Genomic DNA, 458,786 nt, shown 5'->3' with positions numbered 1-458,786 from the left:
ACTCCGCGGTAACGCAGGGCATGTTGCTTTGGGTTCACGAGGCGTCGCATTTCCACCTCTTCTCCAGCCGCAACAAAAACGATATCTGGTGCGATATATTCTTTGCCGCGCCTGTCGGGATGTCAGTCGGCGCATATCGACTACGCCACATGAGCCACCATGCACATCTGGGTACAGAGAAGGATGAGGATGGTTACCCCTATCGCGAGCCGATCAAGGGCTTCCGGGCGCTCGCGTGGGTCATGGTAAAGGCGCTGAGCGGTGGCATGGGCGTGTGGCTGGCGGCTGACAAATACGGTGGTCTGGCTCGAAAGAAAGCATCGGGTAACTCGCTGTCGCCTTCCTGGTTAGCGCCGATGGTGACCATCCTCTTCAACGGCTTGCTGTTTGCACTCTGCATCGCCACGGGCCGATGGTATCTCTACATTCTGTTATGGGGTTATCCCATCGCTGCCGTCGCAATCGCCCTGAATATCATACGCACCATCGCGGAGCATCAGCCCGAGGACTATCCACTTTACGAGGACGGACGGGAGCGGGCCATGATGCCTCTTGCCAGGACGACAGTCCCTAATTGGTTTGAGAAATGGCTTATGTACCAGGCTAATTTCAACTATCACATCGAACACCATCTTTTTCCCGCCATTCCGCAGCACAATCTCGCAAAACTTCATAGGCACCTGCTCAAAGGTGGTTTCTACGAGCATTTTCCGAGGTGCCTGCAGCGCAGTGGTTTTGCAAAATTCATCCGACTCTCGAGAAATCGTAAGAACAATGATTTCTCAGATTCGGTTCAAGATGCGTTGGCTCTCTAGGGTCTAAGGTATTGAACGCGGCAAACATGAACTCTCAAGCGACAACTCATATAAGATCAACCCCTACAACGTGCAGCGGTTGCGGCAGTAACAGCTCCACCGTTGTCGCTACCGGGCGCGACTATATATATCACGGCAGTGAAGACTCCTTCAGATACGTCCGATGCGATGGATGTGGTCATTTCTATCTCAATCCGAGGCCCGACATCAGCCAACTGTCTTTGATGTATCCGGCGAACTACGGCACCTTCTCGAACAGATTTCAGGGCCGCGCAAATCTCCTTGGGCGAGTAAAGACCATCGTCAATCGAAAGCGCCTTAAGGGTGTTGTCGCGCATCTCCCTTTGCGGGGAAGAGTGCTCGATGTAGGATGCGGCAACGGCGAACTTTTGATTGCACTTCGTCAAGCGCGTCCTGATCTCGAGCTCTTCGGTCTCGATTGGCATTTCCCGGCTGAAACGCGTACCGCCCTGGAAAAACAAGGAATTAATCTAGTCGAAGCGCCGCTCGAAGCTGCGGAACTGCCGGCCCAGCCATTTGATCTCATCGTCATGCTCCAGCTTATAGAACACCTTTGGGAGCCGGAAGAGAGTTTGCGGCGCCTTGTCCTCGCCTTGGCGAAGGATGGCCGGCTGTTGATCGAAACGCCTAATACTGACGGCTGGGACAGACAGCTGTTTGCGGGCTGTGCATGGGGCGGATATTATTTCCCGCGGCATTTGAACCTTTACAATTTTGAGCGATTGGCCGAACTCCTGCGCAGGGTGGGGCTAACTGTCGAATCTCAACGCAATCTTCCGGCTCCTTTGATCTGGATTTACTCCCTGCAAGGCGCTGTGCAGGCGCGTTTCGGCTGGAAGAGCTCCTTGACGAAGATTTTCGGCGTCAAAAATATACCCTTGATTGCTGCCTTTGCTTTTCTTGATATCGCCGCCATCGCGATGAGGTTTACAACGTCAAACCAACAGGCAGTATCGAGGAAGGTATAGCCGCCATGGTGGCTGCGCCGGTGCCGAATGAGCTTTCGCGCGTTGCTGCCCCGGAAGCCCAAATTTAGGCTACCAAAGGCCACTTTGCCCCCGGGCCAGGAGTGCACGCACGAGCGCGGCCCCAGGCCCTTCGCGGGTCTGGTTCATCGTCTGCCGCGGAATGCGAGAGTCCGGTTTCGGTGTCGAAATGGGCGGGTTGTCAGGCAGGGCCAAGGGATCGGCGGCGCCGTCAGTCTGGTACTGCGGCAGAAAGCTCTTTGCTCTTGCGAACCGGTTTGCGGCTTCCTGGTTCCCCGGAACATTGTAATCTCGAAAAGCCCAAGCTCTGTTCATCAGGCGTTGCGCCTCCTCGAGCGATTGAGCGGCGTTCAGCCTGGTGATCAGGCGAGGGTCCTCCTGCAGGAAGAACTCGGCCTGTGTCTGCGGGCTGATCGCACCCGGCTTTTCGCCCTTGGCGGCGGCGAAGTCGTAAAGTGCCTGCAGTCGGGTGTTACGCCACGACATGATGGCGCCTGATCTGCCGGGCTTTCCGCTCTTGCTTGGGTCGGACCAGGAACTATTGGCTCTCTTGGCCGAGAACTGGCTTTCGGACTGGCCCGTCGAGGCGATAGCCGCAAGACCATAAGGGTTGGTCACCTTGATGATCGACCCATCCCGCTGCTTATAGCCGTTCTTGATCGTACCCATGAAGCCGTCGAAGACATCGGCGTCGACGGGTTGCTGGCGGGGAGTGCCCCTTACCGCCTGCCGATCGTGGCGGCTGGGTTTTGGCGTAGGAACGGGCACTTTGCCCGTTGGAACGAAGGGATCGTCGCCAGGCAGCTGGGGCGCGGTCGCGGGCTGCTGGCGGCGCTCGTCCGTCGTCATCTGCGGATCGGGATATTCCGGCCGCGGCGTCGGAATGGGCACCTTGGTCCGCGTAGGGACGGCATGCGCGGTCCCAGCGGTCTGTGCCGCGATCGCCGCTTCAATCATACTGTCCGGATAAAGAGCGCCCGATGTTCCCTGCTCCTGAGTGACGAGGGCGCGAACGAACTTCTTTGCCATAGCCGGGTCGTTCAGTTGGAGATCGTCGTCAGGGCCGATGCCCATCATTTGCGCAACGTGGGCAGCCGCCGTAAAAGATTTAGGCGTCCAGCCGCTGTCGCCAGCGATCATCTGGTTCGGCGTCAGCATGCCCTTTCGATACTTCCTCATGATCTGCCAGATATTGTGCCGCATGCCCGCTTCCGGCGTGGCATAGACGACTTGCGGATCGCCCTGGTCGGTGTTCTCGGAAGGGCCGATGATCCCTGGCCCATGCTGCCCGACGTATTTGAGATTGGCGGGATTGTTGTTGCGCATGCCGGCCGGCAGGTTGGCGCTACGAACGGGATCGGACAGAATCGTTTGAAGCTCTGCCCCGTCGTTTGCGGATCCGGCGGCGCCGCCGCCAGCAATTGGCGCCGCGGGCTGTTGGCGGCGTTCGTCGGTCGTGACCTGCGGGTCGCGATAGCCAGGTTTCGGCGAGGGAATGGGTCCGTTGTCAGGCAGCGGAGCGAAGACGTCGTCGCCTGGTTCATCGGCCGCCATCGGCTGCTCGCGGCGATAGTCGGTCGTAACCATCGGGTCGCGATAAGGCCGCGGCGTCGGAATGGGAAGGTTGGCGGGCGGTGCGAAGGGATCGTCGCCAGGCTGCTCGGCCGCCCGGCGATAGTCCGTCGTGACCATCGGGTCGCGATAGGGCTTCGGCGTCGGAATAGGCCCGTTGTCGGGCAGCGGCGCGAAGAGACCGGCGCCGGGCTGGGCGGCCGGGGCCATCGGCTGTTCGCCGCGATCGTCCGTCGTCATCAGCGGGTCGAGACTGGGTCTTTCCGGCGGAACGGGCCCGTTGTCGGGCAGCGGCGCGAAGGGATAGTCGCCCGGATCGCCGGCCGGCGCCGCGCTGCCCTCGCCGCTTGCCTGCTGCTCCTGCTGGCGGATCGCCAGCCCGCCCAGAAGCGCCTGGACAAGACGCGCGGCCCCTTGCCAGGGGGATTGTACGGGGCCTGAATTCATGCCCTGCTGCAGCATGGCATCAGCCAGCTGCTTGCGCCGGTCGCTGATGTCGCCCTGTGTCTTGCCGGTATCGCCGCCGAAAATGAATGACGCTAGTGACATTGGTCCACTGCCCTTTCGTAGAAGACGCGGTCGAAACCGTCTGTCTGGATGGATTTTTCACACATTGTTGAACATGAGGCCGATCTGGATCGGACCGTCGTCCCTGTATCGGAACCGATCAGCACGCCGTTACCCCGCTGATGTCCTAGTTCAGCCGTCAATCCGGCGCGTCGGCCCACCACCGAAGAACAGCGACAGGAAGCCGGGAGAGGCCGGCGCTGGTTTGGAAGGCTGGCCTGTCGAAACGCCGGCACCTTGACCGGCGCCTGCCTGCTGCTCCTGCCGCTGTTGACGAACCGCCAAGCCGCCGAGCCCGCCTTCGGCAAGCCGCGCGATCCCTTCCCACGGCGATTGCACCGGGCTCGCATCCATGCCCTGCTCCAGCATGGCGTAGGCCAGTTGCTTGCGCTTGTCGTCGATGTCGGCCTGGGTCCTGCCGGTATTGCCGCCTGAGATGGTTGGGATCATGCCACTGCCCTCTCGTAATCGACGCGATCGAAACCGTCGGCAGCTTCGAACACGGCATCCGGGTGGACCCCGCGCACGTCATCCGACATCAGGCCGAGCTGCATCGGGCCGCCGTCCTTGTAGCGGAAGGCGTAGACCGGCAGGCCGTTATCCAGGGTGCCGACCCGTCTGATGTCTTCCTTCAGCCGCCGGTCGGATTTCATCGCCCAGCCTCCGAGCAGTGAGCCGCCGAGGCCGAAGAGACCGCCCATCGCGGCGTTCGACTGGGCGACCTGCTGATTGTACTGGCCCATCTTCTGATTGTAGTTCTCATTGATCAGGCCGGCCTGGTCGACGTTCGGCAGCTGCGTCGTCGGGGTGTTGACGTAGCTCGGCTGGTGGACCTGCGATCCCGACATCAGCGCCGAAATCTCGTTCAGCGGCTGGTTGCGCTCGGTCAGGATCGAATTCTGGGCATTCGAATACATGTCGCCGAGATACTGGTCGGAGGCCGCCTGCTTGCGGGTGGAAAAATCGCGCAGCGCATTGTCGTAGGCCGCCGAGCCCATCGAGATGCCTTTGTCGGCCAGGCTCTGGTCGAGGCTCGCCTGATCGCGATCCCACTGGTTGTTGAAGCCGGACTGCCAGTGATCGTTGACGTATTTGTCGACATTGCCGGCGCTCAAATCGACATTGGTGCCGAGGATGCCTGAGATCTTGCCGGTCTGGTCGTTGGCGAGCTTGGCGAGGCCGAGCTGGGTCTGCTGCGTCTGGTCGTAGATCGCCTGGTTCTGAGGCGAATAGGTCTGATAGGCGGAATAGACCGGCAGCTCATATGTCTTGCCGTTCTGATCCTTCATGATGCTCTTGCTGGTCTGCTTGTATTCCAGCGAACCGTCGGGTGTGTACTGGTTGGTGTGGCTCAAGCCGGCATTGGCGATGGCGGTGTCGACGTTCGTCGCTGTCTGCGCGGCCGCGGTCTGTGTCGGATCAGGCGCCTTCGGGGCCTTTGGCGTGGAGACCATAGGGGAAATCCTCCTTCATGATTGCGTAAAGCAGCGCGTCGCAGTCGCCGAAATAGGCCTGCTGGCGGCCTTCCAGGCGTGCGCCGAGCCTTGCGAGCATCGTCTGGGCGTCAAGGTTGTCGGCCTGTGTCCTGGCGGTTGCGCGCCGGCAGCCGAGCTGATGCACGACGTAGTGAAACACCGATCGCATCAGCGTCCGCGTCAGCCGGTCGGCGGCAAGCGAGACCTCGACATCATGCGCGGTCCAGACGTTGAAGACGAAGCCGGCAATGATCCGGCCGCGGTCGACATGAGCAAGCGCGGTGTAAGGCGGGTGGAAGCTGACGCCGATCCGGCCGGCGACCCAGGCAGCGATGTCCTCGCGCGGTTCGGAGACGATCAAATCGGCGCGCCCTTTTCGTAAAGCACCGAGCCGCCGACGACGGCCGCCTCGGAGACGGAGCCGGAGGAGCCGGAAATCAGCGCGCGGATCGTCGGCGCCAAGGCCGAGCCGGCGCCGCCGGCGGAGGCGAATTTGCGCACCAGCGAAACGCCGGGGAATTTCGAGACTCCCCAGACCGCCGTTCCCCATTTCGCCGCCGCGTTGTTTTCGACCGACGACAGCAGCGCTGTGGGAATCTTGGTCTGGTAATCCACCGAGATCCCGCCATACATCAGCGAGGAAACGCCGATCTGCGCCGTCACCCCGATCAGCTTCGAGAGCTTGGTCGAAAGCCCGTCGCCATAGCGGCTCCAGGCGCCGACCATCAGTGCGTCGATCGCCACGCCATTGTCGTTGGCGCCGACCTCGGCCTCATAGACCGTGCCGTCGCCGGCGCCGAAGAACAGCCGATCCTGCCAGCTCGCCCAGCAGGAGGCGGGCATGCCGACGAAGCGGCACCAGGCGCCGGTTTCGGTGTTCATGACATATTGATAGGGGCCGAAGGAGGACGGCAGGTTGACGATCGCCATCTGCCGCGCCGGGAAGCTCGAAAGCTGCCATTCCTGCGAGGTCGTGCCGGTTGCCGCCACCGTCTCGCGCCATGTCGGGCCGATTCTCGCAGTAATCGCCCCGAGGCTGGTGGCGCCGCGGTCGAGCTGCACCGCCTTGGTGATCGGCACGATGCCATCGGTCGTCATGATCGCCAGATCCGCGCCGACCGACAGCAGGCATCGGTCGCTGCCGAGCGGCCGGCCGAGCTTGAAGGTGCCGATCAGCCCCCAGTTCGCAATACTCGATGGATCGGAACCCTGGAAGACGATCACCTCGCCTTCCGAGGAGATCAGCACCAGGCACTGCTGCAGGCCCGTGGAAACCGGAATCGTCCAGACGTTGATCGCAACCAGCGTGCCGCCGTATTTCATGTTGCCGCCGACCGGCAGAACCGTCGCCGCGCCGCTGACGGCGTCGGTGGCGAGATACCAGACATTGGTCGAATTCTTCTCGATGAACCACAGGCGCGAGCGATAGGCCGTCACCGCGATCAGCAGCGACGAGTCCGATATGCCTGATATCATCGTCGAGGCGACGTAAGGCGTGGCGACCGCGCCCTTTTCGAGCTGCGCATTGGTGACCGTTCCCGTCACGGTGACGACAAGCGTGCCGGCCGCGGGCGTGAAGGGAAGCGACACGCGGTTGTTGACGCCGGTGCCGTTCAGCGTACCGGAGAAGGCGCCGGAGAGCGTGACGGAGCCGGTACCGAAGAAGCTCAGCGTATAGGGCGTGTTGCGGACGGCGACGTTCTGGGTGGCGAGCGCTGCCGTGCCCACCAGAAAATTATTCGTCCAGGAGGTGCCGTTGAAAAGCAGCGGCGTGTCGAGGCCGTTGACGAGACGCAGGAATTCCTGGCCGGCCGGGTTGGTATATTGCTGCACCGACCAATGGGCGCTCGCCATGCCCGAGACGACAGGCGCACCGGCAGCGCCGCCCACCGTGACGTCGAAGATCTTGTCGCCGGCAGCGGCAAACAGCCTGTTGCTGACGCCCGAATAGGGGATGACCGTCTGCACGTCGCCGCCAAGGCCGGTTGAGAAGGCAAGGAAGCCGTAGCGGGCGCGCACACGGTTGGCCTCGGGGAAGAAATTGTCGAGCTGAAACGCCGCATCCGCGGGCATATCCGCCATCTCGACATCGGTTCGCCAGCCGCCGATCGGCGCGATCCAGTCCTTGCTCGGCGAAACGCGGCCGGTGCGCCCATTCGGAGGGACAGGTCTGCGGGTCATGGATTTGCCACCGTGATCGTGCCGGGCCAATAATTCTCAGGCGCTTCACCCCTCGCCGGCAGCGAGAGGCCGACAGGGCTTGCCGCCCGGTCGGCGCCGATCGCCGATTCCTTGGATCGCTCGAAACTGGCGATCTCCTCGCCGTAATCGAGGCCCTTGGCCCGCTTCCAGCGCCAGATCAGCGAGAGTTCGAGAAGGTCTTCGGGAAAACGGGCGGTATCGGTGTCGTTTGCCCAATTCGCCGCAGTGGTCGCGCCGCCATTCACCGCCACCCAGAAGCCGGAGATATAGGCATATTCCATCGTCTCGCCCGAGACGTTCGGGTAGATGTCGAGCTTGCCGCCGGCCATGCGCCAGATCTGCGGCACCGGGTTGGAATTGAGGATCGTCTGGCGCTGCCAGGTCTGCGGCTCGACAGGGCCGTTGAGCTGCCAGAGGCGCGAGGCGTTCCAGATCTTGGCATTGGCGGCGAAGCGGTTCCAGTCATCCGGCGGCTCGGCCGGTTCCGGATTTGCACCGGTCGCCACGAACTGCCGCCGCACCATCAGCGCCGACCAGTCATGCTCGCGCACCAGGTCGCGGCCGGCGCGGGTGGAGAGGATGCGCAGCTGCATGATCTGCGGATCCGCCGAAGACATGACGGCCGTCGGCGGATCGAGGTCGATTTCCGCGCAGACGTTCTGAATGATGGTCAAGAGCGACATGCGCGGATCTCCTGTTCAGGGCGGTGGGCGTGGCGGGACAGGTGTGCCGTGTGGCCCCCTCATCCGCCTGCCGGCACCTTCTCCCTGCTGGGGAGAAGAGACAGGTGGCGGCGTCTCGATTCTCCCTTCTCCCCAGCGGGGAGAAGGTGGCCCGAAGGGTCGGATGAGGGGGCTGCTTGCGTCAGCGCATCTTCAGGCTGCTTGCCGACCTCGGGACTTGCTGCCGCTTTCGCTTTCGAGCGCCTCGAAGCGCGAGGCCATCTCCTTCATCTGCGCCTGCAGGCGGGTGACCTCGTCCTTCAGCCGCTCGTTTTCGGCGGCAAAGGCGGACGCCGCGCTGGAGTTTTCGGCAGTGGCGAGATAGGCCCGGGCGGCGGCGGTAAGCTCGTTGGCGCCCATGCCGATCTTCTGCTTGGCGGTGTCGGAAAGGGCTGCGAGCTGCTCGACGGTATAGATGTTGACCGCCTCCATCTCCTTGATCTGGCTGGGCTTGAGATAGGGCCATTGCGAAAGCGGCGTGCCGGTCAGCTGCTCACGGGCCTCGGCGCCTTCCTTGAACCGTTTGTAGGCGTCGGAAAAGCGCTGTTTGTCGTTGTCGGTCACCTCACGGTAGACCTCGGTATGTTTGTCGCCGGCGATGAAGATGCGGACGAATTCCTTGTCGGCAAAAATCGGCCGGCCTTCCTTCTCGGTCAGAAAGGTCTGTTCGACCGGTTCGAGGCTGAAGGAGGCATAGATTCCGGTGTTGTCGGGCATTTGCTGGTCTCGCTGTTGATGGCGGGGAAGTGAATGAGCGGGGAGAAGCATCCCCTCCTCGTCATCCTCGGCCTTGTGCCGAGGATCTGCTGCGCATCGACCGGCGGCAGATGCTCGGGACAAGCCCGAGCATGACGGAAGAGAAGTTTGCAGGCCTTGTTGGTAGCCATGACGGGCGCCGAAACGCCCGTTGATTGCTTGATTTAGTTCACCTTCGACAAATATGGCCGCATCAGCGTCGCTTCGAGTACGCCCGTCGCGGTGATGGTGATACCAGTGCCGTTGGCCGTCGCGTTGGCCGAGAGGGTGATGCTCTGGACGACGCCGTTCGGGCTGTAGGTGATGCCCGCAATCGTCGTGCCGCCGGCAATACCGGTGCCGGCGACCGCGGCACCGATGAACGGGCCGGAGCCGGCACTCAGGCCGGCAATGCCCCCCAGCAGGTTGGAGCCGTTGACGGTGGTTGCGGTGAACGTCTGGTTGGCGGCGGCAAAGTTGACGTTGGCGATCGCCTTGGTGGTTGCGGTGGCCGAGGCCGGGGCGCTCGCCTGACCTGCGGTGGCGGTGGTTTCGGCAACGACGAGGGCCGCCGTTGCGGTGGCCACCTGCGACGGCGCCTGGCCGTTGCGCTGCAGCCAGACGTAATAGGTGCCGGCTGCGAGCGTAATGGCCCCGACTGGGCCGCCGGTCAGTGTCGGCGGCTGGGCGGCCCCCGAAAAGACGCCGCAGCGCTGGCCGACGACGGCGGCGGCCGTCGTCAGCAGCGAAGCGACATAATCCCTGGTCCACTGGAACCACTGGCCGGGCTGAAGGGTGGTCTGCGAGGCCAGCACCAGCTGGCAATAGACCCATTCGGATTCACGATCGCCGCCGGCAATCGCGCCAAGGGCAAAGTTCGGCCCGGGAATACCGGAGCCGGAAACGATCGGGCCTTCGACGACGAACGGGTTCGCGCCAAGACGATCGGACTGGATTGTTGCGACCGACATTTGCTTTGTTCCTTTCGTGGACGATCAGGCGAACAACACGCCCTGCAGGAAGGCGTTGTTCATGGTGAGGTTGCCGGCAAAGCCCATCAGCTGGACGAAGGCATCCTGGTTGGTGTTCATGCGCTCATCGCCGATCGGCGCCATGTCGCGGTCGCGGTGCGGGCGGTAGAACAGGTATTTGGTGTTCAGGAAGAACATCTGGTTGAGTGGAGCGCCGCCACCGAAGCCGCCGTCGAAGATCACGTCGGCGCCCATGTATTGCAGCGACTGGAAGCCGGCCATGCCCTTGTCGGCCGAGGTGATGCGCTGGATTGCCTGCAGCGATTCCCAGTAGAGGCGGAAGAAGTTGTTGTCGGCGACGACGAGATCGGGCGCGTCGGAGCCGCGGACGCAAGACATATAGAGCCGGTTCATATAGCTCTGGATGTTGGCGTTGGTGGCGGCCGCGCCACCATCGGCCGAGGCCGAGAATTTCTGGTTGCGCCAGAAACCCCAGGTGGCGCGCGAGATGCCGCCGACGGTGCCGGAGGTCGGCGAGGTCGAGATCAACAGCTGCAGGCCGCCGATCTGCCGCCCGCCATCGGCCGTGCCGTCGGAATAGCAGTCGAGCGCGATGTTGTTTTTCAACGTGGTTTCGGCGTTCTCGATGCGCTGCTCGAGAAGATCGAGGATCGCATCCTCGCCCGAATTCTGCAGCTGTTCGAGGCCCGACATGGAGACGGCGACCGCAGCCTGCTTGAGGTCGTATTCGGCAGCGGTGATGACGTCGGAGGGCTGGACGTTCAGGATATCGTAACCAGAGTCAGTTCTGTTATCGCAGAGGCTCTTTATCCCCTGCTTCTTCACCTTGCGCCAACTCAGTGAAGCTCAGACTATATCTTCCCATTTGCTATGGGCCGGGATTTCGTGGGCAGATTATTCTTTCGTCACTGCCTAGTCGTTCGACCTTCCGCATCCCTCACAATCCATCGGATTGCTACATATGCGGCTTGGTTCGGGATTGCCATCATTTTGATTCAGATGCTATTATTAGAACACAACATCTGATTGGCGATAGTTTTCCCCGAATTAACCCGGTTTTTCACCTGAGGTAATACGTGCCAAAGATCACTTTGACATGTGAATATTGCGCAGCTTCTTTCGAGAAATGGCCTTCGGCGATCCGCTATGCGGAAGCCAACGGAACATCCTCCAAATTCTGCTCTAGAGCCTGTGTCGGCAAAGCCCGATCAGATGGTTCGATCGAAGCTAAAAGGAAGCGAGGCTCAACCCTTGTCTGCGAGGCATGTGGGAATGGTTTCTATCGAACCGTCAGCGACATCAAGGCGGGTCGGTCTCGGTTTTGTTCCGAGCCCTGCCGCCAGCAGGGATTTAGGCTGAAGCTGATCGATAAAAGCGCTCCACGTCCTCAAAATCTAAGGGGCAAAACAATCACATGTGTTGTTTGCGGGGATCAGGCATACCGCAAGAAATCGATGATCGAAAGGAACATCGATAAGACCTGCGGCGATCCTAAATGCGTATCAGCCTATGGCAGGTCCATGTGGGGACTTGAGCCATATTCCGAAGAGGAGTTCTTGAAGCCGCGCCCGAGACGCCGATACCGAACCACTAATTTCACGCCATTGCAGCGAAAGAAGTGGCTTGGAACAGAGTGCGCTCATTGCGGTTCGAATTCCAACCTAACGCTGGATCATATAATCCCTTGCTGTGCAGGTGGTACAAACGTTCAAGAGAATGCTCAAACGTTATGCGGCCGCTGCAACAATATCAAAGCTGCAACAACGGACAGGCTTTTGGCACGCAAGCAAACCTCAGGCGGCGGCTGCAAAAGTTAACCGCTTGAAGGTGGAATTTTCCTGATATTGCAGTTCCTGGACGATGGTCCGGCCGCCGGAGATCGGCTTCTTGCGGCCGCGGCTGTTGAGGCGGGTGAGAAGACCGTTGTTCTTCGTCACGTCGTCGGCGACCGTGCCGCTGCGGTTGCGCAGCGTCGTGGTGACGATTTCAGAGAGGTTGGGCGAAATGGGCATCGATCATTCCTTTGATCAGAATTGGCCTTTGATCAGACTTGGCCGCGCGAAAAACGCATGGCGTCGCGCAGCGAGTCGCGGATGGAGGTGGGCTGGCCTCTTGCCGCATCGCGGGTCGGGCCCGGCGCGGAAGAACCAGAGATGGATCGCGAGGCGCGGCGGGCTTGATCTGCCGCTGCGGCCCTCTGGGCGTGGAGTTGTGGGACGGATGCCTGAGCAGTCTGGCTGATCAACTGCCGGCGAATGTCCGGGCGCATCCAGCATGCGGCGTCGTAGGCGTCCTGGAGCGACGTTGCCCGCCCTGCGTTGACAAGGGCGATCATGTCCTCGAGCACATCTTCGGCGTGCGCGTTTGCCGGGTCGGAAAGGAAGGCATCGACTTGAGTTTCGGTGTCCCTTTTCCGCAAAACATGTTCGACCGTCGCCTCGACATTGAAGGCGCCGGTCTGGCGTTGGGGCTGTGCCTGCTGCGAATTCCGCTGCAGGATCTCTCCCGTCTGACCATTGACCAGGGCGTGAAGATTGACCCCAGCCATTCTGGCGACGTGAACGACGGTGTTGACGGGATCGTGGATGAGCGCCTTCTCCCAGTCGATCGCCCGGCGCATGACATCGGCATGGGTCATGCCGGCCTGGCGGACGATCGGGGTGAATTCCTCCAGCCCCTTGTAATCCTGCAGGACGCGGAAGCCGTTATCGACCTCCTGTTCGCGCTTGGCGATCGCCGCCTGCACTTCGTGGGGAAGGCTCGTGAACTGCGCCTTGGCTTCCGCCGACCAGCCGGGCGGCACCCGGCTGCTGCCGGCGGCCGGCTGGTCGCCGCCCTGCCCGCGGTTCTGCAGCGCCTGCTGCTGGGCGGCATTTGCCGCCGGCGCCTGCCCTGCCCGCGTTGCAGCGCCGGCCTGCTCCTGCCCCTTGGCCAGGAAGCGGCCGTTTTCGCCGTCGCGCGGCTGGCCTGATATATCGCCCGGTCCATTGGACTCGACGGTGTCGATCGCCGCTTTCAGGCTGTCGCGGATGCTGACGGGCCCATCGCTCAATGACTTATCGTCGAACGCACCAAAATCTTCGCTGCCGTTGCCGGCCTCGTTCAGGTCTTCCATATCCATTGGGAAATTTCCTATGTCGGGGATTGATGCCCGTTAGAGCTTTTATGCATGTCGTTATCCCGGAACCGCTACACACTTCCGGGCGACATGCATTAGGCGTTGTATTCGGCGTGCACCCGCCGCAATTCGTTGCGGATCGCCGTTCGATCCGTCTTCGGCTGCTCGATCGGCTGCGGCTTTTCATTACCGATCTCGATCACCCCGGCTGCCCGGTAGGCCGAGCGCAGCCTGGCTTTCGAGGTGTAATGCCTCCCGTCATGCATCGACTGGATATCGATGTTGTCGCTGACGAAATGCGGCGTCGGCAGATCCGACAGCGCCGGGTTTTGCGCCGGCAGGCAATTCTGCGGCCATTGGTCGAGTTGGTGCCAACCGCCGCAGACGCGGCAATAGCGTTCTCTCATGCTGTTGCTCCGAAGCCTATTGATAGGGGGTCTGCGCGGCGCGCATCTGGTCGATCGCCTGCGCCGCCATCTGGCCGCGCGCCTGTTCCACCGTGGCGCGATGTTCGATCTCGGCCTCGGCGACACTGAGTTCGGCTCTGCGCTGTTCGGCGCCGGCCTTCACCTCGGCGGTTTTCAGTTTGAGCATCTCGCCGGGTGAAGGCTGCGGTTCCGGTTTCGGCGCGGCTGCCGCCTGGGAGAGCTGGGCGCCGACCTGCTCCAGCGTGCTTTCGAGCTGGCGGCCGGCCCGGAAGCCGCGAGCGGCAAAGAGCAGCGTCTCGACCATCACCGGCACCAGCATCGGGCTCTGCTGCGCCATGGCGCCGGCCTGCTGCATGAAGCCGCCGACCATCTGCACGAATTCCATGCGGCGCTGCTTTTCGGCATCCTCGTCAGGCTCGATGGTCGAATCCGTCTCGATCTCGATCTGGAAGCCGCGAATGCTGTCGTTGCGCAAGAGCTGCACCACCTCGTCGATCGTCGGCTGCCCCATCATCTGCTGCAGCTGCGGCGGCATTTCGGGGGGCGGCGGTGCCGGCTGGCCCATCTGCTGTGCCCGCATGGCCGCCTGCTGTGCCGCCATCTGCATCTGCATTTGTACCTGCTGTTTCTCGGCCATGCTGGGCAGCCGGATGCCGCTCACCAGCATCAGCGTTTCCGGCTGGAACTGGTCGCAGATGATTTCGCCGGCAAGGCGGATGATGTCGCGGGCAAAGCGGGCAAGCTCGGCCTGGCGGTCGCGAATGCGGATCGAGCCCCACTGGCTCTTGATGCGCTGCGCCGTGGCCGTCTCCGACGCCTGCGTGTCGCCACGCACGATGTCGGAGATGCCGGTGATCTGATAGACGTCCTCGATCAGCTGCTTGCGCGCCTGCATGCAAGCGACGATCACCTTCTGCACCTCGTCGATCGGCAGCGTCACGATCGCCTTCGAGCCGCCCTTGTCGGTGAATGCCGCCCATTCCGGGATCGGCACCATCACCATGTCGTTCTCCGGCCGCATCGCCTTTTCGATCGCCGGCGAGACCGCGCCGTCGCCGGAGGGATAGAACACTTTCAGCCGCAGCTGATCGGTCAGCTTGTTGATGCGCTTGGTCAGCAGATCGATCTCGTCGCATTGCTGCTGGTAATAGACATAGTCCGGAACCGGGATCAGCGAGCTGGTCGACATCGTGCCGTAGGCCGGGCGCGGGCAAGGCCAGAAATGCGTCAGGTCGAGCGGCGGCTCGGAAACCTCAAGCGCCACCGGCGAACCGTCGGCGATCCAGACCGTATAATTCTCGCTCTTGCACCAGATCTCCCAGACATGGGTCTTGCCCTCATTCTCCAGGCGCTCGGCCTGGCTGGCGGCCTTATTGCCGGCCGTGCCTTCCGCCGCCCGCGATGCCATGGCCTCAGCGCCGAAGCGCTTTTCCATTTCCTCGTCGGTCATCGGCACGCGCCGCGCCACCCAGGTCACATCCTTCCAGCGGCGGGCCGGCGAATGCAGGAAATCCGACCAGTGGACATAATCGATGCACACACGCTCGTCGCTGATCGCCTCGGGCGGTGCTCCGCCGATCTCGCCGGGCAAACTTTCGGATAGATTGTGGGCTGCCGCCGGGTCCGAGGGCTGGACGCCCATATCGAGCGGCTCGAAATCGGCCTCATAGCGCAGCCACACCGTGCCGCGGGCGCAGAGCAGGAAATCGTCGCGCACCGCCCGCATGATCGAATCGATATCGGCCTCATCGCCGGTATAGGCGAGATTGCGCTCGACCAGTTCCGAAGCGATGCGCGCCACCGGCTGGGCATCCTTGAAGCGGCGCTCGACGACCGGCTGCGGCACACGGGCATAGACGGCCGGCTGCAGCACCGAAGTATTGGCCCAGAGCATCGGAAAGCGGCGCTTGGCCGCGCTCGTCTGGTCGGACTGCTGGTCGAGATAGATCTTCTCGATCTTGACGCAGCGGTCGTGCCAGGACTTGAAATAGCGCCGCGCGCGCTCGAGCTCCTGCTGCCAATGGGCGCCGACCTTGGCCGTATCCCAGCGCTGCCCATTCTCCGAAGCCGTTATCTCGTCTTCCATCAAACACGCTCGCTCTGTCTTGGGGTGGCATCGGCAAATTCGTTGAATGTCATCGTCTGGAATGTCGGCAGCGGCTTACGCTCCGGTTTCAGCGGCTCGGGCGCCAGGCCGGTAAAGATGATCGCGAGCCCGCCGAAAGCGTCGGCGCCGTGCGAGGCCCAGTTGTGCAGCGGCTCGTCGCGGAAGACGCCGAGATCCTCGTCCCAATCCTTGCGGTAGTTCCTCAGGCACTTGATGCCCTCGATGCAGCCGGCCTGGTCGAACTCGACCTTTGCCAGAATGCGCCGGGTGCCGTTGATGCGGTCGTGCACATAGGCGCGCTCGACCTTGCGCACCGTGCCGAGACCACGCGCCCTGACCTCTTTCAGCATGATCTCGATGCGGGTCATGCCGCCGCGCGTCCATTCGCGGACCTTGATGTCGTGCGGCATGTTATGGACGCCGTAGACATAGCCGTGCTCGGTACTGCGCCGTGCCAGCTCGTCGAGCATGCCGTCCATGCCGGTGCCGGTATGCTCGAAATAACCGATCATCCTGATACGGCCGGGCAGCACCTGGAACAGCCAGACGCTGTTGGTGTCGTCCATGCCGATATCGGAAATGGTGTGAACCGGATAACCGTCGACATGCGGAAAGACCCCGATGCGCTCTTCGGCGTCGGCCACCGCCATCTGCTCAGCGTAATAGGCGCCCTCGACGCTCGCCTCGAAAGCCTCCGCCGGTGTCGAGGGATATTCGCGCTTCATATCGCCGAGCTGGGTTTCGGCCTTTTTGACGTACCAGGCCTTCTGCCCGTCGGTCAGGGTGATGCCTTGTTCGGCAAGCTGGCGAAAATATTTGGCGAAAGCATCGCTGACGATGACGCCTTGAGGCGCGATCGCATATTGCGGCTCCTTCCACCACGGGAAGAAATGGAACTTGAAGTCCAGTTCGGTGAGCTTGGCGACTTGCCGCTGCTTGACCTTGGCATCCTCGCAGAGCGTATAGAAATGCCCTTCCTGGCCTTCCGCCGTGCTTTCGATGAACACCAGCTGGCCGGCCTGCACCGTATTCAAAGCGCCGGTGCGCACCTCCCGCGCCTTGTCGGGATATTTGGCGCACAGCTTTCCATATTCGGAGATGTGCAGATATTGCAGTGTTCCCGAGCGCAGCGACGTGCCGACGCGGATGCTCGAATTGTTGGCGAGCAGCAGTTCGGCCTGGTTGCCCCTGACGACGGGCACGGCGTTGCGGATACCATCCGGCAGATTGTCATAGGGGTATTTGACCTTGTCCCTGAAGATCGTCTGCACGTCGCCGAGCGTATGGGCGATGGTGCCGGCCCGGATATCCCGGTTGAAGACGCAGGCATCGAGCATGAAGATCTGGATGAAGGTGGTCAGACCGAGCTGGCGGGCCTTCAGCAGCACGTTGAGATAATGCATCTCTTCGAAAAACGTCATCTGCGTCCAGTTCATTTCGAACCTGACGCGCCGGCCCGATTTGTCGGTGATCCAGTAGAGATTGTTCAGCCGCCAGCGCCAGTCGGAGAACTGATCAACCGCCGTTTGGAAGTCCGCGGGTTTTGCCATTGATATCTTCCAGCAATTGCGAGACTTCGCCGGTCACGCCCTGTTCGGGCTCGGCCTTCGAGCCGTATTTCTTCGGCTTCAGCTTCTCGGCAACCCATTGGCGGGTGGCGATACGCAGCTGCGAACGCCGGATCGCCTCGCCATTCTCCTGCCAGCCGGTGGTATCGCCGGCGGCATTCTTCTTCTCGATCCAGTCGTTGCTGCGGTCGTCGGCAATCTCGACCAGCTCGTCGACGAAGCCGTCGGCGAGGATCTCGCGCGCCAGCGCATAGCGTGCCCGAAACGCCGCCTTGCCGTCGTCGGCAAGCCAAGAGAGCACCGTCGATTTCGCCGGCATATCCTCATCCCGGCAGATCGCCCGCAGGCTTTCCCGGTCGGCAATGCGGTCGCAGATCTTCTCGGCCAGTGCCTGGGTGAACTTGGTCGGTCTGCCCATGGGTCTGTTTCTGAAAGCTCAGAACAGCGCGATGATGTTGGAAGCGGTGGTCCCGGTCAGCGCCACGATGGCCGCATGAACCGGAAGGATCGTCCCGGCCGGCACGTTCCTGAAGACCACCGGATCCACATCCCGCCGCGGCGCAATCGCCACATCGCCCGCCGTGCCGATATAAAGCGCCCGCGCGCCGACGATCGCACTATCATTCGGGGTCACCGCTGCTGCCCGCGAGGCCGGCGCAATCGAAGCGTCCATGGCAGTTCTCCTTGTGAGAAATCGGTGTCCACGCCGACGCTGCCGCAGGGGCACGCTTAGCTCCGATAGGTTTGGCGAAAACCTCCCCCCACCCTCCGTCATCCCAGGCCTCGAGCCTGGGATCCATGCCCACGTCTGGCGGAGGCCAACGTGGATCCTCGGGTCAAGCCCGAGGAGGACGGAGCAAGGGGTGAGGGCTGTGCCAAACCCGCGGTGGCGTTCGATGACGCTGGCCGGGGAGCCTCGGCGAATGCATGCGATCGAAGAGCAACACCGATTTGATCGTCGATCATTGCCTTCGGAATCAATATTCGCAGCTTGGATTTACGGTAGTGATAAATGATCCGCCGGGGGGTGATCAAGGGCTGATGTGGGTTTTGTCAATTTGGAGTGCACGCCAGAATGTCACCCACTGCTGCGGTGGTGGATTTGGCGAAAACGCCACCCCAACCTCCGTCCTCCTCGGCCTTGAGCCGAGGATCCATCCCCGCTGCCGATGGAGGTCAACGTGGATCCTCGGGTCAAGCCCGAAGAGGACGGAGCAAGGGGTGAGCACTGCTGAAAATCCGCGATGATGGCTCGGTGACGTTAGGCGCTGTCATCGGCTCGATCGAGATGCCTGGCCGATATCGACTTGGCCAACCACACCTCCGAATTCAAATTTCGCAGTTTGGATTTACAGTAGTCTTAACTGACCTGCCGGGGGGTGATCAAGCGCCTTCAAGCGTGACCGACTGTCAACTTAGAACTCTATTCTGCCGGACGCCCAATTGGCGGCAGACTTGCGGCGCTCCGGCGGCGGAGTTGGCGAAAAGGCTACCCCAACCTCCGCCCTCCTCGGCCTTGAGCCGAGGATCCATGCCCGCTGCTGATGGAGACCAATGTGGATCCTCGGGTCAAGTGTAAAGCCCGAGGATGACGGAACAAAGGGTGAGCGCTGTGGCAAATCCGCGATGGTGGCTCGGTGACGTTAGCCGCTGTCATCGGCTCGATCGAGATGCCTGGCCGATATCGACTTGGCCGAATTCACCTCTGCATTCAAATCTCGCAGCTTGGATTTACGGCAGTCATAATCGACTTGCCGGGCGGTGATCAACGGTTTCCGATCGTGCGCCGCCGCCACCCGCTTTGCCAAGCTTTGAGGTCCGGCGTACTATTATAGGGCTCTCGGTCAAACGGTTGGAGGCGTCAGTGAAAACCGCGAGACTCTTTCTCTGCCTTTTCGCTCTTCTCGGCGTCGGGCTCCCAGGAAACCCGGCCGAGGCCGACGAATTGGTGCGGTTCGAAAGCGCGCCCGTCAAGCTCAGCCCCTTTCGAATCCGCAAGGCCGCTGAACAGGGAGAATTTCTCTCCCAGCCGCCAGGCACACCGTTGCTCGGATATTTATCCCGCCCTCAGGGCGACGGTCCCTTCCCGGCGGTCGTCGTCATGCCTGGATGCGACGGCATGCGGCCGAGCGTCAAAGACCTTTGGCCGAAACGGCTGGTCTCATGGGGTTACGTCGTGCTGGTCGTCGACAGCTTCACCACCCGCAGTATCCAGGAGACATGCCGAAGCGCTCTCCCCGATCCCGTCTTCGACGCCTATGGCGCTTTGAATTCTCTATCGAAGTCGAGCTTCGTCGATACCAGGCGCGTCGCACTGATGGGCTTTGCGGCGGGCGGCACCGCGACGCTGGAGGCAACCAAGATCGAAGGCAACGAACAGCTGATGGAGCACAAGTTCAGGGCAGCGGTCGCCTACTATCCGGTCTGTGCGGCAAGTCAGGGCGATGCGACGGTGCCGACCCTGATTTTAAGCGGCGACCGGGACAATTGGAGCCCGGCTGAACGATGCCGGAAGAGGCTTGCCGGTGTTGGCGACGATGCGCCGCCGATCGAGCTCAATCTCTACAAGGGTGTTTATCACAATTTTGATGCCCCGGAGTTCGCGGCGGGAAGGCGAGTGTTGGGTCACATCGAAAAATACAACCCGGACGCCGCGGCAAAATCCATCCGCAGCGTTTACGCGTTCCTTCGCAAGTCGCTCCTGAACTGAGAACGCGCCGCGCGTCGTTTGCCCGCTTGCGCGCCACTGTTGAAACACGCCATCCGTGGTATGGTGCATGCTCGCAAAAGGAGCGAGCGGATGATCTGGATATACTCTATCATCGGCGTCTTGATCGGCGTGTTATTGATCGGCCTAGCAATCTGGCTCGGCATGTCGCCATCATTATCCGAGCGAAAATCCTGGCTCCCGGAACCGAGCGGAAACTCCGTAGAGCCGAATGATTCGAGCATTGCTGGGCAGGGCAGCGACGTGGCCTAGAGAAGGCTGGAGGCTAGAAGCGGAACCGCCACAACAACGCGAACACCGCCAGCATGTCGCTGATTGGCAGTGCCATCGGCTGGTTTGGCACCAACACCCCCAATCTCCGTCATTCCAGGCCTTGAGCCTAGAGTCCATGCCCGCTGCCGATTGGGGGCGCGGCGTGGATCCTCGGGTCAAGCCCGAGGAGGACGGAGGGTGGGGTAAGCTATGCGGCAAATCAGCAAGTATGGCGGAGTATAAGCGCAAGTACGCTTCCCAATCGCACTCTTCACGCCTGACGCGCCGGCAGCAAGTGTGGCACCACATACCCCCAATCTCCGTCATTCCAGGCCTTGAGCCTGGAATCCATGCCGCTGCCGATTGGGGCGTGGATCCTCGGGTCAAGCCCGAGGAGGACGGAGGGTGGGGTAGGCTCTGCGGCAAATCAGCGAGGTATGCCGGACTATCAGCGCAATTGCGCTTCCCCGTCGCTCCCGCACAGCAAACGCGCGCCGGCTGCCTGCCCGGCCCCGCGCCCTGATCCCAAACCTAGATGCCGCTCGGCCGCGACGACGTGGTCGCACTGCTCGCCGACGACAAGAAGTCCTCTTCGGCGGTGGGCAGTTTCCCCCCTGGGGTCAGGTCGTCGACGGCCTTGGGGAGATCGCGGCTCAGGCGGCCAAGGATCTCCTCATGCGACAGGCCGGTATTTTGGGCGATTTCGTTCAGGACATCCGGTCCCAAAGCTTCGGCGAGCTGGCCGTCATTGATCTCTGCGTTCTGGCCGGGTTTTACCCATGAGTCGATCTTGTCGCCATGGCCGTTCTGCTGAAAGGTCTTGAGGAGATCGCCGAGACCGCCGCTGACGATGCCGCCGGAGGTCAGCCCGCCGAGAAGACCGCCCAAACCACCCGAACCACCCAGTCCGCCGAGGATGCCGCCGAGCCCGCCCGGCGGCTGGCCTCCGGGGCCTGCCTGCTGCGGGTTTTGAATGCCGCGCAGAAGTTCCCCGATCTTGTCTCTGTTCTGATAGCCGGCAACGGCAAGAACGGCGAGAAGCGCCTTCAATTGACCGCTCATCATGATGAATCCTCCCATGGTTCAAAGACTGCAGCCGACCCGTGCAGAGCGCTGCATGGGCAGCAATGTCCGGCGCGCCCAAAGGTTCCGCGCCGGGCTCTCAAACCCGACGGTCCAACCTGCCGCTGACGCCGGATCAGATTTCCGGGCAACCGCGCCGGTTTGCAAAGATCATCCGCTCGGGTCCGCGGCGCGTCATCCCCTGGACGACGATGCTGCGCGGCGACATGCGGACGATCTGCGCCCGGCGAAGTCCTTCGCCGCGGGCAATGTCGAGCGCGTCGTCCGGGTCGCAGCCGCGCGGACCGCGGCGTTCATATCCGTCATAGCGGTCACGGTCGCGATCGCGATCGTAAACCCCGACGCCGCCGGGGCCGACCCGCAATTCCAGATCCTGCGCAGCCGCGATCGTCGGCGAGATCGTCAAGCCGGTCATGCTGGCCAGGCCGACCAGGATGAATTGAAGAGATTTACGCATGCGTTCCTCCCATGGTCCTTTTCTTTATCGCAATACCAACCTCGCCGTGCGGACTTTGTTCCTTGGAGGAAAGGGGAGTCGGCGTCACCGGCCATAAGATCCGCCAATACCTCCAGAAGACTTGAATGACTGTTTCCATCCCCTTCCCGCCTGCTAATCTCATTTCGCAACCGCGCACGGGAGACGAGCGATGCCGGATCAAGGGCATAAATTTGAGCAGCTAAAAGCGCTTCATCAGCGAGACAGCGCTTTCGTCATCCCTAATCCCTGGGACGCTGAGCACACCCCGCCGCAACGGGCCGCGGCTACCGCAAAGCGTTCTGGGCATTGCCAAACCGGCGGGTACAGTCTCTCATGAGCGCTACAAAGTACTTGCTGATCTTGCCGCTGATGGCGGCCATCGCCTACGTGGCGCTCGTCGGTCTGATCTATCTTTCTCAGCGAGCCCTGCTCTTTCCCGGAGCCGGCGCCACACCTGTTCCGGAGCAGGCGAGTTGGGGCGAGACGGTCCGCATCAAGACGCCCGACGGGGAGATGCTTCATGGACTGTACAGCCAGGGCGACAGCGACAAGCCCTGCGTGCTCCTCTTTTTCGGCAACGGTGACCGCGTCGACAATTACCCGTTTCTCGCACAGGCGCTGGCCACGCGGAGGATTGGATTGCTGGCGATTTCCTATCGCGGCTATCCCGGATCGACCGGCGCCCCCAGTGAGCAGGGGCTGCTGACAGACGGCATCGCCGCGTTCGACTGGCTTTCGGCACATGCCGGAAGCGGGATCGTTGTCCTGGGCCGGTCACTTGGCACCGGCGTTGCCGTGAATACCGCCGCAAAGAGGCCGGCCGTGGGCGTCATTCTTGTGTCTCCGTACCTGTCGGTTCTGTCGGTTGCGCAGACGCATTATCCGTTCCTCCCGGTCGAGCTTCTTCTCAAGGATCCCTTTCGCTCGGACCTCAACATCGGCAAAGTAGGACAACCGAAGTTGTTCCTCCACGGCCGGCTTGATGACAGCATCCCGCTTTCGTCAGGGCAGGCGTTGTACAGCATTGCACCCGAGCCCAAGCAGATGTTGATCTATGACGGTGCGGGTCACAACGATATCTTGAACGATCGCATGGTCGGTGACGTGATCCGTTTTGTGGAAGCGCTGAAAGGAAACGGGTCCTAGGGCGCCCTCTTCGTCCTGAGCGCGCCTTCCTCAGCATGGGTCCTCGGGTCAAGCCCGAGGACGACGGAGGCTGGGGTGGGCTCGTGGCAAACCCTACGATTGGTGGGGTGAGTTCAGTGGCAAATCCAGCAATGGTGGGGAGAGTTGCGTGGTAAATCCAGAATAGTGGCGGAGTAACAGCGCCGTTGCGCCCCCTGCCAGTCGCGTCCTCCAATCTCCGTCATTCCAGGCCTTGAGCCTGGAATCCATGGCCACGGCCGAAGAGGCCCGGCGTGGGTCCCCGGGTCAAGCCCGAGGACGACGGAGGGTGTGGTGAACCTTGTGCCGATATACCGGTATGCGCAGGCTCAAGAAAGCGCGCGCTCCTCGCTCAATTCTCAGCGAAAACCGCCGCTGGCAGCCAACCGTTCGCCGGTCAGCCAGCGGGCATCGTCGGAAGCGAGGAAGACCGCGACCCCGGCGATATCGTCCGGCTGGCCGACGCGGCCGAGTGGCGTCTGGCCGACGATGACCTGCTGGAAATCCGAGCCGATGACGCCGGCCGTGTGCGTTCCCTCGGTCTCGACCATTCCCGGCAGGATGGCGTTGACACGGATCTTCCGCGGGCCAAGTTCCTTGGCAAGCACGCTGTTGATGCCTTCGACGGCGCCCTTGGTGCCGGTGTAGACGGCGGAGGCGGGCGGCGCCATGCTGGTGACCACCGAAGAGATGTTGATGACGCTGCTGCCCTCGCCGAGGTGCTTGACCGCCGCCTGGGTGGTCAGGAGAAGGCCGAGAACGTTGACGTCGAAGATGCGGCGATACTGTTCCTCGGTCACCTCCTCGATCGGCGCGAATTCGTAGACGCCGGAGTTATTGACCAGGACGTCGAGCTTGCCGAATTCCTTGACGGCGGCATCGACCAGGCCCTGCGCCTGCTCGGCCTTGGAAACATCACCCTGAACCGCGATGGCCTTGCCGCCGGCCGCGCCGATCGCCTCGACCACGGCGTCGGCTCCCGCCTTGCTCGAGGCATAGTTCACCACCACTTTTGCCCCTTCGGCCGCGAGCGCCTTGGCAATCGCCGCGCCGATACCTTTGGAGGCCCCCGTTACCACTGCAACTTTTCCGGTGAGCTTGGCCATCTGTTATTCCTTCTGATCGGGACAGCCGCCGGGATTGGCGGCTTGTTCCATAGTTCAGAAATTCGGAACTGTTGATCTTGATGTCAAGGGGCGCTATATAAAATTCATGCGACCGCTCTTTCACCCAGCCCTGGAGGATATTCGGCCGGAGGCGATCCTTTATGCGCTGTCCGATCCGGAGCGCGTTGCCATATTTTCGAGGCTTGCCACCGCCGGCTGTGGCGGGACCTGCTCTGCCCTCGCCGATCTCGGCGACCGCATCATTCCGAAATCATCGCTGTCCAACCATTTCAAAGTGCTGCGCGAATCCGGCCTGATCCGCAGCGAGCGCCAGGGCGTGGAAATGCGCAACCAAACCCGCTGCCCAGAGCTGGACGAACGCTTCCCGGGGCTGATCAAGTCCATTCTGACGGCTTATGGACAGCTTCCCGAGCAACTGAAGGCGGATTGACCATCCCTGGTCAACCGCCGCGCAGGCGAAGGCTGTCGAGCTTCAGTATGCCTAGTCCAAGACGACGACGGCTTCGACCTCGAAGAGCATGGGGTCGATGGCCAGCTTGGGAACCGGGATCAAAGTCTGCGCCGGCAGGGCTGCGCCGAACATCGCCTTGACGTTTTCCGTCAACACTTGAAGCTTCGCCATGTCGTGATCGACCACGAAGACGGTCAGCTTGGCGACCTGATCGGGCCTGGCGCCGAGCGCGTCGAGGGCGGTGTGCAAATCGGCATAGGCCTGCTTCACCTGGACGGCGAAATCGGGTGACAGGGCGCCGGTGCTGTCCTGGCCGCCCTGCCCGGAAATATAGGCCAGCCGGCCTTGCCTGGGCACGATCACCGCCGTGCTGTAGCCGTTCGGCGAGGGGTCGTAGAGGTTTTTCGGATTGACGATGGTGAGCTTCAGATCGGTCTCGTTGGCCGTCGCCGCAGCCGGAATTCCAATAGTCATGATGATGAGCCCTCCAATGAGCAGATGCTTGATTGCGCGTGACATGATTTTCTCTTGAGCGTTGAGAACTGCGGGCCACCTCGCCGCGGCCGGCAGTTGATTTACCGCCGGTACGATTGACTCGTACAGCGTACGATAAATTTGCATCGTACGTCGTACGAGTCAATCCGCCAGGATCGACATTCATTGGATTGTCGGCTTAAATCGGCATTCTGATCGGTAGGGAAAACGGATGGCAGCCAAACGCAGCGGCGGGCAGAGCAAGCAATCTGAACGCAAAGTGCCTCCGCCATCCGGGCCGGAACCGCGCAGTGACCAGCCTCTCTCGCTGCAACGGATCGTCGCGACCGCGGTCGAGCTTTTGGATAGCGAAGGAATTGACGGATTGAAGATGCGCCGGCTGGCCGATCGCCTCGGCGCCGGTGCGATGAGCCTTTACTGGCACGTCGGCAGCAAGGAGGAGGTCTTCGATCTGGCGCTGGATTCGGTGCTCGCATATAACGGCCCGGCGCCAATCGATGCGTCTGAGGACTGGCGCGGCGAAGTCGTTCACATGCTGAAAGACTGGCGCGCCGGCATGCTCCGCCATCCCTGGTCGGCAGCGCTGCTGCCGCGCCGGGCGCTCGGCCCGAACATCCTTTTTCGCCTGGAGCTGCTGAGCAGCACCCTGTCCAGAGCCGGCGTGGCCGACGCCGATCTGAACGTCGCGATCTGGTCGCTCTGGAACTATGTGATCGGCGCCACCACCACCCGGGCAAGCTTCGACCTATCGGACGACGACAGAGCCGCCGCGCAGCAGCGCCTCACAAGTCTCAGTGAGCACTACCCGACAATCGAACGCTCCCGGCTGCTACTGGACAATGACTGGGACGGCGCCTTCAGCAAAGGCCTCGACTTCCTGCTCGACGGCCTCGTTCCCAAACAATGAAATTCGTCGCGCTTGAAAAATATGGGAGGGAAGTGATTTGCTTCGTTATGTCTGCGGCGTAATATTCGCCTGCGTGCCGCTCGCTGCCGCCAATGCCGCATCTCCAAATTTTTGCCGAAACAGTTTCAAACCGAACGAACCGATCGAGTTGCGATTCATCGGAATCGAATACGCGCTGATGATGCATGTCCTGGCGGAGAAATATTGCGGGGCGGAGCCGAAGCCGATGCGTCCACGATTTTTGGGATATATCCAAAAGCAGGGCTGTCTTCCGGGAACCGAGATCTATTCGGACGTTGAGGAGGCGATCGCAAAGCTGGAGGGAGCGAGCCTGAGGTCTCTCGCTGAAACTGAAGTCCCTGACCTGCCCATGTCCGAACGGCAGGTGCAGGAGTGGGCATCGAGCGCGACGAAAGAGCTTGGGGGTGCGACGCATTGAAAAGCGCTCATGATGCCGAGTTTCAGCGGTAAAGCGCAGAGGCATCTCTTCCCATCAATTGCGCCAGATAACCCTTGAGCGAAAACACGCCCCCAACCTCTGTCATTCCAGGCCTTGAGCCTGGAATCCATGGTCCCTGCTGGTGGAGACGGCGTGGATCCTCGGGTCAAGCCCGAGGAGGACGGAGGGTGGGGTGAGCCCAGTGGCAAACTCAGAAACAGACGGCGGAAGGGCAAAGTACCATCGCGTCTTCGGCCCCTCTCTGCTCCGCCTCCTTAGCCGCCGGACTGTCAAGCGCGCCGACGGTGGATTTGGCGAAATCCCGCCCCAACCTCCGTCATTCCAGGCCTTGAGCCTGGAATCCATGGTCGCGCGGGTGGAGACGGCGTGGATCCTCGGGTCAAGCCCGAGGAAGACGGAGCGTGGGGTGAGCTCAGCGGCAAACTCAGCGACGGCTAGCTTGTGCAAGCCTGCAAAAAGCAGTTAGCTGGCATCGTTGGCTAGCGCATGCCGGACGGGCATTGCGCTACACGTGCTGAGACGGGTCCGCATTTCGGGGGAGATCGCGTGCGCTGGTCCAAACCGCTCAGACTGCATCTCGGCGTCCTGGTCGTCGCGTCACTGCTGTGCACATCGGCGCCGATCATCTGGATGGCATTCAGCCACGGAAGCGAAGCTGCGGTCAGCGCTGGCGCCCAGCAGATGCGCGCGATGAGCTTGCGGCTGATCGAGGGGTACCGGAATACGCTGCAGAGCGGCACCGAGGCCGTGGCGCTGGCCTCCACCCTGCCGCAGCTCGTTTCCCCGCCGCCTCAGGATATCAAGGCAAAACAGCAATTCTTTCAGGAGGTTCTGCGAACCGTCCCGAATGCCACCAGCGTTTACGCCGGCTATCCCGATGGCTCCTACCTGCAGGTGATCAATACGGCCCGGCGCGACATCCGCCAGACGCTTGCCGCACCCGATGGTACGGCTTTCGCGATCCGAATGATCGCGCGGCGACCAGCGGCCGACATCATCTCGACGCTCGGTTTTCTCGACAGCGACGCAAAGCTGATCGCGGAGCGGACCATCGAGGATACATCCTTCGATCCGCGGCAACGCCCCTGGTATCGATCCGTCATTCAAGACGGCGCGCCGGTTTCCGTTGGACCCTATATCACCGGAACGCTGAACGTTCCGACGCTGACGATCGCCGCCCCGATGCGGGACGATGGCAAGGTGGTGCTCGGCATCAACATTCACCTGCAGACCGTCAGCCGGCTGCTCGACGCAGCTGAGATCTCGCCGCGGGCGCGGGCCTATATCCTAGATGCCGACGGCAATCTCGTCGCCCATTCCGACCCTGATATCATGAGCAGGATCATCGCCTTGTGGTCGAGAACATCAGGCGCCTTTGCCACGACGGCAAACGGTTTCGACCCGAGCCTTAAAACCGTGGCGCGGCTCAGGCAGGATCCGGCCTTTGCCGGCGGCGGCCTGGCACGGGTCGATTTCGATGGTGAAACCCATCTGGTGCAGATCGCCCCCGTCAGCGTCTCTGGCCTGTTCACGGGCAGCGAGGCCGCCATCGTCGTGCCGTTGCAGGACCTGGTGGCTGAGGCCAATCGGCTGCTGGTGCGCAACCTCTTCATCGCCGCCGCCTTCGTGCTCGCCGGTGTCGGCGCCTCGGTGATGCTGTCGCGCATGGTCAGCCGCTCGCTCTATCGGCTGGCCGACGAGGCGCGCAGGATCGGCGATCTGGATGTGGGGGAGAAACCGATGTCCCACTCCTGGATCAGCGAGATCAACACGCTGGCAAACGCGCTGGCGGCCAGCCGTCATGCCATCGCTCAGTTTGCGCTTTATGTGCCGCGTGAAGTGGTCCGGCGGATCGTCAATCCCGAGACGAGAACGATCGTCAAGGCGAAGCGACAGGATGTGACCGTGCTGTTCACCGACATCAAAGACTTCACCACCATCTCGGAACAACATTCGCCCGAAGAGGTGGTCGACACGCTTTCTGCCTATTTCGAACTGCTGAACACCATCGCCGAGCGCAATGGCGGGGCCGTCGTGCAATATCTCGGCGATTCCATTTTCGTCATGTGGAACGCCCCGGTCGACGATACCAGCCATGCCGAACATGGCTGTCGATGCGCGCTGGCCATGAAAGCGGCGGTCGACGGCTTGAACGAAACCAATCTCAGAAATGGCCGCCCGGAGTTGCTGACGCGCTTCGGATTGCACACCGGCCCGGCCGTCGTCGGCAGCTTCGGGGCGATTTCGCGCCAGCAATATACGGCGATGGGCGATACGATCAATGTGGCGTCACGGCTGGAAGGCATGAACAAGGAGCTGAACACATCGATCCTGGTCAGCGCCGCCACCCGCGACGCCGTCGCCCACCGCTTCACCTTCCGCCCCCTCGGCCTTGCCCCGGTCAAGGGACGCGCCGAGAAGGTCGACATTTGGGAGCTTGTCGGGGAAAACGGCGCCGAGCCGCCGCCAAGATGAGGCGTGCGAAGGAAACGATGCAATGCCGTGTAATGGCAGCGCAGCAAGATAGACCAAGGCTGACGGCTGAGTTTGGCGAGAACGCACCCCCAATCTCCGTCATCCTAGGCCCTGAGCCTGGGATCCATGACCCCGCTGGTGGTCAAGCCCGAGGAGGACAGAGGGTGGGGTGAGTTCAGCGGCAAATTCAGCGACGGATGGCGGCAATGGGTAGACAGCAGCCAACTGCCTTCGTCGGAGTGCGTCAGAAACGGACATGACGACTTGCGCCATGAGTTGGCGTCCCTCGAAAACGAAGAATGTCATCAGGCATTTGCGACGATGCTGTTTCGGGATAGACTGATCATCGTTGACGCTGTGCCGTGCGGCCCCCTCATCCGGCCCTTCGGGCCACCTGTGAATATCGCAAGCGACGGGGAACAAACGGCTCCATGGGTCTTCCCCTCATTCGCCACCCTCCCCCAACATCACCAACCATTGGAGCCCGAGACAATGATCTCCGCCGACTATTGCCGACTCATGGCCCGCTACAACAGCTGGCAGAACACCTCTCTGGTCACCGCCGCCGACGGGCTGACGCATGCGGAGCGCTGGAAGGATCGAGGGGCGTTCTTCCAATCGATCGCCGCGACGCTGAACCATCTTTACTGGGCCGACGCCCTGATCCTCGCGCGATTGACGGGCAATGAGCGGCCCGAGGAAACCATCACGCACTCGCTGACAAGCCCATCGGATTGGGATGCGTTCAAGAGCCTGCGCCTGCAACGCAACATCGAAATCGAAGCCTGGGCGGCAGGATTGCGCGACGCCGAGCTCGACGGCATGCTTGTCTGGTATCCCGGCGACGGCGCAACGCGGGTCGAGAGGCCGAAGGCGAACTGTGCGATCGAACTCTTCAACCACCAGACCCATCACCGCGGCCAGGTCCACGCGATGCTGACGGCAGCCGGCGCAAAACCGGAGCCGACCGACCTTTCGCGTCTGCCATAACATGCCCGGCATCGGCTCGGCGAACCCGGCTGCAAACGGCGGCGCGTAAACCTGCACGTTACAGATTGTGTCGTTTTCGCATCACTTTCTGTCAGGTTGCAATTTCCCGGTTGGCAACGGCGTTCGCCTTCGCTACAAGAGGCTCACCGCGTCAGATCGAACAAAAGGGAGGCGTTGCATGACATCATCAGCAATCACCAAAATCCTCCCGTGCGGAATGAACCGACACTAGGTCATTTCCATTCGCGGCCCGCCTCGAGCGCGCCCGACATGCGGTTTTCACTCCCTTCATAGCCCGATGATCTGACGGGATCATTTTGTCTCCCGCTTGGGCTGTGCCATTTAACTCTCGATTTTGAGGACCGGTTGCCGATATGCGGCCGGGTTGGTTCAAATGACTCGCAAGAAGCTCGATTTCCGCGCCGATGCCTATCGCAACGTGCTCGGCTTTATCTTTCATCATTGGAGCCACCGGCCTGCTTTGGTGGGTCTGATCATCGTGCTGGTGATCTCAAGCACGCTCGCCGAAGTCATGGTGCCGGTCTACTCCGGCCAGATCGTCGATGCCATCGCCGGCGGCAATCCGGCCGACAGCGCGCTTCGCGCCTTCGTCATTGTCGTCGCTTTGGGCTTCACCAGCGTGGCGCTGCGCTATTTCATCTTCAACGGCATCATCCGGCTGACGCTGCGCACCATGGCGGATGTGACCAATGGCGGCTTCCACAAGGTGCAGCGCTTCTCCACCGACTGGCACGCCAACAGCTTTGCCGGCTCGACGGTGCGCAAGATCACCCGCGGCATGTGGGCGCTGGATTCGCTCAACGACCTGCTGCTGGTCGCCCTCTTGCCGTCGATCGTCATGCTGGTCGGCGCCAGCATCGTGCTCGGCAGCTATTGGCCGGTCATGGGGCTGATCGTCAGCTTGGGATCGCTGATCTATATCGGCGTCACCGTGGCGCTTTCCATGGGCTTCGTGTCGCCGGCGGCAAGGCTTGCCAATGCCTGAAATACCAAGCTCGGCGGGGCGCTCGCCGATGCGATCAGCTGCAACTCGGTGGTCAAGGCATTCGGTGCCGAAAACCGCGAGGAGACCCGGCTCGGCCGCGTGCTCGGCACGTGGGACAGCCGCACGCGGCGGACGTGGAAGCGCGGCACATTGAGCGGCACGATCCAGGGCTTCATGATGGTTTCCATGCAGGCCGGCATTCTGGGCACGGGCCTCATCATGTGGCAGCAGGGTCTGGCGACGCCTGGCGACGTCACCTTCGTGCTGGCGATGTTCTTCGTCCTGCAGGGTTATCTGCGCAATGTCGGCCAGGACATCCGCAATCTGCAGCGTGCCGTCAACGACATGGAAGAACTGGTGCTGCTCGACAAGATGCCGCTCGGCATCGAGGACCGGCCGGGCGCGACCCCCATCGCAATCGACCGGGGCGAGATCGTCTTCGATCGCATCACCTTCCAATATGGCGCGCATCCGAGCCCGCTTTATGATGACTTTTCGGTCACCATCAAACCGGGCGAGCGTGTGGGGCTTGTGGGCCATTCGGGTTCGGGCAAGACGACCTTCGTCAAGCTGATCCAGCGCCTTTACGACGTGAATTCGGGCTCGATCCGCATCGACGGGCAGAATATCGCCGAGGTGAGGCAATCCAGCCTGCGCAGCCAGATCGCCATCGTGCAGCAGGAGCCGATCCTGTTTCACCGCACGCTGGCCGAGAATATTGCCTATTCCCGGCCGAATGCCTCGCGGCGTGAAATCGAGCAGGCGGCGAGACAGGCGAGCGCCCACGACTTCATCCTGAGCCTTCCCAAGGGCTATGAGACGATGGTGGGGGAACGCGGCGTCAAACTCTCGGGCGGCGAGCGGCAGCGCGTCGCTATCGCCCGCGCTTTCCTCGCCGATGCGCCGATCCTGATCCTCGACGAGGCAACGTCCAGCCTCGACAGCGAGAGCGAAGTGCAGATCCAGCAGGCGATGGAACGCCTGATGGACGGCCGCACCACACTGGTCGTCGCCCATCGCCTGTCCACAGTACGGGCGCTCGACCGGCTGCTGGTCTTCGACAAGGGCGAAATCGTCGAAGAAGGCGACCACCAGGCGCTCATCCGCCGCCCCGACGGCATCTACCGCCGGCTGTTCGAGCGGCAGGCGCTGGAGCTGACCAAGGGCCTGGTCGCCTGAACCGAAACGCCAGGGCGACACCCTGGCGTTTCTTCTTTGCGGCTCAACGGACAATGGCTGCGCTGTTCGGCGATGCTCATGTTTCCGCTTGATGCTCGAGATCGCGGCGGTCCCGGCGCAAGCCCGCCTCGTGCAGATTGCGCCATTTGCGGATGACGGCTCGCACTCGCGCCGAAACCCATCCGAAACACGTCTCAATCAATTGCATGCGGAGTTTCTGGCCGTTATTCCGACGGTTTGGAGAAGCCGCGGTAGAAGCTTGTCGGCTGCAGCAGCGAACTGGCGATGTTGGCGATGATCGGCCTATCCGCCTCGCTCTTCGCCCTCGCTTCCTGCCACTCGCGATCGGCGATGAACTCGGCCCATTTCTGCTCGCGCTCCGCCAGTGACCGCCATTCCAGGAGGTAGGTCAGATCGTTGCTGGAAGAACCGATCATCGTCGTCCAGAAGCCGAGTGAGCGGATACCGAGGCGTTCCCAGATTGCCAGCGTCGCGGTCTCGAAACGCTGCTGCAGTGCCGGCAGCCTCCCCGGCAGACATGTATAGATGCGCAATTCGTGGATCATCGGATGCTCTTCAGGTTGGATCAGGCAAGATCGTGCGTATTGTTCAGCGCCGGAAAAAGCGAGGGGCCGCTTGCCGGCGCAATCAAGGCTTATCATCCGCATTTGGAAGGCCAGTTGTCCTAAACAGCATCCAAATTCCTAAAATTAGTCCGGCCAGCGCAGGAACTCCCAGGACAACTGCAAAATAGATCTCCACTGGAAGGTCATGAATTCCAATAAATAATTCCTGGCCAGCACACTTACTAGCCATATACCCGCTGAAATGTTTACACTTTCCGGCGTCAGAGAATAAAAAGAAAAGCCCGTCAATGACAATCAGGAAGCTTAGGCAGATGCCCATGCCGCGAAACACTTTCACGTCGGGACGCCTGAGAGAGGGTTGCGGTTTCGGTTTCGGTTTTTGAATGGACGACAATATCTTGACGAGCAGGAAGCACGCACTCGTTCCAAGACGTTGAGCTATTATCAGGGAAAGCGTTTGGTGGATAACGGGCTTTACGACTTGGGCAGTTAGTGCTGCCATGAACGCCACCAGCCCCAGAACTGAAACCACTGACGCCCACGTAACCCCGTCGCGTGTTACAACCGCACGGTAAAGACCATAAGACGCCCAGACCGTCACGGCTATGGGAATGGGGCCGATGGGCCAAGGAAACGAGAGATCGAGCATTCCGTGACTATGCCTGATCTCTTGCTCTACTCAACCTCAAAGTGGGTTGAATGGGCTTATATGTTATCGCGCAGCGCGCATTGATGTCACGCATGGTATCGCGGACCGCAGCCATTCCTCATCTGGCCGCGTCGGGGCGACTGCAGGTACGACGCAGAAGCATTTGGTCAATCTTCGTGACTGCCGCCTCACCGCGCCCTCGCACATTTACCGCTCAACCAGGAACATAGGTCAATCGCACCGCATCCCCGCCGATCAGATCGCTGGCGACAAGGCGGAGTGGCGGCCTCGGGCCGGTGAAGAACGGTTTGCCGCGGCCGAGCACGACGGGGTGGAAGTAGAGCCGATATTCGTCGATCAGGCCGAGGTCGGTCAGTCCACCCGCAAGCTCCGGCCCGCCGACTTGTATCTCCCCGGCAAGCCCGGCCTTCAGCCCGCGGATCGCCGTCTCGATGTCCTCCTTGATAAGCGTGGCATTGGGCCCGACCGAGGTCAACGAGCGCGACACGACCCATTTCGGCTGGCGCCGCCAGGCAAGCGCGAAGTCGTGCAGCTCCGGGGTCCACTCGGCACGGTCTTCGTCCCAGTAGCGCATCACCTCGTAGAGGCGGCGGCCATAGAGGCTCCCGGTCAGACCGCGCGCCTGCTCGATCCAATGGCGAAAGAGGATGGGATCGGGCGCAAATTTCTGGTGGTCGACATAGCCATCCAGGGAGATGTTCATTCCGAAGACGAGCTTCGCCATGCGCTAATCCTCCATCCGGAACGTCAGGATAGCTTAAACCGCCAGGGATAGCGAACGGTCCCCCCAAAGTTTGAGTTGACCGCCTTCGTTGGCGAGGCGACAGTTGCACCTGCAGCAAGGCAGGAGGCAAAACGATGGACGAGGCAGACCGCTGGCGCAGCATGGCCAGCGCACCGAAAGACGGCAGTCGGATCCTGGTCACCATCCGCCCGTCCGAACAGGGGCCGGCAGAAGTTGACCTCGCCTATTGGTCGCATGGCGATCAATTTGGCGCAGAAGGCTGGCGCGCCTCGGATTCCTCGCCCGGGCAGATCATCGAATATGCCGAGCCGGAATTGAAGTGTTGGATGCCGATGCCCTCGGCCAATCTCGCTCGCCTCTCGATGCCCTCCCCCTGGGAAGGCGACGACGCCCAGCAGCTCGATGGGTCGGGGATTTAACCATCGCGCCGAATAACATGCGTCGATAAGGCGTCAGGCGAAGTCGGGGTCCGCGGCAAGTGTCGGATTGCCGCCGGCTGCCTTCGGTGTTGTCTGTAAAGTGAGTTGTGAGGCCGACTTATTCTTCACCTTCCATCAATTCCTCTTGCTAAAATACAACCGGCCTTTACGCTGGCTCTAGAGGCATGGGGAGATTCATGAGACTACCGATATTGCTCGCGCTGGCAGCCGGCGCCTTGTCATCCTGCGCGGCGTCAAGCTCGATGCGTACCGCTAAAAACGAAATCATCATCAAGACGCGCGCCGCTCCGATCTGTGGAGACACGGGCGCGATGAAGGTTGCCGGAAAACAAGCTGCGATCGAGACGATCAAGGCGGGCTATGACAGTTATGTCATCGTCGGCCAAGCTGGCGCCGATACGACGCGCGTTGTCCAGATGCCCGGATCTTATACCACGACGGGCAGCGCGACTGTTTACGGAAACACCGGCTATTACACTGGCAATACAGTCTACAATCCCGGCCCGACATTCGTGGCTGGCGGGCACAATCAGGACCTTGCTGTCCACATGTTCAAAGATGGTGAGCCGGGCAGCGAAAACGCGCTTTCTGCTCGCGAGACACTCGGCCCCAAGTGGGCGCTCATAGTCAGGGACGGCATCAACACCTGTGCGGAGTGATTGGAGCGCGCATCCGCATTGTCGACTTACGATTTTTCAAATGCAGCAGTTGTAGCCGGAGGGTGTGGGGATATGCTTATGGCGACGGCAGCATGAGGTGGATACTAACTCTATTGTTCTTCATGGTCCTCGACGTCGGCATCGCAATTCTTGCTACTTTGGTGGCGAACGGGATTGAGGCGCCCTTCGTTTTCATGGCAACACTCGGTTTCCTCTGGCTCATGCCCGTGGGCCTAAATCTATGGGGCGCAATTAAATTCTGGATTGCTTTCCTCCTTTTCGAAAAGCGACGCATGGTTCGCTATTACAAAGCCGAGATGTACAAGAGCAAATTTCCGGCGTCGAACGGATATGTGGATTGGGAGGAATATCTCGGCTTCATCGTGACCGACAACGATGTTAGGCCGGAAGCCAAGACCAAGGCCGCCGCCTTCGCCAGCGAGATAGCAACTTGCAAAACGCTGCGGCCGGCGACTCTCTTCATCGGAACACAAATCGCTTTGCAAAGAGCAATGGACGAGTACCAAGCACCGCCCTCGACAAGTGGCATGTTTTCCACCGCGAACGCAGGGTGAGCCCCCAAGCGAGTTTGGCAAGAGCAAGGTCGTTTTCGCTTCAACGGCAACCATATGTTCCTGCCGATCCCGGAAAGTTCAAAGGCTACGCCTGACGCGCCGAAGGCCCCTACCCTCCAACGATTTCGCTGATCTGTACGATGGGCGCGATGTCCGTATAGTTGGCGACATCCGCGACGATCTCCGCGCGGTGGGGAGCGAACGCCTCCTGGAATGTCCCCAGGGTCGGCGAGTAGATGTGGCACGCCGCGACGAACTGCGGCGCGCTTCCAGGTTCGCGACCCGCAAGGCCCTTTTCGATCTCGTAACGCAGGCAGGCATCGCCGAGCCGTTCCTGGATCAGTGGCATGTGGCTGGTGCGATAGTAGTCGTGATCGAACTTCGAGCCGCCAGCGGCCGGATAGTAGACGCTCATTTTGATCATGGTCGGGCTCCTGCCTGAACGCCTCTGCGAGCATCGAGGCGGCTTTATAGCTCACCGACTCGTAAAGCACATCCAGATTTTGGCGGAAGCGAGCACCGCGCGCGGCCATCTCGAGGCGCCAGGCATCCCTGTCGTAGACGCGGTCGGCGAGCAGCACGTCGCCACCGCTGAGCGTATCGAGCACCGTCCCCACGACGGCCAGCGATCCGCCATACTCCCCCTGGGTGATTTGAAACGCTCGACAACGGTAGTAACTTTACCGGCGATCGAGGTTTTGCCGGCCTGGCTGCCATGAGATGCCTGAGGCCGGCAACCGCCAGAATTGCCGTGGGGCGCTTGAGCGTCTCCTCATCTGCACCGTCGCGCGGGGCTTCGGTTCGCGCTCGCCTTGGTATAATTCCTGCGGTTAAAGCGGTCTCTGATATGACGGATTTGTTCACATTCGCTGACGTCACGCTTGACCCCGAAAGGGGGCGGCTCATGCGGCGCGGCAGGGATGTCGAGATCGGCGCCAAGCCACTCGCCATGCTGACCTATCTCGTCCGCAACGAGGGCCGCGTGGTTTCCAAGGACGAGCTTATGCAAGCGGTCTGGCCGGGTGTCATCGTCACCGAGGATTCGCTGACCCAGGCGATCAGCCAGATCCGCAAGGCGATCGGCGCCGACGGGTTGATCCGCACCCTGTTCCGGCGCGGCTATCTGTTCGAGAACAAGCAATCGGCCGCCGACGCCATGCCGGAGAAGGCCTTCGTGCGGGCGCTTCCCCTGGCGGTTGCCCCGTTCCGTCTGATCGGCCCCGGCAGCGATGCGGCCTGGTTTGCCGAGGCCTTCTCCACCGAGGTCGCCTCCAGGCTGGCGCGCTACCACGACCTCGAGGTCACCTGGTTGCCGGAGAAGGCAGTCCCCTCGCCTCTGCGCGCAACGCTCGGCTTCGACCTCAACGGCATGGTGCAGTCGGTCGACGGCATGATGAAGGTCACCGCCGTGTTGACCGAAATGTCGAGCGGCCGGATCGTCTGGTCGGCAAGCTGGGACGGGGCGATCGCCAATGCGCTCGAAATCCAGTCGGAAATCGCCGAGGGCATCGTCAACGCGCTTGCCGGCCACGGCGTGCTGCTGAATGTCGCCGCCGAGCACCTGCATCGACGGGCGGCGGCCGATCGCGATGCCTTCGAACTCTATCTGCGCGGGCGATATCACACCAATCGCTTCAACCGGGAAGACGCTGAAAAGGCGCTGCACTGTTTCCAGCGGGCAATCGAGATCGATCCCTTGTTTTCCCGCGCCTGGCTCGGTCTTGCCTGGTCGCATGATGAGCTCGCCTCGTTCGGCGTCGACATGAGCGAGAACGATGCTGCGGCGCTCAATTCCGCCAGGCGCGCCGTTGAACTCGATCCGTTCGACGCGGAGGCGCTGGTGGCGCTCGGCGAGATGCTCGGCAATATGGGGCAGATGGAAGCGGCGGAGGCGGCGCTGGATCGGGCGCTCGGTCTCGGCCCGTCGAACGCCGATGTGCTGGCGATGTTCTCCGGCTGGGCGCCGGTCTTCGGGCGCATCGAGGAGGGTATCGCTGCGGCTGAAAAGGCCCGGCGGCTCAATCCGAGCTGGCCGATCTGGTACGACAGTTCCTTCCGTCGCGCCTCCTTCCATGCCGGCCGATACGAGGAGGCCTTGTCCTTCATCCTGCGCCGGCAACCGAACACACGCTCGATGGACGACCTGGTAACGGCTGCCTGTTGTGCCGTTGCCATCGGCCGGCCGGAAGAAGCCGCGGGCTGGCGCGACCAGGCGATGCTGATCGGCTACAAGTCGGCCAGCCAATATCTCGATCATGCCGGGGTGAAGCGGCCGGAGCAGCGCGCCCACATACTCGATCTGTTGAAGTCGGCGCAGTTCCCGGTCCTTCCCGGAGAGGCGTAGCGCGCGCCGCGCCGTCGCACCCGCAAACGTCGCTTTCAGCGAAAATTCAGCGCTTCGTCAGCTGCCCGTCGGTACATGGCCGGCCCGTGATGCCAGCATGCACCATCAACCGAGGGGACCATGCAAATGACCAGCTTCGCCAGATCGAACACCCAGTCCACCATCTTCGCCGCGATCGCCCATCCGCTTGCGCTTGCGCTTCACAGCTTTTCCAACTGGCGTGAAAACAGGGCATCCCGCCATGATGCGACGCCGGATCTCGATCGGCTGGATGACGAGCATCTCGACGATGTCGGCCTTGTCAGACGGAGCCAGCCCGTCGGCTGGACACCCGTCGCACGCGGCCTCGACCCCACCTCGATCGTTCGGACGACATATGAGGCGAAACCACGCCCGCGAGGCTGAGAGCGCTGCGCATGCAGAGAAGTCCGGTTGCTCAAAGCCTCGCCCACCTTACAAATCCGTAAGTTGTCGCCCAGCCGCCGGCTCCGCTAGATTGCCCCCTCACCTGCCGGGAATGATCGGGCTGATGCGGATCCTGCTTATCGAGGACGATCGGAAGACGTCCGATTATATCGCCAAGGGCCTTTCCGAGGCAGGCCATGTCTGCGATGTGGTCGGCGACGGCCGCGATGGGTTGTTTCAGGCGCAGCGCGAAGCCTATGACGTCATTGTTGTCGATCGCATGCTGCCGGGGCTGGACGGGCTGGCGATTATCCGGTCGCTCAGGGCCGCCAAGGTCGGCACATCGGCGCTGTTCCTGACCTCGATCGGCGGCGTCGACGACCGGGTCGAGGGGCTGGAGGCCGGCGGCGACGATTATCTCACCAAACCCTTTGCCTTCTCCGAGCTGCTGGCCCGCGTCAACGCGCTCGGCCGCCGGCCACCGGTGCAGGAGCAGAAGACGGTGCTGAAGGTTGCCGATCTCGAGCTCGATCTGATCCGCCGCGAAGCCCGCCGCGCCGGCCAGGCGATCGAGCTGCAGCCGCGCGAATTCACCCTGCTCGAAGTGCTGATGCGTGGCGAAGGCCGGGTCATCACCAAGACGATGCTGTTGGAACGCGTCTGGGATTTCCACTTCGATCCGAAGACCAGCGTCGTCGAGACCCATATCAGCCGTTTGCGGGCCAAGGTCGACAGACCGTTCCAGGCCCAGCTTCTGCATACGGTCCGCAATACCGGGTACAGCCTGCATGCGCCCAGGACAGGATGATGCCGTCCGAAAACCACACACATTTTTCGGCATCATTCTCCAGCCTGCGCCGGAGCACGCCGTTCCGGCTTGCCGTCACCTTCGTCGTGCTTTTCGTCGTCACCTTCTTTCTGAGCGGCGCGATCATCTATCACATGCTGGACCTTGGCCTCTCCCGCGATCTCGAACAGTCGCTCACCGAGATGAATGCGTTGATCGTTTCGACCTACGAGCCCGGCGACACCCAGGATCTCGTCAACACGCTCAACAATTATGCGAGCTTCCAGTCTACCTCCGACGGGCTTTATTCGCTGACCGATCATGCCGGCAAGAAACTCGCCGGCAATTTCGCCGCACCGCCCATCCCGAACGGCGTCTATACCGTCACCTCCCGCGATGTCGGGCTGAAGGGCCATGAACGCTACCGGATGCAGGTGTCGACGATCGGCCCCTACAGCCTGGTGGTCGGCGAAAACTTCAACGATGTCGAGGAGATGCTGCGGATCGTGCTGGTGAGTTTCGAATGGGCCGCGGCAATCGTCGTGGCGACGGCAATCGGCGGCGGCGTGTTTCTCGCCGTTCGCGCCCAGGCGCGGCTGGACAGGGTCGCGCTCACCATGAACGATGTCTCCCACGGCGCGCTCGACGCCCGCATTCCGATCAGCGGCAATGGCGATGATCTCGATACGGTGGCGATCCAGATCAACGCGGCGCTGGTGCGGCTGCAGACCTTGGTCGAGAGCATGCGGCAGGTGAGCAGCGATATCGCCCATGATCTGAAGACACCGCTCAACCGGCTGCGCCTGACGCTCGATGCCGCGGTGGCGGGCAATGACCGGCAGGCGGATGTCTCAGCCCTTCTCGACGAAGCGAGACACGAGAGCGACCGGATCAACGCCACCTTCGAGGCGCTGCTGCGCATCTCCCAGATCGAGGCCGGCGCCCGCAAGGAGCGTTTCCAGGCGACCGATCTCGATGCCGTGCTTGCGGTGATTTCCGAAGTCTATGTCGATGTCGCCGAAGATGCGCAGAAGTCGCTGCGGATCACGGCGCGCTGTCCGGCGATGATCCGCGGCGATCGCGATCTGCTGACCCAGATGCTCGCCAACCTGGTGGAAAATGCGATCAACCACTGCCCGGCCGGAACGGCGATCACCGTTTCGCTCAGCCGCCAGCACGATCGCGCCATCCTCTCGGTCGCCGATACCGGCCCCGGCATTCCCGCCGGCGAAAGGGAAAAAGTCTTCCGGCGGCTCTACCGGCTGGACAAAAGCCGCACGACATCAGGAAGCGGGCTCGGGCTCAGCCTCGTCAAGGCGATCGCCGAGCTGCATGCGGCTGAGATCACCATGGGAGACAATCAGCCCGGCCTCATCGTCTCGATCGGCTTTCCGCTGCTCCCGGGTGAGCGGTCCTGACCTTTCATCCCGGGTGAGCGGTCTTGACCGCTCACCCTCCACGCCACGAGGCGGCCGAAGCGGGCGGCAAAGCGGCGTATTTCGGCCGCCGCGCGATAGGGCAGAACGCTCCACGGCCGGCGGCGGCCAAGCCGGTAGGCCGAAAGCCCTGCCTGGATCTGGGAGCAGGCATCCGCCCTCTGGCTGACCGGCAGCGGATCGACGAAGCAGGCGCTCAAGCCCTCATCGAATTCCAGGTCGAAGGCGAGATCATAGGGCAGCCGCATCGGCAGCATTGAACCAGCAATCCAGCCCGCCGCCTTGCGGTTGATCAGATAGGCGCCGGAGCCCTTCTCGCGGGTGAGCGCAATGGCGAGCGAGCGCGATGCGGTGAGCGCCTCCACCCTATGCTTGCGCCCGGTATTGACGGTGGAAAGACGCAGAATGTCCCAGCGCGTCTGGTGCTGCAGGGCGGCCTCGATCACGTCAGCGAGGTCCTCGTCGAAATCGAGGTCGTCTTCGAGAATGAGCGCAAATTCGGCATTGCCGGAGAGGAAGCGCCTGGCGCATTCGACATGGCTGAAAAAGCAGCCGATCTCGAAAGGGTTCGGCCGGCGGCCATGCCGGCTCAGATAGGCGGCTTCGTCGAAATCCGGATGCGGCAGGCTGAGCCCTGCCCCATCCACCGCCGCCACCCGCTCGAAGGCAAGGCCGATGCCCACCAGCAGGCGCTCCATCCGAAACCGGCGCAACGGCGCCCGATCGAGATTGATCAGATAGGTGTCGACCCGCAGGCTGACCGGATGGATCGCCGGCATCAGGGCGGCAGGCGTGGCGCGCATGTTCATGAAACTGGCCTTCGACTTGGCAATGACTGCACCAAGCCTGCGCCCGAAATCTCACCGGCACCTCGCCGGGGCTATACATTTTCGTAAGGTGCGGGTGTCTGCACGCCGGACGAGACATCCGGCGGCGGTCCCGAGCCGGCAGACCTTACTTACGGCGGCCATTATCCGCCGAGCAAGCTAAATGGGCGCTCCGACGGCGCCGGGCACTTCGCCAAACCTATTGGGATTCTTCGAGCCAGGCGTGAGGATGATTGCAAGATGGACGGCCAGCAGAAAGATGCCCATGAGAATTACCGCGGTCAGGGAGCCAACTGCTTGGTAATAGCTGTAGAGCAAGTGAAGCACAAAGACTGAAAGGGTCCACCAGCCGCTCTGATCGAAGTCATGCAGTCGCCTCGCCATCAGGCAAAGACTGGCGATGATAGCCAGCAGATAGGTTAGGGCGACCAGCCCCTGAACCAATGAAAACGCCTGCCGAGTGCCGGGCAGCGTCAGCAGGCGAGTGAGCACGAATATCGCGGCGGCGGCGATAGCGATGACTGCCACGGTAAACAGGAAATAGCGAAGACGACCAAGCCTACCCCGTAACGAGAATATTTTGAGCACTGTACCCCCTTGCAACTGATCGAGAAAAACACTCTCGCGCTCATAGTCAGACGGTTGCATTGAAGCAGCGTCAAACGGCAATTGAAAGACGAGCACAGGCTCTGTTTTTGGCGAGGAACGGCTTTTCGCATCACGAAGGGGTTCCAAGGACATCACGGCGGACGTCGCGACCTCTGAGGAGGCCGGTAAACACGGCGAGCCGGTGAGGATCGGTCCCTCTCCGCACGAGACATCCGGCGGCGGTCCCCAGCGGCAGACATTGCTGGTCGAGCAGAAGACGGTTGCCGCGATCCGGATCGCCGATCCTCAATCGGATTTGCAGCCCTTGGAAATCCCTCCGATTCAAGACAAACTCTTGCTCTAGCTTTTGGGGGGACTGTGATGGAAAACCACGAGCCGTTTTTACGCGAGGCGATTGCGCTCTCGAAATCCGCGATGGACCAAGGCGACGAACCATTCGGCTCGGTGCTGGTGAAGGATGGCGAGGTCATCCTGCGCGCCGAAAACAGCGTCTTCACCGGCCACGATATGACGAACCACGCCGAAATGAACCTGATTAAATCTGCAGCGAAGCACTACGACACCGGTTTTCTCGCCGACTGCACGCTCTATACCAGCACGGAGCCGTGCGCGATGTGCTCCGGGGCGATTTACTGGTCAGGCATCGGGCGCATGGTGTTTGCGTGCTCCGAAGCCCGGCTTGGCGAGATCGCCGGGATCGGGCTGAACGTGCCGAGCCGGGCGGTCTTGCAAACCGGCGCGCGCACCGTCACTGTGGTTGGCCCGACGAACCTCGAAGACGAAGCCGCGGAAGTGCATCAGGCATTCTGGCCGAAGCATCTCGGCAAGGCTTAGCCTCAGGCGGGAGCTTGGCGAAAGCGCGCCTCCGTCATTCCAGGCCTCGAGCCTGGGATCCATGCCCACTGCGGTCGTGCGCGTCAGCCCCCCTCTGCCCTGCCGGGCATCTCCCCCACAGGTGGGGAGATTGGCTGGGCTCACTGGCTTCCCCAAACAATTGACGTCACAGGACGGCGAAACGCTAGACGGACGCCAAGGTCTGGCCACTTGCGATCTCCCCACCTGTGGGGGAGATGCCCGGCAGGGCAGAGGGGGGCGACCACGGCACGACCTCTCGGCCGTGGCGCCGCCATGCGCTCTGCGGCGGCTTGCATCCGCCAGCGATTCTCGCAAAAAAGGTACGGCTGCCCTTAATCAAACACGCCTGACCAAACGCAATCGCCCGACACCCTCCGCAAAGGCAAACCATGGCCGAAAATGATTACGATGCCTTCGCGGCGGCATATGACGCGGATAATGAGGCCAATGCCTGGAATGCCTATTACGAGCGGCCGGCCATTCTTGCCTTGGTCGGCGAGGTCGCCGGTCTCTCCGTGCTCGATGCGGGATGCGGCGGCGGGGCGCATGCGGCAGCGCTCGTCGCGCGTGGGGCCGTGGTGACCGGGATCGATGCCAGTGCCGGCATGCTGCAGATCGCGCAACGCCGCCTGGAAGGGCGCGCGCGCCTGCTGCAGGCGGATCTCAGCGAAGCTTTGCCCTTCGAGGATCACGCCTTCGATCTGATCCTGGCCTCGCTGGTGCTGCATTATCTGCCGGACTGGTCGGCGCCGCTCCTGGAATTCAACCGGCTGCTGCCTCCAGGCGGCCGCCTGGTTTTCTCCACCCACCATCCCTTCATGGATCACCCGTCGAGCGGCCGCGACAATTATTTCGAGACCTACAGCTTCGACGAGACCTGGCAGCACGGCGGACAGGAGATCGCCATGCGCTTCTGGCACCGGCCGCTGCACGCCATGTTCGATGCACTGAAGGCGGCCGGATTTCAGATCGATACCGTCAGCGAACCCCAGCCCGATCCCCGCGCTGCCGAGCTGTTTCCGCAGGCGTATCGGAGCCTCACGACGACGCCGCGGTTCCTGTTCTTTTCGGTGGTGAAAGCATGACTGGCATGCCGATCTGCTCGCACTCCTTATCTCGGCATCAGAACGAAGTTCTTTGAACGGAGGAGCTGAGCAGTCACGCTCCGAAGCCCAAAGCAGCGAATTATTGGGCGGCCACTCAGAATTTTCACTCGGTTGGGGAACAACAGGCGCCGCCGATCGTAAATATTATGGGCCGTGTGGAGGTGCGTAACTAACACACCCATGCACTTCGATACTCTGCGCGGCCCACTCCCCGTTGACCGTCGCCCGAGCCTGAATCCATGCCGTAGCCTATGGCGGACAGCGTGGGTCCTCGGGTCAAGCCCGAGGAGGACGGAGGCTGGGGTGAGCGCTGTGCCAACACAGCGATGGCGGGCGGAGAAGGGCGGTTTTCGCTTCGGCCACTGCAAAGGATCAATCGAAGTCGAAGATCTCACCGTAAGGTTTGCCATCAAGTGACTTGGCGACATGCCATTCCAACCATGCAGGCTCGCCGATCGCGCCCCGCTTTCTCAAAGCTTCAAACAAAATCCCGGCAAGCCACTCCGGTTTGGAAACGAGCCTTTTGTCGCTCACAAACAAATCGAGTCTCTTGTGTGGGAAAAAGCCTTCCGCAGGAATCCTGGCATCAGTGATGAAAAAAAGCGCAACAGGAGTGGTGATCCAGCCGCCGAGCTTGTGCCGTTTGACATGATGGATGCTGCCGGAATCTGAGCGTCCTCCTCTAGCGAATTCGACATGAAATTCCGGCGACAGCTGGAGATCGTTCATTCGCAAGTCCTAAAGCAGAAGCGAAGCGCAGGCCGAAGGGTTAGCGCAAAAAGCCCCGGCGTTCCATATATCGGCTGGGCAAGCCACGCCGCGCCGGCTTGGATCGCAAACTTTTCACAAACCGTACCGCCACCCCATCATCCACCCCTCGCCGCGCGCAGCGCAATCAACCCCCGGCGCAGCCACAGCAATTGCTGCGGCGGCATCTGGCGCAGGTGTTCGTAGTCCATCACCGTGACGTTGTAGACAGTGCTGCGCACCTGCGGGCCGTCCGGGCAGCGCAGCAGGATGGCCTGCAGGGCCATCATGCGGTTGCTGGCTTTGCGGGCGCGGTCGGCGAGGCTTTCGGTGACCTCGCCTTCATGGCCTTTAACAGTGAAGAGCGATTGGGCGCGCGGGCTTGGGGCCGGGATGCCGGTGGTTTTGTGGTAGCGAGCCATGGCCTCGGCATAGTCGTCGCCGGCCTGGCGCTGCTCTGAAGTGATCAGGCCGTCGAGGAACATGCGGCCGAGGGTATAACCGGCAAACGGGCTCTTGACCGTCTCGTCGTCGACCGTCCGGCCGAAGCCATGGATGCGGCGGCGGGCCGCGATGGCGACGCTGATATTGTCCTTCTCGGTCTCGAAGGGCTTGATCTTGCCGCAGGGAAAACGCTCGACATTTTCCTTGCGCGGCCGGCCGGCGCCCTTGTTCGCCCGTGATGTCCTGGCCTTGGCTGCTTTGCCACCCATGCTGATTGTCCTTCTATCGAATGATGCCGTTGCGCAGTGCGGCGGCGACAAGTGCGGTATCCTTGAAGACGCCGAGTCTCGCCTTGGCGTTGGCGATGTGCGTATTCACGGTGATGTGGGAGATGCCGAGAATGGTGCCGATCTCGGCGGCGGTCTTTCCCGCCGCCATCCAGCCGATGATTTCGGTTTCGCGCGGGGTGACGTTGCTCTTGATGGCCGGGCTCATGGCGCCGGCCCATCGATGAACGGCACGCGCGGCATCGTTACCTCGGCGCCCGAAAAGGTCACACGTCTGACCCGATCCGGGTGGCGGGGCGGCTCCGGCGCGGCCTCGGCCTGCGGCAGCTTCTGCCGGGCGTCCTGGCGGGCCGGGAACCTCTCGCGGTTGCGGCGCGCCATCATGATGACGGTGTTCTTCTTCGAGCCGAACATCTCGGCGATCGCTCTTGCCGACATGCCGTCGCTCCAGAGCTTCTCGGCCTTGACAATCTTGTCTTCCGTCCAGAATTCGGCTCTCATCCGGCTGCCTCCTGTGTCTCTCGTGCGGCCCTTGCGATGACCGGGTTGTCGGGGAACATCTTCGCCAGTTCCCGCCTGGCGCTGCGGCTGCCATTGGCCGCAGCGCGCAGCAGCTGCATCTTGTAGGCCGCGACTTTCGGCTGCGGCGTCTCGGGCTCCGGCTCGATGCGCGGCCGCTTTTGCGCGTCCATTACCGCCTGCTGACGGCGGCATTCCTCGGCAAAACTGGCGCTGCTCGGGGCAAAAGCGCGGTTATGATCCCGCACCCTTCCGGAGATGAAGCCTCTGGCGGCCCGCCAGACCGCCTCATCTGCAATGCCGTCGATCGCGACGAGATAGGCGCGGATCTGCATGTCGGGATCAGTGCCTGATGATGCCGGGAAACCCGAAAGCATCCCCGCTATGATCTTCACCGGAGAGGAAATCTCTTGCGGCATCCACTGCTGTCCTTCTCGTGCTGCTGTTGATCGACCCGGCTTCCCTCGCCTTCTCCTTGAGGTACCAGTCACATTTGATCGCCTGCCAGCCGCGGAAGATCTGCATTTCGGCAGCACCGGCCGGATCGCCGGTCAGCAGATATTCCCTGGCCTGGATGCGGGCGGCGTAAGCCGTCAGCGGCTTGCGCAGCGTGCGCCGGCGGTGCTCGATGACGGCTGCCGCCAGCTCCTCCCCCAGCACCGGGCTGAGGATGTCCATGACGTCCTTGCTCATTGTGTCCTTCGCCATGCCGTTTTCCTTTCTCCCGCCGCTCAAACCCGACGCCGCTGCCCGCCGAAAAAATTAACCGGCGTGCCCGGCTGGATCCGGTGAGGAAAGCGGCGGATCTCGGCGCCGGCATGATCCTGCTGGGCGGTATCGCCCTTCTCGGCGCTTCGAAGCCGGTGGATCTCGATTTCCACCGAAGGCACCGACATGCCGAGCACGGCTGCGATTTCGATATAGTCCCTGCCGGTGCGGAAGAGCTGGAGCGCGTTCATGCCGGTGTGATCCTTCTTGTCCATTTCGAGCGCGGCGCGCCGTTCCCGCCGAAGCGGGTGCTTAGATATGGTTCATTTGAATTCATCGACGGCGACCGGAGCGCCGGCTCTGTTGCGGGAGCAAAGGCTCCGATCGCCTGCCGGGCCGCGGCCCGGGGATTGGATGCCGGCGTCGCCGAGGGAGGGCGACGACGCCGGCCACCGATAGCCGTCAGGGAGGCGTGAGGCTGTCGGGATCGGTGTGCGGTGCGCCGGGGACATCGACGGTCTGCCGCATCTCTTTCGGGTTGGTCTGCCGGCCGCAGGTCTCGCAATGGCGCTCGATCACCTCGGCGATCGACAGCGCCTTGCCGCAGTTCGGGCAACCGGTGTAGCGGGCTCGGCGGGTGGCGCCGCGGTCTCCGAGGCTGGGAGAGTTGATGATGTCGCTGTTTTCCATGCGCACTAGGGTACATTTAATACCCTTTATGTCAAGCGCAATAAGGCATGACATATACCCTAAACTAGGGTATTTTTTATATCATGTTGAAAGATCAGGAACAATTTGAGCGCGAAGAACGCGCAAAGCGGCTGGTCATGGCCAGGAAAAACGCCGGCTTTGCCGGGCCGAAGGCGATCGTCGATCGGTTCGGTTGGAATGCGAATGTCTACAAGGCGCATGAGTCCGGCCGCAACGGCTTCGGCATTGCCGATGCGAAGAAATATGCCCGCGCCTTCAAGGTCAATCTGAACTGGCTGCAGTTCGGAACCGGCAACGCGCTCGATCCGGACGAGCTGCCGGTCTCCGTCGCCGACGTGCCGAAGATCTCCTGGGTCAGCGCCGGCCAGCTGAGCGAGCAGGCGCCGATCACCGACTTCTCCGAATTCCCGACCGTGGCCGCCCTCGATCTGCCCGATGGCGAATGGATCGCGCTCGAGGTCGAAGGCAATTCGATGAACAAGATCTCGCCGCCCGGCTCGATCATCTTCGTCAACCTGCGCGACAAGCGCCTGGCGCCGAACGCGCTCTATGTCGTCGCCGACGAGACGGGGGCCGCCACCTACAAGCGCTATCGCCCGAACGACAACCCGCCCTTCCAGCCCGCCTCCTACGAGGATGTGCCGCCGCCGGAATTCCACGGCGCCGTCACCATCGTCGGCCGCGTCCGCCGATCGATCATCGAGATGTAGGGATGAGATGCTGGGCACGCTCGAAAATCTCAATAAATTTCCGGGCAGACCGGCAGTGGCGTGGGCACGTTCGGCAACCCGGTCGCCAAGCTGCCGGGCGGATCAACAGAGGAAAACATTGGAGGGGAAATGCTTGCTTTTATGGAAACATGGCCGGCGCCGGCTGTTTACGGCCTGGTTGGGGGGATATTCGGGGCGATCGGCGCGGTTGTCGGCCATCTGGCGGCCAAGCGATTTCCGAACGCGAGAACGATCATTGTTGTTCTGTTTCTTGCCAGTTCAAGCCAGATCACCAAACTGATCGTCATTCCCAGAATACAGAATGACGTCGCGAACGCTAACCTGCCACAGAAGATAGATGCCTTTACCACTCTTGAGCGCATCTCTCTCGAGGGGAAGACGGTCCGATATTTTTACCGCCTGGCCGATTCCCTCCCTTTGACGGATGGGGCCATCATGAAGTCCGGCATTGCCTCGACCGTGTGCGCTTTCTGGAAACCAAAGCTTGATTCGGGTGAGACCAACCTCGCCGTGTACAATTACGCTTTTAAAGATGGGCAATCGAGTTTCAATCTGACGGCAAGCGATTGCCAATAACATCGCGACGTCATCGTACGTTAAAGAATATCTCAATGATTCAAACGCCTTACAAAGGGTAAAAGATGCTGAAACCGACATCGCGCGCCGGTAGAATCTGGTTCTATATCGTCACCCTAGCGGTGTTTCTGCTGGCCTTCAGCGCCGCGCGCGAGATGTACGGCCTTTAGGATTTGTCCCAAGCTCCCCGATCCGGCAGCCAGGATCATCAGGGATCTCGGGACGCTCCCTCCTCTTAAGCCAAAATTGCAGAAGCTCCGGACGCCGTCCGCGCACCACCCGCCTTACCGCCGGGATGGAACGAATGGCTGCAGGGACCATGTCCTCGACAGCCTCTCCCACGATCAGAAAATTCTGTGATTCCAGAATCCGCCTCGATCACCGCGAATCCGATCTCGTTGCGCTTGCCGTTTTTCTCGCAGCATCAGACTCCAAGATAGGCTTGTTTTCTATCTCTCTGTCTTCGCTCCTGAAGGCTGGTGAGGGAGGGTTCCGGCCAAAGCTTCCCCCTACCCCATGAGCAAAGCCCATGAAGCCGGGAGAGCATTGGCCAGGTCCTGAAGGCCGGAGCCGGGATGGGACACGTGCCAGAGGGGCCATTCGCTTCGCCCTCGTCCTGATTTTCTGACAGCGCACTTAAGGACTTTCGCTTCCCGCGCCGCTGGGCTTCGTCAGCTCGGGAGTTGCACCCGGTCGCCCAATCACTGGCGACAGACATACGCCTATGATTCGTACCTCGTCAATCATTAGGGTATTTTTTATACCTGATGCGGTTGACGATGTAGGGTATTATATATACCTTTGCCTCATGAGCCGATCAGAGGCGCGTGAGAGGACCGGGCAATGCAGCATATCCGCAATATCGAGACCGAGGAGAGCAAGCGCGACGCCCGCTGGAATGGCGCGCTGAGGATCAGCGACTGCAGCGCGTACATGGCGATCGAGGCGCAGCGCATGGGCGCCCTCGGCTTCGCCTTCCTGCGCCGCCCCGAACATTCGATCCGCGGCCCCTCCTGGCTGCGCGGCGCTGCGGCCTCGGTCGAGGAGCATTACCGCTATGCCCGCGAGATCATGGGCATGACCGATCGCGATCAGCTTTACGCCTGAGGGGGAAGGGAAATGTCTGCCGATTGCATCGTCAAGGCCTTTTCCGGCTGCGCCTGCCCGCTCGGTGAATGCGCGGAAAAGCCCCTCACCCCGGCGCCGGTCACCTTCATCTCCTGGCGCAAGCAGGCCATTACCTGCCTCACCTTCGGCTTCCTCGCCGCGATCGTCACGGCCGCCTGGATGGAGACGCAGTTCAAGGGCCAGGACCGCGCCAATCAGGAGCTGATGTCATGGAAGTGAGCCCGGGCTTTACCCAGCATCACCGATCAGGAGCTATATTTGATGTCGCTCGCCTTGGCCGCGGTAATAAACGCCCGCCGCACCTGCTCGGGCCCGGCGGCATCGTTGAACACGTCAAGCACAAGCCGCTCGGCAACCTTGGCCGCCGGCGTCTGGTCGGGCCAGTCGTTCAGCAAAGCGTTGCCGGCCTGGACGACATTATAGACCGTCCTGACCTTGCCATTGATGGTGATCTTCACCGGTTTGAAGCTTCGTCGCTTGCTCATGGCCCAGTATCTCACACGGAACGCGACTCAACGAATCACTTTGGGACTCGTTCCGGTTGATTCGAAAACCGCGCATAAGCTGATTCGGGCAACGCCGATGCACTGCGTTGCCGTTCAACCGCGTCGTTATAATTTTCCTGCAGAAAAGTTATAACCAAGAAAGGCGCCGGGCTTTCGGACAATGGAATTTGGAAGTCGGCGAAGACCCCGTACGTTACGGCGTTTAGGCGGACCGTGAGGGATCCCGATGATCATCATGTGAACACGAGCGTCCTCGGAACGCCATAATCCGCTTTCAAGTAACCCTCGAATCAAGAATACCCGGTATCGGACGCGTGCAAGAGCAAGTAAGAAACAGCGACCAATTTACCTGGATATATGCCCTGTGGCTGTTGCCGTATCTGGGGCAGGATTGGCTTTATTGGCTTGCTCCCCAATGGGACTGGTGGACGATCGATCTTTTCGTCTTCCTCGCAACGCTGATCGCCATTGCAGGCTCCCTCTGCTTAAACTTGGTGCTGCGGCGCTGGCGACGCATCCTGTCTCTCCTGACAGCACCCCTGTTGCTGCTCGTCTGCCTTCAGCTTCTCGCCATCGCCGGCATAACGCCCGACAGCGTTCGATTCGCGCTCACCCGGCAAACATATCTGGCAGAGATCAAACGAGCCGATCTCCCGGACGGAGGGCAGCGCTTCCGGACGTTCGTATGGGACGATACATTCAGACATAAAACCTACTCGACCCTCATCTATGATGAGAGCGATGAAATTGCCTTGCCCAAAGGCGCGCAAACCGCAGCCTGGCAACAGCGCCTTCAGAAATTCTGCTCTGAAAAAAGGGAGGAATGCGTCACTCTCGATCCTGGTCCGGACGCATTCATCAGCGTCAGTAAGATCGGCGAACACTTCTATATTCTGGACGACAGCCTGCCGGCCGCGTTTCCTTAAGCCAAGGTCGCGTCGGAAAACGAAAAACCCCGCCGGAGCGGGGTTTCTAGCTGGTCGGAGTGGAGTGATTCGAACACTCGACCCCCACGTCCCGAACGTGGTGCGCTACCAGACTGCGCTACACTCCGTGACCAGCGGCGCTTCTATAGAACAGCCTATCTGGTTGCACAAGCACCAAATTCCAAAAATCCGGTGGAATTTTTGACGGGTTGATGACAGGGCGTGGCGGTGGCCTGCTGCAGCAAAAAGACACACCCGGAGCAAATCGTCGGGAAGTGCCTCAGGGGCAATTTTCTTTTGCCGGGTTCCGCGCTAAAGGGCTCGACGGGACAGGCGAAACCGCGCGTAGAGAGCGGATTCGCAGCCACTGCGCTAGAGACCAGGGACAACACGATGAAACTCCGCACCATCACCGCGGCCGGGCTTGCAATTGGGCTTGCCGGATGCACCACCATTCCTTCCGCCGGCAATCCGATCGAGGCCCGCTGGGTCGGCAAATCGGCCGGCATCTTCTTTGCCGCCTACGGGCCGCCGATCAGCGACAGCGAGCAAGGCGCCACCACCGTCTACACCTGGCGCGGCGGCTATAAGACCGTGCGCATTCCGGCAAAATATGCCGAAGGCGCCGACGGCAAGCGCGGCAAGCAGATCGCGTCCGCCCGCACCGCTTATCTGCGCTGCCAGGCCGAAATCACCACCAGCTCGGATTACACGATCCGCGACATCCGCACCGTCGCCGACATTCCCGGCGTCAATGGTCCGTCCTATTGCGCGGAATTCCTGGCGCCGGAACAGAAGTAACGGACGGTTCGTCCGGCATGAGCAGCAGGCGGCCGATGTGCCGCCTGTTTTGCGTTGGGCTCCACAAATTCAGCCTGACGAAGGGCAGTTGCGGATCGATGCGGGTGATGAGATCGGGCACGGAGTCACAGAACGAATGATGATGTGAGGTTGTGCCGTGCGGCCCCCTCATCCGGCCCTTCGGGCCACCTTCTCCCCGCTGGGGAGAAGAGGGAGCAAGGCGCGCCGAAACTGCCCAAATGAACCGGCTGCTCAAAGGCACTCCGTCCAATAGGATCGATGGAGAAGCTGCAATCTCCCCCTCTTCTCCCCAGCGGGGAGAAGGTGGCCCGCAGGGTCGGATGAGGGGGCTGCACGGCACGGCGTCAGCGACTAGAAGCCATCGCCACTCGCCGAGCCGTCGATGGTCTTACCCCTCCGCCGGCCCGTAGAGACCGAGCTGCTCAAGGAGCGCGCGCTGCCGGTCGGCGCTTTCGACCAGAAGGCTGGTGTAGCGCTCGACGATGCGGCTGCGGTGATCCTGGTCGGAAACGGCCGAAAGCGCGCCGGTGATGGCGGCGATCTTTTCCGAAGTCTGGCGCAGTTCTTCCAAGAGCTTCGCCTTGCCACTGGCTTCAGCCACGACCTGCTTCGTCACCCGGCCGATGCCGGCTGGCGTGCGGCTACCGCCGGAGACGTAACCTTCGGGCAGGTCGCCCTTGAGATTGACGACGGATTTGAAGCGGATGACGTCGAAGATCTGGTCGACCGCCTGCTTGGCGCCGGTCACCCGCGAGGGGTGGTCGGTGTCGGCGGCGGCATGCGGCAGGAGCTCCAGCTTGCCCTTGTGGCGCGCTTCGAGCGGCAGATAGGGCAGCATCGGGCCGCTGAGCGTGCCGGTCGCCGCATCCCTGAAGAGATCGGCGTCGATTGCCGCATGGGCGATCTTGCCGGAGGCAAGGGCTGCGTCGAGCGCATAGGGGTCAACGACTTCGCCGCGGTCGTAATTGACCAGCACCGCGCCGTCCTTCATGGCGCCGAGCACCTTGGCATCAATGGTGCCGGCATTGGAATAGGTGCCGGTCGATGCGTCCAGGCGGCCGAGGCCGATATGGACGGAGAGCACGTCGGCGCTGCTTGCCGCTTCCACGGGGCTTGCGGCATAGTCGAAACCTTCAGCCTCGATCCAGCGCTTGTGATGCTCGCGGGCATAGATCGCCACGTTCATGCCGAAGGCCTTGGCGAGCTTGGCGACTTCGCGGCCGATATTGCCGTAACCGAGAACGGCAAGCTTGCGGCCCTCGAGCTTTGCCGTCGGAAAATCCTTGAGCTGGCGGCCGGTATCGAAATCGCCGCCGGCGACCATCCGGTGCAATCTGTCGACCGGCAGGTCGGGAACGACCTTCAGGACCGCCTTCACCGCCATCTGAGCGGTCGCCCGGCTATTGATGCCGGGCGTGTTCATCAGGGCCGCAGTGCCGCCCTCGCCATTGCCGCCGCCCCAGGAGGCCGAGCCCATATTGCCGGTGCCGGCGCCGATGCGCACGCCGCCGAGCGGGAAGACGGAAGACTTCGGGATGAAGGTCGCAGCCGCGATCAGCGCGTCATACTGGCCCTTGTCGGTCTGCGGCAGGATCTCCGCCTCGGTGCTGAGGTTCGGCTGGTAGAAGAAATGGATGCGGCCCTTTTCAAGGCTTTCGCGATCACTGAGCGGTCCGAGATGGAAGCTGCCGCCCTTCTCCTCGATATAGGCCTTGATCTCGCTGTAATCAGGCTCGCCATCGGCGCCGAAGCGCAAGCCGACAAGATCGGCGATCAGCACCGTATAGGCGCGGTTCGGATCGTCCTTGCGCACGGCGCCATCGGCCTTGACAGGCGCCTCGAAGGTCACGCCGTGCTTTGCCAGTTCCTCTTCGAGAACGACAATCTTGGCTCTGAGATAGGCATATTGCAGGTTTTCCAGCAGCGCCACGACATCTTCCGGCTCGCGGATGCCGCCGACCCAGGCGCGGTAATCGCCGGGTGTGCCCGGGAAGGCATTGACGTAGCGGGCCGCATCGCGGCCGGGCTCGTATTCGCCGTTCGGATGGGTGATGCCTTCATAGCCGAGCAGCTGCTTAGAACGGGCGATGATGCGGGCATGGATGCCGGCATCGGTGATGCCGTCGTCCTCGACCTTCAGAAGCGTCACGGCCGCGCCGCGCCGCTCGGCATCGGTGACGGTCAGCGACAGCAGCGGATGCGACTTGACCCACTCGTCGATCACGGCGCGGTTGCCGGCGGAGCGGCGGTTGAGTTCGACGACCGAGCCGACCCGGGCTTCCGACTGCAGCAGGCCGAAGGTGGTCTCGGCAAAGGCAAGCGCGCTGTAGGTGTTGATGACGCCGCCCAGCATGCGGTCTTCGGCCGGATCGAAGAACGGCCCGGCATCGACGGAGCGCTTGGCCGAAAACGGCTGGCGCGGATCGATCGGCGGGGCGATCTTCAGCTGGCGCGGGATCGCCCAGGCGGGATTCTGCTGGTTCTTTTCGATCAGCGCCAGCGCATGCGGGGTGAAGGAGGCGACAAAATAGCCGGAAACGCCGCCGATCGCCTTCTGGAACGGCATGAACAGGCAGCATTTCGCCATCACGGCGCTGACCAGTTCAGGCTCCCACGGCATGGCGCCGAGCATCGAGGTGGCGTCGAACACCGCATGGCGGTTGGCCGGATCGCCGTCGAGCCAGTTCAACAGTTCGTGGATTTCGCCGCTGGTATAGGCGTTCGCCCCCGTCGTTTCGTGACCGACGCCGACGAAGATCGAAACGCCGAGGGAGGACAGTTCGGCCGCCGTCGGGATCACGCCCTCGGAGGCGGCGAAATGGATGCGGCTTTCGCAGCCCTTTTCGGCGAAGCGCTGCATCTCGATCAGCTGTGTCGCCCAGGACTGGCGGAAGAAGCCGGCGGCCTTGGACGGATCGCTCTCCGGCCGCGGCGTATCGACATAAACCCGCTGGTCGGCATCGTTGGCATTCATCAGGTGCTGGATGCAGACGGTGAAACCGCTATGGCCGCCGCCGAGCCCCACCGCCATGCGGTTGGTCTTGGGAAAGCCGAAATAACGATGGATCGCCCGCATCATGTCGGTCAGGATCTTATCGGCCGGATAGCCGCGATGCATGCTGCGGGAAATCTCGGCCGTGGTGAAGCCGCCGATATCGTTGCCCCGGTCGTCGAACTTGCGATAGGTCTTCTCGATCCAGGCGTCGAAGGCGATGCGCCGCAGGCGGCTATCCACTTCGTCGGTCGTCGCATCGGTAATCGGCCCGACGCCGAAGAACGGGTTGGACGGCAGCTTCGGCGCACCCGACGCAGTCTGTCGAAGGGCGCTCAATCGCTGTTCCTGCATCTGCGCGATATCTGTCATGGCCTGCCTGTCTGTTCCCGGAGCTGAAGTTCCCTTCATGGTGAGGCCACGGCCCCGGCGAGACAACCTCATATGCGCCGAACGACAGGCGAAACGCGTCATTGGGGGTGCTGAGGTCTTTTTGGCGCGGCTGGCAGGCAACACGCACAACGATTAGCCCTCATCCTGAGGTGCCCCGCAAGGGGCCTCGATGGGCGAGGGCGGGTGGGTGCGGTGGCCAGCCCCGTCCTTCGAGGCTTCGCCCTGCGGGCTACACACCTCAGGATGAGGCTGGAGCGAGGGTGTGCCGGGCCGCCCGCCCCTCATCCGGCTGCCGCCACCTTCTCCCCGTAAACGGGGCGAAGGGGAATAGCCGCAGCCTCTCCGTCCCTCTCTGACCTCTCGCAGGGCACGTCCCCTTTCCCCGTAAAACGGGGAGAGGGTTAGGGTGAGGGGCAGACTTCGGATGGATCCATTGCCATCCCCCCGCACAAAAACGGGCTTGCCGTATCGGCCCTTCCAGCGTATCTCTTCTCCGTCGCGAAAAGCGACTGCTTCCCTTGATCCGCTCAGTGGCGGAGTAAACAGGTGGACGAATGGTCGTCCAGGCGGTCGAGTACACGCCAGCCATGTGCATCAGCCATGGTTCGGCCAGCACCTCCCAGAAACCACACGCCTGACACAGATCAGGCCTCATCGTGAGCCATCGGCGTCCCGATGCAAATCCGTGATTTGGAAAAATCGGGGAGGCGCTGACGGTCCTGCCGGCTTGCGTCGACCCGGAACGCACCCATGACCAGATCCCTTATCGTCATCTTCACCGCCATTGTCCTCGATGCCGTCGGCATCGGGCTGATTTTCCCGATCCTGCCGTCGCTGCTGCGCGATATCACCCATGCCGAAAACGTCGCGCCCTATATCGGCACGATGACCGCGCTCTATGCGGTGATGCAGTTCATCTTCGCCCCGGTGCTCGGGGCGCTGAGCGATCGGCTCGGCCGCCGCCCCGTGCTGCTGATTTCGCTTGCCGGTGCCGCCGTCAACTACTTGTTCCTCGCCTTTGCGCCCAATCTCGCACCGCTGTTCGTCGGCCGGGCGATTGCCGGGCTGACCAGCGCCAATATTTCGGTGGCGACAGCCTATATCACCGACATTTCGCCGGAGGAGAAACGCGCCCGCCGCTTCGGCCTGTTCAACGCGATGTTCGGCCTCGGCTTCATTATCGGCCCGGTGCTCGGCGGCGTGCTCGGCGACCACTGGCTGCGGCTGCCGTTCATCGCGGCGGCCGCGCTCAATGGCGCCAACCTGCTGCTCGCCTTCTTCATCCTGCCGGAATCGCGCCCGGGCAGCCGCGAGAAGATCGATCTCGCAGCGCTCAATCCGCTCAAACCACTGCGGTCGGTGCTGCAGGTCAAGAGCCTGCTGCCGGTCGTCATCCTGTTCTTCATCTTCAGCGCCACCGGCGAGGCCTACGGCACCTGCTGGGCGCTGTGGGGCAGCGACGCCTTTCACTGGAACGGGCTGTCGATCGGCCTTTCCCTCGGCGCCTTCGGCATCTGCCAGACACTCGCCCAGGCCTTGCTGCCCGGACCGGCCGTCAAGCTGCTCGGCGAACGCGCGGCGATCCTCACCGGTGTCGCCGGGGTCTCACTCGCACTCACCGTCATGGCCTTCGCCGGAAGCGGCTGGATGATCTTCGCGATCATGCCGGTCTTCGCGCTTGGCGGCATCGGCGTGCCGGCGCTGCAGTCGCTGGCGACCCGGCAGGTCGATGAAGATAGCCAGGGCCAGTTCCAGGGCGTGCTCGCCTCCGCCGTCAGCCTCGCCTCGATCGTCGCGCCGCTTGGCTTTTCCAGCATCTATTTCCTCGTGAGGGAGACGTGGCCGGGCGCCATCTGGCTGTCGGTCGTGGTCGTCTATGCGCTCGCCGTGCCGCTGGTTCTCGACCTCAGGCTGAAGACGGCGGAGCGGGCGGCTGTGAGTTAGCCATGCCACGCTAAAAGAGCGCGGCGGTGCCACTGTCGAACAGGGAATGATCATCGAGGACGTTGGCGGCCAGCATCGCGCCTTCCAGGGTGGCGATGACATGGACGGCGGCGTCTCTTTCCAATCCGCCCTGCATCAGTTTTTCGATCCCGAGCAGGAAGAACCGCCGCACCTCGACCCGAACTTCCTCGGCAAGATCCTGGGAGGTCGCGGCCATGGCGCCGCAGAGGCACATTCTGGCGTCGCGATGCAGCGCCTCGCGGAAGACCTGCCGCCAGGCGGCAACGATGTCGGCGCCCGCCGCCTGCCGCTGATCGACCGCGTCCAGAAAACGATCGGTGTAGCGGCGGGCGACGGCGGCGGCCAGCTTCTCCTTGGCCGGGAAATGATAGTGCACGGAGGAGGCCTTGACGCCGACATCGGCGGCGACGTCGCGGTAGCTGAAGCCGCTATAGCCCGCCCCTCGGATCCTCTCCTCGGCGGCATCCAGTATTGCCTCGGCTGTTTCGTTCATGCGCTTACCCTCTCTATCTAATGTTAGATAGGGGTTGCGTTTGCCCGAAGCAAGGACTATGTCTCCGTTATCTATCTAACGTTAGATAGACAAAACAAGCAAAACGGAGAAGAACGATGAGATTTGAAGGCAAGGTGGTCGCCATTACCGGCGGTGGATCCGGCATCGGCCGGGAAGCGGCAGCCCGTTTCGTGGCGGAAGGCGCAAAGGTCGCCATCAACGGACGCAATCGCGAAAAGCTCGAGGCGGCGGCCCGGGAGATTGATCCGAGCGGCGACAATGTCGTCATTTCGGCGGGCGATATCGCCAGGCCGGAAACCGGCGCGGCCCTCGTCGACGCCGCCCTCTCCCATTTCGGCAGGCTCGATGTGCTCGTCAACAATGCCGGCGTCTTCAATCCGAAGCCGTTTCTGGAGCTGACCGAGGACGATTACGATTGGTATCTCGACACCATCCTCAAGGGCAAATTCTTCACCGCCCAGGCCGCGGCCAAAGCGATGAAGGAGACGGGCGGCGCGATCGTCCAGACCGGCTCGATGTGGGCGATCCAGGCGATCGGCGCTACGCCGTCTGCGGCCTACTCGGCAGCCAATGCCGGCGTCCATGCCATGGTCCGCAACCTCGCAATCGAGCTTGCGCCCTACAATATCCGCATCAACGCCGTGGCGCCGGCCGTCGTCGAGACGCCCGTCTACAACACCTTCCTCTCCGACGATCAGGTCAAGCAAGTGCTGCCGGGCTTCAACGCCTTCCACCCGCTCGGCCGCAACGGCCAGCCGCGTGATGTCGCCGAGGCAATCCTGTTCCTCGCCTCCGAACAAGCCTCGTGGATCACCGGCACGGTCCTGCCCGTCGACGGCGGCGTCACCGCCGGCCGACAATAAGGAGGGCAAGATCGATCACTTGGAGCCGAAGATGGACGTTGCGGTCACTACCCGCTGATGCGGCGTTGAACTCGTGGCCATGGGTCCTCGGGTCAAGCCCGAGGACGACGGAGAGTGGGGAGCTTATGGGGCAAGGACCGCAAGTTTGGTGGTATTTGTTGGAATGGCCGTCTTGGCGCAACCTCAGGCAAAACCGCTCGCGCACTTGCTGAAGCCCCCGACGTCTCGCCTCCTGCCGATTGCGCCCCCCACTCTCCGTCATACTCGGGCTTGACCCGAGTATCCATGCCGCAAGCGCCTCGCTTGCATGTGTTCGGTTACGATCGTTTTGTCAGGGTGAGCACAAACGCAGCGCTCGTGGCCATGGGTCCTCGGGTCAAGCCCGAGGACGACGGAGGGTGGGGGAGTCCTTGTGGCAAGTAGCGAAGTGCGCAGCTGGCGTATCGTCGCCAGGGCAGAGAAAGACCGAGCGTGCGCCTCCTGCCGATCTCCCTCCTTGTGGGGGAGATGCCCGGCAGGGCAGAGGGGGGTGCCACAGGACGCGGCGCCCCCGAGCGTTTGCCTAAGCCGCCTCCCCCTTCTCAACCGCACTCTCCGCCAACTTGCGCGCCGCGACGAAATCGACCTTGCCCGATCCCAGCACCGGCACCTTGCCGATGTTGACCTCGGCCGGGACCATCATGTCCATCGCGCCCTTGGATTTGGCGAAGGCGAGGAATTCCGTGCGGGTGGCATTTGGGGCATCGGTGAGCAGCACCAGACGTTCGCCCTTTTTGGCGTCGGGGAGCGACGAGACGACCGACAGCGCCCCGGGCCAGAGTTCGGCGGCCAGCGTTTCGACGGCGGCGAGCGAGATCATTTCGCCACCGATCTTGGCGAAGCGTTTGGCGCGGCCGCGGATCTTGACGAAGCCGTCCTCGTCGATGGTGACGATGTCGCCGGTGTCGTGCCAGCCATCGGCGAGCGGCTCGAGCACGCCGGGCTTTTCGGCGCGGAGATAACCGGCCATGACATTGGCGCCGCGCACATGCAGCCGGCCGCCCTCATCGATGCCGGGCACCGGTTCGAGCTTCCATTGCATGCCCGGCAGGATTTTGCCGACCGTGCCGGAGCGGTTGTACATCGGCGTGTTGATCGAAATCACCGGCGCGGTCTCGGTGACGCCGTAGCCTTCCAAGATGCGCAGGCCGAATTTTTCCATATAGGTCTGGCGGGTCGAAGCCTTCACCGGCTCGGCGCCGGAGAAGATATAGCGGATCGAGCGGAAATCATAAGGATGCGCGGTCCTGGCATAACCGTTGAGGAAGGTGTCGGTGCCGAAAATGATCGTGGCGTTGGAGACATAGATCAGCTCCGGCACGATGCGGTAATGCAGCGGCGACGGATAGAAATAGACCGGCACGCCGGAGATCAGCGGCAGCACGGTGCCGGCCGTCAGCCCGAAGGAATGGAAGACGGGCAGGATGTTGAACACCTTGTCGCCGCTGTGGAAATCGATGCGGGCGGCGGCCTGGGCGGCGTTCGACAGGATGTTGCGGTGGGTCAGCACCACGCCCTTCGGCGTGCCCTCCGAGCCCGAGGTGAAGAGGATGACGGCCGGATCATCCGGCCGGCGCTTGACCAGCGGCCGACCCTTGCGCAGCAGCCCGCGGATCTTGTCGACAAGGCCGACTTCGGCTCTCAGATCATCGAGCCAGACGATAGTCACCTGCTTTTCCATCTCCTCGATGACAGCGCCGAGCTTGGCCTGGGTGACGAAGGCGCGCGAGGTCAACACGTGCTTGATCTCGGCGGCCTTGCAGGCGGAGAGAATATTGGCCGCACCGGCGGTAAAATTCAGCATCGCCGGCACTTTGCCGGCGCTCATGACGCCAAGAATGGTGGCGGCGGCGCCATTGGCATTCGGCAGCATGACGCCGAGGTTTGCTTCCGGGAAGCGCGCGCGGAATTTGGCGCCGAGCACGGCGGCACCGGTCAAAAGCTTGCCATAGGTGAGGCTGCCGGTGACCGGATCCTCGACGGCGAGCTTTTTCATGCCGAATTCGTGGGCCGCCTCGACGACGCGGCCGAGAACGGTCGACGAGGTATCGGCAGTTTCGAACAGCAGGTTCGACATGACCTGATAGAGAGCGGCGCCCGCCGCCGTGCGGCGCTTGCGGCCTTTGAGCTCGGCCGGCACTTCGAGCTTCACCGGCTCGAGAATGGTGACCTTGACCTTGGGAAACAGCCGGCGGCGGATCTTGCCGTCGCTGAGATAGGAGAGATAGCTCTTCTCCAGCCCGTCGATCTTGACCGGCACGACCATCGAGCCGGTCTTGTCGGCGACCATGGCGGCACCGTCATAGACCTTCATCAGCGTGCCCGTCACCGTCAGCCGTCCCTCGGGGAAGATGCCGATCGGGTTGCCGTCCTGCACCACCTTGATCAGCGAGCGCGTCGCCATCGGCTTTGTCGGGTCAAGAGGCAGGAATTTGCACATTTTCAGGAAGGGCCGCACCCACCAGGCCTGGGCGATCTTGTAATCGACGGCGAAGGTCGGCTCCTCCTCGGTGATGGCGAGCGCCAAAGCGCCGTCGAGCAGGCTGACGTGATTGAGGGCGATGATCGGCGCGCGGCCGGCCTTCTTGATATTCTCCAGCCCCTCAACCTCCAGCCGCATGAAGGCACGGAACAGGATCGAGATGAAATCGCGGAAGGGATTGGTCGGCAGCGTCTTCAGCATCAGCCAGGCGACGCCAAAATTGATAATGCCGAGGCCGATCAGGATCTGCGGAATGGAGGCGCCGAGCGCCTGGATGACGGCGACGAGGCCGAGGCCGACGGTGATAAACAGCGCCGACAGCACATTGGCGGCGCCGATGACGCGGGCGCGGCGATCCTCATGCGCCCAGGTCTGCAGCGCAGCGAAGGTGGGCACGGCGATGAAGGCGCCGGATATGGCCATGCCGGCGAGATCGATGGCAACGCGGATGGTATTCTGGCCGGCGAAGAAACCGGTGATCGTCGTCGCGTGGCTTACCGATGCCAGGCCCCAGAGGTTCCAGGCGAGATCGAGACTGAAGAGGCCGAGCAGCGCCGTTCCGACAGGGGCCGGCAAGAGCACGATGCGGCCGGACGACATCCAGGCGGCAATGGCCGAACCGACGGCGACGGCAATGGCGAAGACGGTGAGATAGGCGGGCACCACCAGCTCGGAGCCGCCGAGCAGTTCGGTCACCATGGTCGGCAGGATGGAGAGAACGAAGGCGCCGACCAGCCAGAACCAGCAGTTCATCAGCGCCGAACGCCACAGGCGCTTATCCTCGCGGATTTCCATGACGAGCGTGTAGCTGGAGCGGATGACGTTGCGGTCGATCTCCAGATCCGGCGCCTTGGAGCCGGTGGCCGGGATCATCCGGCTGGCCAGCCAGCAAAGCACCGAAAGCCCCATCATCATCGAGCCGAACAGCAGCACATTGTCGCCGCTGGAGAAGGCGAGTGCGGCGATGATCGTGCCGGCGAGGATGGCGATGAAGGTGCCGCCCTCGATCCAGGCATTGGCCTTCGGCAGGTCGCGGCGGTCGAGATGATCGGGCAGGATGCCGTATTTGATCGGCCCGAACAGCGCCGAGATGACGCCGAAGCCGAAGAGCGCTGCCATCAGCACAAAAATGGAGGAGAAGCCGAGGCCGACGACGGCAAGCGCCGCAATGCCGATCTCGCAGCGTTTCAAGAGCTCGGCAATCCTAGCCTTGTCATGCTTGTCGGCGAGTTCACCGCCGAGCGCCGACAACAGCAGGAAGGGCACGATCAGGATGACGCCGGCAAGCGTCACCAGGGCGGCCCCTTCGCTCGCCGACATCTTGAAGAGAATGAGGAACACCAAAGTGTTCTTCAGAAAATTATCGTTGAAGGCCGTGAGGAACTGGGTCCAGAACAGCGGCGCGAATTTCCTAGACGTCATCAGATTGTGTTGCACGGGCGTTGTCCCTCTTTCGGCTCGCTGAGAAGGCCACAGAGTTGTTACCCATTGGTTGAATGCGGCAACAACTCTGCGCTGTGGTTAAGGAAGATCAATCTTCATCGCTACGATTGAACTTGACCAGCAGCTTTTCCGTGCGGGCATCCTCGACCTTGCGGATCAGCTTCTCGGATTCGGCATTGTCACGCAGCGTCTTGGTGATATTCACGGTGGTCTGCACCAGCATCAAGATGCCCATGGCGAGATAACCTTTGCCCCAGAGATCGAGCGGCATCATGTAAAGGCCGAGCGCCAGCATGAAGGCGGCCGAGCCGAAGGAGATGTAGGAGAAGCTGACCCAGCTGGCGGAATGTTTCTGGAAACTGTCGTTCATGATCGTAATCCTCAAGGTTCTATGGATTGGATGGCTGAATGAATGCGATTTCAGGCGGCCGGCGTAATGCGGCTCTTGAGCCGGGCGAGCACGTCATCGGCGGAGGAGTGAAGCGCCGGGCCGCAGCCGGCAGTGGCAAGCTTTTCGATGATGCCGGCCGGGCGGATTGCGCCTTCCATCTCCTTGAGTGCTGCCGCCGTCAGATCATTCTGGCTCTGGCGGATGCGCAGGCGGGCCAAGGTCTCCTCGGCCTCATCGAGCGTCGCGAGGCCGGGACCGGCGACCACCACATCGAGCTTCTGCGCCTCCTCAGTGGCGCGCGCCAGCCGCTCGCCGCGCTGCAGCGCCTGCAGCCGCGCTTCGGAGGCCCGGACGATGGCCTTCAATTTGTCGATGCCGGCGGTGAACTGGGCTTGCGCCTTCTCCGACGCATCACGCTCGGCTTCGAGAAAGGCGATCGCCTCGGCCGCTTCCCGCGCCAGCCCCTCATTGCCCTTGGTGAGCGCCGCGGTGGCGCGGTTTTCGAGATCGGCGATGCGGGCAACGATCGTTGCATGCTGCCCCTTCTCCTGCTCGTTCTGGGCGATGGCGACGGCGACGCTGCGGCGCGCCGACTGGATCTGTTGGGCGGCATCACGGATCTGCTGGGACAGCAGCGGCACGGCGTGGCGATCGGCAAAAGCCTGTTCGGCATCATGCGCCCTGCCCCGCAACAGAATGGAAATCAGTTTGAACATTTCTTGCCTCCGGTTTATGAACGTTGTTCACGAGATGAGTTATGGCAGAATCATGAACGTCGTTCAAGATAAATTTTGAACATCGTTCAAAAAATCGAAATGGAGTGGTTAATGGCCGGTAGACGAGAAGAAAAACGCGAGGACCTGAAGGCCCGGCTGATCGAGGCGGCGCGCGAGCGCATCGCCCGCGACGGGCTGACCAATCTGCGCGCCCGCGACATCACCCAGGACGCCGGCTGCGCCCTCGGCGGCCTCTACACCGTCTTTTCAGACCTCGCCGAGCTCGTCATCCACGTCAACTCCGCAACGCTGAAGGCCTTGGAGGCCAGGCTGACCCTTGGTGAAGCCAGGGATAAAAGCCCGACCGACCGCCTGCGCAACCTCGCCCAGGGCTACCTCGCCTTCGCCGTCGAACACCGCAACCTCTGGAAGGCCCTCTTCGACCACTTTCCCCCCGACACCAGCCCGACCCCGCAATGGCACCTCGACGAACACCTCTTCCTGATGGACGTGATCGCCGAACCGCTGGCCGAACTGCAGCCCGACATGCCCCCCGAAGACCGCGCCATCCGCGCCCGCACCCTCTTCGGCGCCGTCCACGGCGTCGTCAGCATCAGCCTGGAGGGCCGCTTCGTGGGATTGCCGCTGGCGCGGCTGGCAAGGGAGGTGGACGAGCTGGTGCAGACGATCGCGGCCGGGGCGGAGCGTAGACGGTGATGGAGGATGGGGGGCGGTTTGTGTCGGATGGGCGTGAAGTCTACTACTAGCATGTGTAACGGCCGAGCAAACGGCGGGTTGAGGTTCCGGCTGATCTCATCGACAAGATGGAAGGATCAGACATAGTCTGACGCGCACAGCACTTCGGTCACGTCAACCGCCTTATCGAAAGGTTCGTTTCGATATATCTCTATGGGGTGCTGAGCGACCGGTTGCTACCTTCCAGGAGACGCTCAACCGCACGGTTGTTCACAACGGATATAAAATCGCTTTCGCTCGTCTGTCCCGAGAAGTCAGCGGCACCAAGATACGAGTAAAACTTCGTCGGGGTCTGCGCTGTTTGACCTAGGAGCCATATGGCACCGACGTTTATGCTTGGTATTTCGATAATCCGAAGTTCCCAATTTTTATCGGGAGAGTTTTCCTCGAAGTCTATCTCGATCAGTTTCTTCTCAAGTGCTTCTGCCACAGGCCCCTCGGTCAAACCCGAGAAAAGATCAGAATCCGAACTGTTGTGGCCATCTTCGGAGTCGATATCGGCAAATAGCCTTTCGCTGCCGGAGTGCAATATATATCGCCAGGCTATTTGCTTAGCTTGCTTAAGGGCCTCCGCACCCGCTGCCTGTTGCAAATCGAGCGTATAGAGCGGGATTGGCTCATAGATGGCGAAAGAGGTGACAGCACCTCCCCGGGCGTCAGAAGGAGTTTGGAAAATGTCCTCCATAACATTCGTTAAAGCCCGCAGCGTTGCGTCCGGCGCGGTTCGCTTCTCAACACTCATTTTATCCTCCTAGAGAGTCCGGAAAATCGCTTTGCTGTCCAACATGAGGGGCTGCTCCTCCGCCAGCGCCACCATTTTTAACATAGTACGTATGCGTCCAAATACCTGATCCTCTATAGTCAGTCTCGAATTTCATCCGAGGCACCTGCTGTCGACCGAAAATCGGATCGTCGATTAAGTATAGTTCTCGCCCGGATATAGAAGTTTTCACACCACGGATTGCAAGGAAATGACCGCCACCCTGCGGTCCCCATTGAGTACGCACGCAAACCGGCTCACCGGAAGCAAGTTCATTCGTAACCTCAATGAACGAGGCAACGCTGTTCGTCATCCGATCAAAACACCTAACCGCTCTGAGGGCGAGATCTAGATAGGAGTCATTGTTGCAAGCGCTTGTAGCCGCTCCACCGCAGCAGTCTTGCCGCGACCAAATTTGGTTGGCGACTTTGCACTGCGTCCAACCCGTGCCGGCACTAAAGAACCTCGCCACGCTAGCGCTTACAGCAGCCCAGCACCAATGTGTTTGCGACTGATGCTCAACTACTAAAGCCACCATTGTAGAGGTCGGTGTGCCGCTCCCCGCCGCACTGCTGCTTCCGGCACTGCGGGCTGGTTTGATACGGCAAATAATCTTAAGTATTTTCGACAAAGACATAGCGCTCCCCTCCTGACGCCAAAGTAGCAAGTGGTCCAATGCATAATTTGCTGAACGTGCCTTGGACCATGGTCTCGCCTGCGCTTATGGGCATGTTTCCTGCGCGATCTGGTCGCCGACCTTGATCAGTCCCCTCAGGACCGCACCTGCAGTCGCGCCCAGTCCCGGTATCAGCAAGGCTAATCCCGCCAGGAAATCGAGAATAGGCTTTGCCCTGGGCCATATTGTGCAGAAATTGTCTATGCCTCCCCCCGCATTTGCGCCGGAACTAATGTTTGCCTTCACCTCTTGCATGATAATGTTTGATGCTTCACTCGTATTCATCATAGTCCTCCCTTGGGTTAAGCAATTTCGAACGCTGCATCCCAGATACGGCCTTCTATCTGCCTGCGGCACACACCAAGCGCTGCGCCCGCGGCTTCAATTGTTCCACCGTTTCCGTCAGAGAAAGCTACGTGGCCGATTTTGTTCGGCCTCGCCTTTCGCACCAGTATTGAACCGGGTGTGTCGGCGGCATCCGCAATAGAAAGTTGAGTGTTGCTCGCTTTGGCGTCTCTGTACCAGGCGCCGGAGAAAGGCTCTAGCTGCGGAATCGGTCGTTCATTGTCGACACATCCGCACACACGGCCACATGTTTGATACACCACCCAGCTGACAAACTCGGCGCAATCCCATGGCCCATGCCAGCGCCTGTTATCTAATGGAACGTTTGCTCCAAGATCGTATTCTTCACCGATCCGGGTCGAAGCCAGCCGAAGAAATTCCACTCCCGGATCAGCAGAGCCACCGTCATCCTCCCCCGTTGGCATCGCCGACTGAGAAGGGGGCTCTTCTATGGCCCCAATTTGAACTAAACGCTTCAAGATGACGGCTGCGCCACACTGTCGGCTGACAGCGTCAGGCGACCAAACGCCGTCAGCTACATACTTGCCCTTGGTGTAGTGATTACTGAAGCTCCATAAGTATGGTGTTCTCACTTCAGGATGGAATTTCAGATAGCCAAAGCCATTGAATCTTTCCAGGGCATACAGAATTCGCTCGATCGGCCAGGAATTGACATGATCGAGTCCGTCGTACTGTAGAGCATCGATCGCGCTTTCTTCCCATCGAAACGGGGGCGTTCCTCTTCTAGGTCTGCCTGCAGGAACGTGAATTGTAAAGTCGGTCAGAGGGTCTCCATTGTGGAGGTGCCTGTCGAAGTTCAGCGAAGCCTCAAGGGAATGAATTGCCCCAATAACATACCATGGGACGCTGGTTGCAATTTCGACGGTTTGGTAGCGTTCGCGAGACTCCTGAATCTTTTGTACTATTCGGTCGACCGCGAGGATGTGCGAATTCCTTATAAGAAGCTCCCGCCACAGGACGAAATATTGACCCGCCAGCGTTGGATACGTCGGATTACCCGCTCCCCCCAGTTCAGAGGGCGAGCTCTCCTCCGAACCGCCAGTCATGTTTTGAAAGTCCAAGAGGAATTCTTCTTTCGCTTCCTTCAGAAGCTTCTCATCAATTTCAGCTAGGCGATGCTCTCCATATGCCATTTTGCCCTCCCTCAATTGAAATAATGACAAAGTATTATCAATTTCGGGGCTGCACGCCTCGAAACCTTTCCAACCAAAGCTCAAAAAATTCACACGATCAGTCAATCGTCATGTAACATTTTTAGTTACTGACGGATTATACATTGTTCGTATTTGGTGACTTGTTTTATATTACGACAATCTCCCTGTAGTTGTAAAGGAAAATCTACAGTGGATTGAGGTGAGCAACCGGTGATCGCATCGCGTACTTACGTGAAAAGGTAACCTTGAGACCGGGGACAAGAACGTAGGCCGTGATACGGCCGATGGAGGTGAGGATCTCAGCCCTGCGACGGAGCTGCGGATCCTTGCCGACATATCGCTCGATTTCCTTGTCGAGACGGTCGATATGTTGTTCCAGCCTGCGCACAAGGCGGTTGAGTTCGCCCTTCGTCGTCCTCGGGCTTGACCCGAGCACCCCTGCCCAAGCACTCTGCGCCCACCACGCCGCACGCGAAAGGAACCCCATGAGCCGCATCTTCATCACCGGTTCCACCGATGGCCTCGGCCTTGCCGCCGCCCGCACCCTCCTCAGGCAAGGCCATGATGTCGTCCTCCACGCCCGCTCCCGCGAGCGCGCCGCCGCCATATCAGACACGTCAGCCGCCGCCCTCGGCCTCGTCATCGGTGATCTCGCCAGCGCCGCCGAGACCCGCTCTATCGCCGAACAGGTCAACGCCATCGGCCGCATGGACGCCGTCATCCACAATGCCGGCATCTACCTCGAACGCAGTCGCGGCGAAACGCCTGAAGGCCACGCCAAGACGCTGGCGGTCAACCTGCTCGCCCCCTATCTCCTCACCGCCTGGATCACCCGCCCCGACCGCCTGATCTATCTCACGAGCGGCATGCACCGCAGCGGCGCCAGCAGCCTCGACGATATCGACTGGAAGCGGCGGCCATGGAATGCCAGCCAGGCCTATTCGGAAAGCAAGCTCCACATCGCCACCCTCGCCGCCGCCCTCGCCCGCCACTGGCCGGATGTCCTCAGCAATTCCGTCGACCCCGGCTGGGTGCCAACCAAAATGGGCGGCGCCGGCGCGCCGGATGATCTGGAGATGGGGCATCTCACGCAGACATGGCTTGCGACGAGCGATGATGGCGCGGCCAGGGTCAGCGGCGGGTATTGGTATCATCGGCAGCAGCGGGCGGCGGCGGCGGAGGTTGGGGATGTCGGATTTCAGGATGCGCTGGTGGAGAAGCTTGCCGAACTCATAGGTGTTCGACTGTTTGCGGAGCGCCCTTAAGACGCAAGGCCGGCCGGTTATCAGGAACTGCCGCGTTCGAAACCTCTGGAAGGTGATGTTCGACCACTCCCCTCCCCGGAAACCAGTCCGACGCCGCAATGGCATCTCGACAACACCTCTTCCTTATGGATGTGATCGCCGAGCCGCTGGCCGAACTGCAGTCCGACATGCCCCCGAAGACCGCGCCCTCTTCAGCCCCGTCTGGGGCGCACGCGGATACCAGCTAGGGACTCTCTGCCCATGTAGCATGCCTGTACAGCTCACCAGGGACCGGCAACGCTCAAGGACTTACTCGTCATACGCGAAATTCGCGCGCGCGACTACTCGACAAAAGCGCCTAACCAAAGTAAACATCCCATCCAGTTCGGGGACGTGGGTTAAATGACGCAATACCATAATGATCTACCTGCGAGTTGTCCGCCAGGTGAAGCTGAGACCGTTACAGCAGAACTCTTTAAAGCTATTGATGGAAGGCAGCCCCGCAACGAAGACTTCAAGTCTTTCGCAGAACGAGAACGCGAAGGCACGGACAAAACGTTGTGTCAAAGTTGGGGGTTGTCGGTCTGGCCCCATATGGACGCCGTAGACCACGCTCTAAAGGCTTATAAGGTTTTCGCTAAGAAGCATATCATCAAGTTCTCTGTCACCCCCGCCGATGGTACACTGCTGGCGACGCCTAGTTCAAAACAGCCGGAACACCACACCTTCTGGAAGTACAAAAATTGTAACCTATTAAACTCCTGCCAGATCGTTATCGCGCCGGGCCAACGCTCATGAATGCCGTTTCAGAGACTCTCTACAAGATTCGGATTGAGCGAACACTCTATCAGTTCGACGAGCCGATCCTATTCACCGCGCGTGTCGGCATGCTGAATGCGTTGTTTGTACGCACCGATCTTACGGAGGATGGACACGAATTCTTATCTTGCTACATCGATGACAATCATCTGGATGGGCTATTAGAAGGGCGACTGTCTATTAGAGGTGCATTTGAGGCTCAGTCCGACAACTTCCTGGTCTACGCGAATGACGCTTATGAGGTCTCTAAAGAGCTTAAGGTTACCGGGGATGAGTTACAGTGCCGTCTACCGGACCCCAACGTAGGGGTCTTCGAGCATCTCGGGGAGTGTCCAGACGTTTTGCAAGAGAAAAATGCATTCCTCGCCATATACTTCAGAGGCGAGAACTTAGGCCGCGGCTCCATCCAGTATTCCACGCTCATGAAGCTTTTGGGCACCGTCCAAGTCTTTGCCAGGAACGTCCTCGTCCCGCCCTCACTAAGGGGCTATAAAGCCTCTACCCTAGACTTTCTTGTCGGTGATCCCGCCTTGGGCAGCCTCATGATCGCCATAAAGGAGCCGACATTCAACGTATCCCGGCTAAGGCAAACTCAAAATGACCAGGGCCTGACCAGTCAACGGCTCAAGGACGGCGCGTCCACTCACAAGAACGAGTTCTTCGCGGAGGTACAAGAGCTTGTTGAGTCGCCACATAAATTTCGGGCTGCACATACCGATGACGACGAAGATATCTTTGAGAGTATCAAGCATCTTCTCCCATCCGATGACACACCCTACTCTAATTTGACGTTTTCAACGCAAGACGGCAAATCCTTAAAGCGCATCTCCATTGACAGGGACCGTGCCGACCGGGTTCGGGCTAGTTATAGCACTGCTAACGGTGTTCGAACGCGGCGGTCTGGGGTCATAGTTGAGATCAACGCGTCGAGCGCCACTCTCCTGCTGCGTTCTGCGAGTGGAGCAGTTACGACCTCAGACTTCACTCGCGAAGCGTTTGCCGAACTTAGGCGGAATCCCGACTTCAAAATCGGCGCGCGTCTTATACTGGACGGGGAACTATTCGAGCGGCCACGACGAGATTACCTTGTCGTAAAAGGTGTTGTATCCCTCAACGATGTCGCACTGGTCTAAAGCGTGTCGCAGTCTTGCTAATTACTATCGACGTAATCAGCGTTTTCGGCATGGGCGTGCTCATAACGGGCAAATGACAGGCTGGCAGGTCAGTCTGCCTATAATTTTTTCCTTAGCGGACTACTCGTCACCGATAAGATTATCTTGAATCGCCTCGCCGAGTGATGAGCGTCTTGATCGCAAGTCATAACCCTTGTAAGACTCAGAATGCTTAATCGTTGTAAGACTCAAAGGAGGCTGATTTGTTCGGAGCATCGAACAAGGAATTCGAGATCTTGGATCTGCTTAAATCTGGCAATCGCCTGTATGGTTTGGAGATGGTCAACGCCTCTGACACGTTGAAGCGCGGATCGATTTACGTTTTCCTCGGCAGGATGGTTGAAAAGGGCTGGCTGGAGTCCGCCCAGGAGAAGGAGGAAACGGTGCCTGGTCTTCCGCGGCGCCTCTATTGGATTACGGGTAAGGGTAAGGCTGTTTACGATCGCGCGGTAGCAACCCGGCAGCAGTTCAATGCTTGGGACATTGAAGGAGCTGGGGTATGAAGTTTTTATGGATGAGCTTTATTTGCTCTCTTGTGGTTGGAGCGCTCTTCGGTTTCGGTGCATATTTCCTGACGAGAGGTTTCGAGTCGGCTGGGACAGGAGCAGACTCGTCAATGTTCAGCTTATTGAGCGGGATCGGGGTCGCCGCAACTGGTGCAACAGCAGTGCTTGCGGTGGCAAAGATGACACTGTTGGGCCGTGTAGAAGTCAGAATTACATCACCGGCCGGCCATATGTTCACCCGGATCCTGACCTTGTTCATTTCCAAGCGGCTGTTTTATAAGCACTTCGGGCAAACGATCGCCGACAACCGCGAAGAGGTGAATAAAGCGCTTGCGCGTGGTGATATCAATGAGGCTGACAAAATAGCCCGAGAGCTGAATATCGACTTGTGCCGACAGATCCTGGAACTGATCGTCGCACTTCCGGCGAGTGTCGTCGGAAAAGTTTGGCAGTTCGCAAAAGGCGAGAAAAAGGGCGACGAGTAAGTCGCCATTTTTTTATTGCCCTAGAAATCGAGATACTCACGGAGCTGTTCATAGCCTCCAATGAGCACGCCGTCGTGGAAGATCATCGGGAAGGATTTGCAGCCGGCGTCTTTGAACCCAGATCAATTTCGCACAAATTTAAGCTGTCACAACGTCACAAATAAGATACTCTACCTTATGCCTGCCTCAAGAAAGATTGCATCATACTTATCGATGACGCCTTGCACCCAGGGCGCTATACGTGAGGCGTTGGCGCGCCACTCTTGATAGTCGTGAAGTGTCTTATCCCAATCGACAAAGCCTTTTGTGCTTGCGATCTTCACTTTGTTCTCTTCTGTCATTTTCATTAGTTGAAGCGCAGCGTCACGCTGTTCATCCAAAAACTTGGCAATGGTAGGATGAATGTCCGGCAAGTCTGTCGCTACCTGTGAAGCTAGCCGCGTCAGACGTGGCCTAGCCATCGCAAGGATGTCGAGAGTTCGTCCGACTTCTCCGGCGACTTCGGCATTCAAACGAGCGATTTCAGCGCGTCTGTCGCTGCGATGCATGGCACGGTCGCTGCCAATGCCGATCAGTGCCAATAGCCACGATATTAAATCCATGCACACCCCTCCAAGCGTCTCACGAATGAGTTGAGAGAATAATACGATATGGGCGAGAAGTTGCGGAGTCGGGAAGTTACGGAATTATGCAACGGAAAACCGTTACGGTTAGCATCCGCCAATATTGTATAACTTATTGATTTTACTTATTAAATATGCATTGGCTGGGGCGCCTGGATTCGAACCAGGGATGACGGTACCAAAAACCGTTGCCTTACCGCTTGGCGACGCCCCAACAGAGCTTTCGGCGCGAAGCGCCGGCTCAAATCGACGCCTGATTAGCAAAGCTCTCCGTCTGTCACAATGACTAAGTTGCACTTGCCGCAGATTTATGCGCTGCAGAGGGCAAAGCGGCGTGCTAGGAATGGGCGGTGTCATCGGCCTCGAGAGCATCGCCCCGCATGGAAAGCCCCGCATTCGACCTTGCTTTCGAGCCGGCCTATGGGCGGGCCGTGCCGGTGGCGCCAGGGGTCGAGCGGATCACGGCTGAGAATCCCGGGCCTTTCACCTTTTACGGGACCAACAGCTATATCGTCGGCGCCGCCTCGGTCGCGGTCATCGATCCCGGGCCGGAGGATGAGGCGCATTTTCAGGCGCTGATGGCGGCGCTTCGCGGCCGCGAGGTGACGCATATCTTCGTCAGCCATACGCATCGCGACCACTCGCCGCTTTCCCGCCGGCTGCAGGCGGCGACGGGGGCGGTGACAGTGGGGCAAGGGCCGCATCGGCCGGCGCGGCCGCTGCGGGCCGGCGAGATCAATCCGTTTTCCGAGAGCTCGGATCTGGACTTCGTGCCGGATCTAACAATCGGCGACGGCGAGACCATTGCGGGCGATGGCTGGGCGCTGACATCGGTGCTGACGCCGGGGCATACGGCCAATCATGCCGCCTTCGCGCTCGAAGGCCGCGATATCCTCTTCTCCGGCGATCATGTCATGGCCTGGTCGACCTCGATCGTCGCGCCGCCGGATGGATCGATGGCGGATTACATGGCCTCCCTCGAGCGGCTGATCGCACGTGAGGACGGCCTGCTGCTGCCCGGCCATGGCGGGCCGGTGACGGCGCCGGCGAGTTTCCTGCCGGCGCTGAAGGCGCATCGGCTGAAGCGCGAGCAGGCAATTCTCACGCGCATCCGCGCGGGCGACCGGGAGATTGCCGAGATGGTGAAGGCGATCTACAGCGATACCGATCCGAAGCTTTATGGGGCGGCGGCGCTTTCCGTGCTCGCCCATATCGAGGATCTGCTGGAGCGCGGCGAGATTGCGACGGATGGGCCGCCCTCGCTTGCCGCCACCTACCGGCTGTTGTAAGCGGAGATGGGGAGATTACCATGACGCGCGCCGCTTACAGCTATCGCAACGATCCCGCCGTGCCCGCTTTCGCCGATGACCAGCCGCTGATCGTTTTCGATGGCGAATGCGTCTTCTGCTCCGGCTGGGTGAAATTCGCGCTGAAGCACGACAGAGAGCGGCGCTACCGCTTCCTCGCCGCCCAGACGCCGCTCGGCGCAGCGCTCTACCGGCATTACGGGCTCAACGAGCGCGATTACGAAACCAACATCCTCATCGAAAACGGCCGCGCCTTCTTCAAATCCGACGGCTCGATCCGCATGGTGGCCGGCCTCGGTTTTCCCTATTCGCTGGTCAGGCTCTTCCGGCTGCTGCCGCGGCGCGCAGCCGATGCGCTCTATGAATTCATCGCCCGCAACCGGCTGAAGATCGCCGGCCGGCAGAGCTGCATGGTGCCGACGGCGGAGCAGCGCAGCCGCTTCATCACATGAGCGGCGACCGGCTCTCGCTGCTGATCATCGGCGGTTACGGCACGTTTGGCGGCCGGCTGGCGCGGCTGCTTGGCGATGAACCGCGGCTCCGGCTGCTGATCGCCGGGCGGTCGTTGGAGAAAGCCGACGATTTCGTCGCCGATCTCAGAGCCCCGAAGGATGGATCCGAGGGCTTGGGAAGCAGCAATCTGGGCGCGAGCCTGCAGGCCGTGCGCTTCGATCGCGATGGTGATCTGGCGGAACAGCTGACGCGGCTGCAGCCGGATCTCGTCGTCGATGCCTCCGGGCCGTTCCAGAGCTTCGGGGACGATCCCTATAAGGTGGTGCGCGCCTGCATCGGCCTTGACATCGATTATGCCGATCTCGCCGACAGCACCGGCTTCGTCGCCGCGATCGGCGGGCTTAATGCCGAGGCGAGAGCGAGGGGCGTCTTCGCGCTCTCCGGCCTCAGCAGCCTGCCTGCCCTTTCCTTCGCCGCGCTCGAGGTCATGGCGCCGCAGTTCGCCCGGGTCGAGGCGGTGGCGGCGGGCATTGCCCCCTCCTCGCATGTGAAGATCGGGCTGAATGTCGTCAGCGCGATCGCAAGTTATGCCGGCAAACCCGTGCCGCGGCTCAGCGATGGTAAGGTTTCGAGCGGGCGCGGGCTGATCGATGCGATGCGGGTGACGGTAGCGCCGCCCGGCGCGGTGCCGCTGAAGAGCCGCGAATTCCTGCTGGTGGATGCGCCGGATCTGGCGCTGCTGCCGGCGCGCTTTGCCGGCCTGCAGTCCAGCTTCACCGGGGTCGGCACGGAGCCGCAGCCGCTGCAGCGGCTGCTTGGCCTTGCAGCCCAGCTGGTGCGGCTGAAGCTGTTGCCGTCGCTCACGCCGTTTTCGCGGTTGATCCGGCGCGCCAGCCACGGCTTTGCGATCGGCGCGCATCGCGGCGGCATGTTCGTGCGTGTGACCGGCGTCGATGCCGCGGGCAAAAGCCTGACAGGCGGCTGGCATCTGATTGCCGAGGGGGATGACGGGCCGTTCATTCCGGTGACCGGGGTGGCCGCGCTGGTGCGGCGGCTGCTCAAGGGTATCCGGCCGGAGGCTGGCGCGCGGCCGGCGACGGGCGAATTGCGATTGGACGATTTCGAAGCGGAATTCCGGCGGTTTTCGATCACGACCGGGATCCGGATGGAAAGCGTGGGCGCCTGCCTGCCGCTCTACCACCGGGTTCTCGGCAGCGCCTTCGAGCAGTTGCCGCCGGCGATTGCCGCCATCCACTCGGTCGGTCCTGCCGGCGGCGCGCGCGTCGCCTCCGGTCGGGCGCGGATCGAGCGCGGCCGCGGCATTCTTGCCGGCATCGTCGCCCGGCTGATCGGCTTTCCCCCGGCGGGCGAGGATGTGCCGGTGACGGTGCGCTTTACCGCCGATGGCGAGAAGGAGATCTGGACGCGGGATTTCGGCGGCAAAATCTTCCACAGCCTGCAGCTCGAGGGAAAGGACCACGACCGGCATCTGCTGGCGGAAGTGTTCGGGCCGTTCCGGGTGCTGGTGGCGCTGGTGCCGGAGGGGAGCAAGTTGCGACTGGTGGTGCGGGGGTGGCGGTTTTGCGGGCTTCCGCTGCCGCTGTTTCTGGCGCCGGGTGGGGAGACTTTCGAGGAGGAGCGGGATGGGCGGTTTCATTTTCATGTGGAGATTGGCGGGCGGCTGACGGGGCTGGTGGTGCGGTATTCGGGGTGGTTGGTGGTGGAGTGAGGGGCACGCGCGCGATCTGCGGCCTTATGCCGCCTCTCTCCAGCCTCATGACGCGACCTCTCTCCAGCCTCATCCTGAGGTGTGTAGCCCGCAGGGCGAAGCCTCGAAGGACGGGGCTGGCCACCGCATCCACCGCCCTCGTCCTTCGAGGCCCCTTCGGGGCACCTCAGGATGAGGGCTGATCGTTGTTCGGGCCGGCTTGGTTGGGCGATACCGCAGTGATGTGGAGTTTGCGGCACCGTCAGCATGTCGAGCCTGCCGCACCCTCTCCCGGCCCTTCGCTTTAAGCTCAGGGCGTTCGCCGCTGCAATCGATTCACTGGATCGATTGCTGCCGCCTTTGGCGGCACCGCGGCTCACCCACCCGCAATCCCCAGCAGTTCGGCGTCCAGCGCCTTCAGATAATCGCCGGCGATTTCGGCGCTGAAGCCGAGGTCGTGTTGGCCGTAGCGGGAGGCGACGCGGATGTCGACGAAGGTGGTTTCGGCCTCTTCGCGCAGGCGGATCAGGATATCGAAGCGCAGGCCGAGGATCAGTGTGCGGTTGGTCGCCTGCAGCGTCACGCCGTTGGCGCCGCGGATCAGCTTGGCGACATCGTCGTCATAGGGGCGCGGCGTCGGCACGGGGATGATGCCGGGCGCATCGGCAACGGCCTCGTCGCCGGGCTCGAGTTTGGCCGGTCCGTCCTCCGGGTCGCGGTCCAGCTCGCTGGTGCCGGTGCTCCTGACGATGACAAAGCCGCTCTGTTTGGCGACCTTGCGCACCGCTTCCAGCACGCGGTCGAGCGCGCCCTCATAACGCCGGCCGGTCAGCTCGGGATAGGCGGCGAGCTGCTTTTCGCGATCCTCCGGCGTCACGAGATTGCGCTTCAGCCAGATCTGATCGGATTTCGGGGTCGACAGCCAGTCCGGGGCGGAGACCGGGTCGGTGGAGACGTCGTAGATATCAGGCAGCGTCATATAACGCTCGACGGCGAAGGCGCCGATGCCGAGCGGAAAGGCGGCATAGATCAAGGCGGCGAGTGCCGCCAGCCCGCCTTCGGCGCCTGTCATCCAGAGGCTGCGCAGCCCGACTGCGGCCAGCATGGCGGCCAGCAGCCCGCAGCCGGCAGCGGCGATCAGCAGCAGCACGAGATAGGGGGTGGCGAGGCCGCCGAAGCGATGGGCGATCAGCACCGCCAGCGCCAGAACCAGCGAAAACGCCCCGAGCAGCCGCGAAAAGCGGGCGGCGCCTGAAACGGGACGGTCGAAACGGATGGCCATCAAACTTACCGGTTGCTCGTCAGCGCCGCGCCATCAAACAACGCAAATCGCCATATCCTTGTTTAGAGCATGATGCCGAAAAGTGTGAAGCGGTTTTCGGACGACATCATGCTCTATTTCTTTGATTTAGATCCGGATTCAGATTTTAGGCCAGCCCGGCCTAGAATCATCCGGATCTGGGCAAGATTCGGCTGAATTGAAACTGTTGTCTTGGAATATCAGCTGGAATTCGCCTGGCATGGCCGAAGCGAAAGGCCACCCACTTCATGAGCCCTTGCTGATATGGTAAAAAAGGGCCATTCTGCCGCGGATTCATCTCCGAATTCAAAGGCAAGGAGAGACGGGATGATTTCACCCGAGATAGCAGCCAGGCCGCAGGCGTCTGCGCTTGGCGGGATCGATCACACCGAGCCGATGCTGCCGATGGAGCTGCTCGAGCTCGAACTTTCGCTCGAAGGTTATGCCGGCGGCGATGCCGGCTTCTGCGAGGCGGTGCGCCAGGCAGCACAGCGGTCGGGCGGCGAATTGCTGTTCGACCTACCGGCCGGCGGTCTTATCGCGGATTGCCGGCGCATCGCCGTGCTGCGCATTCCCGATGACGGCAGTCAGATGCGGGTCGTGCTGGCGCTGCTCGATTATGCCGGCACCGAAATCCGCATGCAGGCGCCCGATGAGGAGACCGCGCATCTGGTGCGTTTCGCCGATGCCTTCGTCGAACTGCTGGAGCGGATTTAGGGTTGACCCTGCGTTCTAGCGCCGCTCGGCCGCAGCCTCCGCCAGGCTGCGGAAGGGAAACTTGCGGCCGCATTCACATTTCAGCATGAAGCTTTCCTGGTGGTTGGACGGCCGCTGCACGCCAAAACCGCGCGGCAGCTGATCGACCTTGAAATCCGGGTGCTTGCGCTTGGGATCGTCGATCTCCGAGGCTTCGGCAAAGCCCTCATTGCCGCATTGCGGGCAGTTCAGTTTTTTCGAAAATCGATCGCGGATGGCCATGCTCGTTCCCATGCTTGCCGGCCTCTCATACAGAGAAATCCCCCTTATGCATAGGAAGGTGGCCGGCGAAAGTGGAACCAAGTGCGGCCCGATGCCGTTCCTTTTTTCGAAAAGGAGGCGATCATGCCGAACAGAGATCCGATGCCAATCCCGAACGCCGATACACCACGCGGGCCGACGCCGACCCCCGGCATTCCCGACCCCATCCAGCAGAAGCCGCCGCTGACCCCGGCGCAGGATCCGGCCGATACGAAGAACCCACAGGACCCGCCGCTCAATCCGGCGCTACTGCCGATCGGGGATCCGGCCGGAGCGGCGTGATTTTGGCGAGAGCGTTTCCCCACTCTCCCTCATTCCTGTGCTCGTCACAGGAATCCCGCCACCGCGCGTCGGCGCGGTGAATAACGCCTTGAAGGGAGTTTCCCGCGCCCAAGGACTTGGGCGGACTGGATTCCTGTGACAAGCACAGGAATGAGGGAGTTGAGAGGTCGAGGACTTGCCTCAAACACGACAGACCGCCCTCGCCCATCTCTTCGCACGACAGGCCACCCTCGCCGATCTCCTCGCTTGACGCCACGGCCTGAATGGCATTTCCTCAGGGAAAAGCAAGGAATACCCCGATGCGCGTTCCCCTTCTCATCGCCATAGCCACCCTCGCCGCCGGGCTTTCCGCCTGTCAGACGATGACGCCGGAGGAGCGGCGGGCGGCGGATGAGCAGCGGTGTTTGAGCTATGGTTTCCGCCGCGGCACCGATGGTTTTGCCACCTGCCTGCAGCGCATCGATCTCGACCGGCGGGCCGAATCGCGGGAGCAAAGTGCCGAGATGATGCAGAGCATGGCCTGGGATCTGAACGGGCCCTATATCTACCGCGATCGCTGGCGCCATCATCATTGAGGCCGAGCTGACTATTTCCCCCCGAGGTCTTTCAGACCTCCTGCAATGACTGCCTGCGCCGCCGCCAATCTGGCGATCGGCACGCGAAACGGCGAGCAGGAGACATAATCGAGCCCGATCGTTTCGCAGAAGCGGATCGAGGCCGGGTCGCCGCCATGTTCGCCGCAAATGCCGAGCTTCATGTCGTTGCGGGTCTGCCGGCCGCGTTCGGCGGCAATGCTGATCAATTCTCCGACACCGTCGAAATCGAGCGAGATGAACGGATCGTGCTCGATGATGCCCTTGCGCTGATAGGTGGGGATGAAGGCCGAGGCGTCGTCGCGCGAGATGCCGAAGGTGGTCTGCGTCAGGTCGTTGGTGCCGAAGGAGAAGAATTCGGCGGCTTCGGCAATCACATGGGCGCGGAGCGCCGCGCGCGGCAGCTCGATCATCGTGCCGACGAGATAATCGATCTTCATGCCGGCCTCGCGCATCACGTCGCCGGCGACCTCGTCGATGCGCGCCTTGACGTAATCGAGCTCGGAGCGCAGGCCGACCAGCGGCACCATGATCTCCGGCACGACGGCCGCCCCGGTCTCCTTCGCTGCGGCAACCGCCGCCTCGAAGATGGCGCGGGCCTGCATCTCGACGATTTCAGGATAGGAGATCGCCAGCCGGCAGCCGCGATGGCCGAGCATCGGATTGAACTCGTGCAGCGCATCGACGCGCTGGCGCAAGGCTATCGCCTCCATGCCCATGGCGAAGGCGACTTCGGCGACCTCGTCATCGGTCTTCGGCAGGAATTCGTGCAACGGCGGATCGAGCAAGCGGATCGTCACCGGCAGGCCGTGCATGACGGTGAAGAGGCCGGTGAAATCCAGCCGCTGCATCGGCAGCAGCTTGTCGAGCGCCAGCCGCCTGCCCTTCTCATCGACGGCGAGGATCATCTCGCGCATGACATGGATGCGCTCGCCCTCGAAGAACATGTGCTCGGTGCGGCAAAGGCCGATGCCCTCGGCGCCGAAGGAGCGGGCGGCGCGCGCATCGGCCGGCGTATCGGCATTGGTGCGCACCGTCATGCGCCTGAGACGGTCGGCCCAGCCCATGATGCGGCCGAAATCGCCCGAAAGCTCCGGCTGGATCATCGGCACCTCGCCTTTCAGCACCTGGCCGGCCGAGCCGTCGATGGTGATGATGTCGCCCTTTTTCAGGGTGACGCCGATGCCGAGCAGCCGCTCGTTGCGGCTATCGATGCGCATGGTGCCGGCGCCGACGACGCAGGGGATGCCCATGCCGCGGGCAACGACCGCCGCATGGCTGGTCATGCCGCCGCGCGTCGTCAGGATGCCTTCGGCCGCATGCATGCCGTGAATATCCTCCGGGCTGGTCTCGACCCGGAGCAGGATGACCTTGCGGCCTTCGGACTCGGCCTCCACAGCCTCTTCGGCGGTAAAGACGATGGCGCCGGTGGCAGCCCCCGGCGAGGCGGGAAGCCCGGTGCCGATCACCTGGCGGGTGACGCGCGGATCGATCGTCGGATGCAAGAGCTGGTCGAGGCTGGAGGGTTCGATGCGCAGCACCGCCTGCTCCTCGGTAATCACCTTTTCATCGACCATGTCGACGGCAATTTTCATCGCCGCCCGGGTGGAGCGCTTGCCCGAACGCGTCTGCAGCATCCACAGCTTGCCGCGCTCGATGGTGAATTCGATATCCTGCATGTCGCGGTAGTGGATTTCGAGTTCGCTGCAGATGCGGCAAAGCTCGCGAAAAGCCTCCGGCATCAGCTTTTCCATCGAAGGCTTTTCCGAGCCCGAGGAAAGCCGCCCCTCCTCGGTGATGCTTTGCGGCGTGCGGATGCCGGCCACGACATCCTCACCTTGCGCATTGACCAGGAATTCGCCGTAAAGCGCCTTCTCGCCGGTCGAGGGGTTGCGGGTGAAGGCGACACCGGTGGCGGACGCATTGCCGAGATTGCCGAAGACCATCGCCTGGATGTTGACGGCCGTACCCCAGCCTTCCGGAATATTATGAAGCTGGCGGTAGGTGACGGCGCGCGCGCTCATCCAGCTGGAAAACACCGCACCGACGGCGCCCCAGAGCTGCACTTCCGGATCCTGCGGGAATTCCTGCGCCAGCTCCTCCTCGATCAGCTTCTTGTAGAGGAAGACGATATGCTGCCATTCGGAGGCGCTAAGCTCGGTATCGGTTTCATGGCCGAGCTTGGCCTTCTCGTCTTCCAGGATTTCCTCGAAGGCATCGTTGCCGAGGCCCATGACGACATCGGCATACATCTGGATGAAGCGGCGGTAGCTGTCCCAGGCAAAACGCGCGTCGCCGGCATCGTGGCCGAGCGCCTGCACCGTCTCGTCGTTGAGACCGAGATTGAGCACGGTGTCCATCATGCCCGGCATCGACACACGGGCGCCGGAGCGCACCGAGAGCAGCAGCGGCTGGCTGCCGGCGCCGAAGCGGCGGCCGGTGATCGCCTCTATGCCTGATATGCCGGCGCGCACCTCGGCCTTTACGCCGTCCTCGATATGGCGGCCGTTCCGGTAATAGGTGTTGCAGGCATCGCCCATGATCGTCAGCCCCGGCGGAACGGGCAATCCCAGCGCGCACATCTCCGCCAGATTGGCGCCCTTGCCGCCCAGAATTTCGTGATCGCGCGCCCGGCCCTCAGCCTGCCCGTCGCCGAACGTATAGACCCACTTGGTCATCTTCCCCCAACACCAAACCGGGATTAGCTTAATCCGTTGGTGTTGAAATGAAAATCGACAAATGCGGCGGAATGTTGCGTTGCACAATAATTCTTCGGCGGGGCGGCGTTCGAAACGATTGAAACATCGCCCGGCACGAAAAAGGCAAAAAAAAAGCTTTGCGGGACTGCAACATGTCCCGCAAAGCCTTGTTTCCGTCCGGCCAGGAAAACCGGACGGGGGGTCCCTCAACCCAGGGCACTTTCCTCAAGTAATGGAATGCCCTATCGCTTGGTCTTCACGCAATTCCTGCGAAAGCCGCTTTGCGCGCTTCTTGGAATTGCCCCCGATTTTCCGGTTCTTGCCCTCTGCCCGGAAAACCGCCTGCAAATTCGACAATACGCACATTTGACCGCCCACGTTTCCGCAGAGGCATCAGGTTGCGTTGAAACAACTTCTAATGCAAGTCATCGCAAAGAGCATCACCCAAATGGGGTACAGGCCGCAAAGAAGCCGACCTTTTTTGGTGCTTACGAAATTTCCGGCAAAAGTGCGGGCCTTTTCAGCAACTTTCGGCCGTCGGCCTGACTGTCTCAGCCCCTGCGAGGCCACTCTTCCATGCCTCAGAAATCACGCCGTATGGCGCGCTGTTACGCAATATGACCAAACGCCTCCCGACAAGCCCCGTCTCCTGCCGGTTTCGCCCCCTCTCCTCGGTCAACCCAGACCCTGAGTCTCGGATCCACGGCCCGACGTTGGTGGATGCCGCATGGATCCTCGGGTCAAGCCCGAGGAGGACGGAGGGTGGGGTGGCCGCCGCAGCAAAACAGCGATGGCTGAGGGCGAATGCGGTGGCGTTTCCTGTCCGTCCGCTGCTTCGCGCCGGGTCCACGCCTCCTGCCCGCCCGTCCCCTCAACCTTGGTCATTCCAGGCCTTGAGCCTGGAATCCACGGCCCGGCGTTGGCGGATGCCGCATGGATCCTCGGGTCAAGCCCGAGGAGGACGGAGGGTGGGTGGCCGCCGCAGCAAAACAGCCACGGCCGAGGGCGAATGCGGTGGCGCTTCCTGTCCTTCCGCCGCTTCGCGCCGTGTCCGCGCCTCCTGCCCGCCCGTCCCCTCAACCTCCGTCATTCCAGGCCTGGAGCCTGGAATCCACGCCGCTGCTGCTGATGGTGCCGAGGGTCCTCGGCGCCCCCCCGGGAAGACGGAGCGCCAGGCGCTGGGTCGAGTTCGCCGAGGCCTGCTTGCCACAAGCAGGCGTTGCATCTGTCGCAGACACTCCCTATCCTGTAGACCTGCCAGCGCTTCTACGGGACCATCCATGCTCGATTTCAACCCGCTCTATTCGACCGCGCAGATAGGGGCGATCGGACAGTTCATCGATAAACACTATGCGCTCGCCGGTCCCATTCATTGCCGCATGCTTCATCGCGGCCTGAACGATGTCTATCTTGTCGTTGGCAGCGACGGCGAGCGTTATGTCTTCCGGCTTTCCCACCACCGCGCACGTGGTCGAGCCGACGTCAAAACCGAGACGGCCTTTCTCACGCATCTTTCGCAAGCGGGCGTTCCAGTGGCTGCCCCCATCCCGACACGCAACGGTGCCCTCTTCCTGCAGGGGCATGCGCCGGAAGGCCTCCGCGAGGGCGTGCTCTTCCGGGCGATCGATGGCCGCGGAATAAACGCGACGGATGCCGGCGATGCCAGCGCCAACGGCAGGACGCTTGCCCTGATGCACAATGCCGCCCAGACATTTTCCCCTGACGGCGCGCTATATCGGCTTGACCTCGAACACCTGCTGCATCGCCCGCTTACGCGCATATGCGACAGCGGCATCGTCGAAGACGCCGATGTTCTTCGCGATCTTGCAGATATCGCCACGCGGACGGGAAAAGCGATCGAGGCGTTCGACACGCTGACCTGGACCTATTGTCACGGAGACTGCCACGGCTTCAACGCGCGCATCAATGATGCCGGTGAAGCGGTGTTTTTCGATTTTGACGACAGCGGCCCGGGATACCTCGCCTACGACCTGTCGGTTTTCCTCTGGGCGAAAGTTTCCTTCGGCCGCAAGTTGACCGGCATGTGGGAGGCCTTCATCGACGGATATCGCGCCGTCCGGCCGATCACGCCCCAAGACTTCGAAGCCGCCCACCGCTTCGTCATTGTCCGCCACTTCTGGCTGATGGGCGAATATGCCAGCCGGGCGCAAGAATGGGGAAGCGAAGCCGTCGGCTGGATTGCGCGGGAAGCGAATTTTCTGAAGACCTGGGAGACCGATCAATTTGTCGACCGCCTGTTTTGACCTCCCCTCGCCGCGCTGATCGGCGACGGGCGGGATGGATGATTTCGAGGCCGAGAGCGGCGGAATGGGCAGATAGCAGCCGGCCGACATTTTCCATGCCAGTAAAAGGCGCACAACCAGATTCATTTTATTTTCAATATTCGCGTCGAGATTGTCTTTTGAAGATTTGTATTCTTTTGAGCTCAATATTGCGATGGCCCTCGGCACCAATCATTCTTACTCCACCCCGGACAATGTGGAACCGCAGCCTCGTCCCACTGCGGTGATCGATGACGACGCGATTGCCGTTCTGGACAAGGCAGCTCGCTCACCAAGGTTGGACAACGACATTCTGAGTTCGGCCCCGGCTCGCGACATCCGCAGTTCAGCAAATGAGCTGATTGAAATGCTGGAGCACGTCGACCTTCAGAAGATGCTGCGGAAGCAGGGTCTGCTTGGTCGGTTCACCGGTTCAGCCGTCGAGGCCCGCCTGGAATTCGAACTTGCAAGTCACAGGGTCACCGATTTATTCCGCCAATTGAGCCGGGCGGCACAGATTGGTCAGCGCATCCGGGGAATTCTCGACAAGACCCGACTGGAACTCATCGACGAACAGGCGCGTCTTGGCGGCGTCATATCGGACGCCAGGCTGCTTGTTTCGCAGGAGAGCGGCTCAGACCCGGCTCTGGTCGCGAGGTTTGAGCGACGTCTTGCCAACATCATGGCGATTGAGACAGCCAACACGCTGACAATTCAGCAGATCAAGCTGTCCGCCAGCGTGCTTGCTTCCTTGCTCGACCGATTTACCGACATTGAAACCCTGCTGTTGCCTCTCTGGCAGCGAAATGCGCTGGCGATCATTCATGGCGAAGCGAAACCTCGCAGTTCCGCCGTGACTGCATTTCTTGATGCTCACAGCAATCTCATAGGCTTCCTGAAGAAGGTTGGACAACAATGATCAAAGCAGCATTGCCACTGCACGACGCGTCACATGCGGTCGCCGGAGAACAGCAGATTGATCCGGAAGTCGCACGTCTGGCGGCCACCATTGACCTGTCGTCGGCCCTCTCCATCCAGCAGTTTGGCCAGGAGGTCGCCGAGCGGTCATCCCAATATGCCGATGAGATCCTTGGAACGGCACGAGCAACCGACCTCGACGACACCGGTGTTCAGTTGAACGAGATCGTGCTCGCGGCGCAACAGTTCAATCTGTCGTCACTCGATAACCCGACTGGACGAATTCCCGTCATCGGCGGCCTTTTGAAGCGGATCGCGCGATCGAAGGAACGTGCCATTGCCCGTTTCGACACCGTCAAAGGTCAGGTCGACAAGCTCGTAGCGCAAATCGAGACGACGGCCCAGACGCTGTCGCGGCGAAACCATGACTATCAGCTCATGTATGAGGGCGTCCGCGCCGAGTACGCAGCACTCGGCAAACATGTCGAAGCCATCGAGTTGCGGCTTCATGACATGGAGGACGAGATTGCCCGCCAGAATAACCCATCAGGTGACCTTGTCGCGACCGAGTATCTCGCTGTCCTCGAAGCAAACCGTCAGCAGCTTTCGAAGCGGGCGGACGATATGCGTGTTCTTCAGCATGCGGCTATGCAGACCCTTCCGATGGTTCGCATCATTCAGTCAAACAATCTCGCGCTTGTCGACAAGTTCCAGACGATCCGCCAGTTGACCTTGCCGGCGTGGAAACGCGCATTCATGCTGGCCCTGACCCTCGACGAACAGAAAAGCGCCGTCGCTTTGGCGGATACCATCGACAACGCGACCAACGCCATCATGCGCAGGAACGCGGAATTGCTGCACCAGAATTCGGTGGCGACGGCGAAATCCAACCAGCGCCTTGTCGTCGATGTCGAAACCCTTCAGCACGTCCATGACAAGATCCTGCTGACGCTGACCGACGTTCGCGATGCCCATGAGAAAGGTGCGACGGACCGCCGTCAGGCGATCGGCGAGCTGGAACGACTTCGCGGCGAAATGCTGTCCGGCGTCAAGGCGGCCGGAGTTGCCGGTGGCTGACGCCTCCGCTTTCGGCAGGCGGGTTCTCGGCGAAGCCTCATCTGCGCCGGTCTCTGGCTCAGCACCAGGTAAGCCTGATGAATCGAACGACGAAGGGCATGCTGGATTGCATCGTCGATCCCATCTGCTGTCGCTGATTGCCCAGGGATTTGCTTTCGTCGCGTTCATGCTGCTCTTTGCAGCAGCGTACACCCGCCCATCCGATCCGACCGACCTGCGAATGTTGGATGGCTCGATTTATGTGCTCGACGGGTTCACCAATGCGTTGGGGCTGGCCGGCGTCAAATCAGCGGACTCGTCAGTTCAGACCGGGCTCTGGACGCTCCCCTATCATGCCCAATATGTCTCCTTCATCCTCGCCCTTGCGACCGCTGGGATGATCATCAAGGGGCGTTGGTTTTTCGCGGGCCTGGCAGTCGCGTTCTTTCTGATACGATGGGGATTGTTCGGGCGGGCAGAATTGCTCGCCCCCTTTGCGTTCGCCTTGTTTGCATTCATTGCCCTGATATTTCACGCTCCGCTTTCCCGCCGCGCGATCATTGCCATTGTTGCCGTCGGCATTCCGGGTATCCCTGTTGTCGGCAGTCTGATGTATGACCTTTCCCGGGATTTCACTGCTCGGCCGACCTATGAAAAATACAGGGTGATCCGCCCGTCCGATTTGCCGGCAAACGTTCACGAGGCTACCGCCGATGCGAATGGAGATCACCGGGTGCAACCGGATGGAAATGCGAAAATCATGCCGTACTTTCTGGCGCAGGCGGCGGCTTTTCGTGGCGACAGCGCTGCTGCCGCGGCCGCACTCGACAAGCTGGAAACGAGCGGCTTCCTTCTGAACAATTTCGATCAGACCCGTTTTCAGGCGATACGAAACTTCGCGCTGGCCTCCGGCGGTTTTGGACCGCAGGCGCGCGAAAAGTTCCTGGCCGACAATGCCGCTCAATCGCAAAAGGCATATCTGCTGCTTTCGGCCGCACTGATCTTTGCCATCGCCGCGCCGCTGACAAATGGGCTCGGCTGGTGGGTTGCACGCCGGAGCCGAAGGGTTTGGTCGATCGAGCGGGAGCTGGACCAGCGCCGTGCCAACCTGACGGGCGCGGTCAAACGCGCGGCTGGCGTGTTCGGCAGCCGCATCGCCAATAAGCTACCCAAACCGTCTTCGATTGCCAATGGCGAACGTGCGATCGAAGCAATCGCCGCCCGCGCACGTGGTTACCTTCTGTTTGTCCTTGGTCTTCTGGCCTTTGCGGCGCTGTCAGCTTTCGGGGCCTATTGGATCTGGCTGCCTGAGGCGGCCGATAACACCGCCTTCCATTTTGTGGCGCTTGCCGGAAGCGCGGCCGATTATGCGCAGCAGAACGGTGTTGCAGTTATCGCCGGGGCTGACGACTGGACGGCCGGACCCATATCGCTGAATTGGCTCAAATATCCGATATGCCTTGCCGCGATCGTTCTTGCCACGCGCCGATCGCGATATCTCGGCGCGTTGGCCGCGATGGCTTTTGTCGCATTCTTCGCGATCGATGATTATCGATTTACCCAGCACTCGCGTCGTGAAGCCCTGCCCCAGCAATTCTCGCAGCGCCTGCGTTCGGAGCTGGATCTTGCTGCCGGCCGGACGAACGGCGGGCTCATAGCGCCCTCACAGCCTGTCACCGACAGTTTCCGCGGCCTGGACGTCAATCTTCGTGGGTCGATCGCGGCGGAAAACAGGTCCGCTTCCCCCGCTGCGCCGACGGAGATCGATGCTTCGCTCGCGGCCTATACGCTTGCGCAGATCGCCTATCTCGAGGGGAATGTCGTCGATGCCGCGAAATTCCTCAACCAGGTCAGCGAGATGAAGGTTTTGTATGCCGGCGTTCATTGCGAGCGCTTGGCGCTGATGCGGGATTGGGTCTCGGCCAACGGCTACACTGCGAATGCGATGGATTGGCTCAATGCCGATTTTCCATCGCTGGTGCGGCGGTTAGGAAGATGGCTGCTGACGCTTTCCATCGGAAGCTTGGGGCTCGCGGCTGTTGTCACATCCTTTGTCGCAATCGCCGTTGCGCGACGCCGCCGGATCGAAGCCCTCCTGGAAGAGCGCGGCCGATATCAGCTTTAGACCGGAGCTCGGCTTCGATCGTCAACCGACGCCAGCAACCAGCCCGGCCGCGGGGAGAAATTCAGGCGATCTCGCGCAGGCGTTCGGCGGTCTGCAGGTCGACGGAGACGAGGGTGGAGACGCCTTGTTCGGCCATGGTGACGCCGAAGAGGCGGTTCATGCGGGCCATGGTGATCGGATTGTGGGTGATGATGACGAAGCGGGTTTCGGTGGAGGCCGCCATTTCGTCCATCAGGTTGCAGTAGCGCTCGACATTGTGGTCGTCGAGCGGTGCGTCGACTTCGTCGAGCACGCAGATCGGCGCCGGATTGGTGAGGAAGACGGCGAAGATCAGCGCCATCGCCGTCAGCGCCTGTTCGCCGCCTGAGAGTAGCGTCATCGTCTGCGGCTTCTTTCCGGGCGGCCGGGCCAGGATTTCGAGGCCGGCCTCCAGCGGATCGTCGGATTCGATCAGCTGCAGCTCGGCGGTGCCACCGCCGAAAAGATGGGTGAACAGCCGCTGGAACTGGGCGTTGACGATGTCGAAGGCGGCGATCAGCCGTTCGCGGCCCTCGCGGTTGAGGCTCTGGATGGCGCCGCGCAGCTTGCGGATCGCGTCGATGACGTCGTCGCGTTCCCTGATCAGCGCTTCGAGCTTGTCGCTCAGTTCCTTCTGTTCCTCGTCGGCGCGCAGGTTGACGGCGCCGAGCCGCTCGCGCTCGATCCGCAGACGCTCGAGCTCGCGCTCGACCTCGCGCGGATCGGGAAGCGCCTGCATGGCCGGGCGCCCGGTCAGCTGCAGCGCCTCGTGCGGCGCGACGTTCAGCACTTCGCGGATGCGGCTTTCGCTTTCCTGGCGCTTTTCGCGGGCCGAAACCAGGCGCTCCTCGGCGCGGCCACGGCGTTCGCGGCATTCGGCAAGCTCGGAAAGTGCGGTCGCCGCCTGATGATCGGCCTCGCGCTGGATGCGTTCGGCCTCGGCCAGGAGATCGCCGGCGTTGCGGCGCGCCTCCTCGGCCTTCTGCAATTCGCTGAGCAGAGCGCGGCGCTTGTCGTCGAATTCATCCGGCGCCATTTCGAGTTCGGCCGCCTCTTCGCGCGCCTCTTCCTCGCGCTCGCGGAGCGTCGCCACATGATCTTCGCCGCTTGCCGCCCGCTGGCGCCAGGTCTCGCGCTCCTGGCCGATCGCCAGGATGCGGCGTTGGCGGGCCTCGTTTTCTCGCGCCAGGCTTTCGTGGCGGGCTCGGCTTTCGGCAAGCGCGCCGCGATCGGTCGCGACCTCCGCCTGCTGGAAGCGCAGCCGCTCGTCGATCGCGGTCAGATCGGGCGCATCCTCCAGCTCGATGCGGGCATTTTCTTCCTGGACGCCGATCTCCTCCAGCTGCGCGCCGAGCTGGCTGACCGCCTCGCTGACGACATCGCGGCGGCGGATCAGGTCGCCGGAGGCACGCTCTGCCGCAACAAGCGCTTCACGCGCCTCGGCGAGATGACGGGCCGAAAGCCGGCTCATGTCGCGGGCCTCGGCAAGCCGGCGCTCCTCGCCGCGGATCGCCTCCGCGGCCGCCGCCTGCCGCTCCTCGGCCTCGACGAGCACATCGCGGGCAAGCGCCGCCTCGCCTTCGAGCTCGGCCAGGCGGTTCTTCTGGGCAAGGCGAAGGGCCGCAGCACTCGGCGCGTCGGCGCCGGTGACATGGCCGTCCCAGCGATAGACGGCGCCCTCTTTCGTCACCAGCCGCTGGCCGGGCTGCAGCGCCGCCATCAGGCGCTCCGCATCCCCATCGGCGACCAGGCCGATCTGGCGCAGGCGGCGGGTGAGTGCGGCGGGCGCGCTGATATGGCCGAGCAGCGGCGTGACGCCTTCGGGAAGGGCGGGATCGCCGGAACCATCGCCATTCTCCGACCAATGGGCCGGCGCCTCGGCAGCAAGCGGTGACTCCAGATCGTCGCCGAGGGCGGCACCGAGCGCGGTTTCGAAGCCGCGATCGACCTTCAACTCTTCGGCAACGGGGGAAAATTTCCCGGCCGCGGCACCGGCGGCGAGCATGCGGGAAATGGTGCGCGCCTCGGTTTCCAGCGCATTGAGGCTGGCGCGGGCCTGATCGACCGGGGCGCGTGACAGCGCCTCGGTCTGGCGGGCAGCGGCCAGCGCCTGCTCCACCACCTGGACGGCGGCCTCGGCGTCGGCAAGGGCGATTTCTCCGGCCTCGACGATGGCGCGTTTTTCATCCGGGTCCGGCAGGCCGGCGATCTTGTCGCCGATGGCTGCAAGTTCGTGGTTGGCCTCGTCCATCTGGCGCTCGAGGCGCATGCGCCGATCGGCGAGATCGCGGATGGCGCGTTCCAGCTGGTTGCGGCCGGCAGCGGCTTCAGCGCGTTCGGCGGTCAGCGCGGTAAAGATGCGCTCGCTGTCGGCAAGTTTTGCGGCCGCTTCCTCAAAGGCCTCGCGGGTCTCCTCGGCATAACGGCCGGAATCGGCCAGCACTTCCGCAATCTCGGCTTCTTCGGCGTCCAGCCTTGCCAGGATGACGGCATTGTCGGCGACCAGCCGTTCCTCGCGGCGAATATCCTCGCCAAGCTGGGCGAGACGGCGGGTGAGCTCGTCGCGGCGGCGCAGGATGCGGCCGGCATCTTCCTCCAACTGGCTTCGGGCGATCTGCAGGCGCTGCAACGCGGCGGCGGCGCGGGCCTCACCCTCGCGCAGTTCCGGCAGCTTCAGGCTGGCGATGCCTTGCTGCTTGGCTGCCTCCATCTGGGCTTGGGCCTTTTCGGCAACGACTGATGTCGCCTGGTTCAGCGCGCTGTCGGCCTCGGCCTCGGACTCCTTGGCCTGCACCCAGCGGATATGCAGCAGCATCGCCTCGCGGGCGCGGATATCGGCAGACAGCGTCTTGAAGCGGTTGGCCTGGCGGGCCTGGCGCTTCAGGCTCTCGATCTGGCTTTCGAGCTGCGAGGTGACGTCGTCGAGACGCTCGAGATTGCCTTCGGCGGCGCGCAGGCGCAGCTCGGCTTCGTGGCGGCGGGAATGCAGGCCCGAAATGCCGGCCGCCTCCTCCAGGAGCTGGCGGCGGGCCTGCGGCTTTGCCTGGATCAGCTCGCCGATCCGCCCCTGCCCGACCATCGACGGCGAACGGGCGCCGGTGGAGGCATCGGCAAACAACAGCTGCACGTCCTTGGCGCGGCTTTCCTTGCCGTTGATGCGATAGAGCGAACCCTGCTCACGCTCGATGCGGCGGGTGACCTGGATCTCGTCGCTGTCGTTGAAGGCGGCGGGTGCGGTGCGCGTCGCATTGTCGAGATAAAGCGCCACCTCGGCGGTATTGCGGGCCGGGCGGTTTCCGGAGCCCGAAAAGATCACGTCGTCCATGCCGGAGGCGCGCATGTTCTTATAGGAATTTTCGCCCATCACCCAGCGCAGCGCCTCGACGAGGTTGGACTTGCCGCAGCCGTTCGGGCCGACGACGCCGGTCAGCCCCCGCTCGATGATGAATTCCGTCGGCTCGACGAAGGATTTGAAGCCGACCAGGCGCAGCTTGTTGAACTTCATGCAGAAGCTCCGAAGCGGCGGGTGGGGGTGGCACCCCCCTCTGCCCTGCCGGGCATCTCCCCCACAAGGGGGGAGATCGGCAAGTGGCTAGGGCTTCCCCAAACAAGGGAGCGCTTCCGCAGGGGATTGATGAAGGACGAGACGGTCCCCCCAGCCAATCTCCCCCCTTGTGGGGGAGATGTCCGGCAGGACAGAGGGGGGTATCTCCTGCCCCCACGCAGCCACAAAAAAACGGGCGCACGGCTTTCGCCGTCGCCCGTCGTTTCGAAACGATCCGGTTCAGATGAGGCTGTCGATGAGCGCCGACAAGGTTTCAACCGGCATGTCTCCAGAGTAGCGCTTGCCATTGATGAGGAACGTCGGCGTGGCGTTGACGCCGAAATCCTTGGAACCTCTTTCCCGCGTGGCGTTCACTTCATCCAGAAGCTTCTGGTTCGTCAAGCATTTCGTGAAGCTATCCTCAGTAAATCCGGCGAGCTTCGACATCTGCAGCAGTGCGGCGCGGCCGTCATCGGCGGCGGCCCAGACCTGCTGCTGCTTGAACAGCATGGAGACCATCGGGAAATACTGTTCCGGCGTGCTCAGCTGTTCCGGATTGGCAGCGCTGCAGCGGGCGAGCATGAAGGCGGCGGCGGCGCGCGGATCGAAGGGGAATTCGCGGATGATGAACTGCACCTTGCCGGCGTCGACATATTTCTGCTTGATGGCATCGAAGGTGGTGTTGTGGAAATGGGCGCAATGCGGGCAGGTCATCGACATATATTCGACGATCTTGACCGGGGCATCGGCCTTACCCAGGGCCATCTCCGGCAGAGCGCCGGGCTTCAGCACTTCGGCCATGTCGACATCGCCGTCGGACTGCGGCATTTCGGTCGGCGATGTCGCAGCCGTCTGCATGGTATCGACATTGGTGCCGTCGACCATGGTCTTGCCGGAAGACGTTGCATCGGCAGCGTCCTTGCTGTCGTTGCAGGCGGCAAGCGCTGCGGCAGCTGCGGCGATGGCGATCCCACCCAGGAGGCGGCGTTTCGTCAGTTGCATTTCGGACATCTGCATGGGTTCCCCATAAGCAATGAGATTGACGGCATGACTGTGCGATATAACGGCTGGCGGCCGCTCACAAGCCACGGTTCACCAACTTCCTTCAAAGAATTGTGACCGTGATGGGACCGCCCGACAAAATTGCGATCGGTGCGTATGCGGATTCATCGATAGACATCGCGGCGGTTGCCAATCCGCACGATGAGGATCAGCACCGCCCCATCGTCAATGTTTGCGATCACTCGATAGTCCCCGACGCGATATTTCCAGAAATCCCCGAGTTCAGACCCCTTAAGCGCGTCTCCGATGGATCGCGGATCGTCCAACCTTGCAACGCGATCATTCAGAAATCGGAGTATTCGGCGAGCCGTCTCATGCCCAAGCTTCTCAAGCTCACGCTCGGCTGCTCGGTGAAACTCAATTCTCCAAACCATGACGCGCCATCAGCTCGGCCAACGGCACGGTATCGCTCTCACCCCGACGAAGTTCTTCCAGGCGTTTCTCGGCGAGATAGATATCCTCGAGATCATCGAGATGTTCGAGGATGGCTTGACGCGCATAGAAGCTCTTGCTGCGGCCCGTGCGCCTGGAAAGCTCATCGAGCCGTGCTTCGATATCAGATGGCAATCGCAAGGCCAGCATGATCTTTCTCCTGTGTGCTATACACATATAGCATCCGAAGCGCCCGGTCACCAGTACTCCTGGATATATGCGCATTTGGGAGAAGCTTCTGCAATCAGAGTGCTCGTGCATGGATGCTCGGGCCCGAGCACGACGGAGGGTTGGGGTAGGCTTCTGCAAATACAGCGACGGTGCAGAAGTAGGCGCTATTGGCGCGCCTCCAGCCTCTCGCGATCCTCAACCTCCGTCATCCCGGGCCCTGCGCCTGGGATCCATGGCCCCGCTGAGGACGCCACATGGATCGCGAAAACCCGCGCTATCGCCCCCTCCCCCGCTTACCCATCACCGCGGTCCCCAGGCGCTGGATCGCCTGGCGCAGCTTGTCGCCCTCTATGCCTTCCATCATGCCTTCGAGCTTGCGGGCGGCTTCGCCTTTCAGCGGCGGCGGGGTGCGGGAGCGGCGGGCGGCTTGGGAGACCGGCTTTTGGACGATGCGGATCTGGTGGACGGCGGCGAAGCCGAAGAAGCTGTTGATGCGCTGGATGAGTTCGCCCTGGGCATGGGTGAGGAAAAGTGCGCGTGCGCCTTCGCAGGCGATCGTCAGCACGCCGGGGCGGAAGCCGCCGTCCTCATTGCCGCCGCGGGCCCAGGCGATCTTTTCCGGCCGGGTGCAATCGGCGAAATCCTCGCCGGCGATTTCGCTCCACGAGCCGAGCAGCGCCGTGTTGATGCCGGCGCGGCGCGCCAGGACGGGATCGATCAGCCCGTTCGCCAGCTCGGAAATCTGCTTTGCACCTTTGCGTGGATAACTCATCGAAACCCTTGGACGCCCCTGCCAATCGCACAGGCAATTCGCATCACCGGCTTGATCGCGCGGCATTGCTTCGCCAAGTATAGGCACTTCCCCCGATCCCGGCAAATCATGACGATCACGACACTCGACACACCCACCGCAAAGCCCCTGCTGGACTGGTACGACCGCCATCATCGCGATCTGCCCTGGCGCATCTCGCCCGGCGTGGCGGCCGGCGGCGTCAGACCCGATCCCTATCGCGTCTGGCTTTCGGAGGTGATGCTGCAGCAAACGACGGTGCAGGCGGTCAAACCCTATTTCGCCAAGTTTCTGCAGCGCTGGCCTGAGGTGACCGATCTTGCCGAAGCCGAAACCGATGCGGTGATGGCGGCCTGGGCCGGGCTCGGCTATTACGCGCGGGCCCGCAACCTGAAGAAATGCGCCGAAGCGGTGGCGAAAGAGCATGGCGGCGTCTTTCCGGACACCGAGGAAGGGCTGAAGTCGCTGCCTGGCATCGGCGATTATACGGCGGCGGCCGTCGCCGCCATCGCCTTCAACCGGCAGGCGGCTGTGATGGACGGCAATGTCGAGCGGGTGATCTCCAGGCTTTATGCGATCGAAACACCGCTTCCCGCGGGAAAGCCGCTGATGAAGGAAAAGGTGGCGCGGCTGACACCGGCGACGCGGCCCGGCGATTTCGCCCAGGCGATGATGGATCTCGGGGCGACGATCTGCACGCCGAAGCGGCCGGCCTGTTCGCTCTGTCCGTTTCGCGGCGCCTGCGCGGCGCTGAAGCTTTCCGATCCCGAGCTATTTCCCGTCAAGGCGGCGAAGAAAGAGAAGCCGGTGCGGCAGGGCGCGGCTTTCGTCGCGGTCACCGCAGACGGCGAGATCCTGCTCAGGCGGCGTGCCGAAAGCGGCCTGCTCGGCGGCATGACCGAGGTGCCGACAACGGCATGGACGGCGCGCCTCGACGGCGAGACCTCGGCTGCGGCCGCGCCGTTCGAGGCGGCCTGGCAGGCCTGCGGCACCGTCATCCATGTCTTCACCCATTTTGAACTCCGGCTGTCGATCTGGCGCGCGGCGATCGCCGGCAAGGTGGATGACCGTCCGAATGACGGATGGTGGGAGCCGGTTACAAATCTTGAAGCGCAGGCCTTACCCACAATCATGAAAAAAGCGATCGCAGCGGCTATTCCTCTCGCGTTCAAAACATCCAAGGGATGACCATGACTACGACTGAGATAAAACATATCGTTTTCGATATCGGCAAAGTCCTTATTCATTACGATCCGCATCTTGCCTTCGCCCGCCTCATTCCCGACGAGACGGAGCGCAACTGGTTCTTCGCCAATATCTGCACCCATGACTGGAACATCGAGCAGGACCGGGGCCGCACCTGGGCAGAGGCCGAAGCGCTGCTGATTGCCGAGCACCCGGCCCGCGAAGAGCACATCCGCGCCTTCCGCAAATATTGGCACGAGATGGTGCCGCACGCCTATGAGGACAGCGTCGCGATCATGGAAGGGCTGATTGCCGAAGGGCGCGATGTGACGATGCTGACCAACTTCGCCTCCGACACCTTCCGCGAGGCGCAGGCGCGCTTTCCCTTCCTCACCAAACCGCGCGGCGTCACCGTCTCCGGCGATGTCGGCCTGATCAAGCCGGATCTGGCGATCTACGAGACCCACACGAAAAGCTTCGGCCTCGACCCCAAGGCGACGATCTTCATCGACGATGCACCTGCCAATGTCGAAGGCGCCAAGGAATTCGGCTGGAATGCGGTGCTGTTCTCGGGCGCGGACAGGCTGCGCAGCGATCTTGCCGCTTACGGCGTCAAGGTCTGAAGCCATGGCTTTCGATCCCGCCGAGGAAATCGACCGCTTTCACGCCGCCATCAACGCCCTCGATTTCTCCGCCATCGAGGCCTATTTCGCCGAGGATGCCGCCTATGTCTCGAACGGCGTCGGCAGCCTTGCCGGGAGGGCCGAGATCATGGCCGCCTTCCGGAAATACTTCGACGACTATCCCGATCAAACGGCGGAAAATTCGCTGGTGGAGACACTGACGCCGCTGTCCGGCCGGGCGGTCTGGTCGCTTCGCGCCACCCACAGCAAGACGGGCAAGGCGCTGATCCGCGAGGGCGAGGAGACGATCACCTTCAACGATGAAGGCCGCATCACCCGGGTCGACGTCACCGATTACAAGGATTTCTGAAGCAGCGCCTCAAATCGAAGACGCCCGGGGCTTAAACCCCGGGCGCCTTGGCCTTCTTCCGCAACTGGAGGAAACCGGAAGAAGGTATTTCGATCCGCCGGAGCATGATGCCGAAAAGTGTAAGCGGTTTTCGGACGACATCATGCTGCAGTTCTCTGATTTGGGTGGTGCTCACTCCACCTTTGCCAGATCACTGCGGATGACGGACCTGAGATCGTCGATCGGGCGCAGGGACTGCCCGTCTTCGAAATGCCAGAAGGTCCATCCGTTGCAAGCATCGAGACCCTGCACCTTGGCGCCGAGACGATGAATGGAGCCGGCATCGCCGCCTGAAGCCACCGTGCCGTCGGCGCGCACGATGGCGCTGTAACGGCGTTTGGCATCGGTCAGCACCTGGCCGGGCTTGATCAGGCCGCTTTCCACAAGCACGTTGAAGGCGACGCGAACCTCGGCCTTCTTGCCGGTCATGACGGTCAGTTCCGCCTTCCCCAGCGGCTCGACGGCGGCGATGCGGGCCGAAGCCGCATCGATATAGTCCTGTTCGCGCTCGATGCCGACGAAGTGGCGGCCGAGACGCTTGGCGACGGCACCCGTTGTTCCCGAACCGAAGAAGGGATCAAGCACGATATCACCTGGTTTGGTCGAGGCCATGATGACGCGGGCAAGCAGCGCTTCCGGCTTCTGCGTCGGATGCACCTTCTTGCCGTCCTCGCCCTTCAATCGCTCATTGCCGTTGCAGATCGGGAAGAGCCAGTCGGAGCGCATCTGCACGTCGTCATTGGCGGCCTTCATCGCATCGTAATTGAAGGTATAACCCTTGGCCTTGGCGTTGGGGCTTGCCCAGATCATCGTCTCGTGGGCGTTCTGGAAACGGCGGCCCTTGAAATTCGGCATCGGATTGGTCTTGCGCCAAATGATGTCGTTGAGGATCCAGAAGTTCAGATCCTGCAGCGTGGCGCCGACGCGGAAGATATTGTGATAGGAGCCGATCACCCAGATCGAGCCGGTCGGCTTCAAGACACGCCGGCAGGCCAGCAGCCAGGCGCGGGTGAAGGCGTCATAGGCCTCGAACGAAGCGAACTGATCCCATTCGTCATCGACGGCATCGACCAGCGACTGGTCGGGACGATGCAGCGTTCCGCCGAGCTGCAGATTGTACGGCGGGTCGGCAAAGATGACATCGACGGAGTGGGTGGGCAAAGCCTCAAGGGCACTGACGCAATCACCCTTAATGATCGTGTCGACCCAAGACCCCGGCCGGGAATCCGACTTTACGGAAGCCTTGAGGTCGGCAAGCGGAAAAACTGATGCCATTCTGATACTCGCTCATACGCTTTACGCTTAACTCTCCATTATGGTTACCCAACTTAGTTACCAAAGCCTGAAGCGGTGGCCGATTTCGGGAATTTATTGTGGCGGCGGCCAATCGACGGCGGCGATAGCCGCAACTGTCGAGGGCTAATGGTCGCACCGTTCTTCAAGGACGGTAAGTTTGACATAGAACTGCAAATAATTGAAAGTTCAGGTGGCAAGCTACAATCAGCGGCATTCGTCTGGCGCTCACCCATAGCCGCCGTAAGATGCGTCCGTATATCCAAGAGCAGGCGGTTTGGGCGTGACAGTAACTTTGGCCAATACGATGGCGCGCGGCATCGCGTCGGGAGCGGTTTTGATGCTGGCAGGATGCGGCTTGCCACTCCATGAGACCGTCCAACCAGAGGCATCACTAACTGTGAGATCGGAGACGGGCACTCCGATCCAAGGGGCGCAGGTGAGGCTCAATATGCGCGCGATCCCCAGTACCAAGCACGCGATAGCCGTCGTGTTGACGGACACCGATGGGAGGGCCTCATTTCCTGAGGTGAAGGAGTGGCATACCAGATATCCGCTTATGATGCACGGAACGGTGGAATACCAATGGGCCTGGTGCGTTTCGAAGGCAGGTTATCAGGACCACGATGAAAGATGGTCTGCAGAGTTTAAACCCTATGCGGTTGTGACCATGAAAGAAGGAAACTCAAGAGGCTGCCCAGACACGCGCAATCCCGGTGAACCGCGCGTGTTGGTCGCCCCGCGTCACGCCGCATCGTGAACCTCGCGGCTATCGCTCGGCGCCTCGTCGCGTTCGAACATGCCGTAATTGCGCACGACGCTGGCGATGCGCAGGCGGTAATTGGCGAAGATGCCGCCGCGGCCGGCTTGCTGGGCGGCCCGGTGGGCTTCGAGGTTGCGCCATTTTCTGACCGCTTCCTCGTCGCGGAAGAAGGAAAGCGACAGCAGCTTGCCGCGGTTCGTCAGGCTTTCGAAACGCTCTATCGAGATGAAGCCGTCGATCTTTTCGAGCTCTGATCGCAGCTCTCCGGCGAGATCGAGATATTTATGGCGTTCGCCCATATAGGGCACGACTTCGAAGATGACGGCAATCATGGCAGCACCAGCTTGGCGTGAGGGGCGGAGACGTTCTTCAGGAAGATGCGATCCTCCTTCAGGATGAAGCGTTCGCGCCTGGAAAATTCGTAATTCTCACGGCCGAGCGGGTCGGCGGCCAATCGGGCGCGGTAGGCTTCGTAGGCGGCGAGGCTTTCGATGTTGTAGACGCCGTAGGCCGTCGTCGCCGATCCCTCGTGGGGAGCGAAATAGCCGATCAGGTCGGCGCCATTCCTGGGGATCGCCTGGCCCCAGTTGCGGGCGTATTCGGCAAAGGCCTCCTTCTTGAAGGGGTCGATCTGATAGCGGATGAAGCAGGTAATCATCGGTTTCTCCTTTTGCTCTCCACTCTTTTCGCACATTGCCTGACGGCGATGCTTCGGTTACGATCGAAGTATGAAGGAAGGTCCTGACATTGCGCAGATCGGCGCGCTCATCGGCGATCCCGCCCGCGCCAACATGCTGGCCGCACTCACCGGCGGCCGGGCGCTGACGGCGACGGAGCTTGCCGGCGTCGGCGGCATCACCGTGCAGACGGCGAGCACGCATCTTGCCAAGCTCGAAGCCGGCGGGCTGCTTGCCCAGCGCAAGCAGGGGCGTCACCGCTATTTCACATTGGCCGACGAGGCCGTTGCCCGGCTGATCGAAAGCATGATGGGATTTGCTGCCGGGCGCGGGCATCTGCGCCACCAGCCGGGGCCGAAAGAGCCGGCGCTGCGCAAGGCGCGCATCTGTTACGATCATCTCGCCGGCGATTACGGCGTACGCATGCTCGACAGCCTGATCGCCTCAGGCTCGATCGACGCGGTCGGAGACGGGCTGTCGCTGACCGATAAGGGCGAACACGATCTCAAATGCATCGGCATCGATGTCGGCCACCTCCGATCCTCGCGCCGCCCGCTCTGCCGCTCCTGCCTCGACTGGAGCGAAAGGCGCGCCCATCTTGCCGGCAGCCTCGGCAAGGCCTTGCTGTCAAGCTTTCTCGACAAAGGCTGGGCGCGGCGCACGCCCGAAAGCCGCTCGGTCCTCTTCACCCCGGAAGGCGACCGGCAGTTTCTGAAGCTCTTTCCGATCGATGCGTAGCTTCGCTGCCTTCCAGCGCCTTTCCCTCTGATGCTATAGACCGGCCTTCCACGCATCCTGCTGGCGCACATGCGCCCGAAGCGCTGCGAGCGTGAGCGCCAGTGCGGCGTGATTGCTTTCGGCTTCACCCAGCACGTTTTCGCCTTCCTCGATCTCGCGCAGTTGCGCGCCGTAAAGGCAATCGTCGGACGCCTGGCCGCGGGCAAGATGCCAGACCGCATCCGGCCGGATCTCCCGGCAGAGATCGATGGCGTGATTGACGTCGTGGGTGAACGGCCGCGCCATCAGGAAGCCGTGCTGCGACTTGATGCTGCTCGGCATGTAGTCATGGGGACCGTCGAAATCGTTCGGCTCGGCCGGCCGGAGCTGTTTCAGCAAAAAGGCACAGGTGATGAAGGCGTCGATCCGGCCGTCGGGCATATCCGTTTTTTCCAGGGTTTCGATAATGTCCTCGATCGTCATGCAGGCTTCCTTTTGGTCGGTTCTTCGGCGTGCCGCCTCTCCTCTTCCCCATGGCGGCGGTGGCGTCCTCTTCCCCGAGCGCCATCTAGTGCATGAGAATGCCAAAGGTAGTCCCGGGGCTGTGACGAGCCGGCGATCACGCGGATTTCATTGATTTTGCACCCGCCTCGCTTGAGGTAGCGGCATGACGCGCACGTCCCGGTCGAGCGGTCTTCGATCTCGGCATGGAGGTCGCTGCCAGACTGCGTCCGTCGCCGGCTTTTGCGCCTAGCAGCCCCTCTTCCTCATTTTCTTTTCGACCTTGGCCCGCCTCTCGGGGCCATCACTGGCATGTTTTCCGCCGGTCAGTGCATTATCCATCATCGCCTGCAGCTGCGCACAGCTTTTGCGGTGCTTGCCGCCCTTGGCGGTGACCTCGGTGGATGTGAAGGCAAAAAGCAGCGCTACGGCTACTGTCGATCGAACAAGAGCTGAAAGCCTCATGGTCCCTCTCCTCTTGCCCACATGGTAAGCCCAAGCCCGTGAGCCCGCAACGAGGATGGTGTCGCGCCAGCCCGGGATACTGGTTTCCGGAGCAGCCGATGATAACCCGTACCAGCGCGGTCAGACCAAGGTCCGGCGCCCCTCCGACTGAGGACCTAAGGGAGGAACAGTGGGGCGTAACCGAAGTTTGTCAGACAGCTGTCCATCCGCTCGGGTGCGATAGCCGCTCAAAAACAAACGGAGGAATACACTATGATGAAGGTAACACATCTCGCCCTGGCAGCGGCATTTCTGGCCGGCACGGCCGTTTCCGGCTTCGCGCAATCGTCAAGCACGGTCGGCACCGGCGGTTCGTCGGCTGGCGGCGGAACTGCGAGCAGCACGGTTGGTACTGGTGGCAGCTCTGCCGGGGGCACCTGCCCCGCCGGCGCAACCAACTGCAATTCCGGCTCGTCCTCGACGATCGGCACCGGCGGCTCGTCGGCCGGTGGCGGCACCTCGAGCAGCACTGTCGGCACCGGCGGCTCTGCCGCAGGTTCAGGCTCCGGCTCGGGTTCTGCTTCGACGCTCGGCACCGGCGGTTCCTCGGCTGGCGGCGGCGCCTCGAGCAGCTCGGTCGGCACCGGCGGCTCCGCCGCAGGTTCCGGCGATGCGAACTCGGCCTCGAGTGTCGGAACCGGCGCCTCGTCTGCGGACGGCGACAAGACGGGCAGCACCGTCGGCACCGGCGGCAGTGCGGCCGGAACCTCGCATGACAGCAAGGGCAAGAAGGGCTGCGCGCCCGGCCAGGTCAAGAAGGATGCCGCCGGCACCAAGGGCTGCTGACGCTATCGGCCGGCGCCTTTGCGGCGTCGGCCAAACCCTTGGAGATAGAACAATGACCCAACTTACCACAATCGCACTCAGCGCTTGCCTGGTCTTGATCGCCGGGCAGACGATGTCGGAGGAGATCAAGCTCGACGACGGAACGACATGCACGATCGTCCAGTCACAGGCCGGGGATATGTCGACCACCGTGACGGCCGGCAACGGGCACGTGTCTTCGTCGACCACAACAGGCAGCGGCTCTGCCGGTTCGTCCTCTTCATCCGCCTCCGCCGGCTCGTCGGCCGGATCCGGGAGCGTCGACAGCTTTTCGACGGCAAGCATCACAAGGCCCGACGGCACCGTCATCACCAAACGTTCCGACGGCACCTGCTCAATGACGAAACCGACGAAATAGGAGAGGACAATGAAACATCTCAACCTCATCGCAGCCGCCACGATCGCGCTGCTTGCGTCGAGTTCGGCGGTTCTTGCGGAGGATTGCAATGCGGCCGGAACTGTGGGAACGGGCGGAAGCGCTTCGGCCGGCGGCACCTCGGCGAGCTCGGTCGGCACCGCAGGCACTTGCCGGACCGACGGCGGCACGACCTCGTCGATCGGATCGGGGGGAAGTGCAGCCACCATCGATGGCAAGGCGCAAAGCAAGACCCATGTCAACGACAATGGCGACAAGCTCAAGGCACAAACAAAGGCCCAGGCCGTCGACAAGGGGACGTTCAGCAAGTCCCGCACGAAGACCAGCACCGACGGCAGCTCGCTGGAAAGCACGACCCGCACCATGTCGCATGTTCCCGGCGAGAAGCCGGTCAAGAATACCACCAATCAAAAGATCATCCTTCCGGAACAATAGGTTAGATGGGCTCGCCTCACGCAAACAAGGGCGAGCCCTTGGCCTTGGCGCCATGGCCTCCCGGTGCCTAAGGCCCGTCTTCCTCGATCGCATTCAACTGTTCATCGCACGAGGCAAACACTACAACCTGTTGTTTTTACGCGGATTGGCGAAGTCTCGCTGAGAAATCATTAAGCATGTTCCGATAATCTCAGGTTCTACGTTAACGTGAGAGCCCCGACATGGCGTCGATCCAGCATAAGATCATCATTGCAAGCATCGCGATTTTCGCCTTGGCGGGCGGCGCCACGGGGGTCGGCATCTGGTCTGCCTCCACGCTTTCGGCCAACAGCGCCGATGTCGCTCAGTCGGCGCAAATTCTGCGCAACCACATGCAGGCCGATATGATGCATGACGCGCTGCGCGCCGACGTTCTCGCCTCCCTGCTGGCATCCAACCCGGCGGCAGGCATAGACGCCGCCGCGGTGAAGGCGGATCTGGCGGAGCACGAGGCATCGTTCCGCGAGATGATCGACGCCAATAAGGCGCTTGTCTCCGACGCAAAAACGAAAGCGGTTCTTGCCGACATCGAACGGCCCCTTCTCGTCTATGTCGACAGCGCCACCAAGATGGTCGATCTTGCCGGCAAGGATTCGGCGGCGGCATTGAAGGCGCTGCCGGAATTCATGCAGCAATTCTCGACATTGGAAACGGCCATGGAACAGGCCGGCGATCAGATCACCGCCGTATCGGATGATATTTCCAAGCGTAGCGCCGACATCAAAGCCTCGGTCGATATCACCCTCAAAGCCCTTCTGGCCTCGGCCGCCTTGTTCGCCTTCGGCCTTTATTTCCTGACCCGCAAAACCGTCACCAAGCCGATCCTTTCGCTTTCCAACGATATGCAAAGGCTCGCCGGCGGCGACACGGCCATTGCCTGCAGCGGGATCGGTCGCACTGACGAAATCGGCACGATGGCATCGGCTGTCGAAATCTTCCGGCAGGCGGCGATTGCCAACAAGCAGCTCGAGCAGGACGCCGAGACGGCTCGCTTGCAGGGCGAAACCGAGCGGGTCACGGCCCGCAAGCAGGCGGACGAGGATGCGGCCGAACGGCTGCGGGCAGCGACATCCGGTCTTGCCGCCGGCCTGAAGCGGCTTGCCTCCGGCGATCTCGCCTTCCAGATCGAAGAGCCCTTTGCCCCCGACTTCGAGAGCCTCCGGCATGACTTCAACATGTCGATCCGCCAGCTCGATCAGACGCTCGGCGCCATTGCGACAGCCATTGCCGCGATCGACGAAGGCACAAGGGAAATCGCCTCCGGGGCCGGCGATCTGTCGAAACGCACCGAACAGCAGGCGGCCTCGCTCGAACAAACCGCCGCAGCGCTCGATCAGATCACCGCCAATGTCTCGAACTCCAGCAAGCGCACCGACGAGGCGCGCACCGAGGCGACGGACGCCAATCGCAATGCCGCCAAATCGGCGGAGGTCGTGTCGCATGCCGAAGAGGCCATGCGCCGCATCGAGGCCTCGTCGCAGCAGATCTCCAGCATCATTGGCGTAATCGACGAAATCGCCTTCCAGACCAACCTGCTGGCCCTAAACGCCGGCGTCGAAGCTGCCCGCGCTGGCGAAGCCGGCAAGGGCTTTGCCGTCGTTGCCCAGGAAGTCCGCGAGCTCGCCCAGCGCTCGGCGCAGGCGGCAAAGGAAATCAAGGGCCACATCCAGAAATCGTCGGTGGAAGTGGAAAGCGGCGTCAAGCTGGTTCTCGACACCAGCCAGGTTCTGAGCGCGATCAGCGAGCAGATCGCCCGCATCAACCAGCACATGGATGCCATCGCCGTATCGGCAAGAGAGCAGTCGACCGGCCTTGCCGAAGTCAATACCGCCGTCAATTCGATGGATCACGTGACCCAGCAGAATGCGGCAATGGTCGAGCAATCGACCGCCGCATCCGGTCATCTGGCTCAGGAAGCCGCCAAGCTGCGCGAACTCGTGTCCCGCTTCAAGCTGCGTGCGACGGCTTCGACGCAATTCACACGACGGGCGGCGTGACGGCTTGACGGGAGCGATCCGGCAGCGACCACGGAGCCGGTCGCTTGCCGCATCGCAGCCATGCTTGAGATCAGGTTGAGCTTTGGGCGGGCATCGTGTAAAGCCGCTGCATCCCCGGACAAGACCCAGATTTCCAGCAAGGCGTGAACATATGAACGGCTTCGATCTCATTATCTTCGATTGCGACGGCGTGCTCGTCGATTCCGAAATCATCGCCGCAGAAGTCGAATCCGCGCTTCTGACGGAGGCCGGATATCCGATCGGCGTCGAGGAAATGGGCGAACGTTTCGCCGGCATGACATGGCGCAACATCCTGCTGCAGATCGAGCGCGAAGCGAGCATTCCGTTTTCGGCCTCGCTGCTTGAGAAGTCCGAGCAACTGCTCGACACCAGGCTGGCAAATGACGTCAAGGCCATTCCGGGCGTCGAATTCGCCGTCTCAAGGCTCTCGATGAAGCGCTGCATCTGCTCGAATTCGAGCAGCAAGCGGCTCGACATGATGCTCGGCAAGGTGGGGCTGAAGCCGCTGTTTGCCCCCAATATCTTTTCCGCCAAGGATCTCGGCCCCGACCGGGCCAAGCCGAAGCCCGACATCTTCCTGCACGGCGCAAGCCAGATGGGTGTCTCGCCCGACAAGGTGGTCGTCGTCGAGGATTCCGTGCACGGCGTGCATGCGGCGCGCGCCGCCGGCATGCGCGTCATCGGCTTCACCGGCGCCTCGCACAGCTATCCTGCCCATGCCGACAAGCTGACCGATGCCGGCGCCGAAACGGCGATCTCCCGCATGAACGACCTGCCTGGTGTCGTCGCCGCGCTTGCGGCCTGGGAAGGCGTTCTCTAGGCCTTAGGCGCTGGGCCATCGCACCCGCCCTTTTGCCAGGAACCGGGCAAATAACAGGCGGCAACTCCAATAATCCGCAGCACACTTGCGGCCCTTGCCGCACACGCTCCCCCACCCTCCGTCGTTCTCGGGCTTGACCCGAGGACCCATGGCCGCAAGCACGTCGTTCCTATTGAACTGGCAAGGCGACGCGAACAGAAATCAAGCGGGGGGCTCGTGGCGTGGATACTCGGGTCAAGCCCGAGTATGACGGAGAGTGGGGAGAGCGACCGGCAAGAGGCGAGATGTCTGGAGGAATTCCAGCAGAATGCGCGGGCGGTTTTGCGGGGGAATCGCGGATATAACTGGCGGCAACTCCAAGAATTCGCTGCACACCTGGCTATTTGGCGCACACGCTCCCCCACCCTCCGTCGTCCTCGGGCTTGACCCGAGGACCCATGGCCGCAACCACTTCGTTCCTGTGGAAGTGACAAGGCGACGGCCGGACAGAATTCAAGCGGAGTGCTTGTGGCGTGGATACTCGGGTCAAGCCCGAGGACGACGGAGAGTGGGGAGAGCGACCGGCAAGAGGCGAGATGTCTGGAGGAATTCCGGCAAATGCACGAGCGGCTTTGCGCGGTAATCGGGCGAACAGCGGTCGTCAACTACCACAAACCGCGGCGTCTGCGGCACCTGCCGCCCTCGCTCCCCCACACTCCGTCGTCCTCGGGCTTGACCCGAGGACCCATGCGGGCGGGCGGCTTAGCTGTTCTTCTTGGTCTTTGCCGCCTGGGTGTCGAAGCCGATGTTGACGCGCACCAGGGCGCCGGCGCCGACCGGCATTTTGATGCCGTCCTTGCGGAAGATCACCTGGGTGCCCGGCGCGCCTGCCGGGATCTCGGTCGGGAATTTGGTGACCTCGGAATAGAGCACGTTCTCGCCGTCGAGGATGGTGACGCGGATCGGCAGGGTTACCGGGCCGGGGGCGCCGGCCGGGCCGGTGATGAGGCGCAGTTGGGCAACCACCGTCATCGTCAGGTTCGTATCGTTCAGCGTGCACTGGCGGGTGTAGTCGCCGAAGGAAGCCTGGAAGACGATCTGCTGCGCATCGTCCTTCTTGCCCTTGGCATAGGTGCGGAAGATCGCATCCTGATCGCGCATGAAGATCTGCGGGCAAGCGCCCTGGACGACGGGGGCGACGGCGCCCTGCGCGGTCTTGGCGGTGCCGATCGAAGGATTGTTCGAGGTTGGATTGGCCGGTGCCAGCGGCATGATCTGGGCGGTGCCGTTCGGCTGTGCCGGCGCCGCCGACTTGCTGTCGCCGCCGATGCCGAGCGTATCGCAGCCGGCGAGCAGGGCAAGAATGGAAGCGGAGACGATGAGACGCGAGACCTTGCCGAGCACTATGTTCCACCCTTTGCACAAGCGTTTCTTGGAGGCCCCATGTCTTTTGCGCGGGGCCTTTCATGACGGTTTGCGATGGTCTATATCAGCGGCGCAAACAAAAATCGATTGGGTACGCGCCGTTTTGATGCACTTTTCGCCCCCGGATGCGGGCAACTTCAACAAGATAACGGCGATGGTATGGCCACACGGCAGCCCCTTGCCGGTTTCCGGCTGCGCGAGCCACGGCCAAGCCCGGCCGGATTTCCTCCAGCGATAGATCAAGGATGACCAAGGTGGACTATATCTCGACCCGCGGCAAGGCCCCTGCCCTCGGCTTTTGCGACGCCCTGCTGACGGGCCTGGCGCGCGATGGCGGGCTCTATGTTCCCCGTGAATGGCCGCAATTTTCGAAGAAAGAAATCCGCGCGCTGAGGGGCAAGACCTATCAGGAAATCGCCTTCACCATTCTTTCGCCCTTCACCAATGGCGAAATCCCCGAGGCGACCTTCCGGGCGATGATCGACGAGGCCTACGGCACCTTCCGCCATCCGGCGATCGCGCCGCTCGTCCAGACCGGACCGAACAGTTTTGTCATGGAGCTGTTCCACGGCACGACGCTCGCCTTCAAGGATGTGGCGATGCAGCTGCTCGCACGGCTGATGGATTATGCGCTTGAGAAGCGCGGCGAACGGGCGACGATCGTCGGCGCCACGTCGGGCGATACCGGCGGGGCGGCGATCGACGCCTTTGCCGGGCGCGAGCGCACCGACATCTTCATCCTCTTCCCGCATGGCAAGGTCTCGCCGGTGCAGCAGCGGCAGATGACGACCTCAAAAGCTGGCAATGTGCACGCGCTTGCCGTCGAGGGCAATTTCGACGATTGCCAGAACCTGGTGAAGGCGATGTTCAACGACGCGGCGTTCCGCGACAAGGTCGGCCTCTCCGGCGTCAACTCGATCAACTGGGCCCGCATCATGGCCCAGATCGTCTATTATTTCACGACGGCCGTGGCGCTTGGCGGGCCGGACCGGAAGATCTCGTTCACGGTGCCGACGGGCAATTTCGGCGACATCTTCGCCGGCTACTGCGCCAAGCGCATGGGCCTGCCGATCGACCGGCTGGTGATTGCCACCAACGAAAACGACATTCTGGCGCGGACGCTGAAGACCGGCCGCTACGACATGAAGGCGGTCAAGGCGACGACGTCGCCATCGATGGATATCCAGATCTCGTCGAATTTCGAACGGCTGCTGTTCGAAGCCTATGGGCGCGACGCCTCGAAGGTGCGCGCTGCCATGGAAAGCCTCAAACAATCCAACGGCTTCGAGATCGGCCCGCAAGCGCTGAAGGCGATCCGCCGCGACTTCCGGGCCGGCCGCGCCAGCGAGAAACAAGTGGCCGAGACGATCCGCACGACCCATGCCGAGACCGGCTATCTGCTTGATCCGCATTCGGCGATCGGCGTCTTCGTCGCCAGCAAGAAGGAAAAGCCGAATACGCCGATGGTGACGCTTTCGACCGCGCATCCGGCGAAATTCCCCGCCGCCGTAAAATCGGCCTGCGGTATTGACCCGGCGCTTCCGACGTGGCTTGCTGATCTGATGCACAGGGAGGAGCGCTTCCAGATCATCGAACCGGAGCTGAAAGCCGTAGAGACCTTTATCGGCAAACACGCCCGCGGCAAGACGACGGCAGGCGCAGAAAGATAGCCAATGACAGTTGAGTGCACCCGGCTGAAATCCGGGCTGACAGTAGTGACAGAAACCATGCCGCACCTTGAAAGCGTTGCGCTCGGAGTCTGGATCAAATCGGGATCGCGTAACGAGACGGCAGACGAGCACGGCATCGCCCACCTGCTCGAACACATGGCCTTCAAGGGAACGGGACGCCGCAGCGCCCGCCAGATCGCCGAGGAGATCGAGGATGTGGGCGGCGAGGTCAATGCCGCCACATCGACCGAAACGACTTCCTACTACGCCCGCGTGCTGAAAGACCACGTGCCGCTCGCCGTCGATATCCTCGCCGACATCCTGACGGAATCGGCCTTCGAGGAGGAGGAGCTGGAGCGTGAGAAGCAGGTGATCCTGCAGGAGATCAACGCCGCCAACGACACGCCCGACGACGTGGTGTTCGACCGGTTCTCCGAAGTCGCCTATCGCGACCAGACGCTCGGCCGGGCCATCCTCGGCACGCCGGAGACCGTCGTCTCCTTCACCCCGCAGCAGATCCGCGGCTATCTCGGCCGCAACTACACGACCGACCGCATGTTCGTCGTCGCCACCGGCGCTGTCGAGCATGACGAATTCCTGCGCATGGTCGAGGATCGCTTCGCCAGCCTGCCGAGCGAGCCTTCGGCGCCGCCGGTCATGGAAGCGGCGCGTTATATCGGCGGCAGCGTGCGCGAACCGCGCGACCTGATGGACGCGCAGATCCTGCTCGGTTTCGAGGGCAAACCCTATCACGCCCGCGATTTTTACTGTTCGCAGATCCTCGCCAATATCCTCGGCGGCGGCATGTCCTCCAGGCTGTTCCAGGAGGTGCGCGAGTTCCGCGGTCTCTGTTATTCCGTCTATGCCTTCCACTGGGGCTTTTCCGACACCGGCATCTTCGGCATTCATGCCGCGACCGGCGGCGAGAACCTGCCGGAGCTGGTGCCCGTCATCATCGACGAGCTGCACAAATCAGCCGATCAGATCCACCAGAAGGAAATCGAGCGCGCCCGCGCCCAGATCCGCGCCCAGCTGCTGATGGGCCAGGAAAGCCCGGCGTCGCGCGCCGGCCAGATCGCCAGGCAGATGATGCTTTACGGCCGGCCGATCTCCAATCCGGAGATGATGGAGCGGCTGGAGGGCATCACCATCGAGCGGCTGACGGATCTCGCCGGCCGGCTGTTCTACGACACGGTGCCGACGCTTTCGGCAATCGGTCCGCTGGAACAGCTCGCGCCGATGGAAGACATCACCGCTTCGCTTTCGGTCCCGGCACCGAAGACGATGCAGGCCGGCCGCTGAGCCGGCGTTCGTCCTGCCGGGAGTGATCGATGCCAAAATCGGTGTTTCGGTTTCTGTCGCGGCAGCCGGATGCGGTCGAGCTGGAAAACGACAGATATCTCTTGCGCCTGCCGCGCTACCAGGATTTCAACCAGTGGCACCGGCTGCGCGCCGAAAGCCGCAAGTTCCTGGAGCCCTGGGAGCCGACCTGGCGGCGCGACGAGCTGACCGAGGGCGCCTACCGCGCCCGCGTCATCCGCGGCAAGCAGGAATATGCCTCGGGCCAGGCCATTCCGCTGTTCATTTTCCTCAAGGAAAACCACACTCTCGTCGGCGGCATCACCATCGGCTATATCAGGCGGGGTGCGGCGCAAAGCTGCATGATCGGCTACTGGATGGGCGAGCGCCATGCCGGCCAGGGGCATATGTTCGCCGCACTGCAAATGGTTATTCCTTATATCTTCACCGGGCTTGAGTTGCACCGTATCGAAGCAGCCTGTATTCCAGATAACGCGCGCAGCATCCGCCTGCTTGAAAAGGCCGGGTTTCAGCAGGAAGGTTATCTGCGCGGATACTTGAAGATCAACGGTCAGTGGCATGACCATGTGATGTTTTCACGTCTCGCCACCGATACGGATAAAGGCAGGAAAACCGACAGCCGATGACCAGAGACCGCATGCTGCCCAAGTCACCGTCCGGACGAGTGATCGCGGTGATCGCAGCCCTTTTCCTGGCGGCCTTCGCCCTTGCGGCGGGCGCTGCCCAGGCGGCCGAACCGGTGAAGATTTCCCGTGACGATACCGCGCTCGATCTGACCGCGACGACCGAAATCTACGTCAATCAAGGCGAGGCCTTCCAGGTGTCGACGGCTGCCGGCGCCGACGGTATCCGCCGCCGCATCGAGGTCAGGGCAAGCTCGGAAAATCACCAGGGCGACTGGGCGGTGTTTGCGCTTGCCAATGTGTCGGAAGAGCAGCTGGAGCGCGTCATCGTCGCGCCGCATTTCCGCCTGGTCAATTCCAAGCTGTTCTGGCCGGATCTCGGCTCGCAGCGCATCAGCGCCATCACGCCCAGCGAGGGTTTTGCGCTCGATCGGCAGCCGAGCGACGAGGCCGATGTCTTCCGCATCACGCTGAACCCAGGCGCTGTCATCACCTTCGTCGCCGAGCTGTCGACGCCGGAGCTGCCGCAGATCTATCTCTGGGAACCGAACGCTTACAAGGACACGATCAACGCCTTCACGCTCTATCGCGGCATCGTGCTCGGCATTGCCGGCCTGCTCGCGGTATTCCTGACCATCCTCTTCGTCGTCAAGGGCACCTCGATGCTGCCGGCAACGGCGGCACTCGCCTGGGCGGTGCTCGGCTATATCTGCGTCGATTTCGGTTTTCTCGGCAAACTGATCAGCGTCGCCTCGGCCGACCAGCGAATATGGCGCGCCTGCGCTGAGGTGGCGCTCGCCTCGAGTTTCGTCATCTTCCTCTTTACCTATCTCAACCTCAACCGCTGGCATGCGCATCTCGGTTACGCCACGCTTGCCTGGGTGCTCGGCCTTGCCCTGCTCTTCGGCGTGGCGATCTACGATCCGTCGATTGCCGCCGGCATCGCCAGGCTTTCCTTCGCGCTGACGGCGGCGACCGGGCTTTTGCTGATCGTCTATCTCGGCTTCAACCGCTACGACCGCGCCATCCTTTTGGTGCCGGCCTGGGCGCTGACGCTCGTCTGGCTGTTCGGCGCGTGGATGACCGTCACCGGCCGGCTCGACAACGACATCATCCAGCCGGCGCTCGGCGGCGGGTTGGTGCTGATCGTGCTTCTGATCGGCTTCACCGTCATGCAGCACGCCTTTGCCGGCGGCGCCTTCCAGCAGGGGCTGTTTTCCGATCTCGAGCGGCAATCACTGGCGCTGACCGGCTCCGGCGACATGGTGTGGGATTGGGACGTGGCGCGCGACCGCGTCGTCACCATTCCCGACGTCTCGGCCAAGCTCGGTCTATCGCCGGGCACCATGCATGGGGCGGCGCGCAACTGGCTGCCGCGGCTGCACCCGGATGATCGCGACCGCTTCCGCGCCACGCTCGACGTGCTGCTCGAACACCGGCGCGGCCGGCTGAACCACGAGTTCCGCATTCGCGCCGAGGACGGGCATTTCCACTGGCTGCTGATCCGCGCCCGGCCGGTGCTCGGCTCGAACGGCGAAATCATCCGCTGCGTCGGCACGATCGTCGACGTGACCGAGCAGAAGAATTCCATCGAGCGGCTGCTGCACGATGCGCTGCACGACAATCTCACCGGACTGCCGAACCGGCAGGTGTTCCTCGACCGGCTGCAGGCGGTGCTGGCGCTGGCGCCGGGCGGCGACACGCTCAAGCCGACCGTGATGGTGATCGACATCGACCGCTACAAGCTGGTCAATGATGCGCTCGGGGTTGCGGCCGGCGACAATATCCTCATCGCGCTGACCCGGCGCCTGCGCCGGCTGTTGAAACCGCAGGACACGCTGGCGCGGCTGGCCGGCGACCAGTTCGGCCTCATCCTGGTGTCCGAGCACAATCCGGCCAAGGTCGCCGATTTCGCCGATGCGATCAGCAAGGCGATCATGGTGCCGATCAACTTCGCCAACCGCGAGATCATCCTGACGGCTTCGATCGGGCTGACCTCGTGGGTGGACCGGCAGGAGAGCGCCACCGGCCTGCTCAGCGACGCCGAGCTTGCGATGTACCGGGCAAAACGGGCCGGCGGCAACCGCGTCGAGCCGTTCCAGCCGGCCTTCCGCGATTTCGGCACCGACCGGCTGCAGCTCGAAACCGATCTGCGCCGCGCCATCGAGCGGAGGGAATTGTCGATGGTCTACCAGCCGATCGCCCGGCTTGAAGATGTCGAGGTCGCCGGCTTCGAGGCGCTGATGCGCTGGGAACATCCCAAGCGCGGCAATATCCCGCCATCCGAATTCATCCCGATCGCCGAATCCTCCGATCTCATCGGCCCGCTCGGCATGTTCGCGCTGGAACAGGCAACCAACGATCTGATGAGCTGGCAGAACCAGACCGGCGAACTGCCGATCTTCGTGTCGATCAATCTGTCGAGCGTGCAGCTGCTCAACAACGAGCTTTATGACGATGTGCGCTCGGTTCTTGCCAAGACGCATTGCCAGCCCTCGCGCCTCAAGCTCGAACTGACCGAGTCCATGGTGATGGAGAATCCGGAACAGGCCCGTCTCGTACTGCAGAAGCTGAAGGAAGCCGGCATCGGCCTGGCGCTCGACGACTTCGGCACCGGCTATTCGTCGCTTGCCTATCTCACCCGCTTCCCCTTCGACATGATCAAGCTCGACAAGGCCCTGGTGCGCGACGGCAGCGACAAGAAGGCGACCGTACTCAGATCGGTGATCGCAATGGCGCGCGAACTGGAGATGAAGGTGGTGGCCGAGGGGATCGAATCCAACGAGGATGCGATCGAACTCGCCAAAATGGGCTGCAGCTACGGACAGAGCTATCTGTTCGGCCCGCCGATCGCTTCGGAATCAGTGCTGCGGCTGCTGCGGGAGCGGTTTCCGCTGACCAAGCGGGCGTGAGCGGCGCCGCCGGCTTCAGCGGTTGCTGGCCTCGGCGGCAAATGCCACCTTGGCTAATTGACAAAGTGTCGGCCCGAAGGGAGCGCCCACCATCGCTCAAAAGCCTTAGCTGCGCCAATAGTCGAAGACGAACGGTCAACGGCTTTGGATGAAGCGGAGATGCACGCCAAGCATTATGGAGGCAATTCACAGATACCGGCTTGCCGTACGCGCGGTATCCTGCGGATGAGATAGAGCCTCCAATTCCGCACCCTGGATGTCACTGCCTCTAGTTGCAGAGGTTTACGCCATCCTTGACGATCACTGCCCATTTCGGACCGAGTACTCCGCGAGCGGACACTGCTTGATTGCTGCCCGGCTCGCCGTCCTTGAACATCACCACGCCAATAGACTGGTCGTGTGAGCCGCCATAGATGATCGGGCCAGGCGTATAGGTCGTCGTCGCATTGACCGTGCCATAGCCACCGTAGGAGTTTATGGTGCCGTAGGTGTTGTAATGTCCTGGCATCTGAGTTGCCGTCACGTTGCTTGCTGCCGCCGCAGACGTGATGATGTAACTATCATAGCCCGCCTTGATGGTCTCGACTGCAGCCTGCTTCTGCGCAGCCTTCGCTGCCCCACGCTGCCGCACATCGGCTCTGCGCTGGTCTGAATTATCATTTGGTTCTTGGACACGCGCATAGTGCTCGACTGAACGCAGGAACTCAACAGCACGGCGAAAGCCGCGACCGCAACAGTTGTTCTAAACATAAACATTCCCCAACCTCAACGCGTGCACAATGCCCGGATACATCAACAAGTCAACGGGGCAGCCCGGCTAGCTGTCCACACTTCCGGGCGTTGACATCTGAAAATATTCGAAAAATTGTGGACGATGAGAGAGCGTCCACCATCCGCTTAAAACGTTGAATTACTTCAACCCGGCTGGCGGCGAGGGAGACGCGATGTCTCCCTTTTTTACGTCCTATGATTTGCACGGTCTGGCGAGGCATGCAACAGGCATGAGTGGTCGCGAGACACGGATGGCAGTATCTCAATACAAAGGAGCGTCTACGATCATTTCGAAGCTTTGGATTTCAGCCTTTAGGGATGGAGAGAGGATACGCGCTGTGTCCTCTTGCATGTATCCACATTGCGTAGGCCAGGAGATCATGCAACATAAACGGGTGTGAGGCTCACGGACTCCGGCGTGTGAAGCATATGCCTGGTGACAATCAATAGTGCCTGATTTCGAATATTGGCAGAGAGCCAAATAAAGGCTTATGGATGACGTTCAATTTAGGGATCTTAGTCGTTTGGTACCAGCGAATTGAGCAACGGCTAAGCCTTAATCTACAATGGTGGGTATGGGTGCCCCTGTCCTTCTCTTTGGGACTGATTTTCTCAACCGGCCCCTTAGTGCAGCGTTATCTCCTCGCATTGGCGACCAGTGATAAAACCTCGATCTATGGATCCTCTTTCCAACGTGAGGTGGTGACACTACCCAATCTCGATGACTGGTTTGAGACTGCTATCGCGTGGCCGCATCCTTTTATCGGGCTAGTTGTGGTCGTACTAGCAGTGAGATCATCTTCAATTAAGCAGTTGTTCTTGCGGCTATCACTGTTCGGCTTTGTAACGCTGATGCTGTTCGATCTTGGGTACGGCCTCTGGAACGGTGCGCTCTCTGTTGCCAGCGCATTTGAAAATCTCGTTGCCAATTTCACAGGTGCTATCGGAGTCGCGGCTATTGCCATTCTGCTGGTTGAGCTTGCAGACTACGGATTTAGATCATTCGAGTGGGCTACGTGGCCACGACGAGCTGTTGCGGGCTTTCTGGTAATGCTTGGCGGGACGATTGCTCTGTGCGTCATTTTCTACGTTACAGATTTCTTTTACCGACCCCGTCCAGCTACCATTGATCTATTGGCCGAGTCACCCTCCAGTGGCTTCATAATCGCCAAAGCCGTACCCAAAAGCGGACGCAAGCTAGATACTCAGAACCGGGCCGCAACGCCTGCTTTCTCTATGTTGTCTCAGGTGGAAGAGAGTTCAAGCTTAAATTGGCGAGCGCCAAAAAATGGAAAAATCGAGTGGTCAACGAATGAGGACTTTACGGCGTACAGTATTGAGGTGTCGTTGTTCGCCGGTTGCGGGCCGACCGATGGAGTTCGGAAGCTTCCCCCTAGCGAATCTCCATTAAAGATATCAGATATTCGTGCATTCTCTCTTTCGCACGCTTGGGGGGCGTGGGACACAACGGTAACCGTTAGTGAGGGCCATGGCTCGGCCGGACTGAAGGGTACGGATGCCTCTTTCTACAGCCTCGATCCCAGTACAGATGGAAAGAGTATAGAGCTTCAGCAGATAGTGGCGGACCACTCCCAGGCAACTTATTCGGGAGGATCTGATTCGATAGAATTGTTCATGATTACCCTGCCTAGCAAGCCTGAAGAAGCGATGGAATCAGCGCCAAGTCTGAACTTCAGCGTTGACGGTAAAGAGTATGTAATTGGCCTTTCCGGTTCTGAGGGAGTCTTAGGTATTTCCTCCGAAAAGATTGCCTGTCGGGCTGTCCCAACCCGTCAAGCATTTCAATCCAAGGTTCTCGACCTGGGGAATTCAATGTTGCTTGGGGTGAAGGTTGTGGTTTCGCCGAAACGCAAGTCTGATGGTGTGCCGAATAATGTGGTCACTCTCAATGGCGATAGTGGCTGGCTGCGGGTAAAAGGTATCGATCCCAAAACCTTGAATACTGGTGGTGCACGCATCGATATGATCTCGGTTTCAGGGAATTTGAAATCCGCAGCCATCAATGGCAGCGATCAGACACTCAAGACGGGTGACACTGTCACTGCAATCGGAGATTCCCTTAATGGCTCATTTGTATCGGGCCTATTGAAGGTTTCCGGAGAAGCGGATTTGCTTTGGGTGAATAACGACCGTGCAAATCAGACAAAGTGGGAAAGCCTGCCGATAGAAAACAAGTTGCTTGCGCTTGCGTTTCTGGGGTCGGTCTTTGTTTGGATTGCTCGCCGGGTGTCTGCGTTGGTTTCGAAGGGCGAGAGCCTTGCATGGTTGGAAGATGGTGCCGGACTGAGCCCGTAGAGTGCATTGAACCCGACATCAGATAAGGCCGAGCATCTACTGGAAGGTGCCAAGCATCTGTATTGATGCATACGCCGATTCCCAATCACGGAACAGAAGATTTGGATCGAACCCCAACCGCATCTGGGTAGGGACCGATCAAAGTGGTACAGCCTTTGGTTACTATCGCTTCTACCGCGCTATAGGTTGGAAGTTAAGCTTTCCTCCCTCCATCTTTGCCTGCCTCGTATCAAACCCATTCGACAATGCGACTTGGCAAGCGGCGCCGCCGGTCTCAGCGCTCGATCGGAATGCCGAGACCGACCTTCACCCGATCCATAGCGACGAATGTGCGGAAGCGCTTAACGTTGTTATTGCCGAAAAACAGCCGGCGCGTCAGCGCCTCGTAATCGGCCATTGAGGGGACGACGATGACCAGGATGAAATCCGCCTCGCCGGTGACGTAGTAGCACTGCTGGATTTCGGGCGCGGCCGCGAACTGGCTTTTGGCCTGTTCGATCTGTTTTGCCGTTTCGCTGATAACCTCCACCTCCACGAAGATGGTGATCGATTGCCCGAGGGCTGCGGGGTCGAGAACGGCGACGTTTGCCCGGATGACCCCATCCTCGGTCATCCGTTTGATCCGGCGTTGGACGGCCGGCGCAGACAAGCCGACGGCTTCGCCGATCGTTCGTTGCGGCGTCATATTGTCCCTTTGCAGGATCGCCAGGATTTTGTGATCGAAAGCATCCAAGGGAGATTTTAGCGGCCGGCTCAAAACGGGGCTCCAACGAAAGAAAATTGCAAAACCAAGCCCGAAATACAGCGCCTTTTTCGCCTCGCCTGCAATATATTTTAGCCGAACAATTGAAATGAGGCGCTCATGTTTCTGCAGAACACCCATGCCGACTACCGCCAGCCCCTCGACCCGCGGGACGCCGAAATCCTCGGCATGGAGGCCGCAGACGCGGTCGAGCGGCACCTGGCTTTCCGGGAAAACCATGCGGAAACGCCTCTCGTTAACCTGCCGGCACTGGCGGCCGAACTCGGTGTCGCCTCGATCCACATCAAGGACGAAGGCCACCGGCTCGGCCTCGGAAGCTTCAAGGCGCTTGGCGGTGCCTATGCCGTGATCCGGCTGGTCCTCGAGGAAGCGGCAAGGAGGCTCGGCCGTGCCGTCGATGTCTCGGAATTGCATTCTTCTGATGTCCGGGAGGTGGCCGAGACGATGACCGTCGCCTGCGCCACCGACGGCAATCACGGCCGGTCGGTTGCGCAAGGCGCGCAGCTTGTGGGAGCCCGCGCGGCGATCTTCGTGCATGCCGGCGTCAGCGACGAACGCGTCGCCACCATCGCCCGCTTCGGCGCCGAGATGATCCGTGTGGACGGGACCTATGACGATTCCGTTCGGGAGGCGGCGCGCATTGCCGCGGAGAAAGGCTGGACCATCGTCTCGGACACTTCGTGGCCCGGCTATGAGCGCATTCCCGGGCTGGTGATGCAGGGCTACACCACCCTTGTCCGGGAGGCGCTGAGGGCAATGCAGCAGCCGCCCACCCATGTCTTCATTCAGGCCGGCGTCGGGGGGATCGCCGCAACCGTCGCAGGCCACATGGCGATCGCCTTCGGCGACGAACGCCCGACCTTCACGGTCGTCGACCCCGCCCGCGCCGCCTGCCTGTTCGAAACGGCGCGGGCGGGACATCCGGTGACCGTTGCCCATGGCGAGCCGACCGTGATGGCAATGCTCGAATGCTACGAACCGTCGCTCGTCGCCTGGCGTATCCTCTCGCGTGTCGCAGACGCATTCATGACCGTCGATGAAGATGAGGCGATCGCGGTGATGAGGCGGCTTGCCGATCCGGCCGGGAACGATCCGGCGATTGTCGCCGGCGAAAGTGGCGGGGTCGGGCTTGCCGGGCTGATTCGCGCTGTCGGCAATCCCGAGATCAAGCAAGCATTGTCTCTCGACCGGCAGTCCCGCATCTTCCTGGTCAACACCGAAGGCGCGACCGACCCTGGCAAGTATGAGGAGATCGTCGGGCTGTCACCGGCCGCAGTCGCCCGGAAAAACAAGACTGGAGCTTCAGCGTGAGCCATCGTTCGATCGATTCTACGCGTCTGCTCGGACGCATCGCCGAGCTCGGCGCGATCGGCCGCGATGCCGAGGGAAGGCTTGTCCGCCTGGCCGCGTCCGATAGCGAAAAGCTCGGGCGCGATCGGTTCGTCTCCTGGCTCGAGGACGCCGGGCTGGAGGTGGCGGTCGACCGGATCGGCAATATCTTCGGTATCTGGAATGGCACCGGTGGGGGTGAAAAGCCGGTCATGATCGGTTCCCACATCGACACGGTGATCAACGCCGGCATCTATGATGGATGTTATGGCGTGCTGGCTGGCCTCGAAGTGATCCAGACGCTGAAAAGCGAAGGGCTCGAACCGCGGCGCCCCATTGTCGTTGCCGCCTTCACCGATGAGGAAGGTGTGCGCTATGCGCCTGATATGATGGGTTCGCTGGTCTATTCCGGCGGCCTCGATGTCACCGCAGCACTCAAGACGGTGGGCACGGACGGTACGGTGCTCGGCGATGAACTGGCGCGGATCGGCTATGCCGGCAGCCGTGCGCCCGGCTTCATGACGCCGCACGCCTATGTCGAACTGCATATAGAGCAGGGTCCTGTTCTCGAGAGGGAGGGTGTGCCGCTTGGCGCGGTCGAGAACCTGCAGGGTATTTCCTGGCAGAAGGTGACGATCGACGGCGATGCCAACCATGCCGGCACGACACCGATCTCGATGCGCCGCGACGCCGGCTACGCGGCTGCCCGCGTCATCACCTTTCTGCGCGACCGCGCCAAGGCCTCGAATACCCCGACGGTCGCGACCGTCGGCTGCATCGCTTTTGAGCCGAACGCCATCAATGTCATTCCTTCACGCGCGACCTTCACGGTCGATCTGCGCGATCCCGACGAAGACCGGCTGAAGCAAGAGGAAACCGCGCTCGCCGCATTCCTCGAGCTGCTTTCGGCCGAGGAAGGGGTTGGCGTATCCGTCGAACGGCTGGCGCGCTTCGAGCCGGTCAAGTTCGATCAGGCGATCGTTCGCCAGATCGAGGCGGCCGCCAGGGATCGCGGCCTGCCGTGCAAGCGGATGACATCGGGTGCCGGCCATGACGCCCAGATGATTGCCCGCATCGCGCCTGGTGCGATGATCTTCGTGCCGAGCCGCGGCGGCATCAGTCACAATCCGAAGGAATTCACGGCAGATACGGAGCTTGTCGCCGGGGCGAATATCCTCCTCGACGTCATTTGCGGACTTGCAACAGGGGAACTGCCGAGATGAGCATCGACAGCCGGAAGCTGGAACAGGACATGACCGCCTGGAGGCGCGACCTTCACAGCCATCCCGAATTCGGCTTCGAGGAGAAGCGGACGGCGGCTTTCGTCGCCCGGAAACTGCGGGAATTCGGTCTCGACGAGGTTGTCGAAGGTGTCGGCGGCACCGGGGTGGTCGGAACGCTCCGGCGCGGCGGCGGCAACCGCTCCATTGCGCTGCGCGCCGATATGGATGCTCTGCGGATCACCGAACAGGGCAATCGGCCCTATCGATCGCAGACCGCCGGCGTGATGCATGCCTGCGGCCATGACGGCCATACGGCAATGCTGCTTGGCGCCGCCAGGATGCTGTCGGAGGACGGCGATTTCGACGGCACGGTCCGCTTCATCTTTCAGCCGGCCGAGGAATGGGGCAAAGGCGCCTTGGCGATGCTCGACGATGGGCTGATGACGCGCTTTCCTTTCGATGAAATCTACGGCCTGCACAATATGCCGGGCCTTCCGGTCGGTGTTTTCCAGACCCGTGCCGGCGCGATCATGTCGGCTGAGGATAATTTCGAGATCGTGCTCAAGGGCGTCGGCGGACACGCCGCGCGTCCGCACTCCGGCAACGAAGTGCTGGTCGCCGCCTGCGCATTGGTGACGAACCTCCAGACCATCGTCTCCCGCCGGCTCGATCCGACCGATATCGGCGTCGTCTCCGTCACCGAGCTTCTGACCGACGGCACGCGCAACGCCCTGCCAGGGCTGGCCCGCATTCTCGGCGATGCCCGCAGCTTCCGCCCCGAGGTCAGCGCCGCGATCGAGAGGCAGATGCGCCTGATCGCCGAGGGCACCGCGCTCGCCCACAACGTCTCGGCCGAGGTGAATTATACGAGAGAATTCATCCCCCTCCTCAATGATGCCGCGCTGGCCAAGGAAGCCTTTGCGGCAGCCCGCAGCGTCTTCCCGTCCGAGAACGTCAAGGTCCGGCGCGAGCCGATGACCGGATCGGAAGACTTCGCGCGTTTCCTCGACCATGTCCCCGGCTGCTTCGTCTTCCTCGGCAATGGCGAAGGTTCCGCGCCGCTGCACAATCCGAACTACGATTTCAACGACGACGGACTGATCCACGGCGCGAACTTCCACGCGAGCATCGTCCGCAGGCGGTTGAACGCCAGCTGACGAGCGGGCGCGGCCGGCCGTCCTTGACCCGGTTTTCGGATGGCAGCGGGTTACGCGAATGGACGAGGCATTTGCAACCGCCTCCGCCAAACCATTGACCAACGGCCTGCGATGTGCGCCTCTCATGGCTTGCACAAGGAAAATTCGATGCTCAAGTTTCTGCTCACCCTCTCCTTGGGTGTTTTTTGCGTCTCGCCGCTTCAGGCCGGCGAACTCACTCCCGCCACCAAGAGCTGCCTGTCGGGAGAAAAACAGGGACACTGCGAACGCTGGGTCAAGGATTACAAGACGGCCATGGAGCAGGCGCAGAAGGGCGATCACGGCGCCCAGGTGACCGTCGCCTTCTGCCTGTCCACAGGCTGCCATGGCGCCGTCACCATCGACCGGGTCGCTTCCTGCAGCTGGCATCTGGTGATTGCCAATTCCGGCGCTGCGACGGTGCTGGACAGTTCCAACCTCAGGAATACCTGCCGGCCGATGACACCGGCGGAGAAAGACCAGGCCCGCGCCTTGTCCGCCGACCTCGTCCGGAAGATCTACAAGCGCCCCATGAACACGACCGACCAGATGTAGTTCTATTTGCCAAGCTTGCTAGGCGGCTTGGTTGATGGATTTGAGTAATCGGTGGGCGAGTTTCATTTCGTTTCGCCTTCCGAATGCAGGGCACTGCGCGGTTTTGCTGGAATAGCCTTATGCCCTTAAGCTTATATTCACCGACTGCTGGTCTTGTGTTGCCTGCAATGAAAATCGTCATCGCGATGCGGGGAAATTGCCGCCTTCGATGACGATCTGCAGGGCGCGCGGTGATATTTCCGTCTGCCCCTTCGGGATGAGCCCGCCAAAATTCCAAATCGCTTGGTTTCGAAGACAGAGACGCGTGCCTGACCGCACGCATGCATGGCGCGCCTATCCATATTCAGCGCCGCCAGCCTTCCTCGATGACCTCGCACGTCCGAAGAGAATTCATCAGCCGAAGCGAAGGGCTTGAAGATGATCAGAACCGTTTCAGCGAAACTCATCCTTGCGACCGGCACTGCGATCGCAGGCGTCCTGATCGCTTACACCGCCTTCAATGCGGTGAGTGCCAAGAACAATACCGAGCGGGAGGTCATGGCGCTTGCGACCGAACAGGCGGCCGTGGTCAGCCAGCAGGTGGCGACCGATATCACCGAGGCCACCTCGGCCGGCGCGGCTCTGGCCGCAAGCCTCTCGGGTTTCGTCGAGGGCGGATCGAAAAGCCGGGCCGACATCGTCGCGATGATCAAGACCGTGGCGCCGCAATATCCGAGCGTGTTCGGCGCCTGGATGTGTGAGTTGATCGATGGTCCCCACCCGACGACCGGCACGGACGCCTTGAACAAGGAAGGCATTTTCACGCCCTATTGGACGAAGGGCGACGACGGCAAGATGGAATTCTCGACATGGAGCATCAAGCCTGAGGACGAATATTACAGCGCGCCGCTGAAGAGCGGAAAGGCGATCATCACCTCTCCCTATCTCACCAATATGAAAAAGCTGGTCACCTCGGTTTCAGTGCCGATGCGGGTGAACGGGACTGTCGTCGGCCTCGCCGGCGTCGATATCAAACTCGACGATCTCACCGCCGCGCTGACCGAGATGCATCCCTTCGATGGCGGGCGCGTCATGCTGCTTGCCAATGACGGCAAATGGCTCGCCCATCCCGACAAAGACAATCTGATGAAAGACTATGCCGACGCCGGTGCTGCCGACGTCAAGCAGGCGCTCACCGACGGCAAGATGCGGGTAATTTCAGGATTGCCTGATGGTGCCGTGCGCCTCATCTATCCCTTCACCGCCCGCGGCATGAACACCACCTGGGCAGCCGTTCTCGACGTGCCGGCCGCCACCTTCTCGGCGCCGGTCTGGCAGCAGATCTACAACACCGTTATCGGCGGCGTTCTCATTCTGGCGGTGATGCTCGGCGTCATCCTGACGGCGAGCCGCATCCTGATCGGCAAGCCGCTGAAGGGCATTCTGAGCGCCGTCCAGAAAATGGCAGGCGGGAATTATCGCGAGCCGATCGACCATAATGGCAGCGGCGACGAACTCGGCAGCCTGAAGGGCGCGCTCGAAAAATTTCGCCATCAGCTCGCTCGCGGCGAGACACTCAAGGACGAGCAGGAAGCGCTGCAGGCACAGGTCGAGACCGACCGCAAACGCCAGGGCGACCTCGAGCAGGCCAAGGCGGAGGATCTGCGCCATTTCGTCGAAGTCGTGCAGAGCCGGTTCGACCTTCTGGCTTCGGGCGATCTCACCGTGCGCATGAACGAGACGGTGGCGCCTGAGTTCGAGACGATCCGGGCAAACTTCAACACGTCGGTTTCCGCCTTGGAAGACACCATCCGCAACGTCGTCAACGCCGTATATACCATCCGCTCCGGCCTCGGCGAGATTTCGACGGCGTCGAACGATCTGGCGCGGCGCACGGAACAGCAGGCCGCCTCGCTGGAGGAAACCGTCGCAGCTTTGGGTGATGTCACCCGCGGCGTCAACGACACCTCGGACGGGGCAAACAGCGCGCAGCAGACGATGAAGCTCGCCCGCGCCGACGCCGAAAAGGGCGGAGAGGTCGTAGCCCGCGCGATCGAGGCGATGACCGAAATCCAGGGTTCCTCCGGCAAGATCGGCAATATCATCCGGGTGATCGACGAAATCGCCTTCCAGACGAACCTGCTTGCGCTCAATGCCGGTGTCGAGGCCGCGCGCGCCGGTGAAGCCGGCAAGGGCTTTGCCGTCGTCGCCCAGGAAGTGCGCGAGCTCGCGCAACGCTCCGCCCAGGCGGCGAAGGAAATCAGCGGGCTGATCTCGATGTCGTCGTCGCAGGTTCAGACCGGCGTCAACCTGGTCGAGGAAACCGGTGTGGCGCTCTCCAAGATCGTCGATCGCGTCGTCGGCATGAGCGACACGGTCAATGAAATCGCCACAAGTGCAAAGGCGCAGGCAACCAGCCTGCGGGAAGTGTCCGCCGCCGCCGATCTGATGGACAAGGTCACCCAGCAGAACGCCGCGATGGTCGAGGAGACGACAGCCGCAGCACAGGGGCTTGCCCAGGAAACGGAGAACCTCGCAGCGGTCGTCGGCCGTTTCGGCCTCGGCGGCGCCATGTCCCGCGGCAGCCAGGCGCCGGCAGCCATGAAGCTGGCGAGCTGATCCCGACCTTCACGCCGCAACGTCTGCGTGAAAATAAATACCATTGCCCTCCCGGCTTTCGCGGCTATTCTGCCGGCACAGAAAATCGGGAGGACCACTGATGATCCTGCACTGCGTATTCCTGCGGCTAAAGACCGCGATGACTGGAGACGAGAAGCAGTCGCTGTTTGCGGCGATCGCCGCCCTGAAACAGGTCATTCCCGGCATATTGGATATCAAATACGGGCCGAATGTTTCGCCCGAAGGCCTGCATGGCGGCTTCGTCGACGGTTTTGCCGTGACCTTCGAAAGCCCCGAGGCCCGCGACGCCTACCTCATCCATCCCGAGCACGTGACCGTCGGCGAGCGCATCGTCTCGTCGACCGATGGAGGCCTCGCCGGCATCCTGGTCTTCGACCTCAATATTTAAAGCGCTCCGGCTGCCTCGCCAAGCACCAGGTAGTGTCTCGCCCGAAACCCGATCTTGATGAAAGCGGCAGATTGGCCGCTTGCGCAGTCGTGCGGAGCAAAGCCCTTGGGCAACATCTCTTCGACCGAGGATGATACTTCATGCCTGGCGAGGACATCGAGCTTTTGAGAACGATCGAACGCTGCAATCTCGATCGCCTCCTTCCCGATTAGCACAAACGCAAAATGCCCCTCGTCCGCCACGTAGTTGTTCGCGGCAAGATAGTTGTTCACCCTGGCGGCCAATGCATCGCGGGAAGGCAACCGATCCTGGTAGGGCTGGAGCAGACAAACCGCCTGAGCATCAAAGGACGATATGCTGGAAAATTTCGTGGCCTTGCCAAGCGGGATGTTTCTGAAAGCGTCTTCGTCCAAGGAACCGGCCTTGGCCAACGGCCCGTAAGCAATCGATGCCAACGTCGCCAATGATGCAATAAATCTGGTGAAGCGCATTCTCGTCTCTACCTTCCGCTCAGACGTCGAATACAGCCCTGCGTTGCTTCCGGTGTCAACAAAGCATATCCAAGCGATGGCGGCTGTCTGCAATCCCATTCAAGCGACGTCGCATTTTTCCTGGGATTGCATTGAGGGCCGCGACCGAACCCTCGCTCCTCAGCTCGATTTCGCCATGGCGGCGGCGAGCTGGTCGACATTGTAGCGGAACATCTTCTCGTAGGTCGGCGCCGGTCCCTTGGCGTCGGAGAGCGATTCGACATAGAGCTCGCCGCCGGGCTCGGCGCCGGTTGCCTTGGCGACCTGTTTGACCAGGCGGGGGTCGTTGGAATTCTCGAAGAAATAGGCCTTCACGTGCTCGCTCTTGATCTGCTCAATCAGCTTGGCGACGTCGGCGGCCGAGGCCTCGCTTTCGGTGGAAAGACCGAGCGGCGCCAGGAAGGTGACGTTATATTCGCGGCCGAAATAACCGAAGGCATCGTGGCTGGTCAGCACCTTGCGGCGGTCGTCGGCGATCTTGTCGAATTTCGCATGGGCGTAGGCGTTCAATTCGTCCAGCGTCCTGGTGTACTTCTCGGCATTGGCCTTGAAGGCAGCGGCATCGGCGGGATCGGCTGAAGACAGCGCCTTTTCGATATTGGTGACCCAGATCTTGACGTTCTCAGGGCTGTTCCAGACATGCGGATCGGTGATTTTTTCGCCATCCTCTTCCATGGTGCGGGTGTTAATGCCTTCGGAGACCGTCACCGGCTTGCCCTTGTAACCCGAGGCGGTGATCAGCCGGTCCATCCAGCCTTCCAGCCCTTCGCCGCTGACGAAGGTCACTTGCGCTGCGTTCAAATTCTTGGCGTCGGCCGGCGACGGCTCGAATTCATGGGGGTCGCCGTTCGGCCCGACGAGGCTCTTCACATCGACGTGGTTGCCGCCGACCTCTCTGACGACGTCGGCAAGCACGGTGAAGGACGCCACAACCTTCAATGTTTCGGCGGAGGCCGGCATGGCCGACAGCGCCATCAAAGCCGGGATTGCTGCGGAGAGAAGCAGTCTGTGCGGTGTCATCGAAGTCTCCTTGGGATCAGCCCTTTAAATGCGGGCGGGGAAAGAAGCGTCGGGCGATGCCCGAGGGCGCGAAAAAGATCGAAAAGGCATAAAGGATCGCCGCCGTCATGATGATCGTCGGGCCGGAGGCAAGTTCCAGATGGTAGGAGGCGATCAGGCCGAGATAGCCGGAGGCGGCGGCACTTGAAGCAGCGATCGCCATCATCACAGCTAGACTGCGCGACCAGAGCTGGGCGATGGCCGCTGGCAGCATCATCAGGCCGACCGCCATCAGCGTGCCGAGCGCCTGGAAGCTGGCAACGAGGTTTAGGACCACCAGCAGCAGGAACAGCACATGATGGACCGGGCCGCGTCCGCCGACGGCGCGCAGGAAGCCGGGATCGAAACATTCGGCCACCAGCGGCCGGTAGATGACGGCAAGGGTGACGAGGGTCAGCGAGGTGATGGCGCCGATCAGATAAAGCGCCGAAGCATCGATCGCCAGGATGGTGCCGAAGAGCACGTGCAGCAGATCGATATTCGAGCCGCGCAGCGAGACGATCAGCACGCCGAGCGCCAACGATGCGAGATAGAAGCTGGCAAAGCTCGCATCCTCCTGCAGCACGGTCATCCGGCTGACGGCGCCGGAAAGAAGCGCCACCGACAGGCCGGCGACAAGCCCGCCAAGCCCCATCGCCGTCAGCGACAAGGAGCCGGCGACGAGATATCCAATCGCCGCCCCCGGCAGCACGGCATGGCTCATGGCATCGCCCATCAGGCTCATGCGCCTGAGCATCAAGAAGACGCCGATCGGCCCGGAGCCGAGCCCAAGGCAAAGGCAGGCGACGAGGGCGCGACGCATGAAACCGAAATCGGCAAAGGGCGCGAGGAAGAGATCGTAGACCGTCATGCCGCCGGCGCCTGTACGGGGCCGCAAGCCTCGGCATCCTCGTCCCAGCGCTCAGCCATGGCGCGGGCCTTCAGCAGATTGGCTGACGACATGACGTCAGCGGTCGGCCCCCATCCGACAAGTTCGCGGGCCAGCAGCAGGGTCTCGGGGAAATGCGCCCGGACCAACTCGAAATCATGCAGCACCGCGATGACAGTGCGGCCCTCGCCATGCCAGCGGCTGACGATATCGATGAGGTCCCGGGTGGTGCGGGCATCGATTGCCGCAAACGGCTCGTCGAGCAGGATGATGCCGGCATCCTGCAGCAACAGGCGGGCAAAAAGCACACGCTGGAACTGCCCGGCCGACAGCGATCCGACATGCCGTTTTCCAAAACCGTCGAGGCCGACTGCGGATAGCGCCTCGCCTGCCCTTTTCATCTCGCCGGGCGCAATGCGGCCGAAGGCACCGGCCGTCTTCCAGGCGCCCAGCATGACCGTATCGATGACCGAGATCGGAAAACGCCGGTCGATCTCGGCCGCCTGCGGGAGATAACCGAACTCCGCCCGTCCCAACCGATGCTCGACCCTGCCCTCGACTGGTCGAAGCTCCCCCATGATCGCCTTCAACAGCGTCGACTTGCCCGCCCCGTTCGGCCCGGCAATCGCCGTCAGGCTGCCCTTCGCAAAGGCGCCGGAGACATGATGGATGGCGGGATGCCGGTTATAGGCGACGGTCAGATTGTCGATACGGATCACCGGCGTCATGGCAGCAGAACCGCCCAATGGATTGCCAGCCAGAGGACGGCAACCGCCAACGAGATGCCGATCACCCTTGAAAGAGCCGACTGTCCCAGCAGGCTGACGGAGGGGCGGTCGGGGCTGGGGGGCATTGGCTGATCCTAAAATGTAATAACATTACGGTTATGTTATAACGATTGCGGCGAGATTGAGGCGAGGGCTGATTGTCCAGGAAATTGAGATACGGGTAGGCGTAGGTGGCATTTCCAACGTGCCCGCGATGGAGGGCGATGGCGGCTCGGGGAGCCCCTCCACAACTTCGCGAGAAAAACCCCTCCCCAACCCCTCCCCACAGGTGGGAGGGGCTAATATGCGGCACCGATTTCGCCTCCCGCGATCTCGGTATTCTCGGCCTGGATTTTCTCACGAGACGGTGCAGCAGGTTAAGCCCCTCCCCCTTGTGGGGAGGGGTTGGGGAGGGGTCTTTGAAGCATCAAGCGGTGATCGCGAACGTCCCTCGACCCAAGCTCTCTCCTTCAGCACCGGGCGTGGATCCCAGGCTCGGCGGCCTGGGATGACGGAGAGTGGGGGAGCGTTTCTGCCAAACTCGCCGTCGGCAAGCATCCGCACGACAGAACAGCCGTGGCCTGAAAGGAAGGAGGGCGCTTCCCAACATAACGAGCGGCGCAACAACAATTGAAAAGGGCGACCGAATGGCCGCCCCTTCATCTCTCGGAATGAAAACTCAGAGCAGTTCCAGCATCGCCGCAGCACCAGAAACCGTGGCCTGGCCAGGGCTTTCCTCGACGTTGAGGGCTTTGACCACGCCGTCTTCCACCAGCATCGAATAGCGCTTGGAGCGCAGACCGAGGCCGCCGCCGGAGAGGTCGGCGTCGAGGCCGACGGCCTTGGTGAAAGCGGCGTCCCAATCGGCGAGGAAGTGGATCTTGCCCAGGCCGCCGGAGGATTGCGCCCAGGCGCCCATCACGTGCCAGTCATTCACGGCGATGACAGCGATGTCGTCGACGCCCTTGCCGAGGATGGTGTCGCGGTTTTCGAGATAACCCGGCAGGTGGTTCAGCGAGCAGGTGGGCGTGAAGGCGCCGGGCACGGCAAACAGCACGACGCGCTTGCCAGAGAACAGCTGCTCGGTGGTGATTTCGACCGGGCCGTCGGCGGTCTTTTCCTTGAAAGTGGCGGCAGGAAGCTTGTCGCCGATCGCGATGGTCATGATCTTCTCCTTGAGTTCCGGTTTTTTGGGTTTTGGGATTCCGGCTGGGCGGGGGGCGCCGCAGGGGCTCTGCCGCGACTATAAGAGCCGGTCAGTCAAAGGCAAGTGTGGTCTCCATCGCCCGCGCGCCGTCGATGACCAGCACGCCCCAGCGCTTGCCCGATATGTCGTAATTGTCAGGCAACTTGCCGATGGCGACATCGACCTTGAAGCTGGCGCCGTCGCGTTTGCCGCCGATCTGCTTGGTGAAGGCATAACCGCTCGGCCCGGTGACGATGATATCGGGGGGGCCCTTGCTCTCGCCTGAACCCTTGGCCGGCAAGACCAGCGTTAGCGACAGCGTCTTCCTGTCAGGCGACATCGCATGCGCGGTCACGTCGAAATCGGTCGACGGCGGCTGCGGCAGCCTTGCATCGGCCGCCCGGAGGATCGTCTCCTCCTCCGGATGCGACTGGATGGCGGGGCCGAGCTTCAGCTGAAAATTCGCCTGGAAGGGTATGCAGATATCCCTGCAGATGCCGATAAAGGCCAAGGCGTCGATCTCGACCGGCCCCTTGCCTGCCGCCTTCAGCGACAGCGGCAGCGTCACCGGCGCGTCATAGGCGATATCCTCGATCGCGCCGTTGAAAAAATGCTTCGGGACGGGATAGGCGATCGCATCGAGCGTGACAGCGCTGCCCGCCGCGATGGTCACCTGGGGCGGAATGCCGTTGCCGCCGGGCTCTTTCCAATAGGTGATCCAGCCGGGCTTCGGCTCGATCTGCAGGGCGGCGCGGATTTTGCCGGCGGCATCGGGCGCCAGTGCCACCAGGCGCATGCGGCCGCCCTCATTGTCCGCCCAGGCGCTCATTTCCGCATGAGCGGAACAAAGGGGGGCAAGGACTGCGGCCGCCGAAAAGACCGCTAGGAAAAGCCGACGCGAGACCGAGGAAATAATCATCATGGAACAACGGTTTACCGAAACTGAGGTTTCGCCGCCAGAAGTCGCGGCAATTTAAATCTTCATTTTTGGTTGATTGATGTGTGACATTGGCCCATGCTTCTCGTGTCAAGCCTCGGTGCGGTTGGCAGCAGGAGGAACGATGTCCTTATCGACGCTGAAGAACAGACGGGAACGTGGCTTCTTCGATGGCCAGTTCCTCATCGCCATGCCGGGCATCGAAGACCGCAATTTTGCGCGCACGGTGATCTATATCTGCGCTCATTCGGATGCCGGCGCCATGGGCTTCGTCATCAATCGCCCGCAGAGCCTCACCTTCACCGATGTGCTGCTGCATCTCGACATGATCAAGCAGGAAGATCAGATCGTGCTGCCGCAGCGCGCCCGCGACTTCCCGATCCAGACCGGCGGTCCGGTGGAAAGCGGCCGCGGCTTCGTGCTGCATTCGGACGATTATTCCAGCGACTCCTCGATCCCGGTCAGCGACGACATCTGCCTGACGGCGACACTCGACATCGTGCGCGCCATCTCCAAGGGCGATGGGCCGACGCGCGCGACGATGCTGCTCGGTTATTCCTCTTGGGGCGCCGGCCAGCTCGAAAACGAGGTCGTCAACAATGGCTGGCTCACCTGCCCGGCCAATGAGGAACTGATCTTCGATCGCAGCCTCGACGACAAATACGAGCGGGCGCTGGCCGGCATGGGCGTGACCGCCGCCATGCTTTCGGCCGAAGCGGGGCATGCCTGATAAAGCTGGCCTGATAAAGCTGGCCTGATAAAGCTGGCTGGAACGAATTGCGCCGGCTGACGTTTCATTTCGGCAAACACGGGCACGAGGCCCATGCTTGACGAAGGAGACATCACATATGGGTAGCACCAGCGACAAGATCTCGGGCAAGGCAAACGAAATTGCCGGCAAGACCAAACAGGCCGTCGGCAAAGCCACCGATGATCGCGAAATGCAAGCCAAGGGCGCCGTTCAGGAAGCCAAAGGCAAGGGCCAGGTCGCAACCGGCAAGGTCAAGGACAAGCTCAAGGGCGCTGTCGACCGGCTCTGAGCCCTAAGCTCATCCGTTAAGAACCATGCCTGCTGCGCCCCTCGCGCGGCAGGCATTTTTTAATCGCCCACCCTCATGGCAGGGACATAAGATGAAGCTTTTCGCCTGCGACAACTGCGATCAGGTCGTCCACTTCGACAACCGCCATTGCGTGCGCTGCAACCATCGGCTCGGCTTCCGGCCGGGTGATCTCGCCATGCATGCGCTGGAGCCGCGCGACGAGACGCTCTGGCAACTTGTTTCCAATCCCGAGCGCGACGTCCGCTTCTGCGCCAATGCCGGTCTCGATATCTGCAACTGGCTGGTGGACGGCGACAGCGACAGCGAATTCTGCGTTGCCTGCCGCCATAACCGGCTGGTTCCGAACACCGATACCCAGAACGGCATCGATCGCTGGCGGCGCATCAGCCAGGCGCAGCGTCATCTGTTTTATTCGCTGTTGCGCTGGAGGCTACCGCATCCCGATCGGGTGCAGGATCCTGAAGGTGGCCTGGTCTTCGATTTCCTCGAGGATTCGATCGAGAGCAACGGCTATGTCGTGCCGGCCATGACCGGCCATGAGGAAGGCCTGATCACCATCCGCGCCGCCGAGGCCGACGATGCCACGCGCGAGCAGGCGCGCAGCTCGATGAACGAACCCTACCGCACCCTGCTCGGCCATTTCCGCCACGAGACCGGCCATTTCATCTGGAACAAGCTGGTGCGCGACCGCGACGGCCTGGCGGAATTCCGCGCCGTCTTCGGCGACGAACGGCAGGATTATATGCCCTGCAAAACCACTATGCCGGCGGCGCCCCCTGGGATGGCAGGACAATTTCATCAGCGCCTATGCGGCCTCCCACCCTTGGGAAGATTTCGCCGAATGTTTCGCCCATTACCTCCATATCGTCGACACACTCGAAACCGCCCGCGCCTTCGGCATCGCCATCGATCCGCGCGGCCATGAGGAAATCGCCGGCGAGGTGGATTCCTCCCCTACCGGGCAAGCAGCGCCGAACAACTGGTCAGCGCCTGGGTACCGCTCAGCCTGGCGATCAACGCCATCCAGCGCAGCATGGGCCAGCCGGACTCCTACCCCTTCGTGCTGTCCTCACCCGTCGTCGCAAAGCTCGAATATCTGCACCGGCTCATTCAGGGGGCTGCGACGGCGGCGTAGTAAGTGGGGTGAGTTTGCTGGAAAAGGGTGTCGCGGCGAACTTCACTGATGCAGCGCGAGAAGTGCCAAACGGCCGCTTCGCTGCCATGAGGCACCACTATATCTCCACCCTCATTCCTGTGCTCGTCACAGGAATCCAGTGCGCCCAAGTCCTTGGGCGCGAGAAACTCTTTCGCGTTACATGAGTCATTCACCGCGCCGACGCGCGGTGGCTGGATTCCTGTGACGAGCACAGGAATGAGGAGCGAGGGGGACAATCTGGCCTATTGTCGGCCTCCAAAACCAGAGATAAGCCCTTTTGCCGCATATTGGAGGACACAAAACCATGGACGATGCCGCTCGAACCATGATCGTGCTGGATGCCAGCAATTCCCGCTTCCAACTACGGGCGGGTGCATTGATCCGCGCCAATGGGCATATCCTGATCCACCGCGTCGTCGGCGATGCTTTCTGGGTCCTGCCCGGCGGACGCGTGGAGTTTCACGAAGCGGGTGCCGAAACGCTCGCACGCGAAATCGAAGAAGAGATCGGCTGCCGGGCCACGGTCGGACCGTTGCGCTTCATCATCGAGAATTTTTTCGAATTCGCGGGACGAAGGATTCATGAAGTCGGTTTCTACTATGAGGCGGAGCTCCTGAGCGCCTTGCCCTTTCATGAAACCGATATCGTCCACCGTGTCCGCGACGGCGCGCCGATCTGGAATTTTGCTGGGCTTTGCCAAGCAGAGACGTGCTCGATCGGTTCAATCTGCAACCGATGCCGCTGCGTGACCTCATCGAGACGATGCCAGACGGCGTCCAGCATCTGGTGCGGCGTGATATGGCGCCCCGATGAAGTCACCTTAGACCGCTGCCTGCCCGGTTAAATCCTCAACCCAGGGAGATTGCCGCCTGCCCCTCATCCGCCTGCCGGCACCTTCTCCCGCTTGCGGGCGAAGGAGGCATGCCGCGACCTCTCGGTCCCTCGCCAACGTCTCGCGTGGCACGTCCCTCGCCCCGTTTTTACGGGGAGAGGGTTAGGGTGAGGGCAGCCTTCAGGGCGCAGGCGTAATCCCCACAATCGCCCGCGCTTCTAAAACGAAACCGCCTTGCCCTTCTTGAAAGGCTCCATGCCCCGGCGCGCGAGTTCATCGGCGCGTTCGTTTTCCGGGTGGCCGGCGTGGCCTTTGACCCAGTGCAGCGTCACGGTGTGGCGGTTGCGGGCTTCTTCGAGCGCCTGCCAGAGTTCGGCATTTTTTACCGGCTTCTTGTCGGCGGTCTTCCAGCCGTTTTTCTTCCAGCCGAAAATCCATTTGGAGATGCCGTCTTTGACGTAGGCGCTGTCGGTGTAGAGGTCGACCTCGCAGGGGCTCTTCAAGGCCTGCAGCGCGGAGATCGCCGCCAGCAGTTCCATGCGGTTGTTGGTCGTATCCGCTTCGCCGCCGCAAAGCTCCTTTTCGACGTCGCCATAGCGCAGCACGGCGCCCCAGCCGCCGGGGCCGGGATTGCCGGAGCAGGCGCCGTCGGTGAAGATATCGACGTGTTTCATAGGCTCAATCCGTATTCGGCCGGCGATTTGATCTGGCGGTGGAAACGCAGCTTGCGGAGATATTCGAGCGGGTCCTTCTTGGTGACCATGGCGCCTTCAGGCGTCGTCAACCAATCATAGAGCCGCGTCAGGAAGAAGCGCAGCGCCGAACCGCGCGACAGCACCGGCAAAGCGGCAATCTCTTCGCCGCTCAACGGGCGCACGCTCTGGTAACCCTCGAGCATCGCTGTGCCCTTGGTGATGTTGTAAGCGCCGTCCTTTTCGAAGCACCAGGCGTTCAGGCAGATCGAGACGTCATAGGCGAGCAGGTCGTTGCAGGCGAAATAGAAATCGATCAGGCCGGAGAGCGCGTCACCGAGGAAGAAGACGTTGTCGGGGAAAAGGTCGGCGTGGATGATGCCGGCCGGCAGGTTTTTCGGCCAGGCGGCGGCGAGGAAATCGAGTTCGCCGCGGATCTCGTCCTGCAGGCCGGCCTCGACCTCGCCGGCGCGCGCCTCGGATTTCTCCCAGAGCGTTTGCCAGCCGTCGATCGACAGCGCGTTCGGGCGCTTGAGTTCAAAACCATCGCCGGCGACATGCATTTCGGCCAGCGCCCGGCCGACCTCGCGGCAATGTTTGGCCTCCGGTTTCCGCAGCCACATGCCTTCGAGGAAGGAGATCAGCGCCGCCGGGCGGCCGGAGAGCGAGCCGAGCAGCGCGCCGTCACGGCGCGGCAGCGGCAGCGGGCAGGAAAGACCGCGGGCGGAAAGATGCTGCATCAGGCCGAGAAAGAACGGCAGATCGGTCTTTTCCACGCGCTTCTCATAAAGCGTCAGAATCAGCGGATCCTTCGAGGTATGCAGCAGGAAATTGGAATTTTCGACGCCTTCGGCGATGCCTTTGTAGGAGAGCAGCGTGCCGGCGTCATACTCCGTCAGGAACCACTTCAGATCGTCTTCGGCGATATCGGTATAGACTGCCAAGTGAGGTCTCGCCTTCATGCATTGCGGTTATTGGGCCACCGGATCGACCATCCGGCGTCGATAGGATTTCCGTCTGGGGATCAGCCGTTGACGAAGGCCATGTCGGCCGCCGTCAGCTCGATGCTGCGCAATTCGCGGTTGACCAGGAAATTCTCGGTTTCCTGCACCGTTTCGGCCAGCTCGACGCGGGCGTCGAAGCGGGCGCGGAAGGCCTCGATGATCTCGTTGACGATGACCTCGGGGCGGAGGCGCCGGCGGAAAGGCCGAGCGTCGAAATCGCGCCGATCTCATCCCAATCAAGCTCGGCGGCGCGCTGCACCAGGATCGATTTCTTCCCCTGCCCGCAGCGCCACTTCGACGAGGCGCTTGGAATTGGAGGAATTCGGCGCGCCGACGATGATGAAGAGATCGCAGCCGGGGGCCGCCTGCTTCACCACTTCCTGACGGTTGGTCGTCGCATAACAGATCGAGTCGGCGGCCGGCGCCGTCAGGTTGGGAAAACGCTCCTGCAGGCGGGCGATGACACCGGCGGTATCATCGACCGACAGCGTCGTCTGGGTGACGTAACCGAGATTGTCGGCGTCGACAGGAATATAGGCGTCGGCATCCTCGATCGTCTCGATCAGCGACACCGAACCCTCGGGCAGCTGGCCCATCGTGCCGATCACTTCGGGGTGGCCGGCATGGCCGATCAGGACGACATGGCGGCCAAGGCGATTGTGGCGCATCGCCTGCTTGTGGACCTTGGAGACCAGCGGGCAGGTGGCGTCGAGGTAAAAGAGATTGCGGCTTACCGCATCTTCCGGCACGGATTTCGGCACGCCATGGGCTGAAAAGACCACCGGCTGGGCGCGATGCTCGGCCGGGATTTCGTCCAGCTCCTCGACGAAGACGGCGCCCTTGGCCTCCAGCCCCTCGACGACATAGCGATTGTGGACGATCTCGTGGCGCACATAGACAGGCGCGCCATAGGATTTCAGCGCCAGCACGACGATCTGGATGGCGCGGTCGACGCCGGCGCAGAAGCGCGCGGCCCGCAGAGCCTGATCGTCAAAGGAGGTTTCGCCGCAATATTCATGTCTGTTCCGGATTGAGAGATTTAGGGACCTCTAGCCCAATATAGGTGGAAATTGAAGCGATACTATTGCGCCGGCTGCTTGCCCGGCTTGCGAAACCAGGAGATCCCCACCACGGCAATCAGCACGGCGGCCAGCCCATACCAGGTGAAGGCATATTGCAGATGGTCGTTCGGCAGATCCACCTGGGTGACGCCGCCGATCGGCAAGCCGGCCGGATTGGGAGTTGAATCGGCATCGACGAAAAACGGAATGACGCGGGCCTTCTCCAGCCCGACGCTTTCGGCCATGACGTCGAGATCCTTCCAGTAGAAGATGTTCTTGGCGACGTCGTTGTCGGGCACCACCCAGGAGGGTTTGCCGGGAAGTTTTTCGCGGGCGAGACCGGTGACGGCCTGCTGATCCGTCAGCTGGCCCTGCATGCGCATTTCCGGCTCCTTGTTGTCATAGGGAACGAAGCCGCGGTTGACTAAGAGCACGCGCCCGTCGGCAAGCTCCAGGGGCGTATAGACGTAGAAGCCGGTCTGGCCGCGCCAGGTGGCGAAGAAGTGGCGCTCCTTGTTGTTGATATAGCGGCCGGTGGCGGTGACTCTGCGGTATTCGATATCGCCGCCGTTGCCGCCATCGCCTCGATATCGGCAAGCGGCACGGGGGCCGCTGCCTGCCGCGCGGCGATATCGGCGATCAGGCCCTCTTTCCAGTGGAGGCGCTCCACCTGCCAGGTGCCGAGCGAAATCAGGATGGCAAGGGCGATCAACACCAGGATGCCGGTGAGGACGGGCAGCCGGCGGCGCGGCATGGCATGCTCTATTCAGTCACTCAGGCGTCCTTCGCGGGCATTGTGGCGGTATTGCATGGCGATCAGGATGCCTTTGAACCAGCGCAGCGTCGCAAGCGACAGGATGATGGTCAACGGGCCGAAGAGCAGGATATGCACCCAGATCGGCGGCCCATAATTCACCTGCAGCCACAGCACCATGCCGATGACGATGAAGCCGACGATGAGGATGACGAAGACGGCCGGCCCGTCGCCGCATCGGCGAAGGAATAATCGAGGCCGCAGGAAGCGCAGCGCGGCTTGACCCCGAGCAGGCCGTCGAACAACTTGCCCTGACCGCAGCGCGGGCAGCAGCCCTTGATGCCTGTCTTGACCGGATCGACGGGGGATAATGGGCGCTGTCTTCGCTCATGTCATTCCTTCTGGCCATTCCTTCTCGGCAGTCCATCCTGCCTTAACTCTCCCATAAAGTATTCGCATCCGAATGGAAATGCCTGCGCGGTTTCGTCTCAGTGATTTCGCGCCAAACAGAAGAAGAAGACGGATGACCAACGACAACCATGCCGGCCAGATCATTATTTGAAACGGTGCGCCCAGAAGCGGCAAATCCAGCATTGCCCGCGCAATCCAGGACGAATTCGCGGGGCCGTGGATCAACCTCGGCGTCGACAGCTACAATGATATGACGCCGAAGCGCTACCTGCCCGGCATCGGGCCAGGCCGGGCGGCGAGCGGCCGGAGCTCGAAGACCTGGTGCCGTTCCTCTATGCGGCCCTTTATGAATCGATCGCCATCCATGCCGGATTTGGCCTCAATGTGGTGGCCGATCTCGGCCATCACGACAGCTACTCACAGCCGCTCGGCATTCTCGCCGACTGCGCCCGGCGCCTAGATGGCTTTTCCGTGCTGTTCGTCGGCGTGCGCTGTCCGATCGAGACGATCATGCAGCGGCGTGAATTCAAGCAGGAAGGCCGCGAGACACTGTATGTAAGAGCCACCGAGGAGACGCCTGTGCCGGAGCCGGTGCAGCGCTGGCAGGACGAGGTGCACCGGCCGGGCATTTATGACATGGAGGTCGATACGTCGGTGCTGACGGCACTCGAATGCGCCGAGGCGATCCGCCATCAATTGGATCTCGGCATTCCGACCCCTCGGCTTTCGAACGGATCGCCGGCGGCGGTGAGAACGGGCGAGGCCCAAACGGGCAAAGGCATGCCGCGGTCTCTCGACTCCCCCTTCTCCCCAGCGGGAGAAGGTGCCCGTAGGGCGGATGAGGGGGCCGCAGAAACAGGTCTTTCCAAACGTTGCGGGGGGCGACCGCGCCAGCATTGTCTCGCCCATGTCGCTTACTGGGATAGGCGTTACGGGCGTGGTGCGTGTAGCCCCTCATCCGCCTGCCGGCACCTTCTCCCCGCTGGGAGAAGAGATTTGCGGCAACCGCTCCGTTCCCGACTGACGAGAACCGAGCATGGGGGACCACACACAAAAAAGGCGGGCACCCGCCCGCCTTTTCCTTGAATATCGCTGCAATCAGCCGGCCGCGACGGGCGCGCCCCAGCCGCCCCAGACGTAGATGCAGAAGAACAGAACAGCCAGACGACGTCGACGAAGTGCCAGTACCAGGCGGCCGCCTCGAAGCCGAAATGCTGTTTCGGGGTGAAATCGCCGCGCAGCGACCGGATCAGGCAGACCAGCAGAAAGATGGTGCCGATGAGGACGTGGAAACCGTGGAACCGGTTCGCCATGAAGAAGGTCGCGCCGTAGATCGAATTCTTGAAGGCGAAAGGCGCGTGGGCATATTCATAGGCCTGGACGCTGGAGAAGAAAATGCCGAGCAGCACCGTCAGCGTCAGGCCCTGGATCAGGCCCTTGCGGTCGTTGTGCAGCAGCGCATGGTGCGCCCAGGTGACCGTCGTGCCCGACAGCAGCAGGATGACGGTGTTGTAGATCGGCAGGTGCCAGGGATCGAGAACCTCGATGCCCTTCGGCGGCCAGGTGCCGCCGGTATAGAGCAGGCGCGAGCCTGGATTGCCTCGTTCGGATAGAGGCTGGCGTCAAAATAGGCCCAGAACCAGGCGACGAAGAACATCACTTCCGAAGCGATGAACATGATCATGCCGTAGCGCAGGTGCAGCGAGACGACGCGGGTGTGGGCGCCCTCATGGGCTTCCTTCACCGTATCGGCCCACCAGCCGTACATGACGTAGAGAACCAGTGCGAAGCCGATGTAGAAGAGCCAGGGGTTCGCGAGTTCGGCGCCGGCGACCTTGAACGATCCGCCGTTCAGGTAGCGCATGTAGCAGACGCCGCCGATCGCCATGATGAAGGCGCCGAGCGAGGCGAGAATCGGCCACGGGCTCGGATCGATGATGTGATAGTCGTGATTCTTCTGATGAGCATCGGCCATGTAGCTATCCCCGGATGTCTTCCTTCACTCCGTTCCCGGCATAGCCGGAAACGAGCCTTGATCAAAGTTTCTTTTCACTCTTTACCGCTCACCCTCATTCAAAGCCAACGCTTCGGACCTCTTTCGGGTAGAACGTATATGACAGCGTGACCGTGTGGATATCCTTGGACTCCACGGCCTTGACGATTTCCGGGTCGATGTAGAACACCACCGGCATGTCGAGCTTTTCGCCCGGCTTCAGGTCCGTTTCCGTAAAGCAGAAACATTGCACCTTATTGAAAATAGACGCCCGCCTCACCCGGCGTGACGTTGAAAACCGCCTGGCCGCGCTGCGTCTCATTCGAGCGATTCTCGGCGGTGAAATGAACCTGGATCGTCTCGCCGATCTTCGGATTGACCTCGCGCTCGACCGGCTTGAAGTCCCATTGCAGGCCGGGCGCGACATTGGCGTCGAAGGTGACGCGCATCGTGCGGTCGAGCACGACGCTCGACACCTGGTCGACGCGCTGCGTCGTGCCGTTATAGCCGGTGACCTGGCAGAAGATCCGGTAGAGCGGCACGGCGGCATAGCTCATCGCGCCCATGCCGAAAACGAAGCTCAGGCACATCATCACGACGGCGCCGTTGTTGCGGGCCGGCTTTTTCGGTGCAGGGGCGTTGTCGCTCATCCGGCCATTCCCCCACGATCTTCACGATGGTGATCGCGTAAAAGAGAACGACAAGGCCGGCGAGCACCAGCCCAAGGGCGATGTTGCGGTTGCGGCGCGACTTCATCTGCTTTTCGGTGAGCTTAACGAGATCCATCAGAACCAGCCTCCGGTGTGCGAGACGAAGATCGAGCCAGCCGGTCGATCATCAGGGCGGAGAACACGGCGAAAAGATAGAAGATCGAGAAGGCGAACAGCTTCTTCGCCGGGATCATCTTCAGATCGCCGTCGGGCATACGCCAGACGGCGATGGAACAGTAGATGAAGATCGCGCCGAGCGCGGCGGCCACCAGGCCGTAGCCGAAGCTTGCGAAACCGAGGAAGGAGGGCAATATCCCGCAAACCGCGGTCAGCACCGCATAGGCGACGATCTGATGCTTGGTTACCCGCTCGCCGGCGACGTTCGGCAGCATCGGCACGCCGACGGCCTCGTAATCGCGCATCTTGAACAGAGCCAGCGCCCAAAAGTGCGCCGGCGTCCACAGGAAGATGATCAGGAAGAGAACGGTGCTCTCGATCGTCACGCTGTTGGTGACGCAGGCCCAGCCGATCATCGGCGGGAAGGCGCCGGCAGCGCCGCCGATGACGATGTTCTGCGGCGTCGAGCGCTTCAGCCACATGGTGTAGACGACGGCATAGAAGAAGATGGTGAAGGCAAGGATGCCGGCCGACAGCCAGTTGACGGCAAGGCCGAGGATGACGACCGAGAAGCCTGATAGCACCAGGCCGAAGGCCAGCGCTCCGAGGGCGCGATGCGGCCGGCCGGGATCGGACGCTTGGCGGTGCGGCTCATGATGGCGTCGATATCGCGTCATACCACATGTTGAGCGCGCCGGAGGCGCCGGCGCCGACGGCGATACAGAGAATGGCGATCAGGCCGAGGACGGGATGGATGTGGCCCGGCGCCAGCACCAGGCCGGCAAAGGCGGTGAAGACACGAGCGACATCACCCGCGGCTTCAGCAATTCGAAATAATCGCGCGCACTCGCTTCCGACAATTCGCCGTCCTTTGCAAGCGCCCCGTGATTGTCGATAACCGTCATCATTCCGTCCTGAATGTCAGAATACCAGGACGCCGTAACGAATGCGGCGTCCTGATACCCGCGCAATTACTTGATGCGCGGAAGCTGTTCCCACTGGTGATAGGGCGGCGGCGAAGGCAGCTGCCATTCGAGCGTCGTCGCACCCTCGCCCCATGGATTGTCGCCGGCGACGCGCTTCTTGGCGAAGGCTTCGAAGACGCCGAAGAGGAAGATCAGCACACCGAAGGCCGAGATGTAGGAGCCGATCGAGGACACATAGTTCCAGCCGGCAAAGGCATCCGGATAATCGATGTAGCGGCGCGGCATGCCGGCGAGGCCGAGGAAGTGCTGCGGGAAAAACACCAGGTTGACGCCGATGAACATGATCCAGAAATGCAGCTTGCGACCAACTCGTTGTACATGTAGCCGGTCATCTTCGGGAACCAGTAATACCAGCCGGCGAAGATCGCGAAGACGGCGCCGAGCGACAGAACGTAGTGGAAGTGGGCCACGACGTAATAGGTGTCATGCAGCGAGCGGTCGAGACCGGCATTGGCGAGCTGGACGCCGGTGACGCCGCCGACCGTGAACAGGAAGATGAAGCCGATCGCCCAGAGCATCGGCGTGCGGAACGAGATCGAGCCGCCCCACATCGTCGCGATCCAGGAGAAGATCTTCACACCCGTCGGAACGGCGATGACCATCGTCGCGAAGACGAAGTAGCGCTGTGCGTCGAGCGACAGGCCGACCGTGTACATGTGGTGGGCCCAGACGACGAAGCCGACGGCGCCGATCGCGACCATGGCGTAGGCCATGCCGAGATAACCGAAGATCGGCTTCTTCGAGAAGGTCGAGATGATGTGGCTGACCATGCCGAAGCCCGGCAGGATGAGGATGTAGACTTCCGGGTGACCGAAGAACCAGAACAGGTGCTGGTAAAGGATCGGGTCGCCGCCGCCTTCCGGAGAGAAGAAGGAGGTGCCGAAGTTACGGTCGGTGAGCAGCATGGTGATGCCGCCTGCCAGAACCGGCAGCGACAGCAAGAGCAGGAAGGCGGTGATCAGCACCGACCAGGCAAACAGCGGCATCTTGTGCAGCGTCATGCCGGGGGCGCGCATGTTGAGGATCGTGGTGATGAAGTTGATCGCACCGAGGATCGACGAGGCACCGGCGATATGGAGCGCAAAGATCGCCAGGTCGACCGCCGGTCCCGGCGTGCCGCTTGTGGCCAGCGGCGGATACATGGTCCAGCCGCCGCCCGTACCGTAGGCGCCTGCCGGCCTTCGACGAACATCGACAGCAAGAGTAGCGCGAAGGCCGGAACGATCAGCCAGAAGGAGATGTTGTTCAGGCGCGGGAAAGCCATGTCGGGGCGCCGATCATGATCGGCACCATCCAGTTGGCGAAACCGCCGATCATCGCCGGCATGACCATGAAGAAGATCATAATCAGCGCGTGCGCTGTGGTGAACATGTTGAACATCTGCTTGGCGCCGTCGATGGCGGCATCGCCCTCATAGCCGTAGACCATCGAGGCCAGACCGTGGAAGATCTGGATGCCAGGCTCCTGCAACTCCATACGCATGGCAACCGACAGCGCGCCGCCGATGATGCCGGCAATGATCGCGAAGATCAGGTAGAGCGTGCCGATGTCCTTGTGGTTGGTCGAGAACAGCCAGCGATTGGCAAAGCTCGGCTTGTGCCCGTGATCGTGGTGATCGTGGTCATCATGAGCGTGGTCGTGATGGGCGTGATCATGAGAATGATCGTCGTGAGCGGAAGGTCCAGCCATTTGTCCGATCCCTTAATTACTGTGCTTCGGCGACGTCGAGGGTCTTTGCGGGACCATCGGTTGCGGCCATGAGTGTCTTGTAGGCGCCGGGCAGGTCGCTGGCGGCTGTGGTCAGCCACTGCTTGTACTTGTCCTCGGAGACGACGCGGATGGCGATCGGCATGAACGCATGGTCCTTGCCGCAGAGCTCGGAACACTGGCCATAGAACAGGCCTTCGCGCTCGGCCCGGAACCAGGTCTCGTTCAGGCGGCCCGGCACGGCATCGATCTTGACGCCGAAGGACGGCATGGCGAAAGCGTGGATGACGTCGGTCGGGGCCGAGGTGACGAGAACGCGCACCGTCTTGTTGACAGGCAAGACCAGCTCATTGTCGACGGCCAGAAGTCTCGGATAGATCGACTTGTCTTCCTTGCCGGCGGCAGGGCGGTCCTGATCCTTCAACAGGTAGCTGTCGAAAGCCAGCGGGCTGTCGCCCGAACCTTCATATTCGTAGTTCCACTGCCACTGGGTGGCGGTCGCCTTGATCGTCACGTCGGGGTTTTCAGGCAGCGTCAGCTGCGCCGTCAGCAGGTTGAACGAAGGAATGGCGAGAAGAAGCAGCACCAGGACCGGCCCACGGTCCAGGCAATCTCGATCAGCGTGTTGTGGCTCGTCTTCGAAGGTACCGGATTGGCGCTGGCGCGGAATTTGACGCAGACGACAATGAGCAGCACCAGAACGAAGAGCGTGATCGGAACGATAAACCACAGGGTATATTGTTCGAACCAATGGATTTCCCGCATGATCGGCGTTGCCGCCGGCTGCAGCGTTGCCTGCCACGGCAGCGGCTGGTCGGCATATGTGCCGGAAGCAAAAAGCAGACAGACCAGCGTGGTCAGGGCTGCATAAGCCTTCTTCATCACCTTATTATCTCCCTCGAGCGCTTGACCTGCAAAATAGAACGCAGAATCCTTGCCATCTTCAGCGCTTCAAACCACAGTTTGGCATTTGCCGCAACAGGCCAGAGCAATTGTCTATGCGGCATTTTTGCTGAAAGCATAGGCAGGCCGGAAGGGCAAAACATCCCAAGTTTTTCATCAGCATATGAAAAATCGGCTTTCCGGCCAATCCGCGCGCCGCACATTCTTGCCGAAAGGTCCAATTTCCGCCGCAGTCCCCGGTTTTCACGGGGTGGGGCTTTTCATTTTTGGTGGGCAGCTTCAACAATAGCCGCAATGATTCGATATCCAGAGGTTTCCATGGGTTTCCGTTCCCTCGCGCAGTCGCTTCTCGTGACTGCCAGCATCGCGGCCGCGGCGACGACGCCCGTTTTCGCACAGCAGCAACCGACGCCGGCGCCCGCCAAGCCGCCGGCTGCGGCCCTGCCCTGCTCCCGCTACAACGCCGCAGCAGCCGAGCACGGCCAATCCGAATATCCAGGTAACACCCGGCCAGACTCAGCCGCAGGCGCCGGGCACGGTGAAGTCCAATCATGGCGCATGGTCCGTCGTCTGTGACAAGCCGGCCGGTGCTGCGACCGAACAATGCGCGCTGATGCAGAACGTCATCGCCGAGGATCGGCCGGAGGTCGGGCTTTCCGTCGTCGTCCTGAAGACGGCCGACCGCAAGTCGAAGATTCTGCGCGTGCTCGCACCGCTCGGCGTGCTGCTGCCGAACGGCCTCGGCCTCAATGTCGACGGCAAGGATATCGGCCGCGCCTATTTCGTCCGCTGCTTCGCCGATGGCTGTTATGCCGAAGTCGTGCTCGAAGACGAGCTGCTGAAGACCTTCCGCAGCGGCGCCCAGGCCACCTTCATCGTCTTCCAGACCCCGAAGAAGGCATCGGCATTCCTGTTGATCTCAAGGGTTTCGCCGAAGGTTTTGACGCGCTGCCTTGAGGGCATGCGAGCGTGGCGCGGCGCGGGTCCGCCCCTCATCCGCCTGCCGGCACCTTCTCCCCGCTTGCGGGGCGAAGGGGATGTGCGGCAACCTCTCTGTCCCTCGCAGAGGCCTCTCGTATGGCACGTCCCTCGCCCGTTTACGGGGAGAGGGTTAGGGTGAGGGGCAGCCATCCGCACGAACGGGACTGCGTCGCACAACGCCAAGATAACCTCTCCCACAAAGAATAATTCGAAGTCAGGGCTTCACTCTTTGTCGGTTGGAGCCCTATCTAAGGCGTAAGCGCATTCCGACGCATGCCATTGGAGCCATACCATGACCACCGATCTCCTGACGCTATTCGATGCCGATGAAGCCACGATGCGTGGTCTGGTTGCCGAGGCGCTCGCCGGCGCCGATGATGGCGAGCTGTTCATCGAGCATGCGCAGGCCGAAGCGCTGACCTTCGACAATGGCCGGCTGAAGGGCGGCAGCTTCAACACCGAGCAGGGATTCGGCCTGCGTGCCGTCGCTGGCGAAGCGGTGGGCTACGCCATGCCGGCGATCTCTCGGTGGCGGCGCTGAAGCGGGCGGCGGATGCGGTGGGCGCCGTGACGCGCGGCTATTCCGGCTCTTATGCGGCCGCCCGCAAGGCACCAACAAGAAATTCTACGGCGACCAGAACCCGATCGGCAGCCGAGCTTCGAGGAGAAGGTCAAGGTCCTGCAGGATATCGACGCCTATCTCAGGGCAAGAACGACAAGGTGCGGCAGGTGACGGCCTCGGTCGCGGCGAGCTGGCAGGTGGTCGACATCCTGCGCGCCGACGGGCATCGCGTGCGCGACATCAGGCCGATGACCCGCATCAACATCTCCGTCATGGTCGGCGAAGGCGACCGGCAGGAAAGCGGCTCCTACGGCAGCGGCGGGCGCATCGGCTTCGGCGATTTCATCGCAGAAGGCAGCTGGCAATACGGCGCCGACGAGGCGCTGCGCCAGGCGCTCGTCAACCTTGAAGCAATCGATGCGCCGGCGGGCACGATGGATGTCGTTCTCGGTTCCGGCTGGCCGGGCGTGATGCTGCACGAAGCCGTCGGCCACGGCTGGAAGGCGATTTCAACCGCAAGAAGACGTCGGCCTTTGCCGGCCTGCTCGGCCAGATGGTCGCCGCCCCGGCGTCACCGTCGTCGACGACGGCACGATCGACAATCGCCGCGGCTCGATTACCATCGACGACGAGGGCACGCCTTCCGGCTACAATGTGCTGATCGAGGACGGCAAGCTCGTCGGCTATATGCAGGATCGGCAGAATGCCCGGCTGATGGGCATGCAGCCCACCGGCAACGGCCGCCGCCAGGGTTATGCCCATGTGCCGATGCCGCGCATGACCAACACCTATATGCTCGGCGGCGACAAGACGCCGACGAAATCATCGCCTCGGTGAAGAAGGGCATCTATGCCGTTTCGTTCGGCGGCGGCCAGGTGGATATCACCTCCGGCAAGTTCGTCTTCGGCTGCACCGAGGCTTATCTGATCGAGAACGGCAAGGTCGGCGCGCCGATCAAGGGCGCGATGCTGATCGGCAACGGCCCGGATGCGATGAAGCGAGTGTCGATGATCGGCAACGACATGAAGCTCGATACCGGCATCGGCAATTGCGGCAAGGGCGGCCAATGGGTTCCGGTCGGCGTCGGCCAGCCGCATCTGCGCATCGATCAGATCACCGTCGGCGGCACCCAGACCTGAGGCGAAAGGAGCCTGTCATGGCAGAGGTCGAGATCAGGCGTTTCGCGGAAGGCGACGCCGATGACGTGCTGTCGGTGATCCTGCCGATCCAGCGCGAAGAATTCGGCATCGATATCACCGCCGATGCTCAGCCGGATTTGAGGGTCATCCCGGATTTCTATCAGTCCGGCAAGGGAGAGTTCTGGGTCGCCGTCAAGGATGGCGCCATCGTCGGCACGCTTGGTTTGAAGGATATCGGCAATCATCAGGCTGCCCTGCGAAAGATGTTCGTCGCCGCTAAGGTTCGCGGCCGCGAGCACGGCGTGGCGGCGCTTCTCCTCGACCGCATGTTCGCCCATGCCAGGGATGCCGGCCTCACCGATATCTTCCTCGGCACGACCGACAAATTCGTCGCCGCCCATCGCTTCTACGAGAAGAACGGCTTTACCGAGATCGCCAAAAGCGCCCTGCCCGCGCCTTCCCGCTGATGGCGGTGGACACCAAGTTCTATCGGCATAAGGTCGGCTGATGGCCACCGGCATGCTTCAGCTCTTCGGCGCTTCCGCCGGCTGAAACAGCCATTTGCGTTCGATCGCCGCGGCCAGATCGATGTCGTTGCTGCGGGCAAACAGCAGGAGATGTCCGAGAAGGTCGGCGGTCTCGTCGGCCAGATCGCGCTGCATCTCCTCGGGCGAGCGGCCTTTCGCACGGCCGCGGCCGGTCAGCCGGTTCCAGGCCTGCGTCAGCTCGCCCATTTCCTCCTGCAGCTTCAACAGAAACCAGTCGGCATCGCGTTCGATGCCATTGGCGGCGACATGGGCGGCGGATGAGATTTCGAACTGGTCGGCAAGACGACGCAACATCGGCGTTCTCCTTTTGTTTATGGAAGAGACGCTGATTCCCGATGCTTGTCCAGAGTCGATTGTCTTACAGCGCCGCGCGTTTGTTCAAACGCGCAAAGGACGCTGTAACACTTTGAATTCCTGCGGCGATCAGCTGTGGTCCGGCAGCAGCATGCAGTCGTAGGAGCGCTGCTTCAGCGCATCGCAGGCGGAAACGGCTGCGTCCTTGCTGGCGAAGCCGACGAAGCGGGCGCGGTAGATCTTGTTGGCGCCCTTGCCGACCGCCTCGGTATAGGGCGAGGCGGAAACCAGCGGCGCGCCGCCTTCAGACTTTGCCTGGGCGAGAAGCGCGCGCGCGGCATCGGCGCTCGGGGCGGCCGAGATCTGTATCTGCCAGTCGCCATCGGTCTTTTCCGCCGACATTTTCGGCGCCTTGCCGGCGTTCAGGATTTCGTCCATTGCGACCGGACGCTCCAGCGGCACGACGGCGTCATCGGCATAGGCCAGGCTCTTTGCTGCGAGATCGTCGGCCGGGCGCGGTGCGCTGAGCGGCACCGGAACATCGGAATCGTCGGCGGCGGAGGCAACTTCTACAGGCTCCCTGGCGCCGACGCTCGCCACCAGCTTGGCGCCGCCGGAAGAAGAGGCACGGCCGAGATAACGGTCGAGCAGACCGGCCATCTTGTCGTCGCGGCTGCGGGCGGTGCGGCCGCCGAGCACGACGCCGACGACGCGGCGGTTGCCGTCCCGAACAGCGCTGACGAGATTGAAGCCGGAGGCGTTGGTATAACCGGTCTTGATGCCGTCCATGCCCTGGTAGCGGTACATCAGATTGTTGTGGCCGCGCACGGTGCGGCCGCGGAAATTGAAGCTTGCCACCGAAAACAGCCGGTATTCGTTCGGATAATTCTTCATCAGCGCGATGGCGAGCGTCGACATATCGCGCGCCGTGGTGACCTGGCGGCCGTCCGGCAGGCCGGACGCGTTGACGAAGACAGTGCGGCTCATGCCGAGCTGGCGGGCCTTGGCCGTCATCATCCGGGCAAAACCGCTTTCCGAGCCGCCGAGCTTCTCGCCCATGGCGGAGGCGGCATCATTGGCGGATTTGATGATCATGCCATAGACCGCCTCGCGCACGGTGATCGTGCCGCCAGCCTTGACGCCGAGCTTGGTCGGCGGCCGGGAAGCGGCGTATTTCGACATCTTGATCGGCGTATCCCAGGCGATCTTGCCGCGCTTCAAAGCTTCGAAGGTGAGGTAGAGCGTCATCATCTTCGTCAACGAGGCCGGATGGTTCAGCGTATCGGCGTTTTCGGCGGCGAGAACCTTGCCGGTGCGGGCATCGAGGACCAATGAAGCGCTGCCGGCCAGAGCCGCAAGAGGCGCCGAAACGGCCAGCGTTACGGTCAAAACAGCCGCCAGAAGCGTTCTCATGCAGTTCCCCTTGATGCGTCGACGCTCGATAGGATCGGCGTTGTGCCGTAACGTGACAGAAGCGACAAGTTTGGCGCGACTTTGAGGCAACTCCTACCATTTTTCTAGTCTTTTCATCGCCTTGGTTAACAGGAAATGAAAGGAGCCGTGCGAAATCGGGATTCAGCAAGGCTTAAGCCGCGCTTGCTAGTTTCCGGCAAAAAGCAACGGACGGCGCATGACGGGACAATTGAAGCGACTGGCAAAACGCGCGGCGATCGGCGCCGGGCTCGAGCTTTCCTGGCTGATTGCCGCCGCCGGGCTGATGCGCCAGGCGCGCGGACGCGGCGTCGTCTTCACGCTGCATCATGTCCGCCCGCACGTGCCGCAGGCGTTCGAGCCGAATGCGCATCTCGAAATCACCCCCGGCTTTCTCGATACGGCACTGCGGCGGCTGAAGCGGGAGGGCTATCGTTTCGTGCCGCTCGATCAGGTGCCGGCGCTGCTGGCCGAGCCCGAGGGCGGAAAGCCGTTTGCCGCCTTCACGCTCGACGACGGCTACATCAACAATCTGGAGCACGCACTGCCGGTGTTCGAACAGCATCGGGCGCCGTTCACGGTCTTCGTCGCCAAGGGTTTTGCCGAGGGCTCGCACAGCATCTGGTGGGAGACGCTCGCTGTCCTCCTGCGCCGGTCAGGCGAACTTCGCTTCAATTTCGGCCGTGGCAGCGAGCGGCTGGCACTCGACGATCCGCAGCAGCAATGGGATGCCTTCGACCGATTCGCCGCCTTTATCCACCGGTCCGACGAGGCGCGCGCCGTCGCCGCGATCGACATGCTGGCGCGGGAAAACGGCATCGAGCCGACCGATATCACCCGCGCGCTGGTGATGGAGCCCGGCCAGTTGCAGCGGCTGGCGAACCATCCGCTCGCCACGCTCGGCGCTCATACGATCAGTCATCGGGCGCTGGCCCGCCTGCCGGAAGCCGAAGCGCGGATAGAAATGCAGGTTTCGGCCGACTACGTCGAGGCGATAACAGGAAACCGTCCCAAGACGATCGCCTATCCCTACGGCACGCCGGAGGCTGCGACCAGCCGCGAGGCGGCGATTGCCAGAAATCTCGGCTTTGAGCTTGCGGTCACCACCCAGCCAGGGCTGCCGGCGGCAGCGCAAACCGGCTATCTCTCGCGCATTTCGCTCAACGGTTTTTACCAGAAGCGACGCTACGTCTCCGCCCTTGCCTCCGGCATTCCGCTGAAGCTGATGGGCAAATAGGGCAGTTTACGGATACATCCTGACCTTGTCCCATGCGCCTTCCGGCAACGGCCGGCGAAATTCGATGCGGTCATGCAGGCGGAAGTTCTGGTCCTTCCAGAATTCGATCGAGGTCGGCCGGATGCGGAAGCCCGACCAATGGGCAGGGCGCGGAATTTCGCCGATGGCATAACGGGCGGTATATTCAGCCACGGCTTTCTCAAGCGCGAAACGGCTTTCGAGCGGGCGAGATTGCTTCGAGGCCCAGGCGCCGATCCGGCTGCCGCGGGCCCGCGTCTTAAAATAGGCGTCGGCCTCGGCATCGGTGACGATCTCGACCGGGCCGCGCAGCCTTACCTGGCGGCGCAGGCTTTTCCAGTGAAAGCACATGGCCGCCTTTTTCTGGCCCAGAATTTCACGGCCTTTCTGGCTCTCGAAATTGGTGTAGAAGACGAAACCGTTGTCGTCGAATCCCTTCAGGAGAACCATGCGGACATTGGGAAGACCATCCTCATCGACCGTTGCCAGCGCTACGGCGTTCGGGTCGTTGGGTTCGGAAGCCTCCGCTTCGCCAAGCCATTCGGCAAAGAGCTTGAAGGGTTCGCCACTTTCGGTAAAGTCACCGCTTGTTAACTCGTTTGCCGACATATTGGTTCAAATGCCCCGGATTATTCAAAACTCGCCCAGCTTTTGATAACTGGACAGGATGCAGGGTGGAAGTCATAGCAAAGTCATATCGCCATACAAAGGGCCTGCGGCGTCGCAGCAGCACGTTCTTCGTCATCGGCGCCGCAATGCTTTCGCTTTCCGGCTGCCTGGCAGGCGGCATGGATTTTCTCAGCGAAGCCAAGGTCGACCGGTCGGTGGCAACCGGCACCGTGCCGCAGACGCCGCCGAGCACCGATACGCTGTCGGACGAGATGACCGTGCGCAATGCCGTAACCTCGGCCGATGTGCAAAGGCTCGAGGGCCAACCGCTTCCCTGGGCGAATGCATCGACGGGCAGCGCCGGCGTCATCGATACGATCGTCGAGAACAATGAGTCGGGCCAGGTCTGCCGCCAATTCCGCACGACGCGGCATTCCTATGTCGGCATCGCCAAATTCTACGGCAAGACCTGCCTCGTCGGCGGCGGCAACTGGCAGCTCTTGAGCTTCCAGCCGGAAAGTTAATTTCCGGCGGGAAAGATGATCCGGGGAACGAGCCGATCCGGCTCGCCGACAGGTTAACGCCCGACGCCTTTCAGCCGAATGCTTAGCAAAGAGCTAACCATTCGGCGCAAAACACTCCACATCTCTCCATAGAAATAAGAAGTGATTAGCAACTCCGACGCACGATCAGCGTTGAGAGTGGTTGTCCCTGCCTATGCGGCGGGATGGCGCGAATTGTTATTGGGTTTTTGATTTCGGAATTTCGGGATGCCGGGCAAGGACGTGGCTTCCCGCATCGCAACACCGGCGGTTTAACATGCGCGATCCTTATAAAATTCTGGGCGTCAAGCGCGACGCGGCAGCGGACGAGATCAAGGCGGCCTGGCGCAACATGGCCAAGTCAGCCCATCCCGACCACAATCAGGGTGACCCGACGGCAACGGCCCGGTTCGCCGAGATCGGCCGCGCCTATGAAACGCTGAAGGACCCGCGCAAACGCAGCCTGTTCGACAATGCCGTGCGGATGGCGGAAGCCAAGAAGAACGAACAGACGATCATGCAGCAGCGCCAGGCCGCGCGTGAGGCCGCCGTGCGCGCCAAGGCGGCGCAGGCCAATGCCGAGCGGGTGATGGAAGAGCTTGCGCGCGCCGCCCAGAAGGCCGCCGCCGACGGCTCCAGACAACAGGCAGGATCGGCCGAGCCCGCCGACGAGATGGTCGATCGCATTTTCGGCGCCCAGGCCCGCGCTGCGGCCGGCGGCCAGGCGCAGGCTCGCGCGCAACAGGCGCAATACCAGCAGGCCCAGAGCCAGCAGACACAGAATCAACAGGCCCAGAACCAACAGGCGAGCGAGGCCGGCAGGCGCGTGGATGGCGACGCCGCCGAGGCCGATACCAGGAACGACGAGGAGGCCGGCGAGGCTGGGCCGAATGCCGGCGCCAACCTGCCGCTGCCGCTCAGTATCCTGACATCCCTGGTGCGCCGTTTCACCGGCGCCAAGGATACCGGCCTGGAAAAAGCACCGGACGAGGTGGCGACGGCGACGGTAACGATCGACGACGTGCTGAAGAGCGGCTGGATCACCGCGTCACTGCCGGAGGGCCGCGAGATCGGCTTCGCATTGCCGGCCGGCACAAGGGATGGTCACGAGCTGCGGCTCAAGGGACAGGGCTTCAAGCTGCCGGGCATGCAGCGCGGCGATGCCGTCATCAACATCCGCATTGCGCCCGATCCGCGCTTCACGGTCGACGGTTTCGATCTGCATGCGGTGCTGCCGCTCAGCATCGAAAATGCCGTTCTCGGCACCGAGGCGCGCATCGAGGGACCGAGCGGGCCGCTCACCGTCACGGTTCCCGCATGGTCGGGCTCGGACAAGACGATCAATATCCCCGGCCAGGGATTGCCCCGCGAAGAGGGCGGCAGAGGCGATCTCGTCGTCGAATTGCGCATTATCCTGTGGGAAAAGCCCGACGATAAAGTCACCGATCTCATGCGGAGCATGCGCGAAGGCCTGTTCCTGTGAAATATTTATGACTTTCGCACCCTTTGTTACGAAACCTAACAGTTGATGATCCAGGCCAAGCTTGAACCGATTAGCGGCCTATGCCATAGGCAGGATCAATCAGAATTCCTAGGGAGCGAAATATGGCTCAAGCATCCGGCCTCATGGCAGGCAAACGCGGCGTCATCATGGGTGTCGCCAACAATCGCTCGATTGCGTGGGGTATTGCCAAGGCCATTCATGCGCAGGGCGGAGAAGTTGCGCTCACCTACCAGGGCGATGCGCTGAAGAAGCGCGTCGAGCCGCTCGCCGCCGAAATCGGCGCGACGCTGGTCGGCCACTGTGACGTTGCCGACGAAGCCACCATCGACGAGGTTTTCGGAAACGTCGAAAAGCTCTGGGGCAAGATCGATTTCCTCGTGCATGCGATCGGCTTCTCCGACAAGGACGAGCTGACCGGCCGCTACGTCGACACCTCGGCCGACAATTTCGCCAAGACGATGCAGATCTCCGTCTATTCCTTCACCTCGGTCGCACGCCGCGCCGAGAAGCTGATGACGGATGGCGGCGCCATGCTGACGCTGACCTATTACGGCGCCGAAAAGGTGATGCCGAACTATAACGTCATGGGTGTCGCCAAGGCCGCGCTCGAAGCGAGCGTCAAGTATCTGGCCGTCGACCTCGGACCGCAGAACATCCGCGTCAACGCCGTCTCGGCCGGCCCGATCAAGACGCTTGCAGCCTCCGGCATCGGCGATTTCCGCTATATTCTGAAGTGGAACGAATACAACGCGCCGCTGCGCCGCACCGTCACCATCGAGGAAGTCGGCGATGTCGGCCTCTATCTGCTGTCCGACCTCTCGCGCTCCGTCACCGGCGAAGTGCACCATGCCGACAGCGGCTATCATGTCATCGGCATGAAGGCGGTCGACGCCCCTGACATTTCGGTCGTCAAGGACTGAAGCATTCCCGGAGCAGAGACCGTGCTTATCTACGTGATCAGACACGGCCAGACCGACTGGAATGCCGAGCGCCGCCTGCAGGGCCAGAAGGACATCCCGATGAACGCCACGGGCCTGGAACAGGCCCGGCAGAACGGGGTGGCGCTTGGCGAAATTCTCGGCGACACGGTCGATGAATTCGATTTCGTCGCAAGCCCGCTGCAGCGCACGCGCGCGACCATGGAAATCGTGCGCGGCGCCATGGGCCTGCCGCCGCTTGCCTATCGCACCGATCCGAGGCTGGTCGAGATCTCCTTCGGCGACTGGGAGGGCTCGACGCTCAAGGAGCTGAAGGCGACGCAGCGCGAGCGGGTGGCCGAACGCAACGCCTCGAAATGGGATTTCATCCCGCCGGGCGACGATGCGGAAAGCTACGAGATTCTCTCCTGGCGCACCGGCTCATGGCTGCAATCCGTCGATCGTCCCACCGTCTGCGTCACCCATGGCGGCGTCATCCGCACACTGTTCCAGATGATCGCCGACCTGCCGAAGAGCAGCGCTGCCGACGGCGGGATCCCGCAGGACCAGATTGTCAGGATCGATACGACTGAGCGGACGATCGTCTGGCTGTAGGGCGTCGCACCTGAATCAAAATGCTTTCGGAAGTCCGGCCTGTTTCAGCGTCTCATCGGCCGTATGGCGCGATTTTACCCCATGATCGACCGTGAAATGGCGGTTGGAAATCGGCTATATCAGATTTCGTGATCACCCTTTCCCGGCCGCACATATCCGCAGCCAGCTTTCAACAGCAGCTCTTTGAGTTCACGTAGATAGCCGGCCATGTGCTCAGTAGGTCGGATTGGGAATGCGAACGAGCTGTTCGGCCATAATATGGATAGGAATTTCCGGCAGGCTCGAAGTAAAACCGTTCAGCTCGAAAAGATCGGTTATAGCTGCGACAACCTTAGGCTCAAGAGCTTCGAGGGTGTCTGCCTCGATCGCCAACCCTTCGATATCGTTGCTGCTGGCAACCCAAACGCCAGCCTCCTCATCCCAATCCGCGCGCACTATGATCGAGGCGTGCTTCATACGATCATTCTCCATAGCGGACACGATTGTCCCACACCGTTGCGTTTGCTCTGCGCCGACGGGTCATAGTGTATATATGTAGCTGAATGAAGATGAATTTTATAGCCGATCTAGACGTTCAGGCTTCCTACTTGACGATATCGAGATCGTTGATGACGCGCTTGCCGTCTACCTCGGTGTAGAAGACGATGACCTTCACGCCGGCTTCGAGGCCGTCGAAATTGAATTCCTCGGGCGCCTGATAGGTTTTGCCGTCATCGAGCGTCAGCACCAGATTGGCGGTGTCGACCTTCTTGATCGTCGCCTCGACATCGGCGCTCTCGGCAAAACCGCTCATCGGCGACAGAAAACTTGCTGTTGCCAAAAGCGTGGCGACGACGAAACGCATGGCGACAATCCTTTTCAGACGCTGCACGAGAACATGACTGGCCACACATAGCCTCCTGAATATGGCGAAAATTGCCCGTAAGAATGGCTTTTCCCGCCTAATTGATGAATAGGATTTTAAATATAATCAAGACATAGCGTTAACCGCTGCTTTTGCGGTCTACCAACGATTTCTCCGCATTGGACAGAATGATTTCAGATGGGTCACCCTAAAATCAGACAATTAACACCTGTAAGACAAGTAACGGTTCGATTTCTTGAGGAAGCATATCCCGCCGCTTGAAAATGTTGCTCAGTTGGGCTACATACTCGTCCACTCGACAAGGAGGCAAAGATGGCTGCAAACGCATATGTGCGCGCCCGCATTGACCCTTCGGTGAAGGATGGCGCCGCGTTGGTACTCGACAGTCTCGGTTTGACGACCTCGGATATCATCCGCATCGTTTTAACCAGGATTGCCCGGGATAAAGCTCTTCCGGTGGAGTTGACTCGCCCGAACGCCGAAACAATCGCTGCGATGGAGGAAGCAAGAGCCATCAAGGCGGGTCGCGGCGAGCATTTTAATAGTGCTGAAGAGCTGTTCGAGTCACTTGAGAGAAACAAGATTGCCAAGTGACAAGAAACAAGCGAAGTCCGCCTCCAGCAAGCGGGCTTCGCTGCCGCGGCAATCAAGCCATACCAGGCAACTCCAAAAAGATTGGGAGCGTCTTTCGAGGTCTGGCCGATATGACATGGTCGCACTGAAGAGAGTCATCGGCTTGATCGTCGATAACGATGGTCCTCTACCGGCCGAACTTAAGGACCACGAGCTGACGGGTGACTGGAAAGATCATCGAGAATGTCATATCGGCGGGGATTTTCTCCTTATCTACACGGTAGATGAAAAAAAGAATCTGGTTGTGTTCGTGGCTGCCGGTACACATGCCGAACTCTTTGAATGAAGCATCATTCCGTCAACAGCATCGCCTGCGGGCAATCGTAAATTAACCCCCGCCCCCTACAGTTGCCCGGACGATGGGGGTTTCATTTTGTTATCCAGGCTGAGCGACAACAAGCAGTTGCGGCGCGTGTTGAAGAATACCCGCGTCTCGTTTCTGGTTTCATCGCTTGTCGCCCTTGTCGTCATCATGGTCGGCTTCGGCCTCGATCGGGCCAATACTCAATCTTATGAGCGCGAACTTCATATCCGCACCGAAAGCGAGGCAAACCTCATCCGCGCCCGGGTGATGGCCGAGATCAATATGGACCTCAGCATGGTCCGCGACCTTGCCAATCTGATCTCCGTCAGCGCCGCAAACGGAGAGGAGATGGAGCGGCAGATCAACTGGCTGCTGATCCAGAATCCGTCCTTCATTCACATCGCCGTCGCACCGGATTTCATTATCGACAACGTCTATCCCAGGCTACCCGGCAATGAGGAGATCGGTCGCGACGTGCGAGCAACGCTGTTTTCACGCCAGGCCATGACGCCGGCGGCCGGCGATCAGTCGGCGCGCTTCTATGGCCCTGTCAGCACCGACGGCCGGGACGGCTTTGCAATATTCTTCCCGGTTTTCGTCAAGGAGAACGGCCAACGGCGGCTGTGGGGGGCGGTCGAACTCATCATCGACCAGCAGATGTTCTACGAGGCGACCGGGCTCATGCCGGCGCGCGACCGCGAGAACCGGGAACGTTTTCCGCATCTCAACCATCTATCGATCGCCCTCCGGGATATCGGCTCACCGGCGAGGGCCGCGACAGCCGCGCCGTTCTTCGGGTCCTCCGAGATCGACGACAAGAATCCGATGCGCCAGAAGATCGGCTTTGCCGGCGGCAAGTGGGAACTCTCCGTCGTTCCGAACAGCGGCTGGGACGCGATACCGGAGAACCGCACCGAGCTGCGCCTGATCGTCCTTGCCGCCGGCTGCATCATCATCATCCCGATCTTCTTCGCGACCCTTCTGCTCGGCGAGCGCAATCGCAATATCACCGAGCTGGAAACGCGCGAGGCGAAACTCAAGGAACTGTCGCAGCGGCTCGATCTGGCGCTGGAATCCTCGAATATCGGCATCTGGGAGCTGGAAGATCATTCGAGCAGCCTGCTCTGGGATGCACGTGCGGCGGCCCTGCACGGCAAGCCGGCGCAGGAAGGAAGCCGGGCGCTCGACGAATGGCTGGCGGCGATCCTGCCCGAGGACCGCGAGATCGCCGAAGTGCATTTCTTCAGCTGCAGCATCGCCGGCGCCGCCTGCACGGCGCAGTACCGCATCGTGCGGGCCGATGGCGGCATCCGCCATCTCCGCTCGGTCGGCGCCTTTTATACCGATGCCGGCGGCGTCAGCAGGACGATCGGCATCGTCTGGGACGTGACCGCCGATGCGGAGACGACCGATACGCTGCGCAAGGCGAAAGACATGAGCGAGGTCAAGAATGCCGAGCTGGAGCTGGCGCTTGAAGAGCTTTCCAGCCGCGAGGGACAACTCGCCGAGCTATCGAGCCGGCTCGACCTGGCGCTCAATTCCTATCAATGCGGCATCTGGGAAGCGCGGCCCGACCGGGGCGGCTCGATCTGGAACGAGCGCATGCACGAACTCTATGGGCTTGCGCCGCGCAACGGCTTCATGACCGAAGAGACCTGGCTTGGCTGCATCCACCCCGAGGACCGGGGGCTGGCGCTGGAAAGCGCGCGCCACTTCAAGAAGAACGGCGATACCCACACCCTCGTCTGCCGGGTGATCGTCGATGGCGGCGCAGTGCGCTACGTCCGCTCGGTCGGCAAGGTCCACCAGACGGGAACCGGCGAGATGAAGATCATGGGCATCGCCTTCGATGCCACCGAAGACGTGCTGATGACGATCCGGCTGAAAGCCGCCAAGGACGAAGCGGTCGCCAAGAATATCGAGCTCGAGCTTGCCAAGAACAGGATCGAGCACAATTCGCTGCACGACCCGCTGACCGCCCTCGCCAATCGCCGCAAGCTCGATATCGCGCTCGAAGAGCTGACGAATGACGGCCGCCGGCACCGGCAGAAATTCTCGATCCTGCACATCGACCTCGACCGCTTCAAGGACATCAACGACACGCTTGGCCATGCCGCCGGCGATGCCATGCTGGTGCACGCCTCGAAGGTGCTCGCCAAGAATGTGCGCGGCAGCGATATCGTCGCGCGCATCGGCGGCGACGAATTCGTCATCCTCGCCCTGGATGTCGGCGACACGGAGATGGCGCAGCTTTCGGCGCGGATCATCGAGGAGATGCGCCAGCCGATCGATTTCCAGGGTTTTTCCTGCCGCTGCGGCGTCTCGATCGGCGTGGCGCTTGCCAACGGCATTCACGTCGATGCGCGCAAGGTCCTGATCAATGCCGATATCGCGCTCTACCGCGCCAAGAGCACGGGCCGCAATCGCTTCGAATTCTTCAATCACAATCTCCAGGCCGACATCGTCAACACCAAGCGCACGGCCGATGAGATCCTCGCCGGCATCGACAATGGCGAGTTCACCGCCTGGTACCAGCCGCAATTCTCAGCCCGGACGATGGAGCTGACCGGTGTGGAGGCGCTGGTGCGCTGGAAACATCCGTCCAAGGGGTGGCTTGCGCCCGACAAGTTCCTGCGCATCGCCGACGAGATCAATGTCGTGCAGATGCTCGACCGGATCGTGCTGGAAACGGCGCTGCGCGACAAGATGCGCTGGACGGCGCAAGGCATTGCCGTGCCCAAGGTCTCGGTCAATGTTTCGGCGCGGCGGCTGCATGACGGCAGCCTGCTGGAATCGCTCGCCGACCTGCATATCCGCCCCGGCGAGCTTTCCTTCGAACTGGTGGAATCGATCTTCCTCGACGAGAGCGAGGACGTCGTCTCGCACAATCTCGAGCACATCAAGGCGCTCGGCATCGATATCGAGATCGACGATTTCGGCACCGGCCATACCTCGATCGTCAGCCTGTTGAAGCTGAAGCCCAAGCGGCTGAAGATCGATCGTCAGCTGGTGCAGCCGATCGTCGGCGCCACGCAGGAGCGGGCGCTGGTCCGCTCGATCATCGACATCGCCCGCTCGCTCGGCGTCGAGACGGTGGCCGAAGGGGTAGAGACGGCGGCCCATGCCGAACTGCTGCGCGATCTCGGCTGCGATATCCTGCAGGGCTATGCCTTCTCGCGGCCGCTCTCCTTCGATGATTTCACCACCGAAGCCACCGGAACGGGATGGCGGCTGGCATCCTGACCGCCTTCCGTTGATATGGACGGAAACAGCATTTCCGCCACCGCCGGTTTGACGCAAAGAAAGGCTTTTGCCTCGACGGTTTTTTGGCCTATGAGTGTCGCGCCTTTTCAAGCAATGGCGCAACCGGCTTTGGCGCGCCACCGTGGGAACACATGTCGCACAATACATTCGGTCACCTCTTCCGCGTAACCACCTGGGGCGAAAGCCATGGTCCGGCGCTCGGCTGCGTCGTCGACGGCTGCCCTCCGGGACTGCGCTTCAAGCTCGAGGACCTGCAGGTCTGGCTCGACAAGCGCAAGCCCGGGCAATCCCGCTTCGTAACGCAGCGGCGCGAGGACGACCTGGTGAAGGTGCTCTCCGGCGTCATGCTCGACGCCGACGGCGAGACGATGACGACGACAGGCACGCCGATCTCGATGCTGATCGAAAACACCGATCAGCGCTCCAAGGATTACGGCGAGATCGCCCGGCAATTCCGCCCCGGCCATGCCGATTTTACCTATGACCTCAAATACGGCATTCGCGATTATCGCGGCGGCGGCCGCTCCTCGGCGCGCGAGACAGCAGCAAGGGTCGCCGCCGGCGGCATCGCCCGTCTCGTGGTGCCCGGCGTGGCGGTGCGCGGCGCCCTGGTGCAGATCGGCAAGCACAAGATCGACCGCCGCAACTGGGACTGGGATCAGGTCGGCCAGAATCCGTTCTTCTCCCCCGATGCGGCGATCGTTCCGGTGTGGGAGGAATATCTCGACGGCATCCGCAAGGCGGGCTCCTCGATCGGCGCCGTCGTCGAAGTGATCGCCGAAGGCGTGCCGGCCGGCCTTGGCGCGCCTATCTATTCCAAGCTCGACCAGGATATCGCCTCGCTGCTGATGTCGATCAACGCCGTCAAGGGTGTGGAGATCGGCAATGGTTTTGCCGCCGCCGAAACCTCAGGCGAAGACAATGCCGACGAGATGCGCATGGGCAATGACGGCGTGCCGATCTTTCTTTCCAACAATGCCGGCGGTATTCTTGGCGGGATCTCGACTGGACAGCCGGTGGTGGCGCGTTTCGCCGTCAAGCCGACCTCGTCGATCCTGACCGAGCGCCAGTCGATCGATGCCGACGGCAAGAATGTCGATGTCCGCACCAAGGGCCGGCACGACCCCTGCGTCGGCATCCGCGCCGTGCCGATCGGCGAGGCGATGGTCGCCTGCGCCATCGCCGACCATTATCTTCGCGACCGCGGCCAGACCGGCCGCCTGAAATAGGAGTGTCCCATGTCGTATGATCAGAAGCGCGTCGTCGACGCCATCCGGGCCTTCGAGGCCGGCGAGATCGTCGTCGTCATGGACGACAACGATCGCGAGAACGAGGGCGACTTGATCGTCGCCGCCGTCCATACCACGCCGGAGAAGATGGCCTTCATCGTCCGCCACACATCCGGCATCGTCTGCGCGCCGATGCCGAAGGAGGAGGCCAAGCGCCTCAACCTCAACGCCATGGTGGCGGAAAACGATTCGGCCCACACGACGGCCTTCACCGTCTCCGTCGATTTCAAGCACGGCACGACGACCGGCATCTCCGCCGACGACCGGACGCTGACGGTGCGCAACCTCGCCAATCCGAACGTCGGCGCCGCCGATTTCGTCCGTCCCGGCCATATCTTTCCGCTTGTCTCGCGCGAAGGCGGCGTGCTGATGCGCTCCGGCCATACGGAAGCCGCCGTCGACCTCTGCAAGCTCGCCGGCCTGCCGCCGATCGGCGTCATCTCCGAACTCGTCAATGACGACGGCACCGTCACGCGCGGTCCGCAGGTGGTCGATTTCGCCGAGAAGCACGGGCTGAAGCTCGTCTCCGTTGCCGATCTCATCGCCTATCGCCAGCGCAAGGAAACGCTGGTCGAGCACGGCACGAGCTTCGACATCGACACCCCGTTCGGCAAGGCCAAGGCTCATACCTATTCCCTGCCCTGGGACCCGATGCAGCATCTCGCCGTCGTCTTCGGCGACATCCGCGACGGCGTCGACATCCCGGTGCGTCTGCATCCGGAGAGTGTCGCCGAGGATCTGTTCGGCAAGAACAGCCCGGTCGATTTCTACATGCAGAAGATTTCCGAGGAAGGCCGCGGCGTCATCGTCTATCTGCGCGAGGGCTCGGTCGGCGTCGGCCATTACGACAACGGCCGCAAGGCCCGCAACCAGGGCCGCGAAGCCCATGCCGAAGCCCAGACCCGCGACAGCGAATGGCTGGAAATCGGCCTCGGCGCCCAGATCCTCAAGGACCTCGGCGTCAGCTCGATCAAGCTGCTGACCAGCCGCGAACGCCACTATGTCGGCCTGGAAGGTTTTGGCATCAAGATCAGCAAGACGGAGATCTGCTGAGGGTTTCTCCTCCCTCATCACGATCAATTCAGGCCGTGACCGACTGCCTGATTTCGCTAGCGGATGGCGGCTGATACGGGCATCTGCGGTGTGAATGTGTCTCCTGCCCACCCCACTCTCCGTCATGCTCGGCCTTGAGCCGAGCATCCAGGCCGCACCCACCGGTAGTCGTGGCATGGATCCCAGGCTCGAGGCCTGGGATGACGGCGAGTGTGGTTGGCGTTGTTGCCAAACTCACCGTCGGCGCACAGAGACGCACCGCAGCTGGTGCTTCATTCGGCCGGCACTTATCACGGCCTCCCTTGTGAGGGCGCGGTGACGGGCAGAGGATAATTCGTCATCCTCTCCACCCCTCCAGCAACACAACCTTCTCCACCCCCGCAAACCGCGCCACCCGGTCCAATTCCGCCTCCAGCTTCTCCAGCCGCCCCGCCGAAGGTTTCACACCGGGTTCCAGCCAGAGCCGCCTGACATCGAGCGTCGATTTCTTCCGATCCGCCTTCATGTCGATGCGGCCGATCAGCCTATCGCCTTCGAGCAGCGGGAAGACGTAATAGCCATATTCGCGCTTCGGCTCGGGTACGAAGACTTCGATGCGGTAGAAGAAGCCGAATAGACGTTCGGTGCGGTTACGGTCGCGGATCATCGGGTCGAAGGGGCTGAGCACGCGGATGCGCGGCGGCGCGGCGGGGTAGCTGTCGAGCGTCGAGAGAAAATCGGCAAAGGCCCAGGAGGGGCGCGGCTTGGCCCCGAGCGCCGGTTCGATCAGCACTTCGATCAGCTCGTCGCGATGAGCGGCGACCCAGGCCTTGGCCTCGTCAGGCGAGACGAGGCTCCAGAAGGCCGATATCTCGCCATGGGTGGCAAAGCCGAGGCGGCTGAGCGCGCTGCGGCAGGCCCAGTCGATAAATTCCTCGCGGCTCACCTCCGGCTCGCGGAATTCGGCCGGGATGACGCGCTCGGTGAGATCATAGATCTTCTGGAAGTTCGAACGGCCGGCGATGGCGAACTTGCCGGTGTGCCAGAAATATTCGAGCGCCGTCTTGTTCGGATGCCAGTTCCACCAGCCGCCGGAAACGTGGCCGTCGGCCTTGATGTCGCGCGCCAGGATCGCGCCGTCGCGCTCGACGCGCTCATAGGTCTCCTCGAAGGCCGCCTCGAAGCCCTCGCCGCGCCATTTGCGCCAGCGCTCGACGATCACCTTCTCCTGATGGCGGAACTTGTGCTTCCAATAGACGAAGAAGGCGCTCGGCAAGATCGAGGCGTCGTGCGTCCAGTGCTCGAACAGCGCGCCGTCCTTTTCGAGCAGCGCCGTCAGGTGCTCGCGCCGATAGGTCTGGTTGCGGGAAAACAGGATCTGATGGTGCGCCCGCTCGACCGTCTGGATGCTGTCCACCTGGACGAAACCCAGCTCGCCGATCAGCTGCAGCAGGCCCTCCTTGGTCAAAGCGCGGTTCGGCGGGGCGCTGAGCCCCTGCTTGGCGAGGAAGACCCGGCGGGCGTCGGAATTGGAGAGCAGATTCGTCATGGATGCATCATAACGCGGAAAATCTTCCTAGCCACCCGATATCGCTATCGGATGTCGACAGCGAGGTTTGCTCTTTGTAGAAGCACTGCTATCAGGTCGGCGCCAGTGGCTGCCCCTCACCCTAACCCTCTCCCCGCTCGCGGGGAGAGGAGACGTGCCATGCGAGACGTTGGCGAGGGATGGAGAGGTCGCGGCATATCCCTTCTCCCCGCAAGCGGGGAGAAGGTGGCGGCAGCCGGATGAGGGCTGGTCTTCGCAGATCTGCCCATTGAAGGCGCTTTCCAGCGTCGCAGGATGCGAGGGACTGGCTTGGATATAGAATTCGAAGGTGCCGGGGTCAGTTTCGGGGCGCGGGTGGCGCTACAGCCGCTGACGCTTAGCATCAGCGGCAAACGCATCGGCGTCATCGGGCTGAACGGCTCGGGCAAGACCACTTTCGCGCGGCTGATCAACGGGCTGACCAAGCCGACGGTCGGGCGGGTCACCGTCAACGGCCGCGACACGGCCGACGAGAGGACGGCGGCAGCCGATGTCGGCTTCATCTTTCAGTCGCCAGAGAACCAGATCATCATGCCGATCGTCCGGGACGACATCGCCTTCGGGCTGAAGCGGCGCGGCTTCACCAAGGCGGAGATCGAGGCGAAGGTCGAGGGCGTGCTGGCCCGTTTCGGCGCCGAGGCGCTGGCCGGCCGCCGGGCGCACGAGCTTTCCGGCGGCGAGCTGCAGGTGGCAGCCCTCTGCTCGGTGCTGGCGACGGGGCCTGGCATTCTCATCCTCGACGAACCCACCAACCAACTCGATCTCAAGAACCGGGCGCTGGTCGAAGGAATTATCGCCGGGCTTGCCGAAAGCGCCATCGTCATCACCCATGATCTGGAGCTGATCGCCGGTTTCGAGCGGGTGCTGCTGTTTCATGAAGGGCGGCTTGCCGCGGATGCGCCGGCGACGGAGGCGATCGCCCGCTACAGGGAGATCGTCCTCTGATGCAGTCGCTCTATGTCGAAGGCAACAGCGTAATGCATCGGCTTTCGCCGCGGGTGAAACTGCTGTCGCTTGCGATCTTCAGCATCCTGCTGTTCATCACCGGCAATCTCGTGCTGCTGTCTCTCGCCGTGCTGGCGGCGGCGATCCTCTACAGCATGGTCGGCCTGCCGCTCGGCGCCGCGCTGCGGCGGCTGCGGCCGATCTTCCTGACGATCGCCGTCGTCGCGCTCTTCAACCTGCTCTTCAATCCCTGGCAGCAGGCGCTCGTGCCGCCGTTGCGGCTGACGGCGCTGATGCTGCTCGCCGCCGCCGTGACCGCGACCACGTCGATCACCGCCTTCATCGACGAAGTGACGGCACTTGCCCGCCCGCTGGAGCGCACCGGCCGGGTTCGGGCCGACGATATCGGCCTGGCGTTGGGGCTGGTCCTGCGTTTCGTGCCTGAAATCGTTGACCGTTACCAGGCGATCCGCGAGGCACACAGGGCGCGTGGGCTGAAGGTCCGGCCGGCGAGCCTGCTTGCGCCGCTGATCATCCTGACGCTCAAGGATGCGGATAATATCGCCGCAGCGATTGACGCGCGTGGCATTCGGCGGCATGGAAGTTAACCAATTTTAACCACGGAATTCATGATGAGCACCCGCGACCTCGTTCTCACCGCCCTCTTTGCCGCAATCATCGTGGCGCTCGGCCTGCTGCCGCCGATCCCGCTCGGCTTCATTCCGGTGCCGATCACCGCGCAATCGCTCGGCGTCATGATGGCCGGCGTCGTGCTCGGCGCCCGGCGCGGCGCCGTTGCCGTGCTGATCGTGCTCCTGCTCGTCGCCATCGGCTTGCCGGTGCTTTCCGGCGGCCGCGGCGGGCTTGCCATCTTCGCCTCGCCGACGGCCGGCTTCCTCATCGGCTGGATCTTTGCCGCCTTCGTCACCGGTTATCTCAGCGAGCGGCTGATCAACGACCGGCAGTCCGGCCTGGTACAGACGGTGAGCTTCTTCCTCACCGCCATGGTCGGCGGCATCGTCGTGCTCTACGCCTTCGGCATCACCTATCTCGCGACGGTCGCCGGTCTCGGCTTCCCGAAAGCCTTCGTCGGCTCGATGGCTTTCGTTCCCGGCGATGTGATCAAGGCCTTCGTCGCCGCCCTCCTCGGCCGCGCCGTCATGGTCGGCTATCCCCTGCTGCCGGCCCGCGCCTAAAGCATAAACGATTTCGGGCGGACGCTACGCGACCGCCCGAACGATCGCGGCGGCGCCGACGATCATAATCTCGCCCCCGGCTGATGGTGTTCCGCATCGATCGCCCGCTCCTCACCTGTGGCGATCATGGTGCGCGTCGCATCGATCGAGGCATAGATCCAGAAGATCCGCATGGGCTCGGTTTTCGACGCGTTGATGAAGCGGTGGGGAATGTTCGCCGGAATCCAGGTCGTGTCGTTGGGTCCGAGGTGATGTTGGACACCATCGATCTCGGCGATCGCCTGTCCGTCGAGGATCATCACGCTCTCTTCGCAATTGTGCTTGTGAAGCCCTATCGCCGCACCCGGATCGAAGGCGGTAATGCCGTTGATCATGCTGGTTGAGCCGCATTTTCGTGTCACCAGCGGCGTGGTGCGCGCCCCGTTTCCACGGTCATTGGAGCTGATGTCCTTCGGGCGCAGGATTGCCGGCTGTGTCATTGCGCACCTGCCTTTTCCGAGATTTTCTTGGCGGGCTCAGCCGCCACGGCCGGTCCGATCCAGACAGTCTTGATGTTGACGAATTCGCGGATCCCATAGACCCCGAGTTCCCGGCCGTAGCCGGAGCGTTTGATGCCGCCGAAGGGATAGCGGGGATCGGAGGCGACCATGCCGTTGATGAAGACTGCGCCCGCATCGATTTCACGCGCCAGCTGTCGGGCGCGCTCGATGTTCCTGCTCCAGATCGCGGAGCCGAGGCCGTATTCCGTCTGGTTCGCCAGACGAACCGCTTCCACCGCGTCTTTCACGCGGATAATGGCCGCGACCGGCCCGAAAGTTTCTTCTGAGAATGCCGCCATGTCGGGACGCACGTGATCGAGCACCGTCGGCGCGTAGTAGAAGCCGGCTCGGTCGAGCGGTTTGCCGCCTGCCATCAGCCTGGCGCCTGCCGCGACCGTCTTTTCGACCTGGGCATGAAGACCGGTCATCAGGTTCTCGCGCGCCATCGGGCCGATATTCGTGTCGCGCGCCATGGGATCGCCGATCTTCAGCGCGGCGACCTTGGCACAAAAAAGTTCGACGAAGCGGTCGGCAATGCTTTCTTCGACAATGAAGCGCTTGGCGTTGACGCAGGACTGGCCGACATTGATGTAGCGGGCTTTCACCGCCACGGTGGCCGCCTCCTCGAGGTCGGCGTCGGCAAGCACGATGAACGGATCGGAGCCGCCGAGTTCCAGCACCTGTTTCTTCAGCGCCTTGCCGGCCTGCGATGCGACGATCGCCCCCACCTCGGTCGACCCGGTCAGCGTTACCGCCGCGATGCGGTCGTCGGCAATGATTGCGGCCACTTTCGACGGTTCGATCAGCAGCGTGGCGAACAGGCCCTCCGGGCAGCCCGCCTCTCGCATGATCTCTTCGATTGCCAGCGCGCATTCGGGAACGTTGTTGGCATGCTTCAGAATGGCGCCGTTGCCGGCCGCGAATGCCGGCGCTGCAAAACGGAAGAACTGCCAGAAAGGATAGTTCCACGGCATGATCGCGAGCACGACGCCGAGCGGGTCGAAGACAACGGCGCTTTGCGAGGCATTCGACACCAGAGCCTCATCGGCCAGATAATCCGCCGCGTGCTCGGCGTAAAAATCGCAGTTATAGGCGCATTTTTCGATCTCGGCCTCTGCCTCCACGATAGGCTTGCCCATCTCCCGCGTGACCATTTCGGCGTAGCGACTCTTGCCGGCGCGCAGGGCTTTGGCGATGTTGCGAAGAAGGTGGACGCGCTCCCCGACCGGCCGTTTCCGCCATATCTTCTGCGCATTTGCGGCCGCCGCCAGGGCCGTCTCGACATAGGCGTCATCGTGAAGGTCGTAGGCGGCGAGCCTGTCGCCGGTTGCGGGGTTTGTCGTGACGATCATGTTGGCCTCCTGCATTCTTCTTGATGCCGCCGGATGTTTCTTCAGACCGGGCTCGGCAGTGGCGGTCGCCCATCAACGCAGGTCGCGGCTGCTCGTCAACACACCGTCCGCATCGACATAGACGAAAGCGCCGGGGGTGAAGGTCACGCCGCCGAACTGGATGGGAATGCCGGTTTTGCCCGCACCGTCCTTGACGGATTTCTTCGGCGAGACCGACACGCAGAACACGCCGACATCCATGCCGTTAATCTCGGCGCTATCGCGCACCGCGCCGTTGATGATGATGCCTGCCCAACCATTATCTCTGAGGATCATGGCAATCTGGTCGCCCAGAAGAGCCACTCGGCTCGAACCGCCGCCGTCGACGATCATCACCTGGCCTTCGCCCGGCTTCTGCAGCTCGGATTTGAGAAGGGCATTGTCTTCAAAGCATTTCACGGTGGCGATCGGGCCGGCGAAGGACGTCCGCTTGCCGAGCTTCAGGAAAGGCAGGTTGCAGAAATGGACATCGTCTCCATGCGCATCGACCAGGTCCGCGGTTTTCATCGAGATTCTCCTTGAATAGGCCCCAATAGGTCTTTCAGTTCTTCAACGCTGGCGGCCGCGAGCATCCGCTTCCGCACATCCGTGCGCAGCAGGCGGATGATGCGCCCGCGTAACTGTCTTTCGGCACTCATCGTCCTGAAAGCCTCTCCAGCGCCTTGCTGAAGAAATCCGGCGCGCCGAAATTGCCTGATTTGAGCGCAAGCGCCACTGGCGCATCGCCGTTGGAGATGAGAACCGGGACGCCGGGATCGATCTCGGGCCCGATCGTCAGCGCCCCGAGATCGAGCGCCGAAACGACGGCGCCGGATGTCTCCCCGCCGGCAACGACAAGCCGCCGGATGCCGGCGCCGATCAGGGCCTGGGCGGTGTCGGCAAAGAGCCTGTCGAGTGCCTCGGCGACCTTCTCCCGGCCAAAGCGGGCCTGGATAGCCTGGACCTCGTCAGGGCTGCCGGAGGAATAGACCAACGGCGCCCTTCCCCGATTGGCGAGGAGAAAGGAGGTCAGATCCGACATCGCAACCTTGCCGCCCATCACCCCGGCCACGTCGATCGCCAGGATCGGATGGTTGCGTCCGTGAATCTCCACCTGTTCCCGTGTGGCGCCGGAGCAGCTGCCGGCCAGGATCGCCTCCGGCCCGTCGACAGCTGGCGAACCGGTGTCTGTGCCGCGCGCAAGCCCACGCTCCACGAAGTTCGCGGCAAGACCAAGGGCGATGCCGGAGCCGCCAGTGACAAGGCGATGCGCCGCCGCCGCACGGCCAATGGCGACGAGATCGCTATCCGTGATCGCATCGACGATGACGAGCACACGCTCTTCTTCGGCATTCCTGCGCAAGGCTGCCTCGATCGCTTGGGATCCCTTGCGAACGGCGGCGATATCGACATGTCCGACATCCGAATTGGTCTGCAGCCGCAGCCAACGGCGGAGATCGGCATCGCTCATCGGATTGAGCGGATGGTTTTGCAGGCCGGACTCGCTGAGCAGCCGGTCCTTGACGAAGAGGTGCCCCTGATAGACCGTCCGCCCCGCTTCCGGAAAGGCTGGGCAGGCGACGACGCCCTTGACGCCCAGGGCCTCGGCGAGCGCTTCCCCCACCGGGCCGATATTGCCGGCCGGCGTCGAATCGAAGGTCGAGCAATATTTGAAGACGATCTGTTCGCAGCCTTGATCGAGCAGCCATTGCAGCGCGTCGAGCGATTGTCTGACGGCGATCGCCGCATCGACCGATCGGCTCTTCAGCGAAATCACACCGGCCTCGACATCGCCGGCAGCCGCTTTAGGCGGGATGCCGAGATATTGCACGGTGCGAAGGCCGCCCTGCCCCGGCAGGCCTTTCGCGATCGTGTTGGCGATGTCCCCGGCCCCGGTAAAATCGTCGGCAATAACCCCGAGCAGCATTTTTCCATTCTCTCTTTTGGTTTCCTGGCTCTGTGCTCAAAAGCCGTAGAGGCCGGCGGCATTCTCGACAAAGATCTTTCGCCGGGTGGCATCGTCTGCCGCCCAATCGGCACAAAGGTCCATCAGCAACGCATCATCGGGCTTGCCCGACTTTCCGGGCGAAGGATGCGGCCAATCGGAAGCCCACAGAACTCGCTCCGGCGCCAGCGCGAGATAGGCCTTCGCAAGCGCTCCCATGTCTTCGTAGGTTGGCGGGCCGACCACGGTGTCCTGATAAATGCTCGAGAGTTTCGTGTAGGCTTTTCCGTTTTCGAGCAGGTCGGCGACCACTTTGAACGCGGGGTGCGCCTTGCCGGCAGGTTGCGGGATGCGGCCGAGATGATCGAAGACCGTTACGACGGGAAGGTTTTGGAACAATCCCGCATGTTCGGCGATGTCGTCGCCCTTCATATGCACCTGGATGTGCCAGCCGAAATCCGCCACCCTTTTTGAAAGCGGCTCGATCATATCAATTGTCGTGGCGCCGGCCCTTCCAAGATTGAAACGGATGCCGCGAATGCCGGCGGCGTCGAGCCGTTTGAGTTCACCATCGGTCACGGACGTGTCGACCACGGCAATGCCTCTCGCAGCATCGCCGAGCGCGGCCAATGCTGCAAGCAGGCACGAATTGTCCGTTCCGTAAGTGGACGGCTGAACGATGATGCTGCGCTCGAAGCCGAGCCTCGAGCGCAGCTTGGCATAGTCGGCGAGCGACGCATCCGGGGGGATAAGGCTGGCATTTGCAGCAGCCGGATACTTGCTGTCGTAGATATGAAAATGCGCGTCACAGGTCAGCGACGGCGCCTTGAAGGCCGGCTTGGCTGTCCCTGCGGAAAAGGCCACCTGCTCTTCGCCCGCAGAGGCGGTGAACGTGGAAAGGGCAATGCCCGCAGCGGTCCACGCCATGAATTCCCGCCGTTTGATGGTCCCCATGAGATCTCCTTCAATTTAAAAACGGGCTACTCGCCCCGCGTTATCAGCCGATCAAATTCCGCAATTTCGCAATCGCCGCGTCCGGGCTGGACAGAACCGGAATGTCCGTCACCGCCTGGACGGCGGGCACGGCACGCGCCGTGGAGAAATGGGCAAGAACAATGCTGTCGAAACCGCTGAGGCGGGCGGCCGCTTCGGCGACCAGCCGGTTGTGCGTCTCGACATCTCCTGCCCTCACCGCCTCGATTGCGCCCTCCACCAGAAAACTCTCCATGAGGGCGGTGGGGTCGATACGCGCCGCCTCCTCGCGAAACTCCACCTCCATGCCTTCGCGGGCGGGCGGGAAGGTGTAGAGCATCGCCGTTCTTTCGCCTCGCCGGATCGCCGCCTCGAACATCGCCTCATTCGGTTTCAGCACGGGGATGTCGACGCTCTTTGCCGCAAGCTCGATGGCTCTGCCGAAGGCCGAGCACGTGAAGAGCACCGCATCGCTGCCGATCTGGCGCGCATAGGTCGTCAGAAACCCGATGCGCGCCGTGAGCGCGTCGGTGATCTCGCTCTGCTTTGCGCGGTCGGGGGACAGGCTGTCCTCCAGCAGGTTGACGAGATCGGCATCCGGCCATGACGACGCGAAGGCCAGCCTGATCGGCTCCATGGCGATCGGCGTTGCATGGACCAGCGTTATCCGCGGCGGCTTTGACATGTGGGCCCCTTTGTTTGCGCGGCGCTATTTCTGCCCCGCAGAGAATACCCAGACGCTTTCTGCTGGAATGCGCGCCCAGACGGTTCCCGACGGCAGCTGCTTGGCGCCATGCGCCTTGGCGACAAAATCGCCGCGGCGAAGGCGGTATTCCCACCGATCCCCGAGATAGATGCTGTCGTCGAGGTTCATTTCGAGCCCGCCGGCATCGGGCTGGTCGCTGACGCTGATCTGTTCGACCCGGATGACGGCGCGCGCATCCTGCGATGCATTGAGGCCCGACGCTTCCCGAACCGTCCCGCCGAGACTCCAGTTGTCGCCCCCGATGACGGCACTCTTGCCGTCGATGGTCTTCACCTTCGCCTTGACGATGTTGTTGGCGCCGAGGAAGTCGGCCGAATAGAAGCTGTTCGGGTTGGAATAGATCTCCTGCGGTCCGCCCTGCTGGACGATGCGACCGTCCTGCAGCAGGAGAATATTGTCGGCGGCGGCCAGCGCCTCGCTCTGGTCGTGCGTCACCAGGATCGCGCAGATTTCGAGGTCGAGGATCAGCTTGCGGATCCAGTAGCGCGCCTCTTCGCGAAGCTTCGCATCGAGGTTGGAGAGCGGCTCGTCGAGCAGCAATACCCGCGGTTCGTAAACCAGCGCCCGGCAGATCGCCACGCGCTGCTGCTGGCCGCCCGAAAGCTGCGAGGGGAAGCGATCGGCAAGATGGCCGAGCCCCATGCGGTCGAGGATCGCCTGCACCCGCTTTTCGATATCGGTCTGCGCGACGCTGCGCAGCTTCAGGCCGTAGCCGACATTCTCCTTCACGGTCCGATGCGGCCAGAGCGCATAGGACTGGAAGACCAGGCCGATATTGCGCTGCTCGGGCGGAAGCGCCAGTTTCTTCTCGCCATCGAGCACGGTCTTGCCGCCGATGACGATCTGGCCGATTTCCGGCTGCTCGAGACCGGCGATGCAGCGCAGGAGCGTGGTCTTGCCGCTGCCGGAGGCGCCGAGCAGGGCAACGATGGAGCCGCGCTGGGCGCTGAAGGATGCGCCTTTGAGGATCTGCAGGCCGCCCAGCCACTTCTGGACATTGCTGACAACGAGTTCAGTCATGGATTTTTGCTCCCAAACGGAGGGCGAGTGCGAGACCTGCGCCCGTCATAACGATGCTGATGAGGGCGAGCGCGGCGATCGTGTTCATGGCGCCGGTCTGCAGCAGCGAGACCATCAGCGAACCGATCACCTCGGTGCCTGCGCCCATCAGGTAGACACCTGTGGCGTATTCACGGAGGAAGATGATCATGATCAGCGCCCAGGCGCCGGCGAGCCCCGGCCGAACGATCGGGATGACGACATCCTTCCAGGTGCGGCCGATCGTGGCGCCGGTCGTGCGGGCCGACTCTTCCAGTTCCGGCGCCACCTGGATCAGCGTGCCTTGCAGCAGGCGCAGACCGTAGGACAGGCCGACGACCAGATAGGCGACGAACAGGCTGATGAGGGTCGGCCTCAACGGCGTCAGGAAAGGCACGAACAGAAAGACCCAGAAGAAGGCCAGACCGACGACCAGACCCGGCAGGGCCCGCGGCAGCAGGACGATATAGTCGAGCACGGTGTTCGACATCCCCCAGTTCCGATGCCCGGCAAGACCGACGGCGAGATAGATGGCGACCGCCGCGGCGCCGCCGAGGACCGACAGAATGACCGTGTTGACGATGCCGTTATAAAGGCTCGGGACTTCCAGCATGCGGCTGAAATTCGAAAACGTCAGCTGATCCCAGAGGTTGACGCCCTCGCCCCAGGCATCGACGAAAGCCCGCACCGTGATGCCGCCGATCGGCAGGACGACGGAAACGAACAGCCAGAGGCCGATGATCGACAAGGCGATGATCTGGCCGCTCTTGCCGAGCTTGAGGGTGGAGACACGCGCGCCCTTGCCGCCCATGGCAGCGTATTTGCGCGCATTGCGCAGCAGCCTGCGCTGCATCCAGACGAGCGGCAGGGTGATCAGCACCAGCACCACGGCGACCACGGCCATCAGCTGATAGGTCGGCGTGCCGAACAGCGTGGTGAGCTTGTAGATATAGGTGGTGAGCACCATGATGCCGTTCGGATCACCGAGCACCAGCGGAATGCCGAAGGTCTCGAAGCCGAGCAGGACGTTGAGCGCCGCGGCAAAGATCAGCGCCGGCAGCACCATCGGCAGGGTGACGTCGCGCGAAACCTGCCAGACGGAGGCGCCGGCCGTGCGCGCGGCCTCCTCGAGATCGGACGGGAGATTGCGCATGGCCGAGGAGACGTAGAGATAGACGTGCGGCACATGGCTCAGGCCGGCAATCAGGATCATGCCCGGCAGGCTGTAGATATTCCAGGGCACAATGCCGATGATGTCGCGGACAAACAGCGAGACGAAGCCCGTCGGACCGACCGAGACCGTGTAGCCGAAGGCGAGCACGATCGACGAGATGAACATCGGCACCAGCACCAGAATTTCGAGCAGGCGTTTTGCCTTGATATCCGTCCGGGTGATCAGGAAGGCCAGCAAGCCGCCAAGCGGCACGGCGATCAGGACCATGCCGAAGGAGAAGATCGCGGTGGTGCCGAGCGCCTTGTAAAAGTTCTTGTCGGCGAAGACGTAACGATAGGCATCGAGACCGAATTTGGCACGCGGGCTGAAGAAGGCCGCCGTCAGGAAACTCTGGTAGATGATCAATCCGACCGGCGCGAGGACGGCGATTGCGAGCAGGCCGATCACGATGATCCTATAGGCACTCGCATTGCCATGCCGCGGCATCCCTGCCGGGTATTTCTTTTCGGCGGCGGCTTTTGAAAGCTCGACTGCATCAGGTGCTTGAGCGTGGGTAAACATTCCTTGCCTCTCGCAAACGGGGGCGGAGCCGCGGCGCCGAAAGCGCCGCGGATGGCGGTGTATCAGCGGCCGAGGGCTGCCTTCCAATCATTGAGGAACTGGACGCGCTTCATCTGATCCATGTATTCCAGAACGCCTTCATCGACGGCGATCGGCTTCAGGCCACCGCCCACACGCTCATTGAGCGTCTTGACGTTTAGGCCGGCCGTCACGTCCTCGCGAACCGACGGCAGCCCGCCTTCGGCAAGCAGAGACTGACCTTCGGCCGACAGCATGAAGTCGACAAAGAGCTTGGCGGCGTTTGCGTGCGGCGCATCCTTGGTGATCAGCGCCAGACGCGAGAAGGCCGGGGTATAGTCGGTTGCGAAATGGACGCCGAGGTTCGGGCTTTCCTTGACCCAGGCGAGCGCGTACGAGCCGATGATGTTGATGGCAATCACATTCTCGCCCGAGACGACCGTCTCTTTCATGCCGCCGGAGCTCGAATAGATTTTCGCGCCGTCGTCGCCCATGGCCTTGGCGAGATCCCAGAAGTCCTTGCGGTTGCGGGCATCATTGGAATGATGGAGGAAGCCGGATCCGCTCTTTTCCGGATCGAATGTCGCCACCTTGCCCTGAAGCGTCGACTTGTTCTCCTTCAGGAAGGTAATCATGTCGGCATAGGTCTTCGGCAGCTTGTCTTCCGGCAGCGCCTTGGTGTTGTAGATCACCCCGATCGGCTCGACGGTGGTGGCGAACAGGGTGTTCTTATAATTGGCCCAGGCCGGCAGGTTCGCAGCCTCGGGCGAGGCGTATTCGCTGGCATAGCCGTCCTGGACCAGCGTCATCTGCAGGTCCATCGCCGAACTCCAGACGAGGTCGGCGGTCGTCTGGCCTGCCGCGGCTTCGGAGATTACCTGATTGTAGGCGCCGTTGGTGCCAAGATCGTTATAGGCGATCTTGATGCCGTATTTCTTGGTGAAACCGTCCTGCAGCTTCTGCGACTGGGCCGCATCCGTGGAGGTATAGATCGAGACGGTGCCTTCCTTCTTTGCCTTGGCAATGAGGTCGGCGTAGTCTGCCGGGTATCCGGCCGGAACGTCCTGTGCGAATGCGGGAACTGCAAACGCGGTCGAAATGGCCGTGGCGACGGCGAAAGCTGTCGAGCGGACGGAAATGTGCCTGTTCATTTTCTGATCTCCCAATAAAGCGCCCGTGCTCGAAAGCTCCTCCGGGCAATTGCGCGAGGGCCACTCCCTGCCCTCGCTTCCTCCAGCTTCGAACTTTGGATTTACAAAAGCCAAAGTGCAAAGAGTTACGCGGTGGCGGCCTTCCGTTCGCCGCCGCTGTTTCGAACTGCCTTGGCGACAAGGGAGCCAAAGGCGTCGGTGTTGGTGCTGCCGCCAAGATCGCGGGTGCGGGCCGCCGGATCGGCCAGAATTTCATCGACGGCACGCTCGATTTCGGCGCCGGCGGCTTCGAATTGCGGAAGACCCCGCTGCTCGCCGAGCCAGCTCAGCATCATCGCGGCCGACAGGATGAGCGAGGTGGGGTTGGCGATATTCCGGTTTTGAATATCGGGGGCGGAGCCATGCTGCGCCTGGGCGCAGACGAGGCCGGTCTCGGCATTGGCATTGATCGAGCCGGCAAGCCCGAGGCTGCCGGAGAGTTCGCTCGCCAGATCCGAGAGGATGTCCGAATAGAAATTCGTCGCGACGATCACGTCGAAACGGGAGGGATCGCGCACCAGATGCGCTGCCATCGCGTCGATGATGAACTCGTTGAGCGTGACATCGGGAAACTCGGCGGCAACCTTGCGCACCTGCTGCAGGAAGAGACCGTCCGTCAGGATAAAGTTGTTGGCCTTGTGGACCGCAGTCACCTTCTTGTTGCGCTTCATGGCAAGCAGGAAGGCCTGGCGGGCGATGCGTTCGCAGGCCGATGCGGTAATCTTGCGCACGGACAGCGCCACCTCGGGGGTGGGCATGAACTCGCCGGTGCCGGCATACATGTTGCGATCGGGATAGAAGCCTTCCGTTGCCTCGCGCATGATGACGAGGTCCATCGTCTTGGCGTCGTTCAGGAACGGACGGGACCGGGCGGGACGGACATTGGCGTAAAGATCGAGCTTGACGCGGAAGCCGGCCGAGACGTTGACGCCGCCCTTGTCGCGAGCCGGATAGTCCATATGGGACTGCGGCCCGAGAATGATGCCGTCGAAGGTGCGGGCAAGCTCGATCGTCTCATCGCGAAGGGTCGAGCCGTATTTTTCGAGACTGGTGAAGCCGGTGTCCTCGAACTGGTATTCGAGGCCCAAACCGAAAGCCGCATCCGTGGCCTTCATGACTTCCATTGTTGCCGCGGTGATCTCCGGACCAATCCCATCACACGGCGTCACGAATATTTTCATCAGACAATCTCCCATGAGGCGACGAGCGATATCGCCGCACAATGTCACGGGGAGATTATTGGCTTTTTAAATCTAAAAATGCAATCCCTATTTTTCGAGAACCTCTTTTTCATGCGCCTGATGCGACCACGACCAGGTCACCGGAGACTTTTTCGACAGCGCACCACCCAGGTGCCGGCGCATGGCATAGGACGCTTCCACGACCTCGCCACGCTCGAGAAGATCAAGGATATCGAGATGTTCCTGGCACTGCCGCACCGTGCGGCTGCGGTCGACGCGCGAGCGATATTCCAAAAGGCGGCGCATGCGGTTCACCCGAACCAGCGAAAGGTGGAAAAACGGATTGTTCGACATCTTGATGAGCTCTTCATGGAAGAGCGCGCCATTGTGCAGCAGACGTTCGGCCGGCAGGCGCTCGATGTCGGTCTCCAGCATGCGCATCTGGATTCGTCGCTGCTCCTCGATGATCTTCCGGTCGAGACTGAACTCCGGCTCCAGCATCGCGGCCGGCTCGATCAGCATGCGAAAGCGATAGATCTGCTCGAAGGCCTCAGGGGTCTTCGCCACGGGGAGAAAGCGCCAACCATACCCCTGCTTGCGCTCGGCCCAGCCTTCGCGGGTCGCGCGCATCAGTACGTCGTTGACCTGCGATTTCGTCAGTTCATAGCGCTCGCGCAGCATCTGCTCCGTGACCTCAGCCGGAATCCGATCCGTCAGCCAGTCCTCGGCAAGCCGCTGATAATCGTTCACGACCTCGAAAGGCTCCGCGTCGTCGCGCACGCGCTCGGCGATGCCGCCCGCGACCTCCTTGACGAAGAAGCCGCGGTTTTCCTTCTGCTCCAGCACCCCCTGGCTTGCCAGCATGTCCATCGCCTCGCGTATCGGCGATCTTGAGACGCCAAAGCGGTCGGCGAGCTGCTGGGTTTTTACATGCCCGCCGACGGGAAGTTCGCCTGAGGTGACGAGCAGAGTGATTTCATTCGCGATGGTTTGGGCTAACTGGCTGGAGCGCATGTGTTGCTATCCCGGTGACGGAAACGGTGTGAGGCACACTAGTGCATGCCCCCGGCGAATGGAACCAATGGAGCGGGAATTTTGGACAGCCTCCCGATCAAAAAGCCAATAAGCCGAGATAATTGCATTGACACGCCGCAAATATTGGCTTTTTAGATGTTAAAAATCAAATTAGGGAGATTTGATCATGGTTTTGCGGATTGCGACGGCAGACGGGTTTGTGAACGCCGTCGATTTGTCCGCGGCCTTTGGTCCCGATTTCCCGCGCCTGCCCTTCGTCCACCGTATCTTGCTCGAGAACATCGCAAGACGCGCTCCTCACCGCCTGCCCGCGGCGATCGAAGCCTTGAAGCTTTGGCTCGTCAGCGGCACCAGTGACGCCGAGATCGACTTTCACCCGTCGCGGGTGCTGATGCACGACACGACCTGTGTTCCTGCGCTCGTCGATATTGCCGCCATGCGCGAAGCGATTGCCGAGGCCGGCGGCGACCCGTCGCGCCTGACACCCGTGCTGCCCGTCGACGTCTCCGTCGACCATAGTGTCGGGGTCGACCGTTACGGGTCGACGGATGCCCGAAGCTTCAACATGCGGCGCGAGATGGAGCGCAACAGCGAGCGCTACCGCCTGATGAAATGGGCAACGGCCGCCCTGCCCGGTGTCACCGTCCATCCGCCAGGCACCGGCATCATGCACACGATCAATCTCGAACAGTTGGCAACAGTCATCCGGCTGGAAGAGCGCGACGGCGAGAGATGGGCCGTTCCCGACACATTGATCGGCACGGACAGCCATACGCCGATGATCAACGGCATCGGGGTGCTTGCCTGGGGTGTCGGCGGGCTCGAGGCGGAAAGTGTGTTTTTCGGATTTCCGGTCGCCATCCGGCTGCCGGATGTCGTCGGAGTGCAGTTGCAGGGACGGCTTCCTGCGGGCGTTCTGTCGACCGACCTGGCGCTCGAGGTCACCCACCTGCTGCGGTCGCATCAGATATCCGGAGAATTCGTTGAATTCTTCGGCGAGGGGGTCTCGACGCTCACCGCCGGCGATCGGGCGGTGATTGCCAATATGGCGCCGGAATACGGAGCGTCGACCGGCTTCTTCCCGATCGACGCGCAGACGATCGCCTATCTCAGCCAGACCGGCCGCACCAACGAGCATTGCACACTGGTCGAAGACGCCGCCAAAGCGATGGGGCTTTGGTTCGATCCTCAGGCCGCGCCACGTTATACCAGATTGATCGAGCTCGATCTTGCAAAGGTTCGGCCTCTCCTTGCCGGGCCGCGGCGCCCGCAAGACAAGCTGCCTCTCGAACAGGCAGCCGGCGCACTTGAGCTTGCATCCGGGCGGGAGTTCAAGGGCGGGACCGGCGGCATTCCGGACGGCGCCATCGCCATCGCCGCCGTCACCAGCTGCACGAACACGTCGGATCAGCGGCTGTTGGCCGCCGCCGGTCTGATTGCCCGCAAGGCGAACGCCCTTGGTTTACGCCCACCCCATTGGGTCAAGACGTCGCTGGCGCCGGGATCGCCGGCTGCGGAGCTGTTTCTCAAGCGAAGCGGGCTCCTGGCAGAACTCGACGCCATCGGCTTCGGCATTGTCGGGCATGGCTGCACCACCTGTATCGGCAATTCCGGCCCGCTTCAGCCTGACATGGAAAAGGCGATTGCCGAAGGAACGGTTGCCGCTGCTCTTCTGTCCGGCAACCGCAACTTCCCGGGTCGTGTCCATTCGAGCCTGCAGTTCGGCTTCCTGGCCTCTCCCCCGCTCGTCGTTGCCCTTTCCCTGATCGGCAAATTTTCGCCCGAGCCGATGAACCGCGAAATGGCAAGCAAAGCCGATGGCGCCGCCGTCTATCTTCGCGATCTCCTTCCGTCCGACGAAGAGATCGATGCCGTTGTCCGTGAATTCTCGCGGCCGGAGGATTTCAGCCTGGCCTTTCGCCAGGCTGCGGAAAACAAGGCATGGCATGAACTCGCCGCTCCGACGTCACCGACATTTCCCTGGGACCAAGCCTCCACCTACATCAGGCGGCCGCCGTTTGCCGCGGCCGGCATGACCAACCGGCTCGGCACCTATAGCGCGCATCCCCTGCTCGTTCTGGGCGACGACATGACGACGGACCACATCTCGCCCGCGGGCCAGATCGGTGCGGAAAGCCATGCGGGCCGCCATCTCGTTGCCGCCGGAGACTCCCCTGATGATCTCAACGTCTATGCCGCCAGACGCGGCAACTGGGAAGCGATGGTGCGTGGACTTTTCGACAATCGAACCGCCGGCAATCTGCTTCTGGACGGCAGGGCAGCGTCGACGACGATTTTTGCACCAACGCTTGAGGAGGGCGCCTTGTGGGATATCGCAGAGCGTTACCGGCGCGAAGGCCGTTCGGTCGTTATTATCGCCGGCGAACGTTATGGCGCCGGCTCATCCCGCGACTGGGCAGCCAAGGGCGTGGCCCTGCTCGGCGTGCGGGCGGTGATCGCCAGAAGTTTTGAGCGAATTCATCGAACCAACCTGATCGGGATGGGCGTCCTTCCCATCGTTCTGCCGGCAGATCAATCACTCCACGTCAGCGCATTGGATCTGATTGATGTCGAGGCCGACATTGTCGTTCCCCGCGGACAAATCAGGCTCACTTGGAAAAAGCACCTCGGCGAGCCGCAACTGATCGCCGGTCGCGCAGCCGTGGAAACCGAGCAGGAAGTCGAAACCCTGCGCCGGGGCGGCATGATCCCGCAGATCCTCAGCCGGCGCTTGAACGCGTGAGAGCTTGGACTAACCGAAGCAGCATCAAAACCGCCTGCGCAGACGAGCGAGCGGAACCCGAAACATCCAAGGCACGCAGCACCTAAACCCGAGACTCCTTTGCCTGAAAACCAGGAGCCCATTCGCCAAGCCTCTCGAAAACCATGCGCAAAGCGCCTCGGATGGGAGGCTCTCCCCATTTGCACACGACGAGCGACATCAGACAGACGATCGCAATGGCCAAACCGAGTGCCGGCAGCGGTGTCATTCCCAGATCGGTCAACCAATCGAGAAGCTGAATGCCTATCGCAAAATGCAGAAGATAGAGCGGATAGGTCATTGAACCGAGGGTCTTGACCGCTTGGAGAAAGGCTTTCGGCAGGCGACTGATCTGCCGGCCATAAGCGACGCTCGCGGCGATGAATATCAGCCCCGCCACCCAGAGGACGATTGCCGGAAACGGCGAGAACGAGTGACCAGCTGCGGCAAGCGTTCGCTCGCTGGTGCTGCCGGCTGCCATGTAAATCTGAGTGGCACCCGCTGCCAGCGCGAAGACGAAACCCACCCACGAAACCCTGCTCATGCGGGTTTGAGACAAAAGCCAGATGTAGATGTAGATGCCGATGGCAAATTGGCAGCCGTAGTAAAAGGGAACGGCCCGCCAGGCGGTATCGGTGAATATCGCCAGCACCTCTGAATCGGGAAAGGCGTTCAACAGAGCGATGAAACCGGTGCTTGCCAACGACAGGCCGAGCGCCAGCGCTGGCATCCTCGCCCTTTGACCGGCCGCACACAGGATGAAGACAAGGGCATAGAAACAGATCTCGCAGGCCAACGTCCAATATTGACCGTCTATCCATGGGCCCCCGGGGTACAGCGTGATCGACCGAAGATAGTTCTTGATAATCCGCCTGTTAACATCCTGCGTTGCGATGAAGAGGAGTGTCAGTGACCCACATATCCATACCGCCGGATATAGCCGCAGAATTCGCCCCTTCAGAAACGACATCGCGGTAGCCGAAGCGGCAGAGTTGATGATGACGAGCCCTGATATGACGAAGAACAGTTCGACACCAACCCAACCGGGTTGGGCAATATTCTCAATCACGGGCATTTCGTAGGGTCTGAGATATAAGGGCGAAGCCCAGGAAGCAAATCCAAGATGAAACATCGTTACCATTAACGCACACACAAATCGCAATGCGTCGATACCGTAAATATACGGACTGCCAGCTTCGGATTTTACCATAATGATCCCCCAGAACCTCATCAAGTACTACCTTGACTTGGATATGGAGGCAAGACACTCGCGCTCGGTGTGGCAATCATTGATTGCATGGCAGGTCAATTCGCCCACTGCCCGTCAGAGAGCCGCAACTTCTCCCATGCCGCACCGGCATGACCTGGAATCCGGGCAACAAAAAACCGCCTTGAGGCGGTCGGGCATTCTATCGATTTCAGTTTGATTTAGTCTCCTCCACCTCCGTCGCCGCCGTCACAGCCACAGTCGTCCGAGGCGTCGAACCAGCCTCCACCGCCATCGCCGGAGCTTGCTGAACTGCGCTTGCCACTCGCGACTATCAGGGCAAAAACCAAGATGAAGCATGCGAAGGGCATGGCATCCGAGAAAAATGTATCCAATCAGTATCCTTTCGTTTGCACCGAGAAATCTTGTTTCCCTATTGAAATAATAGATTATTTTCTCGCTCCGGGCAATTGCTTCAGTATGAAACTTTTATGACATCCAGGATCGCGTCAAATGCTCTCTTGTCACCGCCCTCCCAACCCTGCGCTGCTGTCGCTGCAGCGCAGGGTATCCGGCCCTGGGGTGATTCAAGCTGCCGCTCTTTGTGGGAAGAGCACGGCTTGCGGGGCAGCCTTGGCCCCAGTCACGATCAGGGGATCCCGATAGAGCCGGGGAGACGGTATTCCCAGCCTGGAATGCAGCGTTGCGGCCGAGCCGGGCAGGAACGGGAGGAGGCAGCGGGCAACGGTCGCAAGGCCGTAGATCTGCTCGGCCAGGCAAGCGCCAAGACGTTCGGCGGTCACTTTGCGATCCTCCGGAGCGGGATCGCCAAGCAGCGCTTTCGCATCCGCCCATGGTGCACCTTTCGTAAACCGCCGGTTCGCCTCACCAACAAACTCGAAAATGTCGGCGAGGCCGACATGGAGTTCGTAGGCATCGAAGGCCGCCGCCACCTTGCCCGGAAGGCGTTGAGCTTGCTGAACGAACTCGCTATCCGGCACGTTCGGTACGATGCCGTTGAAAGATGTGGACAGAAGAGCAAGCACTCGGTTGGCGAGATTGCCGAGCTGGCCTGCGAGCTCTCCCGACCATGCGGCTTCGAGACGCTCGCCCGCGAAGTCGCCATCGTCTCCCGAGCGTATATGCCGGAGCAGGTAATATCTCAGCGCGTCCGGCGTTCCGTAGGCGTCGATGATGCCTTCCGGGTCGATGCCGTTGCCGGCCGACTTGCCGATCTTCCTGCCGTCCACCGTGACGTAGCCGTGCACGAGGAGCGACGATGGCGGCGGCAGGCCGGCGGACAGCAGGATGGCCGGCCAGTAAATGGCGTGGAACTTGGAGATGCCCTTGCCGACGACGTAGATGCGTTCTCCGCCGTTCCAATAGCGCTGCAGGAGCGCCTGATCGGATCCGTGCCCCAGGCCTGTGAGATAGTTCGCCAGGGCGTCGAACCAGACATAGACAACGTCACCCGCATCGGGACCACCCCCATCGGGAACCGGAACGCCCCAGCCTCTCGCCCGTTCGGCGCTGCGCGACACGCTGATGTCGGTCAGGCCACGCCGCAGCAGGGCAAGGATTTCGTTGCGCCGATGGGCTGGAACGATGCGAAGCGCACCGGTCTCGATGAGTTCGAGGAGCTTGCCGCCGTATCGGGAGAGACGGAAGAACCAGTTCTCCTCACGGACGGCCTCAAGAGCGATCCCATGTTCCGGGCAGCGCCCGTCGTCGAGTTCCGATGGCTCGTAAAATTGCTCGCAGCCGACGCGGTAGAGGCCCTCATAGGCCTTGCGATAGAGGTCGCCGTTTTCAGCGCAGGCCCGCCATAAGGCGTGGACACAGGCGACGTGCCTGGCATCGCGGGAGGTGCGGACGAATTCCTGGTTGGAGATATCGAGCCGGCCGCCCAGACGCTCGAACCTGTCGGCGTTGGCATTGACGAAGTCCCTCACCTGCAGTCCCCTGGCTTCCGCCGCCCTGACATTCTTCAAGCTGTTGTCATCGGTTCCGCACTGGAACCTGACGTCATGGCCGAGAAGACTGAGATGACGGGCATAGGCATCGGCCTGCACGAGTTCGAGGGCAAAGCCCACATGCGGCGCGGCATTCACATAAGGGATGGAGGTGGTGATATAGATGTCCGTCTTGTTCATCGGTGTTTCCTTTCGAAGGCTGTTATTGCCGGCGAGACGGATCGACCCATGAAAAAACCGCCTCGAGGGCGGTTGCTGGTGCATTATGGACGCACGAAACCCGCCACGCTATGAGCGCGGCATCATCATCACGAAAGTGCTGATCACGTTGTTGTCCATACCACTTTTCTAGCATCAAGGGTGATTTCGAACAAGCGCGCCGTTTGAGCCGGTGCACTTTGCCCCCGGTCCGCTGAGCATCAAACGGGTTCTTAGTCCTAGGGTTCTTCTCGACGATCGGGAGACCGGGGAGGATTTCGCTTGTCGGGCCAAGCTGAACGAAGTGCTTTCCAGAAATCCCGTAACGCCAGTAGGAGTGCGCCGTTGTATTTTCCGTACATGAACGTTACCACGTCATCGGTGTCCCACCGCCCTTTCTCTCGCTCGTCTCTCACCGAAAACTCCACATGCGATCAGTAGGTCGAATGACGCGCACCATTTGGCGAGGTGCAGGCCATAGCTCAAAATAAGCTAATGTCGGGCGCCGAAGTTTTTCAACGGTATCCGCCCAACCTTTGCCCGTCTATTGTGAAGGATGTATCCCGACGGCGCCATGCGGAGCTACAGATTCACTTATATTCGATAAGATAAAAGCAGCCCGTTCTCTCACTGAAGGGCTCGGATCAGATCTCAACGTCAACGCAAGTTCGTGAGCCTCGTCGCGTCCGCGCCAATGCTGAATAACCGCCGTCAGTGCAGCGCGCCGAACGATTGGCGACGCATCTGATGCGGCAGCTCTAATGACACCCGCTTTGTCGAATGAGAGCCTTACATCACGAAAGTCGAATTTAGGCACCCGCGCCCTTCGTCCCATAGACTTATCTATCCACTGCCACTCCCTGCCGACGAGCCAAACAGCACGCATATCCGCGATGGTTTGAACCGCCAGGGCACGGACCCACGGTTGTCTCGCGTTCGCCGCCAACAGCGGCAAATGATGATCTATCGAGCTATTCTTCAGCGCGAGACGAAAAACCCGAGAAAGGGCCCCGGTTTGTCCCTCGCAGAGGATACGGGCGAGCTCTTCGGCGACATCAGGCCTTGCCAGCGTCGCTTCCATCGCTTCCCGCTCAACACCCCATCGTCCCCAACTGTCCTGGTGCAGAACCAGGGAGGTCGCGGCGTTGGCGATTACGTCAGCCGACGTGAGCGGGAAACAGCGTTTCGCACAGGTAAGCGCTGCAGCGCGAACTGGCTGAGCCCAGTCATTCAGACGCATGGCGACTGCAGCAAACAGAAAAGGACTCTCCAGTGCCCCGGTTATCCTATGGAGGGCAGCTTCCCTCATTCGCCCATCGCGATGAAATATGAACAGGTAACGAAGATCGGGCAATCTCAACAACTGCTCCTTATCGGAGAGATAAGGCCAAAATAGTTTGTCATGCCACGCAGGCTCAGGACGCCAACGAGAGAGATTTGCGGCTGTCGCGATCGCCGGATCAGCTTGGCTGATCGATGCAGCCGGGAGAGCGGATATGTGGGCCAAAACGGCGCGAAGCTCAGCTTCGACGCTTCGGCCACGATGCAGGCGTCCACCAACGGCAGCGAGCGTTTCTCGAAGATCGGGTGGCAAAATATCGGATTTGGTCATTAGCTCACATTGGATCGTCAACATCTGGAGATCAATGGGTGTCCCTTGACGCCGGCCGCTTCCCTCAACGTTCTCATCTGGGCATTGATCGTCCGCCTTGGCGAAGCTTATTCAATGATCGGCGAGCCGGCGGATCGGCATTCCTTCGTGAACCACTCCGTAAAGCGACGCACCGGCTTTTTTGCCCAGGCGCTGGTGATCAGGTAATATCCCTGGGTCTCGGCGGTCGAGATGTCCGACAGCACGACGAGGTCGCCGCGATCAATCTCGCGCCGAAACACTTCGACCGGGCATAATGCGACCCCATGCCCGGCGATCACCGCCGTGGCAAGAATGTTGAAGTCCTGAAATACCGGCCCGCGAACCGGCTCGGGTGCCTTTATCTCAGTCTTCCGGAACCATTCTTTCCAGCCGTCGACGGACTCGTCGTGCAGCAGGTCGGCCGCGGCAAAGGGAACGCTGCCGACAGTCCAATTCCGCTTGGCCAGATAATGAATGCTGGCCACCGGCTGGTTGCGGCGGGAGAAAAGCAGGCGGCTCTCCCGTCCCCCCGACAGGTCTTCTCCCATGGTAATCAGGACGTCCAGGCTTTCGTCGTCGAAGCGCTCTTCCGCCTTTGCATAGACGATCCTGACGTCGAGATCGGGTTCGCTCTCCCGGAAAGACGGCAGCGCCGGAACCAGCCAGCGCGACGCGATCGAAGGAATGCATCCAACGGTGATCGACCGCATATTGTGGTCTCTGCGCATGTTGCCGGTGGCGTGGGCGATGGCTGCCAGTGAGCCCGAGACAGCCAGATAATATTCGCTGCCCGCCGGGGTCAGCGCCACGCCGCGCCCGGATTTTTGCAGCAGCTTGCGGCCGAGCCACGCCTCCAGATGTTTGAGCTGATGACTGATGGCCGCGTGCGTCACATGCAATTCGTCTCCGGCCTTTGAGAGGCTCATCAGCCGAGCGGTCGCTTCGAAGGCTCTCAAGGCGTTCAGCGGCGGCAGTTGCATATGTTCGTATTCCTTACATGAGCGGCAGGGTTTATTCGCCACCAGAAATGTCAAAACCTAGTCAAAACTTGCTTATATTGGCTCTGTGGAATTCTCGCATCAAACTAACCGCGCGCCGAATTCAGACGCCATATGTAACTTATTCTAACAACTTTCTCAATTTTGATCATTTGAAGCAAGCGTGAATTCCGGTGCCTATTGGGATCACGGAGATCAAAGACGTCTCCGTCATTTGCGAGAGGAAAGAACATGTTTGTGAGAAGTCTAAAGGAAGTGGAGCAGACCGAGCGCTTCGTCGATTGGGGCAATGGCACGAGCCATCGCCTGCTGACCAATGATGACGGGATGGGGTTCACGGTCTGCCACACGGTCGTTCGCGCCAACACGCAAGCCCTGCTGCAGTACCGCAACCACCTGGAAGCCTGCTACTGCATCCAGGGAGAAGGCGAGGTCGAGGATATGGACGGCAACGTCTTCCCTATCGGCGTCGGCGACATCTACGTCCTCGATAAACATGATCGCCACTATTTGCGGGGCGGCAAGGACAAGGACCTCATTCTCGTCAGCATCTTCAATCCACCTCTGAAAGGGACGGAACGTCACGATCTGAACAACAGAAGCGGTTCCGAATACTGAGGCCCAGCGACGCGGCGGGGTGCTGCAATCTTCCTGAGCGGCTCAAGATCTTCATCATCTGCCGATCTCCGGCAGGGCCTGCCGTCCTTGGCGAACAGTTTGGCGATGTGATAGCACGTATCGGAATTGCACGCTCTCGGTGCGGCGTGCCCCCGTTGGGTGGAAGGGTCTGCTGCCAGTGATCCGCACGAAGATCGATACGCTGTGGTTCAAGCGGTGCTGCGCGTTTCACCTGCAGTTCCTTCCCGATCCCGAGGCGCTGTCAAAGCTCTGCCTCCTGCAAGACAGCATCGAGCGAGACAGCGCCGCGTCCCTATCACGCGTCCCGGCCGCAAGCCTGCATATGACGGTCGTCACCCTCGTCAAGGCGGCGGCCCAATTCGGCATTCCGAACGAGGAGGTCTGGAGGCGGAACGGGGAAAGATGGACGGAGATCGTCGAGAGACTGATTGACGAGACCCCGCCTTTTGACGTTCATCTTCACGAGGTGGCGGTTTCGGAAGCGGCTATCTTCGTAAAAGCCGAGGAGCCGGCGGAATTGCACAGACTTCGCTCGGCCATTTCGCAGGCCATCTGCTTCGAAGAGTGGCGTCCAACCCCGCCCAGCATAGCGCATATAACACTGTTCAGGTTTTTCGCCGAAGAGCCGGTGCCGGCGGTCAGTTTCGACGCAGGCTGTTTACCCGTGGGAGTGCGGGCTGGGTCCCTCACCTTGCTGGAAGAGCACGTTTATCCAAACGTCGAGATCAATATCCTCAGCGAACCGGTCCTTCGCGGCAAAAGCGCGGAATAGCAACTCCGGCTGGTCGAGCGGCTCTGGTTTGGCGAATGCCGTTCAGCGCATCAGCAGCGACACCAGGCCGGCCTGCGAGTTGACCCCCAGCTTGGAATAGATGTTCCGCAGATGGGTTCTGACGGTCTCGTAGCTGATCTCGTCGGCTACAGCCACTTCCCTGGCGGAATGGCCCGATGCGATGCTCGATGCGATCCGGACTTCCGTTGCGGTCAGCTTGTAGAGCTGCATCAGCAAATCGCGCCGCTCACCGAGGGGGCTCGCCATCATCGGCTCGGCGATGAGAGCCACGGTCGGCCCCTCCAGAAACTCGGTAAACGCATCGGACTGAAGCCGGACGAGCGTGAGGCGGTAACTATCCTGGTTCCTGCCCTTGACGATTGCCGTGTGCGGTTTGGTCTGCATGCCGTTTCGGGAGGTCAGGAATTCAAGAACGGCAGCCGACTTCTGGCATTGCAGTCCGAGCTTGCCATCTGCGGTGATCCGCACAGGCAGCCCGGCTTCCATCAAGGCCTCCGCGCTCTTGTTCCAGCGACGGACTTTCCCTTGCTCCGAAACGTAGATCAGACCGACCCCGATGCTGTCGAACAGGGTTTGGCTTGCGTGCTCGTGCGGCGCAAACAGATCCCGCTTGCGAATGAAATCGAACGCCCTCTTCAGATGCGGCGCGAGGATCGTGTACCGTTCGGCCGCTTCCCTGTTGAGATCGGGGTCGGCCGAAGATGTCGAGGTCGACAGGATGAAGGTGCGGTTTTCCTCGCGAATGATGGAAACACCAACGCTTGTTTCGCATCCGGCCTGCCGCTTCAGCCAATCATTGTAAAATTCCGACTTGATCAGCTCTTCGCGCGGAAAGATCTCGTCGCCGCAAAGGCCCTGGCCAACGGGCACGAGACCCAATCTCGGGATCCAAGGATTGACCGCGGCGAAGTGGCTGCTGAACTGGTCGACCTCGGCCTGCGAGAAGCCCGACATGAAAGGAACATGGGCAACGGACGAGGTCAGATCGTGGTAATGCAGCGCGGCCTTGCCGCCCGGCGACGTTTGCGCAACGCTATCGAGGAAATCCTGCCAGCTGCACTCGCCGAAGAGACTTCCATAAATCAAATCCGTCAAATGAGATGAAACGTCAGTCGATTGAACCATGATCGATTTTCAACTTCAGCGAATGAAAGCATCTTCGAATAATCAATAGCGTTGAATTCGGAAATGCAACGGAATTCGCACGTGAATATCCGATCGTTGCCGGCTGCGCCCGATACTACAACCGGAGCATGTTTCATCTTAGAGCGGCGTTAAATTTGGCGACTGGCGCCTTCCAGCCGGGAAATGCATGGAACTTGGAATGCCCGCGCACCACGTGGATATCTTGACGCCACGGGTGATGCCCCGCGGCGTCAAGCAATGGGTGCGGCTGCCCGTCGTCAAACCAGCCCCGGCACGACGAACACCAGCCAGGCGACGATCGGGCCGATGATGGCGATCAGCGCGCTGTAGATCAGCAATTGCCTGAGCACCTGCTCCCGGCTGTCATCCGGGGCATTGGCGACCACAAGCGCGCCATTGGTGGAGAACGGGCTGGTATCGACGATCGTCGTCGAGATCGCGATGGCGGCGACCACGCCGATGGCGCTGACATGGCCCTGCATGAGGAACGGCACGGCAAGCGGGATGATCGCGCCGAGCAGGGCGGTCGAGGATGCAAAGGCCGAGACGATGGCACCGGTAAAGCAAAGCAGCAGTGCCACCAGCAACGGCATGCCGAGGCTGGATATGCCGTTCGCCACGTAATCGACCGTACCGGCCTTCTCCATGACGCCGACATAGGTGATGATGCCGGCGATCAGCAGCACGGTCGACCAGCTGACCTTGTCGATAGCCGCCTTCTGGGTTTTCGGGGACAATAGCGCGAGGGCGACGGCGACGGTCATGGCGACGAGGCCGACATTGAACTTGAAAACCAGGGCGCCGATGCCGAGCGCCGTCAGGCCGATCAGGGTGGTAATTCTCTCATTGTTCAGGCGCAGCGTCGCAGCGGTATCGGCCGCCGTGCCATAGGCATGGTCGCGGATGGGTTTTGCCGGCGTGCCGCCGTGACCTCTGATCGACGCCGACACGCCCTCGGGATGCAGTTCCGGCAAGGGGCCAAAGGACGATGCGGGCACCTGCCGCATGACCTTTGCGCCGCCGAAAACGAAGAAGACCAGCACCGCGATCGCCAGGTTGAAGAAAAAGCTGGAGAGAAACAAGGAGGTCGGAGCGAAAGGCAGGCCGGCCTTCGCGACGATCTGGTTGGTGATGCCGCCATAGATGCTGATTGGCGAAAAGCCACCCGCTTGTGCGCCGTGGATCACCATCAGGCCCATCATGACGGGGTGAATGCGGTACTGGATGGCAAAGCTCAGCGCGACCGGCGCAAGGATGGCGACGGCGGCAGGCCCAAGAGCGCCGAAACCGGTAATGACGGCGGCAACGAGGAACATCACCCAGGGGATCAAGCCTATGTGTCCACGCACCAGGCGGACGGCGCATTCGACCAGCCAGTCGATGGTGCCGTTGATCTGCGCGATGGCGAAGAGGTAGGTGACGGCGACGAGCGTCAGGAACAGGTCACTCGGAAAGCCCGCAAAAATGTCGGTGGTTTTCATACCGATGGTCATGGAGCCAAGCACGAAGGCGCCGGCAAAGGCGAGCGCGCCCATGTTGATCGGCTGGATCGTCGCAATGATGAACATGGCGACCAGCAGGCCTATGGCCAGAATTTCAATACCCATGATTCCCCTCCCTCCGACGCCTCCGGCGCCGTCGCTGCTGTTTGCTTTATTGATGCGGATAACGACGCGCCCTCCTCCCAGAGGGCGGTCGTCTTACGTCCCGGTGTAAAGATCGGCGTATTGCTGCCGCAGGATGTTCTTTTGAACCTTGCCCATCGTGTTGCGCGGCAGGTCCTCGGCGAAAATGATGCGTTTGGGCTGCTTATAGCGCGCGAGACGCTCCTGAAGGGCGCTGACAATGCTCTTTTCATCCAAGCCGGCGCCGGGCTTGCAGACGACGACGGCCGTTACGCCTTCTCCAAAATCGGGATGCGGCACGCCAATCACGGCGCTCTCGACGACGCCCTCGATCTGGTCGATCTCGCTCTCGACCTCTTTCGGATAGATGTTGTATCCACCCGAGATCACCAGATCCTTGCCGCGGCCGACGATGTGCACGTAGCCGTCTTGGTCGATCTTGCCGAGGTCGCCGCTGATGAAGAAGCCGTCCGCGGTGAACTCGGCCGCGGTCTTTTCCGGCATGCGCCAATAGCCCTTGAAGACGTTCGGTCCCTTGATCTCGATCATGCCGGTTTGTTCAGCCGGCAGCACCTGTCCCGTGGCGGGATCGGTGACGCGCACCGTCACATCAGGCAGCGGCAGGCCGACCGTGCCGGCGACGCGTTTGCCCTCATAGGGGTTTGAGGTGTTCATATTGGTCTCCGTCATGCCGTAGCGCTCGAGAATCGCGTGGCCGGTCCGCGCCTGGAACTGGCTATGTGTTTCTGCAAGCAGCGGCGCCGAGCCGGAAACGAACAGGCGGATGCTGGCTGCCGCCTCTTTGCCGAAGCGCGGGCTTTGCAGGAGGCGGACATAGAAGGTCGGCACGCCCATCAGCATGGTTGCCTGCGGCATCAGGGAAACGACCTCCTCGGCGTCGAACTTCGACAGCAGGAACATCGAGGCGCCGGCGAGCAGCGTGACGTTGGTGGCGACGAACAGCCCGTGTGTGTGGAAGATCGGCAAGGCATGGATCAACCGATCGTCGGCGATGACACGCCAGTAGTCTCGCAAGGTCAGAGCGTTCGAGAGCAGGTTCCCATGCGTGAGCATCGCCCCTTTGGACCGTCCCGTCGTTCCCGAGGTGTAGAGGATCGCGGCCAGATCATCGGCCGAGCGCGAGGCGTCGACAAAGTCGGCCGGCTCGTCACGCGCCAGATCGAGCAACGAGCCGCTGCCGTCCGCGTCGAGCGTTTCGACGATCGCGCCGTACTGCCTGGCGATTTTCTCCACGCCCTCCCGCGCAGCCGAGGCAACCACCACCAGACGCGGCTCGGCGTCGCCTATGAAGTAATCAAGCTCGGCCAGCGTATAGGCGGTGTTGAGCGGCAGGTAGACCGCGCCGCTTCGCAGGCAGGCGAGGTAAAGGATCAATGCCTCGGCGCTTTTCTCGACCTGCACCGCAACCCGGTCGCCGGGGCGAATGCCGAGCGTGTCCATCGCGCTGGCAATGCGACCGGAAAGGGCAAAAGCGTCGCCATAGGTCCAAGTCTGAGCGCCGCCGACCCGCATGAACGGTGCGTTGCCGGGCGCAGCGGCCCGCATGGCGTCGAAAAGATGGTTGCTCACTTTCGCCCTCCTCCAAGCGTTGAGTTCATGATCTGCGCGAAGGCTCGAGAGCCTTGCTGGCCGTTGCCGCCGCGACGGCCGTCGTCATTCTGGTTGAGCAGGCTTTTGACGGCTGGCGAGGCGATCACTTCGCCGCGCTGCGCTAAGGCCTCGTGATTGGCCACGATGTCGTCGAGCTTATAGAGGTAGTTGACCATCAGGCCGTGGGCCTGCTGGACTGCCTTCGGCGACCGGTCGCCAAGAAAATTCACTCTTTCAAGCCGGGCGCCGTTGCCGAGATGGAAGCGGGCGACGGGATCGACCGGGCGGCCCTCCGGCGTTCGTTCGCTCAGGAAGTAGCGCGCTGCAAGCGGCAGCAGCACGCGCTCCAATTCGGCCCTGCTCTTCTCCTTGTCGGGCCAGTTCGGGTCGTCCAGCAGGCTCAGCGTTTCCAGGGCCGCCTTGGACAAGGACCGGCCGCCGGCCGGATCGCGCGCCTTGGCAAGCCAGCGGGCAAAGCCCGGGACAGGCGACAGCGTGACGAAATTCTTCAGGCCCGGCAGGTCCCGGCGCAGGTCTTCCACGACCTGCTTGATCAGGAAATTGCCGAACGAGATTCCGCGCAGGCCATCCTGGCAGTTGGAGATCGAATAGAAGACAGCCGTCGTCGCCTCATCGGCATTGATCTGCTCCCTCCCCTCGTCGAGGACATCTGCGATCGCGTTGGGCACGGATCGGGTGAGCGCCACCTCGACGAACACCAGCGGTTCTTCGGCCAATCGGGGATGGAAAAAGGCAAAGCATCGACGATCGGCCGGCGCCAGTCGGCGGCGCAACTCCTCCCAGCTGGCGATCTCATGCACGGCCTCGTATTTGATGATCTTTTCGAGGATGTTTGCCGGCGTCGACCAGTCGATCGGCCGCAGCGTCAGAAAGCCACGATTGAACCAGGAGCCGAACAGATGCGTGAAATCGGCATCGAGCGCGTGATAGGCTTCGGACCGGTCCTTGGAAGCAAGCAGCTGCTGACGCATGCGGACCAGCCTGGCGGTGCCGTTCGGCGCCTGATTCAAGCGGCGCAGGAGCTCCTGCCGCCGCGGCTCCGCGGCCTGATGGAGCGCGATGACGGCGCCAGAGCTTTTGTCAGTGCGGTAATTTTCCATCGCCTGGTCGAGCCGCACCGTGTCGGGCCCGAACGTTTCGTGAAGCATATGGAAGAATTGCTGCGCGCCCGCGCTTTCGAGCCCGCCCCAGCGATCGAGTATCTCGGCCGCAAGGGCCATGCCGGATGCTTCACCCCGGCTCGACAACAGCATCTCGCAGAGAGTCTGCAGATCGGCTTTGGCTGCGGCCTGGGTGTTGCGCGAGCCGGAAAACAGAAGCTGGCGTCCGTGATCGGTAATGCTTTGCAGCATGTCGGTGAAGAAAGAAGCTTCAGGCATGCCATTCTCCCCTCTCCTGAAGGCCGGCCGCATTATGCGCGCCTTGGACCCTGCTTCCCATCAAAGGGCTTCGTCTGTAGTATGTAGGTTGTCATTCTTCGTACACGAAGTCAACAATCTTGTATACAAGAATGCCATTTATGTATGAAGGATACGAGAGACATGTCCGAGAATGTCGGCCGGTGGCTACGGGATGAGATTGAAAATGCAATACTTTCCTACGAGTTCGCGCCCGGCGAACGGCTGGATGAAACCGTGCTTGCCAATCGTTTCGGCGTGTCGCGAACGCCGGTGCGCGAAGCTTTGATGCAGTTAGACGCGATCGGATTGATAGAAATCCGGCCGCGCCGGGGCGCTGTCGTGATCGATCCAGGGCCGCACCGCATTTACGAGATGTTCGAGGTGATGGCGGAGCTCGAGGGCCTTGCGGGAGCGCTCGCCGCACGCCGGTTGGACAAGACCTCCCGGGAAGCGATCACCGCCACCCACAGCCGCTGCGAGCAGTCCGCCGCCGCCGGCGACAGCGATGCCTATTACTACGACAATGAGGAATTCCATAAGGCCATCTACGCCGCAAGCCGAAGCGATTTTCTGCAGGAGCAATGCGTGCAATTGCATCGACGCCTGCGCCCCTATCGCCGTCTCCAGCTGCGGGTACGCAATCGCCTGTCGACCTCCTTTTCGGAACATTGCGCCATCGTCGATGCGATCTTCGCCGGCGATGGAGATGAAGCCCGCCGCCTGCTGCGAACACATGTCGGCATTCAGGGAGAAAGGTTCAGCGATCTGGTGGCAAGTATGGCGGCGAGATAGGATCTCCTAATCCAAGAACCCATAAAGCCAGTCCCGCGTCTCCTCCGGCAGCGACACCGGCTGCTGATCCTCCTGGGCGCGGGCCTGCCAGATGATCTCCACCTCGGCGGCGCGTTCCTCCCCTGTATCGATCGAGACGATGAAGCCGATGGAGCGCACGCCGATCTTGTCGACGGCGGCGGTAAAAAGGGCCGGCTCGTCGTAATGCAGCGGGCGGTGGAGAACGCAGGTAATCTTGCTGGCGATATAGACCGGTTCGCCCTCGACCTCGGGCCGCGCTAACCAGAAGCTCGCAATGACGGACTCGGCATAGGAAATATAGGAGGCCAGAAACATCTGGCCGGTCATATCGACATCGCGAAACGGCACATGTATTTCCGTTACACCCGGGCGTTTCGACTGACTCATCAACAACTCTGCCTACAAAATTCCCCGTTGACGACAGTAGCACGGGGTTTTTCGAAGTAAACCGCTGAGATGACAGGAATTTATAATGCCGGCGGCGGCGAGATGGGGCGCAGGCGCGCTTGTTGAAATCGTCGGGCGATGCCCCATCTGCTGTGGAACATGACATAAGCGACCGATAGAGTGTCTCCATGAGCACCCGTCTTTATGAGCATCCGATCTTCCTGGAACATGTCACGCCCGCCGGTCATCCGGAGCGATCGGACAGAATCCGCGCCATCAATGTCGCACTCGAACATCCGAATTTCGAGCGGCTGGAGCGTCGGCAGGCGCCTGAAGCAAGCGAGGATGCGGTGCTGCTGGCCCATCCGGAAGAGCATCTGACAGCCGTCATGCGGGAGATCCCCGACGAAGAAGACCGCATCAACCAGCTCGAAGCCGATACCTATGCCAGCCAAAAGAGCCTGCAGGCGGCGCTGACCGGCATCGGCGGGGCGATGGCGGCGGTGGACGACGTCTTCTCAGGCGCCGCCGACAATGTCTTCGTCGCCGCCCGTCCGCCGGGCCACCATGCCGAGAAGATGACGGCGATGGGCTTCTGCTTCTTCAACAATGCGGCGATCGCCGCCCGCCATGCGCAGAAGCGACATGGCGCCGAGCGCGTCGCCATCATCGACTGGGACGTGCACCACGGCAACGGCACCCAGGATATATTCTGGGACGACCCTTCGGTGCTGTTCTGCTCGACGCATCAGATGCCGCTTTATCCCGGTAGCGGCGCCAAGGACGAGAAGGGCAAGCACAACACCATCGTCAATGCGCCGCTTTCGCCGAATGTCGGCAGCGACCATTTCCGCGAGGCGTTCAAATCGCGCGTGCTGCCGGCCGTCGCCGATTTCCGGCCGGATCTCATCATCATCTCCGCGGGCTTCGACGCGCATCACCGCGATCCCTTAGCGCAGATCAACCTGACGGGCGAGGATTTCGACTGGGCGACCGGCCGCGTGCTCGAACTGGCCGACCGGCACGCGAAGAACCGGGTCGTCAGCCTGCTCGAAGGCGGTTATGATCTCGAGGGGCTCGCCGAATCGGCGGGCATGCATATTCTGCGAATGATGAAGGGTTGAGAATGACTGACAGCGCCAAGCCGGAGGTATCCGGGCTTTCCTTCGAAAAGGCGGTCGCCGAACTCGAAAGCATCGTCGCCCGGCTGGAACGCGGCGACGTGGCGCTGGATGAATCGATCGAGATCTATGAGCGCGGCGAAGCGCTGAAGAAACATTGCGAGACGCTGCTTTCGGCCGCCGAAAACCGCATCGAGAAGATCAGGCTCGACCGCGCCGGCAAGCCGCAGGGCGTCGAACCGCTCGACGGGGCCTGAGGCTTGATGCATGTCGCCCGGAAGTGTGCGGCGGTTCCGGGATAAAGACATGCATGAAAACAAGTCGCTAAAGCTGCCTTTTGGCGCTTGGCGATCGGCTGGCGGCCGATCTATGATCCCGTTCCAATATCATGAGGGGTCAGAAAAATGACGGACAGATTGAAGGGCAAGGTCGCCATCATCTCGGGCGGCGCGACCGGTATGGGCGGTGCAGCCTCGAAGCTCTTTGCGGCGGAAGGCGCGCGTGTCGCGATCATCGACCGCAACGGCCAGGCGGCTGATGAGACCGTCAAGCAGATCCGTGATGCCGGCGGCGAGGCCGACTGCTGGACGGCCGATGTCTCCGATGAAGAGGCGGTCAATTCAGCCGTCGCCGGCGTCGAGGACCGTTACGGCGCTGTCACCGTGCTCTTCAACCACGCCGGCACGATCGTCATCAAACCCTTCCTGGAAACGACGCTCCAGGAATGGGACTGGCTGCACGCCGTCAATGTGCGCTCGATGTTCCTGATGACCAAGGCGGTGCTGCCGAAAATGATTGCCGCGGGCGGCGGGTCGATCGTCTGCACCTCGTCGATCTCGGCGGTCGCCGCCACGCCGATGGAAGTGCTTTACGATACGACCAAGGGCGCCGTGCACATGTTTGCCCGCGCCATCGCGGTGGAATTTCGCGACCGCAACATCCGCTGCAACGCCGTCTGCCCCGGCTTCATCCGCACGCCGCACGGCCTGCGCGAGGTGGCCGACCTGCAGGCGCTCGGCGTCGACGTTTCGGACGCCGCTATCGCCGCGCAGCAGGGTCGGATCGGCGAACCCGAAGACGTGGCCCGGGCCGCCCTTTACCTCGCCAGCGACGAGTCGAATTTCGTCAACGGCGCCCATCTCTTCGTCGACAACGGTTTTACGGCGATCTGAATAGGGCGGGCTCAGCGCCCGATTGGACGCGCGGCGCTCCAAGCGCTATCTGTGGGCAGTGCAAAGCTGCATCGTTCAAACTGCTGCAGCGGCGCCTCAGATCGGAGAGTTCCATCATGTCCTTCTTTCCCGGTAAAGATCCGCTGCCCGGCGATGCCTTCGCCTGTGATGCGATCGAGAACCTGATCATTCCGCGCACCAGCGATATCGGCGGCTTCCAGGTGCGGCGGGCGCTGCCGACGCGGCAGCGGCGGCTGGTCGGGCCGTTCATCTTCTTCGACCGCATGGGACCGGCGATCCTGAAGCCGAATGAAGCGCTCGACGTAAAACCGCATCCGCATATCGGGCTGTCGACGGTCACCTATCTCTTCGACGGCGAGATCCGCCATCGCGACAGCCTCGGCACCGAAAAGGTCATCCGTCCCGGCGATATCAACCTGATGACGGCAGGCCGCGGCATCGTGCATTCGGAGCGCACGCCCGACAATCTGCGCGGCCATCCGCTGCTGATGTCGGGGCTGCAGACCTGGTTGGCGCTGCCCGACGACAAGGAAGAGATCGATCCTTCCTTCGCCCATACGGAAAAGTCAGACATGCCGCTGATCGAGACTGCAGGCGTGCGCGGGCGCGTGGTCATCGGCTCGTTCGAAGGCATGACATCGCCGGTCGGGGTTTTCTCCGACACGCTTTATGTTGATCTCAGCCTGCAGCCGGGCGCCAAGTTTCCTTTCGGCGCAGCACATGAAGAGCGCGCCGTCTACGTACTGTCAGGCGAGGTCGTCATCTCAGGCGACCGCTTCGCCGCCGATCAGCTGCTGGTCTTCCGGCCGGGCGATCCGATCACGCTCGAAGCCGGCAGCGACGGCTGTCATCTGATGCTGTTCGGCGGTGCGGCGCTGAATTCGAAACGCTATATCTGGTGGAATTTCGTTTCCTCCTCGAAGGAGCGGATCGAAAAAGCCAAGGAGGAATGGCGCAGCGGCCGCTTCGATATCGTCCCCGGCGACGAAGAGGAATTCGTGCCTTTGCCGGAAGGCTGACGGCGGCAATGATCGGCCGCCGCCGGTCACTTGCCTCCGAATTTCAACCCGCCGCGAAATAGCGCGTCAGCGCACCCTTCGTGCGGTTGACATAGCCATCCTGCCAGCTGTCGTCGACGTTGAGAAAGCCCGACCAGCCCTTCTTGCCCTGGCGCTTCAATTCGGCCTCGACGGCGCGGAAGCGATAGTGGTCATAGACATCGAGGATGTGGACGGCATAGGCCTCGGCCAGCGCCCGGTCGCCTTTGACGATCAGCATGTTTTCGTCATTGGCGTAGGAGGCCTTGAAGCCGAGATTGTGGCTGCCGAGGACGACGACGCACTCGTCCGACAGAGGATCGATCACCAGAACCTTGTCGTGAATGATGGCGCCCACCTTCTTGGCCGTCAGTTCCTCCGCGCCGAAATCCGCCAGCAACTGGCGGTCATCGATGCGCGACGCCCGGACGATCGAAACATTGGCCTCGTCGAAGGTATGGGGCGAGACGCCCTCTTCATCGTCATCCGGATCGTCGGGATCGTTGTCCTTGCCGGGGACGTAATTGGGCATGGCCTGCGGGCTGGAAACGGCGCCGGTGACGATCAGCTTCTGATCCTTGAGGCCGATATCGATCGCCTCGCCGACGATGCAATCCTTGCCCGACTGACCGGGATAGAAGGCAAGAAACAGCACCGCATGCTCGGCACGGCGCATCATGCGATAGACCTCGCGAAGGTCGGGCGGAATTGCCTTGCCTTTTCGGCGGCTTTGCATGTTCGGTGAGAACCAGGTTTCAAGCGAAGCCCCGTTGCCTGTGGGTATAATGGAAGGCGTCTCGTTGGAGCGGCGGAATTTCTTGCTCTGCTGGTTGTCGGGCATGCCGTCATCGAATTCGACGGGCGCTTCCAGCGTCGCATTGTCTTCCAGCATCCGCCCCCAATAAGCGAGATAGGCCGCGGCGACCGCGTCGTTCCTGACGATCAGCGCGTTGTTGGATTGGCCGGCAAGTCCGGTCGCCGTCCAGTTGGTGCTGCCGGTGAAAACGCTGCGCTCGGTGCCATCCGGCGGTAGGTGCACGACGAATTTGTTGTGGCCGATCTGGCTCGAATTGTTGAACATCCGGTGGTGGATCTCGACGCCTGCATCGATCAGCGCCTTGCGGGCAGGCGCATTGCGCACATCCCAGGCATCCCCGACCTTTCCGGTATTGGCGAGGATGATGCGCAGCCTGTCCTTGTTGGCAAGCAGCAGCTCCAGCAGTTCCTCGTCCTCCAGCTCGTAAAGCGCGAGGAGAAAACGGCCCGGCGCATTCATGAATTCCTTGAGCATCGGAATGACATCGCCGGCAAGATATTTGCGGATGCCGTTCGACGGAGTGGAAATCATGTCGATCAGCTCGTTCGGCTGTTTCACCCCGTCCTCGAGCAGGACGTTGCGCAACCACTGGGCGGCGAGAATGCCATTGGTGAAGGTGGACTCGAACTGGCCGCGCTTGCGCGTCACATGGACAGGGTTGGAGGCGACGGCCGGCCCGAGATAACCGAGCGGCCGCGGCGGCCCGTCATAGGCCTTGACCGCGACTTTCTCAAAGGTGCCGCCTGCCTTCTCGATCGGTTTGCCGTTGGCGTCCCGCTTGTTGATCTCGACAAGCGCAGGCGTCGGATCGGGCGCAGCCTGCATGCCCGGCTTCAAATCGCCGAGCGGACGGATCTCGTAACGCACCCGCACCTCGTCCGGCCGCCGTTTCATTTCGTTGCGCCGCTTGCGCAGCGTCAAGTCGCGCCAGGAGAGCTTCTGCACCGGCCAGAGCGATGTCGTCTGCGGCAGCCAATGCGGATTGCGCTGTCCCTTGAAGGCGACCCAGGCGGCGCACGTCACCCGGTCCTCGCTGCCATCGGGTCTTTTCGACACGTTTCCCTGTTCGTCGAGATAGACGCGAACGACCTCGAACCCGAGGCATCCGTCGATCTTGGCGTCTATGTCCCAGGCCACATAGGCGACCTCGTTGTTCACATAGGCATGCGCTGCAACAATCGTTCCCATGGCCCGTCTCCCCCGTGAGCGCGGCAACTCTGCTACCATTCCGTGTCATATTCAAGCGGCTCGCCGGCGCCTTCGCGCGCTCGATCGCCGTTCGGAAAAACAGGGCGGAACCGGGCAAGATCAGGCGAATGCAACGCGCAGAAATAGAATGTGATATCTCCCGAAACCGCTCACACATTTTTCCGCCATGCTCTAAGGTGAAAACCTTCGGTTCCTGAAAATCACTTGTTTTGCCTCGTTCTAATCGAATAAAGCGGTACAAGGAAAAGTAAGAAAGAGCGCCCGCCCGTGACACAACTGCCGAAGACCCCCCTGCTCGATCAGGTCACTTACCCCGCCGACCTGCGCAAGCTTGAGGATCGCGACCTGCCGCAGCTTGCCCGCGAAGTCCGGGACGAAATGATCGATGCGGTGTCGCGCACCGGCGGCCATCTCGGCGCTGGTCTCGGCGTCGTCGAGCTGACGATCGCCATCCACAGCGTCTTCGACACGCCTGATGATCGGCTGATCTTCGATGTCGGCCATCAATGTTATCCGCACAAGATCCTCACCGGCCGACGCGACCGCATCCGCACGCTGCGCCAGGAAGACGGACTTTCCGGCTTCACCCGCCGGGCCGAGAGCGAATACGACCCCTTCGGGGCGGCGCATTCCTCGACCTCGATCTCGGCCGGCCTCGGCATGGCGATCGCCGCCGATCTCGACAAGAACGACCGGCGCGTCATCGCCGTCATCGGCGACGGGGCGATGTCGGCAGGCATGGCCTATGAGGCGCTGAACAATGCCGGCGCGCTCGATGCGCGCCTCATCGTCATTCTCAACGACAACGACATGTCGATCGCGCCGCCGACAGGCGCCATGAGCGCCTATCTCGCCCGCCTCGCCTCGGGCCGCACCTATATGGGCTTCCGCGACTTCGGCAAGAAGCTGACGGCCTATCTCGGCAAGAATATCGATCGCGCCATCACCCGCGCCGTCGAGCATGCCCGCGGCTACGTCACCGGCGGCACCATGTTCGAGGAGATGGGCTTTTATCATATCGGGCCGATCGACGGGCATTCCTTCGACCATCTGCTGCCGGTGCTGCGCAACGTGCGCGACAATGCGCGCGGACCGGTGCTGATCCATGTGGTCACCCAGAAGGGCAAGGGTTATCCGCCGGCCGAAGCTGCCGCCGACAAATATCACGGCGTCAACAAGTTCGACGTCATCACCGGCGCCCAGGCCAGGGTCAAGCCGAATGCGCCGAGCTATACCAGCGTCTTTGCCGAAGCGCTGGTGCAGGAAGCCACCCTCGACGACAAGATCGTCGGCATCACCGCGGCCATGCCGAACGGCACCGGCCTCGACAAGCTCGCCGAAGCCTTTCCGTCGCGCTGTTTCGATGTCGGCATCGCCGAGCAGCACGCCGTCACCTTCGCTGCCGGCCTTGCGGCCGAGGGATACAAGCCGTTCGCGGCGCTCTATTCCACCTTCCTGCAGCGGGCCTACGACCAGGTCGTTCACGATGTGGCGATCCAGGGACTGCCGGTGCGTTTTCCGATCGATCGTGCCGGCTTCGTCGGCGCCGACGGGCCGACGCATGCCGGCTCCTTCGACACCGCCTTCCTCACCACCCTGCCCGGCTTCGTGGTGATGGCGGCGGCCGACGAGGCCGAACTCAAGCACATGGTGCGCACCGCTGTCGCCTATGATGCCGGGCCGATCTCGTTCCGCTATCCGCGCGGCGAAGGTGTCGGCGTCGACATGCCGGTGCGCGGCGAAATCCTGCAGATCGGCAAGGGCCGCATCGTCAAGGAAGGCACCAAGGTGGCGCTGCTCTCCTTCGGCACCCGGCTTGCCGATTGTCTGCTTGCCGCCGAAGATCTCGATGCCGCCGGCCTTTCGACGACGGTTGCCGATGCCCGCTTCGCCAAGCCGCTCGACCACGACCTGATCCGCCAGCTTGCCCGCCACCACGAGATGGTGATCACCGTCGAGGAAGGCTCGGTCGGCGGCTTCGGCAGCCAGGTGATGCAATATCTCTCAAGCGAAGGCCTGCTCGACAACGGCCTGAAGATCCGCTCGCTTGTGATGCCCGATATCTGGATGGAGCAGGCGAAACCCGAGGCGATGAACGCCCATGCCGGGCTGGATCGCGCCGGGATTGTTTCGACCGTGTTCCGGGCGCTTGGGCGCGGGGTTGCGGTCGGGGTTGCTGGATAATGATTGGTGAGGGTGTGCCGTGAGGCCCCCTCATCCGCCCTACGGGCACCGACCGGGGTTGAGCCACTGGTCTCAACCCGTCCTTCGGACCCCCGCTGGGGAGAAGAGGGAATCGAGAGGTCGCGGCATCACCCCTTCTCCCCGGCGGGGAGAAGGTGGCCCGAAGGGTCGGATGAGGGGGCCGCGGACCTGTGCGGTACTTCGTAATCCGCCGCCCATCGCGATACTTGCTCCAGCAGCCACCCCACCCTCCGTCATGCTCGGCCTTGAGCCGAGCATCCACACCGCATCCACCAGTGCGGGTGGCATGGATCCTCGGCTCAAGGCCGAGGATGACGGAGAGTGAAGAGATGCCTCAGCCAAACTCGCCGTCGAAACAGCGGATAACGTTACATTTTTCGTGTTTATGATATCGGCCCGTTCAACGAAAAAGGGCGGCGCATCCATTGCGCCACCCTCGTCGTTTGACATCCGCTTCCTCAGAAACGCCCCCTCAGAACTCCGTCCAGTCTTCCTGAACCGCAACCGCGGCACTTGCCTGGCGGCCGCTGAAGGCCTTGGTGACCTTGTTGGCGAGCGCGCGGGCCGGAGAAGCGACCGGGCGGGCGTTCGCAACGGCGGCGCGCGGTGCGGCATCCGGCCTGGTCTGGCCGAGCTTGAACTGGTGCAGCAATTCGTCCAGCGCGTTTGCCTCCTGGGCGAGCGCATGGCTTGCCGCCGTCTGCTCCTCGACCATCGCCGCATTCTGCTGGGTGCCCTGGTCCATATTGTTGACGGCGGTGTTGATCTCCTGCAGGCCGATCGACTGTTCGCGGGTGGCGGTGACGATCGCGCTGACGTGGTGGTTGATCTCCTGCACCTCGGCGACGATTGCTTCCAGCGCCTTGCCGGTCTCGCCGACAAGCGAAACGCCGGCAACGACCTGTTCGCCCGATGTGGTGATCAGCGCCTTGATCTCTTTCGCCGCCTTGGCCGAGCGCTGGGCGAGTTCGCGCACTTCCTGGGCAACGACGGCAAAACCCTTGCCGGCATCGCCGGCACGGGCGGCTTCGACGCCGGCGTTCAATGCCAAGAGGTTGGTCTGGAAGGCGATGTCGTCGATGACGCCGATGATGTTGGAGATTTCGCCCGAGGATTTTTCGATCTGCTGCATGGCCGAGACGGCCCTGCGGACGACCTCGCCGGATTTTTCGGCGCCGAGGCGGGTGCGCTCGACGAGATTGCCGGCATCCTCGGCGCGCTTGGCGCTGTCGCGGACAGTCGTCGTCACCTGCTCGAGCGCTGCTGCGGTCTGTTCGACGGCGGCGGCCTGCTGTTCGGTGCGGTGGGCAAGATCGTCGGCGGCCGAGCGGATTTCGCCGGCGCCGGCATTGATCGCCGAGGCGTTGCGGCCGACCGATTGCAGGGCTGCCTGCAGCTTTTCGACGGCATGGTTGAAGTCATTGCGCAGGCTGTCATATTGCGGCGCGAACGGCGTCTGGATACGGCCGGCCATATCGCCATTGGCAAGCTCGGCAAGGCCGCCGGCCAAGGCGTCGATGGCATGGCGGATCTCGCCTTCCTCGCGGGCCTTCTGCTCGTCGGTCGCCCGGCGCTGGCGTTCGGCGTCGCCGCGCATGCGGTCGGTCTCGCCGGCAAGACGCAGCTTCTCGATCGCCGCCTGCTTGAAGACCAGCACAGACTGGGCCATGCGGCCGACTTCGTCGCCGCGGTCGGTCGCCGGAACCTCGATGTCGTTTTCACCGCCGGCAAGGCGATCCATGGCGCTCGTCATGCCGACGATCGGGCGGACGATGGTGCGCGACATCAGCCAGGCGAGCACGGCGGCGGCAAACGAGGCGACGATACCGCCGGCCAGCAGCGTCGTCTTCAGATCGCTGTTGGCATCGGCGCGGATTTCAGCAAGCGCTTCGGACTTTTCGCGGGCGCTGGCCTTGATCTTGGCCGAAGCCTGGCGGAACCCGTCGAGCTGACCCTTGGTGGCGTTGACGCCGATCTTGACGACGTCGGCGATCGGCATGTCGGTTTCCTTGCGCGCCTTGGTCTGCGGCTCGGCCAGTTCATGGAAGTAGAGGTCGGCGGCCGTCTGCATGCCGTCGATCATCTCGACCAGCTGCGGCTCTGCCGCGGCCGTCTGCCTGGCGGCGGCGATCGCCTTCAGCATGCGCTCGCGGTTGGCGAAGACATCGCCATAGGTGCTGTCGCTGCGGAAGAGGATGAAGCCGCGCAGGTTGACGGCCTGCTCGAGCATCGCCTGCAGCGCATCGTCGATCTGGTTGACGAGCAGCTCGGACTTTTCCTGCTCGGCGGAGGCGGCGGCCGACGCCGTCGCCTTGGAATAAACGAAGGCGGAAACGGCGACGAAAATAAGAATGAGGGCTGCGAAGGTGGCCGCAAGCTTCCCGTTCAAGGATATGTTTTTGGCGGACATCGGTGAATTTCTCCTGACGACAGTCGACGCGGCGAAAGCGGGTCGCGCTTGAGGCGCAACCGCAGGGATGTTTGAAACTGAGAACATGATCGGCGTTGAAACGCTTGCGCCGTCATGGCGCCGAGCAGTCCGGACGGACCGCTGCAATCGGGGCGAAGCTATGCGGGCGAGCTTTAGATTTGCTTAAATTGTGCGCCGCAACACGGGCCCAGGCCCTGATTAAAATGCTTAAATTACGGCGTCTTCGGTTCCGCTTCCGGCGGATTGAGGATGAGGATGTCGAAGTCCTTGGCGGGATCGAAATCCTCAGCCGTCATCCGAAAGGTCGTCGGGCCGATCTTCTCGACATTGCTGCCGCAGAAGCTGATGAGACTGCCGGGCTTGCCCTTGTCGATCGTCAGCTGGAAGCGCCGGATCGGCCCCGCCCAGTTGGCGCCGGTCGACAGCACATAGGAGATCCAGCTTTCTGTGTAGTTGGCGCCGTTCGTCCCGGCTTCCGCGGCACGCTGCTGCGCGACCCTGATGAAGTCTGCGTCCAGGCAGTATTTGCGGGAATATTCCTCGAAGCGCTCGCCCTTCGGCTGGCCGTTTTCGAGAAAGCTAATGGCGACGGTGCCGCCGACGGCCGGCTGGTAGCGGTGCTCGACGCTGACCTTCTTCTTCGCCGGAAAGGTGGTGCGCCACCAATAGGTCGAGCGCAGCGTCCACAGCGGCACCAGATCGGCCTCTGCCATCGGATAGATCAGGCCACGGGCGATCCAGTCCTTCCGGATGGTTTGGGGAAGCTTGGCAAGCGCGTCGCGGGTCTTGTCGCTGTAAGGCAGGACCGGAATGTTATTTTTGGCGAGTTCGTCGGTGACGTCGATGCCGAGCGAGACGACGCGCTGCTGCAGCTTGGCGGTGATCGGCTTGCCGTCCTGGACGGTGGAAAAATGCAGGAAATTGTCGCTGTCATAATCCGCGATGGCGGAGTTGTTGTCGACCTGGCCCGATATGTCGGGCATCGGGAAGGCAACCAGGCTTTCGACATCCTTGTCGGACGTGTTCTCGAACACGTAATCGACCCGCACCTCAGCAGCGGAAATGAAGAGATCCTCTTGCACCATGCTAACATCGTCGGATTGGGCAAAGATCAGCCCGCCGGTCTTGACCTCGGCCATGGTGTCGTTCGCCAGCGCCGGCGATGCGATCCCTGCCGCGACAAGAAGAGTGAAGAGCTTCAGCATAAAACACCCCCGTGTCTGCGGCCGCCCCGTAATCGCCGCGGCAGGATTATCGCCGAAAGCTTTCGAGGGTCAATGACGCTGTCTGGAACAAAATGCTTGCAACCGGCGGCTTTGCCGGTCATTCACAGCCGATGTCCGATCAAAACAGCCAACGCCTCGACCAACTTCTCGTCTCCCGCGGCCTCTTCGCCAGCCGCTCGCGGGCCCGCGACGCCGTGCAACGCGGCACCGTCCGGATCGCCGGCCAGGTGGTGACGAAAGCCGGCGCGCTCATCGGCGACGATGCCGCCATCGAGATCGACGACCCGGCGCAGGACTATGTCTCGCGCGCGGCATTGAAGCTTGCTAGCGCCCTCGAGCATTTCCGGCTCGATCCCGCCGGCCATCACTGTCTTGATATCGGCGCTTCCACCGGCGGCTTTACCGAGGTGCTGCTGCAGCGCGGCGCTGCGCATGTCACGGCAATCGATGTCGGCCATGGGCAGATGCATCCGCGCATTGCAGCTGATCCACGGGTGACGAACAAGGAAGGCCTCAACGCCCGCCATCTGACGGCCGACGATATCGGCGAGCCCGCCGATTTCATCGTCTCCGACGTCTCCTTCATCTCGCTGAAGCTGGCGTTGGCGCCGGCTCTCGATATTGCCGAAGCGGGTGCGGTCGCCGTACTCCTGGTCAAGCCGCAGTTCGAGGCGGGGCGCGAGGCGATCGGCAAGGGCGGACTGTTGAAGGACCCCTCGTCCGCGCCCGCCGTCGCTGCGGAACTGGAGCGCTGGTTCATCGAGGATATGGGCTGGAAAAGCCTCGGCCTCATCCCCTCCCCGATTGCCGGCGGCGACGGCAATCAGGAATATCTTCTGGCAGGATCGAAACCGTGAGCACCGAAACCGTCACCATCGAGAAGCTCGGCGCCCAGGGCGACGGCATTGCCGGCAGCGCCGGCGGGCCAATCTATGTGCCATTCTCCCTGCCGGGGGAAACGGTGGCAATCGCCCGCGTCAAAAGCCAGGGCACGATCATGTCGATCGCAACGCCCTCTCCCGACCGGCAGGAGCCGCCCTGCCGGCATTTCGGCCCGGATGGCGTCAACGGCACCTGCGGCGGCTGCACGTTGCAGCATATGACCGATAGCCCCTACCGCGCCTTCAAGCGCCAGTTGGTCATCGATGCGCTGAAATCGAAGGGGCTGACGCCTGAGGTCGGCGAGATCGTGCCGGCCCGGCCGGGCGAGCGCCGGCGCGTGGTGTTTGCGGCGCGCAAGACCGAAAAGGACATGCTGATCGGTTTCAACCAGGCGGAAAGCCATCATATCGTCGCGATCGAGGAATGTCCGATCTCGTCGGCGGGGATTATCGCCCGGCTGCCGGCGATCCGGGCGATTGCCGCAGCACTGGCGACCAATGCCGAGCCCTTTCGCGTCTCGGTGCTCGAAACACTGTCCGGCCTCGATATCGCGGTCGACGAGGTGAAAAAACTCTCCGATGCGCAGCGGCGCAAAGCGGTCGAGATCGTGCTCGGCCTGCGCGGCATTGCCCGTGTTTCGCTGAACGGCGAAATCCTCATCGAGCCGTCGAAGCCGCTCGTCGATTTCGGCGGGATCCAGGTTTCCCCGCCGCCGGGCGGCTTCACCCAGGCGACCAAGCCGGCTGAGGAAGCGATGGCCGAGCTGGTGCTTGCCCATGCCGGCAAGGCCAAGCGGATTGCCGATCTTTTTGCCGGCGCCGGCACGTTTTCGCTGCGGCTGGCGCGGATTGGCCGCGTGCATGCCGTCGAAGCCGAAGCAAAGGCGCTCGCTGCCCTCGATCATGCCGCCCGCAACACTCCTGGATTGAAGCCGGTGAGCATCGAGAGGCGCGATCTCTTCCGCCGCCCGTTGATGACGCAGGAGTTCAAGCCCTATGACGCCGTCATCTTCGATCCGCCACGCGCCGGCGCCGAGTTCCAGTGCAAGGAGCTTGCCCGCTCGAGCGTGAAAAAGATCGCCGCCGTCAGCTGTAACCCGCTGACGCTGGCGCGCGACCTCGCGATCCTCGTCGAGGGCGGCTACCGGATCACCGGCGTGACGCCGATCGACCAGTTCCTCTGGACCTCGCATGTCGAGGTGGTGGCGACGCTGGAGAAATAGGCGGGCCGCCGTCGGCTGCCCCCCGCTATTGGTCGCCGGAGTCCCGTTCCTGACCGGCACTCAGCCGCATTGCCCGGGTTCCGAGTTTGGCACCTGTCACCGCATCGATTGCGATCGGCTCGATCTCCGAGCCCGTTTCGACATCGACATAGCGGGCGAGTTCGCCATCGCAGTGGCGATGGGCCCACGCCCCGATCATCATCAGCACCGGCAGGAAATCCCGGCCCGCCTCGGTCAGCACGTACTCCTCGCGCGGCGGCCGCTCGGAATAGAGGCGCTTTTCCAGCAGGCCGTCGTCGGTCAGCGCTTTGAGGCGCTTGGTGAGCATGGTCGGCACGATGCCGAGACTCTTCCTGAATTGGTCGAACCGGGTAAGGCCGGTATGTGCGTCCCGTAAGACCAGAATGCTCCACGCATCGCCCACAGATTTAAGGCCCCGGGCGACCGGGCACTGCGGAATTGAACCATTTTTCATTTGGTATCTTTTCGATAGTGACATGATATCGAAAAGATAGTAACACAGCGTCAGCCAATGATCCACTTCAAATGAGAGCTGACAGCATGATCGACAGAACCAAAAACATCGCCCTGGTCACCGGTGCTTCCTCCGGCATTGGCCTCGTCACCGCCCAAACGCTGGTGAAGGCCGGATATCGCGTCTATGGGACCAGCCGCAAACAGGTTGCCGGCAAGCCCGGGATTACCATGCTGGTCTGCGACGTGACGGATAAGGCCTCGGTGGAGGCGATGATTGCCGAGATCATGCAACAGGCCGGCCGGATCGACCTCGTCGTCAACAATGCCGGGATCGGCCTGCTCGGCGGCGCGGAAGAGTCGTCGATCGACCAGGCCCAGCGCCTTTTCGACGTCAATCTTTTCGGCGTCGCCCGCGTCGTCAACGCCGTGCTGCCCATCATGCGCAAGCAGAAGAGCGGACGGATCGTCAATATGAGCTCGATCCTCGGACTTATCCCATCTCCGTACAACGCCTTCTATGCCTCGACCAAACATGCGATCGAGGGCTATTCGGAATCCCTCGATCATGAAGTCCGCAATTTCGGCATTCGTGTCGTTCTCGTCCAACCCGGCGTCACCAAAACATCCTTCGAGGAGAACCTGACACGCGTCGATCAACCGCTTCCCGTCTACGACTCGGAGCGGACCCGGAGCGAGGCCCTGATGCGCAAGTGGATGGAGGCGGGCGATGCACCTGAGGTCGTCGCCGACATGGTCGTGAAAGCCGCAACCGCCAAGAATCCGAAGCTGCGCTATTCCGCCGGCAAGCAGTCACGCCAGGTCCGCTCGCTTCGCCGATTCCTGCCGGAGCGGCTGGTCGACAGCCTCCTGCGCAAGGTCAACGAGTTTCCTGCCTCCGTGTAGTCTTTAATTTGGAACAGGTTCGGATCCCGGTCGACCTGGCCTAAAATCTGAACCTGTTACAGGCAAAGGAAACCGCTTCCGAATGCGCAAGACCAAAAGCCGCAATCCCTATTATAATGGCCCGGTGTCCGATCACTTCAACGGCTCGCATTTTTTCAATCCCGACGGTATTGAGCCGCTTGGTTTTCGCGATCTGCTGCGGTGGCAATTCGGCGGCGGCCGTCAACCCTGGCCGAAGTCGGTCCCGAGCCCATATGCGGCGGCCAAGCCGGATGCACGTGTCGACGGTGAGGATCTGCGGGTGACCATGGTTGGCCATGCAACCATGCTGGTGCAGGTCGCCGGGCTCAATATCCTCACCGACCCGGTGTGGTCGGAGCGCGTCAGCCCTTTCACCTTTGCCGGCCCGAAACGCGTCGTCCAACCGGGCATCGCGTTCGATGATCTGCCGCCGATCGATCTCGTGCTGGTCTCGCACAATCATTATGATCATCTCGATATCGCGACGCTCAAGCGGCTGCATGCGAAGCATCGGCCGCGTGTGGTGACGCCACTCGGCAACGACACGATCATTCGCCGCGCCGTGCCCGATATGGAGATGACGTCGATGGACTGGGGCGAACGCATCGCGCACGCCGGAATCAGCATTGATGCCGAGCCTGCACATCATTGGTCCGCCCGCGGCGGCGCCGATCGTCGGATGGCGCTCTGGGCATCGTTCGTCCTGTCGACTCCGGCCGGAAAGATCTATCACATCGGCGATACGGGCTTCCACCAAGGCATCAATTACAAAGCGGCACAGCAGAAGCATGGCGGCTTTCGCTTGGCGATCTTACCTTTCGGTGCCTATGAGCCGCGATGGTTCATGAAAGGCCAGCACCAGAATCCGCAGGAAGCGGTGATCGGGATGAAGCTGGCAAATGCGGCCTATGTGGCCGGGCATCACTTCGCAACGTTCCAACTGACGGATGAGGCGGTCGACGCACCGGTGAAGGCGTTGCAAGAGGCGATGCGCGAGCACGATATTGCCGCGGACCGGTTCCGGCCGCTCAGGGCCGGCGAGGTCTTCGATGTGCCCATGCTTTAGCGACGCATGAAGGCTTCGAAGGCGGCGCGGGCCTCGGCGCTTTTCAGGCGGGCGGAGAAGTGGCGGGCCTCCTCGTCGATGCGGGCGATGATCTCGCCGCTGTCGCCGCGGATGAGATCGCGGGCGATACGCAGCGCTTCCGGCGGTTTGGCGGCGAGCCGGGCGGCAGTCGCCAGCGTTACAGCATCGACCTCACCGGGTTCGACCACCTTCCAGATGATGCCGGCGTCCTTGGCCTCGGCGGCCGAGAAGGCTTCGCCGGCCGCCAGCAGGGCGAAGGCGCGCTGCTGGCCCATCAACCGCGGCGCAACGAGACTCGACCCCGCCTCCGGCACCAGCGCCAGATCGACGAAGGGGGTGCGGAACTGGCTGCGGCTCGAGGCGATCGTCAGGTCGCAATGGAGGTGGATCGTCGTGCCGATGCCGATCGCCAGACCGTCGACGCCGGAGATTACAGGTTTTTCGGCCTTCACCAGCGCATAGAGGAAATCGAGAATCTCCTGCTCGAGGCCGCCGCCGCCGACTGCGGCGGCAAGGAAGTCGTTCAGATCATTGCCTGAAGAAAAGCAGCCTTCGGTGCCGAGGAAGGCGGTGGCGCGGATGGTCGTATCGGCATCGGCCGCCTTCAGCGCCTCGGCCATGGTGCGATACATGGCGCGGGTGATGGCGTTCTTCTTCTCCGGCCGGTTGAAGCGGATGAGTTGAACGCCGGGATGGGCGGAAGGCTGCTCGACGATGATGTGATTGGTCATTGGGTGTCCTCAGAAGTCTTAGGGTCGCCTCAAGCGAGCAGGATGCGGGCGGCGGCAAGGCTTGCCGCGCCATTGACGACGCGGTCGCGAAGGGCTGCGGTCTCGGCGAGCAGGTTTTCGGCGGCAAAGCGGCAGAGCGCGACGCGGCCCTCACCCCTGCCATCGCCGCTTTCGGCGAGCGCGCCCTTGGCGAGATAACAGCCGGTGAGCACGAGGCCGAACAGGCGCTGATAGGGCGTCGCGCCCGAAAGCGCCTCGGCCGCCTTGCCATCGGCAAGCATCTTCGTGAGCCAGTCTGTCGCCGCTTCGAGATCTGAAATCGCTGCGTCGAGCCTGACTGATGTCTCGCCGAAACCATCGAGATTGGAGCGGCGGACGCTCTCGGCGATCTCCTTCAGCTGGGCGATGAAGCCCTTCACCTGTTCGCCGCCGGAAAGCGGCAGCTTGCGGGTGACGAGGTCGATCGCCTGGATGCCGTTGGTGCCTTCGTAAATCGGCGCGATGCGGGCGTCGCGCAGGTAACGCGCCGCACCGGTCTCCTCGATGAAGCCCATGCCGCCATGCACCTGAATGCCGAGCGAGGCGACGTCGACGCCGGCATCGGTCGAAAAGGATTTGGCGATCGGGGTCAAAAGCGCGGCGCGCTCCTGCCAGTGGCGGCTGACGTCGCCTGCCCGGTGGGACATGTCGATCGCGTGGGCGCAGGCATAGGAGATGGCGCGCGCGCCTTGGGTCAGCGCCTTCATGGTGAGAAGCATGCGGGCGACATCGGGATGTTCGACGATCGGGCTCATGCCGGGCCCGCTCCAGCCGGGCGCCCTGCCCTGGGTGCGTTCCTTGGCATAGGCGACAGCCTTCTGGGTGGCCGCCTCGGCGATCGCCACGCCTTGCATGCCGACGGCCAGGCGGGCATTGTTCATCATCGTGAACATGCAGGCGAGGCCCTTGTTCTCCTCGCCGACCAGCCATCCCACAGCCCCCTTTTCGTCGCCGAACCGGCCGTCGCCATAGATCATCGTGCAGGTCGGCGAGCCGTGGATGCCGAGCTTGTGCTCCAGCGAGTGGCAGAACAGATCGTTGCGGGCGCCGAGCGAGCCGTCCTCGTTCACCAGGAATTTCGGCACCAGGAAGAGCGAAATGCCGCGGGTGCCGGCCGGCGCATCCGGCAGGCGGGCGAGCACCAGATGGATGATGTTGTCGGCCGCATCATGCTCGCCCCAAGTGATGAAGATCTTCTGGCCGAAGATGCGGTAGCTGCCGTCGGCGCGGCGCTCGGCGCGGGCTTTGAGCACGCCGAGATCGGAGCCGGCATGCGGCTCCGTCAGGTTCATGGTGCCGGTCCATTCGCCTGAGACCATCTTCTCCAGATATTTTTCCTTCAGCGCGGCGCTGCCATGGGTGCTGACCGCCTCGATGGCGCCCATCGTCAGCGTCGGGGCGAGCGCGAAGGCCATGGAGCCGGAATTCCACATTTCCAGCGCCGCGACGTTCAGCATATGCGGCAGGGCCTGGCCGCCAAAGGCTTCGGGCGCCGTCAGGCCGTTCCAGCCGCCGGCGATCCAGTTGCGATAGAGATCGCGCCAGCCGTCCGGCAGCCTGACCTCGCCGCCTTCCAGACGGGCGTCCTGGCGGTCGCCGATGTCGGCGAGCGGCGCCACTTCCTCTGTGGCAAAACGTCCCGCCTCGGAGAGCACGGCATCGACCAGATCTTCGCTGAGATCGGCGAGAAGCCCATTTGAAATCGCTTCGCCCATGCCGGCTACATGCTTCAACGTGAACGCGATTTCCTCGACGGGCGCCTTGTACATTGTTTCCTCCGCAGAACCGGCCTGCATCCCGCGCAAAGCCCTCCGGGGCAAAGGGCTAATTGATTTTTACGTAAACGTCAATTTCGATTTGCCGGCCTGTCATGCCATAATTCGCCTGAAACGGTGCCGGGCTCTTGCACCCTCGCACAAATAGCCGTCATGAAGACTCTCTAGGGGGGAAACCTCCGAAAACCACATCGCCTTCGCAAAGGATCGGCGACCAATGGATACATTGCCCGTCAACATACCCGGTTTCGTCTGGGCCTATCGCTTCTCCCCGGACGAAAAGACCGCGGTGCGGCTGAACAACAGCGCGACGGTGGCGGATCTGACCGCCGACAATTGTTTCTACTGGCTGCACCTCAACCTTGTCGACGCCCGCGTGCCGGCATTGCTCGAAACCCTCACCGGGCTGACGGAGGACGCGAAATCGGCGCTGACGACGCGCGACACGCATGCGACCATAACCGTCGACGAGCAGATGCTCTACGGCACGCTCATCGACTGCCAGCGCGATTTCGCTGAGGATACCAACAATCTCGGCTGGCTGCATTTCGCCATGTCCGACCGCTTCATCATCACCACCAGGCTGCAGCCGCTGCGCAGCGTCGAGCGGGCGCGGGCGCTGATCGAGAAGAATCCGGGCAAATTCTCGCGGCCGGTCGATCTGTTCGAACTGCTGGTGATCGAGTTTCAGCGCACGCTGATCGCGATCGTCATCGAGCTCACCGACGAGCTGAACCTGATTGAGGATTTCGTCTACGACAATGCGCCGCGCGACGAACGCCGGCGGCTGGCACCGGTGCGGCGAACCGTGGTCAGGCTGCATCGGCATCTGCGCACGGTGCTGGCGCTGATGCGTCGGGCGGCAGCGGCCGACGAAGACGAGATGCCCTTCGGCTTCGACGACGTGGCGCGGCGGCTGACGAGCCGGCTGGAAACGGTCGACCACGATATTTACGCGCTGCAGGACCGAGCCCGCCTGCTGCACGAAGAAATCGATTCGAAACAATCCTCCGAAACCAACCGCCACCTCTATCTGCTGTCGATCATGACGGCCTTCCTGTTGCCGCCGACCCTGGTGACCGGTTTCTTCGGCATGAACACCGCCAACCTGCCCTTCGCCGTCGGCGACTACGGCACCGAATACGCCGTCGCCCTCATCGTCGCCTCGATTGCCTTTGCCTGGTGGCTGCTGCGGCGGGTGGATATTCTTTGAATGGGAGTGGTGGGGGCAAGGCGGGCGTAGCGCAGCCCCTCATCCGCCTGCCGGCACCTTCTCCCCGCTTGCGGGGAGAAGGAGGATAGCCGCAACCTCTCCGTCCCCATCTACCTCTCGCAGGGCATGTCCCCTCTCCCCGTTTTTACGGGGAGAGGGTTAGGGTGAGGGGCAGCTTTCGGCCCTATCAATACAGCGAGTAGCACTGCCGGCGCAGCCCGTTAGGACCGGAACATGTTGTCGTTGGCGCGATGGACCGGTAGCGATCGGCGCACCCGGCCACCTGGCTCGAACCCATGCGGGGGGGGGGCGGCCACTTTCAGTCTTACGACCCGGAACGGTTCTTGCACGGTTACTAATATATTTACCGTGGGGAGACCTAATGTCATGAAATGGTGCACATCCGAAGAGTTTACCCCTCTGATGCTCGTAGTGAGTGGGCCGGAAAAATACAAGCTTGTTGCAAGCCTTGTGCAGGCTGCCGAGATGCTGACGGTTGGCTGGCCGATCGACGACGGAGACGAATATCTGATTGCGATCAGGGCGTGCCGGGCCGCAATCCATGGGGAAATTTCAGCGCAAGACGCACGAGCAGCGCTTATCCGCGCCGCCGACGAAGCCGGCATTTCGGTGATCACCGCCGTTCACTGAGTTTCGCAGCCCCTCCCCGTTTTGCGGGGAGAGGGTTAGGGTGACGGGCAGCATTCGAGAGCCATCAATACGGCGAATAGCACTGCTGGCGCGGGCCGTTATAGGGCTGGAACGTATTGTCGTAGGCGCGATAGGACCGGTAGCGGTTGGCGCACCAGGCGACGTGGCTTGAACCCATGCGGGGCGCGGGCGCGACATAGCGCGGCTGAGCGACAATGGCGCCGCCGATGACCGCGCCGGCGCCGAAGGCGGCGAGCGGGTACCAGTAGCCGTTATAACGGCGATATCCCGGGCGGTAATAGGAATATCCACGATAGCCGCCGTAGTAGCCGGGGCGGTAATAAGCGCCGGGGCGATAGCCTGGCCGGTAATAATCGCCGCGATAGTAGCGGCGGTATTGGACGTTCCCGACGGTGGAGGATTTTTCCACCTGCGGGGCGGTGGGCATCTGGATTGCCTGCGACGGCACGAAGCCTGTCAGAACGACGGCGGCAGCCAGAACTGCAGTCGCGATCTTGTTACTCAAACCGAACATTCTTCTCTCCCATTCAGCAGCGATAACCGCCTGCTCAGCAACGCTTTCGTGCCGGAATGGTTCCGAAAGCGGCCGGGGTCCGGCTGCTCTCGCATTTTTAAAGAAATCGATCTGAACCGGGCATTAACCGGGAGGCATCAGGCCACGGCGGAGATCTTCGTCTGATCACCCTGCAGACGGTTGACCATGAAGTTCGAGTACCATTCGAGGAACTGCATGACACCGCCCTCGTGCAGGGAAGAATAGGGGCCGGGTTCATAGGCCGGAGAGTGGATGCCGAAGGCATTCTCTTCGACGATGCGGCGATCCTGGTCGTTGGTCTCGGTCCAGACGTGGGTCAGTTCCTCGAGATTGTAATCCACGCCTTCGACGGCGTCCTTGTGGACCAGCCATTTGGTCGTCACCGCCGTCTCGTTGGCGCTGAGCGGCAGCACCCGGAAGGAGATGGCGTGGTCGCCGAGCAGGTGGTTCCACGTCGTCGGATAGTGGAAGAGCAGCATGGTGCCGATATGGCTGATCGAGATATCTTCAGCGAGCGAACGCTTGACGGCGGGCCTGCCCGACATGGTGTAGCTTTCGGCATCTTCGATCAGCGGCATGCGGGCGGTGCGGAACTGGCCGTCCGGCGATATCTGGAATTTGCTCGGCAGGCCGGCGGCCTCGCAGCGCGCCCAATGGCCGGCAATCTCCGGATCGTCGGCGCCGCCATCCGTGCCGGTGACACTCGGGGCTTCGGGATAGGTGCGGCAGAGTTCGGGATGGTTGGCGGCGCAGTGATAACACTCGCGGTTATTTTCCCAGACGAGCTTCCAGTTGCCCTTCTCGATGATCGTGCTCTGGAAGGCGACCTTGCTCTCGCTGATCCGGTGCGGCGCGACATAGGGCTCGATCTTGTCGCGCACCGGCTGGAAGTTCGGGGCGGTGTCGGCAAGGCAGATGAAGACATAGCCTGCGACGACTTCGCAATGGACGGGCTTCAGGTTGAAGCCGGTCTTGTCGAAATCATCGCCCATGTGGCGGGCGAAGGCGAGCTTGCCTTCAAGGTCGTAGGTCCATTGGTGATAGGGGCAGACGAGGCGCACGGAGGAGCCATGCTCCTTGGTGCAGACGCGCGAGCCGCGATGACGACAGCTATTGTGGAAGGCGCGGATGACATTGTCTTTGCCGCGAACGATGACGACGGGATAGCTGCCGATCTGGACGGTGAAATAGGCGCCGGCCTTCGGCAGTTCGCAATCATGGCCGATGAACAGCCAGTCGCGATAATAGATCATCTCCATGTCGAGCTGGAAATAATCCTCGTCGATGTAGAACGGCCGTTCGAGGCTGAAGCCCTCCCGGCGGCTCTTGAGCTGACGCAAAACGTTGCTGCGAATATCCATCTTCATGTCCTCGTGCACCCGGTTGCCGCCTTACACTGAAGGTCGGCGGAAGCGCGCCCGCTTCCTTCTCCTTCGGGAGAATTGTTCATGGCAGCCATTTAATCATCTGGGCTGGCTGCCGCTCGGTTGTAATGCGACATCGGCTTCGAAATTGACGACAGGATGCAAGCGGCTCGTCCCGGTCGATCGCATCTCCCGACTATGCAGCAATTATCGTCAATTGCGACATGGCGTAAAGACCCGTTGCGCAAAGAGGTAAGCCGGCCGGCATAGATGTCCGTCGCGTTTGCGACATCTGTCGGCATTTGCTTTTTGGCCGGCCGGCTGCCGGGTGATTTTAACACCGCCTTAAGCATACCGCCCTATCCTGTTGTTGATTCAGACCGACCGAAGAACGCGAACCATGGCCAAACTCCGTTATTTCGACGCGAAAGATGCAAGCAGATCGCAGGAGCCGCAGCTGGTTGCCGCGCATTCCGAATTCCTGCGAACCGGCCGCATCCCCCGCGAACGGCGGCACTGGCTGGCCGAGGAAAAGCGCTATTTCACCCATGACGAGGTCGCCGCCAAAACCGGCCGCAAGCTGCAGGTGGCCGGCGAGAAGACGCATCAGCACATCAACGGCTTTCACCACTCGATCCAGTTTCCGAAGATCATCTTCCACCGGACGCTGGAGGACAGCCCGCATCTCGGCTATTGCCACGTCACCGCGGCACGGACGAAATTCGCTCACTACGAAGAGGTCAGCTGGGCCTTCTACATCGCCAATTTCTATTCCGACATCGGCGAGAACGACAACTTCTTCGAACGGATCGATGTCGGTTATTCCCGCATGTATTTCGCCGTCGCCATCAAAGCCGGCGAAAATTCCCAGGATAAGATGACCATCGACCGGTCGGTGCGCGGCAACGGCCTGCTGTTCCGCACCCATGATCCGCAGGCGGCGATCCGCAACATCCTGCTGCTCGGCGCCCGCAACGAACAGCTGCGCGAAATCATCCGCCAGCTGTGACGCGCACCGATGGGTGAGGTCAACAACGCGATTGATCGCAGGCAGCGGAAAGCCTAATGACTGCCGGGACCAAAGCATCGGGCAGCACATGGCACGCATCATCGATATAGAGGCAGACAGGCGGGCAGCACTTGAGGCGGCCTCAGCCGCTCTTGCCGACGGCTTTGCCATCGCCATCCCCACCGAAACCGTCTACGGCCTTGCTGCCGACGCCACCAATCCGGCGGCCATCACCCGCATCTACGAGACCAAGGGCCGGCCGCGTTTCAACCCGCTGATCTGCCATATGGCCGATCTTGCCATGGCCGAAGAACATGCCGAATTCGACCCCGTCTCCAGGGCGCTCGCCGCAGCCTTCTGGCCCGGCCCGCTAACGCTGGTGCTGCCGCTGAAACCGCAAAGCCCGATCCATTCGCTGGCAACCGCCGGGCTCGACAGCGTCGGCGTGCGCGTGCCGAAAGGTTTTGCGGGCGCGTTGATCGGCGCCTTCGGGCGGCCGCTCGCAGCCCCGAGCGCCAATACGTCTGGCGCAATCAGCGCGACGAGTGCGGCCCATGTCGAGGCCGATCTCGGCGCGAAGGTCCCGTTGATCCTCGATGCGGGGCCAAGCACCGTCGGTGTCGAATCGACGATCGTCAAGGTGGAGGGCGACCGGGTGAGGCTGCTGCGGCCCGGCGGCCTGGCAGCGCGCGAGATCGAGCGTGTCGCAGGCCGGCCGCTGCTCAGGGCGAAAACGGCGTCGGCGGCGATCGAAGCGCCTGGTATGCTTGCCTCGCACTATGCGCCGGGCGCCGCCGTGCGGCTCAATGCGACGGCGGTCGAACCCGGCGAAGCGCTGATCGCCTTTGGCGGGGCTGCCGTCTCCGGCACAAACGGCGCCCGGATCGTGCTTGATCTCAGCCCGCGCGGCGACCTTGCCGAGGCGGCGGCCAATCTTTTCGACTATATGAAGCGGGCCGATGCCAGCGGGGCTTCGAGCATCGCCTTCTCGGCCATTCCCGAAGAGGGGCTCGGCGAAGCGATCAACGACCGCCTGCAGCGGGCGGCGGCGCCGCGCGACTGACAGACACGATCAAATCGACCGAGGACCGACCCCGATGAGCAGCACCGGCATTTCCACCGAACTTCTCGACCGTTTCGCAGCCATCGTCGGCGATAAATACGCGCTTCGGGGCGAGGCCGATCTTGCGCCGCATCTGGTCGAAAACCGCGGCCTCTATCATGGCTCCTCCCCTCTCCTGCTGAAACCCGGCTCGGTCGAGGACGTCTCGGCTATCATGAAGCTTGCGACGGAGACCGGGACGGCGATCGTGCCGCAGACCGGCAATACCGGCCTTGTCGGCGGCCAGACGCCGCGCGCCGGCAAGTCCGATATCATCCTGTCGCTCGAGCGCATGAACCGGATCCGCGATGTCGATCCGGTGGCGAACGTGCTGGTCGCCGATGGCGGCGCCATTCTCGCCGATGTCCAGAAGGCGGCCGAGGCGCATGGGCAGCTGTTTCCGCTGTCGCTCGGCTCCGAGGGCTCCTGCCGCATCGGCGGCAACCTTTCCACCAATGCCGGCGGCACGGCGGTGCTGGCCTACGGCAATATGCGCCAGCTCTGCCTCGGCCTCGAAGTGGTGCTGCCGACCGGCGAGATCTGGGACGGCCTGCGCCGCCTGAAGAAGGACAATACCGGCTACGACCTGCGCGACCTTTTCATCGGCGCCGAAGGCACGCTCGGCATCATCACCGGCGCGGTGCTGAAGCTGTTTCCCCAGCCGCTCGGCCATCAAGTGGCATTCGCCGGCCTGAATTCGGTCGAGGACGCGCTTGGTCTCTTCAACCTTGCCTCCAGCCTCTGCGGCACCTCGCTCACCGGTTTCGAGCTGATGCCGCGTTTCGGCGTCGAAATCACCACGCGCCATATCGATGGCGTGCGCGATCCGCTGCAAGCGGCCTATCCCTGGTATGTGCTGATCGACATTTCGACATCGGATTCCGCCGAAACGGCGGAGCGGATGATGAACGGCGTGCTCGAACAGGGTTTTGCGGCCGGACTGGTGCTCGATGCGGCGATTGCCTCATCGGTGGCGCAGCAGCAGGCGATCTGGCACATGCGCGAGAGCATGTCGGATGCCCAGAAGCCCGAAGGCGGGTCGATCAAACACGATGTTTCCGTGCCGGTGTCGCGGATCGCGCACTTCATGGCCGAGGCCGCCGAAGCGGTTCTGGCGGCAATGCCCGGAGCCCGCATCTGCGCCTTCGGCCATATGGGCGACGGCAATATCCATTATAATATTTCCCAGCCGGTCGGTGCCGACAAGGCCGCCTTCATCGGCCGCTGGCGCGAAATGAACCATATCGTCCATGGGCTGGTGCTGGCGCATGGCGGCTCGATCTCGGCCGAACACGGCATCGGCCAGCTGAAGCGCGACGAGCTTGCGGCAATCCGCCCGGCAATCGAAATCGAACTGATGCGCCGCATCAAGCGCGCCTTCGATCCGGCAAATATTATGAACCCGGGAAAGGTGGTCAGCCTCGAGATTTGAGGGTGACGGTTGGGGGCAGCCCCTCATCCGCCTGCCGGCACCTTCTCCCCGTAAACGGGGCGAAGGGGACAAGCCGCTACCTCTCCGTCCCTCGCCAACGTAGCGCAGGGCACGTCCCCTCGCCCCGTTTTTACGGGAGAGGGTTAGGGTGAGGGGCAATCTTAAAGCGTGAAGAGCAATTAAGACGACTGGGTGCCGCCGCCGGTCAGGATTTGTAGCGCCGGCGATTGCTGGGTGCTGTTCTGGACGTCGTACATGGCGGTGAAGCGGCGCAGCAGTTTGTCGACCTTCTTCGGATCCTGGAGATCCTCGAGCTTGACGAAGCGGTTGAGGAGGTCGGCCTGTTTGGTGACATCCATGCCCGACATCTGCGAGGGCAGGCTGTAGGCTGTGGTGACGACCTGATAGAGCGCCTTGTCGCCGAGGATCGAATAGATCGAGGTGATGCTCGGGGCCTTGCGGCTGAAATAGAGCGCCAGGCGCACACCATCATTGCTTTCGCCCTGCTGGGCTTCCATCGTCTGCTGGACGTAGAGCTCCTGGGTGTGCTCCTCGGCGGCCTTGTTCTGGATGGTGCCCATCTTGGCGCGGGTGAGATTGCCGTCCTTGTCGAAGTTGAAGGCGGCAACAATATCCTGGAAGCGCGCATCGGCCTTGGCGTTCAGGTAGCTCTTCTTGTCGTCGGGATCGGAGGTGAAGATCTTCTTCAGCGTCGCCTTGTCGTAATCCTTCGGGTCGAGATTGTTGGCTTTCAGCACCAGATCCGTCAGGCGGCTGTCGTCGAGGAAATCGTCGAGGGATTTTACCTTGGCCATGCCCTTGGCGAAATAATCGACTTCGGTGGTCGCGTCCTTCGATGCCTTGTCCTTCACCGGGCCGGCCTTCAGCAGCATGGTCATATGCGCCTTGTAGTCGGTGGCGTATTTGGCCAGAGTCGCGTCGGGCAGCGCCTGGAAGGGTGACGCCGCCTTGCCGTCCGGGCCGAAATTGAAGGCGCGGGCCATATTGGTGATGCGTTCGTCCTTCAGCGAGGCGATATAGCCGTTCGGATCATAGGCATCGCTCGTCAGGATCTTGCGCATCATCGAGCGCGGCACGTCCTGCTCGGTCAGGCCGAAGGCCTGCAACGCCACATGATAGGGGTCCGGCAGATTGTCGTTGCTCTTCTTGAAATCGGCCGTGGCATTGGTGCGCATGAAATCATTGACGGATTTGATCTCGGCCGTGTCGAGCAGGCTGGTGCTGTCGGCCATCATGCTCGAGTAGTTGGAGGCAACCTCGTCGATCGCCTCTTCGCGCTCGTCGTCATAGCGCGCCATATAGTTGTCATTGGTGGTCTGGGCCTGATCCGCCGTCTGGACGGAGCTGACGACCGGCAGCGATCCATCGGCGGCGAAGTTGAAATCGGCGTTGAGATCGGCATAACCGGCGGCCGAGGCAGCCGTCGCATCGGTCAGGTAGCTCTTCAGGTCGGCGTTCGAAATGTTCAACGGCAGATTATAGGTGCTCTTCAGGAAATTGGTGATGGCGGGATCGGCGATGAGATCGTCGACATTGGCAATCGTCGCCATCCGGGCGGAATAATCGTCGGTGCGCGCTCCGGCGGCAAATTTCGTGTTGCGGATCTGGGTGTCCGTCTGCGCCGCCAGGCCGTCCTTGAGAGAGCCGTCGGCCTTGAAATTGAAGGCGGCGGCGACGTCGGCATAGGTGCCGGTACCGCTCTGATCGGTCAGGATGCCGCGAAGGGCGACGTCGGTCACGGTGGACGGGATGCCGAAGGCGTTGCGCACGAAATTGTTGAGCTTCTGGTCCGATAGCAGCTGATCGACATTGGCGATGCCGGCGATGGTCGCCTGGTAATAGACGGCAGCATTGTCGGCCTTGCTTGATGTGCTGGCACTTTGCGCGGCGGTCTGCGAGGCGTAGAGGGTGGCGACAGAACCGTCGGTCTTGAAATTGAAGAGATCGTGGACGTCGCTATAGCCCTGGGCGCTGGCGGCGGCGGGATCGACGAGGAAGGTCCTCAACGTCGCATCGGAGACGCTGTCGGCGACCTGCATGCTGGTTCTGAGATAGCTGACCGCAACGGGATCGGACATGATGTCGTCGACACTGGTGACACTGTCGATCATGGCGTTGAAGTGGGCCGCGTTCGCTGCCGATTTGTCGGTGGTCGACTTGCGCTGCGTGTCCGTCTGGATCACCGACCCGTTGATCGATCCATCCGCCTGGAAGTTGAAATCGGCATTGAGATCGGCATGGCCTTGCGCGGCGGCATAGGCGGAGTCGGTCAGGATGTTCTTCAGATCGGCATTGCTGAAACCGGTGCCGAGACCATAGGCATCCTTGATATAGCGCGCCATGTTTCCGTCGGCGAGCAGGGCGTCGACATTGGTGATGCTGCTCGATTGCGAGGTCACCTTATAGTAGTTGGCGGTCTGCGATGCGGCCGACGACAGCTTGTTTGCCTGATCGAGCGTCCGGACGCGCGCCGTGCTCGAGGTCGAACCGTCGGACTTGAAGTTGAAGGCGTTGTAGACATTGGTAAAGCCCATCAGCTGGGCATAACCGGGATCGGTCAGGACCGTGCGCAGTGCTGCCGCGGTGAAATCGGCGCCCATGCTGTAGGCCGTCTTGATGTAGGAAGTCAGACGTTTGTCGGCGACCAGATCGTCGACATTGGTGATCGTGCCGATCTTGGCGGTATAATAGGCCTGGTTATAGTCGGCCGCCGTCTTGTTGACGTAGACGACGTCGGAACCGACCGAATTGTCGATGATGACCGACTGGGAGTTCAGCGTGTAGGTCTCGATGACCGAAGCCTTCTGGGCCGCTGTCTGAGCCGTGCCGGTGACTGTGCCGTCGGCGTTGAAGCTGAACTGGGCGGCAAGCGCCTTGTACTTGTCGCCGCCTTGCGTGTTGACGACGCTCGTGGGGTCGCTCAGATCGCTCGTCAGCACCTGGCGCAGAAAATCCTTCGACGCATAGGTGGGATCGATGTTGAAGGTCTTCAGCACGTAGGTGCGAAGCCTCGTATTGTTGACCAGATCGTCGACGGTCGTCACGCTGTCGATATTGTTGCCGTAATAAGTGCTCTCGGCAGTCGTCGCCTTGTCGGCATCGATGAAGGACTGCTTGTAGAGGCCGATCAGATCGTCCTCCTGCGCGTCCGTCTGCACGTCCTTCTCGGGCGCATTGAAATTGAAGGCGGACGCGAATTCGCGATAGCGCGTATCGGAGAGCTTGTTGGCGTAGCTGTTGGGGTCGGTGAGATCGCTTTCCAGCACCTTCTTCATGAAGGCCTTGGCATAGGTCATGTCCTCGAGACCATAGGCCTTCATCGCATAGCTGTAGAGCTTGTAATCGCCGAGGAAGTCGTCGACCGAGGTGACCTTGTTGATATGGTCGGCGTAGTATTCGGCGTCCTTCTTGACCGTCGCCTGCGACGCCACCTTGTTCAGGCTCGACGTCATATCCTTCGACAGGATCGTGTAAGCGAGGGAGGCCGTAATCATCAAATGCGCCCTTTTCGGCAAAATCTCTAAAAGAACGAACTGCTGGTAAGCATATTTTGCCACGAAAAACTTACCTGAGCCTTACCTCAGGATGCATCACTTCAGCACAGCTTGGCGTTCACCTTCCGGAAACCCTGCGGGATTCGGTTTTGATAACCATCAGAGGACGCAAAGTTTTCTTAACCGCAATTTTTAAGCTGTACGGAACGGCAGGCCCCTATTGTCGGCCATAGAGGACGAAAAGTCCCAAGGAGAAGACCGGAAATCGGCTCTCAGGTAAGACAAGGGTAGAATGACATGAACAATCCCGTAATGAAGCCCGCCTGGGCTGGCACGACGTTACGCCTCGATCCGTCCCGCTTTCCGCAGCAGGTCAGCTACGCCATCCATGATTGTTCGGATGACGTGAATATCACCATAGACGAACGCGGCGCGGTCCTGCGCAAGGTCCTCCCCTCCAGCGGCCTGCCGCTCTCGATTGCGCTGCCGAAGCGCGTCTTCCAAGGTGTCGCCGCCCGCGCCATCGACCATGGCGACGGCGAGGTTACCGTCACCCTCGAACTGCATCATGCCGATCCGGAACTCTGCATTCCGCTGCTCGTCGCCCATGATCTCAGCGATATCGCAGCCGACTGGCGCGGCTGGTCGGAAGCCTTCCGCATTCCGATGCTGATGGTCGAGGCCGACGGCGTCGCCCGGCCGCTCGAAGACCATATCGGCGGCTTGCGCACCAGCGATCTCAAGCCGCGCCGCCGCCATTCCTACTTCGCCAACCGCCGCCCGCGCTTCCTCGTGCGCCGCACCACCGGCCGGCTCGGCGTCGCCATGAAGATCGAAGGCAAGGAAATCATCGCCCGTAACTGAGCGATTTCGCGACACTTCGTTTTCGCACACATTTGAAACCCGGCGCCCGCGCCGGGTTTGTCGTTTCGCTCGTCGCTCCATTCAGGGAATGGCGAAAAGCAGCGAGACGAAGAGGCCGAAGAAGATGATCAGGCCGACGCGATTGTTCGACTTGAAAAGCGCCAGGCATTGGGCGGCATCATTGATATCGAGCCGAACGATCTGCCAGGCGAACATGCCGGCGGCGCCGAACAGGGCCAGGAAAGCGATCAGATTGGCGCCGGCAAGCGCGAAAGCGGCAAACATCAGCACCAGCGTCAGCCCATAGAGGCCGATCAGCCATACCCGCGTCCTGTCGCCGAACAGGCGCGCGGTGGAACGGACGCCGATCAGCTCGTCGTCCTCCTTGTCCTGATGGGCGTAAATCGTGTCGTAACCGATCGTCCAGGCGACCGAGGCGGCATAAAGCAGGACGGCGGCGAAGGAGAGCCCGCCCAAAATGCCGGCCCAGCCCATCAGCGCGCCCCAGGAGAAGGCAAGTCCCAGGTAGAATTGCGGCCAGTCGGTGAAGCGTTTGGCGTAGGGATAAAGCGCGACGATGCCGAGCGAGAGCACGCCGAGGAAGACCGTGAACCAGTTGAACTGCAAGAGCACGAAAAGCCCGACGAGGGCCTGCAGGCCGATGAAGATCTTCGCGTGGGCGCGCGTGACGCGGCCGGAGGGAAGCGGACGCGAGCGCGTGCGCGCCACTTCCATGTCGATCTCGTGGTCGACGAGATCGTTATAGGTGCAGCCGGCGCCACGCATGGCGACGGCGCCGATGAAATAGAGCAAAAGGTGGGACACCAGCAGGCTGCCGGAATAGAGCCCCTCGCCGATCGCCGCATTGGCGGCAAGGGTTGCCGACCAGAAACACGGCCACATCAGCAACTGCCAGCCGATCGGCCGATCCCATCGCGCCAGCTGTGCGTAGGGCCACAGCCATGGCGGCAGGATCCGATAGACCCAGTTATCGGAAGGTGCGTCGGAAACGCGATCGTTGAAGTCGCCGGTATCTTGCATGCCGCCATCTAGCGACCGGCCGGCGATCCGGTCAAGAAGCGATCTCTCTGTCTCATGGATGTCGTTATCCCGGAACCGCTACGCACTTCCGGGCGACATGCGTTGGAGTTGATGCATGTCGTTATCCCGGAACCGCTGCACACTTCCGGGCGACATGCATTGGATCACTGCAGGGAGAAATTGAACTTGTAGGTCGCCGAGACGCCGATCAGCACCTGGTTCTTCGAGCCGCGGTCACGCACCAGGCTGCTGTCGGCGGCGGGACCGGCCAGCCGCTTATATTCGAGGAAAGAGCTTGCCGAGAGATTTTCGGTCGCCTTCCACGTCAGGGCCGCGCCGGCGCCATAAGACTGCATGCCCGCCGTCGGCTTGTAAGGATCAAGGCCGCTTTCGGCGGCGTGCTTGGCGCTGACGCCGTAATAGGCATCGTAATAGCCCCTTGTCGCAAATGTCGCGCGCGGGCCGCCCGACAGCTGCAAGTCGGGCGCGATATCGGTGAAGGCATCGATCGCGAGATCGGCGACAACGCCGTCATGGGAGCGGATGCCCTGGCGGACTTCGGCGCGGGCGCGCAGGAAATTCGTGGGGTAGACTTCGACGAAGCCGCCGGCCTCAGCCCCCCATTTGACCTTTCTCAAGCCCTTCAGCTCATGGCCGTCGCCGTCGTCACGCGACGGCACGAACTTGCCGACGATGCCGGCGCGGAAGGCGCCCTTGTCGATCAGGGCGAAGGAGGGGTTGTCGTTGCGCGAGGAAAAGCGCGGGCCGGCGCCTTGGCGACCGACCGAAATCAGCGGGCTGAACTTGAATTCATTGTGCGACGAGCCTTCGAATTTCGGCGCCGAGAAGCCGGCGACGCCGACGTTCAGATACCAGTCGCCCGACCAGAAATGCTGGCCGCTTTCCTGCGCCGCCGCTGAACCGAAAGATAAAAAGGCAATAGCCAAAGAGATCGATACGACTGATCGATGAGACACGTCCGCACTCCAGAAAACGCAAAAACAAAGCCGCGGAGAGCGGCGACAGTTACATTTATCGCGAGGTCGTTACCCCAATGTTAACCACGGGGAACAAAGGGAGCGAATGAAAGTGGTGCCACACGGCTGATGGCATCTGCTATCGAATTCCGCAAACCCACCCCCAGATGCCCTATCTCTGGTTCCACCGGCGAATGACCGGCTCCGTCAGATCGTGTTCATAACCAAGCACGCTGATAGAAGCGGTATCGAGCACGAAATGCGCGCCGCCTTCGGGCGGCAGGCCGAGCCAGCGGGCGGCGAGCACGCGCAGGAAATGCGAGCTGGAGAAAACCAGGATGGGGGCCGCCGCCTCGCGAAGCGCGTGGATGATGGCGTCTGCGCGGGCGCCGACATCGGCGGCGGTTTCGCCGTGCGGGCAGCCGTCGCGAAAGAGCTGCCATCCCGGGCGCTCAGCCAGGATCGCCTTGGTGGTCACGCCCTCATAGGCGCCATAGTCCCATTCGGCGAGATCGTCGCGGATCACTGCACCCGATCCGAAGCCGGCGAGCGCGCAGGTCTTGCGGGCCCGCGCCGACGGGCTCGACCAGACGGCCGAGCAAGAAAGACCTGAAAGCCGATCGGCGAGCTTGCTGGCGGCGGCCTCGCCGTTCCCCGTCAGCGGAATATCGCTGCGGCCGGTATGGCGCCCGGACAGGCTCCATTCGGTTTCGCCGTGCCGAACCAGGTAGATCTCGGGAAACGCACTGCTCATCGGCATGTCCTTTTATCACGTCCGGTTGCTGCCGCTCAGAACGTCACCTTTTCCAGCGGTGCGCGCCTCGCCTCGAATTCCTTCAGCCTGGCCTCGTTACGGGCGATGTAATTGCGGTTGTCGGGAACGGTGAACTGGTTCTTGGCGATCTGGATCTGCAGGATGAAGAGTTCGTCCCAGCGGAAGCCCATTTCCGAGCCGGCCAGGTAGAATTCCCACATGCGGAAGAACTGCTCGTCGTAAAGCGCCACCGCTTCGGCCTTGCGCGCCACGAAGCGCTCGCGCCAGTGACGCAGCGTATAGGCATAATGCAACGGGAGGATTTCGACATCCCTGACCAGGAGCCCGGCCTTTTCGAGCGGCGGCAAGACTTCGCCGACGGAAGGGATGTAACCGCCGGGGAAAATATACTTCTCGATGAAGGCATTGGTACCGAAACTCGGCTTCGGGCGGCCGATCGAATGCAGCACCATGACGCCGTTGTCGTCGAGCAGATCCGACACCTTGCGGAAGAAATTGGGGTAATTGCCGATCCCGACATGCTCGAACATGCCGACCGAAACGATGCGGTCGAATTTCCTGCCCGTCAGGGTGCGGTAATCCTGCAGCTCGAAACGCACGCGCTCGGCAAGGCCGCGCTTTTCAGCACGGCTGCGGGAAACCTTGAGCTGCTCTTCGCTCAGCGTAATGCCGGTGAATTCGGCGCCTTCGGTCGCCTCCGTCAGATACATGCCCATGCCGCCCCAGCCGGAGCCGATCTCGAGGATGCGCTGGTTCGGCTCAAGCAGCAGCTTGGCGGCGATATGGCGTTTCTTGGCGAGCTGCGCCTCGTCGAGCCCGATGCCCGGCGGTTCGAAATAGGCGCAGGAATATTGCCAGTCCTCATCGAGGAAGAGATCGAACAGCTTGGCCGACAGGTCGTAATGATGGGCGACATTGTGCTTGTTGCGATTAACCGGCACGCGGCTCTTCAACTGCTGCCAAGCAATACGGCCGACGAGCAGTGCCGCCATCTTGAAATCGAAGATTTCATTGGTGGTGTTCTGTTTCACCAGCGACAGGAAATCGTAGATGTTGCCCTGTTCGAGAATGAACCGGCCCTGCATGTACATCTCGCCGAGCTTCATCGTCGGGTCGCGCCGGATGGCGTCCTCGGCCTCCTGATCGGCAAGGCGGGCGGCGACCATGTCGCCGGTGTCGTCGCCGATCATGTAGGTGTCGCCATTGGCAAGGGTAAGTTTCAACGAACCCTTGCGGATGATTTGCTGGACGATCGAAAGGAAAGCCGACGCCATGGACGCCTCGCAAATGTGACAGGATGGTCACATCAACTTAATAACTCTCCTTCGCCTTACAAGCGCCGGATTTAGCACTCCGTTCAGAACGTTGCCAAACTGTTGCATTTTTGCCGAAATACCGGCTAAACCCTTATTTTCGCTTCATCGCCTCAGCCAGCGCTGCGCCAAAAGCACCCTGGCTCTCCGGCTTGGGAGCGGCAGGCCGGCGCTCGTTCTGCGGTCGCGAGCCCTGGTTTCCGCGAGAATCACCACGCGGCGGCGGCGCTGTCGAACCGTCGTCGCGCTTCATCGAAAGAGCGATGCGCTTGCGCTTGGCGTCGACCTCGACGACCCGCACCTTGACGACATCGCCCGCCTTGACCACCTCGTGCGGATCCTTGACGAAGCGGTCGGCAAGCTGGGAGACATGCACCAGACCATCCTGGTGCACGCCGATATCGACGAAGGCGCCGAAGGCGGCGACGTTGGTCACCGTGCCCTCCAGCATCATGCCGGGCTTGAGGTCGGAAATTTCGTTGACGCCCTCGGCGAAGGTGGCGGTCTTGAAGCTTGGGCGCGGGTCGCGACCGGGCTTTTCCAGTTCCGAGATGATGTCCCTGACGGTCGGCAGACCGAATTTCTCGTCGATAAACTGGCGCGGATCGACCGATTTCAGCATGGCGCTGTCGCCCATCAATGCGCGCAGATCACGGCCGCAGGCGGCGACGATCTTCTTGGCGACGCCATAGGCCTCCGGGTGGACGGAGGAGGCGTCGAGCGGCTCCTTGCCGTTCGGGATGCGCAGGAAGCCGGCGCATTGCTCGAAGGTGCGGCCGCCGAGGCGGGCAACCTTCAACAGATCGCGGCGCGTCTCGAAACGGCCCTCGCTGTCGCGGTGGCGGACGATGGCGTCGGCGATCGAGGGGCCAAGGCCGGAGACGCGGGAGAGCAGCGGCGCCGAGGCGGTATTGAGATCGACGCCGACGGCGTTCACTGCGTCTTCGACCACGGCATCGAGCGATCGCGACAGCTTCTGCTGGTCGACATCGTGCTGATACTGGCCGACGCCGATCGACTTCGGTTCGATCTTGACCAGTTCGGCGAGCGGATCCTGCAGGCGCCGGGCGATGGAGACGGCGCCGCGCAGCGAGACGTCGAGATCGGGAAACTCGGCCGCTGCGGTCGCCGAGGCGGAATAGACCGAGGCGCCGGCTTCCGAGACGATCACCTTGGTTGGCTTCGGCGCCGGCAGTTCGGCCAGCATGTCGGCCACCAGCTTTTCGGTTTCGCGGCTGCCGGTGCCGTTGCCGATCGAGATCAGTTCGACATTGTGCTTGCGGATCAGCGATGCGAGCTCGATCTGGGCGCCGCGCACGTCGTTCCTCGGCTGGAAGGGATAGACGGTCGAGGTGGCCACGACCTTGCCGGTGCCGTCGACGACGGCGACCTTGACGCCGGTGCGGATGCCGGGATCGAGGCCCATGGTGGCGCGCGAGCCGGCGGGGGCGGCCAGCAGCAGATCCTTGAGATTGCGGGCGAAGACATGGATCGCCTCCTCTTCGGCCCTCTCGCGCAGCTCCCGCATCAGGTCGAGCGACAGCGACATGGAAAGCTTGACGCGCCAGGTCCAGCTGGCGACCTCCATCAGCCAGCGGTCGCCGGGCCGGCTCGCGCCGATCTCATAGGCCACAGCGATCATCCGTTCGACCGGCTTGTTCGGCGAGGCGGTCTCGGCGTCGGCTTCGATCGTCAGCGTCAGCACCTCTTCGTTCCAGCCGCGCAGCATGGCGAGCGCGCGGTGGCCGGGGGCGGTCGCCCAGCGTTCGGAATGGTCGAAATAATCGGAGAACTTCTCGCCCGTCGCCTGCTTGCCGTCGACGACCTTGGCCTTCAGCAGTGACGCCTGGCGCATATGGGCGCGCAATCGGCCGAGCAGATCGGCATTTTCGGCAATGCCTTCGGCGATGATGTCGCGCGCCCCTTCGAGCGCCGTCTTCACATCAGGCACGTCAGCCGTGACGAAGCCTTCGGCGAGCGCCGCCGGCTCCCGGCCGCGCTCGGCAAGGATCGCCTCGGCAAGCGGCCCGAGGCCGCGTTCGCGGGCGATTTCGGCGCGGGTGCGGCGCTTCGGTTTGTAGGGCAGGTAGAGGTCTTCGAGCTCGGCCTTGGTTTCGGCGCCGCCCACCTTCCCCATCAGCTCGTCGGTCATCTTGCCCTGGCCGGTGATCGATTCGACGATCGCGGCGCGCCTCGCCTCGAGCTCGCGCAGATAAACCAGCCGTTCGGCGAGATTGCGCAGCTGCGTATCGTCAAGCCCGCCCGTCACTTCCTTGCGGTAGCGCGCGATGAAGGGCACAGTGGCGCCCTCGTCGAGCAGCTCGATTGCGGCTTTGGCCTGGTCGGGACGGGCGTTGATTTCGGCCGAGATGCGGGCTGCGAGAAAACGGAGGTCAGCGGCCATAGGGTTTCCTGGGGATTTCCTGTTTCGACGAAAGTTGCGGGACCATAGCGGCGAAAAGCGGCAAGGCAATGCCCGACTGTGGTTTCCACAACGGAAGTTGAGTGATTGGGGATCGGCAGACGTGTTGCCGTGTGGCCCCCTCATCTGCCTGCCGGCATTTCTCCCCGAGGGGAGAAGGGACATGCCGCACTGGTTTCCTCTATCACAACGGCAGCGGCAAGAATGGGTCGCTGCCGCACCTCCCCTTCTACCCATCGGGGAGAAGGTGCTCGGCAGGGCGGATGAGGGGGCCACGCGGCACAACGCCTACCCACCATCCACCCTTCGCGCTCCGCCGTTTTTGCGGTTGTGCAGATGCGGCATTCTTTGATAGCAGAAGCAACGTTTTTGGATCGCCCTGCCCGCGGGCGCAAGGAAAAGAGTGACATGCCAAACCTTCTTCTCGAACTTCGCTCCGAAGAGATTCCGGCCCGCATGCAGCGCAAGGCTGCCGGCGACCTGAAGAAGCTCGTCACCGATGCGCTTGTCGAAGCGGGTCTTTCCTATGAGGGCGCCCGCGAATACTGGACGCCGCGGCGTCTGGCGCTCGACATTCACGGGTTGACGGCGCGCTCGGCCGACGTGCGCGAGGAGCGCAAAGGCCCGCGCACCGACGCCAATGAGATGGCGATCGAAGGCTTTTTGCGCGGCGCCGGCCTTTCGTCGGTCTCCGAGGCACAGGTGGTCAGCGATCCGAAGAAGGGCGATTTCTACGTCGCGGTGATTTCCAAACCCGGCCGCGCTGCCGAAGAGATCGTCGCAGAAGTGATGCCTGGCATCATCCGCGATTTTCCCTGGCCGAAGTCGATGCGCTGGGGCAAGGCCTCCTCCAAGCCCGGGGCGATGCGCTGGGTGCGGCCGCTGCAATCAATCGTCTGCACCTTCGGCCCGGAGCATGAAGAGACCGTTGTCATCCCCTTCGAGATCGACGGCATCACCGCCTCCAACATCACCTATGGCCATCGTTTCCACGCGCCCGAGGCGATCACCGTCCGCCGTTTCGACGATTATGCGGCAAACCTCGAGAAGGCCAAGGTCATCCTCGACGCCGAGCGGCGCAAGGACATCATCCTGCACGACGCCCGCGACATCGCCTTCGCCAACGGGCTCGAACTGGTGGAGGACGAGGGCCTGCTGGAGGAAGTCTCCGGCCTCGTGGAATGGCCGCAGGTGCTGATGGGTTCTTTCGAGGAAGATTATCTGTCGATCCCCTCCGAGATCATCCGACTGACCATCAAGACCAACCAGAAGTGCTTCGTCACCCGCAAGCAGGGCGAGGAAACGCTGTCGAACAAGTTCATCCTGGTTTCCAATATCCAGGCGCATGACGGCGGCAAGGAAATCGTCCACGGCAACGGCAAGGTGGTGCGAGCCCGGCTTTCGGATGCGCTGCATTTCTGGAAGCGCGACCAGGGCGACCTGCCGGATCCGGAGACGCTGACGGCGTCGGCGGCAAAATTCGGTCTCGACCTGAAGAAGCCACTCGACCAGCGCATGGCCAAGCTCGACGCGCTTGACGTGACCTTCCATGCCAAGCTCGGCACGCAGGGCGCACGCGTCGCCCGCATCCGCGCGCTGGCGGAGGAACTGGCAAGGATCACCGGCGCAGATGCCGCCCTCACCGATCGCGCCGCGGTACTTGCCAAGGCCGATCTGCGCACCGAAGCGGTCGGCGAATTCCCCGAGCTGCAGGGCCTGATGGGCCGCAAATATGCGGGGCTGCAGGGCGAGAACGCCTCGGTCGCCGCCGCGATCGAGGACCACTACAAGCCGCAAGGTCCGTCGGACCGCGTTCCCGCCGACAAGGTCGCGATCACCGTCGCGCTCGCCGACAAGCTGGACACGCTCATCGGCTTCTGGGCGATCGGCGAAAAGCCGACGGGTTCGAAGGACCCCTTTGCGCTGCGGCGTGCCGCCCTCGGCGTCGTCAGGATCCTGCTGGAGCGCAATGTCAGGCTGCCGCTGCTGACGATCATGAGCCGGACGTTGCTGCTCGCCAAGACAGGCGGCGACACCGTGTTTGCATTCGCAGGCGATCCGGCCGAGACTTTCTTCGACATCCTCTCCTTCTTCCACGACCGCCTCAAGGTCTATCTGCGCGACCAGGGCGCCCGCCACGATCTGATCGACGCGGTGCTGACTTCAGATGCCGACGACCTGTTGATGGTCGCGCGCCGCGTCGAAGCGCTGACGGCCTTCATCACCTCGGAAGACGGCAAGAACCTGCTTGCCGGCACCAAGCGCGCCACGCAGCTGCTCGCCGCCGAGGAGAAAAAGGGCACCGTGATCGCCGATGCCGTTTCACCGGCGCTGCTGAAACTCGACGCCGAGAAGGAGCTGTTCGCGGCGATTTCAGGCGCATCGAAAGAAGCGGCCGATGCCGTCGCCAGCGAAGATTTCCGCTCGGCAATGGCCGCCCTTTCCAAGCTGCGCGGCCCGGTCGACCGCTTCTTCGAAGACGTGCTCGTCAACGACGAGGACGCCGCCATTCGCGCCAACCGCCTGGCTCTGCTGCGGCTGATCCGCGAAGCGACGGGAACGGTGGCGGATTTCTCGAAGATCTCGGGGTGAGAGCCGGTTTTGGCCGGGTGCATGAGGGTGACGGAGTGCTTACGGCCGTGGGTCCTCGGGTCAAGCCCGAGGACGACAGAGGGTGGGGGAATGCATGCTGCAAGAACCGCAAGCGTAGCGGTTTTGTTGGAATTGCCGCCATTTGTTTAGAGTCTTCCCGCCCGCGCATTTTGCTGGAATTCCTCCAAACGTCTCGCCTCCTGCCGATCGCGTCCCCCACTCTCCGTCATATTCGGGCTTGACCCGAGTATCCATGCCGCGGGCGCCTCGCTTGCTTTGTTCGGCTGCGGCCGCCTTCCAAAACAGCACGGCCGCCGGAAACCGGCGGCCGCACAGGCTCTGGTGATGGAACTCGCGGGGCCGTTTAAGCGGCGCGGCGTCCCTGCATGGCCGGAGCCAAGCCGGCACTGCCGACGCGGAAGCCGCGGATCAGATTGATCAACTCGTCGGTGTCGCTGGCCAACGTTTCGGCCGATGCCGTGGTTTCCTCGGCCATGGCGGCGTTCTGCTGGGTGGCGGCGTCGAGCTGGTTCATCGACGACGAGATCGAGCGCAGCGTCGTGTCCTGTTCGGAGGCACTGTGGGCGATCTTGGCGACGATCTCGTTGGCAGCCTTGATCTGGTCGGAGATGCGCTTCAGCGCCTCGCCTGCCTCGCCGACCAGGCGGACGCCGTGCTCGACCTGGCTGGAGGAGCGGGCGATCTGGTCCTTGATCTCCTTGGCCGCGGCGGCGGAGCGCTGGGCGAGTTCGCGCACTTCCTGGGCGACGACGGCAAACCCCTTGCCGGAATCACCGGCGCGGGCCGCCTCGACGCCGGCATTCAGCGCCAGGAGGTTGGTCTGGAAGGCGATTTCGTCGATGACGCCGATGATCTTGGTGATTTCCGACGACGACTTCTCGATGCCGCTCATCGCCTCGATCGCCTGACCGACGATCGCATCGCTGTGGGTGGCCTCGTTGCTGACCGAGTGGACGCGTTTGCTCGCCTCATGGGCGCCATCGGCCGTCTGGCGGACGGCGACGGTGAGTTCGTCGAGGGCTGCCGAGGTTTCCTCGAGGCTTGCCGCCTGGCGCTCGGTGCGCTGCGACAGCTCGTTGGAGGCGCGGCGGATTTCTTCCTTGCTGGTGCCGATGTCGGTGCCCTTGGCGCTGACCTTGGCCATGGCGGCTTCGAGATGCGACAGCGCATCGTTGAAGTTGTCGCGCAGGGCAGCATATTTCTGGCCGAGATCGGCGCAGCGGACAGTCAGATCCCCGCGGGCGATCATCTCCAGCGCCTGGCCGATCGTCGCCACCACACGGGCCTGGAGCGCCGTCTCGTCCTGCTGCTGGCGCTGATTGTTTTCGCGCTCGTTTTCCAGCGCCAGCTGCTGGGCCGCCTCGCGATCCGACATCGCATGGCGTTCGCGGATCTTTTCCTGCAGCGACTGCGTCGCCTTGGCCATCATCCCGACTTCGTTGTTCATGCCGGTATGCGGAATGGCGATGGAAACGTCCTCTTCGGCCACAGCCTTCAGGGCGGCATGGACGTTGTTGAGAGGGCCGGAAATGCCGCGGATGACGAGATAAGCGGCCGCAATAGCCAGGAAGAACAGTATGATGCTGCCGGACAGGGCGGTCAGGATCGTGCTGTTAATCTGGGCATCGAGATCCTCCATGTAGACGCCGGTGACGACCACGACCTTCCAGGGGTCGAAGGCCTGCGCATAGGCCGTCTTACGAAAATCGCCGGCCGGCTGGCCCGGCTTGGCTGTGGAATAATATTCGACGAGACCGCCGCCCTGCTGCCCGAGCCTGACCAGCTCTTCGCGATAGAGCTTACCTTTGCTGTCCGGCTGCCCCTTGTTGACCTGCCCGATTTTCGAGGCATCAAAGTGGAACATCATCTGGATGTCGTAGCTATAGCCGAAGAAATAGCCATCGGGATCGTATTTCATCGCGTTGACGGTGGCGTAGGCCTGCTTCTGCGCCTCTTCGAGCGTCATTTCGCCCGCGGTGACCTTGGCCTGGTAAAGCTTGAGAACGGAGACCGCCGACTGAACTTCGGCGCGGAGCATGTCATAACGCTCCTTGTAGATCGCATCGACCGACGAGCGGATCTGCAGGGATGTGGCGACCGCGAAGGCGATCATCAGGCCGACGACCAGCAGGATGAGCTGCTTGGATATTTTCAGATTTTTCATGACGCCTCGCAACGGGAACGGTGTGTGCAGTCCGGTGCGGTTTCCTACCGCCTGTGCGAGCGCGCCAAAACGGCGACGCATCTACCGCTGCTCAAACAACATGCTGCGACCGGCGATGAACAATTGAGGCTCACCCAATAAGAAAGCTTTAATTTTATTATAAATGCCATGAATTTCCCTAAAATTTCAGGGGTCGCGCCCGAAGCAAACCCGTCGGATTTTCACCGATAGCTGGGTCTCAACTGTTTAACGTTCTTAAGATTTATTTTCCGCCATCCGGAGGCAAACCGCCCTCGGTATCACCCACAAAAGAGAATGCACCCCCGCTTCTCTTCGGGGGTGCATTCGGTCCACCCGAGGTGGAACCCCAAGCGATCGAAACCTTGATCGGGCAGGGGCAGGGAACTTTAACTTGCGCTTGCTGAAATTGCTTCAGAACCGCAGCTTGAATTCGGAAACGTTCAGGGCTGCCGATTGTTCCGCCATGCCGGCCACAACGGGCTTGGCATCGCCGCCGATAACGGCTGCGGTCGTCGCGCTCATATCGATGCCATCCGCGGATGGGGCTGAAGGCGCGGCGGCGATCATCGCTTCCGGGGTCGCCTTGCTGACGAAGACGACGGGCGAGCCGCCCATCCAGCCTTCGGTGCGATAGATCTTCTTTTCACCGCCGACATCGCGGACTTCACTCGCCTGGAGGACACCGGGCTTCAGCTCCGGTACCGTGTAGTCCTTCTTGATGAGTTCTGCCTGGAGCGGCGGGCAAGCGGCACAGCTTTCGGTGACGATGCTGCCGTCAGCCGGCGCCGCGGTCTTGCCGATCACCTCGATGGAGGAGGCCATCGCCGAACCTGCCATCAGCAGGACTGCCGCACCGAGGAAAATCTGACGCATCAATGCACCTCCGTCTCACTATGAGAGCGGTATAGCGCAGCTTTGTTTCCATCCCGTCAGGGGAAAGGGTAAAAATTTAAAGAACGCGGCGGTTTATACTATGTCCGAGCCTGTTTCACGCTCGATCGCCCGCCAGCCGATGTCGCGCCTGGAGAAGCCGTTTTCCCATCTGACCCTGTCGAGCAGCGCGTAGGCGCGGTCCTTGGCCTCGGCGACCGTGCCGCCTGACGCGGTGACGTTCAGCACGCGGCCACCGGTCGCAACCAGCGCGCCGTCCTTCAGGCCCGTGCCGGCATGAAACACCTTCTCCCCCTCGCCTGCCTCAGGCAGGGAGAGGATCGGCGTGTTTTTCTCGTAGGCGGCGGGATAGCCCTTCGAGGCCATGACCACCGTCAGGGCCGGATCGTCGCTCCATTCGGCGCTGACCTGATCAAGCGTGCCGTTGGCGGTGGCGAGCAGCAGCGGCAGCAGATCGCTCTTCAGCCGCATCATCATCACCTGACATTCGGGATCGCCGAAGCGGACATTGTATTCGATCAGCTCCGGCCCCTTGCTGGTGATCATCAGCCCGGCGAAAAACACGCCGGAGAAGGGATGGCCGCTCTCGGCCATGCCGCGCATCGTCGGCTCGATGATCTCCTTCATGGTGCGTTCGACCATTTCGGCGGTCATCACGGGCGCCGGCGAATAGGCGCCCATGCCGCCGGTATTGACGCCGGTATCGCCCTCGCCCACCCGCTTGTGATCCTGGGCGGTTGCGAGCGGCAGCGCATTCTTCCCATCGCAGAGGCAGAAGAAGCTCGCCTCCTCGCCGTCGAGATAGGCTTCGACGACGACTTCGGCGCCGGCCGCGCCAAAGGCGCCTTCGAAACAGCCATCGACGGCGGCCAAAGCTTCATCCAGCGTCATCGCCACCGTCACGCCCTTGCCGGCGGCAAGGCCGTCGGCCTTGACGACGATCGGCGCGCCCTGATCGCGAATATAGGCTTTGGCCTTCGGCGCATTGTTGAAGCGCTGATAGGCCCCTGTCGGAATGCCGTAGCGGGCGCAGATATCCTTGGTGAAGCCCTTGGAGCCCTCGAGTTGGGCGGCGGCTGCCGAGGGTCCGAAAACCACAAGGCCATCGGCGCGCAGCCGGTCGGCAAGGCCGGCCACCAGCGGCGCCTCGGGGCCGACGACGACGAAATCGATCGCCTTGTCCTTACAGAAGGCGGCGACCGCTTCATGATCCTCGATGTTGACGGGCACGAGCACGGCGTGTTCGCCAATGCCGGGATTGCCGGGCGCGGCGTAGAATTCCGTCATCAACGGCGATTGCGACAGCTTCCAGGCGAGCGCATGCTCGCGTCCGCCCGATCCGATCAACAGAACCTTCATGCGCCACCCTTTCCTTTTGCCTCTGGCGGTTAAGGGCCAAGGGGCGAAAGGTCAAGCGGGAAAGCTTACCAGCCCCCGCCTCCCCCGCCTCCACCGCCGCCGCCGGACGAACCGCCGCCGGAAAAACCGGAGGACGAGCTCGACGGCGGCGGTGAGGGTATGGTCGAGGCGATGGTCGAGGCCATCGACGAGGAAAAGCCGCCGACGCGGTCGGAGAAACTGCCGCTGTTGAAATTGCCGGAATACCAGGCGGGCGCATAGGCGGCGGCCGCACCGGCCGCGGCTGCCGCAAGCCAAGTCTCGAAGGTGCGCGACCAGGGTTTCTCGACACCGAGCGCCACGGCGTAGGGCAGCAGCGTCTCGAAATGCTGCGGCGACATTTCAGGCGCGCCTGCCGTGTTCATCCGGTCTTTTTCGGCCAGCGTCAGATATTGGCGCAGGCCGTCTATACCGTCCATCATCCGGGCGCCAAGCGGCGTCGGCGCGCCCATGATGAAGAAATAGAGGATGTTGAGCAGCACGATGCCGCCGACGGCAAAGAGCATCGGCGTTTCGTGCAGCTGCACCAGCGACGAGGCAAGCGCCAGGACGACGACGGCCAGAATGCTGATGCCGACGAAAACGCCGACCGCCGTGGCGATGATGGCGACGATCTTGCCGAACAGCGAGTTGCCGCGATGCATCGACCTCATGAAACCCGCGAAGAAGACAGCAACGAAAACCGAGATCGCCGTCGGGACCAGCATCAGCGCGATCGTGTCCGGCTGCAGCGAGCCGAAAACGAACAGCGCCACCAAGGCGGCGGCGCTGAGCGCGATGCCGCCGGTGGTGTAGCCGATGTTGGAATTGTAATATTTGCCGCGATGCTCTTTCTCGATCGCCGACCGGAAGCTCTGGCCGACGGACTTCACCCGCTCGCCATTGGCCTTGTCGATCGTCAGCGTCGCGCCGGCGCCGCCGGCGACCCTCAGCAATTCGGCCTCGCCGGCCTGGAATTTCTCCTTGCCGAGCGGTTTGCCGGTGCCGCGGATGACGATCGAATTCTTCAGGTCTTCGAGCTTGACGTAACCGCGCACCGCAAGATTGAGCGCGGTTGAAGCAAGCGCCGTCCAACCCCCGCCGGAAAATCCCTTATTGTCGATGTAGTTGACCAGCGCCGGCGAGATGCCGTCAGGCGCGTCCCAGCGCGGCACGACGACGCCGCGGGCGGGATCGCGGCCGACCTTCAGCCATGATCTGAGATAATAAGCGAAAACCAGGATCAAGCCGCCGAAGCCGATGAAATAATTGCGGTTGTCCTTGAGCCACCATGTGCTTTCCATATCCGCGCTCGGCGGATCGATCGACCCCTTCGGCATGCGGACTGCGAAAGTCAGCCCTTCGTTGGCATCGAGCGGCGCAGTGGTGGCGAAGACAAGGCCGGCCCCTGTCTCGCTGACGCGGGCGTTCTTTCCCGTCGCACCCTGCGGGCCGGTGAAAAACGTCGTCTCGGTGGCGGTGACACCCGGTGGCAGCGTCACCGTTGCCGTCGCCGAGCGGATCGGGAAGATCCAGCCATTGCCGGTGACGTTCCAGTAGAGTTCGTCATGATCGTCGAAATAGCGGATCTGCCGGTTGGTCTTGTAGGTGAAGACGTAGCGGTGACGGCCCGGCGTCACCGACACATCGGCGGAACCGGCATAGATGCGGATGCCGCCGGAAATCGATTCCGTGTGCCATGGCTCGTCCTCGCCGTCGCGGGTGACCGACACCATGTCGAAATCGACGCTGCGGCGACGGCCTTCGGCATCGGTGAAATAGAGCGGGAAGTCACGGAAGATGCCGTGATTGATCCGGTTGCCCTCGGCATTGACGGTGATCGTCTCCGCCACCGTCATCGCGCCGCTCCTTTCCAGCTGGATGGCGGAGGCAAAATTGTCGATGACCTCGGCGGCGAAGGCCGCCGGGGCGGCCAGCATCAAGAGCAGAGCCAAACAAAATCCGAAAAACCGACGTTCCATCCCTGTCTCCCCGCCGGCAGCCTCGGCTGCTTCTCCTCAACCCTTGTCTTGATATGTCACGCCGAGGGCGGCGAGCGTCCGCCAATAGGCGGGGAAGGTCTTGCCGACGCAATCGGGATCGAGAATGGTGATGCCGTCGATCTTCAGGCCGGCGAGCGCGAAGCTCATCGCGATGCGATGATCGGCGAAACTGTCGATCTCGGCCGGCAAATGTTGGCCGGCGAGATCAGGATCGGAATGGACGATCAGATCGTCACCCTCCTCGACGGCCAGGCCTTCGCGGATATTGTTGAGCCCGGTGGAAAGCGCCCGGATGCGATCGCATTCTTTGACGCGCAGGTTGGCGATTCCGACGAAGCGAACCGGCGTTTCGTTGAAGGCGGCGAGCACGGCGATGGTCGGAATGGCGTCCTGCATCTGCGAGCCGTCGATTTCGCCTGGCAGATGCGGGAATTGGGCGATCGTCTCATAGGCCTTGGCATCCGGCTGAGTGAAGGCGTCGTTCGGCACACCAAGGTCGATCTTGCCGCCGGTCAGCACTTCGGCCGCCCAGAGATAGGTCGCGGCAGACGCATCCGGCTCGATGACGAAGTCGGCTGCGGTGTAGCCGGTCGGCTTGACACGCCAGGTCGCGGCATCGAGCTGTTTCACCTCGGCGCCGAAGGTCTCCATGGCGGCAAGGGTGAGATCGACATAACCGCGGGCGCCGATCTCGGCGCCGGCAAGCGCAACGGTCACAGGCGCATTGGCGCCCTGCTTGGCAAGCGGAGCAGCCATCAGAAGGGCCGAAACATACTGGCTGGAGAGACCGGCATCGATCTCGACGCGGCCCGAAGCAAAGTGCCCATTGCCGTGCACGGTCACCGGCGGGCAGCCGGTCGGCGCCTCAGCATCCAATCCAAGTGACTTGAGTGCTGCGACCAGCGGGCCGATCGGCCGCTTGCGCATGTGCTCGTCTCCATCCACGACAACCGTGCCTTCGACCGAGGCCACCGCAGCCGTCAGAAAGCGCGTCGCCGTGCCGGCATTGCCGAGAAAGAGCGGGACTTTCGGCGGAAGAAGCTTACCGCTGCCTGTCACCACGAAAGTCGTGTCATCGGGCTCGTCGATCTGCACACCCATCGCCCTGAGAGCATCGGCCATATATTTCGTGTCGTCGCTCTTCAAAGCGCCGGTCAGCCGGCTCGTGCCTTTGGCAAGGCCGGCGAGCAGCAGCGCGCGGTTGGTGATCGACTTTGAGCCCGGCGGCATGGCCCGGCCCGAAAGCGGCTTGCCCGGCGGGATGATGGTGAGCTTGCCTTTACTCATTTCGCTTGTCTCTTCTGTCCATTGCAGCCGCCGCAAACGGCCATGTCGCACTGCTCATACCAGCTTTTGTGCAAAGACAAAGGTCAGAACTTAACCGACGGTACGGCGCGATCGGCCTCGTTGGTGATTTCAAAGTATTCCCGCTTGGCAAAACCGAACTGGCCGGCGACGAGATTGGAGGGGAAGCTTTCGACCTTGACGTTCAGATCGCGCGCCGCCCCATTGTAATAACGCCGCGCCATCTGCAGCTCGCCTTCCATGGTTTCGAGCGAAGCCTGCAGCTCGGCGAAATTCTGGTTGGCCTTGAGATCGGGATAGGCTTCGGCGAGCGCGATGACCCGACCGAGGGCCTGACCGAGCAGCCCCTCCGCCTGCGCCCTGCCCGCAACATCGCCCGATGGCACCGCCTGCGCCTTGTTGCGAAGCGCAACCACCTCTTCGAGTGTCGACTTTTCATGGGCGGCATAGCCCTTGACTGTCTCGATCAGGTTCGGGATCAGGTCGGCGCGGCGCTTCAGTTGCACATCGATGCCCGACCAGGCTTCCTCCGCCATCTGCCGGGAGCGAACAAGGCCGTTGTAGATGAAGACGACATAGAGTGCGACCAAAACGATGACGCCAAGCGCAATATACATCGCGAATCCCCCTGCAACGAAGTAATCTTGGTGCGAAGACTACGCAGGATTCCCAGCTGCCGTCAAACACCGATATGCGCGAGAATTCGGGCCGTCGTCTGCTCCGGCGAAAAGTCCGTCGTATCAATTTCGACGGTGTGTTCAGCCAGTCCGCGCAACAGTTTATAGTTTGCCCGAAGCTGTTGAAGCCTCGCCGTATCCGTCAGCTTGAGCGCCTCGGACCGGCCGGGGGAGATAAGGCGCCTGGCATTCTCCTCCGGCGCGCAATCGAGGAGAACCGCAACCAGATCCGCGCCCCTGGCGGCAGCCAGATCGAGATACCAGGAGAACATCGCACTATCATCCTCGTCATCCGAAAGAGCATCGGTGAAGACGAAGCTTTCAGCCGGATCGGTGCGCACGGCATGGTCGAAAACCACCCGCCTAATTTGCCCTCGCAGCGATGCATGCAGAGGGTTGCTGCGGGCGAAAAGAGCCTCTGCCGGATTGAGCAGCATGTGATTGTCGATAAGCCGGACGCCGAGCCTTTTCGCCAGCAAACGGCCGACGGTCAGCTTCCCGGTGCCTGGCCAGCCGTTGATATGGACGATACGGCTGGCAGGCTTTTGCGTCACGCCGCCTCTTTGCCCAAATTGACGCCGCCGGCGTCGGTCAGCAGGAAGGCTTCGCCGCAGGCCTTGGCCAGCGTGCGCACGCGCAGGATATAGCTCTGGCGTTCGGTGACGGAGATGACGCCGCGGGCGTCGAGCAGGTTGAAGACGTGGCTGGCCTTGATGCACTGGTCATAGGCCGGGAAGACGCATTTGTGCAGGCGCTGGTTGGCGTTGTCGTCAGGCGCGCCGGCATCGAGCAGCGCCCGACATTCCTTCTCGGCATCGACGAAGTGGCGATGCAGCATTTCGGTATTGGCGAATTCGAAATTGTGACGGGAATATTCCTGCTCGGCCTGCAGGAAGACGTCGCCGTAGCTGATCTTCTCGTCGCCTTCGCGGCCGTTGAAGTTCAGATCGTAGACATTGTCGACGCCCTGGACATACATGGCGAGGCGTTCGAGACCATAGGTCAGCTCGCCGGCAACGGGCGCGCATTCGATGCCGCAGACCTGCTGGAAATAGGTGAACTGCGAGACTTCCATGCCGTCGCACCAGCATTCCCAGCCAAGGCCCCAGGCGCCGAGCGTCGGGCTTTCCCAATCGTCCTCGACGAAACGGATGTCGTGCAGCAGCGGATCGAGACCGATTGCCGCCAGCGAGCCGAGATAGAGCTCCTGCAGATTGGGCGGGTTCGGCTTCAGGATCACCTGGTACTGGTAGTAATGCTGCAGGCGGTTCGGGTTTTCGCCGTAGCGTCCATCGGACGGGCGCCGCGACGGCTGAACATAGGCAGCCTTCCACGGCTTGGGGCCGAGCGCACGCAGCGTCGTGGCCGGGTGAAAGGTGCCGGCGCCGACTTCCATGTCGTAAGGCTGCAGCACCGCGCAACCCTTGTCCGCCCAGTAGCTATGCAGGGTCAGGATCAGCGCCTGGAAGGAGCGCTTCGGGTTCATATGGTCTGGGATAGCTGACATGACACGGCACCGATTGCATGGGGATTATCGGCGCGACAGGTGCCATGGAGGGCGGCGGGGGTCAAGGGTTTTGCGGGGGCATGTCGAGAGACGCTACCCTGTCGCCTGCCCCGAGAGAGGTCGGTGGGGACGGAGAGCTCGCGGCTTGTCCCTTTCGCCCCGCATGCGGGGAGAAGGTGCCGGCAGGCGGATGAGGGGCAGCTAGCGACGCCCTATTCCTCATCCCGCTTCAGCCGATATTCCCCGGTGACCGGATCCTTGACCAGCGTGCCGATCGCACCGGTCTGGCGTTCCCTTTCGGCGCGGCGCGATTTTTCCGCGAGCTTGCGGGCGTCGGAGACGAAGCGGCGGTAGAGCCACCAGGCTGAGAACACCAGGACCAGGATGGTGATAAGCTGCGCCATTTCCCTCTTTCGCTCCCCTCAAAGCCCGAAGCGGCCCCACAATGCTCTTTCTTCCGCCGCTTCGACAAGCCCTGTCGCGAGGCCGGATGCCGCACTTTCGAGCGAAACCGGCGACACGCCGGGAACACGGCGGCCAAACAGACCGCGGCCGGCGGCGACGAGTTCCAGCTTAGTCTTCTGGCCGTAGCGCCGCTTCAATTCCTGGCGCATGTCGCCGAGGCCGTCGACGAGGCCGAGTTCGAGGCCGCGGGTGCCGCTCCAGAACAGGCCTGAGAAGACCGCCGCATCGTCCCTCAGCTTACCGGCGCGGCGCTCGCGCACCATCGAGATGAAGACCTGGTGGATTTCAAGCTGCAGGCTCTTCAGATATTCGATGTCCTTTTCCTTTTCCGGCTGGAACGGATCGAGGATCACCTTGTTTTCGCCGGCGGTATAGACACGGCGCTCGACGCCGATCTTCTTCAAAAGTTCGGGAAAGCCGAAACCGCCGGAGACGACGCCGATCGAGCCGACGATCGAGGTCGAGTCGGCAATGATCTCATCGCCGGCGAGCGCGATCATGTAGCCGCCTGAGGCGGCGACATCCTCGACGAAGACCAGGACCTTCTTCTGCTTCTCGCGGGCGAGTTCGCGAATGCGGGTGAAGATCAGGCGGGACTGGACGGGCGAACCGCCCGGCGAATTGATTGTTATGGCAACCGCCGGCGCGTCCTTCATGGCAAAGGCCTTTTCCAGAACCGGAGCGACGTTGGCGAGATTGAGGGCCGGCCGAAACGGGCCGCCGCCGCTGACGATCGGCCCCTGCAATCTGACGACCGGGATGGTGATGCCGTTCTTGCGGAACCGTTTCGGCAGCAGCTTTCTCCAGAATCCGGCCATCTCTTATCCTTCGCTTACGGGTCGCACGATCGCGTCAATGACGATCGGCATCCATGTATGCGCTGGAACGACAAACGCAATGGCCGCGTTCTCGAAAACATTGGGCCTGAAAACATTGGGGCCTGAAAACACCGGATTGATTTTCTTGTTGCGAATGACTTGCATTATCATTCTAATTCGTCATAGTGCCACTCACGACTAATAGGTGGAAATCGCATGGACGCCCTGAATCCGAATGCAAACCGCGGCTGGCGGCACGAACGCGGCGAGGCGTCACTATCGGATGTCTACCGTACCGTCGGAACCGGGCGTCACAGCTCCAGATGGCGGCGGGCGGCGGCTTTCGCCGGGCCGGGCTATATGGTCGCGGTCGGTTATATGGATCCCGGCAACTGGGCGACGTCGCTCGCCGGCGGTTCAAAATTCGGCTATGCGCTGCTCACCGTCGCGCTGCTTTCCAACCTGATGGCGATCGTGCTGCAATCGCTCTGCGCGCGTCTGGCGATCGCCTCCGGCCGCGACCTGGCGCAGGCCTGCCGCGACGCCTTCCCCAGATATGTCTCGGTGCCGCTCTGGGCCTTTGCCGAGATCGCCATCATCGCCACCGATATCGCCGAGGTGATCGGCACGGCGATCGGCCTCAACCTCTTGATGGGCATCCCGCTCGAACTCGGCGTGCTGATTACCGCGCTCGACGTCTTCGTCATTCTCTTCCTTCAGAAGCTGGGTTTCCGCTGGGTGGAGGCCTTCATCATCGCCCTGCTCGGCGTCATCGCGGTCTGCTTCGGTGTGCAGATCCTGCTGGCCGACCCGCAATGGGGCGCCGTCGTCACCGGCTTCTTCCCGACGACGGAGATCGTCACCAATCCGGAGATGCTTTATCTGGCGCTCGGCATTCTCGGCGCGACCGTCATGCCGCACAATCTCTACCTTCACTCCGGCATCGTTCAGACGCGGGCTTATGGCCACACCGTTCCGGAAAAGAAGGAGGCGCTGACCTTTGCGACGATCGACTCGACGGTGGCGCTTTGTTTCGCGCTGCTGATCAACGCCTCGATCCTGATCCTGGCCGCTGCCGCCTTCAATGCGAACGGGAAGACCGATGTCGTCGAACTCGGCGACGCCTATTCGCTGCTGTCGCCGCTGCTGGGGCTCGCCATCGCGCCGACGCTGTTCGGCATTGCACTGCTCTGCTGCGGCCTCAACTCGACGGTGACGGCAACGCTTGCCGGCCAGATCGTCATGGAAGGTTTCCTGAAGATCAGGCTGAAGCCGTGGATACGGCGGTTGATCACCCGCGCCATCGCCATCGTGCCGGCTGCGATCGTCACCATCTGGTATGGCGACAAGGGCACCGCCGAGCTGCTGATCCTCACCCAGGTGGTGCTCAGCCTGCAGCTTTCCTTCGCCGTCTTCCCGCTCGTGATGTTCACCGCCAACAAGGCCAAGATGGGCGAGCTCGTGGCGCCGCGCTGGCTGAGCGGCATTGCCTATCTGATCGCGATCGTGATTGCCGGCCTGAACGTCAAGCTGCTCTTCGACTTCGTCACCGGCTAAAGCAATCGCGCGGAAACTGAACCGGCCTAAAGCCGGGCATAGGCCGCCCGGCCATTGTTGAAATCATCGACGAGAGGGGAGAACTTGTGGCTCCCCTCTTCGTGCATGATCAAGGGCGCGCGCAGCGACAGCCGCGCCCGCGAGCCCTTGATAGCAGTCACCAGGATACGCACGGCGTTTTCACCCGTGCGCGGATGGATGGCGGTGATCTCGATGCCGCCGAAGCGCCGGCCGCAGGCGGCAACGATCTCAGCGATCGATTCGGGTCTGGCGATCAGCGACAATTGCCCGCCCGGGATCATGATCGCACCCGCCGTGCGGATCCAGCTTTCCAACAGGCCGTCGGTCATCGCATGGGCTTCGGCCTTCAACGCATCCGGCGTGCGCCGATCGCCCACATGGTTGAAGGGCGGGTTCATGATGACGTGGTGGAAACTCTCATCGATGAGGCCGGCATCGTTGCGCGCCTTGGCGGTCAGCGTCACATCGGCTTCGACGAGGCCGACGCGGGCCGCGAGATAGGCGTTTTCGGGCAGGAGGATGCTGCGGCGGGCATAGTCGGCCATTTCGGCCGAGCGCTCGAACAGCACCACCTCCGCCTTGGCAAGCCGCGAGGCGACGGCAAGGCCGGCTGCACCGGCGCCGGCGCCGAGATCGGCGACCCGGATCGGACGGTCGTCGGCAACAAGGGCGGCAAGCAGCATCGCATCCATGCCGGAGCGATGACCCCTGCCGCTCGGCTGCACCACATGGAAGGCGCCGCGATGGAAGGCATCGACGGTTTGGGCGGGCTCCCCGGTCATCCCTCCCTCACGTCCTGTCGCGCAATTCGTCGCCGAGGCCGGCGTCGATCAGGATGCGGCGGGCCTGATCGGCCATCTCCTCATCGACCAGCAGGCGGCGCGGCAGCATGCCGAGCGAACCTTCCAGCACACTCATGCCCTGATCGGCGATGAAGCAGTGAATTCCGGCATCCTTCATCAAGCTCTCGGCAAAGGAGAGCAGGACGGCGTCGTTGGCGCGGATAAGTTCATGCATTTGCCGTCGTTTTCCTTCCAATTTCGCCTTGCGCGACAATTCACCCCTTGCCGCGTCCATCGCCCCTTTCTATTGTCAGATGCAAAGAATGAACAGGAGTCCGGGTCGTTGGGCGTGGTCATACCGCTTGAAGAAAGCAAAAACAAACTGGCATCCATCAAGCCATTGGTCGATCTCACCAGGGCGGATATGGAGCGGGTGAACCAGCTCATTCTGTCCAAGGCCGGCTCCGACGTGCAGATGATCCCCGAAGTGGCGAACCATCTGATCTCGTCCGGCGGCAAGCGGCTGCGGCCGATGCTGACGCTGGCGGCCGCCTCGCTGTTCGACTACCGGGGCGAAAACCACGTCAAGCTCGCCACCTCGGTCGAGTTCATGCACACAGCAACGCTGCTGCATGACGATGTCGTCGACGAAAGCGACCTGCGCCGCGGCAAATCGACAGCGCGGATGATCTGGGGCAACCAGGCAAGCGTGCTGGTCGGCGACTTCCTGCTCGGCCAGGCCTTCCGCATGATGGTCGATGTCGGCTCGCTCGATGCGCTCGACGTCCTGTCTTCCGCCGCCTGCATCATTGCCGAAGGCGAGGTGCTGCAGCTTTCCGTCGCCAAGAACATGGAGACGACGGAGGACGATTATCTCTCGGTCATCCGCGCCAAGACGGCGGCGCTGTTTGCCGCCGCCGCCGAAGTCGGGCCGATCGTCGCCGAGGCCGGCAAATCCGGCCGCAACGCGCTGAAATCCTACGGCATGAATCTGGGGCTCGCCTTCCAGCTGGTCGACGATGCGCTCGATTACGGCGGCAAGGCGGCCGATCTCGGCAAGAATGTCGGCGACGATTTCCGCGAGGGCAAGATCACCCTGCCGGTCATTCTCGCCTATCGCCGCGGCACCGAGGACGAGCGCGCCTTCTGGCGCGATGCGATCGAAGCCGGCAACAGCACCGACGCCAACCTCGAAAAAGCACTCGGGCTGATCACCAAATACGGCACGCTCGCCGACACGATCGGCCGGGCGGTCCATTACGGCACGATCGCACGGGACGCACTGGCGCCGCTGCCCGATACGGTCTGGAAATCCTCCCTGATGGAAGTGATCGACTTCTGCATCGAGCGCGTCAATTGATCAAACGTCCTTGATCTCAGGCTGAATTTCTTGCGGCGCCGCTTCAAAAAAGCCATCCTGTTATGAATCAGTGAACACAACTGGTTTCGCGACCGGCACCATTGTCGGGACGCTGTCGAAGAAAGGTTTCCTAATGCGGCAGAGAATTGCCATCCGTCTTCTTACGAGCGCAGCGCTTGCCGCTGTCCTTTCGCTGGGCGGTGTCGGCGGCGCGAATGCCGAGGATGCGGCCAAGCCGAGCGATGTGGCGAAGACCGATAGCTTCGATGCCGATAGCGTTACCACCTTCTCCGGCGCCTTCCTTGCGGCGCGCACGGCCGATGTCGATCATGACTACGAGACGGCGATCGAACTCTACAAGAAGGCGCTGCAGATCGAGCCCGGCAATCCCGAGATCCGCCAGCGGCTGATGATCTCGCTGCTGCTCAATGGCGACATCAAGGACGGCGTCAAATACGCCAACGACCTGAAGGGCGATCCCTCCGTCGAGCGCATCACCACGATCGTGCGCGGCATGGATGCCGTGCGCCGCGATGATTACAAGACCGCCGAGAGCATCCTTAAATATAACGGGCCGAACGATCTCGACCGGATGATGAACGACCTGCTGCTCGCCTGGGCCCGCGTCGGCGCCGGCCGCGGCAAGGAAGCGCTCGCCATGGTCGAGAAGATGAAGGGGCCGGACTGGGTCCGCATCTTCCAGAATTACAATGCCGGCGCGATCGCCATCGCCACCGGTGACGTAAAATCCGCCCGCAAGCATCTGAACGACGCCGTGCTCGACAAGGAGGGAGGTGCGACCGCACCCGATACCTTCATGCGCGCAGTGATGGCGCTAGCCCGTCTCGAAGCGACACAAGGCAATAAGCAGAAGGCGCTCGACGCCGTTTCCGTCGGCGACAACCTGCTGCCGAATTACGCGCCGCTGAACGCGCTGCGCGACAGTATCGAAAAAGACGAGAAGCAGGAGCAGCAGGTCAAGACGGCCGAAGAAGGCGCTGCCGGCGTGCTGTTTTCGGTTGGCGGTGCGCTGAACCGCGACGGCGCCGAAGATATCGTCTCGCTTTACCTGCAGACCGCCAATGCGCTCGACCCCAACAGCGCCGATACGCTGGTGCTGCTCGGCGGCATCGCCGAGAAGCAGAACCAGATGGATCGCGCCATTGCTCTCTACAAGAAGGTGCCGGAGAATTCGCCGATGCGGCGCATCTCCGAGCTGCAGCTCGGCCTTGCCCTTGCCCAGGGCGGCAAGGTGGACGAGGCGCGCAAGCACCTGCAGGCGCTGATCGCCTCCGACCCGAAGGATATCCGCAGCTACCTCGCCTATGGCAGCGTGCTCTCCGACGCCAAGGACTACGAGGCGATGGCCGCCAATTACGACAAGGCAGTCGACGCGATCGGCCCCATTCCCGGCCGCGCCAACTGGAGCGTCTTCTTCCAGCGCGGCATCGCCTATGAGCGGCTGAAGAAGTGGGACCAGGCGGAACCGAATTTCCGCAAGGCCCTTGAGCTCAATCCCGACCAGCCGCAGGTACTGAACTATCTCGGCTATTCCTGGATCGACATGAACCGCAACCTCGATGAAGGTCTCGGCATGATCAAGAAGGCCGTCGACCTTCGCCCCGACGACGGCTACATCATCGATTCGCTCGGCTGGGCCTATTTCCGCCTCAACCGCTTCGACGATGCCGTCGACGAATTGGAACGGGCAGCCCAGATCAAGGCTGGCGACGCGACGATCAACGACCATCTCGGTGACGCCTACTGGCGCGTCGGCCGCAAGCTCGAGGCCGTCTATCAGTGGAACCGGGCGCTCGCCTCCGAGCCGGAAGCCGCCGAGATCCCGAAGATCAAGGACAAGGTCGCCAATGGCCTGCCTGCCGTCAGCGACGATGCCAAGGCGGCCGACAAGAAGCAGCCGGATCCGGCCCCGGTCACGCCGCCGCCGGTCGACAAGAAATCCTGACGGACGACAAACATGCCTGAAGCGGGCCTGGCCGAGGCTTTCGGCGTCACCGAAGAGGCGCGCGCAAAGATCAATCTCGCTTTGCATGTGACAGGCCAGCGGGCAGATGGCTATCATCTGCTCGACATGCTGGTGACCTTTGCCGATTGCGGCGACCGGCTGGGCTTCCTGCCTGCCCAGACCGACGCCTTCACCCTGTCGGGTCGCTTCGGCGAGATGCTGGCCGGCGACGGCGGCACCAATCTGGTGCTGCGGGCGCGCGATCTCCTGCGCGAGCAGTTCGGCGCCCTCGCCTTCCCCGTCCATATCCACCTGCAAAAGAACCTGCCTGTTGCCTCCGGCATCGGCGGCGGCTCGGCCGATGCGGCCGCGGCGCTGCGCGGGCTGATGCGGCTCTGGGGCATGAGCCTGCCGGTGGAGGCGCTTGCCAGTCTGGCGCTGAAGCTCGGCGCCGACGTGCCGATGTGCCTTGAAAGCCGGCCACTGATTGCCCGCGGCATCGGTGAGGAGATCGAGGCCGTGGCTGATCTGCCGGCCTTTGCCATGGTGCTTGCCAATCCGCTGAAGGGTATGTCGACGCCCGAGGTGTTCCGTCGGCTGACAACGAAGAACAATCCGGCCCTGAGCCTGGCGCCCGGTCTATCCGGGAGTGCCGGCTGGCTGGCAGTGATCGATGCCGCCCGCAATGACCTGGAACCGCCGGCGCGCCAGCTGGTGCCCGAGATTGCGGTCATCTCGGCGATGCTGCAGGCCCGCGGCGCGCTTTTGACCCGCATGTCCGGCTCCGGCGCCACCTGTTTCGGGATCTTTGCGAGCATGGCTGAGGCGCAAGAGGCGGCGGCAGCCCTTCACGGCGAGCGGCCCGACTGGTATTTCCAGGCGACGGAAACGGTTTCGGGAGGCATGTGATGGCAGGTCTGGACGACAAGCGGCCCTTCATCGCCGTCGGCATTGCGGTTCTCACCGTCTCGGATACGCGCACGCCGGAAACGGACAAGTCAGGCGACACGCTGGCGGCGCGAATCACCGAGGCGGGCCACCGGCTGGTCGACCGGGCGATCGTGCCCGATGATCGCGAGAAAATCGCCGCCCGGGTGAAGGCCTGGACCGAGCTAGATGAGATCGACGTCGTCATCACCACTGGCGGCACCGGCTTTACCGGCCGCGATGTGACGCCCGAGGCGCTGGAGCCTTTGTTCGAAAAACGCATGGACGGCTTTTCCGCCATCTTCCACCGGATCTCCTACGAGAAGATCGGCACGGCGACGATCCAGTCGCGCGCCACGGCAGGCGTTGCCAACGCCACCTTCATCTTCGCGCTGCCGGGGTCGCCCGGCGCCTGCCGGGATGCCTGGGACGGCATTTTGAAAGCACAGCTCGACTACCGCAGCCTGCCCTGCAATTTCGTCGAGATCATGCCGCGTCTGGACGAACACCTGAAACGCGGCGCCAAGACATAGTCTGCTTGCCGCTGGCATTGGCTATGTGGCAAGCCCCGGCAGAGTGGGCATCGTTTCCCAGCTGTCACCCGACAGCAGAATGCAGCTTATGCCGTGAACATCCGTGACCACGAGCGTCCAGGTGCCGCTTTCGGCGGCATAGACCTCGAGAACGGCGTTCTCGTTGACCAGTCCGACCGCTGTCAGCTTTTCAGCGAAGTTCTTGTCCAGGAAATTGACGACCTCGGATCGGCCTGCGCAACTGAGCATCGTCTGTGATGCTGCCGAATGCGGATGCGCGATCACCAATGTCGGCAATATGACGGCCAGCAGGCCGTAAGCCATATCGCGTACCATGACGCACCTCCTTCCGCCGGGAACCCGGCAGAAGAGGAGATTGTCGCCGACCTGTTCTGCCGTCCACCGGCATTCATGGCCATCCGTTGCGAAGCGAGGCGCTTCGACGGCGCCATGGCGGAATTATAGCGCAAAATCCGATTGGGCGCCATCTTTGTGCGATGGTGAGCGCGTGATCACTGCTGGCTGCCCCTCATCCGGCTGCCGCCACCTTCTCCCCGTAAACGGGGCGAAGGGGAGTAGCCGCAACCTCTCCGTCCCTCTCCAACGTCTCGCAGGGCAAGTCCCCTCGCCCCGTTTACGGGGAGAGGGTTAGGGTGAGGGGCAGTTTCTCGTGTCCTACCGCGCGGCGCGCGCCACCCAGGCGGGGATCAGTTCGCTGGAGAGTTTACGAAGCTTCCTCTCCTTGACGAATTCGGCCAGCCGCATGCCGCTCCTGGCGGCGGCGAGCGCCTCGCTCTTCGGCATCAGCAAACCGAGCTCCAGCGGCGGCACGGCGCGGCCGAGGCGCTGGAAAAACGGGCGCCGGTAGCCGCGCGAGGCGGTGAAGCGCGCCGGCAGCTTGTTCAGCGCCATATATTCGGCGATCTCGTCGATCCAGCCGGCCTGAGGCCGTGCGCCGGGCTCGACGAAGAGCAGCCATTCGCCGCGGGCGGAGCGGACGATGTCCTTCATATCCCACTGCGAATAAAACCGGCAGCCGGCGGCGTCGGCGACCCGTGAGCTGCCGTCGCGCGAACCGTGATCGAGCACGACCACATCGCTGACGAGCCCCTCCACCGCGCCTGCCACCAAGACCGATAAAGTCTGGGCCAGCTCAGTTTCCTGATCCTGACATTCGAGAACAACCGTCAACATTGCCCATTCATAATGCGCCGCACAAATTATTGCCAGCGGCGTTTTGCGCATTTTGTTCTTGCATTGTTCTTGTTTTGCGGATAGGAATTTAATCATCAAAACGGGCGGAAGCGATGGCTTTTGCCGCGGGAGAATCCGATGAGAGAGCAGTCCCTGGCAGGGCAGGCCGCATTTGCGCCTACCAATACGGCAGATATTGCCGATGCGATGATCGTGTCCTCCGGGCTGCGAATCGAGGTCGATAGGCGTCGTGGGCGCGGGGCGGGATTGAACCCGACAGGTAGGTTCGAGGCGCTGCAGCGCGAGACCTTCGATGACGGCTGGCAGACGCTGGAAGAGCTGCCGCCGTTCAGGACGGACGTGCAGATCGAGAAGCCGCGCACGGCCATTACCCGCAACGAATCGCCTGACATTGGCTTCGATCGCTCGATCAACCCCTATCGCGGCTGCGAGCATGGCTGCATCTATTGTTTCGCCCGGCCGACGCACGCCTATATGGGGCTTTCGGCGGGGCTCGATTTCGAGACGAAGCTGTTTGCCAAGCCGGATGCGGCAAAGCTGCTGGAGCGGGAGCTTGCCAAGCCGGGCTACAAGGTGCGGGCGATCGCGATCGGCACCAATACCGACCCCTATCAGCCGATCGAAAAGGAATGGCGCATCATGCGCGGCATTCTCGAGGTCTTGAACAAGGCGAACCACCCGGTATCGATCGTCACCAAGTCTGCGATGATCCTGCGGGATCTCGACATTCTGCAGGAGATGGCGGCGAAGAACCTGGTGCGCGTCGGCATCTCGGTCACCACGCTCGACCGCAAGCTTGCCCGGACGATGGAGCCGCGCGCCGCCACGCCGCCGCGCCGGCTGGAGACCATCCACACGCTGTCGGAGGCAGGTATCCAGACGGCGGTGATGGCCGCCCCGCTCATTCCGGCGCTGAACGATCACGAGCTGGAGCGCATCCTCGAATCGGCCAAGGCTGCCGGCGCCGCCGAGGCGAGTTATGTCATCCTGAGACTGCCGCTCGAGGTCAGCCCGCTCTTCCGCGACTGGCTGCTGCAGCATTATCCCGATCGCTACCGGCATGTTATGTCGCTGGTGCGCTCGATGCGCGGCGGCAAGGATTACGATGCCGACTTCGGCAAGCGCATGAAGGGCGCTGGTCCCTATGCCTGGCAGATCGCCCGGCGCTTTGAAATGGCCGCCCGACGTTTCGGCCTGACACGGCGCGGCATGCCGCTGCGCGACGACCTGTTCGTGCCGCCGGATGGCAGCGGCGTGCAGCTGTCATTGCTCTAGGCTTTGTTCTTACGCAATTCTTGGCAAAAGCGCTTTGCGCTTTGCCCGGGGAAAACCGCGGCGCACTTTTCCTGGAATTGCTTTTTGACTGTTTACGCAATTCCGGACGGAAAACCGCAAAGCACTTTTCCTGGAATTGCTTGAAGCTTGCGCATCGGCCCCATCGAAAAACCGCCCTGTTTTCGAGCCCGAGCGCAATTCCCGCGGATGGCCCTGACCGCCACCATCCGCCGGACCCGGTCCCCGACCGCCGCCCTGATCGGGGACTTGCGGGCAATCGGGTTGGCGTGCGAGGTTCAGCCGCATGAAACCTCGCACACCACCCGATTCTCCCCAGCTGTTCCAAGCGGTTCCTTTGGTGCCGGATTTCCGGCTGGAGCTCAAAGCCCGCAAGGCCGGCCACTGGCCGGTGGCCGGCGCCGACGAGGCAGGCCGCGGGCCGCTGGCCGGGCCGGTCGTCGCTGCCGCCGTCATCCTCGATCCGAAGCGCATCCCGGAGGGGCTGAACGATTCCAAGCAGCTTTCGGCGCAACGGCGCGAGGAATTGTTCGTGCAAATCCTGGCGACCGCCACCGTCTCGATCGCCTCATCCAGCTCGACGCGGATCGACGAGACCGATATCCGCAAGGCGAGCCTCGACGCCATGCGCCGCGCCATCTGCAGCCTCGCCATTCCGGCAAGCTACGTGCTGACCGACGGGCTCGACGTGCCGCCCGGCCTTGACTGCCCCGGACAGGCGGTGGTCAAGGGCGATGCCCGCTCGGTCTCGATCGCCGCCGCCTCGATCGTCGCCAAGGTGACACGTGACCGAATGATGGCGCGGGCTCATCACGTATTTCCGGATTACGGCTTTGCCGCCCATGTCGGCTACGGCACGGCGCAGCACCGCGCCGGCATCGAAAAGCTCGGTCCCTGCTCCCTGCACCGGATGAGTTTTCGGCCGCTGCGCAAGGTCGAGGACGGTCCTCAGATGGACGAGCTGATTTCGGATTAGGTCGCCCAAAGAAAACCAGGCAATGAGAAGCCGGACGAGCACCGAAAGAGGCGCGTGGAAAAGAGAGGCCGCGGCATATTCTCTTCTCCCCGGCGGGGAGAAGGTGCCGGCAGGCGGATGAGGGGGCCGCACGGCACGTCCTCACGGAAAACCTATCCGCCACGCCAGCGCTAACCCCGCGCGCCACCGCCCTGAATCAGTCGATACAAGAGCGCAACGGTCGAAGCCCTCATCGGTTTTATTCGGAAAGACCGGCATTCCCGGCCCCCTACGGGCACCTTCTCCCCGAGGGGAGAAGAGGGAATCGAGAGGGAGCGGCATGCCCTCGAACGGAGATTGAGTATTCACCAAAGACAAAAGGCCGGGACATGCCCGGCCTTTTCCTATTCCATTCGATACCGCTCAGTTGAGTCGTGTCTTGACCTGGCCGATGGCATTGCCGAAGAGTTCGGACTGGACCTTGCCGTCCGCCTGCTTGGCGAGCACCGTTTCGGCGGCTGCGATTGCGAGATCGACGGCGGCGGAACGGACCGCCTTCATCGCCTCGACCTCGGCCTGCTTGATCTTCTGCTCGGAAAGCGCCGTGCGGTTGGCGACGAATTCTTCCGTCTTCTTCTTCGCTTCGGCGGTCAGCATCTGGGCTTCACGCTCGGCAGCGGCAACGATGTGGGCCGCTTCGGCTTCCGCTTCCTTGCGCTTGCGCTGGTATTCGGCGAGCAGGTGCTGAGCCTCTTCGCGCAGACGCTTGGCTTCGGCCAATTCGTTGCGGATCTGGTCGGCGCGATCGTCGAGCGACCGTGACATCATGCCCGGAACCTTCAGGTAAACGACCAGTGCCAGGAAGAGGACGAGGCCGACAAAGGCGAAGAAAGTCGCATCAAAGTGAAATTCCATCGATCAAGCCTCCTTCTTGGCGGCCGCGACGGCGGCGGCGACATCTGCCTGAGCAGCGGAGCCGCCGATCAGCTGTTCCACGACGGCAGCCGCCGTTTCCTCGGCAATGGTGCCGACGTCGGCGAAGGCCTTCGCCTTGATGTCGGCGATACGGACTTCAGCAGCCTTGATCTTTTCCGACAGGCTCGCCTCGACAGCGCGGCGATCCTCTTCGGCCTTGAGCTTGGCGGCGTCGCGTGCGGCAGCGCCGATCGCATTCGACTTGGCGCGGGCAGCCGCCAGTTCGCCTTCATAGGTCTGGACGGCAGCGTCGGCTTCCGCCTTCAGGCGGCCGGCTTCTTCCAGATCCTGGGAGAGGCGCGTGTGGCGCTGATCGAGGATGGCCCCGATGCGCGGCGCGATGACCTTTTGCATAAGGAGGTAAAAGACGCTGAACGTAATCACCAGCCACAGCAGCTGGGATGCGTAGGTCGTCGAATCGAAAGGCGGGAACGGGCCGCGGGCGTGTTCGCCTTCGGCAACACCGGTCTCGGTATGGACCTCGCCTGCGGCCGGAGCGGCATGCGCATCCGTACCCGTCGCTGCCGCCGGTGCTTCTTCAGCGTAAGCCGGGGTCACAAAAAACATTCTCACCTCCAGGTGGACTGCAAATGCAAAGGATCACGGCGTGCGATCGCAGGCCGTGATCCATCTATTCGCCGATATCAGACGGCGAAGAGGAGGAGGAGAGCGACGAGCAGCGAGAAGATGCCCAGAGCTTCCGTAACGGCGAAACCGAATACCAGACGGCCGAACTGGCTGTCAGCGGCAGACGGATTGCGCAGTGCGCCGGAGAGGTAGCTGCCGAAAATATTGCCGAGGCCGAGAGCCGTACCGGCCATACCAAAGCAAGCCAGGCCTGCACCGATGTACTTTGCTGCTTCCGCTTCCATGTTGAACTCCTTTGAAATGGTTGTTGCGGCGAATGACTGACGCCCTGGAGACGTCGTTGTCGTTATCCTTAGTGCCCGCCCGGATGGATTGCGTCGTTGAGGTACATGCAAGTCAGCACCGCAAAGACGTAAGCCTGAAGGAAGGCGACGAGGAACTCGAGACCGGTCAGGGCGACGGTCATGATGAGGGGAAGAACTGCGCCGCCGACACCGACTGCACCGAGGGCTCCAAGCGAGGCGACGAAGCCTGCGAACACCTTCAGCGTGATATGACCGGCGAGCATGTTGGCGAAAAGACGAACGGAGAGCGAAATCGGACGGGACAGGAAGGAAATGATTTCGATCGAGACGACCAGCGGCAGCAATATGCCCGGCACGCCCGAGGGCACGAAGACATTCAGGAAGTGGAAGCCGTGCTTATAGAAACCATAGACGAGAACCGTGCCAATGACGAGGATCGCCAGCGCGAAGGTGACGATGATCTGGCTGGTGATCGTGAAGAAATACGGGAACATGCCGAGCAGGTTCGCCGTCAGCACGAACATGAAGAGCGAGAAGACCAGCGGGAAGAACTTCATCCCCTGCTTGCCCGCGCCTTCCTTCAGCATGTTGGCGATGAATTCATAGGACATTTCCGCAACCGACTGCGAACGGCCCGGCACGATGGCGCGGTTCGAGGTCGCGAAATAGAGGAAGCCGACGGCCACGGCAGCGGACGCTGCCATGAAGAGCGATGCGTTGGTGAACGAAAAATCAATTCCGCCGATTTCGATCGGCACAATCTTGAAGATCTGGAACTGATGAGTCGGATCGTTGGACACCGCTGTTCTCTCTCTTTGGCCCGCAGGACGCGGGGTCATTGCACTGGACCGGGAACCGGTCCTTATTTCTTGTCGTCATCAAGGGGATGGGCCACCACCCCCGCAGAACGCAGCACGTTCAGAACGCCGGCACAGAATCCGAGAAGCAGAAGAACAATCATCCCCCAAGGCGCCGTGCCAACAAAACGGTCGAGAACATAGCCAAGAACGGCACCGACGATGATCGCGGCAATGAACTCGCTGGAAAGCTTCATCGCCTGGGCATAACCTTTGCGGCTTACCTCGGCTTGGGCCTCGCTTGCATGTTCCACTCCCGCCTCAGCGCGCTTGGTCGCGAGTTCCGCTCCCAGCTGCGCACGGCGCTTCTCAAGACTTTCCTCGCGGTCATCCGCCATGGATCTCTCCTCACCTGCCCGTCGCCCGCACTCCCGCTACCCCGGTCATTCGGACCCCGGACGCGAAGGTTGAAACCCTTCCGGCCCGTTCTGAAGTCGCGCGCAACATAGTTTTAGGGATTGGTATAGTCAAGGCGTAGACAGCTTCTGTCCAGCCATAAAATAATTTCGTCAAATCAAAGAGATAACTCGTTTCTGGGGCGATCTCTTAAATTCGATGGAAAGAATCCGCTTTTAAGCCCGGCAAATCGGCTTGCCGGAGCGATTTATCTCAGCTCCAGCCGCCGCCATAGGTGCGATAGAAGACGTGAAGACCGATGCGGCCGACCTTTTCCATGGTCTTTGCCCATTTCGGCCTGACATAGACGGCATGGTAATGCGTCGCCGAGCCCACCTGCGGCAGCCAGATTTTGCCTGATGTCACCGCCATCGCCACATCGCGGGCCATCCGCCAGTGATATTCCGAGTTCACCCTGTCCTTGATGCTGTCGCAGGCGAAGGAAAACTGGCAGCGGTTGCGCCAGTCCTCGTTCTGGTAGACCACGCCGCAGATGGTTTTCGGATAGGACGGGTTGCGGACGCGGTTGAGGATGACCTGGGCGACGGCCGCCTGGCCCTTCACCGATTCTCCCCTCGCCTCGAAATAGATGCCGGAGGCAAGGCACTGCTGCTCGCGGGCAGAAAAGACGCTCGGCGACAATATGCTGGCGGCCCAGGCATGGTCGCGCGGGCCGATCTGCGGGACGAAGCGGCCGCTATCCTGCTCGGTCAGAATGGAATCGAAAGGCGATTGGCGGGAATAGTCGGGTGCCGCCGGCCCATAGGCAGTGGCCAGGACATCGGCCTTGTCGCTGGTGACGAGGCTTGCGAGCATTGCCGGCACGCCATTATCGGTTACCACCGGCTGCTTCTTATAGAAAGAAGTGGCGATCTCGATTTCCTTGCCCTGGATCTTCGGCTTGACGAAAGCCGATCTGTCCTTGAGATCGAAACTCGGGGTGAAGAGCATCCTGGTGCGCTCGAGGATCGAGCCGGCGGAAAAATCCTTCGGCGGCTGCATCTTCTCGACGGCGACGACGCGGCCTTTCTTGGTGCCGCGGTTGACGCGATCCTCGTCGGGCGTGTCCTCGTGGCCTTTTTCCTTGGTGAAAGCGACCTTGCGGCCATCGGGAAGCACCATGCCGGCACCCGACGAGATCGAGCCCGTCACCGCGGGATCGGAAAAGGCAAGTTCGGCCTGATGGATGGAGCCGGCCGGCGAATTGGTCAGCACCATGCGCCAGTTCTCCCCCTCCCGATCGAGACCGGCCAGCATGGCGGCGAGATCGGCATGAGATGCGACGCTCGGGAAGATCAGCCAGCCGGCGAGCCCGAAGATTGCGGGCGACACCCAATTCTCGGGAAGAAGACGCAGCTTGCTACGGGGAGAGCTCTTTCGACGCAACACCAACTCCGGGCATGGAACGCGGGAACATTCCATCGAAAATCTCTCATTAACCTTGACGTCGGGTTAACGGGGCGTGCCGGAATGTGACCATGCGAAGTTTTGCATGTTCTAATGTGGCTGGTCATTGCGCGATGAGATGTGTCCGCACCCTTGCAAAGTCCCCTCCCCAACCCCTCCCCACAAGGGGGAGGGACTTAGAGCGGCACCGTCGCATCTACCCTAAACGCCGAGATGTTTGTGAAGGGCGCAACAGGTTAAGCCCCTCCCCCTTGTGGGGAGGGGTTTGGGGCGGGGTCTTAAGCGCCCTTCTTTCCAGCCATCAAATAATAACGTGCGACCCCAGTTCCACCACGCGGTTCGCCGGCAGGCGGAAGTAGTCCGAGGGGTTGGCGGCGGCGTTGGCGAGCGCGATGTAAAGCCGGTCCTGCCAGTAGGGCATGCCGGATTTGGCGTCCGGCACCAGCTTGCGGCGGCCGAGATAGAAGGAGGTCGACATGATGTCGAACTTCAGCCCGGTCTTGCGCAGCGTCGCGAGCGCCTGCGAGACGTTCTGCGATTCCATGAAGCCGAAGAGCAGTTCGACGCGGGAGAAGCGCTCGGAAATCTGCTCGACCTTATAACGGTCCTGGCTCGGCACGCGCGGCTTGTTGACGGTGCGGATCGTCAGGATGACGTTGCGGTCGTGGAGCACATGGTTGTGCTTGAGATTGTGCAGCAGGGCGGCCGGGGCCGATTCCGGGTCGCTGGTCAGGAAGATCGCGGTGCCCGGAACCTGGGCCGGCGAATGTTCGCTCTTGCGCTCGATCGAGCTGACGAAGGAGGGGAGCGGAATATCGGTGTGGCGGGTCTTTTCCATCAGGATCGCGGTGCCGCGGCGCCAGGTCCACATGATGACGGTAAAGGCGGTGGCGATCAGGATCGGGATATAACCGCCGTCGTGGATCTTCAAAAGATTGGCGCCGAGGAAGATCAGTTCGAGCACGACCAGCGGCGCGAGCGCGATCACCGCCACCGGGAACGACCAGTTCCAGCGGGCACGAACGAATTCGAAGGCCATGATCGAGGTGACGACCATCGCACCGGTGACGGAGATGCCATAGGCGGTCGCCAGCGCATCCGAGGTCTTGAAACTCAGGACGAGGAAGATGACGCCGATGAACAGCACCGCATTGACCGACGGCACGAAGATCTGCCCGGTATTGGTTTCCGACGTGAAGAGGATTTCCATGCGCGGCAGGAAGCCGAGGTTGATACCCTGGCGCACCATCGAGAACGCGCCGGTGATGACCGCCTGGCTGGCGATGATCGTCGCGGCGGTCGCCAGGATGACGACCGGCAGCAGCGCCCATTGCGGAAACATCAGATAGAAGGGATCGGACATTGTCTCCGGCTTGCCGAGGACGAGAGCGCCCTGCCCGAGATAGTTCAGCGTCAGCGCCGGAAACACCAACGCGAACCAGGCCCACTGGATCGGGCGCCGGCCGAAATGGCCGAGATCGGCATAGAGCGCCTCAGCGCCCGTCACCGTCAGGAAGACCGCCCCGAGCACGACGACGCCGTAAAAGCCCTCATGCAGCAGGAAGCTGACGGCATAATAGGGGTTGAAGGCGGCAAGGATGCCGAAATCGTCGGAGATATGGGAAATGCCGGCGGCGGCCATGACGATGAACCAGATGGCGGTGATCGGGCCGAAGAATCTGGCGACGGCGCCGGTGCCGCGCGATTGCACGACGAAGAGCAGCGCCAGGATCACCACCGAGATCGGCACGATATATTCCGCCAAACTCGGTGTGACGAGCTTCAGGCCCTCGACGGCCGAGAGTACCGACAGCGCCGGCGTGATCATCGCATCGCCGAGGAAGAGGGCCGCTCCCATCAGGCCGAGCAGCATCAGTATGGCGGTATGGCCGTTGGCGGTCTTCATCAGAAGAGCAAGCAGCGACAGCGTGCCGCCCTCGCCTTCGTTGTCGGCGCGCAGCAGAAACAGCACATATTTGATGGTGACGATGATCGTCAGCGCCCAGATCATCAGCGAGATCAGGCTGATGACCTCGAAACGGGTGACGCCGTCATGGGCAACGGGCTTCAGCGCCTCGCGAAAAGCATAGAGCGGGCTGGTGCCGATATCGCCGTAGACGACGCCGACGGAACCGAGCGCAAGATAGAACAGCTTCTTCGGCGTCATCTGGGATTCGTTCGGATGGCTCTCTGCGGACATGAAGTTGCAACAGGCTCCTCAGAGCCAGCCTTTCCAGCGGAAAAAGAAAAAAGGGATGACGGCTGATATCACCATCAGGGCCAGCGAATAAGGATAACCCGCGGCCCAGGCCAATTCCGGCATGACCTGAAAATTCATACCATAGATGGAGGCGACCAATGTCGGCGGCAAGAACACCACCGAGGCAATCGAGAAAATCTTGATGATAGAATTCTGCTCGATGTTGATCAGACCGAGCGAAGCGTCGAGCAGGAAGGTGATGTTGCCTGCAACGAAGGCGGCATGCTCCGACAACGACTGGATGTCGCGCGAGAGAGTGCGGCAGAGTTCCTTCGTCTCGCGGTCCTGTTGGACCGCCGGGATCGTGTGAAAGAAGGTGAGCAGGCGGGACAGCGAACCGAGGCTGTCACGCACCTTGCTGATCATCCGGTGATAACCGGCGATATCGCGCAGCTTTTCCTCGAGGTAGTTCGAAGGCTTGCGCGTCTTCTTCGCCCGGTCGCCGAAGACATGCATCGACAGGATGTCGAGGCGTGCGACGGAGATTTCGAGGATCTCCGCGGTGCGGTCGACGATCGTCTCCAGCAGCTTGGCGAGAAGGGCAGCGCCGCTGCGCCAGTTTTCCGGCAGCCGGTGAAGGGCGGCGATGAACAGCGCAAAGGATTTGGGATGGGCGTAGCGGATGGTGACCAGCCGGTTTCCGGCCAGGATGAAGGCGACATCGGTCAGCGTCGGCGCGTCGGTATCGGCCTTCCAGAGCAGCGAGGCGGTCATGAAGACGGCGTCGTTTTCGACATAGAGACGGGCGGAGGGCTCGATATCCTTGAGATCATCACGCGTTGGAACCTCGATGCCGAGCACCTTCTCGACATAAAGCTCTTCGTCGCGGCTCGGCTCGATCATGTCGATCCAGACGGCATCCTCGGGGAAGGATGCGGGATGCGACAGATCGCGGATCTCAACCGACCTGCAATTGGAACAGTAAGCGGTGATCACCGGCAGCCTTTCCATGCGGCCGCCAGCGCGGCAACGCGAGGGTCGCTCGTCCCAGGTCCCAGCGGAAGAGTATCAAAAAAGGTCATACAACTCCGGCTGCATCCGGCCTTAAAGGCCGGCATGCGCATTGTGCTCCACCGCATCGCAGCGATCAATCCTTCGATCGACAAGACAACTCCGAACTTGCAGGCGGGCCGAAATCTTCCAAACGAGGACGGCCGTCATTGAGCATCTGCAGCAAACGCCATCATGGCGCCGCGGCATATGCAGCAAAGCCGTGAAATAATCAAGACATCTTCCGTGAAGCGCGGCTTTTCACCACGTTTCCCCCACAATTTGGGGTACTGGCGGTCATGATTCGGACGCTAGGAGTGTCGCCCGGAGCAGCCGCACTGCTTGCGATGGCAGACCTATTCGAAGACGATCGACGGGGCGGCACGCTGGGTTTGGCCACCGAGCTGCTCCCAGACCTTGGTGGCGATGCCGCGATAGATGCCGGCAACGACGCCGTTCGGCTCGGAGGCGACAAGCGGCGTGCCGGCGTCGGAGGTCTCGCGAATATTCATCGTCAGCGGCACTTCGCCGAGGAAGGGCACACCGATGCGCTCGGCCTCCTTGCGGGCGCCGCCATGGCCGAAGATGTCATAGCGGGTGCCGGTATCCGGCGCGATGAAATAGCTCATATTCTCGACGATGCCGAGCACCGGCACTTCGACCTTGCGGAACATGTTGAGGCCCTTGCGGGCATCGATCAAAGCGAGGTCCTGCGGCGTCGAGACGATGACGGCGCCGGCAAGCGGCACCTGCTGGGCCATGGTCAGCTGCGCGTCGCCGGTGCCGGGCGGCATGTCGACGACGAGCACGTCGAGCTCGCCCCAGGCGACTTCGCGCAGCATCTGCAGGAGTGCCGACTGGACCATCGGACCGCGCCAGATCATCGCCGTCTCCTCGTCGACGAGGAAGCCCATCGACATGACCTTGAGGCCGTAATTCTCCATCGGATTGATGATGCGGCCGTCGATCTGGGTCGGACGGCCTGAAATTTTCAACAGCCGCGGCATCGAGGGACCATAGATATCGGCGTCGAGAATGCCGACGCGCAAACCGTTGGCGAGCAGGCCGAGCGCCAGGTTGACGGCCGTGGTCGACTTGCCGACCCCACCCTTGCCCGAGGCGACGGCGATGATGGCGCCGATGCCGGGGACGCCGATCTTGCCGGCCCGCGGCGGCTGTTGCTGCGGGGCGTGCGCGTGGCTACCGTGATCATGCCCGTGATGATCGTGGCCGGCATGTCCGTGCGGCGGGTTCGGCGCCGGGCGGGCCGCCGGAGCGGCGGCGGCCGCTTTCTTGTCTGCGGTCAGTGCGACCAGCGCGCCTTTGACACCAGGCATCGCCTTGACGACGCGCTCGGCGGCGAGCCGCATCGGCTCCAGCTCCTTGGCGCGATCGGCCGGAACGGTGATGGAGAAATAGACCTTGCCGTCGGAGATGAAGACGTCGGAAACCATGCCGAGCTCGACGATATCGTGCTCGAGATCCGGTCCACGCACGGTCTTCAGCGTTTCGAGAACCTGTTCCTTGGTGACGTCGGTCATTCCATCCTCACTGCTGCTTCTCTCAGACTAGAGCGCCGCGCGTCTTATAAGACGCACAAAGAGCGCTGTAGCACTTTGAATTACTGCATGATTTCAGCCTTCATCGATTCCGATCAAGACTGAAATCATGCAGTAGAGATAGTGGAGACGGACGCCTTCGCCAAACAAAATCATCGGCGGGAAAATCGATTTGCCGGCCTGCGAAAAGCGCCCCGGGGAGAATGGGCAATCCGTTGCGGCCATCAAGTCCGCCGGGCTTTCGCCCTGATGGCCGCAACGGTCTCCCCGAGAACCGGCGCAATCCGGGGCGAACTAGAGCAAGCCGACAAAAAGGCCAGCGAAAAATGACGAGGGAAGGCCAAATGGCGCGCAGCTGTGCAAGAGGCGGTGCCAAAACGCAACAACCGCCGCCGACACCGAAGGCTTGGGAAAAGCGGCATCGGCGTCGGACGGCAGTGTGCGGCCGCGCCATTTCCCTGGCGCTGGTCCAAGTCCCCTCTGGGCCTCTGGCAAAAGAGATGCAGAAAGCGTGCCAGACGGAAATCGGCGCAAATGGCACCGGCGCGGCGTGAGGATGGCCGGAAGCGGCCGGCATATGCTCACGCGCTGGGCGCCCGGCGACCAGCCGCTATGCCTTTTGCACCTTATTTGATCAGGCCGATCCGCAGCGCCTTGGCCACCGCCTGGGTGCGGTTGACCGTATCGAGCTTCTTGGTGGCACGGTTGAGATAGTGATTGACCGTGTGCTCGGAGAGGGTGAGGATTTCGGCGATTTCCGCACTGGTCTTGCCGGCCGCCGTCCAGTTGAGGCAATCGATTTCCCGGTCGGTTAGCGTATCCGTGATGCGTGTATCGAGGTTGCGGATCTCGGCGAGCCTGTCATAAACATGGATGGAGATATAGCAGAGCTCACGCATCTCCGCCGGGCTGAAGGGCTCGCGGTCGCCGGCGAAAGAGATGGCGCCGCGCACGCCGGATGGCTCATGCGTCGGGAAATAGGCGCCGCGCATCATCCTGAAACGTTCAAACAGCGAGGCGACGAGGATCGACTTACCGTCGTCGCGCGACCAGTTCTCGCGCGACATGTCGTAGAAAAAGGGCCGCGCCGATGTTCTGAGCCGCCTGAGAACCGGGCTGTTGACCAGCAGTCCCTCCTGGTCGTAGAGCGCCAGAAGCTCGGCCGGCCAGCTGGTGATGACGGTGCTGCCCTGGATATCCAGGGAGGTGATCGGCGGCAAGTTGAGAACCAGGAAGGCACGGCTGCGATAGGCTTCCGTCACACGTTTCAGGAACCGGAAAATATCGAACTGGGTCTTCAGGCCGGCTATTTCCTTGATGTAGTCGTCGTCTTCCTGGGATGTTTGCGACAAGGGTGCCATCACATTTCTTCATCTTCGGCGCAACGGCCGGTTCGATTGCTTCGGGGAATGACGATCGCTGATTGGATCACATGGAATCGGCCTCGCCGTAGAGGCGTTCGGCCGGTGAGTGGTTTTCGATTTCGCGGACTATTTACAGTTGTCGTGATTCGCCGGAAAATCTCAATATCGCCCTCATCATAAGCATGCTCTCCGATCGCATTTAGCGGCGCGGGCCGAGCCGAATGCGCATGTCCTCCATGATCCTCCCAGCTGCCAGCTGAACTGGAACGGACCATTGGCGCAGAAGTTCCATCGACAGACGATAGGCCGGGCCGGTAATCGAAATGCCCCCGATAAAGGCCCGATCCTGCGACCAAAGCGGGGCGGCGACACAGCGGATGCCGGCCTCATGCTCCTCCCGGTCGAAGGCATAGCCCTGGTCGGTGATCTCGCGGATTTCGGCAAGCAGCGTTTCTGCCGAGAGATGGGTCGAGGCGGTAAAGCGGGTGAAGTTCAGGCCGGCGAGAAGATCGGCGAGGAGATCGGCCGGAAGCAGGGAAAGGGCGGCCTTGCCAACGCCGGTGCAGTAACAGGGCGAGGCATTGCCGATCTGCGAATACATGCGCACCGGCTGACGGCCGTCGACCTTGTCGAGATAGATGATCGACTGGCCCCTCAAAACACCGAGATGCACCGTCTCGCCGGTCGCCTGCTGCAGATCGGCAAGGTGCGGCTCGGCAATCAGCCGGAATTCGTTGCGCGCCCAGCTGCGCGCGGCAAAATCGAGCAGGCGTAGGCCCGGCGCGTAACGGCCGTCGCCATCAAGCTCAAGCAGCCCTTCCTCCACCAGATGGCTCAACTGGCGATGCAAGGTGCCGCGCGGCTGGCCGGCAAGGGCCAGGATATCGGTGAAACGCAGCGGTGCGTCGGCATGGGTGACGAGATCGAGCAGAACCATCAGTTTGCCGAGCGTGCCGGTCTCGCGGGCCTGCGCCATGCTATCGCCATTTGAATTCATCATCTCGTCCGCCCTTGACAGCAAGGCCAGCATAATTCGATAATTCCATATAGTCAAATATAGTTCCAAATAATGGAACATCATGGAATATCAAAAGGCGACGGCGATGCCAGCACAATTTCCGGAGTTCAGAGACCGAACCGTGCTGGTGACCGGCGGCGGATCGGGCATCGGTGCTGCGATCGTCGAAGGTTTCGCGCGCCAGGGCGCCAAGGTCTCCTTCATTGACATTGCCGAGGAAGCCGGCCGCGCGTTCGCCGAAAGGCTGTCGCAGGAGACGGCGCATCCGGTTTCCTTTCACCATGCCGACCTTCGCGACATCGAGGCGATCCGGCGCACCGTCGATACCGTCGTCGCCAATTCAGGGCCGATCCGCGTGCTTGTCAACAATGCCGCCTGGGACGACCGTCATGATTTCGACGCGGTGACCGAGGCCTATTGGGACAACAATCAGGCAGTCAACCTGCGGCATGTGTTCTTCACCTCCCAGGCAGCAGCGCCATCGATGCGGGCGGCCGGCGGCGGGGCGATCATCAATATGTCGTCGATCGCCTTCAAACTGAACATGGGCGGTTTTCCCGCCTATGCGGCGGCCAAGGCTGCAGTCGTCGGGCTGACGAAGAGCATGGCCGGCAGGCTGGGCCCGGAGAATATCCGCATCAACTGCATTTTGCCCGGCATGGTCCTCACCGAACGGCAGATGCAGCTTTGGCTGACCGAAGAGAGCGTCGCGCGTTCGGTCGAGCAGCAATGCCTGAAGGTCGCGCTAAAGCCCGACGCAATCGTCGGTCCCTGCCTGTTTCTTGCATCCGACTGCGCGGCGGGAATGACCGCCCAGTCCCTGATTGTCGATGGAGGCATTCTGTAATGGCAAATCCCGCTTATGTCGCGGTGGACTGGGGCACCAGCAGCTTTCGGCTCTGGCTGATCGGCAAGGACGGCAGCGTGCTTGCCGAGCGCCGCAGCGGCGAAGGCATGACGAGTGCGGCAAAAGCCGGCTTTTCCCAAGTGCTGGCAGGCCATCTTGCCGCCGTCGAGGCGCCCGAGAACCTGCCGGTGATCGTCTGCGGCATGGCCGGTGCACGGCAGGGCTGGGTCGAGGCCGGTTATATCGACGTGCCGGCGCCGCTCGCCGCGATCCTGACTGCGGCAGTCTCCGTGCCGGGAGGAAGCCGCGACATCCGCATCCTGCCGGGGCTTGCCCAGCGGGACATGGCGACACCCGATGTCATGCGCGGCGAGGAGACCCAGCTTCTCGGCGCGCTCGGCAGTGCAAGCGCCGGCGCCCAGGCGGTCTGTATGCCTGGAACCCATTCGAAGTGGGTGCATGTGGGCGACGGCAAGGTCACCGGTTTTTCGACCTTCATGACCGGCGAACTGTTCGACGTCATCAGCAAACACACGATCCTTTCGCATGCCGTTGCCGGTGCTCAGGAGCAGCCGGCCGATGCGGCGGCCTTCGAAGCGGCGGTCTCCGCGGCTTTCGCGCGGCCCGCGCTTGCCTCCAATCTGCTCTTTACCGCCCGCTCGGGCCAGCTCCTGCACGGGATCTCGGCCGCATCAGCGCAGGCCCGGCTCTCCGGCACGCTGATCGGCCTCGAAATTGCCGGTGCGCTGCAAGATGCGGCCAACTCAGGCATCACGCTCGTCGCCTCCGGGCGCCTGCAGGCGCTCTACGAACAGGCCTTCAAAACCCTCTCCCTTCCCTTCACCGCCATCGATGCGGACGCCGCCGTGCGCCGCGGGCTTTCGGCCGCCGCCGAAGCCATCTGGCCGAATTGAGAAAGCCGACACGATGAACCGTATCCCCTTCCCCGACATGAAGCGCCCGCTGATCGCCATCCTTCGCGGCATCCGGCCCGACGAGACCGAAAGCGTGGTCGGCGCCCTGATCGACAATGGCCTGACGGCGATCGAGATCCCGCTCAATTCGCCGGAGCCGTTCAAATCGATCGAGATCGCCGCCAAGATGGCGCCGCCCGAGGTGCTGATCGGCGCCGGCACGGTGCTGACGGTCGAGGCGGTCGACAGCCTGAATGCCGCCGGCGGCACGCTGCTCGTCACGCCGAATGTCGAGCCCGAGGTGATCATTCGGGCGCGCCAATACGGCATGGTGACGATGCCAGGCGTCTTTACCCCGACAGAGGCGCTTGCCGCAGCGCGGGCCGGCGCGACCGGTCTCAAGTTCTTTCCGGCAAGCGTGCTCGGTCCTTCCGGCATCACGGCGATCCGGGCGATCCTGCCGCCCGAACTGACGATTGCCGCCGTCGGCGGCGTGTCGGACAAGAATTTCGGCGATTATACCAAGGCCGGCATCTTCGCCTTCGGTCTCGGCACCAGCCTCTACAAGCCGGGAATGACCGCATCGGAGGTTGCCGAGCGCGCCAAGGCGACCATTTACGCCTATGATGCAGCCATTGGGAGCGTGAGCGTATGACCGATATCTACGAGTTCGAGGGCAAGACCCTTTGCAACACCAATTCCGTTCTCGGCGAAGGCCCGACCTATGATCCGGACAGCAATACCGTCTGGTGGTTCAACATCCTCGGCAAGGAACTGCACGAGCTCAATCTTTCGACAGGCGCCAAGAAGGTGCATCCATTGCCTGCCATGGCGAGCGTGCTTGCCCGTATCGACGCCGGCCGGCAGCTGATCGCGACGGAGGAAGGGCTTTTCGTCCGCGATGTGGCGAGCGGCAACCTGACCTTCTATGCCGCGCTCGAAAACGACAGGCCGGAGAACCGGTCGAACGACGGCCGCACCCATCCTTCCGGTGCACTCTGGATCGGCACGATGAGCAAGCGGGCGGAAAACCAGGCCGGCGCCATCTATCACGTCGCTGGCGGCAAGGTGACGAAGATCTTCAACGGCATCAGCATCCCGAATTCGATCTGCTTCTCGCCGGACGGCACCATCGGCTATTACACGGATTCCCGCCTTAATCGGCTGATGCGCGTCATGGTCGATCCGAACACAGGTATGCCCTCGGGCGAGCCGATCGTGCTGGTCGACAGCGCCGACGAGCCCGGCGACATCGACGGCTCGGTGGTCGATGCCGATGGTTATATCTGGAATTCCCGCTGGGGCGCTGGCGTCGTCGACCGCTACAATCCCGACGGGTTGCGCATCTCGCGCTACAAGGTTCCCGCCGTCCAGCCCTCCTGCCCGGCCTTCATCGGCGTCAATGCCGACCGGCTGGCAGTGACGACCGCCTGGGAGGGCCTCGATGAGGATGCCCGTTCTGCGCAGCCGAGCGCCGGCGCGCTGCTCGAACTCGGCATCGAGGTCAAAGGCGTGTTCGATCCGGTCTACGTGATCTGAAGACAGCTTGCCCGCAACACTCAAAGGCGCTTCCGGCCGGAGGCGCCTTTTCTCGTTCTGGTAGCGGTTGCGCGATAAATGTTCCGTGAAAATCGAGAAATTTTCCGTGTTTTCAACCGGAACCAATCGGCGCACCAGTCATTTTCCTTTCGAACCGGCGCGGCAATGACACAGAAATTGCCGCGTCAGCGACCACTCTAGGAACTGAAGGTAGGTTCGAAATGACACGCAAACTCTTGACGACCGTTGCCGCTGGCGCCCTGTTTGCCACGGCTTTCGCACCGGCGGCATTCTCGCAGGCGGCGCCGAAGCCGGCCGATCCGGCTGCCACGACACAGGCGGCTCCCGCCGATCCGGCAGCACCGAAGCCGATGACCCCTGACGTCACCAAGCCCGCAGGCGATGCAGCACAGGCTCCGGCTGCAGCCCCGACGGCAGACACGGCGCAGGCCGGTTATATCACGGAGCAATCTCCCGACCAGGTCAGTGCCAATACCTATATCGGCCAGTCGGTCTATAACGGCAACAATGAAAGCATCGGCAGCGTCAACGACCTGATCCTCAAGAAGGATGGCGGTTTCGTTGCTGCGATTGTCGGCGTCGGCGGCTTCCTTGGTATCGGCGAAAAGAACGTCGCCGTTCCTATGGAGAAGATCACCGTCGCCCAGAATACGCAGGACGGCAGCGTCAAGCTGACGACGAGCGAAACGGCTGAATCGCTGAAGGCCGCACCTGAGTTCAAGACGCTGGCCATGCAGTCGGCCGAAAAGGCTCCGGCTGCGACCGGCACCGACACCACGGCCACCGGCTCGACAACGCCCAAGTAAATTGGCGTTGAGACAGCCGGGCCAGAAAAACCGCGCGGTAGTATAGCGTAGGCGATGGCGCTCCTAGGGGCGCCATCGCTTTTTGCTATGTCGGTCGTTGAGAAAACCGCTCACGGTTTTCGGCATCATGCTTTATGCGCTGACACGCTCCGCCATGGTCGGATCGTAGTAGTTCTCGTGCAGGAAGCGCAGCGTGGCGATCCCATCGGCCGGGCGGCCGAAGTGATAGCCCTGGCCCATGCCGCAGCCGAGCATGCGCAGCTTCACCGCCTCGGCATAATCCTCGATGCCCTCAGCCACGACTTCCAGCTCCAGGCCGTCGCACATGGTCAGAATCGCCTTGATGATGTGTTCGGAGGCGCGGTCGGAATTGATGCGCGAGACGAAGGCGCGGTCGATCTTGATCTTGTCGAAGATGAAGTCGCGAAGCCGCCCGAGGCTTGACTGGCCGGTGCCGAAATCATCGAGCGAAATACGCACGCCGGCGGCGCGCAGATCGGCGATGATGCGGTGGGCGGTATCGGCCGAGCTCATCACCGCGGTCTCGGTGATCTCCAGCTCCAGGCGATGCGGATCGAAGCCGACGCGGCCGAGGATCGACAGGACGCTGCTGCTGGTGCCCGGATCCATCAGCTGCGCCGAGGAGAGATTGAACGACAGGAAGAGTTCGCGCGGCCAGGAAAGGGCGGCCTCGGCGGCTTTGCGCAGCAGCGCCTCCGACAGCGCATCGATGAAGCCGCGTTCTTCGGCGAGCGGCACGAAGACGCCGGGCGAGACGAAGCCGAGATCGGGATCGTTCCAGCGGGCGAGCGCCTCGAAGCCGACCACCTGATTGTTGGAGAGCGAGACGATCGGCTGGAAATGCACGTCGATCGCATCGGAGATGATGGCGTTTCTGAGCGCCTGCTCCAGCTGCGTCGCGCGCTTCATTTCCTGGGCGATCTCGCGCGAATAGACGGTGATCTGGCCGCGGCCGCGGCGCTTGGAACGGTAAAGGGCGGTTTCGGCGCTCTTCAGCAGCTCCTCGCAGTCTTCTCCGGCGAACGGGTAGATGGCAAAGCCGAGGGAGGCGGAAAGACGGACGTTGCGGTCGCCGAGATCATAGGGGGCCGACAGCACCTCGCGGATCATCTGACCGAATTTTTCGGCACTCGCCCGCTCGAAGATCAGCGGTAGCACGAAGGCGAATTCATCTCCGTCATGGCGGGTGACCAACGCGCCATCGGGAATGCAGGCCCTCAGGCGATGGGCGACCTGGCAAAGGATTTCATCCCCGGCAGCCGAGCCGAAGAGATCGTTGATCGGTTTGAAACTGTCGAGATTGGCGATGCCGATGGTGAAGGGCGCCGGGTCGCTGGCGCGCTCGGAAGAGATCTGCAGGACCTTGTCCCGCATGCGATTGCGGTTTCCCAATCCAGTGAGCGGATCGGTATAGGCCATCGCCTGAAGCTCATTCTGACCGACGGTCAAGAAAGCTGTGTCCGCCGATTTCATCATTCACCCGAGCTTTCCCGCGCCATGCAAAGAATGACCGGCATGTCTTAACAATTTGATAGTAAATCAGCAGGCATTGCCGCTAAAACCACCCCAGAATCCGGGAGTTGACCGGTGGTCCCGGCTAAAGTCGTTAATTTTTATGCCGTTGGCCGGAGCCGCTCACAGGTCCTGATGACATGCATCAGCCTCGCGCCCGCATGACCTCATCCAGCAGATGCCTCTGGAAGACCGCCTCGAGCATATCGGGGCTGACCGGTTTCATGATGACATCGTCCATGCCCGCCTTGACGCATTCGGCGCGGTCCCGTTCGAAGGCCTGGGTGAGGACGCCGATGATCGGGGTGTGGCTTTTCCCGCCGGTTTCTTCCATCTGCCGAATGAGGCGGGCGGCCTCGAAGCCGTTGAAGCCCGGCAGCGAAATATCCATCAGCACGATCTGCGGCCGGTGCTCGGCCCAGAGGCGCACGGCCTCATCGCCGGTCGCCGCGATCATATGGCGATAACCAAGGCCTTCGAGGATCTGCGAAAAAACGATCTGGTTGATATCATTGTCTTCGGCGACGAGAACCTGCAGGCCGACGACGTCGTCGGAGATGCTGATTTCCCAATCCGAATCCGCACCGGTGCCACCATTGCGGCTGTTGCGGTTGAAATGGCGGGCGATCTGGAAGGTCAGTTCGTTGGCGATCTGAAAGCCGTCCATGACCAGAGCCGGGATGCCGTATTGCTCCGCAAGCTCGAGGCAGCGCATGCCCATCTGGTTGTCGATGATCAAGAGATCGAGCGAGATGCCGGAGGACGTGGCGATTTCCAGGAAGTGTTCCTCCTCGTCCTCGCCGCGGACCGAGCAGGATTCGAAACCGTATTTCGACAGCGTCCGCAGCGCGGCGGTCTCAGCGGCAAGGTCGGACGTGACGACGAGGACCTTGCGGCCGGAAAAATTCTCCGGAACGATCGCTTCCATCGCCGCCGGCTCGCGGCGCTCGACCGCACTCGGCACCGGCACATAGGCGCGGCGATAGCTTTGATTGCTTGAGGTGGTGATCGCCGATGCCCGGCCGAACTCGTCGAGATCGGCGCCATCACGCGGCAGATCCTGCATGGTCGACACCAGGAAATAGCGGCCCGGCTTGCCGATGCGGTGCTTGCGGCTGACGATATCGCGCTCGATGCCATCGCGGGAGATCTGCCGCTGGCGGGAGACGGACATCTCGCCGGTCTCCAGCACATGACGGTCGCTCTCTTCGAAGCGCTTGGCGATCTCGACGGAAAAAAGGTCGCTGCTCTTGCGCCCGAGCACCTCGTCGGCGGTCGTCTGATATTTCTCGCAGAAGGCGAGATTGACCGCGACATAGGTGAGGTTGCGGTCCTTGACGAAGAGCGGGAACGGCAGATTGTCGAGAATGTCCTCGGTGAGCTGCACCCGCTCCAGATCCGAGCGCCATTGCTCTTCTCGCTTCTTGTCCTCGGAAATATCGGAAATGATGGTGACGCCATAACCGCCGGGCAGCCGGCGCTTGACGAAACGCACCCAGCTGTCGGCAGCATGGCGCTCGACGGCATCGAAGCGCTCGCGCCAATGCGAGGCGATTTTCTGCGACAGCCAGTCCTCGCGGCTCAGCGAGCCGCGCTGCTTGACGTCATATTGCTGGCGAATGCCGGTGTCGTAGACCGCGCCGAGGAAATCGCGAAGCCGCGTGCCGGGCTTCAGCATCTCGGGCGGCAGCGGGAAGAATTCCAGCGTCTGGCGGCTGGCGAAGATCAGATGATCGTTCTTGTCATAGATGATGAAAGCTGACGAAAGGCTGTCGCACACCACATCGAAAAGCGCCGTCTGCAGATCGGCCCCGGCGGAAATCCCGTCGGTTTCCGATGATGTGTCCGCCTTATCGAAGCCGGCACTCATGCTGTTGCGTCCCACATCTGTTCGATTTCGAAAGCTTCCGGAGGTATTTGAATAGAAATGCCATTTTTATGTTAAAACCGGCTTAACACTAGTGATCCCCAAGTTGCGGGAGGCCCGGATCACGCTTTGGGAATGCCCATCGAACCCTCTTCCCTCCAGCCCGCGAATCCTCGAAAATAGCCCATGGCCATCAGACAGCTTTCCGAAACGCTCATCAACCAGATCGCCGCCGGCGAAGTCATCGAACGGCCGGCGAGCGCTGCCAAGGAACTGATCGAAAACGCGCTCGATGCGGGCGCGACGCGCATCGAGATCGCCACGGCAGGGGGCGGCAAGGCGTTGCTGCGGGTCAGCGACAACGGTTCGGGCATGGATGCGGCCGATCTGGAACTGGCGGTCAGGCGCCACTGCACCTCGAAACTATCGGAGACGCTGGAGGATATCCGCACGCTCGGTTTCCGCGGCGAGGCGCTGCCGTCGATCGGCTCGGTCGCAAGGCTCAGCATCGCCAGCCGCAGGCGCGACAGCGCCGGCGGCCACGAGATCGCCGTCAACGCCGGCAAGGTCGCGCATTTGCGCCCGGCCGCCGCCAATCCCGGGACGATCGTCGAAGTGCGCGATCTTTTTTTCGCGACCCCCGCCCGGCTCAAATTCCTGAAGACCGAGAAGGCCGAGGCCGGTGCCATTACCGAGATCGTCAAGCGCATGGCGATCGCCTTTCCCGCCGTGCGCTTCGTGCTGTCCGGCTCCGACCGCACGACGCTGGAATTTCCGGCGACCGGCGACGATCATCTAGCACGCATGGCGCAGGTGCTCGGCAAGGACTTCCGCGACAACGCCATTGCGCTCGACGCCGTGCGCGAGGAGATTTCGCTCACCGGCTTTGCCGGCGTGCCGACCTTCAATCGCGGCAACTCCGCCCATCAATATGCCTTCGTCAACGGCCGGCCGGTGCAGGACAAGCTGATCCTGTCGGCGATCCGCGGCGCCTATGCCGAAACCATCCCGTCAGGCCGCCATGCGGTGGCGGTGCTGTCGATTACCCTCGATCCCGCCCTCGTCGACGTCAACGTGCATCCGGCAAAATCCGACGTGCGGTTCCGCGACCCCGGCCTGGTGCGCGGCCTGATCGTCGGCGCCATCCGCGAAGCCCTGGCGCGCGACGGCAGCCGGGCGGCCACGACTGGGGCAAGCGACATGCTGCGCTCCTTCCGCCCCGGCTTCCAGCCCTACGCGCAACGGCCGCAGACACCATGGTCGGCCGATACCTCGCCTTCCCGTCCCTACCAGCCGGCAAACGGTTTCGGTGAACGGCCGCAGGCCTCCTTCGACGGGCTGTCAATGCCGACGGCACGGGCCGAGCCGCCGTTTTCGCCGCAGCCGGCAGCAGCCGAGACGGCCTCTCCCGAAACGACCGGGCGCTATCCGCTCGGCGCGGCACGGGCGCAGATCCACGCCAATTACATCGTCGCCCAGACCGAGGACGGGCTTGTCATCGTCGACCAGCATGCCGCGCATGAGCGGCTGGTGTTCGAGGCGATGCGCAAGGCGCTGCATTCGAAGCGGCTGGCTTCGCAGGTGCTGCTCATCCCGGAGATTGTCGACATTCCGGAAGAGGATTGCGACCGGCTGATGCAGCATGCGGGCGAGCTTTCCGAACTCGGCCTGGCAATCGAGCGTTTCGGCCCTGGGGCGATTGCCGTGCGCGAAACACCGGCGATGCTCGGCGAAGTCGATGCGCATGGCCTGATCCGCCAGCTTGCCGACGAGATTGCCGAATGGGACACGGCGTCGGGCCTGTCGGCCAAGCTCGAATATGTGGCGGCGACGATGGCCTGCCACGGATCGGTGCGCTCCGGGCGGCGACTGCGGCCGGAAGAAATGAACGCGCTGCTCAGGGAAATGGAAGTGACGCCCGGCTCCGGCCAGTGCAATCACGGCCGGCCGACCTATATCGAATTGAAGCTCAGCGATATCGAGCGGCTTTTCGGCAGAAGCTAAAAAAACTGGAAAAGCCGCCTCTGCCGGAGTATGGCAAACGGATGAGAGGCTGCAGGGAACGGAGCGCATGAATTTGTTCGAAGGGCACGGAAACCGCGAGGCGAAGATCCGGTATCTCGATGGCGATTTCCAGATTCTCTCGCCCGGCTCCTATGTCGTCTGCGCGATGACGGGAAAACAGATCCCGCTCGACGAGCTGCGCTATTGGAGCGTCGCCCGCCAGGAACCCTATGCCGACGTGATCTCGGCAATCGAAGCCGACAAACGTGCCGGCGTGCTGCCGAACCAGAGGCGTTAAAGCGCGGCCGCGTGCGAGGGGCCACAGGTCCGGCCCGCCCACGAAGGACGGGCCGTTTGCTAAGCACCAACAAGGTCGATATGCGCTCTCTGCAAATTGCACAGAGAGGCAACGGTTTACTTGAATTGCGCCATATTCTCAGGCGTCACGAGCGCGGCCCCGGAATCGATCAAAGACTCCACCTTCTCTCCGCGAATCGATTTTACCAGCGCATCCACACCGAGTTCAGCCATCTTGGTGGGGAACTGCGCCACCGAAGCATCCTCGACTCCACTCTTCAGCGCCTCCTCTTCGCCGCAGCAAAAGTCGAAACCGACCAACACAATCTTGTCATTGGCAGTGCCGGAATTCTTGATTGCGCGTGCAGCGCCAGCAGCGGGCGGGCCGCAAGCGGCGTAAATGGCCTTGAGGTCCGGGTTCTTCGTCAGCAGATCTTCGGCGACACTGATCCCGAGTTCCTCGGTGCAGTTTGTTGCGCCTTTCCCGACGATCTTGACGTCAAGGCCCTGCAGCCCTTCAAGCATACCCTTCACACGGTCATCAAGCGCTGGCACACCGGGCACACCCTCGAGAATCCCGAGCGTATCGCCAGCTTTAAGAACCGTTTTGAGATATTCGCCGGCGATCTTGCCCGCGGCAAAATTATTGGTCGTGGCAAGCGCCGTCCTGCCTTTCCAATCCGGAATATTGTTATCCATCAGGACGACCTTGACGCCTGAAGCCACCGCTTTGTCCAGGGCCGTGGACACGGTGGGATCGACGGGCGTGAGCGCAATACCCTGCACGCCTCGTGTCACCATCGACTCGATCTGTGCAATCTGGCCCTCGATGTCGGTTGCCGACGTCCCCTGCCCATAGATAATCTCGACGCCGGGATTTCTCTTTGCATAATCTTTGGCTGCGTTCTCCATTGTTGCGAAGAACGGTACCGGGAATTTGGTTATAAAGCCGAGCTTGATCGGCTCCTGCGCCAAGGATGGGACTACAGCGACAGCCAGAAGCGCAAGAGCTCCCAGCAGGGATTGCGGTTTCATCATAACACCTCCCATGTTTCGATCGCCCTCCTCTAGAGCGATCTCGTTGTCCACTGCCCTATCGAAGCAGTGATCTCCCCTAAGCCTCGGCGCCGACAATCATCGCGACAAGGTCCTGCTTGTTCGTTTGGGTTGGCTTCAGCTCACCCACCTTGCGACCCTGTCGCAGCACCACGGCCCGATCGGCGATTTCGACGACATGTTCCATATTGTGCGTGATTATGATCACGGCATTGCCTTCGGCTTTGAGCTGATTGACAAGATCAAGAACCTGGCGAGACTCTCGGACGCCGAGGGCAGCCGTTGGCTCGTCAAGGATCACAAGCTTGCGTGCAAAAACAATGGCGCGCGCGACCGCAATCGCCTGTCGTTGTCCACCAGACATCAGCGCGACCGGCGCGTCGAACCGCGGCAGCTTCACCTTCAGGCGATCGATTACGCGCGCTGCCTCCCGCTTCATTACGCCCGTGTTGAGGAAGCGGAGCGGGCGTGGCAGCCAAGAAGGGAAAGAGATTTCTCGCCCGCAATAAAAATTCTGCACAGGGGTCAGGTTGTCGAAAAGCGCCAGATCCTGATAGACGATTTCGATGCCGGCGCGACGGGCCGCCGCCGTTGAATGGAGCAGTACGGGAGCACCATCCACGAGGATCTCTCCTTCGTCGAGACTATGAAGCCCACTGATGCATTTGACGAGCGTCGACTTTCCGGCACCGTTGTCACCCAGCAGAGCCGTTACCTCCCCTGCATATGCATCAAAGCTTACATTTTTCAGGGCATGGATGGCGCCAAAGCGCTTCTGGGCATTTCGAACCGAAAGGACCGGTGGGGTGGATGCAGCGTTCATTGCACTCTCGCCGATTGAAGCACACGCGCGCGCGCCTCGAGGTGGTTACGAAGCACATCGGCCTCAACGGCGATGACGATGACGAGACCGATCGCGATCATTTGAAAGAACACATCGACGCCGAGAAGGTTAAGGGCGTTGCGGATGACGCCGATCAGCACGGCGCCGATCAGGGCGTGGCCGAGATGGCCTCGTCCGCCAAGGAAGCTGGCACCACCGATTATCACCGCCGCAATCGTGTCGAGTTCCAAGAGATTGCCATAGATCGGCGAGGCGGCACCTGTCCGTCCCGCCAGCAGCACCGCGCCGGCGCCGGCACAAAAGCCTGAGATAATGTAGGTCGAGAGCAGGACACCCTTTACCGGTATACCCATGCTTCTGGCGGCATTCGGCGAGCCGCCGACGGCATAGATCCATCGGCCACAGACCATTGCCTTCGTCAGGATCAGAAAAAGAAGCCCGAAGATCCCGACGACAAGGAAGGAATTGGGCACACCAAACGTCGTACCGCCACCGATCGCAGTAATTGCTTCGGGCATCCCGCGCATAGTGGTGTGGCCAGGGGCCAATGCAAGTGCCAGACCACGGCAGATACTCAAGGTCGCAAGGGTAATAATGAAGGGATGTGGCAGCCGACCGTAGACAAACACCACGCCGTTTACCGCCCCGACAGCAGCACCCGCCAGCAACATGGCCATAATGACGGCGATCGAGGCATCAACCTGCTGGTAGACCAATCCGCCGATGACTGTCGCAAGCGCGAGATTCGAGCCGACAGACAGGTCGACACCGCGTGTCAGGATAACGAGCTGCTGCCCCATCGCCACAAGAGCAATCACCGCCGTTTGCGCCAGGATGTTCCCCAGGTTGCCGGGCTTTAGAAAAGCCGGCGTGATCAGACTGACGACCGCGATGAGGATAATGAGGATCAACAATGGGCCTAAGCTCAAAAGCTTCAGTCCCAATGTGATTCCAGATTGTCTCGGGTGGAAGGTTGCACCTTGCGAACCTCCCGGCCGGGACGAATTCTGAGGCAATATCCGAGAGTCTTCCAAATTTCCCGAGCCTCCCTGGTTTTTTATACATAAGAAACATATGATACACGTACGTCAAATTGTTTCTTATGGATATCTAAACATGCCGGAAGTTGTGCAATGAGGACGGATACGACCTTTAAGCGGGCCTTTAATGATATGATCGATATCATTCGGGCATTCGATCTTGGAGAGGAATTGCCATCGGAAAACGCACTGCGCGCCCAGCTTGGCGTGAGCAGAACGACGGTGCGGAAGGTGCTGGCGGCGATGTCCGCACGTGGGATCATCGTATCCGAAGCGCATAGGCGGATTATACGGGAGCAGCCGCGGCAGATAGAGCGCTATCCGAAGGAAGAGACCTTAGCCATTTCGGAACAGTTCGAGACGAGTTTCATGGAATGGATGCTGCGCGGCGATGCGTGTCCGGGCACGGAAATCAATGAGGCTGAATTGGCTCGGAAATTCGGCGTCGCGACAACCATAGTCCGTGAGTTCCTCAATCGATTTCAGAAATATGGGCTGATCGAGAGGCGTCAGAATGCAGGCTGGGTTTTTAAAGGGTTCACCGCAAGTTTCGCACTCGAACTGTTCGAAATCAGAGAAATGTTCGAAATGCGCTCCGCACGCCTGTTCGCTACCCTGCCCGACAGCTCACCCATCTGGAAGCAGGTGCGTGCCGTACGAGCGGCGCATTTGGAACTACTCGCGGATATCGATGCCCGGTTTCAGGATTTCTCGGAACTGGACAGCCGGTTCCATCGCCTGATTGTGGCTGTCGCGCCAAACCGTTTTATCGAAAGCTTCCAAGACGTGATCGCCATGGTCTTCCACTATCACTATCAGTGGAACAAGCGGGATGAACGCGCGCGCAATGAGGTCGCCATTGGGGAACATCTCGCGCTGATCGATGCCCTCGAAAGCCGCAACATCGCGTTGATCGATCACGCTTGTCGGTCGCATCTGACCTCCGCCCGCGAAACTTTGCTTCACTCGATCGTGTAACCACATTGCGATTGGGGGTAGGAGAAAGCCGGACGAAGCGGCGGACAAGAGGCCGTTGATCCATAGCCTCCGCAAACCAACGCGAGTTTGCAGCAGTCTTTTAGACCGGCTCAGCCTTTCCGGGACTCGCTTTAACGCCGGCCTTGATCTCACGCAGACGCCGCTCGCGGCAGGCAACGATCGCCCGGTCGATGATCAGGCTCGGGGCGAGGTGATCCTCGAACACCATGTCGACCTCGATCACCCGGCACTTTTCCGCGAGCTGTGCCGCCTTGCCGGGATGACCGGAGAGACGGACGAAATCCTTTGAGGTGGTGACGATCAGCAGGCCCTGACGCTCGGCGGTCGTCAGGATGTCGTCGATCTCGTCCTCGGTCAGGTGCTCGTGGTCGCCGAAGGATTTGGCGACGGTGATTTCGGCGCCGCGCGATTCGACCGTGCGGAAGAATTTGGCGGGATCGGCGATGCCGGCGAAGGCGAGCACCTTCATGCCGGTAAGCGTATTGTCGCCGCGCACTTTCAGCGCGGCGGTGAAATAGGGCTTTGCGGCGCGTGCCGCCATGCGGACGATCCTGTCGGCGGCATTGCCGCCGCCGACCTTCAACAGGGCGGTGGCCGAACGCAGCTGCTGGCCGATCGGGGCCCGCACCGGGCCGGCCGGCACGATATGGCCGTTGCCGAGGCCGCGGGTCGCGTCGATGACCAGCAGGGCATAGTCGATCGCCAGCCGGGCGCTCTGGAAACCGTCATCCATGATGATGAGATCGGCGCCCTCCGCCACCAGACGCTGAGCCCCGTCGACGCGCCTCCGCGAAATCACCGTCAGCGCCTCCCGGGCAAGCAGCAGCGGCTCATCGCCGACGGCAACCGCCCGGTGGTGATCGGGATCGACCACCGTCGTCACATCGAGAGAGCCGCCGTAACCGCGGCTGAGAAAGCCCGGTTTCAGCCCTTTCGCCTTGGCGGCGCGGGCAATGGTCAGCGCCGTCGGCGTCTTGCCGGCGCCGCCGACGGTGAAATTGCCGACGCAGATAACCGGAATGGCAACGGAGGCGCGGCGCCCATGGGCCATGCGGTGGCCGGCGATACGACCGTAGAGAAAGGAAACAGGCGCCAGCAGCCAGGCCCGCCAATCGGCTTTCCTCCACCAGAACGGCGGCGCTTCGGATATCATCTTGCCGTTCCGCTCCCCTGCCCGCCTTGCGGCAGCCAGCCCCTTGCTTTTCGACCGGCCGGATTGAGAAGCCAAAATCAATGAAAATGCAAGCCCTTACCCGTCAGGCCGGCTGCAGATCCGGCAGCAGCGTCTCGAGCGCGGTGATATCGTCGAGCACATGATGGGCGGCAGCGGCCAGCGAATCGCGCGAACCGGTGCCGGTCAGCACCGCGATCCTTAGCCCCGTTCCGGCATTCAGGCCCATATGCAGATCGTGATTGTTGTCGCCGACCATCGCCACTTCCTCGGGCGAAAGGCCGGTCGCGGCGCAAAAGCCGAGCACCATGCCCGGTTCCGGCTTGACGCCGAAACCGCTGTCATATCCGGCGATATAATCGACATAGCGGGCGAAACCGAAACGTTCCGCCGTCTGGCGGATCGAGCGCTCATTGTCGCTGGAGGCGACGCCGAGCTTGAAGCCGCGCCGATGCAGTCTCGCAAAGAAGCCGGCGAGATCGGTTACCGGCACGGAAAATTCGGCGGCGTTGGAAAACAGCTCGTCGAGCCGAACCGTCAGTTCGACGACCTCGACCATCGAGCCCGCAGCAACCAGGCCCTCGGCAATCTGGCGGGTATTGCCGGCGGCAAGCAGGCTGTCGGGCACGATATGGCCGGTCACCGGATCCATGCCGCAGGCCAACAGCAACCGGTCGGCGAGAAGCGGGTCGCCCTCGGCGGCGATACGGGCAAGTTCGCGGTTTACCGGCAGCCAGCTCTCGTCATAATCGAGCAGCGTCCCGTCCTTGTCGAAGAGAATGCCTTTGATAAGGGACGCTGCCGCCATGCTTTATCCTCAGAGCTGGGCCACGGCCTTGGGCAGCAGCCGCGCCTTCACCGTCAGCGGGTTGATATAGGGTTCCAGCCCCTTGACGGTGGCGGTCAGCGCACCCCGCATCTCGTGCACGGCGGTAATACCGGCCTCGATCATATTGCGGCGGGCTTCGTCATTGGTCAAAAGGTAGTGCACGCCCTTGGCCAGCATTTCGGTATCGCGCACCATGCGGGCGCTGCCGCTGCGGGCAAGCTTCTGATAGGCATCGCGGAAATTCTGCACATGGCCGCCGGAGAGAACGGCGCAGCCGAGCATGGCGGGCTCAAGCGGGTTCTGGCCGCCTTCGGCAAACAGCGAGCGGCCGACGAAGGCGATTTCCGTCAGTCGCAGATAGAGGCCCATTTCGCCGATCGTATCGCCGAGGAAAATATCGACATCGGCCGACAGGACATCGTCGCGAGTGCGGCGGGCGACCTTCAGCCCCAGCTTGACCAGAGCCGCCTCGATCTCGTCACAACGGTCGGGATGGCGGGGCACGATGATCGTCAGCTGACGATCGCGCTCCCTCAGTGCCCGATGAACGATGGCGGCGGCATTCTCCTCGCCGTCGAAGGTCGAGATCGCCGCCCAGGTCTTGCGGTCGCCGATCTGCTTCTTGTAGCGGGCGAGGACAGCGCTGTCATAGGGCGGTGCGTCGGTATCGACCTTCAGATTGCCGGAGGTGATGACGGGAACGGCGCCGAGATCGCGGAAACGTTCGGCATCGATATCCGACTGGGCGATGACGAGGGCGAGATTCTCGAACAAGGCTTCGGCGATTGCCGGCCGGCGGCGCCAGCGGGCAAAGGAACGATCCGACATGCGGGCATTGATCAGGATCTGCGGAATGCGGCGGCGGCCGAGTTCCAGCACCGTTGCCGGCCAGATCTCGGATTCGGCGATGATGGCGCAATCGGGCTGCCAATAATCGAGGAAGCGGCTGACCGAGGGCTTCAGGTCGAGCGGCACATATTGGTGGATCGCGTCATTGCCGAGGCGCTCGGCGGCGAGCCTCGCCGAGGTGATCGTGCCTGTGGTCAAGATGACATGGATGTCGCGGCGGCGGATTTCACGGATCAGCGGAATGACGGCATTGGTTTCACCGACACTTGCGGCATGGAACCAGACGAGCGGGCCCTGCGGCCGGTTGGCGCTCGGATAGCCGAAGCGTTCCAGGCGTCGCGCCCGGTCTTCCTTGCCCTTGGCCGTGCGGTAGGTGATATAGAGGCCGACGACAGGAGAGGCCACGGTTCCCGCCAGACGGTATGCGCTCAGACCGAACCGAGCCATCCGGGAACTCATTGCGCCAGTCTCCGATCCAAGATCGACATCAAACCCATTCCCTCATTATCGTTGCGGCCGGAATGGCCGATGAATTTGTTCAGAATGCGTCAAACGATCCGGATCGACGGACGGCCGGTGCACGAAGCCCGGCGCGACGAAGCGCAGGCCGCCGATACATGCCGCGGCCGATGGCCGAGATCGGCTGCTTCAGGCCTTTTCCTGCGGATCGAGCAAACGATGCATGTGGACGATGAAATAGCGCATATGCGCATTGTCGACCGTCTGCTGCGCCTTCGACTTCCAGGCTGTCAGCGCCGTGGCATAATCCGGGAAAATGCCGACGATATCGAGACCCTTCAGATCGCGGAACTGGACGTTGTCGAGGCTTTCCAGTTCGCCGCCAAAAACCAGATGCAAAAGCTGCTTCTTGTCACCGGAGTCAGTCATTTTTTGTTCTCTTTCTGCTATTCTCCTCCGCCACCCCATCTGCGGGATTTTGACGGAAACGTCAACTGTCTCGTCGTCCCGCAAAGGCCGCGAGAAACTCAGCGATGCGGGGCGTCGGTGCTGCGCAAAGGACGTTGTGGGTCACGTCGGCGCGATTGTAGACGATCGGCCTGCCGTCGAGATCGACGAGGCCACCGCCGGCGCAGCTCAGGATCAGATCGGCGGCGGCCAGATCCCAATCATGCGAATTGCTCTTGACGAAGGTGCCTTCGAGACGACCGTCCGCCACCATGGCGATGCGATAGGCAAGCGAGGGAATGTGCTTGTGGCGGCTGACCCGGTCGCGAAACTCCGGCGGAAAGGTCTTCAACAGATCCTCGCCGACCGCAAGGCGGCTCGTCTCCTCCGGTCCTGCGGCGGAGACGGTGAAGGGCACGCCGTTCTTCAGCGCCACGCCGCCATCGACGGCCTCATAGAGTTCCTCGAGCGCCGGGGCATAGAGCACGCCGGCGACCGGCCGGCCGCGATGAACGACCGCGACGCTGACGCACCAGAGCTTCTGCCCGCCGAGAAAGGCGCGCGTGCCGTCGATCGGGTCGATGATGAACAGCGTCTCATGCGCGAGGCGGTCGGCATCATCGTCGGTTTCCTCAGACAGCCAGCCATAGTCTGGCCGCGCCTTGCGCAGAATGGTCTCGAGCGTTTTGTTGGCGGCGAAATCGGCGGCGCTGACGGGGGAGCGGTCGTCGTTTTTCCACCAGACCTCGGGAGACTGGTTGAAGAAACCGAAAGCGACCGCACCGGCCTCTTTCGCAGCATCGACGATCAGCGTGAGATCGTTCTGCCAGCGGGCCTTTTCCCTATCGCTCATCGCATCAATCCGTCCAACTTTCGTTTGAGCATGATGTCGTCCGAAAACCGCACACACTTTTCGGCATCATGCTCTAGCGCCCTGCCAGCGTCATGCCTTCGATGGCGAAGGTCGGGGCCGCGACGCCGAACTTGCGGTCGATGTCGTTTGCCGGCGTCAGCCGCATGAACATGTCCTTGAGGTTCGAGGCGATCGTCACCTCGGAGACCGGGAAGGTCAGTTCGCCGTTCTCGATCCAGAAGCCGGTGGCGCCGCGGCTGTATTCGCCGGTGATCATATTGACGCCGTGGCCGATCAGCTCGGTGACATAAAAACCGTTGCCGACGCTGCGGATCAGTTCCTCCGGCGTGATGTCGCCGGGTTCAAGGGCAAGATTGGTGGAGGACGGCGAGACGGCAGTGCCGCCGCGCACGCCGCGGCCGTTGGTCTGAAGGCCGAGTTCGCGCGCCGTCGAGGTCGACAGGAACCAGTGCTTCAAGACGCCGTCCTCGATCATCACCATCCGCTCGCCCGATACGCCCTCGCCGTCGAAGGGCCGCGAGGAGGGGCCGCGCACGATCAACGGATCGTCGGTGATCGACAGGCCCGATTTCAGCACCTGCTGGCCCATCCTGTCGCGCAGGAAGCTCGACTTACGGGCGACGGCGGCACCATTGATCGCGCCGGCGATATGGGCGACGAAGCCGCGGGCGACGCGCGGGTCGAAGATGACGGTGACGTCCTTGCCGGTCGGCACCTGGCGCGGATTGATGCGCTTGATCACCCGTTCGCCGGCGCGGCGGCCGATGTCGGCGGGATCGTCGAGCTCGGCATAATAGAGCCGGCTGTCGAAATCATAATCGCGCTCCATGCCGGTGCCTTCGCCGGCGATGACGCTGACGGAATGGCCGAAACGCGAGGCCATGTAGCTGCCTTCGAAACCGTGCGAGGTGGCAAGAACCAGGCCGCCCATGCCGGCCGAGGCACCGGCGCCGGAGGAATTGGTGACACCCTTGACCGCAAGGGCCGCGGCTTCGGCGGCAAGGCCTGCCTCGCGCAGCATCTCGGAGGAGACCTCGGTGGTATCGAGCAATTGCAGGTCGGGATAGGATTTCGCCAGGCTCGCCTCATCCGCGAGGCAGGCGAAAGGGTCTTCCGGCGAGACCTTGGCCATGGCGACGGCGCGTTCGGCCAGCGCCTGGAGATCGAAGCCCGGATTGGCCGAAACGCTGGCGACGCGCTTGCCGATAAAGACACGCAGCGAAAAATCGTCGCTTTCGGAAGATTCCGTGCCCTCGACCTTGCCGAGGCGGACGCTGACCGATTGTGAGCGCGACCGGACGACGACGGCGTCGGCGGCATCGGCCCCTGCCTTCCTGGCCAGATCGATCAATTGACTTGCGCGGGAAAGAAGTGTCGAGGAATCGATTTCAGAGGACATGATTTGGCCTTTCCTTCGGCTTCCATTTATTGTGCACTCACCCAAGCATCAAGGCCGCCGCCGCCGATTCTTTGTCGAGGCTGCCGGCCTGTTCCCCGCCGTCGAAAGAAATCGCCCCGATGTCCGCGTCCAATGCCTTTTTTTCCGAAACGATCCTGCTGCTCGGCGGAGCGGTTGTGGCCGCACCGATCTTCAAGAAGCTCGGGCTCGGCACGGTGCTCGGCTATCTCGCCGCCGGCATCGTCATCGGACCGGTTTTCCACGGCATCACCGACGGCGAACAGATCCTTGCCGTTGCCGAACTCGGCGTCGTCTTCCTGCTTTTCATCATCGGGCTGGAACTGAAACCCAGCCGCCTCTGGCAGATGCGCCGCGACATTTTCGGCCTCGGCACGGCGCAGGTGGTGGTGACCGGGCTGGCGTTGACAGCGCTTGCCTGGTTTTCTGAGGTTCTCGACTGGCGCGGCAGCATCGTCGCCGGCTTCGGCCTGGCGCTGTCTTCGACGGCCTTCGCCATGCAGATCCTCGAGGGTGACGGCGACGTCAACACGAGGTACGGGCAGCGCTCCTTCTCGATGCTGCTGTTCCAGGACCTGGCGATCGTGCCACTCTTGGCGCTGATCACCGTGCTCGACGGCGGTGGCAAGGGCAGCCCTGCGCCACTCACCGATTTTGCTGTCGCCGTCGGCGCGGTCGCGGCGATGGTCGTCATGGGGCGCTACCTGCTGACGCCGCTCTTCCAGGTCATCGCCCGCACCGGTGCGCGCGAAGCGATGATCGCCGCCGCCCTCTTCGTCGTCATGGGATCGGCGAGCCTGATGCAGCTTGCCGGGCTTTCGATGGCGATGGGCGCCTTCCTCTCCGGGGTGATGCTCGCCGAATCCTCCTACCGGCACGAGCTGGAGGCCGATATCGAGCCCTTCCGCGGTGTGCTGCTCGCCATCTTCTTCATCGCCGTCGGCCTGTCGCTGCAGCTCGACGTGCTTGCCGACAACGTGCTCTTCGTCATCGTCGCGGTGCCGATCATCATGGCGGTCAAGGCGATCATCATCTACGGGCTCTGCCGGATCTCCGGCTCTCCGCATGATGATGCGATCCGCATCGCCTTCCTGCTGCCGCAGGGCGGCGAATTCGGCTTCGTGCTGTTTACCGCGGCGGCGACCGTCGGGCTGATGTCGGCGAGTACCGCATCGCTGCTGGTTGCGATCGTCACGCTGTCCATGGCGCTGACGCCGATCGGCGCGGCGCTTTCGAAGCGTCTGCTCAGCGGCGACGAGCATGAGGAGCTGGATGAGGATTTCGAGGGCGCCGGCGCCGACGTGCTGATGGTCGGCTTCTCGCGTTTCGGCCAGATCGCCGCGCAGATCCTGCTTGCCGGCGGGCGCAGCGTCACCGTCATCGAATTTTCGGCGGACCGCATCCGCCAGGCCTCCTCTTTCGGCTTCCGCATCTATTTCGGTGACGGCACCCGCAAGGACGTGCTGCGCTCGGCCGGCATCGACCGGGCAAAGATCGTGCTCGTCTGCACGCAGAAGAAGGAGGTGACCGACAAGGTGGTGGAGCTGGTGCAGGCGGACTATCCGCACACAAGGCTCTACGTGCGCTCCTACGACCGTATCCATTCGATCGAACTGCGCAACAAGGGCGTCGATTACGAGCTGCGCGAAACGCTGGAATCCGGCCTGCTCTTCGGACGGCGGACGCTGGAGGCGCTCGGCGTTCCCGAGGTCGACGCCTATGAGATCGGCGAGGACATCCGCAAGCGCGACGAGGCGCGTCTGGTGCTGCAGGTGTCCGAAGGGCTGCAGGCCGGCCGCGACATGCTGTTTTCCCACCCTGTCCGCCCCGAACCGCTGGTCAAGCCGAAACGCGCCGCCGATCCCTTCGAGGACGATCCGCTGGCGGGAACGGTGGATGCGACGGCAGAGGCCTAACTCTTCAGCCGCGCCTCGATCTCGCGGTCGAGGGCGAATTTCAGCTCGTCCTTGACGCCGATCGACATGGCCAGGACGTCGCGGGCCTTGAGGAAATCCATGACGCCGGTGCGGCCGACGGCCGGGCGCAGGAAGATGTGCGGCTGGCAGAGCTTCAGCTTCAGCGTGATCGCCGTCTGCATCATCAGTTGGCCGGAGCCGAAGATGCTTTCCATGCGGTTCGGAATATGGGTGCCGTCGCCTTCCGGCGCGCCGACGACATCGATGCCGATGACGATATCGGCGAGATCCATCAGCGGTTCATAGGGCACGGGATTGCTGATGCCGCCGTCGATCATCACGCGGCCGCGCAGGCGCACCGGCATGAAGACGGCGGGAATGGCGGAAGAGGCGGCGAGTGCCGGAAACAGCTCACCCTCTTCGATGATGACTTCGTTCTGGCCGTAATAATCGGTGGTGATGACCTTCATCGGCACCAGCAGATCTTCGAAGCGGGCCGGCAGCTCGGCCGGCAGAAAGGCTTTCAGGATCCGCTCCAGATTGAACTGGCCGATGCGGATGCCCTTGGCCACCGCATCGCGCACCGTCGCCGGCCGCAGGCCCCAGATGCGGGCAACGACCGCCGTCTTGTTGCCGACGGTCGTCAGCGCATGTTCGCGGATTTCGGCGCCCGACATGCCGGCGGCCATGCCGGCCCCCATGATCGCGCCCATCGACGAACCCGATATCGCCACCGGGCGGATGCCGAGTTCGTCGAGCGTCTCGATGATGTGGATGTGGGCAAGTCCGCGCGCGCCACCGCCGCCGAAAGCGACGGCGACCGTCGGAAGGTCGCTGATCGCAGGCAGTTTCGGGCTGATGATCTCTGCCTGCTGCACGCCCCGCCCCCGCTTATTGCGGCTGATACCGGAAGAAATGCACCCTCGTATCGCCAAAGATGCGGTTCTCGAGGAAAACATAGGAAGGATGCACGGATACGACAATATCGGCGCGTTCTTCGAGCACCGCGATCGCGCCGGGCCTGAGCCAGCCGCCCCCGGCCGCCGCCGCCATCGCCTTTTCGCCGAGGCCCTTGCCATAAGGCGGATCGGCAAACAGCACGTCGAAGGCTTCGAGATTGCCGACGCTGCCGAGATCGGTCGCATCGCGGCGCAGGATGCGCGTGCGGCCGTGGAGGCCGAGCGCATCGATGTTTTCCCAGAGCAGCGCCCTGCCCTCGACGCTGTTTTCGACGAAGAGCGCGTGGCGACAGCCGCGTGAAACGGCTTCGAGGCCGACCGCGCCGGTTCCGGCAAAAAGGTCGAGGATCCGGGTGCCATCGACGCATTCCGGATAAGCATGGCTCAATATATTGAACAGGCTCTCGCGCGTCCGGTCGGCAGTCGGCCGGATCTCGTTGGATTTTGGCACGGCGAGAGGCCGTCCGCGAAATTCACCGCCGACGATCCGCACCGCGCGTCATTCCCTTTCCTTTTCCACCACTTCTGGACGGCCCGCCCGCAGGCCTGTCGCCGCCTGGTCTTTCACCGCTTGGCTTGGCGCCTTTCGGCTTACCGGAAAAATTCTTCGGCCCGCCCGGCTTGGCACCGAAGCCCTTGCCGCGCGGCTTATCGCCAGAAGGCCTGCCGCCTGGGGACTTGTCGCCGAAGGATTTTTCGCCACGCGGACGCTCGGAGCGGCCCTCGCCGGCAAAACTTCTGGCTGCGCGCGGGCGCTCATCACCCTCCTCGCGCGGCCTGCGTTCACCCCGCGGCTTGTCGCCGAAGGGGCGGTCGCCACGTGAAGGACGATCCCCGAAAGGCCGGTCACCGCGCGGACGCTCCGAACGCGCCTCACCGGTGGAGGCTCTGGCGGCACGAGGACGTTCATCCCCATCGCCACGCGGTTTGCGATCACCGCGCGGCTTGTCGCCGAAGGGACGATCACCACGCGAGGGACGATCACCGAAAGGCCGATCGCCGCGCGGACGCTCCGGCCGGCCTTCGCCGGCAGAGCTTCGGCTACGCGGACGTTCGTCACCCCCTTCACGGGGGCGGCGGTCGCCGCGGGCCGGGCGGTCGCCAAAACCGCGGTCTTCGCGGGCAGGCCGATCCCCGAACGAGCGCTTGCGGCCTTCGCCCTCATCCTTGCGGCTGGGCTGCTCGCTCGAGCGGATCCATTCGCCGTCCTCTTCGCGCACGCGATTGATCTGCGTGCGCGGGCGATCCTCGATATGGTGGGAACCGGTGCCCTTTGCCGGCGCCTGCTCGCCGCGCCGGCGCGCGGTCTGCTCATTCTTGGCGGCCTTCGCCGCTGCCTTTTCACCGAGCGGCCGGGCGCCGGGCGCCATCCAGACATTGGCGCTGCGGCGCTGGCCGAGCGGCTGGGGACGTTTCGGCTTGTCGTCGTCGAAGCGCCCGCCATCGCGGCGGTCGTCATCTCGACGCCCGCCACCGCGGCGATCGTCGCGCTTGGTGTCGAGGCGGCTCAGCGCCCGTTCGCGCTTGTCTTCGTCGCGGCGCGGACGCTGCTCGCGCCTTTCCGGCGCTGGGGCTTCGGCCTCTTCCTCGGCGGCGACGGCCGGCGCATTGTAGATCGGCGCATCGAAATTCGCCTTGGCTTCCTCGATCAGGCGCGGGCCAAGCTGGTCGCGAAGCGTGCGGCCGCGCACCTCAATGACATGGCCTTCCGGCAAGTCGCCGAGCTGGAACGGGCCATAAGAAATGCGGATCAGACGGTTGACGTCGAGGCCGAGCGCGCCCATCACGTTCTTGATTTCGCGGTTCTTGCCTTCGCGAAGACCCATGGTGATCCAGACGTTCGAGCCCTGCGTGCGGTCGAGCGTCGCCTCGATCGAACCGTAGAGCACGCCGTCGACGGCGATGCCGTCCTTCAGCTTGTCGAGCGCGTCCTGATCGATGTCGCCATGGGCGCGGACACGGTAGCGGCGCAACCAGCCGGTGGCCGGCAGTTCGAGCGCGCGGGCAAGACCGCCGTCATTGGTCAGCAGCAGCAGGCCTTCGGTGTTGATATCGAGGCGGCCGATCGACATGACCCGCGGCAGTTCTTCCGGCAGGTTGTCGAAGACGGTCGCGCGGCCTTCGGGATCGGCATTGGTGGTCACCAGCGCGGCCGGCTTATGATAGAGCCACAGCCTGGTGCGCTCGATGCCGCGGATCGGCACGCCGTCGACCTCGATGCGATCGGCCAGCGTGACGTTGACGACCGGGGTATCGAGAACCGCGCCGTTCAGCGTCACGCGGCCTTCCATGATCATGCGTTCGATGTCGCGGCGGGAGGCGACGCCGGCGCGTGCCATCACCTTGGAAATGCGTTCGGCCTTGGCCTCGCCTTCGGTCTCGGCCGCGATTGCAGCCTTTGCCGGCTTCGTGCCGCCCGACTTCGCGCCGGCCTTCGGCCCGCTGTCGCGTGAAAAGGGCTTTGCGCCCGGGCGTTTTGGCTTGTCTTTGGGTGTCATTTGTTGTTTGCCTGCCTTTTGGGCCTGTCTATCAGGTCACGCATCTGCGGTTAAGTGGAAATTCTTGCGATCGTGAAGACAAATCGTTTCATGGAGATGGCGCTCAAAGAGGCACGCGCCGCCGGAGAACGCGGCGAGGTGCCGATCGGCGCCGTCGTCGTCATCGACGATATCGCGGTTTCTCGCTCGGGAAACCGCACGCGCGAGCTTAATGACGTGACCGCACATGCCGAAATCGCCGCGATCCGGCTGGCCTGCGAAGCACTCGGCCAGGAGCGTCTGGTCGGTGCCGATCTCTATGTGACGCTCGAGCCTTGCACCATGTGCGCGGCAGCCATCTCATTTGCGCGTATCCGCAGGCTCTATTACGGCGCCGAGGACCCGAAAGGCGGCGGCGTCGACAATGGCGTGCGATTTTATGCGCAGCCGACCTGCCATCACGCTCCGGAAGTCTATTCCGGCTTCAACGAGGTGCAATCGGCCGAGATATTGCGGACATTCTTTTCGCAAAAGAGAGAGGCGCCGTAGCCTCAGGCGCGCGCCACTGCCGCCGGTTTGCGCCGATGGCTGCCCCTCACCCTAACCCGACCGGGTCGAGCCACTGGTCTCGACCCGTCCTTCGGACCCCCGTAAACGGGGCGAGGGGACGTGCCCTGCGAAAGGTTGATGGGGAACGGAGAGGCTGCGGCTTGCTCCCTTCGCCCCGCGAGCGGGGAGAAGGTGCCGGCAGGCGGATGAGGGGCTGGCCTCGCCGATCTCCCGGGGCGGCGCCTAAGCGCCTAAACAAGCCGCTATTGCAGGAAGTTCCACCACTGCTTGCCGCTGTTGGCGACCGCCGCGTCCTTCTTGCGCTTCTTCTGTTTCTTAAGTTCGGGCTCGCCGACATCATCAAGCTTTGCCGGGTCGTCGACGGTGCGGTAGCCGGGCGGCGGATCGGAAATATAGCGGCGCTGATCGACATAGGAGCCCTTCTGCAGGGCGCGGGCTTCGCGATAGGCCTTGGTCTGGGCTTCGGTCGTGCGCCGGCCGCCCTCAATGGCCGAGCTTGCCAGCGGCGAGCGGTAATTCGGATTGTCGGAGTTGGCGTCGGCTTCCCCGACCAGGCGGGCGCGGGTTTCCTCCGGCGATTCAATCCATTGCGGATTGTCCTTGTTGGCGACCGTCGCCTGCGGCGCGACGAGGGTTTCCCTCTGCGCCTGGGCTGGCAGCACCAGCGTCGGGCGCGGCGTGTACTTGACGCCCTTGTTTTTCGGGTCCGGCCCGGTCAGCGACACGGACTGACCGAGATCGTCGGTCAATTGCTCCATGGCGGTCTTGTCGGTGCCGTAGGTCGGGCTGCTGGCGCAGCTGGAGACCAGGGAGCATCCCGCCATGACAACAGACAGGCAGGCGCCCATACGGAACCAATGCGTTGCGAACATGAAAACCCTTCCAGCCACCGGTGCAATCGTTGCCCAACCGGACAACCGTCCCCCTGACGCAAAAATCCGGCCATTTTCAGGCAGCTTTTACCGGATGAACCGCGAAAACGCAATTCACCCGGCAATATTCTTCACGCGAGCCGGGCAAGCTCGCGAAGCGCGGCAGCGTCACGGGCCGAGACATCGGGATATTCGGGATCGGAGCCCACATCCCTGGTGATGCGCCAGGAGCGGGCGCATTTTTCGCCCTCGGCAAGCTTCGGCACGACGCTGACCAGAGGCACCTCGGCAAGGCGGAAGGCCTCCGCCGGGCCTTCGCCGGCGGCAATCTCTATGGCCGAGGTGATGCAGACTTCGGTGAAGTCCTGGCCTTCCAGCGCCTTCATCAGTTCCGGATCGGCGATGTGGACGACGGGAGCGGCTTCCAGCGAAGAGCCGATGCGCTTGTCCTTGCGCTCGATTTCCAGGGCGCCCGTGACAACCGAGCGGACGGCGCGGATCTTCTTCCACTTCTCGGCCAGCGCATCGTTGCGCCATTCCTTTGCAACAGGGGCAAACTGCTCCAGATGCACGGAAACGGCGGACGGGTTGCGCGACAGCCAGGCCTCCTCGGTGGTGAAGGGCAGCATCGGGGCAAGCCAGGTCACCATGCAATCGAAGATCTGGCGGATGACGTGCAGGCTGGCGCGCCGGCGCAGGCTCGACGGCGCGTCGCAATAGAGCGCGTCTTTGCGGACATCGAAATAGAAGGCCGAAAGCTCGACATTGGCGAAATCGATCAGCGCCCGGGCGATCTTCTTGAAGTCGAAGGCATCGTAGTTTTCGCGCACCAACTCGTCGAGTTCCGCAAGCCGGTGCAGCATCAGCTGCTCCAGCTCCGGCAGATCGGCAAGCAAGATCTCCTCGCCCTTGTCATGGGCAAGCGTGCCGAGCATCCAGCGGATGGTGTTGCGCAGCTTGCGATAGGCGTCGACATTGGTCTGGATGATCGTCTTGCCGACGCGCAGATCGTCGGCGTAATCCGAGGTCATCACCCAGAGGCGCAGGATGTCGGCGCCGGCATCCTTCATCACTTCCTGCGGGGCGGTGACGTTGCCCTTCGACTTCGACATCTTCTCGCCCTTCTCGTCCATGGTGAAACCATGGGTGAGGACGGCGTTATAAGGCGCGCGGCCGCGGGTGGCAGCCGATTCCAAGAGCGAGGAATGGAACCAGCCGCGATGCTGGTCGGACCCTTCTAGATAGAGGTCGGCCGGCCACTTCAGGTCAGGGCGGTCCTCCAGCGTGAAGGTGTGCGTCGAGCCGGAGTCGAACCAAACGTCGAGGATATCCATGACCTGCTTCCAGCGGGAATGGTCATGGTCATTGCCGAGGAAGCGCTCCTTGGCGCCGTCGGCAAACCAGGCGTCGGCGCCCTCCTGTTCGAAGGCCTCGAGGATACGGGCGTTGACGGCTTCATCGACCAGGACCTCGCCCTCATCGTCGGCAAAGACGGCGATCGGCACGCCCCATGCTCTCTGACGAGAAAGAACCCAGTCCGGGCGGCCCTCGATCATGGCGCGCAAGCGGTTCTGGCCGGCGGCGGGCACGAAACGCGTGTCGTCGATCGCCCCCAGCGCGCGCGAACGCAGCGTCGTGCCGTCGGCAAGGGTCTTGTCCATATAGACGAACCATTGCGGCGTGTTGCGAAAGATCACCGGCTTCTTCGAGCGCCAGGAATGCGGATACTGATGCTTCAGCCGGCCGCGGGCAAAGAGTGCGTTGCGTTCGATCAATGCCTTGATGACGCGGTCGTTGGCATCGCCCTTCTTGCCGTTGTCGTCGATGACGCGGGCGCCTTCGAAGCCGGGGGCGTCCGATGTGTAGAAGCCGCCATCATCGACCGGGAACGGGATTTTGGAGTCGATGCCACGCGCCTCAAGCGTGCGGACGGCCGACATCCAGGCATCGAAGTCTTCGCGGCCGTGGCTGGGTGCCGTGTGCACGAAACCGGTACCGGCATCGTCGGTAACATGGTCGCCATCGAGCAATGGGACGGCGAATTCATAGCCGCCGTCCAGACCCTTGAAGGGATGCGCACAGGCCATCGCTGCGAAGTCGGCCGCAGAGACATCGCTGAGGCGCTTGTACTGCAGCTTTGACTTGGCGAAGGATTCCTCGGCCAGCTTGTCGGCAAAGATCAGCTTTTCGCCGGGACGCGGACCAAAATCGTTCTCGGCAGCCGTTACCTCGTAGAGACCGTAGGAGACACGCGCGGAAAAGGAGACCGCGCGATTGCCGGGGATCGTCCAGGGCGTCGTCGTCCAGATGACGACGAAGGCATCCTTGAGCGCAGCCGGACCTTCGACAACGGGGAATTTCACCCAGATCGTGTCGCTCTCGTAGTCTTGGTACTCGACCTCGGCCTCGGCCAGCGCCGTGCGCTCGACGACCGACCACATGATCGGCTTGGAGCCGCGGTAAAGCTGGCCGCTGGCGGCGATCTTCAGGAGTTCGCCGGCGATGCGCGATTCCGCGTGGAAGTTCATCGTCGTGTAGGGATTGTCGAAGTCGCCCTCGATGCCGAGACGCTTGAACTCTTCCGCCTGGGTCTTGATCCAGCCGGTGGCGAATTCACGGCATTCCCGGCGGAATTCGTTGACCGGGACCTCGTCCTTGTTCCTGCCCTTCTCGCGGTACTTCTCCTCGATCTTCCATTCGATCGGCAGGCCGTGGCAATCCCAGCCGGGCACGTAGTTGGCGTCGTAGCCGCGCATCTGGAACGAGCGGTTGATGACGTCCTTGAGGATCTTGTTCAGCGCGTGGCCGATATGGATGTTGCCATTGGCATAGGGCGGGCCGTCGTGCAGGACGAACTTCTCGCGGCCGGCGGCCGAGGCGCGCAGTTTCTTGTAGAGACCCATCTCCTGCCAGCGCTTGACCAGCTCCGGCTCCTTCTGCGGCAGACCGGCGCGCATCGGGAAATCGGTTTCGGGCAAATAGAGGGTCTTCGAATAGTCGATCTTTTCGGCTGTGTCGGTCATATCGGGACAATCGTTTCTGGCGGCCCAGGAAGGGGCGCAACGGCGTGAAAAAGCTGGTGACGGAAGCGCTCATATCCAAGCGCCAAAAACCCGGACCTCCCGGCCGCTTAGCGCGCGCGGAAGGCCGGGCCGATAATTCGCATCGTCATCGCCAGCCGAAATTTCGTCATAGCGCCGGTTCATAGGCGTTTTTGCCTGGAAAAGGAAGAGCAGAATTCGCGCTATGCGATCCCCCGTCGCGAGCGAAATTTTGTTTGCGATCGAAAAATCCCGTACCCAGCGCAGCCTCAGGAAAAGCAGAGCTTCCGGTCGAGTTCGCCCAGGGGCTGGACGCCCGACAGCAGCGCCCTCGCCTCCTCCTCGTCGCGCTTGATCTGGGCGACGAGCGGATCAAGGCCGTCGAATTTCAGTTCGGGTCTCAGATAGCCGAAGAAGGAGACGGCGCAGCGCTGGCCGTAGAGGTCGCCGCTGAAGTCGAAAAGATAGGTTTCGAGCAGCGGCGCGCCGTTTTCCGTCACCGTCGGGCGGCGGCCGTAGCTGGCGACGGCGTCGTGCAGCGTGCCATCCTGGCGGCGGAAGCGGACGGCGTAGATGCCGGCGGCAAGTTCGACCTCCGGCGGCAGGCGCATGTTGGCGGTGGGAAAACCGAGCTGCCGTCCGAGCTTTTCGCCGTCGATCACCTCGGCCTCGACCGTATAGCGGTAGCCCAGCATGCCGGCAACTTCGCTGACGCTGCCTTCTTTCAGCAGCGCGCGGATATGGCTCGACGAGACGACATCGGCGTTTTCATCGCGGAAGGCATCGATCAGGGTGACGCCGAAGCCATAGGTCTGGCCGGCGTTCATCAGGAAGGCGGGACCGCCCTCGCGGCCGCGGCCGAAATGGAAATCGAAACCGGTGACGACTTCCGATGCGCCGAGCCAATCCTTGAGGATCGAATGAATGAAATCATCGGCCGAGCGCTGCGAGAACTCGTAGTCGAAGGGATATTCGATCACCGCGTTGAAGCCCAAAGTTTCCAGGATGCGCGCCTTCAGCGGCGCGGGCGTCAGGCGGAAGACCGGGGTCTCGGGCCGGAAGACGGTGCGCGGATGCGGTTCGAATGTCAGCACCAAAGCCGGGATGCCGCGCGCCTTGGAGATTTCGAGCGCGCGGTTGAGCACCGACTGGTGGCCGCGGTGCACGCCGTCGAAATTGCCGATGGCAATGACGCCGCCCTTGAGATGGGCGGGCAAGGGTTCCCGGGTTTCATTGCGGTGGAAGACGGTCATCGGCTGGCTTCTCTTTATGCAAGTCTCTATGCAAGGCGGGGCATCCACCACTTCGGCGCGGCGTTTTCCCGATCGAGATAGGCGTTGAGGATCGCCTCGTCGGTCTCGCCGTTCAAGGTGTATTCCCGGGCGTGGATACCGCCGCTGATGTAGAGAAGGTCGAGGCCGTAATTCAAGGCGCCGCGCACATCGGTCGGCATGCCGTCGCCGATCGCCAGCACGCGCTCGACGGGGAAATCGCCGCGAAGCTCGCGGGCAGCCGCCAGCGTCGCCTCATAGATCGGCCGGTGCGGTTTTCCGGCGATGCGGGTGCTGCCGCCAAGCTGCTCGTAATAGGCGGCCATGGCGCCGGCGCAGGGAATGATGCGATGGCCGCGCTCGACGACGAGGTCGGGATTGGCGCAGATCATCGGCACCTGGCGGGATTTGAACTCCAGAAGCATGTCGGTGTAATCCTCCGGCTTCTGGGTCTCATCGTCGAAGAAGCCGGTGCAGACGAGCGATTGCGCTTCGCCTGCCGGCCGGCGCTCGACGTCGAGACCGTCAAGCAACGGGCTGTCACGCTCGGGGCCAAGCAGAAAGACCGTCTTCGGCCCTTCGGCAATCAGCCGGCGGGTGACGTCGCCAGAGGTGACGATCCGGTCATAGGCGCTGTCGGGAACGCCGATCTGGCGCAGCTGTTCGACCACCTGCCAGGAAAGGCGCGGCGAATTGGTGATGAGGACGACGGCGACGCCGCCGGCGCGCGCCGCTTCAAGGGCAGCGGCTGCCTTCGGAAACGGATCGACGCCATTGTGAACGACGCCCCAGACATCGCAGAGCACCACGTCATAGTGAGCCGTGATTTCCGAGAAGCTTTCTATCCGCCTGGCCATTCCGATTTCCCGATTTGCTTCAGTCACCGGTGACATTGCAAAGGCGCAAGGCGATGGCAAGGAATTTTCTTTGTCGTCCGCCCAGCGTGCCGGTTTCGGCGGCAATCTGCGTAATTCTCCGGCCTCTTCACAATTCCGGCACAAAAATTCGTGATTGCTCTCATTGACTCCTTTCGGAGCCATCCCTAAATGCTCGTCGCTAGCACTCACCGCAAGGGAGTGCTAACATCTATCCATGTGGGCCGCTCCGGCCCGCGAATGTCATTCGATCGAGGGATTAGACAATGGCAAGCACCAACTTCCGCCCCCTTCACGACCGCGTCGTTGTTCGCCGCGTTGAGTCCGAAGCCAAGACCAAGGGTGGCATCATCATTCCCGATACCGCCAAGGAAAAGCCGCAGGAAGGCGAAATCGTCGCCGTCGGTTCCGGCGCTCGTGACGAGTCCGGCAAGGTCGTCGCACTCGACGTCAAGGCTGGCGACCGCATCCTGTTCGGCAAGTGGTCCGGCACCGAAGTCAAGATCGACGGCGAAGACCTTCTGATCATGAAGGAAGCCGACATTATGGGCATCATCGGCTGATCAGCCGCTGGCCTTTCCGACGTAGCCGACGGGTCCAGAACCCGGACACTCGAATTGAGGAGTTTCAATCATGGCATCTAAAGAAATCAAGTTTGGTCGTACCGCGCGCGAAAAGATGCTGCGTGGCGTCGACATTCTCGCCGATGCAGTCAAGGTAACGCTCGGCCCGAAGGGCCGTAACGTCATCATCGACAAGTCCTTCGGCGCTCCGCGCATCACCAAGGACGGCGTTTCCGTCGCCAAGGAAATCGAACTCGAAGACAAGTTCGAAAACATGGGCGCCCAGATGGTCCGCGAAGTTGCTTCGAAGACCAACGACATTGCCGGCGACGGCACCACGACTGCAACCGTTCTGGCCCAGGCGATCGTTCGCGAAGGCAACAAGGCCGTTGCAGCCGGCATGAACCCGATGGACCTGAAGCGCGGTATCGACCTCGCTGTGGCCGACGTCGTGAAGGATCTCCAGGCCAAGGCCAAGAAGATCTCCACCTCTGAAGAAGTTGCACAGGTCGGCACGATCTCGGCAAACGGCGACAAGCAGGTCGGTCTCGACATTGCTGAAGCCATGCAGAAGGTCGGCAACGAAGGCGTCATCACGGTTGAAGAAGCCAAGACCGCCGAAACCGAACTCGAAGTCGTCGAAGGCATGCAGTTCGACCGCGGCTACCTCAGCCCCTACTTCGTGACCAACCCGGAAAAGATGATTGCCGACCTCGAAGACGTCTTCATTCTCCTTCACGAGAAGAAGCTCTCGAACCTGCAGTCGATGCTTCCGGTTCTCGAAGCTGTCGTCCAGACCGGCAAGCCGCTCCTGATCATCGCTGAAGACGTTGAAGGCGAAGCTCTTGCGACGCTCGTCGTCAACAAGCTGCGCGGCGGCCTCAAGATCGCTGCCGTCAAGGCGCCTGGCTTCGGCGACCGCCGCAAGGCCATGCTCGAAGACATTGCCATCCTGACCGGCGGCACCGTGATCTCCGAAGACCTCGGCATCAAGCTCGAATCCGTCACGCTCGACATGCTCGGCCGTGCCAAGAAGGTTTCGATCTCCAAGGAAAACACCACGATCGTCGACGGTTCGGGCGCCAAGTCCGACATCGAAGGCCGTGTTGCCCAGATCAAGGCCCAGATCGAAGAAACCACCTCCGACTACGACCGCGAGAAGCTGCAGGAACGTCTTGCCAAGCTCGCTGGCGGCGTTGCCGTCATCCGCGTCGGCGGCTCGACGGAAGTCGAAGTGAAGGAAAAGAAGGACCGCATCGACGACGCCCTCAACGCGACGCGCGCTGCCGTTCAGGAAGGCATCGTCCCCGGCGGCGGTATCGCTCTCCTGCGCTCCTCCACGAAGATCACCGTCAAGGGTGCAAACGACGACCAGGAAGCCGGCATCAACATCGTTCGCCGCGCCCTGCAGTCGCTCGTTCGTCAGATCGCTGAAAACGCAGGCGACGAAGCCTCGATCGTTGTCGGCAAGGTCCTCGACAAGAATGAAGACAACTACGGCTACAACGCCCAGACGTCCGAATTCGGCGACATGATCGCCATGGGTATCGTCGACCCGCTCAAGGTCGTTCGCACGGCACTGCAGAACGCTGCTTCTGTTGCATCGCTGCTGATCACCACCGAAGCCATGATCGCCGAACTGCCGAAGAAAGAATCGGCTGGCGGCGGCATGCCGGGCGGCATGGGCGGCATGGGCGGAATGGACATGATGTGATAGGCGAAAGCCTCCACTGATCACCATTCCGGCATCCGGAATAGGAAGGGCGGCCCTCGGGTCGCCCTTTTCTTTGGCGCCTAAGCGATTCGGTCCGTTGCGCGCAATTTTATGGCGCGTCGTCCTCTCCCGCCCCGGAAGCTTGCGCAAAGCTTGCGTTGTCGCGCTTTTTCAGGCCGCCGATCTCGGCGCAGAATTGCAGTGTCACGGCACCATTTCTCACTTCATATCCAGTGGAACGGTATCCAAAACGCACAAAATTGATGTGTCGGCGCTGCTTCCCCGCTCGATAGGCTGAGGATACCGGCATCCCAGGAAAAATGCCGATCCGACCACCCCTTAAAAAGCCGTTGCCGTTTGTTCAAAAGCTCCTATAAATCCGCGCTGCAATTGAAGCGCGCCCACAAACGAGCGCGAGAGACGTTCCGCGGGCCCGTTGGCCCGGGCAACGATCGCCGGTAAAAAGCACGGGCATCATGCCCGCTGCTGCGTGATCCTGTTTTTGTGTTTACCGAGCGTGCGGCGGAGGAGCTGCATCCGAACGGGGGAACGCCTTGTTTAAGATCGCCAAAGGCAATGCAGCCGTACCTTTGACACCCGGCTCGCTTGAACATCACAATCAAAATGACGAGATGGTGGCTCAGTTTTCGATTTCCGAGGCCTGGACCGGAGATTTGTCGAGCGGCATGCTCCGCCTCGGCGAATGGAGCGCGATGCTGCACGGCCTCTCCGCGCGAGACTGCGGGCTCTTGAGCCTGATCCGCTGCTATGACAGCAAAGACCGCGGCCACATCCTGGAGCTCTTCGAGCAGGCCGCGACGCTCTGCTCCTCCTTCTGTTTTTCGACGACGATCATCATGCCGAACGGCTTGCGCCAGCCGCTCTTCTGCATGGGCGAGTCGAACGGGCTCGAGGAAAAATACAGCGGCAGCATGGTCGGCGTCTTTATCTTTCCGCGCTTCAAGCTCGAAGGCGCAAGGCAGATCATAAGCCGGCTATAGAGGCTTAGGATGCCCCTCACCCTAACCCTCTCCCCGTTTTACGGGGAGAGGGGACGTGCCCTGCGAGAACTGTGCGGGGAACAGAGAGGTCGCCGCGTGTCCCCTTCGCCCCGCAAGCGGGGAGAAGGTGCCGGCAGGCGGATGAGGGGCCGGCATCAGCGATCTCTTGTCGATCAGCTATTCCGGCTTGACCGGAATGTTCAGCCCCTTCTCGCTGGCCGGTCGGGCGATGCAGCGCTGCAGCCAATCCATGACGGCGGGGAATTTCGCATAGTCGAGAACCTCGCGGCCGCCATAGAAGATATCAGCGCCGCGAACCCAGGTGAAAGTGGTGATGTCGGCGATCGTATACTGATCGCCCATGATCCACTGCCGACCCTTCAGCCGGCCTTCGAGCACGCCGAGCAGCCGCTTGCCGGTAGCGCTCCACCGGATAGGAATTGTTGGCGACCTTGTCGGCGGCGAATTTGTGGAAATGGCCGAACTGGTCGAACATCGGGCCGATCCCGGCCATCTGGAAAAACACCCACTGAATGCATTCGTAGCGGCCGGCGGCATCCGCAGGGATAAGCTTGCCGGTCTTTTCCGCGAGATAAAGCAGGATGGCGCCGGATTCGAAAAGGGCGATCGGTTTACCATCAGGCCCGTTCGGATCGATGATCGCCGGAATGCGGCCGTTCGGGTTGAGGGATTCGAATTCGGGCGACTTCTGCTCATTGGCGGCGAAGGAAATATAGTGCGGCTCATAGGCAAGCCCGAGCTCTTCGAGGGCGACCGATACCTTCACCCCATTGGGAGTCTGCAGGGAATAGAGCTGGATGATGTCGGAATTTTTCGCCGGCCAGCGCTTCGTGATCGGAAATGCGGACAGATCTGCCATCGGATTCTCCTTGTTGGGCGCCGACCATAAGAGGCCGGGCGCAGCAAAGGCAAGCGGCTGCCCGCAGGAGATCGTTCCACATTATTGAACGAACTGTCCCCGTTCGTTTATCTTTCCATAACGAAGGAAAAAGGCGACATAGGAGGCATCCGAGGTCCACACGGTGCCGGGGCACCCAGATCTCCAGAGTCCTTCAAACGGAGACAGCATCCATGTCGAACGCCATCATCCTGATTGCCCGCATTCTTCTTTCCTTCATGTTCATCCTTTCCGGCTTCATGAAGCTCACCGATCCTGCCGGTACTGCGGGCATGATCGCCGGTGCCGGCCTGCCGGCAGCAACCCTGTTGGCCTATGTCGCAGGCCTTTTCGAACTGCTGGCCGGCCTTGCCGTTCTCACAGGCTTCCAGGTCCGCATTGCCGGCTGGCTGCTCGCGGCCTTCTGCGTCTTCACGGGCGTTGCCTTCCACCTGCCCTACGCAAGCGGCACGGAACTCGTGAACATTCTCAACCAGATCATGGTCATGAAGAACATCACGCTGGCCGGCGCGTACATATTGCTCGCCACCGTCGGTGCCGGTGCCTATTCGATCGACGCTCGCCGCGGCGCCTACGCGGCTGCCTGATCCAACAGACATCCTCCCAGACATGCAGAACCCGCCGTCATTGAATTGACGGCGGGTTTTCTTATGCATTCAATGATCGCTAGATCAGAGGGCGGCGCGCACCGCGTCGATAATCGCCTGCACGACCGGCGCATCGACGTGGCTCTCCTTGCGGGCGCGCACCAGGCAGGCCTGCGAATGGAGGATGACGCCGTCCTGGAGCACCTTCAGGTGGTTGGCGCGCAGCGTCGAGCCGGTAGAGGTGATATCGACGATGATATCGGCCGAGCCGGAGGCGGGAGCGCCCTCAGTGGCGCCGAGGCTCTCGACGATGCGATAGAGCTGGATGCCGTGCTGGCTCGAAAAGAACTGCTGGGTCAGCCGCCAGTATTTGGTGGCGATGGCCAGGCGCCTGGAGTGGCGGGCGCGGAAATCGGCAGCGACATCGCCGAGATCGGCCATGGTTTCGACATCCAGCCAGATCTCCGGCACGGCGACGACGACATCGGCATGGCCGAAGCCGAGGCGGGCGCAGAATTCGACGCGCTTATCCACCTCGGAAAAACCTTCCCGCATCAGATCCTCGCCGGTGACGCCGAAATCGACGGTGCCGTTGCCGAGTTCGCGGGAGATTTCGGAGGCAGAGAGGAAGGCGACCTCGACATCGTCCCAGCCTTCGACGCGGCCGCGATAGGAGCGGTCGTTGCCGACAGCGGTGATCGGCATGCCGGCCCGTTCGAAGATCGCCGAAGCGTCGTCCTTCATCCGGCCCTTGGAGGGAAGCGCGATGGTGATGGTCATACGGCTGCCCTTTCGGTTTCGATGCGGTCGAGCCAGAAGGAGAAGCCGACGGCCGGAATGCGGTCCGTCGCACCGAGGAACGTCAGGAGTTTATCGAAACGGCCGCCGCCGGCCAGAACCGCGGCCGAACCCTCCACCGTCACCTCGAAGACGAGGCCGGTGTAATAGTCGAGCGGCCGTCCGAAGGCGGCGCGGTAATCGAGGCAGGAAAGATCGACGCCGGCATCGGCAAGGGCGGCGACCCGGCCGTTGAAGCGGGAGAGCGCATTGCCGAGTTTCAGGCCGGCAGCATCGGCAAAACCGGCCAGTGCTGCGGACGCATTGACGAGCGGCACGTCGAGCGACAGAAACTCTTCCAGCACATGGAAGGCCGCATCGTCGAGGCGCGTTTCGGAGAGGATGAGCTTTTCCTTGAGCCGCCGGGCAATCTCCAGCGGCGAGCGGCCGGCATTGGTCGAATAACCCGTCGCCTGCATTTCCTGCTCGAGATGGGAGACCAGCGCCAGCTCGTCGCCTGATGCGACAAGCTTGGCGATATCATCGTCCAGCCCGGTGACGAATTGCGGACTGACGAGACCGGCCAGCAGCGCTTCGAGCTGCGTCATGTTGCCGAAGGCGTGGATCAGCCGCTTCTGCCAGCCGAGCGGCAGGCCGAGCGCCTGGACGACCGCCTCGAACACTGCCTGGTCGCCCAGCGTCACCGACAGGCGCCGGCCTGGCAGCAGGCGGGCGAGAATGCCGGTGGCATCGCCGATGGCGCGGGCGTCGGCGCTCGGTATGTTGATATCACCGAGATCCTCGATGCCGGCCTGATAGAATTCATTGGCGCCGTCGCGGCGCTGGCGGAAGACTTCGCCGAGATAGGCGTAACGCTTCGGCGTGCCGGTCGCCGTCTCGATGTGGCGCAGACAGACGGGGATGGTGAATTCCGGACGCAGGCAAAGGCTGGCGCCGGTCTCACTCTCCGTCATGAAGATGCGGCGGCGCAGATCCTCGCCGGCGATATCGAGAAAGGGTTCGGCCGGCTGGATCACCGACGTGTCGATGCGCTCGGCCTTGCGGGCGTCGAACTCGGCCAGCAGGTCACTGGCAAATTCGGGGAGGTTGATCAGGGGCATGCCGCACTCCAAACGGTAGGCGAAGGGCGTGCCGGAAGGCACCCCCCTCTGCCCTGCCGGGCATCTCCCCCACAAGGGGGGAGATCGGCAAGAGGCGCGGGCCTCCCACGATATTGGGCGTGCGTTAAATGATTTCGGCCATTTGCGCCGTTTGACTGGAGCAAGGGGTCGCTCCTATCCGATCTCCCCCCTTGTGGGGGAGATGCCCGGCAGGGCAGAGGGGGGTATGCCTCAGACATCGCCGCCCGCCCTCTTCCGATCCTCCGCCTGCGCGGCAAGGATCTCCCTCACCTTGGCGACGAGGTCGGCTTCCGGCACGGTCTCCTGCGCCACGCGGGCTTCGCGCCAGCTGGCATTGTCCTCGATCTCGCCGGAGAGCCGCTTGCCCTCGATCAGATCTTTGATCTGCACCACGCCGGTTGCGCGCTCATCGCCGCCCTGGATGATGGCGACGGGGCAGCCGCGGCGGTCGGCATATTTCAGTTGGTTGCCGAATTTCTTCCAGTTGCCCTGGAACATCTCGGCGCGGATGCCGGCGGTGCGGAGTTGCTGCGTCATCTTCTGATAACGGCCCATCGCCTCGACATCGCCGTCCATGACGGTCACCAGCACCGGCTCGATCACGTCGCTGGCGCCGAGCTTGCCGAGGTTCTTCAGCGCCGTCATCAGCCGGGAGACGCCGATCGAAAAGCCAGTGGCCGGCACCGGCTGGCCCATGAAGCGGGAGACCAGGCCATCATAACGGCCGCCGCCGCCGACCGAACCGAAGACGACCTTTTCGCCCTTCTCATTGGTGACGTCGAAGCTCAGTTCGGCCTCATAGACCGGGCCGGTATAATATTCGAGGCCGCGGACGATGGAGGGATCGATCTTGATGCGATCGGCGCCGTAGCCGGCGCTCGCAACCAGCGCACCGATGAAGTTCAGCTCCTCGACGCCTTCGGCGCCCTTTGAGGTTCCGGCAACGAGTTCGGCCAGGCGCGAAGCGCTTTCGGCATAGTCCTTGATGCCGACGAAGAACAGCACCTTGTCGATCTGCGCCTGGTCGAGGCCGGCGCCCTTGGTGAAGTCGCCGGATTCATCCTTGCGGCCGGGGCCGAGCAGCAGGGCCACGCCCTCCGGGCCGAACTTGTCGAGCTTGTCGATGGCGCGCAGCACGTTGAGCCGCTGGCCGGCCTTGTCGTCGCCGCCGAGGCCGATCGCCTCGAGCACGCCGTCCAGGACCTTGCGGTTGTTGACGCGGACGACATAGTCGCCGCGCTTGATGCCGAGAGCCTCAAGCGTATCGGCCATCATCATGCACATTTCGGCATCGGCCTGAACACCCGGCGCACCGACGGTATCGGCATCGAACTGCATGAACTGGCGGAAGCGGCCGGGGCCCGGCTTCTCGTTGCGGAAGACGTAACCGGCGCGATAGGTGCGGTAGGGAAGCTGGATCTCGTTGAAATTCTCGGCGACATGACGGGCAAGCGGCGCCGTCAGGTCGTAACGCAGCGACATCCATTGCTCGTCGTCGTCCTGCAACGAGAAGACGCCCTCGTTCGGCCGGTCGCTGTCGGGCAGGAACTTGCCGAGTGCGTCGGTATATTCGAACTGCGGCGTTTCGAGCGGGTCGAAACCATAATGCTCATAGACTTCCCGGATCTTTGCCGTCATCTCGTTGACGGCGCGGATATCGCCGGCCGTCCGGTCGACGAAGCCGCGCGGCAGGCGGGCCTTGAGCTTTTGCGGTTTCTTCTGCTTGTCGTTCATTTCCGGGAATTCCGCTGACTGTGACAGTGGCGGTTTCCTAGCGGATTGGGCGGGGAGCGGCAAGGGCGAAGGGTCTTGAAGTGGCTGCCAGAATCGATTGAACAGGGTATCCATCCGAAACGCGGGATAATGCATCATGATCGCTGAAGCGTTTCTCTATGGCGCGACATGGCCGCTGACCGGCAAGCCGCATCGAAAGTTCATCCGCTATTCCGTCAATCTCTGGTCACGGGCCGGGCGCTGTGCCGGCGAATGGGCCGAACATGAGACGATGAGCCGGAATGCGATACGCGCGGCGATGGCCGATCTCCGGCAGAAGCGGACCGCCGTCGTGCTCGGTTCCGGCCTGTTGCGCGACGTGCCGATCGACGAACTGGCACGCGCGTTCGACACGGTCGTTCTGGTCGATCTCGTTCATCTCGCCTCGGTGCGCCTGTGGCTTGGGGCCAAAGGCTATCGCAATGTCAGGCTGATCGAGCGCGATCTCTCCGGCTACGACGATCTTGCCGCCGGCAAAGAGCCCGAACCCCTCGGTTTCCTGCGCTCGGTGCCCTATCTCGATTTCGTGGTTTCGGCCAATCTGCTGTCGCAGATCGGCCGCGGCGTCAAACGCCGCTGCGAGGCCGAGGCCGGCCGTATGCCTGAAGATACCGTGGAAAGGCTGATTGCGGCGCATCTGGCCGGGCTTTCGGGGCTCTCCTGCCGCAACTGCCTGGTAAGCGACATTGCCTATGCCGTCATCGACCGCAACGGCAAGACACATGAAGAGGCCGACCTGCTGCACGGCGTCCCGCCGCCGCCGTCGAAAGCAGCCTGGATATGGCCGGTGGCGCCGCTCGGCGAGGAGAGCCGGGATTACCGGATCGAGCACAAGGTGATTGCCGCCTGGTGAGACACGAGGCCGTGACCGACGGCTTGGATTGCCGCCGGCATTCGCGTATATGAAACACCATGCGCACGCTCGCCCTCATCACGATGGTTCTCGGTTGGCTAGTCTACAGCGCCATGTCCGCATGGGCGGCCTGTCCGGCCTGCGCGTCGATGAATGCGCCGGTCGCCGTCGAAAATGGCAGTGTGCACCACGAGATGGCTGGCATGAAGATGCCCGAGGGAACAAGCCATGCTGCTCCCTTGAAAGAGCCCTGCACCGGCGGCGACGCTGCGCATATGCCGCTTTGCGCCGCCTGTCTTCTGCTGCCGCCGACGGTGACGGTCATGGATAGCGGAAAATCTGTTCTCGGCTATCCTGCGCCTGCGCTTGCCCGCGCCCTGGATGACAAAAGGCCTGCTCCGCAGGCACCCCCTCCCCGACTGTCCTGACTTCAATCCATGCCAATCAGGTGGCGCTGCTGCCTGGAAGACCTATTGTCAGACAGAGGAAGGAACTCTCATGTCTTTGAAAATCATCCTGCTTACCGCCATGCTTGCCATCATCGCCGTCCCCACCCTTGCCGAAGACATGTCCATGGACATGAGCAAGCCGATGGGCAGTCACGATGCGGCAAGCCACGCCTTCAGCGAGGCGAACGCCAAGATGCATAAGGATATGGCGATCGAGTATAGCGGCAATCCCGATGTGGATTTCGTCCGCGGCATGATCCCGCATCATCAGGGCGCGATCGACATGGCGAAGATCGAGCTCCAATACGGCAAGGATGCCGAAATCCGCAAACTCGCCGAAGGGGTGATCAAGGCGCAGGAAGCCGAGATCGCCGAGATGAACGCCTGGCTCAAGGCCCACGGCAAGTAAGTATCCCTAACCGGTGCAGCGGATATCAGACACAAGGCTCCGGCTGTCCGGTTCGACCCGCCAAGATGCCCCTCACCCTAACCCTCTCCCCGTAAAACGGGGAGAGGGGACGTGCCACGCGAGACATTGGCGAGAGACCGAGAGGTCGCGGCGTCGTCCCTTCGCCCCGCGCGCGGGGAGGTGCCGGCAGGCGGATGAGGGGCTGCTCTCAGCGATCTCAGCCCTTCGGCTCGAAATCGACCGGCCGGCGGCCGGCGCCCTGTCGCGATAGCATCCAGCCCGGATATTCGGGGGCAAGGGCGCTGACCTCGTCGAGCTTCGTCATATCGTCCCCATCGAGCTTCAGCTTGACGGCGGCCAGGTTCTGGTCGAGCTGGTCGACATGCTTGGCGCCGATGATCACCGTGGTGACGAAAGGCTTGGCGAGGATGTAAGCGAGCGCCACGGTGGCGACGCTGACGCCGTGCTTTTCGGCGACCTCGCGCATGACGGCGACGCAGGCCCAGGCCTTGTCCTTGTCGACGGGCGGGAAGTCGAAACTGGCGCGGCGGCCCTCGCCGTTGCCGGGCGCGCCGGGACCGTATTTTCCGGAGAGCAAACCGCCGGCGAGCGGCGACCAGACCATCAGGCCGAGCTTCTCCTCCTGCATCATCGGCACGATGTCGCGCTCCAGATCGCGGCCGGCGATCGAATAATAGGCCTGCACCGTCTCGAAGCGGGCAAAGCCGCGGCGTTCGGAGAGGCCGAGCGCCTTGGAAATGCGCCAGGCCTGCCAGTTGGAGACGCCGATATAACGCACGAGGCCGCGGGACACGAGATCGTCGAAGGCGCGCAGCGTCTCCTCGATCGGCGTCACCGTGTCGGTCGCGTGGATCTGATAGAGGTCGATATGATCGGTCTGCAGACGCTTCAGGCTCGCCTCGACCGAATCCATGATATGGCCGCGCGAGGCGCCGCGGTCGTTCGGCTTGTCGCCCATGACGCCATAGACCTTGGTGGCGATGACGACGTCCTTGCGGGGCACGTCGAGGTTCTTCAGGGCCTGGCCGAGCAGCCTTTCGGACTCGCCGGCGGAGTAGACATCGGCCGTGTCGATGAAATTGACGCCAGAGGCAAGCGAGCGCTCGACGATCCGGTCGGCGGCATTCTGGTCGACATCGGCGATGGCGCCCCACATGGTGCCCTGTTTGGCTTCGCCGAAGGTCATGGTGCCCAGGCAGATTTCCGAGACGAAAAGTCCCGTATTTCCGAGTTGATTGTAACGCATGGTCGAAAAAATCCTTTGTGTCTGCCGCAAGAGGGGCTTGCGAACCTAAGAACTTCATTTTTTGATTATTGGCCTGCGCGCGTGACAGGCACAGCCGTGGCTGGCTGCAAGGTGAGGCGATTTTCATGTAGTGCGGCGGCGAGGCTTTTCAACGCCGCGCCCTTGTCTCAACAGCCCATGTCTCGACACAGCCCTTGTCTCGACACAGGCGAGCGATAGATTGCCGGCGATATTTCAAGAACAGGATGATTTTCGGCCGGGTCGGTCTAAAATCTGAATCCTGTTCTCAATTTTAGAGTTAGAACATGATGTTGTTCGAAAACCGCTCACACTTTTCGGCATCATGCTCAAAGGTACGCATATGACGACGCGACCACTGACCACGATCGGCTTCGATGCCGACGACACCCTCTGGCAGAACGAACAATATTACCGGCTGACGGAAGCGCATTTCACCGGGCTTCTTGCCGATTTCGCCGAAGGACCGAAGATTTCCGAGCGGCTGCTGGAAGCCGAGAAGCGCAACCTTCGCCATTACGGCTTCGGCATCAAGGGTTTTACGCTGTCAATGATCGAGACGGCGATTGAGATCACCGAGGGCAAAGTTCCCGCCGGCGTGATCGCCAAGATCCTCGATACCGGCCGCGATCTGCTTTCCCATCCCGTCGAGACCATGCCGCATGTGCGCGACACGCTGGAAGCGCTTTCCGGCAAATATCTGCTGGTGATGATCACCAAGGGCGATCTGTTCGACCAGGAGCGCAAGCTAGCCCAATCCGGGCTCGGCGACTTCTTCGACGCCGTCGAAATCGTCTCCGACAAGACCGCCGTCACCTATCGCCGCATCTTCGCCAAGGTCGGCGATGGGCCGGAACGGGCGATGATGGTCGGCAATTCGCTGAAATCGGACATCGTGCCGGCGATCGCCGCCGGCAGCTACGGCGTCTTCGTGCCGCACGAACTTACCTGGGTGCTGGAACATGTGGACGAACCGACGGAGGCGCCGCGCTTCCGCAAGATCGGCCATCTCGGCGAATTGCGCGACCTGATCGACCGGCTGGCTTGAGGCAGGACGCCCGCCTTATTGCTGTTTGGCAGGCGCCTTGGGAAAGAGCGACGGGCGTTCCGGCTCGGCCGGCGGCTGCGGCTGTTTCGGGGCGGCCGCCAAAGGCTCGATCAGGATGCTGAAGGGAGCGCCGAGGCCGCGGCGCGGCGACACCTTGGAATAATACGGGCGCAGCAGCCAGGTGGTGTTTTCCTTGACCGTCGTCTCGAAGCTCATGCCGTCCTCGTCGGTGCCGAAGAAGGCCTCGTCATCCGGTTTCGACAGGTCGAAGATCGCCAGGAAGGCGAATTTGCTCTTGGTGGCAAAGTCGATCTTGATGTGCTGGCCGGCGCGCACCGGCAGCGTGTAGACATGGCCGTTTCCGAACTTCGTCCAGCCCTTCAACTGCATGGTGACGGCCGGGAATTGCAGCTTCTCCAGCTTTTCACCGGGATCGAGCTGCGGCGTCTGCGCCAGAGCGGGGACCGTCAGGAGAAGGAGGGCAGCGGCGGCGATCAATGTTCTCACGGATGCATCTTCTTTCATGGTCGGACCAAAACGGCGCGCATCGCGTCGACCTCGGGCCGGCAGAAGCAGCCCTCCAGATGATCGTTGACGAGGCCCATCGCCTGCATGAAAGCATAAACTGTGGTCGGGCCGACAAAGGTCCAGCCGCGTTTCTTCAGATCCTTCGAAATGATCACCGATGTCGGCGTCGTCGGATTGGCGACGATATGCTCGCGGTCGACCACTCCGGGCCGCTCGTTGTGACCGGGTTCGAAGCGCCAGAAATAATGGGCGAGCGAACCGAATTCGTCTCTCAGCGCGATAGCGCGCCTGGCATTGTTGATGGTCGAGACGATCTTGCCGCGATGGCGGATGATGCCGGCATCGGCAAGGCAGCGGGTGACGTCCTCGTCGCCGAACAGGGCGACCTTTTCGAAATCGAAGCCGGAAAAGGCGGCGCGGAAATTCTCGCGCTTGCGCAGGATGGTCAGCCAGGAAAGGCCGGATTGGAAGCCTTCGAGGCAGATCTTCTCGAAGAGGCGGATATCATTGGTGACAGGGCGGCCCCATTCCTCGTCATGATAGCGGAGATAATCCGGCAGATTGGCGTGCCAGTGGCAGCGGCTCCTGCCATCCTCGCCGATGATGATGCCTGTCTCGCTCATGTCCGCTTCATTCCCGGGCCCGTCTGTTTGCCGGTCCGCTTGGTTTTCCGGTCATGATTCCGGCTTTACCATTTGCAAACCGTCTTTCCAAACCGAACGGTAACCCTGACGAAAAGTTTATCCAGCCGGTCGGGTTTTCATGATTCGATCTTTACCATTCGCTGGCGGATTGGATGGCAGCGTCTTTCCCGGGCGGGATATCTCCGCCTGGGCGGATGTCTCCGCCAGCGCATTTTCGGCCATTTGTAGAGAGTCCGTCCGATGATGAAACAGCTTGTTCTTGCCGCAGCCCTGTTCGGCATATGCTCCACGGCCGCCCTTGCAGACGACCGCTACGCCACCCGTCCGCCCGTCGTGCTCAGCCCCGATCTGACGGCGCCCTGGATCAACCAGCTCGGCGGCGGCACGGTTCGCCCCGTCGTCTATCAGCGGCCGGTCGTCCAGTTGCAGCAGCGCGGCCTTTTCCAGCGCCGCGTCATCCGCCAGGCGCCGCAAGTCGCACCGCAGACCGTTTCGGCGATCAACCCGGGCATCCCTGCGATCCGTCATCCGATCGAGCCGCAATTCCTGCCGCAGATGGTCGATTACGACACTGAGGAAAAACCCGGCACGATCGTCATCGATACCAACAACCGCTTCCTCTATCTGGTGATGGACGGCGGAAAGGCGCGGCGCTACGGCGTCGGCGTCGGCAAGCCCGGCTTCGAATGGGCCGGCGCCCACAAGATCACCCGCAAACAGGAATGGCCGGACTGGACGCCGCCTTCGGAAATGATCAGCCGCGAAGCCGCCAAGGGCCACTACCTGCCGGCGCGCATGGACGGCGGCGCGGAAAACCCGCTCGGCGCACGCGCCATGTATCTCGGCTCGACGCTTTACCGCATCCACGGCACCAACGCGCCCTGGTCGATCGGCAGCGCCGTCTCCTCCGGTTGCATTCGCTTGCGCAATGAAGATGTCGTCGACCTCTATGACCGCGTCCGCGTCGGAACCCGCGTCGTCGTCATGTAACGACACATAAATTATCTTGGAAGCCGCAAGAACAGGCGGCTTCCCTCCCCGAAATTGCTTTATCCGGCCGGGCCGATCTTGAATCGGGCAGAAGTTCATGTAGCTTCAGGCAGATTTGCTTGAGGGGAATCGATCATGATCAAATTGATGCCAGGTCTGGCCGCGGCCGGACTTGTCCTGTCCTTGATGTCTGCATCCGCCTTTGCCGCGCCTGCCGGCTCCGACAACACACAGCGTCCGGCGCAAGTCGTGCGTGTGGCGCAGATGCCAAAATATGTGAAGCCGGAATTCAAGCGCAAGAAAGTGCGGCTGGTGACGACGGAAGCAGCCGGCACCGTCATTATCGATACCAACAACAAGTATCTCTACCTCATCGAGGGCAACAACCGCGCCACCCGCTACGGCATCGGCGTCGGCCGCGACGGCTTCGGCTGGTCGGGCGTCGTCAAGATCGGCCGCAAGGCGGAATGGCCGGCATGGACGCCGCCGGCCGAGATGCGCCGCCGCGAAGCCGCCAAGGGACACATCATTCCCGCTTTCCAGGAAGGCGGCGAGGACAATCCGCTCGGTGCGCGCGCCATGTATCTCTACCAGGGCGGCCGCGACACCATCTTCCGCATCCACGGCACCAACCAGCCCTGGACGATCGGCCTCAACATGTCCTCCGGCTGCATCCGGATGATGAACGAAGACGTGACGCATCTTTACGATCGCGCGCCTGTCGGCACCAAGGTGATCGTCATCGGCCCCGGCAACAAGCAGGGCAAGGTCGCGTTCGAGGATCGCGGCATCGACGTGCTGCGCACGCTTTTCGGCGGCTGAGCAACACTTTAGAAAAAAATGAAAGGCGCTTTTCGTGGCCCCTTTCATTTCTCTTAGACATTGCGGCGGAAAGCTGGCACAGCTGCCGCAAGGTCGACTCATTTGCAATATCGGGGCTATTTCAATGACATCTGCGCTGCGTTCCTCAGCTTCCCTGCTTGCGGGCATTGCGTTTTTCACGATCTGTTCGGCAGCCTCCGTCTCGGCGGAAGACCTGCAATTCTCCATCTACGGCGGCTATCAGACGGCGCCGCACAGCGGCGTCGATCTCTCCGACGGCACGCATTTCACCGCCGGCTGGGAAGGCAAGTCCTTCGGCAGCCCGCCTTACTACGGCGGCCGCGTCACCTGGTGGCTCGAGAATTTCAACAAGCCGAACTGGGGTATTTCGCTCGATTATACCCATGACAAGGTCTATGCCGACGACGATACGCTCGCCAAGACCGGCTGGTCGCATTTCGAATTCACCGACGGCCTGAACCTCTTGACGGTCAACGGGCTCTATCGCTTCCAGGATCCGAGCCGCCGTTGGACGCCTTATCTCGGCGCCGGTGTCGGCGTGAACATTCCGCATGTCGAAGTGATTCGTCCCGAAGGCAAGACCTGGGCTTATGAATTCGGCGGCGTGACGCTGCAGGCCCAGGCCGGCGTCGACTTCAAGGTGACCGATCGCTGGTCGACGTTCGTCGAATACAAGGGCACCTATTCGCGCGTCGACGTTCCGATCGACAGCGGCGTGGACCTGAAGACCAACATCTTCACCAATGCCGTCAATGTCGGCGTTTCGTTCCACTGGTAATGAATCAGTAGAGCGGTCCAGCTTTTGGGGCCGCTCTATTTTTTTGCTAAGCGCAATTCCGGACGGAAAACCGCTTCGCACTTTTCCTGACATTGCTTATTTCGTGCCGCAGCTGACCTTGCCTTCGACGGCATAGGGTTTTTCTCCGCCTGCGATCGTCAGGGAATAGGTGCCGCTGAAATTTGCCGCCGGCTTGCCGCGTTCGCCGGCAACCACGACCAGATCCAGCGTGGCTCCGCCGGTGTCATCTTCGCCGCCATCGAAGACCTCCATCAGCAGGTCGCCATCGCGCGACCAATGGTTGGTCAGATGCTGCGATTCGAAAACACGCTTTCCGAACACGGTCGATTGGGCCGGATCCTTGACAACGAGCGCGCCGCGGAAATGGTTGAGCTTGTGGCCGGCTCCGCTTTCGAAACCGCTCTCGAGCGTGAAGCGCGCTTCCTTGTCATCGGCGGAACAGAAAAAACGGCTGTCGGCATGGGCGGCGCCCGCCGCACCGAGCAGTCCCGCAAATACGATCATTCCCCGCCACATCGTCTAAACTCCCGAGACCGGCCCGACAGGCCTTTCACGTCAACCTAACGACAAACCTGTTAATTTTTCCGGCACAGCGCCGCCATAGGCCCAATCGAGCAGCTCGATCGTATGCAGGATCGGCATGCCGGTGCCGGTGGCGATCTGGGTGATGCAGCCGATATTGCCGGTGGCGATGATATCGGCCTTGGTGGCTTCGATGTTCTTGACCTTGCGTGCCTTCAGCGCGGCCGAGATCTCCGGCTGCATGATATTGTAGGTGCCGGCCGAACCGCAGCAGAGATGGCCTTCGGCGGGATCGCGCACGGTGAAACCCGCCGCTTTCAGCAATTGCTTCGGCGTCAGCGTGATGCGCTGGCCGTGCTGCATGGAACAGGCGGAGTGATAGGCAACGGTGATGCCCTTCGGCGTATGCGCCGGCAGCTCGAGGGTTGCCAGATATTCGGTGATGTCTTTGGCGAGGCCCGAGACCCTCGCCGCCTTTGCGGCATAGGCGGGATCGAGGCGCAGCATATGGCCGTAATCCTTGATCGTCGTGCCGCAGCCCGAGGCGGTGATGATGATCGCGTCGAGCCCCTGCCCGTCGATTTCGCGCGTCCAGAGATCGACATTGGTCCGCGCACTGGCGAGCGCCTGTTCGGTACGGCCCATGTGATGAACCAGCGAACCGCAGCAGACCTCGCCCTCCGGCAGCACGACCTCGACGCCGAGCCGCGTCAGCAACCGGATCGCCGCCGCGTTGATACCGGGATCGAGCACCGGCTGGGCGCAGCCGGAAAGCATCGCCACCCGGCCGCGCCGTTCGGTTTCGGGCAGATAGCGGCCGGGTTTTGCGAAATCTGAAGCGGCGAGGATGCGGCGCGGCGCAAGCGCCAGCATGGCGGCGAAGGGTTTCAGCGCGGCCCCGCGCATCAGCCCGGCGAAGGGCCGGCCGAGGCGGGCGAGGTTGAGCGCCAGGCGGAAGCGGCCGGGATAGGGCAGCACGGCGGCAAGGATCGCCCGCGTCAGCCGGTTCATCAACGGGCGCCTGTAGGTCTTTTCGATATGGGCGCGGGCGTGATCGACCAGATGCATGTAATCGACGCCGGAGGGACAGGTGGTGACACAGGCAAGGCAGGAGAGACAGCGGTCGATATGAGTGACGACCTCGGCATCGGCCGGCCGGCCGTTTTCCAGCATGTCCTTGATCAGGTAGATACGGCCGCGCGGACTGTCGAGCTCATTGCCGAGCGTCACATAGGTGGGGCAGGTGGCGGTGCAGAAACCGCAATGGACACATTTGCGCAGAATCTGTTCAGATTCGGCGACATCGGGATCGGCGAGTTGGGCGGGGGTGAAGTTGGTTTGCATCTAGCGGGGCCTCCGCTTCGCGGGCGTTGTGCCTAGGGCACCCCCCTCTGTCCTGCCGGACATCTCCCCCACATGGGGGGAGATCGGATCGGGGTGATGGCTTCCCCAAACAACTGGGCTACTGCAACTCCGATAGAACGGCGAGGGAGCCATGGTCCAACCTCTTGCCGATCTCCCCCCTTGTGGGGGAGATGTCCGGCAGGACAGAGGGGGGTAACCCAGACGCAGACTCATCTTCTCACCCCATCTTCCCCGGATTGAAAATCCCCGCCGGATCGAACTTCTCCTTCACCCGCCGCGACAGCATCGCCACCGCCTCGGGCTCGGGATGAAACGCCGCGGTTGCCGCCCTCGCCTGCTCGGACGCGCGGATCAGCGTCGCATGGCCGCCGCCGAGCGCCTTGATGTAGCGGCGGACCAGCTCGCCTTCGGGGCCGGCCTCCATGCGCAACCAGACGAGACCGCCCTGCCAATCATAAAAAGCGTCGACGCCGGCTTCGAGGCGAAGGGCTGCGACCAGCTGATGGCCGGTGCCGGGGGCGACCGAGACACGCCAGACCGGCCGCGCCGTGCCGTCGGCATAGGGCAGCACCTCGCGGATTTCCTGCCAGAGCCGGCAGCTTTCCGGCTCATCCAGCCGCGTCACCGTCGCGAAGGCGGACATTGCTGTCGCAAGTTTTTCCAAGCGTACGTCGACCGAGCCGGCCAGGCCTTCGATGCGCAACACCGTCGCTTCGCCCTCGGGCAATTTGCCGGCAAGGAATTTCCACGTCACCGTCAGGGGCAGATGGGCGGCGCCGGAGACTTCGACCGGCAGCGCCATCGCCGCCGCCATGGCGTTTGCCGCCTCGGCGTCGTTGAGGCCCGACAGAACCACGGTGCGCTCGGTCTTCGGACGCGGCGGCACCCGGAAGGTGACTTCGGTGAGGAAGCCCAGCGTGCCATGCGAGCCGGCGATCAGCTTGACGAGATCGAGGCCCGTGACATTCTTCATCACCCGGCCGCCGGCCTTGATGATCTCGCCCTTGCCGTTGACGAAGCGCACACCGAGCAGGCTGTCGCGGGCAGCCCCGGCAATGAGCCGGCGCGGGCCGGAGACATTGGCGGCAAAGACGCCGCCGACGGTCGGCTCGCCCGATGTACCCATGACAGGACGATGATCCATCGGCTCGAAAGCGAGCATCTGGCCGCTGTCGGAAAGTGCTGCCTCGACCTCGGCGAGCGGCGTGCCCGATCGCACGGTCATGACCATTTCGCCGGGATTGTAGGCAACGATGCCGGCAAGCCCGGTCGATCGCAGTCGGTCTTCTGATGCAACGGCATTGCCGAAGCCTGCGCGGCTATCGCCGCCGCAGACGGCGAGCGGCCGGCCGCTTTCGGCATGGGCGTGGACGATCGCCGCCGCCTCTTCCTCGCTCGTCGGCGTCAGATCGATCATGCGGCGGGGCGCCCCTCGAGCGGGAAGACCTTGGACGGATTGAGCAGCCAGCCGGGATCGAAGGCAGCGCGCGCCGCCATCTGCTGGGCGAGATCGGTCTCGGAATATTGGTGGCGCATCAGGTCGCGTTTCTCGATGCCGACGCCATGTTCGCCGGTGAGGCAGCCGCCGGCGTCGACACAGAGCTTGAGGATATCGTTGCCGGCAGCCTCGGCGCGGGCGGCATCCTCGGGATCGTTGGCGTTGAACAGGATCAGCGGATGCATGTTGCCGTCGCCGGCATGGAAGACGTTGGCGACACGCAACCCGTAATGGTCGATGATCTCGGCAGTTCTTTTCAGCACATGCGACAGCTGGCTGAGCGGCACGGTGCCGTCCATGCAGATATAGTCGGCGATGCGGCCGGTGGCGCCGAAGGCGGATTTGCGGCCCTTCCAGATCAGCGCTGCTTCGGTGGCCGACTGGCATTCGCGTACCGTCTTGACGCCATGCCGGCGGGCGATTTCGACAATGTCCTTCAGCGAGGCGTCCATTTCCGCTTCCGAGCCTTCGACCTCGACGATCAGCAGCGCGCCGACATCGAGGGGATAACCGGCATGGGCAAAGGCTTCGCAGATCTCGATTGCCGGCTTGTCCATGAATTCGATCGCGACGGGGATGATGCCGGCGGCGATGACATCGGCAACACAGGCGCCGGCCTCTTCCGAAGCTTCGAAGCCGAAGAGCACGGGGCGTGCGCCTTCCGGCTTGGCGATCAGCCGCACGGTCGCCTCGGTGACGATGCCGAGCTGGCCTTCATGGCCGCAGACCAGGCCGAGCAGGTCGTAACCCGCCGCATCCAGCGCCTTGCCGCCAAGTTCGATCACGGTGCCGTCGACCAGCACCATTCTAACGCCGAGCAGATTGTTGGTGGTGACGCCATATTTCAGGCAGTGGGCTCCGCCGGAATTCATGCCGACATTGCCGCCGATGGTGCAGGCGAGCTGCGAACTCGGATCGGGTGCGTAGAAAAAGCCGTCCGCTGAGACGGATTCGGAGATATTGAGATTGGTGACACCGGCCTGCACCACGGCGACCCGGTTCGGCAGGTCGATCTCGAGGATGCGGTTCATCTTCGACAGGCCGAGCACGACGGCATCTTCCTGCGGAATGGCGCCACCCGACAGCGAGGTGCCGGCGCCGCGCGGCACGACGGGAATGCCGTAGCGGTGGCAATAACGCATGACCGCCGAAACCTCAGCCGTGCTGCGCGGCAGGGCGACGGCGAGCGGCAGGCGGCGATAGGACACGAAAGCGTCGGTCTCGAAGGGAACCAGCTCCCGCGCCTCATGCACCAGGCATTCGGGAGGCAGAAGATCGGTAAGATCCGCGACGATCTGGGCTCGGCGGGCGAGAACATCGGCGCGGGGTTTGAGAAACGGGATGGCGTCGGACATGGCGCTCTCAGGCCTCTGACATCGTGACGACGGGAATGACGGCCGCAAACCTCCTGCCGCCGATAAATCGGCTTAGCACTTTCCCGAAAGCGGCGCAAATGCTAAGCACTTATGCCAAAAGGGGAAAAAATCGAAAACCGCATGACCAATCTGGGCGATCTCGAAATCTTTGCCAAGGTCGTTTCGACGGGCAGCATGTCGCTTGCCGGGCGGGCACTCGGCTTTTCCCCGGCCGTCGTCTCCAAGCGGATCAAGCGGCTGGAGGACCGGCTCGGCACCCGCCTTTTGCAGCGCACGACGCGGCAGATCTCACTGACGGAAGCCGGACAGGGCTTCTACGACCGCGTGCTTGGCATTCTGGCCGGGCTGGAAGAGGCGGAATTCTATATTTCCGGCCGCTCAACGCAGATGCACGGCACGCTGAAGATCTCGGCGCCGACCTCCTTCGGGCGCATGCACATCGCGCCGCATCTGAAGGCCTTCATGGAGGCGCATCCGGAGCTGGCGATCAATCTGGTGCTGACCGATGAATTCAGCGACATCGTCGGCGGCGGTTTCGATCTGGCGATCCGCATTGCCGAACTCACCGATTCCAGCCTCGTCGCCCGGCGGCTGGCGCCGGTGCGCCGGCTGCTCTGCGCCTCACCGGATTATCTCGCGGAACACGGCGAGCCTGGAGATATCGACGATTTGAAACATCATCGCTGCCTGCCGGCGCACAATGGCGACACCTGGCGGCTGAACGGGCCGGACGGAATGATCAGCCTGCGGCCTGAAGGCATGCTGGTCACCAACTCCAGCGAGGTAATCCGCGAGGCGGTCATCTCAGGCCTCGGGATCGCGCTGCGCTCGACCTGGGATATCGGCGAGGAACTCAAGGCCGGCAAGCTGGTGCAGGTGCTGCCCGCCTATGAGGGCTCGCACAATGTGGCGCTGTCGGCCGTCTATCCCAGCCGGCAATTCCTGCCGGCCAAGGTCAGGCTGTTCATCGACTATCTCGCCGAGCTTTACGGACCTGTCCCCTACTGGGAGCGATGACTGCACACCTAACTAAATGACGCGATGTCGCCTCAAAAGGCCCCTCACATATTTCAGATCATACTCCCCGCCGGTTCAGTGCGCCAATCTCTCGATGACGAGATCCAGCAGGGCGCGCAGCCGCGCCAGGCGTTTCATGTCGCGGTGATAGCCGACCCAGGTGTCGCGGCCGGGCGGCGCCTCGCCAAGATCCACCAATTCAATAGCAGCAAGGGAATCGCCGAGCGGCCGGGGCAGGACGGCCAGCCCCGCTCCATTGGCACAAAGCGTCGCCTGAACATCGCGGCTGTTGCTGCGCATGGCAATTTCGGCCCGCGGCAAGAGGCGCTGCAGCCAGCCGGCATCCGGCATGTCGCCGAAAGCTTGGTCCATGGTGACGAGGCGGGCGCCCACCCCGTCAAATGCCCTCGGGTGCGGCGCGCCGCGACGGATGTAAAGGCCGTATTTAATATGGATAAGCTTGCGGGATATGATCTCCGCTTCAGTAAAGGGCTGAATACGAAAAACGAGGTCGGCTTCTCGTCGCGGCAGGCTGAGGAGCCGGCTGTCAGTCAATAGTTCGACCACCACCTTGGGATGGAGTTGCGAGAACTCCGCCAGCACCGGCGAAAGCACATGCGCGCCGAACCAGTCGGACGAGGACAGCCTGAGAAAACCACCGAGCTGGCGGCTGCCACCGGCAAGGATGCGCTCCATAGCAAGCGTCTCCTCCTCGATGCGTTCGGCACCGGCAAGAACGGCCGCGCCTTCCTCGGTCAGCACGAAGCCCTCAGTCGTGCGCTGAAATAACGTCTGCCCAACAGACGCTTCCAGGGAACGCAACCGACGGCCCATCGTCGGCTGCGTCAGACCGAGGCTGCGGGCTGCTGCACCCAGCGTTCCGAACCGCGCGATCGCCAGAAAAATCTTCAGGTCGCTCCATTCCATCGCTCGCATCCATCAAACAAAAATGCATGGCCTTCAGTCCTTTTCTTCTATTTTCATTCGCGTTTCAATGAGCGATCTTTCTTCCGGAAAAGCCCGTTGCCACCGCAGACGCTGCACTGCGAACGAAGGAGAGTTGCATGTCGAGACAATCAACGATGAAAGTGATGTTGGCGGAATCGCCGAATTCGCCATTGCGGATCGCCGATGTTTCAAAGCCTGTGCCGGGTGAAGGCCAGGTCCTGGTGCGTATCTTGGCGAGCGGTGTCAATCCGCTCGACCTCAAGATCAGAGCCGGCAATGCCGCCCATGCGCGCCACCCGCTTCCGGCCGTGCTTGGCATCGATATGGCCGGCATCGTGGAAGAGATCGGACCTGGCGTCGGCGGTTTTCGTCGGGGCGACGCGGTCTATGGCATGACCGGTGGCGTTGGCGGCGTTCAGGGATCGCTTGCCGAATTCGCAGCCGTCGACGCCGCACTGTTGGCTCCGAAGCCGCAGAACCTTTCTATGCGCGAGGCCGCAGCATTGCCGCTGATCGCAATTACCGCCTGGGAAGGGCTCGTCGACCGCGCCGGCGTGAGAGCCGATCACAAGGTGCTCGTGCTCGGCGGTGGCGGTGTCGGTCATATCGTCGCGCAGATCGCCAAGGCCGTCGGGGCGGAGGTCTATGTCGTCGATGGCGCTTCGAAAGTGGACTATCTCGCCGGTCTTGGTGCAACGCCGATCGATCGTGCCGCAGAGACGGTGGAAACCTATGTCGCCAGATATACCGGTGGCAAGGGTTTCGATCTGATCTACGATACGGTCGGCGGCCAGGGGCTCGATACTGCGTTCCGGGCCGTCAGCCGGTTCGGCCATGTCGTGAGCTGCCTTGGCTGGGGAAATCACGCGCTGGCGCCGCTCTCCTTTAAGGCGGCGACCTATTCCGGGGTTTTCACGCTGCTGCCGCTTCTGAGCGGCGAAGGACGCCCACATCACGGCGAGATTATGCGGGAAATGACGAAACTGGTCGAGGCCGGCGAGGTGATGCCGAGGCTCGACCCGCACCGCTTCACATTTGACGATACCGACGAGGCATATCTGCTGATCGAAAACCGGCAGGCGGACGGGAAAGTCGTCGTCGAGATCGACCGATCTCACCTTGCCGAATGACTGGAACAGGATGATTTGAGGCCCCGGTCGGCCTTAAATCTAATCCTTTGCTAAATCAGAGAGTGGCGCGTGATGTCGTCTGAAAACACTCACATTTTTCGGAATCATCCTCAACGCGCCAGATCAAGATAAGCATTGGCCACCATCGCGTCGATATCGCCGGGAACCGGCACGACGCAGGCTTCGGGCCCGGCCTCGCCCCTGGCGATGCGTTCCAGGCAGCGGGCCTGCAGGGTGAAGCCGAGATCCATCGATTCGACCGTGTTGCCGAGCGGCCGCGGGCCGGCGAGATTGGCCATGTGGCCACCGCCCAACACATGGAAAGAGCGGCCGTCCCTTAGATGGAAGGTCTCGATCTGATCGGCCTCGTAGCGATCGATGCCGATGACATCGGGATGGCGGCGGAAGGCCTCGACATCGATCTCATGGGGGAAATGGCCGCCATTCATCAGGATCGCGCCATCCTTGACGAGCGGCAGGTCGGCTGCGGTGACGATGCCGGCAAAGCCGGTGACGGTGACGATTATATCGGCCGAGCGGATTGCCGCCTCGCGCGGCGGCGTGGCGAAACCATCGAGATGGGCTTCGAGTGTCGTCACGGCGTCGATATCGACGACGCTGACGGTGGAAAAAGCATTGCGGAAACAGGCGGCCGTGCCCTTGCCGCAGGCGCCGTAGCCGAACACCGTCACGCGTTTGCCGTTGGTCGAGCGGTTGGTGAAGCGCAAATAGCTTTCGAACAGGCTCTGTCCGACGGCATGCCTGTTTTCGGCGAACTGCTTGATCGGGCTGTCGTTGATGACGAGGATCGGCATAGCGAGGCGTTCGCGCAGCGGCAGCAGGCGGGTGCGGCCCGAGGTGGTTTCCTCGGTACCGCCGCGAAGATTGGCATAGGGTTTTTCCGCCGCGATGGCGAAGAGATCGCCGCCATTGTCGAGCAGCAGGTCCGGCCTTTCGGCAATCACCGCTTCGAGGCTCTGATGATGGGCGGCCGGATCGGTCGTCTGCGTGGCGAAGACCGTAAAACCCTGCGAACGCAGAAATTCGACCGTCAAAGGCTGGGTGCTGTTGAGATTGCCGGTGCAGACGAGACGCGCCCCGCCGGCGCGAAGCGTCATCAAGAGCGCCACCGTTTTCGGCTCCAGATGGATGCCGGTGCCGATCGACAGGCCCGCGAAGGGCCGCGTTCGCTCGAATTCGGCTGCGGTTGCCTTCAGCAGCCGGCAGCTGCCGCCGATCCAGTCGATGCGCGTCGCGGTCTTTTCCATCACTTCATCCCTGTTGCCGATACTCGAACAATTTTTAGCGAAGCGACAGGGCGGCGAATATGGAGGTTATTCTGGCGAAAGGGCAGAAAATCTGCCCTTTCAGCTCGGCCTCCCGCAGCGGCGCAGCCAGCCGGACAAAGCTGAGAAAGCCGGACGTTTCGCGTCCGGCGTGCGGCAGCAGAGGCTGTAGCCGGACGGCCGGGCGATGAAACCATAGGGCGCGACCAGCTGCCCGCGCTGAAGATCGTCCTCGATCGAGGCGCGCGGCGCAAGGGCGATGCCGAGCCCGGAGCGGGCGGCACCGAGCGCCAGCAGCAGATCCTCGAATTCTTGGACGCGGGAAAAGGCGACCGGCGGCGTGCCGCTTTCGGCAAACCATTCGTCCCAGAGTTTCGGAACGCTGCGGCTCGCAAGCATGGTGAGTCGGCCCATCGCCGCCGGGCTCTCCGAGAGCGTCGCTGCGAGCGCCGGCGTTGCGACCGGACCGAACTCATCCTCCATGAAACGCACCGCGGTCACGCCGGCGGCCGGCCGGTATTCGCCGCCCATGATCACCGCGTCCAGTTCCGGGTGCATCAGCAGCGGTTCGACGACGCTCATCGGCACGATATCGACCGCCATATCGCTGAGGCTTGCCTGCATGTCGGCAACACGTGGCATCAGCCACCAGACCGCGAAGGCGGAGGGTACGCCGAGCCGGATGCGGCCCGGCCCGGTGCCCGAGAGCTCGCAAGCGGCGCGTTGCAGAATATCGAAAGCCGCGCCCGATGCTTCGGCGAAAGCGCTGGCCTCCGCGGTCGGGACCAGCCTGCGGCCATCGCGGACAAAGAGCTTGCGGCCGAAATGGCCCTCCAGCGTGGCGATCTGCTGGCGAACGGCGCCGCGCACCACCTTCAGCTCTTCGGCGGCCTTGAGGATGCTGCCGTGGCGGCAGACCGCCTCGAAGGCGCGGACGGCATTGAGCGGTGGAAGACGCATGATGACCACGATCAGAAATGACAGTGGATCACTTGATCTTGCCATTGAAGGAAAGGCAAGACCGCGCCATATTGAACACCTGTGCAATGTGACGCATTCGAGACACGACGTGACGGATTTCTGAGCCTGCCCCAGCTCGATTTCCCTTATTGAACGACGATCAAATCCCGTTTCGGAACGTCCGCGGCTTTGGATTGTGTAAGCTTTTCGTGATACACGTATATGAGTGATTCCTAACAACCACTGCGAAGGTGACCCGACAATTGACTCTTCTCGCCCGATTGGCATCCGATGTGCAACTGATGTTCCGGCGTCCGCCGCGACAGCAATATGGTGCGATCTGCTATCGGGTGAAAAAGAAGAGTGGCGATGTCGAGGTGCTGCTGATGACGAGCCGTGACACCGGCCGCTGGGTCATTCCCAAGGGCTGGCCGATGACGGGCAAATGCGCTCATGAGGTCGCCGCACAGGAGGCCTTCGAGGAAGCCGGCGTCCGCGGCGCGGTCGAGACGGAAACGCTCGGCGCTTACAGCTATTCGAAAGTCCTGCGCGACGGCGTGCAGGTGGCCTGCAAGGTGCAGGTCTACGCGCTCGAAGTCACCGACATGGCGAAGAACTTCAAGGAAAAGGGCGAACGCCGCATCGAATGGGTATCGTTCGACGAGGCGGCGGGGCGTGTGCGCGAGCCCGAGCTGCGCGGCCTTCTCCTCGCCTTCAAGCGCAAGGTGACCGAGCGGCTTTCGGCCAAAGCGGCAAAGCAGGGATCTGCGGCAAAGCAAATTCCGGCGGAATGAATCCTGCCATCTTGCGCTGCTAGGAAAGTGGCGTAGAAGCAGATTTCATCCCCGGAATAAAGAATGCCGCCACGTCCCACAGTCCTCACGAAACGCACGCTCGACAAGGATCTCGACAAAATAACGCATGCCGAGGAGGCGGCGAAGCATGTTTTGCGGCGGCTGGTGGCGCCTGGCCTCGGGCTGATCTTCGTCGGCCTGGTCATGCTGTTTGCCGGTGTCTATGTGCTCGACCAGCCGGGAGCGGTGCTCGTCGTGGCCGCGGCAGCGCTTGCCGGCTACATGGCGATGAACATCGGCGCCAATGACGTGACCAACAATGTCGGTGCGGCCGTCGGGGCGCGCGCCATGACGATGGGCCAGGCGCTGATCATCGCCGCTATTTTCGAAGTTCTCGGCGCCACGGTCGCCGGCGGCGAGGTCGTCAAGACGATTTCCTCCAACATCGTCGATACCGTCCAGGTTCCGCAGGCGCTGCTCGGCTGGATCATGATGGCGGCGCTGATGGCGGCCGCCCTCTGGATCAACCTCGCGACATGGATGAATGCACCGGTTTCCACCACCCATGCGATCGTCGGCGCGGTGATCGGCGCCGGTATCGCGGCCGTCGGGACGGAACCGGTAAACTGGCGGGTGATGCTGGAAATCACCTCGAGCTGGATCACCTCGCCGCTGATCGGCGGGCTGATCGCGGCCGGGCTGCTTTACCTCGTCAAGACACTGATCATCTATCGCGACGACAAGATCGCGGCGGCTCAGCGCTGGGTGCCGGTGCTGGTCGCGGTGATGGCCGGCGGCTTCATGGCCTATATGGTGCTGCAGCTGTCGCCCACCGGCAAATTTCCGTCTTTCACCATCATCCTTATCGGCATCGGCATCGGGCTGGTCAGCTGGCTTATTGCCCGGCCGCTTGTGCTCGCCCAGGCGCGCAATCTCGAAAACCGCAACAGCTCGCTGCGCGTGCTGTTCCGGCTGCCGCTCATCGGCTCGGCGGCGCTGCTGTCCTTCGCGCATGGCGCAAACGACGTTTCGAACGCGGTCGGGCCGCTTTCGGCGATCGTCCACTCGGTCGGCATCGGCGGCGGTGACGGCGTTGGCCATCCGCCGCTCTGGGTAATGCTGATCGGCGCCTTCGGCATCTCCGTCGGCCTGCTGCTGTTCGGGCCGCGCCTCATCCGCCTGGTCGGCGAGGAGATCACCAAGCTCAATCCGATGCGGGCCTATTGCGTCGCGCTGTCGACCGCCTTCACCGTCATCTTCGCCTCCTGGCTCGGTCTGCCGGTCAGCACCACCCATATTGCCGTCGGCTCCGTCTTCGGCGTCGGCTTCTTCCGCGAATGGTACACCCGCCATTCGAAGCGCCGCATCGCCTATATCAGGCGCAGGGCCGAGAGCTTCGATATCGACGAGCCGGAGGATCCGAACATCCACGAGACGCGGCGGCGCTATCTCGTGCGCCGCTCGCATTTCATGACGATCATCGCAGCCTGGATCGTTACCGTGCCGGTTTCGGCAGCGCTTGCGGCAATGATTTATTGGGTTATGTTCGCGCTCTTCGTCTGAATCCCGCGAGTTTTAAATGCGCGCCAATTTCCGCATGCAACGGCTTTTCGTCGACGCGCCGCTTTCCAACGGCGCCACCCTCGAAGCGAATGCCGACCAGTTCAACTATCTCGCCAATGTGCTGAGGATGGAGGAAGGCGGGGAGGTCCTGCTCTTCAACGGCCGCGACGGCGAGTGGAAGGCGACCCTCAGCTTCCCCACGCGCAAACGCATTCAGCTGACGGCAATCGAAGAGACGCGGCCGCAGCCGGCACCCTGCGACCTGCATTATCTCTTTGCGCCGCTCAAGGTCGGCCGCATGGATTACCTCGTGCAGAAGGCCGTGGAAATGGGCGCCGGCCTGCTGCAGCCGGTCATGACCCAGCACGTCCAGGGCAAGATCACCAATCTCGACAAGCTGCGCGCCAATGTCGTCGAGGCGGCGGAGCAGTGCGGCGTTCTCGGCATTCCCGATGTGGCCGAGCCGGTGCGGCTTCTCGACCTGCTCGACCGCTGGCCGAAAGAGCGCCGCATCATCTATTGCGACGAGGGCGATGCCGGGCAAAACCCGCTGCCGGTGCTGTCGGCGATCCGGGAAAGGCACCTCGCCTTGCTCGTCGGGCCGGAAGGCGGCTTTTCCGAGGAAGAGCGGGCGCGGCTTCGAAGCCTCGATTTCGTCACCGCCATTCCGCTTGGACCGCGCATCCTGCGGGCCGATACGGCAGCCGTTGCGGCCCTCGCCGTGGTGCAGGCGGCGATCGGCGACTGGAGCTGACGAGAAAAACGGGTGGACATGGAAATTGCTGTTATTTTTTTGATGCGTCATTGAAAGAATTTCACTTGCAACATACGTGACTTGGGTCCTAATCAGCCTTCCAGCTGCCCGGCCCCCTGGGCGCCTTTTTTGAATACAGGTACCCCGCATGGCCCGCGACACCACCGACCAGACACCGCTCTCTTCGGTTCAGGATCTGACCGATTATATCGCCGCCGGCAACAAGCCGCGGGAGCGCTTTCGGATCGGCACCGAACACGAGAAATTCGCCTTCTTCCGCGCCGACAACAGCCCGGTTCCCTATTTCGGCGACGCCAGCATTTCGGCCCTTTTGACCGGCCTGCAGGCGAAAAGCGGCTGGGAGCCGATCATGGACGGCGGCAACATCATCGGCCTGGCCGAGCAGAGCGGCATGGGCGCGATCTCGATCGAGCCCGGCGGTCAGTTCGAACTGTCCGGCGCACCGCTGGAAACGATCCACGAGACCTGCAGGGAATCGAACCAGCATCTGGCGACGCTGCGCGAAATCGCCGAGCCGATGGGCATCCGCTTCCTCGGCATCGGCGGCAGTCCGAAATGGACTTATGCGGAAACCCCGCAGATGCCGAAATCGCGCTACGAGATCATGACCCGCTATATGCCGAAGGTCGGCAGCCAGGGTCTCGACATGATGTACCGCACCTGTACGATCCAGGTGAATCTCGATTTTTCCTCTGAAGACGACATGCGCAAGAAAATGCGCGTTTCGATGAAGCTGCAATCGCTGGCGACCGCCCTCTTTGCATCCTCGCCCTTCACCGAGGGCAAGCCGAACGGGCTGCTCTCCTGGCGCGGCGATATCTGGCGCGACACCGACAACCGGCGCTCGGGCCTGCTCGATTTCACCTTCCGCGACGATTTCGGCTTCCGCGACTATGCCGAATGGGCGCTCGACGTGCCGATGTATTTCATCGTCCGCGACGGCCGCTATCACGACTGTACCCATGTCACTTTCCGCCAGTTCATGAACGGCGCGCTGAAGGGTGAGGTCGCCGATCCGGCGCCGACGATGGGCGACTGGACGAACCATCTTTCGACGCTCTTCCCCGACGTGCGGCTGAAGCGTTTCCTCGAAATGCGCGGCGCCGACGGCGGCCCGTGGCGGCGCATCTGTGCCTTGCCGGCCTTCTGGGTCGGCCTGCTTTACGACGATGCCGCACTCGACGCCGCCGACCAGTTGACAAAGGATTGGAGCTTTGCCGAGATCGGCGCGCTGCGCGATGCCGTTCCGTCGCAGGGGCTGAAGGCCGAGTTTCGCGGACACCCGCTCTTCGACATGGCGCGCGAAGTGGTCGGCATTTCAAGGGCCGGCCTCAAGGCGCGCGGCAAGCTCAACCGGGAAGGCCAGGACGAGACGATCTTCCTGGCGCCGCTCGACGAGGTGCTCGCCAAGAAGGCGACGCTCGCCGAGGATCTGCTGTCGCTCTATCACGGCCGGTGGAACGGTTCCGTCGAACCGGTGTTCGAGGACTATCAATACTGAGCCTGCCCGGGTCTTCGCCAGCTCGGAAACCCACCCGGCAGTTTGCAGGTACGGCTTTAAGTTCTTATAGCAAAAAGCCGTTTGCACATTTCCTTTTCCGGATATAGTGGCGTGACACGCGTCACGACTCGGGGAAAGGGACCTCCATGCTGCCACTCTTCGACATGATGATGCAGGCGCAGAACGGCGCGGCGATGGAAGCGATCGCCCGCCAGTTCAACCTCGCGCAGGAACAGGCGACCAAGGCGATGGCGGCGCTGATGCCGGCTTTCTCAGCCGGCCTGAAACGCAGCACCAGCAACCCTTATGATTTCGTCGGGCTGATGCAGGCCGTCTCCTCCGGCAATTATGCGCGCTATTTCGAGGATATGAACCGGGCTTTTACGCCCGAGGGCATTTCCGACGGCAACAATATCCTTGCCCAGCTTTTCGGCTCGAAAGAGGTTTCGCGGGCGGTCGCCGCCCAGGCCGCGCAGATGACCGGCATCGGCCAGGATATCTACAAGCGGATGCTGCCGGTGCTGGCCGATACGCTGATGGGCGGGCTCTTCAAGCAGACGACCGGCCAGATGGCTTCGCCGATCAATCCCTTCGTCAATACGGCGATGGGCGAGACTATCCAGCAATGGCTGGAGAGTACCGGCTTCGCGCCGAAACCGAAGGCCGCGCAGCCGAGTATCTTCGACAATCCCTTCACGCAGGCGATGCAGCAGATGTTTTCGGTGCCGAAGGCCGAACCGGCACCTCAGCCGAACCCCTTCCTCGACAATCCCTTCGCCAAGGCCTTCCAGGAAATGATGGCCGGGCTTGGGCAGCCGGCGGCGGCCAAGCAACCGGCTGCCAAGACGCAAAAAGCGCCGAAGGAAGAGGCGCCGAAAGAAGAAGCGAAAGCCACTGCCGACAGCTATACCGAGATCCTGAACGCCATGTTCGACAGCGGGCTGGAAGTGCAGAAGACCTACCAGAGAAACCTGGAAGCGATCTTCGAAACCTACCGGCCGAAGCCGCCTGAAACCAAGGCATAAAAAAACCCGGAGATGGCTTGGGAAAAGCCGGTCTCCGGGTCAAGCGGCAGGGCTATTGGCTATCACCCTGCGGGGAAACTCGACGCTCCTATTCGTTGTAGGAGCGGAAGAGCTGCAGGCGCCAGCGATTGCGCGCCGAGCGCGTCAGATGTTCCGACGGGTCCTCGAAAAACGTCGATGCCAGGAACGCAGAGGTCAGGTCGGCCCTGCTTAGGCCGATATCCCTCAGCTGACTGTCATTCAGATCATGCAGCGTGTTGATCTCCATGCGATTGCGGAGCCCGCGAAAGAGGGAGACCAGCGGAGCGAGGCCTGCGACCAGACGCTGGAAAAGCGTCGGGGCGAGCTTGCCGCAGTCGAGTTCTGTTGTCCGGTTTGTCATAAGCATCGAACTCTCCTTTCTCGAGGGCACGCAACAACCCACCCCTCCCGCGAGGTCGTGCGGGAAGGGATAAGGCTGAATTCTGCTTGGACAGGCAGGGCGTCTGTCCTTCACTTTGCTTGATTTGCATCCCGAAGATGCCAAAGAGCTATTGATCAGTCCAACGAATGTTTCTAATGATTATCATCAGCTATCTTTATGGGTGACACAATGTCCGCGCCTCTTGATCTCGACCAGTTGCAGACTTTCATCGCCATCGTCGATTCCGGCAGCTTCACCAAGGCCGCCGACAGGGTCTACAAGACCCAATCGGCCGTTTCCATGCAGATGCGCCGTCTCGAAGAGCGCATCGGCAAGCAGCTGTTCATCAAGGACGGACGCGGCAACCGGCTGACGGTCGAGGGTGAAAAACTGCTCAACTATGCCCGGCGCATCATCCGTCTGAACAATGAGGCGATCGCCGCCTTCGACGACAACAGGCTGGAGGGCACGCTGCGCATCGGCACGCCTGACGATTATGCCGACCGCTACATGCCCGAAATCATCGGCCGCTTCGCCAAGACGCATCCGAATGTCGAGCTCTACATCGTCTGCGAGCCCTCGGTGGACTTGGCCGAGCGCATGCACAAGGGCGAGCTCGATATCGCGCTCGTCACCCACAATCCGCGCGAGCGCATGTCAGATGTGGTGAGAACCGAGCCGCTCTGCTGGGTGGGGTCGGCCAACCATCCGATCCGCGACGACGCGCCGGTACCGCTTGCCGTCGGCAGGCGCGATTGCCAATGGCGCCAGCTTGCCTGCTCGGCGCTCGATGCGGTGGGGCGTGAACACCAGATCCTGTTCACCAGCTGGTCCTGCACCGTCGTTGCCGCCGCCGTGCTTGCCGGCATGGCGGTCTCGGTGATGCCGGAATCAGCACTGCGAACCGGCATGAAGGTGCTGAGCCAGGCGGACGGCTTTCCGGCGCTGCCGCCGGTGCAGATCGGCATCATGAAGCGACCGGGGGTTTCTCTCTCGCTGATGAACGCGATCACCGCGCATATCACCGCCTGTCTCGACAACATCACGCCTGCCGTCGTCGACGACACGCTGGAAGCCGATGTCAAATCTGCCCAGGCACGCCTTTATCCACGGCTGAAGGCCGCCAATATGGTGCCGAGCTGGTAAGGGGTAAGAGGTAACAGCCCTCAGGCGGCGCGCTTCGCGGTCGCGGCGAAAAGGGAGGCGCGGATGACGCGTTTCCACTCGTCGAGCATGCGTCGCGCCAAGGCCTTGTCGCTGACGGCGGCAAGCCGGATGACGGCGCCGATCAGGTGGCTGAACAGGTAAGTGCGCGCATACATCTCTTCGTCGCAAAGGTCGGGCGCCAGCCGCCGCACGGCCTCATGAAAGATGCCGGCGACGCGGCCGCTATGCTCGATATTCAGCTGCAGCAGATCCTGGTCGGTCTCCGTTCCCATCCAGACGCCGAGATAGACGGGATCATCATGGTAGGACTCGTAATACCAGTCGATGATGTCGCAGACGAGGTCGAGCGCCTGGTCGAGCGTCTCAACGTCGGCAAACATCGCCGCCGTCTTCGCCTGGATTGCCGAGGCGTGCTGGTCGAACAAGGCTTTGACGATCGCCGCCTTTTCAGGAAAATACTGGTAGACCGAGCCGATAGGCACTTTGGCAGCAACGGCAAGTTCCGTCATCCGCATGGCGCTGACGCCCTTTTCGGCAATGATCTTGGCGGCGGCGGCGAGAATAACGTCCAGCCTCTGGATACTGCGCTCCTGCTTCGGCTTCCTGCGCAAGCCGATCCGATCCATGCTTTCCACGCCCATGTCGTTCCCGTTCTTATTGTTCGCGCGGGCAGGCATCATGCCAAATCAGCGCGTCGAGCGGGTATGACATTGCAGGCCTTCATCAGTCGTAAACGAAAACGGTCGCATTTTAACGACCGGCAAAGCCGTGTGAAATCAGGCCTCTAGATCATATCATGCTAATTGATTAGCGGCAGAAAGACCTGAAATAGTTGTAGGATTCTCTGACCGAAGAGATATCTATGCGGCGGCCCGAGACGAGTACAATGCCGTCCACTCGGGCGCGCCTGACGAGGCTCCGCGCCGTCCTCAGCCCATCGCCATCCATGCGGCGAGCCAGACCCACATCGCTCCCAACACCAGGTATCCGGCGGCAAAGAGCGGGCTGCGGTAGCGCAGATCGTTGCTGGTGACATGGACGGCAGCATGAGCGTACCGGAGGGCGACGAAGAGCCAGGCGAGGCCGACAGCGACGATATTGTCGGCCTCGGAGACATAGAGAAGAATACAGCAGGCGTGGAACAGCACGGGCAATTCGAACTGATTGGCAAGGCAGTTCTTGACGACGAGGCTTTCAGCCGGCTCGCCGCGATTTTCGCGGTAATCCGATTTCGCGACGCTGCCGGCGCGGACCATTTTTGCGCGCCGCTGCCCAAGAAGCACATAAAGACCGTAGACCAGCGCCACATGGGCAAGGAGTGGCCAAAAGATTTCATAGCCGGTCATTTCGGCACTTCCTTTTCCGCTTTCGCATGTCGCGAGGAGCATTAGCGGAAAGGTTCAACGGATGCCAGGGGCGGCTTGCCGCGGGCATCCGCAAAGCCGATATTGCCTTTACACCTGGGCGCTGCCACCATCGACGAAGAGTTCGGCACCGGTGACGAAGCTGGAATCATCCGAGGCGAGGAAGAGTGCGGCAGCGGCAACCTCCTCGGCACGGCCAACCCTGCCCATTGGCACCTGGGCCGCAAGGGCATCGAGCAAACCCTGCTGGTGGGCTGGATCCTTACCCGCCAATTCGACCAGTCCGGTCGTTTCCGTCGGGCCAGGACTGAGCGTGTTGATCCGAATGCCGCGATCCTTCAAGTCGAGGATCCAGTTGCGCGCAAAGCTGCGCAAGGCGGCTTTCGATGCGGCGTAGACGCTGAAGGCGGGTGTGCCGCCCGAGCCTGCTGTTGATCCCGTCAAGATGACCGATGCTCCTCGCGAGAGCAGCGGCAGGGCCTTTTGCACCGTAAAGAGAACCCCCTTCACGTTTCGATCGAATGTGTCGTCATACTGCTCTTCCGTGATTTCGCCGAGGGGCAACATGGAGCCGCCACCTGCGTTGACGAAGAGCACGTCAACTCTCCCGGCCTCAGCCTTCACCTCCTCATAGAGGCGATCGAGGTCAGCGAGGTTGGCTGAATCCGCCTGGATCCCCACAACCCCGCCGCCGATTTCAGCGATTGCCGCATCGAGAACGTCCTTGCGGCGGCCGGTAATGAAGACCCGTGCGCCCTCAGCCACGAAGCGCTTCGCTGCGGCAAGGCCGATCCCAGACGTGGCGCCGGTGATAACTGCAATCTTCGCATTCAATCGTTGTGTCATTGTCGTCTCCTTTGGCTCGACTGAAGCTGAGATATGGACGAGGGCATCCTTTCGGAATAGAAAGAATTGAAAGCCATTGTTTCAGGAATGAAATGAACAAATTTCCCGATTTCGAGGGACTGGCGATGTTCGCAAAGGTCGCCGAGGAGCGTTCTTTCGCTCGGGCTGCGCAGACGCTCGGTGTGTCGGTGCCGACGGTTTCGCGGGCCGTAAGCCGTCTTGAGCAGAGGCTGGGCGCAAGGCTCTTCAACCGCACCTCTCGACAACTCGCTTTGACCGATTTCGGCCTGCGACTGGTCGACAGCGCCGCACGGATCTATGCCGAGGCCGAGATGGCAGAGGACGCCGCCCGGGAGCTTGCCACCCGGCCGAAGGGGCTGATCAGGCTTGCCGCGCCGATGGACTTTGGGACACGCTGGCTGGCCCCGATCCTGCCTGACTTTTTCGAGCTCTTTCCGGAGATTTCCATCGACCTGCATATGAGCGATGCTGTCGTCGATATCGTGGGAGACGGCTTCGATGCGGCACTCAGAATAGCGGTATTGCCGGATTCGTCATTGGTCGCGCGCAGGCTGGCGCCGGTGGATCGCTTCATTCTCGCGGCACCCGCATACCTTAAACAGTACGGCTTACCGGAACATCCCCGCGAGCTAACGGCTCACCATTGCCTCGGATACGCCTACAGGGCGCGACAGGATGTCTGGCGCCTGCGCAATAGCGAAGGCAAGGAGGAGGTCATCTCACCAAGCGGCTCTCTCCGGGCCACCAATTCGCAAGCGTTGGTGCCAATGGCGCTACGGGGCCTCGGGATCATCGAACTCCCCGAATTTCTCGCGCATGACTATCTCGTCGACGGCCAGTTGACGCCAATCCTTCCCGACTGGACGCTGCCGACCGGCGCACTGTATTTCGTCACACCTTCGGCTCGGGGTCGGCCAGCGAAGGTCGAGGTCCTTGCCGACTTCATGATGGCGAGACTGTCAAATCCGGTTTGGCGGAGGAGGAGTTGACGCCGCCTCAATCCCGGCCTGGCGACAGCCAACGGGCGATGGCAAGCCTGACAAGGACGATGCACGAGATGGCGAGGCTCGCGAATTTCAGCCTCGTCATCCATGGCAGCAGCTGCGCGGCAAGGCCTGCGGAAGGACCGTCGCCGAAGGCGATCAGGCTCGCAATGTTCTCGCCGTAGTCAGCGATACCGTAGACGAAGGGTAGCAGATAGATCGCCTGGCCGACGAGCGGATGCGATCGTCCGAACCACGCACCGAGAGGGCCAAGCTTGAGCAAGGCGAGAAACAGCAGCGCCGTCAGCAAGGCAGGAAAGATCAGTTCCGGCCCGAAATACATGGCGCTGAGCAGCTTCGCCGCCGTCTCGTTCTGATCAAGCAGCGTCTGCATGTGGAAGACGGCCGCTTCATCGTAGCCGGCGAAATAGGTATCGAGCACCGCCTGCCCGGTTTCATGCTTGAAGGGAACGACGAAGCCAAAGGTCGTCCAGGCGAGCACGGCAAGGCAGAGGGCAGCGAGCAGCGCGACGATCCAGAGAGGAATCCCGCTGCCCGCCTTCATGATCAGAGGCCGGCGCCCGGATAATTCGGGCTCTCGCGGGTGATCGTCACGTCGTGGGCGTGGCTTTCGCGAAGACCGGCGCCGGAGATGCGCACGAAGGTTGCCCGCTCCTGGAAATCCTTCAGGTCCTTGCCGCCGACATAACCCATAGCCGCCTTGAGGCCGCCGGCGAGCTGGTGGACGACAGCCGAGACCGGTCCCTTGTAGGGAACCTGACCCTCGATACCCTCCGGCACGAGCTTCAGCGTGTCGCGCACCTCAGCCTGGAAATAACGGTCGGCCGAGCCGCGGGCCATGGCGCCGACGGAGCCCATGCCGCGATAGGCTTTGAAGGAACGGCCCTGGTAAAGATAGACCTCGCCCGGGCTCTCATCGGTGCCGGCCAGCAGCGAGCCGATCATCACGGCGGAAGCGCCGGCGGCGATCGCCTTGGCAAGATCGCCGGAAAATTTGATGCCGCCATCGGCGATGACGGGCACGTCCTGAGCCTGGGCTGCCTGAACCGCCGACATGATGGCGGCAAGCTGGGGAACGCCGACGCCGGCGACGATGCGCGTCGTGCAGATCGAGCCCGGGCCGATGCCGACCTTGACGGCATCCGCACCCGCATCGATCAGCGCTCGCGTACCGTCATAGGTGGCGACATTGCCGGCCATGATGCGCACCGAGTTGGACAGCTTCTTGACGCGGGTGACGGCATCGAGGACGCGCTGCGAATGGCCATGGGCGGTATCGACAACCAGCAGGTCGACACCGGCCTCGATCAGCCGTTCGGCGCGCTCGAAGCCGTCATCGCCGACGCTGATGGCGGCGGCAGCGCGAAGCCTGCCCTGCGCATCCTTGGAGGCGTTCGGGTTCAGCTGCGACTTTTCGATATCCTTGACGGTGATCAGGCCGACGCAGCGGCCTTCGGTATCGACGACCAGCAGCTTCTCGATCCGGTGCGAATGCAGCAGGCGCTTGGCCTCCTGCTGATCGACGCTCTCCTTGACGGTGACCAGATTGTCCTTGGTCATCAGCTCGTGGATCTTCTGCTCCGGATCGGAGGCGAAGCGCACGTCGCGGTTGGTCAGGATGCCGACGAGGCGGCCCGACTTCTCGACGACCGGGATACCGGAAATGCCGTGTGACTTCATCAGGCCGAGCGCTTCGGCAAGCTTTGCCTCCGGACCGATGGTGACCGGATTGACGACCATGCCACTTTCGAACTTCTTCACCTGGCGGACTTCTTCGGCCTGCTCGACCGGCGTCAGGTTGCGGTGGATGACGCCGAGGCCGCCGGCCTGGGCCATAGCGATCGCCAGACGGCTTTCGGTGACGGTATCCATGGCCGAAGACAGGATCGGGATGTTGAGCTCGAAGTCCCGGGCGATGCGGGTCGCGATGTTCGTCTGGCCGGGCATGACCTCGGAGTGGCCGGGCTGCAGCAGCACGTCGTCGAAGGTAAGCGCGTCCGCGCCGGTTGCCGTTTCAATGATGCGTGCCATGGCCAAATTCCTTCATTTAAGAAAATGCAACCTGGCCCGGAAACGAATCGTCCGCCCCGGCGGTGTGCATGGGATTGCTTGGAAGTTGGCGAGGGCTGGTAACACGTCTATGACAGGAAGGAAATAGCAAAAAGCCCGGCCTGTCCGCCGGGCTCGTCATGGGTGCCATGCGCCTGGAGCAACGCCGTGGTTTCGCCGGGTCGTGGAGATGGTCTATCCCTTTGTTTTCACCCCTTCCCGGCAAAAGCGCTGCGCAGTTCTGCTGGAACGGCTCCCTATCAGATGTCGAACTGATATGTCTTCGGCACGAAGCGATAGCCGCCGTCCTGCTTCTCGGCAAAACCGACCGCCGGGAACGGCATGTGATAGCCGAGGAAGGCGATCTTCTCGCTCGCGATCATGTCGAAGACCTTGCGGCGGGTGGCCGCTGCCTGCGCCTTGTCCATGTCGAAGCGCACCTCCCAATCCGGGCGCAGCAGCGAGAGGATATAATGATTGGCGGTATCGCCGGTGAGAACCAGGCGTTTGCCGTCGGATTCGACGTGGAAGACCATATGCCCCGGCGAGTGACCGGCCGCCAGCATTGCCGTCATGCCGGGCGCGACGCTGTCACCGTCCTTGATGAAGGTGGTCTTTTCGGCAAGCGGCGCGACATTAGCAAGCACCGCCTTGTGGCCGCCTTCGGCCGGCGTTCCTTCGCGCGCCTTGTTCGACCAGAAATCATATTCGGCCTGGCCGACGACATAGCGGGCATTTTTGAAGGCCGCCGCGCCGTTTTCCATCAGGCCACCGATATGATCGCCGTGCAGATGGGTGAGCGCCACCAGGGTGACGTCGTCGGCCGAATAGCCCGCGGCCTTCAGGCCCTCGGCGAGTTTTCCGAGCCCGCGGGCGCGACCGCTCGCTCCAAAGCCGGTATCGACGAGAATGAGATCGGAACCGGTATCGATGAGAACAGGCGCATAGCCGTTTAGGAGCTTGTCGGCCGGCAGGAAATTTGCGGTCAGCAACGCCTGTACGATTTCGGGATCCTGATTGGTGCCGTAGGTCTCATAAGGTTTTTCGGAGATATTGATCCCGTCCCTGACGACGGTGAGCTTATAGGCACCGAGCTTGAACTGATTGATTTCGGGTAAAGGCGTTATATCCATACTTCTGCTTGCTCCAGTGACAGCCGCTTCGGCCTTCTCTCTCAAAATGACCGGCGCCGCCAGCAGGCCAAGGCCTGCGGCAAAAAGGGTGCGCCGCTTTATTCTCGACGAAATTGCCATATGTCCATCCTTCCACGCCGTGCGGTGTCTCGCCGCACTGCGGATCACCTTTCCGGCCGATGAAATTCCCCGCCGGATTTCTTGTCCCGGCAGGGTAAACATATGTCAATGTTGACACGCGATGTTGTCGGACAAGCCGTCTCACGCAGACGTGAAGCAAACATATCGTCGAACCGGATTTGAGCATTGGCAGGCCTCTGAAGTGGGTCTAAACAGCACGGGCCTTCCCAGCCCCCATCCGCAGCCATCAAGGCCTCCCGCCTATGAACCGCATCGTCCCGCTGATCCTTGCCGTCGCTCTTTTCATGGAACAGATGGACTCCACCGTCATTGCAACCGCGCTGCCGGCGATCGCAGCGGATCTCAATGTCGGGCCGATCACGCTGAAACTGGCGCTGACCTCCTATATGGTGGCGCTGGCGGTGTTCATCCCGGTCAGCGGCTGGATGGCCGACAGGTTCGGCGCCAAGAAAATCTTCCGCCTTGCCATCTCGGTCTTCGTCATCGGCTCGATCTTCTGCGCCGTCTCGTCCAACCTCGTCGAATTCGTGTTCGCCCGCTTCCTGCAGGGCATGGGTGGGGCGATGATGACGCCGGTCGGCCGTCTGGTGCTGGTGCGCACGACGAAGCGTAGCGATCTGGTCTCGGCCATGGCGCTGCTCACCATCCCGGCGCTGGTCGGCCCGCTCACCGGCCCGCCGCTCGGCGGCTTCATCACCACCTATTTCAGCTGGCACTGGATCTTCCTGATCAATGTGCCGGTCGGCATCATCGGCATCTGGCTGGCGACGATCTTCCTGCCGGAGGTCGAGGCGACGGCGCCGCCGAAGCTTGATTTCACCGGTTTCGTGCTCACTTCGTTTTCGGCCGCGGGCGTCGTCTTCGGCCTGTCGGTGGTCAGCCTGCCGGCCCTGCCGCCGATCATCGGCGTCACCGCCACCGCGATCGGCCTCATCTGCGGCTTCCTCTACATCAGCCATGCCAAGCGCCACCCGGCGCCGATCCTCAACCTCGACCTGTTCAAGAACCCGACCTTCCGAGCCTCGACCCTCGGCGGCACGCTCTTTCGCATCTGCGTCGGCGCCATGCCCTTCCTGACGCCGCTGATGCTGCAGCTGGGCTTCGGGCTGACGCCGTTTCAATCCGGCCTGATCACCTTTGCCGGCGCCATCGGGGCGATCACCACCAAGTTCATGGCAAAGCGGGTCTTCGCCGCTGCCGGCTTCCGCACGACGCTGCTTTGCGCCGCCATGGTGACGACCCTCGTGACCGTCGTCACCGGCCTGTTCACGCCGGCAACGCCGCATCTGGTCATCATCGGCGTACTATTGCTCGGCGGCTTCTCCCGCTCCTTCATGTTCACCGGCGTCAATGCGCTTGCCTTCGCCGATATCGACGATGCCGAAGCGAGCCAAGCGACATCGATGAGCTCGGTGATGCAGCAAGTCAGCCTGGCGCTTGGCGTTGCGGTCGCCGCCGCGATCCTGGAAAGCTCGATCTATATCCGGGGCGAAGCGCTGCAGGTCGCCGATTTCCACCTTGCCTTCTATATCATCGCCGGACTGACCGTCATCGCCACCATTCCCTTCGTGAGAATGGACCGCAATGCCGGCGCACTGGTTTCCGGCCACCGCGCGAAGGTGGTGACGGTATCGACTGTCGAAGCCGAGCAGCCGGTGGTGAAATAGGCTCAAGGTGCTACAGCGTGCCTTGCGCGCCGGAAAAAGTCTTGTGGCGCTGTCGCCCTATTCCGGATTTTCGCAGACGGCAGAGAGCTTGTTGCCGTCGAGATCGCGCACATAAGCGGCATAAAAATGGGCGTGGTAGGGGCGCAGGCCCGGCCCGCCTTCATCGACGCCGCCTGCCGCAATCGCCGCCGCATGGAAAGCATCGACGGACGCCCGGGTTTCGGCCGCGAGCGCGACCATGGCGCCGTTGCCTGATGTCGCCCGGCGGCGATTGAACGGCGTCACCACCCAGAAGCGGCAGCGCGTATCGCTCTCGGCGGAATAGCCGATTTCCTCTTCCGAATAATGCTGGCGGCGATAGCCGAGCGGAGGCAGCACGGCATCATAAAACCGTCCGGCGCGATAAAGGTCGTTGGTTCCGAGCGTGATGTACAGAAGCATGGGATCAGCAGTTCAGCTCTTTGGACCGTCATCATCGGCCCGGACCGGCCCAAGATCAAGCTTTCTCAGTGTCACCTTCGACCTTGCGCCCCTTGAAGCCCTTGGCCAGCAAAAACATCTCGACCGATTCGGCGCGTGAGGCGTTCGGTTTGACATGGACGACCTGGCGGAAGTTCTGCTTCAGCATGGCGAGCAGCTCCCGCTCGGTGCCGCCCTGGAAGGTCTTGGTGAGGAAATGTCCGCCCTCCCCCAGCACCTCGACGGCAAATTGGGCCGCGACTTCGCAGAGATGCATGGTGCGCAAATGGTCGGTGCGGTGGTGGCCGGTGGTCGGTGCCGCCATATCGGAGATGACCAGATCGGGCGTGCCGCCGACCGCCTCCAGCAGCTTTTCCGGCGCAGTGGGATCAAGGAAATCGAGCTGCAGGATCTTGACGCCGGGCAACTGGGCCATTTCGAGAAAATCGATGGCGGCCACGCGGATGTCCTCATCCGTCGAGCCGGTGACCTTGGCGGCGATCTGCGACCAGCTGCCGGGTGCGGCACCCAGATCGATGATGCGCTTGGCGCCGCGCAGGATATGGTGCTTCTCGTCGATCTCCAAAAGCTTGAAGGCAGCGCGGGCACGATAGCCTTCCAGCTGAGCGCGCTGCACATAGGGATCGTTGATGTGGCGCTGCAGCCATTGGCGGGAGGAGGCCTTCATCTTCTTGTTCTTGACGCGCTGGCCGAGCTTGCGGCCGGTGCGGTTTCCCGCGATCGGTGCCTTGGTCATGCCTTTTCCTTATCTAGCCCGCTGGCCGCGGCGGTTGCGGTTGCGCCGCCACACGCCGTCATCGGCCATCATGTCGGTGAGCAGGCCTTCCCTCAAGCCGCGATCGGCGACCCGCATGCGCGGGCTCGGCCAGCGGCGGCGGATCGCCTCGAGGATGGCGCAGCCGGCGAGCACCAGATCGGCCCGATCCGGCCCGATGCAGGGATTGGCGGCGCGGCTTTCGAAATTCCAGGAGAGCAGTTTTGCCTGCATGGCGGAGACCTCGTCGTCGGACAGCCAGATGCCATCGACCTTGCGCCGGTCATAACGCGGCAGGTCGAGATGGACGCCGGCAAGCGTCGTCACGGTGCCCGATGTGCCGATCAGATGGAAGTCGCCGGTCTGGGCGACCTCGATCTCCGGGCAATCGAAGCCTTCGAGCATGCCGCCGACCTCCCGCACCATGCCTTCGAAAGCTTCCGGCGTGACGTCGCGACCGCCATGACGCTCCGACAGCGTCACGACGCCGACCGGCAGCGAGGTCCAGTGGGTGATGTGGTTGGCGAGGCGACTGAAACGATTATCGCCGATGCGGATGACGGCGATCTCCGACGAACCGCCGCCGATATCGAAGAGGACGACCGAGCGGGTCTCGCGCCCGACCAGCGAGGAGCAGCCGGAGACGGCGAGCCGCGCTTCGGTCTCGCGATCGATGATCTCGAGCGCGAGGCCGGTTTCGGCAACGACGCGGGCAAGGAACTCCTCACCATTGACCGCCTGGCGGCAGGCTTCGGTGGCGATCAGCCGCATGCGGCGGATCTCGCGGTTTCTGAGCTTGGAGGCGCAGATCCGCAGCGCTTCGATCGCCCTTTCCATCGCCTCGTCGGATAGACGGCCGCTGGCCGCCAGGCCTTCGCCAAGGCGCACGATGCGGGAAAAGGCGTCGACCACGCGGAATTGGCCCGGGCGGGTCGGCTGAGCGATGAGAAGACGGCAATTGTTGGTGCCGAGATCGAGAGCGGCATAGAGTTCGTCCGGCCACGCATATTCCCCGGCCTGGCGATCGCCTGGATAACCGGAATTGATATGGCCATCCTGACGTCCCCTGCGGCCGGCATTTGCGCTGTTCTGCGCCTCGCGCGGCTCGGCGCGCTGCACCGTCTCTTCGGCGCGGCTTTCCTGCTGCGGCGGGGAAGGTTTTGCCGCCGTCAGCGGCCGGCCCTGCAGACCGCGCTTGCCGCGATGTTTGCGGCGGTTGCGCCGGCTCGGCGTCTGCTCGCCTTCGGCCCGGGCGGCATTGCCAGCCGCTCTCGCCTGTTCCATCGCTTGGGGATGAGATGAACCGTCCTGCGCAGCACCTTGGCCGCCACGGCGGCGACGCTTTCGCTTGCGGGCCGGATTTCCGGCCGCATCTTCCATCGGGCGCGCAGACTGCCCGGCATTGCCGGAAAGCTCATGCGAAGCGGGATGAGCCGCGTTGCGGGATTGCCCGCCACGCTTGCCCTTGCGGCGCCTGGACTTCTTGCCGTCCTTGCGCCCTGCCGCCGACGCCCCGTCAAATTGCGGCTTCGCGCCGCCTTCGGGGTCTTCCACGTTGTTTTTCCACCGCGCCGCGCAACTCCCTGAGGTATGCAGCAGGCGCTCGTTCGATTTTTGCGTTGCGGCAAGAATATCAGCGCCCGCCAAAATCACCAAATTCTTTTTTGGGAGAGGGATTTGGGGATCGTTTCACCGCGTCGCGACAGCACCGAATTTTTTCAAAACGGGTATTTGCAATCCGCCCGCTTTTGGTTATAAGCGCCGCACAGCAGCCAAGCCATGCTTCGGCGGCGACTGCTGGGGAATAGTTCAATGGTAGAACGACGGACTCTGACTCCGTTAATCTTGGTTCGAGTCCAGGTTCCCCAGCCAAACGATTTTGCGTCCGTTCTGGACACATGAATTGCGGTTGTTCCTGAGACATAGGCAACAGTTTTGAGCCGAAAGGGTTCGGCGGTGGCTTGAGCGTGCATGTCTCGTCATCGAAATATCCAGGTCGCAATCCATGAAGCTTGCGCGCCAGATATGGTTTTCGCCGCCCCCTCCTGTCTGCTGGAACGTCTTGGATTTTAGCGGACGCCGTCCCATGCTGATTTACAACAGCGTAGAAGATAAAGATTGAAATCGGCCCCGCCCACAAATCTTTTATCGGGCCATACTGTTCTCTCTCCAAGATCTCTGTGGTAGGCAGCCCAAAGGCGCCACCCTTGCGCGCGACAACCTTACCCTCTCGATACCGAAGGCAGGCGCTAGCATTGAAGGTTTACCGACCAGAGATCGATGGCTTAAGGGCCATATCGGTGATCGCGGTTATTCTTTATCACGCCGAGTTCACGCTTGCCGGCCACACGCTGCTTGAGGGTGGATACATCGGCGTCGATGTATTTTTTGTGATCAGCGGCTTCCTGATTTCCCAAATTTTGCTGACAGAAATCGAAGCAACTGGGCGCATTGATTACCTTAAATTCTATACGCGGCGCGCGCGGAGAATTCTGCCTGCATTGTTCGCCGTCGTTTTCGCGACAATGCCCTTCGCCTACTACCTTTTATTACCCTCAGAACTCCTGGATTACGCGAATTCAATAGGTTCTTCGCTGCTATTTGGATCGAATATCTATTTTTATTTTACAACGGCCCAGTACGGGGAGCCGGATACCCTTCTCAAGCCTTTTCTTCACACCTGGTCGTTGAGCGTCGAAGAGCAATTTTATATCGGCTTTCCGCTCTTATTGCTGATTACGCGCCGATATTTGAAATCAAAGTTTTTGCCGTGCGTGTTGCTCATGGCAACTTTAAGCTTCGTATTCTGTGTCCTCACGGTACGGTATGATCAGCAACAGGCCTTCTACTCGCCTTTCACCCGGGCCTGGGAACTTCTGGCCGGAACACTTCTCGCCTATTACGAGGTGAGACGTGGACGTGCGCGCCCTCGGCCGCTGCTCGCGGCGGCCGGGCTTGTCCTCGTTGTTGGTTCCCTCATCCTGTTTAGAAAGGATACGGTTCATCCTGGGCTGCTCACTGTCATCCCGGTCATTGGGACCTGTCTGGTACTTGCATTCGCCAGTCATAAGGATGTCGCCGGGCGCCTGTTGGCTTCTCGACCTGCGGCACTCACCGGAATAGTCTCCTACTCCCTATATTTGTGGCACTATCCGGTCTTCGCCTTCGCGCGGCTGACAAGCCTGGATTTCAACAACGGCGATAAGGTTCTTGCCGTTGCAGCGACCGCCTTGGTCGCGGTCGTCAGCTTCGTCGCCATCGAAAAGCCCATTCGCTACACCAGGAGAAACCGCGCCTTCTGGATCTACCTAAGCTCCTCAGTCGTGACCATCACGGCGGCTGTCGTGTCGGCAGTCACTATGGCCGGTTTTCCTCAAAGATTGGATCAAGTCTATCCACCTGTCGCGCAGACGAACGAAGGGCGACTTGAAAGCACTTTTCAAAGCTTGAACAGCAACATTCGGGCTGACAAGTCCGTTATCTTCATAATTGGGGACTCGTACGCCAGGAACTGGTCAGTCGCACTGAATAATTACGTTGATGCCGACCGATATGAAGTCGTTGCAATCAGTTACTTGAACTGCAAGGTGGAGATCAAGGACGATATTGTTAAGGCTCCCTCGTCCGACAGCCGTTACGATCAGTACTGCATTCCATTTGAAAAATATATCAACGACAAATCATTGCTCAGCCGAACGAAAGCGATTTTCCTCGCCAGTCATCGGCCCTTTGAATATGAAGCCAATCCCTTCAGATTTGAGCTTCTTTCCTGGATGAAAAGCCATTCGGATGACGCGAAAATATTCATTTTTGGAAATTACTTCCAGCTTGACCGATTGCACTCGTGCCTAGGATTAATGTTTCAGACAAAATCTGATGCCTCTGCGTGCTTGCGATTGGCGACGTATCCGCCCACCAACCAGCCGTTAGCGCAGTTGCCATTTTTCCCATCTGATCTTGCATTCAACTACGTCGATATCATCAAGCTTCACTGCGATTACGACAAGGAGAAATGCCTCACCAGTAGCGGGGGTGTTCCGTTTATGACAGACTGGAACCATCTGACAGCGGAATTTCTTACGACATTGATTGGCGACATTTTGGAAAAGAGAACTGCCGACCTACAGAGCAGCGGTCTCCTCAATTTCCTAGTACTGCCACACGCCAGGCAATCCGACCGAACTGCAAGTTCGCAGCCGAATGCTGGTCCCACGTCTTTCGCTTCTCCATGAGATCAAGCAGACAGACGCCGGGACCGACGGTGAACTTGATGTTCAAGTTCGGACTTTCGGCATACCCCATCGTCTCGACTAGGGTAGCAGCCACGCCGCCTAAAGCTGGCGGCTGACATGTCACGCCAATCGCCACCCTTTGGAGTTCTGGATGCCGACAGCTATTGTCGCGTCACGGCGGCGTTGCCTTCGAACTTCAGAAACCAATCATACACTGCGCGGATACCTTCCTCCAGCGAGATGCGCGGCTTCCAGCCCATGTTCTTCAGCTTGTCGGTGCTCATGAGTTTACGCGGCGTGCCGTCCGGCTTGGAGAGGTCGTGAGTGATATTTCCTTCGTAACCGACAACACGGCAAACCAACCGCGTGAGCTCGATGATTTCGATATCCTCTCCCGAACCGACATTGACGTGCTGTGCGTCGGAATAGTTCTTCAACAGAAAAACCAGTGCATCCGCGCAATCATCAACATGGAGGAATTCCCGTCGTGGCCTTCCGCTTCCCCAGATGGCAATTTCGGATGCCCCCGTCACCTTTGCGAAGTGCGCTTTGCGAATCAGCGCCGGCAGAACATGACTGGATTGCAAATCGAAATTATCGCCCGGGCCATAGAGGTTGGTGGGCATGGCGGAAATGTAATTGCGCCCGTGCTGCTTGCGGTAGGCTTCCGCCAGCTTGATCCCGGCAATCTTGGCGACCGCATACCACTCGTTGGTCGGCTCAAGCGGGCCGGTCAGAAGCGCATCTTCAGATATCGGCTGCGGCGCAAATTTGGGATAAATACAGCTTGAGCCCAGGAACAGAAGCCTGTCGACGCCGCTACGATGCGCGGCTTCGAAGATATTGGCTTCAATAATCAGATTATCGTAGAGGAAATCGGCCGGGAAGGTATCGTTCGCCAGAATGCCGCCAACCTTTGCAGCAGCGAGGATGATCGCGTCCGGCCGGTTCGTCTGGACGAATCTCTCGACTTCGTCCTGCCGTTTGAGATCAAGCTCCTGCCGCGTTGCCGTGATGACATTGCAATTTTCTGAGTGAAGCCTGCGCACAAGCGCGCTGCCCACCATGCCTCGATGGCCGGCCACCCAGATTTTCTTGTTGGACAAGTCGGACACTCAGCTCTCTTTCCTGCTGTTCAGGGCCTTCCAGTGCTTGATATCTTCACGCACCATTTCGGCGGCGAGTTCACGAACCGGGGTCTTGTGGTGCCAGCCTAATTTCTGACGTGCCTTGGTCGGGTCGCCAAGCAAAAGGTCGACTTCCGTCGGGCGGAAATACCGGGGGTCGATTTCCACAAGGCAGGCACCGGAGGCCGCGTCGTAGCCCTTTTCATCCACGCCCGATCCCTTCCATTCCAAAGTAATGCCGACGTCGGCAAAGGCCCACTCGACAAACTGTCGGACGCTGGTCGTCTCACCCGTTGCCAAGACGTAGTCATCCGGCTCGTCCTGCTGCAGCATGCGCCACATGCCCTCGACATATTCACGCGCGTGGCCCCAGTCACGCTTGGCGTCGAGATTGCCGAGGAAAAGCTTATCCTGCCGCCCCAGATGGATGGCGGCCACCGCCATCGTAATCTTGCGCGTGACGAAGGTTTCGCCGCGAAGCGGGCTTTCGTGGTTGAAAAGAATGCCGTTCGACGCATGCATGCCATAGGCCTCGCGATAATTCACGACGATCCAATAGGCATAGAGCTTGGCTGCGGCATAGGGAGAGCGCGGGTAAAAGGGCGTCTTCTCGTTCTGCGGCACTTCCTGCACTAGACCGTAGAGTTCCGATGTCGATGCCTGGTAGAACCGGGTCTTTTCCTCGAGTCGCAGAATACGGATCGCTTCGAGCAGCCTCAATGTCCCGATACCATCGGCATCCGCCGTATATTCGGGCGTTTCGAAACTAACGCCGACGTGGCTTTGTGCGGCGAGGTTGTAGATTTCGTCGGGCTGTGTCTGCTGCACGATGCGCAGCAGATTGGTCGAGTCGATCATATCGCCATAGTGGAGGATAAAGCGCGGATGGGTTTCATGCGGATCCTGATAGATGTGCTCGATACGGCCGGTGTTGAAAGACGAGGATCGCCGCTTGATGCCATGCACCGTATAGCCTTTGCTCAAAAGCAATTCGGCCAGATAGGCACCATCCTGACCGGTCACCCCAGTAATCAGCGCGGTTTTTGTCATTTTTCACATCGTCTTTCGATACAATCTTCGGGATGTGTTTATGGAAACGGCCGAACTAGCGCAACCCCCATGACTTACAGCCATGCCAGCATCTTCGATCTCTTCGGTTGACGTGGGACTCGCACAATGAGACTAGAACTCTCCAAACTGTCAAATCTCCAAGGGGGAAAATATGATCCTGGTGACGGGGGGAGCTGGTTTCATCGGTGCGAACTTCGTGCTCGATTGGCTTGCGCTTCATGATGAGCCGATCGTCAACCTCGATGTGCTGACCTATGCCGGCAATCTGGAGAACCTCGCCTCCGTCTGGAACGACCCGCGCCATCTCTTTGTCAAAGGCAGCATCGCGGACTACGACCTGGTTGCGGGACTGCTTCGGTCCCATCGCCCCCGTGCGGTCCTGAATTTCGCGGCCGAAAGCCACGTGGACCGATCGATCCACGGGCCTGAAGAATTTATCCAGACGAATGTCGTCGGCACGTTTCGCCTGTTGGAGGCCATCCGCGGATTTCTTGCCTTGCAGGATGAAACCTTCCGGGAGAGCTTTCGTTTTCTTCATGTATCGACCGACGAAGTCTACGGTTCGCTTGCTCCCGCGGAAGCGGCCTTCAGCGAAGATCGCAAATACGAACCAAACAGCCCTTATTCCGCGAGCAAGGCGGCCAGTGATCATCTGGTTCGCGCCTATCATCACACCTACGGCTTACCGGTGCTGACGACGAACTGTTCGAACAACTACGGCCCCTATCATTTTCCCGAGAAGCTTATTCCCCTGGTCATCCACAATGCCCTCTCGGGCAAACAGATTCCGATCTACGGGGACGGAATGCAGGTACGCGACTGGCTTTTCGTCAAGGATCATTGCAGCGCGATCCGACGCGTTCTGGAGAGTGGAAAGGTCGGGGAAACCTATAATGTCGGCGGCAGAAATGAGCTGACCAACCTGTCGGTGGTCAATACGCTCTGCGAGATCCTTGACGAATTAAGACCGTTGCCCGACCGGGCGAGCTACAAGTCCCAGATCACTTTGGTGCGTGACCGCCCCGGCCATGATCGCCGTTACGCCATCGATGCGGCCAAAATCGAGCGGGAACTCAACTGGCGCCCGAGGGAAACGTTCGATACGGGCATTCGCAAGACTGTCGAATGGTATCTTGCCAACGAAGCCTGGACAGAAAACGTCACGAGCGGCAGCTACCGCCAATGGATCGACCGTCAGTACCAGTAGGCCGCAAGACGCGGGTCCTTTCTCGCTCGCCGCTAAACCTGACCTCAATACCGAATGAAATGGTGCAGAAAGCGCTTGATCGGTAGCGGTACATGACGCTGCACCCATCTGCGGATCGCCACAATACGAAAAGGACGAAGGCCGCCGGAAAAGCCGGGGGAAATCGCCCTGATCGCATTCAGCGTCCGTATCAGCGCGCGCTCGTAAGCCTCGTAGGCAGCAACCGGTTCCTCGCATACGGCGGTGTAAAAAGCCGACAGTCGATCGAACTTGCCATTGGCCAGCAGTTGGAACTGATGGAAGTGATAGAAAATCAAAGGTGAACCGTCTACCTTGATCTGCCCGGACGCATCCTCGGTAAAATGCAGCTTTTCGTAATTCCAGGGCGCAACCCCGGCTCCCGGATGTTCGATGATACGGCAGTTCGGATAGATATCTGGCCATTCGTCCAGATATTTTTGGTCGCCCATTTTACCGTCTTCGAGGCGGTAGTAGCACCATTCGATGCACTGCTCGCGCCAGCGGGCCAGACAGCGCATTCCCTCCTCGTCGCGTCGGAAACTCACCCATTCCACGCAGAAACGGCCGTTCACTTCTCTGTCTTTCAGCCGCGGGGCAAAACGATGCTCAATAATTGCGATGGAATTATCGCCGATTTCGTCGAGGATGGGCTGGATCGACGAATAGAAGAGCAGATCGGAGTCGAGATAGGTGATGAAATCGACCTCCGGGTGGTTTTCCAGCAGGTAGGCCGGGAGGCACGGAGACAAGGTCCAGCAATATTCGGCAACACCGCGCGATTTCTTGACATCCAGGAGTTCCGGCGTCTCCAGGTCGGCAAGAGGAATGCAGGTGATGTAGGATCGGTTGAAGGCGGTCAGTATCTCCTCGGCCTTCTGATCCATGCAGAGCACAAAAATATGCGCGTCCGGGCACCACTGGACGAGGCTCTCCATCATGGCCATGCCCTTGATGAGATAGCCGTTGTCGAAAAGGGTACAGAAGTAGGTCGTCATGATTGAGATTGTTTCCTGCACAAATAGGTCCGGTTTGCATTGCCCTTGCTGCTGTCACGCGGGTCCGCGTTTTCATTCAGCGTGAAGGTCGCCAGGACTTCGAGGCCGTGAACCCGAAAGCTGTCCAAAAGCTCTGGTTCGGAAAAATGGATTTCCATGGTCTCGATGCCATAGGCCTGCTTGCGGAAATACTTGGTCGGTTCGCCATAGACGACGGGAGTACGGTGAAAGATGACGTAGTCTTTGGCGACGCGGGCGCTTTCTGCGATCGCCGCTTCGTAGTCGGCAATATGCAGCAGGCAGCATCCCGAAACCACGACATCAAAAGCATTATCCAGATAGCTGAGCCGCGTTGCGTCCTCCACGTCGAACGGCAGTGCCGGATAGATGCTGCGCGCCATGTCGATGAAGGCATCGGAATAATCGCAGCCGTGATAGCGCAACGGCAGGCCATTTACCTCCAGGACCTCGGAGTAATATCCGCTGGAGCAACCGATTTCGAGCAACGAACCGGCGGCCGGGAGATTGTCGATTTTACGCAGCGCAGCGGTAAAAACATCGAATACATCGATGGAAGCGCCGCCGCGATAGTCCTTCAACTGGCGCTCGACGAGCGCTCTCTGGCGTGCAGGCAGATCACTCGTTTTCCAAGATGCGGCAAGGCGCGAGCTTTCGCTGTCTCGCCGTGCTGAATCGATCTCTACGTAGTTGGAGGATACCGATGCCGCCGGCAGCAGCCGTTCGCGCAATCGCTTCAGCCGGCTCTTCAATACCGGAAAGCGGTTGAGAGTCGTACGAACAAATGACATCAGCCCTGTTTCTCCAGATGTCTCCCGAGGATCGGCATCAACTCCGTCATTCTCGACTTGTAGGTGTGATCCTTCAACGTCCTGGCCTGGCCGGCCTTCGCGATGGCATCGGCCTCGTCGGGATGATCCATATAATAACGGATGAGTTCCGCGGCTTCCTCAGGGCTGGAATAGGCGACCACTTCCTTGCCGACGTCGAAAATCTCACCGAGATTGTCTTTCCGGTCGGTAATGAGCAGCGATCCGACACCGGTCGCCTCGTAAAGCCGCATGTTATTGGCGTTGGTCTCGGCAACATTGATATGCCTGTTGATGGTGATCCGGCTGCGCGCCAGAGCGCGGTACATATCCGGACCCCAGACTTCCCCATTATGACGCTTTCGAATGGGAGATGAGCGCGGAAGTGTTGCTGCACCATAGCCGAAAAACTGTATCGGCGTGGTTTCGGCGAGATGTTCGAGCATCGGTATCGCCTTGCCATGATGACGGCTTATGCCTCCGACGAAACTCACCGGCACGTCGCGTCGGACATCGCCGAGGATATCGAGCACCCGGGTATCGAAGCCGATCCTGAAATATTCCGATTTTATGCCCATTTCATGAAAACGCGGCACGAAATGCGGGAAGGATGTCAGAATGAGGTCATAGGGCCGCAGAAAGTTGTCCGGCGGCAGGGGACAAGCGATTTGGCCCACAATCAATGGCACAGTCTTTTTCAATTCCGTCAAAGCATGGGGCGGAAAAAAGCTGAGATCCTGACAATAGAGGACATCCGGCTTGAATGTTCGGACCCGCGCCATTGCCACCTCGAGCAAGCCAGGGAGTGCCGCCAGGCGGGCGCCGACATAGGGTAATCTAAATGTCCGATGCGGTAGTTTCATTGCCCATGGACTGAACGGTTCGTTGTTCTCCCGCGCCCAGGCCGATTGCAGCGGAACGCAATTGCCGATGATATCGATGACATCGCAACCAAGCTCTTTCAGGTGGCGCGAATAAAAATCGGACGTGCCGAAAGCAGCCTCAAGCAGAGCGTCCGTTTGCTCGCTTGAGTTGGATTTTAAGAGTTGTCGCCGCGCCGCATAGAATCGACTCAGAAAACGCGCGTAATAAGTATCAAATATCGCTATCTTCATGTCTATCTTCTGTTAGCAGGTCGGGAAGATCCTGGACTTGTCCATAGGCGCTACCAACAACTTTCGCCGGATTTCCGGCAATTATTGCGCCAGCAGGAAATTTTCCTCGCACGATCGACCCTGCCGCGACAACACTATCACGCCCTATCTCCGTGCCACGCAAGACTACCGCGTTGGTGCCAATGAAAACATTGTCCCCTATATGGACTGGTGCTGTCTTTACGTCGGCTTCTACGTCCGAATGACGGCGCCCTTCAGGGCGTACCGGATGAAAATCGGTGTCGAATATCGCGACGTTGGCGCCCATGAGGACCTCTGAGCCAATCGAAATCTGGACGGCCGAGACGATGGTTGCGCCACTAATGCCGCTATCAGCGCCGATAGTGATGCTCGACCCCGCGCGAATGGTAGCTATCTTCACCGGATGGTTCAGGGCCAGCGCCGTAAACCGCGAATCGGAACACAGCACGACACGATCGCCAAGGCTAATCTCGCTCTCGGGATGCCTTTGCAACAGAGGGGTACCATAGAAAACAACGTCGCGACCGACGCTCACGCCATGACTCTTCACTTTGCTCAGTTGCCGCGCTTTGAGAAAAGACACGACAAAATGCCTTAGTCTTGCATGCAGCATTCCCAAAATACCGCGCCTGCCCATGAAATACGCCATACGGAGCGGGGCGGTAAAGCGTTGCACCGGCGACCCGACAAGCGAGTAAAAAATTAGACGCTGAAACACGTTGTGAGACGAACGCTTGCCAAACAATCGCTTTCGCCAAGAAAATCTGGACGCGTCATTTCCATATACCGGGGGTGAGTAGATAATTGCCTTGCTGCTGACGACTAAGGGCACTCCCGCACGCGCGAAGCGCATCGCGATTTCGTAATCAGCCATGTAGTGGGGCAGAAGGTGCGGCCGCATACCGCCATATTTCCGAAACAGCTGCGCCGGATAGAGCGTTCCTCGACCACTCAATGCATCGACACGATACTGGTTGGCTGGCAACCGTTTTTCCGTTTCGCTCAATTCCGAGAGCAGATCCCAGACGGCAAGCCGATTGATGTTGACTTTGGGCCCAACGCTGACGAGAGGTGGATCGCGACCCTCTTCATGGATGACGCTTCCGACCGCGGCTCCGCCGTTTTCTTTGGACGCTTGCACCAGGGTCTCAACAAAATTGTCGTCGAACCAAGTATCATTGTTGAGGAATAGGACATAATCGTCCGGCCGACAGGCGGGAAGAACGTGTTTCAGCCCTTCCTCGATGGCCCCACCCCACCAGAGATTGCCGTCCCCCTGGATTTCAATCACGTCACTCTGCGATTGCAGATATCCTGCGGTTCCATCGGTCGAACCATCGTTGACGATGACAATCGTCAAGGCGTCAAAGATGGTCTGACTCCTCAGCGCGTCCAACACCTTTCGGGTGTGTTCCAGACGATTGAAAACAGGGATAATGACATTCACGCGCATCGCTAGATTTCCAGCTTCTGAAGAAACCAGCCAACATACGGCCATTCGTGCTGCTGAGGCGCTGGTGTAACGCCAATGCCCCAACGCTTCAATTCTTGCAAGGGCGGCGGCGTCACTAAGCCAAATGTTCCAGCTGGTTGGAAACGATCCACAACCTCATAATCATGCTTGGCAAAACTGGCCTGCATTTCCTTCGCGTTCAAGAACCATATCGGGTAGCTCGCGCTGTAGATCCACGCCGGCACATGCTGCACAAAGGGTGCGGCGGCGACATCGAACTGCGCTGCGGTCCTATCGATAAGTATGAACTTCACGCCTCTCGACAGAAGATCATCGAGGTATTCATAAGGACGTTCAAGATATTGAAGGACACCTGAGAGCAGAACGACGTTTGGCCTCACACGATCAATTGCCTCATCCAGGCCGTCGGAAAAGCTCAATCTTCCGTCTTCAAATTCGGCTCGGCCCGCGCTAACAACGTGAGGCTGCTCGACAACGCACCAATTCAATTCCGCAAGATGCGCCAGGGCCGAACGGTGCTGGAAATAAGAACTTCCCAACGCGCCCCCAAAATCGACCACCCTCAAACGAAGATCGGATCGGGACGCGACATAGAGAAGCCAGGCAAGCAGTGGATGCGAGTAGCTTCTTTCCGTGAAAACCACGGTGTCTCGCTCGTAGGAGGCACGTCCCTGAACAACTGCGCGTGTCGCGTCGACAACCTTGGCAAGAATAGCCGGCGCATTATATCCGTCTGACGCAGCCATGGCCGAGCGCCAATCATTATGGGGGCCGTCGAAAAAGATGTTATGAAGTCGAAACTCGCTCCAGATGTCCTGTTCACGGACCTGCGGCGAATCCCGCGTCACCTCAAGCAAACAGTGAAGGCCCGGGAGCGCAAAACCAATGTGCCTCATTTCTCGAACCAGGCTTCGAACGGCCGTCGCTCAAATTCATCAAGTGCTCCGCCTGGTGTGGAATTGACGACGCGGATACCATTCGCTTTGGCAATATTTGCGATCGCTCGATATTGTCGCCACAGCCGCGCCGCCTGCTGAAAGTCGTCGTGACGGCTCGTTCTTGGGGTGCCGTCCGCATTTACCGTGATATCTTTTCCCTTTTGCACCTTAAGTTCGAACGCGTATTCATAGGTTGTAGACAGGAAACGATCGTGGTCGACGCCGAGCAGGATGATCTCTTTGAAACCAAGATACATCGCTATCATCAAGGCCATCACGGGCACCGAATCGACACGCGGTACCGGTTGAGAGATATCGACGATTTCCACCGATGGTCTTTCGTCGAAGCTTTCTCCGAGCACGAGATACCGGACCGTTCGCCCTGAAAACAGATTGTGTTTTCGAACCAGCTCCGCTTCTGTGGAGCTGAGGAACAGTTCCGAACTTCCCAGATGCAAATGCATCTCCTCAAACCAGCGAACCACGTCCTCCGGTGTCATCAATCCGTAGGTAATTTGCGGAACACAATGATAACGAGACCGGAACTTGTCGAAATCGGAGTGCAGATAGCCATTGGAAACGGTGATAACTGTTTCGCCTTGAAGCCGCGACAGATCCAGGCCCTTGACGCTCGGGCCATTGCCTAAAATAAAACAACGCTGCCCCGCATGCAGCCCGGCAAGCTGTCTATTTTCTGCCAGCGATCTCACGTCATCAGCAGTTAACTTGTGACGATTTTTTAGCCTGCGCTTCAGCTCATGCACACCATAGGGCAGCAGCATGGAGCCAAAGGTCAAAATCTTTCTCAGGGCTGCAGCCACTTCACTACCTCAAACACTTCGGCATATTTTACACCGATGCGCTGACCGGCGTTCTCCGCTTCATTGCGGAAGAAGCTCACCCACTTGCGACCCGTGCGCTCCATCTCAGATTCGTGCGCGAGGATCGCCTTTTCCTTCTGGTCCCAATGGAAGGTGATGTCGACGTAGAAATTCCCCCTAAAATCGACGGTCGAATGATACCAGTTGCTGCGGTACATCAGCAGGCGAGGCACGTGGCGGCAGCTGTGCAGCGAGGCTCGCGACAAGGCAAGATGGTCATGGTGGATGTCGCCGACCCAGTGGGTGTAGACCATGTCGATCTTCAGATCCTGCACGAGCTTGAGGATCTCGATATTCAGCGGATCGACGAATTCGATCTGGAGCGTTTTGAACTCGCCGCAAAACATCTTGTGGACGCCGAGAATTTCCATCGCAGCATCCGCTTCCGCCCTGGCGACCTGGCTGCTGCGCACGGACTGGTCATATTGGTTGGAAAAGCCGGACACGGTTGCAACATAGACATAAACCGTGTCGCCGTTTGCCGCATGGCGTGCCAATGCACCGCCACAGCCCAGTTCCACGTCGTCAAAATGGGCACCGATCGCGAGAATATTCATTTGCAACTCCAGAGCAGGTCACGCGTGCCTGCAATACCACAATTCAGCAGTGTGTCGAGGATGCTGAGATAGGGCATGAACTCGCCGAAAGGCTGCGGGTAGACGGGATGGACGAAATGCTGCCATTCGATCTCGATCCCGGCTGCCTCGAACACCTCAGGCCGCATATAGTCGCGCGCGCCCAAGCCTGAGAGGTAACGCGTTGCTCCAACTTTGCGCAACAGTTCGACAAGCAACTCATTCTTATGCCCCTTAGGGCTTAAAGTGCTCGACCGCACCGTCGGCATGGTGATCTCAAGCATCTCCAGAATGCCTTCGAGGAAATGCATGTTGAAATCGGCCAACAGCTCGAACCGCTTGCCGTAGAGGGCCTCGATACGGGGAAAGACTTCGCTCCAACCACCGGATTTGCGATAATTTTCGCGAAGCAGCGAAAGGTTCTGGTCTATCCATCCGCTGCCCGGCGCCAGTTCCACGGCGTTGATCGGAGTGCCGAGGCTCGGCTTTTTGATTCCGACGGTGAGCCACCGGTCACCTTGCGCCGTCTTGATCTTATCGCGGTGCGTCCAGCTTTTGCTCGTGCCATGGACGAACTGCACATGATCCAGAACGATGTAGAGATCTGCGTTCAGGAAACGCTGGAAAAAGCCGAGATATGAAGCGAAGTCCGGCTGATGAATAACCGCCGTGATGCTCATGCAGCCAATCTTTCCAACAAACCGGCAACACGCGCGACCCCTCCGAGGTCGACCTTGGTCATGGCAGTCTCGCTCATGCTCCTGATCGGAATCGCCTTTTCCAGGATGCCGAGATCGAATTCAGAGTGATGTCCGGCAAAGAACGCGGCCCCCAATCCTTCAAGAGCACGGCCGACCGGGATTTCGAAAGGTTCGTTGGCGATCACCACGCACGGCAGGCCGGCCGCACAGGCTTCGAAGGGCGTAACGCCACCGCCGGTAATCGCCAGATCGTGCCCGTACATCTCTGCCGCAAGCGACGGCACCTGATTCAGCAGCTTGAACCGATCCGGCTCTGCGGTCGAGACGACCTCTTCAAGCTCCGCCATATGCTGGAAGCTCGGGCCTGTGACGATGGTGACAGGAAAAGGCTTGCTGCTCAGCCATTTAGCGACGCGGACCGTCACTCCGTAGGTATCGGCGCCCCCGAGTGTGACGAGTATCGATGCAAGGCTTTGCCGAACTCTGCGATATCTCTCGATTTCAGGATTGAGTATCATGTACTCCACCCCCAGCCGGATATCTTCGCCCTTCAGATCCTCCGTCTTTTCGAAAAGGAGAGCGCAGATATTCATGTCGGCAAGTTCAGCGCCATCGCCGCGATCATCAAAAGTCACGAGCTTGGCGCCCAAACGCTTGATCGTTTCGCTGTGAGGTCTTCTCGTATTGAGGCGGTCGTTGATCCAGATCGGCGACGGAACGGTAGTGGGATCGACGAGACCCTCCTCCCATCCAGTGACGGCGGCGAGATCGTAAAGCGCAACGTCAAAGCCGCGCTCCCGGATGATTCTCAACGAGTTCGGATGATCATTCGCCACGAAACGGACCGAATGACCGCGCGAACGCAGTTCGGTGGCGAGCGTCAACGACCGAAACAGATGCCCCATGCCGCGTGCATGCGAACTCTCTATGCAGAAGACGAACATAGGCTGATCGCTTCCTCTGTCCCAAGCCAATTCCCGCCCGCCTGCGCTGCGAGGGCACAAGCACGTTTCCAATCTTCCTCGGTATCCACCGTCAGGCGCAGGTTCGGAGAGATTTTGGTTGGGGGAATATCGAGTTGACCGATCTTGAAGAGCTCCGGCCGATCGGTGAAGTATTCATTCACGTGTTCGCGATGGTGCGGCAGTTTCCCCTCGCGATGACTGCGCGACAGGGCTTCGAATGTAAATATCTCGGCGCCGACACCGATGGGCAGTTGTCCGAACGCGTGCGTGTAGTCGAATCCCTGCTTTTGGTGCAGGTCGATCAGCCTTTCCAGCTCCTCGATATCAGTGAACGGATTGTCCGCGGTCAATCGCACGATATCCGACATCCCAAGTGATCTCGCACATTCGAAATAACGATCGAGAACATCGGCTTCGTCGCCGCGAAAGCAGCTTACGCCGTGTTGGAGGCACCAAGTTTCGATAATGTCGTTCTCGTCGGCCGATGATGTCGCGACGACGATCTTGGCCGGCCGCTTCAACATCTGAAGCCTGCCAAGGACATGTGCGAGAAGGGGCTTGCCGGAAATGTCGCGAAGTACTTTTCCCGGTAGCCGCGTCGATCCCATCCGCGCCTGGATGATGATTCCAAGCGTCACGCCAGATCGCCCCACTGGAGGACTGCGTCGCCTTCGAGGTCCCTTATCAGTTGTCGCCCGGCAAGAGTTTCCAGATGCTTAGGCTCGATTCCCGTCCCCGGCCGCTTAACCGAAATGTCGCCGGCGGAAATGACGTCACCGGCTTTGAGCGGTCGATTGAGAACGACGCTCTTGCGGTTGTTCAATCTGGTCGTCGCCTCACTTGCAGCCGGCTCTTTGCGACCGCTGCCTTTCATGATCTCGAACGCGCGTATCGCATCCACAAGCCATTTCATTTCCGCTGGATCAGCCGAAAGCATGTGATCGGGACCGTCGGCGGCCTTGTCATAGGTGAAATGCCGCTCGATGACCCGGGCGCCCATCGCGACCGCGCAAAGGCTCGCGACAGGGTTCAATGTATGGTCGGAATAGCCAACATCGAGATCCGGAAACGCCTCCATCATCGTTTGCATCGCACCTAGGTTCACATTTTCCGGATGCGTCGGATAGCTTGTGATGGCGTGCAGCAGGATGAGCTTGTCGTTGCCCGCGTCCTTGATTGCGGCGACGGATTCTCGAACCTCTTCGAGCGTCGACATCCCGGTCGACAAGATTATCGGCTTGCCCGTTCTTGCCAGATAACGAAGAAAAGGAATGTTGACCGCGTCGTCAGACCCAACCTTGTGGGCGCCAACGCCACATCTCTCCAGCAGGTCCACATCCGTCTCATGTGAGGGAGACGAAAACCAGTCCAGGGCTTGCTCCTCGGCATAGCGGAAAACCGCTTCGTGAAGCTCGTGACCGATTTCATATTTACGGAAAAGCTCGAATTGCGAGGTAACGCCGGTGTTCTCCATATCGAACATGGCATTCCGGCTCGACAATGTTTCGGCCCGATACGTCTGGAGCTTGACGGCATCCACCCCTGACGCCTTTGCCTCGTCAATCAGGCGCTTTGCCTGATCGAACGTCGTAAAGTTGCCGCCGATCTCGGCTATGATATAGCAGCGATCAGGCCGGTAGTTGCGGAACATTCGTCACTCCCTGTAATTCACGACCGGCAAAGTTGCCTTGCGCTCTGGTGGCATGGCCAAACCCAATCTTGGGATGCGCACATTGCGGTCGATTATCGCCCGATTTCCTGGTTCCGGTCGACGTAATTCCGGACGGTGACCTGCCTGCCGCAAATTTGTGCGGTTTCGTCGTTGGTCTCTCTCGGCAGGTAGCACCTGCGGCAGACCTCGCTCTTCAGGAAGCCCTGCGGTTCCTTGTGCAGAGCCCGGACGGCGTTCATTTTTTCCCCGTGCCATATCTGGTGCACGGTTTCGGTGTTCGCATTGCCGATAACCTCGCGGTTCTCCTCATCGTTCGAGCACTTCATGACCAACCCGTCGGCACCGATCACCAAACGCTGGTACTGTTGCGGGCAGGTGAAGTTGTCGAGATAGGCGATGTCTGAATCGTTGCCGAGGTAGTCGATCAGCGGATTGAAGGCGACGAGATCAACGTGGGGCGCGAAGGTGTCGTAATAGAGATCGGGGTTTTCCCGGATCGCCGGCCAAATGCCCTGCACCTTGATGACAGGACGGTGGAGACCGCGCTCGTCCTTGTATTTCTTTATGTCTTTGATCTTGTCGAGCAGGGCCTGGAACTTGATCGGCTTGCGTATCTTCTCATAGGTCTCACCGGTGCCATCGATCGAAACGGTAATCCAGTCGATGCCGGCATCGACGAGCTCGGCGAAATAGTCTCTGTTGAGCTTGAACCCGTGCGTGAGGGTCGAGACTTCCTTGATGCCATGATCCTTGGCGTAGCGTACGCAATCGGCGAAGCGCTTGTGCAGCGTGGCTTCGCCGCGCAGCGACAGACGGATCGCAGGAACCTTGCCGCCGATCTCATCGATAATGCGGCAATAGAGGTCCCAATCCATCCGGGTCGTGTTAACGCTCTTCTTGAACTCATCGCTGATCGTATAGCACATCGGGCAGCGCAGATTGCAGATCGACGCCAGCTCGAGATCGACCAGCAGCGGGTAATCCGAAACCTGCTGGTTCAGGGCATATTCCGACCACTTGCGACGGTAGTCCGCGTATTCGGCTTCCCAACCTTCGCCTCGGAACTTGTCGAACGCGGCTTCGCGCTCGTCCGTGTCCATCGAGTAGTTGCCCTTGTTGATCGGAACGTAACGCTCGTTCAATTTACGACTCCTTCATCATCACGCGGATGCCGGCGGGCAGATCCCATTCCGGCCGCCATCCGAGAACGGCGCGAGCCCGCGTAATATCGGCCCGCACGTCAGGTATTTCATTCCGCCGAACAGCGCAAGACGACACCACTGGTAGATCAGTGCCCGCCGCTTGCTGCAAGATATCGATGATTTCCTGCACCGAATATGACATTCCGGAGCCGATATTGATGCAGTGGTAACCTTCCGACACGTCCATGGCCTTGGCAAAGGCGCTCAGGACATCGTCAACGAAAACATAATCCCGCCGCGGACTGAGGTCCATGACCTGTATGTCCTGCTTCGCCCGTATCCGGTTCAGAAGCGTCGGTATCAGGAACTCCGGTCGCTGCCCAGCCCCATATATATTGAAAAGACGCAATACCACCACCGGTATTTGCTCGTGTGTGGCAGCAAACTCACAGAGTTGTTCGGCAAGGTGTTTGGAAAGAGCGTAGGGGTTGTTCGGCCTGACCGGATCGCTTTCATGGATCGGCAGCCGCTCCGGCACTCCGTAAACATAGGCGCTTGCGAATACGAGCCTCGCCTTGTGTCGCTTGCACCAGTTCAATGCATGCTGTGTACCGAGAACATTGGCGGCCATGAAACTCGGGCCTTGTGACCAGCTGTCCGGGACAAACGTCCGGCCGGCAAGATGAAACAGCGTGCCGGCTGCGGGAAGCTTCTGCCAGATTGCCTCTTCGCTTATATCACCATGCGTTCGGTCAACCGCAAGTACGTCAACCCCGGCCTGTTTAAGCCGCTCAACCAGACGCTTCCCGAGAAAGCCGCCAGCACCGGTGACGATGGCATCAACCATTCAAAAACCTGGATTGCATGGTTTCAAACTGCTCGATCGCCAGTGCGTAATCGTCGGGCCGTCCGATATCGAGCCAATAGCCTGGAAAATCGCGAACTGTCGCCGGCTTTCCGGCCGCAAGAAGATCAAGCATCAATTGGTCAAAACCGTAGGCGCCCCTTTGTGGTATGTGCTCGACCGCCCCCGAAGACACCATGTAGACCCCCATGCTGACTTTATATTCAGCCGTTGGCTTCTCCCGGAATCCCGTCAGCAGTCCTGCCTCGTCGGTGTCCAGAACGCCGTAGTCTATGCGATGCTCCCGTGTCTTTGACGAGATGGTGAATATATTCCCCTCCCGGACGTGAGTGTCATGAAAATCGGCATAGTTCAGGTCCGTCAGGATGTCTCCGTTCATCACCAAAAAATTCTCAGGCAGATCCTTGATCAACCGTAGCGGACCCATGGTGCCGAGCGGTTGATCCTCCAGCGAATAATCGATCCGCACACCCCATTTGTCGCCATCCTGGAAAAAGGCTTTGATCAGTTCAGCCTGATGATTGACGGCAAGCGTTATATGCTGAAACCCACCTGATATCAGCTGGCGAATAATGACCTCGAGAATGGGATAATCGCCGATCGGCATCAGCGGCTTGGGAAGCACGACGGTATAAGGGCGCAGCCGCGTTCCCATTCCCCCTGCCAGAATGACTGCTCGCCTAGACATTGAAAATATCCGCCTTATACCGCGCCAGATTCTCAGGCTGACGCAGCCATTCGATCGTCGCCTGGAGCCCGTCTTTCAAGCTGTAGCGAGGCGAAAATCCCGTTAGAGACTTGATCAGGCTGTTATCACAGCACAGGCGTTCCACTTCGCTGTTTGCGGGACGCAAACGCTGTTCATCGCATTCAATCTCGATGTTGACGCCGATGATATCGGCGATCAGCTGAACGGTATCGCCGATCGATATCTCGCCGCCCGAGCCGATATTGACCGTCTGTCCGATGGCTTCGTCGCAGGCCGCCAGCGCCAGAAAGCCGTCGCATGTATCCTGCACGAAATTGAAATCCCGGGTGGGCGAGAGCGCACCAAGCTTGAGCGTCCTTCGTCCGCTCAGAAGCTGCGAAATCACGGTCGGAATGACCGCCCTTGCAGATTGTCTCGGGCCGTAGGTGTTGAACGGCCGCGCGATCGTCACCGGCAGATCGAAGCTCGAGTGATAGCTGTAGGCGATCGCATCGGCGCCGATTTTGGACGCCGAATAGGGCGACTGCGCCTGCAAGGGATGGCTTTCGCTGATGGGCACAAAACGTGCCGTCCCATAGACTTCGCTCGTCGAGGTCTGGATCACTCTTCCGACGCCGGCGTCGAGAGCGCCTTGAAGAACGTTCAGCGTCCCATGCACATTGGTATCGATGTAGCTCGAGGGAGCCTGATAGGAATAGGGAATCGCAATCAGAGCGGCAAGATGGAAGATCGTGTCGACACCTCTGGCGACGGAGCGCATCTGGGCGGGATCACGGACGTCTCCGAGGATCACCTCGAACTTGCCGCGATATTCCGATTGGTCGAGCCAGCCCCAACTGGAAAACGAGTTATACTGGCAGAGGGCGCGAACTTCGACACCCGACCTGACCAGCGTTTCGACGAGATGAGAACCGATGAACCCATCTGCCCCGGTGACAAGCGCTTTCTTCATTTCAACACACCCTCAGAATCGCGCAGGAAGAGCTTCTCAACCTCCCAAGGCAGCTGTATCGCCGAAATCGACGGCTTCCGTTGCTGACCCAGCATCTGGATAATTCCGACATTATCCTCCACGTCGAACCGAATGCCCTCGGCGACCGTATATATCGAAAACCGGCTCGATATGCCCAGTCGCAGGTAGAAGGTGCCGGTATTGAGAAGATATCCGGGAAATTTGACCCGGGCGCGATAATAACCGGCCGGCCGGGCGTCCAGGCGACTGACGTCGAGCTCGGGATCGGAAAGGCTGACGAGGGGGGTATAACCGTCCTCCATCATGATTTGCATCCCGACCGAGAGACCGGAAAGAGGCTCCCTCAATTCGTATTCGACCTCGACGGAGAAGCCCTTAGACAGTTCCACCGTTCCCGAAACCTCGTCCTTCTCGTTCAATACCGCGACACGGCATATGACTGCCTTTCCGTCGACCTCTTCGGGATTGACCGAGTAGTTTGCGGTGCCGCCGAATTCCGGGCGATCGAGATAGGCCTTTATCACATCTGCGGTATCGCCCATCGCAGCGACTTTTCCATCTGCCATCAGAATCGATTTCGGGCAGATGCTGCTGATCGCCGTCATATTGTGGCTGACAAAGATAATCGTTCGGCCGGCCTTGGTGACCTCCTGCATGCGTCCCATGCATTTGTTCTGGAAGTTGACGTCGCCGACCGCCAATACCTCGTCAACCAGGAGTATTTCCGGTTCGAGATGGGCCGCGACGGAGAAGGCCAGACGCACGTACATGCCGGACGAATACCGCTTCACCGGCGTATCGATAAATTCACCGATCTCGGCAAACTCGACGATTTCATCGAATTTCGACCTGACCTCGGTACGGCTCATCCCGAGAATGGCGCCATTGAGATAGACGTTCTCCCGGCCGGTGAGCTCCGGATGAAATCCAGTGCCAACCTCAAGGAGGCTGGCAATTCTGCCTCGTATGCCGATGAAGCCGGAATTGGGCATGGTGATCCGCGACATCACCTTCAACAGCGTGGATTTTCCGGCTCCGTTCCTGCCGATAATCCCAACGATCTCGCCGTGTCCGACCTCGAAAGAGACATCATTCAGCGCATGGAAGATATCTCCTTTCAGCCGCGACTGCGTGCCGCGGTCGGACGCATAATCGGACACCGAAACGTTCGGATCCGGCAGGTTGCGCCACTTCGCCCACCAGCTCTGAAGGTCGCGATAGAGAGTGCCGTGATTGATCACGCCAAGACGATAGAGCTTGCTGACGTGCTCCGCTCGAATAACGATGTCGTTCATCAGACTGTGTCCATCGCATTGGCTTCCGCCCGCGAAAAAAGTGCCAGCCCGCATAGGGTGATTGCGATCGTCACCGCGAGATTGGCGAGACAAAGACCGACGGGCAACGCGGGAGCGTCGAATAGCGCCCAGCGGAAAGTTTGAACCGGCGTCGTCATTGGATTGAGGTAATAGAACCAATGATACCGTTCCGGGATCTGGCTGAATGGGTACACGATCGGCGTACCATACATCCAGAGCTGCGTCATGAACCCGACGGCATAAACAAGATCGCGGAAACGGACCGTCAGCGCCGAAACGACAAGCCCGGCACCGATGCCGAGCACGGCGATATAGAGCAGCACCAGCGGGGTCAGCAACAGGAACCAATAGTTCAGAGCCAGATCGGGATTGGCAATTTTCAAGCCAATGCAAACTGTCAACAAGAGCAGGAACTGGATCGCAAAGGCGACAAGGCCGCTCATCGCAACAGATAGCGGCACCACAAGTCTCGGAAAATAAACCTTCCCGAACAGATTGGCATTCTTCGAGAAAACGTCGGAATTATTGGCCAGACAAACAGAAAAATAGCTCCAGATGATCGTGCCCGACATGTAAAACAGGAAGGGCGGAAGTCCATCCGTGGAAAGATTGGCTATTTTTCCGAACACGACATAATAGGTCATCGCCGTCAGCGACGGTTGGATGATATACCAGACGGGTCCGAGAATGGTCTGTTTGTAAAATGTGGTGAAATCCCGCTTGAAAAACATCCAGACGAGATCGCGATATTGCCAGACAAGGCCGAGATCCGGCGTATTGCCCTTGGAAGGCTTGATAACGATATCCCAATCGTCATCGGCACGCGAGGCTGGTCCTTTCAGGTGCTCTGTCATGCCGCCAACTTCAGCTTTTCCGGGAGCGCCGCAAGAAGGCTGCAGACACGCTCTATCTCATCGCCGCTATGCCCGGCGGAAATAGGCAGGCTCAGCTCAGTGGCATGCAGCTCATCGGCAATGGGATAATCGCCGGAAAGAATGCCTTGCATTGCCTTCTGCCGATGCGGCGCGATCGGATAATGTATTTCGGTCTTAACCCCGTTGTCGAGCAGCCACTGACGCAATTCGTCGCGGGCCGGGTGCCGTATCCCGAAGATATGAAACACATCATACTCGGCAGGTCGACGAAGCGGCTGCGCGAGCCAGTTGGGCAGATTGGCAAAATAGATATCGGCCAGTGCCCGCTTATGTTCGGTCACCTGATGGAGGTAGCGCAGTTTGACCCGCAGGAATGCCGCCTGCATCTCATCAAGCCTGGAATTTACACCGATATAGACGTTCTCATATTTCTTCTTCGAGCCGTAGTTGCGCATGTGTCTCAAGCGATCTGCAACTTCGTCATCATCCGTGACGATCGCGCCCGCATCTCCGAGAGCTCCGAGATTCTTGGTCGGATAGAAACTGAAGCAGCCGGCAATTCCGAAGGTGCCGGTCAGCTTGCCGTCATAGCGCGCGCCATGAGACTGCGCACAATCCTCGATCACCTTGAGACCATGCTCGCTTGCAAACGCCGCGATCTCGGTCATCCGGCAGGATTTGCCGAAAAGATGCGTCACGCAGATTGCCTGCGTATGGCGAGTAAGCGCCGCAGCTAGGCGATCCGGATCGATGTTGAAGGTTTCGCGTTCGGGCTCCACCAGAACGGGTTTGTGGCCGGCGCGAAGAATTGCCAGAATAGTGGCTATATATGTATTGGAGGCAACCAGGATCTCGCTGCCTTTCGGCAGATCGAGCGATTCGATCGACAGGATCAGCGCATCCAGACCATTGGCCACGCTGATGCAATGTTTGCTTTCCGCAAAGGCGGCGAATTCAGCTTCGAATAAGGAAACCTCACTCCCGAGTATGTACCACCCTGAACGAATGACACGGGAAGCAGCCGCCTCCAACTCTTCCATCAGCGCGCGGTTGGCCTGCGCAAGACTTTCATACTCAATCATCTCAGAGCCGCTCATAGGGGGTGTCGATGTAGTCGTCCTTATCATATCCGCGTGAGGCAAAAACGAGCAGGATCGAACCGGGACCGAAGGTCATTTGGTGCCAGTCCCTTGGCTCTACCAGCAGGCACTGGTCCGGCGACGACAAGGTGATCTCTTCCCGGGCCTTTCCATCGTCCATCAAAATCATCACGCTTCCCGAAAGCGCCACCAACGCCTGTCGAGTCTGGTGATGACGATGGCCACCGCGTGTGTATCCGTCGGCTCCATAGATCCAAAAGCTCCGGACGACCGGAAATGGCAGTATTCCGTCCATGACGGTCAGCGCGCCTCGTCCGTCGGACATCGTCTTTAACGTAAGCAAGGTAAAAGCAGACAAGATTGGTTTTCCAGTTTTGTCGGTTCAGCCGGTTGGGAAATGCGGAGCTGGCTCCCTCACCAGGCTGATGAGGTATCGACCGTAAGAGCTCTTTTCAAGTGGAGCCGCCAGCCTTAGCAATTGCTCGGCATCTATGTATTCCAAATGAAATGCGATTTCTTCGGGGCAGGCAATCTTCAGCCCCTGGCGCCGCTCGATGGTGGCAATGAACTGACTGGCTTCAAGGAGTGAATCGTGCGTGCCCGTATCAAGCCAGGCATGCCCTCTTCCCAGCACGGCAACATTCAGCCTGCCGGCCGACAAATAATGCCGATTGATGTCGGTTATTTCGGTTTCACCGCGCGGCGAGGGCTTCAAACCGGCAGCAATGTCAATCACGTCATTGTCGTAGAAATATAGACCCGTCACCGCGTAAGACGAGCGGGGCTTGGACGGCTTTTCCTCCAAGGTGAGGACTTTGCCCTGACCGTCAAATTCCACCACCCCATAGCGTTCGGGATCGTGGACTTTATACGCGAAGATCGTCGCTTCGTCCGATCTCGCCGAAGCCGCGGACAAATCATGCGTCAGGAGGTTGCCGTAAAAGATATTGTCTCCGAGCACGAGGGCGGTTGCCTCTTGCCCAATGAATTCCCTGCCGATCGAGAATGCCTGGGGAATTCCTTCCGGCGCGGCCTGCACGGCATATTGAAGATTCAATCCCCATTGGGCGCCGTCACCCAGCAGCTGTTCAAAGCGCGGCGTGTCCTGCGGCGTAGAGATAATCAGGATATCCCGGATACCTGCAAGCATCAGCGTTGACAGGGGATAGTAGATCATCGGCTTGTCAAAAACCGGAAGAAGTTGCTTCGAAATGGCGAGGGTCGCGGGATGGAGACGGGTACCCGAGCCCCCGGCGAGCAAGATGCCCTTGCGCAGCTTTTTCTTCGAAGACAAGAGACCTCCTGCAACCGGTAAATCCGCGCGCATTCACGACCCTTCGTGATGACGTCGCTGTTTGACACTGCTCACTACAGATAGATCGATCGGCATGCAATGCACTTACCGAGACGGGAAGTAGCCCAATTCCTCATCAATTGGGCATTGATCTAGGATAATCTCCAGTACTGGATTGCGACACCGCCTTTTCGTCTGCTACGGCTTGGCCAGATTTCGCCCCTTAGAATGTGAGCAAGACACCCGTCAAGATGGCCGCAAACACTGCCGATCCACATACTCCCCGGATAAGCCTCATCACTGTTTGCTGGAACGCCGAGCGGACCATTGCCGATACGCTGCGGTCCATCGACACGCAAACCTACCGCGATTTCGAGCACATCATCATTGACGGTGGCTCGGGCGATTCCACGATCGCCATCATTGCTTCGGCGCCGGCGGAGAACCGTCGCGTAGTTTCGGGACGGGACGGAGGTATCTATGAGGCCATGAACAAGGGGATCGGCCTTGCGAGCGGCGACATCATCGGCTTCTTGAACGCGGATGATACTTTCGAGAGCAGCGGCTCCCTCGAAACCGTGGCGGCCGCGCTGGACGATGAAGCTTATGACGGCTGCTATGGCGATCTCATCTATGTTTCCAACCAGCATACGGATCGCACAGTCCGTTATTGGAAATCCTGTGCGTTTGAACCCGGTTTTTTTAGACGCGGTTGGTGTCCGCCGCATCCTACATTCTATGTTCGGCGTCGCATCTATGACCGGTTCGGGACGTTCGATCTGCGTTATCGGCTGGCAGCCGACGTCGAGCTTATGATGCGCTTTCTGGAAGTCGCGCGTATCAGGACCGTTTATATTCCCCGCGTGCTGGTCAGGATGCGCTTGGGGGGCGCCACAAACAAGAACGTTCAGAACATATCGCGTCAGAACAAGGAAGTGCTGCGCGCCCTTGCCGACCACGGCTTAAGGGTCTCGATCGTCATGTTCTGGGCATCGAAGCTTTTGAACCGCCTCGGTCAGTTCGTGAAACGAAATCGATAGCAGGTTTATCACCTCCGATCTCAGCTCGGGCCAATAGCGGGTTAGGCCGCCACCCTCCCCCGCACCTCATCGGCAATCGCCGTCATCCTGTCCGCCTCGGCATGGCCGATCAGCATGAAGGCGTGCGTGCCGTTCGACCAGTAGACGACGTTCATGCCCTTACGACTTTCGAGATCCGGCGCCTTGCGGCCGGCATCGGAGCGGACGATGCAGAGCGCCATCGGGCCGCTTTCCGGGTCGAGATAGGCGATCTGAGCGAGCGGTTTGCCATCATATTGCAGCAGCAGAGCGCGTTTGAAATCGATGCCCGGCAGAGAAACGGATTCGGGGGAAAGCGATAGGCCGAGCTTTTCGTCGAGGCCTGCGAGCTGGGCGGCCTGGACGTCTCTCTCGGGCACGGGGCCGGCGAGAGTCTCCGGCGTATAGAGCGAGATATAGTCGGCGACCACGGCGCGCCATTCGCTGTTTTCATCCTTGGCCGAAATGCCTTTGCCGATGCCGAGGACAGCGCGGTCGATCGCGACGCCGGCGACAAGCGAGGCGGCAAGCGCGCCGAGGAAGCGGCGGCGACTGGCGGATACAGGCGTAGCGCCGGGTTTAGCGCTCTCAGGCACGGGGATGGCGGCGAGCATCGTTTGCAGTTTCTCGCGTGGAGCCTGCGACAGCAGCGGCGCAAAAGCCTGCTCGAAGGGCAGGCTGGCGCGGGCCAGGAATTCCAGCCGCTCGGCGACGCTCTCGTCTTCGTTCACCAGACTTTCGATGCGCGCGGCTTCTTCGGCCGTCAATTCGCCGTCGATGAAGGCGGTCAGATCCTCGTCGGAGGGAATGATTTGCTTCGTGTTCATTGCCGTCCCCCTTCCAGGCCATCGCCGGAGAGCCTGGCGCGGGCAGCCGCCAGCCGGCTCATCACGGTTCCGATCGGAATATCCAATATGCTTGCCACCTCGCGATAGGAAAGCCCTTCGACATAGGCGAGGAAAACCACCGTTCTCTGTGCTTCGGGCAGCGCATTGACCCGTTTCAGCACCTGACCGGCCATCACCTGCGTTTCGGTGGCATGCGCGCCGTCGAAGGTCAGCGTCTCCCGGGCATCGACGAAACCCTGGCCCTGGCGCACCCGGCGGGAACGGATCTCGTTCAGCCAGATCGAATGGAGGATCGAAAACAGCCAGCGGTCGAGCCGGGTGCCGGGAATGAACTGATCGGCGCGTTCCAGCGCGCGAACGCAGGTCGCCTGCACCAGATCGTCGGCGACATCGCGCTGATGCGAGAGAACAAGACCATAACGCCAGAGCCTTGCCAGATTTTCCGTCAGGCCGCTCCTGATATCCGCTTCGCTGGCGATGGCCGCCTCCGCCGATCCTGCATTTTTCGAAACCGCCGGACGAACCGGCGATTCCATTCTCGCGCGACTATAGGCAGGAAATGAGGTAGGCGCGACAGACATTCTCCCATGCCTTTCTCTGTTTCGTTTCCCGCCGGTGCCTGCCAATCAGATCTTCGACGGGTCGATGATGGCGGCGCTCAGATCCTGATATTCCTCACAAGAGGTGCCGCAGATCGCCTTGATGGTGCTCAACTGATCCTTGGCAAGGTCGAGCTGACCCTTAATGACATAGGCTTCGCCGAGATATTCGCGGACCTTGGCGTATTGCGGGTCCATCTTCACCGACTTGAGGTAATAGGAGATGCCCTCGTCGGTGCGGCCGAGCTTGCGGGTGGCATAACCGCGATAATTGAGCACCTCGGCGGTATTCTGGTCCTTGACCGTGTCGAGCATAGCAAGCGCCTCTTCATAGCGGCCGGTCTTGGCCAGCGAATAGGCGTAGTCGGTGCGGTTCTCGTCCGAGACGTTGGCGCTCTGCTGCTTGACGCATTTCTTGGTCTTCTGGTCGTAGATCTCACCCTTCTTGCAGGTCGGCATCGTGCTGCTGTCATTGCCGGCTGCAAAGACCGGGCCCGAGAAAACGGAAGCGGCAAGGCAGCCGCCGAGAAAGAGGGAAGCAATACGGACTGTCATGATCGTCATCGGAAAACTCCTCGAAAGTGACGTTGCGAGGAGAAAACACCGCTGCCCCGCGCTTTATTCGGCAGCCTTCCTATTTTCTCAATCACGGCTTCGTGAAGCCACCGCGGCCGAATAGATCGTCGAAACCGGGTGTTCTCAGCGTTACGCCGGGAACGACAAGGAGAATTTAGTGACCGATACCGTAAAACTCGTCAGCCTCGCCGTCGCCGCACCTGAACATGTCATTTTCCAGAAAGAAGCGGTCGAAGCCTCCGGCCGGCTGTTTGCCGATCGTTTTGAGGATTTCCGCCATCTTGCCCGCGTCTTCGACAGCGCCGGCATTCAAAAGCGCCATGCGGCGCGGCCGCTCGCCTGGTTCGACGAGCCGCATGGCTGGCAAGACCGGATGCAGGCCTATGCGGAGGTGGCAGCTGAGCTCTTTGTCGAAGCCGCCAGCTCAGCCCTTTCCCGGGCGGGGCTTGAAGCCGGCGATGTCGACTGTGTCGTGACAGTCTCGTCGACCGGTTTTACGACGCCGAGCCTCGATGCGCAGATGGCGCGCCGGATGGGCTTCAGGGCCGATATCGAGCGTGTGCCGGTGTTCGGGCTCGGCTGTGCAGCCGGGGTATCAGGCTTTGCGATCGCCTCCCGGCTGGCAAGAAGCCGGCCAGGCGCCGTCGTGCTCTTCGTCTCGATCGAGCTCTGCACGCTTGCCTTCCGGCTTGACGAGCTGACGCGGCCAAACATCATTGCGACGGCGCTTTTCGGCGACGGTGCCGCCGCCTGCGTGCTGCGATCCGGCAAAGGCGGGCTGGCGGAGGTGGAATCGACCGGCGACCATCTCTTTCCCGACACGCTCGACATCATGGGCTGGAAGATCGACGACGGCGGTTTCGGCATCGTGCTGGCGCAATCCCTGCCGCCTTTTGCCGAAAAGGAGCTCGGCCCGGCGGTGACCGCCATTCTGGCGCGAAACGGACTGACACCTGCAGATATCGATCGCTTCATCTGCCATCCCGGCGGCACCAAAGTCCTGGCCGCGATGGAGAGCGCGCTTTCGCTGACGCCGGGCACCCTTGATCACGAGCGCGGCGTGCTTGCCGACTACGGCAATATGTCCTCGCCGACCATTCTGTTCGTGCTCGAGCGGGCGATCCGCGCCGGATTGCCGGAGCGCTCGGCGATGATCGCCATGGGGCCGGGCTTTTCGGCGAGCTGCGTGACGCTCCGGAGGATGGCATGATCTGGCCATCGATCGCGCTCCTTGCCTTCGTGACGCTGCAGCGGCTTGGCGAACTCGTGCTTGCCCGGTGTAACACTGCCGCCCTTCTCGCCAGAGGCGCCAGGGAACTGGCGCCGGAACACTATCCGGCTATGGTGGCGCTGCACGCCGGCTGGATCATCGGCCTCTGGCTGCTGGCACCCGGCAGGCCGGTCGAGCTCTTCTGGTTTGCCGTCTTCATCGGGCTGCAGGCGCTGCGGCTTTGGGTTCTGGCCACGCTGAAAGACCGCTGGACGACGCGCATCATCATCCTGCCCGGCGCGCCGCTCGTCACATCAGGCCCCTATCGCTTCCTCCGGCATCCGAACTACGCGATCGTCGTCGGCGAGATCGCCGCCCTTCCGCTGGCCTTTGGCCTCCCCTTTTTCGCGATCGGCTTTTCACTTCTCAACGCCTGCGTCCTCTATGTCCGCATGAAGGCCGAAAATGCCGCACTGAAAAGCGCAATGATTTTGAAATGAAGGCGATTTTTCGTTTGCTCCGCGGTATCGGCAGGGGCATTTTCACTGCGATAACAAAGCGGAATGCAGGGAATGACGAAAAACGCAATCGTGCTCGGCGCCGGCATCGTCGGCGTGTCGACGGCTATCCATCTTCAACGGCGCGGCCGGCAGGTGACGCTGATCGACCGCAAGAATCCGGGCAACGAAACCTCTTTCGGCAATGCCGGTCTGATCCAGCGCGAAGGTGTTGCGCCCTACGGGTTTCCGCAGCAGCTTGGCCTGTTGCTGCGTTATGCGCTGAACAACCGCATCGATGCGCATTACCATCTGCGCACGCTGCCGAGCCAGCTTGCCTTTCTCGCCCGCTACTGGTGGAATTCGAACGCCCGGCGCCACGCTCTCATCACCCGGGCCTATGCGCCGCTGATCGAAAATTCGATTGCCGAACACAAGGACCTGATCGAAGCGTCCGAGGCGCAGGCGCTGATCCGCAGGGATGGCTGGATAAAGATTTTCCGCACGCCTGCCAGGCGTGACGAAGCCCTTGGAGAGGCAGCACTTTGGCGGAACGAATTCGGGGTGGCATATGACAGCGTGACCTCGGCCGATATCGCCCGCATGGAACCTGACATGACAGGCGTTTTCGCCGGCGGCATCCGCTGGCGTGATCCCTGGTCGGTGCTCGATCCGCATGCGCTGACATCGGCCTATCGCGGCTATTTCGAAAGCCTCGGCGGCAGGTTCGTCACAGGCGACGCCGCCTCGCTTAGCCAGTTCGGCTCCGGCTGGAAGATCATGACTGGGGAAGGCCCGCTCGAAGCCGGCGATGCGGTGATTGCGCTCGGCCCCTGGGCGGCGCTTGCAACGCGCCGCCTCGGCTATTCCTTTCCGCTCGGCGTCAAGCGCGGCTATCACATGCATTATGCCGCCAAGGGCGATGCGGTGCTCAACAACTGGATGCTCGATGCCGAACGTGGCTATCTCCTTGCGCCGATGCGGCGCGGCATCCGCCTGACGACGGGCGCGGAGTTCGCAACGCTTGATGCGCCGAAAACACCGGTCCAGCTCGACCGGGCCGAGGCGGTGGCCCGCACGATCTTCCCGCTCGGAGACAGGCTCGATCCTGAACCCTGGATGGGCGCCCGCCCCTGCACGCCGGACATGATGCCGATCATCGGCAAGGCGCCGCGCCATCAGGGCCTGTGGTTCGCCTTCGGACATGCCCATCACGGGCTGACGCTCGGGCCGGTGACCGGCCGGGTGCTTGCCGAACTCATCACCGGCGAGACGCCGTTCATCGATATTGCGGCTTATGCGCCGCAGCGTTTCAACCCGTAACGCCGAGAGTGGCAAGCCCTTCGAGGGCCGTTGCCGCGATGCCTTGCACCGTATCGTCGATATCGACGGTGACGACACCTTGCTCGCCTGTCGGCACCTCAAGCGTTGCCAACTGGCTTTCCAGCAGCGACACCGGCATGAAATGCCCTTTGCGCTCACCCATGCGCTGCGTCAGTAGCGCCTTCGATCCTTCGAGATAGACGAAGAACAGATTGCCGCCGGCCGCAGCCCGCAGCCTGTCGCGATAGATGCGCTTCAGCGCCGAGCAGGAGACGATGATGCCCTCGCCTTTCTCCAGCGAGGCCTTGATGTCTTCGCCGATGCGGTCGAGCCAAGGCATCCGGTCCTCGTCGGTCAGTGGAATGCCCTTCGACATCTTCTCGACATTGGCGGCCGGATGCAGTGCATCGCCTTCGACGAAAGCCAGGTGCAGGGCTTCCGCGAGCTTTTCGCCGACAGAGGATTTGCCGCAGCCGCTGACCCCCATGACGATGATCGCATGAGGTTTGTTCGTCCGCAGATCCGGCATGTTTCCTCCTGAAGCTTCTAACTGTCAGTCATTCCGGACGGAAAACCGCTTCACACTTTTCCTGGAATTCCCATTTCCCACTCAATCGAGCGGGAAGTGACAGGCATATTGTTGTGCACCCTCTCCCCTTAGTTCGGGAGAAACCTGGCGGCAATAGTCCTGCGCCTTCCAGCAGCGCGGGTTGAAATGGCAGCCGGACGGCGGCTTCAGCGGTGACGGCAGTTCGCCCTGCAGGCGGATGCGGTTCTTCTCGCGCTCAGGATCGGCAATCGGCGTCGCCGACAGCAAGGCTGCCGTATAGGGATGGCGCGGCCTAGCGAAGACCTCGGCGGCGGGACCGGTTTCCACCGGGCGGCCGAGATACATCACCATCACCTCGTCGGCGATGTGATGGACGACGGAGAGGCCGTGCGAGATGAAGAGATAGGCAAGGCCCATCTCCTTCTGCAGATCCATCAACAGGTTCAGCACCTGCGCCTGGATCGACAGGTCGAGCGCCGAAACCGGCTCGTCGAGCACCAGCACCTTCGGCCGCAGCATCAAGGCGCGCGCAATGGCGATGCGCTGGCGCTGGCCGCCCGAGAACATATGGGGGTAGCGGCCATGGTGCTCCGGACGCAGGCCGACGCGGGCCATCATCTCCTCCACCTTGCGGCGGCGGGCGGCGGCGTTGAGATCGGTGTTGATCTTCAGCGGCTCTTCCAGGATCGAGCCGACCTTCTGGCGCGGGTTGAGCGAGCCGTAAGGATTCTGGAAGACGATCTGCACCTGGCTGCGCAGGCTGCGGTCGCCGACCCGGGCGGGCTTGCCGTCGATCAGCAATTCTCCCGCTGTCGGGTTCTCGATCATGGTGACCAGGCGGGCGAGCGTCGACTTGCCGCAACCGGATTCGCCGACGACGGCGAGCGTCTTGCCGGAATGAAGGCTGAAGCTGACGCCGTTCAGCGCCTTGACGGTGGCATCGGCTTTGAAGAGACCGCGGTTGACGGTGTAGAAGCGGGCGAGATCCCTGCCCTCGAGAACAGCGCCTGTCATACCAGGTCTCCTGCAGTTTCAGTGGCCATGACGCCGGGATGGCCGAGCGGCTTGCCGTCCTTCAAAGGATAATTGCACAAAGCCAGCCCGAGCTCCGGCCCCTGGCGGACGACGCCGCGATCGCATTCGACGGTGGCGTAGCCACAGCGCGGCGCGAAAAGACAGCCCGTCGGGCGGCCGTGCTGGCCGGGAACGACACCGGCGATCGATGGAAGACGCTGGCCGACTTCGGCGCGTTCCGGCAGGGCGGCGAGAAGGGCTGCGGTATAGGGGTGGTGCGGATCGCGGAACAGCGCCTTTACCGGCTGCTCCTCGACCTTCTGGCCGGCATATTGCACCTGCACGCGCTCGGCGGTTTCGGCAACGACACCCATATCGTGGGTGATCAGCACCAGCGCCATGCCCTGCTCTTTCTGCAGGCGCACGAGCAGATCGAGGATCTGCGCCTGGATCGTCACGTCGAGCGCGGTCGTCGGCTCATCGGCGATCAAGAGCTTCGGATTGCAGGCGAGCGCCATGGCGATCATGACGCGCTGGCTCATGCCGCCGGACATCTGGTGCGGGAAGTTCGACAGCCGGTCTTCCGGCGCCGGAATGCCGACGAGGTTCAGAAGCTCGATCGAACGTTCGCGGCGCTCCTTGCGGTTGAGGCCCATATGGACGCGCAAGGTCTCACCGAGCTGAAAGCCGACGGTGAAACACGGATTGAGGCTCGACATCGGCTCCTGGAAGATCATCGCCATGTCCTTGCCGACGATCCTGCGGCGCTGGCGGCCGGAGATCCCCCGCAGATCCTGGCCGTCGAACTGCATGCGGTCGGCAGTGATCTTCGCCGTCCAGGGCAGAAGCCCCATCAGCGCCAGCATGGCAACGGATTTGCCTGAACCGGATTCACCGACCACCGACAGGATCTCGCCCTTGTCGCAGGCGAGCGATACGCGGTCGACGGCGCGGAAGAGACCTGAAGAGGTCTGGAATTCGACGGTCAGATTTTCAATTTCGAGAAGTGGCATCACGACCTCTTCAGCTTGGGGTCAAGCGCATCGCGCAGGCCGTCACCCATCAGATTGATGGCGAGAACGGTGATGAGGATGGCAAGACCCGGGAATGTTACGACCCACCAGGCGCGCGAGATGAACTCGCGGGATTCGGCCAGCATCGTGCCCCATTCAGGCGTCGGCGGCTGGGCGCCCATGCCGAGAAAGCCGAGGGCGGCGGCATCGAGGATTGCGGCCGAGAAGGCGAGCGTCGCCTGGACGATCAGCGGCCCAAGACAGTTCGGCAGGATGGTCTTGAACATCAGGCGGAAGGTGCCGGCGCCGGCAACACGGGAGGCGATCACATATTCCTTCTCACGCTCCGTGATGACGGAGGCGCGCGTCAGCCGCACGAAATGCGGCTGGTTGACCAGCGAAATCGCAATCATCGCATTGGTCAGGCCGGGGCCGAGCACGGCCACGAGCACGAGGGCGAGCAGCAGTGACGGGAAGGCCAGGATGATATCCATCAGCCGCATGATCGCTGTATCGACCTTGCCGCGGAAATAGCCGGCAACGAGGCCGATCAGAACGCCGCAAACGACCGAAAGGGTGACGACGACGACGCCGATGAAGAGCGAGAAGCGCGCGCCGTAGATCAGGCGCGAAAGGATATCGCGGCCGACGGCATCGGTTCCGAGCGGGAACGAGATGCTGCCGCCTTCCATCCAGGCCGGCACGGCCAAGAGCACCTGGCGGTTCTGCTCGTTCGGCGTATGCGGCGCAAAGACCGGCGCGAAGACGGCGACGACCAGGATAATGACGAAGACGACGAGGCCGATGACGGCGCCCTTGTTGCGGGAGAAATAATGCCAGAACTCCGCAAGAGCGGATGGCTGACCGGTTTTGACGGTGACGGTGCTCATGAACCGCTCCTAGTGACGAATGCGCGGATTGATGAAGCCGTAGAGGACATCAACAATCAGATTGACCAGCATGATGACGCCGGCGATCAGCAGAAGGCCGCCCTGGACCACGGCGTAGTCACGCTTGAAGACCGAGTCGACCATCCATTTGCCGATGCCCGGCCAGGAGAAGATCGTCTCGGTGAGGATGGCGCCGGCCAGAAGAACACCGATCTGCAAGCCGATGGTGGTGATGACCGGGATCATCGCATTGCGCAACGCGTGCACGCCGACGACGCGCAGCGGCTTCAGGCCTTTCGAGCGGGCCGTGCGGACATAGTCTTCGCCGAGCACCTCGAGCATTGCCGAACGCGTCTGGCGCGCAATGACGGCGAGCGGGATGGTCGCCAGCACGATGGTCGGCAGAATGAGATAGCTGACAGCCGAGGCGAAGGCGCCCTTCTGGCCGGACAGCAGGCTGTCGATCAGCATGAAGCCGGTGACCGGCTTGAAGAAATACATCAGCGAGATGCGGCCGGAAACCGGCGTCCAGCCGAGATAGCCGGAGAAGAAGATGATGAGCAGCAAGCCCCACCAGAAAATCGGCATGGAATAACCGATCAGGGCGACACCCATCACGCTCTGATCGAACCAGGTGCCTCGCTTGACGGCGGCAAAGATGCCGGCGGGCACGCCAAGACAGACGGCGAGGATGATGGCACAGAAGGAAAGTTCGAGCGTTGCCGGAAACAGCGTCAGAAATTCGCCGAGAACCGGCCGCTTGGTGACGATCGAAGTGCCGAGATCGCCGTGCAGCACTTTTCCGAGATAATCGAAATACTGCACATACATGGGCCGGTCGAAACCGAGATCGTGCATGATCTGGGCGTGCCGCTCCGGCGCCATGACGCGTTCACCCGATAATAGCATGACGGGATCGCCGGGCAGCATGCGGATGAACGAGAAGGCAATGAGGGAAACGCCGAGGAATGTCGGGATCAGCACCGCAAGGCGGCCGATGAAAAAACGCAACATGGCAGATGTCCAATAGTTTCCGGCGGTCAGGGGGTGCCTGACCGCCGGTTGCGCCCAGCTCTGCCGGGCATTCTTACATTTTTCTTGTTATTCGGATACGTCGACGCCGTCGAAGCGGTGAATGCCGAGCGGATCCATGAAGAAGCCGGAGACCTTCTTGCTCATCGGAACGAAGACGAGCGAGTGATCGAGGGTCGCCCAGGGGGCTTCCTTCTTGAAGATCAGCTGCGCCTGCTCATAGGCCTTGGTGCGCTCGCCGACATCGGCGGTCAGCTTGGCCTTGGTCATCAGGTCGTCATATTCCTTGTTGCACCACTGAGCACGGTTGTTGCCGCCGACAGCATCGCAGCCAAGCAGCGTATCCATGAAGTTATCCGGGTCGCCGTTGTCGCCGGTCCAGCCGAGGATGACAGCGCCGTCGCGCTTCACGTCGGAGGAGAGCTTCAGATATTCGGCCCATTCATGGGTAACGATCTCGACCTTGACGCCGGCCTTGGCGAAATCGGCCTGGATCAGCTCGGCAGCGCGGCGCGCGTTCAGCATGTAGGGACGCGACACCGGCATCGCCCAGACCTTCATGCTGAGATCCTTGACGCCTGCATCGGCGAGAGCCTTCTTGGCGGCATCCGGATCGTACTTGTCGTCCTGAACGGCGTCGTTATAGGACCACATCGTCGGCGGGATCGGATTCTTGGCAACAGCCGCTGCACCCTGGAAAACGGCGTCGATGATCGCCTGCTTGTTGATCGCCATGTTCAGCGCACGGCGAACTTCCGGCTTGTCGAACGGGGCCATCTGCGTGTTGTAGGCGAGGAAGCCGACATTGAGGCCGGCCTGTTCCATCACCGTCAGATTGCCGTCCTTCTTCAGCTCGGGAACGTCAGCCGCATTCGGATAAGGGATCAGGTGGCATTCGCCGGCCTTCAGCTTCTGCGCGCGGACGGCGGCGTCAGAGGTGATGGCGAAAACCAGATCGTCGATCTTTTCCTTGCCCTTGAAATAGGTTTCGTTCGCCTTGTAGCGGATGACGGCATCCGGCTGGTAGGCGACGAAGGTGAAGGGGCCGGTGCCGAGCGGCTGCTGGTTGAGCTGCGCCATCTTGCCGTCGGCGGCGAGCTTGTCGGCATATTCCTTGGAAACGATCGAGGCGAAGTCCATCGCCAGGTCGGCAAGGAACGGCGCTTCGGGATGGTTGAGCGTGAACTTGACGGTGAGGTCGTCGACCTTCTCGATCGACTTGATCAGATCCGGGAAGCCCATGCCGGCGGCATATTCGTAGGAACCGCCCTCGACATACTTGTTCCACGGATTGTCGGCCTTCAGCTGGCGCTCGAAGGAGAACACGACGTCGTCGGCGTTGAAATCGCGCGTCGGCGTGAAGAAGTCGGTGGTCTGATACTTGACGCCGGGATGAAGCTTGAAGGTGTATTCCGTGCCGTCGGCCGAAACGCTCCAGCTGTCGGCGAGGCCCGGTTCGATCTCGGTACCGCCATGCTTGAATTCGACCAGGCGGCTATAGACCGTACGCGACGAGGCGTCGAAGGTCGTGCCAGCCGTATAGAGGCTCGGGTCGAAACCCTCAGGCGAACCCTCGGAGCAATAAACAAGGGTCTTGGACCAGGCCGACGTCGCCATGACCGAAATCAGGGCCGTCGCTGCCAGCATGACAGAGATCTTTTTCATAATATTGTTTCCCGGTTGTTCTTTTTTGATGTCTGGAGACCGCAGATATGCATCCCGATCGACGGTCGATGGAACGACATTTATCTACTGAAAGCAACGGGCTACGGAGAAAATTTTTCCAGTTGGACAATTTTAGAAATTTTCAATCAAAAATCGGCCTCATTTGGACAGATTCGGATAAAAACGTCCGGGATTTCGTCGTATTTTGGATATTTGCGCCCCTTATGCGTGTCTTGATCGGTCAGAAAAGCCTGATAGGCTTGAGGCGTTTATTCTCGCCGAGCCAGTATACGCGGCAAAATAAAAACCGCGATGGCCGGGGCCACCGCGGTTTCAAAACTCCGTCCTGCTCTTCTGAATTCAGGCGGCAGGCGCAACGATCGCGGGTTTGCGATACGGCTGCTCGCCGGTGATCCCGAGAAGGAAATTGATCTGCGGACGTGCCTTAACGAGGTCGTCGATGGAATATTCCGACAGTACGGCGAAGAAGGCGTTGAGCGCCTTGCGCAGCGCCGAATTCAGGCCGCAGCTGTCAACCAGCGGGCATTCGACCACGCCGTCATCCTCGAAGCATTCGGCCATGGCGAAACTGTCTTCCGTCACCCTGACGACGTCGAACAGCGTAATGTCGGCCGCCGGCTTGCCCAGGCGCACGCCACCATTGCGACCGCGCACGGTTTCGACGAGGCCCGCCTTGTTCAGCGGCTGGAGGATCTTGAAAAGAAACAGTTCGGACACGCCGTAAGCCCTGGCGATTTCCGGAATCCGGCTCAAGTGCCCGTCGTTGGCAGCACAATACATCAACATGCGAACCGCATAGTTGGTCTGCTTCGTCAACCGCATGCCATTCTCCTGACTCGTGCCTGTTCAGACCTATATAGGCGGTTTGGTAGTTTTGAACAATTCCAAAATATGAAATTCGCATTCAGCTTATGAGGCCATTTGCCGCGACGTCAATCCTGCTGCAGTATCCGGTCATATTCCAAAATCGCCTGCTTGCGTTCGGGGGTGCCGGGATGGGTAGAGAGCATGCTGGTGCTGGCATGATCGCCGAGCTTGGCTTCCAGGACATCGAAAAACCGCGCGATCGCAACAGGATCCATGCCGGCCTTGCGCATCAGCTCCACCGAGCGCCGGTCGGCCTCGGCCTCTGCACTGCGTGAATAGGACAAGGCCAGCAGGCCGCCGCCCTGCGTCAGGATATCCTCGACGCCCGAGCCGACATCGCCGGCAATCAGCATGACGAGACCGGCAACGCCTGCGGCGCGATAAAGCTGCCGGAGGCTGTGCTTGTATTCGACATGGCCGATCTCATGAGCGACAACGCCGGTTATCATCTCGTCGTCGCCGCCCGCCAGTTCCACCAGTTGGTCGGTGATGACGATGTTGCCGTCGGGAAGCGCGAAAGCATTGGGACCGATCAAGCCGCCATCGCGGAAATTCAGCACATAACGGCCGGCGCCGCCTTCGGCATTGGCAGCGACCTGACGGAAGCGAGCGGCGATTTCGGCCTGCCGGGCTTCGTCCAACTGGCTGGCGGACAGCGCCGTCCTGTCGAGCGTGTTGAGAGCGCTATAGGACATTGCCTCGGAAACAACAGGCGGCGTCACCAAGACGGCGACTTCGACGAGCGCCGGCAGCGCGTAACGATAGATTCCGACGGCGAGCAGAACGACCGCGACCGCGAAGACGAAGATGCGGGGATGAAATTCCTCCAGCCGATGTACCCAGCCGCTTCTGCCGCCGCCGCGAAGAAAGGCATCGATGGCATCATTGTCGCTGCTCTCGAAGACCGAGCCGTCGGCAAAGACGGCGCGTCGGGGGATCGACCCGACGCGCGGCGTGAAGGAGAGCTCTCCGGCCGCGCTGTCCGAAAGGGCGACATCCTCGTCGGTTACGGCGAGCAGGCGCCCGCCGCGCGACAGCAGGCGTGCGGGAACGGAGCCGCTCGAATGCGGCGGATACCATTCCCCTTTGGCGACGGTCTCTGCGTCAGAAACCAAAATCGATCCCTTCCATACTCATATATTCCGCACCGACGGCGGCGCCAGTCGTTTGAAACTGCGTAAAGACCTCGCCGATTTCGCCTTCGATGCGGATCGCCGTGTGCTCGGCCACATAGCGTGCCAGACGAACCGCCGCCCAGGGGCGCATCAAGCCGAGGGTAAGCATCGTCACCACGACGTTCGATATGGCGATCCAGGCATAGCGTGCACGGGAAAGATCGCTGCGCAAGAGATGCTGGCCGTCGATGCGGGTCGACGACCAGACGATGTTATGGACGGCGGCCCGATATATGAGGCCTGCAAGGCCATAGACGATGATCAGGCCGAAAACGACAAGATACATTCCCGACACTATCATCAACACAGCGGCGTCATGCTCGAATGCGCCGGGGTCATTGGCCTGCATTCCGACGACCGCGATCGCAACCAACCCGGCGAGAACGACTAGGCCCAGCACGACCATCAGGGCCGGGATGAGAAGCGCGCGGTAGAGCGTGCCAATCTTGGGATCGGTATCGAAAGGCCGGTTGCCATAGCGGAGATTGTTGAAAACATACCGGTTGAGCCAGCGGCTGGCGAGGGGCGCAAGCAGACCCAGCGACAGGAAGGCGACGAGGCCTCCGAGCATCACGGAGACGAAGGCCCCGCCGGCCGTGCCGGTGAAATCAAATCGCACATTGCGGTAGCTGGTCACGCGGGCGTTGAAACGTATGCCTCTGACGATCAGCCAAGGAAGGGCGATGAGCACCAGGATCGTGGTCACCAGCGAAAACAGCGGATGGATCGCCGCCAGAATGTTGGCCACGACCACGAAGGCGAAGACGATGAGGCGACCGATGAGAATCTGCTTGCCGGTGGCGTGATATTCGAAAGCGCGGCCAAGCAGGACGGTGTTGCCGTAGAAATAGCGATTGCGCCGCACTTTCGCCCAGGCGGAATAGATGCCGAGCGTTACGATCGTCAAAAGGACATTGACGATCCAGATACCGAAATATTCCGATGCGGTGCCGGTGAACCGGGCACGTTCAAACGCGTTCGCCGCGGAGCCCGCGGACACTCTGTTATCCATGATCTTTGCTTCCCCCAGCACATTGCCCGCCACATCATGATGAGAATCACGTGTCGAGCGCGCCAACAGAAAAGCAAAGGCGAAGAAATGACAACCTGAAATCGAAAACGGGGGCCATAAGGCCCCCGAATTGCAAATCGATCTATCGTCAGATCACTTCATCGTCGGCATGACGAATTCAGCGCCGCTCTTGATGCCGGAAGGCCAGCGAGCGGTGACGGTCTTGGTCTTCGTCCAGAACTTGATCGAATCCGTGCCGTGCTGGTTGAGGTCGCCGAAGCTCGAGGCTTTCCAGCCGCCGAAGGAGTGGTAGGCGAGCGGAACCGGGATCGGAACGTTGATGCCGATCATGCCGATATTGATGCGCGAGGCGAAATCGCGGGCGGCATCGCCGTCACGGGTGTAGATCGCGACGCCGTTGCCATATTCGTGCTTCATCGGCAACGACAGCGCCTCTTCGTAATTCTGGGCGCGAACGACGGAGAGGACAGGTCCGAAGATTTCGGTCTTGTAGATATCCATCTCAGGCGTGACGTGATCGAACAGGCAGCCGCCGACGAAATAGCCGTCTTCATAACCCTGGAGCTTGAAGTCGCGGCCATCGACGAGCAGCTTGGCGCCTTCCTCGACGCCGCGGTCGATCAGGCCGCGAACGCGGGTATAGGCGTCCTTGGTGACGAGCGGGCCCATGTCGGCCTGGTCGTCTGTGTAGGGGCCGATGCGCAGCGATTCGATCTTCGGGATCAGCTTTTCGACGAGGCGGTTGGCGGTTTCCGCACCAACGGGAACCGCAACCGAGATCGCCATGCAGCGTTCGCCAGCCGAACCGTAGCCTGCGCCCATCAGCGCGTTGACGGCCTGATCCATATCGGCATCCGGCATGATGATCATGTGGTTCTTGGCGCCGCCGAAGCACTGGGCGCGCTTGCCATTCATCGCCGCCGTACCGTAGACGTAACGGGCGATCGGCGTCGAGCCGACGAAGGAGACGGCGCCGATATCGGGATCGGTGAGGATCGCGTCGACGGCACCCTTGTCGCCGTTGACGACATTGAGGATGCCGGCGGGAAGACCGGCCTCGATCATTAGTTCGGCAAGACGGATCGGCAGGGAGGGATCACGCTCGGAGGGCTTCAGAATGAAGGCGTTGCCGCAGGCGATCGCCGGCGCGAACATCCACATCGGGATCATGCCGGGGAAATTGAAGGGGGTAATGCCGGCGCCGATGCCGACCGGCTGGCGGATCGAATACATGTCGATCGCAGGACCCGCGCCCTCGGTAAACTCGCCCTTGGCGAGATGCGGGATACCGCAGACGAATTCGCAGACCTCGAGGCCGCGGATGACGTCACCCTTGGCGTCTTCGATCGTCTTGCCGTGCTCCTTGGAGAGCATTTCGGCAAGTTCATCCATGTGCTTGTTCAGGAGTTCGACGAATTTGAAGAAGACGCGGGCGCGGCGCTGCGGATTGGTGGCAGCCCATTTCGGCTGCGCAGCCTTGGCGTTTTCGACAGCGGCGCGCAGTTCCTCGACGTTTGCGAGCGCGACCGTCGCCTGCACTTCGCCTGTTGCCGGATTATAGACATTGCTCACGCGGCCGCTGGTGCCGGCGACCTGCTTGCCGCCGATGAAATGACCGATCTCACGCATGGATGCTCCTCCTGTTTTTGGGATGGCCTACCATCGCACTTCAATTTGCACAAATCAATGCGCTGATATAAGTAACCGTTGTGCGTAAATTATAGCACTGCCATTGCATCAGGCGTTGCTGCTGCTCCCAAACTTGGAACGGCAGGCGGACAAGTCAAATCCCAAGGGGAGGTCAAACCGATGAGCCGCAAACCCGTCGTCAGAATGGCGGAGCTGGAGATCAATCCGGACATGCTTGACGCCTATCGCGCCTTGCTGACGGAGGAAATCGAGGCATCCGTCAGGCTGGAAGCAGGCGTCCTTTCTCTCAGTGCTGTTTCCATCAGGGACGACCCGAACCGGATCCGTATTCTCGAGGTCTATGCCGACCAGGATGCATACGAGGCTCATCTGCGGACACCGCATTTCCTCAAATACAAGGCCGAGACGGCCGGCATGGTGACATCGCTGACGCTTCTCGATGTCGATCCCATCGTAATGCGGGCCAAGCCATGAACTGGGACGACGTCCGGATTTTCCTTGCCGTCGCCCGCACCGGGCAGATCCTTGCCGGCTCGAAGCGGCTGGGGCTCAATCACGCCACGCTCTCGCGCCGGCTGACCTCGCTGGAAGAGGCGCTGAAGACGCGGCTGTTCATCCGCCGCACCAATGGCTGCGAACTGACGGCGGAAGGCGAAGTGTTCCTGGCATCGGCCGAGCGGATGGAAACGGAAATGCTCGCAGCACAGGCGAGCCTCGGCCACACCGATACGGCGATCGCCGGGACGGTGCGCGTCGGCGCGCCTGACGGCTTCGGCGTTTCTTTTCTCGCGCCGCGCATGGGAAGACTGATCGAGCGTCATCCGGCGCTGAAGATCCAGCTTGTCCCGGTGCCGCGCTCCTTTTCGCTGTCGCAGCGCGAGGCCGATATCGCCATCACGCTGGAGCGGCCCGAACAGGGCCGGCTCGTCTCTTCCAAGCTCACAGACTACACGCTCGGCCTCTATGCCTCGCGTGATTACCTCGCCTCCCGGGGCACGCCAAGCGATATCGAGGCGCTGAAGGCGCATCCACGCATCGGCTATGTCGAAGACCTGATCTTCACCGCGTCGCTGAATTTCTCCGGCGAGGTGATGCGAAGCTGGGATGCCAGCTTCGAGATTTCGACGGCGATCGGGCAGACGGAGGCGGTACGATCAGGCGCCGGCATCGGCATTCTGCATGATTATATTGCCCGGCAATATCCGGAGCTCCGACGCATCCTGCCCGACATTTCGATCCGGCGCGCCTACTGGACGACCTACCACGAGACGGCCCGCGACCTGGTGCGCGTCAGGAGCGTCGTCGATTTCCTGCAGGAACTCATCGGCGCCGAGCGGCAGATCTTCCTTTAACGGGAAACGTGCCTTGCCGGCTCGTCATTTTCATCCGGATTGGGAACCGGCGCCTCGTCAGGCAGCCGGTCCGGCTCGGGCTCCGTGATCGGCGGCACCGGCTTCCAGCCGGGTGCCGGCATCGGCGGCTGATCGGGAATGGGTTCGTTGGGCACGGACATGGCCGCCTCCCTTTGCATGATACTGGATTAAACTGACGACGGGCCGGGGCTATTTGTCCGGCTTCAGCACATCGGCAGCGCGCATCGGCATGCTGTCGATGATAGCGAAAAGCTCGCCATCGGTGATAGGCTCGCTAACCTTGAGCTTCACCGTGCCGTCCTTGCCGACAAGGAAGGCGGCAAATTCCCCAATCTCCGCCGCCTCGAGATCGCGGCGGATCGCCTCGCCGTCAAGGCCGTCCGCCGCACCGAAGAGCGGCAGGACAGCTGCGCCCGAAATCTTGAGCACCACCAGATCACGCTCGTCGAGGGCTGAGCGATCGGCCAAAAGCTGATTTTCCTGGCGGGCGGCGCGAGCATTGTCCTTGTCGGCCAAAACGACGAAGACGCGGTTCTTCCACTGGAACGCCGCCAGGCTTTCGATCGGTGCATAAGCGCTGTTCGTCTCGTCGATTTTGGTCGCGCCGTAGAGAAGGGTTTTCGACATGCATATTCTCCCGTTAACTTGGAGAACGGGGGGGAGACGGCATGGGTTCCATCCAATCGATAGGATCCCGGTTTTCGTTCCTGCACTGGGAGGTCGCACGACGCTCATTCAACCGCAGCAATTCGCGGCCGGCGTGAATGACACAGATGAAGGTGTATTTCAGCCAGATAAGCGGCGACACTGCCGTTGCGCAACCTCGCTGCAGCGGTGACCGTGAGCGAAAGCGCTACGCCGCAACAACGTACGTCGATATCCGCCGGAATTACGGGTAGCCTCCTTCCCGACAAAAATATGCCGCGAGGTCCGATCAAAGATTACGCAAAGGAGAAGTCCCACGAATGCAGATTTGCAAGAGCAACATTCGTTAGCGTTATGGTGTTGTCGGCATCGGCTCTGATAATTGTATCATCCCCGGACTGCTCGGTTGCCGCAAAAAGCGAGTCCCAGTCGGCGAAAATGCTGTCATCGATCGAGATCACGTCCTGTGCGAAGCCGGTTGCCACGAAGTTTGTGATCGTATCATGACCCCAGTTCGTCGAATAAATGAAGACGTCGGTTGCCGCTCCACCAGTGAGGGTATCGTTGCCGGCGCCGCCCTTTAAGGTATTAGAACCACTGCCGCCGACGATAATGTTGTCCAGCGCATTCCCTATTCCGGCAAACCCTTCTGTTCCGATATAGGTGAGGTTCTCGACATTGGTCCCCAGTGTGTAGGCGGCTAGTGTCGTGCGAACCATGTCGATGCCTGCGTCGGCGGTTTCGGTGACGACGTCGCCGGCATGGTCAACGATGTAGGTGTCGTTGCCCGCCCCGCCGATCAAGCTGTCAGCACCTGCCCCGCCATTCAGCACATCATTGCCGGCGCCGCCGGTGATCGTGTTGGCGAGCGCATTGCCGGCGCCGGTGAAGTTGGCGGACCCGGTATAGGTCAGGTTCTCGACATTGGTCAGTGCGGCGATCGAGTAGGTCGCGAGCGCCGTGTGGATCGTGTCTGTCCCCGCGTCGGCCGCTTCGGTGACAAGGTCGCCGGCATTGTCGACGATATAGGTGTCGTTGCCCGTCCCGCCGATCAAACGATCGGCCCCGGCTCCGCCATTCAGCGTATCGTTGCCGGCACCGCCGGAAAGCGTATCGGCGGCAGCACCACCCGTGATCGAATTATCGAGGCTATTTCCTGTTCCGACAAAGGCTGCCGTGCCGATATAGGTGAGGTTCTCGACATTGGCCGCCAGTGTGTAGGCGGCCAGTGTCGTGCGAACCATGTCGGTCCCGGCGCTGGCCGCTTCGGTGACGATGTCGCCGGCATGGTCGACGATATAGGTGTCGTTGCCAGCCCCACCGATCAAGCTGTCGGCCCCGGCCCCACCATTCAGCGTATCGTTGCCGGCACCGCCGGAAAGCGTATCAGCGGCAGCGCCACCCGTGATCGTGTTGTCGAGATCATTGCCTGTTCCGACAAAGGCCGTCGTACCGATGTAGGCGAGGTTCTCGACATCGCTGCCAAGCGTATAGTTCGCCAGTGTCGTGCGAACCGTGTCGATCCCCTCATCGGCGGCTTCGGTGACGATGTCACCGGCATTGTCGACGATGTAGATGTCGTTGCCGTCGCCACCGATCAACGTGTCCAAACCTGCCCCGCCGTTCAGCGTGTCGTTGAAGGCGCCGCCGGTGATCATATTGGCGAGCGCATTGCCGGTGCCGGTGAAGCTGGCGGAACCCGTATAGGTCAGGTTCTCGACATTGTTGCCAAGCGTATAGCTGACAAGCGCCGTCTGGACCGTGTCCGTCCCCTCATTCGCATTCTCGATCACCAGGTCGCTCGCAATATCGACCACATAGGTGTCGTCGCCCGTCCCGCCCGACATCGTGTCGGAACCGGTCCCGCCGATCAGCGTGTCGTTGCCAGCACCCCCATTCAGCGTGTCGTTGCCGGCGCCGCCGTCAAGCGTGTCGTTGCCGGCGCCGCCGGTGATCGCGTTGACGAGCGCATTGCCGGTGCCGGTGAAGCTGGAAGAGCCCGTATAGAGCAGGCTCTCGACATTGTTGTCGAGCGTATAGCTTGAAAGCGCCGTCTTGATCAGATCGGTGCCTTGATTGGCGGCTTCGGTGACCACGTCGCCAACATCATCGACAATATAGGTGTCGTTGCCGGCTGCGCCGATCAAGCTGTCCGCACCGGCCTTTCCGTCCAGGGTGTCGGCACCTGCCCCACCCTTGATCGTATTGGCAAGGTCATTGCCGGTCCCGGCAAAGGCGACCGTGCCGGTATAGGTGAGGTTCTCGACATCGCTGCCAAGCGTATAGTTCGCCAGTGTCGTGCGAACGGTGTCGGTACCCTCATCGGCGGCTTCGGTGACGAGGTCGCCCGCATTGTCGACGATGTAGGTGTCGTCGCCTTCACCACCAGTCAAGCTGTCCGCACCTGCCCCGCCATCCAGCGTGTCGTTGCCGGCGTCGCCGGAAAGCGTATCAATGGCAGCGCCACCCGTGATCGTGTTGTCGAGATCGTTACCGGTCCCGGCGAAAGCCCCTGTGCCGGCAAAGCTCAGGTTCTCGACATTGTCGGCAAGCGTATAGCTCGCCAGGTTCGTGCGAACCGTGTCGGTCCCCGCATCGGCGTCTTCGGTGACGATGTCACCGGCATTGTCGACGATATAGGTGTCGTTGCCCGCTCCGCCGATCAAGCTGTCCAAACCGGCCCCGCCATTCAGCGTGTCATTGCCGGCGCCGCCAGTGATCGTGTTGGCGAGCGCATTGCCGGTGCCGGTGAAGCTGGCGGAGCCCGTATAGGTCAGGTTCTCGACATTGTTGCCGAGCGTATAGCTTGAAAGCGCCGTCTGGACCGTGTCCGTCCCTTCGTTCACATTCTCGATCACGATGTCGGTCGCAATATCGACCACATAGGTGTCGTCGCCAATCCCGCCCAGCATCGTGTCGGAGCCACCACCGCCGATCAAAGTGTCGTTGCCGCCAGCCCCCACGAGCTTGTCGGCAGCAACACCGCCTATGATAATGTTGTCGAGCAGATTTCCTGTTCCGACAAAGGCTGCCGTGCCGCTATAGGTGAGGTTCTCGACATTGCCCCCAGTGTGTAAGCGGCCAGTGTCGTGCGAACCGTGTCAGTCCCGGCGCTGGCCGCTTCCGTGACGATGTCGCCGGCATGGTCGACGATATAGATGTCGTTGCCCTCGCCGCCGATCAAGCTGTCGGCACCAGCCCCGCCATTCAGCGTATCGTTGCCGACACCGCCGGAAAGCGTATCGTTGGCAGCGCCACCCGTGATCGTGTTGTCGAGATCATTGCCTGTTCCGACAAAGGCCGCCGTGCCGATATAGGCGAGGTTCTCGACATCGCTGCCAAGCGTATAGCTTGCCAGTGTCGTGCGAACCGTGTCGATCCCCTGATCGGCAGCTTCGGTAACGATGTCACCGGCATTGTCGATGATGTAGGTGTCGTTGCCGTCGCCACCAATCAACGTGTCCAAACCTGCCCCGCCGTTCAGCGTGTCATTGCCGGCGCCGCCAGTGATCGTGTTGGCGAGCGTATTGCCGGTGCCGGTGAAGTTGGCGGAGCCCGTATAGGTCAGGTTCTCGACATTGTTGCCGAGCGTATAGCTGACAAGCGCCGTCTGGACCGTGTCCGTCCCCTCATTCGCATTCTCGATCACCAGGTCGCTCGCAATATCGACCACATAGGTGTCGTCGCCCGTCCCGCCCGACATCGTGTCGGAACCGGTCCCGCCGATCAGCGTGTCGTTGCCAGCACCGCCATTCAGCGTGTCGTTGCCGGCGCCGCCGTCAAGCGTGTCGTTGCCGGCGCCGCCGGTGATCGCGTTGACGAGCGCATTGCCGGTGCCGGTGAAGCTGGAAGAGCCCGTATAGAGCAGGCTCTCGACATTGTTGTCGAGCGTATAGCTTGAAAGCGCCGTCTTGATCAGATCGGTGCCTTGATTGGCGGCTTCGGTGACCACGTCGCCAACATCATCGACAATATAGGTGTCGTTGCCGGCTGCGCCGATCAAGCTGTCCGCACCGGCCTTTCCGTCCAGGGTGTCGGCACCTGCCCCACCCTTGATCGTATTGGCAAGGTCATTGCCGGTCCCGGCAAAGGCGACCGTGCCGGTATAGGTGAGGTTCTCGACATCGCTGCCAAGCGTATAGTTCGCCAGTGTCGTGCGAACGGTGTCGGTACCCTCATCGGCGGCTTCGGTGACGAGGTCGCCCGCATTGTCGACGATGTAGGTGTCGTCGCCTTCACCACCAGTCAAGCTGTCCGCACCTGCCCCGCCATCCAGCGTGTCGTTGCCGGCGTCGCCGGAAAGCGTATCAATGGCAGCGCCACCCGTGATCACATTATCGAGCGCGTTGCCGGTCCCGGCGAAAGCCCCTGTGCCGGCAAAGCTCAGGTTCTCGACATTGTCGGCAAGCGTATAGCTCGCCAGGTTCGTGCGAACCGTGTCGGTCCCCGCATCGGCGTCTTCGGTGACGATGTCACCGGCATTGTCGACGATATAGGTGTCGTTGCCCGCTCCGCCGATCAAGCTGTCCAAACCGGCCCCGCCATTCAGCGTGTCATTGCCGGCGCCGCCAGTGATCGTGTTGGCGAGCGCATTGCCGGTGCCGGTGAAGCTGGCGGAGCCCGTATAGGTCAGGTTCTCGACATTGTTGCCGAGCGTATAGCTTGAAAGCGCCGTCTGGACCGTGTCCGTCCCTTCGTTCACATTCTCGATCACGATGTCGGTCGCGATATCGACCACATAGGTGTCGTCGCCAATCCCGCCCAGCATCGTGTCGGAGCCACCACCGCCGATCAAAGTGTCGTTGCCGCCAGCCCCCACGAGCTTGTCGGCAGCAACACCGCCTATGATAATGTTGTCGAGCAGATTTCCTGTTCCGACAAAGGCTGCCGTGCCGCTATAGGTGAGGTTCTCGACATTGCCCCCCAGTGTGTAAGCGGCCAGTGTCGTGCGAACCGTGTCAGTCCCGGCGCTGGCCGCTTCCGTGACGATGTCGCCGGCATGGTCGACGATATAGATGTCGTTGCCCTCGCCGCCGATCAAGCTGTCGGCACCAGCCCCGCCATTCAGCGTATCGTTGCCGACACCGCCGGAAAGCGTATCGTTGGCAGCGCCACCCGTGATCGTGTTGTCGAGATCATTGCCTGTTCCGACAAAGGCCGCCGTGCCGATATAGGCGAGGTTCTCGACATCGCTGCCAAGCGTATAGCTTGCCAGTGTCGTGCGAACCGTGTCGATCCCCTGATCGGCAGCTTCGGTAACGATGTCACCGGCATTGTCGATGATGTAGGTGTCGTTGCCGTCGCCACCAATCAACGTGTCCAAACCTACCCCGCCGTTCAGCGTGTCATTGCCGGCGCCGCCAGTGATCGTGTTGGCGAGCGTATTGCCGGTGCCGGTGAAGTTGGCGGAGCCCGTATAGGTCAGGTTCTCGACATTGTTGCCGAGCGTATAGCTGACAAGCGCCGTCTGGACCGTGTCCGTCCCCTCATTCGCATTCTCGATCACCAGGTCGCTCGCAATATCGACCACATAGGTGTCGTCGCCCGTCCCGCCCGACATCGTGTCGGAACCGGTCCCGCCGATCAGCGTGTCGTTGCCAGCACCGCCATTCAGCGTGTCGTTGCCGGCGCCGCCGTCAAGCGTGTCGTTGCCGGCGCCGCCGGTGATCGCGTTGACGAGCGCATTGCCGGTGCCGGTGAAGCTGGAAGAGCCCGTATAGAGCAGGCTCTCGACATTGTTGTCGAGCGTATAGCTTGAAAGCGCCGTCTTGATCAGATCGGTGCCTTGATTGGCGGCTTCGGTGACCACGTCGCCAACATCATCGACAATATAGGTGTCGTTGCCGGCTGCGCCGATCAAGCTGTCCGCACCGGCCTTTCCGTCCAGGGTGTCGGCACCTGCCCCACCCTTGATCGTATTGGCAAGGTCATTGCCGGTCCCGGCAAAGGCGACCGTGCCGGTATAGGTGAAGTTCTCGACATCGCTGCCAAGCGTATAGTTCGCCAGTGTCGTGCGAACGGTGTCGGTACCCTCATCGGCGGCTTCGGTGACGAGGTCGCCCGCATTGTCGACGACGTAGATGTCGTCGCCCAACCCGCCGATCAAGCTGTCGGCGCCAGCCCCGCCATCCAGCGTGTCGTTGAAGGCGCCGCCTATGATCGTGTTATCAAGCACATTGCCGGTGCCGGTGAAGTTGGCGGACCCGGTATAGGTCAGCTTCTCGACATTTGCCAATGCGGCCATCGAGTAGGCTGCAAGCGCCGTGCGGATTTCGTCGGTGCCTCCGCTGACCAGTTCGGTGATCACGTCGCTCGCACTGTCGACCAGATAGATGTCGTTGCCAGCCCCCCCATTCAGCGTGTCGTTGCCGGCGCCGCCGTCAAGCGTATCGTTGCCGGCGCCGCCGGTGATCGTGTTGGCGAGGCCGTTTCCAGTCCCAGCAAAATTGCCGGTGCCGATGAACGTCAGGTTCTCGACATTGGCAATATTGGTCAAGGCATAGGAAGAAAGCGCCGTCCGGATCTGATCGGTTCCTTCATTCAGCCCTTCGGTGACCACGTCGGAAACATCGACAATATAGGTGTCGTTGCCGGCTGCGCCGATCAGTATGTCGGCTCCGGCGCCTCCGTCCAGGGTGTCGGCACCTGCCCCGCCCTTGATCGTGTTGGCAACGCCATTGCCTGTCCCGGTAAAACTTCCCGTGCCGATGTAGGTGAGGTTCTCGACATTGCCGCCAAGCGTATAGCTTGCCAGTGTCGTGCGAACCGTGTCGGTCCCCGCGCCGGTGTTCTCGGCGACGCTGTCGCCGGCATTGTCGACGATGTAAATGTCGTCGCCCACCCCACCGGTCAAGCTGTCGGCGCCAGCACCGCCATCCAGCGTGTCGTTGAAGGCGCCGCCGGTGATCGTGTTGGCAAGCGCATTGCCGGTGCCGGTGAAGCTGGCCGATCCCGTATAGGTCAGAATCTCGACATTGTTGCTGAGCGTATAGCTTGAAAGCGCCGTCTGGACTGTGTCCGTCCCCTCGTTCGCACTCTCGATCACAACATCGAAATTATCGTCGACAACATAGAGGTCGTTACCCGCCCCGCCGACCATCCAATCGGACCCAGTACCGCCGATCAACGCGTCGTTGCCAACGCCACCATAAAGCGAATCGTCTCCGGCATTGCCCCAAAGCGTATTGTTCGCCTCGTTGCCTACAATCTTATCGTTGCCGGAGCCGGCCTGAACATTCTCGATCAGGGACGCTACGTTGCCGTGATAAAGAAGGGCGTTGAAAATGTTGCCGCGGGCATAGCCATTGTTCGGCCCACCCCCCAGATCGGCTAACTGATCTCGGGAAAAGACCGAGTATCCTCCTGCTCGCAGATCTATGCTGAGGGCGGTGGTATAAGCGCTCAAATCATAGGTGTCGATACCGCCACCGTCCCAGATTGTCGCGAAGATGCGGTTAGCATCAGGGGTGATGGCCGCTACGCCGTCGACATAGGTGATGCCCTCGTCCGGATTCCACTTATAGACGGTATCGCCACTGTTCGTCGTATAGTCCGCACCATACATTTCCTGCAGGGCGGCAATGTCGAGCATCATGAAGGTTTGTGGCGCCCCGTCATGTTCATACTCGTACCCGTCCCCATTATCTCCGACATAGGTGCGGTAGGTCATGATCGTATATTCGAGCGAGTCGTATGCACGCGGAACGACCGTCATAGCGGGATAATCCGCTTCATTAGCATGCTTCAGCCCGAGAGCGTGACCCAGCTCATGCGCTACCGTATGGCCCGCATAGTTGCCGAAACCCGGGAAGCGAAGATCATCTTCAGTGCCGGCATATCCGGTTCCGAACCAGACATCGCCGCTGTAGCTTTTATTACCCGGATAATAGGTCCATGCCGTCGGAGGTAGAGAGGACTGAGCGAACCGCACGGTTGCGGTATCGGCGCTTCCCGCCTCAAAATTGGCGTTCGTAAACCCCTCAACCGAAAAGCCGTCATTTGCCGCGTTTCCATAGGATTGCTCCATCAAAAACAAGGCTGCAGACTGTTGTTGCGAGGAAATCGAAGAGAAATCGAAGTCTTTTTCACCATCATAGGAATACGATGTCGAGAGAGTAGGAAACGCATAGGTTATCGTTCCGTCCCACGCAGTACCGCTGAAAAGCCCGTCAATTCTCTGATCCCCAGTCGAGTCGACGTACTTAATAAAAGTAATGAGGCTCGTCATAAAATCCCCGTTTGCCTATCCATCCGGCCGCTGCCTCATCCCAGTTCCCTCGGGAAACTTCAACTAAAAGCTTCATTTCTACGCAGAATTTTTTTGGTCTTCGCAACTACGGTTATGATGCGATTAACAAAGGCTAGAAGACATATTCCAGGATCCTACGCTCTGCCCGTCCGAACGTTCGCAATTGCTCGCATGACGGCACTTAAATTGAAGTTACGGTCATCTGCTGAAATTTAGTAAGTCTCCACACTCATCGGGAAAACGAGGTCCGGATTTTTCGGCACCCCCGAACGTTGTCTCCGCCTGTCTTGCCGCGGGTCGGCTTCGCGGTTCGCATCTTTCGCAATCACTTGCGTAAGTGGATCGTTCCCTATCGAGGGCGGATGTCGCAATTGCGGAGCTCGCTGCTATTGTATGCCACACGGTAGCTCACGCCGCGGCGTGGCACCATACGGATGAGTTGTTCTTCTCAAATGTTCAATCTTGTGTGGTAAATAAGCAGCAAACTCGCCGTCGGAAGCGTAGGTTTTCTTCAGGGGCACCCCTCAAAGCCACGGGATGCTGCTTGTCAGAAAGCACGCCTCGTCTGCCGTTCGATGGGTGAAAGCCCGCGCTCTTCGCAAGACAATCAGCCTCGGCCAGGATCATTTACAAATATAGTCAAACGTCTGTACGTTTCGGTCGAAATGACGCAGCCGGAGCGATCTGTCCGATAGGGAGCTGACGTGGGGAAATGGTACGGTTGGGGGGTCTCGAACCTCCGACCTCAGGTGCCACAAACCTGCGCTCTAACCAACTGAGCTACAACCGCATAAATCGCGTCTGGCGCGATGGGGGTCACATACGAGGACTTGGCGATGAATTCAAGCCCCATTCCGCGTCAATATACAAAAAGGCTGGACACGAGGTCCAGCCTTTTGTCTCCGATCAATTAAGATCGATCAGGCAACCTTGAAGGAAGCCATGGCTTTTTCGGCGGCGTCCTTGGAGGGCTTTGCGAGCTTTTCGGCAACCTGCTTGGTGGTTTCCTGGATCGACTTCGCCTGCTCGACGGTCAGCTCAGCCTGCTTGCGGATGAACGAGGTCTGCAGCTCGAAGAATTCGGCGGGGGACTTGACGCCGAGCAGCGCTTCGAAGTGCGAGAGCGAGTTCTCGGAATTGACGCGCAGGATGTCGATCGCCTTCAGGCCGAGTTCGACGCTGCCGGCCTGTGCCGTCTGGACGGTGGCTTCGAGGGTCTTGCCGGCTTCTTCGCCAGCGGTCTTCAGCTTGGCATAGGCGTCTTTGGACTGCTGAGCGCCTTTTTCGGCGAAATCACGGAAGGATTCCGCGAACTTGGACGGGTCGAAAGAAGCGATTGAAAAAACGTCGTCGGTCTTTATGGTAGCCATGGGTCGCATCCTTTGGGCTGAGGCAGTCGCTGCCTGCAATAGTTGGGATGACGCTTATATAAGACATTCCGTTGTGCATTGCAACATTTATTGTGCAATGCACAAGACGTTAACCTTGCCGGCCGAAAACCCCCTGCTCTTCTGGACCCGCATGCGCCCCGCAGTTATTAATAAGCCGTTAATTTAAGAAGGCCGACAGCGACAAGGTTCGATCATGCCCGCAGTCCAATATCCGTTCATCGATATCGCCGTGCATGCGCGGGTGCGGGAACGTTTTTCACGCGGCGAAGCGATGGTGCTGTTTTCGGCCGACCTTGCCCGCCTACTCTGGGCGAACGGTGCGGGTGCCGAACTTTTCGGCCATGCAGCCGTCTATGATCTGCTCGATCAGGGCGTCGATCGCACCGACATCACCTTCCGCCAGCTGGAAACGGCGGCGCGCCAGCTTGCCGATATCGGTGACCACAGAAGCCTGATGATCCGCGTCGCCAAGGGCTTTCAGCGTGTGCAGGTGCAGGCGGCGGCCGAACTGATCCGGCTCTCGTCAGGCGAAAAGGCCATGCTGTTTTCGGTGCCGGTCTCGGCAAAGCCGTTGACGTCAGGCGCTTCGGCGGCCCAGATGCTGCAGGGGCTCGATGACCCCGACACCCATATGGCCGTGATCGGCGCCGATGGCGACGTCATCGCCGCCTCGCCGGGCTTTGCCTCGCTCGGGATTTCCGCGCAGACGGCAAAGACCTTGATCAACCTTGCCGGCGCGCATCCCGACCGGCTGGTGAAGCGACCCGTTGCCACCGGCAGAGGCAATCTTCCGGCAGCCGTCGGCAAGCTCAGCGACGAGCCGGCGCTCAACCTGCTCTTTGCCGTGGAGACCGCGATCGGCCATCTCGACCCGGTCGACGCGGCCGCGTCAGATCCGATCGATACCCCCGCGCTCGACTTGATTGATGCGCCCGTGCAGGAAGACAGCGTGCCGCCGGCCGAAGACTTCCGTGACGAGCCTGTTGCCGCCACAGGCTTTACCGAGATCATCGAGGCCGTCTCGGGGATCGAGGAAGTCGAGGAAACGCTCGAGGACATTACCGGCGAAAACGACCAGCCGGCGGAAAGCACAGCGGCAACAGCAGACGAGATGGCCGACGAAGCCGGTCTCCCCGAAGATGCCAAGCCGGAAAGCGACGCTGGCGTGATCGACAGCAGCGCGGATGAGGCCCACGAGCCTGCCGCGATCATCGAGGACGACCTTGCCTCCATCACGGCGACGGCGGAACCGCCTGTTGAAGCCGGCGAGGCGCCTGTCGAAGAGGCGCCGGAAGCGGTTCACGAAGAGCCCGTCGTCGCACCGCCTATGGTCGCCGACGCCTCCCCTGCCCCTGAGCTTGCGGCTGCGCCCGGCTTCGTCTTCAGGCCGAACAGCCGCGCCACGCGCTTCGTCTGGAAGATCGATGCCGAGGGCCGGTTCAACGAAGTCAGCCACGAATTTGCCGAGGCCGTCGGTCCGCATGCCTCCGAGATTATTGGTTCCGCCTTCGGCGACGTCGCCGCCCTCTTCAATCTCGATCCCGACGGCAAGCTTGCCGAGGCGCTCGCCCGCCGCGACACATGGTCGGGCAAAACCATTCTCTGGCCGGTCGAAGGCACAAGCCTCGTCGTTCCCGTCGATCTGGCGGCGCTGCCGACCTATACCCGCAACCGCGACTTCGACGGTTTCCGCGGCTTCGGCGTCGTCCGGCTTTCCGATGCGCAGGAAGATCCGCTGGCGCTCGGCCTGACGCTCGGCCCGGATGGGGTCGGCCATGATGCGGCAAGCCTCGGCCCGGTGCCCGAGACCGTTGCCGAGGCGGCACACGAGGTGCCGGCAGCGCAGGAAGAAGTCCCGAGCGAACCCGCCCTGCCGGATGAGGTCGAGGACCAGGCGCCTGCAGTAAGCGAGCCGCAGCCGGAGACGGAGCCAGCACCCGAGCAGATTGCCGCCGAACAGGCGTCCATCGTGCAGGCGTCCGACGAACCGCCTTTCCAGCCAAGCGCTTCAGAAACAGCAGACGATAGCGCCGAGTCCGGCGATATCTCCGCCGTCGAACCGACAGCGGAAATGTCGAACGAGCCGCCGGCGCTTCGCATTTCGGAAACGCCCAATCGCCGTTTCTCCGACAAGATCGTTCAGCTCCATAACAGCGGCGCCGCATTGACGGCCGCCGAACAGGCCAATTTCCGCGAGATCGCCAAGCGTCTCGAGGCTTTCGGCGCCAGCAAGGACGAACCTGCTGGACCGGGACGGAGTGACCCCGCCGCCACGGAAACGGCGAGCTTTGAAGAGGCTTCTGGGGCCGAAGACCTCAAGGCCGAAACACCCATTGCCGACAAGGCGGAAGCGCCGTCGCTCGAGGAGATCGCGCCGCAGGAAGCGATTTTCGAGAATGCCGCCGACGCCCAGCGCGACGACGACGCTCGCGAGGACGATGCCAGTGTCGAGGCGACTGACGACATAGATGAGGACGAAGCGACGGAAGGGCTGGAGGAGACGGTCAGCCAGATCGAGGTTCTGACAAGCTTCATCCCGCCGCGCGTCAAGATGACGGACGGGCTTTCGCTGGGAACGGTCGACCAGTTGCCGGTCGCGGTGCTTATCCATGTCGGCGATGCGCTGCTCCATGCCAATCCGGAATTCATGCGGCTGACCGGCTACACCTCGCTCGACGCATTGCGCGAGGTCGGCGGCATCGAAGCCCTGCTGCAGCGCCGCGAACTCGAGGAAAAGGCCGCAGGCTCCGGCACCATGATGCTGGTCAAGGCCGACGACAGCCTGGTGCCGGTGACGGCGCGGCTGCAATCGGTGCGCTGGGAAGACGCCAACGCGCTGATGCTGGCGCTGATGCCGGTGGAAGGCAAGGAAGAGGGCCGCAGCGATACAGGCCGTTCCGGGGGCCGGACAGAAGCGCGGCCCGAGCGGATGGTCGAAAAGGTCGCCAAACTGCAGGTCGAAGTGGAGGAGCTGCGCTCGATCCTGGAAACGGCGACCGACGGCGTCGTCGTCATCGGCACGGAGGGCGACATCCGCTCGATGAACCGGTCGGCGAGCGCGCTTTTCAATTACGACGAGCAGGAGACGCGCGGCAAACCCTTCGTCATGCTGTTTGCCCATGAGAGCCAGAAGGCGGTACTCGACTATCTCCACGGCCTCTCCGGCCATGGCGTCGCCAGTGTGTTGAACGACGGGCGCGAAGTGATCGGCCGCGAGGCCGCCGGCGGCTTCGTGCCGCTGTTCATGACGATGGGTCAGCTCACCTCCTCCAACGGCTATTGTGCCGTCATCCGCGATATCACCCAGTGGAAGCGCACCGAGGACGAGCTGCGCAACGCCAAGGGCGCGGCCGAAACCGCCAATGCCCACAAGACCGATTTTCTCGCCCGCGTCAGCCACGAGATCCGCACGCCGCTCAACGCCATCATCGGCTTTTCCGACATGATGGCCGGCGAACGCTTCGGGCCGATCGGCCATCCGCGTTATATCGAATATGCCAACGACATCGGCCGCTCCGGCCGGCACGTGCTCGATATCGTCAACGACCTGCTCGATATTTCGAAGATCGAGGCGGGCGAGATGGATCTCGATTTTGCCGCCGTCGGCCTCAACGAGGCGGTCTCCGAGGCGGTCGCCCTGGTGCAGCCGCAGGCAAACGGCCAGCGCGTCATCATCCGCACAGCGCTGTCGCATGCGGTGCCCGAGGTCGTGGCGGATCTGCGCTCGATCAAGCAGATCGCGCTCAACATCCTGTCGAACGCCATCCGTTTCACCCCATCCGGCGGGCAGATCGTCGTTTCCACCTCCTATGAGGCGAATGGCAGCGTCGTGCTGAGGGTCCGCGATACAGGCATCGGCATGACGCGCAGCGAACTCGACCAGGCGATGAAACCGTTCCGGCAGGTCTCCTCGACCCAATCGCGCCATCGCGGCGACGGCACCGGGCTCGGCCTGCCGCTGACCAAGGCGATGGTCGATGCCAACCGCGCCGTCTTCTCGATCAATTCGGCGCCGAACGAGGGTACGCTCGTCGAGATCACCTTCCCGTCGCAGCGGGTGTTGGCCGGCTGAGCGCTAAAGAAAAGGCAGCCGAGGCTGCCTTGAATTTGGTGCTGTTCAACAAGAGCTCAGTCGATCACCATCATGTATCGAAAGCCCTGCTGCATGATTGCGCGTCTAAGACGCGCGGCGCTTTAGGGCTCCAGGCCGCCTCGTTCATACACGGCCCCCAAGTTGGCTTTTAGATTTGACAAACCTTTCTTAACGAAAGGTTTCCATGAGAGTGCGTGGATAAGTGATAAAAGCTTGTAGCTTCCGGTCCGCTCTCAATCCTTGAGTTCCTCCAGCCCGGCAAAGAGCCGCAACGCCTCGGGATTGGCGAGCGCTTCCTGGTTTTTCACCGGCCTGTTGTGAACGACCTCGCGCACCGCAAGCTCGACGATCTTGCCGGATTTGGTGCGGGGGATATCGGCGACCGCGATGATCTTGGCCGGCACGTGCCGCGGCGAGGCGCCGGTGCGGATCCGCGTCTTGATCGCCTTGATCAGATCCTCGGTCAGCGTCACGCCGGGGGCAAGGCGAACGAAGAGGATGACGCGCACGTCGTCGTCCCACTCCTGGCCGATGCACAGCGCCTCGGCCACTTCCTCCATTTGCTCCACCTGATTATAAATCTCGGCCGTGCCGATGCGCACGCCGCCGGGATTGAGCGTCGCATCCGAACGGCCGTGGATGACGAGGCCGCCATGCTCGGTCCATTCGGCAAAATCGCCATGGCACCAGACATTGTCGAACCGGTCGAAATAGGCGGCGCGATATTTGGCGCCGTCGGGATCGTTCCAGAACATCACCGGCATCGACGGGAAGGCCTTGGTGCAGACGAGTTCACCCTTTTCGCCGCGCACCGGCTTGCCGTCATCGTTCCAGACATCGACCGCAAGGCCGAGGCCGGCCCCCTGGATCTCGCCGCGCCAGACCGGCTGCAGCGGATTGCCGAGCACGAAGCAGGAGACGATATCGGTGCCGCCGGAGATCGAGGCGAGCTGCACATCCGCCTTGATGCCCTCGTAGACGAAGGTGAAGCCCTCAGGCGACAGCGGCGAACCGGTCGAGGTCATAAGCCGCAGGCTGGAAAGATCGTGGCTCGTGCGCGGCGTCAGCCCGCTTTTGCGCACCGCATCGATATATTTCGCAGAGGTGCCGAAGATCGCGAAGTTCTCGGCCGCGGCGTAGTCGAACAGCACATTGCCATCCGGCGCGAAAGGCGAACCGTCGAACAGGCAGAGCGTGGCGCCGCTGGCAAGACCGCTGACCAGCCAGTTCCACATCATCCAGCCGCAGGTGGTGAAGTAGAAGAGCTTCTCGCCGGCCTTAAGGCCGCAATGCAGCCGCTGCTCCTTGAGATGCTGCAACAGCGTGCCGCCGGCCGAATGGACGATGCATTTCGGCACGCCCGTGGTGCCGGAGGAGAAGAGAATGTAGAGTGGATGGGCAAAGGCAAGCGGCGTGAACTCGACCTCTTTGGCCTGATAGGGCGCGACGAAGGTTTCCAGCGTCGAAGCCCCAGGCGTTGCGCGCGCCACCGCCTCGGCATCCCCGGCATAGTGGACGACGATCGTGGGGGCAGCGAGGCTCTTGGCGACCGCGGCGACCTTGGCGCCGACATCCTGCAGCTTGCCGGAATACCAATAGGCATCGCAGGCGATGAACAGCTTCGGGCCGATCTGGCCGAAGCGGTCGAGCACACCCTGCTCGCCGAAATCGGGGGAGCAGGACGACCAGATAGCGCCGATCGAGGCGGCCGCCAGCATGGCGGCGACGGTCTCCGGCATGTTCGGCATCATCGCAGCAATACGATCGCCTTCACCGACGCCCTGCGCCTTGAAAGCCTGCTGCAGCTTCGAGACCAGCGCCCGCAGCCGGTCCCACGACCAGCGACCCTCGACCTTGTCCTCGCCGCGGAAGATGATGGCATCGCCATCGCCGCGGCCGGCCAGCAGGTTCTCGGCGAAGTTCAGCGTCGCATTTGGAAAGAAGCGAGCCTCCAGCATGCGGTCGCCATTAATGAGCACCTCTGCGCCGCGCTCCCCCTTCACGCCGCAGAAATCCCAGACGGCCGACCAGAAATTCTCCCGCTCGGCCACCGACCAGGCATGCAGATCTTCAAAGCCCGAAAGCGAAAGCCCGAAATCGGCATTGCAGCGCGCCATGAAGGCGTGGATCGGGCTTCTTGCAACGGCTTCCGCCGAGGGCACCCAAAGTGGTCTGTTATCCTGCATTCAATCCTCCTCCCAATCCCGCCTTTATATCATGCTGCATTGCATTATAAAGTGCGGAACAGACGCGATCCCAACCTATGCATTCAGAAGGCCGATGCGTCGCTTCGAAGGGCTGCAGCATGCCTCGGCACGTCTGAAAAGAGGCGCCGTGCTGCAGGGGATTTGCATATGCCCGATATTTCCTATATCCGGCGAAATCAGCGCTTAACGGGATAACCGGCGGAATTGCCGGCGGAGATCATGAGCACGTCAAGACATCGCAGGTGGCGCAGGAAGATCGGACCCGTTTCGCGCTGGCTTCCGGCCTTCGCCCGTCTGTCGACAGTGTTCCTGCTGATCGCGCTGGCACTGTTCGTGGCGCTGAGGGTCGCCGCACCCTATCTCATCACCACCGGTTTCGTGCGCTCGGGCATCGAGGACGCGCTGTCGAAATGGACGGGCTACCATGCCGAAATCAAGGGCAGTCCGGTTCTCGAATTCTGGCCGACGCCGCGCATCACGCTGAACCAGATCACCATCCGCCAGCCGCGTGAAAGCGGCGACAAGCTGCTCGGCAGCATCGACAGCCTGTCGGCCGATTTCAGCCTTATCGATGCGCTGAGAGGCCGCACCAGCTTCCACGAATTCCACCTGGTGCGCCCCAACCTGGCGCTGACGCGCGACGAAAATGGCCTGATCGACTGGAGTTATGCCGGCCTGCTTGCCCGCGCGATCAGCGGCGTGCGCACCGAAAACGGCGCCGAGGTGCTCGATCCCGATCTCGACGCCGAGATCGGCGCGGTGACGGTCGAAGACGGCGCGCTTGCGGTGACCGACATCAAGACCGCCAAGACCTATCGTTTCGACAGCGTCACCGCGGATATCGCCTGGCCGAGACTGTCCGGCGCGATCTCGGCTGTTGTCATCGCCCGGATCAACGGCGAGGACCTGAAGGTCGATTTCGCCTCGCGCCAGCCGCTGCTTGTCTTTGCCGGCCGCAATGCCGAAACGCGGACGTCGCTGACATCGAACCTCTTGACGGCGCACTTCCAGGGCATTGCCAACATCGCCAGCCTTTTGGCGCTTTCCGGCAATATCACCGCCAGCATTCCCGATATGCCGGCGCTTCTTACATGGTCGGGCAAATCCATCCCCGGCATCGCCACGCTGAAGAGCGCCTCGCTGGAATCCGACATCATGTCGTCGGGCAACGGACTGCGCTTCAACAATCTCAGCCTGTCGCTGAACGAAGCGAGCGCCACCGGGGTGATGGATCTTTTCACCCAACCGGGCAAACGGCCGAAGATTGGCGGCACGCTCGCCTTCGACCAGATGAACCTCAAGCCGTTTCTCGACGCCTTTGCGCTGAGACTCGCCGCCGGTGAGGCGGAGGAGATCTCGGCGGGCATAAACGGGCCGCTGCGGCTGCTCGATGTCGATGTCAGGCTTTCGGCGCGGCGCGCCCAGATGGGTCTCTTCGAGCTTTCCGATGTCGGCGCCAGCATGATCGTTGCCGGTGGCGAAGCGAAATTCGACATCGGCGACAGCCGGTTCGAGGGCGGCGAGATGACCGCGCATCTGGAAGCGACCCAGCGCGACTTCGACGGCGGCGGCAAGCTGCAGCTGTCGATCCGCGATGCCGATTTCGCAGCCCTTGCCGAGCGCCTGCAACTGAAGGGACCGCTGCCGCTGGCGACCGGATCGCTCGATCTCGACCTGCAATCACCGAAGGCGATCTGGACCACCGGTCTTGCCGACGTCACCGGCAAGCTGCACTTCTGGACAAGGGAAGGCATTATCCCCGGCATCGATGCCGCAGCACTGAGGACGCAGGCAGCCGAAAAGCCGTTCTTTCCGCTGAGTGCTGCGGCAGGCGGCGCTTTCGCTTTCAACCAGTTGAACGTGCAGGCCGATTTCGCCAACGGTTCCGCCGAGATGCATGATGCCCAAATTGCCGGCACGGCCGAGACCCTGACGCTTTCCGGCGTCATCACCTATCAGTCGAACGGGCTGGCGCTGTCCGGATCGCTCGAAGCGACCGATCCGGCCAAGGCGGCGGATCTGCCGCTCTTGCCGTTCTTTATCGGCGGCTCATGGCCGAACCCGGTGATCTCGCCGGTACCGCTCTTCGGCACCACACCCCACGCGCAGTAGGATCAGGCGCCGGCGGCGGCCGCACGCTCGTCCCGCTGGCGCTGGATTTCGCGGCGCTTGGTGACGATCGAGGCGCAGATGACGCCGACCGCAACGATGCCGATCAGGATGGTGCAGACCGCGTTGATCTCCGGCGTCACGCCGAGGCGCACCTGGCTGTAGATCCGCATCGGCAGCGTGGTGGCGCCCGGCCCCGAGGTGAAGCTCGCGATCACCAGATCGTCGAGCGACAGGGTGAAGGCCAGGATCCAGCCTGAGACCACGGCCGGCGCGATGATCGGCAGAGTGATCTCGAAAAAGGTGCGCACCGGCGGCGCGCCGAGATCCTGCGCCGCTTCCTCGATCGAACGATCGAAGCTTAAGAGGCGCGACTGCACGACGACGGCGACGAAGCACATGGTCAGCGTCGTATGCGCCAGCGTGATCGTCCAGAAACCGCGGTCGAAGCCGATCGCGACGAAGAGCAGCAGCAGCGACAGGCCGGTGATGACGTCAGGCATGACAAGCGGCGCGTAGATCATGCCCGAAAACAGCATGCGGCCGCGAAAGCGGGTGTAGCGCACCAGCGTCAGCGCCGCCATCGTGCCGAGGATGGTGGCGAGCGTCGCCGACAGCAGGCCGACACGGATCGTCACCCAGGCGGCGTCGAGCAGGCCCTGGTTGGAGAGCAGCGAGACATACCATTTGGTTGAGAAGCCGCCCCAGACGGTGACGAGCTTCGATTCGTTGAAGGAGAAGATCACCAGAAGCACGATCGGCAGGTAGAGGAAGGCAAAGCCGAGGGTGACGGAGACGATGTTGAAGCGGGTCCATTTCAGCATGGCTTATTTCCCCCGCTCTTCGGCCTTGGCCTGGGCGTTCTGGAAGAAGACGATCGGGATCACCAGGATCATCAGCAGGATCGTTGCCACCGCCGAGGAGACCGGCCAGTCGCGGTTGGCGTTGAACTCGTTCCAGAGCGTCTTGCCGATCATCAGCGTCTGCGAACCGCCGAGCAGGTCGGGAATGACGAACTCACCGACAGCGGGAATGAAGACCAGCATGCAGCCAGCCACGACACCGGGGATCGACAGCGGAAAGGTGACGCGCCAGAAGGCCCTAATCGGCGTGCAACCGAGATCCTGGGCAGCCTCGATCAGCGTGCCATCCATCTTTTCCAGCGCCGAATAGAGCGGCAGCACCATGAACGGCAGATAGGAATAGACGATGCCGATATAGACGGCGGTGGTGGTGTTGAGGATGATCAGCGGGCTGTCGATGATGTGCAGCGACTGGAGAAGCTGGTTGAGAAGCCCTTCCGGCTTCAGGATGGCGATCCAGGAATAAACGCGGATCAGGAAGCTCGTCCAGAACGGCAGGATGACCAGCATCACCAGCGTCGGGCGAATGGTGCGCGGCGCCTGCGCCATGCCATAGGCGATCGGATAGGCGATCAGCAATGTGAGGAAAGTGGAGATCCCGGCAATCACCACGCTCGAGATATAGGCATTGAAATAGAGCGCATCGTCGGTGAGGTAGGCGTAATTGTCGAAAGACAGCTCGCCGATCTTGCTCCAGAGCCCGGCCCAGCCGTCGGCAAGCGAGAAAACCGGCTCGTAAGGCGGCATGGCGATTGCCGTCGTCGACAGCGAAATGCGGAAGACGATGAAGAACGGCGCCAGGAAGAAGAGCAGCAGCCAGGCATAAGGGATGGTGATGACGAGCCGGTTGTAGAGGCCAGAGGTGAGCTTGCCCATGATCTCAATCCTTCAAAAGAACGCCGGCGTTCTCGTCGAACGAGATCCAGACTTCCTGGTCGTAGGTGAAGGGATCGTCGACGGAGCGCTGCGCATTGAGGGACGAGGCCTTGACGATCTTGCCGCTCTGCAATTTCACATGGAAGACGGTCATGTCACCGAGATAGGCGATATCCCAGAGCTCTCCGCGGGCGGCGTTGACCGAAGCATTGGCGGGCGCTTGACGCAAGACCCGCATCTTTTCCGGCCGGATGGCGAAGCCGACGGCGCTGCCGGCCGGCGGTGTCTCGGAGGCGGCGACGCGCACGCTGAAGCCGCTGTCGACCGATATCTCGACGGTGCCGTTGCCGGATGAGGCGACCTTGCCGTCGAAGATATTCACGTCGCCGATGAAGTCCGCAACGAAGCGGGAATTCGGCGCTTCGTAGATCTCCGCCGGTGTGGCAACCTGCACGACCTTGCCGTGGCTCATGACGGCGATGCGGTCTGCCATGGTCATCGCCTCTTCCTGGTCATGGGTGACGACCACGAAGGTCAGGCCGAGGCTCTGCTGCAGATCCATCAGTTCGAACTGGGTTTCCTCGCGCAGCTTCTTGTCGAGCGCGCCGAGCGGTTCGTCGAGCAGCAGCACCTTCGGGCGCTTGGCGAGCGAGCGAGCGAGCGCCACGCGCTGACGCTGGCCGCCGGAAAGCTGGTTCGGCTTGCGCGAGGCGAACTGCTCGAGCTTGACGAGCTTCAGCATCTGCGCGACGCGGTCGGTCATTTCATCCTTGGCCATCCCGTCCTGCTTCAGGCCGAAGGCGATATTCTTCTCAACCGTCATGTGCGGGAAAAGCGCATAGGACTGGAACATCATGTTGACCGGCCGCTTGTAGGGCGGCGTGCCGGCCATATCGGTGCCGTCGAGCACGATCTCGCCGGAGGTCGGCTGCTCGAAGCCGGCAAGCATGCGCAGCAGCGTGGACTTGCCGCAGCCCGACGCGCCGAGCAGCGCGAAGAATTCGCGGTGATAGATATTCAGCGACAGATCGTCGACGGCGGTAAAATCGCCGAAGCGCTTGGTAACATTCTTGAATGCAATGAAGGGTTTTGCAGAGGGATCGGTCCAAGGCGCAAAAGCGCGGCGGATATTGCCGAGAGACTTCATATTATTCCCCGAATACAAGGTTTTTTCCGGCCTCCACCCGGGCCGGTAATTGAAAGGCCCGGACGTTTCCGTCCGGGCCTAAAGCTGCATTACTGGCCGGTGACGACCTTCGTCCAGAGACGCGTCCCCAGGCGCTGCGTTTTCGGATCCCACGGTTTGACCGTGAAGAGGTTCTTCATCACCGCCTCTGTGGGATAGACGGCCGGGTCTTCCAGAATATCCTTGCTGACGAACTGCTGCGAGGCCTTGTTGCCGTTGGCATAGAAGGTGTGATCGCTCGCCTTGGCGATGACCTCGGGCTTCATCATGTAGTTCAGGAATTCGTGGGCTTCGGCGACGTGAGGCGCATCGGCGGGGATGGCCATCATGTCGAACCACATCTGGGCGCCCTGCGGGGGAACCGAATAATTGACCTCGACGCCGTTCTTAGCTTCGGCCGCACGGTCGCGCGCCTGCAGCATGTCGCCGGAATAGCCGAAGGCGATGCAGATGTCGCCGTTGGCAAGCGCATTGATATATTCGGACGAATGGAACTTGCGGACATAGGGGCGGGCGGCCGTCAGCAGCTCTTCGGCCTTCTTGAAATCCTCGGCCTTGGTGGAGTTCGGGTCGAGGCCGAGATAGCGAAACGCCGTGGTGATGACGTCCTTCGGCGTGTCGAGAACATAGATGCCGCAATCCTTGAACTTTGCGGCGACCTTCGGATCGAAGATCACTTCGAGGCCGGGCTTGGCATCGGGACCGAGGATTTCTGCGACCTTCTTGACATTGTAGCCGATGCCGTCGGTGCCCCACATGTAATCGACTGCGTGCTCATTGCCCGGGTCGTATTCGGCGGTGCGCTGCTGGATCACATCCCACATGTTGGAGAGGTTCGGCAGTTTCGACTTGTCGAGCTTCTGGAAGACGCCGGCCTGGATCTGACGCTGCAGGAAGTCGGCTGTGGGAACGACGACGTCATAACCGGTGCCGCCGGCCAGCAGCTTGGTTTCCACGGTCTCGTTGGAATCGAAAGTGTCGTAGACGACTTTGATGCCGGTTTCCTTGGTGAAGTCGGCAAGGATGCTGTCGTCGATATAATCCGACCAGTTGTAGACATTGACGACGCGATCCTGCGCAAAGGCCGGCGCGGCGGTAAGCAGCGCGGCAACGGCGGCGGCCGTCACACTTGCAATGATTGACCTCATGACTTCTCCTGTTTGTTCAAAGAGCCCGCACCCCCGGACATCTTTTCCCTCTGGTTTTGCCAGCAGACTAAGAAGGAATTTCACAGCCCACAAGCGCAAAATCCTGCGCCTTCAATGATTTCACAATCACTGGAAATCGAAGGCGCTGAGCCCCGCCACCATCTCGTCGAGCCCGAGCGGCCGCGTCACCGGCGGCTCGGCCCGGGAAAGGCAGCCGCGCCGCTCGCAAAGGCGGCAGGCCGGGCCGATCGCCACCGGCTCGAGCGCCGTCGCCTGGCCATAGATCAGTGCCTCGCCGAGGGCAGCGTCGCAACCGATCAGGATAGCGGTGCGCCTCAGCCTTTCGCCGAATTCGACGCTCGGGCCCTCCAGCGTGCGGGCAACCGTCAGGAAGGAGGCACCGTCGGGCATGACCACGGTCTCGGCCAGGATCTGGCCCGGCTGCAGGAAGGCGGCGTGGAGATTGAGCTTCGGACAGCCGCCGCCGAAGCGGGCCTGTGGAAAACCCTGGGCGCCTGCCCGGCGCAGCCGGTGGCCCGCGGCATCGATCTCGATCAGGAAGAAGGGAATGGCGGCGGCACCCGGGCGCTGCAGCATCGTCAGGCGTGCGGCGGCATGGCCGAAGGAGACGCCGAAGCGGGCGCGCAGAATGTCGATATCGTAGCGTGTCGTCTTCGCCGCGGACAGGAAGGCCTCATAGGGCATCGCCAGCGCCAGGGCGGCGATGCGGGCAAGCTCGAAGCGGGCGATGCGGCGCGCCTCGGCCGAGGAGAGCTGGAGATCGTCGAGTTCGGCGTCGATGGCCGGCAACAAGGCAAGCGTCGCCGCCTCAACGGCGATTTCATGGGCGCGGTCGGCCGGCGACAGGCGCTCCGAGATGAAAAGGCGCATCGAATGGCGATCGAAACGGCGGCGCAGATCCGGCATGACGTGCACCGGCAGGACCCGCACCGCGATGCCGCGCTCTGCGCGCAGCCAATCCTTCAGCCCGGCAGCAAGATCGAGGCCGCCGGGAAGCGTTGCGGCAAAGGCTTCCGCCGCCGTCTCGATCCGCCCGAAATAGGCCGAGCGTCGTTCCAACGTCTCGCGCACCTCGTCGAGCGGCAAACGGCCGGCGGCAACAGGCGCGTGGCCTTCTGCCGCCATCAGCGCCGTCAGATCGGACAGCCTTGCCGCCTGCTCCCGATAGGCGCGGTAGAGCTTGATCATGCCGCTTGCCGCGTTGGGTGCGGCTTCGGCCACCTCGACCAGTTCCTGGTCGCCAGGCAGTTCGCCCAATAGCAGCGGATCGGCAAAGACCTCCTTCAGCTGGCCGAGACTGCCGCCGGTCTGCCCGCGCAGCTCCTCCAGATCGACCCTGTAGACGGCCGCGAGCTTCAACAGCAGCTGCACCGTCAGCGGCCGCTGGTTGCGCTCGATCAGGTTCAGATAGGAGGGCGATATTTCCAGCGCCTCGGCCATGGCGGTCTGGGTCAGCGCCAGCGCATTGCGGATGCGCCGCAATTTCGGGCCTGCGAATATTTTGCGTTCCGCCATTGTCACACCCTTTGACAGGCCCGCGGCGTCAACATTTACAAAATTTTACAAATTCACAGCGCCGTTCTGTCAATCCTCGTCATCTTAACCTCTTTCCTAGCCGGAAATCAAAGGTTTTCCTGGCCATGCCGGGCGATATTGTCAATCTTGTCATCAACACCCGCGATATCGATTTTTAGTGAGGAGATCAGCATGACCGATTTTTACAAACTTGTTCCCAATACACCGACGGGCCGCTTCGACGGCATCGACAGGCCCTATTCGGCCGATGACGTGCGGCGGCTGAGGGGCTCGGTGGCGCTGACCCATACGCTCGCCGAAATGGGGGCGGACCGGTTGTGGCGGCTGCTGCGCCAGGAGGATTTCGTCAATGCGCTCGGCGCGCTTTCCGGCAACCAGGCGATGCAGATGGTGCGCGCCGGACTGAAGGCGATCTATCTCTCCGGCTGGCAGGTGGCGGCCGACGCCAATACGGCATCGGCGATGTATCCCGATCAGTCGCTCTACCCCGCCAATGCCGGGCCGGAGCTTGCCAAGCGCATCAATCGCACGCTGCAGCGCGCCGATCAGATCGAGACCTCGGAGGGCCAGGGGCTGTCCGTCGACACCTGGTTCGCGCCAATCGTCGCCGATGCTGAAGCCGGCTTCGGCGGGCCGCTCAACGCCTTCGAGATCATGAAGGCCTATATCGAGGCGGGTGCGGCCGGCGTCCACTTCGAAGATCAGCTCGCCTCGGAAAAGAAATGCGGCCATCTCGGCGGCAAGGTATTGATCCCGACGGCCGCCCATATCCGCAACCTCAACGCCGCCCGGCTTGCCGCCGACGTCATGGGGGTTGCGACGCTGGTGATTGCCCGCACCGACGCGGAAGCGGCAAAGCTGCTGACATCCGATATCGACGAACGCGACCAGCCCTTCGTCGATTATGATGCCGGGCGGACTGTCGAAGGCTTCTATCAGGTCAGAAACGGCATCGAGCCCTGCATCGCCCGCGCCGTCGCCTATGCGCCCTATTGCGATCTCATCTGGTGCGAGACCTCGAAGCCCGACCTCGATCAGGCGCGGCGTTTTGCCGAAGGCGTGCACAAGGTCCATCCCGGCAAGCTGCTCGCCTATAATTGCTCGCCGTCCTTCAACTGGAAGAAAAACCTCGACGAGGCGACGATCGCAAAGTTCCAGCGCGAACTCGGCGCGATGGGCTACAAGTTCCAGTTCATCACGCTCGCCGGCTTCCACCAGCTGAATTACGGCATGTACGAGCTGGCGCGCGGCTACCGGCAGCGGCAGATGTCGGCCTATTCGGAGCTGCAGCAGGCGGAATTCGACGCCGAGGTCAACGGCTATACCGCCACCAAACATCAGCGCGAGGTCGGCACCGGCTATTTCGACGCCGTGTCGCTCGCCATCACCGGCGGCCGGTCGTCGACCACGGCAATGCACGATTCAACCGAACATGCGCAGTTCAAACCGGCTGCGGAATAGAGCAAAGAGGAGGAGAAAGTCATGGCATCCATTTCACGCGTCCGAGAACGGGCCGAGGAACAATCGACCAGCATGAGCGAGGATCAGCAGACGACGATCCGCATGCTCGCCAACGACCTGCATCGGCTGAACCAATCGGTCATGAAGGCGGTCGAGGCCGGCGTCTCGGTCGAGCTGGTGCGCTCGGCCCGCCATCACGGCGGTGACGGCAACTGGGGCGACCTGCTGATCCCCGTCGTCGTCACCAACCGTCATTAAGGAGAACGCCCGCGCACCTAAGAAATGCGCGGGCCTTATCGTAATATTCAGCCGCGGCTCGGCCGTTTTCCGGCGAAGAGATCGGCATAACTTCTGATCAGCTTGGTCATGCGGTCGGCGACCGTGCGGATTTCCGGGCGATGGCGGTCCTCGGCGTTCATGACGATCCATTGCGCGTGGCGCAATTCCGCAAGCTCGCCGCCAAGGCGCTGCAAATCGGGATGGAGATCGCCGACAAAACAGGGAAGCACCGCCTTGCCGGCACCGGCGCGCACCAGATCGGGCAGCGAACGCGGGCGGTTGACGGTGGCGACGATCGCGGCGGCGGCATTGGCGTGCGGCCAGCGCAGATAGGCGGAGATCGCCTCCTCCTCGGCAACGGCAATCCAGCGCTCATCGGTCTCGGCAGCGTTGCGTCTGATATAGACGGCATAGGCGACCTCGCCGAGCCGGCGGGCGGCAAGATTGGCCTCCTCCGGCTCGAAGGCGCGAATACCGATATCGCTCTCGCGATAGGCAAGACTCGCCCGCGCCTCGCCGATGGTGAGCGAAATGGCAAAGCCGTCGCCCGGCATGCGGATGGCGGCGAAATTCTCGGTCAGCAGCCAGGCGACCCAGGTGCCGGTGGCGATCCTGACGGTCGTGCCGCCGTCGCCCGATTGCCGCCACGCCTCCACCTTGCGGGCGGCGGCCTCCATCTCCTGAAGGTGATCGAGCAGCGCCTGGCCATCCTGGGTCAGGCGGTAGCCGGTCTGGCTGCGTGAAAACAAGGCGCGGCCGACCTCCTGTTCGAGATCGAGCATGCGCCTGCCGACGGTCGCAGGGCTGAGCCCGCTCGCCGTGCTTGCCCCCGTCAGGCCGCCGAGGCGGGCGACCTGCAGGAAAAGCTGGTAGGAATCCCAATTCGCGTTTTTCATCGTTGAAAAACATAGCGGGATTTTCCCTGTTTATGAAGAGATATTCGATGCCTAAATCAGCAGATGTCTTCTACAGAAAGGACATCGCCATGATCGATCTGATCACCATCGCAGCCACCCAGGGATATCGGCACACTTGCAGGCCGGGCAGAGGCAAGACCGACGAGGATCGGTTCTATGCCGAGTTCGGCGACAGCGGTCTCGTCAATTTCGCCGCCTGGCTGACCTCGCTCGATCTCAGTCTCAGACGACGCCGCAAAGCTGCGGCGCAATCCGGCGGCAGTTGCGGCTGCGCGCCTCAGGCGACCTTCCTTGTCCCAAGGTGAGCGGCAGCGGGCTCGGCAATGATCCGGAAGCGCTCGATCAGCGCCATCAGCGTATCGGCCTCGCCGGCAAGCAGGCGGCTTGCCTGCGTGGTCTCGGCCACCATCGAGGCGTTCTTCTGAGTCATCTGGTCCATGGCGTTCACCGAACCGTTGACCTCCTGCAGTGCTGCCGACTGATCGCGGCTTGCGGTGGCGATGGTCTCGACATGGCCGCTGATCGCGATGATCTCATGGCTGATCGCCGCAAGGACGCTGCCGGTCTTCTGAACAAGTTCGGAGCCCACCGTCACCTCGCGGCTGGAGGTCTCGATCAGCGACTTGATCTCACGCGCCGCATCGGCCGAACGCTGGGCGAGTTCGCGGACCTCCTGGGCGACGACGGCAAAACCCTTGCCTGCCTCGCCGGCGCGGGCCGCCTCGATGCCGGCGTTGAGCGCCAGCAGGTTGGTCTGGAAGGCGATATCGTCGATCACCTCGATGATCTGCTCGATGCGTTGCGAGGCCTCTTCGATGCGCTCCATGGCGGCGACGGCATCGCCGACGACGGCGCCGGAATTGTCGGCCGTCTTCTTGGTCGCGGCCACGACGCTGTTGGCTTCGCGGGCGCGCTCGGCGGAAGAGCGAACCGTGACGGTGATCTCCTCCACCGCGGCGGCGGTTTCTTCGAGATTTGCCGCCTGCGCCTCGGTGCGCTTCGAAAGCTCACTTGCTGAAACCGAGACGGCGCCGCTGTTGCGCTGGATGGTCGAGGCGCTGTCACGGATACCGGAGAGCGTATCCTGGAGCCGCAGCAGCGAAGCGTTGAAATCGACACGCAGCTGCTCCAGCCGGCCGACGAAGGGCGTGCCGATCGTTTCGGAAACATCGCCCTGCGACAGGCGTCCGAGGCCGGCGGCAAGCTGGTTGACGGCAAAGTCGATCTGGCTGTCGAGCGAGCGCTTGTCGGCATCGTTCCTGGCGCGTTCGGCATCGCTCAAGGCGCGCTGTTCGGCTGCCTGGGTTTCCAGATCGCGCCTGGCGCGGGCGCTGTCGCGGAACAGCGCCAAGGCCCGGCCGATATCGCCGAACTCGTTCTTCTTCTCGACGCAGGGGATCGCGCCGTCGAGATCGCCTGAGGAAATCGCGTGAACGCTCGCGGTCAGCGCCTGCAAAGGCTTCACCGACAGGCGGATCGCATAGAAGGCAAGAACGCCGACGAGGAGCATGACGATGGCGCCGACGCCAAGGACCAGCATCTGCAGCTCATACATGCGCTGATAATAGACCTCCATCGGAATGCCGATGAAAAGAATGCCGACATTGGCATTCGATGCGTTCTTGACCGGGAAATAACCCGTCATGAACTTGCGGCCGAAAAGCTCGGCCTGGCCGTAATAGGCTTCGCCCCTGGCGAGAACCGGCTGAGCGGGATGCTCGGCGACCAGCTTGGTGCCGACGGCGCGGTCGCCGTTTTCCTTCTTGACGTTGGTGGAGATGCGGACGTAGTCGCCGCCCTGCTTCTGGAAGATTGTGGCAACACCGGCGATCGACTGCGCCGTGCGGTCGACCAGCGAATGATCGGCAAGGGCGGGGATGGCGTCTTCCGTGACGGTGGAAAGCCCATTGTCTTTCAGCTCGATCTTTGCCGCCTGATCGGCCGCGCCGTAGAGGACGGCCATGGCGCGGGTGGCATCTCTGGCGTCGGAGACGGCCCCGTCCATGACGTAACGGCTGAGATTATAATAGGTTACGCCGACGATGGCGGCCGTGCTGATCGCCAGCAGAAACAGCGTGATCGCAACGATCTGGCGGACGATCGAGGTAGAAAAAAGGCGCAGCATCAAAACCCCCGGCAGACAAACCGAGGCTAAATTAGACGAAAAGCGTTAAGGAAAATTTTCGGTAAATCAGCGTCGAAAGCTGCCCCTCACCCTAACCCTCTCCCCGTTTTCACGGGGAGAGGGGACGTGCCCTGCGAGACGTTGGCGACGGACCGAGAGGTCGCGGCTTGTCCCCTTCGCCCCGTTTTACGGGGAGAAGGTGGCGGCAGCCGGATGAGGGGCAAAGCGGCAATCTCCTCGGCCGGGATGACCCGGACAGCAAACGAAACGGCCCCGGAATAAAGCCGGGGCCGTTCGATTGAAGTCAGATCGGGTGACGATCAGGCGGCGCGGTAGACCGGGCTGGCTGCCGCCTCGCCGTCGATCTTGAACTGCTGGATCAGTCTGCGCAGGGAATCGGCCTCGTCGGCCAATTCGCGGCTGGCGGCAGTCGTCTCCTCGACCATCGCGGCGTTCTGCTGCGTCATCTGGTCCATCTGGTTGACGGTCGCATTGACGCTCTGCAGTGCGTTGGACTGGTCGTGGCTGGCGCGGGCGATCATCTCGACATGCTGGCTGATCGTGACGATCTGGGCGCTGATCTTGGCAAGCACCGTGCCGGTCTCCTGCACGAATTGCGAGCCGGAACTGACCTCGTTGGTCGACTTGTTGATCAGGCCCTTGATCTCCTGCGCCGCGGCTGCGGAGCGCTGGGCAAGTTCGCGGACTTCCATGGCGACGACCGCAAAGCCCTTGCCGGCTTCACCGGCGCGCGCCGCCTCGATACCGGCGTTGAGCGCCAGCAGGTTGGTCTGGAAGGCGATCTCGTCGATGACGCCGATGATCTGCTCGATCTGGCGCGAGGCATCCTCGATGCGGCCCATCGCATCGATCGCATTGTTGACGACGACGGCGGAATCGTCGGCGCTGCGCTTGGCCTGGCGGACGATCTGGTCGGCATCCTTGGCGCGTTCTGCCGAAGAGCGGACGGTGACGGTGATCTCATCGACGGCGGCCGCGGTCTCTTCGAGCGAGGCAGCCTGCTGTTCGGTGCGCTTGGATAAATCCTCGGCCGACTGGGCCATCTGGTTGCCGTTGCCCTGGATCAGTTCGACATTGTCGCGGATCTGGCTCATCGTCGCCTGCAGGCGCATCATCGAACCGTTGAAATCCTGACGCAGCTGTTCGAGGCGGCCGATGAAGGGCGTTTCGATCGTCGTCGAAATATCGCCCTGCGACATGCGTTCGAGGCCGGCAGCGAGCGCGTTGACGGCGAATTCGATCTGGCGATCCATTTCGCGCTTGTCGGCGTCGTTGCGCTGGCGCTCATGTTCGGCGGCGGCGCGTTCTTCGTCGCTCTGCTCCTCGATGCGGATCTTCGAGATGGCATTTTCCTTGAAGATGCCGAGCGCGCGGGCCATGTCGCCGATTTCATCGTGGCGCTGCTCGCCGGAGATATTGGTCTCCAGCGCGCCTTCGGCGATACGGCGCATAGCGGCGGTGATCTGGCTGATCGGGCGCTGCAGCGTCAGCACCAGGGCAATGCCGCCGAGGATCGACAGGAGAATGCCGAGACCGGTGGTCATGACGGAGATGCTGTTTGCCTGGGTGCGCTCGGTGCCGGCCGTCTGCTTCTGCAGCTCGGCGAAATCGGTGAGCTTCGTCCAGATCTGGTCAAGCTCCTGGCGGGCTGCGGCATAGGCCGTGACACGCTCGGCGATCGTGTCGACGATCTTCGAGCCGCCGCCGGAGATGGCGTCGAGTGCCGGCTGGATCGCGCCCGATATGCCTTCGGCAAAGCCCATGCCCTTGGCGCTGGTGATCAGCACCTGCATGTCCTTGCCAAGCGTGCCGGCCTGCTGCTGCAGGCGCACGAGATTGTCCTTGCTTGAATTGGCGAGGAAATCGGAAAGCACGATCTGCAGCGCATAGACGGAATTTTCGAGACGCCTTGTATCCTGAAGGACGGAGTTGGTCTGGCCGATACGGCCCTCGAGGTCGGCGAAACGCTGTGTCGCCTCGCGCATCTTCTGCGTTGCGGTCAGCTGCGTATAGGTCGAGGTCTGGCGGAAGCGCGACACGAGACGGCCGAGTTCGGCAATGTTCTCATCGGTCGGAGCGGGCATCGCCGCGATCGCCTTGATGCTGTCGATGGTTGCCGCCAGCGCGTCGATGACGTTCTTCTGGTTGGTCGGAACCGAAATGGCGATCAGGCGCTGGGATTTGATGATCGCAGGCATCTGTTCGTTGATGTAGGCGATCTTTTCCTGCGGCGTCTGCGGCTTGCTGTAGCCGCTGGCGACGGTGCCGAGGAAATCGCCGCCCTTCAAGAGGCGGTCGGCCGTGCGAAGGGTGATGGTAGCGGCGCCCTCGTCCTGCTGAAGCGCGGTCTGCAATTCCTCGGCCTGATAAGAGACCGTAAAGCGGGTGCTGATCAGGCTCTTTTGCGCTGCGTCGATCTGCTCATGCAGTGCCTGCTCCTGCTCATGCAGGCCCCAGAGCTTGTCGACGACGCCTGATATGTCCTTGGTGCGGCGCGACGCTTCGGCCAGGCTATCGCGGCCGGCAGCCTCTTCACCGACCTGGTTCAGCGTCGCATCGAGCACGCCCTGCTGCGTTTTCAGATCCGCAAGCAGCTTGTCGCGCGCCTGCTGGCTGGTGACGCGCAGGAAATCGTCCATCGAGCCGTAGAGATCTTTGAAGCCGCTCAACGACTGCAAGACGCTGTTGGATATTTCCATCCGCCCCTGCAGCAGTCCCGAGGCGTAAAGGCCCGTCAGGCCGACCGCCGAAATGGTGACGACGAAAGGCAGAACGAAGATCAGGACCTTCGTCTTGATCCTGAATCGGGAAAGAATCTTGTCAATCAACATGGCGTTCCGGGCCTTTCATACACCACTCCTCCCGCAGGCGGCCATTTGGCGCCAGCCGGGTGCACATCGAGCTGTTCATAATTTACATTGGGGAACCCGGAAGCCAGGCGGCAGTCATTGCCAGTTCATCTCCAAACAACTTTGGAGATGCCCAAATAATCGCGAGCAATTGTGTCAGATTAGATATTAATTTTCGGATAAGCGGTTGCGACGGATCAAGCCAAGGCGGTGAAATAGTTGCAATTTTGTAGGCCGAGGCGTCGCGGGCTAGCACGGTTGCGCCGCAACCTTCATTGCGGCCTGAAGACAGGATCAGAGGACGTGCGAAAGAAGCAGTGCAAGGCTGGCGGCGGTAGCGCCGGCTGCGAGCATCAGATAACGCAGGGCGACCATGCGGGCGTTCGGCTTCGCCTCGGCAATTGCGATGGCGCGGGCGCGTCGTGTGTTTCTGGTCATGCTCGAAACCTCACTTCTGTCTGACACAACAATCCAACAAAACGGCTTGCTGGTAAAGCTTATTTAGGAAGAGCTTTGCAGATCGCCAATTGAGACAGGATGGCGCACCTCTCTTAAGAAGTCTTGAATCGGTATTACCTAAAGCGCGTCGCACCAAATTTGATTCATGCGACGCGCTTTAGCCCATTGTTTTATGCATGTCGTTATCGCGGAATCGCCGCACACTTCCGGGCGACATGCATTCGATTTACGCATATTCGCCGGCGGCAAATCCGGAGGCCCAGGCCCATTGGAAATTATAGCCGCCGAGCCAGCCGGTGACGTCGACGCATTCGCCGATGAAATAAAGCCCGGGCACGGCCTTGGCCTCCATGCTGCGGGAATCGAGCGCTGCCGTATCGATACCGCCGAGCGTCACTTCAGCGGTGCGATAGCCTTCCGAGCCGGACGGCTTGACCGTAAAGCTCTGCGCCGCCGCGGCGAGGCGCAGCAGCGCCTTGTCGGGCAGGTCGGCCATGTTGCCGGCGATCTTTTCGCGCTCGACGAGAAATTGAGCCAGCCGCTTCGGCAGGATATCGCCGAGTGCCGTCTGCGGCGACTGGCGGCCATTCAGCTGCTTTGCCGTCTTCAGATGTGCTCCGATGTCGATATCCGGTTCGATCGAAACGACGATCTCGTCGCCTTCACGCCAATAGGAGGAGATCTGCAGGATGGCGGGGCCGCTGAGGCCGCGATGGGTAAACAGCAGCGCTTCGCGAAAGGCGGTCCTGCCATGGCGGATTTCGGCCGGGGCGGAAATGCCGGCAAGCGGCGCGATGGCCTCGAGCAGGCCGGGATCGAGCGTCAGCGGCACGAGGCCGGGGCGGGTTTCGAGCACCGGCAGACCGAACTGCTCGGCCAGACGATAGGCAAAGCCGGTGGCGCCCATTTTCGGGATCGACTTGCCGCCGGTGGCGACGACGAGCGCCGAGGCTTCGAAAGCATCATCACCGGTCGAGACGCGAAAACCCGCCTCCACCTTTTCGACAGCTGTGATCTCGGTGCCGAGATGCAGCTGCGCGCCGGCCTCGCGCATCTCGGTCAGCAGCATGCGGATGACGTCTTTGGCGCTATCGTCGCAGAAAAGCTGGCCGAGCGTCTTTTCATGCCAGGCGATGCCGTGCCGGTCGACCATGGCGATGAAATCGGCCGGTGTGAAACGGGCAAGCGCCGACTTGCAGAAATGCGGATTGGCGGAGAGGAAATTCTTCGGCCCGGCATGGATATTGGTGAAATTGCAGCGGCCGCCGCCCGAGATGCGGATCTTCTCGCCCGGCGCCCTTGCATGGTCGAGGACCACGACCGAGCGGCCGCGTTTTCCCGCCCGGATGGCCGCCATCATGCCCGCCGCCCCGGCGCCGATGACGATGACGTCGCTTTTGCGCTGCAAACTTGTTTCCCCGATCAAGACAGCGCCTTCTTTTTCCATCAAAGGGCGAAAGTCAACGTTCTCAACCTCTCGCCAATTGGCAAAGTCCGGTTATGATGGCGCCACGATCAACCAAACCGGTGTGTCATGTCCCCAAAAAAGACGACGCTGAAGCCTGCCAGAAACGTACCCGCCTCGAAGAAAACTCCCCCGGACCCCGGGTCTCTGCGCGGCGTTGCGAACTGGAAGGAAGCAGCGCGGTGGCTGAGGGACAGGGGCATCGAAGACATCGAATGCATCACGCCCGACCTTGCCGGCGTTCCGCGCGGCAAGATGATGCCGAGCTCGAAATTCACCTCGAACACCTCGTTGGCGCTGCCTTCGGCGATCTACCGGCATACGATTTCGGGCGAGTATCCGGAGGAGACCGAAAGCTTCCGCTACGAGCCGCGCGACAGCGACCTGAAGCTGATGCCGGATCTTTCGACGCTTTCGGTCGTGCCCTGGGAGACCGACCCGACGGCACAGGTGATCTGCGACATCGTCGATTCCGACGGCGGCGAAGTGCCCTATACGCCGCGCAACGTGCTGAAACGCATCATGAGCCTCTATCACGACCGCGGCTGGAAGCCGATCGTGGCGCCGGAGATCGAATTCTACCTGGTCGCCAAGAATGACGACCCCGACTATCCGCTGCACCCGCCCAAGGGCCGGTCCGGCCGCTCGATCCTCGGCGGCCAGGGCTATTCGATCGCCGGCATCAACGAATTCGACGAGTTGATCGACGACATTTACCATTTCTCGGAGAAGCAGGGTCTCGAGATCGATACGCTGATCCATGAAGAGGGACCGGCGCAGCTCGAGATTAACCTGCGCCACGGCAATCCGATCGAACTTGCCGACCAGGTGTTCCTGTTCAAACGCACGATCCGCGAGGCGGCGTTGAAACACGACATTTATGCGACCTTCATGGCCAAGCCGATGCAGGCCCAGCCGGGTTCGGCGATGCATATCCATCAGTCGGTGGTCAATATCGAAACGGGCAAGAACGTCTTCTCCAATCCGGACGGATCAGCCTCGAAGGAGTTCTTCCATTTCATCGGCGGCATGCAGAAATTCGTGCCGAGCGCGATGGCGATGCTGGCGCCCTATGTGAATTCCTACCGGCGCCTGCAGCCCGATATGTCCTGCCCGGTCAACAATGCCTGGGGTTACGACAATCGGACGACGGCCTTCCGCGTTCCGGTATCCGATCCGCAGGCCAGGCGCGTCGAAAACCGGCTGCCGAGCTCGGACGCCAATCCTTATCTGGCGCTTGCCGCCTCGCTCGCCGCCGGCCTGCTCGGCATCATGAAGCAGATCGAGCCGACGGCGCCGACCGAGGATTCGGCCAACGAAGGCTCGATCGACCTGCCGCGCGGCCTGTTGGAAGCCGTGGCGCTGCTCGAGGACGAGCCGGCTTTCGAGGAGATTTTCGGCAATCAGTTCATCGGCCTCTACGCCGGCGTCAAGCGCGGCGAATTCGAGACCTTCATGCAGGTGATCAGCCCCTGGGAGCGGGAATTCCTTCTGCTCAACGTGTGAGGCAGCGTCATGGCATCGCAGGAGACGTGGCAGAGCCCGATCTCGCCGGGCCTATCCTGGTATCAGGCAACCGCCGGGGAGCGGCCGAGCTATGCCGCTCTCGACGGCTCGAGAACATGTGATGTCGCCATCATCGGCGGCGGCTATACCGGCCTGCAGGCCGCCTATAATCTGGCCAAGTCCGGCGTCTCGGTGGTGCTGATCGAGGCCTGCCGCTTCGGTGACGGGGCGTCCGGGCGCAATGGCGGCCAGCTCGGCACCGGCCAGCGATGGTGGCCAGAAGAGCTCGAGGAGAAGATCGGCTATCAGCGCTCGAAGGCGCTGTTCGACATTGCCGAGGCGGCCAAGCGCCATCTCCTCGATTTCGCCCGCGAGCACCAGATCGAGATCGATTATGTGCCCGGTCAGCTGAACGTTGCGCACAAGGCAAGTTATGAACGCGACTTTCGCCAGAACGCCGAAATCGCCGCGCAGCGCTACGGCTATCCGCACATCAGCTTCATGGACGAGGCGGAAACGCGGGCGCGGCTCGGCTCGAAGCGTTTTTATTGCGGCGTGCGCGATGTCGGCACCGGCCATATCCATCCGCTGAAGCTGCTGATCGGCCTGGCGCGGGTCGCAGCCAACGCCGGTGCTGCGATCTTCGAGATGACGAAAGCAAAGACGATCCGCCAGGGCGGCGGCAAGGTGACGATCGAAACGGATAAGGGAACGATCACCGCCAGCCGCGCGCTGATCGCCTGCAACGGCCATATCGGCAATCTGGAGCCGGTGACGGCAAGCCATGTCATGCCGATCCGCTCCTTCATCGGCGCCACCGCTCCGCTCGACCGGCATCCCGCCGTGCTGCCGGGGGGCGAGGCGGTCGCCGATTCGCGCTTCGTCGTGCGTTACTTCCGCCGATTCGAAGGCCGGCTGCTGTTCGGCGGACGCGAGGCCTATACGGCGGACAATCCGCGGGACATTTCGGAGCATATCCGCCGGCAGATCGCCGAGATCTATCCTGATCTGAAAGACATCGAGATCACCCATGCCTGGGGCGGCACTGTCGGCATCACCATGCCGCGCCAGCTTTTCGTGCGCGAGGTGATGCCGGGCGTCACCTCGATCGGCGGTTATTCCGGCCATGGCGTCATGCTGTCAAACTACTGTGGCAAGCTCTATGCGGAAACGGTGCTTGGAAAATCCGGCGATCTCGATCTCTTCGCGTCGCTCGATATTCCCGCCTTTCCCGGCGGGGCCCGGATGCGGGCGCCGCTGCTTTTCCTCGCCTTGTCGTGGTTTGCGCTTCGCGACAAGTTTTAGCCTGATTGCGCATTTCCTCTTCCGGAAATTCGCACTAAAACCGGTGCCTGACAGATTCATTGCACTGCACACTGGCTTTTTTAAATCGATTAGATTAAAAGGGCCGCCAACCAGCCTGATTGAGAGACAAGCTCATGAGCAGCCAGATTATTCCCGTTGAGCCTTTTGATTACGTCGTCTTCGGCGGCAGCGGCGACCTTGCCGAACGCAAGCTTCTGCCCGCGCTCTACCATCGCCAGATCGAGGGCCAGTTCTCCGAACCGACCCGGGTGATCGGCGCTTCGCGCAGCCCGCTTTCCCATGAGGAATACCGCAAATTCGCCAAGGATGCGTTGAACGAGCACCTGAAGAAGGGCGAATATGACGAAGCCGAGGTGGAGAAGTTCTGTGCCCGTCTCTACTACGTCTCGGTCGACGCCCGCACCGACACCGGCTGGGACCAGCTGAAGAAGCTGCTCGACGAAGGCAAGGAGCGCGTGCGCGCCTTCTACCTCGCCGTCGCGCCCGGCATCTTCGGCGATATTTCGCAGAAGATCCACGACCACAAGCTGATCACCAAGTCGACCCGCATCGTCGTCGAGAAGCCGATCGGCCGCGACCTCGCCTCGGCACTGCAGCTCAACGACACGATCGGCCGCGCCTTCAAGGAAGAACAGATCTTCCGCATCGATCACTATCTCGGCAAGGAAACGGTGCAGAACCTGATGGCGCTGCGCTTCGCCAACGCGCTCTATGAGCCGCTGTGGAACGCCAACTACATCGATCACGTGCAGATCACCGTGGCTGAAGCGGTCGGCCTCGAGGGCCGCGCCGGCTATTACGATACGGCGGGCGCGCTGCGCGACATGGTGCAGAACCATATCCTGCAGCTGCTCTGCCTGACGGCGATGGAAGTGCCCTCGTCGATGGATTCGGAAGCCGTCCGCGACGAGAAGCTGAAAGTGCTGCGCGCGCTGAAGCCGCTCAATGCCTCCAATGTCGAGCAGGCAACGGTCCGCGGCCAGTATCGCGCCGGCGCCTCGGGCAGCGGCCCGGTCAAGGGCTATCTGGAAGAGCTCGAAGGCGGCGTCTCGAATACCGAGACCTTCGTCGCCATCAAGGCGGAGATCAACAATTGGCGCTGGGCCGGCGTTCCCTTCTATATCCGCACCGGCAAGCGCCTGACTGGACGCATGTCCGAGATCGTCATCACCTTCAAGCCGATCCCGCATGCGATCTTCGACCAGGCGGCCGGGCGCATCGTCGCCAACCAGCTGATCATCCGGTTGCAGCCGGATGAGGGCGTCAAGCAGTCGCTGATGATCAAGGATCCGGGCCCAGGCGGCATGCGCCTGCGCAACGTCTCGCTCGACATGAGCTTCGCCCAGGCCTTCAACGTCCGCAATCCCGACGCTTACGAGCGCCTGCTGATGGACGTGATCCGCTCCAACCAGACGCTGTTCATGCGCCGCGACGAAGTCGAAGCGGCATGGAAATGGGTGGATCCGATCCTGAAGGGTTGGGAAACCACCGGCCAGCAGGTGCAGGGCTATACCGCCGGCACTTGGGGCCCGAGCCAGGCCATCGCGCTGATCGAGCGCGACGGCCGCACCTGGCATGACGATATCTAGGACGAAACCGATGGCATCGACCCTGCATTCCTTCGCCAGCCCCGCAGATCTCGCCGGCAGCCTCGCCGACAAGGTTGCCGATACGCTTTCGGCGGCGATCTCAGCCCGCGGAACGGCGTCCATCGCCGTTTCCGGCGGCTCGACCCCGAAGGCCTTCTTCCAGGTGCTGTCGACGCGCGATATCGCCTGGGACAAGGTGACGATCACGCTTGTCGACGAACGTTTCGTGCCGGCCGACAATGCGCGCTCGAACCATATGCTGGTCGATGCCAATCTCTTGCAGAACAAGGCGAAGTCGGCGCGTTTCGTGCCGCTTTACCAGCCGGCCGCCTCCGTCGAGGAAGCCGCGCGGCTTGCGACCGAAAAGAGCGCCGAAATCGGCATTCCCTTCGACGTCGTCATCCTCGGCATGGGCGGCGACGGCCACACCGCCTCGTTCTTTCCCGGCGGCAGCAATCTTGCCACGGCGCTCGATGCATCGACGCCGCGCGGCATCATCACCATGGAAGCGGAAGGGGCCGGCGAGCCGCGCCTGACCTTTACCTTCTCCAGTCTTCAGGATGCCGCACTCCTGGTTCTCCATATTGAGGGCGAAGGCAAAAAAGACGTTCTCGCCAAGGCGGAAGGCAGCGGTGACGAGGCCGACATGCCGATCCGCGCCATTCTGCGCCGGGCCACTTCCCCGGTCGAGATCTACTGGGCTCCCTGATCGACCGTCAATCCGGATCGAATATCAGGCCAGAGCCGCCGAAACAGATTAGACAACGAACAAGGCAGGGATCTTCCATGTCCGCTCACGCACGCATTTCTGCGATCACCGATCGCATTGTCGAACGCTCGAAGCCAACCCGCGAGCGGTATCTGGAGCGCCTGCGCGCCGCCGCTTCCAAGGGCGTCCAGCGCTCGGTGCTCGGCTGCGCTAACCTCGCCCACGGCTTTGCGGTCTGTTCCCCCGCCGATAAGGATGCGCTCGCCGGCGACCATATCCCCAATCTCGGCATCATCACCGCCTACAACGACATGCTCTCGGCCCACCAGCCGTTCGAGACCTATCCGGCGATCATCCGCGAGGCGGCCGCAGAGGCAGGCGGCGTGGCGCAGGTGGCAGGCGGCGTGCCGGCAATGTGCGACGGCGTCACCCAGGGCCAACCGGGCATGGAGCTTTCGCTGTTCTCGCGCGACCTGATCGCCATGTCGGCGGGCGTCGGCTTGTCGCACAATATGTTCGATGCCGCTCTCTTCCTCGGCGTCTGCGACAAGATCGTGCCGGGCCTCGTCATCGCCGCGCTCTCCTTCGGGCATCTGCCGTCGATCTTCGTGCCGGCCGGCCCGATGACGACAGGCCTGCCGAACGACGAAAAGTCGCGCGTGCGCCAGCTCTTCGCCGAGGGTAAGGTCGGCCGCGCCGAGCTCCTGGAAGCCGAGTCCAAATCCTATCACGGCCCAGGCACCTGCACCTTCTACGGCACCGCCAATTCCAACCAGATGCTGATGGAGATCATGGGATTCCACTTACCCGGCTCCTCCTTCATCAATCCCGGCACGCCGCTGCGCGAAGCGCTGACGCGCGAAGCCGCCAAGCGGGCGCTGGCGATCACCGCGCTCGGCAATGAATTCACCCCGGCCGGCGAGATGATCGACGAGCGCTCGGTCGTCAACGGCGTCGTCGGCCTGCATGCGACCGGCGGCTCGACGAACCACACGCTTCACCTCGTCGCCATGGCGCGCGCGGCCGGCATCCAGCTCACCTGGCAGGATATTGCCGAGCTTTCGGAAGTGGTGCCGCTGCTTGCCCGCGTCTATCCGAACGGGCTTGCCGACGTGAACCATTTCCAGGCGGCCGGCGGCATGGGCTTCCTCATCAAGGAACTCCTGAAGCACGGCTTGGTGCATGACGACGTGCGCACCGTCTTCGGCCAGGGTCTTCAAGCCTATACTGTCGATGCCCGGCTCGGCGAAAACGGCACCGTCCGGCGCGAGCCGTCGCCGGAAAAGAGCGTCGATCCCAAGGTTCTCTCTAGCATCGAGACGCCGTTCCAGGCGAATGGCGGGCTGAAGATGCTGCGCGGCAATCTCGGCAAGGCGGTGATCAAGATCTCCGCCGTCAAGCCGGAGCGTCACATCATCGAGGCGCCGGCGATCATCTTCCACAGCCAGCAGGAGCTGCAGGACGCCTTCAAGGAGGGCAAGCTCAACCGCGATTTCATCGCCGTCGTGCGCTTCCAGGGCCCGAAGGCGAACGGCATGCCGGAGCTGCACAAGCTGACGCCGCCGCTCGGCGTACTGCAGGACCGCGGTTTCCGCGTGGCGCTTTTGACCGACGGGCGCATGTCGGGGGCCTCTGGCAAGGTGCCGGCCGCGATCCATGTGACACCCGAGGCGGTCGACGGCGGCCCGATCGCCCGCATCCGCGAGGGCGACATCATCCGCCTGGACGCAATCAAGGGCACACTCGAGCTGCTCGTCGATGCGGCCGATATGGCCGAGCGCGAGCCGGTAACCGTCGATCTCTCCGACAATGAATTCGGCATGGGCCGCGAACTCTTCGCCCCTTCCGCCGCGCCGTCGGCGCTTCGGATCAGGGCGCCAGCGTGCTCTTCCACCACTGAGCGTCGTTGCCGGAGACAAACAAAAACCCGCGGGGGCACGAAGCACCCGCGGGTTTTCTGTATCAGTCTTGCGCTCGCTTAGGCGCGGATATCAAGCACGTAGTCGCGGTGCGCCGGATGGGTGCTGTAGACGAAGATCTTGTTCAGCTCCTTTTGCGTCAAGAGGCGCAGGAAGCGGACTTCGATCGTGTTGTTGGCGTTGACCTTCATTAGCAGGCAGCCAACCTTGGTGATGCGGGCATCCGGAATATCCAGATAGAACTGCTTCGGCAGGTTGAACTGAGTGAGGATCGCGAGCGTCGCGCTGCTCATTGAAATACGGACGATATCGCAGCGGCGCGAAGCCGCGTGCATGACGCCCTTTTCAGTATATTCGATGCGCGCGGCATTCATCGTGTCCTCCATCTTGAACCGCTGCTCGCGGTCATACATGAAGGATTCTTCCTTGCTCAGGAAATGAGACTTTGGCTGTGACGGATTTGAAGCGGCCACTTGCTTATCCCCCCTCTTAAATTGACTGGGAAAAGGTAGCAGCCGATCTTTAACAGAAAGTGAGAATTTGGCCCGTCAGGCACAATTCCTCAGATCATCACCCCAAAATTGGCCGCCTTATTTCCGGTAGCTATGGCCGGTTGCATCAAACAGATGCAGCTTCTGCCTGTCGGCGGCAAAACGCATCTTCTGACCCTTCTTCACATCGTAGATGCCGGGCAGTTTGACGACGATCGGTTCGCCCGGGACCAGGCCTTCGATATAGAGCAGTGTCACTTCGCCGAGCGCTTCGACGATCGATACCTCGCCCTCGAAAAGATAGTCGGCACCATCTGCGATCCTCAGATCCTCCGGACGAACGCCGAAGCTTGCCTGCTTGCCCTTTTCGGAAGCGTCGGTCGCCACATCGAGGGTCACCGACATGCCGCCGGTCAGCGTCACTGTCGTCTGGTTTCCGGTCGCGGCGACCGTCGCCGGGATGATGTTCATCGCCGGCGAGCCGATGAATTTGGCGACGAAGAGGTTGGCCGGGCGCTCGTAGAGTTCCAGCGGCGCGCCGACCTGCTCGATATTGCCGGCGGAGAGAACGACGATGCGGTCGGCAAGCGTCATCGCCTCGACCTGGTCGTGGGTCACGTAGATCATCGTCGTATCGGCCATCTGTTCGTTCAGGCGGGCGATCTCGATGCGGGTGGCGACGCGTAGCGCGGCATCGAGGTTGGAGAGCGGCTCGTCGAACAGGAAGACCTTCGGATCGCGGCAGATGGCGCGGCCGATCGCCACGCGCTGGCGCTGGCCACCGGAGAGCGCCTTCGGCAGGCGGTCGAGATATTTGGTCAGTTGCAGGCTCTCGGCCGCCGCCTTGACGCGGCGGTCGATCTCCTGCTTGCTTTCGCCGGCGATCTTCATGCCGAAAGCCATGTTGTCGAAGACGGTCATGTGGGGGTAGAGCGCGTAGGACTGGAAGACCATGGCGATGCCGCGCTTGGAGGGCGGCACGTCATTGACGAGATGGCCGTCAATATACATCTCGCCGCCGGTGATCGCCTCGAGACCGGCGATCATGCGCAGAAGCGTGGACTTGCCGCAGCCGGACGGGCCGACGAAGACGATGAATTCGCCTTGCTTGATATCGAGGTCGATGCCGTGGAGAACATCCACGGAACCGTAGGATTTGCGGATATCCTTCAGCGTCAGTCCAGTCATGTCTCTCTCCCCTGCTGATCCTTAAGCGAGACGGGCGAAATACGCCCCCCAGGCCGGAATATCGATCTTGTCGCCATAGTTGTTGCTGATAAAGCCATGCCCCGTCAACGCCTGCCATTCTCCGCCGGGCAAAGTGACCCCGGTTTCGGCCGGGCTCATGTTGAAGATGCAGAGCAGCTTCTCGTTGCCGCATTCACGGGTGAAGACCAGGGCGTCGCCCTGCGGTTCCTCGAATTCGATCTCGCCCTTGGCAAAGGCCGGGTGCAGTTTGCGGAAAGCGATGAAGCGGCGATAGTGCTCCAGCACCGAAGCCTCGTCGCCCTGCTGGACGCTGACGGCGCGCAGGATATGCTCGACCGGCACCGGCAGCCAGGGCTTGACTGTTGAAAAGCCGCCCTGGGCGACCTGGCTGTCCCAGACCATCGGCGTGCGGCAGCCGTCGCGGCCCTTGAACTCCGGCCAGAACTGGATGCCGTAGGGATCCTGCAGATCCTGATAGGCGAGATCGGCCTCGGTCAGCGCCAGCTCCTCACCCTGATAGAGGCATACCGAGCCGCGCAGCGTCAGCAGCAGCGAGGCATAGAGCTTGGCGAAAGCGTCATGATCGGCGACCAGCCCGCCCCAGCGGCTGACATGGCGCATGACGTCATGATTGGAGAAGGCCCAGCAGGCCCAGCCATCCGGTGCTGCGGCTTCGAAATCCTGCATCACCTCTTCGACGCGCTCGGCCGTCAGCGGATCGGGGGCGAGGAATTCGAAGGCGTAACACATATGCATCTTGTCGTTGCCGGAGGTATATTCGCCGACGATTTCGAGGCCGCGCTGGCTGTCGCCGACTTCGCCGACGGCGGCAATCGCCGGGAATTCTTCCAGAACGGCGCGGAAGCGCTTCAGGAAGGCAAGGTTCTCAGGCCGGTTCTTGTCGTAGACATGCTCCTGGAAATTATAGGGATTGACCGCCGGCGCCGTCGAGGCGTTGCGGCGTTCAGGCGCAAGTGCCGGATTGTCGCGCAACAGCGGATCGTGGAAATAGAAATTGATGGTGTCGAGACGGAAGCCGTCGACGCCGCGGTTGAGCCAGAAGCGCACGACGTCGAGCAGACGGTCCTGTACCTCAGGATTATGCAGGTTCATATCCGGCTGCGAGGTCAGGAAGTTGTGCAGGTAATATTGCATGCGCGTCGGATCCCACGCCCATGCCGAGCCGCCGAAGATCGACAGCCAGTTGTTCGGCGGCGTGCCATCCGGCTTGGCGTCGGCCCAGACATACCAATCGGCCTTGGCGTTGGTCTTGCTGGAGCGGCTTTGCACGAACCAGGGGTGCTGATCCGAGCTGTGCGAGATGACAAGGTCGATCATCACGCGGATGCCGAGGCGATGGGCCTCAGCGATCATCGTGTCGAAATCCACCAGCGTGCCGAAGATCGAATCGACATTTTCGTAGTCGGAAACGTCGTAACCGAAATCGCGCATCGGCGAGGTGAAGAAGGGCGAGATCCAGATCGCATCGACGCCGAGGCTTGCCACATGCGGCAGGCGGGCGGTGATGCCCTTCAGGTCGCCGATGCCGTCGCCGTTCGAATCCTGGTAGGAGCGCGGGTAGATCTGATAGATCACCGCGCCGCGCCACCAGTCCTTATCGGGGGTCGAGATCGATTGGGAAGCCACGTTCATGGAATATCCTGTCTGAAGTCACGTTTGGAAATGGTCAGCCTCCCTTGACCGAACCCGCCAGCAGGCCGCGCACCAGATAACGCTGCAGCCCGAAGAAGACGAGCAGCGGCACGATGATGGTGACGAAGGCCGACGCCGTCAAAATCTCCCAATTGCCGCCGCGCGAGCCGAGCAGCGCGTTCAGGCTGCCTGTGAGAACGAGGTGGTCCTTGTCGGTGCCGAGGAAGACCATGGCGACAAGCAGATCGTTCCACACCCACAGGAACTGAAAGATGGCGAAGGAGGCGAGTGCCGGGAAGGACAAAGGCAATACGATGCGAGTAAAGATCTCGAAGTCGGTGGCGCCGTCGACGCGGGCGGATTCGATGATCTCCTTCGGCAGGCCGGCGATATAGGCCCGCAGGAGATAGATGGCGAGCGGCATGCCGAAGGCGGTGTGGGCGAGCCAGATGCCGGGATAGGTCTTGGACGGCTGGCCGAGCAGGTTGCCGATTTCGTTATAGAGGCGCAGCAGCGGGATCAGCGACATCTGCAGCGGCACGACGATCAGGCCGACGACGAGCGCAATCAGCAGCGCCCGGCCGGGAAACTCCATCCAACTCAGCGCATAGGCGGCAAAGGCGGCGATCAGGATCGGGATGATCGTCGCCGGGATCGTCACGGTCAGCGAATTGATGAAGGACTGGCCGATGCCCTCGCCGGTAAGAACCGTCTTGTAGTTCTGCAGCGTGAACTCCGGCGGCGCGGAAACCGACGCATAGATTCGCCGCGGCCTTTCGTCGGGCGAAAAGGCAGCGTTCTTCATATAGCGGTAGCTGCCGTCGCTGTTGATCTGCAGGCTTTCGCCGTCGCCGAGATCGGCGGTCTGACCGGCTTCGAAGGCGGCCGGCTGCTGCACGCGGTTGCCGAAGGCTTTTACCGAACGGCCGGTCTGACCCTCCAGCACGTTGCCTGTGATGACGTAGGTTGCGCCTTCCTGCTGCTGCTGGTCCGGCGTGCCCAGGCGGACGGCGACGGTCTGCGTCGAACCGACGAAGGCCGTCCACCAGCCGGAAACGACGATCTGATCCTTGTCGCGCAGCGCACTGACGAAGATGCCGAGCGTCGGGATCAGCCAGACGATGACGATCAACAGAACTGCGGCGTGAACGAAGAGACGGGCGGGGCCGATCTTGAAATAGCTTCCAACAGCGGTCATCTCAATGGCCCTTCAGTTCGCGGTTGGCGCGGCGCACGTTCCAGACCATGATCGGTGTGACGGCGAGCATGATGATGATGGCGATAACAGCACTTCGGCCGGAATCGCCGCCGCCGCGAAACAGCCAGTTGAACATCAGGTTCGCCAGCACCATCGACTGCCACTGGCCGTTGGTCATGGTCAGCACGATATCGAAGACCTTGAGGACGAGGATGGTGATCGTCGTCCAGACGACCGCGATCGAGCCCCAGACTTGCGGCACCATGATGCGCCAGAAGATCTGCCAGCCATTGGCGCCGTCGATGACGGCGGCCTCGATCGTCTCCTCGGGAATGCCGCGGAGGGCAGCCGACAGGATGACCATGGCAAAACCGGTCTGGATCCAGATCAGGATGACCATCAGGAAGAAATTGTTCCAGAAGGGAACGGAGATCCACACCTCGGGCGTGCCGCCGAACGTCTGGACGATGGCGTTCAAGAGGCCGATCTGGACGTCGTTGCCGCCGCGATATTCATAGATGAATTTCCAGATGACCGAGGCGCCGACGAAGGAAATCGCCATCGGCATGAAGACGATGCTTTTGGCGATATTGCCCCACCAGATGCGATCGGTCATCACGGCGATGACGAGGCCGAAAAAGGTGCAGGCGGCCGGCACGACGGCGAGCCAGAGGATGTTGTTGAAGATCGACTGGCGGAATTCGCGGTCGCCGAGTGCCCATTGATAGTTGGCGACGCCGACGAATTGTTCGCCGGCGCGATCGTAGAAGGAGAGGATGAAGGTCGCAACGACGGGATAGACGAGATAGACGACGAGCAGGAAGAGCGCCGGACCGACGAACAACCACGGCCGCACGAGGGCACGGCGGTTGAGATTGCGCGAGGCGGCGCGGATGTCGCCATCCTTGACCGGCAGCGCGAGATCCAGGATCTTGTTCGAAAAATAGAAATAGGCCGAGCACGCCAAAACGGCGACGACCACGACGCCCAAAGCGGACACTATCTGCAACAGCATTTCGTCCCTCCCCTGCTTCCCCTGATCTTATTGCGACCGGTTGTTATTCTGACGGGTCAGCGCCGGTCATCGTCAATCTGTTTGTATTGCCCAATCACAATATATCCTGCGATGGCCGGGCTCTTTGCGAACCCGGCCAGTCATGCAGGCCATGCCGCCGGCAAGCCGGCGGCATAATTTTGGAAGATTACTTGATGCCGTCCCAGGCGCTCTGGATTTCGCCAGCAGCCTCTTCAGCCGACTTGCCGCCGACGAAATCGACCATGCCCGTCCAGAAGGCGCCGGCGCCGATCTTGCCCGGCATCAGGTCGGAACCGTCGAAGCGGAAGGTGGTGGCCGACGTCAGGATCTCGCCTTCCTTCTTCATCTGCGGGTTGGCATAGGCCTCGGTGCTGACACCCTTATACGGCGTCAGGAAGCTCGACTGCGCCATCCAGACCTCATGCGCGATCGGGGTCTTCAGGAAGTCGATGAAGGCACGGGCCGCCTTCGAGTCCTTGGTGATCGAAACGAGCGTGCCGGCGCCGAGAACCGGCTTGCCGAGTTCGGGATGCGACGCAAAGGTCGGCATGTAGAAGAAGTCGGCATCCTGGCCGAGCTTTGTGCCCTCAGGGAAGAAGGACGGGATGAACGAGGCCTGATGGTGCATGTAGCACTTCGGCGGAACCGCAAAGAGGCCCTTCGGGCTGTCGCGGAAATCGGTCGAGGCCACGGCCGCGACGCCGCCGTCGACATATTTCTCGTTCTTGGCGAACTTGCCGAACTCGTCGATCGCGGCAACGACGGCCGGATCGGTGAACTTCAGCTCGTTGGTCGTCCACTTGTCATAGGCCTCAGGCGGCTGGGTGCGCAGCATGATGTCCTCGACCCAGTCGGTCGCCGGCCAGCCGGTGGCACCGCCGGAACCGAGACCGATGCACCAGGGAACGCCGCCGTCCTTGACGATCTGGTCGGTCAGGGCATGCAGCTCTTCCATGGTCGTCGGGATCTTGTAGCCGGCTTCCTCGAAGTTCTCCGGAACATACCAGACCAGCGACTTCACGTCGGCCTTGTATGGGAAGGCGTAGAAGGCCTCCTTGCCATCCTTGCCCTTATAGGTGCCGTAACCGACCCAGCTGTCGCCGGCGCCGTAATTGTCCTTGATCCACTTGGAGTTTTCGTCGCCGAGCGGCGTCAGGAAGCCCTTGCTGGCGAGGTCGGCGAAGAGGCCCGGCTGCGGCAGAACGGCGATGTTCGGCGGCGAGCCAGCCTGCGTGTCGATGACGATCTGCTGTTCGTAGTTTTCGGACGAGGAGTATTTGGCATCAATGCCGGTCGCTTCGGTGAAATAGGCAAGAACGCTCATGAAGAACGCCTCGTCCTCGCCGCGCCACGGCCCGAAGATCGTCAGCGGCTGACCCTTCAGATCGGCATGAGCGGCCTTGAATTCGTCATAGCTCTTCCAGTTAAACCTGGCATCCTGTCCCGGGGCAAATTTCAGATCGGCCGCGGATGCAGCACCGGCAAAAAGCGCTGCCACGGCAACGCCCATCAACAATGACTTTTTCATGTGATCAACCTCCCATCACAATCCCAACCACGCCGAATTCCCTTTAAAAGAAATTTCAAAGCGCTTTGACACCCAACTCATTCCACTTTCGGTGGAATGGAGTCAAGTCATTTCACGAAAACACGCCGCAAACCTGCCCGCTTTCGCGCTGCAGCAGCGACTATCGGGAAATATGGAGCGATTTTTCTTGAGTCAAGCGCGCCAGATGCTACATAATTGAAAGCGCTTTGGATGCCACTGGGAGGCGGCAGGCCTATTGGAAACGGCCGACGGGCGGGCCGGGAGGAAGCATAGCAGGTGAATCTTAAACAGCTATCGGAATTGCTGGGGCTGTCGCAGACGACGGTGAGCCGAGCGCTCAACGGTTATCCGGAGGTCAACGAGGCCACCCGGGAGCGCGTGCTTCAAGCAGTCAAGGAAACCGGGTATCGCCCGAACAAGGCGGCGCAGCGGCTTGCGACCGGCAAGGCCGGCTCGATCGGCCTTGTCATGCCGACGGCGCCCGGCCATCAGTCCGACGTGCATTTCGGCGAATTCCTGGCCGGGCTCGGCGAAGAGGCCGTGCGCCACGACTTCCACTTCGTCATCATGCCGGCCGACCCGGATGACGAGGTTGCAGCACTCAGGCGCCTGGCGATCAGCGGCAATGTCGATGCGCTGTTCGTTGCCTATATGCGCGGCCACGACCCGCGGCTCCCCATGCTGAAATCGCTCTCGATGCCCTATGTCGTGCACGGGCGATCCTTCGGCTCGGAACCCGACTATCCCTTTCTCGACATCGACAATGAAGGCGCCTTCTACGATGCGACGCGGCTTCTGCTGCAGCTCGGCCATACGCGCTTTGCGCTGATGAACGGCCCGATGCATCTCGATTTCGCCATCCGCAGGAAGAACGGCGTGATAGCGGCGCTGGCCGAGCGCGGGCTGGCGCTCGACGAGGATTGCGTCAGCCATGCGCTGATGACGGACGAGCAAGGCCTGCTGGCGATGGAACATTTCCTGCAGCTGTCGGAGCGGCCGACAGCCATCCTCTGCGCCAGCACGGTGCTGGCGCTCGGCGCGATCCGCGCGGTCAACCAGGCCGGATTGCGGCTCGGCGAGGATATCTCGCTGATCGCCCATGACGATGTGCTGCCGCTGTTGAAGCCGGAAAATTTCTCCGTGCCGCTGACGACGACGCGCTCCTCGCTGAGGGCCGCCGGCGTTCGCATCGCCCAGCGGCTGATCGGCACGGTGAAAGAGGCAGGCCCCTTTCCCGAACAGGAGCTCTGGAAGACCGAACTGATCGTCCGGGCTTCGACCGGCCCTGCCCCGCAGTCCTAACAATCAAAATTGTGGCGGGGTCTGCCCTGCGGCGCGATGGGCGGCGATGACCGTGTTGGCCATCAGCATGGCGATGGTCATCGGGCCGACGCCGCCAGGGACCGGGGTGATGGTGCTGGCGACTTCGGAGACTTCGCGGAAGGCAACGTCGCCGACGAGCCGGGTCTTGCCCTCGCCTCTTTCGGGGGCTGGCACGCGGTTGATGCCGACGTCGATGACCGTCGCACCCGGCTTGACCCAATCTGCCTTGACCATCTCAGGCCGGCCGACGGCGGCGACCAGAATATCGGCATTGCGGCAGACCTCGGCGAGGTTCTTGGTTCTCGAATGCGCGATCGTCACCGTCGCATTGGCGTTGAGCAGCAATTGCGCCATCGGCTTGCCGAACAGGTTGGAGCGGCCGATGACGACGGCGTTGAGGCCGGAGAGATCCTCGCCATGGGTGCGGCGGACGAAGACCATGGCGCCGGCCGGCGTGCAGGAGACCAGTCCGGTCTTCAGGTCGCCGATGGCAAGCTTGCCGGCATTGGCAATGCTCAAGCCGTCGACATCCTTTTCCGGCAGGATCGACTGGATGATCGGCTCGCTGTCGAGCGGCTTCGGCAGCGGTAGTTGCACCAGGATGCCGTGGATCGACGGATCGGCGTTGAGGGTGGCGACGAGGGCTGCCAACTCCTCCTGGCTGGTCTCGGCCGGCAGCGTGTGCTGGACCGATTTGAAGCCGCATTCCTTGGCCATGCGGCCCTTGGAGCCGACATAGGCGTGACTTGCCGGATCGTCACCGACGATGACGACCGCAAGACCGGTGGTGACGCCGCTGCTCTTTTCCAGCGCTGCCGTCGCACTCTTGACCGTCTGAATGACCGATGCAGCTACGTTCTTGCCGTCGATTACTGTCGTCACGCGTCTCTCCGCCCTGTTTCGCGCCAATCTATGGATAGTCGGCGAGCGTCAAATGCCCGCTAACGCCCTATCCTGTCGGAAAGCAGCAAGGCAATATCAAAAATGCAAGGAAATGTTTCGTTCAACGCAGCGGCTGCCGCGCGTCGAGGCCATGAACAAGAAGCCGGTCGCGCAGGCCGGAGATTTCGGAGCGCAGCGCCTCCATCTCTTCGACCTCGGCTGCGACCGGGTGCGATGCCGGCGGTGCCGAAGATATCGGTTTGGACAGCGCTTGGGACAGCGGCATTTCCTCTTCGGCTGCGGCCACGGGTTTACGCAGGCGCAGCAGGAAAGCCGCAGCAAGACCGGCGGCGAAACCCGCGGCAGCACCGGCCAGCGAGCGGCCGGTCAGGCCGTCGGGCGCCGATACCGCCGTTGCCAGCGCCGGCTTCATCAGAGTGATATGGCCGTCGCCGGCCGGGCCCGCCGAGGCGGAGGCCGTATCGTCCAGGCGCGAACGCGCGGCGGCCGCCTTCTCGCTGAGTTCGGTCAGCCGGGCAAGATCGACGCCGGTATCCCGACTTTGCGCAATCAGTGTGTTGCGCCGGTCGTTCAGGCCCTTGCGCGCATCGACGGCGGTCTTGGCGGCGGCGTTGGCGGCCTGGGCAAGACGGGCAAGCTCCTTGCCCATATTCTCCTTGATACCATCGGTTTCGGCCTGCTGCTGCAACAGCCGCGGATGGCGCGGGCCGAGTTCGGCCGAAAGCTGCGCAAGCGCTGTCCTGGCGACAGCATATTTGTCGCGCCAGTCCTGCAGCGCCGGCGAGAGCATATCGGAGGGGAGAGAACCGTCGAGCACGCCGGTAAGTTTTGCGGCTTTCAACCGGTCGGCCTGCGTTTTGGCTTCCAGGATAGATTGGTCGGCCTGTTTCAGATCGGCATCGAGCCGGTCGATCTGGCGGCGAAGATCGACGGCCACCTTGACGTTGCCCTCGCCGCTCTTTGCCGTGAAGGCTGCAAGTTCTGCTTTCGCCTCGTCATAGGCCTTGCGCAAGGCGGCGTCGCTTTCGGTGTTGCCGCCGGTTCCGTTCGCCGGGGAAACCGCTTCGGCAAGCCTTGCGGCGATGCGCATGGATTTGCCGCTGTCGCCGGTCGTCACCCGCACGAGGATCGTGCCGGCGGCGGCATCGGGCAGGATCTCCACCGAATGCTTCAAGGTTGCCTCGGCCCGCGAGGCCGGGTCGGCAGCAGCACCCGTCGCCGAGAGCAGATCGAGCGCAACGCCGAGCGCATTGGCCCTCTGGCCGGCAAATTCGGGATCGTGGTCGAGTTTCAGGGCGGCAACCGTCGAAGCAACCACCCGTGCCGACATCAGCCCTTTCGCCGCAGCCTCGGTGAAGGCGGCCCGGCTGGCGGCATCGGTCTTTACCGCAAACGTTGCTTCGGCACGGTAGAGGGCCGGCGAAACCGGCATCAGCACCGGCAGACCGGCTCCGATCATCGTCGCAGCGGCGACCGTCATCACAACTGCGCTGCCGCCGACACGCCGCCGCGGCGCTACCGGGCAAGGCTCGGCCGGTTCCTTAACGAGCGCGGCCAGCGGTTCGGATGAGATCAGCGGCGCGTCGGTCGGAGCAACCGGTTCTTCACCGCGCGCCAGTTCCTGAGGAAGCGGATGGCCGATGTCGTTGGCCGCCCGCAGGTGATTGCCGAGGATGGTTTCGATGCGATCGACCAGCGGCGCCGTGCGCGCCGCTTTGGCGCGCTGCTCTTCCAGCGCGCGGCCGATGGCGCGCAGCAGTTCGGCTTCGGGCGGCGCGATATCGGGCCGGTTCGACCGGGGCACGCCCCCAGGCAGTCCATAGCGATCGTCGTGGGCGCGCGCCGGTGCGGCCGCCGCCGGCCGGGTGGCTGGGCGATCGTGAAAGCTGCTTCTGGCCCTGATATCGTACATTTGCGCCACATCTCATGCACATGATGGCCGAATTCGCTCATCCGCACGGATGCAGATGATTAAGCCAGTCTAAATATTCATGGCAAAGAAATGGTTAACCGCCGCGTGTAAGAACTATGCATCTCTCCTCAAATCGGAATCGATCCAAGGATGTATTCCTAAGCGCCATAGTCACTTGGAAAGACGCGAGGGTCAGCTTGCCTTCTTGTGTTCCGACCGTGGCTGCAGCGCGGTGTTGTGTTCTTCCGGATGGCTGAGGATTCGTTCGCGCCGGCGGAAGCGATAGCGCAGGACATGGAAAAGGAAGACCGGGATGCCGATGACGTAGCGGCGCCAGAGTCGCGTCGGCTCCTGCAGCAGGCGATAGGCCCATTCCAGGCGCATCATCCGCACCGTCCTCGGCGCACGCGGGACGGCGCCGGAGACGAAGTCGAAGAGAGCGCCCACCGTCAGCACCAGGCGCGCATGATCGGCGCGGATATGATCGTGGACCCATTTTTCCTGCAGCGGTGTTCCCATGCCGACGATCAGAATGTCGAGCTTTTGGCGCTCGATCTCCTCAGTGACCTCAGTGGAATCGACCTTGTCGAAATAACCGTCGGAAACGACGACGAATTCATGCCAGGGCGTATGCCTGCGGAAATTTTCCGCCGCCGCCTCGACGACCGAACGCGTGCCGCCAATCAGGCCGATGCGGCGCGGGGCCTCCATGAAGGTGAGGAAGGCCGGCACAAAATCGGTGCCGTTCAGATTGGCGGGAAAGGGCGAACCATGGGCGATCTGCGATGCGATGTTGAGACCGATACCATCCGGCAGCACCAGATTGTGCGACATGATCCGGTAATATTCGTCATCGTGAAGCGCGGTCAGCATGTTATGGGCGTTGACGAAGCAAACCACGGTCTGGCCGACGGGAATGGAGGCCAGCTCGTTGATGAAAACGAGGGCGTCGTCCCAGCCGAGATCGCAGACCGGCAGATCGAAGATCGTCCGCCGCGATGCGAGCACCGCGAAGTTCGCAATCAGATTCATTCCTACCTCCTGCCGAGGATGCTTCATGCGCCCGACATCCCGGAAAACAAGCCCACACCTCCGCACCGAGCCCTCGAAAGCCCCGGTTGCGTCCCGCCGTGACGGCGTCGCCCCGATTTCGGAAGCGGCACATGTCAAGCTGTAACAGCGGGTATATCAGGACGGTTTCAAACAACCCTTAGGAAAATTCCTTGAATTTCCATGCTCGCATAAGTAGTTTATTAACTATGCGCGCCAACGGAAAACGGCGCCCTGCGGCGCCGTTGTTCGTCGATACAGTTGTGGTGCTTAGTGGGCGGCCGGCGCCGGCGCTTCGCCGGCCGGTGCGGTCTCGACGATCTTGACCGGTGTGCCCACCTTCTTCGGCGCCCCGGCCGAGCTTTCCTTGACATCTTCCTTGGAGAGATAGTCGAGCTGCTCCAGCATCACGTCGGCGACATATTCGCCGCCGAGGCGCTCGTTCATGCCCTTCTTGATCTCTTCGCGGAAGGCCTTCGGATCGAAGGATTTGATGTGGGCGATATCGACCATCTTGTTGCCGACGAGCAGGCTGAAAAGCTCGTCGGTGGTCATCTCGGCCAGCGGCAGCGTCACGCCCTTCAGCATCTCCTTGTTCATCATGAAGGAAACACGGCCGAGGAAGTAGCCGGTGATCGCGCCGTTACCGATGATGGGCACCGTGATGGTTTCACCCTTCACCAGTTCAAGCGCGCTCTGCTTGGAATCCGTTGCCGCAGGCGCCGGCGCGGTCGCCAGGTACACCGAGAAATAGACCGATGCCAAGGTGATGGCGCAAACCCAGACACCGGTGAGGACGAGCTTGATCATCAGTTTCCACGCGCGGCGAATTGTTCCTGGGAATAGGTCCCGTCGGCATCGGCGTCCTGAACGGCGTTCTTCAGCAGATCGGCGACAGCGCGAACCGCTTCGAGATGCGCCTCGACCCGACGGGCGTTGAGAACCAGCTTCTTCTTCAGCCCGTGCAGCTGATCGAGATGGGCCGCGGCAAGCTCGGCCGGATCGGTGTCGCGGAAAAGCATCGACAGCTCATAGAGGCAGCGGCTTTTATGCGCATTGGAGACCTTGAGATCGAACTGCGGATCGCTGCCGATCCGGGTGTTCTCATTGTCGATGATCATTTCGAGGCGTCCGAGAACGGATTTGATTCTGTATTCGTTCGAAACTATTTCCATTTTACCCTCGGTTATGCGTCGCTTAGAGCACCATGCCGAAAAGTCTGCGCGGATTTCGCGCGACATCACGCTCTAACTATTTCATTGAGAACAGGATTCAGGTTTCAGGCCAACCGGCCTAAAATCATCCTGTTCTATCGGTCTTGGCTTCGGCAGTCGGCGTGCCGAATGTCTTGCGCTGGAAGTCGTCGATCATGCTGAGCGCAGTGTTGCGGTCATCATTATCGGTCGAGGCATTGACGATCTTGCCTTCCTGTCGGCGCAGCTGCTCGGCGTACATCTGCTTGGCGATGCCGATGCCGTCGCCCTTGGCCATGGTGTTGCCGAGCTGTTCGGCCATCATGCCCTTCCAGATATCGCCGGTCGCGCCCTTGCCGTAAACGTCTTCGCTTTCGCTCGGCAGCATGGACTTGACGAAATTCTGCAGGACCATGGCCTCGAATTTCCGGTAGCTTTCCGGCACTTCCTCAGCCTTGGTGCGGTTCTGGATGTTGTTGAGGCCGCTCTTCTGGCTGATATGGTCGAGAACGTCGACCGTATTGGAGAAGCCCTTGCCGTTTTCGGCGAGGCTCGTTGCGGCAAAGGCCGCACGATTTGCCTTCAATTTTTCCTGAGCCGCCTGAACCTCCATGGGGTCGGCAGCTTTGACAACGTCCAGGACCAGATCACTGGGGGGCGAAATAGCCACGTTACAATCCTCTAATTTAAGATCGTAACGACTATGGGTTTCGAAGCTTGCTGGAGGCTGGCGTTGCGAATTGCTGATCGATGACATCGTAGACGGCATTGTCGTCGGCCTCGCGGCGCTCGGCCTCGAGGGCTTCTTTCATGCCTTCTTCGAACCGGTCGCCCTTGGCGCGCTCACGCGCCAGCCGCATTTCGTGGACTTCCTGCATGCCGGTCAGCTGCAGATCCTTGATCGAAAGCCTGCCGAATCGGTCGGCGTAATTCTGCGAAAAGGCGTGGTGGACCGGGTCCATCGAGCCGAGTGCGAGGATGACGTCATCCATCGCCGCATTGACCTCGACGCGCTGGCGGCTGGTTTCGGCCAGATCGTTCTCGGCCATCCTTTCGATATGCCGTTGCACCGAGAGCAGTCGCTTGAGCTTCTGGGAGCGGTTCTTGTCGATCATCGCCTCATCGCCCGATATAGATCGAGCCGAAGGACTGGCCGAACTGGCTGACCAGGGCCGCAATCGAGAAGTAGACGAGGAAGAGCCCGCCCATCAGCAGATAGGGCGTCGAGATGAAGTAGACCGGGATCTGCGGCGCCAGCTTGTTGATGAAGCCGATCGAGACGTTGAAGATCAGGCCGTAGATCAAAAACGGGCTCGACAGCCGCAGCATGATGTAGGTGGTCTGTTCCAGCGTGTCGCTAAAGGAGATCAGCGTCGCGCGCATCTGCATCAGGCCGCCGAAGGGCATGGTCGTGTAGGAATCGATCAGCGCCCGAAAGACGATATGATGGAAGTCCATGATGAAGAGGATCATGATGCCGGCAAAGGTGATGAAGCCGGAAAGGCTGCTCTCCGGCGTGTCTTCGATGATATCGGCCGAGCCCGGCTGGGTATAACCGACCATGGTGGCGATGATCGTCGCGGCGAACTGCATGCCGAGCGTGTAAATCCGCGCCAGCATGCCGTACATCACGCCGATCAGCGATTCGCTGACGATCAGGCCGATATAGGTTCCGGAACCGGTGTGGACGGCTGGATAGACCGTGTCCCAGAGCAGCGGCATGACGGCGATCGACAGCGCTAGGGCGATGAAGACGCGCAGCTGTTCGGGCACGCGCGCCGAGGAAAAACCCGGAAGAGCCAGCACACAGCCACCGATCCGGCAGAAAACCAGAAACAGCGCGAGAACGGTCCCTTGCGGGTCTGTTATCATGAAATAGAGCCCAAAATCTTTATCTCGATGCCCTTGGCCAGTTCGACATGCGACAGGACCGGCAGCGTGGCGAACAGCCGTTCGATGATCATGCGCACATAGGAGCGTGTTTCCGGCGAGGTGACAAGTGCGAATGGCAGGCCGCGATCCATGAACTCACGGATAACTTTGGTGGCCTGTTCGCTGAATTCTTCCAGGTTGCGCGGATCGATGTCGAATTCGATCACCTCGCCCTTGGCGTCGCGCTTCAGCGCCTGGTGGAAAGCGAGATCCCATTTGCTGCCCAGCCTGAGGACGCGCAGCACGCCGTTGTCGGCAAGGTCGCCGCAGAGCTGCTGGGCCATGCGGATGCGGACATGCTCGACGATCTGCTCGGTCTTCCTGACATGCGGGGCGAGTTCCGCCACCGCTTCGAGGATGAGGTGCAGGTTGCGGATCGAGACGCGTTCGGCAAGCAGCAGTTTGAGCACCGCCTGCAGGCCCGAATAGGACATGTGCGACGAGCAGATCTCGTCGGCGAGCTTCTTATATTCGGGATCGAGGCGATCGATCAGCACCTTGACGTCCTTGTAGGACAGAAGCTGCGGCAGGTTGTTGCGGATGACCTCGCTCATATGGGTCAGCACGACGGAGACGTTGTCGATCGGCTGGAAGCCCTCGCGTTTCAGATCGTCGGCGAAGTTTTCGAGGATCGAGACGGCCGGCATGCCGAAAGCGGGTTCGCGGATTTCATCGCCGGGGATGCTCGGCCGGCGGCCGGCGCCGGTGACGACGAGAACTTCGCCGACGCGCAGCAGGTTGGAGGCGACCGTCGTGCCGTGGATGCGGATCTGGTAGGACTTCTCGGCGATGGCGATATCGTCGGTGACCTTGATCTCGGGCACGACGAAACCGTATTGGGTGGCGAACTTCTTGCGCATCTTGCCGACGCGGAAGGCGAGCTCCTGGTGGGCGCCGAGCAGTCGCGTCGAGACCATCTTGCCGAGCGCAAGCTCGATCTCGGAGGTCCGCAGCACCGCTTTGACCGAATCCTTTTCCAGCTCCTTGCTCTGGACGACCTTCTTTTCCTCCTGCTCGCGGCGAAGCTTGTTTTCGGCCTCGACCTGACGCGGGATGAACCAGGCGCCGAAGGCAAGAAGACTGCCGAGGATCACGAAGGGGACGAAGGGCAGGCCCGGCATCAGCGCCAGGACGAACATCAGCACGGCCGAGACCGAGAGCGCGCGGGGGTAACCGCTCAACTGGTTGACAACCGCCTGGTCGGTGGAGCCGGTGGTGCCGCCGCGCGAGACGAGCAGGCCGGCGGCGAGCGAGACGATCAGGGCCGGCATCTGCGAGACGAGGCCGTCGCCGACGGAGAGCTTGACGAAGACGTCGGCTGCTTCGCCGATCGGCATGCCGTGGCGGAAATAGCCGATGATGATGCCGCCGAAGACGTTGATGGCGGTGATGATCAGGCCGGCGACGGCATCGCCGCGCACGAATTTCGACGCACCGTCCATCGCACCGAAGAAGGAGCTTTCCTCTTCGAGTTCCCTGCGCCGGCGCTGGGCTTCCCTTTCATCGATGATGCCGGCCGAAAGATCGGCGTCGATCGACATCTGCTTGCCGGGGATGGCATCGAGGGTGAATCGCGCGCCGACTTCGGCGATACGCGTGGCGCCCTTGGTGATGACGATGAAGTTGATGGTGATGAGGATCAGGAAGACGATCAGACCGATGACGAAGTCGCCGGACATCACCAGGCTTGCGAAACCGGCGATGACGCCGCCGGCCGCGTCGTGGCCCTCATTGCCGTGGGACAGGATGACGCGCGTCGTCGCGATGTTCAGCGCCAGCCGGGTCATCGTCGCGATCAGCAGAATGGTCGGGAAGGACGAGAAATCGAGCGGTTTCTGGATCCACAGCGCAACCATCAGGATCAGCACCGAGAAGGCGATCGAGAAGGCCAGCCCCATGTCGATCAGGAATGGCGGGATCGGCAGGAAGAGAATGCAGATGATGCCGATGATGCCGAGGGCAAAACCGACATCGCGCAGGCTCGGGGCGACTTTCGGAAGGGGTAATGCAGGTGGTTGCGCCATGTCAGTTCCGTCTCTTCATGAGAGGAGGCGGACTCGGTCCGCCCAATTCGGATCGAGAGTTAAATGGCGAAGCTTGCGCGAAGGTGGCTCAGAAACCGGACTGGATGCGCGAGAAGACGAGATTGGTGAAAATCGAGATCTGCGAGCCGACGAAAGGTGCCGTGACGCCGACCGTGATCAGCACTGCGACGATCTTCGGCACGAAGGTCAGCGTCGCTTCCTGCACCTGGGTCAACGCCTGGATCAGGGCGATGACGAGACCCACGACCATCGCGGCAATGACAGCCGGACCGGCGGCAATCAGGACCGTCCAGATCGCGGCCTGGAACAGATCCAATGCATCAGCTTCATTCATCTGAAGGCAACCTCATATCGCCTCGAAGCAGCCCCGCCTTGGCCGGGCCGCTATTGATTGGTATCACCCGACGCTTCGGCGCCGCGGTCTCAGGTATCGCTGTCGCTGCTGGTGGTCGTCGTGGTCGGCGCCTTGTCGGCAACAGTGATTCCCGCCTGCACGAGTATATTACCGCCATCGGTGGTCGTCGCAATGATGCCGTCGGAATAAACCTTGACGGATTCGATGGTGCCTTTGACGGTGCCGTCAGCGCTTTCCATGTATTTGCCGACGTAGCTGCTGGCCTGGGTAAGGCTCGAGCTTGCCAGCAGCGTATCCAGCTTGGTGTTGGTCTGGATCGTCTGTTCGACCTGCGAGAAGCTTGCCAGCTGTGACATCTGCTCGCTGGCGTCGACCGGATCGGTCGGATCCTGGTTCTTCATCTGCGCGATGAGCAGCTGCAGGAAATTGTCGTAGTTCAGCGTCGCCTTACTCTGGGCGGAACTTGTCGTGCTTGTCGTGCCCGTCGAGGTCACACTTGATGTTGCGTCTACCGCCATGGTGCAATCTCCCTGCGAATCTGCTCGACCATCGTCGGCGGCATTTCGTGGTTGTTGAGGATATTGTCTTCGATCGCGTAGAGGCCGCGGATCGCCTTCAGCGCATCGAAGGCGCGGCCGGTCGAGACGAGTGCATCGATGCGCTTCAGTTCGGCGAGGATTTCCTCGTTTTTGAAGCAGCTGAGCAGCATGGTGATCGACTTGCGGAACATCGCCGTCGAGTGGTCCTTGCCCTCGGGATTGATGAGGATCATCTGCGCGATGAAATAGAGCTGACGCAGGGGCGTGGTGGCGCCTTCCGGCTGGAGGACGTGGTTTTCGAGAAGGAACGTCACATCATTCAGGAATTCCAGCGCGACCTTGCGGTCGACACGCAGGACGGCGCCGTTGATGAAGATTCTTTCTCCGGCTTTCAGAGAAATGCGAAGTGTACTTTTCATTTAAGTCCATCCCTGATGATGGTGGTAACGTCGATGATGCCCTGGTAGTTATTAGACAGACGTTTTCGTATCCTGTCGCATTCCTTCAATATCCAGATCGCGATCGAGATGAGGTTGGCCCTGAGCTCGATCTCCAGCTGATTGTCGGGATGTTTCAGATCCTCGATGAAGCTGATCCATACCCGGCGGGTATAAAACAGGGCTTCGATGGCTTCCCGGCCGTATTTTTCCTTTTCGCGCGCCAACGACAGCAGATCTATGGACCGGTCAAGAACCTGCCATTCCCGCTCTTTCGCGTCGGCCACCGAGTCCTGCATGACTTCGGCATAAGAGAACTGATACATTCATGCATCCTTCTTAATCTTGCGCGCCTTTGATCATCAAAGGTAGTTTACGAGACTCAACTGCTGGATCTTCGAGACGATCGTATAAGCCGTTTCAAGCTGTGTTTCCAAAGTCTTGACGAGGGTCGAGGCCTCGTAAGGATCGACGCCCTGGAGATCGACGAGCTTGTTCTTGATGATATTAGACTGGGCGTCGAGGGCGTCGTTGGACTTCTTGACGCGCTCCTGGGAAAGGCCGAGTTGGCTTGCCTGGGTGACGAGGCCGCTGGTCGCCTTCGTCGTATAGCTGATCGCCTGCTTCGACACCGTGCTCATCGCATCGCTGCTGAGGTCCTGGCCGAGCAGCGCCGAGGTCATCACCGAGGCGAGCGCCATGTAGCGCATGCCTTCGGAGTTGGCGTTGGTCGAGGATTCGATGACTTCCGAATTGCTGATGCGGCTCGTCATGTTCTGGCTCGATGCCTGCGACCAGCCGGTCGTCGCATTGGTCCAGTTTGCCTCGCTGAACATCGGCTCGACCGTTGTCGTAATGAAGGTCTCCATTTCGTCGCCGGTGAGATCGCTGACACCCTTGCCGAGGCCCGTCGCATAGGTATTCAGCGCGGTGACGATATCTGCACTCGTCGCCGTCGTCTGGTCAGTCAGCGGCTGCACATCGGTATTGATGCCGGAGAACAGGTATTCGCCGTTCACCATGGTATTGGCCGTGTCCATCATGGTGGAGAGCGCGCTGGTCGCCGACTGGATGGCGACGGTAATGCTGCCGGGATCGTGGCTGCCCTGGAGCGCCGTCAGCTTTGAAACAAGGCCGTCGCCGACGTCCTTCATCTTGGACAGGCCGAGTTGCGAGGATTCCATGCGCGCGGTGACGAGCGAATTGCTCGATTTGATCGTATCGATCCTGTCGACCTCGCGGCTGAAGTCGACGCTTCTGGCGGCATTGCCGCCGAGCGAGACACCGATGTCGGCATAGACACCCGTCGTTGCCTCCATCGTCGCCTTCGTCATCTGGTTCTGCCCCTGACGAATGGTCAAACGCATCGCATTCTGAATGGCCGAACTTGAAATAAATGAGCTCTTCATGGCTTAACTCGCAATATCCAGCAATGACTTCAACATTTCGTCGACAGCGTTCAGGATTTTGGTCGCCGCCTTGTAGGACTGCTCTATGTCGAGGAGCAGCGTCAGTTCCTCGTCGAGGTTGACGCCGGTCTCGTTGGAATAGGCCTCGTCCGAGCGCGACAGCGCCGCCGAGGTGTTCTCCGCCGCGGTCGTGGCGTTGCTGCGGTACTGCTCGAGCCAGCCGAGGGAATTCGTAGCGTATTCCATGATGCTGACGTTCGAATCGATGCCCGTCGTGGTGTCGAAACCGACTGTCGTTCCGGTTGCCGGATCGAAATCCATATCGGACCCCAAGGCATTATAAAGACTATCGAGGTCAGTCGTATAGCCGCTGAGGTGGGTAGTGTTGTTGACGACGCCATCGGCGTTGACGCCGCCATCGCGCAGGCGCATCGGGTCGCCGCCCTGCGAGGTGATGACGGTGCTGCTGACGGTGATGGTCGACGCCATGCCGGCAACCGCGGTGCTGCCGGCCTCGACCGTGTCGCCGCTCCAGGTGAAGAGACCGGTCACATAGGCCGGGGTACCCGACGTGCTCTGCTCCTTGAAGAGCGAGACCAGGCCGCGGGCGATTTCATCGAGCTGCTTCTGGAAGTTGGGAGCGATCTCGTCACGGACCTGCAGGAGCGACTGAAGGCTCCCCTGCCCCGTCGCCGTCGATCCGCTGCCACGTGGGAGCGCGACACCGTCGATATAGACCGAATTGCCGGTTATGGTGGCGTTGTAGGCATCCTTCGCCTGGAACGTCACCGTGCGCGGGATCGTCTCGAAGAGAATCGTCCCGTCAGAGGTGCTTAGCACCATGTCGTTGTTGTCGCGCGTCGTCGCGCTGACACCGACGATCTGCGAAATCTGCTTGAGGGCCTTCTCGCGCTCGTCGAGAGCGCTGGAGGCATCCGCGCCCGTGGCCGTGGCGGTCTTCACCGCATTGTTGGCCGTCTCGAACTGGCTGAGCAGCGTATTCAGCGTATCGACCGCGGTAGAGATCTGCTTGTCGGCACTGGCGCGGACATCCTGCACGGAAGTCGACGCGTTGTTCAGCGAGTTGGCGACGTCCTGGGCGGCGGTGATGGCGCCCTGGGCGGCGACGGTGCTGCCCGGCGTCGTGCGGAAGGCCTGCAGCTTCTGCTGGAAAACACCGAGATAAGTGGATGGCGACGTTTCGTAGTCGTTGCCACCCATGATCGACTTCAGATCCTCGAGACCGCTGAGCAGGGTCTGCTGGGCGCTGTCCTGAGAGGATGATTTCAGATATTGGCGCAGCAGGGCATCTTCTTGCGCCCGGTCGATCTTGACGACCTGCGCGCCGTTCAGGGACGTGGTGAGCATCGCCTGTCGGCGCACGTAATCCTTGTTGCCGGCATTCGAAATATTGTTCGATACGACACTGCTCTGCGTGCCGGTATTGTTGAATATTCCCTGCGCGGTATTAAGTGCGGACGTGAGCGACATGGCTTACCCGTTACCCTGATTATCTCTTGAGGTTGACGAGGACGTCCATGATGTCGGACCCCGTCTGGAACACCTTGGAATTGGCGGTATAGCTGCGTTGGGATTCGATCATCTCGGTGAGCTCGCCGGCGAGGTCGACGTTCGAACCTTCGAGAGCGCCCGACTTGATCGTGCCGAGGCCGTTGGTCTGCGGGAAGCCGGTGACGGTCACGCCCGACTGGCCGTTGGCGCTGTAGACGTTGCCGCTCATCAGCGTCAGCTTGTCCGGACTTGCGACATTGGCGAGCGGAATGCGGTAGAGCGGCTTGGTGCTGCCGTCCTCGTATTTGGCGTAGACGATGCCGTCGCCGTCGATCGTGACATCCTTGACCGGGCTTGCGGCCTGACCGTTCGGCGTACCGGTGCCGGCAAAGGCCGCGCCGAGCTGGGTGAAGCCCGAGAGATCCATGTCGATCGACAAGCCGGTCACCGGATCGACGATAGTCGCGGAACCGGTAGAGTTGGTGATCTTGCCGGTGGAGTCGAAGTCCAGCGTGGTCGTGGCGACGGCGCCGCCGGCCGTGGTGTAGGGGAAGGAGGTCGTGCCGCCGGTCGCCGCATCGGCGTTGCGGAAGATAGCAACCTCCCAGGTGCTGGCGGTACCGGTTGCCGGCGGGGGTGTCGTAACCGAGGTCTTGGTGAAGTAGAAGTCGTACATCACCTTGTTGCCGAGCGTGTCGTAGGCGACCATCGAGAACTTCTTGGTATCGGTTGTCGGGGTGCCGGTAGCGCCGTTGTCGCTCGGAAGCGTCGCAGGAGCGACCGGAGCAACCTTAGCGTTGGAATCGAGGTTGCCCTTGAAGACGCCTGAGGTCGAGGCGATGGCGGTCAGGCCTTCCTGGTTGACGTTGACGGGAACGAGGCCGTCGAAGCCGTTGACGACAACAGCGGGAGAACCGGAGTTGTAGGAATAGCCCATCAGGCCGAAGCCGGCGGCGTTAACGAGATTGCCCTCGTCGTCCTTGGTGAAGTCGCCGGCGCGGGTCAGAACCGGTGTGCCGTCGGCGCCCTGGACGATAAAGAAGCCGTCGCCCGAGATCGCAAGGTCGGTGCTCGAGGTGGTGTAGGAAATATCGCCCTGATCGGAGACGGCCTGGCGGACCGAGGTCTGAACGCCGCCGGAATTGTAGTTGCCGCCCGAAGAAGGCAGGACCAGCGAGGAGAAGCTCGTCGACACAGCCTTGTAACCGGTCGTGTTAACGTTGGCGATGTTGTCGGAGACCGTGCTGAGGCGGTTCGCCTGCGCATTCATGCCCGATACCGCCGTCTTCATGCTGCCGAAAATGCTCATCTGAAAACCTCGTTTTACCTGTTAAGCTCGAGAGTATTTGTCGGGCCTTGCGTGAAGCTGTCTGTGATGGCGCGCTGCGAGGCCAATATCGAGGTTCAGCCGGGCGCCGCCGCCCGGCCGGAAAATCAGGCCCAATCGATGCAGTAGCCAAGGAAGCGCTTGGAATCGACCGGATCGACGCCGAGCTTCTTGCGCAGCTTCTTGCGCAACTTCGAGATATGGCTTTCGACGACGTTCTCCTCGACCTCTTCATCGAAGATGCCGTAGATGGCGTTGAAGATCTGGGTCTTGGTGACCCGGCGACCGCGATTGGCGATCAAATATTCGAGGATGCGGCGCTCGCGCCGGGGAAGCGCGAAGACTTCGCCGTTGATCTCGGGGTCACGACCATCCGAGAAGACGCGGATCCCGCCGATTTCGGTGTAGTTGGCAATCGCCTTCAGCCGGCGTCGGATCGCAGCCGCCCTTGCGAGGATTTCGCGCGGATGCACCGGTTTGCGCACCACATCGTCGACGCCGCAATCGAACAGCGCAAGAGTGTTTTCGAGCGAGGGCTGATCGCTGACCGCAATCACCGGCGCCATCGACCGGTCCCGGATCGCCCGGGGGAGTTCGAGGCTGCGCTGGCCCTGACCAATCAAGAATGCCTCGACTGCCGCAATATCGGAATCAGCAGCGGTCTGTACCCACTCGCCGAATTCCGCTGGATCAAAGCCGGTGGAGGGAATGCCCTCACGGCCAAACAGAGATGTGTATCCATCTTTCACGAGCTCACGCTCATCAACCACGACGATCATTCGTCCGCCTCCGAATCAGTGTGGCACTTCGATGATCTATGGGTACGAATCGCACGAATCGGCGACAACTCGTTAAAGTTAATGGCAGAAACTAATAATTGATTAAGATCTGGGTAGCGATTTGATCTATATTTAGTGGGTCCGGTTGTTTATGCACACCAAAATTTCGTGGAAAAGTTAACAGACCCTTAATTATGACTTGCGCAGGGGATTCATGCCGGATTCCTGCCATATTGTGACACAGTTTCGTCACAATAGGCCTCTTCCATTTTTGGTTGAATCAATTTCGGCAAAAGTTACTCGCATTGGGAGTCCACTTGCCGTAGCCGGTGGCGACCAGATTAGCGATGACGCGGCAAACATATTGCTTCTGCGCGGGGTCGTTGTTGGGGCCTGCGTGGTATCTGGCTACCGCCATCGTCCATGTCTCGTGACGGTCATGCAGGTTGCGGAGGAATTTTGCCGCATACTCGACGTTGCGATGCGGGTCGAACATATCCTCGGCCGAGCCGAAATTTTCGCCATGGTAGTAGTGGTTGATCTGCATGCAGCCGATGTCGATGAGCTTGGCGCCGCTGCTGCGGGCGACGTCGAACTGCCGCATCGCGTCCTGTTCGGAGGGCGGAAAGATCGCCTTGCCTTCGACGTTCATCGCATAGGGATAGAGCGAGCCCTTGCGGCCGGTCTCCGTCAGGCCGACCGAATAGAGGATGCCTTCCGGGATGCCGTATTTGGCAGCTGCCGACTGGATCTCACGCTCACAGGCGCCGGTGGAGGCTTTCGCCTCAGAGGTAAACGCCGCCAGTGCCGCCGCTGCGGCCAGCAGAAACGTCTTCAATACCGGTCTCGCCTGCACCATTGAAGCCTCCGCCCGCCCGCTGTGCCGTCTGATTGTGACGCTCGCGCGCCTCGCCGCCCTGCCCTTGCTGGGCGAGCGACTGCTGTTGGGAGGCTTGGCCTTGGCTGCCTGCCTGGCTGCTGGCGTCGCTACGCTCGACCGGCGCCATGCTGATGGTGACGTTGTCGACGGCGTAGCCCTGGCTGCGCAGAGCTTCGAGAATCTTGCCGTGATCTTCCTTCATCTGACGATAGGCCGCGCCGGTTTCGACCTTGAGGTCGACATTCAGGGCGTCGCCGGACAGGCGCATGGTCGCCGTCACCATGCCGAGATCGAGCGGGTTCATCTGGATCTTCAGCGTATTGACCACCTTGCCGGTGCTTGTCCATTCCGCCGCGTTGGAGAGCGCCGAGCTCGGTTCCATGGCGCGCGCCCATTCGGAATCGCCGGAGAGAGCGGCCGTGACGGCGGCCGAATTCGAGTTCTGCATCAGGCCGATATAGCGGCGCGATTCGAGAACCGAAACGTTTTCGACATCGGCTTTCTTCGAGCCATCCTGAGAACCGGCCTGATCCGTGCCGAGATGGACGTCCATCGACACGCCACGGCCATCGGCGCGGCTGATCCTGAACGTCCTGCCGTCGGCGGCTTCGGCATTCTCCGATCCGGGTACCTTGACCTCATCCGCCTTGCCGCTGTCGACGTTGCCGCTGACCGCCGCTAGGGCGTCGGACGCATGGCCGCCTGCCTTGGCGTCGATACCCTCGATCTTCTTGTCGGCCGGCTTGACGTCATCGGCTTGGGCAGACGCGTGATGGACGCCTGCTGCCGCCGACAGAGCGACCGCGCCGTCGGCAGGATCCCGCTTCAGCAGACCGAGCACATCGGAAATGCCGCCGTCGTCATCCTCGCTGTCCGTGTCCGTATCGGTTTCCAACGCGTCGGCTTTGGCATGTTTGCCGCCTTTGGCCGCCTGAACGACCTCCTCGGCCGAGCTGTCCTTCGCGTCGAGCTTGCCGAAGGCAAGATCCGCGGGCATCTTGACTGCAGCCTTTACAGGCTTTGCCGCGACGACATTGGCGATGGTTTCCGGCTGCACTTCAGCCTGTGCCTTCAAAGCGGCGTCGCCAAGGTCGATCAACGGCTTTACGCCATTGCGGCTGCGGATTGTCCGCGCCATTTTCTCGGCGCCGGCGTCGGCAAACACGCCCTGATCCGGCTGCGCATCGTCGGCGTCGTCATTGACGGCACCGTTGCTTGCCTTGGCAAGCGCATCGGAGAAGCCGCTCTTCTGACCGGCGGCATCGTCTTTGCCCATCGGCCGTGCAGATTTCGCAGCCGCGGCGGGATCCGCACCGGCGGCTCCGCCCGAGACGCTCATATCCATCATTGTTCGTTGCCTTCCTGCGCCAGAAGACCGTCGATCTCGTTGAGCTTGGACCGATTGGTCGTCACAAATGCGTTGAATGAGGGGTCGGTACCCTGGCTCTGGCCAGTCGATGCCACACCTCCCGGAAGAGGCTCGGGAAGCGCGCCTGGCGCTCCCGGTTGCGGAGCTATAGCCGCAGCCTTTTCAGAAGTGATTTCTTGATCAGAAGTGTTAGGGTCCGAGGCTTGCGTCAGGCTTGCCGGGTCGGGAGCGCGCAGGATCTGCTCGGCAACCGATCGCGCCGCCTCCTGCAACGCCTGATCCCGCGGCGAAAGCGTGTTGCCGGCGATGCCGCTGACATTCTTCGCCGCCTGGTCGATATCCTCCGTCGGAAGGCCGGCCATGCCGCCATAGAAATCCGCCAGAGGACCGAAGGCATTGTCGGTGCCGGCGCCAAGCGACTGCACGCGCTCGACCGCCATGTGCGCCAGCTGCGGCTTGCCCGCGATCGCCGCGGCGCGGGCGATGCGCAGATAGACCTCGCGCTGACGCGGCGCGTCCATGAAGGACAGGATGTCGATGACATCCTGTGGCTTCACGTCGTGATCATGGCCGACGACGAGCGTGACGAAAAGATCGGCGAACTGGCTGGCATAGGGCGAATGCAGGAAGCGCCTGATATAGCGCTGCGAATAGGCCATGCCCCTGTCGAGCATCCCCTTGTCGACGCAGATGGCGACGGAGCGGCGCAGCGCCGCTTCCTCGACGATCGTGCCGGGTGCCGCAAGGCGCGCCTGGTCGTAGAGATCCAGTGCGTCTGTCGGCTTCGTCGCGATCAGCACGTTACCGCCGATCAACGCAAGGTATGGGCCGATCTTCTTGTCGCGGTATTCCCTGGCCGTCTCCTCCAGCGTCTTGGCGACGAGCAACCCCTTGCCGCTCAGATATTTTCTGAGCACATCGGTGACACGGTTGTCGAAATAGCCGTTGACGTCGTGGGCGATCAGATATTCGAGCGTCTGCGGATTGCCGCCGCTCATCGCGTAGATCAGCGCTGCATCGACGTTGCGGTCGTCATCGAAGACCGACGTGTCGACGCTGCGCAGCCGCTCGTCGATCGTGCCCAGCATGAAGCGCTGCATCTCACCGGCCGAATGATCGCCGGAGACGACGGAATCCTGCACGAACTGCAGCGACCGCAGCATCTTGTAGGGTGCAAGATCGTCCGGATCCTGCGCCTTGGCTGCGGCCGGCGAAAGCATCGCCAGGCCGATAGCCACAAATCCGACATAGCGATGCTGCCGACGCGCCATCCTGTTATCCTCGATCCGCCTGCACCAGAATCTCGATCCGGCGGTTGGTCGCATTGAACGGGTCGGACGGCAGCTTCAGCCGGCGGTCGGCAAAGCCCGAAACCTGAGAGATGCGTTTTTCGTCGAGCCCGCCGCGTACCAACATGTAATAAGCGCTCTGGGCGCGATCCATCGAAAGCCGCCAGTTTTCATTCTGCGTGCCCTTATACTGGCGCCCGTCCGTATGGCCGCGGATGGCGACCGCGCCGCCCCTTTCCTTCAGGATCGCGCCGATCTTTTCCATGGCGAGCACCATCTCCTGGCGAGGAACCGCGGAACCGATATTGAACATCGAGTCGTCGCTCTGGTCGGAGATGCTGACCAGCAATCCGCCTTCGGATGCCGTTACGGTCAGGCCTTCGGCAAGCTTGCCGGCGATGCCGCCGATCTGCTGGGCGATCTGCTCCTGCAGTTGCTCTGCTTCTTTCTGCTGCTGCTGTTCGGTCTCGGCCGCGCTCTTGTCCGCATCCTTCTGATGATCGGCGTCCTTCTGCGCTGCATCCTTTTGCGCTGGGGCCTTTTTGTCCTCAGCCTTCTTATCACCAGACTTCTTGTCATCCGGCGCCTTGCCGTCCTTGGCCTCGGCCGCGCCCTTGGCTTCCTCAGCGGCCTTCTGATCGGTGGTCAGCGGTATCGGCTTCATATCCTCGACCTTGGCGATCTCGGTTGTCGCGCTTTCGGCCGCCTGCTCGTCGCTCTTGCCGGGAGGCGCGGACTTGCCGGCTGTCGTCACCTCGACCTGCTTCGTCCAGAAATCCGGATCGAAGGGATCACGATAGGCTTCGCCGCCATCGGCGCCGGTGGCCGGGCCGGAATCGGCGGCACCGCCATCGCCCTTGGCGCTGACATTGGCCTGCTGGCCGACCTCCTGCGCGATCTCAGCCAGAACCGAATAGGGATTTTCGAAGAAATCGGCCTCGGAATAATTGGTCTGGTCGCCTGATGTCGAGGTCTGGTCGTCACCATCCGCCGAAGCCTTGCCGTCGTTGGGATTTTCTTCCTTCTGTTTCGACTTTTCCTGCTTCTCCTCACCCTCGGCGTTGTCGACGGGCTTCTTCAGTCCCTTCTCGGTCGGCTTCTCGTCGGAGAGCTTGATCGGATTGAAATAGGTCGCGACCGAGGCCTTGGTCTCCTCGTTGGCGGCATTGACCAGCCACATGACCAGGAAGAACGCCATCATCGCCGTCATGAAGTCGGCATAGGCAATTTTCCACGCACCGCCATGGGAGCCATCGTGATCACCGCCGCCATGTCTTTTGACGATGATGATCTCGTTCTTGCCGTGGTGGTGGTTTTCGCCTTCGCTCATTCGAGAACTTTCTTCAAGCTGGCTGCCCAGGCGGACATACGGGTGACGATGACGGATTCGCCGATTTCGACGGCAAGATCGATATCGTCAGTCTCAATGTGTCGAACCGCCTCGGCATGTTCTCCGAGCTCGGCGGCTAAGAGTTCGAAAAGCCGGCTTGGCCCGCGGACGACGATCGGTCCGGCAGCGCCCTCGAGGATCGAGTCGCGCAGCAGCACGGCGAGGCTTTCGGCTGCCCTGGCGGCAAGCGCTTCGGTCATCACGGGCGCGATGGCGATAGCCGCACCGGCACTGACCAGCTGCGCGACCTCTTCGGCGATATCGCGGACGCGGGAGGCAATGACCGCTGCCGCCTCGACTTCGTAGCGAAGCTTCAGCTCGGCGAGTTCACGCGCGTGAATCTCGGCCAGCGTCCGCGCCTCGCGTTCGTATTTCTCGGTCAAATCAGCGGTCGCTGCGGCATGACCTTGCGCATAGGCATCGCGGCGCTCCGCCTCGACGTCGATTACCGGTTCGCTCGGCATTTCGGGAAAACCGTCGCCGCCGAAATCGTCCATCTCGATGATCGGCGCTGACGGTTCCGGTTCACCGAAATCCTTCAAATACCGGGAAAGCGTAATGCTCATAAAAAACCATCCAGCATTCGGGAGGCATGCAGCATATCCACCCCCGCTCAAAACGACCTTGCGCGCCGGCACGTCGCTTCGAACGGGCAAGGGCTTCACCTTGCACCGGCACGGATTCGGACGATGCCTTCATGCCGGAAACTAGGAAGTCAAACTTGCGCGAGGATGAATGGCGCCGCCATCCGCGATCGCGCCCACCTTTATTCCAGCAGGATCAAAATCTTGCTGGAAGCCGTGTTGAGGATCGAGATCGCTTCGACGGCCATCTGCTTCTGGGTTTCGATCGCCTTTTGCCGGATCGAAGCCTCGTCCATGTCGGTATCGACGAGCGCGCCGACGCTCTTGTCGATCGAATCGGAGAGATCGGCCGTATAGTCCATCTGATCGTCGATACGTGTCTTCATCACCCCGATGGAAGCGGCCGTCGTCGTCAGCGAGGAAAGCAGCGAGTCGGTCACATCGAGCATATCGGTGAGTTGCGCATCGGTGGTATTCTTGTCGATCGCAATTTCCGTGCCTGTCGCCGGCGTCGTCGAGTTGGCGTTCAGCAGGTAGTAGTTGCGCGCCGTCGCGCCGCTGTTGTTGATCGCATTGGCATCGACCGCCTTGGTAAACAGTCCGCCGCTCGCATCGTTCTTATCGATGAGGATGGTTTGCGACGAGGGGAAATCGATGGTCTGAGCTTGATATTCGCCGGTCGGCGCGCGCGCGAAACTCGAGATCACCGACCATGTCGGCGGCGCGGCGGTATCGCCGTTCAGCAGCCAGTTTTCGCCGGCAAACGACGTCGATTCAACGACACTCTTCAGCTGCTCCTTATATTCGCTGATCTCGGCATTGATCTTGTCCTTGTCGGTGCCGGGCTCTTTTGCCGCAACCAGCTTGGCGCGAATCTGGCTCATAAGATCGATCGCCGAGGTCATCGCCGTGTAGGTCGCATCCACCTTGGCAGCGCCGAGACCAAGCGCATCTCCGATCGTGCCCAGATTGGTGCTATCCGAGCGCATGACGGTTGCGATCGACCAGTAGGACGCATCGTCGGAGGCCGTCTCGATACGGTATCCCGAGGACACTTGCTGCTGGGTCTGGCTGGCTTCTTTGTTGATGCTGCGTAGCACCGCAAGCGCATTCACCGCGGCCGCGCTGGTAATCTTAACGGTCATCGACAGGGTCTCGGAATAAGGTCAAGGGGCAGGCCGGAATGCCGGCGGCGACTGAAGTGGCGTCATGCCTCCGGTAGAGTTTCTACCGGCGTGTCGCAAAAGCAAATCAACTGAAGGCGAAGGTAACTCGATATCAACCTGTTGGGCAAGAGCGCAGCGCTGAACGCGCCGCGTCGATCGCAATGCAAGTCAAGCTGTTGATATAAAAGAAAGAACCGCGCCGTTTCGGGCGCGGTTCGTAGACTTTTTGCTTGTTGCCGGACGAAGGCGCAAGATTCGGTCCAGCTTCAGCGCCCGATTTAGCTGCGGAACAGCGTGAGGATGTTCTGAGCGCTGGAGTTGGCGATCGACAGCGACTGGATCGCCAGCTGTTGCTGCGTTTGCAACGCCGTCAGCTTACTCGATTCCTCTTCCATATTTGCGTCGACGAGGCGGCCGACGCCCGAGTCGATCGAGTCGCTGAGCGCGCCGACGAAATTTTCCTGCAGTTCGATTCGCGTGGAAATCGAGCCGAGTTGCGATGCAGCCTTGGTCATCGCGTCCAGGCCGGCCTCGATCGAGGTCAGGGCCATGGAGATCTCAACCGAGCCAAAGCTGGTGATGTCCATCGAGTAGATAGAGCCGATCGTACCGTATGATGTGCCGATAATGCCGGAGCTCGTCTCGATCGAGCCGACCGAGTCCATGCCGAAGAGGACGTTGCCCGTGGAGCTGGAGTCCAGAATGTAGTCCGTCGTCTTGACCGAGACATTGCCGCTGCCATCGCGCACGAAGGTGGAAACGACGCTCTTGGTGCCGTCGGCGCCGGCAACCCAGTTTTCACCGGAGAAGGAAGCCGATTGGGCGATGCTGAGCAACTGCTGCTGCAGCTGGCCGATTTCTTCCTGGACCTTGGTCTTGTCAACGCCCTTTTCGGTCGCGGCGACGATCTTCGCCTTGATTTCGCTGATGATGTCGATGGCGCTGTCCATGGCAGAGTAAGCGGTGTCGACCTTGGCCGCGCCGAGGCCGAGAGCGTCGGAGACGGCCGAGAGTGCCTTGTTGTCCGAACGCATGGTCGTTGCGATTGACCAGTAAGCGGCGTTGTCGGACGCTTTTTCGACGCGATAACCTGACGATACGCGGTTCTGCGTAGCCTCTAGGCCGTCATTGATTCCGCGGAGTGTCTGAAGAGCGGCCATCGCCGCAACGTTCGTCAAAATGCTGGTCATGAAATGATTGCCCCTTGTCGGCAGTTGATAAAAAGGGACATTCCGGAAAGCTACCGGGAACGGGGACCAGCCTCATGCC

General features: G+C 61.6%; 413 protein-coding genes, 4 tRNA genes and 22 pseudogenes (1 of these 439 only partly in view). 166 read left to right on the top strand and 273 right to left on the bottom strand.

Going from position 1 to position 458,786, the window contains the following annotated elements:
• Together CO657_RS03975 and CO657_RS03970 are read left to right on the top strand one after the other, a co-directional pair.
• Positions 1–815, top strand: partial view of a fatty acid desaturase family protein gene (locus tag CO657_RS03975; RefSeq protein ID WP_054181593.1) — the 3' portion only. 193 nt of this gene lie to the left of the window's left edge; the window shows 815 of its 1,008 coding nt (coding positions 194–1,008); its start codon lies beyond the left edge, outside the window; it ends in the stop codon at positions 813–815.
• Positions 816–1,039: 224 nt separating this feature from the next.
• Complete coding sequence (locus CO657_RS03970; RefSeq protein WP_245292938.1) at positions 1,040–1,804, top strand: class I SAM-dependent methyltransferase; 765 nt, start codon at positions 1,040–1,042, stop codon at positions 1,802–1,804.
• A 69-nt stretch (positions 1,805–1,873) separates the two neighbouring features.
• Here the strand turns inward: CO657_RS03970 and CO657_RS37205 are convergent, their stop codons facing one another.
• From CO657_RS37205 to CO657_RS03920, 10 genes and pseudogenes are all read right to left on the bottom strand, one after another.
• Positions 1,874–3,943 (bottom strand): hypothetical protein, encoded by a 2,070-nt coding sequence (locus CO657_RS37205; protein ID WP_164918665.1) that lies wholly within the window; start codon positions 3,941–3,943, stop codon positions 1,874–1,876.
• A gap of 150 nt (positions 3,944–4,093) precedes the next feature.
• Complete coding sequence (locus CO657_RS03955) at positions 4,094–4,411, bottom strand: hypothetical protein (protein WP_003587928.1); 318 nt, start codon at positions 4,409–4,411, stop codon at positions 4,094–4,096.
• Complete coding sequence (locus tag CO657_RS03950) at positions 4,408–5,415, bottom strand: tail fiber domain-containing protein (protein WP_054181591.1); 1,008 nt, start codon at positions 5,413–5,415, stop codon at positions 4,408–4,410. The genes CO657_RS03955 and CO657_RS03950 overlap by 4 nt, the downstream gene beginning before the upstream one ends.
• Positions 5,381–5,797 carry a GNAT family N-acetyltransferase gene (locus CO657_RS03945; protein WP_054181590.1) on the bottom strand — a complete coding sequence of 139 codons (417 nt, stop codon included), beginning with the start codon at positions 5,795–5,797 and terminating at the stop codon, positions 5,381–5,383. The genes CO657_RS03950 and CO657_RS03945 overlap by 35 nt, the downstream gene beginning before the upstream one ends.
• Positions 5,794–7,617: a hypothetical protein gene (locus CO657_RS03940; RefSeq protein ID WP_054181589.1), complete on the bottom strand. Its 1,824-nt coding sequence runs from the start codon at positions 7,615–7,617 to the stop codon at positions 5,794–5,796. The genes CO657_RS03945 and CO657_RS03940 overlap by 4 nt, the downstream gene beginning before the upstream one ends.
• Positions 7,614–8,321: a phage adaptor protein gene (locus CO657_RS03935; RefSeq protein WP_054181588.1), complete on the bottom strand. Its 708-nt coding sequence runs from the start codon at positions 8,319–8,321 to the stop codon at positions 7,614–7,616. Before CO657_RS03935 ends, CO657_RS03940 begins: the two co-directional genes overlap by 4 nt.
• A 52-nt stretch (positions 8,322–8,373) precedes the next feature.
• A pseudogene (locus CO657_RS38195) lies at positions 8,374–8,506 on the bottom strand (endonuclease domain-containing protein); the annotation flags it as partial.
• Between the two features lie 7 nt (positions 8,507–8,513).
• The gene (locus tag CO657_RS03930; protein WP_054181587.1) at positions 8,514–9,077 is read right to left on the bottom strand and encodes a hypothetical protein; all 564 of its coding nucleotides are present in this window, start codon (positions 9,075–9,077) and stop codon (positions 8,514–8,516) included.
• Positions 9,078–9,280: 203 nt separating this feature from the next.
• Positions 9,281–10,066, bottom strand: a complete 786-nt coding sequence (locus tag CO657_RS03925; protein ID WP_054181586.1) for a hypothetical protein — start codon at positions 10,064–10,066, stop codon at positions 9,281–9,283.
• A 24-nt stretch (positions 10,067–10,090) separates the two neighbouring features.
• Positions 10,091–10,867, bottom strand: a pseudogene (locus tag CO657_RS03920) (phage major capsid protein); the annotation flags it as partial.
• A 674-nt stretch (positions 10,868–11,541) separates the two neighbouring features.
• Here CO657_RS03920 and CO657_RS38190 point away from each other — a divergent pair.
• Positions 11,542–11,904, top strand: coding sequence for an HNH endonuclease (locus CO657_RS38190; protein ID WP_080518684.1), 363 nt, complete (start codon positions 11,542–11,544; stop codon positions 11,902–11,904).
• Here CO657_RS38190 and CO657_RS03910 read toward each other — a convergent pair.
• The 7 genes and pseudogenes from CO657_RS03910 to CO657_RS03880 form a co-directional block, all read right to left on the bottom strand.
• Positions 11,905–12,099, bottom strand: a pseudogene (locus tag CO657_RS03910) (phage major capsid protein); the annotation flags it as partial.
• A gap of 32 nt (positions 12,100–12,131) precedes the next feature.
• Entirely contained in the window at positions 12,132–13,208 is a 1,077-nt protein-coding gene (locus CO657_RS03905; protein ID WP_054181585.1) for a hypothetical protein, read from the bottom strand.
• A 92-nt stretch (positions 13,209–13,300) separates the two neighbouring features.
• The gene (locus CO657_RS03900; RefSeq protein WP_054181584.1) at positions 13,301–13,612 is read right to left on the bottom strand and encodes a hypothetical protein; all 312 of its coding nucleotides are present in this window, start codon (positions 13,610–13,612) and stop codon (positions 13,301–13,303) included.
• Between the two features lie 16 nt (positions 13,613–13,628).
• A complete protein-coding gene (locus tag CO657_RS03895; RefSeq protein WP_054181583.1) occupies positions 13,629–15,719 on the bottom strand; it encodes a hypothetical protein in 2,091 nt (696 codons plus the stop codon).
• Positions 15,719–17,290 (bottom strand): terminase large subunit, encoded by a 1,572-nt coding sequence (locus CO657_RS03890; protein WP_054181582.1) that lies wholly within the window; start codon positions 17,288–17,290, stop codon positions 15,719–15,721. Before CO657_RS03890 ends, CO657_RS03895 begins: the two co-directional genes overlap by 1 nt.
• Positions 17,256–17,726, bottom strand: coding sequence for a terminase small subunit-like protein (locus CO657_RS03885; RefSeq protein WP_054181581.1), 471 nt, complete (start codon positions 17,724–17,726; stop codon positions 17,256–17,258). The genes CO657_RS03890 and CO657_RS03885 overlap by 35 nt, the downstream gene beginning before the upstream one ends.
• Positions 17,727–17,744: 18 nt before the next feature.
• Entirely contained in the window at positions 17,745–17,981 is a 237-nt protein-coding gene (locus tag CO657_RS03880) for a spike base protein, RCAP_Rcc01079 family (RefSeq protein ID WP_054181580.1), read from the bottom strand.
• Between the two features lie 1,191 nt (positions 17,982–19,172).
• Between CO657_RS03880 and CO657_RS03875 the strand changes: the two genes are divergently transcribed.
• Both CO657_RS03875 and CO657_RS03870 read left to right on the top strand, forming a co-directional pair.
• On the top strand, positions 19,173–20,018 hold the full coding sequence (locus CO657_RS03875; protein ID WP_054181579.1) for a dienelactone hydrolase family protein: 846 nt from the start codon (positions 19,173–19,175) through the stop codon (positions 20,016–20,018).
• Between the two features lie 90 nt (positions 20,019–20,108).
• Positions 20,109–20,288 carry a Z-ring associated ZapG family protein gene (locus CO657_RS03870; protein WP_245292937.1) on the top strand — a complete coding sequence of 60 codons (180 nt, stop codon included), beginning with the start codon at positions 20,109–20,111 and terminating at the stop codon, positions 20,286–20,288.
• 531 nt (positions 20,289–20,819) lie between these two features.
• Here the strand turns inward: CO657_RS03870 and CO657_RS03865 are convergent.
• The gene (locus CO657_RS03865) at positions 20,820–21,353 is read right to left on the bottom strand and encodes a YidB family protein (protein ID WP_054181578.1); all 534 of its coding nucleotides are present in this window, start codon (positions 21,351–21,353) and stop codon (positions 20,820–20,822) included.
• 133 nt (positions 21,354–21,486) lie between these two features.
• The gene (locus CO657_RS03860) at positions 21,487–21,828 is read right to left on the bottom strand and encodes a hypothetical protein (protein ID WP_003587948.1); all 342 of its coding nucleotides are present in this window, start codon (positions 21,826–21,828) and stop codon (positions 21,487–21,489) included.
• Positions 21,829–22,182: 354 nt separating this feature from the next.
• Between CO657_RS03860 and CO657_RS03850 the strand changes: the two genes are divergently transcribed.
• On the top strand, positions 22,183–22,995 hold the full coding sequence (locus CO657_RS03850; protein WP_054181577.1) for an alpha/beta hydrolase: 813 nt from the start codon (positions 22,183–22,185) through the stop codon (positions 22,993–22,995).
• Positions 22,996–23,372: 377 nt separating this feature from the next.
• On the opposite strand, the gene CO657_RS03845 is transcribed toward CO657_RS03850, so the two are convergent.
• On the bottom strand, positions 23,373–24,119 hold the full coding sequence (locus CO657_RS03845; protein WP_054181576.1) for a glucose 1-dehydrogenase: 747 nt from the start codon (positions 24,117–24,119) through the stop codon (positions 23,373–23,375).
• 106 nt (positions 24,120–24,225) lie between these two features.
• Here CO657_RS03845 and CO657_RS03840 point away from each other — a divergent pair, with 106 nt between their 5' ends.
• Positions 24,226–24,570, top strand: a complete 345-nt coding sequence (locus CO657_RS03840; RefSeq protein ID WP_003587953.1) for an ArsR/SmtB family transcription factor — start codon at positions 24,226–24,228, stop codon at positions 24,568–24,570.
• Between the two features lie 51 nt (positions 24,571–24,621).
• Here CO657_RS03840 and CO657_RS03835 read toward each other — a convergent pair whose 3' ends face one another.
• Positions 24,622–25,110 carry a RidA family protein gene (locus CO657_RS03835; protein ID WP_054181575.1) on the bottom strand — a complete coding sequence of 163 codons (489 nt, stop codon included), beginning with the start codon at positions 25,108–25,110 and terminating at the stop codon, positions 24,622–24,624.
• 187 nt (positions 25,111–25,297) lie between these two features.
• Between CO657_RS03835 and CO657_RS03830 the strand changes: the two genes are divergently transcribed.
• The 5 genes and pseudogenes from CO657_RS03830 (at position 25,298) to CO657_RS03810 (ending at position 32,103) form a co-directional block, all read left to right on the top strand.
• Positions 25,298–25,993: a TetR/AcrR family transcriptional regulator gene (locus CO657_RS03830; RefSeq protein ID WP_012556902.1), complete on the top strand. Its 696-nt coding sequence runs from the start codon at positions 25,298–25,300 to the stop codon at positions 25,991–25,993.
• Positions 25,994–26,030: 37 nt separating this feature from the next.
• A complete protein-coding gene (locus tag CO657_RS03825) occupies positions 26,031–26,432 on the top strand; it encodes a hypothetical protein (protein WP_012556901.1) in 402 nt (133 codons plus the stop codon).
• A 567-nt stretch (positions 26,433–26,999) separates the two neighbouring features.
• Entirely contained in the window at positions 27,000–28,928 is a 1,929-nt protein-coding gene (locus tag CO657_RS03820) for an adenylate/guanylate cyclase domain-containing protein (protein WP_054181574.1), read from the top strand.
• A 492-nt stretch (positions 28,929–29,420) separates the two neighbouring features.
• On the top strand, positions 29,421–29,918 hold the full coding sequence (locus CO657_RS38030; RefSeq protein ID WP_054181572.1) for a DinB family protein: 498 nt from the start codon (positions 29,421–29,423) through the stop codon (positions 29,916–29,918).
• 394 nt (positions 29,919–30,312) lie between these two features.
• Positions 30,313–32,103, top strand: a pseudogene (locus CO657_RS03810) (ABC transporter ATP-binding protein).
• Between the two features lie 224 nt (positions 32,104–32,327).
• Here the strand turns inward: CO657_RS03810 and CO657_RS03805 are convergent.
• From CO657_RS03805 to CO657_RS03795, 3 genes are all read right to left on the bottom strand, one after another.
• Positions 32,328–32,669, bottom strand: a complete 342-nt coding sequence (locus CO657_RS03805; RefSeq protein ID WP_054181571.1) for an NIPSNAP family protein — start codon at positions 32,667–32,669, stop codon at positions 32,328–32,330.
• 82 nt (positions 32,670–32,751) lie between these two features.
• Positions 32,752–33,339: a hypothetical protein gene (locus CO657_RS03800; protein ID WP_054181570.1), complete on the bottom strand. Its 588-nt coding sequence runs from the start codon at positions 33,337–33,339 to the stop codon at positions 32,752–32,754.
• 214 nt (positions 33,340–33,553) lie between these two features.
• Positions 33,554–34,084 (bottom strand): dihydrofolate reductase family protein, encoded by a 531-nt coding sequence (locus CO657_RS03795; RefSeq protein ID WP_054181569.1) that lies wholly within the window; start codon positions 34,082–34,084, stop codon positions 33,554–33,556.
• 134 nt (positions 34,085–34,218) lie between these two features.
• Here CO657_RS03795 and CO657_RS03790 point away from each other — a divergent pair, with 134 nt between their 5' ends.
• The 3 genes from CO657_RS03790 (at position 34,219) to CO657_RS03780 (ending at position 35,779) form a co-directional block, all read left to right on the top strand.
• Positions 34,219–34,524 (top strand): hypothetical protein, encoded by a 306-nt coding sequence (locus CO657_RS03790; RefSeq protein ID WP_003569638.1) that lies wholly within the window; start codon positions 34,219–34,221, stop codon positions 34,522–34,524.
• Between the two features lie 212 nt (positions 34,525–34,736).
• Positions 34,737–35,204, top strand: a complete 468-nt coding sequence (locus CO657_RS03785) for a hypothetical protein (RefSeq protein ID WP_244429829.1) — start codon at positions 34,737–34,739, stop codon at positions 35,202–35,204.
• Positions 35,205–35,326: 122 nt separating this feature from the next.
• Complete coding sequence (locus tag CO657_RS03780; protein ID WP_054181923.1) at positions 35,327–35,779, top strand: hypothetical protein; 453 nt, start codon at positions 35,327–35,329, stop codon at positions 35,777–35,779.
• Positions 35,780–35,888: 109 nt separating this feature from the next.
• Here CO657_RS03780 and CO657_RS03775 read toward each other — a convergent pair whose 3' ends face one another.
• Entirely contained in the window at positions 35,889–36,203 is a 315-nt protein-coding gene (locus CO657_RS03775; protein ID WP_054181568.1) for an EthD family reductase, read from the bottom strand.
• Positions 36,204–36,683: 480 nt separating this feature from the next.
• On the opposite strand from CO657_RS03775, the gene CO657_RS03770 reads away from it, so the two are divergent.
• The 4 genes from CO657_RS03770 (at position 36,684) to CO657_RS03755 (ending at position 40,733) form a co-directional block, all read left to right on the top strand.
• Positions 36,684–38,123: a winged helix-turn-helix domain-containing protein gene (locus CO657_RS03770; RefSeq protein ID WP_054181566.1), complete on the top strand. Its 1,440-nt coding sequence runs from the start codon at positions 36,684–36,686 to the stop codon at positions 38,121–38,123.
• Between the two features lie 126 nt (positions 38,124–38,249).
• Positions 38,250–38,528, top strand: a complete 279-nt coding sequence (locus CO657_RS03765; RefSeq protein ID WP_128715520.1) for a DUF1127 domain-containing protein — start codon at positions 38,250–38,252, stop codon at positions 38,526–38,528.
• 124 nt (positions 38,529–38,652) lie between these two features.
• Positions 38,653–39,336: a winged helix-turn-helix domain-containing protein gene (locus CO657_RS03760; protein ID WP_054181922.1), complete on the top strand. Its 684-nt coding sequence runs from the start codon at positions 38,653–38,655 to the stop codon at positions 39,334–39,336.
• Positions 39,333–40,733 carry a sensor histidine kinase gene (locus CO657_RS03755; RefSeq protein ID WP_245292935.1) on the top strand — a complete coding sequence of 467 codons (1,401 nt, stop codon included), beginning with the start codon at positions 39,333–39,335 and terminating at the stop codon, positions 40,731–40,733. Before CO657_RS03760 ends, CO657_RS03755 begins: the two co-directional genes overlap by 4 nt.
• Here CO657_RS03755 and CO657_RS03750 read toward each other — a convergent pair.
• Positions 40,676–41,560 carry a glycosyltransferase family 25 protein gene (locus tag CO657_RS03750; RefSeq protein WP_012556892.1) on the bottom strand — a complete coding sequence of 295 codons (885 nt, stop codon included), beginning with the start codon at positions 41,558–41,560 and terminating at the stop codon, positions 40,676–40,678. The two genes, CO657_RS03755 and CO657_RS03750, sit on opposite strands and share 58 nt — an antisense overlap.
• Positions 41,561–41,737: 177 nt before the next feature.
• Positions 41,738–42,313, bottom strand: coding sequence for a DUF805 domain-containing protein (locus tag CO657_RS03745; RefSeq protein ID WP_245487148.1), 576 nt, complete (start codon positions 42,311–42,313; stop codon positions 41,738–41,740).
• Between the two features lie 234 nt (positions 42,314–42,547).
• Between CO657_RS03745 and CO657_RS03740 the strand changes: the two genes are divergently transcribed.
• Together CO657_RS03740 and CO657_RS03730 are read left to right on the top strand one after the other, a co-directional pair.
• Positions 42,548–43,021 (top strand): nucleoside deaminase, encoded by a 474-nt coding sequence (locus tag CO657_RS03740; protein WP_012556890.1) that lies wholly within the window; start codon positions 42,548–42,550, stop codon positions 43,019–43,021.
• A gap of 410 nt (positions 43,022–43,431) precedes the next feature.
• Complete coding sequence (locus CO657_RS03730) at positions 43,432–44,127, top strand: class I SAM-dependent methyltransferase (protein WP_054181564.1); 696 nt, start codon at positions 43,432–43,434, stop codon at positions 44,125–44,127.
• Between the two features lie 393 nt (positions 44,128–44,520).
• Here the strand turns inward: CO657_RS03730 and CO657_RS03725 are convergent, their stop codons facing one another.
• The 8 genes from CO657_RS03725 to CO657_RS03690 all read right to left on the bottom strand — a co-directional run bounded on the left by CO657_RS03725 (position 44,521) and on the right by CO657_RS03690 (position 47,543).
• A complete protein-coding gene (locus CO657_RS03725; RefSeq protein WP_054181563.1) occupies positions 44,521–44,877 on the bottom strand; it encodes a hypothetical protein in 357 nt (118 codons plus the stop codon).
• A gap of 137 nt (positions 44,878–45,014) precedes the next feature.
• A complete protein-coding gene (locus CO657_RS03720; RefSeq protein ID WP_003587982.1) occupies positions 45,015–45,608 on the bottom strand; it encodes a hypothetical protein in 594 nt (197 codons plus the stop codon).
• Between the two features lie 13 nt (positions 45,609–45,621).
• Positions 45,622–45,834 carry a response regulator transcription factor gene (locus CO657_RS03715; protein WP_037073250.1) on the bottom strand — a complete coding sequence of 71 codons (213 nt, stop codon included), beginning with the start codon at positions 45,832–45,834 and terminating at the stop codon, positions 45,622–45,624.
• Entirely contained in the window at positions 45,831–46,127 is a 297-nt protein-coding gene (locus tag CO657_RS03710) for a GcrA cell cycle regulator (RefSeq protein WP_054181562.1), read from the bottom strand. The genes CO657_RS03715 and CO657_RS03710 overlap by 4 nt, the downstream gene beginning before the upstream one ends.
• The gene (locus CO657_RS03705) at positions 46,124–46,522 is read right to left on the bottom strand and encodes a hypothetical protein (RefSeq protein WP_054181561.1); all 399 of its coding nucleotides are present in this window, start codon (positions 46,520–46,522) and stop codon (positions 46,124–46,126) included. The genes CO657_RS03710 and CO657_RS03705 overlap by 4 nt, the downstream gene beginning before the upstream one ends.
• A complete protein-coding gene (locus tag CO657_RS03700) occupies positions 46,488–46,853 on the bottom strand; it encodes a hypothetical protein (protein ID WP_054181560.1) in 366 nt (121 codons plus the stop codon). Before CO657_RS03700 ends, CO657_RS03705 begins: the two co-directional genes overlap by 35 nt.
• 23 nt (positions 46,854–46,876) lie before the next feature.
• On the bottom strand, positions 46,877–47,104 hold the full coding sequence (locus CO657_RS03695) for a sigma-70 family RNA polymerase sigma factor (RefSeq protein WP_245292934.1): 228 nt from the start codon (positions 47,102–47,104) through the stop codon (positions 46,877–46,879).
• Positions 47,105–47,315: 211 nt separating this feature from the next.
• Complete coding sequence (locus CO657_RS03690; protein ID WP_054181558.1) at positions 47,316–47,543, bottom strand: hypothetical protein; 228 nt, start codon at positions 47,541–47,543, stop codon at positions 47,316–47,318.
• Positions 47,544–47,626: 83 nt separating this feature from the next.
• Here CO657_RS03690 and CO657_RS03685 point away from each other — a divergent pair, with 83 nt between their 5' ends.
• The 4 genes from CO657_RS03685 (at position 47,627) to CO657_RS03670 (ending at position 50,218) form a co-directional block, all read left to right on the top strand.
• Entirely contained in the window at positions 47,627–48,274 is a 648-nt protein-coding gene (locus tag CO657_RS03685) for a S24 family peptidase (protein ID WP_054181557.1), read from the top strand.
• Between the two features lie 60 nt (positions 48,275–48,334).
• Complete coding sequence (locus CO657_RS03680; protein ID WP_245292933.1) at positions 48,335–48,871, top strand: hypothetical protein; 537 nt, start codon at positions 48,335–48,337, stop codon at positions 48,869–48,871.
• 843 nt (positions 48,872–49,714) lie between these two features.
• Positions 49,715–49,978, top strand: a complete 264-nt coding sequence (locus CO657_RS03675) for a hypothetical protein (RefSeq protein WP_054181556.1) — start codon at positions 49,715–49,717, stop codon at positions 49,976–49,978.
• A gap of 12 nt (positions 49,979–49,990) precedes the next feature.
• Positions 49,991–50,218 carry a hypothetical protein gene (locus CO657_RS03670; protein ID WP_054181555.1) on the top strand — a complete coding sequence of 76 codons (228 nt, stop codon included), beginning with the start codon at positions 49,991–49,993 and terminating at the stop codon, positions 50,216–50,218.
• A gap of 26 nt (positions 50,219–50,244) precedes the next feature.
• Here the strand turns inward: CO657_RS03670 and CO657_RS03665 are convergent, their stop codons facing one another.
• Positions 50,245–50,484 (bottom strand): DUF982 domain-containing protein, encoded by a 240-nt coding sequence (locus tag CO657_RS03665; RefSeq protein WP_054181554.1) that lies wholly within the window; start codon positions 50,482–50,484, stop codon positions 50,245–50,247.
• A gap of 335 nt (positions 50,485–50,819) precedes the next feature.
• Between CO657_RS03665 and CO657_RS03660 the strand changes: the two genes are divergently transcribed.
• A complete protein-coding gene (locus CO657_RS03660; RefSeq protein ID WP_054181553.1) occupies positions 50,820–51,431 on the top strand; it encodes a hypothetical protein in 612 nt (203 codons plus the stop codon).
• A gap of 51 nt (positions 51,432–51,482) precedes the next feature.
• Here the strand turns inward: CO657_RS03660 and CO657_RS03655 are convergent.
• Positions 51,483–51,559: transfer RNA gene (locus CO657_RS03655), tRNA-Pro, on the bottom strand.
• 265 nt (positions 51,560–51,824) lie between these two features.
• On the opposite strand from CO657_RS03655, the gene CO657_RS03650 reads away from it, so the two are divergent.
• Complete coding sequence (locus tag CO657_RS03650) at positions 51,825–52,232, top strand: hypothetical protein (RefSeq protein ID WP_012556878.1); 408 nt, start codon at positions 51,825–51,827, stop codon at positions 52,230–52,232.
• A 409-nt stretch (positions 52,233–52,641) separates the two neighbouring features.
• On the opposite strand, the gene CO657_RS03640 is transcribed toward CO657_RS03650, so the two are convergent.
• Positions 52,642–55,617 (bottom strand): NAD(P)-dependent oxidoreductase, encoded by a 2,976-nt coding sequence (locus CO657_RS03640; RefSeq protein WP_054181552.1) that lies wholly within the window; start codon positions 55,615–55,617, stop codon positions 52,642–52,644.
• Between the two features lie 771 nt (positions 55,618–56,388).
• On the opposite strand from CO657_RS03640, the gene CO657_RS03630 reads away from it, so the two are divergent.
• Positions 56,389–57,582: a TCR/Tet family MFS transporter gene (locus CO657_RS03630; RefSeq protein ID WP_054181551.1), complete on the top strand. Its 1,194-nt coding sequence runs from the start codon at positions 56,389–56,391 to the stop codon at positions 57,580–57,582.
• Between the two features lie 10 nt (positions 57,583–57,592).
• On the opposite strand, the gene CO657_RS03625 is transcribed toward CO657_RS03630, so the two are convergent.
• The gene (locus CO657_RS03625) at positions 57,593–58,096 is read right to left on the bottom strand and encodes a TetR/AcrR family transcriptional regulator (RefSeq protein ID WP_054181550.1); all 504 of its coding nucleotides are present in this window, start codon (positions 58,094–58,096) and stop codon (positions 57,593–57,595) included.
• A 116-nt stretch (positions 58,097–58,212) separates the two neighbouring features.
• On the opposite strand from CO657_RS03625, the gene CO657_RS03620 reads away from it, so the two are divergent.
• Positions 58,213–58,980, top strand: coding sequence for an SDR family NAD(P)-dependent oxidoreductase (locus CO657_RS03620; RefSeq protein WP_054181549.1), 768 nt, complete (start codon positions 58,213–58,215; stop codon positions 58,978–58,980).
• 562 nt (positions 58,981–59,542) lie between these two features.
• Here the strand turns inward: CO657_RS03620 and CO657_RS03610 are convergent.
• From CO657_RS03610 to CO657_RS03600, 3 genes are all read right to left on the bottom strand, one after another.
• Positions 59,543–62,938, bottom strand: a complete 3,396-nt coding sequence (locus tag CO657_RS03610; RefSeq protein ID WP_054181548.1) for an acyl-[ACP]--phospholipid O-acyltransferase — start codon at positions 62,936–62,938, stop codon at positions 59,543–59,545.
• 94 nt (positions 62,939–63,032) lie between these two features.
• Positions 63,033–63,314, bottom strand: coding sequence for a YiaA/YiaB family inner membrane protein (locus tag CO657_RS03605; protein WP_003569708.1), 282 nt, complete (start codon positions 63,312–63,314; stop codon positions 63,033–63,035).
• A gap of 50 nt (positions 63,315–63,364) precedes the next feature.
• Positions 63,365–64,051, bottom strand: a complete 687-nt coding sequence (locus CO657_RS03600; RefSeq protein WP_054181547.1) for a PspA/IM30 family protein — start codon at positions 64,049–64,051, stop codon at positions 63,365–63,367.
• Positions 64,052–64,162: 111 nt separating this feature from the next.
• Between CO657_RS03600 and CO657_RS03595 the strand changes: the two genes are divergently transcribed.
• Positions 64,163–64,768, top strand: coding sequence for a TetR/AcrR family transcriptional regulator (locus CO657_RS03595; protein WP_054181546.1), 606 nt, complete (start codon positions 64,163–64,165; stop codon positions 64,766–64,768).
• A gap of 190 nt (positions 64,769–64,958) precedes the next feature.
• Here the strand turns inward: CO657_RS03595 and CO657_RS03590 are convergent, their stop codons facing one another.
• The 4 genes from CO657_RS03590 to CO657_RS37075 form a co-directional block, all read right to left on the bottom strand.
• Positions 64,959–65,549: a hypothetical protein gene (locus CO657_RS03590; RefSeq protein WP_054181545.1), complete on the bottom strand. Its 591-nt coding sequence runs from the start codon at positions 65,547–65,549 to the stop codon at positions 64,959–64,961.
• 1 nt (position 65,550) lies between these two features.
• A complete protein-coding gene (locus CO657_RS38185; protein ID WP_425349917.1) occupies positions 65,551–66,105 on the bottom strand; it encodes a papain-like cysteine protease family protein in 555 nt (184 codons plus the stop codon).
• A gap of 440 nt (positions 66,106–66,545) precedes the next feature.
• A complete protein-coding gene (locus CO657_RS03575) occupies positions 66,546–67,847 on the bottom strand; it encodes a hypothetical protein (protein ID WP_128715518.1) in 1,302 nt (433 codons plus the stop codon).
• A gap of 100 nt (positions 67,848–67,947) precedes the next feature.
• Positions 67,948–68,265 carry a hypothetical protein gene (locus CO657_RS37075; protein ID WP_054181543.1) on the bottom strand — a complete coding sequence of 106 codons (318 nt, stop codon included), beginning with the start codon at positions 68,263–68,265 and terminating at the stop codon, positions 67,948–67,950.
• Here CO657_RS37075 and CO657_RS03565 point away from each other — a divergent pair.
• The 6 genes and pseudogenes from CO657_RS03565 to CO657_RS03540 all read left to right on the top strand — a co-directional run bounded on the left by CO657_RS03565 (position 68,249) and on the right by CO657_RS03540 (position 71,989).
• Positions 68,249–69,028, top strand: coding sequence for an SDR family NAD(P)-dependent oxidoreductase (locus CO657_RS03565; RefSeq protein ID WP_054181542.1), 780 nt, complete (start codon positions 68,249–68,251; stop codon positions 69,026–69,028). The two genes, CO657_RS37075 and CO657_RS03565, sit on opposite strands and share 17 nt — an antisense overlap.
• A 37-nt stretch (positions 69,029–69,065) precedes the next feature.
• Positions 69,066–69,207 (top strand): annotated as a pseudogene (locus CO657_RS03560) (TetR/AcrR family transcriptional regulator); the annotation flags it as partial.
• A 202-nt stretch (positions 69,208–69,409) separates the two neighbouring features.
• Positions 69,410–69,805 (top strand): hypothetical protein, encoded by a 396-nt coding sequence (locus tag CO657_RS03555; RefSeq protein WP_128715517.1) that lies wholly within the window; start codon positions 69,410–69,412, stop codon positions 69,803–69,805.
• Positions 69,802–70,959, top strand: coding sequence for a hypothetical protein (locus CO657_RS03550; RefSeq protein WP_054181541.1), 1,158 nt, complete (start codon positions 69,802–69,804; stop codon positions 70,957–70,959). The genes CO657_RS03555 and CO657_RS03550 overlap by 4 nt, the downstream gene beginning before the upstream one ends.
• Positions 70,960–71,201: 242 nt before the next feature.
• On the top strand, positions 71,202–71,501 hold the full coding sequence (locus CO657_RS03545; RefSeq protein WP_054181540.1) for a PadR family transcriptional regulator: 300 nt from the start codon (positions 71,202–71,204) through the stop codon (positions 71,499–71,501).
• Positions 71,498–71,989, top strand: a complete 492-nt coding sequence (locus CO657_RS03540) for a hypothetical protein (RefSeq protein WP_054181539.1) — start codon at positions 71,498–71,500, stop codon at positions 71,987–71,989. The genes CO657_RS03545 and CO657_RS03540 overlap by 4 nt, the downstream gene beginning before the upstream one ends.
• A gap of 170 nt (positions 71,990–72,159) precedes the next feature.
• On the opposite strand, the gene CO657_RS03535 is transcribed toward CO657_RS03540, so the two are convergent.
• Positions 72,160–72,591 (bottom strand): hypothetical protein, encoded by a 432-nt coding sequence (locus CO657_RS03535; protein WP_054181538.1) that lies wholly within the window; start codon positions 72,589–72,591, stop codon positions 72,160–72,162.
• A gap of 161 nt (positions 72,592–72,752) precedes the next feature.
• Positions 72,753–72,826, bottom strand: a tRNA-Gln gene (locus tag CO657_RS03530).
• 166 nt (positions 72,827–72,992) lie between these two features.
• Here CO657_RS03530 and CO657_RS03525 point away from each other — a divergent pair.
• From CO657_RS03525 to CO657_RS03515, 3 genes are read left to right on the top strand one after another with little or no spacing between them, the layout of a single operon-like run.
• Positions 72,993–73,901, top strand: coding sequence for an MBL fold metallo-hydrolase (locus tag CO657_RS03525; protein WP_054181537.1), 909 nt, complete (start codon positions 72,993–72,995; stop codon positions 73,899–73,901).
• A 20-nt stretch (positions 73,902–73,921) separates the two neighbouring features.
• The gene (locus CO657_RS03520) at positions 73,922–74,371 is read left to right on the top strand and encodes a thiol-disulfide oxidoreductase DCC family protein (protein WP_054181536.1); all 450 of its coding nucleotides are present in this window, start codon (positions 73,922–73,924) and stop codon (positions 74,369–74,371) included.
• Positions 74,368–76,101, top strand: coding sequence for a saccharopine dehydrogenase family protein (locus CO657_RS03515; RefSeq protein ID WP_054181535.1), 1,734 nt, complete (start codon positions 74,368–74,370; stop codon positions 76,099–76,101). Before CO657_RS03520 ends, CO657_RS03515 begins: the two co-directional genes overlap by 4 nt.
• A 355-nt stretch (positions 76,102–76,456) precedes the next feature.
• On the opposite strand, the gene CO657_RS03510 is transcribed toward CO657_RS03515, so the two are convergent.
• A complete protein-coding gene (locus CO657_RS03510; protein ID WP_054181534.1) occupies positions 76,457–77,362 on the bottom strand; it encodes a DUF1499 domain-containing protein in 906 nt (301 codons plus the stop codon).
• Between the two features lie 345 nt (positions 77,363–77,707).
• Here CO657_RS03510 and CO657_RS03505 point away from each other — a divergent pair, with 345 nt between their 5' ends.
• A complete protein-coding gene (locus CO657_RS03505; RefSeq protein WP_054181533.1) occupies positions 77,708–78,097 on the top strand; it encodes a hypothetical protein in 390 nt (129 codons plus the stop codon).
• 15 nt (positions 78,098–78,112) lie between these two features.
• Here the strand turns inward: CO657_RS03505 and CO657_RS03500 are convergent, their stop codons facing one another.
• Complete coding sequence (locus tag CO657_RS03500) at positions 78,113–78,358, bottom strand: hypothetical protein (protein ID WP_037073946.1); 246 nt, start codon at positions 78,356–78,358, stop codon at positions 78,113–78,115.
• A 123-nt stretch (positions 78,359–78,481) separates the two neighbouring features.
• On the opposite strand from CO657_RS03500, the gene CO657_RS03495 reads away from it, so the two are divergent.
• Positions 78,482–78,679 carry a hypothetical protein gene (locus tag CO657_RS03495; RefSeq protein ID WP_054181920.1) on the top strand — a complete coding sequence of 66 codons (198 nt, stop codon included), beginning with the start codon at positions 78,482–78,484 and terminating at the stop codon, positions 78,677–78,679.
• A 299-nt stretch (positions 78,680–78,978) separates the two neighbouring features.
• A complete protein-coding gene (locus CO657_RS03490; RefSeq protein ID WP_054181532.1) occupies positions 78,979–79,254 on the top strand; it encodes a hypothetical protein in 276 nt (91 codons plus the stop codon).
• 11 nt (positions 79,255–79,265) lie between these two features.
• Here CO657_RS03490 and ppdK read toward each other — a convergent pair whose 3' ends face one another.
• Positions 79,266–81,950: a pyruvate, phosphate dikinase gene (gene ppdK / locus CO657_RS03485; RefSeq protein WP_054181531.1), complete on the bottom strand. Its 2,685-nt coding sequence runs from the start codon at positions 81,948–81,950 to the stop codon at positions 79,266–79,268.
• A gap of 258 nt (positions 81,951–82,208) precedes the next feature.
• On the opposite strand from ppdK, the gene CO657_RS03480 reads away from it, so the two are divergent.
• The 5 genes from CO657_RS03480 to CO657_RS03460 all read left to right on the top strand — a co-directional run bounded on the left by CO657_RS03480 (position 82,209) and on the right by CO657_RS03460 (position 88,352).
• Positions 82,209–82,517: a hypothetical protein gene (locus tag CO657_RS03480; RefSeq protein WP_128715516.1), complete on the top strand. Its 309-nt coding sequence runs from the start codon at positions 82,209–82,211 to the stop codon at positions 82,515–82,517.
• Between the two features lie 734 nt (positions 82,518–83,251).
• A complete protein-coding gene (locus CO657_RS03475; RefSeq protein WP_054181530.1) occupies positions 83,252–84,235 on the top strand; it encodes a phosphotransferase enzyme family protein in 984 nt (327 codons plus the stop codon).
• A 151-nt stretch (positions 84,236–84,386) separates the two neighbouring features.
• Positions 84,387–85,172 carry a hypothetical protein gene (locus CO657_RS03470; protein WP_174293558.1) on the top strand — a complete coding sequence of 262 codons (786 nt, stop codon included), beginning with the start codon at positions 84,387–84,389 and terminating at the stop codon, positions 85,170–85,172.
• Positions 85,169–86,248, top strand: a complete 1,080-nt coding sequence (locus tag CO657_RS03465) for a toxic anion resistance protein (protein ID WP_012556855.1) — start codon at positions 85,169–85,171, stop codon at positions 86,246–86,248. The genes CO657_RS03470 and CO657_RS03465 overlap by 4 nt, the downstream gene beginning before the upstream one ends.
• A gap of 106 nt (positions 86,249–86,354) precedes the next feature.
• Positions 86,355–88,352 carry a hypothetical protein gene (locus CO657_RS03460; RefSeq protein WP_245292932.1) on the top strand — a complete coding sequence of 666 codons (1,998 nt, stop codon included), beginning with the start codon at positions 86,355–86,357 and terminating at the stop codon, positions 88,350–88,352.
• A gap of 61 nt (positions 88,353–88,413) precedes the next feature.
• Here the strand turns inward: CO657_RS03460 and CO657_RS03455 are convergent, their stop codons facing one another.
• The 5 genes from CO657_RS03455 to CO657_RS03430 form a co-directional block, all read right to left on the bottom strand.
• A complete protein-coding gene (locus CO657_RS03455) occupies positions 88,414–91,875 on the bottom strand; it encodes a chromosome segregation SMC family protein (protein WP_054181529.1) in 3,462 nt (1,153 codons plus the stop codon).
• Between the two features lie 279 nt (positions 91,876–92,154).
• Positions 92,155–92,925, bottom strand: coding sequence for a DsbA family protein (locus tag CO657_RS03445; RefSeq protein WP_425349915.1), 771 nt, complete (start codon positions 92,923–92,925; stop codon positions 92,155–92,157).
• Positions 92,926–93,080: 155 nt separating this feature from the next.
• On the bottom strand, positions 93,081–93,350 hold the full coding sequence (locus tag CO657_RS03440) for a type II toxin-antitoxin system RelE family toxin (RefSeq protein ID WP_054181527.1): 270 nt from the start codon (positions 93,348–93,350) through the stop codon (positions 93,081–93,083).
• Positions 93,334–93,558, bottom strand: coding sequence for a type II toxin-antitoxin system RelB family antitoxin (gene relB, locus CO657_RS03435; RefSeq protein WP_054181526.1), 225 nt, complete (start codon positions 93,556–93,558; stop codon positions 93,334–93,336). Before relB ends, CO657_RS03440 begins: the two co-directional genes overlap by 17 nt.
• Positions 93,559–93,853: 295 nt before the next feature.
• The gene (locus tag CO657_RS03430) at positions 93,854–94,351 is read right to left on the bottom strand and encodes a DUF721 domain-containing protein (protein WP_054181918.1); all 498 of its coding nucleotides are present in this window, start codon (positions 94,349–94,351) and stop codon (positions 93,854–93,856) included.
• A gap of 108 nt (positions 94,352–94,459) precedes the next feature.
• Between CO657_RS03430 and mutY the strand changes: the two genes are divergently transcribed.
• The 3 genes from mutY to CO657_RS03415 are packed head-to-tail and all read left to right on the top strand — an operon-like array spanning position 94,460 to position 96,547.
• Complete coding sequence (mutY, locus tag CO657_RS03425; RefSeq protein ID WP_054181525.1) at positions 94,460–95,557, top strand: A/G-specific adenine glycosylase; 1,098 nt, start codon at positions 94,460–94,462, stop codon at positions 95,555–95,557.
• Positions 95,554–96,177 carry an HAD family hydrolase gene (locus CO657_RS03420; RefSeq protein WP_054181524.1) on the top strand — a complete coding sequence of 208 codons (624 nt, stop codon included), beginning with the start codon at positions 95,554–95,556 and terminating at the stop codon, positions 96,175–96,177. Before mutY ends, CO657_RS03420 begins: the two co-directional genes overlap by 4 nt.
• 4 nt (positions 96,178–96,181) lie before the next feature.
• Positions 96,182–96,547, top strand: coding sequence for a nuclear transport factor 2 family protein (locus CO657_RS03415; RefSeq protein WP_054181523.1), 366 nt, complete (start codon positions 96,182–96,184; stop codon positions 96,545–96,547).
• Between the two features lie 171 nt (positions 96,548–96,718).
• Here CO657_RS03415 and CO657_RS03410 read toward each other — a convergent pair whose 3' ends face one another.
• The 3 genes from CO657_RS03410 to CO657_RS03395 all read right to left on the bottom strand — a co-directional run bounded on the left by CO657_RS03410 (position 96,719) and on the right by CO657_RS03395 (position 99,300).
• On the bottom strand, positions 96,719–97,861 hold the full coding sequence (locus CO657_RS03410) for a site-specific DNA-methyltransferase (RefSeq protein ID WP_003588031.1): 1,143 nt from the start codon (positions 97,859–97,861) through the stop codon (positions 96,719–96,721).
• Between the two features lie 762 nt (positions 97,862–98,623).
• On the bottom strand, positions 98,624–98,974 hold the full coding sequence (locus CO657_RS03400; RefSeq protein ID WP_054181522.1) for an antibiotic biosynthesis monooxygenase family protein: 351 nt from the start codon (positions 98,972–98,974) through the stop codon (positions 98,624–98,626).
• Positions 98,971–99,300, bottom strand: coding sequence for an NIPSNAP family protein (locus CO657_RS03395; RefSeq protein WP_054181521.1), 330 nt, complete (start codon positions 99,298–99,300; stop codon positions 98,971–98,973). The genes CO657_RS03400 and CO657_RS03395 overlap by 4 nt, the downstream gene beginning before the upstream one ends.
• 70 nt (positions 99,301–99,370) lie before the next feature.
• Between CO657_RS03395 and CO657_RS03390 the strand changes: the two genes are divergently transcribed.
• The gene (locus CO657_RS03390) at positions 99,371–100,057 is read left to right on the top strand and encodes an ArsR/SmtB family transcription factor (protein ID WP_054181520.1); all 687 of its coding nucleotides are present in this window, start codon (positions 99,371–99,373) and stop codon (positions 100,055–100,057) included.
• Between the two features lie 33 nt (positions 100,058–100,090).
• Here the strand turns inward: CO657_RS03390 and CO657_RS03385 are convergent, their stop codons facing one another.
• Positions 100,091–100,519 (bottom strand): hypothetical protein, encoded by a 429-nt coding sequence (locus tag CO657_RS03385; protein ID WP_054181519.1) that lies wholly within the window; start codon positions 100,517–100,519, stop codon positions 100,091–100,093.
• Between the two features lie 267 nt (positions 100,520–100,786).
• A complete protein-coding gene (locus tag CO657_RS03380; protein ID WP_054181518.1) occupies positions 100,787–101,002 on the bottom strand; it encodes a hypothetical protein in 216 nt (71 codons plus the stop codon).
• 252 nt (positions 101,003–101,254) lie between these two features.
• Here CO657_RS03380 and CO657_RS03375 point away from each other — a divergent pair, with 252 nt between their 5' ends.
• The 5 genes from CO657_RS03375 (at position 101,255) to CO657_RS03355 (ending at position 105,554) form a co-directional block, all read left to right on the top strand.
• Positions 101,255–101,827, top strand: coding sequence for a hypothetical protein (locus CO657_RS03375; protein ID WP_054181517.1), 573 nt, complete (start codon positions 101,255–101,257; stop codon positions 101,825–101,827).
• 52 nt (positions 101,828–101,879) lie between these two features.
• Positions 101,880–102,224 (top strand): hypothetical protein, encoded by a 345-nt coding sequence (locus CO657_RS03370; protein WP_054181516.1) that lies wholly within the window; start codon positions 101,880–101,882, stop codon positions 102,222–102,224.
• Positions 102,225–102,233: 9 nt separating this feature from the next.
• A complete protein-coding gene (locus CO657_RS03365) occupies positions 102,234–102,677 on the top strand; it encodes a hypothetical protein (protein ID WP_054181515.1) in 444 nt (147 codons plus the stop codon).
• Between the two features lie 221 nt (positions 102,678–102,898).
• Positions 102,899–104,713, top strand: coding sequence for a methyl-accepting chemotaxis protein (locus CO657_RS03360; RefSeq protein WP_054181514.1), 1,815 nt, complete (start codon positions 102,899–102,901; stop codon positions 104,711–104,713).
• A 151-nt stretch (positions 104,714–104,864) separates the two neighbouring features.
• Positions 104,865–105,554, top strand: coding sequence for an HAD family hydrolase (locus CO657_RS03355; protein WP_003588046.1), 690 nt, complete (start codon positions 104,865–104,867; stop codon positions 105,552–105,554).
• Positions 105,555–106,295: 741 nt separating this feature from the next.
• On the opposite strand, the gene CO657_RS03350 is transcribed toward CO657_RS03355, so the two are convergent.
• Positions 106,296–106,940 carry a hypothetical protein gene (locus CO657_RS03350; protein ID WP_183697560.1) on the bottom strand — a complete coding sequence of 215 codons (645 nt, stop codon included), beginning with the start codon at positions 106,938–106,940 and terminating at the stop codon, positions 106,296–106,298.
• Positions 106,941–107,203: 263 nt separating this feature from the next.
• Between CO657_RS03350 and thrC the strand changes: the two genes are divergently transcribed.
• The 4 genes from thrC to CO657_RS03330 are packed head-to-tail and all read left to right on the top strand — an operon-like array spanning position 107,204 to position 113,483.
• Positions 107,204–108,628 (top strand): threonine synthase, encoded by a 1,425-nt coding sequence (gene thrC, locus CO657_RS03345; protein ID WP_054181511.1) that lies wholly within the window; start codon positions 107,204–107,206, stop codon positions 108,626–108,628.
• 3 nt (positions 108,629–108,631) lie between these two features.
• Positions 108,632–109,930 carry a M16 family metallopeptidase gene (locus CO657_RS03340; protein ID WP_054181510.1) on the top strand — a complete coding sequence of 433 codons (1,299 nt, stop codon included), beginning with the start codon at positions 108,632–108,634 and terminating at the stop codon, positions 109,928–109,930.
• A 29-nt stretch (positions 109,931–109,959) separates the two neighbouring features.
• Positions 109,960–110,574, top strand: a complete 615-nt coding sequence (locus tag CO657_RS03335) for a GNAT family N-acetyltransferase (RefSeq protein WP_003588059.1) — start codon at positions 109,960–109,962, stop codon at positions 110,572–110,574.
• Complete coding sequence (locus tag CO657_RS03330) at positions 110,571–113,483, top strand: sensor domain-containing phosphodiesterase (RefSeq protein ID WP_054181509.1); 2,913 nt, start codon at positions 110,571–110,573, stop codon at positions 113,481–113,483. Before CO657_RS03335 ends, CO657_RS03330 begins: the two co-directional genes overlap by 4 nt.
• A 268-nt stretch (positions 113,484–113,751) precedes the next feature.
• On the opposite strand, the gene CO657_RS03325 is transcribed toward CO657_RS03330, so the two are convergent.
• Positions 113,752–114,114 carry a hypothetical protein gene (locus CO657_RS03325; RefSeq protein ID WP_245487147.1) on the bottom strand — a complete coding sequence of 121 codons (363 nt, stop codon included), beginning with the start codon at positions 114,112–114,114 and terminating at the stop codon, positions 113,752–113,754.
• A 635-nt stretch (positions 114,115–114,749) separates the two neighbouring features.
• Between CO657_RS03325 and CO657_RS03320 the strand changes: the two genes are divergently transcribed.
• Positions 114,750–116,570 (top strand): hypothetical protein, encoded by a 1,821-nt coding sequence (locus tag CO657_RS03320; protein ID WP_054181508.1) that lies wholly within the window; start codon positions 114,750–114,752, stop codon positions 116,568–116,570.
• Between the two features lie 274 nt (positions 116,571–116,844).
• On the opposite strand, the gene CO657_RS03315 is transcribed toward CO657_RS03320, so the two are convergent.
• Positions 116,845–117,327 carry an Lrp/AsnC family transcriptional regulator gene (locus CO657_RS03315; RefSeq protein ID WP_054181916.1) on the bottom strand — a complete coding sequence of 161 codons (483 nt, stop codon included), beginning with the start codon at positions 117,325–117,327 and terminating at the stop codon, positions 116,845–116,847.
• 105 nt (positions 117,328–117,432) lie between these two features.
• Between CO657_RS03315 and CO657_RS03310 the strand changes: the two genes are divergently transcribed.
• The 6 genes from CO657_RS03310 to CO657_RS03285 all read left to right on the top strand — a co-directional run bounded on the left by CO657_RS03310 (position 117,433) and on the right by CO657_RS03285 (position 124,622).
• Positions 117,433–118,644 carry a diaminopropionate ammonia-lyase gene (locus CO657_RS03310; RefSeq protein ID WP_054181507.1) on the top strand — a complete coding sequence of 404 codons (1,212 nt, stop codon included), beginning with the start codon at positions 117,433–117,435 and terminating at the stop codon, positions 118,642–118,644.
• Positions 118,641–119,885: a Zn-dependent hydrolase gene (locus tag CO657_RS03305; RefSeq protein ID WP_054181506.1), complete on the top strand. Its 1,245-nt coding sequence runs from the start codon at positions 118,641–118,643 to the stop codon at positions 119,883–119,885. The genes CO657_RS03310 and CO657_RS03305 overlap by 4 nt, the downstream gene beginning before the upstream one ends.
• A complete protein-coding gene (locus CO657_RS03300; RefSeq protein WP_054181505.1) occupies positions 119,882–121,042 on the top strand; it encodes a M20 aminoacylase family protein in 1,161 nt (386 codons plus the stop codon). The genes CO657_RS03305 and CO657_RS03300 overlap by 4 nt, the downstream gene beginning before the upstream one ends.
• A gap of 147 nt (positions 121,043–121,189) precedes the next feature.
• Positions 121,190–121,615 (top strand): hypothetical protein, encoded by a 426-nt coding sequence (locus tag CO657_RS03295; RefSeq protein ID WP_054181504.1) that lies wholly within the window; start codon positions 121,190–121,192, stop codon positions 121,613–121,615.
• A 417-nt stretch (positions 121,616–122,032) separates the two neighbouring features.
• Positions 122,033–124,213: a methyl-accepting chemotaxis protein gene (locus CO657_RS03290; RefSeq protein WP_054181503.1), complete on the top strand. Its 2,181-nt coding sequence runs from the start codon at positions 122,033–122,035 to the stop codon at positions 124,211–124,213.
• 100 nt (positions 124,214–124,313) lie between these two features.
• Positions 124,314–124,622: a Dabb family protein gene (locus tag CO657_RS03285; RefSeq protein ID WP_012556827.1), complete on the top strand. Its 309-nt coding sequence runs from the start codon at positions 124,314–124,316 to the stop codon at positions 124,620–124,622.
• Here CO657_RS03285 and CO657_RS03280 read toward each other — a convergent pair.
• The 7 genes from CO657_RS03280 to CO657_RS03255 form a co-directional block, all read right to left on the bottom strand.
• A complete protein-coding gene (locus CO657_RS03280; RefSeq protein WP_012556826.1) occupies positions 124,619–125,113 on the bottom strand; it encodes a hypothetical protein in 495 nt (164 codons plus the stop codon). The two genes, CO657_RS03285 and CO657_RS03280, sit on opposite strands and share 4 nt — an antisense overlap.
• A gap of 159 nt (positions 125,114–125,272) precedes the next feature.
• A complete protein-coding gene (locus CO657_RS03275; protein WP_012556825.1) occupies positions 125,273–126,172 on the bottom strand; it encodes a metal ABC transporter solute-binding protein, Zn/Mn family in 900 nt (299 codons plus the stop codon).
• Between the two features lie 16 nt (positions 126,173–126,188).
• Positions 126,189–127,061, bottom strand: coding sequence for a metal ABC transporter permease (locus CO657_RS03270; RefSeq protein ID WP_012556824.1), 873 nt, complete (start codon positions 127,059–127,061; stop codon positions 126,189–126,191).
• Positions 127,058–127,807: a metal ABC transporter ATP-binding protein gene (locus tag CO657_RS03265; RefSeq protein ID WP_012556823.1), complete on the bottom strand. Its 750-nt coding sequence runs from the start codon at positions 127,805–127,807 to the stop codon at positions 127,058–127,060. Before CO657_RS03265 ends, CO657_RS03270 begins: the two co-directional genes overlap by 4 nt.
• A complete protein-coding gene (locus CO657_RS37895) occupies positions 127,804–127,932 on the bottom strand; it encodes a hypothetical protein (RefSeq protein ID WP_012556822.1) in 129 nt (42 codons plus the stop codon). The genes CO657_RS03265 and CO657_RS37895 overlap by 4 nt, the downstream gene beginning before the upstream one ends.
• 593 nt (positions 127,933–128,525) lie before the next feature.
• On the bottom strand, positions 128,526–129,011 hold the full coding sequence (locus CO657_RS03260) for a peroxiredoxin (RefSeq protein ID WP_012556821.1): 486 nt from the start codon (positions 129,009–129,011) through the stop codon (positions 128,526–128,528).
• Positions 129,012–129,102: 91 nt separating this feature from the next.
• Positions 129,103–129,954 carry a protein-disulfide reductase DsbD domain-containing protein gene (locus CO657_RS03255; RefSeq protein WP_012556820.1) on the bottom strand — a complete coding sequence of 284 codons (852 nt, stop codon included), beginning with the start codon at positions 129,952–129,954 and terminating at the stop codon, positions 129,103–129,105.
• A gap of 139 nt (positions 129,955–130,093) precedes the next feature.
• Here CO657_RS03255 and CO657_RS03250 point away from each other — a divergent pair, with 139 nt between their 5' ends.
• The 4 genes and pseudogenes from CO657_RS03250 to CO657_RS03235 all read left to right on the top strand — a co-directional run bounded on the left by CO657_RS03250 (position 130,094) and on the right by CO657_RS03235 (position 132,999).
• Positions 130,094–130,699 carry a YqgE/AlgH family protein gene (locus CO657_RS03250; RefSeq protein WP_012556819.1) on the top strand — a complete coding sequence of 202 codons (606 nt, stop codon included), beginning with the start codon at positions 130,094–130,096 and terminating at the stop codon, positions 130,697–130,699.
• Positions 130,700–130,817: 118 nt separating this feature from the next.
• Positions 130,818–131,009 carry a CsbD family protein gene (locus tag CO657_RS03245; RefSeq protein ID WP_003546001.1) on the top strand — a complete coding sequence of 64 codons (192 nt, stop codon included), beginning with the start codon at positions 130,818–130,820 and terminating at the stop codon, positions 131,007–131,009.
• Positions 131,010–131,100: 91 nt separating this feature from the next.
• Positions 131,101–132,165, top strand: a pseudogene (locus tag CO657_RS03240) (zinc-binding metallopeptidase family protein).
• A 325-nt stretch (positions 132,166–132,490) separates the two neighbouring features.
• A pseudogene (locus CO657_RS03235) lies at positions 132,491–132,999 on the top strand (NUDIX hydrolase).
• Between the two features lie 237 nt (positions 133,000–133,236).
• Here the strand turns inward: CO657_RS03235 and rnhA are convergent.
• The 5 genes and pseudogenes from rnhA to CO657_RS03210 all read right to left on the bottom strand — a co-directional run bounded on the left by rnhA (position 133,237) and on the right by CO657_RS03210 (position 136,920).
• On the bottom strand, positions 133,237–133,692 hold the full coding sequence (gene rnhA / locus CO657_RS03230; RefSeq protein WP_003588090.1) for a ribonuclease HI: 456 nt from the start codon (positions 133,690–133,692) through the stop codon (positions 133,237–133,239).
• Entirely contained in the window at positions 133,689–134,654 is a 966-nt protein-coding gene (locus CO657_RS03225; protein WP_012556816.1) for a homoserine kinase, read from the bottom strand. The genes rnhA and CO657_RS03225 overlap by 4 nt, the downstream gene beginning before the upstream one ends.
• A gap of 80 nt (positions 134,655–134,734) precedes the next feature.
• A pseudogene (gene ispH, locus CO657_RS03220) lies at positions 134,735–135,732 on the bottom strand (4-hydroxy-3-methylbut-2-enyl diphosphate reductase).
• A gap of 63 nt (positions 135,733–135,795) precedes the next feature.
• Positions 135,796–136,529 (bottom strand): annotated as a pseudogene (locus tag CO657_RS03215) (SURF1 family protein).
• A gap of 12 nt (positions 136,530–136,541) precedes the next feature.
• Positions 136,542–136,920: pseudogene (locus CO657_RS03210) on the bottom strand (DUF983 domain-containing protein).
• Positions 136,921–137,052: 132 nt separating this feature from the next.
• On the opposite strand from CO657_RS03210, the pseudogene CO657_RS03205 reads away from it, so the two are divergent.
• A pseudogene (locus CO657_RS03205) lies at positions 137,053–137,683 on the top strand (chloramphenicol phosphotransferase CPT family protein); the annotation flags it as partial.
• A 355-nt stretch (positions 137,684–138,038) separates the two neighbouring features.
• Here CO657_RS03205 and CO657_RS03200 read toward each other — a convergent pair.
• From CO657_RS03200 to CO657_RS03175, 6 genes and pseudogenes are all read right to left on the bottom strand, one after another.
• Positions 138,039–138,915: pseudogene (locus tag CO657_RS03200) on the bottom strand (cytochrome c oxidase subunit 3).
• Positions 138,916–138,976: 61 nt separating this feature from the next.
• Positions 138,977–139,583, bottom strand: a pseudogene (locus tag CO657_RS03195) (cytochrome c oxidase assembly protein).
• A 135-nt stretch (positions 139,584–139,718) separates the two neighbouring features.
• Positions 139,719–140,665: pseudogene (locus CO657_RS03190) on the bottom strand (heme o synthase).
• A 66-nt stretch (positions 140,666–140,731) separates the two neighbouring features.
• A pseudogene (gene ctaD, locus CO657_RS03185) lies at positions 140,732–142,435 on the bottom strand (cytochrome c oxidase subunit I).
• A 16-nt stretch (positions 142,436–142,451) separates the two neighbouring features.
• Positions 142,452–143,335, bottom strand: a pseudogene (gene coxB, locus CO657_RS03180) (cytochrome c oxidase subunit II).
• Entirely contained in the window at positions 143,335–143,577 is a 243-nt protein-coding gene (locus CO657_RS03175; protein WP_128715515.1) for a hypothetical protein, read from the bottom strand. The pseudogene coxB and the gene CO657_RS03175 overlap by 1 nt, the downstream one beginning before the upstream one ends.
• A 73-nt stretch (positions 143,578–143,650) precedes the next feature.
• On the opposite strand from CO657_RS03175, the pseudogene CO657_RS03170 reads away from it, so the two are divergent.
• The 3 pseudogenes from CO657_RS03170 (at position 143,651) to CO657_RS03160 (ending at position 146,546) form a co-directional block, all read left to right on the top strand.
• A pseudogene (locus CO657_RS03170) lies at positions 143,651–144,313 on the top strand (invasion associated locus B family protein).
• 316 nt (positions 144,314–144,629) lie between these two features.
• Positions 144,630–146,038 (top strand): annotated as a pseudogene (tldD, locus tag CO657_RS03165) (metalloprotease TldD).
• A gap of 17 nt (positions 146,039–146,055) precedes the next feature.
• Positions 146,056–146,546 (top strand): annotated as a pseudogene (locus CO657_RS03160) (GNAT family N-acetyltransferase).
• Between the two features lie 16 nt (positions 146,547–146,562).
• Here the strand turns inward: CO657_RS03160 and CO657_RS03155 are convergent.
• Entirely contained in the window at positions 146,563–146,880 is a 318-nt protein-coding gene (locus CO657_RS03155; protein ID WP_003588108.1) for a nucleoside triphosphate pyrophosphohydrolase family protein, read from the bottom strand.
• A 129-nt stretch (positions 146,881–147,009) separates the two neighbouring features.
• The gene (locus CO657_RS03150; protein WP_054181493.1) at positions 147,010–148,293 is read right to left on the bottom strand and encodes a D-alanyl-D-alanine carboxypeptidase family protein; all 1,284 of its coding nucleotides are present in this window, start codon (positions 148,291–148,293) and stop codon (positions 147,010–147,012) included.
• A gap of 217 nt (positions 148,294–148,510) precedes the next feature.
• Here CO657_RS03150 and CO657_RS03145 point away from each other — a divergent pair, with 217 nt between their 5' ends.
• On the top strand, positions 148,511–149,548 hold the full coding sequence (locus CO657_RS03145) for a polysaccharide deacetylase family protein (RefSeq protein ID WP_054181492.1): 1,038 nt from the start codon (positions 148,511–148,513) through the stop codon (positions 149,546–149,548).
• Between the two features lie 6 nt (positions 149,549–149,554).
• On the opposite strand, the gene pdxH is transcribed toward CO657_RS03145, so the two are convergent.
• Positions 149,555–150,175, bottom strand: a complete 621-nt coding sequence (gene pdxH / locus CO657_RS03140; RefSeq protein WP_012556803.1) for a pyridoxamine 5'-phosphate oxidase — start codon at positions 150,173–150,175, stop codon at positions 149,555–149,557.
• 65 nt (positions 150,176–150,240) lie between these two features.
• On the opposite strand from pdxH, the gene CO657_RS03135 reads away from it, so the two are divergent.
• The 4 genes from CO657_RS03135 to CO657_RS03120 all read left to right on the top strand — a co-directional run bounded on the left by CO657_RS03135 (position 150,241) and on the right by CO657_RS03120 (position 153,753).
• On the top strand, positions 150,241–150,699 hold the full coding sequence (locus CO657_RS03135) for an RT0821/Lpp0805 family surface protein (RefSeq protein WP_003588112.1): 459 nt from the start codon (positions 150,241–150,243) through the stop codon (positions 150,697–150,699).
• A gap of 295 nt (positions 150,700–150,994) precedes the next feature.
• Positions 150,995–152,200, top strand: a complete 1,206-nt coding sequence (locus tag CO657_RS03130) for a DnaJ C-terminal domain-containing protein (protein ID WP_054181491.1) — start codon at positions 150,995–150,997, stop codon at positions 152,198–152,200.
• A gap of 122 nt (positions 152,201–152,322) precedes the next feature.
• Positions 152,323–153,141 (top strand): enoyl-ACP reductase FabI, encoded by an 819-nt coding sequence (gene fabI / locus CO657_RS03125; protein ID WP_003588115.1) that lies wholly within the window; start codon positions 152,323–152,325, stop codon positions 153,139–153,141.
• A gap of 21 nt (positions 153,142–153,162) precedes the next feature.
• Positions 153,163–153,753, top strand: a complete 591-nt coding sequence (locus CO657_RS03120; RefSeq protein WP_054181490.1) for a histidine phosphatase family protein — start codon at positions 153,163–153,165, stop codon at positions 153,751–153,753.
• Positions 153,754–153,768: 15 nt separating this feature from the next.
• Here CO657_RS03120 and CO657_RS37190 read toward each other — a convergent pair.
• The 3 genes and pseudogenes from CO657_RS37190 to CO657_RS03105 all read right to left on the bottom strand — a co-directional run bounded on the left by CO657_RS37190 (position 153,769) and on the right by CO657_RS03105 (position 154,597).
• Positions 153,769–153,962, bottom strand: a pseudogene (locus CO657_RS37190) (type II toxin-antitoxin system HicA family toxin).
• A 4-nt stretch (positions 153,963–153,966) separates the two neighbouring features.
• Positions 153,967–154,209: a DUF1902 domain-containing protein gene (locus CO657_RS03110; RefSeq protein ID WP_012556801.1), complete on the bottom strand. Its 243-nt coding sequence runs from the start codon at positions 154,207–154,209 to the stop codon at positions 153,967–153,969.
• A 127-nt stretch (positions 154,210–154,336) separates the two neighbouring features.
• A complete protein-coding gene (locus CO657_RS03105; protein WP_003569889.1) occupies positions 154,337–154,597 on the bottom strand; it encodes a DUF1344 domain-containing protein in 261 nt (86 codons plus the stop codon).
• 333 nt (positions 154,598–154,930) lie between these two features.
• Between CO657_RS03105 and CO657_RS03100 the strand changes: the two genes are divergently transcribed.
• The 5 genes from CO657_RS03100 to ribB all read left to right on the top strand — a co-directional run bounded on the left by CO657_RS03100 (position 154,931) and on the right by ribB (position 161,161).
• Positions 154,931–155,212 (top strand): type II toxin-antitoxin system RelB/DinJ family antitoxin, encoded by a 282-nt coding sequence (locus CO657_RS03100; protein ID WP_054181489.1) that lies wholly within the window; start codon positions 154,931–154,933, stop codon positions 155,210–155,212.
• Positions 155,163–155,537 carry a type II toxin-antitoxin system YafQ family toxin gene (locus CO657_RS03095; RefSeq protein WP_245292931.1) on the top strand — a complete coding sequence of 125 codons (375 nt, stop codon included), beginning with the start codon at positions 155,163–155,165 and terminating at the stop codon, positions 155,535–155,537. Before CO657_RS03100 ends, CO657_RS03095 begins: the two co-directional genes overlap by 50 nt.
• Before the next feature lie 87 nt (positions 155,538–155,624).
• On the top strand, positions 155,625–158,798 hold the full coding sequence (locus CO657_RS03090; protein ID WP_054181487.1) for a bifunctional diguanylate cyclase/phosphodiesterase: 3,174 nt from the start codon (positions 155,625–155,627) through the stop codon (positions 158,796–158,798).
• Between the two features lie 152 nt (positions 158,799–158,950).
• Positions 158,951–160,048, top strand: a complete 1,098-nt coding sequence (gene aroC / locus CO657_RS03085; protein ID WP_054181486.1) for a chorismate synthase — start codon at positions 158,951–158,953, stop codon at positions 160,046–160,048.
• A 9-nt stretch (positions 160,049–160,057) separates the two neighbouring features.
• Positions 160,058–161,161, top strand: a complete 1,104-nt coding sequence (gene ribB / locus CO657_RS03080; RefSeq protein WP_054181485.1) for a 3,4-dihydroxy-2-butanone-4-phosphate synthase — start codon at positions 160,058–160,060, stop codon at positions 161,159–161,161.
• Between the two features lie 337 nt (positions 161,162–161,498).
• Here ribB and CO657_RS03075 read toward each other — a convergent pair whose 3' ends face one another.
• The gene (locus CO657_RS03075) at positions 161,499–162,689 is read right to left on the bottom strand and encodes a winged helix-turn-helix domain-containing protein (RefSeq protein ID WP_054181484.1); all 1,191 of its coding nucleotides are present in this window, start codon (positions 162,687–162,689) and stop codon (positions 161,499–161,501) included.
• Between the two features lie 309 nt (positions 162,690–162,998).
• Between CO657_RS03075 and CO657_RS03065 the strand changes: the two genes are divergently transcribed.
• Genes CO657_RS03065 through CO657_RS03055 form a run of 3 tightly spaced genes read left to right on the top strand, consistent with a single transcriptional unit; the run spans position 162,999 to position 164,869 of the window.
• Complete coding sequence (locus CO657_RS03065) at positions 162,999–163,673, top strand: energy-coupling factor ABC transporter ATP-binding protein (RefSeq protein WP_054181483.1); 675 nt, start codon at positions 162,999–163,001, stop codon at positions 163,671–163,673.
• Entirely contained in the window at positions 163,673–164,281 is a 609-nt protein-coding gene (locus CO657_RS03060) for an energy-coupling factor transporter transmembrane component T family protein (RefSeq protein WP_003588127.1), read from the top strand. The genes CO657_RS03065 and CO657_RS03060 overlap by 1 nt, the downstream gene beginning before the upstream one ends.
• A gap of 24 nt (positions 164,282–164,305) precedes the next feature.
• On the top strand, positions 164,306–164,869 hold the full coding sequence (locus CO657_RS03055) for a biotin transporter BioY (RefSeq protein ID WP_003588128.1): 564 nt from the start codon (positions 164,306–164,308) through the stop codon (positions 164,867–164,869).
• A 62-nt stretch (positions 164,870–164,931) separates the two neighbouring features.
• On the opposite strand, the gene CO657_RS03050 is transcribed toward CO657_RS03055, so the two are convergent.
• The 11 genes from CO657_RS03050 to CO657_RS03000 all read right to left on the bottom strand — a co-directional run bounded on the left by CO657_RS03050 (position 164,932) and on the right by CO657_RS03000 (position 176,637).
• A complete protein-coding gene (locus CO657_RS03050; RefSeq protein ID WP_054181482.1) occupies positions 164,932–165,348 on the bottom strand; it encodes a cupin domain-containing protein in 417 nt (138 codons plus the stop codon).
• Positions 165,345–166,760 carry an NAD-dependent succinate-semialdehyde dehydrogenase gene (locus tag CO657_RS03045; RefSeq protein ID WP_054181915.1) on the bottom strand — a complete coding sequence of 472 codons (1,416 nt, stop codon included), beginning with the start codon at positions 166,758–166,760 and terminating at the stop codon, positions 165,345–165,347. The genes CO657_RS03050 and CO657_RS03045 overlap by 4 nt, the downstream gene beginning before the upstream one ends.
• A 72-nt stretch (positions 166,761–166,832) precedes the next feature.
• Complete coding sequence (rraA, locus tag CO657_RS03040; protein WP_054181481.1) at positions 166,833–167,306, bottom strand: ribonuclease E activity regulator RraA; 474 nt, start codon at positions 167,304–167,306, stop codon at positions 166,833–166,835.
• A gap of 127 nt (positions 167,307–167,433) precedes the next feature.
• On the bottom strand, positions 167,434–168,705 hold the full coding sequence (gene otnK, locus CO657_RS03035; protein WP_054181480.1) for a 3-oxo-tetronate kinase: 1,272 nt from the start codon (positions 168,703–168,705) through the stop codon (positions 167,434–167,436).
• Between the two features lie 36 nt (positions 168,706–168,741).
• Entirely contained in the window at positions 168,742–169,677 is a 936-nt protein-coding gene (locus CO657_RS03030) for an amidohydrolase family protein (RefSeq protein ID WP_054181479.1), read from the bottom strand.
• A gap of 43 nt (positions 169,678–169,720) precedes the next feature.
• Complete coding sequence (locus tag CO657_RS03025; protein ID WP_054181478.1) at positions 169,721–170,380, bottom strand: arylsulfatase; 660 nt, start codon at positions 170,378–170,380, stop codon at positions 169,721–169,723.
• Between the two features lie 24 nt (positions 170,381–170,404).
• The gene (locus tag CO657_RS03020) at positions 170,405–171,481 is read right to left on the bottom strand and encodes an ABC transporter ATP-binding protein (protein WP_054181477.1); all 1,077 of its coding nucleotides are present in this window, start codon (positions 171,479–171,481) and stop codon (positions 170,405–170,407) included.
• Positions 171,474–173,234 carry an ABC transporter permease gene (locus CO657_RS03015; protein WP_054181476.1) on the bottom strand — a complete coding sequence of 587 codons (1,761 nt, stop codon included), beginning with the start codon at positions 173,232–173,234 and terminating at the stop codon, positions 171,474–171,476. Before CO657_RS03015 ends, CO657_RS03020 begins: the two co-directional genes overlap by 8 nt.
• A gap of 62 nt (positions 173,235–173,296) precedes the next feature.
• A complete protein-coding gene (locus tag CO657_RS03010; protein ID WP_063856426.1) occupies positions 173,297–174,403 on the bottom strand; it encodes an ABC transporter substrate-binding protein in 1,107 nt (368 codons plus the stop codon).
• Between the two features lie 125 nt (positions 174,404–174,528).
• Positions 174,529–175,623, bottom strand: coding sequence for an isocitrate/isopropylmalate dehydrogenase family protein (locus tag CO657_RS03005; protein WP_054181475.1), 1,095 nt, complete (start codon positions 175,621–175,623; stop codon positions 174,529–174,531).
• A gap of 87 nt (positions 175,624–175,710) precedes the next feature.
• Positions 175,711–176,637 (bottom strand): GntR family transcriptional regulator, encoded by a 927-nt coding sequence (locus CO657_RS03000; protein WP_003588141.1) that lies wholly within the window; start codon positions 176,635–176,637, stop codon positions 175,711–175,713.
• Between the two features lie 187 nt (positions 176,638–176,824).
• Between CO657_RS03000 and acnA the strand changes: the two genes are divergently transcribed.
• Positions 176,825–179,401 carry an aconitate hydratase AcnA gene (gene acnA / locus CO657_RS02995; RefSeq protein ID WP_054181474.1) on the top strand — a complete coding sequence of 859 codons (2,577 nt, stop codon included), beginning with the start codon at positions 176,825–176,827 and terminating at the stop codon, positions 179,399–179,401.
• 82 nt (positions 179,402–179,483) lie between these two features.
• On the opposite strand, the gene CO657_RS02990 is transcribed toward acnA, so the two are convergent.
• From CO657_RS02990 to CO657_RS02975, 4 genes are all read right to left on the bottom strand, one after another.
• Positions 179,484–180,629, bottom strand: a complete 1,146-nt coding sequence (locus CO657_RS02990; RefSeq protein ID WP_054181913.1) for an acyltransferase family protein — start codon at positions 180,627–180,629, stop codon at positions 179,484–179,486.
• A gap of 584 nt (positions 180,630–181,213) precedes the next feature.
• Positions 181,214–182,779, bottom strand: a complete 1,566-nt coding sequence (locus CO657_RS02985; protein ID WP_054181473.1) for a methionine--tRNA ligase — start codon at positions 182,777–182,779, stop codon at positions 181,214–181,216.
• Positions 182,780–183,341: 562 nt separating this feature from the next.
• Positions 183,342–184,409 (bottom strand): hypothetical protein, encoded by a 1,068-nt coding sequence (locus CO657_RS02980; protein WP_128715514.1) that lies wholly within the window; start codon positions 184,407–184,409, stop codon positions 183,342–183,344.
• A gap of 107 nt (positions 184,410–184,516) precedes the next feature.
• Entirely contained in the window at positions 184,517–185,410 is an 894-nt protein-coding gene (locus tag CO657_RS02975) for a LysR substrate-binding domain-containing protein (RefSeq protein ID WP_054181471.1), read from the bottom strand.
• Positions 185,411–185,659: 249 nt separating this feature from the next.
• Between CO657_RS02975 and CO657_RS02970 the strand changes: the two genes are divergently transcribed.
• Together CO657_RS02970 and CO657_RS02965 are read left to right on the top strand one after the other, a co-directional pair.
• The gene (locus tag CO657_RS02970) at positions 185,660–186,046 is read left to right on the top strand and encodes an ectoine synthase (protein WP_003588146.1); all 387 of its coding nucleotides are present in this window, start codon (positions 185,660–185,662) and stop codon (positions 186,044–186,046) included.
• A gap of 178 nt (positions 186,047–186,224) precedes the next feature.
• A complete protein-coding gene (locus tag CO657_RS02965) occupies positions 186,225–186,839 on the top strand; it encodes a 2'-5' RNA ligase family protein (protein WP_054181470.1) in 615 nt (204 codons plus the stop codon).
• A gap of 42 nt (positions 186,840–186,881) precedes the next feature.
• On the opposite strand, the gene CO657_RS02960 is transcribed toward CO657_RS02965, so the two are convergent.
• The 4 genes from CO657_RS02960 to CO657_RS02945 all read right to left on the bottom strand — a co-directional run bounded on the left by CO657_RS02960 (position 186,882) and on the right by CO657_RS02945 (position 192,642).
• On the bottom strand, positions 186,882–187,985 hold the full coding sequence (locus tag CO657_RS02960) for a helix-turn-helix transcriptional regulator (protein ID WP_054181469.1): 1,104 nt from the start codon (positions 187,983–187,985) through the stop codon (positions 186,882–186,884).
• Between the two features lie 278 nt (positions 187,986–188,263).
• Positions 188,264–189,613 (bottom strand): SLC13 family permease, encoded by a 1,350-nt coding sequence (locus CO657_RS02955; RefSeq protein WP_003588149.1) that lies wholly within the window; start codon positions 189,611–189,613, stop codon positions 188,264–188,266.
• Positions 189,614–189,706: 93 nt separating this feature from the next.
• Positions 189,707–191,221 (bottom strand): malonate--CoA ligase, encoded by a 1,515-nt coding sequence (locus tag CO657_RS02950; protein WP_054181468.1) that lies wholly within the window; start codon positions 191,219–191,221, stop codon positions 189,707–189,709.
• Positions 191,218–192,642, bottom strand: a complete 1,425-nt coding sequence (locus tag CO657_RS02945) for a malonyl-CoA decarboxylase (RefSeq protein ID WP_054181467.1) — start codon at positions 192,640–192,642, stop codon at positions 191,218–191,220. Before CO657_RS02945 ends, CO657_RS02950 begins: the two co-directional genes overlap by 4 nt.
• 162 nt (positions 192,643–192,804) lie before the next feature.
• On the opposite strand from CO657_RS02945, the gene CO657_RS02940 reads away from it, so the two are divergent.
• Complete coding sequence (locus tag CO657_RS02940) at positions 192,805–193,455, top strand: GntR family transcriptional regulator (RefSeq protein ID WP_054181466.1); 651 nt, start codon at positions 192,805–192,807, stop codon at positions 193,453–193,455.
• Between the two features lie 6 nt (positions 193,456–193,461).
• Here the strand turns inward: CO657_RS02940 and CO657_RS02935 are convergent, their stop codons facing one another.
• Entirely contained in the window at positions 193,462–193,863 is a 402-nt protein-coding gene (locus CO657_RS02935) for an acyl-CoA thioesterase (protein ID WP_054181465.1), read from the bottom strand.
• 188 nt (positions 193,864–194,051) lie between these two features.
• On the opposite strand from CO657_RS02935, the gene CO657_RS02930 reads away from it, so the two are divergent.
• From CO657_RS02930 to CO657_RS02915, 4 genes are all read left to right on the top strand, one after another.
• Entirely contained in the window at positions 194,052–194,987 is a 936-nt protein-coding gene (locus CO657_RS02930) for a histone deacetylase family protein (protein ID WP_003588155.1), read from the top strand.
• A gap of 2 nt (positions 194,988–194,989) precedes the next feature.
• Positions 194,990–195,241, top strand: coding sequence for an exodeoxyribonuclease VII small subunit (locus tag CO657_RS02925; protein ID WP_003545921.1), 252 nt, complete (start codon positions 194,990–194,992; stop codon positions 195,239–195,241).
• Between the two features lie 147 nt (positions 195,242–195,388).
• A complete protein-coding gene (locus CO657_RS02920) occupies positions 195,389–196,156 on the top strand; it encodes an SDR family NAD(P)-dependent oxidoreductase (RefSeq protein ID WP_054181464.1) in 768 nt (255 codons plus the stop codon).
• 116 nt (positions 196,157–196,272) lie between these two features.
• Entirely contained in the window at positions 196,273–197,196 is a 924-nt protein-coding gene (locus CO657_RS02915; protein ID WP_012556788.1) for a pirin family protein, read from the top strand.
• Positions 197,197–197,239: 43 nt separating this feature from the next.
• Here the strand turns inward: CO657_RS02915 and CO657_RS02910 are convergent, their stop codons facing one another.
• Entirely contained in the window at positions 197,240–199,219 is a 1,980-nt protein-coding gene (locus CO657_RS02910) for a phospholipase D-like domain-containing protein (RefSeq protein WP_054181463.1), read from the bottom strand.
• Positions 199,220–199,507: 288 nt separating this feature from the next.
• Here CO657_RS02910 and dxs point away from each other — a divergent pair, with 288 nt between their 5' ends.
• On the top strand, positions 199,508–201,424 hold the full coding sequence (gene dxs / locus CO657_RS02905; RefSeq protein WP_054181462.1) for a 1-deoxy-D-xylulose-5-phosphate synthase: 1,917 nt from the start codon (positions 199,508–199,510) through the stop codon (positions 201,422–201,424).
• 493 nt (positions 201,425–201,917) lie between these two features.
• Here dxs and CO657_RS02895 read toward each other — a convergent pair whose 3' ends face one another.
• Together CO657_RS02895 and CO657_RS02890 are read right to left on the bottom strand one after the other, a co-directional pair.
• A complete protein-coding gene (locus tag CO657_RS02895; RefSeq protein ID WP_054181461.1) occupies positions 201,918–203,855 on the bottom strand; it encodes a methyl-accepting chemotaxis protein in 1,938 nt (645 codons plus the stop codon).
• A 233-nt stretch (positions 203,856–204,088) separates the two neighbouring features.
• Entirely contained in the window at positions 204,089–205,081 is a 993-nt protein-coding gene (locus CO657_RS02890) for a DUF4424 domain-containing protein (protein ID WP_054181460.1), read from the bottom strand.
• Positions 205,082–205,173: 92 nt separating this feature from the next.
• Between CO657_RS02890 and CO657_RS02885 the strand changes: the two genes are divergently transcribed.
• Together CO657_RS02885 and CO657_RS02880 are read left to right on the top strand one after the other, a co-directional pair.
• Positions 205,174–205,959: a TlyA family RNA methyltransferase gene (locus CO657_RS02885; protein ID WP_245487146.1), complete on the top strand. Its 786-nt coding sequence runs from the start codon at positions 205,174–205,176 to the stop codon at positions 205,957–205,959.
• Positions 205,956–207,206, top strand: coding sequence for a class I SAM-dependent RNA methyltransferase (locus CO657_RS02880; RefSeq protein ID WP_054181459.1), 1,251 nt, complete (start codon positions 205,956–205,958; stop codon positions 207,204–207,206). The genes CO657_RS02885 and CO657_RS02880 overlap by 4 nt, the downstream gene beginning before the upstream one ends.
• A gap of 25 nt (positions 207,207–207,231) precedes the next feature.
• On the opposite strand, the gene CO657_RS02875 is transcribed toward CO657_RS02880, so the two are convergent.
• Complete coding sequence (locus CO657_RS02875; RefSeq protein WP_054181458.1) at positions 207,232–207,681, bottom strand: winged helix-turn-helix transcriptional regulator; 450 nt, start codon at positions 207,679–207,681, stop codon at positions 207,232–207,234.
• Between the two features lie 86 nt (positions 207,682–207,767).
• Between CO657_RS02875 and CO657_RS02870 the strand changes: the two genes are divergently transcribed.
• Together CO657_RS02870 and CO657_RS02865 are read left to right on the top strand one after the other, a co-directional pair.
• Entirely contained in the window at positions 207,768–208,586 is an 819-nt protein-coding gene (locus tag CO657_RS02870; protein ID WP_054181457.1) for an oxidoreductase, read from the top strand.
• An 82-nt stretch (positions 208,587–208,668) separates the two neighbouring features.
• On the top strand, positions 208,669–209,673 hold the full coding sequence (locus CO657_RS02865; RefSeq protein ID WP_054181456.1) for an MBL fold metallo-hydrolase: 1,005 nt from the start codon (positions 208,669–208,671) through the stop codon (positions 209,671–209,673).
• Here CO657_RS02865 and CO657_RS02860 read toward each other — a convergent pair.
• Together CO657_RS02860 and CO657_RS02855 are read right to left on the bottom strand one after the other, a co-directional pair.
• Positions 209,670–210,425: a crotonase/enoyl-CoA hydratase family protein gene (locus CO657_RS02860; protein WP_054181455.1), complete on the bottom strand. Its 756-nt coding sequence runs from the start codon at positions 210,423–210,425 to the stop codon at positions 209,670–209,672. The genes CO657_RS02865 and CO657_RS02860 overlap by 4 nt on opposite strands.
• Positions 210,426–210,454: 29 nt before the next feature.
• Positions 210,455–212,233 (bottom strand): acyl-CoA dehydrogenase family protein, encoded by a 1,779-nt coding sequence (locus CO657_RS02855; RefSeq protein ID WP_054181454.1) that lies wholly within the window; start codon positions 212,231–212,233, stop codon positions 210,455–210,457.
• Between the two features lie 223 nt (positions 212,234–212,456).
• Here CO657_RS02855 and CO657_RS02850 point away from each other — a divergent pair, with 223 nt between their 5' ends.
• Positions 212,457–213,452, top strand: a complete 996-nt coding sequence (locus CO657_RS02850) for a transporter (RefSeq protein ID WP_054181453.1) — start codon at positions 212,457–212,459, stop codon at positions 213,450–213,452.
• Positions 213,453–213,839: 387 nt separating this feature from the next.
• On the top strand, positions 213,840–214,103 hold the full coding sequence (locus tag CO657_RS02845; protein WP_054181452.1) for a DUF982 domain-containing protein: 264 nt from the start codon (positions 213,840–213,842) through the stop codon (positions 214,101–214,103).
• Between the two features lie 64 nt (positions 214,104–214,167).
• Here CO657_RS02845 and CO657_RS02840 read toward each other — a convergent pair whose 3' ends face one another.
• Positions 214,168–214,638 carry a BA14K family protein gene (locus CO657_RS02840; RefSeq protein WP_054181451.1) on the bottom strand — a complete coding sequence of 157 codons (471 nt, stop codon included), beginning with the start codon at positions 214,636–214,638 and terminating at the stop codon, positions 214,168–214,170.
• 137 nt (positions 214,639–214,775) lie between these two features.
• On the bottom strand, positions 214,776–216,020 hold the full coding sequence (locus tag CO657_RS02835) for an aromatic ring-hydroxylating oxygenase subunit alpha (protein ID WP_054181911.1): 1,245 nt from the start codon (positions 216,018–216,020) through the stop codon (positions 214,776–214,778).
• A gap of 403 nt (positions 216,021–216,423) precedes the next feature.
• On the opposite strand from CO657_RS02835, the gene CO657_RS02825 reads away from it, so the two are divergent.
• The 3 genes from CO657_RS02825 to CO657_RS02815 all read left to right on the top strand — a co-directional run bounded on the left by CO657_RS02825 (position 216,424) and on the right by CO657_RS02815 (position 219,566).
• Positions 216,424–217,032, top strand: a complete 609-nt coding sequence (locus tag CO657_RS02825; protein WP_054181450.1) for a DUF6656 family protein — start codon at positions 216,424–216,426, stop codon at positions 217,030–217,032.
• A gap of 88 nt (positions 217,033–217,120) precedes the next feature.
• Positions 217,121–218,095: an L-threonylcarbamoyladenylate synthase gene (locus tag CO657_RS02820; RefSeq protein ID WP_012556771.1), complete on the top strand. Its 975-nt coding sequence runs from the start codon at positions 217,121–217,123 to the stop codon at positions 218,093–218,095.
• A gap of 34 nt (positions 218,096–218,129) precedes the next feature.
• The gene (locus CO657_RS02815) at positions 218,130–219,566 is read left to right on the top strand and encodes an FAD-binding oxidoreductase (protein ID WP_054181449.1); all 1,437 of its coding nucleotides are present in this window, start codon (positions 218,130–218,132) and stop codon (positions 219,564–219,566) included.
• Between the two features lie 179 nt (positions 219,567–219,745).
• Here the strand turns inward: CO657_RS02815 and CO657_RS02810 are convergent, their stop codons facing one another.
• On the bottom strand, positions 219,746–223,081 hold the full coding sequence (locus CO657_RS02810) for a DUF1217 domain-containing protein (protein WP_054181448.1): 3,336 nt from the start codon (positions 223,079–223,081) through the stop codon (positions 219,746–219,748).
• A 297-nt stretch (positions 223,082–223,378) separates the two neighbouring features.
• Here CO657_RS02810 and CO657_RS02805 point away from each other — a divergent pair, with 297 nt between their 5' ends.
• The gene (locus CO657_RS02805; RefSeq protein ID WP_012556768.1) at positions 223,379–223,945 is read left to right on the top strand and encodes a DUF6101 family protein; all 567 of its coding nucleotides are present in this window, start codon (positions 223,379–223,381) and stop codon (positions 223,943–223,945) included.
• Between the two features lie 81 nt (positions 223,946–224,026).
• Here CO657_RS02805 and ubiA read toward each other — a convergent pair whose 3' ends face one another.
• The 5 genes from ubiA to CO657_RS02780 all read right to left on the bottom strand — a co-directional run bounded on the left by ubiA (position 224,027) and on the right by CO657_RS02780 (position 230,455).
• Positions 224,027–224,986 carry a 4-hydroxybenzoate octaprenyltransferase gene (gene ubiA, locus CO657_RS02800; RefSeq protein ID WP_003588189.1) on the bottom strand — a complete coding sequence of 320 codons (960 nt, stop codon included), beginning with the start codon at positions 224,984–224,986 and terminating at the stop codon, positions 224,027–224,029.
• 164 nt (positions 224,987–225,150) lie between these two features.
• Positions 225,151–225,963 carry a MipA/OmpV family protein gene (locus CO657_RS02795; RefSeq protein ID WP_054181447.1) on the bottom strand — a complete coding sequence of 271 codons (813 nt, stop codon included), beginning with the start codon at positions 225,961–225,963 and terminating at the stop codon, positions 225,151–225,153.
• A 172-nt stretch (positions 225,964–226,135) separates the two neighbouring features.
• Positions 226,136–226,717: a histidine phosphatase family protein gene (locus CO657_RS02790; protein ID WP_054181910.1), complete on the bottom strand. Its 582-nt coding sequence runs from the start codon at positions 226,715–226,717 to the stop codon at positions 226,136–226,138.
• 35 nt (positions 226,718–226,752) lie between these two features.
• The gene (locus tag CO657_RS02785; protein WP_003588195.1) at positions 226,753–228,012 is read right to left on the bottom strand and encodes a cyclopropane fatty acid synthase; all 1,260 of its coding nucleotides are present in this window, start codon (positions 228,010–228,012) and stop codon (positions 226,753–226,755) included.
• A 133-nt stretch (positions 228,013–228,145) separates the two neighbouring features.
• Complete coding sequence (locus CO657_RS02780; protein ID WP_054181446.1) at positions 228,146–230,455, bottom strand: Tex family protein; 2,310 nt, start codon at positions 230,453–230,455, stop codon at positions 228,146–228,148.
• 426 nt (positions 230,456–230,881) lie between these two features.
• Here CO657_RS02780 and glyS point away from each other — a divergent pair, with 426 nt between their 5' ends.
• Positions 230,882–233,065, top strand: a complete 2,184-nt coding sequence (glyS, locus tag CO657_RS02775; protein ID WP_054181445.1) for a glycine--tRNA ligase subunit beta — start codon at positions 230,882–230,884, stop codon at positions 233,063–233,065.
• A 364-nt stretch (positions 233,066–233,429) separates the two neighbouring features.
• Here the strand turns inward: glyS and CO657_RS02770 are convergent, their stop codons facing one another.
• From CO657_RS02770 to CO657_RS02725, 10 genes are all read right to left on the bottom strand, one after another.
• Entirely contained in the window at positions 233,430–235,250 is a 1,821-nt protein-coding gene (locus CO657_RS02770) for a methyl-accepting chemotaxis protein (protein ID WP_054181444.1), read from the bottom strand.
• 432 nt (positions 235,251–235,682) lie between these two features.
• Entirely contained in the window at positions 235,683–236,144 is a 462-nt protein-coding gene (locus CO657_RS02765) for a plant virulence effector HPE1-like domain-containing protein (RefSeq protein WP_054181443.1), read from the bottom strand.
• A gap of 93 nt (positions 236,145–236,237) precedes the next feature.
• Complete coding sequence (gene purD / locus CO657_RS02760; protein ID WP_054181442.1) at positions 236,238–237,521, bottom strand: phosphoribosylamine--glycine ligase; 1,284 nt, start codon at positions 237,519–237,521, stop codon at positions 236,238–236,240.
• A 65-nt stretch (positions 237,522–237,586) separates the two neighbouring features.
• On the bottom strand, positions 237,587–239,521 hold the full coding sequence (locus tag CO657_RS02755; protein WP_054181441.1) for a DUF2207 domain-containing protein: 1,935 nt from the start codon (positions 239,519–239,521) through the stop codon (positions 237,587–237,589).
• 36 nt (positions 239,522–239,557) lie between these two features.
• A complete protein-coding gene (gene aroA / locus CO657_RS02750) occupies positions 239,558–240,829 on the bottom strand; it encodes a 3-phosphoshikimate 1-carboxyvinyltransferase (RefSeq protein WP_054181440.1) in 1,272 nt (423 codons plus the stop codon).
• Between the two features lie 83 nt (positions 240,830–240,912).
• Positions 240,913–241,464 carry a LemA family protein gene (locus CO657_RS02745; protein WP_054181439.1) on the bottom strand — a complete coding sequence of 184 codons (552 nt, stop codon included), beginning with the start codon at positions 241,462–241,464 and terminating at the stop codon, positions 240,913–240,915.
• Between the two features lie 62 nt (positions 241,465–241,526).
• Positions 241,527–242,078, bottom strand: coding sequence for an AAA family ATPase (locus tag CO657_RS02740; RefSeq protein ID WP_054181438.1), 552 nt, complete (start codon positions 242,076–242,078; stop codon positions 241,527–241,529).
• Positions 242,075–243,031, bottom strand: a complete 957-nt coding sequence (locus tag CO657_RS02735) for a glycine--tRNA ligase subunit alpha (RefSeq protein ID WP_003588215.1) — start codon at positions 243,029–243,031, stop codon at positions 242,075–242,077. Before CO657_RS02735 ends, CO657_RS02740 begins: the two co-directional genes overlap by 4 nt.
• 212 nt (positions 243,032–243,243) lie before the next feature.
• Positions 243,244–243,435: a hypothetical protein gene (locus CO657_RS02730; protein WP_003588221.1), complete on the bottom strand. Its 192-nt coding sequence runs from the start codon at positions 243,433–243,435 to the stop codon at positions 243,244–243,246.
• A gap of 18 nt (positions 243,436–243,453) precedes the next feature.
• A complete protein-coding gene (locus CO657_RS02725; protein ID WP_054181437.1) occupies positions 243,454–244,314 on the bottom strand; it encodes a S49 family peptidase in 861 nt (286 codons plus the stop codon).
• A gap of 216 nt (positions 244,315–244,530) precedes the next feature.
• On the opposite strand from CO657_RS02725, the gene CO657_RS02720 reads away from it, so the two are divergent.
• Complete coding sequence (locus CO657_RS02720; RefSeq protein ID WP_054181436.1) at positions 244,531–245,871, top strand: Nramp family divalent metal transporter; 1,341 nt, start codon at positions 244,531–244,533, stop codon at positions 245,869–245,871.
• A 26-nt stretch (positions 245,872–245,897) separates the two neighbouring features.
• Here CO657_RS02720 and CO657_RS02715 read toward each other — a convergent pair whose 3' ends face one another.
• Both CO657_RS02715 and CO657_RS02710 read right to left on the bottom strand, forming a co-directional pair.
• A complete protein-coding gene (locus tag CO657_RS02715; protein WP_054181435.1) occupies positions 245,898–246,674 on the bottom strand; it encodes a tRNA1(Val) (adenine(37)-N6)-methyltransferase in 777 nt (258 codons plus the stop codon).
• A gap of 7 nt (positions 246,675–246,681) precedes the next feature.
• A complete protein-coding gene (locus tag CO657_RS02710; protein WP_012556751.1) occupies positions 246,682–246,909 on the bottom strand; it encodes a putative signal transducing protein in 228 nt (75 codons plus the stop codon).
• A 108-nt stretch (positions 246,910–247,017) separates the two neighbouring features.
• Between CO657_RS02710 and CO657_RS02705 the strand changes: the two genes are divergently transcribed.
• The 4 genes from CO657_RS02705 to moaB all read left to right on the top strand — a co-directional run bounded on the left by CO657_RS02705 (position 247,018) and on the right by moaB (position 251,460).
• Entirely contained in the window at positions 247,018–248,034 is a 1,017-nt protein-coding gene (locus tag CO657_RS02705; protein ID WP_054181434.1) for a polyprenyl synthetase family protein, read from the top strand.
• 133 nt (positions 248,035–248,167) lie between these two features.
• Positions 248,168–250,000, top strand: coding sequence for a tetratricopeptide repeat protein (locus tag CO657_RS02700; protein WP_003588229.1), 1,833 nt, complete (start codon positions 248,168–248,170; stop codon positions 249,998–250,000).
• Between the two features lie 12 nt (positions 250,001–250,012).
• Positions 250,013–250,909: a 4-(cytidine 5'-diphospho)-2-C-methyl-D-erythritol kinase gene (locus CO657_RS02695; protein ID WP_054181433.1), complete on the top strand. Its 897-nt coding sequence runs from the start codon at positions 250,013–250,015 to the stop codon at positions 250,907–250,909.
• On the top strand, positions 250,909–251,460 hold the full coding sequence (moaB, locus tag CO657_RS02690; protein ID WP_054181432.1) for a molybdenum cofactor biosynthesis protein B: 552 nt from the start codon (positions 250,909–250,911) through the stop codon (positions 251,458–251,460). Before CO657_RS02695 ends, moaB begins: the two co-directional genes overlap by 1 nt.
• Before the next feature lie 21 nt (positions 251,461–251,481).
• On the opposite strand, the gene CO657_RS02685 is transcribed toward moaB, so the two are convergent.
• Complete coding sequence (locus CO657_RS02685; protein ID WP_054181431.1) at positions 251,482–251,796, bottom strand: hypothetical protein; 315 nt, start codon at positions 251,794–251,796, stop codon at positions 251,482–251,484.
• A 339-nt stretch (positions 251,797–252,135) separates the two neighbouring features.
• A complete protein-coding gene (locus tag CO657_RS02680) occupies positions 252,136–252,654 on the bottom strand; it encodes a glycosyltransferase family protein (protein WP_054181909.1) in 519 nt (172 codons plus the stop codon).
• Positions 252,655–252,792: 138 nt separating this feature from the next.
• Here CO657_RS02680 and CO657_RS02675 point away from each other — a divergent pair, with 138 nt between their 5' ends.
• Both CO657_RS02675 and CO657_RS02670 read left to right on the top strand, forming a co-directional pair.
• On the top strand, positions 252,793–253,950 hold the full coding sequence (locus CO657_RS02675; RefSeq protein ID WP_054181430.1) for a PA0069 family radical SAM protein: 1,158 nt from the start codon (positions 252,793–252,795) through the stop codon (positions 253,948–253,950).
• A gap of 304 nt (positions 253,951–254,254) precedes the next feature.
• Positions 254,255–254,944: a ribonuclease HII gene (locus CO657_RS02670; protein ID WP_054181429.1), complete on the top strand. Its 690-nt coding sequence runs from the start codon at positions 254,255–254,257 to the stop codon at positions 254,942–254,944.
• A gap of 402 nt (positions 254,945–255,346) precedes the next feature.
• Here the strand turns inward: CO657_RS02670 and CO657_RS02665 are convergent, their stop codons facing one another.
• The 12 genes from CO657_RS02665 to CO657_RS02610 form a co-directional block, all read right to left on the bottom strand.
• Positions 255,347–255,838 (bottom strand): F0F1 ATP synthase subunit B, encoded by a 492-nt coding sequence (locus tag CO657_RS02665; protein WP_054181428.1) that lies wholly within the window; start codon positions 255,836–255,838, stop codon positions 255,347–255,349.
• Between the two features lie 3 nt (positions 255,839–255,841).
• The gene (locus CO657_RS02660; protein ID WP_003588238.1) at positions 255,842–256,465 is read right to left on the bottom strand and encodes a F0F1 ATP synthase subunit B; all 624 of its coding nucleotides are present in this window, start codon (positions 256,463–256,465) and stop codon (positions 255,842–255,844) included.
• A gap of 77 nt (positions 256,466–256,542) precedes the next feature.
• Entirely contained in the window at positions 256,543–256,770 is a 228-nt protein-coding gene (locus CO657_RS02655) for a F0F1 ATP synthase subunit C (RefSeq protein ID WP_003545854.1), read from the bottom strand.
• Between the two features lie 68 nt (positions 256,771–256,838).
• Positions 256,839–257,591, bottom strand: coding sequence for a F0F1 ATP synthase subunit A (locus CO657_RS02650; protein WP_003584570.1), 753 nt, complete (start codon positions 257,589–257,591; stop codon positions 256,839–256,841).
• A 62-nt stretch (positions 257,592–257,653) separates the two neighbouring features.
• Positions 257,654–257,986 carry an AtpZ/AtpI family protein gene (locus tag CO657_RS02645; protein WP_003588244.1) on the bottom strand — a complete coding sequence of 111 codons (333 nt, stop codon included), beginning with the start codon at positions 257,984–257,986 and terminating at the stop codon, positions 257,654–257,656.
• A 271-nt stretch (positions 257,987–258,257) separates the two neighbouring features.
• Positions 258,258–259,466, bottom strand: a complete 1,209-nt coding sequence (locus CO657_RS02640; RefSeq protein WP_054181427.1) for a cell wall hydrolase — start codon at positions 259,464–259,466, stop codon at positions 258,258–258,260.
• 286 nt (positions 259,467–259,752) lie between these two features.
• Positions 259,753–261,651: a potassium transporter Kup gene (locus CO657_RS02635; protein WP_003588247.1), complete on the bottom strand. Its 1,899-nt coding sequence runs from the start codon at positions 261,649–261,651 to the stop codon at positions 259,753–259,755.
• A gap of 18 nt (positions 261,652–261,669) precedes the next feature.
• Positions 261,670–262,647 carry a magnesium transporter CorA family protein gene (locus CO657_RS02630; protein WP_054181908.1) on the bottom strand — a complete coding sequence of 326 codons (978 nt, stop codon included), beginning with the start codon at positions 262,645–262,647 and terminating at the stop codon, positions 261,670–261,672.
• 410 nt (positions 262,648–263,057) lie between these two features.
• Positions 263,058–264,242: an Mrp/NBP35 family ATP-binding protein gene (locus CO657_RS02620; protein ID WP_054181426.1), complete on the bottom strand. Its 1,185-nt coding sequence runs from the start codon at positions 264,240–264,242 to the stop codon at positions 263,058–263,060.
• 93 nt (positions 264,243–264,335) lie between these two features.
• Positions 264,336–264,485: a hypothetical protein gene (locus CO657_RS36585; RefSeq protein WP_156339774.1), complete on the bottom strand. Its 150-nt coding sequence runs from the start codon at positions 264,483–264,485 to the stop codon at positions 264,336–264,338.
• Positions 264,486–264,886: 401 nt separating this feature from the next.
• Positions 264,887–265,621, bottom strand: a complete 735-nt coding sequence (locus tag CO657_RS02615) for a LuxR family transcriptional regulator (protein WP_003588256.1) — start codon at positions 265,619–265,621, stop codon at positions 264,887–264,889.
• A gap of 202 nt (positions 265,622–265,823) precedes the next feature.
• On the bottom strand, positions 265,824–266,621 hold the full coding sequence (locus tag CO657_RS02610; protein WP_054181907.1) for an IclR family transcriptional regulator: 798 nt from the start codon (positions 266,619–266,621) through the stop codon (positions 265,824–265,826).
• 106 nt (positions 266,622–266,727) lie between these two features.
• On the opposite strand from CO657_RS02610, the gene CO657_RS02605 reads away from it, so the two are divergent.
• The 5 genes from CO657_RS02605 (at position 266,728) to CO657_RS02585 (ending at position 270,769) form a co-directional block, all read left to right on the top strand.
• Positions 266,728–267,489 carry an SDR family NAD(P)-dependent oxidoreductase gene (locus CO657_RS02605; RefSeq protein ID WP_012556739.1) on the top strand — a complete coding sequence of 254 codons (762 nt, stop codon included), beginning with the start codon at positions 266,728–266,730 and terminating at the stop codon, positions 267,487–267,489.
• On the top strand, positions 267,489–268,403 hold the full coding sequence (locus tag CO657_RS02600; protein WP_054181425.1) for a 2-dehydro-3-deoxygalactonokinase: 915 nt from the start codon (positions 267,489–267,491) through the stop codon (positions 268,401–268,403). Before CO657_RS02605 ends, CO657_RS02600 begins: the two co-directional genes overlap by 1 nt.
• A gap of 13 nt (positions 268,404–268,416) precedes the next feature.
• Positions 268,417–269,058 carry a 2-dehydro-3-deoxy-6-phosphogalactonate aldolase gene (locus CO657_RS02595; protein ID WP_003588262.1) on the top strand — a complete coding sequence of 214 codons (642 nt, stop codon included), beginning with the start codon at positions 268,417–268,419 and terminating at the stop codon, positions 269,056–269,058.
• Positions 269,055–269,942: an SMP-30/gluconolactonase/LRE family protein gene (locus CO657_RS02590; protein WP_003588263.1), complete on the top strand. Its 888-nt coding sequence runs from the start codon at positions 269,055–269,057 to the stop codon at positions 269,940–269,942. Before CO657_RS02595 ends, CO657_RS02590 begins: the two co-directional genes overlap by 4 nt.
• Before the next feature lie 221 nt (positions 269,943–270,163).
• Positions 270,164–270,769 carry a PRC-barrel domain-containing protein gene (locus CO657_RS02585; RefSeq protein WP_012556736.1) on the top strand — a complete coding sequence of 202 codons (606 nt, stop codon included), beginning with the start codon at positions 270,164–270,166 and terminating at the stop codon, positions 270,767–270,769.
• 132 nt (positions 270,770–270,901) lie between these two features.
• Here CO657_RS02585 and CO657_RS02580 read toward each other — a convergent pair whose 3' ends face one another.
• Positions 270,902–272,266, bottom strand: a complete 1,365-nt coding sequence (locus CO657_RS02580) for a putative bifunctional diguanylate cyclase/phosphodiesterase (protein ID WP_012556735.1) — start codon at positions 272,264–272,266, stop codon at positions 270,902–270,904.
• 181 nt (positions 272,267–272,447) lie between these two features.
• Entirely contained in the window at positions 272,448–274,172 is a 1,725-nt protein-coding gene (locus CO657_RS02575) for a response regulator (RefSeq protein ID WP_054181424.1), read from the bottom strand.
• Positions 274,173–274,355: 183 nt separating this feature from the next.
• Here CO657_RS02575 and mutL point away from each other — a divergent pair, with 183 nt between their 5' ends.
• Together mutL and CO657_RS02565 are read left to right on the top strand one after the other, a co-directional pair.
• Positions 274,356–276,173 carry a DNA mismatch repair endonuclease MutL gene (gene mutL / locus CO657_RS02570; protein ID WP_054181423.1) on the top strand — a complete coding sequence of 606 codons (1,818 nt, stop codon included), beginning with the start codon at positions 274,356–274,358 and terminating at the stop codon, positions 276,171–276,173.
• 67 nt (positions 276,174–276,240) lie between these two features.
• On the top strand, positions 276,241–276,471 hold the full coding sequence (locus CO657_RS02565; protein ID WP_003588271.1) for a DUF2093 domain-containing protein: 231 nt from the start codon (positions 276,241–276,243) through the stop codon (positions 276,469–276,471).
• A 116-nt stretch (positions 276,472–276,587) separates the two neighbouring features.
• Here the strand turns inward: CO657_RS02565 and CO657_RS02560 are convergent, their stop codons facing one another.
• From CO657_RS02560 to CO657_RS02550, 3 genes are all read right to left on the bottom strand, one after another.
• Positions 276,588–277,505: a sugar ABC transporter substrate-binding protein gene (locus CO657_RS02560; protein ID WP_003588272.1), complete on the bottom strand. Its 918-nt coding sequence runs from the start codon at positions 277,503–277,505 to the stop codon at positions 276,588–276,590.
• A 79-nt stretch (positions 277,506–277,584) separates the two neighbouring features.
• A complete protein-coding gene (locus CO657_RS02555; RefSeq protein ID WP_054181422.1) occupies positions 277,585–278,349 on the bottom strand; it encodes an ATP-binding cassette domain-containing protein in 765 nt (254 codons plus the stop codon).
• Positions 278,346–279,404, bottom strand: a complete 1,059-nt coding sequence (locus CO657_RS02550) for an ABC transporter permease (protein WP_179611532.1) — start codon at positions 279,402–279,404, stop codon at positions 278,346–278,348. Before CO657_RS02550 ends, CO657_RS02555 begins: the two co-directional genes overlap by 4 nt.
• A 99-nt stretch (positions 279,405–279,503) precedes the next feature.
• Here CO657_RS02550 and CO657_RS02545 point away from each other — a divergent pair, with 99 nt between their 5' ends.
• Complete coding sequence (locus CO657_RS02545; RefSeq protein WP_003588275.1) at positions 279,504–280,388, top strand: GntR family transcriptional regulator; 885 nt, start codon at positions 279,504–279,506, stop codon at positions 280,386–280,388.
• Positions 280,389–280,488: 100 nt separating this feature from the next.
• Here CO657_RS02545 and lpxK read toward each other — a convergent pair whose 3' ends face one another.
• The 6 genes from lpxK to CO657_RS02515 all read right to left on the bottom strand — a co-directional run bounded on the left by lpxK (position 280,489) and on the right by CO657_RS02515 (position 286,437).
• Positions 280,489–281,562 carry a tetraacyldisaccharide 4'-kinase gene (lpxK, locus tag CO657_RS02540; protein ID WP_003588276.1) on the bottom strand — a complete coding sequence of 358 codons (1,074 nt, stop codon included), beginning with the start codon at positions 281,560–281,562 and terminating at the stop codon, positions 280,489–280,491.
• Positions 281,563–281,665: 103 nt separating this feature from the next.
• Entirely contained in the window at positions 281,666–282,388 is a 723-nt protein-coding gene (locus tag CO657_RS02535) for an HAD family hydrolase (protein ID WP_054181421.1), read from the bottom strand.
• Positions 282,389–282,397: 9 nt separating this feature from the next.
• Positions 282,398–283,717 (bottom strand): lipid IV(A) 3-deoxy-D-manno-octulosonic acid transferase, encoded by a 1,320-nt coding sequence (waaA, locus tag CO657_RS02530; RefSeq protein ID WP_003588278.1) that lies wholly within the window; start codon positions 283,715–283,717, stop codon positions 282,398–282,400.
• Between the two features lie 189 nt (positions 283,718–283,906).
• Positions 283,907–284,146 (bottom strand): DUF4170 domain-containing protein, encoded by a 240-nt coding sequence (locus tag CO657_RS02525; protein ID WP_012556727.1) that lies wholly within the window; start codon positions 284,144–284,146, stop codon positions 283,907–283,909.
• A gap of 61 nt (positions 284,147–284,207) precedes the next feature.
• Positions 284,208–285,017, bottom strand: coding sequence for a 3'(2'),5'-bisphosphate nucleotidase CysQ (locus tag CO657_RS02520; protein WP_054181420.1), 810 nt, complete (start codon positions 285,015–285,017; stop codon positions 284,208–284,210).
• Positions 285,018–285,090: 73 nt separating this feature from the next.
• The gene (locus CO657_RS02515) at positions 285,091–286,437 is read right to left on the bottom strand and encodes a TldD/PmbA family protein (protein ID WP_054181419.1); all 1,347 of its coding nucleotides are present in this window, start codon (positions 286,435–286,437) and stop codon (positions 285,091–285,093) included.
• A gap of 119 nt (positions 286,438–286,556) precedes the next feature.
• On the opposite strand from CO657_RS02515, the gene CO657_RS02510 reads away from it, so the two are divergent.
• Positions 286,557–288,371, top strand: a complete 1,815-nt coding sequence (locus CO657_RS02510) for a monovalent cation:proton antiporter-2 (CPA2) family protein (protein ID WP_012556724.1) — start codon at positions 286,557–286,559, stop codon at positions 288,369–288,371.
• On the opposite strand, the gene CO657_RS02505 is transcribed toward CO657_RS02510, so the two are convergent.
• The 3 genes from CO657_RS02505 to CO657_RS02495 are packed head-to-tail and all read right to left on the bottom strand — an operon-like array spanning position 288,368 to position 291,828.
• On the bottom strand, positions 288,368–289,249 hold the full coding sequence (locus CO657_RS02505) for a patatin-like phospholipase family protein (RefSeq protein ID WP_054181418.1): 882 nt from the start codon (positions 289,247–289,249) through the stop codon (positions 288,368–288,370). The genes CO657_RS02510 and CO657_RS02505 overlap by 4 nt on opposite strands.
• A gap of 13 nt (positions 289,250–289,262) precedes the next feature.
• Entirely contained in the window at positions 289,263–289,823 is a 561-nt protein-coding gene (gene rsmD / locus CO657_RS02500) for a 16S rRNA (guanine(966)-N(2))-methyltransferase RsmD (protein ID WP_012556719.1), read from the bottom strand.
• Positions 289,804–291,828, bottom strand: a complete 2,025-nt coding sequence (locus CO657_RS02495) for a pseudouridine synthase (RefSeq protein ID WP_054181417.1) — start codon at positions 291,826–291,828, stop codon at positions 289,804–289,806. Before CO657_RS02495 ends, rsmD begins: the two co-directional genes overlap by 20 nt.
• 90 nt (positions 291,829–291,918) lie before the next feature.
• Here CO657_RS02495 and CO657_RS02490 point away from each other — a divergent pair, with 90 nt between their 5' ends.
• On the top strand, positions 291,919–292,356 hold the full coding sequence (locus CO657_RS02490; protein WP_054181416.1) for a nucleoside deaminase: 438 nt from the start codon (positions 291,919–291,921) through the stop codon (positions 292,354–292,356).
• 263 nt (positions 292,357–292,619) lie between these two features.
• Here CO657_RS02490 and CO657_RS02485 read toward each other — a convergent pair whose 3' ends face one another.
• The 4 genes from CO657_RS02485 to CO657_RS02470 form a co-directional block, all read right to left on the bottom strand.
• Complete coding sequence (locus CO657_RS02485; protein ID WP_003588295.1) at positions 292,620–293,249, bottom strand: hypothetical protein; 630 nt, start codon at positions 293,247–293,249, stop codon at positions 292,620–292,622.
• Positions 293,250–293,380: 131 nt separating this feature from the next.
• Positions 293,381–296,272, bottom strand: a complete 2,892-nt coding sequence (ileS, locus tag CO657_RS02480) for an isoleucine--tRNA ligase (protein ID WP_012556716.1) — start codon at positions 296,270–296,272, stop codon at positions 293,381–293,383.
• Positions 296,273–296,559: 287 nt separating this feature from the next.
• Positions 296,560–297,543 (bottom strand): bifunctional riboflavin kinase/FAD synthetase, encoded by a 984-nt coding sequence (locus CO657_RS02475; RefSeq protein WP_003588298.1) that lies wholly within the window; start codon positions 297,541–297,543, stop codon positions 296,560–296,562.
• A gap of 26 nt (positions 297,544–297,569) precedes the next feature.
• Positions 297,570–298,418 (bottom strand): TIGR01459 family HAD-type hydrolase, encoded by an 849-nt coding sequence (locus CO657_RS02470; protein ID WP_003588300.1) that lies wholly within the window; start codon positions 298,416–298,418, stop codon positions 297,570–297,572.
• Between the two features lie 284 nt (positions 298,419–298,702).
• On the opposite strand from CO657_RS02470, the gene groES reads away from it, so the two are divergent.
• The 3 genes from groES (at position 298,703) to CO657_RS02455 (ending at position 301,714) form a co-directional block, all read left to right on the top strand.
• On the top strand, positions 298,703–298,999 hold the full coding sequence (gene groES, locus CO657_RS02465; protein WP_003545797.1) for a co-chaperone GroES: 297 nt from the start codon (positions 298,703–298,705) through the stop codon (positions 298,997–298,999).
• A 70-nt stretch (positions 299,000–299,069) separates the two neighbouring features.
• Entirely contained in the window at positions 299,070–300,713 is a 1,644-nt protein-coding gene (gene groL / locus CO657_RS02460) for a chaperonin GroEL (protein ID WP_003584509.1), read from the top strand.
• Between the two features lie 554 nt (positions 300,714–301,267).
• The gene (locus CO657_RS02455; RefSeq protein WP_054181415.1) at positions 301,268–301,714 is read left to right on the top strand and encodes a hypothetical protein; all 447 of its coding nucleotides are present in this window, start codon (positions 301,268–301,270) and stop codon (positions 301,712–301,714) included.
• A gap of 177 nt (positions 301,715–301,891) precedes the next feature.
• On the opposite strand, the pseudogene CO657_RS02450 reads toward CO657_RS02455, so the two are convergent.
• Positions 301,892–302,594 (bottom strand): annotated as a pseudogene (locus tag CO657_RS02450) (glutathione S-transferase family protein).
• A 212-nt stretch (positions 302,595–302,806) separates the two neighbouring features.
• Here CO657_RS02450 and CO657_RS02445 point away from each other — a divergent pair.
• Positions 302,807–303,220, top strand: a complete 414-nt coding sequence (locus CO657_RS02445) for a DoxX family protein (protein ID WP_003588305.1) — start codon at positions 302,807–302,809, stop codon at positions 303,218–303,220.
• A gap of 84 nt (positions 303,221–303,304) precedes the next feature.
• Here CO657_RS02445 and hisG read toward each other — a convergent pair whose 3' ends face one another.
• From hisG to hisS, 3 genes are all read right to left on the bottom strand, one after another.
• The gene (gene hisG / locus CO657_RS02440; protein ID WP_054181414.1) at positions 303,305–304,000 is read right to left on the bottom strand and encodes an ATP phosphoribosyltransferase; all 696 of its coding nucleotides are present in this window, start codon (positions 303,998–304,000) and stop codon (positions 303,305–303,307) included.
• Entirely contained in the window at positions 303,997–305,118 is a 1,122-nt protein-coding gene (locus CO657_RS02435; protein ID WP_054181905.1) for an ATP phosphoribosyltransferase regulatory subunit, read from the bottom strand. The genes hisG and CO657_RS02435 overlap by 4 nt, the downstream gene beginning before the upstream one ends.
• Before the next feature lie 231 nt (positions 305,119–305,349).
• On the bottom strand, positions 305,350–306,873 hold the full coding sequence (gene hisS / locus CO657_RS02425) for a histidine--tRNA ligase (RefSeq protein WP_054181413.1): 1,524 nt from the start codon (positions 306,871–306,873) through the stop codon (positions 305,350–305,352).
• 136 nt (positions 306,874–307,009) lie between these two features.
• Here hisS and CO657_RS02420 point away from each other — a divergent pair, with 136 nt between their 5' ends.
• From CO657_RS02420 to copM, 3 genes are all read left to right on the top strand, one after another.
• Positions 307,010–307,765 carry a hypothetical protein gene (locus tag CO657_RS02420; RefSeq protein ID WP_054181412.1) on the top strand — a complete coding sequence of 252 codons (756 nt, stop codon included), beginning with the start codon at positions 307,010–307,012 and terminating at the stop codon, positions 307,763–307,765.
• Positions 307,766–307,824: 59 nt separating this feature from the next.
• On the top strand, positions 307,825–308,193 hold the full coding sequence (locus CO657_RS02415) for a hypothetical protein (protein WP_054181411.1): 369 nt from the start codon (positions 307,825–307,827) through the stop codon (positions 308,191–308,193).
• A gap of 70 nt (positions 308,194–308,263) precedes the next feature.
• Positions 308,264–308,623 carry a CopM family metallochaperone gene (copM, locus tag CO657_RS02410; protein ID WP_054181410.1) on the top strand — a complete coding sequence of 120 codons (360 nt, stop codon included), beginning with the start codon at positions 308,264–308,266 and terminating at the stop codon, positions 308,621–308,623.
• Positions 308,624–308,840: 217 nt separating this feature from the next.
• Here the strand turns inward: copM and CO657_RS02400 are convergent, their stop codons facing one another.
• Complete coding sequence (locus CO657_RS02400; RefSeq protein ID WP_012556705.1) at positions 308,841–309,890, bottom strand: aldo/keto reductase; 1,050 nt, start codon at positions 309,888–309,890, stop codon at positions 308,841–308,843.
• A gap of 361 nt (positions 309,891–310,251) precedes the next feature.
• Between CO657_RS02400 and CO657_RS02395 the strand changes: the two genes are divergently transcribed.
• The gene (locus CO657_RS02395) at positions 310,252–310,956 is read left to right on the top strand and encodes an HAD family hydrolase (RefSeq protein WP_003588314.1); all 705 of its coding nucleotides are present in this window, start codon (positions 310,252–310,254) and stop codon (positions 310,954–310,956) included.
• Positions 310,957–310,971: 15 nt separating this feature from the next.
• On the opposite strand, the gene CO657_RS02390 is transcribed toward CO657_RS02395, so the two are convergent.
• Positions 310,972–311,481: a hypothetical protein gene (locus CO657_RS02390; protein WP_054181409.1), complete on the bottom strand. Its 510-nt coding sequence runs from the start codon at positions 311,479–311,481 to the stop codon at positions 310,972–310,974.
• Positions 311,478–312,107, bottom strand: coding sequence for a DNA-3-methyladenine glycosylase I (locus CO657_RS02385; protein ID WP_054181408.1), 630 nt, complete (start codon positions 312,105–312,107; stop codon positions 311,478–311,480). Before CO657_RS02385 ends, CO657_RS02390 begins: the two co-directional genes overlap by 4 nt.
• A 261-nt stretch (positions 312,108–312,368) precedes the next feature.
• Between CO657_RS02385 and CO657_RS02380 the strand changes: the two genes are divergently transcribed.
• The 3 genes from CO657_RS02380 (at position 312,369) to CO657_RS02370 (ending at position 314,739) form a co-directional block, all read left to right on the top strand.
• Positions 312,369–313,118, top strand: coding sequence for a L,D-transpeptidase (locus CO657_RS02380; protein ID WP_012556702.1), 750 nt, complete (start codon positions 312,369–312,371; stop codon positions 313,116–313,118).
• A 135-nt stretch (positions 313,119–313,253) separates the two neighbouring features.
• Positions 313,254–313,940 (top strand): L,D-transpeptidase, encoded by a 687-nt coding sequence (locus tag CO657_RS02375; RefSeq protein WP_003588319.1) that lies wholly within the window; start codon positions 313,254–313,256, stop codon positions 313,938–313,940.
• Between the two features lie 124 nt (positions 313,941–314,064).
• Positions 314,065–314,739, top strand: a complete 675-nt coding sequence (locus tag CO657_RS02370) for an outer membrane protein (RefSeq protein ID WP_003588322.1) — start codon at positions 314,065–314,067, stop codon at positions 314,737–314,739.
• A gap of 96 nt (positions 314,740–314,835) precedes the next feature.
• Here CO657_RS02370 and CO657_RS02365 read toward each other — a convergent pair whose 3' ends face one another.
• The 4 genes from CO657_RS02365 to CO657_RS02345 form a co-directional block, all read right to left on the bottom strand.
• On the bottom strand, positions 314,836–315,276 hold the full coding sequence (locus CO657_RS02365) for a hypothetical protein (protein ID WP_054181407.1): 441 nt from the start codon (positions 315,274–315,276) through the stop codon (positions 314,836–314,838).
• A 39-nt stretch (positions 315,277–315,315) separates the two neighbouring features.
• Complete coding sequence (gene glcF / locus CO657_RS02360; protein WP_054181406.1) at positions 315,316–316,626, bottom strand: glycolate oxidase subunit GlcF; 1,311 nt, start codon at positions 316,624–316,626, stop codon at positions 315,316–315,318.
• A 238-nt stretch (positions 316,627–316,864) separates the two neighbouring features.
• On the bottom strand, positions 316,865–318,064 hold the full coding sequence (gene glcE / locus CO657_RS02350) for a glycolate oxidase subunit GlcE (RefSeq protein WP_054181405.1): 1,200 nt from the start codon (positions 318,062–318,064) through the stop codon (positions 316,865–316,867).
• Positions 318,061–319,500: an FAD-linked oxidase C-terminal domain-containing protein gene (locus CO657_RS02345; RefSeq protein WP_054181404.1), complete on the bottom strand. Its 1,440-nt coding sequence runs from the start codon at positions 319,498–319,500 to the stop codon at positions 318,061–318,063. Before CO657_RS02345 ends, glcE begins: the two co-directional genes overlap by 4 nt.
• A 141-nt stretch (positions 319,501–319,641) precedes the next feature.
• Between CO657_RS02345 and CO657_RS02340 the strand changes: the two genes are divergently transcribed.
• Complete coding sequence (locus CO657_RS02340) at positions 319,642–320,538, top strand: LysR family transcriptional regulator (protein WP_012556697.1); 897 nt, start codon at positions 319,642–319,644, stop codon at positions 320,536–320,538.
• Positions 320,539–320,613: 75 nt separating this feature from the next.
• Here the strand turns inward: CO657_RS02340 and CO657_RS02335 are convergent, their stop codons facing one another.
• The gene (locus CO657_RS02335; protein ID WP_054181403.1) at positions 320,614–321,465 is read right to left on the bottom strand and encodes a LysR family transcriptional regulator; all 852 of its coding nucleotides are present in this window, start codon (positions 321,463–321,465) and stop codon (positions 320,614–320,616) included.
• 137 nt (positions 321,466–321,602) lie between these two features.
• On the opposite strand from CO657_RS02335, the gene CO657_RS02330 reads away from it, so the two are divergent.
• Complete coding sequence (locus tag CO657_RS02330) at positions 321,603–322,616, top strand: zinc-dependent alcohol dehydrogenase family protein (RefSeq protein ID WP_003588336.1); 1,014 nt, start codon at positions 321,603–321,605, stop codon at positions 322,614–322,616.
• A 110-nt stretch (positions 322,617–322,726) separates the two neighbouring features.
• Here CO657_RS02330 and CO657_RS02325 read toward each other — a convergent pair whose 3' ends face one another.
• Both CO657_RS02325 and CO657_RS02320 read right to left on the bottom strand, forming a co-directional pair.
• The gene (locus CO657_RS02325; protein ID WP_003588338.1) at positions 322,727–323,884 is read right to left on the bottom strand and encodes an adenosylhomocysteinase; all 1,158 of its coding nucleotides are present in this window, start codon (positions 323,882–323,884) and stop codon (positions 322,727–322,729) included.
• Positions 323,885–323,983: 99 nt separating this feature from the next.
• Positions 323,984–324,862, bottom strand: a complete 879-nt coding sequence (locus CO657_RS02320; RefSeq protein WP_037073962.1) for a LysR substrate-binding domain-containing protein — start codon at positions 324,860–324,862, stop codon at positions 323,984–323,986.
• A 263-nt stretch (positions 324,863–325,125) separates the two neighbouring features.
• Here CO657_RS02320 and CO657_RS02315 point away from each other — a divergent pair, with 263 nt between their 5' ends.
• The 5 genes from CO657_RS02315 to CO657_RS02295 all read left to right on the top strand — a co-directional run bounded on the left by CO657_RS02315 (position 325,126) and on the right by CO657_RS02295 (position 330,520).
• A complete protein-coding gene (locus tag CO657_RS02315; protein ID WP_012556693.1) occupies positions 325,126–325,656 on the top strand; it encodes an NUDIX hydrolase in 531 nt (176 codons plus the stop codon).
• Positions 325,657–325,719: 63 nt separating this feature from the next.
• Complete coding sequence (locus tag CO657_RS02310; RefSeq protein ID WP_003588342.1) at positions 325,720–327,219, top strand: inorganic phosphate transporter; 1,500 nt, start codon at positions 325,720–325,722, stop codon at positions 327,217–327,219.
• 16 nt (positions 327,220–327,235) lie between these two features.
• On the top strand, positions 327,236–327,973 hold the full coding sequence (locus CO657_RS02305; RefSeq protein ID WP_003588344.1) for a 16S rRNA (uracil(1498)-N(3))-methyltransferase: 738 nt from the start codon (positions 327,236–327,238) through the stop codon (positions 327,971–327,973).
• A 148-nt stretch (positions 327,974–328,121) separates the two neighbouring features.
• Positions 328,122–329,495 carry a glutamate--cysteine ligase gene (locus tag CO657_RS02300; RefSeq protein ID WP_054181402.1) on the top strand — a complete coding sequence of 458 codons (1,374 nt, stop codon included), beginning with the start codon at positions 328,122–328,124 and terminating at the stop codon, positions 329,493–329,495.
• Positions 329,496–329,641: 146 nt separating this feature from the next.
• Complete coding sequence (locus CO657_RS02295; RefSeq protein ID WP_054181401.1) at positions 329,642–330,520, top strand: DUF937 domain-containing protein; 879 nt, start codon at positions 329,642–329,644, stop codon at positions 330,518–330,520.
• Between the two features lie 88 nt (positions 330,521–330,608).
• On the opposite strand, the gene CO657_RS02290 is transcribed toward CO657_RS02295, so the two are convergent.
• On the bottom strand, positions 330,609–330,908 hold the full coding sequence (locus CO657_RS02290; protein ID WP_054181400.1) for a DUF1127 domain-containing protein: 300 nt from the start codon (positions 330,906–330,908) through the stop codon (positions 330,609–330,611).
• A gap of 204 nt (positions 330,909–331,112) precedes the next feature.
• Here CO657_RS02290 and CO657_RS02285 point away from each other — a divergent pair, with 204 nt between their 5' ends.
• Positions 331,113–332,069: a LysR substrate-binding domain-containing protein gene (locus CO657_RS02285; protein ID WP_003588350.1), complete on the top strand. Its 957-nt coding sequence runs from the start codon at positions 331,113–331,115 to the stop codon at positions 332,067–332,069.
• Between the two features lie 20 nt (positions 332,070–332,089).
• Here CO657_RS02285 and CO657_RS02280 read toward each other — a convergent pair whose 3' ends face one another.
• The 3 genes from CO657_RS02280 to CO657_RS02270 all read right to left on the bottom strand — a co-directional run bounded on the left by CO657_RS02280 (position 332,090) and on the right by CO657_RS02270 (position 334,300).
• Positions 332,090–332,731, bottom strand: coding sequence for a TetR family transcriptional regulator (locus CO657_RS02280; RefSeq protein WP_054181904.1), 642 nt, complete (start codon positions 332,729–332,731; stop codon positions 332,090–332,092).
• A 288-nt stretch (positions 332,732–333,019) separates the two neighbouring features.
• Positions 333,020–333,436 (bottom strand): MAPEG family protein, encoded by a 417-nt coding sequence (locus CO657_RS02275; RefSeq protein ID WP_003588353.1) that lies wholly within the window; start codon positions 333,434–333,436, stop codon positions 333,020–333,022.
• Positions 333,437–333,544: 108 nt separating this feature from the next.
• On the bottom strand, positions 333,545–334,300 hold the full coding sequence (locus tag CO657_RS02270) for an SDR family oxidoreductase (protein ID WP_003588355.1): 756 nt from the start codon (positions 334,298–334,300) through the stop codon (positions 333,545–333,547).
• Between the two features lie 92 nt (positions 334,301–334,392).
• Here CO657_RS02270 and CO657_RS02265 point away from each other — a divergent pair, with 92 nt between their 5' ends.
• Positions 334,393–335,310 (top strand): LysR family transcriptional regulator, encoded by a 918-nt coding sequence (locus tag CO657_RS02265; protein ID WP_054181399.1) that lies wholly within the window; start codon positions 334,393–334,395, stop codon positions 335,308–335,310.
• 7 nt (positions 335,311–335,317) lie between these two features.
• On the opposite strand, the gene CO657_RS02260 is transcribed toward CO657_RS02265, so the two are convergent.
• From CO657_RS02260 to CO657_RS02250, 3 genes are all read right to left on the bottom strand, one after another.
• Positions 335,318–335,869 (bottom strand): hypothetical protein, encoded by a 552-nt coding sequence (locus CO657_RS02260; RefSeq protein ID WP_054181398.1) that lies wholly within the window; start codon positions 335,867–335,869, stop codon positions 335,318–335,320.
• Positions 335,870–335,871: 2 nt separating this feature from the next.
• Positions 335,872–337,356 (bottom strand): IMP dehydrogenase, encoded by a 1,485-nt coding sequence (gene guaB, locus CO657_RS02255; protein WP_003588358.1) that lies wholly within the window; start codon positions 337,354–337,356, stop codon positions 335,872–335,874.
• A 278-nt stretch (positions 337,357–337,634) separates the two neighbouring features.
• Positions 337,635–338,627, bottom strand: coding sequence for an MBL fold metallo-hydrolase (locus CO657_RS02250; RefSeq protein WP_054181397.1), 993 nt, complete (start codon positions 338,625–338,627; stop codon positions 337,635–337,637).
• 263 nt (positions 338,628–338,890) lie between these two features.
• On the opposite strand from CO657_RS02250, the gene CO657_RS02245 reads away from it, so the two are divergent.
• On the top strand, positions 338,891–340,315 hold the full coding sequence (locus CO657_RS02245) for a DHA2 family efflux MFS transporter permease subunit (protein WP_054181396.1): 1,425 nt from the start codon (positions 338,891–338,893) through the stop codon (positions 340,313–340,315).
• A 57-nt stretch (positions 340,316–340,372) separates the two neighbouring features.
• On the opposite strand, the gene CO657_RS02240 is transcribed toward CO657_RS02245, so the two are convergent.
• Genes CO657_RS02240 through CO657_RS02230 form a run of 3 tightly spaced genes read right to left on the bottom strand, consistent with a single transcriptional unit; the run spans position 340,373 to position 343,103 of the window.
• Positions 340,373–340,756, bottom strand: a complete 384-nt coding sequence (locus CO657_RS02240) for a VOC family protein (protein WP_054181395.1) — start codon at positions 340,754–340,756, stop codon at positions 340,373–340,375.
• A gap of 55 nt (positions 340,757–340,811) precedes the next feature.
• Positions 340,812–341,531 (bottom strand): RlmE family RNA methyltransferase, encoded by a 720-nt coding sequence (locus CO657_RS02235; protein ID WP_054181394.1) that lies wholly within the window; start codon positions 341,529–341,531, stop codon positions 340,812–340,814.
• 9 nt (positions 341,532–341,540) lie between these two features.
• Entirely contained in the window at positions 341,541–343,103 is a 1,563-nt protein-coding gene (locus CO657_RS02230) for a Ppx/GppA phosphatase family protein (protein WP_054181393.1), read from the bottom strand.
• Positions 343,104–343,347: 244 nt separating this feature from the next.
• Between CO657_RS02230 and CO657_RS02225 the strand changes: the two genes are divergently transcribed.
• A tRNA-Gln gene (locus CO657_RS02225) sits at positions 343,348–343,421 on the top strand.
• Between the two features lie 383 nt (positions 343,422–343,804).
• The gene (locus tag CO657_RS02215) at positions 343,805–345,781 is read left to right on the top strand and encodes an acyltransferase family protein (protein ID WP_054181392.1); all 1,977 of its coding nucleotides are present in this window, start codon (positions 343,805–343,807) and stop codon (positions 345,779–345,781) included.
• 161 nt (positions 345,782–345,942) lie between these two features.
• Here the strand turns inward: CO657_RS02215 and fcl are convergent, their stop codons facing one another.
• A complete protein-coding gene (fcl, locus tag CO657_RS02210) occupies positions 345,943–346,896 on the bottom strand; it encodes a GDP-L-fucose synthase (protein WP_054181391.1) in 954 nt (317 codons plus the stop codon).
• Complete coding sequence (gene gmd / locus CO657_RS02205; protein WP_054181390.1) at positions 346,897–347,958, bottom strand: GDP-mannose 4,6-dehydratase; 1,062 nt, start codon at positions 347,956–347,958, stop codon at positions 346,897–346,899.
• 172 nt (positions 347,959–348,130) lie between these two features.
• Between gmd and rfbB the strand changes: the two genes are divergently transcribed.
• The gene (gene rfbB, locus CO657_RS02200) at positions 348,131–349,186 is read left to right on the top strand and encodes a dTDP-glucose 4,6-dehydratase (protein ID WP_054181389.1); all 1,056 of its coding nucleotides are present in this window, start codon (positions 348,131–348,133) and stop codon (positions 349,184–349,186) included.
• 44 nt (positions 349,187–349,230) lie between these two features.
• On the opposite strand, the gene CO657_RS02195 is transcribed toward rfbB, so the two are convergent.
• The 20 genes from CO657_RS02195 to rfbA form a co-directional block, all read right to left on the bottom strand.
• Positions 349,231–350,202 carry a hypothetical protein gene (locus tag CO657_RS02195; RefSeq protein WP_054181388.1) on the bottom strand — a complete coding sequence of 324 codons (972 nt, stop codon included), beginning with the start codon at positions 350,200–350,202 and terminating at the stop codon, positions 349,231–349,233.
• Positions 350,199–350,951, bottom strand: coding sequence for a class I SAM-dependent methyltransferase (locus tag CO657_RS02190; RefSeq protein ID WP_245292929.1), 753 nt, complete (start codon positions 350,949–350,951; stop codon positions 350,199–350,201). Before CO657_RS02190 ends, CO657_RS02195 begins: the two co-directional genes overlap by 4 nt.
• Before the next feature lie 59 nt (positions 350,952–351,010).
• Positions 351,011–351,718 carry a CgeB family protein gene (locus CO657_RS37185; RefSeq protein ID WP_245292928.1) on the bottom strand — a complete coding sequence of 236 codons (708 nt, stop codon included), beginning with the start codon at positions 351,716–351,718 and terminating at the stop codon, positions 351,011–351,013.
• A 406-nt stretch (positions 351,719–352,124) separates the two neighbouring features.
• Entirely contained in the window at positions 352,125–353,618 is a 1,494-nt protein-coding gene (locus tag CO657_RS02180) for a glycosyltransferase (RefSeq protein WP_054181385.1), read from the bottom strand.
• A 2-nt stretch (positions 353,619–353,620) separates the two neighbouring features.
• A complete protein-coding gene (locus CO657_RS02175; protein WP_054181384.1) occupies positions 353,621–354,535 on the bottom strand; it encodes a TIGR04325 family methyltransferase in 915 nt (304 codons plus the stop codon).
• Entirely contained in the window at positions 354,532–355,398 is an 867-nt protein-coding gene (locus CO657_RS02170) for a hypothetical protein (protein WP_054181383.1), read from the bottom strand. The genes CO657_RS02175 and CO657_RS02170 overlap by 4 nt, the downstream gene beginning before the upstream one ends.
• Positions 355,383–356,015: a PIG-L deacetylase family protein gene (locus tag CO657_RS02165; protein WP_054181382.1), complete on the bottom strand. Its 633-nt coding sequence runs from the start codon at positions 356,013–356,015 to the stop codon at positions 355,383–355,385. The genes CO657_RS02170 and CO657_RS02165 overlap by 16 nt, the downstream gene beginning before the upstream one ends.
• Positions 356,012–356,713, bottom strand: a complete 702-nt coding sequence (locus CO657_RS02160; protein ID WP_054181381.1) for a WbqC family protein — start codon at positions 356,711–356,713, stop codon at positions 356,012–356,014. The genes CO657_RS02165 and CO657_RS02160 overlap by 4 nt, the downstream gene beginning before the upstream one ends.
• Positions 356,710–357,678, bottom strand: coding sequence for a PseG/SpsG family protein (locus tag CO657_RS02155; protein WP_054181380.1), 969 nt, complete (start codon positions 357,676–357,678; stop codon positions 356,710–356,712). The genes CO657_RS02160 and CO657_RS02155 overlap by 4 nt, the downstream gene beginning before the upstream one ends.
• Positions 357,660–358,337 carry a cytidylyltransferase domain-containing protein gene (locus CO657_RS02150; protein WP_054181379.1) on the bottom strand — a complete coding sequence of 226 codons (678 nt, stop codon included), beginning with the start codon at positions 358,335–358,337 and terminating at the stop codon, positions 357,660–357,662. The genes CO657_RS02155 and CO657_RS02150 overlap by 19 nt, the downstream gene beginning before the upstream one ends.
• The gene (locus CO657_RS02145; protein ID WP_054181378.1) at positions 358,334–359,350 is read right to left on the bottom strand and encodes an N-acetylneuraminate synthase family protein; all 1,017 of its coding nucleotides are present in this window, start codon (positions 359,348–359,350) and stop codon (positions 358,334–358,336) included. The genes CO657_RS02150 and CO657_RS02145 overlap by 4 nt, the downstream gene beginning before the upstream one ends.
• Before the next feature lie 92 nt (positions 359,351–359,442).
• Positions 359,443–360,513, bottom strand: coding sequence for a radical SAM/SPASM domain-containing protein (locus tag CO657_RS02140; protein WP_003588387.1), 1,071 nt, complete (start codon positions 360,511–360,513; stop codon positions 359,443–359,445).
• A gap of 1 nt (position 360,514) precedes the next feature.
• The gene (locus CO657_RS02135) at positions 360,515–361,360 is read right to left on the bottom strand and encodes an NAD-dependent epimerase/dehydratase family protein (RefSeq protein ID WP_054181377.1); all 846 of its coding nucleotides are present in this window, start codon (positions 361,358–361,360) and stop codon (positions 360,515–360,517) included.
• The gene (locus CO657_RS02130; protein ID WP_054181376.1) at positions 361,353–362,066 is read right to left on the bottom strand and encodes a nucleotidyltransferase family protein; all 714 of its coding nucleotides are present in this window, start codon (positions 362,064–362,066) and stop codon (positions 361,353–361,355) included. Before CO657_RS02130 ends, CO657_RS02135 begins: the two co-directional genes overlap by 8 nt.
• Positions 362,059–363,039 (bottom strand): NAD-dependent 4,6-dehydratase LegB, encoded by a 981-nt coding sequence (locus CO657_RS02125; RefSeq protein ID WP_054181375.1) that lies wholly within the window; start codon positions 363,037–363,039, stop codon positions 362,059–362,061. Before CO657_RS02125 ends, CO657_RS02130 begins: the two co-directional genes overlap by 8 nt.
• Complete coding sequence (locus CO657_RS02120; protein ID WP_054181374.1) at positions 363,036–364,355, bottom strand: ABC transporter ATP-binding protein; 1,320 nt, start codon at positions 364,353–364,355, stop codon at positions 363,036–363,038. The genes CO657_RS02125 and CO657_RS02120 overlap by 4 nt, the downstream gene beginning before the upstream one ends.
• Entirely contained in the window at positions 364,355–365,230 is an 876-nt protein-coding gene (locus tag CO657_RS02115; RefSeq protein WP_054181373.1) for an ABC transporter permease, read from the bottom strand. Before CO657_RS02115 ends, CO657_RS02120 begins: the two co-directional genes overlap by 1 nt.
• Positions 365,227–366,333 carry a DegT/DnrJ/EryC1/StrS family aminotransferase gene (locus CO657_RS02110; protein WP_054181903.1) on the bottom strand — a complete coding sequence of 369 codons (1,107 nt, stop codon included), beginning with the start codon at positions 366,331–366,333 and terminating at the stop codon, positions 365,227–365,229. The genes CO657_RS02115 and CO657_RS02110 overlap by 4 nt, the downstream gene beginning before the upstream one ends.
• A 1-nt stretch (position 366,334) precedes the next feature.
• Positions 366,335–366,709 carry a sugar 3,4-ketoisomerase gene (locus CO657_RS02105; protein WP_054181372.1) on the bottom strand — a complete coding sequence of 125 codons (375 nt, stop codon included), beginning with the start codon at positions 366,707–366,709 and terminating at the stop codon, positions 366,335–366,337.
• 24 nt (positions 366,710–366,733) lie between these two features.
• Complete coding sequence (rfbA, locus tag CO657_RS02100; RefSeq protein ID WP_183693712.1) at positions 366,734–367,645, bottom strand: glucose-1-phosphate thymidylyltransferase RfbA; 912 nt, start codon at positions 367,643–367,645, stop codon at positions 366,734–366,736.
• 251 nt (positions 367,646–367,896) lie between these two features.
• On the opposite strand from rfbA, the gene CO657_RS02095 reads away from it, so the two are divergent.
• Complete coding sequence (locus CO657_RS02095; RefSeq protein WP_054181370.1) at positions 367,897–368,685, top strand: glycosyltransferase family 2 protein; 789 nt, start codon at positions 367,897–367,899, stop codon at positions 368,683–368,685.
• A gap of 41 nt (positions 368,686–368,726) precedes the next feature.
• Here CO657_RS02095 and CO657_RS02090 read toward each other — a convergent pair whose 3' ends face one another.
• Genes CO657_RS02090 through CO657_RS02080 form a run of 3 tightly spaced genes read right to left on the bottom strand, consistent with a single transcriptional unit; the run spans position 368,727 to position 370,714 of the window.
• Positions 368,727–369,530 carry an anti-sigma factor family protein gene (locus tag CO657_RS02090; protein ID WP_054181369.1) on the bottom strand — a complete coding sequence of 268 codons (804 nt, stop codon included), beginning with the start codon at positions 369,528–369,530 and terminating at the stop codon, positions 368,727–368,729.
• On the bottom strand, positions 369,527–370,132 hold the full coding sequence (locus tag CO657_RS02085) for an RNA polymerase sigma factor (RefSeq protein ID WP_012556655.1): 606 nt from the start codon (positions 370,130–370,132) through the stop codon (positions 369,527–369,529). The genes CO657_RS02090 and CO657_RS02085 overlap by 4 nt, the downstream gene beginning before the upstream one ends.
• Positions 370,133–370,177: 45 nt before the next feature.
• Positions 370,178–370,714 carry a tetratricopeptide repeat protein gene (locus CO657_RS02080; RefSeq protein WP_003588403.1) on the bottom strand — a complete coding sequence of 179 codons (537 nt, stop codon included), beginning with the start codon at positions 370,712–370,714 and terminating at the stop codon, positions 370,178–370,180.
• 169 nt (positions 370,715–370,883) lie between these two features.
• Here CO657_RS02080 and CO657_RS02075 point away from each other — a divergent pair, with 169 nt between their 5' ends.
• From CO657_RS02075 to CO657_RS02065, 3 genes are all read left to right on the top strand, one after another.
• Positions 370,884–371,936: a type III polyketide synthase gene (locus tag CO657_RS02075; protein ID WP_054181368.1), complete on the top strand. Its 1,053-nt coding sequence runs from the start codon at positions 370,884–370,886 to the stop codon at positions 371,934–371,936.
• Positions 371,933–372,436 carry an isoprenylcysteine carboxyl methyltransferase family protein gene (locus CO657_RS02070; protein ID WP_054181367.1) on the top strand — a complete coding sequence of 168 codons (504 nt, stop codon included), beginning with the start codon at positions 371,933–371,935 and terminating at the stop codon, positions 372,434–372,436. The genes CO657_RS02075 and CO657_RS02070 overlap by 4 nt, the downstream gene beginning before the upstream one ends.
• A 72-nt stretch (positions 372,437–372,508) precedes the next feature.
• A complete protein-coding gene (locus tag CO657_RS02065) occupies positions 372,509–373,756 on the top strand; it encodes an NAD(P)/FAD-dependent oxidoreductase (RefSeq protein WP_054181366.1) in 1,248 nt (415 codons plus the stop codon).
• Here the strand turns inward: CO657_RS02065 and CO657_RS02060 are convergent.
• From CO657_RS02060 to CO657_RS02015, 10 genes are all read right to left on the bottom strand, one after another.
• Positions 373,746–374,285 (bottom strand): gluconokinase, encoded by a 540-nt coding sequence (locus tag CO657_RS02060; protein WP_054181365.1) that lies wholly within the window; start codon positions 374,283–374,285, stop codon positions 373,746–373,748. The genes CO657_RS02065 and CO657_RS02060 overlap by 11 nt on opposite strands.
• 81 nt (positions 374,286–374,366) lie before the next feature.
• Complete coding sequence (locus tag CO657_RS02055) at positions 374,367–375,320, bottom strand: peptide ABC transporter ATP-binding protein (protein WP_003588411.1); 954 nt, start codon at positions 375,318–375,320, stop codon at positions 374,367–374,369.
• Positions 375,317–376,333: an ABC transporter ATP-binding protein gene (locus CO657_RS02050; protein ID WP_054181364.1), complete on the bottom strand. Its 1,017-nt coding sequence runs from the start codon at positions 376,331–376,333 to the stop codon at positions 375,317–375,319. Before CO657_RS02050 ends, CO657_RS02055 begins: the two co-directional genes overlap by 4 nt.
• Positions 376,333–377,223 (bottom strand): ABC transporter permease subunit, encoded by an 891-nt coding sequence (locus tag CO657_RS02045; RefSeq protein ID WP_003588415.1) that lies wholly within the window; start codon positions 377,221–377,223, stop codon positions 376,333–376,335. Before CO657_RS02045 ends, CO657_RS02050 begins: the two co-directional genes overlap by 1 nt.
• Before the next feature lie 9 nt (positions 377,224–377,232).
• On the bottom strand, positions 377,233–378,237 hold the full coding sequence (locus CO657_RS02040) for an ABC transporter permease subunit (RefSeq protein WP_003588417.1): 1,005 nt from the start codon (positions 378,235–378,237) through the stop codon (positions 377,233–377,235).
• Between the two features lie 87 nt (positions 378,238–378,324).
• Positions 378,325–379,920, bottom strand: coding sequence for an ABC transporter substrate-binding protein (locus tag CO657_RS02035; RefSeq protein WP_003588419.1), 1,596 nt, complete (start codon positions 379,918–379,920; stop codon positions 378,325–378,327).
• Between the two features lie 360 nt (positions 379,921–380,280).
• Positions 380,281–380,763 carry an iron-responsive transcriptional regulator RirA gene (gene rirA, locus CO657_RS02030; protein ID WP_003588420.1) on the bottom strand — a complete coding sequence of 161 codons (483 nt, stop codon included), beginning with the start codon at positions 380,761–380,763 and terminating at the stop codon, positions 380,281–380,283.
• Positions 380,764–380,873: 110 nt separating this feature from the next.
• The gene (locus CO657_RS02025; RefSeq protein WP_054181363.1) at positions 380,874–381,923 is read right to left on the bottom strand and encodes a M48 family metallopeptidase; all 1,050 of its coding nucleotides are present in this window, start codon (positions 381,921–381,923) and stop codon (positions 380,874–380,876) included.
• The gene (locus CO657_RS02020; RefSeq protein ID WP_054181362.1) at positions 381,913–382,995 is read right to left on the bottom strand and encodes a YjgN family protein; all 1,083 of its coding nucleotides are present in this window, start codon (positions 382,993–382,995) and stop codon (positions 381,913–381,915) included. Before CO657_RS02020 ends, CO657_RS02025 begins: the two co-directional genes overlap by 11 nt.
• Positions 382,996–383,148: 153 nt before the next feature.
• Complete coding sequence (locus tag CO657_RS02015) at positions 383,149–384,645, bottom strand: CoA-acylating methylmalonate-semialdehyde dehydrogenase (protein ID WP_054181361.1); 1,497 nt, start codon at positions 384,643–384,645, stop codon at positions 383,149–383,151.
• A 180-nt stretch (positions 384,646–384,825) separates the two neighbouring features.
• On the opposite strand from CO657_RS02015, the gene CO657_RS02010 reads away from it, so the two are divergent.
• Both CO657_RS02010 and CO657_RS02005 read left to right on the top strand, forming a co-directional pair.
• Positions 384,826–385,140: a putative quinol monooxygenase gene (locus CO657_RS02010; protein WP_054181360.1), complete on the top strand. Its 315-nt coding sequence runs from the start codon at positions 384,826–384,828 to the stop codon at positions 385,138–385,140.
• A complete protein-coding gene (locus tag CO657_RS02005; protein ID WP_054181359.1) occupies positions 385,137–386,018 on the top strand; it encodes a LysR family transcriptional regulator in 882 nt (293 codons plus the stop codon). Before CO657_RS02010 ends, CO657_RS02005 begins: the two co-directional genes overlap by 4 nt.
• On the opposite strand, the gene CO657_RS36580 is transcribed toward CO657_RS02005, so the two are convergent.
• From CO657_RS36580 to CO657_RS01985, 6 genes are all read right to left on the bottom strand, one after another.
• Positions 386,015–386,179 (bottom strand): hypothetical protein, encoded by a 165-nt coding sequence (locus tag CO657_RS36580; protein ID WP_097609939.1) that lies wholly within the window; start codon positions 386,177–386,179, stop codon positions 386,015–386,017. The genes CO657_RS02005 and CO657_RS36580 overlap by 4 nt on opposite strands.
• Positions 386,180–386,228: 49 nt before the next feature.
• Positions 386,229–386,666, bottom strand: coding sequence for a DUF4174 domain-containing protein (locus CO657_RS02000; RefSeq protein WP_054181358.1), 438 nt, complete (start codon positions 386,664–386,666; stop codon positions 386,229–386,231).
• Positions 386,667–386,980: 314 nt separating this feature from the next.
• Entirely contained in the window at positions 386,981–389,647 is a 2,667-nt protein-coding gene (locus CO657_RS37180; RefSeq protein WP_245487145.1) for a beta strand repeat-containing protein, read from the bottom strand.
• A gap of 23 nt (positions 389,648–389,670) precedes the next feature.
• The gene (locus tag CO657_RS01995) at positions 389,671–394,911 is read right to left on the bottom strand and encodes a M10 family metallopeptidase C-terminal domain-containing protein (RefSeq protein WP_245487144.1); all 5,241 of its coding nucleotides are present in this window, start codon (positions 394,909–394,911) and stop codon (positions 389,671–389,673) included.
• 734 nt (positions 394,912–395,645) lie between these two features.
• Positions 395,646–395,722, bottom strand: a tRNA-His gene (locus tag CO657_RS01990).
• Positions 395,723–395,852: 130 nt separating this feature from the next.
• Entirely contained in the window at positions 395,853–396,302 is a 450-nt protein-coding gene (locus CO657_RS01985) for a phasin (RefSeq protein WP_003588432.1), read from the bottom strand.
• A 214-nt stretch (positions 396,303–396,516) separates the two neighbouring features.
• Between CO657_RS01985 and CO657_RS01980 the strand changes: the two genes are divergently transcribed.
• A complete protein-coding gene (locus CO657_RS01980; protein ID WP_054183685.1) occupies positions 396,517–400,395 on the top strand; it encodes a sensor histidine kinase in 3,879 nt (1,292 codons plus the stop codon).
• A gap of 254 nt (positions 400,396–400,649) precedes the next feature.
• Here CO657_RS01980 and CO657_RS01975 read toward each other — a convergent pair whose 3' ends face one another.
• Positions 400,650–402,602, bottom strand: a complete 1,953-nt coding sequence (locus tag CO657_RS01975; protein ID WP_054183686.1) for an acetoacetate--CoA ligase — start codon at positions 402,600–402,602, stop codon at positions 400,650–400,652.
• 240 nt (positions 402,603–402,842) lie between these two features.
• Here CO657_RS01975 and CO657_RS01970 point away from each other — a divergent pair, with 240 nt between their 5' ends.
• A complete protein-coding gene (locus CO657_RS01970) occupies positions 402,843–404,735 on the top strand; it encodes an AsmA family protein (RefSeq protein ID WP_003588467.1) in 1,893 nt (630 codons plus the stop codon).
• A 2-nt stretch (positions 404,736–404,737) separates the two neighbouring features.
• Here CO657_RS01970 and CO657_RS01965 read toward each other — a convergent pair whose 3' ends face one another.
• From CO657_RS01965 to CO657_RS01945, 5 genes are all read right to left on the bottom strand, one after another.
• Positions 404,738–405,556, bottom strand: coding sequence for an ABC transporter permease (locus CO657_RS01965; protein ID WP_003588469.1), 819 nt, complete (start codon positions 405,554–405,556; stop codon positions 404,738–404,740).
• Between the two features lie 3 nt (positions 405,557–405,559).
• Positions 405,560–406,471 carry an ABC transporter permease subunit gene (locus CO657_RS01960; protein WP_003588470.1) on the bottom strand — a complete coding sequence of 304 codons (912 nt, stop codon included), beginning with the start codon at positions 406,469–406,471 and terminating at the stop codon, positions 405,560–405,562.
• A gap of 4 nt (positions 406,472–406,475) precedes the next feature.
• Positions 406,476–407,618 carry an ABC transporter ATP-binding protein gene (locus CO657_RS01955; protein ID WP_054183687.1) on the bottom strand — a complete coding sequence of 381 codons (1,143 nt, stop codon included), beginning with the start codon at positions 407,616–407,618 and terminating at the stop codon, positions 406,476–406,478.
• An 89-nt stretch (positions 407,619–407,707) separates the two neighbouring features.
• Positions 407,708–408,805, bottom strand: a complete 1,098-nt coding sequence (locus tag CO657_RS01950) for a polyamine ABC transporter substrate-binding protein (protein WP_054183688.1) — start codon at positions 408,803–408,805, stop codon at positions 407,708–407,710.
• A gap of 126 nt (positions 408,806–408,931) precedes the next feature.
• On the bottom strand, positions 408,932–410,341 hold the full coding sequence (locus CO657_RS01945; RefSeq protein WP_054183689.1) for a helix-turn-helix domain-containing protein: 1,410 nt from the start codon (positions 410,339–410,341) through the stop codon (positions 408,932–408,934).
• A gap of 192 nt (positions 410,342–410,533) precedes the next feature.
• Here CO657_RS01945 and aceA point away from each other — a divergent pair, with 192 nt between their 5' ends.
• Positions 410,534–411,823, top strand: coding sequence for an isocitrate lyase (gene aceA / locus CO657_RS01940; protein WP_054183690.1), 1,290 nt, complete (start codon positions 410,534–410,536; stop codon positions 411,821–411,823).
• 21 nt (positions 411,824–411,844) lie between these two features.
• Positions 411,845–412,081 (top strand): SMc00767 family acetate metabolism repressor, encoded by a 237-nt coding sequence (locus CO657_RS01935; RefSeq protein ID WP_003584324.1) that lies wholly within the window; start codon positions 411,845–411,847, stop codon positions 412,079–412,081.
• Positions 412,082–412,128: 47 nt separating this feature from the next.
• On the opposite strand, the gene CO657_RS01930 is transcribed toward CO657_RS01935, so the two are convergent.
• The gene (locus tag CO657_RS01930) at positions 412,129–412,998 is read right to left on the bottom strand and encodes a LysR family transcriptional regulator (RefSeq protein WP_054183691.1); all 870 of its coding nucleotides are present in this window, start codon (positions 412,996–412,998) and stop codon (positions 412,129–412,131) included.
• Positions 412,999–413,087: 89 nt separating this feature from the next.
• On the opposite strand from CO657_RS01930, the gene CO657_RS01925 reads away from it, so the two are divergent.
• Entirely contained in the window at positions 413,088–413,324 is a 237-nt protein-coding gene (locus CO657_RS01925; protein WP_054183802.1) for a hypothetical protein, read from the top strand.
• Here CO657_RS01925 and CO657_RS01920 read toward each other — a convergent pair.
• The 4 genes from CO657_RS01920 to CO657_RS01910 all read right to left on the bottom strand — a co-directional run bounded on the left by CO657_RS01920 (position 413,297) and on the right by CO657_RS01910 (position 419,920).
• Positions 413,297–415,144 (bottom strand): methyl-accepting chemotaxis protein, encoded by a 1,848-nt coding sequence (locus CO657_RS01920; RefSeq protein ID WP_054183692.1) that lies wholly within the window; start codon positions 415,142–415,144, stop codon positions 413,297–413,299. The two genes, CO657_RS01925 and CO657_RS01920, sit on opposite strands and share 28 nt — an antisense overlap.
• A gap of 320 nt (positions 415,145–415,464) precedes the next feature.
• Entirely contained in the window at positions 415,465–417,996 is a 2,532-nt protein-coding gene (locus CO657_RS01915) for a methyl-accepting chemotaxis protein (protein WP_054183693.1), read from the bottom strand.
• A gap of 312 nt (positions 417,997–418,308) precedes the next feature.
• Positions 418,309–418,452, bottom strand: coding sequence for a hypothetical protein (locus CO657_RS36575; protein WP_003588478.1), 144 nt, complete (start codon positions 418,450–418,452; stop codon positions 418,309–418,311).
• A 247-nt stretch (positions 418,453–418,699) separates the two neighbouring features.
• On the bottom strand, positions 418,700–419,920 hold the full coding sequence (locus CO657_RS01910) for a BaiN/RdsA family NAD(P)/FAD-dependent oxidoreductase (protein WP_054183694.1): 1,221 nt from the start codon (positions 419,918–419,920) through the stop codon (positions 418,700–418,702).
• 87 nt (positions 419,921–420,007) lie between these two features.
• Here CO657_RS01910 and CO657_RS01905 point away from each other — a divergent pair, with 87 nt between their 5' ends.
• The 5 genes and pseudogenes from CO657_RS01905 (at position 420,008) to edd (ending at position 426,968) form a co-directional block, all read left to right on the top strand.
• Positions 420,008–421,444 carry a glutamine synthetase family protein gene (locus CO657_RS01905; RefSeq protein ID WP_054183695.1) on the top strand — a complete coding sequence of 479 codons (1,437 nt, stop codon included), beginning with the start codon at positions 420,008–420,010 and terminating at the stop codon, positions 421,442–421,444.
• A gap of 9 nt (positions 421,445–421,453) precedes the next feature.
• Positions 421,454–422,749: an NAD(P)/FAD-dependent oxidoreductase gene (locus CO657_RS01900; RefSeq protein ID WP_054183696.1), complete on the top strand. Its 1,296-nt coding sequence runs from the start codon at positions 421,454–421,456 to the stop codon at positions 422,747–422,749.
• Positions 422,750–422,883: 134 nt separating this feature from the next.
• Positions 422,884–424,359, top strand: coding sequence for a glucose-6-phosphate dehydrogenase (zwf, locus tag CO657_RS01895; protein WP_003570253.1), 1,476 nt, complete (start codon positions 422,884–422,886; stop codon positions 424,357–424,359).
• A 10-nt stretch (positions 424,360–424,369) separates the two neighbouring features.
• The gene (pgl, locus tag CO657_RS01890) at positions 424,370–425,068 is read left to right on the top strand and encodes a 6-phosphogluconolactonase (RefSeq protein ID WP_054183697.1); all 699 of its coding nucleotides are present in this window, start codon (positions 424,370–424,372) and stop codon (positions 425,066–425,068) included.
• 77 nt (positions 425,069–425,145) lie between these two features.
• A pseudogene (edd, locus tag CO657_RS01885) lies at positions 425,146–426,968 on the top strand (phosphogluconate dehydratase).
• A gap of 78 nt (positions 426,969–427,046) precedes the next feature.
• Here edd and CO657_RS01880 read toward each other — a convergent pair.
• From CO657_RS01880 to CO657_RS01855, 6 genes are all read right to left on the bottom strand, one after another.
• Positions 427,047–427,400: a hypothetical protein gene (locus CO657_RS01880; protein WP_037092480.1), complete on the bottom strand. Its 354-nt coding sequence runs from the start codon at positions 427,398–427,400 to the stop codon at positions 427,047–427,049.
• A gap of 177 nt (positions 427,401–427,577) precedes the next feature.
• Positions 427,578–428,666, bottom strand: coding sequence for an ABC transporter ATP-binding protein (locus CO657_RS01875; protein ID WP_003588491.1), 1,089 nt, complete (start codon positions 428,664–428,666; stop codon positions 427,578–427,580).
• Between the two features lie 21 nt (positions 428,667–428,687).
• Positions 428,688–430,340, bottom strand: a complete 1,653-nt coding sequence (gene bglA, locus CO657_RS01870; RefSeq protein ID WP_054183699.1) for a beta-galactosidase BglA — start codon at positions 430,338–430,340, stop codon at positions 428,688–428,690.
• A gap of 34 nt (positions 430,341–430,374) precedes the next feature.
• The gene (locus tag CO657_RS01865) at positions 430,375–431,538 is read right to left on the bottom strand and encodes a carbohydrate ABC transporter permease (RefSeq protein ID WP_012556624.1); all 1,164 of its coding nucleotides are present in this window, start codon (positions 431,536–431,538) and stop codon (positions 430,375–430,377) included.
• A 1-nt stretch (position 431,539) separates the two neighbouring features.
• Entirely contained in the window at positions 431,540–432,553 is a 1,014-nt protein-coding gene (locus tag CO657_RS01860) for a carbohydrate ABC transporter permease (protein WP_012556623.1), read from the bottom strand.
• A 187-nt stretch (positions 432,554–432,740) separates the two neighbouring features.
• Positions 432,741–434,102 (bottom strand): ABC transporter substrate-binding protein, encoded by a 1,362-nt coding sequence (locus tag CO657_RS01855; protein ID WP_054183700.1) that lies wholly within the window; start codon positions 434,100–434,102, stop codon positions 432,741–432,743.
• Positions 434,103–434,399: 297 nt separating this feature from the next.
• On the opposite strand from CO657_RS01855, the gene CO657_RS01850 reads away from it, so the two are divergent.
• Positions 434,400–435,425 (top strand): LacI family DNA-binding transcriptional regulator, encoded by a 1,026-nt coding sequence (locus tag CO657_RS01850; RefSeq protein ID WP_054183701.1) that lies wholly within the window; start codon positions 434,400–434,402, stop codon positions 435,423–435,425.
• 3 nt (positions 435,426–435,428) lie between these two features.
• On the opposite strand, the gene folD is transcribed toward CO657_RS01850, so the two are convergent.
• The 24 genes from folD to CO657_RS01730 form a co-directional block, all read right to left on the bottom strand.
• Positions 435,429–436,328 carry a bifunctional methylenetetrahydrofolate dehydrogenase/methenyltetrahydrofolate cyclohydrolase FolD gene (gene folD / locus CO657_RS01845; RefSeq protein WP_054183702.1) on the bottom strand — a complete coding sequence of 300 codons (900 nt, stop codon included), beginning with the start codon at positions 436,326–436,328 and terminating at the stop codon, positions 435,429–435,431.
• Between the two features lie 121 nt (positions 436,329–436,449).
• A complete protein-coding gene (locus CO657_RS01840; RefSeq protein ID WP_054183703.1) occupies positions 436,450–438,261 on the bottom strand; it encodes a GumC domain-containing protein in 1,812 nt (603 codons plus the stop codon).
• A 192-nt stretch (positions 438,262–438,453) separates the two neighbouring features.
• Entirely contained in the window at positions 438,454–439,293 is an 840-nt protein-coding gene (locus tag CO657_RS01835) for a WecB/TagA/CpsF family glycosyltransferase (RefSeq protein WP_054183704.1), read from the bottom strand.
• Between the two features lie 288 nt (positions 439,294–439,581).
• Complete coding sequence (locus CO657_RS01830; RefSeq protein WP_003588510.1) at positions 439,582–440,121, bottom strand: hypothetical protein; 540 nt, start codon at positions 440,119–440,121, stop codon at positions 439,582–439,584.
• Positions 440,121–440,486: a hypothetical protein gene (locus tag CO657_RS01825; RefSeq protein ID WP_003570277.1), complete on the bottom strand. Its 366-nt coding sequence runs from the start codon at positions 440,484–440,486 to the stop codon at positions 440,121–440,123. The genes CO657_RS01830 and CO657_RS01825 overlap by 1 nt, the downstream gene beginning before the upstream one ends.
• Before the next feature lie 124 nt (positions 440,487–440,610).
• Positions 440,611–441,174 carry a rod-binding protein gene (locus CO657_RS01820; protein WP_054183705.1) on the bottom strand — a complete coding sequence of 188 codons (564 nt, stop codon included), beginning with the start codon at positions 441,172–441,174 and terminating at the stop codon, positions 440,611–440,613.
• A gap of 31 nt (positions 441,175–441,205) precedes the next feature.
• A complete protein-coding gene (locus CO657_RS01815; protein ID WP_003588513.1) occupies positions 441,206–441,619 on the bottom strand; it encodes a hypothetical protein in 414 nt (137 codons plus the stop codon).
• Positions 441,620–441,623: 4 nt separating this feature from the next.
• Complete coding sequence (locus CO657_RS01810) at positions 441,624–442,376, bottom strand: flagellar biosynthetic protein FliR (RefSeq protein WP_003588515.1); 753 nt, start codon at positions 442,374–442,376, stop codon at positions 441,624–441,626.
• Positions 442,373–444,460: a flagellar biosynthesis protein FlhA gene (gene flhA, locus CO657_RS01805; RefSeq protein WP_003588516.1), complete on the bottom strand. Its 2,088-nt coding sequence runs from the start codon at positions 444,458–444,460 to the stop codon at positions 442,373–442,375. The genes CO657_RS01810 and flhA overlap by 4 nt, the downstream gene beginning before the upstream one ends.
• 88 nt (positions 444,461–444,548) lie before the next feature.
• Complete coding sequence (gene fliQ / locus CO657_RS01800; RefSeq protein WP_009992823.1) at positions 444,549–444,815, bottom strand: flagellar biosynthesis protein FliQ; 267 nt, start codon at positions 444,813–444,815, stop codon at positions 444,549–444,551.
• Positions 444,816–444,904: 89 nt separating this feature from the next.
• On the bottom strand, positions 444,905–445,354 hold the full coding sequence (gene flgD / locus CO657_RS01795) for a flagellar hook assembly protein FlgD (RefSeq protein WP_054183706.1): 450 nt from the start codon (positions 445,352–445,354) through the stop codon (positions 444,905–444,907).
• Positions 445,345–445,794, bottom strand: a complete 450-nt coding sequence (gene flbT / locus CO657_RS01790) for a flagellar biosynthesis repressor FlbT (RefSeq protein ID WP_003584285.1) — start codon at positions 445,792–445,794, stop codon at positions 445,345–445,347. Before flbT ends, flgD begins: the two co-directional genes overlap by 10 nt.
• Positions 445,791–446,138 (bottom strand): flagellar biosynthesis regulator FlaF, encoded by a 348-nt coding sequence (gene flaF / locus CO657_RS01785; RefSeq protein WP_012556615.1) that lies wholly within the window; start codon positions 446,136–446,138, stop codon positions 445,791–445,793. The genes flbT and flaF overlap by 4 nt, the downstream gene beginning before the upstream one ends.
• A 36-nt stretch (positions 446,139–446,174) precedes the next feature.
• Complete coding sequence (locus CO657_RS01780) at positions 446,175–447,221, bottom strand: flagellar hook-associated family protein (protein ID WP_054183707.1); 1,047 nt, start codon at positions 447,219–447,221, stop codon at positions 446,175–446,177.
• Positions 447,222–447,224: 3 nt separating this feature from the next.
• Positions 447,225–448,712 carry a flagellar hook-associated protein FlgK gene (flgK, locus tag CO657_RS01775; protein WP_054183708.1) on the bottom strand — a complete coding sequence of 496 codons (1,488 nt, stop codon included), beginning with the start codon at positions 448,710–448,712 and terminating at the stop codon, positions 447,225–447,227.
• Between the two features lie 19 nt (positions 448,713–448,731).
• Positions 448,732–450,042: a flagellar hook protein FlgE gene (locus tag CO657_RS01770; RefSeq protein ID WP_054183709.1), complete on the bottom strand. Its 1,311-nt coding sequence runs from the start codon at positions 450,040–450,042 to the stop codon at positions 448,732–448,734.
• Positions 450,043–450,167: 125 nt separating this feature from the next.
• Positions 450,168–450,839 (bottom strand): transcriptional activator Rem, encoded by a 672-nt coding sequence (rem, locus tag CO657_RS01765; RefSeq protein ID WP_003588527.1) that lies wholly within the window; start codon positions 450,837–450,839, stop codon positions 450,168–450,170.
• A gap of 280 nt (positions 450,840–451,119) precedes the next feature.
• Positions 451,120–451,677, bottom strand: coding sequence for a lytic transglycosylase domain-containing protein (locus tag CO657_RS01760; RefSeq protein ID WP_003584276.1), 558 nt, complete (start codon positions 451,675–451,677; stop codon positions 451,120–451,122).
• Positions 451,625–453,067: a flagellar hook-length control protein FliK gene (gene fliK, locus CO657_RS01755; protein ID WP_054183710.1), complete on the bottom strand. Its 1,443-nt coding sequence runs from the start codon at positions 453,065–453,067 to the stop codon at positions 451,625–451,627. Before fliK ends, CO657_RS01760 begins: the two co-directional genes overlap by 53 nt.
• Positions 453,064–454,359: a chemotaxis protein MotC gene (motC, locus tag CO657_RS01750; RefSeq protein WP_054183711.1), complete on the bottom strand. Its 1,296-nt coding sequence runs from the start codon at positions 454,357–454,359 to the stop codon at positions 453,064–453,066. Before motC ends, fliK begins: the two co-directional genes overlap by 4 nt.
• Positions 454,360–454,363: 4 nt before the next feature.
• Positions 454,364–455,707, bottom strand: a complete 1,344-nt coding sequence (locus CO657_RS01745; protein ID WP_054183712.1) for a MotB family protein — start codon at positions 455,705–455,707, stop codon at positions 454,364–454,366.
• Positions 455,704–456,333, bottom strand: coding sequence for a hypothetical protein (locus CO657_RS01740; protein WP_054183713.1), 630 nt, complete (start codon positions 456,331–456,333; stop codon positions 455,704–455,706). The genes CO657_RS01745 and CO657_RS01740 overlap by 4 nt, the downstream gene beginning before the upstream one ends.
• Before the next feature lie 200 nt (positions 456,334–456,533).
• Positions 456,534–457,496 (bottom strand): flagellin N-terminal helical domain-containing protein, encoded by a 963-nt coding sequence (locus CO657_RS01735; RefSeq protein ID WP_054183714.1) that lies wholly within the window; start codon positions 457,494–457,496, stop codon positions 456,534–456,536.
• A 299-nt stretch (positions 457,497–457,795) separates the two neighbouring features.
• Positions 457,796–458,707, bottom strand: coding sequence for a flagellin N-terminal helical domain-containing protein (locus CO657_RS01730; RefSeq protein ID WP_054183715.1), 912 nt, complete (start codon positions 458,705–458,707; stop codon positions 457,796–457,798).
• Between the last annotated feature and the right edge of the window lie 79 nt (positions 458,708–458,786).

It is taken from the genome of Rhizobium acidisoli (assembly GCF_002531755.2).
GTDB classification, from domain to species: Bacteria; Pseudomonadota; Alphaproteobacteria; order Rhizobiales; family Rhizobiaceae; genus Rhizobium; species Rhizobium acidisoli.
The sequence above is the reverse complement of the archived record's forward strand: the minus strand, read 5'-3'. Positions and strand labels throughout refer to the sequence as shown.

Excerpts from the sequence above, each read along its gene's own strand:
- CO657_RS03970 (WP_245292938.1), top strand. The coding sequence starts at position 1,040 with ATGTATCCGGCGAACTACGGCACCTTCTCGAACAGATTTCAGGGCCGC.
- CO657_RS37205 (WP_164918665.1), bottom strand. The coding sequence starts at position 3,943 with ATGTCACTAGCGTCATTCATTTTCGGCGGCGATACCGGCAAGACACAG.
- CO657_RS03955 (WP_003587928.1), bottom strand. The coding sequence starts at position 4,411 with ATGATCCCAACCATCTCAGGCGGCAATACCGGCAGGACCCAGGCCGAC.
- CO657_RS03950 (WP_054181591.1), bottom strand. The coding sequence starts at position 5,415 with ATGGTCTCCACGCCAAAGGCCCCGAAGGCGCCTGATCCGACACAGACC.
- CO657_RS03940 (WP_054181589.1), bottom strand. The coding sequence starts at position 7,617 with ATGACCCGCAGACCTGTCCCTCCGAATGGGCGCACCGGCCGCGTTTCG.
- CO657_RS03935 (WP_054181588.1), bottom strand. The coding sequence starts at position 8,321 with ATGTCGCTCTTGACCATCATTCAGAACGTCTGCGCGGAAATCGACCTC.
- CO657_RS03930 (WP_054181587.1), bottom strand. The coding sequence starts at position 9,077 with ATGCCCGACAACACCGGAATCTATGCCTCCTTCAGCCTCGAACCGGTC.
- CO657_RS03925 (WP_054181586.1), bottom strand. The coding sequence starts at position 10,066 with ATGTCGGTCGCAACAATCCAGTCCGATCGTCTTGGCGCGAACCCGTTC.
- CO657_RS38190 (WP_080518684.1), top strand. The coding sequence starts at position 11,542 with ATGATCGAAAGGAACATCGATAAGACCTGCGGCGATCCTAAATGCGTA.
- CO657_RS03905 (WP_054181585.1), bottom strand. The coding sequence starts at position 13,208 with ATGGATATGGAAGACCTGAACGAGGCCGGCAACGGCAGCGAAGATTTT.
- CO657_RS03900 (WP_054181584.1), bottom strand. The coding sequence starts at position 13,612 with ATGAGAGAACGCTATTGCCGCGTCTGCGGCGGTTGGCACCAACTCGAC.
- CO657_RS03895 (WP_054181583.1), bottom strand. The coding sequence starts at position 15,719 with ATGGAAGACGAGATAACGGCTTCGGAGAATGGGCAGCGCTGGGATACG.
- CO657_RS03890 (WP_054181582.1), bottom strand. The coding sequence starts at position 17,290 with ATGGCAAAACCCGCGGACTTCCAAACGGCGGTTGATCAGTTCTCCGAC.
- CO657_RS03885 (WP_054181581.1), bottom strand. The coding sequence starts at position 17,726 with ATGGGCAGACCGACCAAGTTCACCCAGGCACTGGCCGAGAAGATCTGC.
- CO657_RS03880 (WP_054181580.1), bottom strand. The coding sequence starts at position 17,981 with ATGGACGCTTCGATTGCGCCGGCCTCGCGGGCAGCAGCGGTGACCCCG.
- CO657_RS03870 (WP_245292937.1), top strand. The coding sequence starts at position 20,109 with ATGATCTGGATATACTCTATCATCGGCGTCTTGATCGGCGTGTTATTG.
- CO657_RS03865 (WP_054181578.1), bottom strand. The coding sequence starts at position 21,353 with ATGATGAGCGGTCAATTGAAGGCGCTTCTCGCCGTTCTTGCCGTTGCC.
- CO657_RS03860 (WP_003587948.1), bottom strand. The coding sequence starts at position 21,828 with ATGCGTAAATCTCTTCAATTCATCCTGGTCGGCCTGGCCAGCATGACC.
- CO657_RS03850 (WP_054181577.1), top strand. The coding sequence starts at position 22,183 with ATGAGCGCTACAAAGTACTTGCTGATCTTGCCGCTGATGGCGGCCATC.
- CO657_RS03845 (WP_054181576.1), bottom strand. The coding sequence starts at position 24,119 with ATGGCCAAGCTCACCGGAAAAGTTGCAGTGGTAACGGGGGCCTCCAAA.
- CO657_RS03840 (WP_003587953.1), top strand. The coding sequence starts at position 24,226 with ATGCGACCGCTCTTTCACCCAGCCCTGGAGGATATTCGGCCGGAGGCG.
- CO657_RS03835 (WP_054181575.1), bottom strand. The coding sequence starts at position 25,110 with ATGTCACGCGCAATCAAGCATCTGCTCATTGGAGGGCTCATCATCATG.
- CO657_RS03830 (WP_012556902.1), top strand. The coding sequence starts at position 25,298 with ATGGCAGCCAAACGCAGCGGCGGGCAGAGCAAGCAATCTGAACGCAAA.
- CO657_RS38030 (WP_054181572.1), top strand. The coding sequence starts at position 29,421 with ATGATCTCCGCCGACTATTGCCGACTCATGGCCCGCTACAACAGCTGG.
- CO657_RS03805 (WP_054181571.1), bottom strand. The coding sequence starts at position 32,669 with ATGATCCACGAATTGCGCATCTATACATGTCTGCCGGGGAGGCTGCCG.
- CO657_RS03800 (WP_054181570.1), bottom strand. The coding sequence starts at position 33,339 with ATGCTCGATCTCTCGTTTCCTTGGCCCATCGGCCCCATTCCCATAGCC.
- CO657_RS03795 (WP_054181569.1), bottom strand. The coding sequence starts at position 34,084 with ATGGCGAAGCTCGTCTTCGGAATGAACATCTCCCTGGATGGCTATGTC.
- CO657_RS03790 (WP_003569638.1), top strand. The coding sequence starts at position 34,219 with ATGGACGAGGCAGACCGCTGGCGCAGCATGGCCAGCGCACCGAAAGAC.
- CO657_RS03780 (WP_054181923.1), top strand. The coding sequence starts at position 35,327 with ATGGTCCTCGACGTCGGCATCGCAATTCTTGCTACTTTGGTGGCGAAC.
- CO657_RS03775 (WP_054181568.1), bottom strand. The coding sequence starts at position 36,203 with ATGATCAAAATGAGCGTCTACTATCCGGCCGCTGGCGGCTCGAAGTTC.
- CO657_RS03770 (WP_054181566.1), top strand. The coding sequence starts at position 36,684 with ATGCGGCGCGGCAGGGATGTCGAGATCGGCGCCAAGCCACTCGCCATG.
- CO657_RS03765 (WP_128715520.1), top strand. The coding sequence starts at position 38,250 with ATGACCAGCTTCGCCAGATCGAACACCCAGTCCACCATCTTCGCCGCG.
- CO657_RS03760 (WP_054181922.1), top strand. The coding sequence starts at position 38,653 with ATGCGGATCCTGCTTATCGAGGACGATCGGAAGACGTCCGATTATATC.
- CO657_RS03755 (WP_245292935.1), top strand. The coding sequence starts at position 39,333 with ATGATGCCGTCCGAAAACCACACACATTTTTCGGCATCATTCTCCAGC.
- CO657_RS03750 (WP_012556892.1), bottom strand. The coding sequence starts at position 41,560 with ATGAACATGCGCGCCACGCCTGCCGCCCTGATGCCGGCGATCCATCCG.
- CO657_RS03740 (WP_012556890.1), top strand. The coding sequence starts at position 42,548 with ATGGAAAACCACGAGCCGTTTTTACGCGAGGCGATTGCGCTCTCGAAA.
- CO657_RS03730 (WP_054181564.1), top strand. The coding sequence starts at position 43,432 with ATGGCCGAAAATGATTACGATGCCTTCGCGGCGGCATATGACGCGGAT.
- CO657_RS03725 (WP_054181563.1), bottom strand. The coding sequence starts at position 44,877 with ATGAACGATCTCCAGCTGTCGCCGGAATTTCATGTCGAATTCGCTAGA.
- CO657_RS03720 (WP_003587982.1), bottom strand. The coding sequence starts at position 45,608 with ATGGGTGGCAAAGCAGCCAAGGCCAGGACATCACGGGCGAACAAGGGC.
- CO657_RS03715 (WP_037073250.1), bottom strand. The coding sequence starts at position 45,834 with ATGAGCCCGGCCATCAAGAGCAACGTCACCCCGCGCGAAACCGAAATC.
- CO657_RS03710 (WP_054181562.1), bottom strand. The coding sequence starts at position 46,127 with ATGAGAGCCGAATTCTGGACGGAAGACAAGATTGTCAAGGCCGAGAAG.
- CO657_RS03705 (WP_054181561.1), bottom strand. The coding sequence starts at position 46,522 with ATGCTTTCGGGTTTCCCGGCATCATCAGGCACTGATCCCGACATGCAG.
- CO657_RS03700 (WP_054181560.1), bottom strand. The coding sequence starts at position 46,853 with ATGGCGAAGGACACAATGAGCAAGGACGTCATGGACATCCTCAGCCCG.
- CO657_RS03695 (WP_245292934.1), bottom strand. The coding sequence starts at position 47,104 with ATGAACGCGCTCCAGCTCTTCCGCACCGGCAGGGACTATATCGAAATC.
- CO657_RS03690 (WP_054181558.1), bottom strand. The coding sequence starts at position 47,543 with ATGGAAAACAGCGACATCATCAACTCTCCCAGCCTCGGAGACCGCGGC.
- CO657_RS03685 (WP_054181557.1), top strand. The coding sequence starts at position 47,627 with ATGTTGAAAGATCAGGAACAATTTGAGCGCGAAGAACGCGCAAAGCGG.
- CO657_RS03675 (WP_054181556.1), top strand. The coding sequence starts at position 49,715 with ATGCAGCATATCCGCAATATCGAGACCGAGGAGAGCAAGCGCGACGCC.
- CO657_RS03670 (WP_054181555.1), top strand. The coding sequence starts at position 49,991 with ATGTCTGCCGATTGCATCGTCAAGGCCTTTTCCGGCTGCGCCTGCCCG.
- CO657_RS03665 (WP_054181554.1), bottom strand. The coding sequence starts at position 50,484 with ATGAGCAAGCGACGAAGCTTCAAACCGGTGAAGATCACCATCAATGGC.
- CO657_RS03650 (WP_012556878.1), top strand. The coding sequence starts at position 51,825 with ATGAAACTCCGCACCATCACCGCGGCCGGGCTTGCAATTGGGCTTGCC.
- CO657_RS03640 (WP_054181552.1), bottom strand. The coding sequence starts at position 55,617 with ATGACAGATATCGCGCAGATGCAGGAACAGCGATTGAGCGCCCTTCGA.
- CO657_RS03630 (WP_054181551.1), top strand. The coding sequence starts at position 56,389 with ATGACCAGATCCCTTATCGTCATCTTCACCGCCATTGTCCTCGATGCC.
- CO657_RS03625 (WP_054181550.1), bottom strand. The coding sequence starts at position 58,096 with ATGAACGAAACAGCCGAGGCAATACTGGATGCCGCCGAGGAGAGGATC.
- CO657_RS03620 (WP_054181549.1), top strand. The coding sequence starts at position 58,213 with ATGAGATTTGAAGGCAAGGTGGTCGCCATTACCGGCGGTGGATCCGGC.
- CO657_RS03605 (WP_003569708.1), bottom strand. The coding sequence starts at position 63,314 with ATGAACGACAGTTTCCAGAAACATTCCGCCAGCTGGGTCAGCTTCTCC.
- CO657_RS03600 (WP_054181547.1), bottom strand. The coding sequence starts at position 64,051 with ATGTTCAAACTGATTTCCATTCTGTTGCGGGGCAGGGCGCATGATGCC.
- CO657_RS03595 (WP_054181546.1), top strand. The coding sequence starts at position 64,163 with ATGGCCGGTAGACGAGAAGAAAAACGCGAGGACCTGAAGGCCCGGCTG.
- CO657_RS03590 (WP_054181545.1), bottom strand. The coding sequence starts at position 65,549 with ATGAGTGTTGAGAAGCGAACCGCGCCGGACGCAACGCTGCGGGCTTTA.
- CO657_RS38185 (WP_425349917.1), bottom strand. The coding sequence starts at position 66,105 with ATGGTGGCTTTAGTAGTTGAGCATCAGTCGCAAACACATTGGTGCTGG.
- CO657_RS03565 (WP_054181542.1), top strand. The coding sequence starts at position 68,249 with ATGAGCCGCATCTTCATCACCGGTTCCACCGATGGCCTCGGCCTTGCC.
- CO657_RS37075 (WP_054181543.1), bottom strand. The coding sequence starts at position 68,265 with ATGAAGATGCGGCTCATGGGGTTCCTTTCGCGTGCGGCGTGGTGGGCG.
- CO657_RS03555 (WP_128715517.1), top strand. The coding sequence starts at position 69,410 with ATGACGCAATACCATAATGATCTACCTGCGAGTTGTCCGCCAGGTGAA.
- CO657_RS03550 (WP_054181541.1), top strand. The coding sequence starts at position 69,802 with ATGAATGCCGTTTCAGAGACTCTCTACAAGATTCGGATTGAGCGAACA.
- CO657_RS03540 (WP_054181539.1), top strand. The coding sequence starts at position 71,498 with ATGAAGTTTTTATGGATGAGCTTTATTTGCTCTCTTGTGGTTGGAGCG.
- CO657_RS03535 (WP_054181538.1), bottom strand. The coding sequence starts at position 72,591 with ATGGATTTAATATCGTGGCTATTGGCACTGATCGGCATTGGCAGCGAC.
- CO657_RS03525 (WP_054181537.1), top strand. The coding sequence starts at position 72,993 with ATGGAAAGCCCCGCATTCGACCTTGCTTTCGAGCCGGCCTATGGGCGG.
- CO657_RS03520 (WP_054181536.1), top strand. The coding sequence starts at position 73,922 with ATGACGCGCGCCGCTTACAGCTATCGCAACGATCCCGCCGTGCCCGCT.
- CO657_RS03515 (WP_054181535.1), top strand. The coding sequence starts at position 74,368 with ATGAGCGGCGACCGGCTCTCGCTGCTGATCATCGGCGGTTACGGCACG.
- CO657_RS03510 (WP_054181534.1), bottom strand. The coding sequence starts at position 77,362 with ATGGCCATCCGTTTCGACCGTCCCGTTTCAGGCGCCGCCCGCTTTTCG.
- CO657_RS03505 (WP_054181533.1), top strand. The coding sequence starts at position 77,708 with ATGATTTCACCCGAGATAGCAGCCAGGCCGCAGGCGTCTGCGCTTGGC.
- CO657_RS03500 (WP_037073946.1), bottom strand. The coding sequence starts at position 78,358 with ATGGCCATCCGCGATCGATTTTCGAAAAAACTGAACTGCCCGCAATGC.
- CO657_RS03495 (WP_054181920.1), top strand. The coding sequence starts at position 78,482 with ATGCCGAACAGAGATCCGATGCCAATCCCGAACGCCGATACACCACGC.
- CO657_RS03490 (WP_054181532.1), top strand. The coding sequence starts at position 78,979 with ATGCGCGTTCCCCTTCTCATCGCCATAGCCACCCTCGCCGCCGGGCTT.
- ppdK (WP_054181531.1), bottom strand. The coding sequence starts at position 81,950 with ATGACCAAGTGGGTCTATACGTTCGGCGACGGGCAGGCTGAGGGCCGG.
- CO657_RS03480 (WP_128715516.1), top strand. The coding sequence starts at position 82,209 with ATGCCCTATCGCTTGGTCTTCACGCAATTCCTGCGAAAGCCGCTTTGC.
- CO657_RS03475 (WP_054181530.1), top strand. The coding sequence starts at position 83,252 with ATGCTCGATTTCAACCCGCTCTATTCGACCGCGCAGATAGGGGCGATC.
- CO657_RS03465 (WP_012556855.1), top strand. The coding sequence starts at position 85,169 with ATGATCAAAGCAGCATTGCCACTGCACGACGCGTCACATGCGGTCGCC.
- CO657_RS03455 (WP_054181529.1), bottom strand. The coding sequence starts at position 91,875 with ATGAAGTTCAACAAGCTGCGCCTGGTCGGCTTCAAATCCTTCGTCGAG.
- CO657_RS03445 (WP_425349915.1), bottom strand. The coding sequence starts at position 92,925 with ATGTCCGAAATGCAACTGACGAAACGCCGCCTCCTGGGTGGGATCGCC.
- CO657_RS03440 (WP_054181527.1), bottom strand. The coding sequence starts at position 93,350 with ATGGTTTGGAGAATTGAGTTTCACCGAGCAGCCGAGCGTGAGCTTGAG.
- relB (WP_054181526.1), bottom strand. The coding sequence starts at position 93,558 with ATGCTGGCCTTGCGATTGCCATCTGATATCGAAGCACGGCTCGATGAG.
- CO657_RS03430 (WP_054181918.1), bottom strand. The coding sequence starts at position 94,351 with ATGAGTTATCCACGCAAAGGTGCAAAGCAGATTTCCGAGCTGGCGAAC.
- mutY (WP_054181525.1), top strand. The coding sequence starts at position 94,460 with ATGACGATCACGACACTCGACACACCCACCGCAAAGCCCCTGCTGGAC.
- CO657_RS03420 (WP_054181524.1), top strand. The coding sequence starts at position 95,554 with ATGACCATGACTACGACTGAGATAAAACATATCGTTTTCGATATCGGC.
- CO657_RS03415 (WP_054181523.1), top strand. The coding sequence starts at position 96,182 with ATGGCTTTCGATCCCGCCGAGGAAATCGACCGCTTTCACGCCGCCATC.
- CO657_RS03410 (WP_003588031.1), bottom strand. The coding sequence starts at position 97,861 with ATGGCATCAGTTTTTCCGCTTGCCGACCTCAAGGCTTCCGTAAAGTCG.
- CO657_RS03400 (WP_054181522.1), bottom strand. The coding sequence starts at position 98,974 with ATGATTGCCGTCATCTTCGAAGTCGTGCCCTATATGGGCGAACGCCAT.
- CO657_RS03395 (WP_054181521.1), bottom strand. The coding sequence starts at position 99,300 with ATGATTACCTGCTTCATCCGCTATCAGATCGACCCCTTCAAGAAGGAG.
- CO657_RS03390 (WP_054181520.1), top strand. The coding sequence starts at position 99,371 with ATGAAGGAAGGTCCTGACATTGCGCAGATCGGCGCGCTCATCGGCGAT.
- CO657_RS03385 (WP_054181519.1), bottom strand. The coding sequence starts at position 100,519 with ATGACGATCGAGGACATTATCGAAACCCTGGAAAAAACGGATATGCCC.
- CO657_RS03380 (WP_054181518.1), bottom strand. The coding sequence starts at position 101,002 with ATGAGGCTTTCAGCTCTTGTTCGATCGACAGTAGCCGTAGCGCTGCTT.
- CO657_RS03375 (WP_054181517.1), top strand. The coding sequence starts at position 101,255 with ATGATGAAGGTAACACATCTCGCCCTGGCAGCGGCATTTCTGGCCGGC.
- CO657_RS03370 (WP_054181516.1), top strand. The coding sequence starts at position 101,880 with ATGACCCAACTTACCACAATCGCACTCAGCGCTTGCCTGGTCTTGATC.
- CO657_RS03365 (WP_054181515.1), top strand. The coding sequence starts at position 102,234 with ATGAAACATCTCAACCTCATCGCAGCCGCCACGATCGCGCTGCTTGCG.
- CO657_RS03360 (WP_054181514.1), top strand. The coding sequence starts at position 102,899 with ATGGCGTCGATCCAGCATAAGATCATCATTGCAAGCATCGCGATTTTC.
- CO657_RS03355 (WP_003588046.1), top strand. The coding sequence starts at position 104,865 with ATGAACGGCTTCGATCTCATTATCTTCGATTGCGACGGCGTGCTCGTC.
- thrC (WP_054181511.1), top strand. The coding sequence starts at position 107,204 with ATGACCAAGGTGGACTATATCTCGACCCGCGGCAAGGCCCCTGCCCTC.
- CO657_RS03340 (WP_054181510.1), top strand. The coding sequence starts at position 108,632 with ATGACAGTTGAGTGCACCCGGCTGAAATCCGGGCTGACAGTAGTGACA.
- CO657_RS03335 (WP_003588059.1), top strand. The coding sequence starts at position 109,960 with ATGCCAAAATCGGTGTTTCGGTTTCTGTCGCGGCAGCCGGATGCGGTC.
- CO657_RS03330 (WP_054181509.1), top strand. The coding sequence starts at position 110,571 with ATGACCAGAGACCGCATGCTGCCCAAGTCACCGTCCGGACGAGTGATC.
- CO657_RS03320 (WP_054181508.1), top strand. The coding sequence starts at position 114,750 with ATGACGTTCAATTTAGGGATCTTAGTCGTTTGGTACCAGCGAATTGAG.
- CO657_RS03310 (WP_054181507.1), top strand. The coding sequence starts at position 117,433 with ATGTTTCTGCAGAACACCCATGCCGACTACCGCCAGCCCCTCGACCCG.
- CO657_RS03300 (WP_054181505.1), top strand. The coding sequence starts at position 119,882 with ATGAGCATCGACAGCCGGAAGCTGGAACAGGACATGACCGCCTGGAGG.
- CO657_RS03295 (WP_054181504.1), top strand. The coding sequence starts at position 121,190 with ATGCTCAAGTTTCTGCTCACCCTCTCCTTGGGTGTTTTTTGCGTCTCG.
- CO657_RS03290 (WP_054181503.1), top strand. The coding sequence starts at position 122,033 with ATGATCAGAACCGTTTCAGCGAAACTCATCCTTGCGACCGGCACTGCG.
- CO657_RS03285 (WP_012556827.1), top strand. The coding sequence starts at position 124,314 with ATGATCCTGCACTGCGTATTCCTGCGGCTAAAGACCGCGATGACTGGA.
- CO657_RS03280 (WP_012556826.1), bottom strand. The coding sequence starts at position 125,113 with ATGCGCTTCACCAGATTTATTGCATCATTGGCGACGTTGGCATCGATT.
- CO657_RS03275 (WP_012556825.1), bottom strand. The coding sequence starts at position 126,172 with ATGACACCGCACAGACTGCTTCTCTCCGCAGCAATCCCGGCTTTGATG.
- CO657_RS03270 (WP_012556824.1), bottom strand. The coding sequence starts at position 127,061 with ATGACGGTCTACGATCTCTTCCTCGCGCCCTTTGCCGATTTCGGTTTC.
- CO657_RS03265 (WP_012556823.1), bottom strand. The coding sequence starts at position 127,807 with ATGACGCCGGTGATCCGTATCGACAATCTGACCGTCGCCTATAACCGG.
- CO657_RS37895 (WP_012556822.1), bottom strand. The coding sequence starts at position 127,932 with ATGCCCCCCAGCCCCGACCGCCCCTCCGTCAGCCTGCTGGGACAGTCG.
- CO657_RS03260 (WP_012556821.1), bottom strand. The coding sequence starts at position 129,011 with ATGACCATCGCGATCGGCGACAAGCTTCCTGCCGCCACTTTCAAGGAA.
- CO657_RS03255 (WP_012556820.1), bottom strand. The coding sequence starts at position 129,954 with ATGATGATTATTTCCTCGGTCTCGCGTCGGCTTTTCCTAGCGGTCTTT.
- CO657_RS03250 (WP_012556819.1), top strand. The coding sequence starts at position 130,094 with ATGTCCTTATCGACGCTGAAGAACAGACGGGAACGTGGCTTCTTCGAT.
- CO657_RS03245 (WP_003546001.1), top strand. The coding sequence starts at position 130,818 with ATGGGTAGCACCAGCGACAAGATCTCGGGCAAGGCAAACGAAATTGCC.
- rnhA (WP_003588090.1), bottom strand. The coding sequence starts at position 133,692 with ATGAAACACGTCGATATCTTCACCGACGGCGCCTGCTCCGGCAATCCC.
- CO657_RS03155 (WP_003588108.1), bottom strand. The coding sequence starts at position 146,880 with ATGTTGCGTCGTCTTGCCGACCAGTTCGAAATCTCATCCGCCGCCCAT.
- CO657_RS03150 (WP_054181493.1), bottom strand. The coding sequence starts at position 148,293 with ATGAGAACGCTTCTGGCGGCTGTTTTGACCGTAACGCTGGCCGTTTCG.
- CO657_RS03145 (WP_054181492.1), top strand. The coding sequence starts at position 148,511 with ATGACGGGACAATTGAAGCGACTGGCAAAACGCGCGGCGATCGGCGCC.
- pdxH (WP_012556803.1), bottom strand. The coding sequence starts at position 150,175 with ATGTCGGCAAACGAGTTAACAAGCGGTGACTTTACCGAAAGTGGCGAA.
- CO657_RS03130 (WP_054181491.1), top strand. The coding sequence starts at position 150,995 with ATGCGCGATCCTTATAAAATTCTGGGCGTCAAGCGCGACGCGGCAGCG.
- fabI (WP_003588115.1), top strand. The coding sequence starts at position 152,323 with ATGGCTCAAGCATCCGGCCTCATGGCAGGCAAACGCGGCGTCATCATG.
- CO657_RS03110 (WP_012556801.1), bottom strand. The coding sequence starts at position 154,209 with ATGAAGCACGCCTCGATCATAGTGCGCGCGGATTGGGATGAGGAGGCT.
- CO657_RS03105 (WP_003569889.1), bottom strand. The coding sequence starts at position 154,597 with ATGCGTTTCGTCGTCGCCACGCTTTTGGCAACAGCAAGTTTTCTGTCG.
- CO657_RS03100 (WP_054181489.1), top strand. The coding sequence starts at position 154,931 with ATGGCTGCAAACGCATATGTGCGCGCCCGCATTGACCCTTCGGTGAAG.
- aroC (WP_054181486.1), top strand. The coding sequence starts at position 158,951 with ATGTCGCACAATACATTCGGTCACCTCTTCCGCGTAACCACCTGGGGC.
- ribB (WP_054181485.1), top strand. The coding sequence starts at position 160,058 with ATGTCGTATGATCAGAAGCGCGTCGTCGACGCCATCCGGGCCTTCGAG.
- CO657_RS03075 (WP_054181484.1), bottom strand. The coding sequence starts at position 162,689 with ATGACGAATCTGCTCTCCAATTCCGACGCCCGCCGGGTCTTCCTCGCC.
- CO657_RS03060 (WP_003588127.1), top strand. The coding sequence starts at position 163,673 with ATGCAGTCGCTCTATGTCGAAGGCAACAGCGTAATGCATCGGCTTTCG.
- CO657_RS03055 (WP_003588128.1), top strand. The coding sequence starts at position 164,306 with ATGAGCACCCGCGACCTCGTTCTCACCGCCCTCTTTGCCGCAATCATC.
- CO657_RS03050 (WP_054181482.1), bottom strand. The coding sequence starts at position 165,348 with ATGACACAGCCGGCAATCCTGCGCCCGAAGGACATCAGCTCCAATGAC.
- CO657_RS03045 (WP_054181915.1), bottom strand. The coding sequence starts at position 166,760 with ATGATCGTCACGACAAACCCCGCAACCGGCGACAGGCTCGCCGCCTAC.
- rraA (WP_054181481.1), bottom strand. The coding sequence starts at position 167,306 with ATGAAAACCGCGGACCTGGTCGATGCGCATGGAGACGATGTCCATTTC.
- otnK (WP_054181480.1), bottom strand. The coding sequence starts at position 168,705 with ATGCTGCTCGGGGTTATTGCCGACGATTTTACCGGGGCCGGGGACATC.
- CO657_RS03030 (WP_054181479.1), bottom strand. The coding sequence starts at position 169,677 with ATGGGGACCATCAAACGGCGGGAATTCATGGCGTGGACCGCTGCGGGC.
- CO657_RS03025 (WP_054181478.1), bottom strand. The coding sequence starts at position 170,380 with ATGTCAAAGCCGCCGCGGATAACGCTGGTCCATGCAACGCCGATCGCC.
- CO657_RS03020 (WP_054181477.1), bottom strand. The coding sequence starts at position 171,481 with ATGACTGAACTCGTTGTCAGCAATGTCCAGAAGTGGCTGGGCGGCCTG.
- CO657_RS03015 (WP_054181476.1), bottom strand. The coding sequence starts at position 173,234 with ATGTTTACCCACGCTCAAGCACCTGATGCAGTCGAGCTTTCAAAAGCC.
- CO657_RS03010 (WP_063856426.1), bottom strand. The coding sequence starts at position 174,403 with ATGAACAGGCACATTTCCGTCCGCTCGACAGCTTTCGCCGTCGCCACG.
- CO657_RS03005 (WP_054181475.1), bottom strand. The coding sequence starts at position 175,623 with ATGAAAATATTCGTGACGCCGTGTGATGGGATTGGTCCGGAGATCACC.
- CO657_RS03000 (WP_003588141.1), bottom strand. The coding sequence starts at position 176,637 with ATGCGCTCCAGCCAGTTAGCCCAAACCATCGCGAATGAAATCACTCTG.
- acnA (WP_054181474.1), top strand. The coding sequence starts at position 176,825 with ATGGTTTTGCGGATTGCGACGGCAGACGGGTTTGTGAACGCCGTCGAT.
- CO657_RS02990 (WP_054181913.1), bottom strand. The coding sequence starts at position 180,629 with ATGGTAAAATCCGAAGCTGGCAGTCCGTATATTTACGGTATCGACGCA.
- CO657_RS02985 (WP_054181473.1), bottom strand. The coding sequence starts at position 182,779 with ATGAACAAGACGGACATCTATATCACCACCTCCATCCCTTATGTGAAT.
- CO657_RS02980 (WP_128715514.1), bottom strand. The coding sequence starts at position 184,409 with ATGACCAAATCCGATATTTTGCCACCCGATCTTCGAGAAACGCTCGCT.
- CO657_RS02975 (WP_054181471.1), bottom strand. The coding sequence starts at position 185,410 with ATGCAACTGCCGCCGCTGAACGCCTTGAGAGCCTTCGAAGCGACCGCT.
- CO657_RS02970 (WP_003588146.1), top strand. The coding sequence starts at position 185,660 with ATGTTTGTGAGAAGTCTAAAGGAAGTGGAGCAGACCGAGCGCTTCGTC.
- CO657_RS02960 (WP_054181469.1), bottom strand. The coding sequence starts at position 187,985 with ATGGTTCAATCGACTGACGTTTCATCTCATTTGACGGATTTGATTTAT.
- CO657_RS02955 (WP_003588149.1), bottom strand. The coding sequence starts at position 189,613 with ATGGGTATTGAAATTCTGGCCATAGGCCTGCTGGTCGCCATGTTCATC.
- CO657_RS02945 (WP_054181467.1), bottom strand. The coding sequence starts at position 192,642 with ATGCCTGAAGCTTCTTTCTTCACCGACATGCTGCAAAGCATTACCGAT.
- CO657_RS02940 (WP_054181466.1), top strand. The coding sequence starts at position 192,805 with ATGTCCGAGAATGTCGGCCGGTGGCTACGGGATGAGATTGAAAATGCA.
- CO657_RS02935 (WP_054181465.1), bottom strand. The coding sequence starts at position 193,863 with ATGAGTCAGTCGAAACGCCCGGGTGTAACGGAAATACATGTGCCGTTT.
- CO657_RS02930 (WP_003588155.1), top strand. The coding sequence starts at position 194,052 with ATGAGCACCCGTCTTTATGAGCATCCGATCTTCCTGGAACATGTCACG.
- CO657_RS02925 (WP_003545921.1), top strand. The coding sequence starts at position 194,990 with ATGACTGACAGCGCCAAGCCGGAGGTATCCGGGCTTTCCTTCGAAAAG.
- CO657_RS02920 (WP_054181464.1), top strand. The coding sequence starts at position 195,389 with ATGACGGACAGATTGAAGGGCAAGGTCGCCATCATCTCGGGCGGCGCG.
- CO657_RS02915 (WP_012556788.1), top strand. The coding sequence starts at position 196,273 with ATGTCCTTCTTTCCCGGTAAAGATCCGCTGCCCGGCGATGCCTTCGCC.
- CO657_RS02910 (WP_054181463.1), bottom strand. The coding sequence starts at position 199,219 with ATGGGAACGATTGTTGCAGCGCATGCCTATGTGAACAACGAGGTCGCC.
- CO657_RS02895 (WP_054181461.1), bottom strand. The coding sequence starts at position 203,855 with ATGTCCGCCAAAAACATATCCTTGAACGGGAAGCTTGCGGCCACCTTC.
- CO657_RS02890 (WP_054181460.1), bottom strand. The coding sequence starts at position 205,081 with ATGCTGAAGCTCTTCACTCTTCTTGTCGCGGCAGGGATCGCATCGCCG.
- CO657_RS02885 (WP_245487146.1), top strand. The coding sequence starts at position 205,174 with ATGCTTGCAACCGGCGGCTTTGCCGGTCATTCACAGCCGATGTCCGAT.
- CO657_RS02875 (WP_054181458.1), bottom strand. The coding sequence starts at position 207,681 with ATGAAAAATGGTTCAATTCCGCAGTGCCCGGTCGCCCGGGGCCTTAAA.
- CO657_RS02870 (WP_054181457.1), top strand. The coding sequence starts at position 207,768 with ATGATCGACAGAACCAAAAACATCGCCCTGGTCACCGGTGCTTCCTCC.
- CO657_RS02865 (WP_054181456.1), top strand. The coding sequence starts at position 208,669 with ATGCGCAAGACCAAAAGCCGCAATCCCTATTATAATGGCCCGGTGTCC.
- CO657_RS02860 (WP_054181455.1), bottom strand. The coding sequence starts at position 210,425 with ATGACCAATCACATCATCGTCGAGCAGCCTTCCGCCCATCCCGGCGTT.
- CO657_RS02855 (WP_054181454.1), bottom strand. The coding sequence starts at position 212,233 with ATGTACAAGGCGCCCGTCGAGGAAATCGCGTTCACGTTGAAGCATGTA.
- CO657_RS02850 (WP_054181453.1), top strand. The coding sequence starts at position 212,457 with ATGGATACATTGCCCGTCAACATACCCGGTTTCGTCTGGGCCTATCGC.
- CO657_RS02845 (WP_054181452.1), top strand. The coding sequence starts at position 213,840 with ATGAAATGGTGCACATCCGAAGAGTTTACCCCTCTGATGCTCGTAGTG.
- CO657_RS02840 (WP_054181451.1), bottom strand. The coding sequence starts at position 214,638 with ATGTTCGGTTTGAGTAACAAGATCGCGACTGCAGTTCTGGCTGCCGCC.
- CO657_RS02835 (WP_054181911.1), bottom strand. The coding sequence starts at position 216,020 with ATGGATATTCGCAGCAACGTTTTGCGTCAGCTCAAGAGCCGCCGGGAG.
- CO657_RS02825 (WP_054181450.1), top strand. The coding sequence starts at position 216,424 with ATGGCCAAACTCCGTTATTTCGACGCGAAAGATGCAAGCAGATCGCAG.
- CO657_RS02820 (WP_012556771.1), top strand. The coding sequence starts at position 217,121 with ATGGCACGCATCATCGATATAGAGGCAGACAGGCGGGCAGCACTTGAG.
- CO657_RS02815 (WP_054181449.1), top strand. The coding sequence starts at position 218,130 with ATGAGCAGCACCGGCATTTCCACCGAACTTCTCGACCGTTTCGCAGCC.
- CO657_RS02810 (WP_054181448.1), bottom strand. The coding sequence starts at position 223,081 with ATGATTACGGCCTCCCTCGCTTACACGATCCTGTCGAAGGATATGACG.
- CO657_RS02805 (WP_012556768.1), top strand. The coding sequence starts at position 223,379 with ATGAACAATCCCGTAATGAAGCCCGCCTGGGCTGGCACGACGTTACGC.
- ubiA (WP_003588189.1), bottom strand. The coding sequence starts at position 224,986 with ATGCAAGATACCGGCGACTTCAACGATCGCGTTTCCGACGCACCTTCC.
- CO657_RS02790 (WP_054181910.1), bottom strand. The coding sequence starts at position 226,717 with ATGAGCAGTGCGTTTCCCGAGATCTACCTGGTTCGGCACGGCGAAACC.
- CO657_RS02785 (WP_003588195.1), bottom strand. The coding sequence starts at position 228,012 with ATGGCGTCGGCTTTCCTTTCGATCGTCCAGCAAATCATCCGCAAGGGT.
- CO657_RS02780 (WP_054181446.1), bottom strand. The coding sequence starts at position 230,455 with ATGGCCGCTGACCTCCGTTTTCTCGCAGCCCGCATCTCGGCCGAAATC.
- glyS (WP_054181445.1), top strand. The coding sequence starts at position 230,882 with ATGCCAAACCTTCTTCTCGAACTTCGCTCCGAAGAGATTCCGGCCCGC.
- CO657_RS02770 (WP_054181444.1), bottom strand. The coding sequence starts at position 235,250 with ATGAAAAATCTGAAAATATCCAAGCAGCTCATCCTGCTGGTCGTCGGC.
- CO657_RS02765 (WP_054181443.1), bottom strand. The coding sequence starts at position 236,144 with ATGCGTCAGATTTTCCTCGGTGCGGCAGTCCTGCTGATGGCAGGTTCG.
- purD (WP_054181442.1), bottom strand. The coding sequence starts at position 237,521 with ATGAAGGTTCTGTTGATCGGATCGGGCGGACGCGAGCATGCGCTCGCC.
- CO657_RS02755 (WP_054181441.1), bottom strand. The coding sequence starts at position 239,521 with ATGGAACGTCGGTTTTTCGGATTTTGTTTGGCTCTGCTCTTGATGCTG.
- aroA (WP_054181440.1), bottom strand. The coding sequence starts at position 240,829 with ATGAGTAAAGGCAAGCTCACCATCATCCCGCCGGGCAAGCCGCTTTCG.
- CO657_RS02745 (WP_054181439.1), bottom strand. The coding sequence starts at position 241,464 with ATGTATATTGCGCTTGGCGTCATCGTTTTGGTCGCACTCTATGTCGTC.
- CO657_RS02735 (WP_003588215.1), bottom strand. The coding sequence starts at position 243,031 with ATGTCAGCTATCCCAGACCATATGAACCCGAAGCGCTCCTTCCAGGCG.
- CO657_RS02730 (WP_003588221.1), bottom strand. The coding sequence starts at position 243,435 with ATGGCGCAGCTTATCACCATCCTGGTCCTGGTGTTCTCAGCCTGGTGG.
- CO657_RS02725 (WP_054181437.1), bottom strand. The coding sequence starts at position 244,314 with ATGGCCGGATTCTGGAGAAAGCTGCTGCCGAAACGGTTCCGCAAGAAC.
- CO657_RS02720 (WP_054181436.1), top strand. The coding sequence starts at position 244,531 with ATGGACGCCCTGAATCCGAATGCAAACCGCGGCTGGCGGCACGAACGC.
- CO657_RS02715 (WP_054181435.1), bottom strand. The coding sequence starts at position 246,674 with ATGACCGGGGAGCCCGCCCAAACCGTCGATGCCTTCCATCGCGGCGCC.
- CO657_RS02710 (WP_012556751.1), bottom strand. The coding sequence starts at position 246,909 with ATGCATGAACTTATCCGCGCCAACGACGCCGTCCTGCTCTCCTTTGCC.
- CO657_RS02700 (WP_003588229.1), top strand. The coding sequence starts at position 248,168 with ATGCGGCAGAGAATTGCCATCCGTCTTCTTACGAGCGCAGCGCTTGCC.
- CO657_RS02695 (WP_054181433.1), top strand. The coding sequence starts at position 250,013 with ATGCCTGAAGCGGGCCTGGCCGAGGCTTTCGGCGTCACCGAAGAGGCG.
- moaB (WP_054181432.1), top strand. The coding sequence starts at position 250,909 with ATGGCAGGTCTGGACGACAAGCGGCCCTTCATCGCCGTCGGCATTGCG.
- CO657_RS02685 (WP_054181431.1), bottom strand. The coding sequence starts at position 251,796 with ATGGTACGCGATATGGCTTACGGCCTGCTGGCCGTCATATTGCCGACA.
- CO657_RS02680 (WP_054181909.1), bottom strand. The coding sequence starts at position 252,654 with ATGTTGACGGTTGTTCTCGAATGTCAGGATCAGGAAACTGAGCTGGCC.
- CO657_RS02675 (WP_054181430.1), top strand. The coding sequence starts at position 252,793 with ATGAGAGAGCAGTCCCTGGCAGGGCAGGCCGCATTTGCGCCTACCAAT.
- CO657_RS02670 (WP_054181429.1), top strand. The coding sequence starts at position 254,255 with ATGAAACCTCGCACACCACCCGATTCTCCCCAGCTGTTCCAAGCGGTT.
- CO657_RS02665 (WP_054181428.1), bottom strand. The coding sequence starts at position 255,838 with ATGGAATTTCACTTTGATGCGACTTTCTTCGCCTTTGTCGGCCTCGTC.
- CO657_RS02660 (WP_003588238.1), bottom strand. The coding sequence starts at position 256,465 with ATGTTTTTTGTGACCCCGGCTTACGCTGAAGAAGCACCGGCGGCAGCG.
- CO657_RS02655 (WP_003545854.1), bottom strand. The coding sequence starts at position 256,770 with ATGGAAGCGGAAGCAGCAAAGTACATCGGTGCAGGCCTGGCTTGCTTT.
- CO657_RS02645 (WP_003588244.1), bottom strand. The coding sequence starts at position 257,986 with ATGGCGGATGACCGCGAGGAAAGTCTTGAGAAGCGCCGTGCGCAGCTG.
- CO657_RS02640 (WP_054181427.1), bottom strand. The coding sequence starts at position 259,466 with ATGGAATGTTCCCGCGTTCCATGCCCGGAGTTGGTGTTGCGTCGAAAG.
- CO657_RS02635 (WP_003588247.1), bottom strand. The coding sequence starts at position 261,651 with ATGTCCGCAGAGAGCCATCCGAACGAATCCCAGATGACGCCGAAGAAG.
- CO657_RS02620 (WP_054181426.1), bottom strand. The coding sequence starts at position 264,242 with ATGACCGACGTCACCAAGGAACAGGTTCTCGAAACGCTGAAGACCGTG.
- CO657_RS36585 (WP_156339774.1), bottom strand. The coding sequence starts at position 264,485 with ATGGCCGCAACGGATTGCCCATTCTCCCCGGGGCGCTTTTCGCAGGCC.
- CO657_RS02615 (WP_003588256.1), bottom strand. The coding sequence starts at position 265,621 with ATGGCACCCTTGTCGCAAACATCCCAGGAAGACGACGACTACATCAAG.
- CO657_RS02610 (WP_054181907.1), bottom strand. The coding sequence starts at position 266,621 with ATGAATTCAAATGGCGATAGCATGGCGCAGGCCCGCGAGACCGGCACG.
- CO657_RS02605 (WP_012556739.1), top strand. The coding sequence starts at position 266,728 with ATGCCAGCACAATTTCCGGAGTTCAGAGACCGAACCGTGCTGGTGACC.
- CO657_RS02600 (WP_054181425.1), top strand. The coding sequence starts at position 267,489 with ATGGCAAATCCCGCTTATGTCGCGGTGGACTGGGGCACCAGCAGCTTT.
- CO657_RS02595 (WP_003588262.1), top strand. The coding sequence starts at position 268,417 with ATGAACCGTATCCCCTTCCCCGACATGAAGCGCCCGCTGATCGCCATC.
- CO657_RS02590 (WP_003588263.1), top strand. The coding sequence starts at position 269,055 with ATGACCGATATCTACGAGTTCGAGGGCAAGACCCTTTGCAACACCAAT.
- CO657_RS02585 (WP_012556736.1), top strand. The coding sequence starts at position 270,164 with ATGACACGCAAACTCTTGACGACCGTTGCCGCTGGCGCCCTGTTTGCC.
- CO657_RS02580 (WP_012556735.1), bottom strand. The coding sequence starts at position 272,266 with ATGATGAAATCGGCGGACACAGCTTTCTTGACCGTCGGTCAGAATGAG.
- CO657_RS02575 (WP_054181424.1), bottom strand. The coding sequence starts at position 274,172 with ATGAGTGCCGGCTTCGATAAGGCGGACACATCATCGGAAACCGACGGG.
- mutL (WP_054181423.1), top strand. The coding sequence starts at position 274,356 with ATGGCCATCAGACAGCTTTCCGAAACGCTCATCAACCAGATCGCCGCC.
- CO657_RS02565 (WP_003588271.1), top strand. The coding sequence starts at position 276,241 with ATGAATTTGTTCGAAGGGCACGGAAACCGCGAGGCGAAGATCCGGTAT.
- CO657_RS02560 (WP_003588272.1), bottom strand. The coding sequence starts at position 277,505 with ATGAAACCGCAATCCCTGCTGGGAGCTCTTGCGCTTCTGGCTGTCGCT.
- CO657_RS02555 (WP_054181422.1), bottom strand. The coding sequence starts at position 278,349 with ATGAACGCTGCATCCACCCCACCGGTCCTTTCGGTTCGAAATGCCCAG.
- CO657_RS02545 (WP_003588275.1), top strand. The coding sequence starts at position 279,504 with ATGAGGACGGATACGACCTTTAAGCGGGCCTTTAATGATATGATCGAT.
- lpxK (WP_003588276.1), bottom strand. The coding sequence starts at position 281,562 with ATGATATCCGAAGCGCCGCCGTTCTGGTGGAGGAAAGCCGATTGGCGG.
- CO657_RS02535 (WP_054181421.1), bottom strand. The coding sequence starts at position 282,388 with ATGGCGGCAGCGTCCCTTATCAAAGGCATTCTCTTCGACAAGGACGGG.
- waaA (WP_003588278.1), bottom strand. The coding sequence starts at position 283,717 with ATGAGTTCCCGGATGGCTCGGTTCGGTCTGAGCGCATACCGTCTGGCG.
- CO657_RS02525 (WP_012556727.1), bottom strand. The coding sequence starts at position 284,146 with ATGACTGACTCCGGTGACAAGAAGCAGCTTTTGCATCTGGTTTTTGGC.
- CO657_RS02520 (WP_054181420.1), bottom strand. The coding sequence starts at position 285,017 with ATGAGCGATAGGGAAAAGGCCCGCTGGCAGAACGATCTCACGCTGATC.
- CO657_RS02515 (WP_054181419.1), bottom strand. The coding sequence starts at position 286,437 with ATGTCCTCTGAAATCGATTCCTCGACACTTCTTTCCCGCGCAAGTCAA.
- CO657_RS02510 (WP_012556724.1), top strand. The coding sequence starts at position 286,557 with ATGTCCGCGTCCAATGCCTTTTTTTCCGAAACGATCCTGCTGCTCGGC.
- CO657_RS02495 (WP_054181417.1), bottom strand. The coding sequence starts at position 291,828 with ATGACACCCAAAGACAAGCCAAAACGCCCGGGCGCAAAGCCCTTTTCA.
- CO657_RS02490 (WP_054181416.1), top strand. The coding sequence starts at position 291,919 with ATGGAGATGGCGCTCAAAGAGGCACGCGCCGCCGGAGAACGCGGCGAG.
- CO657_RS02485 (WP_003588295.1), bottom strand. The coding sequence starts at position 293,249 with ATGTTCGCAACGCATTGGTTCCGTATGGGCGCCTGCCTGTCTGTTGTC.
- ileS (WP_012556716.1), bottom strand. The coding sequence starts at position 296,272 with ATGACCGACACAGCCGAAAAGATCGACTATTCGAAGACCCTCTATTTG.
- CO657_RS02475 (WP_003588298.1), bottom strand. The coding sequence starts at position 297,543 with ATGACCGTCTTCCACCGCAATGAAACCCGGGAACCCTTGCCCGCCCAT.
- CO657_RS02470 (WP_003588300.1), bottom strand. The coding sequence starts at position 298,418 with ATGGCCAGGCGGATAGAAAGCTTCTCGGAAATCACGGCTCACTATGAC.
- groES (WP_003545797.1), top strand. The coding sequence starts at position 298,703 with ATGGCAAGCACCAACTTCCGCCCCCTTCACGACCGCGTCGTTGTTCGC.
- groL (WP_003584509.1), top strand. The coding sequence starts at position 299,070 with ATGGCATCTAAAGAAATCAAGTTTGGTCGTACCGCGCGCGAAAAGATG.
- CO657_RS02445 (WP_003588305.1), top strand. The coding sequence starts at position 302,807 with ATGTCGAACGCCATCATCCTGATTGCCCGCATTCTTCTTTCCTTCATG.
- hisG (WP_054181414.1), bottom strand. The coding sequence starts at position 304,000 with ATGACCATCACCATCGCGCTTCCCTCCAAGGGCCGGATGAAGGACGAC.
- CO657_RS02435 (WP_054181905.1), bottom strand. The coding sequence starts at position 305,118 with ATGCCCCTGATCAACCTCCCCGAATTTGCCAGTGACCTGCTGGCCGAG.
- hisS (WP_054181413.1), bottom strand. The coding sequence starts at position 306,873 with ATGAACGACAAGCAGAAGAAACCGCAAAAGCTCAAGGCCCGCCTGCCG.
- CO657_RS02420 (WP_054181412.1), top strand. The coding sequence starts at position 307,010 with ATGATCGCTGAAGCGTTTCTCTATGGCGCGACATGGCCGCTGACCGGC.
- CO657_RS02415 (WP_054181411.1), top strand. The coding sequence starts at position 307,825 with ATGCGCACGCTCGCCCTCATCACGATGGTTCTCGGTTGGCTAGTCTAC.
- copM (WP_054181410.1), top strand. The coding sequence starts at position 308,264 with ATGTCTTTGAAAATCATCCTGCTTACCGCCATGCTTGCCATCATCGCC.
- CO657_RS02400 (WP_012556705.1), bottom strand. The coding sequence starts at position 309,890 with ATGCGTTACAATCAACTCGGAAATACGGGACTTTTCGTCTCGGAAATC.
- CO657_RS02395 (WP_003588314.1), top strand. The coding sequence starts at position 310,252 with ATGACGACGCGACCACTGACCACGATCGGCTTCGATGCCGACGACACC.
- CO657_RS02390 (WP_054181409.1), bottom strand. The coding sequence starts at position 311,481 with ATGAAAGAAGATGCATCCGTGAGAACATTGATCGCCGCCGCTGCCCTC.
- CO657_RS02385 (WP_054181408.1), bottom strand. The coding sequence starts at position 312,107 with ATGAGCGAGACAGGCATCATCATCGGCGAGGATGGCAGGAGCCGCTGC.
- CO657_RS02380 (WP_012556702.1), top strand. The coding sequence starts at position 312,369 with ATGATGAAACAGCTTGTTCTTGCCGCAGCCCTGTTCGGCATATGCTCC.
- CO657_RS02375 (WP_003588319.1), top strand. The coding sequence starts at position 313,254 with ATGATCAAATTGATGCCAGGTCTGGCCGCGGCCGGACTTGTCCTGTCC.
- CO657_RS02370 (WP_003588322.1), top strand. The coding sequence starts at position 314,065 with ATGACATCTGCGCTGCGTTCCTCAGCTTCCCTGCTTGCGGGCATTGCG.
- CO657_RS02365 (WP_054181407.1), bottom strand. The coding sequence starts at position 315,276 with ATGTGGCGGGGAATGATCGTATTTGCGGGACTGCTCGGTGCGGCGGGC.
- glcF (WP_054181406.1), bottom strand. The coding sequence starts at position 316,626 with ATGCAAACCAACTTCACCCCCGCCCAACTCGCCGATCCCGATGTCGCC.
- glcE (WP_054181405.1), bottom strand. The coding sequence starts at position 318,064 with ATGATCGATCTGACGCCGACGAGCGAGGAAGAGGCGGCGGCGATCGTC.
- CO657_RS02345 (WP_054181404.1), bottom strand. The coding sequence starts at position 319,500 with ATGTCCGACGCCATCCCGTTTCTCAAACCCCGCGCCGATGTTCTCGCC.
- CO657_RS02340 (WP_012556697.1), top strand. The coding sequence starts at position 319,642 with ATGACCAATCTGGGCGATCTCGAAATCTTTGCCAAGGTCGTTTCGACG.
- CO657_RS02335 (WP_054181403.1), bottom strand. The coding sequence starts at position 321,465 with ATGGAATGGAGCGACCTGAAGATTTTTCTGGCGATCGCGCGGTTCGGA.
- CO657_RS02330 (WP_003588336.1), top strand. The coding sequence starts at position 321,603 with ATGTCGAGACAATCAACGATGAAAGTGATGTTGGCGGAATCGCCGAAT.
- CO657_RS02325 (WP_003588338.1), bottom strand. The coding sequence starts at position 323,884 with ATGGAAAAGACCGCGACGCGCATCGACTGGATCGGCGGCAGCTGCCGG.
- CO657_RS02320 (WP_037073962.1), bottom strand. The coding sequence starts at position 324,862 with ATGCGTCTTCCACCGCTCAATGCCGTCCGCGCCTTCGAGGCGGTCTGC.
- CO657_RS02310 (WP_003588342.1), top strand. The coding sequence starts at position 325,720 with ATGCCGCCACGTCCCACAGTCCTCACGAAACGCACGCTCGACAAGGAT.
- CO657_RS02305 (WP_003588344.1), top strand. The coding sequence starts at position 327,236 with ATGCGCGCCAATTTCCGCATGCAACGGCTTTTCGTCGACGCGCCGCTT.
- CO657_RS02300 (WP_054181402.1), top strand. The coding sequence starts at position 328,122 with ATGGCCCGCGACACCACCGACCAGACACCGCTCTCTTCGGTTCAGGAT.
- CO657_RS02295 (WP_054181401.1), top strand. The coding sequence starts at position 329,642 with ATGCTGCCACTCTTCGACATGATGATGCAGGCGCAGAACGGCGCGGCG.
- CO657_RS02290 (WP_054181400.1), bottom strand. The coding sequence starts at position 330,908 with ATGCTTATGACAAACCGGACAACAGAACTCGACTGCGGCAAGCTCGCC.
- CO657_RS02285 (WP_003588350.1), top strand. The coding sequence starts at position 331,113 with ATGTCCGCGCCTCTTGATCTCGACCAGTTGCAGACTTTCATCGCCATC.
- CO657_RS02280 (WP_054181904.1), bottom strand. The coding sequence starts at position 332,731 with ATGGGCGTGGAAAGCATGGATCGGATCGGCTTGCGCAGGAAGCCGAAG.
- CO657_RS02275 (WP_003588353.1), bottom strand. The coding sequence starts at position 333,436 with ATGACCGGCTATGAAATCTTTTGGCCACTCCTTGCCCATGTGGCGCTG.
- CO657_RS02270 (WP_003588355.1), bottom strand. The coding sequence starts at position 334,300 with ATGACACAACGATTGAATGCGAAGATTGCAGTTATCACCGGCGCCACG.
- CO657_RS02265 (WP_054181399.1), top strand. The coding sequence starts at position 334,393 with ATGAACAAATTTCCCGATTTCGAGGGACTGGCGATGTTCGCAAAGGTC.
- CO657_RS02260 (WP_054181398.1), bottom strand. The coding sequence starts at position 335,869 with ATGAAGGCGGGCAGCGGGATTCCTCTCTGGATCGTCGCGCTGCTCGCT.
- guaB (WP_003588358.1), bottom strand. The coding sequence starts at position 337,356 with ATGGCACGCATCATTGAAACGGCAACCGGCGCGGACGCGCTTACCTTC.
- CO657_RS02250 (WP_054181397.1), bottom strand. The coding sequence starts at position 338,627 with ATGGCAATTTCGTCGAGAATAAAGCGGCGCACCCTTTTTGCCGCAGGC.
- CO657_RS02245 (WP_054181396.1), top strand. The coding sequence starts at position 338,891 with ATGAACCGCATCGTCCCGCTGATCCTTGCCGTCGCTCTTTTCATGGAA.
- CO657_RS02240 (WP_054181395.1), bottom strand. The coding sequence starts at position 340,756 with ATGCTTCTGTACATCACGCTCGGAACCAACGACCTTTATCGCGCCGGA.
- CO657_RS02235 (WP_054181394.1), bottom strand. The coding sequence starts at position 341,531 with ATGACCAAGGCACCGATCGCGGGAAACCGCACCGGCCGCAAGCTCGGC.
- gmd (WP_054181390.1), bottom strand. The coding sequence starts at position 347,958 with ATGACAAAAACCGCGCTGATTACTGGGGTGACCGGTCAGGATGGTGCC.
- rfbB (WP_054181389.1), top strand. The coding sequence starts at position 348,131 with ATGATCCTGGTGACGGGGGGAGCTGGTTTCATCGGTGCGAACTTCGTG.
- CO657_RS02195 (WP_054181388.1), bottom strand. The coding sequence starts at position 350,202 with ATGACGACCTACTTCTGTACCCTTTTCGACAACGGCTATCTCATCAAG.
- CO657_RS02180 (WP_054181385.1), bottom strand. The coding sequence starts at position 353,618 with ATGCGCGTGAATGTCATTATCCCTGTTTTCAATCGTCTGGAACACACC.
- CO657_RS02175 (WP_054181384.1), bottom strand. The coding sequence starts at position 354,535 with ATGAGGCACATTGGTTTTGCGCTCCCGGGCCTTCACTGTTTGCTTGAG.
- CO657_RS02165 (WP_054181382.1), bottom strand. The coding sequence starts at position 356,015 with ATGAATATTCTCGCGATCGGTGCCCATTTTGACGACGTGGAACTGGGC.
- CO657_RS02160 (WP_054181381.1), bottom strand. The coding sequence starts at position 356,713 with ATGAGCATCACGGCGGTTATTCATCAGCCGGACTTCGCTTCATATCTC.
- CO657_RS02155 (WP_054181380.1), bottom strand. The coding sequence starts at position 357,678 with ATGTTCGTCTTCTGCATAGAGAGTTCGCATGCACGCGGCATGGGGCAT.
- CO657_RS02145 (WP_054181378.1), bottom strand. The coding sequence starts at position 359,350 with ATGTTCCGCAACTACCGGCCTGATCGCTGCTATATCATAGCCGAGATC.
- CO657_RS02135 (WP_054181377.1), bottom strand. The coding sequence starts at position 361,360 with ATGGTTGATGCCATCGTCACCGGTGCTGGCGGCTTTCTCGGGAAGCGT.
- CO657_RS02130 (WP_054181376.1), bottom strand. The coding sequence starts at position 362,066 with ATGTCTAGGCGAGCAGTCATTCTGGCAGGGGGAATGGGAACGCGGCTG.
- CO657_RS02125 (WP_054181375.1), bottom strand. The coding sequence starts at position 363,039 with ATGAAGAAAGCGCTTGTCACCGGGGCAGATGGGTTCATCGGTTCTCAT.
- CO657_RS02120 (WP_054181374.1), bottom strand. The coding sequence starts at position 364,355 with ATGAACGACATCGTTATTCGAGCGGAGCACGTCAGCAAGCTCTATCGT.
- CO657_RS02115 (WP_054181373.1), bottom strand. The coding sequence starts at position 365,230 with ATGACAGAGCACCTGAAAGGACCAGCCTCGCGTGCCGATGACGATTGG.
- CO657_RS02110 (WP_054181903.1), bottom strand. The coding sequence starts at position 366,333 with ATGATTGAGTATGAAAGTCTTGCGCAGGCCAACCGCGCGCTGATGGAA.
- CO657_RS02095 (WP_054181370.1), top strand. The coding sequence starts at position 367,897 with ATGGCCGCAAACACTGCCGATCCACATACTCCCCGGATAAGCCTCATC.
- CO657_RS02090 (WP_054181369.1), bottom strand. The coding sequence starts at position 369,530 with ATGAACACGAAGCAAATCATTCCCTCCGACGAGGATCTGACCGCCTTC.
- CO657_RS02085 (WP_012556655.1), bottom strand. The coding sequence starts at position 370,132 with ATGTCTGTCGCGCCTACCTCATTTCCTGCCTATAGTCGCGCGAGAATG.
- CO657_RS02080 (WP_003588403.1), bottom strand. The coding sequence starts at position 370,714 with ATGACGATCATGACAGTCCGTATTGCTTCCCTCTTTCTCGGCGGCTGC.
- CO657_RS02070 (WP_054181367.1), top strand. The coding sequence starts at position 371,933 with ATGATCTGGCCATCGATCGCGCTCCTTGCCTTCGTGACGCTGCAGCGG.
- CO657_RS02065 (WP_054181366.1), top strand. The coding sequence starts at position 372,509 with ATGACGAAAAACGCAATCGTGCTCGGCGCCGGCATCGTCGGCGTGTCG.
- CO657_RS02060 (WP_054181365.1), bottom strand. The coding sequence starts at position 374,285 with ATGCCGGATCTGCGGACGAACAAACCTCATGCGATCATCGTCATGGGG.
- CO657_RS02055 (WP_003588411.1), bottom strand. The coding sequence starts at position 375,320 with ATGACAGGCGCTGTTCTCGAGGGCAGGGATCTCGCCCGCTTCTACACC.
- CO657_RS02050 (WP_054181364.1), bottom strand. The coding sequence starts at position 376,333 with ATGCCACTTCTCGAAATTGAAAATCTGACCGTCGAATTCCAGACCTCT.
- CO657_RS02045 (WP_003588415.1), bottom strand. The coding sequence starts at position 377,223 with ATGAGCACCGTCACCGTCAAAACCGGTCAGCCATCCGCTCTTGCGGAG.
- CO657_RS02040 (WP_003588417.1), bottom strand. The coding sequence starts at position 378,237 with ATGTTGCGTTTTTTCATCGGCCGCCTTGCGGTGCTGATCCCGACATTC.
- CO657_RS02035 (WP_003588419.1), bottom strand. The coding sequence starts at position 379,920 with ATGAAAAAGATCTCTGTCATGCTGGCAGCGACGGCCCTGATTTCGGTC.
- rirA (WP_003588420.1), bottom strand. The coding sequence starts at position 380,763 with ATGCGGTTGACGAAGCAGACCAACTATGCGGTTCGCATGTTGATGTAT.
- CO657_RS02020 (WP_054181362.1), bottom strand. The coding sequence starts at position 382,995 with ATGGATAACAGAGTGTCCGCGGGCTCCGCGGCGAACGCGTTTGAACGT.
- CO657_RS02015 (WP_054181361.1), bottom strand. The coding sequence starts at position 384,645 with ATGCGTGAGATCGGTCATTTCATCGGCGGCAAGCAGGTCGCCGGCACC.
- CO657_RS02010 (WP_054181360.1), top strand. The coding sequence starts at position 384,826 with ATGAGCCGCAAACCCGTCGTCAGAATGGCGGAGCTGGAGATCAATCCG.
- CO657_RS02005 (WP_054181359.1), top strand. The coding sequence starts at position 385,137 with ATGAACTGGGACGACGTCCGGATTTTCCTTGCCGTCGCCCGCACCGGG.
- CO657_RS36580 (WP_097609939.1), bottom strand. The coding sequence starts at position 386,179 with ATGTCCGTGCCCAACGAACCCATTCCCGATCAGCCGCCGATGCCGGCA.
- CO657_RS02000 (WP_054181358.1), bottom strand. The coding sequence starts at position 386,666 with ATGTCGAAAACCCTTCTCTACGGCGCGACCAAAATCGACGAGACGAAC.
- CO657_RS01995 (WP_245487144.1), bottom strand. The coding sequence starts at position 394,911 with ATGACGAGCCTCATTACTTTTATTAAGTACGTCGACTCGACTGGGGAT.
- CO657_RS01985 (WP_003588432.1), bottom strand. The coding sequence starts at position 396,302 with ATGGCTACCATAAAGACCGACGACGTTTTTTCAATCGCTTCTTTCGAC.
- CO657_RS01980 (WP_054183685.1), top strand. The coding sequence starts at position 396,517 with ATGCCCGCAGTCCAATATCCGTTCATCGATATCGCCGTGCATGCGCGG.
- CO657_RS01975 (WP_054183686.1), bottom strand. The coding sequence starts at position 402,602 with ATGCAGGATAACAGACCACTTTGGGTGCCCTCGGCGGAAGCCGTTGCA.
- CO657_RS01970 (WP_003588467.1), top strand. The coding sequence starts at position 402,843 with ATGAGCACGTCAAGACATCGCAGGTGGCGCAGGAAGATCGGACCCGTT.
- CO657_RS01965 (WP_003588469.1), bottom strand. The coding sequence starts at position 405,556 with ATGCTGAAATGGACCCGCTTCAACATCGTCTCCGTCACCCTCGGCTTT.
- CO657_RS01960 (WP_003588470.1), bottom strand. The coding sequence starts at position 406,471 with ATGGGCAAGCTCACCTCTGGCCTCTACAACCGGCTCGTCATCACCATC.
- CO657_RS01955 (WP_054183687.1), bottom strand. The coding sequence starts at position 407,618 with ATGAAGTCTCTCGGCAATATCCGCCGCGCTTTTGCGCCTTGGACCGAT.
- CO657_RS01950 (WP_054183688.1), bottom strand. The coding sequence starts at position 408,805 with ATGAGGTCAATCATTGCAAGTGTGACGGCCGCCGCCGTTGCCGCGCTG.
- CO657_RS01945 (WP_054183689.1), bottom strand. The coding sequence starts at position 410,341 with ATGGCGGAACGCAAAATATTCGCAGGCCCGAAATTGCGGCGCATCCGC.
- aceA (WP_054183690.1), top strand. The coding sequence starts at position 410,534 with ATGACCGATTTTTACAAACTTGTTCCCAATACACCGACGGGCCGCTTC.
- CO657_RS01935 (WP_003584324.1), top strand. The coding sequence starts at position 411,845 with ATGGCATCCATTTCACGCGTCCGAGAACGGGCCGAGGAACAATCGACC.
- CO657_RS01930 (WP_054183691.1), bottom strand. The coding sequence starts at position 412,998 with ATGAAAAACGCGAATTGGGATTCCTACCAGCTTTTCCTGCAGGTCGCC.
- CO657_RS01925 (WP_054183802.1), top strand. The coding sequence starts at position 413,088 with ATGATCGATCTGATCACCATCGCAGCCACCCAGGGATATCGGCACACT.
- CO657_RS01920 (WP_054183692.1), bottom strand. The coding sequence starts at position 415,144 with ATGCTGCGCCTTTTTTCTACCTCGATCGTCCGCCAGATCGTTGCGATC.
- CO657_RS01915 (WP_054183693.1), bottom strand. The coding sequence starts at position 417,996 with ATGTTGATTGACAAGATTCTTTCCCGATTCAGGATCAAGACGAAGGTC.
- CO657_RS36575 (WP_003588478.1), bottom strand. The coding sequence starts at position 418,452 with ATGACCAGAAACACACGACGCGCCCGCGCCATCGCAATTGCCGAGGCG.
- CO657_RS01910 (WP_054183694.1), bottom strand. The coding sequence starts at position 419,920 with ATGGAAAAAGAAGGCGCTGTCTTGATCGGGGAAACAAGTTTGCAGCGC.
- CO657_RS01905 (WP_054183695.1), top strand. The coding sequence starts at position 420,008 with ATGTCCCCAAAAAAGACGACGCTGAAGCCTGCCAGAAACGTACCCGCC.
- CO657_RS01900 (WP_054183696.1), top strand. The coding sequence starts at position 421,454 with ATGGCATCGCAGGAGACGTGGCAGAGCCCGATCTCGCCGGGCCTATCC.
- zwf (WP_003570253.1), top strand. The coding sequence starts at position 422,884 with ATGAGCAGCCAGATTATTCCCGTTGAGCCTTTTGATTACGTCGTCTTC.
- pgl (WP_054183697.1), top strand. The coding sequence starts at position 424,370 with ATGGCATCGACCCTGCATTCCTTCGCCAGCCCCGCAGATCTCGCCGGC.
- CO657_RS01880 (WP_037092480.1), bottom strand. The coding sequence starts at position 427,400 with ATGTATGACCGCGAGCAGCGGTTCAAGATGGAGGACACGATGAATGCC.
- CO657_RS01875 (WP_003588491.1), bottom strand. The coding sequence starts at position 428,666 with ATGACTGGACTGACGCTGAAGGATATCCGCAAATCCTACGGTTCCGTG.
- bglA (WP_054183699.1), bottom strand. The coding sequence starts at position 430,340 with ATGAACGTGGCTTCCCAATCGATCTCGACCCCCGATAAGGACTGGTGG.
- CO657_RS01865 (WP_012556624.1), bottom strand. The coding sequence starts at position 431,538 with ATGACCGCTGTTGGAAGCTATTTCAAGATCGGCCCCGCCCGTCTCTTC.
- CO657_RS01860 (WP_012556623.1), bottom strand. The coding sequence starts at position 432,553 with ATGCTGTTGCAGATAGTGTCCGCTTTGGGCGTCGTGGTCGTCGCCGTT.
- CO657_RS01855 (WP_054183700.1), bottom strand. The coding sequence starts at position 434,102 with ATGAAAAAGTCATTGTTGATGGGCGTTGCCGTGGCAGCGCTTTTTGCC.
- CO657_RS01840 (WP_054183703.1), bottom strand. The coding sequence starts at position 438,261 with ATGTACGATATCAGGGCCAGAAGCAGCTTTCACGATCGCCCAGCCACC.
- CO657_RS01835 (WP_054183704.1), bottom strand. The coding sequence starts at position 439,293 with ATGAATCTGATTGCGAACTTCGCGGTGCTCGCATCGCGGCGGACGATC.
- CO657_RS01830 (WP_003588510.1), bottom strand. The coding sequence starts at position 440,121 with ATGATCAAGCTCGTCCTCACCGGTGTCTGGGTTTGCGCCATCACCTTG.
- CO657_RS01825 (WP_003570277.1), bottom strand. The coding sequence starts at position 440,486 with ATGGAAATAGTTTCGAACGAATACAGAATCAAATCCGTTCTCGGACGC.
- CO657_RS01815 (WP_003588513.1), bottom strand. The coding sequence starts at position 441,619 with ATGATCGACAAGAACCGCTCCCAGAAGCTCAAGCGACTGCTCTCGGTG.
- CO657_RS01810 (WP_003588515.1), bottom strand. The coding sequence starts at position 442,376 with ATGATAACAGACCCGCAAGGGACCGTTCTCGCGCTGTTTCTGGTTTTC.
- flhA (WP_003588516.1), bottom strand. The coding sequence starts at position 444,460 with ATGGCGCAACCACCTGCATTACCCCTTCCGAAAGTCGCCCCGAGCCTG.
- fliQ (WP_009992823.1), bottom strand. The coding sequence starts at position 444,815 with ATGAATGAAGCTGATGCATTGGATCTGTTCCAGGCCGCGATCTGGACG.
- flgD (WP_054183706.1), bottom strand. The coding sequence starts at position 445,354 with ATGGCGGTAGACGCAACATCAAGTGTGACCTCGACGGGCACGACAAGC.
- flbT (WP_003584285.1), bottom strand. The coding sequence starts at position 445,794 with ATGAAAAGTACACTTCGCATTTCTCTGAAAGCCGGAGAAAGAATCTTC.
- flaF (WP_012556615.1), bottom strand. The coding sequence starts at position 446,138 with ATGTATCAGTTCTCTTATGCCGAAGTCATGCAGGACTCGGTGGCCGAC.
- CO657_RS01780 (WP_054183707.1), bottom strand. The coding sequence starts at position 447,221 with ATGAAGAGCTCATTTATTTCAAGTTCGGCCATTCAGAATGCGATGCGT.
- flgK (WP_054183708.1), bottom strand. The coding sequence starts at position 448,712 with ATGTCGCTCACGTCCGCACTTAATACCGCGCAGGGAATATTCAACAAT.
- CO657_RS01770 (WP_054183709.1), bottom strand. The coding sequence starts at position 450,042 with ATGAGCATTTTCGGCAGCATGAAGACGGCGGTATCGGGCATGAATGCG.
- rem (WP_003588527.1), bottom strand. The coding sequence starts at position 450,839 with ATGATCGTCGTGGTTGATGAGCGTGAGCTCGTGAAAGATGGATACACA.
- fliK (WP_054183710.1), bottom strand. The coding sequence starts at position 453,067 with ATGATGGATATGAGCGTCTCGGGCGGAGCCGCCGGTGCGGATCCCGCC.
- motC (WP_054183711.1), bottom strand. The coding sequence starts at position 454,359 with ATGGCGCGTCGGCAGCATCGCTATGTCGGATTTGTGGCTATCGGCCTG.
- CO657_RS01745 (WP_054183712.1), bottom strand. The coding sequence starts at position 455,707 with ATGAGCGAAGGCGAAAACCACCACCACGGCAAGAACGAGATCATCATC.
- CO657_RS01740 (WP_054183713.1), bottom strand. The coding sequence starts at position 456,333 with ATGAGCATTACGCTTTCCCGGTATTTGAAGGATTTCGGTGAACCGGAA.
- CO657_RS01735 (WP_054183714.1), bottom strand. The coding sequence starts at position 457,496 with ATGACCGTTAAGATTACCAGCGCGGCCGCGGTGAATGCGCTTGCGGTG.
- CO657_RS01730 (WP_054183715.1), bottom strand. The coding sequence starts at position 458,707 with ATGACCAGCATTTTGACGAACGTTGCGGCGATGGCCGCTCTTCAGACA.